General features: G+C 66.4%; 453 protein-coding genes, 7 tRNA genes and 8 pseudogenes (2 of these 468 cut by a window edge). 244 read left to right on the top strand and 224 right to left on the bottom strand.

Annotated features, from left to right (window positions below):
- From MUG95_RS06475 to MUG95_RS06465, 3 genes are all read left to right on the top strand, one after another.
- On the top strand, positions 1 to 1,497 hold the 3' portion of the coding sequence (locus tag MUG95_RS06475) for a twin-arginine translocase subunit TatC (protein WP_247010254.1). 714 nt of this gene lie to the left of the window's left edge; the window shows 1,497 of its 2,211 coding nt (coding positions 715-2,211); its start codon lies beyond the left edge, outside the window; it ends in the stop codon at positions 1,495 to 1,497.
- Between the two features lie 231 nt (positions 1,498 to 1,728).
- Entirely contained in the window at positions 1,729 to 1,905 is a 177-nt protein-coding gene (locus MUG95_RS06470) for a ribbon-helix-helix domain-containing protein (protein WP_247010253.1), read from the top strand.
- A complete protein-coding gene (locus MUG95_RS06465; RefSeq protein WP_247010252.1) occupies positions 1,895 to 2,611 on the top strand; it encodes a queuosine precursor transporter in 717 nt (238 codons plus the stop codon). Before MUG95_RS06470 ends, MUG95_RS06465 begins: the two co-directional genes overlap by 11 nt.
- A gap of 4 nt (positions 2,612 to 2,615) precedes the next feature.
- Here the strand turns inward: MUG95_RS06465 and MUG95_RS06460 are convergent, their stop codons facing one another.
- The 3 genes from MUG95_RS06460 to MUG95_RS06450 form a co-directional block, all read right to left on the bottom strand.
- Positions 2,616 to 3,374, bottom strand: coding sequence for a 23S rRNA (uridine(2552)-2'-O)-methyltransferase (locus tag MUG95_RS06460; protein ID WP_247010251.1), 759 nt, complete (start codon positions 3,372 to 3,374; stop codon positions 2,616 to 2,618).
- 169 nt (positions 3,375 to 3,543) lie between these two features.
- Positions 3,544 to 5,907 (bottom strand): heavy metal translocating P-type ATPase, encoded by a 2,364-nt coding sequence (locus tag MUG95_RS06455; RefSeq protein ID WP_372608186.1) that lies wholly within the window; start codon positions 5,905 to 5,907, stop codon positions 3,544 to 3,546.
- Between the two features lie 60 nt (positions 5,908 to 5,967).
- On the bottom strand, positions 5,968 to 6,717 hold the full coding sequence (locus MUG95_RS06450) for a helix-turn-helix domain-containing protein (RefSeq protein ID WP_247010250.1): 750 nt from the start codon (positions 6,715 to 6,717) through the stop codon (positions 5,968 to 5,970).
- Between the two features lie 119 nt (positions 6,718 to 6,836).
- Here MUG95_RS06450 and MUG95_RS06445 point away from each other — a divergent pair, with 119 nt between their 5' ends.
- From MUG95_RS06445 to priL, 4 genes are all read left to right on the top strand, one after another.
- Positions 6,837 to 7,580: a DNA polymerase sliding clamp gene (locus MUG95_RS06445; RefSeq protein WP_247010249.1), complete on the top strand. Its 744-nt coding sequence runs from the start codon at positions 6,837 to 6,839 to the stop codon at positions 7,578 to 7,580.
- 72 nt (positions 7,581 to 7,652) lie between these two features.
- A complete protein-coding gene (locus MUG95_RS06440; protein WP_247010248.1) occupies positions 7,653 to 9,500 on the top strand; it encodes a formate/nitrite transporter family protein in 1,848 nt (615 codons plus the stop codon).
- Between the two features lie 60 nt (positions 9,501 to 9,560).
- Positions 9,561 to 10,172, top strand: a complete 612-nt coding sequence (locus tag MUG95_RS06435) for a cell division protein CdpA domain-containing protein (protein ID WP_247010247.1) — start codon at positions 9,561 to 9,563, stop codon at positions 10,170 to 10,172.
- Between the two features lie 70 nt (positions 10,173 to 10,242).
- Complete coding sequence (gene priL, locus MUG95_RS06430; RefSeq protein ID WP_247010246.1) at positions 10,243 to 11,328, top strand: DNA primase regulatory subunit PriL; 1,086 nt, start codon at positions 10,243 to 10,245, stop codon at positions 11,326 to 11,328.
- Here priL and MUG95_RS06425 read toward each other — a convergent pair.
- Positions 11,325 to 11,534 (bottom strand): DUF7472 family protein, encoded by a 210-nt coding sequence (locus MUG95_RS06425; protein ID WP_247010245.1) that lies wholly within the window; start codon positions 11,532 to 11,534, stop codon positions 11,325 to 11,327. The genes priL and MUG95_RS06425 overlap by 4 nt on opposite strands.
- A gap of 205 nt (positions 11,535 to 11,739) precedes the next feature.
- Here MUG95_RS06425 and MUG95_RS06420 point away from each other — a divergent pair, with 205 nt between their 5' ends.
- Entirely contained in the window at positions 11,740 to 12,357 is a 618-nt protein-coding gene (locus MUG95_RS06420; RefSeq protein ID WP_247010244.1) for an SWIM zinc finger family protein, read from the top strand.
- Here the strand turns inward: MUG95_RS06420 and hjc are convergent.
- The 3 genes from hjc to MUG95_RS06405 form a co-directional block, all read right to left on the bottom strand.
- Positions 12,354 to 12,878 (bottom strand): Holliday junction resolvase Hjc, encoded by a 525-nt coding sequence (gene hjc / locus MUG95_RS06415; RefSeq protein ID WP_247010243.1) that lies wholly within the window; start codon positions 12,876 to 12,878, stop codon positions 12,354 to 12,356. The two genes, MUG95_RS06420 and hjc, sit on opposite strands and share 4 nt — an antisense overlap.
- Positions 12,879 to 12,964: 86 nt before the next feature.
- Complete coding sequence (locus MUG95_RS06410; RefSeq protein WP_247010242.1) at positions 12,965 to 13,738, bottom strand: class I SAM-dependent methyltransferase; 774 nt, start codon at positions 13,736 to 13,738, stop codon at positions 12,965 to 12,967.
- Positions 13,739 to 13,742: 4 nt separating this feature from the next.
- Positions 13,743 to 15,020, bottom strand: a complete 1,278-nt coding sequence (locus MUG95_RS06405) for an adenosylhomocysteinase (RefSeq protein ID WP_247010241.1) — start codon at positions 15,018 to 15,020, stop codon at positions 13,743 to 13,745.
- A gap of 102 nt (positions 15,021 to 15,122) precedes the next feature.
- On the opposite strand from MUG95_RS06405, the gene MUG95_RS06400 reads away from it, so the two are divergent.
- The gene (locus tag MUG95_RS06400) at positions 15,123 to 16,034 is read left to right on the top strand and encodes a type IV pilin domain-containing protein (protein WP_247010240.1); all 912 of its coding nucleotides are present in this window, start codon (positions 15,123 to 15,125) and stop codon (positions 16,032 to 16,034) included.
- 24 nt (positions 16,035 to 16,058) lie between these two features.
- Here MUG95_RS06400 and MUG95_RS06395 read toward each other — a convergent pair whose 3' ends face one another.
- Positions 16,059 to 16,772, bottom strand: a complete 714-nt coding sequence (locus tag MUG95_RS06395) for a hypothetical protein (RefSeq protein ID WP_247010239.1) — start codon at positions 16,770 to 16,772, stop codon at positions 16,059 to 16,061.
- Positions 16,773 to 16,886: 114 nt separating this feature from the next.
- Positions 16,887 to 18,179: an amidohydrolase gene (locus MUG95_RS06390; protein ID WP_247010238.1), complete on the bottom strand. Its 1,293-nt coding sequence runs from the start codon at positions 18,177 to 18,179 to the stop codon at positions 16,887 to 16,889.
- A 94-nt stretch (positions 18,180 to 18,273) separates the two neighbouring features.
- Between MUG95_RS06390 and hisG the strand changes: the two genes are divergently transcribed.
- Positions 18,274 to 19,122, top strand: coding sequence for an ATP phosphoribosyltransferase (gene hisG / locus MUG95_RS06385; RefSeq protein ID WP_247010237.1), 849 nt, complete (start codon positions 18,274 to 18,276; stop codon positions 19,120 to 19,122).
- Positions 19,123 to 19,270: 148 nt separating this feature from the next.
- Positions 19,271 to 19,537, top strand: a complete 267-nt coding sequence (locus MUG95_RS06380; protein ID WP_247010236.1) for a HalOD1 output domain-containing protein — start codon at positions 19,271 to 19,273, stop codon at positions 19,535 to 19,537.
- Here MUG95_RS06380 and MUG95_RS06375 read toward each other — a convergent pair.
- Positions 19,530 to 19,916, bottom strand: coding sequence for a DUF7473 family protein (locus MUG95_RS06375; protein ID WP_247010235.1), 387 nt, complete (start codon positions 19,914 to 19,916; stop codon positions 19,530 to 19,532). The genes MUG95_RS06380 and MUG95_RS06375 overlap by 8 nt on opposite strands.
- Positions 19,917 to 19,954: 38 nt before the next feature.
- Positions 19,955 to 20,518 carry a TATA-box-binding protein gene (locus tag MUG95_RS06370; RefSeq protein WP_247010234.1) on the bottom strand — a complete coding sequence of 188 codons (564 nt, stop codon included), beginning with the start codon at positions 20,516 to 20,518 and terminating at the stop codon, positions 19,955 to 19,957.
- A gap of 158 nt (positions 20,519 to 20,676) precedes the next feature.
- Here MUG95_RS06370 and MUG95_RS06365 point away from each other — a divergent pair, with 158 nt between their 5' ends.
- On the top strand, positions 20,677 to 21,675 hold the full coding sequence (locus MUG95_RS06365; protein ID WP_247010233.1) for a class I SAM-dependent methyltransferase: 999 nt from the start codon (positions 20,677 to 20,679) through the stop codon (positions 21,673 to 21,675).
- Positions 21,676 to 21,696: 21 nt separating this feature from the next.
- On the opposite strand, the gene MUG95_RS06360 is transcribed toward MUG95_RS06365, so the two are convergent.
- Together MUG95_RS06360 and MUG95_RS06355 are read right to left on the bottom strand one after the other, a co-directional pair.
- The gene (locus tag MUG95_RS06360) at positions 21,697 to 22,701 is read right to left on the bottom strand and encodes an AAA family ATPase (RefSeq protein ID WP_247010232.1); all 1,005 of its coding nucleotides are present in this window, start codon (positions 22,699 to 22,701) and stop codon (positions 21,697 to 21,699) included.
- A 97-nt stretch (positions 22,702 to 22,798) separates the two neighbouring features.
- The gene (locus tag MUG95_RS06355; RefSeq protein ID WP_247010231.1) at positions 22,799 to 24,616 is read right to left on the bottom strand and encodes a DUF7282 domain-containing protein; all 1,818 of its coding nucleotides are present in this window, start codon (positions 24,614 to 24,616) and stop codon (positions 22,799 to 22,801) included.
- 279 nt (positions 24,617 to 24,895) lie between these two features.
- Here MUG95_RS06355 and rnz point away from each other — a divergent pair, with 279 nt between their 5' ends.
- Together rnz and MUG95_RS06345 are read left to right on the top strand one after the other, a co-directional pair.
- Positions 24,896 to 25,825 (top strand): ribonuclease Z, encoded by a 930-nt coding sequence (gene rnz, locus MUG95_RS06350; RefSeq protein WP_247010230.1) that lies wholly within the window; start codon positions 24,896 to 24,898, stop codon positions 25,823 to 25,825.
- Positions 25,826 to 25,919: 94 nt separating this feature from the next.
- The gene (locus MUG95_RS06345; RefSeq protein WP_372608185.1) at positions 25,920 to 27,896 is read left to right on the top strand and encodes a DUF460 domain-containing protein; all 1,977 of its coding nucleotides are present in this window, start codon (positions 25,920 to 25,922) and stop codon (positions 27,894 to 27,896) included.
- On the opposite strand, the gene MUG95_RS06340 is transcribed toward MUG95_RS06345, so the two are convergent.
- Both MUG95_RS06340 and MUG95_RS06335 read right to left on the bottom strand, forming a co-directional pair.
- Positions 27,893 to 28,069, bottom strand: a complete 177-nt coding sequence (locus tag MUG95_RS06340) for a hypothetical protein (RefSeq protein ID WP_247010228.1) — start codon at positions 28,067 to 28,069, stop codon at positions 27,893 to 27,895. The two genes, MUG95_RS06345 and MUG95_RS06340, sit on opposite strands and share 4 nt — an antisense overlap.
- 105 nt (positions 28,070 to 28,174) lie before the next feature.
- Positions 28,175 to 29,242, bottom strand: a complete 1,068-nt coding sequence (locus MUG95_RS06335; protein ID WP_247010227.1) for a zinc-dependent alcohol dehydrogenase family protein — start codon at positions 29,240 to 29,242, stop codon at positions 28,175 to 28,177.
- A gap of 215 nt (positions 29,243 to 29,457) precedes the next feature.
- Between MUG95_RS06335 and eif1A the strand changes: the two genes are divergently transcribed.
- Both eif1A and rio1 read left to right on the top strand, forming a co-directional pair.
- Positions 29,458 to 29,745, top strand: coding sequence for a translation initiation factor eIF-1A (eif1A, locus tag MUG95_RS06330; protein ID WP_247010226.1), 288 nt, complete (start codon positions 29,458 to 29,460; stop codon positions 29,743 to 29,745).
- 72 nt (positions 29,746 to 29,817) lie between these two features.
- On the top strand, positions 29,818 to 30,717 hold the full coding sequence (gene rio1, locus MUG95_RS06325) for a serine/threonine-protein kinase Rio1 (protein WP_247010225.1): 900 nt from the start codon (positions 29,818 to 29,820) through the stop codon (positions 30,715 to 30,717).
- Between the two features lie 157 nt (positions 30,718 to 30,874).
- Here rio1 and MUG95_RS06320 read toward each other — a convergent pair whose 3' ends face one another.
- Positions 30,875 to 31,882, bottom strand: a complete 1,008-nt coding sequence (locus MUG95_RS06320) for a sensor histidine kinase (protein ID WP_247010224.1) — start codon at positions 31,880 to 31,882, stop codon at positions 30,875 to 30,877.
- 282 nt (positions 31,883 to 32,164) lie between these two features.
- Here MUG95_RS06320 and MUG95_RS06315 point away from each other — a divergent pair, with 282 nt between their 5' ends.
- Complete coding sequence (locus tag MUG95_RS06315; protein ID WP_247010223.1) at positions 32,165 to 32,713, top strand: KH domain-containing protein; 549 nt, start codon at positions 32,165 to 32,167, stop codon at positions 32,711 to 32,713.
- Between the two features lie 55 nt (positions 32,714 to 32,768).
- Here the strand turns inward: MUG95_RS06315 and MUG95_RS06310 are convergent, their stop codons facing one another.
- The gene (locus MUG95_RS06310; RefSeq protein ID WP_247010222.1) at positions 32,769 to 33,209 is read right to left on the bottom strand and encodes a hypothetical protein; all 441 of its coding nucleotides are present in this window, start codon (positions 33,207 to 33,209) and stop codon (positions 32,769 to 32,771) included.
- Between the two features lie 203 nt (positions 33,210 to 33,412).
- Here MUG95_RS06310 and thsA point away from each other — a divergent pair, with 203 nt between their 5' ends.
- Positions 33,413 to 35,089, top strand: coding sequence for a thermosome subunit alpha (thsA, locus tag MUG95_RS06305; RefSeq protein ID WP_247010458.1), 1,677 nt, complete (start codon positions 33,413 to 33,415; stop codon positions 35,087 to 35,089).
- Positions 35,090 to 35,221: 132 nt separating this feature from the next.
- Here the strand turns inward: thsA and MUG95_RS06300 are convergent, their stop codons facing one another.
- The 3 genes from MUG95_RS06300 to lrp form a co-directional block, all read right to left on the bottom strand.
- The gene (locus MUG95_RS06300; protein ID WP_247010221.1) at positions 35,222 to 36,670 is read right to left on the bottom strand and encodes an MATE family efflux transporter; all 1,449 of its coding nucleotides are present in this window, start codon (positions 36,668 to 36,670) and stop codon (positions 35,222 to 35,224) included.
- Positions 36,667 to 37,275: a TetR/AcrR family transcriptional regulator gene (locus MUG95_RS06295; protein WP_247010220.1), complete on the bottom strand. Its 609-nt coding sequence runs from the start codon at positions 37,273 to 37,275 to the stop codon at positions 36,667 to 36,669. Before MUG95_RS06295 ends, MUG95_RS06300 begins: the two co-directional genes overlap by 4 nt.
- A gap of 123 nt (positions 37,276 to 37,398) precedes the next feature.
- On the bottom strand, positions 37,399 to 37,854 hold the full coding sequence (gene lrp / locus MUG95_RS06290; protein ID WP_247010219.1) for an HTH-type transcriptional regulator Lrp: 456 nt from the start codon (positions 37,852 to 37,854) through the stop codon (positions 37,399 to 37,401).
- A 127-nt stretch (positions 37,855 to 37,981) separates the two neighbouring features.
- Between lrp and glnA the strand changes: the two genes are divergently transcribed.
- Complete coding sequence (gene glnA, locus MUG95_RS06285; protein ID WP_247010218.1) at positions 37,982 to 39,352, top strand: type I glutamate--ammonia ligase; 1,371 nt, start codon at positions 37,982 to 37,984, stop codon at positions 39,350 to 39,352.
- On the opposite strand, the gene MUG95_RS06280 is transcribed toward glnA, so the two are convergent.
- Positions 39,349 to 40,260 (bottom strand): phosphatase PAP2 family protein, encoded by a 912-nt coding sequence (locus MUG95_RS06280; protein WP_247010217.1) that lies wholly within the window; start codon positions 40,258 to 40,260, stop codon positions 39,349 to 39,351. The genes glnA and MUG95_RS06280 overlap by 4 nt on opposite strands.
- Positions 40,257 to 41,525, bottom strand: coding sequence for a YihY/virulence factor BrkB family protein (locus MUG95_RS06275; RefSeq protein ID WP_247010216.1), 1,269 nt, complete (start codon positions 41,523 to 41,525; stop codon positions 40,257 to 40,259). Before MUG95_RS06275 ends, MUG95_RS06280 begins: the two co-directional genes overlap by 4 nt.
- A 96-nt stretch (positions 41,526 to 41,621) precedes the next feature.
- On the opposite strand from MUG95_RS06275, the gene MUG95_RS06270 reads away from it, so the two are divergent.
- Positions 41,622 to 42,026: a hypothetical protein gene (locus tag MUG95_RS06270; protein ID WP_247010215.1), complete on the top strand. Its 405-nt coding sequence runs from the start codon at positions 41,622 to 41,624 to the stop codon at positions 42,024 to 42,026.
- On the opposite strand, the gene MUG95_RS06265 is transcribed toward MUG95_RS06270, so the two are convergent.
- Entirely contained in the window at positions 42,023 to 43,126 is a 1,104-nt protein-coding gene (locus MUG95_RS06265; RefSeq protein ID WP_247010214.1) for a tRNA (guanine(26)-N(2))-dimethyltransferase, read from the bottom strand. The two genes, MUG95_RS06270 and MUG95_RS06265, sit on opposite strands and share 4 nt — an antisense overlap.
- A 93-nt stretch (positions 43,127 to 43,219) precedes the next feature.
- Between MUG95_RS06265 and MUG95_RS06260 the strand changes: the two genes are divergently transcribed.
- A complete protein-coding gene (locus MUG95_RS06260; protein WP_247010213.1) occupies positions 43,220 to 43,567 on the top strand; it encodes a hypothetical protein in 348 nt (115 codons plus the stop codon).
- A 364-nt stretch (positions 43,568 to 43,931) separates the two neighbouring features.
- On the opposite strand, the gene MUG95_RS06255 is transcribed toward MUG95_RS06260, so the two are convergent.
- Entirely contained in the window at positions 43,932 to 45,011 is a 1,080-nt protein-coding gene (locus tag MUG95_RS06255; RefSeq protein ID WP_247010212.1) for an aldo/keto reductase, read from the bottom strand.
- Positions 45,012 to 45,175: 164 nt separating this feature from the next.
- Here MUG95_RS06255 and MUG95_RS06250 point away from each other — a divergent pair, with 164 nt between their 5' ends.
- From MUG95_RS06250 to MUG95_RS06225, 6 genes are all read left to right on the top strand, one after another.
- Entirely contained in the window at positions 45,176 to 46,090 is a 915-nt protein-coding gene (locus MUG95_RS06250; protein WP_247010211.1) for an acyltransferase, read from the top strand.
- Positions 46,091 to 46,168: 78 nt separating this feature from the next.
- Complete coding sequence (locus MUG95_RS06245; RefSeq protein WP_247010210.1) at positions 46,169 to 46,423, top strand: DUF7577 domain-containing protein; 255 nt, start codon at positions 46,169 to 46,171, stop codon at positions 46,421 to 46,423.
- A gap of 36 nt (positions 46,424 to 46,459) precedes the next feature.
- Complete coding sequence (locus MUG95_RS06240; protein WP_247010209.1) at positions 46,460 to 47,182, top strand: Nmad3 family putative nucleotide modification protein; 723 nt, start codon at positions 46,460 to 46,462, stop codon at positions 47,180 to 47,182.
- A gap of 158 nt (positions 47,183 to 47,340) precedes the next feature.
- Positions 47,341 to 49,224, top strand: a complete 1,884-nt coding sequence (locus MUG95_RS06235) for a PGF-CTERM sorting domain-containing protein (protein ID WP_247010208.1) — start codon at positions 47,341 to 47,343, stop codon at positions 49,222 to 49,224.
- Between the two features lie 107 nt (positions 49,225 to 49,331).
- A tRNA-Gly gene (locus MUG95_RS06230) sits at positions 49,332 to 49,402 on the top strand.
- A gap of 265 nt (positions 49,403 to 49,667) precedes the next feature.
- Complete coding sequence (locus MUG95_RS06225; RefSeq protein WP_247010207.1) at positions 49,668 to 50,516, top strand: NAD+ synthase; 849 nt, start codon at positions 49,668 to 49,670, stop codon at positions 50,514 to 50,516.
- 19 nt (positions 50,517 to 50,535) lie between these two features.
- Here MUG95_RS06225 and MUG95_RS06220 read toward each other — a convergent pair whose 3' ends face one another.
- Together MUG95_RS06220 and MUG95_RS06215 are read right to left on the bottom strand one after the other, a co-directional pair.
- Positions 50,536 to 51,198: a hypothetical protein gene (locus MUG95_RS06220; protein ID WP_247010206.1), complete on the bottom strand. Its 663-nt coding sequence runs from the start codon at positions 51,196 to 51,198 to the stop codon at positions 50,536 to 50,538.
- A gap of 71 nt (positions 51,199 to 51,269) precedes the next feature.
- Positions 51,270 to 51,956, bottom strand: a complete 687-nt coding sequence (locus tag MUG95_RS06215; RefSeq protein ID WP_247010205.1) for an enoyl-CoA hydratase/isomerase family protein — start codon at positions 51,954 to 51,956, stop codon at positions 51,270 to 51,272.
- A 60-nt stretch (positions 51,957 to 52,016) separates the two neighbouring features.
- Between MUG95_RS06215 and MUG95_RS06210 the strand changes: the two genes are divergently transcribed.
- From MUG95_RS06210 to MUG95_RS06190, 6 genes and pseudogenes are all read left to right on the top strand, one after another.
- Positions 52,017 to 52,736, top strand: a complete 720-nt coding sequence (locus MUG95_RS06210; RefSeq protein WP_247010204.1) for a DUF7114 family protein — start codon at positions 52,017 to 52,019, stop codon at positions 52,734 to 52,736.
- A gap of 32 nt (positions 52,737 to 52,768) precedes the next feature.
- Positions 52,769 to 53,068, top strand: coding sequence for a tyrosine-type recombinase/integrase (locus MUG95_RS17025; protein ID WP_372608194.1), 300 nt, complete (start codon positions 52,769 to 52,771; stop codon positions 53,066 to 53,068).
- 96 nt (positions 53,069 to 53,164) lie between these two features.
- A pseudogene (locus MUG95_RS06205) lies at positions 53,165 to 53,947 on the top strand (DNA-methyltransferase); the annotation flags it as partial.
- 216 nt (positions 53,948 to 54,163) lie between these two features.
- A tRNA-Thr gene (locus MUG95_RS06200) sits at positions 54,164 to 54,235 on the top strand.
- Positions 54,236 to 54,576: 341 nt separating this feature from the next.
- Entirely contained in the window at positions 54,577 to 60,399 is a 5,823-nt protein-coding gene (locus MUG95_RS06195) for a PAS domain S-box protein (RefSeq protein ID WP_247010203.1), read from the top strand.
- 1 nt (position 60,400) lies between these two features.
- Positions 60,401 to 63,115 (top strand): helix-turn-helix domain-containing protein, encoded by a 2,715-nt coding sequence (locus MUG95_RS06190; protein WP_247010202.1) that lies wholly within the window; start codon positions 60,401 to 60,403, stop codon positions 63,113 to 63,115.
- 98 nt (positions 63,116 to 63,213) lie between these two features.
- Here MUG95_RS06190 and MUG95_RS16855 read toward each other — a convergent pair whose 3' ends face one another.
- Complete coding sequence (locus tag MUG95_RS16855) at positions 63,214 to 63,342, bottom strand: hypothetical protein (protein WP_256463870.1); 129 nt, start codon at positions 63,340 to 63,342, stop codon at positions 63,214 to 63,216.
- Between the two features lie 1,088 nt (positions 63,343 to 64,430).
- Here MUG95_RS16855 and aceA point away from each other — a divergent pair.
- Both aceA and aceB read left to right on the top strand, forming a co-directional pair.
- Positions 64,431 to 65,438 carry an isocitrate lyase gene (gene aceA / locus MUG95_RS06185; RefSeq protein ID WP_247010457.1) on the top strand — a complete coding sequence of 336 codons (1,008 nt, stop codon included), beginning with the start codon at positions 64,431 to 64,433 and terminating at the stop codon, positions 65,436 to 65,438.
- A 175-nt stretch (positions 65,439 to 65,613) separates the two neighbouring features.
- Positions 65,614 to 66,918 (top strand): malate synthase AceB, encoded by a 1,305-nt coding sequence (gene aceB, locus MUG95_RS06180; RefSeq protein WP_247010456.1) that lies wholly within the window; start codon positions 65,614 to 65,616, stop codon positions 66,916 to 66,918.
- 57 nt (positions 66,919 to 66,975) lie between these two features.
- On the opposite strand, the gene MUG95_RS06175 is transcribed toward aceB, so the two are convergent.
- Positions 66,976 to 67,368, bottom strand: a complete 393-nt coding sequence (locus MUG95_RS06175; RefSeq protein WP_247010201.1) for a hypothetical protein — start codon at positions 67,366 to 67,368, stop codon at positions 66,976 to 66,978.
- 106 nt (positions 67,369 to 67,474) lie between these two features.
- On the opposite strand from MUG95_RS06175, the gene MUG95_RS06170 reads away from it, so the two are divergent.
- The 3 genes from MUG95_RS06170 (at position 67,475) to MUG95_RS06160 (ending at position 70,083) form a co-directional block, all read left to right on the top strand.
- On the top strand, positions 67,475 to 68,137 hold the full coding sequence (locus tag MUG95_RS06170; protein ID WP_247010200.1) for a potassium channel family protein: 663 nt from the start codon (positions 67,475 to 67,477) through the stop codon (positions 68,135 to 68,137).
- A 251-nt stretch (positions 68,138 to 68,388) separates the two neighbouring features.
- The gene (locus MUG95_RS06165; RefSeq protein ID WP_247010199.1) at positions 68,389 to 69,477 is read left to right on the top strand and encodes a putative sulfate/molybdate transporter; all 1,089 of its coding nucleotides are present in this window, start codon (positions 68,389 to 68,391) and stop codon (positions 69,475 to 69,477) included.
- 129 nt (positions 69,478 to 69,606) lie between these two features.
- The gene (locus tag MUG95_RS06160) at positions 69,607 to 70,083 is read left to right on the top strand and encodes a DUF7384 family protein (RefSeq protein WP_247010198.1); all 477 of its coding nucleotides are present in this window, start codon (positions 69,607 to 69,609) and stop codon (positions 70,081 to 70,083) included.
- 179 nt (positions 70,084 to 70,262) lie between these two features.
- Here MUG95_RS06160 and MUG95_RS06155 read toward each other — a convergent pair whose 3' ends face one another.
- The 10 genes from MUG95_RS06155 to MUG95_RS06110 are packed head-to-tail and all read right to left on the bottom strand — an operon-like array spanning position 70,263 to position 76,454.
- Positions 70,263 to 70,916, bottom strand: a complete 654-nt coding sequence (locus MUG95_RS06155) for a non-canonical purine NTP pyrophosphatase (protein ID WP_247010197.1) — start codon at positions 70,914 to 70,916, stop codon at positions 70,263 to 70,265.
- A gap of 37 nt (positions 70,917 to 70,953) precedes the next feature.
- Positions 70,954 to 71,223, bottom strand: coding sequence for a DUF5808 domain-containing protein (locus MUG95_RS06150; protein WP_247010196.1), 270 nt, complete (start codon positions 71,221 to 71,223; stop codon positions 70,954 to 70,956).
- Between the two features lie 42 nt (positions 71,224 to 71,265).
- Positions 71,266 to 72,912 carry a bifunctional N(6)-L-threonylcarbamoyladenine synthase/serine/threonine protein kinase gene (locus MUG95_RS06145; protein WP_247010195.1) on the bottom strand — a complete coding sequence of 549 codons (1,647 nt, stop codon included), beginning with the start codon at positions 72,910 to 72,912 and terminating at the stop codon, positions 71,266 to 71,268.
- A 48-nt stretch (positions 72,913 to 72,960) separates the two neighbouring features.
- Positions 72,961 to 73,095 carry a 30S ribosomal protein S27ae gene (locus tag MUG95_RS06140; RefSeq protein ID WP_247010194.1) on the bottom strand — a complete coding sequence of 45 codons (135 nt, stop codon included), beginning with the start codon at positions 73,093 to 73,095 and terminating at the stop codon, positions 72,961 to 72,963.
- Positions 73,096 to 73,413, bottom strand: coding sequence for a 30S ribosomal protein S24e (locus MUG95_RS06135; RefSeq protein WP_247010193.1), 318 nt, complete (start codon positions 73,411 to 73,413; stop codon positions 73,096 to 73,098). It lies immediately after the preceding gene.
- A 50-nt stretch (positions 73,414 to 73,463) separates the two neighbouring features.
- Positions 73,464 to 74,072 (bottom strand): GTP-dependent dephospho-CoA kinase family protein, encoded by a 609-nt coding sequence (locus tag MUG95_RS06130; RefSeq protein ID WP_247010192.1) that lies wholly within the window; start codon positions 74,070 to 74,072, stop codon positions 73,464 to 73,466.
- 4 nt (positions 74,073 to 74,076) lie between these two features.
- The gene (gene spt4 / locus MUG95_RS06125) at positions 74,077 to 74,274 is read right to left on the bottom strand and encodes a transcription elongation factor subunit Spt4 (RefSeq protein ID WP_247010191.1); all 198 of its coding nucleotides are present in this window, start codon (positions 74,272 to 74,274) and stop codon (positions 74,077 to 74,079) included.
- 2 nt (positions 74,275 to 74,276) lie between these two features.
- Positions 74,277 to 74,846: a DNA-directed RNA polymerase gene (locus MUG95_RS06120; RefSeq protein WP_247010190.1), complete on the bottom strand. Its 570-nt coding sequence runs from the start codon at positions 74,844 to 74,846 to the stop codon at positions 74,277 to 74,279.
- Between the two features lies 1 nt (position 74,847).
- Positions 74,848 to 75,225: a type II toxin-antitoxin system VapC family toxin gene (locus tag MUG95_RS06115; RefSeq protein WP_247010189.1), complete on the bottom strand. Its 378-nt coding sequence runs from the start codon at positions 75,223 to 75,225 to the stop codon at positions 74,848 to 74,850.
- A complete protein-coding gene (locus tag MUG95_RS06110) occupies positions 75,222 to 76,454 on the bottom strand; it encodes a translation initiation factor IF-2 subunit gamma (protein ID WP_247010188.1) in 1,233 nt (410 codons plus the stop codon). The genes MUG95_RS06115 and MUG95_RS06110 overlap by 4 nt, the downstream gene beginning before the upstream one ends.
- A 122-nt stretch (positions 76,455 to 76,576) precedes the next feature.
- On the opposite strand from MUG95_RS06110, the gene MUG95_RS06105 reads away from it, so the two are divergent.
- Genes MUG95_RS06105 through MUG95_RS06090 form a run of 4 tightly spaced genes read left to right on the top strand, consistent with a single transcriptional unit; the run spans position 76,577 to position 79,000 of the window.
- Complete coding sequence (locus tag MUG95_RS06105) at positions 76,577 to 77,260, top strand: haloacid dehalogenase type II (protein ID WP_247010187.1); 684 nt, start codon at positions 76,577 to 76,579, stop codon at positions 77,258 to 77,260.
- A 41-nt stretch (positions 77,261 to 77,301) separates the two neighbouring features.
- Positions 77,302 to 77,619, top strand: coding sequence for a hypothetical protein (locus MUG95_RS06100; RefSeq protein WP_247010186.1), 318 nt, complete (start codon positions 77,302 to 77,304; stop codon positions 77,617 to 77,619).
- A gap of 46 nt (positions 77,620 to 77,665) precedes the next feature.
- The gene (locus MUG95_RS06095) at positions 77,666 to 78,634 is read left to right on the top strand and encodes a DUF5787 family protein (protein ID WP_247010185.1); all 969 of its coding nucleotides are present in this window, start codon (positions 77,666 to 77,668) and stop codon (positions 78,632 to 78,634) included.
- A gap of 30 nt (positions 78,635 to 78,664) precedes the next feature.
- Entirely contained in the window at positions 78,665 to 79,000 is a 336-nt protein-coding gene (locus MUG95_RS06090) for a hypothetical protein (protein WP_247010184.1), read from the top strand.
- Here MUG95_RS06090 and MUG95_RS06085 read toward each other — a convergent pair.
- From MUG95_RS06085 to MUG95_RS06070, 4 genes are all read right to left on the bottom strand, one after another.
- On the bottom strand, positions 78,997 to 79,860 hold the full coding sequence (locus MUG95_RS06085; RefSeq protein WP_247010183.1) for an EamA family transporter: 864 nt from the start codon (positions 79,858 to 79,860) through the stop codon (positions 78,997 to 78,999). The two genes, MUG95_RS06090 and MUG95_RS06085, sit on opposite strands and share 4 nt — an antisense overlap.
- Before the next feature lie 43 nt (positions 79,861 to 79,903).
- Entirely contained in the window at positions 79,904 to 81,196 is a 1,293-nt protein-coding gene (locus MUG95_RS06080) for a twin-arginine translocation signal domain-containing protein (protein ID WP_247010182.1), read from the bottom strand.
- Positions 81,197 to 81,249: 53 nt separating this feature from the next.
- Positions 81,250 to 82,125, bottom strand: coding sequence for an MBL fold metallo-hydrolase (locus MUG95_RS06075; protein WP_247010181.1), 876 nt, complete (start codon positions 82,123 to 82,125; stop codon positions 81,250 to 81,252).
- A gap of 66 nt (positions 82,126 to 82,191) precedes the next feature.
- Complete coding sequence (locus MUG95_RS06070) at positions 82,192 to 83,535, bottom strand: ATP-binding protein (RefSeq protein WP_247010180.1); 1,344 nt, start codon at positions 83,533 to 83,535, stop codon at positions 82,192 to 82,194.
- A 133-nt stretch (positions 83,536 to 83,668) separates the two neighbouring features.
- On the opposite strand from MUG95_RS06070, the gene MUG95_RS06065 reads away from it, so the two are divergent.
- The gene (locus MUG95_RS06065) at positions 83,669 to 84,820 is read left to right on the top strand and encodes a thiolase family protein (protein WP_247010179.1); all 1,152 of its coding nucleotides are present in this window, start codon (positions 83,669 to 83,671) and stop codon (positions 84,818 to 84,820) included.
- 125 nt (positions 84,821 to 84,945) lie between these two features.
- Entirely contained in the window at positions 84,946 to 85,650 is a 705-nt protein-coding gene (locus MUG95_RS06060; protein WP_247010178.1) for a hypothetical protein, read from the top strand.
- A 6-nt stretch (positions 85,651 to 85,656) separates the two neighbouring features.
- Here the strand turns inward: MUG95_RS06060 and MUG95_RS06055 are convergent, their stop codons facing one another.
- A complete protein-coding gene (locus MUG95_RS06055) occupies positions 85,657 to 86,310 on the bottom strand; it encodes a helix-turn-helix domain-containing protein (protein WP_247010177.1) in 654 nt (217 codons plus the stop codon).
- Between the two features lie 190 nt (positions 86,311 to 86,500).
- On the opposite strand from MUG95_RS06055, the gene MUG95_RS06050 reads away from it, so the two are divergent.
- A complete protein-coding gene (locus tag MUG95_RS06050; protein ID WP_247010176.1) occupies positions 86,501 to 86,917 on the top strand; it encodes a PaaI family thioesterase in 417 nt (138 codons plus the stop codon).
- Here the strand turns inward: MUG95_RS06050 and MUG95_RS06045 are convergent.
- The 6 genes from MUG95_RS06045 to MUG95_RS06020 form a co-directional block, all read right to left on the bottom strand.
- On the bottom strand, positions 86,914 to 87,930 hold the full coding sequence (locus MUG95_RS06045) for a DUF4352 domain-containing protein (protein ID WP_247010175.1): 1,017 nt from the start codon (positions 87,928 to 87,930) through the stop codon (positions 86,914 to 86,916). The genes MUG95_RS06050 and MUG95_RS06045 overlap by 4 nt on opposite strands.
- A 59-nt stretch (positions 87,931 to 87,989) precedes the next feature.
- Positions 87,990 to 89,675 (bottom strand): aldehyde ferredoxin oxidoreductase C-terminal domain-containing protein, encoded by a 1,686-nt coding sequence (locus MUG95_RS06040; protein WP_247010174.1) that lies wholly within the window; start codon positions 89,673 to 89,675, stop codon positions 87,990 to 87,992.
- Positions 89,676 to 89,771: 96 nt separating this feature from the next.
- Positions 89,772 to 90,779 (bottom strand): TIGR04024 family LLM class F420-dependent oxidoreductase, encoded by a 1,008-nt coding sequence (locus MUG95_RS06035; protein ID WP_247010173.1) that lies wholly within the window; start codon positions 90,777 to 90,779, stop codon positions 89,772 to 89,774.
- 68 nt (positions 90,780 to 90,847) lie between these two features.
- On the bottom strand, positions 90,848 to 92,815 hold the full coding sequence (locus MUG95_RS06030; protein WP_247010172.1) for a cation:proton antiporter domain-containing protein: 1,968 nt from the start codon (positions 92,813 to 92,815) through the stop codon (positions 90,848 to 90,850).
- Positions 92,816 to 92,914: 99 nt separating this feature from the next.
- Complete coding sequence (locus tag MUG95_RS06025) at positions 92,915 to 93,832, bottom strand: MBL fold metallo-hydrolase (protein WP_247010171.1); 918 nt, start codon at positions 93,830 to 93,832, stop codon at positions 92,915 to 92,917.
- A gap of 64 nt (positions 93,833 to 93,896) precedes the next feature.
- On the bottom strand, positions 93,897 to 94,736 hold the full coding sequence (locus tag MUG95_RS06020; protein ID WP_247010170.1) for an MBL fold metallo-hydrolase: 840 nt from the start codon (positions 94,734 to 94,736) through the stop codon (positions 93,897 to 93,899).
- A gap of 105 nt (positions 94,737 to 94,841) precedes the next feature.
- Here MUG95_RS06020 and MUG95_RS06015 point away from each other — a divergent pair, with 105 nt between their 5' ends.
- Positions 94,842 to 95,387 (top strand): carboxymuconolactone decarboxylase family protein, encoded by a 546-nt coding sequence (locus tag MUG95_RS06015; RefSeq protein ID WP_247010169.1) that lies wholly within the window; start codon positions 94,842 to 94,844, stop codon positions 95,385 to 95,387.
- Here the strand turns inward: MUG95_RS06015 and MUG95_RS06010 are convergent, their stop codons facing one another.
- The gene (locus MUG95_RS06010; protein WP_247010168.1) at positions 95,388 to 96,278 is read right to left on the bottom strand and encodes an NAD(P)-dependent oxidoreductase; all 891 of its coding nucleotides are present in this window, start codon (positions 96,276 to 96,278) and stop codon (positions 95,388 to 95,390) included.
- A 167-nt stretch (positions 96,279 to 96,445) separates the two neighbouring features.
- Here MUG95_RS06010 and MUG95_RS06005 point away from each other — a divergent pair, with 167 nt between their 5' ends.
- Positions 96,446 to 96,640 (top strand): cold-shock protein, encoded by a 195-nt coding sequence (locus MUG95_RS06005; protein WP_247010167.1) that lies wholly within the window; start codon positions 96,446 to 96,448, stop codon positions 96,638 to 96,640.
- 121 nt (positions 96,641 to 96,761) lie between these two features.
- Positions 96,762 to 98,144 (top strand): serine--tRNA ligase, encoded by a 1,383-nt coding sequence (gene serS, locus MUG95_RS06000; protein ID WP_247010166.1) that lies wholly within the window; start codon positions 96,762 to 96,764, stop codon positions 98,142 to 98,144.
- Between the two features lie 27 nt (positions 98,145 to 98,171).
- Here serS and MUG95_RS05995 read toward each other — a convergent pair whose 3' ends face one another.
- Together MUG95_RS05995 and MUG95_RS05990 are read right to left on the bottom strand one after the other, a co-directional pair.
- A complete protein-coding gene (locus MUG95_RS05995; RefSeq protein ID WP_247010165.1) occupies positions 98,172 to 98,510 on the bottom strand; it encodes a nuclear transport factor 2 family protein in 339 nt (112 codons plus the stop codon).
- A gap of 45 nt (positions 98,511 to 98,555) precedes the next feature.
- Complete coding sequence (locus tag MUG95_RS05990) at positions 98,556 to 100,067, bottom strand: peroxiredoxin family protein (RefSeq protein WP_247010164.1); 1,512 nt, start codon at positions 100,065 to 100,067, stop codon at positions 98,556 to 98,558.
- Between the two features lie 53 nt (positions 100,068 to 100,120).
- On the opposite strand from MUG95_RS05990, the gene MUG95_RS05985 reads away from it, so the two are divergent.
- Positions 100,121 to 100,639: a DUF367 family protein gene (locus tag MUG95_RS05985; RefSeq protein ID WP_247010163.1), complete on the top strand. Its 519-nt coding sequence runs from the start codon at positions 100,121 to 100,123 to the stop codon at positions 100,637 to 100,639.
- Positions 100,640 to 100,643: 4 nt separating this feature from the next.
- On the opposite strand, the gene MUG95_RS05980 is transcribed toward MUG95_RS05985, so the two are convergent.
- The gene (locus tag MUG95_RS05980; protein WP_247010162.1) at positions 100,644 to 101,687 is read right to left on the bottom strand and encodes an enolase-like domain-containing protein; all 1,044 of its coding nucleotides are present in this window, start codon (positions 101,685 to 101,687) and stop codon (positions 100,644 to 100,646) included.
- Between the two features lie 86 nt (positions 101,688 to 101,773).
- On the opposite strand from MUG95_RS05980, the gene MUG95_RS05975 reads away from it, so the two are divergent.
- A complete protein-coding gene (locus MUG95_RS05975) occupies positions 101,774 to 101,923 on the top strand; it encodes a 50S ribosomal protein L40e (RefSeq protein WP_247010161.1) in 150 nt (49 codons plus the stop codon).
- A 9-nt stretch (positions 101,924 to 101,932) separates the two neighbouring features.
- Here MUG95_RS05975 and MUG95_RS05970 read toward each other — a convergent pair whose 3' ends face one another.
- Positions 101,933 to 102,544, bottom strand: a complete 612-nt coding sequence (locus MUG95_RS05970; RefSeq protein ID WP_247010160.1) for an MBL fold metallo-hydrolase — start codon at positions 102,542 to 102,544, stop codon at positions 101,933 to 101,935.
- A 78-nt stretch (positions 102,545 to 102,622) separates the two neighbouring features.
- Here MUG95_RS05970 and MUG95_RS05965 point away from each other — a divergent pair, with 78 nt between their 5' ends.
- From MUG95_RS05965 to hisH, 5 genes are read left to right on the top strand one after another with little or no spacing between them, the layout of a single operon-like run.
- A complete protein-coding gene (locus MUG95_RS05965; protein WP_247010159.1) occupies positions 102,623 to 102,814 on the top strand; it encodes a DUF5786 family protein in 192 nt (63 codons plus the stop codon).
- Positions 102,811 to 103,371: an endonuclease dU gene (locus tag MUG95_RS05960; RefSeq protein ID WP_247010158.1), complete on the top strand. Its 561-nt coding sequence runs from the start codon at positions 102,811 to 102,813 to the stop codon at positions 103,369 to 103,371. The genes MUG95_RS05965 and MUG95_RS05960 overlap by 4 nt, the downstream gene beginning before the upstream one ends.
- A gap of 33 nt (positions 103,372 to 103,404) precedes the next feature.
- Complete coding sequence (locus MUG95_RS05955; protein WP_247010157.1) at positions 103,405 to 103,989, top strand: uracil-DNA glycosylase; 585 nt, start codon at positions 103,405 to 103,407, stop codon at positions 103,987 to 103,989.
- A 42-nt stretch (positions 103,990 to 104,031) separates the two neighbouring features.
- Positions 104,032 to 104,190: a hypothetical protein gene (locus MUG95_RS05950; RefSeq protein ID WP_247010156.1), complete on the top strand. Its 159-nt coding sequence runs from the start codon at positions 104,032 to 104,034 to the stop codon at positions 104,188 to 104,190.
- A gap of 28 nt (positions 104,191 to 104,218) precedes the next feature.
- The gene (gene hisH, locus MUG95_RS05945; protein WP_247010155.1) at positions 104,219 to 104,923 is read left to right on the top strand and encodes an imidazole glycerol phosphate synthase subunit HisH; all 705 of its coding nucleotides are present in this window, start codon (positions 104,219 to 104,221) and stop codon (positions 104,921 to 104,923) included.
- An 86-nt stretch (positions 104,924 to 105,009) separates the two neighbouring features.
- On the opposite strand, the gene MUG95_RS05940 is transcribed toward hisH, so the two are convergent.
- The 5 genes from MUG95_RS05940 to truA all read right to left on the bottom strand — a co-directional run bounded on the left by MUG95_RS05940 (position 105,010) and on the right by truA (position 112,570).
- A complete protein-coding gene (locus MUG95_RS05940) occupies positions 105,010 to 106,869 on the bottom strand; it encodes a PAS domain S-box protein (RefSeq protein WP_247010154.1) in 1,860 nt (619 codons plus the stop codon).
- A 152-nt stretch (positions 106,870 to 107,021) separates the two neighbouring features.
- Positions 107,022 to 108,485 carry an ATPase domain-containing protein gene (locus MUG95_RS05935; protein WP_256463869.1) on the bottom strand — a complete coding sequence of 488 codons (1,464 nt, stop codon included), beginning with the start codon at positions 108,483 to 108,485 and terminating at the stop codon, positions 107,022 to 107,024.
- A gap of 139 nt (positions 108,486 to 108,624) precedes the next feature.
- Positions 108,625 to 109,845, bottom strand: coding sequence for a proteasome-activating nucleotidase Pan2 (gene pan2, locus MUG95_RS05930; protein ID WP_247010152.1), 1,221 nt, complete (start codon positions 109,843 to 109,845; stop codon positions 108,625 to 108,627).
- Between the two features lie 87 nt (positions 109,846 to 109,932).
- Positions 109,933 to 111,723 (bottom strand): oligoendopeptidase F, encoded by a 1,791-nt coding sequence (gene pepF, locus MUG95_RS05925; protein WP_247010151.1) that lies wholly within the window; start codon positions 111,721 to 111,723, stop codon positions 109,933 to 109,935.
- A gap of 43 nt (positions 111,724 to 111,766) precedes the next feature.
- A complete protein-coding gene (gene truA, locus MUG95_RS05920) occupies positions 111,767 to 112,570 on the bottom strand; it encodes a tRNA pseudouridine(38-40) synthase TruA (RefSeq protein WP_247010150.1) in 804 nt (267 codons plus the stop codon).
- Positions 112,571 to 112,651: 81 nt separating this feature from the next.
- Here truA and MUG95_RS05915 point away from each other — a divergent pair, with 81 nt between their 5' ends.
- Positions 112,652 to 113,086, top strand: a complete 435-nt coding sequence (locus MUG95_RS05915; protein WP_247010149.1) for a universal stress protein — start codon at positions 112,652 to 112,654, stop codon at positions 113,084 to 113,086.
- 42 nt (positions 113,087 to 113,128) lie between these two features.
- Here the strand turns inward: MUG95_RS05915 and hisS are convergent, their stop codons facing one another.
- Positions 113,129 to 114,433 (bottom strand): histidine--tRNA ligase, encoded by a 1,305-nt coding sequence (gene hisS, locus MUG95_RS05910; protein ID WP_247010148.1) that lies wholly within the window; start codon positions 114,431 to 114,433, stop codon positions 113,129 to 113,131.
- 87 nt (positions 114,434 to 114,520) lie between these two features.
- Between hisS and MUG95_RS05905 the strand changes: the two genes are divergently transcribed.
- Complete coding sequence (locus MUG95_RS05905) at positions 114,521 to 114,739, top strand: DUF8015 family protein (protein WP_247010147.1); 219 nt, start codon at positions 114,521 to 114,523, stop codon at positions 114,737 to 114,739.
- A gap of 4 nt (positions 114,740 to 114,743) precedes the next feature.
- Here the strand turns inward: MUG95_RS05905 and MUG95_RS05900 are convergent, their stop codons facing one another.
- The 5 genes from MUG95_RS05900 to MUG95_RS05880 all read right to left on the bottom strand — a co-directional run bounded on the left by MUG95_RS05900 (position 114,744) and on the right by MUG95_RS05880 (position 119,175).
- Positions 114,744 to 115,340, bottom strand: coding sequence for a DUF7411 family protein (locus tag MUG95_RS05900; protein ID WP_247010146.1), 597 nt, complete (start codon positions 115,338 to 115,340; stop codon positions 114,744 to 114,746).
- The gene (locus tag MUG95_RS05895) at positions 115,341 to 115,697 is read right to left on the bottom strand and encodes a DNA-binding protein (protein WP_247010145.1); all 357 of its coding nucleotides are present in this window, start codon (positions 115,695 to 115,697) and stop codon (positions 115,341 to 115,343) included.
- 48 nt (positions 115,698 to 115,745) lie between these two features.
- Positions 115,746 to 117,398, bottom strand: coding sequence for a histidine kinase N-terminal 7TM domain-containing protein (locus tag MUG95_RS05890; RefSeq protein WP_247010144.1), 1,653 nt, complete (start codon positions 117,396 to 117,398; stop codon positions 115,746 to 115,748).
- A 208-nt stretch (positions 117,399 to 117,606) separates the two neighbouring features.
- Positions 117,607 to 118,068 carry a 30S ribosomal protein S19e gene (locus MUG95_RS05885; RefSeq protein ID WP_247010143.1) on the bottom strand — a complete coding sequence of 154 codons (462 nt, stop codon included), beginning with the start codon at positions 118,066 to 118,068 and terminating at the stop codon, positions 117,607 to 117,609.
- Between the two features lie 66 nt (positions 118,069 to 118,134).
- The gene (locus MUG95_RS05880) at positions 118,135 to 119,175 is read right to left on the bottom strand and encodes a lysylphosphatidylglycerol synthase transmembrane domain-containing protein (protein WP_247010142.1); all 1,041 of its coding nucleotides are present in this window, start codon (positions 119,173 to 119,175) and stop codon (positions 118,135 to 118,137) included.
- 99 nt (positions 119,176 to 119,274) lie between these two features.
- On the opposite strand from MUG95_RS05880, the gene thiL reads away from it, so the two are divergent.
- The gene (thiL, locus tag MUG95_RS05875; RefSeq protein ID WP_247010141.1) at positions 119,275 to 120,150 is read left to right on the top strand and encodes a thiamine-phosphate kinase; all 876 of its coding nucleotides are present in this window, start codon (positions 119,275 to 119,277) and stop codon (positions 120,148 to 120,150) included.
- A 133-nt stretch (positions 120,151 to 120,283) separates the two neighbouring features.
- On the opposite strand, the gene MUG95_RS05870 is transcribed toward thiL, so the two are convergent.
- Entirely contained in the window at positions 120,284 to 120,523 is a 240-nt protein-coding gene (locus MUG95_RS05870) for a DUF7123 family protein (protein WP_247010140.1), read from the bottom strand.
- Positions 120,524 to 120,797: 274 nt separating this feature from the next.
- Complete coding sequence (locus tag MUG95_RS05865; protein WP_247010139.1) at positions 120,798 to 121,628, bottom strand: molybdopterin synthase; 831 nt, start codon at positions 121,626 to 121,628, stop codon at positions 120,798 to 120,800.
- An 88-nt stretch (positions 121,629 to 121,716) separates the two neighbouring features.
- On the opposite strand from MUG95_RS05865, the gene pyrH reads away from it, so the two are divergent.
- From pyrH to MUG95_RS05835, 6 genes are all read left to right on the top strand, one after another.
- Positions 121,717 to 122,409: a UMP kinase gene (gene pyrH / locus MUG95_RS05860; protein ID WP_247010138.1), complete on the top strand. Its 693-nt coding sequence runs from the start codon at positions 121,717 to 121,719 to the stop codon at positions 122,407 to 122,409.
- Positions 122,402 to 124,105: a lysine--tRNA ligase gene (lysS, locus tag MUG95_RS05855; RefSeq protein ID WP_247010137.1), complete on the top strand. Its 1,704-nt coding sequence runs from the start codon at positions 122,402 to 122,404 to the stop codon at positions 124,103 to 124,105. The genes pyrH and lysS overlap by 8 nt, the downstream gene beginning before the upstream one ends.
- Before the next feature lie 76 nt (positions 124,106 to 124,181).
- Entirely contained in the window at positions 124,182 to 125,996 is a 1,815-nt protein-coding gene (locus tag MUG95_RS05850) for a site-2 protease family protein (RefSeq protein WP_247010136.1), read from the top strand.
- A gap of 62 nt (positions 125,997 to 126,058) precedes the next feature.
- Complete coding sequence (locus MUG95_RS05845) at positions 126,059 to 128,020, top strand: heme-binding protein (RefSeq protein ID WP_247010135.1); 1,962 nt, start codon at positions 126,059 to 126,061, stop codon at positions 128,018 to 128,020.
- Between the two features lie 241 nt (positions 128,021 to 128,261).
- A complete protein-coding gene (locus tag MUG95_RS05840; RefSeq protein WP_247010134.1) occupies positions 128,262 to 128,738 on the top strand; it encodes a pyruvoyl-dependent arginine decarboxylase in 477 nt (158 codons plus the stop codon).
- Positions 128,739 to 128,777: 39 nt separating this feature from the next.
- On the top strand, positions 128,778 to 129,140 hold the full coding sequence (locus tag MUG95_RS05835; RefSeq protein WP_247010133.1) for a DUF5811 family protein: 363 nt from the start codon (positions 128,778 to 128,780) through the stop codon (positions 129,138 to 129,140).
- Here MUG95_RS05835 and MUG95_RS05830 read toward each other — a convergent pair whose 3' ends face one another.
- Both MUG95_RS05830 and infB read right to left on the bottom strand, forming a co-directional pair.
- A complete protein-coding gene (locus tag MUG95_RS05830) occupies positions 129,141 to 129,332 on the bottom strand; it encodes a DUF8015 family protein (protein WP_308219592.1) in 192 nt (63 codons plus the stop codon).
- An 83-nt stretch (positions 129,333 to 129,415) separates the two neighbouring features.
- Complete coding sequence (gene infB / locus MUG95_RS05825; protein WP_247010132.1) at positions 129,416 to 131,227, bottom strand: translation initiation factor IF-2; 1,812 nt, start codon at positions 131,225 to 131,227, stop codon at positions 129,416 to 129,418.
- 186 nt (positions 131,228 to 131,413) lie between these two features.
- Here infB and MUG95_RS05820 point away from each other — a divergent pair, with 186 nt between their 5' ends.
- Both MUG95_RS05820 and MUG95_RS05815 read left to right on the top strand, forming a co-directional pair.
- Positions 131,414 to 131,653, top strand: coding sequence for a PRC-barrel domain-containing protein (locus MUG95_RS05820; protein ID WP_247010131.1), 240 nt, complete (start codon positions 131,414 to 131,416; stop codon positions 131,651 to 131,653).
- Positions 131,654 to 131,666: 13 nt separating this feature from the next.
- Entirely contained in the window at positions 131,667 to 132,125 is a 459-nt protein-coding gene (locus tag MUG95_RS05815) for an NOB1 family endonuclease (RefSeq protein ID WP_247010130.1), read from the top strand.
- A gap of 14 nt (positions 132,126 to 132,139) precedes the next feature.
- Here MUG95_RS05815 and MUG95_RS05810 read toward each other — a convergent pair whose 3' ends face one another.
- The 3 genes from MUG95_RS05810 to MUG95_RS05800 form a co-directional block, all read right to left on the bottom strand.
- Positions 132,140 to 132,274 (bottom strand): ribbon-helix-helix protein, CopG family, encoded by a 135-nt coding sequence (locus tag MUG95_RS05810; RefSeq protein WP_247010129.1) that lies wholly within the window; start codon positions 132,272 to 132,274, stop codon positions 132,140 to 132,142.
- 86 nt (positions 132,275 to 132,360) lie between these two features.
- Positions 132,361 to 133,500 (bottom strand): CPBP family intramembrane glutamic endopeptidase, encoded by a 1,140-nt coding sequence (locus tag MUG95_RS05805; protein ID WP_247010128.1) that lies wholly within the window; start codon positions 133,498 to 133,500, stop codon positions 132,361 to 132,363.
- Positions 133,501 to 133,577: 77 nt separating this feature from the next.
- Positions 133,578 to 134,897 (bottom strand): phosphoglucose isomerase-related protein, encoded by a 1,320-nt coding sequence (locus tag MUG95_RS05800; RefSeq protein WP_247010127.1) that lies wholly within the window; start codon positions 134,895 to 134,897, stop codon positions 133,578 to 133,580.
- Positions 134,898 to 135,002: 105 nt separating this feature from the next.
- Here MUG95_RS05800 and MUG95_RS05795 point away from each other — a divergent pair, with 105 nt between their 5' ends.
- The 4 genes from MUG95_RS05795 to MUG95_RS05780 all read left to right on the top strand — a co-directional run bounded on the left by MUG95_RS05795 (position 135,003) and on the right by MUG95_RS05780 (position 138,721).
- Positions 135,003 to 135,575, top strand: a complete 573-nt coding sequence (locus MUG95_RS05795) for a DUF8056 family protein (protein ID WP_247010126.1) — start codon at positions 135,003 to 135,005, stop codon at positions 135,573 to 135,575.
- 40 nt (positions 135,576 to 135,615) lie between these two features.
- Entirely contained in the window at positions 135,616 to 136,074 is a 459-nt protein-coding gene (locus MUG95_RS05790; protein ID WP_247010125.1) for a DUF5812 family protein, read from the top strand.
- A gap of 144 nt (positions 136,075 to 136,218) precedes the next feature.
- Entirely contained in the window at positions 136,219 to 137,094 is an 876-nt protein-coding gene (gene secF, locus MUG95_RS05785; RefSeq protein WP_247010124.1) for a protein translocase subunit SecF, read from the top strand.
- A gap of 34 nt (positions 137,095 to 137,128) precedes the next feature.
- Complete coding sequence (locus MUG95_RS05780) at positions 137,129 to 138,721, top strand: preprotein translocase subunit SecD (protein WP_247010123.1); 1,593 nt, start codon at positions 137,129 to 137,131, stop codon at positions 138,719 to 138,721.
- Between the two features lie 133 nt (positions 138,722 to 138,854).
- Here the strand turns inward: MUG95_RS05780 and rnhB are convergent, their stop codons facing one another.
- The 4 genes from rnhB to MUG95_RS05760 form a co-directional block, all read right to left on the bottom strand.
- On the bottom strand, positions 138,855 to 139,499 hold the full coding sequence (gene rnhB, locus MUG95_RS05775; RefSeq protein WP_247010122.1) for a ribonuclease HII: 645 nt from the start codon (positions 139,497 to 139,499) through the stop codon (positions 138,855 to 138,857).
- Positions 139,500 to 139,557: 58 nt separating this feature from the next.
- A complete protein-coding gene (locus tag MUG95_RS05770; RefSeq protein WP_247010121.1) occupies positions 139,558 to 139,752 on the bottom strand; it encodes a hypothetical protein in 195 nt (64 codons plus the stop codon).
- Positions 139,753 to 139,816: 64 nt separating this feature from the next.
- The gene (locus MUG95_RS05765) at positions 139,817 to 141,115 is read right to left on the bottom strand and encodes a tRNA pseudouridine(54/55) synthase Pus10 (protein ID WP_247010120.1); all 1,299 of its coding nucleotides are present in this window, start codon (positions 141,113 to 141,115) and stop codon (positions 139,817 to 139,819) included.
- A gap of 49 nt (positions 141,116 to 141,164) precedes the next feature.
- Positions 141,165 to 142,034, bottom strand: coding sequence for an esterase/lipase family protein (locus tag MUG95_RS05760; protein ID WP_247010119.1), 870 nt, complete (start codon positions 142,032 to 142,034; stop codon positions 141,165 to 141,167).
- Between the two features lie 392 nt (positions 142,035 to 142,426).
- Here MUG95_RS05760 and MUG95_RS05755 point away from each other — a divergent pair, with 392 nt between their 5' ends.
- Positions 142,427 to 143,977, top strand: coding sequence for an aldehyde dehydrogenase family protein (locus MUG95_RS05755; protein WP_247010118.1), 1,551 nt, complete (start codon positions 142,427 to 142,429; stop codon positions 143,975 to 143,977).
- Here the strand turns inward: MUG95_RS05755 and MUG95_RS05750 are convergent, their stop codons facing one another.
- Genes MUG95_RS05750 through MUG95_RS05740 form a run of 3 tightly spaced genes read right to left on the bottom strand, consistent with a single transcriptional unit; the run spans position 143,978 to position 145,232 of the window.
- Positions 143,978 to 144,301, bottom strand: a complete 324-nt coding sequence (locus MUG95_RS05750; RefSeq protein ID WP_247010117.1) for a DUF5615 family PIN-like protein — start codon at positions 144,299 to 144,301, stop codon at positions 143,978 to 143,980.
- Entirely contained in the window at positions 144,298 to 144,522 is a 225-nt protein-coding gene (locus MUG95_RS05745) for a DUF433 domain-containing protein (RefSeq protein WP_247010116.1), read from the bottom strand. Before MUG95_RS05745 ends, MUG95_RS05750 begins: the two co-directional genes overlap by 4 nt.
- A 47-nt stretch (positions 144,523 to 144,569) precedes the next feature.
- Positions 144,570 to 145,232 (bottom strand): helix-turn-helix domain-containing protein, encoded by a 663-nt coding sequence (locus tag MUG95_RS05740; protein WP_247010115.1) that lies wholly within the window; start codon positions 145,230 to 145,232, stop codon positions 144,570 to 144,572.
- Positions 145,233 to 145,423: 191 nt separating this feature from the next.
- Between MUG95_RS05740 and MUG95_RS05735 the strand changes: the two genes are divergently transcribed.
- The 7 genes from MUG95_RS05735 to MUG95_RS05705 all read left to right on the top strand — a co-directional run bounded on the left by MUG95_RS05735 (position 145,424) and on the right by MUG95_RS05705 (position 153,882).
- On the top strand, positions 145,424 to 146,332 hold the full coding sequence (locus MUG95_RS05735; RefSeq protein WP_247010114.1) for a ferritin family protein: 909 nt from the start codon (positions 145,424 to 145,426) through the stop codon (positions 146,330 to 146,332).
- 102 nt (positions 146,333 to 146,434) lie between these two features.
- A complete protein-coding gene (locus MUG95_RS05730; RefSeq protein WP_247010113.1) occupies positions 146,435 to 147,250 on the top strand; it encodes an undecaprenyl-diphosphate phosphatase in 816 nt (271 codons plus the stop codon).
- Between the two features lie 169 nt (positions 147,251 to 147,419).
- Positions 147,420 to 148,613: a sugar phosphate nucleotidyltransferase gene (locus MUG95_RS05725; RefSeq protein ID WP_247010112.1), complete on the top strand. Its 1,194-nt coding sequence runs from the start codon at positions 147,420 to 147,422 to the stop codon at positions 148,611 to 148,613.
- Positions 148,613 to 150,403 (top strand): glutamine--fructose-6-phosphate transaminase (isomerizing), encoded by a 1,791-nt coding sequence (glmS, locus tag MUG95_RS05720; protein ID WP_247010111.1) that lies wholly within the window; start codon positions 148,613 to 148,615, stop codon positions 150,401 to 150,403. The genes MUG95_RS05725 and glmS overlap by 1 nt, the downstream gene beginning before the upstream one ends.
- 171 nt (positions 150,404 to 150,574) lie before the next feature.
- The gene (locus tag MUG95_RS05715; protein ID WP_247010110.1) at positions 150,575 to 151,744 is read left to right on the top strand and encodes an NAD-dependent epimerase/dehydratase family protein; all 1,170 of its coding nucleotides are present in this window, start codon (positions 150,575 to 150,577) and stop codon (positions 151,742 to 151,744) included.
- Positions 151,745 to 151,823: 79 nt separating this feature from the next.
- A complete protein-coding gene (gene hpt / locus MUG95_RS05710) occupies positions 151,824 to 152,369 on the top strand; it encodes a hypoxanthine/guanine phosphoribosyltransferase (protein WP_247010109.1) in 546 nt (181 codons plus the stop codon).
- 133 nt (positions 152,370 to 152,502) lie between these two features.
- A complete protein-coding gene (locus MUG95_RS05705; RefSeq protein ID WP_247010108.1) occupies positions 152,503 to 153,882 on the top strand; it encodes a uracil-xanthine permease family protein in 1,380 nt (459 codons plus the stop codon).
- Between the two features lie 372 nt (positions 153,883 to 154,254).
- Here MUG95_RS05705 and MUG95_RS05700 read toward each other — a convergent pair whose 3' ends face one another.
- A complete protein-coding gene (locus tag MUG95_RS05700) occupies positions 154,255 to 155,340 on the bottom strand; it encodes a guanosine monophosphate reductase (RefSeq protein WP_247010107.1) in 1,086 nt (361 codons plus the stop codon).
- Positions 155,341 to 155,496: 156 nt separating this feature from the next.
- Here MUG95_RS05700 and MUG95_RS05695 point away from each other — a divergent pair, with 156 nt between their 5' ends.
- From MUG95_RS05695 to MUG95_RS05685, 3 genes are all read left to right on the top strand, one after another.
- Positions 155,497 to 156,477: an NAD-dependent epimerase/dehydratase family protein gene (locus MUG95_RS05695; protein WP_247010106.1), complete on the top strand. Its 981-nt coding sequence runs from the start codon at positions 155,497 to 155,499 to the stop codon at positions 156,475 to 156,477.
- Positions 156,478 to 156,631: 154 nt separating this feature from the next.
- Complete coding sequence (locus MUG95_RS05690; RefSeq protein ID WP_247010105.1) at positions 156,632 to 158,044, top strand: aryl-sulfate sulfotransferase; 1,413 nt, start codon at positions 156,632 to 156,634, stop codon at positions 158,042 to 158,044.
- A gap of 55 nt (positions 158,045 to 158,099) precedes the next feature.
- Positions 158,100 to 158,984, top strand: a complete 885-nt coding sequence (locus MUG95_RS05685) for a hypothetical protein (protein WP_247010104.1) — start codon at positions 158,100 to 158,102, stop codon at positions 158,982 to 158,984.
- A gap of 38 nt (positions 158,985 to 159,022) precedes the next feature.
- On the opposite strand, the gene MUG95_RS05680 is transcribed toward MUG95_RS05685, so the two are convergent.
- Entirely contained in the window at positions 159,023 to 159,598 is a 576-nt protein-coding gene (locus tag MUG95_RS05680; RefSeq protein ID WP_247010103.1) for an acyltransferase, read from the bottom strand.
- 66 nt (positions 159,599 to 159,664) lie between these two features.
- Positions 159,665 to 161,017 (bottom strand): glycosyltransferase, encoded by a 1,353-nt coding sequence (locus MUG95_RS05675; RefSeq protein WP_247010102.1) that lies wholly within the window; start codon positions 161,015 to 161,017, stop codon positions 159,665 to 159,667.
- 279 nt (positions 161,018 to 161,296) lie between these two features.
- Here MUG95_RS05675 and MUG95_RS05670 point away from each other — a divergent pair, with 279 nt between their 5' ends.
- Entirely contained in the window at positions 161,297 to 162,547 is a 1,251-nt protein-coding gene (locus MUG95_RS05670) for a glycosyltransferase family 4 protein (protein ID WP_247010101.1), read from the top strand.
- A 12-nt stretch (positions 162,548 to 162,559) separates the two neighbouring features.
- On the opposite strand, the gene MUG95_RS05665 is transcribed toward MUG95_RS05670, so the two are convergent.
- From MUG95_RS05665 to MUG95_RS05625, 9 genes are all read right to left on the bottom strand, one after another.
- Entirely contained in the window at positions 162,560 to 164,200 is a 1,641-nt protein-coding gene (locus MUG95_RS05665; RefSeq protein WP_247010100.1) for a glycosyltransferase, read from the bottom strand.
- Entirely contained in the window at positions 164,197 to 164,928 is a 732-nt protein-coding gene (locus MUG95_RS05660) for an ABC transporter ATP-binding protein (protein ID WP_247010099.1), read from the bottom strand. The genes MUG95_RS05665 and MUG95_RS05660 overlap by 4 nt, the downstream gene beginning before the upstream one ends.
- Before the next feature lie 61 nt (positions 164,929 to 164,989).
- The gene (locus tag MUG95_RS05655) at positions 164,990 to 165,775 is read right to left on the bottom strand and encodes an ABC transporter permease (RefSeq protein WP_247010098.1); all 786 of its coding nucleotides are present in this window, start codon (positions 165,773 to 165,775) and stop codon (positions 164,990 to 164,992) included.
- Positions 165,772 to 166,977 (bottom strand): glycosyltransferase family 4 protein, encoded by a 1,206-nt coding sequence (locus tag MUG95_RS05650; protein WP_247010097.1) that lies wholly within the window; start codon positions 166,975 to 166,977, stop codon positions 165,772 to 165,774. Before MUG95_RS05650 ends, MUG95_RS05655 begins: the two co-directional genes overlap by 4 nt.
- Positions 166,978 to 166,980: 3 nt before the next feature.
- Positions 166,981 to 168,099, bottom strand: coding sequence for a DegT/DnrJ/EryC1/StrS family aminotransferase (locus MUG95_RS05645; protein ID WP_247010096.1), 1,119 nt, complete (start codon positions 168,097 to 168,099; stop codon positions 166,981 to 166,983).
- Positions 168,100 to 168,105: 6 nt separating this feature from the next.
- Positions 168,106 to 169,089, bottom strand: a complete 984-nt coding sequence (locus tag MUG95_RS05640) for a Gfo/Idh/MocA family protein (RefSeq protein WP_247010095.1) — start codon at positions 169,087 to 169,089, stop codon at positions 168,106 to 168,108.
- Between the two features lie 58 nt (positions 169,090 to 169,147).
- Complete coding sequence (gene wecB, locus MUG95_RS05635) at positions 169,148 to 170,308, bottom strand: non-hydrolyzing UDP-N-acetylglucosamine 2-epimerase (protein WP_247010094.1); 1,161 nt, start codon at positions 170,306 to 170,308, stop codon at positions 169,148 to 169,150.
- Complete coding sequence (locus MUG95_RS05630) at positions 170,305 to 171,489, bottom strand: glycosyltransferase (RefSeq protein WP_247010093.1); 1,185 nt, start codon at positions 171,487 to 171,489, stop codon at positions 170,305 to 170,307. Before MUG95_RS05630 ends, wecB begins: the two co-directional genes overlap by 4 nt.
- A 5-nt stretch (positions 171,490 to 171,494) precedes the next feature.
- Complete coding sequence (locus tag MUG95_RS05625; protein WP_247010092.1) at positions 171,495 to 172,928, bottom strand: sugar transferase; 1,434 nt, start codon at positions 172,926 to 172,928, stop codon at positions 171,495 to 171,497.
- A gap of 201 nt (positions 172,929 to 173,129) precedes the next feature.
- Between MUG95_RS05625 and MUG95_RS05620 the strand changes: the two genes are divergently transcribed.
- A complete protein-coding gene (locus tag MUG95_RS05620) occupies positions 173,130 to 173,825 on the top strand; it encodes a class I SAM-dependent methyltransferase (protein WP_247010091.1) in 696 nt (231 codons plus the stop codon).
- A 21-nt stretch (positions 173,826 to 173,846) separates the two neighbouring features.
- On the opposite strand, the gene MUG95_RS05615 is transcribed toward MUG95_RS05620, so the two are convergent.
- From MUG95_RS05615 to MUG95_RS05585, 7 genes are all read right to left on the bottom strand, one after another.
- Positions 173,847 to 176,138, bottom strand: coding sequence for an STT3 domain-containing protein (locus MUG95_RS05615; protein WP_247010090.1), 2,292 nt, complete (start codon positions 176,136 to 176,138; stop codon positions 173,847 to 173,849).
- 51 nt (positions 176,139 to 176,189) lie between these two features.
- Complete coding sequence (locus MUG95_RS05610) at positions 176,190 to 177,218, bottom strand: disk-shape morphogenesis protein volactin (protein ID WP_247010089.1); 1,029 nt, start codon at positions 177,216 to 177,218, stop codon at positions 176,190 to 176,192.
- A 45-nt stretch (positions 177,219 to 177,263) separates the two neighbouring features.
- Entirely contained in the window at positions 177,264 to 178,160 is an 897-nt protein-coding gene (locus tag MUG95_RS05605; protein WP_247010088.1) for a cell division protein CdpA domain-containing protein, read from the bottom strand.
- A 56-nt stretch (positions 178,161 to 178,216) separates the two neighbouring features.
- On the bottom strand, positions 178,217 to 178,429 hold the full coding sequence (locus MUG95_RS05600; protein ID WP_247010087.1) for a hypothetical protein: 213 nt from the start codon (positions 178,427 to 178,429) through the stop codon (positions 178,217 to 178,219).
- On the bottom strand, positions 178,426 to 178,854 hold the full coding sequence (locus MUG95_RS05595) for a hypothetical protein (protein WP_247010086.1): 429 nt from the start codon (positions 178,852 to 178,854) through the stop codon (positions 178,426 to 178,428). Before MUG95_RS05595 ends, MUG95_RS05600 begins: the two co-directional genes overlap by 4 nt.
- A gap of 71 nt (positions 178,855 to 178,925) precedes the next feature.
- The gene (locus tag MUG95_RS05590; protein ID WP_247010085.1) at positions 178,926 to 179,477 is read right to left on the bottom strand and encodes a transposase; all 552 of its coding nucleotides are present in this window, start codon (positions 179,475 to 179,477) and stop codon (positions 178,926 to 178,928) included.
- 116 nt (positions 179,478 to 179,593) lie between these two features.
- Entirely contained in the window at positions 179,594 to 181,153 is a 1,560-nt protein-coding gene (locus tag MUG95_RS05585; RefSeq protein WP_247010084.1) for a phosphoenolpyruvate carboxykinase (ATP), read from the bottom strand.
- A 174-nt stretch (positions 181,154 to 181,327) separates the two neighbouring features.
- Between MUG95_RS05585 and trmY the strand changes: the two genes are divergently transcribed.
- Entirely contained in the window at positions 181,328 to 181,924 is a 597-nt protein-coding gene (trmY, locus tag MUG95_RS05580) for a tRNA (pseudouridine(54)-N(1))-methyltransferase TrmY (RefSeq protein WP_247010083.1), read from the top strand.
- A gap of 17 nt (positions 181,925 to 181,941) precedes the next feature.
- Here trmY and MUG95_RS05575 read toward each other — a convergent pair whose 3' ends face one another.
- Positions 181,942 to 182,403 carry an NUDIX domain-containing protein gene (locus tag MUG95_RS05575; protein ID WP_247010082.1) on the bottom strand — a complete coding sequence of 154 codons (462 nt, stop codon included), beginning with the start codon at positions 182,401 to 182,403 and terminating at the stop codon, positions 181,942 to 181,944.
- A 129-nt stretch (positions 182,404 to 182,532) separates the two neighbouring features.
- Between MUG95_RS05575 and MUG95_RS05570 the strand changes: the two genes are divergently transcribed.
- Positions 182,533 to 182,691, top strand: coding sequence for a hypothetical protein (locus tag MUG95_RS05570; protein WP_247010081.1), 159 nt, complete (start codon positions 182,533 to 182,535; stop codon positions 182,689 to 182,691).
- A gap of 72 nt (positions 182,692 to 182,763) precedes the next feature.
- On the opposite strand, the gene MUG95_RS05565 is transcribed toward MUG95_RS05570, so the two are convergent.
- Both MUG95_RS05565 and MUG95_RS05560 read right to left on the bottom strand, forming a co-directional pair.
- Positions 182,764 to 183,276, bottom strand: coding sequence for a metallophosphoesterase (locus MUG95_RS05565; protein WP_247010080.1), 513 nt, complete (start codon positions 183,274 to 183,276; stop codon positions 182,764 to 182,766).
- A 181-nt stretch (positions 183,277 to 183,457) separates the two neighbouring features.
- Positions 183,458 to 184,828 carry a cryptochrome/photolyase family protein gene (locus MUG95_RS05560; RefSeq protein ID WP_247010079.1) on the bottom strand — a complete coding sequence of 457 codons (1,371 nt, stop codon included), beginning with the start codon at positions 184,826 to 184,828 and terminating at the stop codon, positions 183,458 to 183,460.
- 182 nt (positions 184,829 to 185,010) lie between these two features.
- On the opposite strand from MUG95_RS05560, the gene MUG95_RS05555 reads away from it, so the two are divergent.
- The 9 genes from MUG95_RS05555 (at position 185,011) to arcS (ending at position 192,852) form a co-directional block, all read left to right on the top strand.
- Positions 185,011 to 185,083: transfer RNA gene (locus MUG95_RS05555), tRNA-Pro, on the top strand.
- A 174-nt stretch (positions 185,084 to 185,257) separates the two neighbouring features.
- Positions 185,258 to 187,369, top strand: a complete 2,112-nt coding sequence (locus MUG95_RS05550; protein ID WP_247010078.1) for a peptidase associated/transthyretin-like domain-containing protein — start codon at positions 185,258 to 185,260, stop codon at positions 187,367 to 187,369.
- A 24-nt stretch (positions 187,370 to 187,393) separates the two neighbouring features.
- Entirely contained in the window at positions 187,394 to 187,771 is a 378-nt protein-coding gene (locus MUG95_RS05545) for a cupin domain-containing protein (RefSeq protein ID WP_247010077.1), read from the top strand.
- A 115-nt stretch (positions 187,772 to 187,886) separates the two neighbouring features.
- The gene (locus MUG95_RS05540; RefSeq protein WP_247010076.1) at positions 187,887 to 188,441 is read left to right on the top strand and encodes an NUDIX hydrolase; all 555 of its coding nucleotides are present in this window, start codon (positions 187,887 to 187,889) and stop codon (positions 188,439 to 188,441) included.
- Positions 188,442 to 188,501: 60 nt separating this feature from the next.
- The gene (locus tag MUG95_RS05535) at positions 188,502 to 188,777 is read left to right on the top strand and encodes a hypothetical protein (RefSeq protein WP_247010075.1); all 276 of its coding nucleotides are present in this window, start codon (positions 188,502 to 188,504) and stop codon (positions 188,775 to 188,777) included.
- Positions 188,774 to 189,205, top strand: a complete 432-nt coding sequence (locus MUG95_RS05530; protein WP_247010074.1) for a type II toxin-antitoxin system VapC family toxin — start codon at positions 188,774 to 188,776, stop codon at positions 189,203 to 189,205. Before MUG95_RS05535 ends, MUG95_RS05530 begins: the two co-directional genes overlap by 4 nt.
- A 43-nt stretch (positions 189,206 to 189,248) precedes the next feature.
- On the top strand, positions 189,249 to 190,745 hold the full coding sequence (gene tgtA / locus MUG95_RS05525) for a tRNA guanosine(15) transglycosylase TgtA (protein ID WP_247010073.1): 1,497 nt from the start codon (positions 189,249 to 189,251) through the stop codon (positions 190,743 to 190,745).
- Positions 190,742 to 191,005 (top strand): hypothetical protein, encoded by a 264-nt coding sequence (locus MUG95_RS05520; RefSeq protein ID WP_247010072.1) that lies wholly within the window; start codon positions 190,742 to 190,744, stop codon positions 191,003 to 191,005. The genes tgtA and MUG95_RS05520 overlap by 4 nt, the downstream gene beginning before the upstream one ends.
- A gap of 38 nt (positions 191,006 to 191,043) precedes the next feature.
- Positions 191,044 to 192,852, top strand: a complete 1,809-nt coding sequence (gene arcS / locus MUG95_RS05515) for an archaeosine synthase subunit alpha (protein ID WP_247010071.1) — start codon at positions 191,044 to 191,046, stop codon at positions 192,850 to 192,852.
- A 1-nt stretch (position 192,853) separates the two neighbouring features.
- Here the strand turns inward: arcS and MUG95_RS05510 are convergent, their stop codons facing one another.
- A complete protein-coding gene (locus MUG95_RS05510) occupies positions 192,854 to 193,435 on the bottom strand; it encodes a PH domain-containing protein (protein ID WP_247010070.1) in 582 nt (193 codons plus the stop codon).
- Positions 193,419 to 194,051, bottom strand: coding sequence for a PH domain-containing protein (locus tag MUG95_RS05505; protein ID WP_247010069.1), 633 nt, complete (start codon positions 194,049 to 194,051; stop codon positions 193,419 to 193,421). The genes MUG95_RS05510 and MUG95_RS05505 overlap by 17 nt, the downstream gene beginning before the upstream one ends.
- Before the next feature lie 81 nt (positions 194,052 to 194,132).
- On the opposite strand from MUG95_RS05505, the gene MUG95_RS05500 reads away from it, so the two are divergent.
- From MUG95_RS05500 to MUG95_RS05485, 4 genes are read left to right on the top strand one after another with little or no spacing between them, the layout of a single operon-like run.
- Positions 194,133 to 194,519 (top strand): DUF7971 family protein, encoded by a 387-nt coding sequence (locus tag MUG95_RS05500; protein WP_247010068.1) that lies wholly within the window; start codon positions 194,133 to 194,135, stop codon positions 194,517 to 194,519.
- Positions 194,520 to 194,560: 41 nt separating this feature from the next.
- Complete coding sequence (locus MUG95_RS05495) at positions 194,561 to 194,860, top strand: ubiquitin-like small modifier protein 1 (RefSeq protein WP_247010067.1); 300 nt, start codon at positions 194,561 to 194,563, stop codon at positions 194,858 to 194,860.
- Entirely contained in the window at positions 194,857 to 195,132 is a 276-nt protein-coding gene (locus MUG95_RS05490) for a MoaD-like domain-containing protein (protein ID WP_247010066.1), read from the top strand. Before MUG95_RS05495 ends, MUG95_RS05490 begins: the two co-directional genes overlap by 4 nt.
- Complete coding sequence (locus MUG95_RS05485) at positions 195,132 to 195,509, top strand: DUF8048 family protein (RefSeq protein ID WP_247010065.1); 378 nt, start codon at positions 195,132 to 195,134, stop codon at positions 195,507 to 195,509. The genes MUG95_RS05490 and MUG95_RS05485 overlap by 1 nt, the downstream gene beginning before the upstream one ends.
- Here the strand turns inward: MUG95_RS05485 and MUG95_RS05480 are convergent.
- Positions 195,453 to 196,385 carry an alpha/beta fold hydrolase gene (locus MUG95_RS05480; protein ID WP_308219589.1) on the bottom strand — a complete coding sequence of 311 codons (933 nt, stop codon included), beginning with the start codon at positions 196,383 to 196,385 and terminating at the stop codon, positions 195,453 to 195,455. The genes MUG95_RS05485 and MUG95_RS05480 overlap by 57 nt on opposite strands.
- A gap of 104 nt (positions 196,386 to 196,489) precedes the next feature.
- On the opposite strand from MUG95_RS05480, the gene MUG95_RS05475 reads away from it, so the two are divergent.
- Positions 196,490 to 197,119, top strand: coding sequence for a universal stress protein (locus MUG95_RS05475; RefSeq protein ID WP_247010064.1), 630 nt, complete (start codon positions 196,490 to 196,492; stop codon positions 197,117 to 197,119).
- On the opposite strand, the gene MUG95_RS05470 is transcribed toward MUG95_RS05475, so the two are convergent.
- Positions 197,116 to 199,110 (bottom strand): aldehyde ferredoxin oxidoreductase family protein, encoded by a 1,995-nt coding sequence (locus MUG95_RS05470; RefSeq protein ID WP_247010063.1) that lies wholly within the window; start codon positions 199,108 to 199,110, stop codon positions 197,116 to 197,118. The genes MUG95_RS05475 and MUG95_RS05470 overlap by 4 nt on opposite strands.
- Before the next feature lie 191 nt (positions 199,111 to 199,301).
- Between MUG95_RS05470 and MUG95_RS05465 the strand changes: the two genes are divergently transcribed.
- Positions 199,302 to 199,730, top strand: a complete 429-nt coding sequence (locus MUG95_RS05465; protein WP_247010062.1) for a VanZ family protein — start codon at positions 199,302 to 199,304, stop codon at positions 199,728 to 199,730.
- On the opposite strand, the gene MUG95_RS05460 is transcribed toward MUG95_RS05465, so the two are convergent.
- Genes MUG95_RS05460 through MUG95_RS05440 form a run of 5 tightly spaced genes read right to left on the bottom strand, consistent with a single transcriptional unit; the run spans position 199,727 to position 204,425 of the window.
- Complete coding sequence (locus MUG95_RS05460; protein WP_247010061.1) at positions 199,727 to 200,470, bottom strand: ABC transporter ATP-binding protein; 744 nt, start codon at positions 200,468 to 200,470, stop codon at positions 199,727 to 199,729. The two genes, MUG95_RS05465 and MUG95_RS05460, sit on opposite strands and share 4 nt — an antisense overlap.
- Complete coding sequence (locus MUG95_RS05455; RefSeq protein ID WP_247010060.1) at positions 200,467 to 201,198, bottom strand: ABC transporter ATP-binding protein; 732 nt, start codon at positions 201,196 to 201,198, stop codon at positions 200,467 to 200,469. Before MUG95_RS05455 ends, MUG95_RS05460 begins: the two co-directional genes overlap by 4 nt.
- A 2-nt stretch (positions 201,199 to 201,200) precedes the next feature.
- A complete protein-coding gene (locus MUG95_RS05450) occupies positions 201,201 to 202,253 on the bottom strand; it encodes a branched-chain amino acid ABC transporter permease (RefSeq protein ID WP_247010059.1) in 1,053 nt (350 codons plus the stop codon).
- A 1-nt stretch (position 202,254) separates the two neighbouring features.
- Positions 202,255 to 203,145, bottom strand: a complete 891-nt coding sequence (locus MUG95_RS05445; RefSeq protein WP_247010058.1) for a branched-chain amino acid ABC transporter permease — start codon at positions 203,143 to 203,145, stop codon at positions 202,255 to 202,257.
- A 2-nt stretch (positions 203,146 to 203,147) separates the two neighbouring features.
- A complete protein-coding gene (locus MUG95_RS05440; RefSeq protein WP_247010057.1) occupies positions 203,148 to 204,425 on the bottom strand; it encodes an amino acid ABC transporter substrate-binding protein in 1,278 nt (425 codons plus the stop codon).
- A 299-nt stretch (positions 204,426 to 204,724) separates the two neighbouring features.
- Between MUG95_RS05440 and MUG95_RS05435 the strand changes: the two are divergent.
- The 4 genes and pseudogenes from MUG95_RS05435 to MUG95_RS05420 all read left to right on the top strand — a co-directional run.
- Positions 204,725 to 204,895: pseudogene (locus MUG95_RS05435) on the top strand (acyl-CoA dehydrogenase family protein); the annotation flags it as partial.
- 53 nt (positions 204,896 to 204,948) lie between these two features.
- Positions 204,949 to 205,584, top strand: a complete 636-nt coding sequence (locus tag MUG95_RS05430; RefSeq protein ID WP_247009449.1) for an IS6 family transposase — start codon at positions 204,949 to 204,951, stop codon at positions 205,582 to 205,584.
- Between the two features lie 10 nt (positions 205,585 to 205,594).
- Positions 205,595 to 206,593, top strand: a pseudogene (locus MUG95_RS05425) (acyl-CoA dehydrogenase family protein); the annotation flags it as partial.
- 2 nt (positions 206,594 to 206,595) lie between these two features.
- On the top strand, positions 206,596 to 207,816 hold the full coding sequence (locus tag MUG95_RS05420) for a CaiB/BaiF CoA transferase family protein (protein ID WP_247010056.1): 1,221 nt from the start codon (positions 206,596 to 206,598) through the stop codon (positions 207,814 to 207,816).
- Between the two features lie 43 nt (positions 207,817 to 207,859).
- On the opposite strand, the gene MUG95_RS05415 is transcribed toward MUG95_RS05420, so the two are convergent.
- Together MUG95_RS05415 and MUG95_RS05410 are read right to left on the bottom strand one after the other, a co-directional pair.
- On the bottom strand, positions 207,860 to 208,345 hold the full coding sequence (locus MUG95_RS05415) for an Lrp/AsnC family transcriptional regulator (RefSeq protein ID WP_247010055.1): 486 nt from the start codon (positions 208,343 to 208,345) through the stop codon (positions 207,860 to 207,862).
- 114 nt (positions 208,346 to 208,459) lie between these two features.
- On the bottom strand, positions 208,460 to 209,827 hold the full coding sequence (locus tag MUG95_RS05410; protein ID WP_247010054.1) for an aspartate aminotransferase family protein: 1,368 nt from the start codon (positions 209,825 to 209,827) through the stop codon (positions 208,460 to 208,462).
- 218 nt (positions 209,828 to 210,045) lie between these two features.
- Between MUG95_RS05410 and MUG95_RS05405 the strand changes: the two genes are divergently transcribed.
- The 3 genes from MUG95_RS05405 to MUG95_RS05395 all read left to right on the top strand — a co-directional run bounded on the left by MUG95_RS05405 (position 210,046) and on the right by MUG95_RS05395 (position 214,258).
- Positions 210,046 to 211,713: an aldehyde ferredoxin oxidoreductase family protein gene (locus MUG95_RS05405; RefSeq protein ID WP_247010053.1), complete on the top strand. Its 1,668-nt coding sequence runs from the start codon at positions 210,046 to 210,048 to the stop codon at positions 211,711 to 211,713.
- Positions 211,713 to 212,678, top strand: a complete 966-nt coding sequence (locus MUG95_RS05400; protein ID WP_247010052.1) for a D-2-hydroxyacid dehydrogenase — start codon at positions 211,713 to 211,715, stop codon at positions 212,676 to 212,678. The genes MUG95_RS05405 and MUG95_RS05400 overlap by 1 nt, the downstream gene beginning before the upstream one ends.
- A gap of 176 nt (positions 212,679 to 212,854) precedes the next feature.
- The gene (locus MUG95_RS05395; protein ID WP_247010051.1) at positions 212,855 to 214,258 is read left to right on the top strand and encodes an APC family permease; all 1,404 of its coding nucleotides are present in this window, start codon (positions 212,855 to 212,857) and stop codon (positions 214,256 to 214,258) included.
- Positions 214,259 to 214,383: 125 nt separating this feature from the next.
- Here MUG95_RS05395 and gdhB read toward each other — a convergent pair whose 3' ends face one another.
- On the bottom strand, positions 214,384 to 215,667 hold the full coding sequence (gene gdhB / locus MUG95_RS05390) for a glutamate dehydrogenase GdhB (protein WP_247010050.1): 1,284 nt from the start codon (positions 215,665 to 215,667) through the stop codon (positions 214,384 to 214,386).
- Positions 215,668 to 215,818: 151 nt separating this feature from the next.
- Positions 215,819 to 217,189, bottom strand: coding sequence for an NAD-dependent succinate-semialdehyde dehydrogenase (locus tag MUG95_RS05385; protein ID WP_247010049.1), 1,371 nt, complete (start codon positions 217,187 to 217,189; stop codon positions 215,819 to 215,821).
- 174 nt (positions 217,190 to 217,363) lie between these two features.
- On the opposite strand from MUG95_RS05385, the gene MUG95_RS05380 reads away from it, so the two are divergent.
- On the top strand, positions 217,364 to 218,440 hold the full coding sequence (locus MUG95_RS05380) for an archaeosine biosynthesis radical SAM protein RaSEA (RefSeq protein WP_247010048.1): 1,077 nt from the start codon (positions 217,364 to 217,366) through the stop codon (positions 218,438 to 218,440).
- 18 nt (positions 218,441 to 218,458) lie between these two features.
- Here the strand turns inward: MUG95_RS05380 and MUG95_RS05375 are convergent, their stop codons facing one another.
- The 3 genes from MUG95_RS05375 to purS all read right to left on the bottom strand — a co-directional run bounded on the left by MUG95_RS05375 (position 218,459) and on the right by purS (position 220,197).
- Positions 218,459 to 219,196, bottom strand: a complete 738-nt coding sequence (locus MUG95_RS05375) for a hypothetical protein (protein WP_247010047.1) — start codon at positions 219,194 to 219,196, stop codon at positions 218,459 to 218,461.
- A 69-nt stretch (positions 219,197 to 219,265) separates the two neighbouring features.
- Positions 219,266 to 219,943, bottom strand: coding sequence for a phosphoribosylformylglycinamidine synthase I (gene purQ / locus MUG95_RS05370; RefSeq protein WP_247010046.1), 678 nt, complete (start codon positions 219,941 to 219,943; stop codon positions 219,266 to 219,268).
- Positions 219,940 to 220,197 (bottom strand): phosphoribosylformylglycinamidine synthase subunit PurS, encoded by a 258-nt coding sequence (gene purS, locus MUG95_RS05365; protein WP_247010045.1) that lies wholly within the window; start codon positions 220,195 to 220,197, stop codon positions 219,940 to 219,942. The genes purQ and purS overlap by 4 nt, the downstream gene beginning before the upstream one ends.
- A 138-nt stretch (positions 220,198 to 220,335) precedes the next feature.
- Between purS and MUG95_RS05360 the strand changes: the two genes are divergently transcribed.
- Positions 220,336 to 221,292: a ferritin family protein gene (locus tag MUG95_RS05360; protein WP_247010044.1), complete on the top strand. Its 957-nt coding sequence runs from the start codon at positions 220,336 to 220,338 to the stop codon at positions 221,290 to 221,292.
- Here MUG95_RS05360 and MUG95_RS05355 read toward each other — a convergent pair.
- Both MUG95_RS05355 and MUG95_RS05350 read right to left on the bottom strand, forming a co-directional pair.
- Complete coding sequence (locus tag MUG95_RS05355; RefSeq protein WP_247010043.1) at positions 221,289 to 221,933, bottom strand: DUF7504 family protein; 645 nt, start codon at positions 221,931 to 221,933, stop codon at positions 221,289 to 221,291. The two genes, MUG95_RS05360 and MUG95_RS05355, sit on opposite strands and share 4 nt — an antisense overlap.
- A complete protein-coding gene (locus tag MUG95_RS05350; protein ID WP_247010042.1) occupies positions 221,930 to 222,826 on the bottom strand; it encodes a GAF domain-containing protein in 897 nt (298 codons plus the stop codon). Before MUG95_RS05350 ends, MUG95_RS05355 begins: the two co-directional genes overlap by 4 nt.
- A 121-nt stretch (positions 222,827 to 222,947) precedes the next feature.
- On the opposite strand from MUG95_RS05350, the gene MUG95_RS05345 reads away from it, so the two are divergent.
- Together MUG95_RS05345 and MUG95_RS05340 are read left to right on the top strand one after the other, a co-directional pair.
- A complete protein-coding gene (locus tag MUG95_RS05345) occupies positions 222,948 to 223,943 on the top strand; it encodes a formyltetrahydrofolate deformylase (protein WP_247010041.1) in 996 nt (331 codons plus the stop codon).
- A gap of 137 nt (positions 223,944 to 224,080) precedes the next feature.
- Positions 224,081 to 225,943 carry a PAS domain S-box protein gene (locus MUG95_RS05340; protein WP_247010040.1) on the top strand — a complete coding sequence of 621 codons (1,863 nt, stop codon included), beginning with the start codon at positions 224,081 to 224,083 and terminating at the stop codon, positions 225,941 to 225,943.
- Between the two features lie 42 nt (positions 225,944 to 225,985).
- Here MUG95_RS05340 and MUG95_RS05335 read toward each other — a convergent pair whose 3' ends face one another.
- On the bottom strand, positions 225,986 to 227,005 hold the full coding sequence (locus tag MUG95_RS05335; RefSeq protein WP_247010039.1) for a phosphoribosylaminoimidazolesuccinocarboxamide synthase: 1,020 nt from the start codon (positions 227,003 to 227,005) through the stop codon (positions 225,986 to 225,988).
- A gap of 156 nt (positions 227,006 to 227,161) precedes the next feature.
- On the opposite strand from MUG95_RS05335, the gene cofH reads away from it, so the two are divergent.
- Together cofH and MUG95_RS05325 are read left to right on the top strand one after the other, a co-directional pair.
- Entirely contained in the window at positions 227,162 to 228,514 is a 1,353-nt protein-coding gene (gene cofH / locus MUG95_RS05330) for a 7,8-didemethyl-8-hydroxy-5-deazariboflavin synthase subunit CofH (protein ID WP_247010038.1), read from the top strand.
- 190 nt (positions 228,515 to 228,704) lie between these two features.
- Entirely contained in the window at positions 228,705 to 229,352 is a 648-nt protein-coding gene (locus MUG95_RS05325; RefSeq protein ID WP_247010037.1) for a helix-turn-helix domain-containing protein, read from the top strand.
- Here the strand turns inward: MUG95_RS05325 and cofG are convergent, their stop codons facing one another.
- The 5 genes from cofG to MUG95_RS05300 all read right to left on the bottom strand — a co-directional run bounded on the left by cofG (position 229,353) and on the right by MUG95_RS05300 (position 234,067).
- Positions 229,353 to 230,459: a 7,8-didemethyl-8-hydroxy-5-deazariboflavin synthase subunit CofG gene (gene cofG / locus MUG95_RS05320; protein ID WP_247010036.1), complete on the bottom strand. Its 1,107-nt coding sequence runs from the start codon at positions 230,457 to 230,459 to the stop codon at positions 229,353 to 229,355.
- Between the two features lie 33 nt (positions 230,460 to 230,492).
- Entirely contained in the window at positions 230,493 to 231,119 is a 627-nt protein-coding gene (cofC, locus tag MUG95_RS05315) for a 2-phospho-L-lactate guanylyltransferase (protein WP_247010035.1), read from the bottom strand.
- Complete coding sequence (locus tag MUG95_RS05310) at positions 231,120 to 231,884, bottom strand: hypothetical protein (RefSeq protein ID WP_247010034.1); 765 nt, start codon at positions 231,882 to 231,884, stop codon at positions 231,120 to 231,122.
- Positions 231,862 to 233,043 (bottom strand): tubulin/FtsZ family protein, encoded by a 1,182-nt coding sequence (locus MUG95_RS05305; protein WP_247010033.1) that lies wholly within the window; start codon positions 233,041 to 233,043, stop codon positions 231,862 to 231,864. The genes MUG95_RS05310 and MUG95_RS05305 overlap by 23 nt, the downstream gene beginning before the upstream one ends.
- A 145-nt stretch (positions 233,044 to 233,188) precedes the next feature.
- On the bottom strand, positions 233,189 to 234,067 hold the full coding sequence (locus MUG95_RS05300) for a complex I NDUFA9 subunit family protein (RefSeq protein ID WP_247010032.1): 879 nt from the start codon (positions 234,065 to 234,067) through the stop codon (positions 233,189 to 233,191).
- 107 nt (positions 234,068 to 234,174) lie between these two features.
- Between MUG95_RS05300 and tmk the strand changes: the two genes are divergently transcribed.
- Complete coding sequence (gene tmk, locus MUG95_RS05295) at positions 234,175 to 234,750, top strand: dTMP kinase (protein WP_247010031.1); 576 nt, start codon at positions 234,175 to 234,177, stop codon at positions 234,748 to 234,750.
- On the opposite strand, the gene MUG95_RS05290 is transcribed toward tmk, so the two are convergent.
- Together MUG95_RS05290 and MUG95_RS05285 are read right to left on the bottom strand one after the other, a co-directional pair.
- Positions 234,747 to 235,076 carry a DUF7991 family protein gene (locus MUG95_RS05290; protein WP_247010030.1) on the bottom strand — a complete coding sequence of 110 codons (330 nt, stop codon included), beginning with the start codon at positions 235,074 to 235,076 and terminating at the stop codon, positions 234,747 to 234,749. The genes tmk and MUG95_RS05290 overlap by 4 nt on opposite strands.
- Before the next feature lie 75 nt (positions 235,077 to 235,151).
- On the bottom strand, positions 235,152 to 235,382 hold the full coding sequence (locus MUG95_RS05285) for an Lrp/AsnC ligand binding domain-containing protein (protein ID WP_247010029.1): 231 nt from the start codon (positions 235,380 to 235,382) through the stop codon (positions 235,152 to 235,154).
- Positions 235,383 to 235,519: 137 nt separating this feature from the next.
- On the opposite strand from MUG95_RS05285, the gene MUG95_RS05280 reads away from it, so the two are divergent.
- Both MUG95_RS05280 and MUG95_RS05275 read left to right on the top strand, forming a co-directional pair.
- Entirely contained in the window at positions 235,520 to 236,209 is a 690-nt protein-coding gene (locus MUG95_RS05280) for a potassium channel family protein (protein WP_247010028.1), read from the top strand.
- A gap of 1 nt (position 236,210) precedes the next feature.
- Positions 236,211 to 236,441: an Lrp/AsnC family transcriptional regulator gene (locus MUG95_RS05275; protein ID WP_247010027.1), complete on the top strand. Its 231-nt coding sequence runs from the start codon at positions 236,211 to 236,213 to the stop codon at positions 236,439 to 236,441.
- A gap of 166 nt (positions 236,442 to 236,607) precedes the next feature.
- Here the strand turns inward: MUG95_RS05275 and MUG95_RS05270 are convergent, their stop codons facing one another.
- Both MUG95_RS05270 and MUG95_RS05265 read right to left on the bottom strand, forming a co-directional pair.
- On the bottom strand, positions 236,608 to 237,120 hold the full coding sequence (locus MUG95_RS05270; protein ID WP_247010026.1) for a DUF5813 family protein: 513 nt from the start codon (positions 237,118 to 237,120) through the stop codon (positions 236,608 to 236,610).
- A gap of 191 nt (positions 237,121 to 237,311) precedes the next feature.
- Positions 237,312 to 237,396 (bottom strand) — tRNA-Leu (locus MUG95_RS05265).
- 115 nt (positions 237,397 to 237,511) lie between these two features.
- On the opposite strand from MUG95_RS05265, the gene MUG95_RS05260 reads away from it, so the two are divergent.
- Both MUG95_RS05260 and MUG95_RS05255 read left to right on the top strand, forming a co-directional pair.
- Positions 237,512 to 238,297 carry a helix-turn-helix transcriptional regulator gene (locus MUG95_RS05260; RefSeq protein WP_247010025.1) on the top strand — a complete coding sequence of 262 codons (786 nt, stop codon included), beginning with the start codon at positions 237,512 to 237,514 and terminating at the stop codon, positions 238,295 to 238,297.
- Positions 238,298 to 238,500: 203 nt separating this feature from the next.
- A complete protein-coding gene (locus MUG95_RS05255; protein ID WP_247010024.1) occupies positions 238,501 to 242,175 on the top strand; it encodes an outer membrane protein assembly factor BamB family protein in 3,675 nt (1,224 codons plus the stop codon).
- Positions 242,176 to 242,187: 12 nt separating this feature from the next.
- Here MUG95_RS05255 and MUG95_RS05250 read toward each other — a convergent pair whose 3' ends face one another.
- Complete coding sequence (locus MUG95_RS05250) at positions 242,188 to 242,529, bottom strand: ferredoxin (RefSeq protein ID WP_247010023.1); 342 nt, start codon at positions 242,527 to 242,529, stop codon at positions 242,188 to 242,190.
- Positions 242,530 to 242,617: 88 nt separating this feature from the next.
- On the opposite strand from MUG95_RS05250, the gene MUG95_RS05245 reads away from it, so the two are divergent.
- Positions 242,618 to 243,070 carry a cupin domain-containing protein gene (locus tag MUG95_RS05245; protein ID WP_247010022.1) on the top strand — a complete coding sequence of 151 codons (453 nt, stop codon included), beginning with the start codon at positions 242,618 to 242,620 and terminating at the stop codon, positions 243,068 to 243,070.
- 9 nt (positions 243,071 to 243,079) lie between these two features.
- Here the strand turns inward: MUG95_RS05245 and MUG95_RS05240 are convergent, their stop codons facing one another.
- A complete protein-coding gene (locus MUG95_RS05240; RefSeq protein WP_247010021.1) occupies positions 243,080 to 243,628 on the bottom strand; it encodes a peptidylprolyl isomerase in 549 nt (182 codons plus the stop codon).
- 49 nt (positions 243,629 to 243,677) lie between these two features.
- Positions 243,678 to 244,307: an RAD55 family ATPase gene (locus MUG95_RS05235; protein WP_247010020.1), complete on the bottom strand. Its 630-nt coding sequence runs from the start codon at positions 244,305 to 244,307 to the stop codon at positions 243,678 to 243,680.
- 85 nt (positions 244,308 to 244,392) lie between these two features.
- On the opposite strand from MUG95_RS05235, the gene MUG95_RS05230 reads away from it, so the two are divergent.
- Positions 244,393 to 244,761: a hypothetical protein gene (locus MUG95_RS05230; protein WP_247010019.1), complete on the top strand. Its 369-nt coding sequence runs from the start codon at positions 244,393 to 244,395 to the stop codon at positions 244,759 to 244,761.
- On the opposite strand, the gene MUG95_RS05225 is transcribed toward MUG95_RS05230, so the two are convergent.
- The gene (locus MUG95_RS05225; protein WP_247010018.1) at positions 244,762 to 245,832 is read right to left on the bottom strand and encodes an anthranilate phosphoribosyltransferase; all 1,071 of its coding nucleotides are present in this window, start codon (positions 245,830 to 245,832) and stop codon (positions 244,762 to 244,764) included. It abuts the gene before it with no gap.
- A 76-nt stretch (positions 245,833 to 245,908) separates the two neighbouring features.
- Positions 245,909 to 246,352, bottom strand: a complete 444-nt coding sequence (locus MUG95_RS05220; RefSeq protein WP_247010017.1) for a MaoC family dehydratase — start codon at positions 246,350 to 246,352, stop codon at positions 245,909 to 245,911.
- A gap of 123 nt (positions 246,353 to 246,475) precedes the next feature.
- On the opposite strand from MUG95_RS05220, the gene ahbB reads away from it, so the two are divergent.
- From ahbB to MUG95_RS05190, 6 genes are all read left to right on the top strand, one after another.
- A complete protein-coding gene (gene ahbB / locus MUG95_RS05215; protein WP_247010016.1) occupies positions 246,476 to 247,513 on the top strand; it encodes a siroheme decarboxylase subunit beta in 1,038 nt (345 codons plus the stop codon).
- Between the two features lie 217 nt (positions 247,514 to 247,730).
- Entirely contained in the window at positions 247,731 to 248,333 is a 603-nt protein-coding gene (locus tag MUG95_RS05210; protein WP_247010015.1) for a response regulator, read from the top strand.
- 103 nt (positions 248,334 to 248,436) lie between these two features.
- Positions 248,437 to 249,024 (top strand): response regulator, encoded by a 588-nt coding sequence (locus tag MUG95_RS05205; RefSeq protein WP_247010014.1) that lies wholly within the window; start codon positions 248,437 to 248,439, stop codon positions 249,022 to 249,024.
- 9 nt (positions 249,025 to 249,033) lie between these two features.
- Complete coding sequence (locus MUG95_RS05200; RefSeq protein ID WP_247010013.1) at positions 249,034 to 250,827, top strand: sensor histidine kinase; 1,794 nt, start codon at positions 249,034 to 249,036, stop codon at positions 250,825 to 250,827.
- 49 nt (positions 250,828 to 250,876) lie between these two features.
- Positions 250,877 to 251,806 (top strand): GTP cyclohydrolase MptA, encoded by a 930-nt coding sequence (gene mptA, locus MUG95_RS05195; protein WP_247010012.1) that lies wholly within the window; start codon positions 250,877 to 250,879, stop codon positions 251,804 to 251,806.
- Positions 251,807 to 252,060: 254 nt separating this feature from the next.
- Positions 252,061 to 252,840, top strand: a complete 780-nt coding sequence (locus tag MUG95_RS05190) for an enoyl-CoA hydratase/isomerase family protein (RefSeq protein ID WP_247010011.1) — start codon at positions 252,061 to 252,063, stop codon at positions 252,838 to 252,840.
- A 7-nt stretch (positions 252,841 to 252,847) separates the two neighbouring features.
- Here the strand turns inward: MUG95_RS05190 and MUG95_RS05185 are convergent, their stop codons facing one another.
- The 5 genes from MUG95_RS05185 to MUG95_RS05165 all read right to left on the bottom strand — a co-directional run bounded on the left by MUG95_RS05185 (position 252,848) and on the right by MUG95_RS05165 (position 259,807).
- Positions 252,848 to 255,562 carry a TRAP transporter permease gene (locus MUG95_RS05185; RefSeq protein ID WP_247010010.1) on the bottom strand — a complete coding sequence of 905 codons (2,715 nt, stop codon included), beginning with the start codon at positions 255,560 to 255,562 and terminating at the stop codon, positions 252,848 to 252,850.
- A gap of 3 nt (positions 255,563 to 255,565) precedes the next feature.
- Positions 255,566 to 256,066: a DUF1850 domain-containing protein gene (locus MUG95_RS05180; RefSeq protein ID WP_247010009.1), complete on the bottom strand. Its 501-nt coding sequence runs from the start codon at positions 256,064 to 256,066 to the stop codon at positions 255,566 to 255,568.
- Between the two features lie 22 nt (positions 256,067 to 256,088).
- Positions 256,089 to 257,135, bottom strand: a complete 1,047-nt coding sequence (locus tag MUG95_RS05175; RefSeq protein ID WP_247010008.1) for a TAXI family TRAP transporter solute-binding subunit — start codon at positions 257,133 to 257,135, stop codon at positions 256,089 to 256,091.
- A 116-nt stretch (positions 257,136 to 257,251) separates the two neighbouring features.
- Positions 257,252 to 258,055 (bottom strand): TrmB family transcriptional regulator, encoded by an 804-nt coding sequence (locus MUG95_RS05170; protein WP_247010007.1) that lies wholly within the window; start codon positions 258,053 to 258,055, stop codon positions 257,252 to 257,254.
- Between the two features lie 117 nt (positions 258,056 to 258,172).
- A complete protein-coding gene (locus MUG95_RS05165; protein ID WP_247010006.1) occupies positions 258,173 to 259,807 on the bottom strand; it encodes a DUF255 domain-containing protein in 1,635 nt (544 codons plus the stop codon).
- A 116-nt stretch (positions 259,808 to 259,923) separates the two neighbouring features.
- On the opposite strand from MUG95_RS05165, the gene MUG95_RS05160 reads away from it, so the two are divergent.
- Together MUG95_RS05160 and MUG95_RS05155 are read left to right on the top strand one after the other, a co-directional pair.
- Positions 259,924 to 260,451: an FxsA family protein gene (locus MUG95_RS05160; RefSeq protein ID WP_247010005.1), complete on the top strand. Its 528-nt coding sequence runs from the start codon at positions 259,924 to 259,926 to the stop codon at positions 260,449 to 260,451.
- 115 nt (positions 260,452 to 260,566) lie between these two features.
- A tRNA-Ile gene (locus tag MUG95_RS05155) sits at positions 260,567 to 260,640 on the top strand.
- Between the two features lie 1,399 nt (positions 260,641 to 262,039).
- Here the strand turns inward: MUG95_RS05155 and MUG95_RS05150 are convergent.
- Complete coding sequence (locus MUG95_RS05150; protein ID WP_247010004.1) at positions 262,040 to 262,969, bottom strand: hypothetical protein; 930 nt, start codon at positions 262,967 to 262,969, stop codon at positions 262,040 to 262,042.
- A gap of 176 nt (positions 262,970 to 263,145) precedes the next feature.
- Here MUG95_RS05150 and MUG95_RS05145 point away from each other — a divergent pair, with 176 nt between their 5' ends.
- The 10 genes from MUG95_RS05145 (at position 263,146) to MUG95_RS05100 (ending at position 275,563) form a co-directional block, all read left to right on the top strand.
- Positions 263,146 to 264,348 (top strand): substrate-binding domain-containing protein, encoded by a 1,203-nt coding sequence (locus tag MUG95_RS05145; protein WP_247010003.1) that lies wholly within the window; start codon positions 263,146 to 263,148, stop codon positions 264,346 to 264,348.
- Positions 264,349 to 264,430: 82 nt separating this feature from the next.
- Positions 264,431 to 265,558 (top strand): phosphate ABC transporter permease subunit PstC, encoded by a 1,128-nt coding sequence (gene pstC / locus MUG95_RS05140; RefSeq protein ID WP_247010002.1) that lies wholly within the window; start codon positions 264,431 to 264,433, stop codon positions 265,556 to 265,558.
- The gene (gene pstA, locus MUG95_RS05135) at positions 265,558 to 267,180 is read left to right on the top strand and encodes a phosphate ABC transporter permease PstA (protein ID WP_247010001.1); all 1,623 of its coding nucleotides are present in this window, start codon (positions 265,558 to 265,560) and stop codon (positions 267,178 to 267,180) included. The genes pstC and pstA overlap by 1 nt, the downstream gene beginning before the upstream one ends.
- A gap of 2 nt (positions 267,181 to 267,182) precedes the next feature.
- Positions 267,183 to 268,088: a phosphate ABC transporter ATP-binding protein PstB gene (gene pstB / locus MUG95_RS05130; RefSeq protein WP_247010000.1), complete on the top strand. Its 906-nt coding sequence runs from the start codon at positions 267,183 to 267,185 to the stop codon at positions 268,086 to 268,088.
- A gap of 4 nt (positions 268,089 to 268,092) precedes the next feature.
- Positions 268,093 to 268,275 carry a hypothetical protein gene (locus tag MUG95_RS05125; RefSeq protein WP_247009999.1) on the top strand — a complete coding sequence of 61 codons (183 nt, stop codon included), beginning with the start codon at positions 268,093 to 268,095 and terminating at the stop codon, positions 268,273 to 268,275.
- Entirely contained in the window at positions 268,275 to 269,327 is a 1,053-nt protein-coding gene (locus MUG95_RS05120; RefSeq protein ID WP_247009998.1) for a PhoU domain-containing protein, read from the top strand. The genes MUG95_RS05125 and MUG95_RS05120 overlap by 1 nt, the downstream gene beginning before the upstream one ends.
- Before the next feature lie 753 nt (positions 269,328 to 270,080).
- On the top strand, positions 270,081 to 271,301 hold the full coding sequence (locus MUG95_RS05115; RefSeq protein ID WP_247009997.1) for an MFS transporter: 1,221 nt from the start codon (positions 270,081 to 270,083) through the stop codon (positions 271,299 to 271,301).
- A gap of 105 nt (positions 271,302 to 271,406) precedes the next feature.
- Positions 271,407 to 272,762, top strand: coding sequence for a sulfatase (locus tag MUG95_RS05110; protein WP_247009996.1), 1,356 nt, complete (start codon positions 271,407 to 271,409; stop codon positions 272,760 to 272,762).
- 63 nt (positions 272,763 to 272,825) lie between these two features.
- Complete coding sequence (locus MUG95_RS05105) at positions 272,826 to 275,213, top strand: penicillin acylase family protein (protein WP_247009995.1); 2,388 nt, start codon at positions 272,826 to 272,828, stop codon at positions 275,211 to 275,213.
- Positions 275,210 to 275,563, top strand: a complete 354-nt coding sequence (locus MUG95_RS05100; RefSeq protein WP_247009994.1) for a hypothetical protein — start codon at positions 275,210 to 275,212, stop codon at positions 275,561 to 275,563. The genes MUG95_RS05105 and MUG95_RS05100 overlap by 4 nt, the downstream gene beginning before the upstream one ends.
- 3 nt (positions 275,564 to 275,566) lie before the next feature.
- Here MUG95_RS05100 and MUG95_RS05095 read toward each other — a convergent pair whose 3' ends face one another.
- Both MUG95_RS05095 and MUG95_RS05090 read right to left on the bottom strand, forming a co-directional pair.
- Positions 275,567 to 275,869, bottom strand: coding sequence for a hypothetical protein (locus tag MUG95_RS05095; protein ID WP_247009993.1), 303 nt, complete (start codon positions 275,867 to 275,869; stop codon positions 275,567 to 275,569).
- A gap of 48 nt (positions 275,870 to 275,917) precedes the next feature.
- Positions 275,918 to 276,325, bottom strand: a complete 408-nt coding sequence (locus MUG95_RS05090) for a GIY-YIG nuclease family protein (RefSeq protein WP_247009992.1) — start codon at positions 276,323 to 276,325, stop codon at positions 275,918 to 275,920.
- Positions 276,326 to 276,455: 130 nt separating this feature from the next.
- Between MUG95_RS05090 and psmA the strand changes: the two genes are divergently transcribed.
- The gene (gene psmA, locus MUG95_RS05085; RefSeq protein WP_247009991.1) at positions 276,456 to 277,196 is read left to right on the top strand and encodes an archaeal proteasome endopeptidase complex subunit alpha; all 741 of its coding nucleotides are present in this window, start codon (positions 276,456 to 276,458) and stop codon (positions 277,194 to 277,196) included.
- Positions 277,193 to 277,903 carry an Ntn hydrolase family protein gene (locus MUG95_RS05080; protein WP_247009990.1) on the top strand — a complete coding sequence of 237 codons (711 nt, stop codon included), beginning with the start codon at positions 277,193 to 277,195 and terminating at the stop codon, positions 277,901 to 277,903. The genes psmA and MUG95_RS05080 overlap by 4 nt, the downstream gene beginning before the upstream one ends.
- Positions 277,904 to 277,933: 30 nt before the next feature.
- Here the strand turns inward: MUG95_RS05080 and MUG95_RS05075 are convergent, their stop codons facing one another.
- The 3 genes from MUG95_RS05075 to MUG95_RS05065 all read right to left on the bottom strand — a co-directional run bounded on the left by MUG95_RS05075 (position 277,934) and on the right by MUG95_RS05065 (position 280,164).
- Positions 277,934 to 279,115 carry a PAS domain S-box protein gene (locus MUG95_RS05075; protein ID WP_247009989.1) on the bottom strand — a complete coding sequence of 394 codons (1,182 nt, stop codon included), beginning with the start codon at positions 279,113 to 279,115 and terminating at the stop codon, positions 277,934 to 277,936.
- 70 nt (positions 279,116 to 279,185) lie between these two features.
- Complete coding sequence (gfcR, locus tag MUG95_RS05070; protein WP_247009988.1) at positions 279,186 to 279,824, bottom strand: transcriptional regulator GfcR; 639 nt, start codon at positions 279,822 to 279,824, stop codon at positions 279,186 to 279,188.
- Positions 279,825 to 279,867: 43 nt separating this feature from the next.
- The gene (locus MUG95_RS05065) at positions 279,868 to 280,164 is read right to left on the bottom strand and encodes a hypothetical protein (RefSeq protein WP_247009987.1); all 297 of its coding nucleotides are present in this window, start codon (positions 280,162 to 280,164) and stop codon (positions 279,868 to 279,870) included.
- A gap of 126 nt (positions 280,165 to 280,290) precedes the next feature.
- On the opposite strand from MUG95_RS05065, the gene MUG95_RS05060 reads away from it, so the two are divergent.
- Positions 280,291 to 280,557, top strand: a complete 267-nt coding sequence (locus MUG95_RS05060; protein ID WP_247009986.1) for a hypothetical protein — start codon at positions 280,291 to 280,293, stop codon at positions 280,555 to 280,557.
- A gap of 23 nt (positions 280,558 to 280,580) precedes the next feature.
- Here the strand turns inward: MUG95_RS05060 and MUG95_RS05055 are convergent, their stop codons facing one another.
- Positions 280,581 to 281,144 carry a phage head morphogenesis protein gene (locus tag MUG95_RS05055; RefSeq protein WP_247009985.1) on the bottom strand — a complete coding sequence of 188 codons (564 nt, stop codon included), beginning with the start codon at positions 281,142 to 281,144 and terminating at the stop codon, positions 280,581 to 280,583.
- Between the two features lie 83 nt (positions 281,145 to 281,227).
- Positions 281,228 to 282,424 (bottom strand): annotated as a pseudogene (locus MUG95_RS05050) (FAD-dependent oxidoreductase); the annotation flags it as partial.
- 311 nt (positions 282,425 to 282,735) lie between these two features.
- Here MUG95_RS05050 and MUG95_RS05045 point away from each other — a divergent pair.
- The 4 genes from MUG95_RS05045 to MUG95_RS05030 all read left to right on the top strand — a co-directional run bounded on the left by MUG95_RS05045 (position 282,736) and on the right by MUG95_RS05030 (position 286,041).
- Complete coding sequence (locus MUG95_RS05045; RefSeq protein WP_247009984.1) at positions 282,736 to 283,935, top strand: Re/Si-specific NAD(P)(+) transhydrogenase subunit alpha; 1,200 nt, start codon at positions 282,736 to 282,738, stop codon at positions 283,933 to 283,935.
- 63 nt (positions 283,936 to 283,998) lie between these two features.
- A complete protein-coding gene (locus MUG95_RS05040; RefSeq protein WP_247009983.1) occupies positions 283,999 to 284,283 on the top strand; it encodes an NAD(P) transhydrogenase subunit alpha part 2 in 285 nt (94 codons plus the stop codon).
- A 1-nt stretch (position 284,284) separates the two neighbouring features.
- Positions 284,285 to 285,733 carry an NAD(P)(+) transhydrogenase (Re/Si-specific) subunit beta gene (locus MUG95_RS05035; RefSeq protein ID WP_247009982.1) on the top strand — a complete coding sequence of 483 codons (1,449 nt, stop codon included), beginning with the start codon at positions 284,285 to 284,287 and terminating at the stop codon, positions 285,731 to 285,733.
- Between the two features lie 122 nt (positions 285,734 to 285,855).
- Entirely contained in the window at positions 285,856 to 286,041 is a 186-nt protein-coding gene (locus MUG95_RS05030) for a hypothetical protein (protein WP_247009981.1), read from the top strand.
- A 26-nt stretch (positions 286,042 to 286,067) separates the two neighbouring features.
- Here the strand turns inward: MUG95_RS05030 and MUG95_RS05025 are convergent, their stop codons facing one another.
- The 3 genes from MUG95_RS05025 to MUG95_RS05015 form a co-directional block, all read right to left on the bottom strand.
- Positions 286,068 to 287,423 (bottom strand): metallophosphoesterase, encoded by a 1,356-nt coding sequence (locus MUG95_RS05025; protein ID WP_247009980.1) that lies wholly within the window; start codon positions 287,421 to 287,423, stop codon positions 286,068 to 286,070.
- 105 nt (positions 287,424 to 287,528) lie between these two features.
- On the bottom strand, positions 287,529 to 288,416 hold the full coding sequence (locus MUG95_RS05020; protein ID WP_247009979.1) for an alpha/beta fold hydrolase: 888 nt from the start codon (positions 288,414 to 288,416) through the stop codon (positions 287,529 to 287,531).
- Positions 288,413 to 289,768, bottom strand: a complete 1,356-nt coding sequence (locus MUG95_RS05015; RefSeq protein ID WP_247009978.1) for an FAD-dependent oxidoreductase — start codon at positions 289,766 to 289,768, stop codon at positions 288,413 to 288,415. Before MUG95_RS05015 ends, MUG95_RS05020 begins: the two co-directional genes overlap by 4 nt.
- Positions 289,769 to 289,913: 145 nt before the next feature.
- On the opposite strand from MUG95_RS05015, the gene glpK reads away from it, so the two are divergent.
- The gene (glpK, locus tag MUG95_RS05010; RefSeq protein ID WP_247009977.1) at positions 289,914 to 291,452 is read left to right on the top strand and encodes a glycerol kinase GlpK; all 1,539 of its coding nucleotides are present in this window, start codon (positions 289,914 to 289,916) and stop codon (positions 291,450 to 291,452) included.
- Entirely contained in the window at positions 291,452 to 292,558 is a 1,107-nt protein-coding gene (locus tag MUG95_RS05005) for a DUF7973 family transport facilitator (protein WP_247009976.1), read from the top strand. The genes glpK and MUG95_RS05005 overlap by 1 nt, the downstream gene beginning before the upstream one ends.
- A gap of 88 nt (positions 292,559 to 292,646) precedes the next feature.
- Here MUG95_RS05005 and MUG95_RS05000 read toward each other — a convergent pair whose 3' ends face one another.
- The 3 genes from MUG95_RS05000 to MUG95_RS04990 form a co-directional block, all read right to left on the bottom strand.
- Complete coding sequence (locus MUG95_RS05000; protein WP_247009975.1) at positions 292,647 to 293,606, bottom strand: ROK family protein; 960 nt, start codon at positions 293,604 to 293,606, stop codon at positions 292,647 to 292,649.
- A gap of 75 nt (positions 293,607 to 293,681) precedes the next feature.
- Entirely contained in the window at positions 293,682 to 295,418 is a 1,737-nt protein-coding gene (gene pyk, locus MUG95_RS04995; protein WP_247009974.1) for a pyruvate kinase, read from the bottom strand.
- A gap of 96 nt (positions 295,419 to 295,514) precedes the next feature.
- Positions 295,515 to 295,880: a winged helix-turn-helix transcriptional regulator gene (locus tag MUG95_RS04990; protein WP_247009973.1), complete on the bottom strand. Its 366-nt coding sequence runs from the start codon at positions 295,878 to 295,880 to the stop codon at positions 295,515 to 295,517.
- 117 nt (positions 295,881 to 295,997) lie between these two features.
- Between MUG95_RS04990 and MUG95_RS04985 the strand changes: the two genes are divergently transcribed.
- On the top strand, positions 295,998 to 296,396 hold the full coding sequence (locus tag MUG95_RS04985) for a universal stress protein (protein ID WP_247009972.1): 399 nt from the start codon (positions 295,998 to 296,000) through the stop codon (positions 296,394 to 296,396).
- A gap of 7 nt (positions 296,397 to 296,403) precedes the next feature.
- Here the strand turns inward: MUG95_RS04985 and MUG95_RS04980 are convergent, their stop codons facing one another.
- Positions 296,404 to 296,994 carry a response regulator gene (locus MUG95_RS04980; RefSeq protein WP_247009971.1) on the bottom strand — a complete coding sequence of 197 codons (591 nt, stop codon included), beginning with the start codon at positions 296,992 to 296,994 and terminating at the stop codon, positions 296,404 to 296,406.
- Positions 296,995 to 297,151: 157 nt separating this feature from the next.
- On the opposite strand from MUG95_RS04980, the gene MUG95_RS04975 reads away from it, so the two are divergent.
- Positions 297,152 to 297,364 carry a DUF7996 family protein gene (locus MUG95_RS04975; protein ID WP_308219588.1) on the top strand — a complete coding sequence of 71 codons (213 nt, stop codon included), beginning with the start codon at positions 297,152 to 297,154 and terminating at the stop codon, positions 297,362 to 297,364.
- Between the two features lie 52 nt (positions 297,365 to 297,416).
- Positions 297,417 to 297,674: a DUF8006 family protein gene (locus MUG95_RS04970; RefSeq protein ID WP_247009970.1), complete on the top strand. Its 258-nt coding sequence runs from the start codon at positions 297,417 to 297,419 to the stop codon at positions 297,672 to 297,674.
- Here the strand turns inward: MUG95_RS04970 and MUG95_RS04965 are convergent, their stop codons facing one another.
- Positions 297,675 to 298,514 carry an NAD(+)/NADH kinase gene (locus MUG95_RS04965; RefSeq protein WP_247009969.1) on the bottom strand — a complete coding sequence of 280 codons (840 nt, stop codon included), beginning with the start codon at positions 298,512 to 298,514 and terminating at the stop codon, positions 297,675 to 297,677.
- A gap of 143 nt (positions 298,515 to 298,657) precedes the next feature.
- On the opposite strand from MUG95_RS04965, the gene MUG95_RS04960 reads away from it, so the two are divergent.
- Complete coding sequence (locus tag MUG95_RS04960) at positions 298,658 to 299,794, top strand: KaiC domain-containing protein (RefSeq protein WP_247009968.1); 1,137 nt, start codon at positions 298,658 to 298,660, stop codon at positions 299,792 to 299,794.
- A gap of 16 nt (positions 299,795 to 299,810) precedes the next feature.
- Here MUG95_RS04960 and MUG95_RS04955 read toward each other — a convergent pair.
- Positions 299,811 to 300,037: pseudogene (locus MUG95_RS04955) on the bottom strand (Glu/Leu/Phe/Val dehydrogenase); the annotation flags it as partial.
- 259 nt (positions 300,038 to 300,296) lie between these two features.
- Here MUG95_RS04955 and MUG95_RS04950 point away from each other — a divergent pair.
- Positions 300,297 to 300,869 (top strand): hypothetical protein, encoded by a 573-nt coding sequence (locus MUG95_RS04950; protein ID WP_247009967.1) that lies wholly within the window; start codon positions 300,297 to 300,299, stop codon positions 300,867 to 300,869.
- A gap of 369 nt (positions 300,870 to 301,238) precedes the next feature.
- The gene (locus tag MUG95_RS04945; protein WP_247009966.1) at positions 301,239 to 302,612 is read left to right on the top strand and encodes a cytochrome P450; all 1,374 of its coding nucleotides are present in this window, start codon (positions 301,239 to 301,241) and stop codon (positions 302,610 to 302,612) included.
- Between the two features lies 1 nt (position 302,613).
- Here MUG95_RS04945 and MUG95_RS04940 read toward each other — a convergent pair whose 3' ends face one another.
- From MUG95_RS04940 to MUG95_RS04930, 3 genes are all read right to left on the bottom strand, one after another.
- Positions 302,614 to 303,066 carry an Ig-like domain-containing protein gene (locus MUG95_RS04940; protein WP_247009965.1) on the bottom strand — a complete coding sequence of 151 codons (453 nt, stop codon included), beginning with the start codon at positions 303,064 to 303,066 and terminating at the stop codon, positions 302,614 to 302,616.
- Positions 303,067 to 303,099: 33 nt separating this feature from the next.
- Positions 303,100 to 303,528, bottom strand: a complete 429-nt coding sequence (locus tag MUG95_RS04935) for a universal stress protein (protein ID WP_247009964.1) — start codon at positions 303,526 to 303,528, stop codon at positions 303,100 to 303,102.
- A 62-nt stretch (positions 303,529 to 303,590) separates the two neighbouring features.
- A complete protein-coding gene (locus tag MUG95_RS04930; RefSeq protein WP_247009963.1) occupies positions 303,591 to 305,408 on the bottom strand; it encodes an ATP-binding protein in 1,818 nt (605 codons plus the stop codon).
- Positions 305,409 to 305,504: 96 nt separating this feature from the next.
- Between MUG95_RS04930 and MUG95_RS04925 the strand changes: the two genes are divergently transcribed.
- Positions 305,505 to 305,846 (top strand): DUF7113 family protein, encoded by a 342-nt coding sequence (locus MUG95_RS04925; RefSeq protein ID WP_247009962.1) that lies wholly within the window; start codon positions 305,505 to 305,507, stop codon positions 305,844 to 305,846.
- On the opposite strand, the gene MUG95_RS04920 is transcribed toward MUG95_RS04925, so the two are convergent.
- On the bottom strand, positions 305,843 to 306,430 hold the full coding sequence (locus tag MUG95_RS04920; RefSeq protein WP_247009961.1) for an alpha/beta hydrolase: 588 nt from the start codon (positions 306,428 to 306,430) through the stop codon (positions 305,843 to 305,845). The genes MUG95_RS04925 and MUG95_RS04920 overlap by 4 nt on opposite strands.
- A 60-nt stretch (positions 306,431 to 306,490) precedes the next feature.
- On the opposite strand from MUG95_RS04920, the gene MUG95_RS04915 reads away from it, so the two are divergent.
- Positions 306,491 to 307,303, top strand: coding sequence for a PspA/IM30 family protein (locus MUG95_RS04915; protein WP_247009960.1), 813 nt, complete (start codon positions 306,491 to 306,493; stop codon positions 307,301 to 307,303).
- On the opposite strand, the gene thrS is transcribed toward MUG95_RS04915, so the two are convergent.
- On the bottom strand, positions 307,300 to 309,228 hold the full coding sequence (thrS, locus tag MUG95_RS04910; RefSeq protein ID WP_247009959.1) for a threonine--tRNA ligase: 1,929 nt from the start codon (positions 309,226 to 309,228) through the stop codon (positions 307,300 to 307,302). The genes MUG95_RS04915 and thrS overlap by 4 nt on opposite strands.
- Positions 309,229 to 309,326: 98 nt before the next feature.
- Positions 309,327 to 310,043: a MinD/ParA family ATP-binding protein gene (locus MUG95_RS04905; protein WP_247009958.1), complete on the bottom strand. Its 717-nt coding sequence runs from the start codon at positions 310,041 to 310,043 to the stop codon at positions 309,327 to 309,329.
- 150 nt (positions 310,044 to 310,193) lie between these two features.
- Between MUG95_RS04905 and MUG95_RS04900 the strand changes: the two genes are divergently transcribed.
- Positions 310,194 to 311,714, top strand: coding sequence for a glutamate-cysteine ligase family protein (locus MUG95_RS04900; RefSeq protein WP_247009957.1), 1,521 nt, complete (start codon positions 310,194 to 310,196; stop codon positions 311,712 to 311,714).
- Positions 311,715 to 311,716: 2 nt separating this feature from the next.
- On the opposite strand, the gene MUG95_RS04895 is transcribed toward MUG95_RS04900, so the two are convergent.
- The 4 genes from MUG95_RS04895 to MUG95_RS04880 are packed head-to-tail and all read right to left on the bottom strand — an operon-like array spanning position 311,717 to position 315,103.
- Positions 311,717 to 312,763, bottom strand: coding sequence for a dipeptide epimerase (locus MUG95_RS04895; RefSeq protein ID WP_247009956.1), 1,047 nt, complete (start codon positions 312,761 to 312,763; stop codon positions 311,717 to 311,719).
- Entirely contained in the window at positions 312,760 to 313,776 is a 1,017-nt protein-coding gene (locus tag MUG95_RS04890) for an N-acetyltransferase DgcN family protein (RefSeq protein WP_247009955.1), read from the bottom strand. The genes MUG95_RS04895 and MUG95_RS04890 overlap by 4 nt, the downstream gene beginning before the upstream one ends.
- A gap of 36 nt (positions 313,777 to 313,812) precedes the next feature.
- Complete coding sequence (locus tag MUG95_RS04885; RefSeq protein WP_247009954.1) at positions 313,813 to 314,703, bottom strand: Vms1/Ankzf1 family peptidyl-tRNA hydrolase; 891 nt, start codon at positions 314,701 to 314,703, stop codon at positions 313,813 to 313,815.
- A gap of 25 nt (positions 314,704 to 314,728) precedes the next feature.
- Positions 314,729 to 315,103: a DUF5802 family protein gene (locus tag MUG95_RS04880; protein WP_247009953.1), complete on the bottom strand. Its 375-nt coding sequence runs from the start codon at positions 315,101 to 315,103 to the stop codon at positions 314,729 to 314,731.
- Positions 315,104 to 315,235: 132 nt separating this feature from the next.
- Between MUG95_RS04880 and MUG95_RS04875 the strand changes: the two genes are divergently transcribed.
- From MUG95_RS04875 to MUG95_RS04865, 3 genes are all read left to right on the top strand, one after another.
- Positions 315,236 to 315,859 (top strand): DUF1405 domain-containing protein, encoded by a 624-nt coding sequence (locus tag MUG95_RS04875; protein WP_247009952.1) that lies wholly within the window; start codon positions 315,236 to 315,238, stop codon positions 315,857 to 315,859.
- Positions 315,860 to 315,971: 112 nt separating this feature from the next.
- Positions 315,972 to 317,240 carry a hypothetical protein gene (locus MUG95_RS04870; protein ID WP_247009951.1) on the top strand — a complete coding sequence of 423 codons (1,269 nt, stop codon included), beginning with the start codon at positions 315,972 to 315,974 and terminating at the stop codon, positions 317,238 to 317,240.
- Between the two features lie 87 nt (positions 317,241 to 317,327).
- A complete protein-coding gene (locus MUG95_RS04865; RefSeq protein WP_247009950.1) occupies positions 317,328 to 317,981 on the top strand; it encodes an ArsR/SmtB family transcription factor in 654 nt (217 codons plus the stop codon).
- A 1-nt stretch (position 317,982) separates the two neighbouring features.
- On the opposite strand, the gene MUG95_RS04860 is transcribed toward MUG95_RS04865, so the two are convergent.
- The gene (locus tag MUG95_RS04860; RefSeq protein ID WP_247009949.1) at positions 317,983 to 318,498 is read right to left on the bottom strand and encodes a DUF8526 domain-containing protein; all 516 of its coding nucleotides are present in this window, start codon (positions 318,496 to 318,498) and stop codon (positions 317,983 to 317,985) included.
- Positions 318,499 to 318,579: 81 nt separating this feature from the next.
- Here MUG95_RS04860 and gatD point away from each other — a divergent pair, with 81 nt between their 5' ends.
- Positions 318,580 to 319,827, top strand: a complete 1,248-nt coding sequence (gene gatD, locus MUG95_RS04855) for a Glu-tRNA(Gln) amidotransferase subunit GatD (protein ID WP_247009948.1) — start codon at positions 318,580 to 318,582, stop codon at positions 319,825 to 319,827.
- A complete protein-coding gene (locus MUG95_RS04850) occupies positions 319,818 to 320,753 on the top strand; it encodes a GNAT family N-acetyltransferase (RefSeq protein ID WP_247009947.1) in 936 nt (311 codons plus the stop codon). The genes gatD and MUG95_RS04850 overlap by 10 nt, the downstream gene beginning before the upstream one ends.
- Here MUG95_RS04850 and MUG95_RS04845 read toward each other — a convergent pair.
- A complete protein-coding gene (locus tag MUG95_RS04845) occupies positions 320,740 to 321,018 on the bottom strand; it encodes a ubiquitin-like small modifier protein 1 (protein ID WP_247009946.1) in 279 nt (92 codons plus the stop codon). The two genes, MUG95_RS04850 and MUG95_RS04845, sit on opposite strands and share 14 nt — an antisense overlap.
- Before the next feature lie 169 nt (positions 321,019 to 321,187).
- Here MUG95_RS04845 and MUG95_RS04840 point away from each other — a divergent pair, with 169 nt between their 5' ends.
- Entirely contained in the window at positions 321,188 to 322,351 is a 1,164-nt protein-coding gene (locus MUG95_RS04840) for an NAD-binding protein (protein ID WP_247009945.1), read from the top strand.
- On the opposite strand, the gene MUG95_RS04835 is transcribed toward MUG95_RS04840, so the two are convergent.
- From MUG95_RS04835 to MUG95_RS04820, 4 genes are all read right to left on the bottom strand, one after another.
- Positions 322,348 to 323,793 (bottom strand): universal stress protein, encoded by a 1,446-nt coding sequence (locus MUG95_RS04835; RefSeq protein WP_247009944.1) that lies wholly within the window; start codon positions 323,791 to 323,793, stop codon positions 322,348 to 322,350. The two genes, MUG95_RS04840 and MUG95_RS04835, sit on opposite strands and share 4 nt — an antisense overlap.
- Positions 323,794 to 323,832: 39 nt before the next feature.
- A complete protein-coding gene (locus tag MUG95_RS04830; protein ID WP_247009943.1) occupies positions 323,833 to 324,558 on the bottom strand; it encodes a guanosine phosphorylase in 726 nt (241 codons plus the stop codon).
- Positions 324,559 to 324,613: 55 nt separating this feature from the next.
- Positions 324,614 to 325,207 (bottom strand): hypothetical protein, encoded by a 594-nt coding sequence (locus MUG95_RS04825; protein ID WP_247009942.1) that lies wholly within the window; start codon positions 325,205 to 325,207, stop codon positions 324,614 to 324,616.
- 259 nt (positions 325,208 to 325,466) lie between these two features.
- Positions 325,467 to 326,303, bottom strand: a complete 837-nt coding sequence (locus MUG95_RS04820; RefSeq protein WP_247009941.1) for a DUF63 family protein — start codon at positions 326,301 to 326,303, stop codon at positions 325,467 to 325,469.
- A 79-nt stretch (positions 326,304 to 326,382) separates the two neighbouring features.
- On the opposite strand from MUG95_RS04820, the gene deoC reads away from it, so the two are divergent.
- Positions 326,383 to 327,024: a deoxyribose-phosphate aldolase gene (deoC, locus tag MUG95_RS04815; protein WP_247009940.1), complete on the top strand. Its 642-nt coding sequence runs from the start codon at positions 326,383 to 326,385 to the stop codon at positions 327,022 to 327,024.
- An 11-nt stretch (positions 327,025 to 327,035) separates the two neighbouring features.
- Here the strand turns inward: deoC and MUG95_RS04810 are convergent, their stop codons facing one another.
- Complete coding sequence (locus MUG95_RS04810; protein WP_247009939.1) at positions 327,036 to 327,539, bottom strand: PPC domain-containing protein; 504 nt, start codon at positions 327,537 to 327,539, stop codon at positions 327,036 to 327,038.
- 202 nt (positions 327,540 to 327,741) lie between these two features.
- Between MUG95_RS04810 and MUG95_RS04805 the strand changes: the two genes are divergently transcribed.
- Entirely contained in the window at positions 327,742 to 329,004 is a 1,263-nt protein-coding gene (locus tag MUG95_RS04805) for a tRNA (N(6)-L-threonylcarbamoyladenosine(37)-C(2))-methylthiotransferase (RefSeq protein WP_247009938.1), read from the top strand.
- An 11-nt stretch (positions 329,005 to 329,015) separates the two neighbouring features.
- On the opposite strand, the gene MUG95_RS04800 is transcribed toward MUG95_RS04805, so the two are convergent.
- Together MUG95_RS04800 and MUG95_RS04795 are read right to left on the bottom strand one after the other, a co-directional pair.
- The gene (locus MUG95_RS04800; RefSeq protein ID WP_247009937.1) at positions 329,016 to 329,963 is read right to left on the bottom strand and encodes a cation diffusion facilitator family transporter; all 948 of its coding nucleotides are present in this window, start codon (positions 329,961 to 329,963) and stop codon (positions 329,016 to 329,018) included.
- Between the two features lie 49 nt (positions 329,964 to 330,012).
- Positions 330,013 to 330,555 carry an HIT family protein gene (locus MUG95_RS04795; RefSeq protein WP_247009936.1) on the bottom strand — a complete coding sequence of 181 codons (543 nt, stop codon included), beginning with the start codon at positions 330,553 to 330,555 and terminating at the stop codon, positions 330,013 to 330,015.
- Between the two features lie 259 nt (positions 330,556 to 330,814).
- Here MUG95_RS04795 and MUG95_RS04790 point away from each other — a divergent pair, with 259 nt between their 5' ends.
- Complete coding sequence (locus MUG95_RS04790) at positions 330,815 to 331,015, top strand: DUF7835 family putative zinc beta-ribbon protein (protein WP_247009935.1); 201 nt, start codon at positions 330,815 to 330,817, stop codon at positions 331,013 to 331,015.
- A gap of 85 nt (positions 331,016 to 331,100) precedes the next feature.
- On the opposite strand, the gene map is transcribed toward MUG95_RS04790, so the two are convergent.
- Entirely contained in the window at positions 331,101 to 331,994 is an 894-nt protein-coding gene (gene map / locus MUG95_RS04785) for a type II methionyl aminopeptidase (RefSeq protein WP_247009934.1), read from the bottom strand.
- A 258-nt stretch (positions 331,995 to 332,252) separates the two neighbouring features.
- On the opposite strand from map, the gene MUG95_RS04780 reads away from it, so the two are divergent.
- Positions 332,253 to 333,758, top strand: coding sequence for a hypothetical protein (locus MUG95_RS04780; protein ID WP_247009933.1), 1,506 nt, complete (start codon positions 332,253 to 332,255; stop codon positions 333,756 to 333,758).
- Positions 333,759 to 333,914: 156 nt separating this feature from the next.
- Positions 333,915 to 335,216, top strand: a complete 1,302-nt coding sequence (locus tag MUG95_RS04775) for an NADP-dependent isocitrate dehydrogenase (RefSeq protein ID WP_247009932.1) — start codon at positions 333,915 to 333,917, stop codon at positions 335,214 to 335,216.
- On the opposite strand, the gene MUG95_RS04770 is transcribed toward MUG95_RS04775, so the two are convergent.
- Genes MUG95_RS04770 through MUG95_RS04760 form a run of 3 tightly spaced genes read right to left on the bottom strand, consistent with a single transcriptional unit; the run spans position 335,213 to position 337,215 of the window.
- Positions 335,213 to 336,004 carry a DUF7537 family lipoprotein gene (locus MUG95_RS04770; protein WP_247009931.1) on the bottom strand — a complete coding sequence of 264 codons (792 nt, stop codon included), beginning with the start codon at positions 336,002 to 336,004 and terminating at the stop codon, positions 335,213 to 335,215. The genes MUG95_RS04775 and MUG95_RS04770 overlap by 4 nt on opposite strands.
- Positions 336,005 to 336,026: 22 nt before the next feature.
- Positions 336,027 to 336,836 (bottom strand): hypothetical protein, encoded by an 810-nt coding sequence (locus tag MUG95_RS04765; RefSeq protein WP_247009930.1) that lies wholly within the window; start codon positions 336,834 to 336,836, stop codon positions 336,027 to 336,029.
- A 25-nt stretch (positions 336,837 to 336,861) separates the two neighbouring features.
- Complete coding sequence (locus tag MUG95_RS04760) at positions 336,862 to 337,215, bottom strand: cupin domain-containing protein (protein ID WP_247009929.1); 354 nt, start codon at positions 337,213 to 337,215, stop codon at positions 336,862 to 336,864.
- A gap of 78 nt (positions 337,216 to 337,293) precedes the next feature.
- On the opposite strand from MUG95_RS04760, the gene MUG95_RS04755 reads away from it, so the two are divergent.
- Positions 337,294 to 337,818 carry a DUF5817 domain-containing protein gene (locus tag MUG95_RS04755; RefSeq protein WP_247009928.1) on the top strand — a complete coding sequence of 175 codons (525 nt, stop codon included), beginning with the start codon at positions 337,294 to 337,296 and terminating at the stop codon, positions 337,816 to 337,818.
- On the top strand, positions 337,815 to 338,174 hold the full coding sequence (locus MUG95_RS04750; RefSeq protein WP_247009927.1) for a hypothetical protein: 360 nt from the start codon (positions 337,815 to 337,817) through the stop codon (positions 338,172 to 338,174). The genes MUG95_RS04755 and MUG95_RS04750 overlap by 4 nt, the downstream gene beginning before the upstream one ends.
- A gap of 2 nt (positions 338,175 to 338,176) precedes the next feature.
- Here the strand turns inward: MUG95_RS04750 and hmgA are convergent, their stop codons facing one another.
- Entirely contained in the window at positions 338,177 to 339,439 is a 1,263-nt protein-coding gene (gene hmgA / locus MUG95_RS04745) for a hydroxymethylglutaryl-CoA reductase (NADPH) (protein WP_247009926.1), read from the bottom strand.
- Positions 339,440 to 339,645: 206 nt separating this feature from the next.
- Between hmgA and nadA the strand changes: the two genes are divergently transcribed.
- The 3 genes from nadA to nadC are packed head-to-tail and all read left to right on the top strand — an operon-like array spanning position 339,646 to position 343,134.
- Positions 339,646 to 340,767, top strand: coding sequence for a quinolinate synthase NadA (gene nadA, locus MUG95_RS04740; protein ID WP_247009925.1), 1,122 nt, complete (start codon positions 339,646 to 339,648; stop codon positions 340,765 to 340,767).
- A 1-nt stretch (position 340,768) separates the two neighbouring features.
- Complete coding sequence (locus tag MUG95_RS04735; RefSeq protein WP_247009924.1) at positions 340,769 to 342,319, top strand: L-aspartate oxidase; 1,551 nt, start codon at positions 340,769 to 340,771, stop codon at positions 342,317 to 342,319.
- On the top strand, positions 342,319 to 343,134 hold the full coding sequence (nadC, locus tag MUG95_RS04730) for a carboxylating nicotinate-nucleotide diphosphorylase (protein ID WP_247009923.1): 816 nt from the start codon (positions 342,319 to 342,321) through the stop codon (positions 343,132 to 343,134). Before MUG95_RS04735 ends, nadC begins: the two co-directional genes overlap by 1 nt.
- Here the strand turns inward: nadC and MUG95_RS04725 are convergent.
- Positions 343,131 to 343,868, bottom strand: a complete 738-nt coding sequence (locus tag MUG95_RS04725) for a GNAT family N-acetyltransferase (protein WP_247009922.1) — start codon at positions 343,866 to 343,868, stop codon at positions 343,131 to 343,133. The two genes, nadC and MUG95_RS04725, sit on opposite strands and share 4 nt — an antisense overlap.
- Before the next feature lie 142 nt (positions 343,869 to 344,010).
- On the opposite strand from MUG95_RS04725, the gene MUG95_RS04720 reads away from it, so the two are divergent.
- Together MUG95_RS04720 and MUG95_RS04715 are read left to right on the top strand one after the other, a co-directional pair.
- On the top strand, positions 344,011 to 344,205 hold the full coding sequence (locus MUG95_RS04720) for a hypothetical protein (protein ID WP_247009921.1): 195 nt from the start codon (positions 344,011 to 344,013) through the stop codon (positions 344,203 to 344,205).
- Positions 344,206 to 344,237: 32 nt separating this feature from the next.
- On the top strand, positions 344,238 to 344,639 hold the full coding sequence (locus tag MUG95_RS04715) for a hypothetical protein (RefSeq protein ID WP_247009920.1): 402 nt from the start codon (positions 344,238 to 344,240) through the stop codon (positions 344,637 to 344,639).
- A gap of 4 nt (positions 344,640 to 344,643) precedes the next feature.
- Here MUG95_RS04715 and gpmI read toward each other — a convergent pair whose 3' ends face one another.
- On the bottom strand, positions 344,644 to 346,161 hold the full coding sequence (gene gpmI / locus MUG95_RS04710) for a 2,3-bisphosphoglycerate-independent phosphoglycerate mutase (RefSeq protein ID WP_247009919.1): 1,518 nt from the start codon (positions 346,159 to 346,161) through the stop codon (positions 344,644 to 344,646).
- Positions 346,162 to 346,254: 93 nt separating this feature from the next.
- Here gpmI and MUG95_RS04705 point away from each other — a divergent pair, with 93 nt between their 5' ends.
- Both MUG95_RS04705 and MUG95_RS04700 read left to right on the top strand, forming a co-directional pair.
- On the top strand, positions 346,255 to 346,650 hold the full coding sequence (locus tag MUG95_RS04705) for a DUF7522 family protein (RefSeq protein WP_247010452.1): 396 nt from the start codon (positions 346,255 to 346,257) through the stop codon (positions 346,648 to 346,650).
- Positions 346,651 to 346,728: 78 nt separating this feature from the next.
- Positions 346,729 to 347,976 carry a DNA double-strand break repair nuclease NurA gene (locus MUG95_RS04700; RefSeq protein ID WP_247009918.1) on the top strand — a complete coding sequence of 416 codons (1,248 nt, stop codon included), beginning with the start codon at positions 346,729 to 346,731 and terminating at the stop codon, positions 347,974 to 347,976.
- 57 nt (positions 347,977 to 348,033) lie between these two features.
- On the opposite strand, the gene MUG95_RS04695 is transcribed toward MUG95_RS04700, so the two are convergent.
- Complete coding sequence (locus MUG95_RS04695) at positions 348,034 to 348,696, bottom strand: hypothetical protein (protein ID WP_247009917.1); 663 nt, start codon at positions 348,694 to 348,696, stop codon at positions 348,034 to 348,036.
- Positions 348,697 to 349,213: 517 nt separating this feature from the next.
- Entirely contained in the window at positions 349,214 to 350,233 is a 1,020-nt protein-coding gene (locus tag MUG95_RS04690) for a PKD domain-containing protein (RefSeq protein ID WP_247009916.1), read from the bottom strand.
- A gap of 166 nt (positions 350,234 to 350,399) precedes the next feature.
- Here MUG95_RS04690 and pyrG point away from each other — a divergent pair, with 166 nt between their 5' ends.
- Genes pyrG through MUG95_RS04670 form a run of 4 tightly spaced genes read left to right on the top strand, consistent with a single transcriptional unit; the run spans position 350,400 to position 353,912 of the window.
- Positions 350,400 to 352,049, top strand: a complete 1,650-nt coding sequence (pyrG, locus tag MUG95_RS04685; RefSeq protein WP_247009915.1) for a glutamine hydrolyzing CTP synthase — start codon at positions 350,400 to 350,402, stop codon at positions 352,047 to 352,049.
- Positions 352,049 to 352,966 (top strand): glutamine-hydrolyzing GMP synthase, encoded by a 918-nt coding sequence (gene guaA, locus MUG95_RS04680; protein WP_247009914.1) that lies wholly within the window; start codon positions 352,049 to 352,051, stop codon positions 352,964 to 352,966. Before pyrG ends, guaA begins: the two co-directional genes overlap by 1 nt.
- A 39-nt stretch (positions 352,967 to 353,005) precedes the next feature.
- Positions 353,006 to 353,533: a PH domain-containing protein gene (locus MUG95_RS04675; protein ID WP_247009913.1), complete on the top strand. Its 528-nt coding sequence runs from the start codon at positions 353,006 to 353,008 to the stop codon at positions 353,531 to 353,533.
- A gap of 43 nt (positions 353,534 to 353,576) precedes the next feature.
- Positions 353,577 to 353,912: a DUF7126 family protein gene (locus MUG95_RS04670; RefSeq protein WP_247010451.1), complete on the top strand. Its 336-nt coding sequence runs from the start codon at positions 353,577 to 353,579 to the stop codon at positions 353,910 to 353,912.
- Here the strand turns inward: MUG95_RS04670 and MUG95_RS04665 are convergent.
- Positions 353,901 to 354,578 carry an MBL fold metallo-hydrolase gene (locus MUG95_RS04665; protein ID WP_247009912.1) on the bottom strand — a complete coding sequence of 226 codons (678 nt, stop codon included), beginning with the start codon at positions 354,576 to 354,578 and terminating at the stop codon, positions 353,901 to 353,903. The two genes, MUG95_RS04670 and MUG95_RS04665, sit on opposite strands and share 12 nt — an antisense overlap.
- 107 nt (positions 354,579 to 354,685) lie before the next feature.
- On the opposite strand from MUG95_RS04665, the gene MUG95_RS04660 reads away from it, so the two are divergent.
- Positions 354,686 to 355,006, top strand: a complete 321-nt coding sequence (locus tag MUG95_RS04660; RefSeq protein WP_247009911.1) for a cupin domain-containing protein — start codon at positions 354,686 to 354,688, stop codon at positions 355,004 to 355,006.
- A 21-nt stretch (positions 355,007 to 355,027) separates the two neighbouring features.
- On the opposite strand, the gene MUG95_RS04655 is transcribed toward MUG95_RS04660, so the two are convergent.
- The gene (locus tag MUG95_RS04655; protein ID WP_247009910.1) at positions 355,028 to 355,639 is read right to left on the bottom strand and encodes a MogA/MoaB family molybdenum cofactor biosynthesis protein; all 612 of its coding nucleotides are present in this window, start codon (positions 355,637 to 355,639) and stop codon (positions 355,028 to 355,030) included.
- A 100-nt stretch (positions 355,640 to 355,739) separates the two neighbouring features.
- Between MUG95_RS04655 and MUG95_RS04650 the strand changes: the two genes are divergently transcribed.
- The 3 genes from MUG95_RS04650 (at position 355,740) to MUG95_RS04640 (ending at position 357,359) form a co-directional block, all read left to right on the top strand.
- On the top strand, positions 355,740 to 355,880 hold the full coding sequence (locus tag MUG95_RS04650) for a hypothetical protein (RefSeq protein ID WP_247009909.1): 141 nt from the start codon (positions 355,740 to 355,742) through the stop codon (positions 355,878 to 355,880).
- Between the two features lie 73 nt (positions 355,881 to 355,953).
- A complete protein-coding gene (locus MUG95_RS04645; RefSeq protein WP_247009908.1) occupies positions 355,954 to 357,003 on the top strand; it encodes a zinc-binding dehydrogenase in 1,050 nt (349 codons plus the stop codon).
- Entirely contained in the window at positions 357,000 to 357,359 is a 360-nt protein-coding gene (locus MUG95_RS04640; RefSeq protein WP_247009907.1) for a DUF7977 family protein, read from the top strand. Before MUG95_RS04645 ends, MUG95_RS04640 begins: the two co-directional genes overlap by 4 nt.
- Before the next feature lie 27 nt (positions 357,360 to 357,386).
- Here the strand turns inward: MUG95_RS04640 and MUG95_RS04635 are convergent, their stop codons facing one another.
- Positions 357,387 to 357,635, bottom strand: coding sequence for a hypothetical protein (locus MUG95_RS04635; protein ID WP_247009906.1), 249 nt, complete (start codon positions 357,633 to 357,635; stop codon positions 357,387 to 357,389).
- A gap of 49 nt (positions 357,636 to 357,684) precedes the next feature.
- Positions 357,685 to 358,272 (bottom strand): NUDIX hydrolase, encoded by a 588-nt coding sequence (locus MUG95_RS04630; protein ID WP_247009905.1) that lies wholly within the window; start codon positions 358,270 to 358,272, stop codon positions 357,685 to 357,687.
- A 191-nt stretch (positions 358,273 to 358,463) separates the two neighbouring features.
- On the opposite strand from MUG95_RS04630, the gene MUG95_RS04625 reads away from it, so the two are divergent.
- The gene (locus MUG95_RS04625; RefSeq protein ID WP_247009904.1) at positions 358,464 to 358,937 is read left to right on the top strand and encodes a DUF6789 family protein; all 474 of its coding nucleotides are present in this window, start codon (positions 358,464 to 358,466) and stop codon (positions 358,935 to 358,937) included.
- A 22-nt stretch (positions 358,938 to 358,959) separates the two neighbouring features.
- Here MUG95_RS04625 and MUG95_RS04620 read toward each other — a convergent pair whose 3' ends face one another.
- Complete coding sequence (locus tag MUG95_RS04620) at positions 358,960 to 359,484, bottom strand: helix-turn-helix domain-containing protein (RefSeq protein ID WP_247009903.1); 525 nt, start codon at positions 359,482 to 359,484, stop codon at positions 358,960 to 358,962.
- 99 nt (positions 359,485 to 359,583) lie between these two features.
- Positions 359,584 to 359,997 (bottom strand): Lrp/AsnC family transcriptional regulator, encoded by a 414-nt coding sequence (locus tag MUG95_RS04615; protein WP_247009902.1) that lies wholly within the window; start codon positions 359,995 to 359,997, stop codon positions 359,584 to 359,586.
- Between the two features lie 102 nt (positions 359,998 to 360,099).
- Between MUG95_RS04615 and carA the strand changes: the two genes are divergently transcribed.
- Entirely contained in the window at positions 360,100 to 361,143 is a 1,044-nt protein-coding gene (gene carA / locus MUG95_RS04610) for a glutamine-hydrolyzing carbamoyl-phosphate synthase small subunit (protein WP_247009901.1), read from the top strand.
- 21 nt (positions 361,144 to 361,164) lie between these two features.
- Here carA and MUG95_RS04605 read toward each other — a convergent pair whose 3' ends face one another.
- The 8 genes from MUG95_RS04605 to MUG95_RS04570 form a co-directional block, all read right to left on the bottom strand.
- Positions 361,165 to 361,854, bottom strand: coding sequence for a hypothetical protein (locus tag MUG95_RS04605; protein WP_247009900.1), 690 nt, complete (start codon positions 361,852 to 361,854; stop codon positions 361,165 to 361,167).
- A gap of 339 nt (positions 361,855 to 362,193) precedes the next feature.
- A complete protein-coding gene (gene carB, locus MUG95_RS04600; RefSeq protein WP_247009899.1) occupies positions 362,194 to 365,427 on the bottom strand; it encodes a carbamoyl-phosphate synthase large subunit in 3,234 nt (1,077 codons plus the stop codon).
- A gap of 250 nt (positions 365,428 to 365,677) precedes the next feature.
- Positions 365,678 to 365,905, bottom strand: a complete 228-nt coding sequence (locus MUG95_RS04595) for a hypothetical protein (protein ID WP_247009898.1) — start codon at positions 365,903 to 365,905, stop codon at positions 365,678 to 365,680.
- A 203-nt stretch (positions 365,906 to 366,108) separates the two neighbouring features.
- Positions 366,109 to 366,642 (bottom strand): DUF5815 family protein, encoded by a 534-nt coding sequence (locus MUG95_RS04590; RefSeq protein WP_247009897.1) that lies wholly within the window; start codon positions 366,640 to 366,642, stop codon positions 366,109 to 366,111.
- Positions 366,643 to 366,751: 109 nt separating this feature from the next.
- The gene (locus MUG95_RS04585; protein WP_247009896.1) at positions 366,752 to 367,579 is read right to left on the bottom strand and encodes a DUF7847 domain-containing protein; all 828 of its coding nucleotides are present in this window, start codon (positions 367,577 to 367,579) and stop codon (positions 366,752 to 366,754) included.
- Positions 367,580 to 367,660: 81 nt separating this feature from the next.
- Positions 367,661 to 368,077 carry a DUF7124 domain-containing protein gene (locus MUG95_RS04580; protein ID WP_247009895.1) on the bottom strand — a complete coding sequence of 139 codons (417 nt, stop codon included), beginning with the start codon at positions 368,075 to 368,077 and terminating at the stop codon, positions 367,661 to 367,663.
- 41 nt (positions 368,078 to 368,118) lie between these two features.
- Entirely contained in the window at positions 368,119 to 368,313 is a 195-nt protein-coding gene (locus tag MUG95_RS04575) for a hypothetical protein (protein WP_247009894.1), read from the bottom strand.
- A 41-nt stretch (positions 368,314 to 368,354) separates the two neighbouring features.
- Positions 368,355 to 369,593: an NAD(P)/FAD-dependent oxidoreductase gene (locus MUG95_RS04570; protein WP_247009893.1), complete on the bottom strand. Its 1,239-nt coding sequence runs from the start codon at positions 369,591 to 369,593 to the stop codon at positions 368,355 to 368,357.
- 147 nt (positions 369,594 to 369,740) lie between these two features.
- On the opposite strand from MUG95_RS04570, the gene MUG95_RS04565 reads away from it, so the two are divergent.
- A complete protein-coding gene (locus MUG95_RS04565) occupies positions 369,741 to 370,346 on the top strand; it encodes a DUF6149 family protein (RefSeq protein ID WP_247009892.1) in 606 nt (201 codons plus the stop codon).
- A 1-nt stretch (position 370,347) separates the two neighbouring features.
- On the opposite strand, the gene MUG95_RS04560 is transcribed toward MUG95_RS04565, so the two are convergent.
- The gene (locus tag MUG95_RS04560; RefSeq protein ID WP_247009891.1) at positions 370,348 to 371,658 is read right to left on the bottom strand and encodes an NAD(P)/FAD-dependent oxidoreductase; all 1,311 of its coding nucleotides are present in this window, start codon (positions 371,656 to 371,658) and stop codon (positions 370,348 to 370,350) included.
- 82 nt (positions 371,659 to 371,740) lie between these two features.
- On the opposite strand from MUG95_RS04560, the gene MUG95_RS04555 reads away from it, so the two are divergent.
- On the top strand, positions 371,741 to 372,253 hold the full coding sequence (locus MUG95_RS04555; RefSeq protein ID WP_247009890.1) for a hypothetical protein: 513 nt from the start codon (positions 371,741 to 371,743) through the stop codon (positions 372,251 to 372,253).
- Positions 372,254 to 372,338: 85 nt separating this feature from the next.
- Complete coding sequence (locus MUG95_RS04550; protein WP_247009889.1) at positions 372,339 to 372,716, top strand: hypothetical protein; 378 nt, start codon at positions 372,339 to 372,341, stop codon at positions 372,714 to 372,716.
- Positions 372,717 to 373,266: 550 nt separating this feature from the next.
- Here the strand turns inward: MUG95_RS04550 and MUG95_RS04545 are convergent.
- A tRNA-Gly gene (locus MUG95_RS04545) sits at positions 373,267 to 373,337 on the bottom strand.
- A gap of 202 nt (positions 373,338 to 373,539) precedes the next feature.
- Between MUG95_RS04545 and MUG95_RS04540 the strand changes: the two genes are divergently transcribed.
- The 27 genes and pseudogenes from MUG95_RS04540 to MUG95_RS04415 all read left to right on the top strand — a co-directional run bounded on the left by MUG95_RS04540 (position 373,540) and on the right by MUG95_RS04415 (position 388,583).
- Positions 373,540 to 374,427 carry a putative RNA uridine N3 methyltransferase gene (locus tag MUG95_RS04540; RefSeq protein ID WP_247009888.1) on the top strand — a complete coding sequence of 296 codons (888 nt, stop codon included), beginning with the start codon at positions 373,540 to 373,542 and terminating at the stop codon, positions 374,425 to 374,427.
- A gap of 6 nt (positions 374,428 to 374,433) precedes the next feature.
- On the top strand, positions 374,434 to 375,450 hold the full coding sequence (locus MUG95_RS04535; RefSeq protein ID WP_247009887.1) for a 50S ribosomal protein L3: 1,017 nt from the start codon (positions 374,434 to 374,436) through the stop codon (positions 375,448 to 375,450).
- Positions 375,447 to 376,190, top strand: a complete 744-nt coding sequence (gene rpl4p / locus MUG95_RS04530; protein WP_247009886.1) for a 50S ribosomal protein L4 — start codon at positions 375,447 to 375,449, stop codon at positions 376,188 to 376,190. Before MUG95_RS04535 ends, rpl4p begins: the two co-directional genes overlap by 4 nt.
- Positions 376,187 to 376,441 carry a 50S ribosomal protein L23 gene (locus tag MUG95_RS04525; protein ID WP_247009885.1) on the top strand — a complete coding sequence of 85 codons (255 nt, stop codon included), beginning with the start codon at positions 376,187 to 376,189 and terminating at the stop codon, positions 376,439 to 376,441. Before rpl4p ends, MUG95_RS04525 begins: the two co-directional genes overlap by 4 nt.
- Position 376,442: 1 nt before the next feature.
- Complete coding sequence (locus MUG95_RS04520) at positions 376,443 to 377,177, top strand: 50S ribosomal protein L2 (RefSeq protein ID WP_247009884.1); 735 nt, start codon at positions 376,443 to 376,445, stop codon at positions 377,175 to 377,177.
- The gene (locus MUG95_RS04515) at positions 377,174 to 377,596 is read left to right on the top strand and encodes a 30S ribosomal protein S19 (protein WP_247009883.1); all 423 of its coding nucleotides are present in this window, start codon (positions 377,174 to 377,176) and stop codon (positions 377,594 to 377,596) included. The genes MUG95_RS04520 and MUG95_RS04515 overlap by 4 nt, the downstream gene beginning before the upstream one ends.
- 3 nt (positions 377,597 to 377,599) lie before the next feature.
- On the top strand, positions 377,600 to 378,073 hold the full coding sequence (locus MUG95_RS04510; RefSeq protein ID WP_247009882.1) for a 50S ribosomal protein L22: 474 nt from the start codon (positions 377,600 to 377,602) through the stop codon (positions 378,071 to 378,073).
- The gene (locus tag MUG95_RS04505) at positions 378,073 to 378,999 is read left to right on the top strand and encodes a 30S ribosomal protein S3 (protein ID WP_247009881.1); all 927 of its coding nucleotides are present in this window, start codon (positions 378,073 to 378,075) and stop codon (positions 378,997 to 378,999) included. The genes MUG95_RS04510 and MUG95_RS04505 overlap by 1 nt, the downstream gene beginning before the upstream one ends.
- On the top strand, positions 378,996 to 379,202 hold the full coding sequence (rpmC, locus tag MUG95_RS04500; protein WP_247009880.1) for a 50S ribosomal protein L29: 207 nt from the start codon (positions 378,996 to 378,998) through the stop codon (positions 379,200 to 379,202). Before MUG95_RS04505 ends, rpmC begins: the two co-directional genes overlap by 4 nt.
- Before the next feature lie 4 nt (positions 379,203 to 379,206).
- Positions 379,207 to 379,497, top strand: coding sequence for a ribonuclease P protein component 1 (locus tag MUG95_RS04495; RefSeq protein ID WP_247009879.1), 291 nt, complete (start codon positions 379,207 to 379,209; stop codon positions 379,495 to 379,497).
- The gene (locus tag MUG95_RS04490) at positions 379,488 to 379,853 is read left to right on the top strand and encodes a 30S ribosomal protein S17 (protein WP_247009878.1); all 366 of its coding nucleotides are present in this window, start codon (positions 379,488 to 379,490) and stop codon (positions 379,851 to 379,853) included. Before MUG95_RS04495 ends, MUG95_RS04490 begins: the two co-directional genes overlap by 10 nt.
- Complete coding sequence (locus MUG95_RS04485; RefSeq protein WP_247009877.1) at positions 379,853 to 380,251, top strand: 50S ribosomal protein L14; 399 nt, start codon at positions 379,853 to 379,855, stop codon at positions 380,249 to 380,251. Before MUG95_RS04490 ends, MUG95_RS04485 begins: the two co-directional genes overlap by 1 nt.
- On the top strand, positions 380,248 to 380,610 hold the full coding sequence (gene rplX / locus MUG95_RS04480; RefSeq protein WP_247009876.1) for a 50S ribosomal protein L24: 363 nt from the start codon (positions 380,248 to 380,250) through the stop codon (positions 380,608 to 380,610). Before MUG95_RS04485 ends, rplX begins: the two co-directional genes overlap by 4 nt.
- Positions 380,607 to 381,401 (top strand): 30S ribosomal protein S4e, encoded by a 795-nt coding sequence (locus MUG95_RS04475; protein WP_247009875.1) that lies wholly within the window; start codon positions 380,607 to 380,609, stop codon positions 381,399 to 381,401. Before rplX ends, MUG95_RS04475 begins: the two co-directional genes overlap by 4 nt.
- Positions 381,398 to 381,931, top strand: coding sequence for a 50S ribosomal protein L5 (locus MUG95_RS04470; protein ID WP_247009874.1), 534 nt, complete (start codon positions 381,398 to 381,400; stop codon positions 381,929 to 381,931). Before MUG95_RS04475 ends, MUG95_RS04470 begins: the two co-directional genes overlap by 4 nt.
- Positions 381,928 to 382,137 (top strand): 30S ribosomal protein S14, encoded by a 210-nt coding sequence (locus MUG95_RS04465; RefSeq protein WP_247009873.1) that lies wholly within the window; start codon positions 381,928 to 381,930, stop codon positions 382,135 to 382,137. The genes MUG95_RS04470 and MUG95_RS04465 overlap by 4 nt, the downstream gene beginning before the upstream one ends.
- Positions 382,134 to 382,526, top strand: a complete 393-nt coding sequence (locus MUG95_RS04460) for a 30S ribosomal protein S8 (RefSeq protein WP_247009872.1) — start codon at positions 382,134 to 382,136, stop codon at positions 382,524 to 382,526. Before MUG95_RS04465 ends, MUG95_RS04460 begins: the two co-directional genes overlap by 4 nt.
- Before the next feature lie 2 nt (positions 382,527 to 382,528).
- A complete protein-coding gene (locus MUG95_RS04455) occupies positions 382,529 to 383,065 on the top strand; it encodes a 50S ribosomal protein L6 (protein ID WP_247009871.1) in 537 nt (178 codons plus the stop codon).
- Positions 383,065 to 383,211: pseudogene (locus MUG95_RS17020) on the top strand (helix-hairpin-helix domain-containing protein); the annotation flags it as partial. The gene MUG95_RS04455 and the pseudogene MUG95_RS17020, both read left to right, overlap by 1 nt.
- A 144-nt stretch (positions 383,212 to 383,355) precedes the next feature.
- The gene (locus MUG95_RS04450) at positions 383,356 to 384,024 is read left to right on the top strand and encodes a 50S ribosomal protein L32e (RefSeq protein WP_372608193.1); all 669 of its coding nucleotides are present in this window, start codon (positions 383,356 to 383,358) and stop codon (positions 384,022 to 384,024) included.
- Positions 384,021 to 384,467, top strand: a complete 447-nt coding sequence (locus MUG95_RS04445; protein ID WP_247009869.1) for a 50S ribosomal protein L19e — start codon at positions 384,021 to 384,023, stop codon at positions 384,465 to 384,467. The genes MUG95_RS04450 and MUG95_RS04445 overlap by 4 nt, the downstream gene beginning before the upstream one ends.
- A gap of 2 nt (positions 384,468 to 384,469) precedes the next feature.
- Positions 384,470 to 385,027, top strand: a complete 558-nt coding sequence (locus MUG95_RS04440) for a 50S ribosomal protein L18 (RefSeq protein ID WP_247009868.1) — start codon at positions 384,470 to 384,472, stop codon at positions 385,025 to 385,027.
- Positions 385,024 to 385,662 carry a 30S ribosomal protein S5 gene (locus MUG95_RS04435; RefSeq protein WP_247009867.1) on the top strand — a complete coding sequence of 213 codons (639 nt, stop codon included), beginning with the start codon at positions 385,024 to 385,026 and terminating at the stop codon, positions 385,660 to 385,662. The genes MUG95_RS04440 and MUG95_RS04435 overlap by 4 nt, the downstream gene beginning before the upstream one ends.
- Entirely contained in the window at positions 385,662 to 386,126 is a 465-nt protein-coding gene (gene rpmD, locus MUG95_RS04430) for a 50S ribosomal protein L30 (RefSeq protein ID WP_247009866.1), read from the top strand. The genes MUG95_RS04435 and rpmD overlap by 1 nt, the downstream gene beginning before the upstream one ends.
- A gap of 2 nt (positions 386,127 to 386,128) precedes the next feature.
- Positions 386,129 to 386,635 carry an uL15m family ribosomal protein gene (locus MUG95_RS04425; RefSeq protein WP_247009865.1) on the top strand — a complete coding sequence of 169 codons (507 nt, stop codon included), beginning with the start codon at positions 386,129 to 386,131 and terminating at the stop codon, positions 386,633 to 386,635.
- A gap of 1 nt (position 386,636) precedes the next feature.
- Positions 386,637 to 388,103 carry a preprotein translocase subunit SecY gene (secY, locus tag MUG95_RS04420; protein ID WP_247009864.1) on the top strand — a complete coding sequence of 489 codons (1,467 nt, stop codon included), beginning with the start codon at positions 386,637 to 386,639 and terminating at the stop codon, positions 388,101 to 388,103.
- A 63-nt stretch (positions 388,104 to 388,166) separates the two neighbouring features.
- Positions 388,167 to 388,583, top strand: coding sequence for a FlaD/FlaE family flagellar protein (locus MUG95_RS04415; RefSeq protein WP_247009863.1), 417 nt, complete (start codon positions 388,167 to 388,169; stop codon positions 388,581 to 388,583).
- A 10-nt stretch (positions 388,584 to 388,593) separates the two neighbouring features.
- On the opposite strand, the gene MUG95_RS04410 is transcribed toward MUG95_RS04415, so the two are convergent.
- From MUG95_RS04410 to MUG95_RS04400, 3 genes are all read right to left on the bottom strand, one after another.
- Positions 388,594 to 389,682, bottom strand: a complete 1,089-nt coding sequence (locus MUG95_RS04410) for an actin-like salactin (RefSeq protein ID WP_247009862.1) — start codon at positions 389,680 to 389,682, stop codon at positions 388,594 to 388,596.
- 79 nt (positions 389,683 to 389,761) lie between these two features.
- Positions 389,762 to 392,011: an amino acid permease gene (locus tag MUG95_RS04405; protein WP_247009861.1), complete on the bottom strand. Its 2,250-nt coding sequence runs from the start codon at positions 392,009 to 392,011 to the stop codon at positions 389,762 to 389,764.
- On the bottom strand, positions 392,004 to 392,456 hold the full coding sequence (locus MUG95_RS04400; protein WP_247009860.1) for a universal stress protein: 453 nt from the start codon (positions 392,454 to 392,456) through the stop codon (positions 392,004 to 392,006). Before MUG95_RS04400 ends, MUG95_RS04405 begins: the two co-directional genes overlap by 8 nt.
- 153 nt (positions 392,457 to 392,609) lie before the next feature.
- On the opposite strand from MUG95_RS04400, the gene trkA reads away from it, so the two are divergent.
- From trkA to MUG95_RS04385, 3 genes are all read left to right on the top strand, one after another.
- The gene (trkA, locus tag MUG95_RS04395; protein ID WP_247009859.1) at positions 392,610 to 393,941 is read left to right on the top strand and encodes a Trk system potassium transporter TrkA; all 1,332 of its coding nucleotides are present in this window, start codon (positions 392,610 to 392,612) and stop codon (positions 393,939 to 393,941) included.
- Entirely contained in the window at positions 393,938 to 395,440 is a 1,503-nt protein-coding gene (locus MUG95_RS04390) for a TrkH family potassium uptake protein (RefSeq protein WP_247009858.1), read from the top strand. Before trkA ends, MUG95_RS04390 begins: the two co-directional genes overlap by 4 nt.
- 111 nt (positions 395,441 to 395,551) lie before the next feature.
- Positions 395,552 to 397,120 (top strand): TrkH family potassium uptake protein, encoded by a 1,569-nt coding sequence (locus tag MUG95_RS04385; RefSeq protein ID WP_247009857.1) that lies wholly within the window; start codon positions 395,552 to 395,554, stop codon positions 397,118 to 397,120.
- Positions 397,121 to 397,156: 36 nt separating this feature from the next.
- On the opposite strand, the gene MUG95_RS04380 is transcribed toward MUG95_RS04385, so the two are convergent.
- The 3 genes from MUG95_RS04380 to MUG95_RS04370 all read right to left on the bottom strand — a co-directional run bounded on the left by MUG95_RS04380 (position 397,157) and on the right by MUG95_RS04370 (position 399,967).
- Positions 397,157 to 398,845, bottom strand: coding sequence for a potassium transporter TrkG (locus MUG95_RS04380; RefSeq protein ID WP_247009856.1), 1,689 nt, complete (start codon positions 398,843 to 398,845; stop codon positions 397,157 to 397,159).
- A gap of 1 nt (position 398,846) precedes the next feature.
- Positions 398,847 to 399,530: a potassium channel family protein gene (locus MUG95_RS04375; RefSeq protein WP_247009855.1), complete on the bottom strand. Its 684-nt coding sequence runs from the start codon at positions 399,528 to 399,530 to the stop codon at positions 398,847 to 398,849.
- A 68-nt stretch (positions 399,531 to 399,598) separates the two neighbouring features.
- Positions 399,599 to 399,967, bottom strand: coding sequence for a DUF7975 family protein (locus MUG95_RS04370; RefSeq protein ID WP_247009854.1), 369 nt, complete (start codon positions 399,965 to 399,967; stop codon positions 399,599 to 399,601).
- 84 nt (positions 399,968 to 400,051) lie between these two features.
- On the opposite strand from MUG95_RS04370, the gene MUG95_RS04365 reads away from it, so the two are divergent.
- The 3 genes from MUG95_RS04365 (at position 400,052) to cmk (ending at position 402,332) form a co-directional block, all read left to right on the top strand.
- Positions 400,052 to 400,699 (top strand): adenylate kinase, encoded by a 648-nt coding sequence (locus MUG95_RS04365; protein WP_247009853.1) that lies wholly within the window; start codon positions 400,052 to 400,054, stop codon positions 400,697 to 400,699.
- A gap of 85 nt (positions 400,700 to 400,784) precedes the next feature.
- Positions 400,785 to 401,675, top strand: coding sequence for a DUF106 domain-containing protein (locus MUG95_RS04360; protein ID WP_247009852.1), 891 nt, complete (start codon positions 400,785 to 400,787; stop codon positions 401,673 to 401,675).
- A gap of 78 nt (positions 401,676 to 401,753) precedes the next feature.
- A complete protein-coding gene (gene cmk / locus MUG95_RS04355) occupies positions 401,754 to 402,332 on the top strand; it encodes a (d)CMP kinase (protein ID WP_247009851.1) in 579 nt (192 codons plus the stop codon).
- A gap of 28 nt (positions 402,333 to 402,360) precedes the next feature.
- Here cmk and MUG95_RS04350 read toward each other — a convergent pair whose 3' ends face one another.
- Positions 402,361 to 403,440 (bottom strand): hypothetical protein, encoded by a 1,080-nt coding sequence (locus MUG95_RS04350; protein ID WP_247009850.1) that lies wholly within the window; start codon positions 403,438 to 403,440, stop codon positions 402,361 to 402,363.
- 113 nt (positions 403,441 to 403,553) lie between these two features.
- On the opposite strand from MUG95_RS04350, the gene MUG95_RS04345 reads away from it, so the two are divergent.
- The 3 genes from MUG95_RS04345 (at position 403,554) to MUG95_RS04335 (ending at position 405,898) form a co-directional block, all read left to right on the top strand.
- A complete protein-coding gene (locus tag MUG95_RS04345; protein ID WP_247009849.1) occupies positions 403,554 to 404,471 on the top strand; it encodes an RNA-guided pseudouridylation complex pseudouridine synthase subunit Cbf5 in 918 nt (305 codons plus the stop codon).
- Positions 404,472 to 404,513: 42 nt separating this feature from the next.
- A tRNA-Pro gene (locus MUG95_RS04340) sits at positions 404,514 to 404,584 on the top strand.
- A gap of 1,083 nt (positions 404,585 to 405,667) precedes the next feature.
- Entirely contained in the window at positions 405,668 to 405,898 is a 231-nt protein-coding gene (locus tag MUG95_RS04335; RefSeq protein ID WP_092695449.1) for a hypothetical protein, read from the top strand.
- Positions 405,899 to 406,326: 428 nt separating this feature from the next.
- Here MUG95_RS04335 and MUG95_RS04330 read toward each other — a convergent pair.
- Positions 406,327 to 407,229: pseudogene (locus MUG95_RS04330) on the bottom strand (inorganic phosphate transporter); the annotation flags it as partial.
- Between MUG95_RS04330 and MUG95_RS16940 the strand changes: the two are divergent.
- From MUG95_RS16940 to MUG95_RS04320, 3 genes and pseudogenes are all read left to right on the top strand, one after another.
- Positions 407,218 to 407,337 (top strand): annotated as a pseudogene (locus tag MUG95_RS16940) (universal stress protein); the annotation flags it as partial. The pseudogenes MUG95_RS04330 and MUG95_RS16940 overlap by 12 nt on opposite strands.
- Positions 407,338 to 407,422: 85 nt before the next feature.
- Positions 407,423 to 407,860, top strand: a complete 438-nt coding sequence (locus tag MUG95_RS04325) for a hypothetical protein (protein WP_247009848.1) — start codon at positions 407,423 to 407,425, stop codon at positions 407,858 to 407,860.
- Positions 407,861 to 407,936: 76 nt separating this feature from the next.
- Positions 407,937 to 408,527, top strand: a complete 591-nt coding sequence (locus tag MUG95_RS04320) for an LURP-one-related family protein (protein ID WP_247009847.1) — start codon at positions 407,937 to 407,939, stop codon at positions 408,525 to 408,527.
- A gap of 146 nt (positions 408,528 to 408,673) precedes the next feature.
- Here MUG95_RS04320 and MUG95_RS04315 read toward each other — a convergent pair whose 3' ends face one another.
- A complete protein-coding gene (locus MUG95_RS04315) occupies positions 408,674 to 408,895 on the bottom strand; it encodes an SH2 domain-containing protein (RefSeq protein ID WP_247009846.1) in 222 nt (73 codons plus the stop codon).
- Between the two features lie 221 nt (positions 408,896 to 409,116).
- On the opposite strand from MUG95_RS04315, the gene MUG95_RS04310 reads away from it, so the two are divergent.
- Both MUG95_RS04310 and MUG95_RS04305 read left to right on the top strand, forming a co-directional pair.
- Entirely contained in the window at positions 409,117 to 409,713 is a 597-nt protein-coding gene (locus MUG95_RS04310) for an arsinothricin resistance N-acetyltransferase ArsN1 family B (RefSeq protein WP_247009845.1), read from the top strand.
- 54 nt (positions 409,714 to 409,767) lie between these two features.
- Positions 409,768 to 410,433, top strand: a complete 666-nt coding sequence (locus MUG95_RS04305) for a DUF998 domain-containing protein (protein ID WP_247009844.1) — start codon at positions 409,768 to 409,770, stop codon at positions 410,431 to 410,433.
- Positions 410,434 to 410,437: 4 nt separating this feature from the next.
- Here MUG95_RS04305 and MUG95_RS04300 read toward each other — a convergent pair whose 3' ends face one another.
- The 3 genes from MUG95_RS04300 to ilvD all read right to left on the bottom strand — a co-directional run bounded on the left by MUG95_RS04300 (position 410,438) and on the right by ilvD (position 414,312).
- On the bottom strand, positions 410,438 to 412,117 hold the full coding sequence (locus MUG95_RS04300; protein WP_247009843.1) for an NADH-quinone oxidoreductase subunit D: 1,680 nt from the start codon (positions 412,115 to 412,117) through the stop codon (positions 410,438 to 410,440).
- A 214-nt stretch (positions 412,118 to 412,331) separates the two neighbouring features.
- Complete coding sequence (locus tag MUG95_RS16850; RefSeq protein WP_256463868.1) at positions 412,332 to 412,454, bottom strand: hypothetical protein; 123 nt, start codon at positions 412,452 to 412,454, stop codon at positions 412,332 to 412,334.
- A gap of 124 nt (positions 412,455 to 412,578) precedes the next feature.
- Complete coding sequence (gene ilvD / locus MUG95_RS04295; RefSeq protein ID WP_247009842.1) at positions 412,579 to 414,312, bottom strand: dihydroxy-acid dehydratase; 1,734 nt, start codon at positions 414,310 to 414,312, stop codon at positions 412,579 to 412,581.
- A 196-nt stretch (positions 414,313 to 414,508) separates the two neighbouring features.
- Between ilvD and MUG95_RS04290 the strand changes: the two genes are divergently transcribed.
- The 5 genes from MUG95_RS04290 to MUG95_RS04270 all read left to right on the top strand — a co-directional run bounded on the left by MUG95_RS04290 (position 414,509) and on the right by MUG95_RS04270 (position 418,211).
- Positions 414,509 to 414,700, top strand: coding sequence for a DUF8106 domain-containing protein (locus MUG95_RS04290; RefSeq protein ID WP_247009841.1), 192 nt, complete (start codon positions 414,509 to 414,511; stop codon positions 414,698 to 414,700).
- Positions 414,701 to 414,756: 56 nt separating this feature from the next.
- The gene (locus MUG95_RS04285) at positions 414,757 to 415,725 is read left to right on the top strand and encodes a beta-ribofuranosylaminobenzene 5'-phosphate synthase family protein (protein WP_247009840.1); all 969 of its coding nucleotides are present in this window, start codon (positions 414,757 to 414,759) and stop codon (positions 415,723 to 415,725) included.
- 86 nt (positions 415,726 to 415,811) lie between these two features.
- Positions 415,812 to 416,648, top strand: coding sequence for an RAD55 family ATPase (locus MUG95_RS04280; RefSeq protein ID WP_247009839.1), 837 nt, complete (start codon positions 415,812 to 415,814; stop codon positions 416,646 to 416,648).
- Between the two features lie 91 nt (positions 416,649 to 416,739).
- Positions 416,740 to 417,642, top strand: coding sequence for a magnesium transporter CorA family protein (locus MUG95_RS04275; RefSeq protein WP_247009838.1), 903 nt, complete (start codon positions 416,740 to 416,742; stop codon positions 417,640 to 417,642).
- Entirely contained in the window at positions 417,639 to 418,211 is a 573-nt protein-coding gene (locus MUG95_RS04270) for a DUF8135 domain-containing protein (RefSeq protein WP_247009837.1), read from the top strand. Before MUG95_RS04275 ends, MUG95_RS04270 begins: the two co-directional genes overlap by 4 nt.
- A gap of 3 nt (positions 418,212 to 418,214) precedes the next feature.
- On the opposite strand, the gene MUG95_RS04265 is transcribed toward MUG95_RS04270, so the two are convergent.
- The gene (locus tag MUG95_RS04265) at positions 418,215 to 418,796 is read right to left on the bottom strand and encodes a response regulator transcription factor (protein WP_256463867.1); all 582 of its coding nucleotides are present in this window, start codon (positions 418,794 to 418,796) and stop codon (positions 418,215 to 418,217) included.
- A 96-nt stretch (positions 418,797 to 418,892) separates the two neighbouring features.
- Between MUG95_RS04265 and MUG95_RS04260 the strand changes: the two genes are divergently transcribed.
- The gene (locus MUG95_RS04260) at positions 418,893 to 420,893 is read left to right on the top strand and encodes a sensor histidine kinase (RefSeq protein WP_247009836.1); all 2,001 of its coding nucleotides are present in this window, start codon (positions 418,893 to 418,895) and stop codon (positions 420,891 to 420,893) included.
- A gap of 25 nt (positions 420,894 to 420,918) precedes the next feature.
- On the opposite strand, the gene MUG95_RS04255 is transcribed toward MUG95_RS04260, so the two are convergent.
- On the bottom strand, positions 420,919 to 423,546 hold the full coding sequence (locus tag MUG95_RS04255; RefSeq protein ID WP_247009835.1) for a PGF-pre-PGF domain-containing protein: 2,628 nt from the start codon (positions 423,544 to 423,546) through the stop codon (positions 420,919 to 420,921).
- A gap of 484 nt (positions 423,547 to 424,030) precedes the next feature.
- Between MUG95_RS04255 and MUG95_RS04250 the strand changes: the two genes are divergently transcribed.
- Together MUG95_RS04250 and MUG95_RS04245 are read left to right on the top strand one after the other, a co-directional pair.
- Positions 424,031 to 425,017: a sensor histidine kinase gene (locus MUG95_RS04250; protein ID WP_247009834.1), complete on the top strand. Its 987-nt coding sequence runs from the start codon at positions 424,031 to 424,033 to the stop codon at positions 425,015 to 425,017.
- 45 nt (positions 425,018 to 425,062) lie between these two features.
- Positions 425,063 to 425,386, top strand: coding sequence for a transcription factor S (locus tag MUG95_RS04245; protein WP_247009833.1), 324 nt, complete (start codon positions 425,063 to 425,065; stop codon positions 425,384 to 425,386).
- 3 nt (positions 425,387 to 425,389) lie between these two features.
- Here the strand turns inward: MUG95_RS04245 and MUG95_RS04240 are convergent, their stop codons facing one another.
- On the bottom strand, positions 425,390 to 426,538 hold the full coding sequence (locus MUG95_RS04240; protein WP_247009832.1) for a DUF3179 domain-containing protein: 1,149 nt from the start codon (positions 426,536 to 426,538) through the stop codon (positions 425,390 to 425,392).
- Positions 426,539 to 426,645: 107 nt separating this feature from the next.
- Here MUG95_RS04240 and MUG95_RS04235 point away from each other — a divergent pair, with 107 nt between their 5' ends.
- Positions 426,646 to 427,179, top strand: coding sequence for a hypothetical protein (locus MUG95_RS04235; protein WP_247009831.1), 534 nt, complete (start codon positions 426,646 to 426,648; stop codon positions 427,177 to 427,179).
- Between the two features lie 9 nt (positions 427,180 to 427,188).
- Here MUG95_RS04235 and MUG95_RS04230 read toward each other — a convergent pair whose 3' ends face one another.
- From MUG95_RS04230 to MUG95_RS04220, 3 genes are all read right to left on the bottom strand, one after another.
- Positions 427,189 to 427,536: a hypothetical protein gene (locus MUG95_RS04230; RefSeq protein WP_247009830.1), complete on the bottom strand. Its 348-nt coding sequence runs from the start codon at positions 427,534 to 427,536 to the stop codon at positions 427,189 to 427,191.
- A gap of 200 nt (positions 427,537 to 427,736) precedes the next feature.
- Positions 427,737 to 428,600 (bottom strand): ZIP family metal transporter, encoded by an 864-nt coding sequence (locus MUG95_RS04225; RefSeq protein ID WP_247009829.1) that lies wholly within the window; start codon positions 428,598 to 428,600, stop codon positions 427,737 to 427,739.
- 48 nt (positions 428,601 to 428,648) lie between these two features.
- Positions 428,649 to 429,341 carry an SDR family NAD(P)-dependent oxidoreductase gene (locus tag MUG95_RS04220; protein ID WP_247009828.1) on the bottom strand — a complete coding sequence of 231 codons (693 nt, stop codon included), beginning with the start codon at positions 429,339 to 429,341 and terminating at the stop codon, positions 428,649 to 428,651.
- A gap of 89 nt (positions 429,342 to 429,430) precedes the next feature.
- Between MUG95_RS04220 and crtID the strand changes: the two genes are divergently transcribed.
- The 3 genes from crtID to cruF are packed head-to-tail and all read left to right on the top strand — an operon-like array spanning position 429,431 to position 432,712.
- Positions 429,431 to 430,945, top strand: a complete 1,515-nt coding sequence (gene crtID / locus MUG95_RS04215) for a bifunctional phytoene desaturase/3,4-desaturase (protein WP_247009827.1) — start codon at positions 429,431 to 429,433, stop codon at positions 430,943 to 430,945.
- Between the two features lie 2 nt (positions 430,946 to 430,947).
- Entirely contained in the window at positions 430,948 to 431,856 is a 909-nt protein-coding gene (locus tag MUG95_RS04210; RefSeq protein WP_247009826.1) for a prenyltransferase, read from the top strand.
- A complete protein-coding gene (gene cruF / locus MUG95_RS04205) occupies positions 431,846 to 432,712 on the top strand; it encodes a bisanhydrobacterioruberin hydratase (RefSeq protein WP_247009825.1) in 867 nt (288 codons plus the stop codon). The genes MUG95_RS04210 and cruF overlap by 11 nt, the downstream gene beginning before the upstream one ends.
- Positions 432,713 to 433,287: 575 nt before the next feature.
- Here the strand turns inward: cruF and MUG95_RS04200 are convergent.
- Complete coding sequence (locus MUG95_RS04200; RefSeq protein ID WP_247009824.1) at positions 433,288 to 434,244, bottom strand: phytoene/squalene synthase family protein; 957 nt, start codon at positions 434,242 to 434,244, stop codon at positions 433,288 to 433,290.
- A gap of 258 nt (positions 434,245 to 434,502) precedes the next feature.
- On the opposite strand from MUG95_RS04200, the gene MUG95_RS04195 reads away from it, so the two are divergent.
- On the top strand, positions 434,503 to 434,772 hold the full coding sequence (locus MUG95_RS04195) for a DUF7553 family protein (RefSeq protein WP_247009823.1): 270 nt from the start codon (positions 434,503 to 434,505) through the stop codon (positions 434,770 to 434,772).
- 118 nt (positions 434,773 to 434,890) lie between these two features.
- Entirely contained in the window at positions 434,891 to 435,481 is a 591-nt protein-coding gene (locus MUG95_RS04190; RefSeq protein WP_247009822.1) for a DUF445 domain-containing protein, read from the top strand.
- A gap of 321 nt (positions 435,482 to 435,802) precedes the next feature.
- On the opposite strand, the gene MUG95_RS04185 is transcribed toward MUG95_RS04190, so the two are convergent.
- The 5 genes from MUG95_RS04185 to MUG95_RS04165 all read right to left on the bottom strand — a co-directional run.
- Positions 435,803 to 437,086 (bottom strand): ornithine cyclodeaminase family domain, encoded by a 1,284-nt coding sequence (locus MUG95_RS04185; protein ID WP_247009821.1) that lies wholly within the window; start codon positions 437,084 to 437,086, stop codon positions 435,803 to 435,805.
- 73 nt (positions 437,087 to 437,159) lie between these two features.
- Positions 437,160 to 437,555, bottom strand: a complete 396-nt coding sequence (locus MUG95_RS04180) for a hypothetical protein (RefSeq protein WP_247009820.1) — start codon at positions 437,553 to 437,555, stop codon at positions 437,160 to 437,162.
- Between the two features lie 76 nt (positions 437,556 to 437,631).
- Positions 437,632 to 438,234, bottom strand: coding sequence for a hypothetical protein (locus tag MUG95_RS04175; RefSeq protein ID WP_247009819.1), 603 nt, complete (start codon positions 438,232 to 438,234; stop codon positions 437,632 to 437,634).
- The gene (locus MUG95_RS04170; protein ID WP_247009818.1) at positions 438,234 to 438,977 is read right to left on the bottom strand and encodes a DsbA family protein; all 744 of its coding nucleotides are present in this window, start codon (positions 438,975 to 438,977) and stop codon (positions 438,234 to 438,236) included. Before MUG95_RS04170 ends, MUG95_RS04175 begins: the two co-directional genes overlap by 1 nt.
- A 57-nt stretch (positions 438,978 to 439,034) precedes the next feature.
- On the bottom strand, positions 439,035 to 440,361 hold the 3' portion of the coding sequence (locus tag MUG95_RS04165; RefSeq protein ID WP_247009817.1) for a PAS domain S-box protein. Its footprint extends 1,187 nt past the window's final position; the window shows 1,327 of its 2,514 coding nt (coding positions 1,188-2,514); its start codon lies beyond the right edge, outside the window; it ends in the stop codon at positions 439,035 to 439,037.

Below are 440,361 nucleotides of genomic sequence, written 5' to 3'. Positions count from 1 at the left end.
TGGGCGCTCCCCTTGGTCGCCCTCTACGCGTTCAGCCTCAAACTCACGCAGGTCGTCGTCATCGCGAAGCGGTCGAGTGCCCACGTCGACGTGCCGGGCGTGGCCCGGGACCGCTGGAACGTCCTCGCCGGGACGGCCGTCGTCGCCTTCGGTGCCGTCTACGCCTTCTTCGCCCGCGGCGGCCTCGAAGCGGTCAACGCCGTGTTTCAGGCCATCCCGGCGGGGTACCGTCCGGACCCGCTCGTACCCCTGAGTCAGACGACCGGCCTCCCGAACACGACGGCGGCGATACTCGTCGGCCTGTTCGTCGCCGTCCTCGCCACCGGCGTCGCCGTCCTGTTCGTTCTGGGCCGCGTGCTGGCGGCCGCCGACCGCGCGGCCGGCGGTGCCCCCGCCCCCGCGAGTACCGGGTCACCGGCCGACATCGACCTCGGGGAACTCGACGCGGCGGGCGTCCGCGCCGCCCCGCCGGAAGTGTTCGCCGAGATGAGCGAGGAAGCGGCGACGAGACAGGCCAACGCGGCCATGAACGACGACGACGCGGAGAAGGCCCGCGCTATCCTCGACCGGTTCGACGAGGCCGAGGCCCTCGCGGACGCACAGGAGGACGACACGTCCGAGGCGGCGGCCGACGACGGGGGCGACGAGGGCGGGACGGCGACGGGGACAGCGGCGGGGATGCTCAACGCCTTCACCGAGGACGAGACGACGGAGGAGGACATCGGCGGCTACTACTACGACGTGGCGTTCATCCTCGAATCGCTCACCTCGAAGGCGTTCCGGCTGGTCGGCCTGTTCATGCTCGTCCTCGGGGGGTCGTTCGTCTGGCTCTATCAGGGGGGCATCAAGCGGGTCAAGGACGTGTTCTTCTCCCAGATGCCCGCCGCGCTCCAACCGGACGTGAGCATCGTGACACTCCACCCTGTCGAGGCACTCATCTTCGAAATCAAGTTCTCGGCACTCCTCGGCATCGTGGTGACGCTCCCGCTCGCGCTCTACTATATGTGGCCCGCGATGCGCGAGCGCGGGTTGGTCCGCGGCGACGCCCGCGTGATGCTCGTCTGGGGCGGGTCGCTCGTCGTCGGCGTCATCGGCGGGAGTCTCGTCGGGTTCCTCTACGTCGCGCCGTCGGTCATCTCGTGGCTGGCCGCCGACGCTATCCAGTCGAACATGGTCATCGCCTACCGCATCAGCAACTTCGGCTGGCTGGTCATCTACACCACCGTCGGTATCGGTTTCCTCGCCGAAATCCCCGTCTCGATGGTGCTGTTCCACGTCGGCGGCATCGTCCCGTACCACACGATGCGGAGTTACTGGCGACACGTCCTCGTCGGCCTGTTCGTCGCCGGTGCGTTCCTCTCGCCGCGCGGCATCTTCACGATGCTGCTCATCACCGTTCCCGCCGCCCTCGCGTACCTGCTCGGACTCGGGATTCTGTGGGCCATCACCCTCGGCGGCCGGCGCGGACGGCCACGGCCACAGGCGAGCGCGGACTGACGCGGTTCGTCGCGGGTGACCCGCGGTGACACGGCCGATTTTCCCACCGCCAAGACGTGTTGCGGTCGCCGTCTGACCTGACACCGCCCGGGCCGGCCGAGTCGGTGTGCTTATACTGCGCAACTCGCGATATGCGTTCACGAATACTATGAGAATACCACGGTACACGGACGGACGGGCGACGGATGGCGTCCCGAGGGCGGACAGTACGGTCGTTCGGGAGGTGGCCGGATGCCCAAGATAAGCGTCGAGGTGCCACAGGAACTGCTCGAAGACTTGGACGGCCACGTCGGCGGCGACGGGAAGTTCGTCAACCGGAGCGAGGCGATTCGTGCGTCGATTCGGAAGACGCTGGACCAACTCGACGAGATAGACGCCCGGCACGGGAGGTTGGACGATGAGCAGTGAGCGCGTCAGCACCGCCCAAGTCGGCCTGCTGGCGTTGTTCGTCACCGCTCTCGTCACTGCGCAGGTGACGGCGGCGAAGGTGCTCGCGTTCTCGCTCCCGTTCTCCTTGCCCGTCGCGGGGGCGACGCTCACGCTCCCGGGTGCGGCACTCGCCTACGCGCTCACCTTCTTCGCCTCGGACTGCTACGCGGAACTGTACGGTCGCCGCGCGGCGCAGGTGATGGTCAACGTCGCCTTCGTGATGAACTTCGTCCTGCTGGCACTGGTCTGGAGTACCATCCTCGCACCGGCGGCAGGCACGAGCATCGACCCCACCACCTTCCGGCAGGTTCTCGGGTCGAGCACGAACATCGTCGCTGGGAGTCTCGTCGCCTACCTCGTGAGTCAGAACTGGGACGTGGTGGTGTTCGACCGTCTGCGCCGCGCCACCGGTGGCGACCACCTCTGGCTCCGAAACATCGCGTCGACGGCCAGCAGTCAGGCCATCGACACGGTCATCTTCGTCTCGCTCGCGTTCTACGTCGTCCCGAACGCGCTCGGTGTCGGGGCCGCGCTCCCGCCCTCGGTCGTCGCGTCGCTCGTCGTCGGGCAGTACGTCCTGAAACTCCTCATCGCGCTGGTCGACACGCCCGTCGTCTACGCCGTCGTCGCGTTCGCGCGCTCGCGTGACGGGTCCCAGGACGCCTACGTGACCGGGACGCGTTGAGGTGCTACTCGGCCGGTTGCGCGAAGGCGTAGTTCGGCTTCACTTCGTCGATGTGGACGGGGAGGGTCTCGCCCTCGCTCGCCCCGGAGACGAAGACGGTGTACCCGTCCACCTTGGCGATGCCGTCGCCCTCGTGGCCCGTGTCGGTGATTTCGACCTCCACCACGTCGCCCGCCTCGACCGGGGCGGTTATCAGGCCCTTCCCGACCAGATACAACTCGGAGGACTCGTCGCGGGAGGCGTCGGGCCTGACCTCGCGTGCGTACTCGAACTCGCTCTCCACGTCGGCCCGCAGGTCCGCGAGGTCCTGGCCGTCGAACACCTTGGCGGCGAAGTCCCCGCCCGGCGCGAGTACGTCGAGTGCGACACCGAGGGCCTGCCGTGCGAGGTGGACCGACCGCGCGTGGTCGAGTTCGTACTGCCCGCTCACGTTCGGTGCCATGTCGGAGACGACGAGGTCCGCCGCACCCACAGCCTCGCGGAGCCGGTCTTTCGTGTCCGCCTCGGTCATGTCGCCCCGAATCGTCTCGACGCCCTCGATGGGGTCGATTCGCTGGCGGTCCACGCCGACGACGGTGCCGGACTCGCCGACCCGTTCGCTGGCGACCTGTAGCCACCCGCCCGGTGCGGCCCCGAGGTCGACGACGGTGTCCCCCTCGTGCATGAGGTTCGCCGTCTCGTCCAACTGGGCGAGTTTGTACGCTGACCGGGCGCGATACCCCTCCTGCTTCGCCTTGTTGTAGTACTCGTCTTTGCCCGTCATCAGTGTTACACCGACCTCTGCGATGGGTTCGCCGTCCGGACGGCACTGCATCTCGCCGCGCGCTGTTCGGTCATGTCTATAGAGACAGGGTGGCCGCTGATAGGGTTGACGCACCGCTTCTCTGCCCGAACGACCCGCCCGCGTGCCGGATATCGACCGCGTACCGCGCTCAGGCGAACCGCTCGGGGTCGACCCGCGCGAGTCGCATCGCGTTGCCGGTCACGCCGAGGCTCATCCCCATGTCGCCGACGACGACGGCGACGGCGACGCTCACCAGCCCCAGCGGCACGCCCAGCGCGAGCACCGCCTTCACGCCGAGACTCGCCCAGATGTTCTGCCGGATGACGCCGTTGGCCGTGTGCGACAGCGCGTAGAGGTACGGCAGTTTCCCGATGTCGTCACCCATCAGGGCGATGTCGGCGGTTTCGAGCGCGGTGTCGGTACCTGCCGCGCCCATAGCGATGCCGACGTCGGCGGTGGCGAGGGCGGGCGCGTCGTTGATGCCGTCGCCGACCATCGCCACCTCGCCGTACGCCGCCTGCAGCGACTCGACGGCGGCCACCTTCTCGTCGGGCAGGAGTTCCGCGCGGTACTCGTCGACGCCGACCTGTTCGGCGATGGCCCGCGCCGTCCCCTCGTTGTCGCCGGTCAGCATCACGACGCGCGCGACGCCCAGTTCCTGCAGTCGCTCGACGGCCCGCTTCGATGCCGGACGCACCTCGTCGGCGATGGCGATGGCCCCCAGTAGCTCCGTCTCCGTGCCGACGAGCACCACCGTCTTCCCCTCCTGCTCCAGCGTGGCGAGGGTGTCCGCGGCGAACGCACCGTCACCGCCCGCGACGGCACTCTCGGGGGTCGTGCCGCCGTCGGACTGCAGGTCCGCGGCCCCGCTACCCGTCCCTCGGGAGAACGCAAAGCCCAGTTCCTCGAACAGCGACGGCTTGCCCGCGTAGTACGTCTCGCCGTCGAACTCCCCGCGGATACCTTCGCCGGGCAGGTTCTCGAACGCCACGGGGTCCGGCACGTCGCCGACGCCGGCGTCCTCGGCACGGGCGAGAATCGCCTCGGCGATGGGGTGTTCGCTGCGCCGTTCCAACCCGGCGGCGCGTCGGAGCAGGGTCCTCTCGTCGGTGTCGCCGAGCGGCACCACGTCGGTGACGGCGAGTTCGCCCCGCGTGAGCGTGCCCGTCTTGTCGAGGGCGACGGCGTCGACGTTGCCCATCGCTTCGAGGTGGTTGCCTCCTTTCACGAGGACGCCGTTCTTGCCCGCGCTGGTGACGCCAGAGACGACGGAGACGGGCGTCGAGATGACGAACGCACACGGACAGGCGATGACAAGCAGGGTGAGGCCGCGGACGAACCACGTCCCCCAGTCGCCGGTGAAGGTGACCGCGTAGCCCGCCGCGCCGACCGAAACGGGGTCGGCGATGACGAGCGGCGGGACGGCGGCGGTCAGAATCGCGAGGACGACGACGGCCGGCGTGTAGTAGCCCGCGAACCGGTCGACGAACTGCTCGGTTTCGGTCTGTTTCGCCTGTGCCCCCTGCACCATCTCGATGATGCGCGAGAGCGTGGAATCGCCCGCCGTCGACGTGACCGTCACTTCGAGATAGCCCGTATCGTTTATCGACCCGGCGTACACCTCGTCGCCCGACCCCTTGTCGACGGGGACGCTCTCGCCGGTAATCGGTGACTCGTCGACGGCACTCTCCCCCTCGACGACCGACCCGTCGAGCGGCACCTTGTCGCCGGGGCGGACGACGACTGTCTCGCCGACGGCCACGTCGTCCGCCGGGACGGTCACCTCCTCGCCCTCCCGCCGGACAGTGGCCTCGTCGGGCGACAACTCCATCAACTCGCGCAGGGAGTCGCGGGCCCTGTCCATCGCGTAGTCCTCCAGCAACTCGGCGATGCTGAAAAGCACCGCGAGCGTGGCGGCTTCGACGAAGTAGCCGATACCGGTGGCGGCGACGATGGCCGTCCCCATCAGCAGGTCGATGTCGAGGTTCCGGTTCCGCGCGGAGTAGTAGCCGCTCCGGACGACCGGAAGCCCGCTGACGGCGACGGCACCGAGGAACAGCACGTCCGCGAGTGCGAGCGAGGCGTCGAGGACGCTCGCCACGTCGACGTTGCTCCCCGTGAGGACGAACTCGAAGAGCAGGCCGAGCGTCACGAGGACGGCACCGGCCCACGTCTTGCGCGCCCGTGGACTCGTCCACACTTCAGTCGGCGGCGCGATATCGACGCCGTCTTCGGATTCGTCGGGGTCGGACACGTCGGCCCCGAGGACGTCGTAGCCGGCACCCTCGATGGCGGCGGTCACGTCGCCTTCGTCGATGCGGTCGGCGTCGTACGTGACGGAGACGTTGCCGGTGGTCGGCTGGAGCGTGGTATCGACGACGCCGTCGACACGCGCGAGGCTCTTGTCGACTTTCCCCGCACAGGACGGACAGTCCATCTCGGGGACGACGAGTTGGGCGGTTCCCTCCCGGTACTCGCCACCCTCGTCCGTCGCGTCTCTCTCGTCGGTCACTACCTGCCCGTAGGACCGTCGACTGAATAAGGGTTAGTTGGAATATTCCAAACGCGATGCTCACAGCTGTGGGGCGAGTTCCGTCGGGAGTCGCGTGTCGGCGACGTACCGCTTCGCCAACGTCTCTTCGGCCCGCCGCAGGCGATAGGTGAGCGTCGACCGCGGGACGTCGAGGTGGGCGGCGAGTTCACCGACATCGACGGCACGGGGTGACTCGTAGTAGCCGTGTTCGACGGCGGCCCGGAGCGCGGCCTCCTGTTCGGGGGAGAGGCCACGTCGTTCGCCGTCGGTGTCGCCCGCGGGTGCCGCGGTGTCCGCCGTCCGCAGCATCTCCATCCGGGCGCAGTCGCCGACAGCCGCCTCGAGGGCGTCGAAGAACGCGCCCACGTCGCCCGCACCGGAGTGGATGACGCGCCACGTGTAGTGTCGCCCCTCGTGGCGCGTCTCGAACAGCACGCCGTCGCCGAGGTGGTCGCGTGCGATGTGGGGTACGGACGCGCAGGTGGGCGTCCGCTCCCAGTGGGAGTAGAGGACGAGTGTCTCGTCCGTGTGGTCGAGCACTTCGGTGGTCTGGGTGGCGTTGCAGTCCTCGGTGGCGAGACAGTCTGCGTAGTAGTCCGTGTCGAGGAAGGCGTCCTCGATAGCGGCGAGCGCGTCCGGCGTCCCCGTCGCGTGGTCGACGCGCCAGAGGCTCTCGGCCGTGGCGTGCAGCGAGAGCGAGCGAATCCGGGCGTCCGGGTGACTCGCGAGCGTGTCGGCCACCCTGTTGCACCCGGACTCGTACTCGAGTGCGAAGACGAGTTCGCGCATACGCTCGCTTGGACATGGTGGAATATAACCTGTCGGCCCGGGAACAGCGCTACGGCATACACGCGCACGCGGCCGAAGGACGGGCATTTTTAACAGATGGGGGCGTAGCCGGGGGCAAGATGTTCAACGCGATTGTGAGTGCGGAGACGCTCCGGGCGACGCTCGACTCCGTGAGCGTGCTGGTGGACGAGTGCAAAATCCACCTCACGGACGAGGGCATCGAAATCCGGGCCGTCGACCCCGCGAACGTGGGGATGGTCGACCTCCGCCTCGACGCCGCGGCCTTCGAGTCCTACGAGACGGACGGGGGTACCATCGGCGTCAACCTCTCCCGGTTGGAGGAGTTCGCGAGCATGGCCGACGCGGGACAGCTCATCCAGTTGGAACTCGACGAGGAGACGCGCAAACTCCACGTCCAGATAGACGGACTGGAGGGGACGCTCGCACTCATCGACCCGGACTCGATTCGGCAGGAACCAGACCTCCCCGACCTAGACTTGCCCGCCCTCATCGTCCTCGAAGGGAAGGACATCGACCGGGCCGTCACGGCCGCCGACATGGTCAGCGACCACATCGCGCTGGGTGTCGACGAGGGCGACGAGACCTTCTACGTCGACGCCGAGGGCGACACCGACGACGTTCACTTCGAGTTGGGGACCGACGACCTCATCGACCTGACCGCCGGCGACGCTCACTCGCTGTTCTCGCTGGACTACCTCAAGGACATGAACAAGGCCATACCGAGCAACGCCGAGGTGGAGATGGAACTGGGCGAGGAGTTCCCGGTCAAGATGCACTTCGACATCGCCGAGGGCAACGGGCAGGTCACCTACATGCTCGCCCCGCGCATCCAGAGCGACTGACCCGACATCCGTGACGGGCCGCTCGAACCGGCTTCACAACGCTTACGACTCCTATCTGCACATCGATACCCGATGAGTGACCCCGAGCACCGAGACGGTGACGCCCGGTCCCCGGACGGAAAAGACCCGGCGGAGTCGGTCCGGGAGGCGGTCGAACGGTCCCGGAGCGGTGCCCCGGCGGCCGGTCGGGTCGTCCGCGACCGGTTCTCGACCGACGAGGTGTTCCAGCGCATCATCGCCGCCGCCGACGAGGAAATAACTTCCGGGAGCCGCGAACTGTTCTTCAGCGGTCTCGCCGCGGGCTTTGCGATTACCATCACCTTCCTGCTGTACGCGTCGCTGACGGCGTCGACCGGCGGCGACACCGTCCTGAGCGTCATGCTGTATCCGCTCGGGTTCATCTACATCATCATCGGCGGCTACCAACTCTACACCGAGAACACGCTCCCGCCGGTGGCACTCACGCTGGAGCGGTTGGCCTCGATTCCGGCACTCCTGCGCAACTGGACCCTCGTGTTGGCGGGGAACTTCACCGGCGGCGCGCTCGGCGCGCTCGCGCTCGTGTTCGGTGGCGTTCTGGACCCCGGTGCGGCCACGGCGGCGGCCTCGCTCGCACAGAAGGGCGTGGCGACGGCGTGGTGGCCGCTGTTCGCCAAGGCCGCCTTCGCGGGCCTCATCGTCGCCGGCGTCGTCTGGGTCGAGTACGCCGCACGGGACACGATTTCCCGACTGGTCGTCATCTACTTGGCCTTCCTCGCGATACCGCTCGGCGGGCTGTATCACTCGGTCGTCTCGTTCACCGAGATGGTGTATCTGGTCCTGCTCGGGGACCTCGCGGTCGGTGTGGGGCTCGTCGAGTTCGTCCTCCCGGTGTTGCTCGGCAACACCGTCGGCGGCGTCGTGCTGGTGACGCTGGTCAACTACTTCCAGACGACCGAGCACCGCCTCGAATCGGCCCGCTTCGAGGGAGCCAACCGGCAACTCTCCAGTCGAGAGTGGCTCCTCGGCGGTGTCGTCGGCCGCGCTTACGTCCCGCTGGTCGACACCGTCGAACCGGCGGTACAGGAGGACAACGGCGACTATCGGGTGGTCGTTCCCATCGCGAACCCGCGGACCGAGGACCACCTCGTGGAACTGGCCTGTACCCTCGCCAGTGACCACGAGGCCGCGACGGTCCACGCGGTCCACGTCGTCCAGACGCCCCAGCGGATGTCCGGGGGGTACGGCGTCTCCCAGCACCGCCGCATCGTCGACGAGTCGAAGACCCTCCTCGAACCGGTCCGAGCGACGGCGGACGCCTACGATGTCGGGTTCGAAGCATCGACGGTCGTCTCCCATCGCTCCTTCCAGGAGATATTCGACATCGCCCGGCGCAAGAACGCCGACACCGTCGTCCTCGGGTGGAGCGAGGACCGCCTGTGGGGTGCGGCCCGTTCCGAGCAGTCACTGAGTGACCTCACCCGGCGGCTCCCCTGTGACTTCCTCATCCTCAAGGACCGCGGGTTCGACACCTCGCGGCTCCTCCTCCCGACCAACGGAGGACAGAACTGTGCCCTCAGCGCGGAAGTCGCGCGGACGCTCCAATCGGTCGCTGGGACCGAGGTGACGCTGTTGCACGTCGTCGACGGGGCGGCGGAACGCACCGCGGCCGAGGAGTTCCTCGCGGACTGGGCCGTCGAACACGACTTGGGTGACGCGACGATGACGGTCGACGGGTCCGGCGACGTCGAGGCCGCTATCGAGCGAGCGGCCACCGACTCCACGATGGTCGTCATGGGTGCGACCGAGCGCGGCCTCCTCTCGCGGCTGGTGGCCGACTCGCTCCACATGGACGTGGTCGACGAGGTGGACTGTTCGGTGTTGCTCACCGAGCGGCCGAACGGGTGGAACCTCCGCGAGCGCGTCTTCGGCCGCCGTTGACCGCCGCGTCACACGCCTGTCTGACGCATCGTTTTGTAGCAGGAGCGACCAGTAGGGAGTATGCCGAGCCTCTCCGAGGCCTACGACAGCCGACGTGACCGCCACGGCCGGGACCCGCGTCGGGTCGCACTCGGTGGGGCGGTGTCGCTGGCTGGCGCGGTGGCACTCGTCGCGGCCCTGCTCGTGGTGACGACGCCACTCGGCCCGTTGCTGGGCGCACGGGACCCCATCGCCGCGAAGCACCTCGGCGGCGTCCTCGCGGGACTTGGCGGCCCGGCGGTGTTGCTCGGTGTCGTCGTCGTCCTGCCGTCGAAACGTCGCCAGCAGGTCGGCGTCGTCGCCGGTGCGACCGTCGCCGTCGCCGGTGTCGCACTGTTCGCCTACGCGTACCCGGACCGCTGGGTGCAGTCGGCGGACCCGCTGGTGTTCGAGACGGCCGTCGTCTACTTCCTCGGCGGCTTCGTCGCGCTGTGGTTCCTCTTCGTTGCCGTCGCCAACGTCCGGCGGCGCAACGACCCGCACGGCACGGTCACACTCGAACTCGAACAGGGTGGGGAGACACACCGGATGGAGGTGTCCCCGCAGGAACTGGAACGCTACCAGTCACTCCTCGGTGACGGGGGCAACGAGGAACAGGTACTCACGGAAATCGAGGACCGCCGGTCGCGCTGACCGGCCGCGACCGCCGGAATTTCGGCACCGACCGCCGGGTTTATTCTGACCCGCCCCAATCGTAGGGCCGATGAAGGCGCTCCACGCACGGTACCCGTTTCTCTCGGCCGCCCGCGAGGCCGTCGAAGCCGCGGGCGTGGACCTCACGGACCTCGTCGCCACCGACGAAGCCGTCGTCGAGCGCGGGCTGGAGCGCGTCGAGTGGGCCATCACGGAGGGGACCGTCGGCGACCAACACCGGCGGACCCGCGTCGAACTCCTCTCGTATCCGGTCGCTCGCGTCATCGTCTCACTGGTGGACGAACACATCCTACACCGCCGGTACACGCGCGCGGAGGCCCGGTCGGCCTACGAGCAGTTCTCCGAGGAACTCGCGACGACGACGGAGTTCCAGAGTACGCGTACCGAGCGACTCGGCCTCTCGGACCTGCTCGCGGAGTTCGACCTCGGGGGGAGTGTCCACGAAACCCCCGGTGACGAGTACGCCGTCGACGTGAGCGCGTACCTCGAACACGCCGCCGGCGAGTGGGGCGACGAGTGGCGACTGGTGAACCGCCCGCTCGCGGACGGACAGGTCCCGATAGACGAATCGGACCTCCTGATTCTGCTCCGGCAGGCCGTCCAGAGTCGCGTCGCCGACGGCCTCCCCTTCGAGGTACCCGACGCCATCGCGTCGGAACTCACCGAGGAGACCGACCGCGTTCGGGAACTGCTGGCGGACCTCGACTTGACCCGGGACATCGACACGGTGGTTCCCGAGATGTTCCCGCCCTGCATGAAACACCTGCTTGACCGGGTGCAGAAGGGCGAACACCTCGAACACCACTCCCGCTTCGCCATCGCGACGTTTCTCACTGGCATCGGGATGACGACGGACGAAATCGTCGACCTGTTCCAGGTCAACCCCGGCTTCGGCGAGGAGCAGACGCGCTATCAGGTCAATCACATCCGCGGCGAGACGAGTCCGACGGCGTACTCGACGCCGGCGTGTGCGACGATGCAGTCCTACGGCGACTGCGTGGGCAAAGACGACATCTGCGAGGACGTCATCAACGAGTCACACCCGCTGAACTACTACGAACACAGACTCGACGACGCCGACGACGACGAACTCACCGACTGGCGCGAGGAGCGAGACGAGGAAGCGACCGGTTAGGACCCCTGACCGGCGAGCCAGTAGCCGACGGCACTCATGACCACCATGAACAGCACTATCGCACCGAGGATGGCGAGTCCGCCGTCGGGCGTGATGTTCCCGTTCGCCCGGAAGCTCGTCCCGACGTAGACGACGGCTCCGATGAAGACGAACACGGCCGCGAAGGAGACGCCTGCTTGAACGACCGTCTCCCGTTGGATATCCATGCTCGCGGATTCCGATGGACAATCTAAAAGACCTTCGATGGGCGCGCCGCGTCCACCGCGCTCGACACGTCCGCTTCGGCACTACTCATACACCTCTTCCGGGTAATTTCGGCTGTTTCGGGCCTCTCCGGCCGTGTCCCTTAGGTACTTCCAGCACCTACCACGAAGTGGACGCACCGAAACCTGAGCCGCGTCCGTGAGAGCTATGCCACCCCTTCGTCACCACAAAGTCGCCCTCGCGCCCGACCTGTCCGAGTTGGACGAGCGCGCCGCTCGCGCGTGGACCGAACCCATGGCCGTCAGGCCGCTGGGCGGCGGGTGCTACGCCGTCGAGAGCGAGAGCGACCGCGAGTACACGGTCGACGTCCTCGACGGTCGGTGTACCTGCCCCGACTACCGCTACCGCGGGGTCCGGTGCAAACACCGCCGCCGCGTCGCCATCGAGATAACCCGCGGGCGCGTCCCGCCGCCGGGCAAGCGCGTCGCCGACTGCGCCCACTGTGGCCACGAGTCGTTCGTCCCCGAAACCGCGGACCCGCCGCTGTGCGAGGACTGCCGGGTCGAACCCGGCGACGTGGTGGTGGACCGCGAGACGGCCGACACGCTCGTCGTCGAGCGGGTGCGGTCGGCTCGGGCCGACGAGTACGTCATCGAGGCGACCGGCCGGACCGTCGCCGCCCACCCGACTAACCACGACTATCCGGCCGACGACGTCGTGGTGGACGCCGTCTACCTCGGCGACAGTCTTCGCGCCGACGACCCGCGGGTGTACGCGTTCCCGTACTCGCGGCTCTCACGGACCGAGGACGCCGCCGTCGTTTAGAGCATCTCGGCGGCGTCCTCGATGCTGATGTCGCCACGGTCGAACGCCGCCAGCACCTCGCGCACGTCGTCGTCTCCGCTCTCCCCGCCAGCGGCCGCCGCGGCGTCTTCGAGCGTCACTTTCTGGGTGTCGCCGACGAACTCCGCGAAGTCCGTGCCCTCGGCGAGTGCCGTCTCCTTTTTGACGCGGTAGTTGCCGCCGTCGGTGGTGTAGAGGTCGCCGGGGTGGAAGAAGTACCAGTCCTCGCGGTCGAACCGCACGCCGACGCGGGGTTTCGCGCCGAAGTTCTGCGCGAAGTAGAGTAGAGCCTCTATCTCCTCGCCGTCCAGATAGATGGGGTCGCCGGCCGACGACTTGGCCTCGATGGCGTAGAACGTCTCGCCGTCGCCCGCCAACACGTCGGGGAGTTCGCGCTCGGTGGCACTCCCGCTGGCCGGCGCGCGCATGACTGCAAAGCCTGCCTCGTCGAGTTCGTTGACGAGTTCGCGCTCGCGCCTGTCCCCCTTCCGGTTGCTCGACATGGCGCGGACTTCGTGGGGTGACGGCAAAAGGGAATCGTCCGGTAGTTCGCCGACGGGACAGTCCGAGTCCGTGTGGCTGGCTCCCCTCACGCCGCCCGGACGGCGACGAACCGGAGACGGCGGTAGTCCGCCGTCCACGTCTCGCCGTCGAACATGTCCGGGCGGAGGCGGTCCTCGACGCCCGCGACGACGGCCTCGCGTTCGTCGTCGGCGAGTCCCGCGAACAGGCTGTCGCCGAACATCGAGAGCCAGTCCGCGAGGCCGTCGGCCCCGTTCTCCAGTTCGGTCGGTCGGTCGAACAGGACGGCCCGCCGCACCTCGAACCCGCCTGCTTCGAGTCGGGTCGCGTACTCGCCGACCGACGGGAAGTACCACGGGTTCTCGCGGTCGTACCCGCGTTCGCGGAGTTCGGCCAGCGTCGCCGTCACGATGCGGTCGACGTTGCCCGTTCCACCCATCTCGGCCACGAACCGGCCGCCGGGACGGAGGGCGTCGGCGACAGCCTCGATGACCGCGTCGTGGTCGGCCCCGGGGACCCAGTGGAGTGCGGCGTTCGAGAACACGGCGTCGAAGCGGTCCTCGGCGGTGAACGACCGCGCGTCCGCTCGCCGAAACGACAAGCCGGGGTACGCCGCGCGGGCCTGTTCGACCATCTCGGCGGACTGGTCGATACCGACGGCCGTCGCGCCGCGCTCGGCGATGTCGGCAGTCAGGTGGCCGGTGCCACAGCCGAGGTCAAGTACCCGTTCCCCCGATTTCGGGTCCAGCAGGTCGACGAGGCTCGCGCCGTACTCGGCGACGAAGCCGTGGCCGTCGTCGTAGTCGTCCGCATCCCAGCGGTTCGCGGTGCCGTCGGACACGTCGCTACGTCCCGTGTTGCCACGACTCCATGTACTCGCGCTGCTCGTCGCTCAGGTCGTCGAAGGCGACGCCCTCGGCGTCGAGTTTGACCTCGGCGACTTCCCTGTCCAACTCGTCGGGTACGTCGTGGACGCCGGCCGCGTACTCGTCGCCGGACTCGACCAGTTCGCGGACGCAGACGGCTTGGACGCCGAAACTCTGGTCCATAACCTCGACGGGGTGGCCCAAGGCGACGGGCGTGGCGAGGTTGACCAGCCGTCCTTCCGCGAGGACGTTCAACTCCCGCCCGTCGGGCATGACGTACGCCTCGACGCCGTCGCGGGGTTCGTAGCGGTCGGCGGCGAGGTCGTCGAGCGCGTCGAGGTCGATTTCCACGTCGAAGTGGCCCGCGTTGGCCAGCAGAACGCCGTCGCCCATCACCTCGAAGTCCGCCTTCGTGATGATGTCGCGGTTGCCCGTCGTGGTGATGAACACGTCACCTTCCTTGGCGGCCTCGTGCATCGGCATGACCTCGTAGCCCTCCATGTGCGCCTCCAGCGCGCGGCGGGCGTCGACTTCGGTCACGACGACACGGGCGTTCTGCCCGCTGGCCTTCTTGGCGACGCCGCGGCCGCAGTCACCGTAGCCGCCGACGACGACGGTCTTGCCGGCGTAGGAGAGGTTCGTCGTCATGGCGATGGAGGCCAGCGAGGACTCGCCGGTCCCGTGGACGTTGTCGAACAGGCGTTTCATCGGCGTGTCGTTGACGGCGAACACCGGATACCGGAGCGCGCCGTCGTCGTCCATCGCCCGCAGGCGGTGGACGCCGGTCGTCGTCTCCTCGCACCCGCCGACGATGGTGTCGATGAGTTCGGGGTGGTCCTCGTGGATGGCCGCGATGAGGTCCATCCCGTCGTCGACGGTGATGGTGGGTTCGTGGCCGATGACCGCCTCCATCGCCGCGTAGTACGCCTCGTCGTCCACGCCGCGCTCGGCGTAGGAGGTGACGTTCTCGTGGGCGTCGAGTGCCGCCGACACGTCGTCGTGAGTCGAGAGGGGGTTACAGCCGGTGATGGCGACTTCGGCCCCGCCGTCGGCCAGCGTCTCGGCCAGCACCGCCGTCTTGGCCTCGACGTGCATCGCCATCCCGATTCGCTCGCCGGCGAAGGGTTCCTCGGCGCGGAACTCCTCGCGCAGCGATTCGAGGATGGGCATGTGTTCGCGTGCCCAGTCCACCTTCTGCCGTCCCGCCTCGCGCGCACTCGCCGGGTCGGCGAGCCGCTCGCTGATGGTCGCAGTCATGATTGAACTGAAGGAAAGCGGCCTCAAAACACTGCCGAACCGGGGCAGTCGCGAACCGATACGGACCAAAGCCGTTAGTATCAGCACGAGCAAGTATCGGGTGTGGCTGAAGCCGCCCCCCACATTCGCGGGCAGTCCGAGTCGGTGGCCGTCCTGTTGCTCGTGGCCGTCGGCGTCGTCCTCCTCGCGGTCATCGGGACACTGGCCCTCGGTTTCGCCGACCGTGCGACACAGGACCCGACGACTGTCGCCGTCGAGTCGACTGCCGACGAACGGACCGTCACGCTCGTCCACCAGTCCGGTGACCCGCTTCCACTCGACGACGCCGCCGTCGTCCTCCGGAGCGACGGCCGCCCCGACCGTGTCCCGCTGTCGGATACCGTGCCCGTGACGGAGGACGGTGACGGAAAACTCAGTGCCGGAGAGTCCCTCAGTCTCGCCCACGCGGTGCAGGGGGAACTCCGCGTCCTCGTCGTGAGCGGCGACGCCGTCGTCCACGAGCGGACGTTCGACCTCTCGGACGCCACGCCCACCCGCCTCGCGCGCTTCGACCGGTCACCGCCGGCGAACTGGTCGGGCAACGTCAACGTCGGTGGTGCCGTGACCGTCGACGGGGGCGGCCGCTCGGTCTCCCTCGAAGGGAACCGCTGGGCGGGCGTCCCGTTCGACTACACCGTGACCGAGGACACCGTCGTCGCGTTCGAGTTTCGGAGCGACGACGTGGGCGAGATACACGCCATCGGATTCGAGACGGACACGAACCAACAAAGCGGCCGCGTCGTCCAACTCGCGGGCAGCCAGAACTGGGGCGTCCCCGTCACGAACGGCTACGGACCGTCGTACGCCCAAGGCGACGGCTGGACTCGCTACGAAATCCCCATCGGAGACGTGTACAACTCGAACAATCCGGGGTATCTCGGCGACGCGTCGACACTGCTCTTCGTCAACGACTGTGACGGCTGTTCCGCGGCCTCAGCGTTCCGAAACGTCCGTGTCTACGAACGCGACGACTGACACTGCGAGGGCAGGACGTCGAACCTATCGCGGACCGTTGCCGTTCCCGGCGTTCGCCGGCGGCCCGTCGTCCGTCTCGTCGTCCTCGTCTTCCTCTTCTCCGTCGTCCGCCTCGGTCTCTTCGTCATCCCCTTCAGTCTCATCTTCCTCGTCTTCGCTCGCTGCCTCCTCGTCTTCGTCGTCCTCGTCGTCACCGCCGGCCCACGGCGGCGGTCCCTGTTCGTCGCCGTCGCTCTCGTTCACGAACTCCGGCGGCCCACGCCGGTCGTCGTTGCTCTCGTTGTCTTCCTCATCGCCGGCCCACGGCGGCGGTCCCTGCCGGTCGTCGCTTTCGTTGTCGTCCTCACCCGGGCCGGCCCACGACGGCGGCCCCTGCCCGTTGCCGGGGTTGTTCGCGGTCACGAAGGTGGCGACGACCAGCCCGAACGGCTGGTCGGTGCCGTTCTCCGTGCCGTTCACCGTCATATTACGCTCCTCTTGGAGCGCGTGGACGAACGTCGACACCTCCACGCCGAACGGTGTCGCGTCGGTTTCGTTTTCGGACTCGGTCTCGGTCCCGTCGTCACCGTCGGTTTCGTTCGTCGCCGTCTCGGTCACGTCCGTCGCGTCCTCGTCCGTGTCCGTCTGCTGTGCGACCACGTCGCCGGGGGTCGACCCCACCGCCGCGGCCGGTGCGACGGCCCCGACGAGCAACAGTGTGACCGTGACGACTGCCAGTGACTTGGATTGCCAACTCATCGTGTCCGGTGCCACGGGAGAGACTACGATAAAGCCGGTATCCCGTTCACGACGTTCAGACGCTACACGACCGGACGAGAAATAGTTAGAGCGTTCAAAAACGAATTTCGTGGTTTAACTCTCTGCACGCTCGACGAGGCGACGGGCGCGCCGACTGGCCTCGTCGACCACGCGCTCCGCGTCGAGTGGGAGTACTTCGCGGTCACGCATCAACACCCGTCCGTCACAGACTGTGTGGCGCACGTCCGACCCCGTGACGGCGTACGCGAGGTGGCTCACGGGGTCGTGGGCCGGCGTCAGGTGCGGGGCGTCCAAGTCCACGACCGCGATGTCCGCGTTCGCGCCGGGTTCGAGACGGCCCGAGTCGACGCCGAGTGCGGCGGCACCGCCGGCAGTCGCCATCTCGACGACCGTCCCGGCGTCGACGGCGGCGGCGTCGTCGGCGGCGAGTTTGCCGACCATCGCGGCGTCGCGCATCTCGTCGAACAGCGAGAGGTCGTTGTTCGACGCCGCGCCGTCGGTTCCGAGGCCGACGGGGACGCCCGCGTCGAGCATCGCCTGCACGGGAGCCATCCCGCTGGCGAGTTTCATGTTCGAGGCCGGACAGTGGACGACGGCGGTGCCGCGGTCGGCGAGAAGTTCGATTTCGCGCTCGTCGACGTGGACGCCGTGAGCGAGGAAGTTTCGGTCGGTGAGCATCCCGATATCGTCGGCGTACGCCAGCGGTCGCTCCCCCCGTTCGTCCACGATGGGGGTCACCTCGTCCTCGGTCTCGTTGGCGTGGAAGTGGACGGGAACGCCCGCCTCGGTGGCCTCCGGGACGAACTCGCGGAGGTACTCCTCGCCGACGGTGGTGAGGCTGTGGGGGGTGAACATCGTGGAGACGCGCCCGTCGGCCGCGCCGTCGTGTTCGCGGGCGAAGTCGAGTCCCGTCCGCATCTCCTCGCGGGCCGCGTCGTCGTCCTTGCCGACGGTGATGGCCCCGTAGCCGAGGCGGGCGCGCATCCCGGCGTCGGCGACTGCCTCGACCACCTCCTCCATGAAGAAGTACATGTCGCCGAAGGTGGTGGTCCCGGAGCGAATCATCTCGAGGAGTCCGAGGTCCGTCCCGGCGCGCACGTCGGCGGCGGTGAGTTCCGCCTCGACGGGCCAGATGTCCTCCTGTAGCCACGCGTCGAGGGGCTTGTCGTCTGCGTATCCCCGCAGGAGCGTCATCGCGACGTGCGTGTGGGCGTTGACGAGGCCGGGGACGACCAGTCCGTCCGTGGCGTCGAGTGTCTCGTCCGCACCGTCGGCCTCGCCGACGGACAGGATCTCGCCCGCGTCGCTGTCCACGAGTACGTCTGCGCGCGTGACGGTCCCGTCGGGCCGGAGGACGCGCCCGCCCGTGATTCCGAGCGTCGTCATGTCCCGACTTCGGCCGGGGAGTGACTTAATCCCCGGTATCCCGGACCGCTCCGTGGCCCGAAAAGCAATTGACCGACGGTCGGGAAGTGCGTGTATGCGTATCGCCGTGCCCAACAAGGGGCGACTGCACGAGCCGTCGGTCGACCTGCTGGACCGCGCCGGACTGCACGTCGTCGACGGTGCCGACCGCAAACTCTACGCCGAGACGGTCGACCCCGACGTGACCATCCTCTACGCCCGCGCCGCCGACATCCCCGAGTACGTCAGCGACGGGGCCGCCGACGTGGGTATCACCGGTCTCGACCAAGTGCGGGAGGCCGCCGTCGACAACCTCGTGGACCTACTCGACTTGGAGTACGGGGCCTGCCGGCTGGTGCTGGCCGCTCCCGAGGACGGCCCCGTCGAGTCGGTAGCGGACCTCGCCGGCGGCACCGTCGCCACCGAGTTCCCGAACGTCACCCGTGCGTACTTCGAGGACAAAGGCGTCGATGTCGACATCGCGGAGGTGTCCGGCGCGACGGAACTCACGCCCCACGTGGACATCGCCGACGCCATCGTCGACATCACCAGCACCGGGACGACCCTGCGGATGAACCGACTGGGCGTCGTCGACGACGTACTCGAAAGCTCCGTCCGCCTGTTCGCCCGCGAGGACGCACTCGACGACCCGAAGGTCGAGCAGGTGACGACGGCACTGCGGTCGGTCAAGACGGCCGAGGGGAAACGGTACCTGATGATGAACGTTCCCGAGGAGAACCTCCAAGCGGTCAAAGACGTGATTCCGGGGCTGGGCGGGCCGACGGTGATGGATATCGCCGGCGACAGCAAGGTCGCAGTCCACGCCGTCGTGGACGAGCGACAGGTGTTCGAGACCATCAACGACCTCGAACGCGAGGGTGCGAGCGGCATCCTCGTCACCGAAATCGAGCGAATGGTCGAGTAGTCCCGACCACGAGTCGACGTTCGTTTCTGTTCTTCGTCAGGTCCAGTCTGGACCGACCCGGCCAACCACACAAGTCTCTTGCCGCTGAGACTGCTACGTCGTCCCATGTGCCGCCCTTCCGTTCTATACCAACAGGCTGGGTTCGACAATGAGCGACCCGGACGCGCCTGACGACGGCATGACTGTCGTCCGTGATGCCTGGTCGGATAGGCCGCCCAGTGCCGCCATCGTTGCGGTTATCGCGGCCTCGTCGGGGTGTGACAGTACCGACCTCCCCGCGCTGTTCGAGAGCATCGACCCCGACGCCCTCAACAGCCTCCTGCTAACTGACGGTGATGTCCACGTCACGTTCGCTCACGCGGGGACGGAAGTCGACGTGTGGAGCGACGGGACGATTACCGTCGAACCTAGATGAAGCCGAAGATGTTGTTCAGCGCGAACCCCAACACGGCCGCGAAGCCGAAATGCAGGAGCGTGAGCGGTATCGTCGAGGACCACTTGAGCCGGTAGACGTAGCTGATGGCGATGGCGTCGGCGACGAGCGTCACGAGGATGGCGACGCCAGCCCCGAGACTCGGCGAGAGCGGACCGAACGCAGTCGTCCCGTACTGCTGAAGGAGGATCGAGACGACGGCGGGCACGGGCGCGACAGTCGCGGCGTGCTGGCTCGGTACGTCGCCGATGAAGAAGGTGGCCGCGAGGTGGAGCGTCACGGCATAGAAGAGCGCGACGACGAGGAAGGTGACGACGATTGCCAGCAGTCCGCCGCCGGTCACACTCTGCAACGGAATCATACCCCGCGTTCGGACGCCCGTGGTATGTAGCCTGTGTTTCAGCCGTCGAGCAGGCCGAGTTCTTCGAGTCGCGAGACGATTTTGTCGACCGCCTCCTCGGCGTCCTCGGGCTGTTTCCCGCCCGTGATGACGAGTTTCCCGGAGCCGAACAGCAGGGCCACCACGTCGGGTTCGTCGAGCCGGTAGACGAGGCCGGGGAACTGCTCGGGTTCGTACTCGATGTTCTCCAACCCGAGGCCGATGGCGATGGCGTTGAGGTTGAGGTTGCGACCGAGGTCCGCGGAGGTGACGATGTTCTGGACGACGATTTCGGGGTCCTCGTCGACCTGAATGTTCAGGTCACGCAACTTGTCGAAGACGATGCGGAGGCTCTCGTGAACGTCGTCCGTACTCTTGGCACCGGTACAGACGATCTTCCCCGACCGGAAGATGAGTGCGGCCGATTTCGGCTCCTGAGTCCGGTAGACGAGGCCGGGGAACTGCTCGGGGTCGTAGTCCGCCCCTTCGAGGTCCATGGCCACGCTCTGGAGGTCGAGCTCCTGCCCGATACCCGTCGAAGCGACGACGTTCTCGATGTTGATTGTTTCCTTGGGGTCAACCATGTCTCGACTTAAACCACGTATTTAAGGTTTATAAAGGTTGATACCCGAAACTGATAGGTCACCATCTCGACTTGTATCCGGCGGCGAAGACGGCGTTATACCCGACAGCGGGCGGTTCGACCGGAAGCGGTAAAGCCGTCACGCGGCCATTTCCCGTCGTGTACCTGCTCGAATTCGCCGGGACTGACGACGCCTTCGCGGCCCGCGAGGCGTCGAGTGCCGCGAGTGCCGTCGAGCGCGTCGCGCCCGGGGTGGCGACGGCCCGCGGCCTCACGGACCGGGTCCGCGGCCTCGCGTTCACCCGCCGCGCCAGCGACCTCGTGGGTCGGACGGACCCCGACGTGGCGAGTGCAGTCGCGCTCCTCGGGGCCGCCGACACCGACCGGACCGGCACGGTGGCCGTCCGCGCTCGCGACGTGCGCAGTCTGACCGGAGTCGACACCCAGCGGGCCGAACGCGAACTCGGCGCGGAACTGGTCGCCCGCGGCTACACCGTCGACTTGGACGACCCCGACAACGTGCTCCGTGCGGTGTTCTCCGAGGGGTGTTGTGCCCTCGGGTGGCTGGCCGCCGAGAGCGTCCGTGACTTCGGCGACCGCAAGCCGACCGACCGCCCGTTCTTCCAACCCGGGAGCATGGACCCGTTACTTGCACGTGCCATCGCCAACGTCGCCGGTGCGCGCCCCGGCACGACCATTCTGGACCCGATGTGTGGAACCGGCGGCGTCCTCGTCGAGGCGGGTCTCGTCGGCACGGACGTGATCGGTTCGGACGCGCAGGCGAAGATGGCCCGCGGCACTGCCGAGAACCTCGCACACGCGCTCGACCCGGCAAACTCGCCCGCCGGACTGCCCGACCCCGGTGAGTACGCCGTACTGCGGGCCGACGCGACGCGTCTCCCCCTCCCCGCCGACGCCGCCGACGGCGTGGTGTTCGACGCGCCGTACGGTCGGCAGTCGAAAATCGAGGGCCGTGACCTCGCTGGGGTCGTCGCGGGCGCGCTGTCGGAGGCACGCCGCCTCGCTCCGCGTGCTGTCCTCGTCGCCGACCAGTCGTGGACGGACGCGGCCAGCGACGCCGGGTGGACGGTCACCGGCCGCTTCGAGCGGCGCGTCCACCGTTCGCTGGTCAGACACGTTCACGTTCTCACGCGGTGACGTGACCCGTCCGGTACGGCGTCACTCCGCGAGTTTCGTGAGCAAGTGTGAGACGTGGAGACGGTCGTTCGTCCCCGATTTCAAGTCCATGTCGATGTCGCCGGCCAGCGCGTGCAGGCGTGCCAACCGCTCGGTGTCGTACCTGCTCCGCGCCACGCGGAGGATGTCGGCGAGCACTTCCTCGCCGCTGAACCCCTCCTCGACGAGCAGGTCGTCGAGCGTCGAGCGCGCGTCGGTGAACTCGCCCGCCTCGGCGTCGTCGAGCATCGACTCGATGCGGTCGTCGACGCCCACCTCGCCGAGTGCCTCGTAGGCGGCCGACATGGTGATTTCCCCGGCCGCCTCGTAGGTCGTCTGCGCGCCGAGGATGGCCTTCCGCAGGTCGCCGTCGCCGTAGCCCGCGACGTACTCCAGTCCGTCGTCGTCGTGGTCGGCACCCTCGTCCTCGACGATGGACCGCAGGACGGCGACAGTCTCCTCGTGCGTGGGGGCGCGGACGGGAACCGGGAAACACCGCGACCGAATCGGCGGGATGAGCGCGGACGGTTGGCGCGTGGCGATGACGAACTGTGTTGTCTCGTAGTACTGCTCCATCACGCGCCGGAGGGCCTGCTGGAAGTCCTCGCGCACGTCCTCGGCGTTGTCGAGCAGTACCGTCTTGTACTCGCCCGACACCGGCGCGTAACTGGCCGACTCCTTGAGGACGTGGTTGATGAGGTCGGCCTTCGAGGACTCCCGGCGTCGCTTCGGCGTGACGAACGACTCGAAGCGGGGGTCCTCGCTCAGTTCCTTCTTCGTCATCCCGAAGAAGTCGGCGACGTTGATTTCCACGAGGTCGTTGTCCGGGTCCGTGTGCGCCTCGCGGGCCAACGCCCGGACGGCGGCTGTCTTGCCGCTCCCCGGCGGGCCGTAGACGACGAGGTTCATCGGGTCGGAGACGGCACCCCACATCGCCTCCCGGACGCTCGACTGGGGCAGGTCGTCGATGTCCGGCCGGTGTGTCGCCGTCCACAGGGGTGCGTCCATCGGCCGCGGCTACGGCATCGGACAGTAAGAATCGGTCGGTCCCGCCGCGACCACCGAAAAAGTTCGGATGCCGCGAGCCGTGAACCGACGGGGCGGGTTAGTTCGCCGTCTCGCCCGGTTGGCTCGTGTCGGTGTCCGTTCCGGTCTCCGTGTCGGTCCCGGTCTCCGTGTCGGTTTCTGTGCCGGTGTCGGTCTCCGTGTCGGTCGTCGACTCCGTCTCGGTGCCAGTCTGCGTCTCGGTACCGGTTTCGGTCTCGGTCTCGGTCGCGGTCTCAGTTACCGTCTCGGTCGCGGTTTCGGTCGCCGTCCCCGTCTCGGTCGTGGTCTCCGTGCCGGTCTGGGTTTCCGTCCCAGTCTCGGTCGCGGTTTCGGTCGCCGTCTCCGTCTCAGTCGCCGTCTCTGTGGGTGTCTCCGTAGCGTTCGGCGTCGGCGGTGCCGCCGGCCCGATAGTCACGAAGGCGTCGTCGAGGACCGCCGCGCCGTCCTCGGTGTAGGGGCCGTCAACGCTCCCGTTGGTGGCGACGAAGTCGTAGGTTTCAGTCCCGTTCGTGTCGAGGTGCGGCATGGCGACGAGCGTCTGGTTCTCGGTGAGCGTTTCGTTCTCGAAGTCCGCGCCGGGCACGTCGAACAGTTCGACGGTGACGTTCTCGTTCTCACCGGGGTCGAGGTACTCGGAGACGCCGATGACGCTCCCCACGACGTTGCCGTCCAGCAGCGTCGCGTCGTGGATGGCGACGAACCCGCCGTCGGAGGTGGTCACCGAGGCGACTTCGACCGTGGTTCCGTCGCTGGTCTGGTTGTCGAACGTGACGTTCGCTTCCGGCGGTGCCGGTTCGAGCGTGATTTCGGCGAACGCACCGTCGGTGGTCGTGAACACGGCGTGCGTGTAGTTGCCGGGTTCGACGCCGGTGGAGTCGACCGAGAGCGAGACCGTCGCGTTCTCACCCGCGGCGAGTTCGACGTCCTCCGAGTCCGCGAGTGCCCCGGCGAAGCGGAACTCGACGGTCTGGGTCGCGTTCTCGTCGTTCGGGTTCTGGACCGTCGCGTTGACGGTCACCTCGTCACCGACCGTCGCGTTGGCCGGTGCGTCGAGGTCGGTGAGAGCGAACGACTCGTCGAGGGCGATGGTGGCCGTCTGGCCGTCCGTCTCGGTGAACACGCCGTGCGTGTACTCGCCCGCGCTGAGGTTGTACAGGCCGCTCGGTACCTCGAAGGTGACCGTCTCGTTGCCGTCGCCGTCGACGCTCACCGCCCGGTTCGCGACGAGCGTTCCGGCGAATCGGAACTCCACTTGCTCGGTGACGGACTCCTCGCCTTGGTTCTCGACTGTGGCCGTCACGGCGAGTGTCTGCCCGACCGTCGCGCTCGCGGGCGCGTCGAGGTCAGTCACGACGAGATCCGCGGGTGCGTCGTCGGCGTCGTCGGGTGCGTCGTCCGGCGTGTCGGCGTCGTCGGGGACACCCTCGGTGACCTGCGCGGCGTCGGTGACCGGGTCACCCTCGGCGATGTAGGCACCGTCCTCGATACTGTCCGGGCCGAAGTCGAACGTCTCGTTGCCGTTGGTGTCCCGGTGAGCCATCGCGATGTACGACGCGTTCCCGCTGACTGGGGTGTCGAGCGCGACTTCGACCGTCTCGGCCGTCCCCGGTTCGAGGTAGGCCGAAACGCCGACGATGTCGCCCACAGTCCCGTTGTCGGATTCGTGGATGGCGATGAACCCGCCTTCGGGAAGTGTCGCGTTCGCGATAGTCACCGTGCCTGTCGCAGTCTGGTTCTCGAACGTTACTGTCGGTGTGCCCTGTTGCTCGGCCTGTTGGAGTGTGACACCGTCTGTCGGTGCGGTGACTGCCACCGCGCCGCCAGCGGAGAGCACCATCAGCCCAGCAAGCAGGAGGGCAGTGTGTCGTTGTGCCATTGCGTGCGAACGTCTCCACGGCGCAGGACGGCATAAGCCGGCACGTCGATTCAAATCGGAAACTAATCCATACACCGACTGAAAATCCAATAATCAGGGACTTCAGTTCGTCGCCAAAGTGGCACTCTCACAGTAAGTAGTGCTTCGAAGTGTCACTGCCAGTACCTGTGTGGCGGCGCGCGCCGTGGTCCGTCCCGACGGCGAGGAAAGCCGGGCTTAGTCCCGTCGGGACCGCGGTATTTCGAAGCCGGTTTCCCTCCGCTCGCCGACTCCAGCGATATGCACGTGACGTTTCTCGGGACCAGCGGAGCAGTCCCGACCTCGGTTCGCAACCCCAGCGCGGTGATGGTCCGCCGCGAGGGCGAGCGGTTCCTCTTCGACGCCGCCGAGGGAACCCAACGCCAGATGATGCGTTTCGGGACGGGCTTTGCCGTCTCCCACGTCTTCCTCTCGCACCTCCACGGCGACCACGTGCTCGGACTGCCGGGCCTCGTCCAGACGTGGGACTTCAACGACCGCGAGGAGGCCCTGTCGATTCACACGCCCGCCGGGACCCGTGGGCGGGTCGAGGACCTCGTTTCGGTCACCGGCGCGACTCCCTCGTTTCCCGTCAGGGTCCACGAAGTTTCGGCGGGCGACGTTGCACTCTCCCGGAGCGACTTCGAGGTCCGGGCGTTCGGGACCGACCACCGCACGAAGTCCGTCGGCTACGCCCTCGTCGAGGACGACCGTAAGGGGCGATTCGACCGCGAGAAGGCAGAAGCGGAGTTGGGCATCCCGCCGGGGCCGAAGTACGGCAAACTCCACCGGGGCGAAGCCGTCGAACTCGACGACGGTCGGGTGGTCGAACCCGAACAAGTCGTCGGGCCGCCACGGCCCGGCCGCCGCGTCGTCTACACGGGGGACACCCGCCCGACCGACAGCGTGGTCACCGCCGCCGAGGACGCCGACCTGTTGATTCACGACGCCACGTTCGCCGAGGACCGCCGCGAACGGGCGGGCCAGACCGGTCACACCACCGCGAGACAGGCCGCCGAAATCGGGAACCGGGCGGGCGCGAAACGACTCGCGCTCACGCACGTCTCTACGCGGTACGCCGGGCAGTCCGACCGCCTCGAAGCCGAGGCCCGCGAGGTGTTCGACGGCGAGGCGTTCCTCCCCGACGACGGCGACGAACTCGACATCCCTTTCCCCGACGCCGACGAGTAGCGGCTACGGCCGGCGGGTCCCTGCCCCTGTGACCCTCGCCGAGTGATGCTGACCCGGCACCGAATTTATGTCCGACAGGTCCCTATCGAGGGACGTGAACGCCCGCACGAGTGCCCTCGATGCAGTCGTCTTCGGGGTCGATGTCCAGAGCGGGGACGTGAGAGGCGACGCGCCGTCCTACGCAGTTGTTGCCTTCGACGGCGAGTCGATGGACCGCGACGTGGTCTCTCGGCGAAAGCTCCGTCGCCTCGTCGAACGGGAGGAACCGGCCATCGTGGCGACGGACAACATGTACGAACTCGCCGCCGACAAGGACCAATTGGTCCACTTCCTCGGGACGCTCCCCGACGAGACGAAACTGGTCCAAGTCACCGGGGCCGAGCGACCCGACCCGCTCTCCCGCGTCGCCTCCCGGCACGGCGTTCCCTACGGGAAGGACCCGATGAAGGAAGCCGAGGCTGCCGCTCGCCTGGCCGCGATGAACGTCGGGCAGGAAGTCTCGGCGTTCACCGACACGACGCAGGTGAAGGTCGCCCGCGGTCGCTCGACGGGCAAGGGCGGGTGGTCCGAGGACCGCTACACGCGGCGTATCCACGGCGCGGTAAAAAAGCGCGCCCGGACGGTCGAACGCCAACTCGACGAGGCGAGCCTGGAGTACGAGCGCGACGTAACCGAGAAGTACGGCGGCTTCTCGAACGCGGTGTTCGAGGTCGAGGGACGTCCCGCAGACATCCCCGTCTCGGCAGGCCGGTCGGGCGACGTACGCGTCGAAATCGACCGTGAGCGTCGTGACGGTATCGAGTTCCAGCCGCTGGCCAAGCGACGCGACCACGTCATCGTCGGGATGGACCCCGGGACGACGACGGCCGTGGCGGTGGTCGACCTCGACGGCGGCGTCCTCGACGTGTTCAGTACCCGAACGGCCGACACCGCCGAGGTCATCGAGTGGATAATCGAGCGCGGCCGCCCCATCGTCGTCGCCGCCGACGTGACGCCGATGCCCGAGACTGTCGAGGGCGTTCGCCGGAGTTTCGAGGCCGCCGGGTGGGTGCCACACTCGGACCTGCCGGTCGACGGGAAGAAACACCGGACGCGCGAGGAAGCGTACGACAACGACCACGAGCGCGACGCGCTGGCCGCGGCACTGGAGGCCTACGATGCCCACGAGGACCAGTTCGAGCGCGTCGCGGAGAAGGTGCCGCCACAGCACGATTTGGGGGACGTACTGGCTCGCGTCGTCGCCGGCGAGGAGTCCGTCGAGGCGGTCCTCACGGACCTCGCGGCCGACGACGAGGACAGCGAGGAGACCACCGAACACTCGCCGCGGGAACTCACCGACGAGGAGAAACGCATCAAGCGACTCGAAGCCCGCGTCGACCGCCTCGAATCACACGCCGAGGACCTGAAAGAGACCATCGCCCGGAAGGACGAGCGCATCGACGAGTATGAGGACGAACTCTCGCAGGCCCGCCGCGAGGAGCGCCGCGAGGCCCGCGAACGCCGCGAGGTCACCCGTCTCGAACGGGAGAACGAGCGTCTCGAACGGGAACTGTCCGAGGAGCGCGAACGGGTCGCGGAACTGGAGGACAAACTCGACCGTCTCAAGGAACTCTGGCGACTCGACCACTCGAACTTCGCGGACGTGTCCGAACAGAGCGAGGACCTCGTGCCGGTGAAGGTCATCGAGGAGTTCACCCGCGACGCCATCGCCGCCGCCGACGAACAGTACGGCCTCGCCGAGGCGGACGTGGTGTACCTCCGAGACGGGAGCGGCGCGGGTCGGTCGACGGCGGAGCGACTCGCGGCGGTGAACCCCCGAGTCGTCCTGCGTGCCGGCGGGTCGCTCTCGGAGGCGGCCGACGACGTACTCTTCGAACACGACATCCCGGTCGGCCCGGCCGACGACGTGGCGATGCAGGAGGTGGACGCGCTCGCGGTGGCACGCGAGAGCGACGTGGAGACGGTCATCGAGGACTGGCACGAACGGGCGGACGAGCGCGAGAAACAGCAAAACGAGCAGATGGTCGACCGCCTCATCAGCGAACACCGCGCCGACCGGACACAGAGTTAGAACCCGAACGCGCTGAGCATCTTCAGCATATACATCCCGAAGAGCAACACGAGACCGACGACGATAGCCGTCGCACCGGCACCCGCGACGAGGCTGACCGAGGCGATGGCGACGAGACCGCCCACTGCCAGCAGCGCGCCAGTGAGCATCCCGAGCGAGTACTTATCGACCATATCGACCCTGACAGGCCGTGTAGGATAAACGCCCTGACTCGCAACAAGAGTTGTCGACGGAGCGTTACGTTGCGCCGTACTGCGGCCGAACGGCAGCCGTGGGGTTCAGAACTCGTTGCACACGGGGATGCCGACCGTGTCGTAGTCGCCCATGCCCGCGACCATGTCCGGCACCTCTTCGAGGGCCACCGTCTCGGTGACGATTTCGCCGGGGTTGATTTTGCCGCGCTCCATCATGCGGAAAATCTCGTCGTACTCGTTGGGTGGCATCCCGAACGAGCCGTAGAACTCCCGCTCGTCCATGACGATGTTGTCGACGGGCAGGGGGACTTCACCGTTGTCCTCGCCGGTCGTCAGCCCGATTTGGAGGTGCTGGCCGGCCTTGCCGAGCGAGTTGATGGCGTTCCGGCACGTCTCCGCGACACCCAGCGCGTCGACGGCGATGTCGGCACCGCGCGAGGACTCGGTGTGTGCCTTGACGGCTTGGGCCACGTTCTCGACTTCGGTGACGTTCACGAGTTCGTCGGCACCGAGTTCCTCGGCCGCCCAGAGCTTCTCGTCCATGATGTCGACGGCGATGACGTTCGCGCCGAGGGCGTCGGCGATGTGGACCGCCGAGAGGCCGACGCCGCCACAGCCGTGGACGGCCACCCAGTCCCCGGCGGTCACGTCGACGCGGTGGACGAGGCCGTGAAACGCCGTCGCGAACCGACAGCCGAGGCCGGCGACGTCGACGGGGTCGACGCCGTCGGGGAGTTTGATGACGTTGTGGTCCGCCTGCCGGACGGGGAACTTCTCGGCGAAGGCACCGGGAGCCATCTGCAGGAAGCCGAGCGGCACCATCTTCTCACAGATGTTTCCGCGGCCGCTCCGGCAGTGGTGGCAGGTCCCGTCGGAGAGGTTGAACGGGACGGTGACCTTGTCGCCCTCGCGGATACGGTCGACGTTGTCACCGACTTCCACGACGGTACCCGCGGGCTCGTGGCCGAAGATGAGGCCGTCCGTCGGGACGACGCCGATGTGGTCCCAGTCGCCCTTCCACGCGTGCCAGTCGCTCCGGCAGATACCACACGCTTCGGTTTCGACCACGACCTGCTCATCGTCGGCCGTCGGCTCCGGTACGTCCTCGATTTGCAGGGGCTCCTCCACCCCGTGGAAAACTGCGGCTTTCATGCACCCCTACCCAGCAAAGACATCATAATAAATCATTGGTCCTCTACTTTAGCACCCCGTTCTTTCAGGGGGCGCGGTTATAGGGGGAACCGCACGACTGCCCGTCGAGTGGACGATTCCACCGGAAAATCGGGGTTCGGTGGGTGCCTCGTCGCTCGCGCGCGTTCGGCGCGATTGTGCAAAAGTTAAACCGTCCCGCGGCCGAACCACCGGCCATGAGCGACAACGAGGGCCGCACTGACCTCCGCATGCCCGACGAGGACGAAGTGTTCGCCGTCGTCGAGGACATGCTGGGGGCCAACCGGGTTCGCGTCCGGTGTATGGACGGTGAGACACGGACAGCCCGCATCCCGGGCAAGATGCAAAAGCGCATCTGGATACGCGAGGACGACGTGGTACTGGTCGAACCGTGGGACTGGCAGGACGAGAAGGGGGACATCACGTGGCGTTACGAGAAACAGGAAGCCGACCAACTCCGGGAGGAGGGGCACATCCGGGAGTGACTCACCCCTAATGCGGTCCGTCGTATCGCGTCGTGTGGTCCCGACAGTCGACCGGCCAACACCCGGGGGGATGTGGCCGTGACCGAGTTCGACCTCGTGGACACCGACGACGTGGATTCGCCGGGCGACGAGTGGGAGGAAGTCGACGTCTCGGACACGGACGCCGACCGCATCGCCCGCAAGCGCGACCGGGAGTTCGACCAGTTCCGCGAGCGAATCAAGGACGCCGACCAGTTCAAGGTCGAGGCCTCGGTCTTCGACGACGCCACCTTCGCCGCCCTCTACAAACTCGTTCAGGACGGGTACATCGACGCGTTCGGTGGCCCCATCTCCACGGGTAAGGAGGCCAACGTCTATCAGGCACTCGGCGGTGCGACGGCGGTGGAACACCTCCCCGAGGACTCGCCACGGCCCGGCGAGAACCGGGAGGTGGCGGTCAAAGTGTACCGCATCAACGCCTCCGACTTCCGCGACATGCGGGGCTACCTCGACGGCGACCCGCGGTTCGAGGGCATCGGGCAGGACAAAGGGGAAGTCGTCAAGGCGTGGGTCCGCAAGGAGTTCGCGAACCTCTCGCGCGCCCGGGCGGCCGGTGTGCGCGTCCCGACACCCATCGCCGTCGAACGGAACGTCCTCGTGATGGAACTGCTCGGCCTCGCCGACGACCGGGCGAAACGGTTGGGCGAGGTCCACGTCGAGAACCCGGAGACGGCCTACGAAGTCGTTCGGGAGTACATGCGCCGTCTCCACGACGCGGGACTGGTCCACGGCGACCTCTCGGAGTACAACATCCTGCTCCACGGGTCGGAACTCGTCGTCATCGACCTCGGGCAGGCGGTGACGGTCCACCACCCCAACAGCCGGGAGTTCCTCGAACGGGACTGTCACAACGTGGCGGCGTTCTTCCGGCGGCAGGGCATGGACGTGCGCGACGACGACCTGTTCGAGTTCGTGGTCGGCGGTGGCGAGTAAGCGAAGCGCGCGAGCCACCGGAAAAGCGAGCGGCGTGAGCCGCGAGCAGGGCGAGAGCGAACGAACGGCGTGAGCGAAGGCCCGTGCGGAGCGGGGAGAAACGACCCGCGGGATGGTAGCGAGTGAACGAAACGCGCGGGCAACACCCACAGTCGGGTCACGCGGCGGTCGGGAGCCGGACCGAGACGTGTGTCCTGCCGTCCGCTCTCCCGTAGTCCAGTCGCCCCCCGAACCCCTCGACGAGCCACTTCGTCACCCACAGGCCGAGGCCCGTACTGTGGGTGTGCTGGGACACTCGCTGGCCGTCGAAGATGACCGCCCGTTCGTGGTCGGGAATCCCGGGGCCGTCGTCGGTGACGGTGACGACCACGTCCGCACCCTCGCGTTCGGCAGTGACGGTCACTACCGGTGACCCACCGGCGTGTTCGACGGCGTTCTCCACGAGGTTCGTGAACGCGACGGCGACGCGGTCGTCCGCGAGGACGGGACGGGTGTCGGGAAGTTCCGCTTCGAACGTCGCGCCGGGGTACTGCTCGCGTGCCCGTTCGACGACGCCGCCGAGGACGTCACTCAGGTCGAGTTCGTGTCGCTCGGGTCTGGTCGAATCGAGGATATCCTCGACGTTTCCCGCGCGGTCGCTCAACTCACTGAGGCCGAGGGCGGCCTGTAGGATGTCGTCGGCGTGTCGCTCCACGTCCGCGTCGGGTTTGTGCAACCGTTCGGCCGAGCCGATGATTCGCGTCAGTCGGTTGCGGAGGTTGTGCCGGAGGACGCGGTGGAGGACCCGGTGGTGCTGTTCCCGCCGCCGCTGGTCGGTGATGTCGGTGTAGATAGCGAGGCCGTGCCGACCGCCGTCGCGGGTGTAGGGGACGCCACGGTAGCGGAAACGCCGAACGCCGGCGGCCGTCCGGCGGGAGACGACGGCGCGGTTGACCTCACCGCGCTCCGTCCGCTTGTCGAACTTCGTGGCCTCCCGCACCTGCGTCTCCGGGACGATGAACTCGTTCAGCGACTCGCCGACTATCGTCTCGGGGTCGTAGCCGAAGATGTCGACGAACGCCGGATTGACCTCCCTGACGACGGGGACGCCGTCGACGAGTTCCACGTCCACGACGGCGTCCTCTATCAACTCGAAGAGGAGGCCGAACCGCGAATCACACCTCATCGATACGTTCCGGCAGTCGGGTATCGATTCACAGGCAACGTACTCTCTGTTGTGGTTGGACCAACCACGGGACGGCTATCACATATCACGTCTTGAACTCATTTCGACACGTGAAAAACGTACCGGCACTTTTGTAGGTGTACCAACCAGTAACCGCATAATATACGAGGAAAATTGTAAAAGAACACGATAAAATTGACAAAGTGACAGAGTGGCGTGCCTGCTAGCGGCCCCGCCGTGCGAAGGCTTAAAACGGCGCGGTGCCGTATCGTCGTGTATATTATGCAGCACGTGAAGATTCCGCAGGACCGCATCGGCGTACTCGTCGGCGAGGGCGGCGAGACGATGCGCGAAATCGAGTCCCGCGCCGAGGTGCGTCTCGACATCGACAGCGAGACCGGGTCGGTCCGCATCGAGAAGGTGGGTGACCCCATCACCGGACTGAAGGGTCCCGACATCGTGAAGGCCATCGGTCGTGGGTTCGCCCCGGAGGACGCGCTCGAACTGCTAGCCGACGACATGATGATGTTCGACGTCGTCGACCTGAAGGCGGCCTCCCGGAACAAGAAGGACATGCGCCGGAACAAGGGCCGCCTCATCGGCGAGGACGGGCGGACCCGTGAACTGATGGAGGAACTCTCGGGGGCGGCAGTCGTCATCTACGGGTCGACGCTGGGTGTCATCGGCCAACCGGAACAGGTCGACACCGTCCGGGAGGCCGCCGAGATGATACTCGACGGCGCGCCCCACGGTGCCGTCTACTCGTTCCTCGAACGCCGCCACAACGAGATGAAACGCGAGGGGATGGAGTACCACCAGTTCACCGGGTAACTCGGTGCAAAAACTGGAATCGAGGAGCCGCTGATTCCCTCGTCCGTTCTCGTCCTCAGTCTTCGTCGTCCAACGGCACCTCGTCGACAGCGGCCGCGATGTCTTCGTCGTCGGCCCCCGCTTCGGCCTCCTCGTCGGGAATCACCTCGTCGTCGGTGCCCGTGTCCCCTTCCTCGTCCGCGTCGGGTGCTGTCTCGTCGGGGTCCTCGGTCTCCGCCGCCGTCGACCCGAACGCCCCGTCGGTGTCCCCCGACACGTCGAGCGTCCCGTCCTCGCCCCGTTCGACGTTCAGGTAGCGTTCGAGGACCGTGAGCCGTTGGTCGATGTCGGAGACGCGGCTGGCGATGGCTGGTGCCTGAGTCCCGGTGAGGTCCGAGGCCGGACGGTGCGTGACTATCCAGCGCAGGTACGCCTCGATGCCGTCGAACCCCTGCCGCCGGGCCTCTACCCGCAGTTCCTCGACGGTCTCCTCGTCGAGGTCGACGCCGACTTCCATGGCTACACGTCGAGAACCCGATACGTAAATTTGTTGCACACTGCCCGGTCCGACCCCGCTCCCTGTGTGCGTTTAAACCCGTTCGTGGCACGGTTTGTCATGGTAAAGGGCGACGCTTCCCTGTGGTGGTTCCGGCACGCTGTGGACACAACTTTTATATAGAATGGCAATACAACCTTTGAGTGACTATGGCTCAACAGCAGATGGGCAACCAGCCCCTCATCGTACTTTCCGAGGAGAGTCAGCGAACCTCGGGCAAAGACGCACAGTCGATGAACATCACGGCCGGGAAGGCCGTGGCCGAGGCGGTACGGACGACACTCGGCCCGAAAGGGATGGACAAGATGCTCGTGGGCGACACGGGCAGCGTCGTCGTCACGAACGACGGCGTCACCATCCTCGACGAGATGGACATCGAGCACCCCGCGGCGAACATGATCGTCGAAGTCGCCCAGACCCAAGAGGACGAGGTGGGCGACGGGACCACGACTGCGGTCGTCATCTCCGGTGAACTGCTCGGCAAGGCCGAGGACCTGCTGGACCAGGACATCCACGCCTCCATCCTCGCGCAAGGGTACCGACAGGCCGCCGAGAAGGCAAAGGAGATTCTCGAGGACATGGCCATCGAGGTCAGCGAGGACGACACCGACATCCTCGAACAGATCGCCGCGACGGCGATGACCGGCAAGGGTGCCGAGGCCGCGAAGGACACCCTCGCGGGCCTCGTCGTCGACGCCGTCCGCGCCGTCGCTGACGACGAGGGCATCGACACGGACAACATCAAAGTCGAGAAGGTCGTCGGCGGTTCCATCGACGAGTCCGAACTCGTCGAGGGCGTCATCGTCGACAAGGAACGCGTCCACGATAATATGCCCTACGCCGTCGAGGACGCGGACGTCGCGCTGCTCGACACGGCCATCGAGGTCCCCGAGACCGAACTCGACACCGAGGTCAACGTCACCGACCCCGACCAGCTCCAGCAGTTCCTCGACCAAGAGGAGAAACAGCTCAAGGAGATGGTCGACAAACTCGCCGACGCCGGTGCCGACGTGGTCTTCTGCCAGAAGGGCATCGACGACATGGCCCAGCACTACCTCGCAGAGGAGGGCATCCTCGCGGTGCGCCGCGGCAAGTCCTCCGACATTCAGGCGCTGGCCCGCTCGACGGGTGCCCGCGTCATCTCGAACATCGACGACGTCACCGAGGAAGACCTCGGCTTCGCTGGCTCCGTCGCCGAGAAGGACATCGGTGGCGACCAGCGCATCTTCGTCGAGGACGTCGAGGACGCGAAGGCCGTCACGATGATTCTCCGCGGCGGCACCGACCACGTCGTCGACGAAGTCGAGCGCGCCATCGAGGACTCGCTCGGCGTCGTGAGCGTCACGCTGGAGGACGGCAAGGTCCTCCCCGGCGGCGGTGCTCCCGAGACGGAACTCGCGCTCGGTCTGCGTGACCACGCCGACTCCGTCGGTGGCCGCGAACAGCTGGCCGTCGAGGCCTTCGCCGACGCCATCGACGTCGTCCCGCGCACGCTCGCCGAGAACGCCGGACTCGACCCCATCGACTCGCTGGTCGACCTCCGCTCACAGCACGACGGCGGCGCGACGACCGCCGGGCTGGACGCCTACACGGGCGATGTCGTCGACATGCAGGAGGACGGCGTCGTCGAACCCCTCCGCGTCAAGACGCAGGCAGTCGAGTCCGCCACGGAGGCCGCCGTGATGATTCTCCGCATCGACGACGTCATCGCGGCCGGCGACCTCAAGGGCGGCGGCTCCGACGACGACGACGAAGGACCACCCGCCGGCGGTCCCGGCGGCGGCATGGGCGGCGGCATGGGTGGCATGGGCGGCATGGGTGGCATGGGCGGCGCGATGTAAGCCCGGCCAACCACACGCCACGCTCGCTCGTCGGTCGCACCGCCTGCTAACAGACACTCGATTTCTTTCGACGCTCCCCGGGGAGCCACGGCTGTCGTCGCGAAACCGCTTCTCACGAGGGAAAAGTAGTGCTTAGTCGTCGGTGGGCGTCGGCGTACCGCCGGCCTCGCTGTCGCCCTCGTCCTCGGTGAGGTCGGCCTCGCGCCACGTCCCGCGCTCGAACCAGAGGAACGCGATGCCGGCCGCGAGGACGTTCGAGACGGCGAACGCGAGCCAGATACCGCGCGGGTCGGGACTGGAGAGAATCCACCATCCCGGCGGGGCGAAGCCCTGTGAGGCCACGAAGGCCACGGGGAGGCGGATGACCGCAAGCATCGTGATGGAGATGGCCGCGGCCGTCAGCGTCTTGCCCGCGCCGCGGAACCCGCCGGAGTAGGCGCGGACGATGCCGATGAACCCGAAGGTGGGGGCGACCCACCGGAGGAACGTCGCGCCTTCCGCGACGACGTCCGGTTGGTCGGTGAAGACGTTCATAATCGCGGGTGCGGTGACGAAGATGACGACGCCGAATGCGGCGAGCACGAGGAACGACACCCGGGCCGCGAAGTGGTTGGTCGCGGCCGCCCGCTCGGGCTTGTCGGCCCCGATGTTCTGGCCGGTCATCGTCTCGACGCCGCGGTCGACGGCGATGGCGGGCATGAACACGAGCGAGAACACCCGGATACCCACGCCGAAGGCCGCTTCGATGGTCACGGAGAAGGTGGCGACGATGACCAGCAGGAAGTTCACCGAGAGGGCACGCCCGGTCCCCTCGATGGACGCCGGGATGCCGATACGGAGGAGTTTCCGGATGTAGGTCAGGTCCGGTGCCATCTCCGTGAGACGGATGCGGATGCCGCGTGTCCCGGCCAGCATGATTCCCATCCCGACGAGCATCGCCAACCCCCGAGAGAACACGGTGGCGACGGCCGCTCCTTGGACACCGAGTGCCGGGAACGGTCCCCACCCGAAGATGAGGAACGGGTCCAAGGTGATGTTCAACACGACGGTGCCGAACATCACGAGCATCGGCGTGATGGTGTCCCCGGACCCGCGCATCAGCGAGATGAACACGAAGAAGCCGAACATGAACGGCAACCCGAGCGCGATGACCTCCATGTACTCGGTGGCCAGCGTCAGGACCTCCCCCTCCGCGCCGAGCAGGGCCATGAAGTCCGCGACGACGAAATAGCCCCCGAGGCCGAGCAGTGTGGAGGCGATGAACGCGAACGTCACCGTCTGGGAGGCGGCGTACTCGGCTTCCCGCTTCTCGTCGGCCCCGGTGTGCTGGGCCACGAGGACGCTCCCCGCGACGGACAGTCCCATGCCGAGCGAGATGAGCAGGAAGACCAGCGGGAACCCGAAGGTGATGGCCGCCAGCGGTTCGGGTTCGTCGAACTGGCCGAGCCAGAACGTGTCCGCGAGGTTGTACGCCACCTGCAGGAGGTTCGTGACGATGATGGGCAACGAGAGGTAGAACAGCGGCTTGGCGATGCTCCCGTCGGTCAGGTTCAGTTCGTCCTGTCCTTTGAGGAGTTTCATTCGGGCACGACCTCCGCGTCGGACCGCCCGGCGACCAGATGCGTCTGGACGTAGGACCGCAGCATCCGGTGCGTGCAGTCGATGTCCTGTCCGACAGCTACCCGCTTCGTGTGCGCGCCGTCGAGCGTCGTCGCGACGAACCGGGCCGTGTCCGCGGGGTCCACGTCGCGGAAGGCTCCCGATTCGATGCCGTCCGCGACGATGTCGCGGACCCGCGTGACGAGGAACTGGTCGAAGGCGACCAGTCGCTCACGAATCGCCTCGTCGTACGGTGCCTGTGCCTTCAGTTCGAGGAGGGCGGTTTCGAACGCCTGTCTGCGTTCGGGGTCCGTCTCAGGCGGGGACAGCGCGCGCTCGATGAACGCGTCGAGTCGCTCCGGAGCCGTCTCGCCCGGCGGGTCCCCGACGCGGCCGGTGAACTCCTCGTAGAGGTAGTCCAGAAACGCGACCATGAGGTCACGCTTGCTGTCGTAGTGGTAGTGTAGCGTCGCTTTGCTCTTGTCCGTGTGGTCGGCGATGTCCTGCATCGTCACGTCGGCGTAGCCGCGCTCACAGAGTGCGACGTACGTCGCGTCCAGAATATCGCCCGTCACGTCGTCGGCCATCTAGTACCGTAACTAACTGACTGGTCAGTCAAAAGGGTTGGGAACGCCGGACGGTAGCCGTGTCACTATCTCTCATCGGCCTGACGTGGCGTCACTGGGACCTGTGTGGTGCCCGCGTGCGGTTCACTCCAAGTCCAGCGTGAACTGCTCGTGTTCTTTGGCGGCGTTGAGGACGACGCTGGTGTTCGACTCGTTGATGTCGGGTTCGGTGAGCAGTTCCTTGATTTGGTTGTTCATGCCGTCGGTGTCGGTGAACTTCCCGATGGCGATGATGTCGTAGTCGCCGGTGACTTCGTAGACGCTTATCATCTGGTCGTGTTCCCTGAGCCGCTCCGTGACGTCGACGAGTGCCGACCCCTCCACTTTCAACTGGAGGATAGCAGTCACGTCGTACCCGAGCGCGTCGTAATCTATCTTGGGTGTGTACCCCTGAATGATGTTGTCCTCCTCCAAGTCACTCAGGTGGTTCGAGACGGTCGTCACCGACACGTCGAGGTCTTCTCCGAGGCTTCGCAGGCTGGCGCGACCATCCCCCAGCAGGGCATTTACTAACTTCCGGTCGAGATTTTCGTACGTCATCGTTTCGTGACACTCGTCCCGGGTATTAGAATTTTACGAACATCCAATTCTATCTGTAGAGGTGGAATCTTTGCGCAAATCAGTAGGGTTTTAGTATCTCGGGTATTCCCATCGCGTGTCGAGAAATATGACAAACCCGAACGTCAAAGCGGACGGCGGCCTCACTGAAGAGGCACAGGAAGTGGTAGACGAGATCGAAGAGCAGAACGTCGATTTCCTCCGACTACAGTTCACGGACATCCTCGGCACCGTCAAAAACGTCTCGGTCCCGGCCGAACAGGTCGAGAAGGCCTTCACCGAGGGCATCTACTTCGACGGGTCCTCCATCGAGGGCTTCGTCCGGATTCAGGAGTCGGACATGCGCCTCGTCCCCGACGCCTCGACGTTCGCCGTCCTCCCGTGGCGCAACAGCGAGGACCACGCGAGTGCCCGCCTCATCTGTGACGTTATCAACACCTCGACGGGCGAACCGTTCGAGGGTGACCCGCGCTACGTCCTGAAGCAGGCACTCGAACGCGCGGAGGAACTGGGCTACACCGTCAACTGCGCCCCCGAACCCGAGTTCTTCCTGTTCGAGGAGGACGAGGACGGCCGCGCGACGACGAAGACGAGCGACGCCGGCGGCTACTTCGACGTCGCACCCAAGGACCTCGCCTCCGACGTGCGCCGCGACATCATCTACGGACTGGAGGAGATGGGCTTCGAAATCGAAGCCAGCCACCACGAAGTTGCACAGGGCCAGCACGAGATTAACTTCGAGTACGACGACGTGCTCTCGACGGCAGACAACGTCGCCACCTTCCGCACGGTCGTTCGCGCCATCGCGGCCGAACACGACCTGCACGCGACGTTCATGCCCAAACCCATCCCGAAAATCAACGGCTCCGGGATGCACACCCACATCTCGCTGTTCGAGGACGGCGAGAACGCCTTCCACGACGAAGACGACGAGTTCGACCTGAGCGACGAGGCCCACAGCTTCATCGCGGGCATCCTCGAACACGCCCCGGCCCTCGCGGCCGTCACCAACCCGACGGTGAACTCCTACAAGCGTCTGGTGCCCGGCTACGAAGCACCCGTCTACGTCGCGTGGTCCGACCGGAACCGCTCGGCACTCATCCGCAAGCCCGCCGCGCGCATCCCGGCCGCGAGCCGCATCGAGGCACGCTTCCCCGACCCGTCGTGTAACCCGTACCTCGCCTTCGCCGCACTCCTCCACGCCGGTCTGGACGGCATCGAGCGTGACCTCGACTGTCCCGACCCGGTCCGTGAGAACATCTACGAGTTCGACGAGGAGAAACGCGAGGAGTACGGCATCGACACGCTCCCGGAGAACCTCGGCGAGGCTATCGACGCCCTCGAAGCCGACGAGACGGTCTACGGCGCGCTCGGCGAACACGTCGGGCCGAAGTTCGTCGAGGCCAAGACCGAGGAACACACCGACTACCTCGTCGACGTCTCCCAGTGGGAACTCGACCGGTACCTCGAAACGTTCTAAGTCGGCTCACCTTCCGCTTTTTCGACGCCGTGTGTCACGACCGGGAGCACCAGCACCGTCGCGCCGACCAGCCCCGAGAGAGCGACTGCGACCGAAACCGGTGGGTCGAGTGCCAGCGTCGCCCCGAACAGCCCACCACAGACGACCACGCCGAGCAGTGCCGTCACGGCCGCTTCCCGTCCCGTCGTCGGCTGTGCCGGGACGCGCGCGCCGAGAGCCAGCCACGCGAGGAGGCTCCCGCCGGCCAGCCCCAACGCGACTGCCGCGTCCTCGCCGCCCCCCGTCACGACGGCGGCACACACGGCGACGACGAGCGCGACGCCGAACGTCCGCGCCGGGTCGCTTCCCAGACGGGTGACGGCGAGGAGGTACGCGAGGCCGATACCGACGCCGGCGACGACGCTGACGGCGTAGTGGACGCCGAGCGCGACCCGAGAGAACCCGACGACGGCGACGATACTCCCCGCGACGGCGAGCCGTCGCCGTCGGTTGCCGCCGCGGGCGAACCACGCGACGCCGCCCCAGATGGCCGTCGTCCCGATGGCGTGGCCGCTGGGGAACCCGAAGCCGTCGCCGGTGGCCGCCGCCGCGTAGAGACTGCGAAGTGCCCGCGGGACGGCCTCGGCCGCGACGGCCGCCTCCGCGCCCGGCGGTCGCTCCAGTGCGAACGCCCCCTTCAGCGCGAGGGTCACCGCCATCGCGCCGACGCCGAGGCCGACGATTCCGGCGGTGAGGCGGCGGTCGGCGAGGGGGCCGAGGACGGGCGTTCGGTCCCCGAGCCAGTACCACGTCCCGAGCACCGTGAAGTAAAACCAGATGTCGCCCAGTTGGGTGACCAGCGCGAAGACGACGACGAACTCGCCGAGCAGTGACTGGACCGCCTCGATTTCGCCACCGCCGAGCGTCATCGCCGGAAGTTCCCGACGGCGTCCCGCAGGCGTCCCGGGAGGCCCGCGGCCGTGACGGTGATGCCCACGACGAGCATCAGCGCGTACAGCCCCAGCGTCGAGAGCCAGACGATGAGCATGGCCAGAATCGCCCACCCGCCCGAGAGGAAGGAGAAGGCCCCGAGCGTCATGGCGGTGCCGTACAGCAGGACGAGGTAGGGACCCCACCCGGTTGCGTGGCCGCGCCGGACGCGGCGGCGGACGTACTGTTTCAACTCCCGCTCGATTTCGTCGCGGTGAACAGTGCGGTCTTCCATCTCTTCGAGTTCCGCCCGGAGTTGTGCGATGTCCTCGTCCGTTGGGTGTCGGTCGCCCGCCGCCTCGCCGTGGTCACCGTCGTCGGCCCGCTCCCCGGTCGCCGACGGGTCCCGGTCCCCGTGCTCGTCGGTCATCGGTTGTGCGCCACGTCGGCGTGACACCTGTTGTAGTTGCCGGTTGTCGGACAGTCCGGCACGGTTCGCCAACACCGCGTTCAACACGACGCCGAGGAGCAACACGATGCCGCCGAAGTAGAACCACGTCACCAACAGGAGGACACCGCCGACGACGCCGTAGAGCTGAAACCCACCCGCGTTGGCCGCGTAGATGCGGAATCCGGTCCCCAGTATCGTCCAGCCACCGGCCGCGAGCACCGCACCCGGTATCGCGTCCCGGACCGGTACCCGAGGGTTCGGCAACAGGACGTACAGCGGGAGGAAGGTCAACGTCAACCCGGCAGTCGTCGCGAGTGTCCCCACGATACCGACGAGTGGGACGCGTGCGAGACTGACGACGAGTCCGGCCGCGACGGTGACGCCCACCCCGGCGGCGACGGCCAACAGCGTCACGAGTGCGTCTTTCACCTGCTGGAGGAAGCCGAGGCTCGTCTCTCTCCCGTACACCGACGCGAACGCCACGTCCAACCCGCGAAACAGTTTCAATCCGCCCCACAGCAGAACGAGGACGCCGAAGACGGTAGCACCCCCGCGTCCGCTCGCGTCGGTCAACACGCCAATAACGAGTTGCTGGCCGCTCGGCGAGAGGACCGTCCCGAGTTGGCTGACGAGTCGCGACGCCAAGGCCGCACCGCCGATGGCGGACCCGACGGCCAGCGCGAGCAACAGGAGCGGCAACATGGAGACGAAGGCGTAGTAGGCGAGGCTGGCCGCGAGGAACGTTATCTGCTCGGAGCGGGCGGCCACGGCCACCGACCGTAGCACCTCGAGTAGGTCTGCGTTCCGGGACACGTCAGAGCGATACCATTCGGGGACACATAGCCGTGGGGCCTAGTCACGGACTGCCGACACCGAAACGTCATTAGGGTCCGCCACGCCAGCGGTGGTATGGAGACCCGATTCGAGCGGTTCGTCCTCGTCTCGTCGACCGTTCTGCTCGTCGCCGCCGCGCTCTCGATAGCACTCGGGTTCCTCGGGTTCGGCGCGTCGCTGCCGGTCGCTGGCTTGCTCACGCTCCTCGCTGGAGCCACCGTCTCGCTCCGGCGTCTCGACGCGTCCGCGTCGCTCGCACCGTATCTCGACTGGCTCTGGGTCGGCCCGGCCGTCGCCGCCGCCGCCGCAGTCGTCGGCGTCCTCGAAGGGTGGACGGCCGGTGAACTGCAGGCTATCGGCGGCCTCGTCGGCCTCCTCGGCGTGGTCAACCTGTTCCTGCGCCCCGTCTACCGCCTGCTCTCGTACGTCCTCGGGACCGTCGCTCAAGTCGGCCGTGAGATACAGGAAGAGCGGTCCTAGCGCGTCGCGGCCTCGATTTCTGTCACGTCCGCCGTCGTCTTGAACGTCGTCCCGCCGTAGTGCGTCCGGGTCGCCTCGTGGCCCGCGTCCCGGAGCGTGTCGACGAACTCCGCCATCCCGACGGCGGACTCGCCCCACCGCTTCGCCAGCCTGTGCTGGTCGTAGTGGGTCGGCGTGTGGAGTTCGCCCGCAATCGTGTCGAGCAGACGGCGCGCCCGCGCCGCGGTGCCGAAGCCGTCGGTGACCCGTTCGCGGACGGCGGTCACGAAGTCGGCGTCGTGGGCCGGGCCGAGCCAGAGCGGGCCGGCCGTCTGGATGTGTTCGCCACAGTGGGGACACTCCGAAAGCGGGTCCGGGACGAGTCCGGTCGTCGCCTCGCGGTAGAGACACCGCTGGCAGTGGTCCACGTAGCCCAACTGCTCGATGCAGTCGTTGGCCGCCCGTGCCCCGCTGTCCACGTCGAGGTACGTCCGGACGTAGTGGTCGGAGACGTGGCTCAAGATGGGCGTCGCGGCCACGTCGTGGCGGGCCGCAGTCCGGACAAGTGCCGACAGGAGGACGCGCAGTCCCATCTCGGCGTGGTACTCCGTGTTGCGCGGGACCGTCTCGTACTTGCGGACGCCGCTCATGAAGTGCGCGCCACACAGCGGCGCGGTGTCGGTGGCCGTCACGCAGAGCAGTCCGCCCGCGCTCCTGACGGCGGCGTCGGCGAACGGCATCGGCGTCCCGAACGGGTCCACGTCGACCACGTCGAACCGCGCCTCGTGCATGAGCGCGTTCGCGTCCCGGTGGACGGCCGTGCCCGACAGGTCGTTGCGGGCGAGGTTCTCCTCCCCGAGGGCCACCGCGTCGGGGTCCACGTCACACAGCGTCACGTCCCACCCGTCGGCGGCCGCGCGGACGCCGCGCGCGCCGCTCGCGGCCGTCGCGTCGAGGTAGGAGGCGGCCGGACCGACCCCCGAATCGCGGTAGGCCCGCAGCGTCGCCACCGTCACGTCCCGGTTGAGTTCCATGTCGGGGTTGTAGAACACCCCGTCCTGTTTCCCGTCGGTCGCCTCCCCGGGCACTTCGAGTTCGACACCGCCCTCCTCGACGAGCATACCGTATCCGGTGTGACCACGGGAAAAAAGCGGCACGGTCCCGTCCCCGACCCATCGAACCTGTTTTGTCGGCGGTGTCCGAAGTGTGGACTCGTGACAGCGGTCGAGGACTGGGTGGCGACGCTCTCGGAGGCGGGCGAACTCACGCCCGAGGCAGTCGACCGTCTCGTCTCACTCCACGGCGAGCGCGGCCGGCGGGCCATCGACGCCGTCGGCGAGCGTCGCGTCAAGGAGTACCGCGACTTCACCGTCGTCGTCGGCCACGAGGACGAGTACATCGTCGAGGGCGACTCCTGCAACTGTGCCGACAGCGAGTACAACCTCGACCCCGAGGACCCAACCGACCTCTGCTGGCACGTCATCGCCGTCAAGATCGCCCGCGCCATCGACGCCGTCGACCACCACGACATGTGGTACAGCGACGTGCGTGACTTCCTGTGACTAAGCCCTCGGCCCGCCTTGGCAGGCGGGCCTCGCCCTTAGTATTCCTAACCAGGTGGACCCACAAGGGGTCTTCCGCGGTTCTCCGGCGGCGAACACGCGGTTCCCGGCGCGGCGCATGAACGCGCCGCGCGAACTCGTGGCTCGATGCCCACAGCAGGCCTGCCCTCCCCCGAGTCGCGCGATGAAACGCGCTCCCAGCCGCCGCTGTGAGACCAGCATCCGCGCGAACGGAGTGAGCGCGGTTCACCGCGAGCGCGCCCGCAGGACGCGCTCGCGGGTAGTTTTGTACTAAATTTTGCGACCGAGTGGTTCCCGCAGGCCGGCGCGACGCGCCGGCCGAGGAAACCCGAGGGAGTAAAATTTAGTCGCCAGCCGCCTGCTTGTCGATTCCTTCGAGGTCCGACCCGCCGACGGAGGACCGCAGGGCGTCCATCCCGTCGTCGCGGTCGATGCCGAAGTTGTCCTCGTACAGTTCTTCGACGCGCTGGACCTCCTCCTCGGAGAGCGCGGGCGTGTCGGGCGCGCCGGCCCACTCGTCGATGTCGTCGGTGGTGCGGAAGGTCGGGGTGACGCTGGCGACTTCGTCGAAGCTCAGGAGCCACTGGATGGCCGCCTGTCCCATCGTCCGCTCCCCGCTCGCGCCCTCCGCGGAACTACGTTCCGCGCGTTCGAGGAACCGCAGGCTCTCGACTTTCTCCCAACCGGTCTCGTACCACTCCTGCGGGCGGTGAGCGCGGTGGTCGCCCTCGCCGAGTTCCGTCTCGGGCGTGACCTGTTCGTTCAACAGCCCCGAGGAGTGGGGGACACGCGGGAGGACGCTCGTGTCGGCGTCCATCTCACGGACGGTGTCGATGGCGTGGCGGCCGGGCACCTGCTCGAACACGTTGAAGACGAGTTGGAGGGCGTCGAACTCCTCGGCGACGGTCTGTTCGGCCTCTGCCAGCCACCCGATGGAGGGGCCGAGTGCCCAACCGACGGCCTCTATCTTGCCTTCCTCTCGGAGTTCGTCCAGCGTCTCCAGCACGTCGGGGGTCACCTCGTCGACGTTGGCGTTGTGGAGCATCAACACGTCCACGTAGTCCATGTCGAGTCGGTCGAGCGAGCGGTCGAGTGCCGTCCGAATCCACTCGGGGTCGACGCGCTTCGGGAGTTCGCCGTGGCCTGCCTGCGGGTTGTTGTAGAAGTCGTAGCCGACTTTCGTAGAGACGGTCACCTCGTCGCGGTACTCGGCGAGGGCGTCGCCGACGAGTTCCTCGCTGTCGCCGTGGCCATACACGTCGCCGGTGTCGAAGAACGTGATGCCTGCGTCGACGGCGTGCTGTACCATGTCGATTGCCTGCTCGCGGGAGCGGTCGCCCCACCAGTCCGTTCCGACGACCCACGCGCCGAAGCCGACTTCCGACACGTCGACGCCCGAGGTTCCGAGTTCGCGCTCGTTCATACCCCACAGTTGGGGCGTCGCTCACTTAGCCCGTGCGGTTCGGCGGTGTAGACTGGTCGTTCCCGTCCCCGAGCACCTGCCCGAACGTGCGCGGTTACCGCGAGGTAACGGACGCGAGAGTAACGACAACCCCTTTGTAACGCCGGGTGTGATGAGAGTGGTACATGACGAAGCGACACGTCTCGTTGCCGCCGCTCGCCGAGGAGGGATTACAGGCGTTCCTCGACGACGTCGACCGCCGCCTCAGCAGCGACGAGGACACCTGTCAGGTCGTCGAGGACGTGCTCGTCGACCTCCACGGCGACCGGGAGGCATACGAGCGGTGGCAGTCGGGCGCGGACGTTTCCCCCGCCGAACGCGTCCGTCTGCAGGGGTACGACCCCTGCAACGCCACGCTCGAGAGCGAGTACTACGCCGAAATCGAGACGATGCCCGAGGGTCAGTTCGAGCGTTCGAAGCACCTCCAGTGGCTCTGGCGGCAGTTCGACGCCACGCCGATGGCCGACAACATCGCCTTCGCGCTCCGGTTCCGGCAGATGCTCGCCGACCACCTCTTCGCCGAAGCCGGAGACGGCCTCCGCCTGTTCAAGAGCATCTCCTTCACCTACGGCCACAACATCGAGATGGGCGACAACGTGGTCGTCCACGACGACGTTCACCTCGACGACCGCGGCCACCTCACAATCGGCGACCGCGTCTCCATCTCCGACGACGCCCACGTCTACTCCCACGACCACGACGCCACCGACCAGACCCACGTCACGAACTACCACACAATCATCGAAGACGACGTGCGCGTCACCTACGATTCGATGGTCCGGGCGGGCGTTCGCATGGGCGAGAACTCCATCCTCGCGGCCAAATCCATCGCCGGGGCGGACGTTCCAGCCCACCACATCGCGGCCGGCCAACCAGCCGAATCCATCGCCGTCAAGGACGGGTGGGAATCCACGGCGGCCCCGTTGGAGGACGGAAACGTCGACCGCCGCGCAGAGCGCGTCGTCGAGTACGACCTCCCCGAGGACTTCGAGCAGTTCGACGAGTTCCACCGCGACCGTTCGTCACCCACCGAGCAGTAACTTCGCGTCTACCTCGGGTGGTCTCAATGTTAGTACACTGACCGAAAAGCCAAGTATCGTGACAACGTACCACATGGTATGGAGGTGTGGACGTGGATAGTCGCCTACATCGTCGGCTTCGCCCTCCTCCAGTTGCTGGTCTACCGGTACGTCCGGGACAGCGACCCCTCGGTCGAGGGGCCGGGCGTCGGTGACCAACGGGCCGTCGGCGTCGACCGGGAGGGCGTCCCGGCCGCCGACGAGACGGGCATCTACTGCCGCAACTGCGGCACGCACAACGAACGCGTCTCCACGTATCGCTACTGCAAGCAGTGTCTCACGCCGCTGGGGTAGCGAGTCGCTTTTGTCCAGCGCGCGTCCAGCACCGGTATGCGGAGCATCGCCATCAACGTCGCCGCCAACACCAACGAACCGGGCGTCCGCGGGCCGCTCTACCCCGACGGCTCCTTCGAGTACATCCCCATCCCCGAGTCCGAACCGACGAGCGGGGACGTTCCGACGTACGCCGACCTCTCCCTCGACACGGACCTGCCCGACGGCTACGCGGACACGCCGGTCCACCTCGACCCGGAGTTCCCCGAGTACCCTCACTGTGAGCGGTACACCTACGGCGACGAACACGGCGTGAAGGCCGGGCCACTCTCGGAGTTGGCGGCTGGCGACTACCTCCTTTTCTACGCCACGCTCTCGACGGGCACCGACCGCCCCGACTGGGCCGCCCCGGAGTGGGGGGCGTTCCTCGTCGGTCACTTCCGCCTCGCTCGCGACGCCCTCACCGGCGAGGCGTACCGGGACCTCCCCCCGGCGGACCGCGCGCCGTTCGCGAACAACGCTCACGTCAACCGCGAGCAGTTCGACGCCCGCGTCCTCGTGCTCGGCGACCCCGGCGGGTCGGCCCTGTACGACACCGCCGTCCCGCTGAGTACCCGAACCGCCGGGAGTGACCCGAACCGACTCGTCACCGGACTCTCGGCCGATTCGGGGAAGGGGCCGTGGTGGCGGCGCCCGCTCCGGTTCGACGCCGACGCGACCCGCGAGGTGTTGTCGGTCCGTGAGACGGGCGACTACGACTCCTGTTTCGACGGCACGTAGTCGACGCGACGCCGTCGGCCGCCTGCTTGTTTCGACGGGACAGTCCGCAGTATCAACAATTATTTACCCGCAATACTAGTCCGGAATGTGATGCGCATTCCGCCCGAACACGCCCGCTGTACAGTCAGTGAACGCCTCTCCCCCCGAACGACAGACGGATGAGTCGTAGCAATCCCCTCCTCGCCGTCGTCTGCGTTGCCCTCCTCACGACGAGTCTCTTCGTCGGGGTAGCAGGCGCGCAGTTGGACTCGGAACCGACGGACCCGCCCGAGACGGCCGACGACGCCTTCGTCCAAGACGACGGGAGTGTCGTCCTCGTCTACGAGAGTGAGGAAGAACTCGACGAGGACGCACGGACGGAGTACGGTGCCGAAGTGGGGTCGAACCTCCTGTACTTCCTCGCCATCGAACCGGTCGAGGACCCGGGTGCAACCGCAGCCACCGGTAACGCCACCGCGATGCTGACCGACTCGGAACTGACGGCGAACGGGACCTTCTCGGTTCCGACGCCGGAGTCCCTCGACACGCTGTCTGCCGACATCTCGGGGCAGTCGACGAGTGAGAACGCCCGGATGGACGCCACGCTCGCGACGACGTTCTCCCTCGGCGCGGCCGGACCCGCCGGACTGTCGGAGTCGGCGACTGTCGCCGGCAACGTGACGACGACAGCCTCCTCCTTCCAGACTGCCGGGTCCGTGACCGCACAGCTCCGGACCGGCTCCGAGCAATCGACGCGGATGTCGTACACGCTCTCGGAGTCCGACGGTGACTACACCCTCGAAGCCGAACGCGAGGAGACGCTCTCGTCGTTCCAGACCGGCGACTGGAACTCCCGCGAACAGGCCGTCGCGACGATAGAACGTCAGTTCGCCGACGCGGCCGCGGAGTTCGGCGGGTCGGCGGACGTGACCGTCTCGGCCTACGACTTCGAGGAGCAATCCGACGGCTCCGCACGCCTCGACATCGCGTACACCGTCCAGTACGAGAACATCAAAGAGGGGCTGTCCGACACCATCGCAAGCGACCTCTCGGAGAGCGAAACCGTCGACATGAGCCAGTCGGAAATCGATAGCGTCGCCGAGCGCGTCCAACAACTCTCGCTCGACGGGGCGTCGTTCGAGATGGAGAGCACCGACGGTAAAATAACCGCGAGCTACAACCTCGGCCTCCGGAACTACGACGAGGCCGCACTCGCCGCGCTCGACGTGGCCACCGCCACCGAAGGCGGGGGGGCCAGCGAGGAGCAAATCGAACAGCTGCGCGCGCAGTTCGAGGCACAGGACGCCTCGGACCTCTCCCAGCGGTTCGAGTGGTCCATCGAGTACGACCAACCCGACGCACAGACGGGGGCGGTCGACGCCGAACTCCGGTACCGGACCGAGAACTACGACGCCTACGTGCAGGAACTCGAATCACGCGGCATCTCCACGTCCGAGACGACGTACGACTTCACCGCCGAAACCGACGACGGCGTCATCGACGCCGAGGGGACCATGTCGGTAGAAGGAGAGAGCCTCGTCGACGAGACGGTCGGCCAGTTGCTCAACGCCTCGCAGGCGAACCCGTCCACCGACGAGGAGACCGTCGAGTTCCTCGAAGGCCTGCAGCGGGCCAACTTCACTCGCGCCCGGACTGACGTCACGCTCGACGACGAGAACGTGACCGTCGAAGCCGGCGCGCAGTTCCAGAACCTGAGCGCGCTCGGCGGGGCCATCGCCGCGACCGGTGACTTCCCCGACTCGGTCGAGAGTGTCGTCGGCCGCACCGAGGACGACACTCTCCACAGTTACGTCAGAGTACGGAACGCCGTCGACAGCGACGCCAGCGAGGACGACGTGCGTAACCTCGCCGGTGTCGACGACGAGACGGACATCCACATGCCGGGCGACTACGACCGCGAGTTCCCCGAGATGGACACGCAACGCGCCGCCGACTACCTCGGCGTCGAGGCGGAGACGGGCGGCTCCGGTCCCGGCTTCGGTGTCGCCGCCGCCGTCCTCGCGCTGTTGTCAATCGCGCTGCTCGCGCGACGGCGCGACTGACCGAAACGCTACGTTGAAGTACGACGGCGGGGAACAACCGGCTGACGCGCCGGTGTCCCGCCGCGCGGGGCACGTGCCGAAGTCTCACCGAGCAGCGTGGGACGCGAGCGCCGGTGGTCTAGTGGTAGGACATGAGCTTCCCAAGCTCATAGCCCGGGTTCAATTCCCGGCCGGCGCAGTGAGGAGCGAAGCGACGAACGAGCAGGCCAAGGATTGAACCCCGGAAGTCGTAGCGGCCGAGCGGGGCGAGGCCGCCCATCTTCATCCGGTTCGATTCCCGACCGGCGCGGTCCCTGTTGTCACCCGACACCCACCGGTCACCGCTTTGTGTTCGGTGAGCGACCGGCACACGTTCTGGACGCGTGTTCACTCCCGAGCGGCAACGACCTCGAACCGTTCACGCGATGAGAGGGTATTAGTCCGTTCCGTCCCTCTGTTCGTGTATGTCACAGGCGATAGCGCGCGCGGACCGACCGCTCGATTTGACCCTCTCGGAGGCAGAGTTGACGGCCCACCGCGAGCACATCACGGAGTTCATTCGCGACCAAGTGGACGCGGCGGGTGTCGAGACGGCGATTCTCGGGCTCTCGGGGGGCATCGACAGCACGACGACGGCCTATCTCGCCGTGGAGGCACTGGGGGCCGAGAACGTCCACGGGCTCGTGATGCCCAGCGAGGCCAACCGCGAGGAGAACATGAGCGATGCCGAACACGTCGCGGAGACGCTCGGCATGTCCTACGACGTCGTCGAAATCGAACCCATCGTGGACGCGTTCCTCGACGCGGTGCCGGGCATCGACTCCGACTCCGACACCGAGACCGACGCGCTTCGGATGGCCGTCGGGAACGTCCGGGTCCGGGCTCGGGGGGTCCTCAACTACTTCTACGCGAACCGCGAGGACGCCATCGTGTTGGGGACGGGGAACCGCGCCGAGGCTCTGGTGGGGTACTTCACGAAGTACGGCGACCAGGCCGTCGACTGCAACCCCATCGCGAACCTCTACAAGGGGCAGGTCCGGCAGCTGGCGAAACACCTCGGCGTGGCCGACGACCTCGCGGAGAAGACCGCCAGCGCGGAGATGTGGTCGGGCCAGACCGACGAGACTGAACTCGGGATGGACTACGACACGCTGGACTCGATTCTGGCACTCCACATCGACGGCCGGCTCTCGAAGTCGGTCACGGCGGAGACGCTCGGCGTCGACCCGGCGACCGTCGATAGGGTCCGGGAACTCTACGAGGGAAGCGCGCACAAACGGCGGATGCCGCCCGGGCCGACGCCGCTCTACTGAGGACGGGGCGACCGCCCCGTCACTGCGTGGTCACTTCGATGCGGATGTAGTCGCCCTGTCCGGCGTCGGCGGTCGACTCCGTGCCGTCGAGGACGTACGTCTGCGGGTCGACCGGTTCGCCGTTCACCGTGACGGTGACCGAGGTGTTCGGGTCGCTGTCCCGGTAGACCGTTCCGTCGTAGGCGACGGCTGTCTCGTTGACCCGGATGCCGAGCGTCGACATCGCGTATTCGAGCGTGACGCCTCGGGCGTGGACGTGCCAGATGTCGCCGTTCCCGCCCTCGAAGTGGAAGGCGGGGTACTCCCGCGGGTTCTGGAACTCGCCGCGGCTGAAGTCGAGTGCCTGGCCGTCGATAGTCACGTCGATTGGGCCGTGTTCGTGGACCGTTCCGACGCCGGTCGGCGTCTGCTGGATGTCCCCGGCGAGATTGTCGGCCGCGGCACTGCCGTTGCCCCCGCCGAGGAAGAAGGCGACGTACACCGTAATCGCGAGGGTGAACAGGACGAGGCCGACGAGAATGACCGGCCCCGTCGGGAACCCACCCCCACTGTCCTCGATTTCCGACGCGACGCGACGGCGGTCGATACGACTCAACTCCGACTCCTCGTGGGCGTCGTGTAAGTGTTGAAGATACGACTGTTCGTCCCCGAACGACTCCCCACAGTAGTTACAGTCCGGCATTGTCCCCTGACTCGACTTGGTAGGACAGTCGGTGATTCAACCTTTTCGGTTCTCGCGACAGGTCGCTCGACTCACGACCCCACGATGTCGGCGTGTGCGAGCAAGTCCGCGAACGCCTCTGCCTCCCGTCGCTCTTGGGTCTGGGCGTCGGCGTCGTCGCGCAGTCGCGCCGCCAGCACGCTCAGTGCCCGCTCGTCGTTGGCCGCGATAGACTGTGCGACCGTCCGCGGGTCGTCGACGATTCGGGAGACGAGTCCCGTTCGGAGCGCGTCTTCGGCGTCGAGGGTTCGCCCGGAGAGTGCGATGTCCATCGCCTCGCCCTCGCCGACGATGCGCGGGAGACGGACGGTGCCGCCCCACGCGCCGAACAGGCCGAGCGCGACGCCGTTCTCGGCGAACGTGGCGCGGTCGGTTGCGACTCGCAGGTCACAGGCCAAGGCGAGTTCGACGCCACCGCCCCGCGCCGCCCCGTCGACGCCGGCGACGACGACGCTGTCCGCCGTCTCGATGTTCCGGGCGACGCGCTGGCCCTGTCGGACGAACGGCTCTGCGTCCTCGGGGTCGATGTCGGCGACCACGTCGAGGTCGGCCCCGGCACAGAACGCCGGACCGGCACCGCGAAGCAGGACGACGGGCGCGTCGGCGTCGGCGACGGCCGTTTCGAGGGCGTCGAGGCCGTCGAGCGTGAGCGCGTTCCGCCGGTCGGGTCGGTCGAGCGTGACGACGAGAACATCCCCGTCGCGGGCAGTGGTAATCACGGGTGGGCGTGGTCTGTCGTTTCCAAAGGTCTTTGCCTTTCCCGCCGCTATTACGTGTCAATGGAGGAAGCCGCTGCGGTCCGGCAAGCGGCGCTGGAAGCCGTCGACGATGTCGACCCTGCCCGCCTCTTCGAGCGCGTCGAGCAACGCCTCGAAGGTGGGTCGATGGCGCCCGGCGCGCTGACGCTACTCAGTGCGCGTGCGGTCGACGAGCGAGTCGGCCTGGACGGGGTGTCCGAGCGCGCCGCGGCCGTCCAACTCATTTACGAGGGGCTCCGGCTGACACGGACACTCGCACACGAAGAACCGTGGAACGGGGGACCCGAAGCGTGGCCACCGGGAGAGACTGCGACGACGAACGGCGAGACGGCCGGGAAGTCCGCTTCGGCGGCGGCCGCCGACGTGGACGTCCTCGTCGCCGACATCCTCGTGGCACGCGGGTTCTACCTGCTGGCCCGAACGGAGGCCGCCGAGGCCGCCGTCGCCGTCGTCCGGTCGTTCGGTGGCGACCAGACCGTCCGCCGGGAGACCGACGACCCGTCGCTCGACGGGAATCTCGAAGCCGACGTGTTCGAGTTGGCCGTCGTCGCGGGGACGACTGCCGCCGGCGGGAGCGCGCCCGCCCGTCTGCGGGAGTTCGCTACCGGTCTGGCCGTCGGCACCGCCGACCTGCCGGCCGCCGAAACCGCGCTCGCGGAGGCGACGGTTGAGCGACTGGCCGGGTTGGTTGGGACGGACCCGACGCCGCCCGGCGGTGCGCGTACCTCCGCCGACCACTGAATCGTTTTGACCTCTGATTCGATGGAACTGCGATCTACGAGAAGTACCAAGACCGCGACGAGCTGTGGCTCACGAAGAAGGGCACGCGATACAGCTCGAAGTCGTGTAACTATCTCCTGCGCCGACTCATCGAGGAGGGGAACGTCTCAATCCCGAAGAACAAGGACGTGACGTGGTACTCGATTCGGCACGGCGTGGCGACTCATTGGGCGAATCACGTCGGGCCACACTATGCCAAGGAGCAACTTCGCCACAAGAGCGTGACGACGACGATGAAGTATCTACATTCAGACTCGGAAACGCGGTCGTCGGCGGTAGAACAAATCTGGTAGGCTGATTAGCAGTCTTTCACATTTTTCGTCAGAGATTGGTCGAAATAGCGGGTGTCGGTAGAGTAATGGGGATTACACTAATCATCCTCGCATATGTCTCGAATTATCAACGCTTTCGAAGACCTCGGATTCGAGCCTCTACCTGAACTTCTGTGGCGCAAACCCGTCAATTCGGGAGCCAAGTTTATGGGTTCAGGTATGCTCCCGCCCAACGCCTACGTAACGCTTGAACACGAGTATATCCTCGTCTTCCGTAACGGGAAGGATAGTCGAACCTTCGAGCCGGGGTCGGAACGACGCTACAATTCGGCGTACTTTTGCGAAGAAAGGAACCAGTGGTTTTCCGACGTTTGGATGGAGATTAAAGGGGTGCTTCAAGCTCTTGGACAAAGCGAATTAAGAGAGCGTTCTGCGGCGTACCCATTTGAGATTCCGTATCGACTCATCAATATGTATTCTGTCTATGGAGATACTGTGCTTGACCCGTTCTGGGGAACAGGGACGACCTCGTTCGCCGCGATGGTCGCGGGGCGAAACTCCGTCGGATATGAACTGGATGAGGAATTCGTGCAGTTGTTCAAGCAACGAGTCGAAGATATTCCAGAATACTCGCGTGAAGTCGTCAAACAACGGTTAGACGACCACAAAGAGTTCGTTGAGGAGCGTCTGCCCGAGGGGAAGGAGTTTAAATATCAGGCTGATAACTACGACTTCCCCGTCACGACGAAGCAAGAGAAACCGATTCAGTTCTACTCTGTCTCGGATATTCGAGAAACCGAGGAGGGGTACGAGGTGTCACATAACCCCGTAGAGGATACGGATGTCCAGATTGAAGAAAACAAACAGGGTGGCGAAGTAGCTTCACTTTCGGATTTCTAACCGAGCTTCGTCGCTCTCAGTATTGCCTGATGGACAACTAAATCTACGCTTCGATTGGGGTTCGCTTCATCGAGGAGGCGAGTTTCGGAAGGGTTTCAATTACTGCTTTGGCACGTCACGGTACGGCACAGTCGGTGGCTTTCACCACATTCTTATACGGCTGTGTAGTAAATTCGAGCGCAGAAGGCGGAAAAGCGGGGTGTACGCACCCTGAGTGCCTGGGTAGCTTAGCGGTAAAGCGCGTCCTTGGTAAGGACGAGACCCCGGATTCAAATTCCGGCCTAGGCTCTCCGCGCAAACCATAATCTCGTACAAACACGTGAGCGTGTGGGCCGCCACCGCGGCCCGAATCTGTGACACATTACTCGTTGTCAGTAGTCTCGGGTAGTCGTTCGAAGCGGTGGAAATGTATCAAGCGTACTGAAAAAGATACGGCTCTGGCCGCCGATAAGGAAGTTTCAGAAGTGAGATTAGGGGCGGAGTTCGCCCGCTCCGGGGAAGGTATACGTAAAAAACCCGGTTTGAAAGCACTCGAAGCTGGATTCAAGCCACTCAGCGGCCGGGCCACTGGAATCAATAATAAAAACTGGTGACGGGGGATTTATTACTACATGATCATATAGTATTGCATGGTAAACACTCACCCCTCTTCTGCAAGTTCTGCCTCGCTGCTCTTTCTGTCGGCCGAGATCGGCCAGGCCGAGACGGTGTCGGCCGCCGTCACTCGTGCAGTCGAGTTGGCCGAGACAGCGTTCGACCAACCCGCCGTGAGCGTCTGTGACTACGACTCGAATACGGACACGGTGTCCACCCTCGCCTCGTCGGGCCGGAGTTCGGACAATCCGGTTACTGCGCCGGACCGAATACCGGAGTCGGTCATCCAGCAGTCCGGCGAACGCGGGGGCGAACTCTCGGCCGACGCGACGCCCGAAGCGACAGTCGACACCGACCCTCCGGGAAGCACTGAGGCAGAAGTCTTCGTTCCCGCCGGCTGCAACCGAACGTTACACCTCGGTGTCACGGACCCGGCAGAGCTAGACGACGAAGGGGTAACCGTCACCGAAGCCATCGCAGCACACCTCGAAACGGCACTAGCTCGTATCGACGGGCACCAGTCGGTAGACCACGCCGCCCGGGCGTTGTTCGAGGAGGCGGACGACGCCGCGTTCCTCAGCGACGACGACGGAGTCATCGTCGCGGTCAGTCCCGCGGCCCGTGAGATGACCGGGTACGACCGCGAAACGCTACTGGGGAGAAACGTAGCCGATATCGCTCACGAACCGGCAACCGGGGCTGTTCGAGAGTATCTCGACACCAGCGTCGCCGGGACGCCGGACCCACTCAGAACGACCCTCGAACGTGCAGACGAGAGTGACGTGACGGTCGAACTCACGAGTACAACGGTGGAAGTCGACGGGTCGAGCTACGTCCGCACGACAGTGCAGGAGCTATCCCGCACCACACAGACGGACCCACGACAAACCGCGGCGGAGCCAAAGCTTGACGCAGGTTTACTCCGTCGACTGAACGAACTCACCGTGGCTGCCGAGGCGTTCGACGAAACAATCGAGCGACTGCTGTCACTGGGGTGTGACCATCTCGGCCTCGATACGGGAATCCTCTCACACGTAGACGAGGACGACTACGAGGTCGAGGCCGTCGTCGACGCGACCGGGACACACCGGGCCGGTGCCGTGTACGAACTCCAAGAGACGATGTGTCACGCGACGCTCGCCAACGAGACGACCGAGACGCTCGCGTTCGCCGATGCCGCGGATACCGACTACGAGAGTCACCCGGCGGCGGAGAACGTCCGTGCATACATCGGAGTGCCCGTCGTCGTCGACGGCAGGACGTACGGAACGGTGAACTTCTCGATGGCGAAACCGCGACCGGAGCCGTTCAGTCCGGGGGAACGAGAGTTCGCCAAACTCGTCGCACAGTGGGTCGGTACAGAAATCGAACGCCGCCACCGGTTCGAGGAACTGGAGCGATACGAAGCGATTCTCGAGGCCGTCGACGACCCGGTGTACGCGCTCGATACCGAAGGCAGGTTCACTTTCGTCAACGACGCGGCGAAACGCGAGTTCGGGTACGACAGCGAGATAATCGGGAAGCGACCGTCGGCCACGATGGACGATTCGGACGTCGAACGAATCCGCAACCAGATAGCGGACCTGCTCGCCACAGACGACCGGTCGACGACTGCGGAGTTCACCCTCGAAACGGTCGACGGTAGCCGGCTGGTCGTCGAGAACCAGCTTGCACTGATCGATAACGACGAGTTCCGTGGGACGGCCGGGGTACTCCGGGACATTACCGCCCGGAACGAGCGGCGACAACAGTTGGAGTCGTTCCAGCAGGCCATCGAATCGGCGAGGGACGGCGTCGCGGTGCTCGAGGACGGGGAGTACGTTTTCATCGACCAGTCCCACGTGGACATGTACGGTTTCGAGGACAAACAACAACTGCTCGGACACTCGTGGCGCGAACTGTACGACGAGGACGAGGTCGAACGGCTTCAAGCGGAGGCGTTCCCGACGCTCGAGGCGGACGGCTACTGGCGTGGGATGGTGACGGGGAGCCGACCCGACGGGTCGACGTTTCCCGCCGAACTCTCCCTGACGATGGTCGAGGACGGGCGACTCGTCTGTACCGTCCGCGACGAAACCGAACGCCAGACCCGGGAACGTGAACTCGAACTCAAAGAACAGGCCATGAACGAGGCTACCGTCGGCATCCAGATTACCGACCCGACACGGGCCGACAATCCACTGGTCTACGTCAACGACGGCTTCGAGCGCGTGACCGGCTACACCAGCGAGGAGGTACTCGGCCGCAACCCGCGGTTCCTCCAAGGACCGAACACAGACCCAGCGAAGGAAGCGCGGCTCCGCGAGGCCGTCGACGCCGAAGAGCCGGTGTCACTCGAACTCCGTAACTACCGGAAAGACGGAACGGAGTACTGGACGCGGCTCTCGCTCACGCCGGTCACCGATGAGGAGGGGACCGTTCAGAACTTCGTCGGCATCAGTCAGGACGTCACCGAACGCCGAGAGCGAAGCCAGTGGCTACAACAGTTCCTGAGCCACGGACCGCTACTGTTCGTCCAAACACGGGAAGTCGACGGAGAGGCGGTCGTAGCGTCGTGCAACGAGCAGTTCCGGACCCGACTCGGATACGACCGCGGAGAGATAGTGGGAGAACCGCTCGAACACTTCTACACCGCCCTGTCCACGTCCAAACTCACCGGCGGCGGGTACGAGGACGCACTCACGGGCGAGTTCGAGGTGGCCGAGCGACGGCTCCTGGGCGCGAACGGCGAACAGGTGGATACGCTTCTGCGTGCGGTCCCGCGACGAGACGAGACGACCGGAACGAACGCCCTTTTCGTGGACATCTCGGAGCGCAAGCAGCGCGAACGACAGAACAAGGCGAGAATCGACCTCATAGAGCGTGTCTACGAGGTCACGACCGACCCCGAGACGGCGTTCGAGGAAAAGATTTCGATGCTTCTGGACGCCGTCAGTGACCATCTCGACCTCCCCTACGGCTTCTTGACGCGTATCGAGACGGACGCCGAACCGGCGGCCGGCACACAGACCATCGTCGACAGCTTCGGGTCACACGACCGCCTCCAGCCGGACGAATCGGTCCCGCTCTCACAGTCGTACTGCCGAGAGACGATAGAGCGAGACGAGCCCATGGCACTCATACACGCCACCGAGGACGGTTGGGCGGACGACCCAGCCTACGAGACGTTCGAGCTAGAGACGTACCTCGGGGCTGATGTCGCCGCCAGTGGCGACCTGTACGGGACACTGTGCTTCGCCGCGACCGAACCCCGTGCGGACCCCTTCGACGAGTTCGAGCGGTCGTTCATCAGTCTGGTCGGACAGTGGATCGGCTACGAGATGGACCGACGAGAGACCCACGACGACCTGCGAGAACAGCGCCAACGACTCGAACTGACGCTCTCGGGGACGAACACCGGCCTCGCAGAGTGGGACGTGGAGACGGACACAGTAACGTGGAACGAGACACTCGTCGACATCGTCGGCCGGGATGTCGAATCCGTCGAGGGATTCGTAGAGACGGTCCACCCGGACGACCGGGCCCGGGTCCGGGAGAACTTAGAGCGGATAACCGAGACCGGCGAGTCGTGGGTCGATGAGTTCCGGACGACCGACGGCGACGGCACCGTTCGCTGGCTCGGGACGCGAGCCGTCCCGACGTACGACGACGAGGGGAACTTGACTCGGGTCCTCGCCACCGGGATGGATATCACCGACCGGAAGAACGCGGAACGACAGCGCGAGCGAAACGAACGACGCTACCGGCGCCTCGCAGAGAACATCCCGAACGGTGCCGTTCTCACGTTCGACACGGACCTCGAATACGACTTGGCCGCAGGCGAACTCCTGTCGGCGTTCGACCGCGACGCGTCGGACATTTCCGGGATGGCTGTGGGGACGGTCTTCCCCGATGTCGACGCCCGAGACGAGCTCGTGGCACGCTCCCGAGCAGCCCTCGATGGCGAGCGCACGGACCGCCGGGTCCAACTCGACGACCGGACAGTCCGGATTCAGATCGTTCCGGTCGACTACAGTGACGGCCAGTCGACCGAGACCCACGGATTGCTGCTGGCACAGGACGTGACAGAGGAGGTACGACGCGAGCGGGAACTGAGAGCCGAGCGCGAGCGGTTCCGTCTGCTGACAGAAAGTGTCGACGAGTACGTGTTTCTCGCCATCGGCGAGGACGGGACCATCCAGACGTGGGACGACAGTGCCGAGAACACGTTCGGTTACGACGCCGAGGCGGCCGTCGGGATGGCGATGGCCGAACTGTACCCCGACAGTGACCGGGAGTCGGGACTGCCGGAACGGTTGCTCCAGCAGGCGCGTATCGCCGGCGAGAGTGCCCACGAGGGGCAGTGCGCTCGTGTGGACGGGACGACGTTCTACGGTGACACTCAGTTCGCGCCGCTCGAAGCCGACGACGGCGAGTTCCGTGGGTACGCGATGATTGTCCGCGACATGACAGACCGACGCCGACAGCGACGCCGAACCGAGCGGTTCGTCGAGGAGTCCGACGACGTAGTGACCATCCTCGAAGCGGACGGCACTGTCGCGTACGCCAGTGGCTCGGCCGAACGGGTCTTTGACTACGACCCCGACGACCTCGTCGGCGAGAACCTCTTCGACTACCTCCACCCGGACGGGCGAGAACACGCACTGAAGATGTTCTACGACTGTGTCGATGGCGCGAAAGACGTCACTGCCGAATGCCGTCTCGCGTCCCCGGACGGCGGGTGGTTCAACGTCGAAGGCCACTATCGAAACATGCTCGACGACGAGGCTATCGACGGGATACTCGTCTACCTCCGGAACGTGACCGAACGCACGGAGCGCGCCCGGCGGTTCGAGAGCATCTTCAACCAGACGTTCCAGTTCACGGGCCTCTTGAAACCGGATGGCACACTCGCCGAAGCTAACGACGCGACCCTCGAGTTCGCAGGCGTCGAACGCGACAGTATCATTGGGAAGCCGCTCCCGGAGGCTCCGTGGTGGGGACACTCCGAGACGGCCAGAAACGGCGTCCGAGACGCCATCGCCCGGGCTGCGAACGGCGAGTTCGTCCGGTACGAGACAGAGGCACGCGGTGCCAACGGCCTCGCGACGATAGACTTCTCGATAAAACCCGTGACCGACGAGGACGGCACCGTCTCCCTCCTCGTCACAGAGGGTCGTGACGTCACCGCGCGACAGCAGTACAGACAGCATCTAGAGGTCATGCAGCGGGTACTACGGCACAATATGCGAAACGACCTGACCAAGATTCGCGGCTGGACACAGCTCATGTCCGAGACGGCGGACGCGGACGCCCGGGCCGAGCAGTTCGAGACGATAGAGACGGTGCTCGACAAGTGGGACGCGATGAGCAACAAGATATCGGAAATACGGCAGGTACTCGGGAAACAGGAGAAACAGCAGGCGACGACGGGGTACGAATCACTGCTACTGGACGTGGAACACTCGGTCAAAGACACGTACCCCGATGCGACGGTTGTGACCGACGTGCCGGATGGCGAGTCGGCCCAAGTTCCGGTAGAGACCTTCGAGGCGGTCCGTGAGCTGGTCGAGAACGGGATAGATGCGTCGAACCACTCGACAGTTGAGATCGAACTCGCCGCGCCGGAGGGTGGGTGGGTCGAGCTCAGCGTGAGCGACGACGGTCCGGGGATGCCGGAGATGGAAGCCGAGGTACTCGAGAAGGGTGAAGAGACGTCACTCCGGCACGGACAGGGGTTGGGCCTGTGGATGGCCCGGACAATCGTGAGACAGGCCGGCGGCGACGTATCGGTCGACACCGGACCGGACGGGACCGAGGTGTGCGTGCGTCTGCCGACCGAAACGGCACGCTCGGATAAGGGGGTACCGGGACGGTAGTATGGGTGCAACGCAGCTGGATTCGCCTTCGATACTCGTCGTCGAGGACGACCGGAACCTGGCCGACCTGTACGCAGAGTGGCTCGAAGAATCGTACGTGGTCGAAATAGCGTACGACGGGAGCCAAGCCCTCGAACGACTGGACGAGACGGTCGACGTCGTGTTGCTAGACCGGATGATGCCCGGACTCTCCGGGAGTGAGGTCCTCGAGGCGGTCAGGGACGCGTCGGTCGACCCACGGGTGGTGATGGTTTCTGCGGTTACGCCCGGCCTCGACATCGTCCAGATGGGGTTCGACGCGTACTTGGAGAAGCCGGTCGACGCCGACGTGTTACACGAGACGGTCGACCGGATGTTGACCCGCGCAGACTACGACGAGAAGGTTCAGGAACTGTTCTCACTGATCGAGCGACAGGACACACTCGAAGCGGTCAAGAGTACGACGGAACTCGAAACGAGCGAGGAGTACCACTCGCTCACCGCTCGGCTCGAAGCCAAACAGACGGCTGTCGAGGAACTGCTGACTGGCCTCCCGGACGATGATTTCCGCGTTGCGGTCGAGCGTCTGCAGCGGACGGCGGCTGAACGGGCCAGCGAGCGACGATACGAATCACTCACAGCGGACGTACTCGACAGTGCGAAGGAGGCGACAGTCGTTATCGACGCCGACGGGTCGGTCGTGTTCGCGAACACGGCGACGGAGACGTTACTCGGACTCGACCGGGCGGACGCTCGTGGACGCGAGTACGCGGCAGTCGCGGCGGAACAGTTCGGTAGTATCGAAGCCGAGGACGCGTCGCTCGTGTCGCTGATACGAGAGGGACTTGCGAATCGGCGGAGCGAAATCGACGCAACCGTCCACGTTCCCGAAGACGGAACACGGGCCGAGCGGTGGCTCGAATACTGGAGCGCGCCAGTCGAGACTGGACTGTACGCTGGCGGACGGATCGAACACTACCACGACGTGACGGGCCGGTACAGACGCGAACAGTACCTCCAAGTGCTCCACCACGCGACGCGAGAGCTACTGACCGCCGAGACGGACGAGGCTGTCACGACACACGCAGTCACGACCGCGACAGACGAACTGGACTTGCCGTACGCGGCAGTGTTTGTCAGGGACACGGGTACCGGCGACCTCGTACCGATGGCAAGCGAGACGACAGCTCCCGACACAGACCCGGACCTCCCGACACGCTCCGGCGGTTCGGGCCCAGTCTGGACGGCGTTCGCCGACCGGACGGGACGCTTGACGGCCGACAGCTACCGAGGGGACGGCACGTCTGAGGAGTGGCTCGACGAGGCGTTCGACGACTGGTTGATTTGCCCGCTCGGCCACCGAGGCGTGTTCCTCGCGGCGACGACAGACGGGGAACCACTCCCGGCCACCAAGCAGAGCCTCGCACAGACGTGGGCCGCGAGTACGCGACAGGCACTCGAGCAGGTGGCCCGCACTCGACACCTCAAAGACCGCGACCGACAACTGGAACGGCAGAACGAGCGGCTGTTGCGGCTCGACCGGATCAACCGGCTCATCCGCTCCCTCAACGTGGCCGTGACGAGCGCGGACACCCGCGGGGAAATCGAAACGGCAGTCTGCCGCCGTCTGCTTCGTACCGGCCCAGTAACAGGTGCGTGGGTCGCAAGCGTCGACGTACCGAGTACTCGGACCGTCTGTCGGGCCTCCGCCGGCAGCCTCGACGAGTACCTATCACGAATAAAACAATCGAGTTCGGAGACCGAAAGCTCTCGACGCGTCGAAACGACGCCGACGCTTCCGGCGAGAGAAGCGTACGATGCGCGGTCGACCGTGTCCGTGACAGACCTCGTGACAGTCGATTCCGGCGTGTGGTGGCGCGACCGAGCGCTCGAACAGGGGACCAACACTATCGTGGCAGTTCCGGTCGTTCAGGACGGCACAATCTTCGGTGCGATAGAGGTACACCTCGACCGTCCGGGTGGGCTCTCCGACGATGCAGTCGACGCACTCGCGGAACTCGGCGTGACTATCGGGCACGCTATCGGTGCGATTCGACAGCGGAACGCACTCCTGTCGGGCGGTGCGACGACCCTCACCTTCCGCATCGATGCAGACTCACCGTTGTCTCGCCTGACGACGGACATCGACGCCCCGCTCAGGGTGACGGATGTCTCACGCTGGGGCGACGGCACGTGTGCAGTTTTCACGCGGGTCGAACTCGATGCCAGCCACGACCGCGACCGAATAACGCGACAAGTCAAGAACAGACCGAGTGTATCTACGCTCCGTGACGATACGGACGGACTGACGTGTGTCGTAACACTGGAGACAGCGTCGCCGCTCCGGCAGATGGTCAGACACGGCGGGACACTCGAGCAGGTAACGGCCCGGTCCGACTCGGAGAGTTTCACCGCGACTGTGCGGTTACCCTCTGACACCGTGGTCCGGGAGTACGCCGACGCTGTCACGGATGCCCTCGGCGACATCGAACTGGTGGGCAAGTACGACGACGCTAGCGACCAGCAACCGAATCAGCGGGCCGTCGGAACTACCGACGCACGACTGACCGACCGGCAGCGTGAAACTCTCCAGATGGCGTTTCACGCGGGCTACTTCGACCAGCCGCGAAGCACGGACGCGGACAGCGTCGCCGCCGAACTCGGAATCGCACAGTCGACGTTCAGCCAGCACTTACGCGCCGCGGAACGCAAACTCCTCGAAGGACTGTTCTTGTAGGCACCGATACGGTCCCGTCCGGCAGTTGGCATATCATCCCCGGTACGGCTCTCCGTCGGCGTGTAGCACCACCCCCACTCGTCGAAACTATGCGTCTTCTAGGTAGGGCCTACCTGCCGGATGGCCACCGGTGTCGGGACACCGTTGTACATCGGCACGCGCTTCTGCTCGACGATGTACACACCAATGAGCGTCTTGATGGAACGAGTGCTAATTGTAGTACGCATGCGCAACTACGTCCACTGGAGACAAAGTGCGAACCCGGAGAACGGAGCGATGAGCTCGGAGCGGGAAGTGATAACGCGCCAGTTTACCGCGGGTCTCTCCGGCAGGGACAGCGGGAATCCGACCCGGACGGGTACGTGGAGTCACACCGTATGAGACGTGTCTCGGCGTTGCACCACGTCGCTCTCTGGTTGTACGTTCTCGTCGTCCTCCTGTCTTCGTTTTTGTTACTCGCTGGACTATTCTGACTACAGTGATGGATACGGGACGACCGCTCGGATAGTACCGAGCGCGGTCCGCTGCCGGGACGAACCCATCGATGGGTTTCGACAACTCGGATAGCGACTGGGTCACTGATACCTCGGCAGCCGGATGGCTACACGTCGGCACCGTCACCCTCGCACGCGAGTACCTGCTCAAAGCACATCTGTTCGCTCCGGACCACCGCTCCTGTCGGTGGACGAACCGATACGAACACAAACTATTTATCCATGCCAACGTTAGCCGAGCGTAGGCACCGTTATGGTGCCACCCCCTTTCCCCCACCCCCCACCCCACCTCTTTGCTTTCTTCCCTGCCAGCGGTTGCACCGTCCGGTCGTTACTGGTCGCCTGCTCCGTCCCACGCCGGTCGCTCCGTGCTAGACAACCTCTCTCCCTTATACTCGTAAGCCCGCTCTAGAGTCCGCAAGCGCATTAATGAGTATTAACATTATAAACCATAACATTTTTCTGCTGATGTATGGTGGTGGCGAATGCGTACGAACAGAAACCGCGGCCTACGGACGGACTCAGATGCTACACGGTACCACACGAGGTGGCGGACGTGCCACCGTTGGACGACGAGGCTTCCGGTCGGATACCGGGTCGAAAGCGACCGCCTCGGCGTCCGTCCGGTTCCGGTTGGGCATCCGGGGTCCATCGACGTGGCGGCGGAACGTGGAACGCCCGCGTGAGACGTTACCACGCGTTGGCGCGGCCGTTTCGACAGAGATAAACCGCCCCTTGAGCAGAATCTATACGCATTAACCATGGGACACGACTCAGACGGGGAAGACCCTGTTGCGAGCAACGTTCGGAGTACAGACACGATGATTCGCGATGTCGACAACAAGAAAGCGCGCGAACTGCGCGAGATGCTGAACACGCAGGACTTCGTGTTCGCACCCGGTCTCTACCACGCGCTCGACGCCCGTCTCGCCGAGATGGCGGGTCTCGACGCCGCGTACATGTCGGGGTACTCGACGGTGCTGGGCCAGTTCGGCTTCCCGGACCTCGAGATGGTCACGATGACCGAGATGGTCGAGAACGCAAAGCGCATCGTCGAAGCGACCGAACTGCCGGTCATCGCCGACTGTGACACCGGCTACGGTGGCGTCCACAACGTCCGCCGTGCCGTCCGCGAGTACGAGAAGGCTGGCGTCGCCGCGGTCCACATCGAGGACCAGACGTCGCCCAAGCGCTGTGGTCACATCGCCGGCAAGAAGATCGTCTCCCGCGAGGAGGCAGAGGCCCGCTTCAGCGCGGCCGTCGACGCCAAGCAGGACGAGGACACCGTCATCATCGCCCGGACCGACGCCTACGGCTCGGCCAACGGCGACTGGGAGGAACACCTCGAACGCGGCCGCATCTACGCGGACGCCGGCGTCGACCTGGTCTGGCCCGAGATGCCCGACCCGTCCCGCGAGGACGCCGTCAACTACGCCGAGACGCTTCACGAGACCCACCCCGAAATCGACCTCGCGTTCAACTACTCCAGTTCCTTCGCGTGGTCCGAGGAAGAGGACCCGCTCACGTTCCAGGAACTCGGCGACCTGGGCTACAAGTACCAGTTCATCACGCTGTACGCCCTGCACTCGGGTGCCCACGCCGTCTACGAGGACATGAAGAACATCGCGGAGAACGACGAGCAGGCGCAGTGGGACCTCGAAGACCGCTACCTGGGTCACGAGACCGAGAGCCACCACGAGCTCTCGTTCGTCCCGCGGTTCCAAGAGATCGAAGCCGAATTCGACCCCGAGGCCCAGCAGCGCCAGGAAGAGTCGGCCGGCTTCTCCGAGGAAGGCGAGACGGTCATCAAGTCGGACAACGACGACTGATCGGCCCACCGCAGTCGGCGTCTTCCGACGCCGGACCGCGTCTCTGAGTTCGATTTTTCTTTCGTGTCGCCGCCGAGCCGTGGCTGTGTAAACGCGGCCGACGCTGTCTGTCGACTCGATTCTACCACCTTTAATAATCGTGGAGTAATCCGTACGAGTGACTACAATGACTGCAATCGACGAGCGTCTCCACGACCGAAAGTTCGTGCGGACGTTCTTCACGACGCCGACAGCCGTCAGCGAGAAGGACGACACCGCGGAGATGCTGCGGAAGTCCATCGAACTCCGCGGCATGGAAGCACCGGACGTGTGGGTGCCGGACAACGAGGACGCGACGGCACCGAACATGCGCGACGAGGGTGCCGAAAACATCGCCGAAGTCGTCGCCGAAAGCGGTGACGAGTTCCCCGGCGAGATTCACCCCCGCGTCGTCTGGCACCGCGACAGCCCCGAGACCCGCTACAAGGGCTTCCAGCACATGCTCGAAATCGCGGACCCGGAGAACGGAGCCGTCGAGAACATCGACGGGTTCGTCATCCCCGAGGTCGGTGACATCGACGACTGGAAGAAGGCCGACGAGTTCATCACCATCGTCGAGAACGAACACGGCCTCGAAGAGGGCAGTCTCGCCATGTCCGTCATCATCGAATCCGGGTCCGCCGAACTGGCCATGGGCAAACTCCGCGAGGAGATGGGCAAGGCCGACAACAACCTCGAACGCCTGTTCCTGCTGGTCGACGGCGAGGTCGACTACACGAAGGACATGCGCGCCATCACGCCGACCGGCGGCCTCCCCGAGTGGAAGGAACTGCGCCACAATACCTCGCGCGCCGCGAGCGCGGCCGGCTGTATCGCCGTTGACGGCCCGTACGACGACATCCGCGACGTCGAGGGCTACCACGACCGCATCACGGCCAACAACGCGATGGGGATGCTCGGCATCTGGTCGCTGACGCCGGGTCAGGTCGTCGAAGCCAACAAGAGTCCGCTCCCGCCGGAAGCGGGTTACTGGCTCATCGACGCCGACGGCCGCGAGGTCGAACTCGACAGCCAGGACGGCGTCGAAGTCTACAGCGGCGACCGCATCGAACTCGAAGCGGAGGACGGCGGCTACGAACTCGAAGTCGGCAGCGACGAAATATTCGTCGAGTCCGAGGAGGACCTCGCCGACGAACTGCTGGACTTGGTCGACTACGTCCCGAGCATGGACGACATCGTCGACTCCATGGAGGAGTTCGAGGCGGCCAAGGAGGCCGGGCAGGGTGCCATCGCGATGACCCGCGCGGCAACCATCGAAATCGACGGCGTGCAGGTCGAGGTCAGTAGCGACCGTATGTGGGACGAAGCAACCTATCAGGCCCTCATGACGCCCGTCGCGCTGTTCCAGGACGTGTACGAGAACCGTCCCGACCAGCACGACGACCTCGCTGACCTCTACGGTGAGGACGTCGTCGACCGCGCGATGGACGTCGGCAACTAACCGTCTGACACCAGTCTCTCGTTTCTTTTCGACGCTCGTCGTGAGTCACGACGCCGCTCAGACGAGACCGCTCAGGTCCGCCGCAGGCCCACCGTTTCCGAACGGCGTCTCCGTGACGTGGACCGGGGCCGGGCCGTCACGCTCCGTGACGAGGGCAACGGCCCCATCCCGGTCGGTCGCGCCAGCGTCGACGACACCCCACGGCGGCCAAAACGCCACGTAGACGAACTGCCCCCGACTCCCGTCCCAGCGGACGTACAGGTCCGCTTGGTCCTCGCTCCCGACCAGACAGACGGCCCCATCGGTGACCCGCAACACCTCGACGTAGTCACGGGGGCCGATGTCGTCCGGCGTCGTCTGCGTGTCGTCGACCGCTGCCCAGACGAGACGACACGGGCGGCTGTCAGAGTGCTGGAACAGGGCGTCGCGGACTGAATCGCGGTCCGACATCAGCATGGGGGTAGTGAGCACGACGCATAAGAATCGCGGTCCCGGCCCGTCTGGCCGGTTCGTGGGGTGGGACAGCGTTTTTATCCTTGGTGACATACCACACGGTATGCGATTCGTCATCATCGGCTTCGGTCGGGTTGGAATGCGCACGGCCCAGACGCTCCGGTCCGAGGGCCACACTGTTGTCGTCGTCGAGAACGACCCGGACAAGGTCGAGCGGGCCGAAGCAGACGGCTTCGACGTCGTCGAGGGTGACGGTGCCGAGGAGAGCGTGCTGGAACAGACGGCTCTCGACACCGCGGACGCCATCGCCGCACTGACGGGTGACCTGAACACGAACTTCGCGGCCTGTATGGTCGGCAGTCAGCACGGGTGCCGGACCGTCCTCCGCATCGACGAGGACTACCGCGAGGAAATATACGAGAAGTACGCCGAGGACGTCGACGAGATAATCTACCCGGAACGGCTGGGGGCGGCCGGCGCGAAGACGGCACTGCTCGGCGGCGACTTCAACGTCCTCGCGGAGATTACGGAACACCTCACTGCCGCGACAGTCCACGTCCCCCCGGACTCTCCACTCGTCGGGACCCGAGTGGTCGAGGTCCAACTGCCCGGAGACGCCCGTATCTACGCGCACGGCCGCGAGAACGAAGCGATGACCATCCCGCTCCCCCGAACTGTCATCGAGGCCGACGACAGCGTCGCGCTCATCGCCCCACCCGAGGCACTCGAAGACGTGCGCGCCCAGTTCCGCGGCGAAGCGGCCTGAAAGTGAGGCCCGAGGGGTTGGGGGTCTAACGGAAAGCCGGGCGCGCAGGGAGGATGGGAGACTGAGGCCGTCTAGTGCGCGCCCTATCGGAAGCGACGGGAGGTGGGGACTTAAAATCGCGTCAGACACCTGTCATCGATTCACCACGCCCGCCGAGCGTCGGCGTAACACTAGCGCGTTACCGCTCGTCCGTGAAGGAACAGTTTCCGGTTTCTAGCAACCCTCATGTTCTCGGACCTGTATCGTTCGATGTGGCCGTCTCGAACTACCTACCGCCGTCTCGGGCGTTCGAACTCCGATACGGCGAACTCACCGGCGCGCTAGGGGATTCGATTACGGTCCTCCCCATCGTCGTCGCGCTCGGCGTGTTGACGCCCGCCTCGCTCTCCCACGTCCTCCTGCTGTTCGCGCTCTTTCAAATCGTCTGGGGCGTCGGCTACGGCCTCCCGATGTCGGTCGAACCCATGAAGGCACTCGCGGGGCTGGCCATCGCCGGCACGCTCGGATACGGCGAGTTCCTCGCTGCCGGCCTCCTCGCCGGGGCTGTCCTGTTGGCCGTCGGCCTCACCGGCACGCTCGGGCGCGTCGAACGCGCCGTGGGTCGCCCAGTCGTCCGCGGCGTCCAGTTGGCCGTTGCCCTCCTGTTGCTGGAGACTGGGGTTGGCCTCGCGGCCGGCACCCCCTTGATGGCGGCACTCGGTGCCGTCGTCGCCCTCGTGGCCGCCGCCGCGGGCTACCGACGCAGCGTCGCCCTCGCCGTCCTCGCCGCCGGAACCGTCGTGGCACTCACGAGCAGTGGGCTTCCGAGCCTCTCGGTTCCCGCCGTGGCGGTGTTCCCCACCGGCCGCCCCGTCCTCTCCGTCGCCGCGCTCGAAGGGACGGCCGCACAACTCGCGATGACCGTCGGCAACGCCGCCGTCGCCACCTCCTTGCTCCTCTCGGACCTGTTCGACGCCGACGTGTCGACCGACAGCCTCTCGCTCAGCATGGGCGTGATGACGCTCGCGGCCGTCCCGCTGGGTGGCCTCCCGATGTGCCACGGGAGCGGCGGCTTGGCCGGAAAGTACGCCTTCGGCGCGCGAACCGGGACGGCGAACCTCCTGTTGGGTGTGTTGTACGCCGGCGCGGCGGTGGTTGCGACCGTCTGGCTCGCCTTCCCTATGGCGGTGCTCGGCGTCCTCTTGGCCGTCGTCGCCGCCCAGTTGGGCCGTGTCGCCTTCGACACCGACCACCCGTGGGTGGTTGCGGCCATCGGTCTGCTCGCCGTCGTGACCAACGTCGGCGTCGCGTTCCTCGCCGGGACAGCCTACTGGCTGGTCCACACCCGCTGGCTCGCCTGAACGGTGGCTTTTCACGGCTCGCGCTCCGACCGACGGGTATGACGTGGGCCGACCTGTTCGAGCGAGCGAGCGAGTACGAGACGGACCTCGAAACCGTCCGCACGACGCTCGCGGAGCGACGGAGCGACGATGCCTGACGCCCGACCGACCCCGGCGCGGTTCGTCGCCGACGCCGACGTACTCGCCGCCGACCTCCTCGTCGGCGGCCCCGCACGCGAGGCTATCGACCTCGCCCGCGCACACTCGTGGGTCACGCTCGTGGCGAGTGACCCGCTACTGGCCGACGCCGAAGCCGTCGTCGCGACGTGTGCGGACGCCACGCTCGCGGCCGACTGGCGCGAGAAAATCGAGAACCTCCGCGACTCGGTGTCCCATCCCGAGGGCGACCACCCGGCTCTCGCCTCGGCGTACCGCGGCGACGCCGCACACGTCCTCTCGTTCGACGACGCGCTGACGAGCGTCGAAACCGGGGCCTCCCTCCGGGCCTACGCCGACGTGAGCGTCCGCGAACCGCGGGCGTTCGTCTCGCTGTTCGACCCCGAGTCGATGTACGAACTGACAGAGGGCGGCACCTTCCCCGGCCCGGACCGCGACCCACGGGCGTGACGGTTCAGCCGCCGCACTGTCCGGCGGGTTTCAGTCGCTACCGCTCCTGAAACCACGCCCAGACGGTTCGGGGTGCTTCTCGCGCTGCGCGCCCGGACTGCGACTGGTCCGGGACGCCTCGCTACCGCTCGGCGTACTCCCGACAGACTCGCTTCGCTCGTCGTTCGACGTTTCAGTCGCTACCGCTCCTGAAACCACTCCCCGAACTTCGCCAGTGCCCGTCCGCGGTGTGAGACTGCGTTCTTCTCGGCGGGCGTCATCTCCGCGAATGTCCGCCCGTCGTGTTCGAAGATGGGGTCGTAGCCGAACCCGCCGTCGCCGCGGGGCGCGACGAGTTCCCCCGGGACGTACCCCTCGAATATCTTCACCGGGAGGTCGCCCTCGGCCACCTGGTCGTCCGTCGTCGCCGCCGCTCGCTCGTCGACGGTTCGGTCCTGTCCGCGTCGCTCGGGCGTCGCGTCGTCACGGTCGACCGGTTCCGGTGACGCGTCGAACTCGGCACCGTCGCAGTACGCAAGCACCGTCTTGAACGCCGCCGAGCGGTCGTCCTCGTCCGCGACCAGCCGCCAGACGCGCTCGACGCCGACGGTGTCCTCGACGTACGAGGAGTATGGGCCGGGAAATCCGTCGAAGGCGTCGACGAACAGGCCCGCGTCGTCGACGAGGACCGGTTCGCCCGCGTAGCGATACGCCTCCCGCGCGCCGTGGGCCGCGACGGTTCGCAAGTCCTCGGCCTGCACCTCCGTGTAGTCGAAGTCCAACTGCTCGACACCGTCCAGATACTCGCGGGCCTCGCGGACCTTCCCCTCGTTCGTCGTGACGAACCGGAGCATACGCCCGCTGGGGCCGGGCCGGAGAAATGCGCGTCGATTAGTCCACGACGACTTCGACGGGTTCGTCCTCCTCGCGGTCACCGCCCTCGCCGCCGTCGCGCTGTTGCCAGAAGAGGACGGCGGCGACGGCCAGCACGACCCACGACCGCCAGTTGGCGAGGTTCAGCGTGTACCCGATGCCGAAGGGCTTCTCCACGAGCATCCCCTCGTCGGGTCGCCAGTACGACGACAGGAGCCGTCTGACACTCGGTCGCTCGAAGTTGTACGGCACGCCGAAGAGTTCGCCGGACTGCGGCTTGTCTGCCATGCCTGTCCGTTCGACTGGCGGCGTTAAGTCGTTTACCCCGCGTCACTGGTAGCGACCGCGGCCCTCGATGTCCCGCAGGTGGTCGACGACGGCCGGGTCACCCGCCGTCCGGTAGGCGTCCGCGGCGGCGGCGAACAACGCCTCCGCGTCGTCGGCCGTCCCCGCGAGCGACTGGCCGAGGACGTGGAGGTCCATCGCGTAGTCCTCCACGTCGTCGGTGTAGTAGCCGAGGCCGAAGTCGATGAGGTACGTCCGCCCGTCGTCGCCCGCATCCGAACGGCTCACCCGGACGTTCCGGGTCGTCGGGTCGCCGTGGACGAACCCGGCCCCGTGGACGGCGGCGAGGTGTCGTGCGACCGCACGCACGCGGTCCGCGGTCAACTGGTCCCGCAAGTCGGCGTCGCCCACCGTCTCGAAGACCAACCGACCCGCCGCGGGGTCCACGTCCAGAACCACCGGTGTCGGAACGCCGTGGCGGCGCGCGTCGGTCGTCAGCCGTGCCTCCTCCCGCGTCCGCTCGACCCGTAACCGCTCGTCGAGGGTGGGGTGGCGGTACGTCCGCGGGTTGCGTGTCTTGACCACGCGGTTGGCCCCGATTTCGACCGTCGCCTCTGCACCCTGCACCGTCCCGTCGTCGGCAGTCGACGGGTTCGTCGTCTCCCCGCGCCGCCACGTCACGGGCACCTCGTCCGGGCGGAAGTCCGGGTCGACGGCCGACTCCTCGATTGGGATGGTGTCGCCCGCCTCGTACATCGTCGCACCCAGCACCGCTATCATCCCGGCGTTGTCCCGGAGGAAGCGGTCCTCGGGGGCGAAAAACTCCGCCCCGCGCTGGGCACACACCGCTTCGAGCATCTCGCGGAGTCGCTCGTTCTGCCCGACGCCGCCGCCGAGGACGAGTTCGTCGCTCCCGGTCAGCGACAGCGCGCGCTCCGTGACTTCGGTCAGCATGGCGAAGACGTTCTCCTGTAACCCACAGCAAACGTCCTCGACGGGGACGCCGTCGTCGGACGCCTGCTTGGCCGCGCTCATGATACCGGAAAACGAGAAGTCCATCCCCTTGACGACGTACGGGAGTTCGTGGTACTCGCCCTCGGCGGCGGCCGCTTCGACCTTCGGCCCGCCGGGATGGGACCACCCGACGTGGCGCGTGAACTTGTCGAGTGCGTTGCCGACACCGGTGTCCATCGTCTCCCCGAGGACGCGATAGCGGCCGTTCCGGTACGCGAGGACGTGGGCGTTCGCGCCGCTCGCGTTCAAACAGACTGGCGAGGAAAACCCCGAGCGGTGGCGGCCGATTTCCAGATGTGCGACCATGTGGTTGACGCCCACCAGCGGTACGTCGAACCGCTGGGCGAGGGCGCGGGCGGCCGTCCCGACGATGCGCAGACACGGCCCCAGTCCCGGCCCACGCGAGAACGCCACGGCGTCGACTGGCGGGTCGCCGGCCGACAGGTCACGCGTCGGGTCGTCGTCGGCCAGCGACCGGGCGTGAGCGAGTGCCCGCTCGATGACCTGCGGGACGTGTTCGCCCATGTGTTCGGCGGCCTCGCGCGGATGGATGCCGCCGCTCTCCGGTTCGTACGCCTCCGTCTCGATGTGAACGTCGTCGGTGTCGGCGTCGTAGACGGCCGCGCTGGCCGCCCACGCGGTCCCTTCGATGCCGAGGACGCGAAGCGAGGAACTCACGGCTGGTCACACATCGTCACTCGGCCCGGCCCCGCACGGTCCATCGCCCTACTGCCACTCGGTGTAGCCACACCGGCCGCAGTGCTGGCGGTCGCCGTGGTCCGCGAGGAAGGCGTCGCCACAGCGTGGGCACATCTCCTTCTCGGTGGTGCCGTCGTCGTCGTAGAACTCGTGACGGGGCATCTATGCCTCCTCCGCCTCTTCCTCGGCCTCCTCGCCGTCGGCCGTAATCTTGTTGCGTTCGAGCATGTGGTCCTGCTCGACGTCCTGCGCGTGCTCGGGCGTCTCGTAGACCTTCGCGTAGCCGACGGTCTTGCGCATCCCGAACTTCGTGTCGAGTTCGTGGACGACGACCTCTTCGGCCTCCTTGTTGAGTTTGGCGGCGAGACTGTCACGCACGGAGAGTCGGGAGGGCGTGGCGTCCTCGTGGACCATCTCGAAGCGCACGTCGGTCCGGTGTAGCATCGGGTTCTCGGCTTCCTCGACGATATCGATATCCATGATACCTCTACCTCCCTGCGAAGCGAGTAAAAGGATTTCGAAGCCCGCACTCAGTCGGCGAGTCCGAGGAGTCCCCACAGACGGCCGGTGTCCCCGTCCATCCGTGTGAGGAGGTCACGCACCACATCGACCGTCTCCGCGTCACAGGTGACCAATACCATCCCTTCGTCTGGCTGTCCGTAGACGACGCTTGCGGCGTCCGGCGCGGCGACGATAGCGGGGAGTGCCCCCAAGTCCTCCTCGCCGTCCACGACGACGACCGTCGACCCGTCGGCGTCGAGCGCGTCGCGGAGCGCGGTCAACAGGTCGGCCGACAGCGTCGCTGGCGGGTTCGGCACCCGCACCTCGCGGTCGAACACGCCACTGTCGATGGCCTCCTGTACGTGGTCTTCGACCGTCGAGCGTTTGGTGTGGCCGTCGACCAGTGCCACGTCCGGCACCTGCCCGGCGCGCACGAGGTGGTACGTCACGATGTCTCCGACTGCGACGAGCGGGTCGTCGGCGTCGGCCAACAGCGTCTCCGCGTCGGTGTAGAGCGGCCCGAACGGCTCTTTCAGTTCGCCACGGAGGGACTGCTGGAGTGTGACGACGACATCCGCCGACGGCTCTTCGTCGTCGGCCGTGTCCCCCGTGGCCGTCTCGTCTGGTTCGTCGGTCACGGACTCAACGGACCTTCAGTGCGTACTTGCCGGGCTCTTCGACCTGCATCTCCGCGGCAACCTCGCTCTCCTCGGGATGGGTGATGATGACGTAGCCGGCCCAGTCCTCGGTCAGCGACGTCGACCCGCAGGCGACACAGGCTTCCTCCTGTTCGGCGTCCTGCACGCGGTGGCACTCGCGACAGACGAGTCTATCGGCCATCGCTACTCACCCGCCGTCGCCTCGCGCTCTTTGCGCTCCTCGTCGAGCCAGCCGTGCTTGCCGAGGCCGACCTGTTTGGCCGTCAGGCCGATTTTGCTGTCCCGCGGGTTGCGCTCGTCGATGCTCTTGGTGACGATGCGTGCCCGGACGGCGTCGCCCTCCCCGATGGTCTGGTCCGAGTCCCGGGAGGCGAGCATGTTGTTCTCGCCGTCGTAGGCGAGGTACTCGTCGGAAATCTGGCTGACGTGGAGAAGCCCGTCGACCGGACCGATTCCCACGAAGGCACCGAAGTTGACGACTTCGACGATTTCGCCGTCGACGACCTCCTGCATCTGTGGGTCGAAGGTCAGCGCGTCGAACTCGGCTTCGTAGTAGACTCCCGGTCTGTTCGGGAGGACGGCACCGTCGCCGATGTCGTGTACTTCGATGACCGAGACGACGCTCCCCACGTCCTCGTCCATGAGTCCTTCCAACTTGTCCTGCAGCAACTGCTTGACAAGGTCCGGATTCACGTCCGCAAGGTGCTCCGGGGGCACCTCTACCGTATCGCGCAGTGTGACCCGTTTGTACATGTTATGGTTGAGTAACAGCGAGTTTGTTCCGGCCCCTTAAACCAATTACTGGAACGCCCGAGTCGAGCAGGCGGTCACGCAGGGGGCGGTCGTTCGTGACGACACAGTCGGCCTCGTCCTCGCGGGCGAGTTCGAGCAACGCGTCGTCGGCGTACGATTCCTCGTGGTCGACAGTCCGACATCGCTCGGCGAGGTCGCGACCGACGCTCGCGGCCGTCCCCTCCGCACCGTTGCCCTCGGCGAGTTTCTCCAACTCCGCGACGACGGCTTCGGGGACGACTGTCTCGTACGTGCCCAGCAGTCGGTCGAGTTCCTCGAACACGCGCACGTCGGCTTCGACCGGCAGCATCAGCGCGCTCGTGTCCATGGCGACTCTCATCCCCTGAGCGTCCCGACACCGATGAGTCGCCAGCGCGCGCCGACCCGGCGGTTGATGGCGATTGCGGCACCCTCCTCGGCACAGATGGGCCGCTTCAGCGCGACCTCACACTCGCCGCCGCGGGCACTCGTGACCGACCCGACCGTTGTGGCCGTCCCGACAGTGAGCATCAGCGGTTCGCCCGTCGAAATCTCCTCGACTTCCTCCTCGACGTCGCCGACGATGCGTTCCAGCAGGTCCACGTCCATCGTGAACTCCTCGTGGACCGGCGGGAGGGACCCGGAGGGTCCGGCAACCTGTCCGGCCAGCGCGTCGCCCTTCGTCAGCGACGGGTCCAACCCCGTCCCGACGCCGAGCAACCCGCCCGGCGTGGCCGACGCCACGTCCTCGCCACCGGCCTGAAGCGAGCGGACGGTCGTCTCGACCGGCCGCCACTCCGTCTGGCCGCCCTCTTCGACTTCGCGCCCGGGCCGGAGTTCGATGTCGTCGCCCTCGTCGAGCGAGCCCTGCACCAGACTGCCGCCCAGCACGCCGCCCGAGAGCGAGTCCCACGTCGTGCCCGGCCGGTTGATGTCGAAACTCCGTGCGACGAACATCCGTGCGTCGGCGTCGGGGTCTCGTTCGGGCGTGGGAATCTCCTCCTCGATGGCCTGCATCAACAGGTCCATGTTGACGCCCTGCTGGGCGCTGACCGGAACGACGGGCGCGCCCTCGGCGACCGTCCCCGAGACGAACTCCTGTATCTCCTCGTAGTTCTCGGCCGCTCGGTCGCGGTCGACGAGGTCTATCTTGTTCTGTGCGATGACGATGTTGTCGATGCCGATGATGTCCAGTGCCATCAGGTGTTCCTCGGTCTGGGCCTGCGGGACGGGTTCGCTGGCCGAGATGACCAGGACCGCCCCGTCCATGATGGACGCGCCGGAGAGCATCGTTGCCATCAGCGTCTCGTGACCGGGGGCGTCGACGAACGAGACGGTCCGCAGCGGCTCGCTCGGCGTCCCGTCGTCGCACTCCTCCTCGACCGTGTACCGGTCGGGTTCGTCCTCGTCCGGGCACTCCCGGAACGTCGCGTCGGCGTACCCCAGTCTGATGGAGATACCGCGTTTCATCTCCTCTGAGTGCTGGTCCGTCCATTCGCCTGAGAGTGCCTGAACCAGCGTCGTCTTGCCGTGGTCGACGTGGCCGACGAGGCCGATGTTCACCTCCGGTTGTCGGTGTTCGCTTGTCATCTCGGGAGTAATCGTACCGTCTCTTCGCCGCCTGCCGCTGATAAAGTTACTGTTCTCGCCCGCCATCGACCCGCCAACCACCGCCGCGCACCTTCTTGTGACTCCCTCCCGTCCACCCGACTATGCCCTTCGACCCCGAGCGCGTGACCACCGTCACGTTCGACTCCTACAGCACCGTCGTCGACGTCGAAGCCGCGGGCGACGCGCTCACCGACTTCGTGACCGACCCCGAACCCGTCTCGAACCTGTGGCGCGCTCACTCGCTCATGTACACGATGGTCGCCAACCACGTCGACGCCTACCAGCCGTTCTACGAGATGAACCGCGACGCACTCACCCACGCACTGGACGCCCACGGTGTGGACTACACCGAGGCCGAACGCGACGACGTACTCTCGGTCTACATGGAACTCGACGTGTTCCCCGACATCCGCGACGGGATGGAACGGCTGACCGAGGCGGGGTACGACTGCTACATCGTCTCGAACGGCGACCCGCGGATGCTCGACGCGCTGGTCGACCACGCCGACATCGCGGACGTCGTGACCGACACCGTCAGTGCCGACGAGATTGCGACGTTCAAACCCGCCGCCGACCTCTACCGCCACGCCGCGGGCCGGGTCGGGACGCCCATCGAGGAAATCGCCCACGTTACCGCCGGGTGGTTCGACGTGCAGGGGGCCGAACACGCCGGGATGCAGGGCGTCTGGCTGGACCGGAAAGGCGACCCGTGGGTCTCCTTCGGGGACGACCCGTCGCTGACAGCCACGAACCTCCACGAGTTCGCCGACGAACTCGGCGCGTGACCACCCGCAAGACTTCTCACGTCGGCGCGTCGACGGTCCCTATGGTCCCCTTCCCGAACCGAGACAGCGACGGCGACGACCGGACCGCCCCTGACGGCGGCGCGGACCCTGGCTTCGACGAGGCGGCCCTGTTCCCGGTGGTCCGTGCCGCGGTGAAAGACGCGATGCTCGACGTCCTCGGCACCGTCCTCCTCGTGTTCGTCGGTGGCGTCCTCGTCCTCGTGGGCGTCCAACTCGCCTTCGGGGCGCTCGACACGTCGGCCGTGGCCGCCGGCATCGTGCTCGCCGCCTTCGGGACGTACGTCGCCGCGAGCGCCCTCGAACTCGTCCCCTCGGTCGCCGGCGTGTTGGACCGGTAGTCCGAGAGACACGACGCTTTTGCCGGTGTAGCCCCCACGGTCGTCCGTGCGAGAGTTCGCGTTCGAGTTGGCACTGTGTGCCCACCTCGAAGCCGAGCGTGACGCCGTCGTCGCCCGGCAACTCGGGACTGCCCTCCACGGCAGTCGGGTGATGGACGTGGTCGTCGTCGACCCCGGCCCCGGCTTCGACCGCCGGGCCGCCATCACGGCCGAGACTATCCCCGACCCGGCCATCGAGAGCGACGTGGGGCCGGGCGAGGCCCGCTACTGGAAACCGGCCTTCGACATCCACCCGGACCGTGCCGAGTCGGTCGTCGAGCGAGCGGTCGACCTCGGGTTCTTCGAGCGCGAACGCCGCGGCGGCCGCACCTACGTCCGCCAGACGGCACGCTACCCCGAAGACTGGTTCGGCCACCTCCTCGGCGTCGAGAACAAGCCGGACCTCTCCCGGCCCGGCGACCTCCAGCGGCAACTCCGCACCGACGTGTCGCTCGGACTGCTCGACGCCGTGGTGGTCGCCACCGAGTCCTACGTCACGGGCGCGCACCGCAACCGCATCCCCGACGCGGTCGGCATCTGGCGGTTCGACCCAGACAGCGGGGAGCGCGACGTCGTCCGCGAGCCGTCGCCGCTCCCCACCGATGGTCCGGGTATCGAGGTGTGCGAGCAGACGCCGGCTCGAACCGACGTGGAACCGGTCACCGCCGCGGAGATACGCCGCCACCGCCGCCGCGTGGCCGAACGCGCCTACGGCAAGGGCTGGCGGACCTACGACCTCCCGGAGTGTACCGAGGCCCGCGCCGAGTCTCAGTTCGGGAGCGACGGACTGCCCTACTGTGCGTGGAAAGACCGGTTCGTGGACGCTGCCAGCGAGTGTGGGCCGGACTGCCCGGGGTACGACCCGGCCGACCCGCCTGCCGCCGACTTCGCGGCCGCCCGAGACGCGCGCCAACCGTGGGAACGCGACCCCGAGGGCGTCGCTCGGCGGCAGGCGGGACTGGACCGCTTCTCCTGAGTTGAAGTGGCTGGCGCGCCCCGTGTTCGTATGGACAGCACTGCCGCCCGGTGGCCCCTCGCCGCCCTCGTCGCCGCCGTCGGAACTGCCCTCGTGGGGTGGTTCCTCGTCACCGACTTCCTCCTGTTGTCGGCCTTCGCCGTCGCGTGGTTCGCGGCGACGGCCGCCGTGGTCACGCAGTGGGAGACCCTTCCCGTGACCGACGCCGGGAGCCGATGGAGCGCGGCACTCGGGGGCGTGGTGACGTACGTGACGCTGGCACTGTTGCAGGCACTCGAAACGCCCGACCGCGGGTTCGCCGTCGCCCTGACGGTGTTCGGCCTCGCCGTCTTCGCGGCCGCCGCCGGGACGGCGATGGCGCGTTAAACCGCCAGCCACACGCCCACGGCGACGAGTCCGGCCCCGACGAGTCGGCGGCCGACCCCCCGCTCCCCGAACAGTGCCCCGCCAGCCAGCACGGTCAGCACCAGCGAGGCACGCAGGACGACGGTCACCCGCGCCGCCGCCGCAAGCGAGAACGCGGCGAATATCAGGACGCTCCGCAGCGTCGTCGCCGTCCCGAGCGTGAGGAAGCGACCCGTGACCAGTTCCTTCGTCGGCAACGCTCCGTCGCGCCGTGCGAGCACCGCGGCGAAGGCGACGGCCATCCCGAGATAGAGCAGGAACGTGAACAGAAGCGGGGGGACCCGGACGACGGCGAACCGGGCGGCGACCGACCCGACGGCGTACAGCCCCGCCGTCGCGAGAGCCAGCAGCGGCCCCGCGTCCGTGACCCGCGAGAGCGGCGACGACAAACCGTCGTCGGCCAGTATCACGTAGCCGCCGACGGTGGCCGCGACGGCCCCGAACAGGACGCCGGGTGCGAACCCGGCCGACAGCACGAGCGGTTCGAGGCCCGCGACCAGCAGCGGCGTCGACTGCCGGAGCGGCGACACGAGCGAGAGGTCGGCCCGCGAAAGTGCCGTCAGGAAGGCGTACAGTGCGAGGACGTTCGCTCCCACCGTGACGAGGACTGCGACGGCGACGACGGGTGTGACCGACACGGACTCGGTGGCTATCACCCACGCGGCGACGGGCGTGAGGAGGACCGCCCCGAGCACCGACGTGACGTAACTCAGGCGGAGCGTATCCACGTCGCTCGTCAGTCGCTTCTGGAGTGTCTCGTAGCCCGCCTGTACCCCGGCACCGGCCAGCGCGACTAGCACCCACGTCTCGACGCCAAGCACAATCGTCCGGAAGCGGGGACGGAGCGCGCTTGTAACTGTCGGACTACGTGGGCCGGTCGAGCCGCGCCGCCACCTCGTCGACGTGTCGCAGATAGCCAACGCCGAGCCGGTACCGGGCGTAGGCCCGTGCTCGCGGGTGGTCGACCTCGCCGCCGTTGTCCAGTTGCGTGTCGCCGGCCCACAGTAGCCGTCGGCCCTCCCGGAGCAACAAGCCACGGACCGACTGCTCGGGGACGGCGTCGAGGTGGTCCCGGAGCAGGGCGAGGCCGTCGCGTTTCGTCCGCGCGAGCGACGACACCGGCACCGAGTCCTCGAACGGGTCGTCCGGCGCGTCAGCGAGTGCCCGCGCCCGGAGAACCGTCTCGGCGTTCCCGACGGCGCGGTACAGCGGGAGGCCCGTCGAGAGGTCGTCGACGAACTCGACGTTCGCGTTCTGGACGTAGAACATCGCCTGCCAGCGGTACGTCCGGAGCGGCCCCTCGGGGAGGGACTCGATTGCGGCCGAGCGCTCCTCGAACTCGTCGGTCGTGAACGACCGCTCCCGGGCCTCGGTCCAGAGTTCGGACTCGACTGTCTCGACGTGGTCGGTCAGGTCGCGCCACTCGCCGTCGGCCCCGTCGCGGTAGTCGTCGTAGAGCCGTGCGGCGTCGGCCAGCGACCGCCGCGCCTGCATGTGTGACCCCCACGTTCGGACGAACTCGTGGTCGTCGTACTCCACGGTCGGTTCGTCCTGCCCGACGTAGACGCCGGTTCGGTAGGAGTTCAACTGCGCCGAGTGGAGCCACTTCTCGACCCAGTAGAGCCGCGCGAGGTCCGTCGCCGGGTCGGTCACCTCGTAGGTGACGCGCTCGCGCTCGTCGGCCACGTTCGCCTGTATCTCGCGGGCCTGTTCGGCGAGGGACTCGCCCGACGCCTCGTCCACCGCGAGGCGCGTGCCGCCGATGGCTTCGCCCGCGAACTGCGCGCCGATTCGGGACGAGAACAGCACCTCCCAGCCGGATTCGCCCGGGATGTCGTCGAGGTAGTCCCGGGCGCTGTCGATTGACCGCTCGGGGTTCGCCAGGCCGGGCAGGCGCTCGACGGCCGCCTGCTGGTCCTCGACGCGGCTCCACTCCGACTCGGCGCGGTCCACGAGGGACTGCAAGGCCTCGTGCGCGGACGCTTCGTGGCCGTCGGTCACGGGCGGCCGCGCCGACACCTCCGGTACCGGACGGACCGACAGTCGTGCCTGTGCAACCGACGCGGGGAGGTACTTCGCGGGGAGGAGGCCGAGACCACCGGCCACGCCGACGGCGGCACCGCCGGCGAGGAGGCGGCGTCTGCTGATGGAGGGCATCGCTCGATGCTGACAGCCCTCACGTCAAAACCCTTGTGTCGCCGCCCCGCCGGTCACAACTCGAACCGCTCGCCGTCGACGGCCATGTCGTCGGCGAACGCCGCGTCGGCCGGGATGAAGTGGGCCAGATGGACGATTCGCGTCTCGTCGGCGTCGAGGTCCGCCCCCAACGCCCGCGCGCCCTCGACCGTCATGTGTTTGGTCCCGAAGGTGCGGGGCACGCCGTCCGGGTCCTCGTGGCGGCCACCGAGCGGGTGGTGTTCACAGAGGTCGGCCGTGACGATGCCGTCCGCGAGCAGGAGGTCCGGGTCCGCCAGCACGTCCCGTGAGTCCTCGGGAATCCCGTAGCTCGTATCGCCCGAAAGCGAGAGTTTCGCACCGGTTTCGGGGTCTTCGATGGCGAGGCCGTAACAGACCAGCGGCGGGTGTTCGACGGGGACGAGCGTCACCTCGAAGCCACACGTCTCGAAGGACTCGAAGGGGGACTCGGCCGAAACTGTCACTGCGTCGAGGTAGTCGTAGCGTCGCCGGACCGTCTCGGCGACGCTCTCGTCGGTTTGGGGGTCGGTCTCGTCGGCGGCGTAGACCGGGAAGTCGGCGAGCAGGCGGTAGGCGTTGCCCAACCCGTCGAGGTGGTCGAAGTGGATGTGGCTGACGACGGCGGCGTCGGGGAGGGCCACGTCTCGGTGGAGGAACTGGTGGCGGAAGTCCGGGCTGGCGTCGACGAGCAGTGCCTCGCCGGTACGTTCGTTGTGGACGTGCACCGAGAAGCGCGTGCGCTCGATACCGCCGGACGGGTCGACGCCCCTGCCGCGGATACGCTCGCGGAGCGCGTCGTCGGGACTCCGCGCTCGCTCGCAGGTGTCACAGGAACAACCCGGCGTCGGCGTTCCGGTCGTGTCGCCCGTCCCCAACAGCGTGACTTCCATCAGGTCGGGGAAGGAACCGAGACGGCCTAAAGGTCGTGCTTCCCGCGAACCTGACACGACGCGGTGTCAGTCGTGGCTGTGGTCGTGCGCGTCGCCGCCGTCCGTCGTGTCCTCGCCGGGCGTCCCCCCGGCGACCAACGCGTCGGCGTCCCCGTCTATCATGTCGAGGTTCTTCAGGTTGTCTCGCTCCTCGAAGTCGGCGACGGCGTCCTCCATGTCCTGTTGGGTCAGCGTCGTGCGCTCCTCGGTCAGTGCGTCGAGGACGGCCTCCCGGAGGACGAGGCGGAGGTCGCTGCCCGTCAGTCCCTCGGTAATCTCCGCGAGCGTGTCGGGGTCGAAGTCAACGATGTCCATCTCGCGGGTGACCACTCGGAGGATGTCGGCACGCATCCCCGTGTCCGGTTTGGGGAAGTTGACGATTTCGTCGAAGCGTCGCCACGCCGCCGCGTCCAGTTGGTCGGGGTGGTTGGTCGCGCCGATGAGGAGGACCTCGTCGTCGATGAGGCTGATTTCGTCGATGCTCTTCAGCAGGGTGTTGACCGCGCGCTTGATGGCGGCGTGTTCGTCCGACGAGCGCGTCTTCGCCACGAAGTCGAACTCGTCCATGAAGAAGATACAGGGGGCGAGTCGGCGGGCCACCTCGAAGGACTTCTCGACGTTCTTGGCCGTCTCGCCGAGATATTGACTGGTTATCATCGACAGTTTCACCTCGACGAACGGGAGGTCCAACTCGTGGGCCAGTGCCCGCGCCACGCTCGTCTTCCCGGTGCCCGGCGGGCCGACGAACAGGAGTTTCCCGATTTCACGGAGGCCGATGTCCGCGAGATAGTCGCGGTGTTCGATGGCCTTGACGATTTTGTAAATCTCGCCCTCTTGATCCGAGGTCAACACGAGGTCGTCCATCCGCATGTCGACCTCCTCCGGGGCGCGGATGTCCACGAGGTCCAGCATCTCGTCCTCCTCGTCGTCGTCGAAGTACTCGTCGAGCAGGCTGTCTATCCAGGCACGGTCGGCACGGGCCGGGCGGTTCTCCTCCCGGGCTTGCTCGTACTCGACGCCGAACTCCTCGCCGTAGGCGGCGGCCAGCACCGGGTTTGCGCGGAGACGCTCGGCGTCGGCCCGGTCGAGGAACCACTCCTCGGCCATGTCGCGGTCGGTGAACGTGATGTCGCCCGAGAAGTCGTCGCGGTCGGTGAACATCAACCCGGAGACGGCGTCCCACGGGCGTTCGACGCCGGTCGCTTCGGTGGCGGTGGTGTTCGTCGTCGACAGCGGCCGTTCGATGCGGCCGTCGCTCCAGAACACCCCGCGATAGCTCGGCGGCAGGTCGTCCTCGTCCAGTTCACGGTCCCCGTTGTAGACTGCCGTGGTGAGCAGGAACTCGACGATATCAAGCTCCGGGTTACTCATTCCCGGTAGGATTTTAGCGGGCCGGATATAAGCCCCCCGAACTCGTCTCGTCGCAGTTCCGTCCACGACAACTGCACACACCGGTGCTACCAGTTCGACTGGATTTATCACTATCCACCATGATTGAAACTGTATGGCATCCACACCAGTCGTTGTCAAGGCGTATCGGACACCGCAGGGGAAAGAGGACGGCGTCTACTCGGAGGTCCGCAGCGAGGACCTCTCGATTCCGCTCATCAACCAGATGCTCGCCGAGACTGGCCTCTCGGGCGACCAGGTCGACGACCTCATCTGGGGCTGTGCCCAGCAGCGTGACGAACAGGGCAACAACATGGCGCGCGTCATCTCTCTGCTCTCCGATCTGGGCGAGTCCGTCCCGGCGACGACGGTCAACCGATGGTGTGCCTCCTCGGCACAGGCCATCATCTCGGCCGCCGACGCCATCCGCGCGGGACAGCGCGATGTCCTCATCGCGGGCGGCGTCGAGAACATGTCTCGCGTCGAGATGGGTGCCAACACCGCCAACGTCCACCCACGGCTCAACGAACACTACAACGTCATGGACCTGCAGATGGGCATGACCGCCGAGAAGGTGGCCGAGGAGTACGACATCTCCCGGGAACAGCAGGACGAGTACGCCGCTCGCTCCCAGCAGCGCGCCTGCGAGGCGACCGACGAGGGTCGCTTCGACGACGAGATAATCCCCGTGCAAGGCCACGACGACGACGGCAACGAGATAACCGTCGAGGAAGACGAGGGCCTGCGCCGCGGCACCACCGCAGAGAAACTCTCGGGCCTCCCCACCGTGTTCAAGGCCGACGGGACGGTCTCGCCCGGCAACTCCAGCCAGATTTCCGACGGCGCGGCCGCGACGATGCTCACCAGCAAGGAGTTCGCGGAGGACCAGGGTCTCGACATCCTCGCGGAAGTCGGTGCCAACAACGTCGCCGGCGTCGACCCGACCGTGATGGGTATCGGGCCGGTCCCCGCGGTCCGTGGCCTGTGTGAGCGCACCGGCCGCGACCCCGAGGACTACGACCTCGTCGAACTCAACGAGGCCTTCGCCTCCCAGTGTTACTACTGCCAGCAGGAACTCGGCTTCGACGACGACATCTACAACGTCAACGGCGGTGCCATCGCCATCGGCCACCCGCTCGGTGCCTCCGGTGCCCGCCTGCCCGTGACGCTCATCCACGAGATGAACAAGCGCGACGCCGAACTCGGCCTCGCTACCGAGTGTGTCGGCTTCGGTCAGGGCGCGGCAATCGACTTCGAACTGCCCTAAAACCCAGTCGTACTGCTCTCGACTCTCGGCGGTTCTTTTGTAGACAGTCGGCGAACGTACCGCTGCCGAGACGCATATAGTGCTCATAGCAACCGCTTATCGGACCGTTCGCGAACCGCTCGGTAATGTCCGAGACACCGACAGAGCGGTTCCGGCGCGAGTTCGAAGACCAGACGGACCGGTACCTCGACACGCTGATGGAGTGTACCGCACGTCTCTCGCCCGCGCTCGAGTGCTACGGACAGGACGCGGACCCGTTCTGGGACGAACTCGAAGCAGTTCACCGTCTCGAATCCGACTGTGACGACCTGTTACAGGACCTCCGCCTCTCGGTCGCCGAGTCGATGCAACCCAACTTCACCGGTGTGTTCTTCCAGCCCGGGCCGGTGCTCGAACTGTTCGCCCGCCTCGATGCGGTCCCCAACGCCGTCGAACAGTTCCTCACGGAACTGGCCGCGATGACCCCCTCGCTGTCGGTGACGGCCCTGTCCGATTTCGTTCGGATGGCCGATATCGTGACCGACGCGATGGCGACGCTGGTGTCGGTGACGGCCGACCTCTGTGACGTACTCTGTGGCACCGACGCCGGGACCGACGACATCCACCGGCGTGTCGAGTCGGTGATAGCGGCCGAGTCGCGGTGTGACACCGTGCGGGACAAACTCCTCTCGGACGCGTTCGCCGAGACGGACACTGCGGCGGCACTGGTGGTCCGTGCGCTGGCACTCACGCTCGACCGGGCGATGGACGCCGTCGAGGACGCCGCGGAGCAACTGGTGTACGTAGACAGCGTGACCGTCCGGTCGGCGGCGAGCCCCGAACCGCGGTGAGTGTCGTCAGTTCACCGTCGCGCCGATGATGGACGCCTCGATGCGGTTGAGGTGTTCGCCGACGGTGCCGACGGTGCAGTCACACACCTCGGCGATGTCCTCGTAGGTCGCCTCTCGCGGCACCTCGTAGTAGCCGAGGCGGACGGCGGCTTCGAGCACCTCGCGCTGGCGGTCGGTGAGGCGGGCGATGGCGCGCTCGTCGTCGGGACGGTAGGTCCCCATCTCGGTCGCTTCGGCGTCGATGGTCTCGGGGACGTTCGCCAGCGCGTCTTGGATGTTGTCGTCGCTCCCGACGACGGTCACCCGGAGGTTGCCCTGACCGGTGAACTGGATGGGGAGTTCGAGGACGAGACGGTAGTCGTCGACGAGTTCGAGCAGCTCGACCGTCGGTTCGCTCTCGGCCCAGTGGATGTACGTGTAGTGTCCGGGGTCGCCGGGGATGAGTTCCCACTCGAGGGCACTCGGGTGGGCCTCGAGTATCTCGGCCGTCGCGTTTTCGTCGCCGTACCCGCCGATGAGCGAGACGCCGGTCCTGTCTTCGAGGAGGTTGATGTAGGCTATCTGTTCGAGCGTGACCGCCGGTTCGGCCTTGACCGCGGCGATGACCGGGTGGAAATCTCGGTCGTCCAACGGGACGAGCGTGAAGGTAAAGTACCGCATCTTCAGGCGGTCCCTCTCGTCGCCGAGTGTCGGTCTGCGTGGCGGTCGTCTGGCCGTGTGCGGTGTGTGTCTGTGGCGCGTCGCATAGGTCGAGAGTCGCCTCCCGGGCGGTATATGGCATCCGGAAAGCGGGTGTCGTCACGGCGTTCGTCTTGTGAACCCTTATTTCCCGGTGGTCGCATCGTCACCCATGGGACTGGAGAAGATATTCGACCTGATGCCGTTCGCGGACCTTCTCGGCATCGAAATCACACACGTCGGCGACGGCTACGCCGAGGGGACCCTCGAGATGCGGGAGGAACTCTCGTCGGTCCCCGGCGGTGGCGTGGCCCACGGCGGCGTCACCTACTCGCTGGCCGACACCGTCGGCGGGGCGGCAGTCATGTCCGCAACGGAGGACGTGTCACCGACCATCGACATGCGCATCGACTACATCGCCCCAGCGACCGACGACCTCGAAGCCGAGGCCGAGGTGGTTCGGGTCGGCGGGAACGTCGTCGTCGTCGACGTCGACGTGTGGGACGCCGACGGACACCACGTCGCCACGGCGCGTGGCGTCTACAAGTCCGGCGGCCGGAGCGAAGACACGCCGTGGCTGGCCGACTAGGCCACCTGCCAGACGTACCGGCTGCCGTCGTTGATGCCCGAGAAGTCGAACACGAAGTACAGCGGACTCGTGTCGGCCCCGGCGTTGTACGGCACCTCGCCTTCGACCCGACCGTTCGTCTGCACCTCCATATTCCACCGGAGTGCCTCGTCGAGGGCCGGCTGTGTCTCGGTACTCGTGGCGTACACCTCCCCGGTGTCGCTCTTGAGGAGAGCCTGCCCGCGCAAGAAGACCATCTGTCCCTCGTCGGCGTCGTTCTCGAGACGGACGGTTGGGATGGCGAACGTCGTCTCCTCGCCCGAACGAATCCCGTCGACGGCATCCGTCGTGCGGAAGTCGGTGACCGTCACGGTCAACGACCCCTCGGTGACGCTCTCCCCGATGTCCGCGGCCGGGACGTGCAACGTCTGTTCGAGGCGAGCGACGCTGTCTGCGGACTGGTCGAGCCGGAACGTCGCGCGCTCGAGACTCGTGTGGTCGGAGTCGATGTCCACCTCGACTGCCGGTTCGGTGAGCGTCGCCGGCGTCTCGAACGCGAGGTAGCCCTGCACGACTTCGCCCGGTGCGAGCAGGCCGTTCCGAAACTGGTTGCCGGGTTCCTCCGAGACGACGACGCGGCGGTAGTCGTCGCCGCCGTCCGCGAGGTGAAACGCGCCGAAGTCCTGCATCGACAGGAACCGCTCCGTGGCCCCGTTTTTCATCTCGAAGAAGGCGACGACCATCGTGTTCCCGTCGTCTGCCGTCCGTCCCGCGACGGACTGTCGCTGGCTCGCCCCGAGCAGCACCATCGAGAGGCTGTCGTCGCCGACGACCTCACCGATGGCCGCCGTCGGCCGCGTCGTCGGCGTCGCGGTCCCGGCCGTCGTCGTCGTCGTCTCCCCGGCGACGGTGGTTCCGGTGACCGTCTCGGTCCCATCGGTGTCACTGTCGGTTCCACAGCCAGCGAGCAGGAGCGTCCCCGCGGCGACGCCGGACCGAAGGAAGTGGCGGCGAGAGAGTGGCGAGTCGGTCATGGTGTCCGGCGGTATGCCGAGGTCGGGTATAAATCTCGTGACCTCGCCCGACCGGACGCTCAGTCACCGACGGCGGACGCACCGGTGACGGACTCGTCGGGGACGGTGCCGTCGTCGTTCCAGCCACGCAGGTCGTAGTAGTTCGAGAGTTCCTCGCTGAGGCCGTCCAACTCGTAGGGGAGTGACTCGTCGTCCGCGCGGTCTTTCCCGCGCTGGTTGTGGAAGTGCCGCTCCAGTTCGACGATGCGACTGCCCACGTCCATCAGGTGGTCGTACTCGGTCTGGAACACCCTCTCGTAGCGCTCCTCTTCGGTGTAGGACGAGGAGAACTGACAGAGGACGCCGCTGTCCCTGATTGCCTTGCGGTTTTCGAGTTCGATGACGCGCTCGGATTTGCCGTCGACGCCCTCCTTGGGCATCGCCTCGTTCGGGGCGACGAGCGGGTACTCGTAGTCGTAGACGACGGCGTACATGTGGTCCGCGCCGCGGTTCGAGGTGGCGTACGAGAGGCCCTGCCCGTTCAGCGTCCGGCCGTCGTGGGCCGCGAACTCCATGCCCTTCATGGTCCAGTTCTCGACGCCCAGCTCCTCGTGGACGCGGTCGATGCCCTCCGCGAGCAGGTCACCTTCGTCCTCGCGGTAGGCTATCTTCTCGACCAGTTCCAACAGCAACTCCTCGTTGCCGAACTCGTCCTCGCTGGCGAGGTACGCCGAGACGGTGTCTCCACAGGAGATGGTGTCCATCCCGAGGTTGTCGCACATGTCGTTTGCCTCCATGACCGTCCGGAAGTCGTCGACCAGTGCGTTCGACCCGAAGGCCATCACCGTCTCCCACTCAGGGCCTTCGGTGGTGAACCCGTCGGATTCGTCTTTGGTCGGGAGTTTGCAGGCGAAGGCACACGACGAGCAGGTCCCCTTCTTGTACTTGTGGTCGATGACCGCCGAGGACCCGATGTTCTCCAACCCGTCGTAGGAGAGTTCCTCGAAGTACTTCGTCGGCACCGCGTCGACGGCGTTGGCGAACGAGGAGACGGAGACGGTCCCCGCGTCCTTCATCGGGCTATCCGAGGTGGCGGCCTCCTGATGAATCGCCTGTGTCACTTCCTCGTCCAGTTCCACGTCCCGCCGGGAGTCGCCGTCGAACGTGACGAACTTGACGTTCTTCGACCCCAGCACCGCACCGAGGCCGCCGCGCCCGAACGCGCGGTGTTCGGAGGTGATGATGGCACCGAAGCGCACCTCGTTCTCGCCGGCCGGGCCGACGATGGCGGTGTGTTCGTCGCCGAGGTCGTGTTCGGACTGGACGTACTCGATGGTCTCGTCCACAGTGGCCTCTTCGAGGTCGCCGACTTCCTCGAAGGTCACGCCGTCGTCGCGGACGTGGACGCCCACGAGGGCGTCGCTCGCGCCCGTAATCTCGACCGCGCCGTAGCCGGTGTCGGTGAACGGCCGGGACATGAACCCACCCGCGTTCGAGGAGAGCAGGCCGTCTGTCAGCGGCGACAGCCCCGTGCAGTTCATCCGGCCGGTGAAACTCATCTGTGAGGTTTGGAGCGGCCCGGTGGCGAACACCAGCCGGTTCTCCGGGCCCAGCGGGTCCGCGTCGAACGGAATCCGCTCGTGTGCGAGTTTCGTCCCCACGCCCCGGCCCCCGATGAACGATTCGAGAACGCCGTCGATGTTTTCCGTCTCCGTCTCCCGCGCCCCCACGTCGATGCTCAACAGCGGTCCGCGCCCGTGAATCATTGTCGTGGTATACGTTGGAAGCCGGGGTAATAAAATCAGGAGATAGCGGTCACGAATCTCCGGCGATCCGTTTCCATTGGAAACCGCCGTTCCCGTTCAGCCGGTCAGTTCACCGAGTGCGTCCAACGTCGTCTCCTTTGCCTCCTGTGTCATGCCGGAGGCGAAGCCGACGCGGACGGCACTCACGCCGTCGACGGCCGCGAACTGCTCGACGCGCTCCCGGACCTCGTCGGGGGTCCCCGCCGCGGCGACGGCGTCGAGGAGTTCGTCGGGGAGTGCCTCGGCCATCGCGGCCGTGTCCCGTTCTTCCCACGCCCCGCGGATTTCTTCGACTTCCGCCTCGTAGCCCTGCTCGGCCACCGAGTCGCCGTAGAATGGCCCGTACGCGCCGAGCAGGAACGCGACCATCTGCCGAACGGTCGACCGGGCGCGCTCGCGGTCCTCGCTCGCGTAACACCGGACGATGGGACTCACCCGCAACGCCGAGGGGTCGCGGTCTCCCAGTTCTGCCCCTCTGTGGAGGTCCGCCATCCGGTCGGCCAGTCCGTCGTGAGTGAACAGTTGTGGAATCCAGCCGTCGGCGAAGCGACCGGCGAGTTCCGCGGCCTTCGGGCCGAGGGCGGCCACGTCGACGGCCGGCGGGTCGTCCGGCACCGTCCCCTCGTAACTCAGCCCGCCCACGTCGAATATCTCGCCGTCGTAGTCGACGTCACCGCCCGCGTACACCTCGCGGATGACGTCGATAGTCTCGCGGAGGCGACGGAGCGGCCGGTCGAACGACTGGGCGTGCCACCCCTCCGCGATGGCGGGGGAACTCGTCCCGAGGCCCAGACGGAAGCGGCCGTCGGTCACGTCGTGCATCGTGAGCGCGCTCTGGCCCACGACAGTCGGCGCGCGCGAGTACGGCGAGAGGACGTCGTCGGTGATGCCGATGTCCTCCGTCCGCTCGGCGATGACCGTCAGGACGGGGAGGATGTTCCAGCCGGTCGTCTCCCCCATCGTCACGTGACTGAAGCCGTGGTTCTCGGCGCGCACTGCCTGTTGGGCGACCGAATCCACCGAGTCGTGGTCCCGTGTCATCAACACGAGGTCGAGGTCCGTCATGCACCCCACTCCACCCCGCTGGTACTAAAAGCGTCTCCCCGTCGCGGGGGTGTCACCCGAAGTCCTGCTCAGTCCGGGTTGACCATCTGCATCGCCTCGCGCACCGAGTCGCGGTTCCCGAGCAGCGTTACCCGGTCACCCTTCTCCAGTTCCATGTCGGCGTTTGGAACGTCCACGTCGCCGTTGCGCGCGACGAGCGCGATGAGACAGCTCTCGGGTAGTTTCGGCCCGAGTTCTTCGACGGGCCGGCCGATGAACGCCTCGGCCGTGACGGGTACCTCCTGTACGTCGCCGACCCGGCCCACGTCGGTCATCCAGTGTGCCAGTGCCGGCCGTTCTATCTGGTTGTCGATGGCCCACGCCGTCGCCATCCCCGCGTCGATGGTGCGGACGCCGAGGTCCTCGAAGGCCTCCACGTTGTCCGGGTTGTTCGCCCGGGCGATGACGGTGTCCACGCTGAACTTCGAGTCCGACAGTTGGGCGATGAGGAGGTTCGCGTCGTCGTCGCCGGTGGCGGCGACGATGGTCTTTGCGTTGTCCGCACCGGCCTCGCGTAACACCTCCGTGTCGGTGCCGTCACCCCAGACTGCGGTGAAGCCCTCGTTTCGGATCGTTTCGACGGCGCCTTCGTCCTCTTCGACGATGACGACGTTCTCCCCTCGGTCTTCGAGGCGGTCGGCGAGCGCGCGGCCCACCTTCCCGCCTCCGACGATGATGACTCGCATTGGTATCACGTTCAGGTATTCAGCGATGTAGCGCGCGAAGCCGCCCTCTAGTGCGACTGTCGCGAAGATGACGAGGAAGACGGTCCCGACGAGCAGTTGTGCCTGCTGGCTCGACGTGGCCGCCTCCGTACACAGTTGTCCGACTTCCGTGCCGCTGACCGCACCCGCACAGACCGTCGCCGGGTCCGCGCCCGCGAGCGTCGCGGCCTCGGCTCTGAGCGTGCTGGCCTCGGACTGCAACTCGACGGCGAACAGCGTCGCCACGGACGCCGGGATGATGCCGCGCGGGCCGACGAAACTCATGAACACCTTCTCGTTCCGCGTAAAGCGGTCGCCGACTGCCGACACGAACACCAACAGCGGCCGGACGGCGAGCATGACCGCCGCGACGACGACCAACCCCGGCAGTCCCAACTGGAGCAGGTCCTCGAACTCCAGTAACGCCGCGAGCGCGATGAACACGAACGAGAGGACCAGCAGCGTGATGTCGCCCTTGAACGCCTCGATTTCGTCCTCGTACGGCACGTCCGCGTTCCCGAGGACGAGACCGGCGGTGGCAACGGCCGCGATGCCCGCCTCGCTGGCGATAGTGTCGGCCGCACCGAACGCGATTACCGCCCCGGCGAGCGTCAACAGACGCGCGTTCCGCGGGGCGTTCCCCGGCGAGAGGTCCACGTACCGGAGCAGGTAGAAGACGGCGGCGGCGACGACGAGGCCGACGAGCAGGCCGATGCCCAACCGCTCGGTGAACTCACGGAGGAACGCGCCACCCGATTGGTCGCCCAACACGACCACCTCGAAGACGACGACGGCGACGATGGCCGCCGTCACGTCGTTGATGATACCCTCCGTCTCCAGTGCCGTCGCCACCCGGTCACGGACCGGGACGACGTCGAGAATCGGCGTGATGACCGTCGGCCCCGTGGCGACGAGCAACGCACCGACGAGAAACGACATGTCCCACGCCGCGCCGAGCGCGAAGTGGACGGCGAGTGCCGTGCCGACGAACGCGATGGCCGCACCGACCGTCACCAGTCTGATAGTCGCCGCGGGTGCCTCCTTGATGCGGCCGACCCGCAGGTGGAAGGCCCCCTCGAAGACGATGATGGCCACCGAGAGGCCGACGATGGCCGGGAGCGCGTTCCCGAACGACGCCCGTGTTATCAGGCCCAGTCCCTCGGGCCCGAGGACGACGCCGGCGGAGATGAGGAAGATGATACTGGGGACCTGAAACCGTGCGGCCAGTAACTGCGCCGCGACGCCGATGCCGATGATGGCCGCGACGAGCGGTATCAGTCCGCTGGCGCTCACGGGAGTCCCTCCATACGTCCGGGGACACGAATCGGCGGTTCTTAAAACACCCACACTGCGCGTTCCTGCGTCACGTCCCGTCCCCGTGGTTGTCGGGTGTCACTCGCCCGACTCGCGCTCGTCGAGATACCCCAACACGCCCCGGACGTTCAGCCGTGCCTCCTCCCGGGCCTTCCGCTCGCCCCACACGTCCCCGAGGTCAGCCGCCGCCGCGAAGTGGTCGGCGACCGCCTCGTCGTCTCCCAGTTCCTCGCGCTTCTCGGCGACGCGCTCGACCCACTCGGGGAGCACCGTCTCGTACTCGTCGAGGCGGCCCGCCGCCTCGGCCGCACCGAAGTGGGGGTAACAGAGTACCTCCGGGTTCAGGTCCCGCAGCATCCGTACGTCGGCCAGACACTGTTCGAGGTCGAAGTTCGCGGGCGGCGACGTCTGAAACACGGCGTCGCGCTCGCGGACGTAGATACCGGCGGCGTCGGCGGTGAACACCGTCCGCTCCGCGCGGTTCTCGAAGACGACCTGATGGGGTGCGTGTCCCGGCGCGTGGTGGACCCGGAGCCGTCGGTCCCCGAGGTCGAGTTCGTCGCCGTCTGCGAGTTCGCGGATGCGCGACTCGGGTACCGGTTTCGGCTCCGTGTAGAACTCCCACTGGTCGCCGACGGCCGCCTTCGTGCCCGCGACGAGACGCGAGGGGTCCGCGACGTGTGAGGCCCCAATTTCGTGGACCGCGACGGTCGCGTTCGGACACGCCTCGGCGAGAAAGCCCGCGCCGCCCGCGTGGTCGAGGTGGACGTGGGTCAGCGCGACGACTTCGAGGTCCGTCGGTTCGACGCCGACGGCCGCCATCGCGTCGAGAACGCGCTCGTAGTTGGTACCGATACCCGAGTCGACGACGGCGGGTCGCTCGGCGTCGAGGATGTACACCGCACCGAACCCCGGTGCGTCGAACATCCCCGTGTCGACGTAGTGCAGGTCCGAACAGTCCCCGAGTGTCACCTCGGTCAGGTCGCCGATTGCCATACTGCTCACACTGGCGGCCGGGGAGAAAAGCCGTTCGGGGGGCCGACTGACGCGGCCGTCTCGCTCACAGCGTCGTCTTCGTCAGCACATCCGAGTCACCGATTCGGTACGAGCGCGCCTCGCCCCAGTCCGTCTCGACCACCGAGTAGTCGCGCTCACCGTCGGCTATCTCCCGGAGGCCGCCGTAGAGCGTGTCGAGTATCGAGAGGTCGTCACCGGACAGTGCTTCGTTGTGGCTCGTCGCGAGCGTGTCGAAGGCACCGGCGTCGCGCAGGTCGAGGAGTTCGGCGACCGACTGGACGTACTCGTCGAAGTCACAGTCCTCGAACATGAGGTACACGCCCCGGTCGATGTGGACGATGTCGCCGCCGTAGAACACGCCCGCCTCCCGGTCGAGGAGGCCGAGGTGACCGGGCGAGTGCCCCGGCAGGGGATACACGTCGAGCGTCCGGTCACCGAGGTCGATGCCGTCCGCCATCGGAACCGCCGACGCCGGTGCCGGGTCGACGGCGTACGTCTCCGGTTCGAACTCGTCCGGGAACGTTCCGCCGTCCGCTAGCCACCGGTCCACGAACGTCGCCGGCCTGTCGACGAACTCCTCGGAGAGGCTGTCGATGGCCACGCGGCCGTCGGCCGGGAGTTCGCGCGGGCTGACCAGCACGTCGTCGAACTGTGCCGCCGCCCCGATGTGGTCCCAGTGCGTGTGCGTGAGTACGACCGTAATCGGCGTGTCGACCAGTCCGGTGACCAGTCCGCGCAAGTCACCGACGCCGATACCCGCGTCCACGAGGACCGACCGCTCGTCGCCCGCTATCAGAAACGAGCCGTACTTTTCGGCTTCGTCGATGCTGTACCCGCGCTCGCCCAGTCGCGTCACCTCGTACCAGTCGTCCGTCCTGTTCATGCCTGACACACGACGGTCACGCGGCTTAAATCCACACCCGCGGGTCGGGACGGACGCGTCCACGGTGGCACGAAAGCCTTTGACCGTCCCCGTCGACCAACGGCCATGGCACGCGTTCCCTATGTCACCCAAGACGACCTCGACCCCGACTACCGTGACCTCGTCGTCTCATCGCTCCAACCGGGCAAGACGGTCAACGTGTACAGTGCCATCGGCAACAACCAAGCGGTACTGCACGGCTTCCGGGAGGCTCTCGGCGCGTTCTGGAACGACTCCGGGTTGACCGACCGCCAGCGCGAAATCGTCATCCTGACGGTCGCCGCCGAGATTCGTTCGGCGTACGAGTGGCAACAGCACGTCAACGTCGCCGGTGACGCGGGCCTGGCGCCAGCGGAAATCGCCGCCATCGCCCGCGACGACCGCAGTCCGTTCCCCGACGAGGAACGCGCACTCGTCGCCTACACCCGTGCGGTCGCTCGGGGACGGGTCGACGACGCCCTCCACGAGGCGATGACCGAGTACTTCGGAACCGAGACCGTCGTCGGTGCGGCGTCGACGGCGGCGGGCTACGTCGCACTCGGCCGGGTCATCGACGCACTCGGCGTCGAAATCGAGGCTGGCGACGAGTTCGTCGGGTGGGACCCCGAGTAATCACGACGCGTCCGTCGGTTCGTCCGCCCCTGTAGTTTCGCGAACGTAGTCGTAGATGTCGGTCATGTCACCCTCCTCGCCGTACCGCGCCCGTGTCCGACCGACCTGACTCCTGACGACGCCCGCCAGCAGGAGCGGGAGTCGCTTGTCCTCGGCGAACTCGCCGAGGAGACGGAGGTCCTTCGCCAGCAGCTCGATGGCGAACCCGACGTCGCGGCCGTTCGCGACGTACTCCGGGAACTTCTCCTCCGTCGCGGAGTTCCGGCCGGAACTGACGTTGAATATCTCACACATCGTCTCGATGTCCAGTCCGGCCCGTTGTCCGAGGGCGACTGCCTCCGAGGTGGCGACCATCGCCGTCGCCGAGAGGTAGTTGTTGAGCAACTTCACCGCGTGCCCGTGGCCGGGGTCGTCCCCGACGTGGAAGACGTTCTCGGCGAAGGCGTCGACGTACGCCCGGCAGGCCTCGAACGTCGCGCGGTCCCCGCCGACCATCACGGTGAGCGTCCCGTCCTCAGCCCCCGACACGCCGCCGCTGACGGGCGCGCCGAGAACCGTCGCCTCGAGGCCCGACTCTGGGTCCGCTATCGCTCTGGTCGTCCCCGGCGTCGACGTTGTCGTGTCGACGACCACCGAGTCGGCGTCTGTCGTCGCCGCCAGTTCCGAGGCGACGGCCTCCACCGCCTCCGGGCCGGGCAGCGAGAGGAAGACGACCTCGGCCGCGTCCCCGACGGCCCCGGCGGACTCGGCCGGGGTCGCGCCCGCCGCCGCCATCGCCTCGACCGCTTCCGGTCGGCTGTCGTAGACCACGACTTCGTGGCCGTTCCGAACGAGGTGCGTGGCCATCGACCCGCCCATGCGACCGAGGCCGACGAATCCCAGCGTTACCATAGCTGAGTATCGCTACCGTCGAGCAATAAGCTACCGCCGGCGGTGACCGACTCGAACTCCTCGGTCACCCTCGAACCGGCCGAATCCACGCCACACGCTCACTCTCGCCCCGTGGTACCGCGACTCTCGGAACCCTTATCCCTCCCCCGCTGTTCCAGACAAAGGCAATGGCAAACGGTACGGTTGATTTCTTCAACGACACAGGCGGCTACGGTTTCATCGAGACAGAGGACGCGGACGAGGACGTTTTCTTCCACATGGAAGACGTTGGCGGCCCGGACCTCGAGGAAGGACAGGAAGTCGAATTCGACATCGAACAGGCCGACAAGGGCCCCCGCGCGACGAACCTCGTCCGTAACTGACGGACGTTTCTGACCGCGACCTTTACCGAGTGCAACCACCCCGAGCAGTGCGACCGCCCCTCGAAACCGCGCGACACCGGAGAGCGACACGGTTTTGCCACGTCGGGCGGAACGCTCGGGCATGATTAGCCGGCAGTTCCTCCGGGAGAATCCCGACACCGTGCGCGACGCCGTCGCGAAGAAAGGCGTCACGGGCGTGGACGTGGACCGGGTACTCGACATCGACGCGGAGTGGCGCGACCTGAAGGCAGAGGGCGACGACCTGCGCCACGAGCGCAACGAGGTCAGCGAGCGCATCGGGAAACTCAAACGCGAGGGCGACGAGGAGGCGGCACAGGAGGCCATCGACCGCTCGCAGGAACTGAAAGCCGAACTCGAAGCGGTCGAGGAACGCGCCGACGAACTCGAAGCCGAACTCGAAGCGGCCCTGCTCGAACTGCCACAGATACCCCACGAAGACGCGCCGGTCGGCGACGACGAGAGCGACAACGTCGAGGCCTACCGCGAGGGCTTCGACTCGCTCCGGGACCTACCCGACGCGGTGACGCCCCACTACGACTTGGGCGAGGACCTCGACATCCTGAACTTCGAGCGCGGCGCGAAGGTGACCGGCGGCGGCTTCTACTTCTTGCAGGGCGACGGGGCGCGACTCGAACACGCGCTCATCCAGTTCATGCTCGACGTCCACCGCGAGCAGGGGTACACCGACATCGTGCCGCCCATCCCGGTCAACAGCCAGTCGATGGAGGGCACCGGCCAGTTCCCGAAGTTCGTCGAGGACGCCTACCGCATCGGCGGCGACAACGACGAACCGTACGACGACGAGGACCTGTGGCTCCTCCCGACGGCGGAAGTCCCCGTCACGAACATGTACCGCGACGAGATTCTGCTGGACGACGACCTGCCGGTCAAACACCAGGCGTACACCCCGAACTTCCGGCGGGAAGCGGGCGAACACGGCACCGAGACCCGCGGCATCGTCCGCGTCCACCAGTTCAACAAAGTCGAACTCGTCAACTTCGTCCGCCCCGAGGACAGCTACGACCGAATGGAGGGGTTGCTCGGTGAGGCCGAGGCGGTCCTCGAACGACTGGGCCTCCCCTACCGCGTGCTGGAGATGTGTACCGGCGACATGGGCTTTACACAGGCCAAGAAGTACGACATCGAGGTGTGGGCACCCGGCGACGACATGGAGGACGGCCCCGAGGAGGGTGGTCGCTGGCTGGAGGTCTCCTCGGTGTCGAACTTCGAGGCGTTCCAGGCTCGACGCGCGGGTTTGCGCTACCGTCCCGAACGCCACGAGTCGGCCGACTACCTCCACACGCTCAACGGGTCGGGACTGGCCGTCCCGCGAACGATGGTCGCAATCCTCGAATACTACCAGAACGAGGACGGCACCGTCACACTCCCCGAACCGCTCCGCCCGTACATGGGCGGGCAGGAGGTCATCGCCGGCCACGACCCGGTCGGCGAGAGCGCGCTCGGTGCTGGCGACCGGGAGTAACCGCTTCCCGCGGGTCCGACCGGCCGGCTACTGCGTGAAGGTATCGACGCTCGCTATTCTTTCACCCTCGAAGGAAAAGATGTCCACGAACGACGCCATCTCGGCCCCGTCCGGGGCGAGGAGGCGGCCCCGGACCGCCACGTCGCCCGCGTCCCCGGTCGCGGTAAACACCGCGTCCAGCGGGTGGGTCGTGTCCTTCGTGGGTCGGCCCTCGCGCATGAACTCGACGAACCGGTCCCGGCCGTCGATGGTCCGGTCGGGCCGGTGGTGGACGAACTCCGGCGTGAGTATCTCGGTGAGCAACTCGTAGTCGTCGCCGTCGAGGGCCTCGTAGTACGCCCGGGCCGTCGCCGCGCGGTCTGGCATACGTGACGTACGACCGCCCGACGGCAAAAACCCGCGGTCCCCGACTCACTCGGTGGGGTCGTCGAGGTCGAGTTCGATGTCCTCGTCGCTCCCGTCCTCCGCGTCGTCAGCCGCCGTCCCGTCGGCACTGTCCCCGTCGGCCGTCTCGGGGGTCACCGTCTCGCTCCCGTTGGTGTCCACTGTGTCGTCGTCGCCGACTTCGATTCCGGAGACGGTCACGTCGTCGTCCGCGGTATCCACGGGTCCGGTGTCGTCTATCGTCACGCCGCCACCGTCGTCCGGGGCGTCCGTGTCGTCGTCACCCGCGTCGTCGCCCTGTAGTTCCGCTTCGACCTCTTGGACGGCCGCGTTGATGTCGTCGTCCGCGCCCTCTCGTTGGCCATCCTCTTCCGGAGGCGAGGTATCCTCGTCCGTGGCTGGCGGGTCGGTCTCCTCGTCGCCCTGTAGTTCCGCTTCGACCTCTTGGACGGCCGCGTTGATGTCGTCGTCCGCGCCCTCGTCCTCGATGTCCCCGCCCGGCGTGGCGGTGTCCTCGTCGTCGGCGGGGTTGGTCGGCTGTTCGATGTCCTCGTCCGCCGGTTCGTCGCCGTCGGACTCCTCCGCGATGTGGGTGTCTTCGTCCTCGGTGGTGGCTCCGGCCGTGGCTTCGTCGTCCGGGTCCGGCGAGTCCGCGGGTGTGTCGTCGCTCTCCCCGTCGACCTGTATGTCGTCCGGGTCAGGGGGTTCGCCGATGTCGCGGGCAGTCATCAGCGGTGACTCGGCGTCTTTCCTGAGTTCGTCGCCTTCCTCGCCGTCCCCGCTGGAGAACTGGTTTGCGGACTCGGACAGCCACTCGGCGGCCTGCCAGAGTGCTGTCGCTTTCTCCTGTGCGCGCGTGAACCCGAACTCCAACTCCTCGGACTCGGCGAACCGGACGGCACTCTGGAACTGGTCGGAGGCCTCCTGAAACTCCTCCATCGCACGCTCGAAGTCGCCCTGTGCGATGAGCCAGTCCCGGTCCTCGTAGCTGTTCATCGCGCTCGTGAATGCACGCCGTCCCTCGATGTAGTGGGCGTGGCCGACACGGTAGCGGCCGACGGCCGTCGAGTCGCCGCCGATGGCCGACACCGCCTCGCGAACCTTGTCGGCGTTCGGTAGCCGTCGCATGTCGTCGGTGGACCACGTGTACTGGATGACACCCTCTTGGTCGATGACGAAGACGGCCCGCTTCGCGAGCAACTGGTCGCTGTCGAGGCCGACGCCGTACTGCTCGATAACCTCGCCGTGTGAGTCGCTCAACAGCGGGGTCGACAGCGAGTACTCCTCGGCGAACCGCTTGTGGCTGAACACGCTGTCCGGACTGATGGCGAAGACTTCCACGTCCTGTTGCATCGTGAACAGGTCTAGCTCGGTCAGGTCACAGGTGTCCTCGTCACAGGCGGGGCTGAAATCCGCCGGGTAGAACGCCAGCACGAGGATGTTCCTCCCGAGGTAGTCGTCTATATCCACGTCACGGGGCGCGCCGTCCACCACACCCGGGAGCGTGAACGTCGGTGCGTCCGTCCCTTCGCCAAGCACACGTCCACGGAAAACTGCAAGGGACTTAAAGCCTGACGGCGTTCTATCCACCGATGGACCAGTTCGGCCTGCACGTCCGCTACGAGGGCGACGACGACCCCGAGAAGTGCAGTGCTCGCAAACTCGCCCGGTTCGACCGTGCCGAGTTACACCGCTCGACGCTGGCGACGCCGCCCGGCATCGTCCTCAACCCCTTCGCCGACACCGCCCTCTCGCCCGCCGACGCCGTCGGGTCGGGTGCCCGCCACGGCCGACTCGTCGCGCTCGACTGCTCGTGGGAGACGGCTGAACGCGAGGCCTTCGACCTCGAAGGTATCCACCGCTCGCTCCCCTTCCTCGTCGCGGGCAACCCCGTGAACTACGGGACGGCCTTCGAGTTGAGTACCGTCGAGGCGTTCGCCGGCGCGCTCTGTATCCTCGGCGCGCGCGAACAGGCCGAGGACATCCTCTCGAAGTTCACCTGGGGCCACACCTTCCTCGAACTCAACGACGAACCGCTCGCCCGGTACGCCGAGTGTACCGACTCGACCGAAATCGTCGCCGTGCAGGACGACTACCTCGTCTCGGAGTGACGGGTCAGCCCCACTCGAAACCGCTCGGGTCCTCCGGTGGGTCGAGTGGGCTCTCCGGCAGGTCCGGGGGCACCTCCGGGTCGTTGTAACCGCCGGGAGCCACGTCGTTCGGACTCCCGGGGTAGAACAGCGAGGCCAGCGCGTGGAGGTGCTGGCGACCGACGCCGAGTTCGAACTGGCCGCCGCCGTAGAGGGTCACGTCCCGCCGTCTGCAGTACTCGATGGTGTCGAGCAGGGATTCGAGACTCCCGAACCGCGAGGGCTTGATGTTCAGCCACGAGGGCTGGAAGGGCAACTCGCGGACGCTCTCGACGCCGGTAATCGGCGCGTCCCACGACACCCTGTCCTCGTAGTCCGCCAGTATCGCCTCCGTCTCGTCCGTCAGCGCGGGGTCCTCCAGCACGGCGTCGGGGAACACCGCCGCCACCGTCCGGTAGAGGTCGGGGTCCGCCGGGGAGTCAACCTCCGTGCCCTCGTACTGCCCTTTCAAATCGAGGATGCGGACGGGGGCGAGTGCCGCCACGTCGTCGGCCAACTCGCGGCTCCACTCCGTCGTCGGGTCGAGTTTGAACGCCGCGTCCGGGTACTCGGCGAGCAGTCGCTCCAGTCGGTCGGTCGTCGGCGGGTCGCCGAGGCGGGTGCTGACGACGAACTCGACGGGGTCGTAGGACCGACCGAGTGCCGACGCGAGGTCCGTGTCGGCCTGCTTGAGTGCCAAATCGAGTGCCGCGCTCTCGAAAGCCCACTGCCGGTAGTGTCGGAAATCTTCGCGCTCGGGTGCCGAGGGGAACAGGTCGCGCTCGCCGACCACGTCGGAGAACTCGGCTATCGTGTACTCACCGGCGAGGGTCGGCGGCCCGGCGGCTCGGAACTCCTCGTGGAGGTCTGTCTCGTATGTCACGTCCTCGCCGCGCCCCGTCTCGTCCGCACCGTGCAGGGACACGGTTGTCGTCGCGCGCGCGAACCCGCTCGACGTGTCCCGCTCGTGCCCCGAGAGCGTCACTGACTCGACCGTCAGCGATAGGTCGGCCAGTCTGTCGAACAACATGCCCCGGCGTACGAGACCGGTCCACAAAACTCTCCCTGTCCGTCCGACTCGGAAATCTTAAACCGCGGCGGGCGAAACCCGGAGGTATGGCTACGTTCGAGGCGGCAGAGGACCGAATCCTCGCGAAGATGATTTGCATGCGGTGTAACGCGCGCAACCCCGGCCGGGCCGACCGCTGCCGGAAGTGTGGCTACGGCAACCTTCGACCGAAGAACCGCGAACGCAACACCGCCTGAACTCCGGATTCACTCGTCCGGATACTTCGGCTCGCGCTTTTCTGCCCGCTCGAGTGCCGTCTCTATCACGTCGCGCACGTCGCCGTGGAAGGTGTCCCCGTGCCCTGCGTACATGTGTTCGATACCCTCGGGAAGCCGGTCCAGTAACTCGCGGATGCTCTCGACGAGTCGCTCGCGGGACTGCCCGGCCATGTCCGTCCGGCCGAACGACCCGTAGTCGAACGCGCCGTCGTCGTGGACGACCACGTCGCCACTGAACAGACTCACCTCACCCACGAGGGAGACGTGGTCGTCGGCGTGGCCCGGCGTGTACACCACGTCGCAGGCTTCGTCGCCGACGAACACTTGGTCGCCGTCGTTCAGTTCGACCGTCTGCCGCGGGTGGTCGGCGTAGGCGTACAGGTCGGCGTCGAAGGCGTCGAGGACGGCGTCGAGTTGCCCGACGTGGTCGCCGTGCTGGTGGGTGAGAACGACTGCGTCGAGCGTGTCGGTGTGGTCGCGGACCACGTCGACGACACCGTCCATCATCCCCGCGTCGACGAGGACGGAGCGGTCCCCGTGCGCGAGGTACGCGTTGCAGGTGAACGTCTCGGCTCCCGCGGTTACGTTCGTCACGTCCATATCCGTGTCTCGGCCGGGATGCCCATCAGGGTACCGGGCGGCGGGATACTTTTAGGCGTGCAACTGTAATGAACAGACATGGGGTTCGGGAGCTACGACGAGTCCGAACAGGACAATCAGGAGTACGACACTGATTTCGACGGCGACGACGGCGTATCCACAGCCGAGAACACACACGAGGGCGACGTCGAGTACGAGTTCAGTGCTAGTAACGACGAACTCCTCGACAAACTCAAAGACATCAAAGAGGACGAACGAGAGAACACGTGAAACCCGGCGTCCGCGCGCTGGGCGTCGCGGAGTCGTTCACTGACGACCGGAGTACGATAGCCGGGGCCGTCGTCCGCGCCGACCGGGTGACCGACGGCTTCGCGTTCACCGACTGCACCGTCGGCGGTACCGACGCCACCGACGCCGTTCTCGAACTCACCGATTTTCTCGACCGCGAGGACGTACAGTACCTCTTGGTGTCCGGTATCGCACTCGCGTGGTTCAACGTCCTCGACCTCACGCGAATCCACGAGGGGACCGACCGCCCCGTCGTCTCCGTCACCTACGAGGCGAGCGACGGCCTCGAACCCGCCCTCCGGGAGGCCTTCGAGGGTCCGGCCCTCGAAACGCGACTCGCCACCTACCGGGCGCAACCGGCACGCGAACGGGTCTCCCTCGGCGACGACACCGTGTTCGTCAGGAACGTCGGCCTCCCGGACGCCGAGGCCGCAGAGGTCGTGCGTGGCTTCACGCCCGGGGGTGGCCGACCGGAACCGCTCCGGGTCGCACGACTCGCCGCCCGGGCGGCCGACCAGTTCCGGGCCGCGGCGGACTGACGGGTTTTTGCCGCCGCCGCCCGGAGCGGGTGCATGGACCGGATGGACGGCCTCTGTGTCACCGACTGCACGCGCTGTCCCGCGCTGGTGGAGTCCCGCACGCAGATAGTCGACGGCGTCGGCCCGGCGGACGCGGCCCTGTTGTTCGTCGGCGAGGGACCGGGGGCCAACGAGGACGAACAGGGCGAACCGTTCGTCGGTCGGAGCGGCACCGTTCTGGACGACGCGCTCCGGGACGCCGGACTGGCCCGCGAGGACGTGCGCATCACGAACTGCGTGCGCTGTCGCCCCCCGGAGAACCGCGACCCGACGAGTGAGGAACTGGCGAACTGCCGGGGCTATCTCGACGCCGAAATCGACGCAGTCGACCCCGCGGTCATCGTCACGCTTGGAAAAGTGCCGAGCGAACACCTGCTCGACCGGGACGTGGCCGTCACGGGTGAGGCAGGCGAGTTGTTCGACGTTCCCATCGCTGGCGAGACGCGCCGGGTGTTGGTCTGTGTTCACCCGGCGGCGACCCTGTACGACCGGAGTCAAGCCGAGACGTTCGAGTCGGCCGTCCGGCGGGCCGCCGACTTCGCGGACGGCGGCGGCCAGTCGAGCCTCGGCGACTTCTGACCGGCGACAGACTTTTGAATCCATAATGAATAATAATGCTGTATGTCGGCAGAAATCGAATCGGACCGCGGGGCCGTCGTAGTTCTTGAACGCCTCTGTACGTCTGGCAACGAACAGGCTTGCAAAACCCTCGAACGACTGTGTGAGGACGGCACGTCAGTTGCCTGCCGGAACGTGCGTTCGACCGCCGAACGGAACTGATTTTTCCCGGCCGGCTGAAGTGGCGTCCATGAGCCAATCTACACAGACGACGGCCGAGGTGGTCGTCGTCGACTACGGTCTCGGGAACCTCCGAAGCGTCACCCGAGGGCTGGAGCGTGCCGGGGCTGGCGTGACGCTCGTGGACGACCCGGGCGCGCTCGACAGTGCCGACGGCATCGTCCTGCCGGGCGTCGGCGCGTTCAGCGAGGGCATGGAGAACGCCGGGCCGTTCCGGGCCGCGCTGGCCGACGCCGCCGACGAGGGTACGCCGCTGTTCGGCATCTGCCTCGGAATGCAGATGCTGCTGACGACGAGCGAGGAGGCCGACCACGCCGGACAGGGCGAGGCCGAAGGGCTAGACCTGATTCCGGGCACGAACCGCCGTTTCAGCGAGGGACAGAAGGTCCCGCACATGGGCTGGAACAGTCTCGACGTACAGCGTGACCACCCGCTGGTGGACGGAATCGACAGCGTGGCGTCGGAGACGCCACGGGCAGACGGAACCGCGCGAGGCGGTTCCGTCGACGGCCAGTACGCCTACTTCGTCCACTCTTACTACGCCGCACCCGAGGACGACCACGCCGTCGTCGCAACGACGGACTACGAGCAGGCGTTCCCGAGCATCGTCGCCGACGAGTCCGGGACCGTCTTCGGCACGCAGTTCCACCCCGAGAAGTCCGGCGAGACGGGACTGCGAATCCTGCGGAACTTCGTGGACATCTGTACGGCGTAAACACCGGGACGCCCGCTGCCGGACGAGCGAGCGGCGCGGAACCGGCCGCCAGACGGACTGGCCCGTCTGGGACTACGCCGTCCGAGTCACGTCTCCGCTCTCGGAAGTTCCAGCCGTATGACGTTCCCTCGCGGCGAGTTCTCTGCAACGTCTATGCTGCCGTTCGACCGTGTGACGATGAGCCTGACTAGCCACAGCCCCAACCCACTCCCGTGGCGTAACTCCGTCTGAACCTCTGGTTCGGAGTCCAACAGGATTTGTCGCTCTATCTCGGGAATCTGTGGTCCGGTATCGGCGATGCTGATACAGACAGTCTCGCCGGTCTCCTCGACGGTGATTTCAACTTCGGACGACGACGCGTCGGTGTGAGTGGCCGCGTTCGTGACTACCTCTCTGACCCCCTCGTCGAACTCTTCTGATGCGACTACAGCCACGTCCTCGGGACACGCAACGTCGATTGTGCAACGGGGGTGGTCGGCCCGGACCTCGTCCGCAACGTACCGAAGCAGTACCGGAATATCGAACTCTAATTGCCGCGGCCTATCACGCAGGAGTGAAGTGATAGCCTTCTCTTTCTCGGCCATCGCCAGCAAGTCGTTGCTCGCCTCGATTATCTGCTCGGCCGACTCCGCGACCGCGGTCGACGCATGGGACTGGATGCTCTCTGCGTGCCCGCGAATCACGTTCATATCGTTGCGCAGAGTGTGTCGCAGTGTGCGGTCGAGTACACCTAACTGTCGTAAGCGTTCCTTTCGTTCGGTGACTTCCTGCTGGAAGCCGACCCAATTGATGACTGTCCCAGTGGCGTCCCTGACAGGGGCAATTTCGAGGTGGTTCCAGAATTCCGTCCCGTTTTTCCGGTAGTTCCGAAGCTCTATCGAAATCGGTTCTTCTGCGTCGATTGCCGCACGAATTCGGCCGACACGCTCGGGGTCCGTGTCCTCGCCCTGCAGGAACCGACAGTTCCGCCCGACAGCGTACGAACGCGAGTAGCCGGTCATTTCGGAGAACGCATCGTTGACGTAAATCATCGGATTGTGGTCGCGAGAGGGGTCGGTGATGGTAATCCCGACCGGCGTCTCCTCGATGGCGTGGGTCCGCCGCTTGAGTGTCTCCTCCCGTTCTCTGCGCTCGGTGATATCTTTCTGGACGGCGACGACCGCACTCACGTCGCCGCCCTCCGACACCGGCGCGACCGTCTGTGCGGCGGTGTACGACTCGCCGTCTTTCCGTTCGTCGACGATGTCTCCCTCCCAGACCTCACCGTTACGAATCGTCTCGTGGAGTTCTTGGAAGTACTCCTCCGACTCGATTCCTGGATGAACGAGGCTGACGTCCGCCCCGACCGCCTCGGCACGCGTGTACCCGGTCATCTCCTCGAACGCGTCGTTGACGTACTTGATGATACCGTCCGTGTCCGTGATGTAGATGGCGTGCCCGGTCGACTCGACGGCCTGTTGGAACAGTCTGAGCTCCGCGTTCTGTCTCTGTGTCGTGATGGACTGGTTACGCAGGCGAAGGAGCGACTGGATTCGCCACTCGAGTTCGGTCTGCCGAATCGGGAGCGAGACGATTTCGTCGATAGTCGTCGGAAAGACGTTGTCGGCGATGTCCCCCTCGTCGGTTTCGATGACGTCCGACCGTGTCTCCGGGAGCAAGAGGAGCACGGGCAGGAGTACGGGTTCCGAGTCTGCCTTCGCCGTCTTCAATTCCTCTCGGTACTCTTGGAGTGTTCCCCCGTCGATGATACAGAGGTCGAAGTCGGCCTCGAACGGACTCGACGTGCCTTCGACTGCCTCGTAGCTCTCGTGGTCGGTGAGCCACTCGAGGAGGACTCGCTGATTCCCGCTGTCGGCCACGAGTGGCAAAATACTCGTCGAACTGTCGGTTTCGGCACCTGTCTCGCCCCGGGTTCCGACGAGGTCAGACAGTTCGTTTGTTTCCATCGTTCACCTCTATCGCGTTCGGACCGGGCCACCCCTCCTGTTCTCCGGGAGTGACTCGTCCCCGTGACCGTTCTGCGCTGGCGGGACTGGTGGTGCCACAGGCCGACGTCGATACCACGCTACTGGCTGTGAGTGCCGGCGTCATGGGTCCGTCACTCACCCCCCTCGGTCCAGTTCGGTGTCCCGGTCAGGATACCACGGAGGTTCGAGAGCGACTCGCCGACCTGTAACCCGTCGCCCGTGACTTCCAGCCGTCGGAGTTGGTTCTCGAAGTCGCTCGTCCGCATCTTGAGGACCCCGATTACCTTCTGGAGCGTTCCTCTGTGCTCGACGTGGCGAAGGACGAGGATGTTGTCCGCGAGGTAACTCGTCCCCTTCTCAGTGGCGCGGAACTCGCCGGTTATCTGGTGGACCTCGTTACTGACGATGCCAGTCACACCCATGTTGCGGAGATACCGGCCGATGGTCACGAGGTGTGCCATCGGGTCGGAGCCGACACCACGAAGCGACCGCTTGAATCCGCTGGTCCCGTCTATCATCACGAGTTCGGCGTCCTCGTCTTCGACTGCTGTCCGAACCCGGTGTGTGAATTCGTTGATAGAGAGGACTCCCGGCCCTATCTCCTCGATTGCGAGCATCCCTCGGTCGACCATGTCGGCGAGCGGGATACCGATCGCCTCCGCACGACTCATCAGCGTATGACGGTCTTCTTCGAAGTTGTAGAGAACGGTCTTGTGGCCCTGTTTGGCGGCTTCACTCAGGAACTGGATGCCTGTCGTCGTCTTGCCGACACCAGTGGGCCCACTGAGAAACGTTACCGTTCCCGTTGGAAGCCCTCCCTTCAGTAAGTCGTCTAACTCGGGAACGCCCGAGGAGAGCGTCGTTGAAGTGAACTCTCGGCCGTGTCGGTTGGGGTTGAGCTGTGGCCACGCCTCCATTCCGGCATCGGAGATCTGGAGCGTGTGATGTCCGCGCGCGACAGAGGACCCGCGGAACTTCGACACGCGAACCGTCCTGTGATTTGGTTGTTTTTCGATGTTGATGACGGCGTCGACGAGGAACTGCAGGTCGTCGTCGGGCATCGAATCCGCGGCCTGTGAGGTCAACAGGACCGTCGCGCCGATGTCCCTGAGGAAGTCCAAGAGTCCGAGAATCTGTGTGCGAAACTGGTGTTCGTCCGGTGTGAGGTACTTGAACTCGGTGGCCGGGTCGACGACGACCCGGTCAGGGTCCACCGCTTCGACGCGCGAGCGAATGTCCTCGACCAGCGACGGTGCTTCGACGTCCTCCGACCGGAACAGCGTGTACGTTTCCTCGTCTTGGAACCGGTCACCTGAAGGGGAGAGGTCGAGAAATTCGAGGGCATCGGCGTCGAATCCGAAGCCACGGGCGGTCGACCGGACGTACTCATCGGGTTCCCCGAGGTTGACGTAGAGTGCCGTCTCGTCGGCGTCGGCAGCAGCGAGAAAGTGGAGTGTAAATATCGACTTTCCCGAACCGGGTGGCCCCCGGACGAGCGTCGCGGAGTCGGCCAATAAACCACCACCAAGGACTGCATCTACACCGTTGATTCCAGTAGTACGGCGGTCTTGTCGGTGCTGATTCTGTCCGCTCATACAGTGAGTGGGTGACCGAGGTCATTAACTATTGGTGTCGTTTACCAAACACGATAAACCCGGGTGGTCGTTAACCTCGCTGGCTTTCGCTCCGGGTCGGCACCAGTGCGGATGGGTAATCGCGAGCGACGAGCGCGCGTCAGTAGAACGCGATAGGCCCGGTGTCCTCGGTGTCGGCTTCGGTCACCTTCTCGATGGCGTCCTCGAAGTCGACGGTTCTGACATCGGTGCGACCGTCCCGGATGGCGAACATCCCGGCCTCCGTCGCCAGCGAGGCGAGTTCCGCGCCGCTGAACCCGTCGGTCTCGGCGGCAATCGCGCCGAGGTCGACGCTGTCGGCGAGCGTCATCGCTTCGGTGTGGATTTCGAGGATGCGTTCCCGACCCTCGATGTCCGGTTCGGGGACTTCGATGAGGCGGTCGAACCGGCCGGGGCGCAGAATCGCGCGGTCGAGCATGTCGAAGCGGTTGGTGGCGGCGATGATGCGAATCTCGCCGCGGTCCTCGAAGCCGTCCATCTCGCTGAGCAGTTGCATCATCGTCCGCTGGACCTCCGCGTCCCCGCTGGTCTTGGACTCGGTCCGCTTGGCCGCGATGGCGTCTATCTCGTCGATGAAGATGATGGCGGGTTCCCGCTCGGAGGCCAACTCGAAGAGGTCGCGCACGAGGCGCGCGCCCTCGCCGATGAACTTCCGAACGAGTTCCGAGCCGGCCATCTTGATGAACGTGGCGTCGGTCTGGTTGGCGACGGCCTTGGCCAGCATCGTCTTGCCCGTCCCCGGCGGCCCGTGCAGGAGCACCCCGCTCGGCGGGTCGATGCCGATTTCGCGGAACTGCTCGGCGTTGACGAGTGGTTCCTCGACGGCCTCCCGGACTTCGAGAATCTGCTCTTCGAGGCCGCCGATGTCGTCGTAGGCAACGGCGGGTGAGGCGTCGACCTCCATGGCCTGTGCCCGGGCGTCGGTTTCGGCCTCCAGCATCGCTTGCACGCTGAACGAGTCGTTGATGGCGACGCGGTCACCGGCTTCGAGGTCCTCGCGGAGCTGTGGGGACACCTCCGTCAGCACCTCCTGATTGTTGCCGTGCTGTTTGACGACGACGCCCTCGTCGGTGAGTTCCTCGGCCGTAGCGACGTACAGCGAGGACGTTTTGAGCGTCTCGTTCTCTCGTTCGAGGTGGTCGACTTCCTCACGGAGTTCGCTCCGCTGCTCGCGGGCTGACTCCAGTTGTTCGGCCAACTCCTCGTTCACCTGTTCCAACTTCACGAAGTGCTCCCGCAACGCGTCCAGCCGTTCGGCAGGGGACATATCGGGGTCGAGGTCCAGCCGGGGCCGGTCCGGGAGCGACGGACTCCGGGACATCTGACTGACGAGCTTAAGGTACGCACGTAAAAGGGCCTTTGGGTCCCGGCCATCCTCCCGCTCGGCGGCAAAACCGACAGCGGGCGGTCAGGTCAGCGACGCGAACTCGTCGAGGTACTCGTCGTACACGTCGAGTGCCGACTCCACAGGGTCGGGCGAGGCCATGTCGACGCCCGCGCCACGGAGGAGTTCCAAGGGGTACTCCCGGGAGCCGTTCCGCAGGAACTCGACGTACCGCTCGGCGGCCGGTTCGCCCTCCGAGAGGATGCTGTCGACCAGTGCGACGGCCGCGCTGATGCCCGTCGCGTACTGGTAGACGTAGAACGCCCGGTAGAAGTGCGGGATGCGCATCCACTCGCGAGCGATGCGGTCGTCGACGACCGCTGGCTCGTAGTAATCCGACTTGAGGTCCAGATACAACTCGTCCAGTCGGTCCGGGGTGAGTGCCTCGCCGGCCTCGGAAAGTTCGTGGGTGCGGTGTTCGAACTCGGCGAACATCGTCTGCCGGTACAGCGTCGAGCGGAACCGTTCGAGGTACTCGTTGAGGACGTGTCGACGGAGACGCTCGTCCTCGACGGTGTCGAGCAGGTGGTGGGTCAACAACGTCTCGTTGACCGTCGAGGCCACCTCGGCGACGAATATTTCGTAGCCGGAGTAGACGTATGGCTGTTCCTCGCTGGTGAGTTGGGTGTGCAACGAGTGGCCGAGTTCGTGGGCCAGCGTGTACATCGACGACACGTCGTCTTGGTAGTTCAGCAGGATGTACGGCTGTGAGTCGTACGTGCCGCCGCTGTATGCTCCGGACTGTTTGCCGTCGGTTTCGTACACGTCGACCCAACGGGAGTCCAGCCCCTCGGCAAGCCGTGACTGGTAGTCCTCGCCCAGCGGTGCGACGGCCTCGGTGACGTACTCGCACGCCTCCTCGTAGGGGATTTCGGGGCTCTCGCCCTCGACCATCGGGACGTAGAGGTCCCACATCCGCAACTCGTCGGCACCGATGGCCTCCCGCTTCAACTCTGCGTGTCGGTGGAGGGTGTCGAGGTTCTCCCGCACTGTGTCGACGAGGTTGTCGTACACCGTGACGGGGATGTTCGGCTCGTCGAGTGCGGCCTCGCGTGCGGTGTCGTAGTCCCGTGCCCGTGCGAGTTTGCTGTCGGTCTTGACGCTGTTCTTGTAGGCCGCACCGACGGCGTTTCGTACAGTCTCCCACTCGTCGTAGAACTGCTCGTACACGTCCGCGCGGAACGCCCGGTCCGGGTGTTTCTGGAGCGTCGTGAAGTTGTTGAGCGTGATTCGCTTTTGTTCCCCGTCGGGCGTCTCGACCGCAGGGAACTCCATGTCCGCGTTCGCGAGCATGTTGTACACCTCGCCGGGTGCCCCGGTGACTTCCCCCAACTCGGCGAGCAGGTTCTCCACTTCGGCCGAGCGGGTGTGGTCTTTCATCCGCAACACGTCGTCGAAGTAGTGGTCGTACTCCGCGAGGTCTGACTCCGCCGCGACGAACTCGTCGACGTCTTCGTGGCTCAACTCCTGTAGCTCGGGTTCGATGAACGATGCCGCGCTCTGGGCGTCCGAAGACAGTGACTGTGCCCGTGCCAGCAGTGCCTGATAGTGGCCGTCGGCCGTGTCCTCGTCCCGCCGCATCCGTGCGTATGACACCACGCTCGACACCTCGCGCATGACTTCTTCGCGCAGTTCGAGTACCTCAAGGAGCGTCGCCGCGTCGTCGGTAACGCTACCCTCGTAGGCACGAAGGTCGTCCAGTCGTGCCTCGACTTCCTCGTAGGCTTGCTCCCACGCCTCGTCGTCGGCGTAGAGGTCCGTGAGGTCCCACTTGTAGGACTCCTCGATGTCGCCGCGGTCCGGTACCGAACTCATGACCCGTCGTAGGGTCGGCGGCGGCGTAAGCGCGTCGGTGGCGTCACCCGAGCGAGTCCGAGATGGCTCCCGCGACGCGTGCCCGTGCCGCGTGTTCGACGTGTCGTTCCTCGAACACCGCTCGCGCGCTCGCCGCCGCGTCGGCGTCACGCTCGAAGGTGAGGCTGGGATAGGTCACGTCCTGCAGTATCAGCGGGTGCGCGGGAGCGGGCGGGATGCCCTCGGGTCCCGGCAGGGGGTCCGAAGCGAGTGCGCGCTCGACCGCGGCCACGTCTCTGTCCCCCCGGCCGACGGCGGCGACGAGCGAGACGACCCGGCGGACGAGTTGCCGGGCGAACCCGCCCGCTTCGAGGGTGACGACCAGAAAGTCACCGTCACGGACGAGCGACCCGTCGAGGGTCCGCACCGTGCCGTCGTGGTCGGGCGTCAGGTTGTGGAAGTCGTGTTCCCCGCGGAGGCCGTCCAACGCGGCCCGCGCCCGGGCGTCGGCCACCATCGTTTCGGGTGCGTAGAGGTGGTACACGTAAGTCCGGGCCGCCGCGTCGTGTGTCGCGTGGAACCTCTCGGGTGCGGCGGCGGCGGCCCACGCCCGGACGCCCGCCGGGAGTTCGCTGTTGAACGCCGCCGGAGTCAGCCACTCGGGGGCCTCGAACGCGACGGTCTGTGCGAGCGCGGAGACGCCGGCGTCCGTGCGCCCGGCGGCCGCGTAGCCGGGGGGCGTCTCCGCGTCGGTCACGCCGAGTGTTCCGAGTGCGTCGAGCAGTTCGTCCTCGACGGTGGGCACGTCCGGTTGTCGTTGGAACCCGGCGTACGGTCGACCGTCGTAGGCAACGCGGTACGCGCGCATACGTCCTGTCGGCGATACCGAGCGTTCAGCGTTGTGGTTCCGCGGGTACAATTAAGTGGGCGGGTGGCGGGATACACACGTATGTATCACGTACTGCTCGCAGTCAGCGGCGACCACGAGTCGACACCCCACGACCTCGTCGAACTCGTGACCGACCTCCCGTCGGCCACCGAGGAGGTCGAAGTCACGATTCTGAACGTCTTCGAGGAGTTCGAAGTGAAAGACGAGGGGGGGTCCGTCTCCTCCAAGGATCTTTACGAGGACTCGGCGACCCCCGACGCCGTCATCGGCGTCCGAGACCGACTAGAAGATGCCGGTATCCCCACGTCGCTCCGGCGCGAACACGGCGACCCGGGCGAGGAGATACTCGCAGTCGCGGACGACCTCGACGTCGACGCTATCGTCGTCCAGGGACGCAAACGCTCGCCGGTCGGAAAGGCTCTGTTCGGGAGCGTCACGCAGGGCATCCTGCTCGACTCGACGCGGCCGGTGTTCGTCTCGACACCCGGGGAGTAAGCGGACCAGTCCCTGTCGACCGGGAACGACGGGCGACCCTGCTCACGCGAAGTCGTCGTAGGTCGGCCGGTCGCGGGTGCCCGGGAACTCGGCGAGGGGCACCTGTGTCTGCTCGCCCGAGGCCATGTTCTTGACCGTCACGGCGTCGTCGGCGAGGTCCTGTTCGCCGACGATGACCACCGTCTCGGCCCCCACGGAGTCGGCGTAGTCCAACTGCGCGCCGAAACTCCGCCCGGCGATGTCCGTCTCGACGACGTGGCCCCGGTCGCGCAACTCGCGGGTGATGCGGGCGGCCACCTCACGAGTGTCGCCGACACGCAGGACGTAGTAGTCCGTCGTGCCGGCGTCGTCGGGCCAGACCCCGGCGCGCTGACAGAGCAGGGAGAGGGGTGCGAGACCGGGTGCGACGCCGACGGCGGGGGTCGGTTGCCCGCCGAAACTCTCGATGAGGTCGTCGTACCGCCCGCCGCCGAACACCGACCGCGAGATGTCGCCCGTGGAGTCGAAACACTCGAAGACGACGCCGGTGTAGTAGTCCAGTCCCCGCGCCGTCTCCAGCGAGAGCGTACAGAACTCGCGCGCGCCGAAGTCGGCCGCCGCGTCGAGGACCGCCTGCAGGTTCGTCACGGCGTCCTCGACCCGGTCGGTTCCGGCGAACGCGACCAGTTCGTCCAGCTCCTCCTCGCCGACGGCGAGCAACTCGTCGAACTCGACGGCTTGGTCGGCCGTCAACCCCGCGTCGACGAGCAAGTCGTGGTACTCCTGCTGGTCTATCTTCGCGGACTTGTCGACGGCGCGGATGGCTTCGCGCGTGTCCACGTCGGCGTCGAAGGCATCGAGCAGGCCACCGAGGATGTCTCGGTGGGAGACGCGGAACTCGAAGTCATCGCCGGTCAGTCCGAGCGCGGTCAGTGCGTCGGCGGCGAACGCGAGGATTTCGGCGTCGGCGGACGGGTCGGCCGACCCGAAGATGTCGACGTTCGTCTGGTAGAACTCCCGGAACCGGCCTTGCTGGACCTGCTCGTACCGCCAGAACGGTCGGGTCGAGACCCACTTGATGGGTTTGGTCAGTTCCTGCTGTTTGGCGACGACCATCCGGGCGACGGTCGGTGTCAACTCCGGCGTCAGTGCCACCTCCCGGTCGCCCTTGTCGGTGAAGGCGTACAGTTCCTCGACGATTTCCTCGCCGCTCTTGTCGGTGTACAGTTCGGTCCGCTCCAGTGCCGGGGTGCCGATTTCCCGGAACCCGTACTGGCGGGCTGTCTCCTCGATGCGGTCGATGACCGCACGACGCGGCCCCATTTCGTCGGGGTAGAAATCACGGAAGCCCTTGAGGTGGTCGTACATGCCCCGAGGTTCGGCGCAACCGCGCTTGAAACTGTCCCTCCCGACCCGCGAGCACAGGTTTTTGCGCACTGGCGTTGTAGTCGTCGTATGGGATATACGTGGAAGTACTACGACCTCGTGCTGGTCGCCATCGCGCTCAGTATCGGGGCTGGGGTCGGCGTCGGACTGATGACACGGGTCGCACTCACCCTCTCCGTATCGGCGTTCAGCGTCCTCGCAATCGTCGTCCTCGTCCACGGCCTGTTCGTGAACGGGCCGGTCGACGGACCCGACGACCTCGCGGAAGAAGTGGAGACGCTGAACTGACCGCTCACTCCTCGCGCAACCCCACCACACGGGTCTGGTCGTGGGCGGGGAACACCTCGGCGACCGTCGTGTCCTCGTACTCCTCGCGGATGAGTGCCCGGAGTTCCGCCTCGTAGTCGCCCTTCGGCAAGTCCTCGCTCGGGCCGACTTCGACCTCTAGGTTCGCGTCCACGAGTGCGTCGACGGCACTCCGGCCGAACCCCGACAGCGGCGCGAGGTAGTCGACGCCGTGGCGGTCTTCGAGGCTCTGTGCTTGTGCCCGCGAGACGGTCGGCACCCGGTCGTCACGCCGGGTGCCGTCCGCGACGGCGTCGAACTCCCGGGCGGCGACGACTTCGAGCGCGTGGTCGTGGACTTGCTGGATGCCGTTGCGTGGGAACCCGTCCTCGACCATCTGCGCGACGGCTTCGCGGGCCACGTCCGCTTCCAGTTCGACGGTCTCGACCGGAAAGCCGACGGCTTCGCCGGCCGCACGCGCGTGTGCGACCGCGTCGGTGATGCCGAACGTCGTCGTCACGAGTGTCACGTCGTAAAACGAGTCGAGCAGAAGCGCGGCGAGCGTCGAGTCTTTCCCGCCGCTGTAGAGGAGGGCGGCGTCCATCTACCGCCGCTCGATGTCGAAACTCTTCGAGTCGGGCTTCAACTCCGAGAGGAGTTGTTTCATCTTCTCCTCGTCTATCTTCCCCTGGATGCGCCCGCTCTGTGCCAGCGCGACCACCTGCTGTTCGACCTTCTCGCCGAACTGTGGTTTCGACATCTTGACCGTGTTCAGCCGCTTGCGCGCACCGTCGGTGAGGTGCTGGCGGAGCAGGGCCTTCTTCTGGGCCTCTGCCTGCTCGCGCTGGGCCTCACGGCCCCCCTCACCGCCGCCACCGCCGCCTTGCTGTTGCTCGCGCAGTTGCTCCATCTTCTTCTGTCGAAGCCGTTCGAGTTCCTCGTCGTCGGGTTCGCCACTCATGACTACCCGGTAGTTGTCGCTTCGAGTGGAAAATTGTAACGGACCACCTCACTCGGCTTCGACACTCGGCCTCGCGTTCGTTCCCGACTGTCGGACCCGGGCGTCGTCGACGACGAGCGCGAACGCACTGCTGTCCGCGACGGTGCAGGTCCAGCCGTGGACTTGCGCGAGCGTTCTCACCTTCGGGAGTGCCATCCCCGCCTCCGCGTGCGGGACTGCGTCCCCGTAGTCGAACACCTCGTCGGTCTCCGCCACGGCCGGGCCGCCGTAGTACGTGATGCTGAACCCATCGTCCCGAACCGTCACGACGACCGATTCCGTCCCCGTGACGGCCGCGAACTCGAAGGCACTCCCGAACAGTTCTTCGAGACGCGCGCCGTCGGCCGCGACTTCCCCGTCGCCGTCGATAGTGAGCGTCGTCTCGGTGCTGTCGTGCTGGTTCCACGCACTCTCGACGGCCCGTCGGATGTCCACGAACCCGTACTCCTCGGCCGTCTTCCCGTAGCGGGCGACGACCGAGAGGTCGTCGACGATGTCCCGCATCTGGTCCGCCGTCTCGGAGGCGGTGCCGAGCGAGTCCCGCGCCGTCTCGACATCGCCCCGGTCCAGTGCGGCCCCCGCCACCTCGACGCGACCGCTGACGACCTGCAACGAGTTGTTGAGTTCGTGCCGGATACCGGCCGCGAAGTCCTCGAGTTGCTGGTTGTGCCGGGCGAGTTCGCGTCGCTGACGTTCCGTTTCGGTTATATCGGTGAACATCACGATACCCCCGAGGTCGTTCTGCTCGACGCTGAACGACGTCGTCCCGGCGAGGTAGTACCGCGTCTCCCCGTCTTCGCGCGTTTCGAGCACCGGGCGGTCCTCGTCCAGACACCCCGCGAGGCGGTCCACGGACTCCGCTGGCTCACCGAGTGACCCCGCCAGTTCGGGAACCACCGACAGTGCCTGCTCGTTGAACTCGCGTATCACCCCGTCCTCGTCGAGGAAGACGACGGCCTCGTCGACGCCGCTCGTCACCTGTACCGCGAGGAACCGCTCCTCGAAGACGAACAGGACGCCGACGGCGAAGGCGGCCACGCCGATTGGCTCGTAGTTGATTTCGACCAGTATGTCGCTCGCCGCGGCGACGAGGTCGAACGCGACGGGGAGGCCAGTCAGACTGATGATGCCGGCGAGATAGCGCGTGTCGTACCCCGCCTCGGTGAACTCCTCGAACAGCATGAAGAAGCCGACGGCGGACAGGGAGTAGGATAGTCCCGTCACGACCCAGTGGAGCGGCTGGTGGCGGACCGCGAGGTGGACGAACGGGTCCGCGACCATCTGTGTCGCGTAGTACTGGCCGTGTATCGGATTGGTCAACTTCACCACCGTGACGAGCGCGTAGACACCGACCGCGAGCCACCGAATGCGGGGGTCACGGTGGAGTTCCCGGCCCGTGTACGCCGAACAGAAGTACAGCCACGCACCGACCGTGGACAGGCCGACGATGAGGCCGACGACGTAACTCGCGCTCCGGAACGCCTCGAACGGCCCGACGAGCAGACCGACGTTGGCCGCCGCCCACGCACCGCTTCCGGCGAGTAGTGCAACCAGACCGTACCGCGTCTCCGTATCCTCGACGCGCCGCGCTCGGGGGAGACTCGCGAAGCACGCGAGTGCCGCACCGCCGAACGCGACGACGTAGTGTATTGTCGTGAACACTCGACTGTCACCGTACCGGGACTAATGCGTGTATGGGACTGACACAAAAATACCTTTCTTCGATATTCGTGGCCGATACAGCGCGTGTAGCGGTTGTTTTCTCAGACAAGAATGTTGGCTAAAAATGTGTACTGGTGATGATACGTGGCTGGCGCACGGACGGACGAGCGGCTGCTGGGGGCGTGGCGAAACGAGGAGAAACGACCGATTAGGCGTACCGTTCGAGTTCGGGACGGTCGAGGTCGGCGAGTACGTCGCTCGCGGTGTTGTCGAGGAGCGCGCGGCCCTCGCCGGTGACGTTCCGGCCTTCGCCCTGTGCGATTTCGATGTAGCCGGCGTCTTCGAGTTGCTGGAGGATGGTCCGGATGATGTTTCCGGACCCACTGGTCGTCTGTGGCGGGCGGACGCGGTAGCGGGTCGTGCCCTGTTTTGCGTCGCCGTAGCGGGTTTCGAGACGGGAGACGCCGACGGGGCCGTTGATAGCGACCGTCCGGAGGAGGCTGGCGGCGCGTCGCTGCCAGAAGTCCTCCTGCTCGGGGGGTAGTTCGCGGCCGACGCCAGCCTTGGTGAACTGTGCCCAGTCGGGTGCCTCGATGCTGTCCTCCTCGGCGAGTTCCTCGGCGACCGCCTCGATGAGGTCTTCGGCGGGCGCGTCGTAGAGTGTCGTCATTGCCCTACCGTTCCGCCCCGCATCATAAAAGCGCGTCGTTAGCCACTCGCCCCCTGTCCCGCGGTGTCACTCCCCGCCGAGTCGTTGTTGACCGCGCCGCGCGCCGAGGGCCGCGGCCGTCCCGCCGCCGACGAACGTGGGGAGCCAGTACGTCGCGCTCCGGTGGAGGACGACGGCGGCACTGGCCGTCGCCGCCGGCATCCCGGTCGTCGAAACCAGCAGGACGACGAACGCCGCCTCGATGCCGCCGAGTCCGCCGGGCAGTGGCGTGATGCCCGCAATCGACCCGACGGGGATGACGAGCAACACCGCGGCGAACGGGACGGCGTAGCCGAGCGCGAGCGTCGAGAGCCACAGCGAGACCGACAGCGCGAGCCACCCGCTCAGCGAACACCCGACGGCCGCGACGACCGTTCGCCGACTCGCCGCGACGCGGTCGATGGCGGCGAAGAACCCCTCGATGCGGTCCGCGACGACGCCCGGACTCGGCTCGGACCGCCCCGGCACGAGGCGACTGAGCGTCCGGACGACCGGCGTGAACAAGCGCGCAACGACCGCCTCCATCTCGAAGCGGTACCGCCAGCCCAGATACGCGGCTACGGGAATCGCGAGCACTAGCACGCCGACGGCGACGGCGGCGATGCGGAGGTTCCGCCCGAGCGAGACAGTCCCCAGAAGCACCGTCGTGAGGCCCACCGCCGCGAGGCCCACCGACGGGAGGAAGTGGAGCGCGTCGACCGACGCGATTGCCGCGAGCCCCGTCTCGTACTCGCTGTCGGCCGCCTCCGAGATGAGGAGTGCCGAGAGCGGTTCACCTCCCGCCTGCCCGAACGGCGTCACGTTGTTCGAGAACACCGCCGCCGAGAACACGAGGACGGCCATCGGTGCCGACACCGGCGTCCCGAGGACGCGCAGGACGGTGTACAGCGCGAGTCCCCACGACGAGAGCCAGACGAAGGCGACGGGGACGAGCAGGGCCACGATTCGCAGGTCCGCGCCCGCGAGTACGTCGAGCACTTCCCCCACCCCCACGAACCAGAAGAGAATCACCAGCACGACGACGGCGGCGGCGAAGCCAAGCACCGTCGCGCTCCGGTCGCCATTCATCGCCCGGGTGTCGCGTCCGCCCGCGCTTGAAGCCACCGACTGTGGCGTGAGTGTCGCCCCTCCGAGGACTCTTTAGTGACCAGGTTCCGAAGATGGCACATGGACGAACGGGCGGTGCTGACACTTGTGGCCGACGCGCTGCCCGCGGCGGGCGACGACGCGGCCGTACTGGACGGACAGGTCCTCACGACCGACATGCTCCACGAGACGACCGACTTCCCGACGGGGACCACCCGCTACACCGCCGGGTGGCGGGCCGTCGGCGCGTCACTCTCCGACGTGGCCGCGATGGGGGCGGCGGCGACGGCGGCCGTCGCCGTCTACGCCGCGCCCGAGTTCGAGGAGACGGCTGTCCGTGCGTTCCTCGACGGTGCCCGAGATGTCTGTGCGGCCGTCGGTGCCGAGTACGTCGGCGGTGACCTGGACCAACACGAGGAGTTCACCGTCGCCACGACGGCACTCGGTGCGACCGACGCGCCGGTCCGCCGCACCGGCGCGACCCCCGGCGACGCAGTCTGTGTCACCGGGACGCTCGGGCGGAGCGGCGCGGCCCTGCGACTGTTCGAGCGCGGCGAGACGGCGCGGGCCAACGACCTGTTCCAGTTTACGCCCCGCGTGGCCGCCGGACAGGTCGTCGCGTCGCACGCGACGGCGATGCTCGACTCCAGCGACGGCCTCGCCCGGTCGCTCCACCAACTCGCCGAGGCGAGCGACTGCGGCGTGGCCATCGACTCGCCGCTCCCCATCGACGACGCCGTCCGTGCCGTCGCGGACGACCGCCGCGAAGTCCGGGAACTCGGTGCGTTCTTCGGCGAGGACTTCGAACTCGTGTTCACCGTCCCAGACGACGCGGTGGCCGACGTGCAGGCGGCGTGTGACGTGCCCGTCACGCGAATCGGCGAGATGACTGCCGATAGTACCGTCACGCTCGACGGCGACCCGTTGCCTGACCGCGGCTACACGCACGGCGGGTGAGAGCGGGCCAGCGACGTGACTACAGTTGGTAGAGGCGCGATCGAGCGACGACGCGGTGTGACTGTGACGGGTACTGACGGCCGTGGGAACTGCTAGAATGAGCGGTCTCGACGGGGGCGGGCGGTCACTGGCGTCAGGCCGGCTCGATGCGCCACGTCGTCGCGCTCGTGTACGACCACTTCTCGACTTCGAGTTCGGTGGCCGAGTCTTTCAACTTGACCATCAGCGCGCCGATTTCCTTGGGGGAGAGACCGACCTCGTCGGCGATGAACTTGCTCTTGAAGTACACCTCGCCGTCGGAGGCCTTTTGCTTCAGGTACGACTTGAGCCGTTCTTCCTTACTGTCGGCGGAGGGCTTCGTGGTTGCGCTCATGACTGACACCTCGATTCGCCCTACCCACTGTGGTCTCATATAAAGGGGCGAACCTTCGGGTCGATTCGGTGCGTTTAGCGTCACTTCGACCCATTCCACGGGTGAATCGGCGAAAAATACACCTTTTACGAACTGTCGAGAGGAGCTTAGACATTTTATAAACGCTTCTGAGGATTTATCGGGCATCTTATCCTCACTCTCTCAGTCCGGGTGGGGCCACGCGCCCGGTTTGCAAAGAAAGAGCAAAAGTGACCGCAACGTTCCCGGCGCGCGCTCACTCGCGCTGGTGGACCCAGAACTCTTCGTCTACCGTGACCTCCCGCTTGAACAGCGGCACCTCGTCTTTCAGGCGGTCGATCCCGTCCTCGACAGTTCGGAACGCCTCGCCGCGGTGGCCCGCCAACACGACCACGAACACGATGTCTTCGCCGTACTCGACTACGCCCGTCCGGTGGTGGAGCAACACCTCGAACACGCCCTCGCGCGCTTCGAGGTCGGCGACGATGGACGCCATCCGGTCCGCGGCGACCCCCTCGTACTTCTCGAACTCGAGGTACTCCGTCGGTTCGTCGTCGGGTGCGTCCCGTGCGCGCACCCGCCCGGTGAAAGTTGCGATGGCCCCCGACCGCTCGGCGTCGGGCGACCGTTTGACCCGCTGGACCAGCGATTCGAGCGTCTCGTACGGTTCCGTGGCGGCGAGTGCGTCGAGGACGCCGTCCACGTCCACCGCGTCCGCCGCCGGTGCGGCCGCGAGTGCCGTCCCCGCGTGGTCCCGGTCACCGAGGACGACCTGCGGGATGGCGGCCTCGCTGAACCCCTCGACGAGGGCGTAGTCGTACGCCGGCGCGAGGGAGTCGAGCGTGTCGTCCAGGGTTCGGTCCTCGCCGGTGGCGAACCATCCCTCCTCGTCGGTGAGACCGTAGGTGGCCGCCGCGCCGGCGTTCCGGTGGCGTGCGGTGTCTTTCCCCTCGGTGTCGACTTCGGGCGCGTGCGTGAGGTGTTTGACTGTGGCTACCCGTCCACGCTCGTCGAGTCGCGTCGCCAACCGCTCGACGAGTGTCGTCTTCCCGCTGTCGGAGGGGCCGACGACGCCGAGTACTCTCATGCCCGCAGGGAGTGGCCCGACCCGCATTAGCCTTGCTCCGGTCCGCGTGTGACAATTCTTAAGACCGCATCGCGGCAACCCCGAGGCAATGAAAGTCGTCGTCTCCGTCGGGGGGAGCGTACTCGCACCGGACCTCGAACCCGACCAGGTTCGCGCCTACGCCGATGTCATCGAGGGACTGGTCGACGCCGGCCACCGCGTCGGCGTCGTCGTCGGCGGGGGTACCGTCGCCCGCGACTACATCGGGGCGGCCCGCGAACTCGGGGCCAACGAGATGCAACTCGACCAGTTGGGCATCGGCGTGACGCGCCTGAACGCCCGCCTGCTCATCGCCGCGCTGGGCGACCGGGCCGCACCGACGCCCCCGGAGACCTACGAGGACGCCGGGGCCGCCTTCCACCGCGGCGACGTGCCGGTGATGGGCGGCGTCGCCGCCGCACAGACCACCGACGCCGTGAGTGCCGCGCTCGCAGAGTACGTCAACGCCGACCTCCTCGTCTACGCGACGAGCGTCCCCGGGGTGTTCAGTGCCGACCCCGAAACGAACCCCGGCGCGACGAAACACGACCACCTCAACCCCGAGGAACTGGTGAGCATCATCGCCGAAATCGAGATGGCCGCCGGGAGCAACGCCCCCGTGGACCTGCTCGCGGCGAAGGTCATCGAACGGGCCGGACTGCACGCCGTCGTCCTCGACGGGGCCGACCCGGCGAACGTCGATGCGGCCGTTCGGACCGGCGAACACGAGGGCACAGAGGTCAGACCGCGGGACGATGACTGAGGACGACACAGCCGACGCCGACCTGTACGACCCCTACGAGGTAGGGAGTTCCACCGAGCGGGCCTTCTGGGCCGACGCCGTCGCGGACGCCGTCGAGGCGGCCCGCGACTCGACTGCGGCCGACGACACCGCGGGCTCCGACGACCCGATAGTCATCAAGGGGGGCGTCTCGCCCTCTGGTGTCCCCCACATCGGCCACTTCAACGAGATACTGCGCAACTACTTCGTCGCGGAGGCACTCAGAGAACGCGGTCACGAGGTCCGGCAGGTGTTCACCACCGACGACCGTGACCCCCTCCGCAAGATTCCCCGGACGCTCGCGGACCTCGACTGGAACGTCGTGGACTTCGGCGACGACGCCGTCGACTCCGGTGCCGTCGGGCAGAACCTCGGGAAGCCCTACACCGACATCCCCGACCCGTTCGGGTGCTGTGGCTCCTACGGCGAACACTTCACGATCCTCCTCCGGGAGAGCGCGGACCTGCTCGACGTACCCATCGAGTTCGTCTCGAACACCGAGAACTACGAAGCTGGTGCCTTCGACGGTATCACCTCGTACCTCCTCGAACATACCGACGAGGCGCGTGACCTCCTCGCGGAGTATCAGGCGAGTGTGGGCGAGGACTACGTCCCGTTCACGCCCCTCTGTGCCGAGTGTGGACGGCTCACGGGTCGCGTGCTCGATGCCGACCTCGACGCAGAGACGGTCGAGTACGTCTGTGAGGACGTCGAGGCCGGTAACCGGACCATCGAGGGCTGTGGGCACGAGGGGACCGCGACGTTCCGTGAGGGAAAACTCCCGTGGCGGTTCGAGTGGCCCGCCCAGTGGGGCCTGCTCGGCGTGGACTTCGAGCCGTTCGGGAAAGACCACGCCGAGGGGTCCTGGCCCAGCGGGGAGGACATCGCCCGCAACCTGCTCGACATCGACCCGCCGGTGCCGATGGTCTACGAGTGGTTCACCCTCGATGGCGAGGCACTGTCGTCCTCTTCGGGCAACGTCGTCACCGTCGCGGAGGTACTCGAACTGCTCGAACCGGAAGTCCTCCGCTACTTCTTCGTGAAGGACCCGCGGAAACAGCGCGACTTCAGTACCGCGACGCTCGACCAGTTGGTCGACGACTTCGACCGGCTGGAGCGGGTCTACTTCGGGGCCGTCGAACCGCGCGACGAACAAGAGGTGGAACTGGCCGAGCGCGCCTATCCGATGGTGATGGGGGACGTACCCGACAGCCAACCCGTCCGGATTCCGTACACCTTCGCGGCGGTGCTCGGGATGACCGACGACCACGCGCTCCGGGAGACGATGGCCCGTCGCGAGGGACACATCCCCGAGGAGACGCCGCCCGAAGTCGTCAACCGGGCACTGGCCCGCGTCGAGAAGGCCCGTACGTGGGCTGAGACGACCGACAACGAGTACAACTACCGACTCGCCGAGGAACTGCCGGCGGTGTCCGTCGACGCGGACACGGCGGCCGCGCTGGACGAACTCGCCGACTTCGTGGCAGAGACCGAGGACGGCGAGGAGATTCAGGGCGAGATTTACGAGGCTGCGAAACGTCACGATATCGAGGTAAGCGACTTCTTCGCCGTCGGGTACCGGTTGTTCCTCGACACGGACAACGGGCCACGGCTCGGGCCATTCCTCGCGGCACTGGACGAGCAGTTCGTCCTCGAACGACTTCGACGCGAGGGGTAACCGCCGTCGTGCGGTCCGACTGTCCTCGTCCCCGGTATCCAAACCCTCTTGCTTGGCAGGCCCGTCGGTGAACACGATGGTTAGCACGCTGACTTGGGTGCTCGCCGGAATCGTCCTCTACACCCTCGTGGTGATGGTGCTACGGACGCGCGGCGTTCTCCCCGAGTTCATTCGGGTGCAGGGACCGATTACCACGGTCCACACGAAGCGCGGCCGCGCCTTCCTCGACTGGCTCGCCACGCCAAAACGGTTCTGGCGCGCGTGGGGGAACTTCGGCGTCGGCATCGCTCTGGTCGTGATGTTCGGCTCGTTCCTGATGGTGTTGTTCGCGGCACTCCAGTCCGTCAGCCAACCCGAAGCGACGGCCGTCCAGAATCCCCAGAACGTCCTCGTCATTCCCGGCGTCAACGAGTTCCTCCCGCTGTCCGCCGCCCCGGAAATCGTCTTCGGCCTCCTGCTCGGCTTGGTGGTCCACGAAGGCGGGCACGGCTTGCTCTGCCGGGTGGAAGACATCGACATCGAATCCATGGGGCTCGCGCTGTTCACGATAATCCCTGTCGGTGCCTTCGTCGAACCGAGCGAGGAGAGTCGCGAGCGGGCCAACCGCGGTTCACAGACCCGGATGTTCGCCGCCGGGGTCACCAACAACTTCGCTATCACGCTCGTCGCCTTCCTCCTGCTGTTCGGGCCGATTATCGGTTCGATAGCCGTCGTCAGCGGCGTCCCCGTCGGCGACGTTGCACAGGGGTCCGCCGCGGCGGCCGCCGGCATCGAACGCGGGACGGTCATCACGGGCGTCGACGGCACGCCGGTGGCGAACGAGAGCGAACTCGACGACGTACTCAGGGAGAACGGGGCCCGCACCGTCGAAGTCCAGCGACAGGACGCACCCCCGATACGGGTCAACCGGTCGCTGATGATAACGCGGGCTATCCCGGGCGTTCTCGACGGCCGCACGCCCGAGGAGGGCGTTGACCTGAGCGGCGAGGCACCGCCGACGATACTGGCGGTCAACGACACTCGCGTCTACACCCAGCAGGACTTGGCGGCCGCGCTCGAGGACCGCACCGTCGTCACCCTCGCGACGACGGACGGCAACGCGACGTTCCCGGTCGGCGCGTACGCCTCACAACTCATCGAGGACGGGCCACTCGACAGTGCTGGCGCGCCGACCGAGGGGCCGCTCGTCCTGACCCGCGTCGGCGGTGAGCGCGTGACCGACACCGACTCGCTTCGCACGGTCCTCTCGGACTACGCCCCCGGCGACACCGTGCGCGTCGAGGCCTACGTCGGCGACGACTTCCGCCGCGAGGTGTACGAGGTGGAACTCGGGGAGAACCCCGACGGGAGCGGCGGCGCGTACCTGGGCATCTTCCTCCAGCAGGGACTCAGCGGCGTCACCGTGGACGACTTCGGCATCGACGTGTACCCTGCCGAGTCGTTCCTCGCACTGCTCGGTGGCGGTGACGGGTCCCTCGGCGGTCTCAGCCCCGACTCCATCGTCCAGCAGGTGTTCGCCGTGCTGTTGATGCCGTTCCTGAGCGTCCTCGAACCGCAGTTCGCCTACAACTTCGCGGGCTTCGTGCCGAGCGTGGCCGACTTCTACACGACGACGGGGCCGCTCGGGTTCCTCGGCGGCGGCGTCCTCATGCTGGCGAACGTCGCCTTCTGGACCGGGTGGATAAACCTCCAACTCGGCCTGTTCAACTGTATCCCCGCGTTCCCACTCGACGGGGGGCACATCCTTCGGACCAGCACCGAAGCCGCCGTCTCGCGCCTCCCCGTCGAGGGCGGCCGTCGGGTGACGACGGCCATCACCGTCTCGATAACGCTCGTGATGCTCGCCGGCCTGTTCCTGATGGTGTTCGGGCCGGGGCTGCTGACTAGCTGAGGCGGGCACCCTCACTCGGACGAGAACGGAAACCTCCTTACGGAGCGTTACTAACGTCAGGTATGGACAAGCGTGACCCGCCGCCGACAGAGGAGGGCTGGTACGCCCTCCACGACTTCCGAACTGTGGACTGGGACGCGTGGCGGTCGGCCCCCGAACGCCGCCGTCAGCGCGCCATCGAGGAGGGCGTGACGTATCTGGAGTCACACGCCGCGCTCGACGACGTCGACGACCCCGGCGAGTTCGGCGGGGGCGCGACGGCCGTCTACACCATCGTCGGTCACGAGGCCGACATCATGGTGCTCCACCTCCGGGAGTCGGTCGCACACCTCGAAACCGCCGAACGGCAGTTCGAGGGGACGGCCTTCGCGGCGTTCACCGAGCAGACATCCTCGTACCTCTCGGTGACCGAGGCCTCCGGGTACACGGAGCGCGCCCGCGAGTACTTCGACGGCGAGGTAGCCGACGACTCCGGACTGGCGCAGTACATCCAGGACCGGCTCCACCCGGACGTGCCCGACGCCGAACACGTCTGTTTCTACCCGATGAGCAAGCGTCGGACCCCCGAACAGAACTGGTACGACCTGCCGTTCGAAGAGCGAGCCGAACACATGGCCCGCCACGGCGACATCGGACGGGGCTACGGCGGCAAAGTGAACCAGATGATAGCCGGGAGCGTCGGCCTCGACGACTGGGAGTGGGGCATCACGCTCTGGGCCGACGACCCCACCGACATCAAGGACCTGCTGTACGAGATGCGCTTCGACCCGTCGAGTTCGAAGTTCGCCGAGTTCGGCCCCTTCTACTTCGGCCGTCGGTTCCCGCCCGCGGACCTCGACGCGCTGTTGGCCGGCGAACACGTCCCGACGGACGACGCCGAGCAGTCCCACGAGACGGCCGACGCACACGCCGGGGACGCCCACCACGGCCACGCGGATACCCACGACGGAACCGAGGGACACCACTCCGGCGACGCCGACGGCCACCACGCTGCCGAGGGTGAGGACGCGGGCCACGCCGACGACGCGGCCGGCGGGCCGCCGGCCGGCGGCGACGGTGACGTGGACCCGGCCGACGACACGGACATCCAGAGCAAACTCGCCAACCTCGGCTTGTTCCCCGGGCAGGACTACGCGGAGGGGACCTACGGCTTGGTCTTCTACTCGGAGGCCGACGCCGCCGCCCTCGCCGACGAGGTGGACGGCCTGCGCGGGAACTTCGAGCACTACGACACCCACGTCCTGACGACGGTCCGGGCGAACGAGGGGCGGGCGGCCATCGCCAGCGTCTGGGAGACCGAGAGCGCGGCCGACACGGCCGCCGGGTTCCTCAACGACCTCTCCGGCGTCGTCGAGGGCTACCGCGGGCAGCTGGGAGAGGGTGACGGCACGACCGAAGCCGACACCGACGACGGCGACGCCATCCGCGGCGAACTCGAAGATCTCGACATCTACGCCGGGCAACCCCACGGCGAGGACGTGTACGCGCTCGTCCTCTACTCGGAGGCCGACCCCGAGCAGGTGTACGCCGAAGTGACCGACCTCCGGGAGAACTTCGACCACTACGACACCCACGTCAAGACGGCGGTGTACGAGGACGGTGCCGCCCGCGCCACGACGGAGGGCGACGCCACCGACCGCACGGCCGTCGTCAGCATCTGGGAGACCCAAGACGCCGCCGACACCGCCAGCGACTTCCTCTCGGACCTCCCCGGCATCGTCGGCCGCGCCGGCGATGGGTCCGGGTTCGGCACGATGGGCATGTTCTACACAGTCAAGCCAGAACACCGCGAGGACTTCGTCGAGCGGTTCGGGGCCGTCGGCGAGATGCTGGTCGATATGGACGGCCACCACGACACCGCCCTGCTGGTCAACCGCGAGGACGAGAACGACATGTTCATCGCCAGCCAGTGGCGCGCCCGCGAGGACGCGATGGCCTTCTTCCGTTCGGACGACTTCGCCGACACGGTGTCGTGGGGCCAAGACGTGCTGGCGGACCGCCCGCGGCACGTGTTCCTCGCCTAGCACATTTTTACTGCGTCGGGTTCGCGCTCCGCGCGAACCGCTCCTTGCAAAAATGTGCGTTAAAAACGTCTCGGCGCGGCCACCGGCCGCGCCGAGGGAACCGCCTCGCGCACCGCGCTCGGCGGACGCTGGCCTTCGACCGCACCGCTCCGGCACCGTGACCGCTTCCGCGCCGCAACCGCTCCCGCACCGCTACTGCCCCTTCGAAACGGATTAAGGGAGCCATCGTCTCCTTTCTACTATGACTACCATCCGCGTCGTCTGGGGGACCGCTACGGGGCCGACGCCCACGGCCTCCTACGACGCGGCACTCGCCGAGGCAAACGTCCACAACTTCAATTTGGTCACCGTCTCCTCCGTGATTCCGGCGGACGCCGACCTCGACGTGGCGGGGACGGCACCCGAGTTGGGTGACGTGGGCGACGCGCTGACCGTGGTGCAGGGGCGGGCCACGACACTGCCCGGCGAGTCCGGCGCGGCGGGCATTGGGTGGGCACGGAGTGCCTCCGGCCGGGGCATCTTCTACGAGGCGGACGGCCCGGACGAGGCGACTGTCCGCGAACGCGTCGAGCAGGGACTGGCCGCCGGGCGGGACCTCAGAGACTGGACGTTCACCGACGAGGAGAGCGTGGTCGTCGAGAGCGAGGCCGACCCGGACGCGTACGCTACGGCCGTCGTCGTCGCGGCGTACGGCCGGGGGCGTCACATCGGCCGGTAGCCTGACCTTTTTAAGTCCGACACGCCTACGAATAGAGAGATGTACGGAAACACCCCGTTCGCGGGTGCAGACGGTGGCGACGGTGAACCGGTGTTGACGACCGAACAGCGTCGTCACCTCCGGCGTGACCTCGCGAGCGTCGCCGCCGAGACCCGTGAGTTGCTTCCCGACGAGTTCGCGGTCGGTCTCGAACTGGCGCGGGGCGCGAACGGCCCACGTGCGACCGTCGCCGTCCAACCACCCATCGGGTCCGTGGTCAGTGCCGGGTACACGCCCGAGGACGACGCGGACCTCCGCATCGGCGACGACGAGCGGACGGACCTCGCGCACGGTCTCGCCGCGAGTGCCGCCCTCCAAGTCAAACAGGCGATGGCCGGCGACACGTCCCCGACGGCCCAGTAACTACTTCTCGACCGGGGGCGCGTAGAAGAGCGCGTACCCGATGACCGCGGCCGACGGGAGACTCCCCGCCGCGAGCGCGGCCGTCACCGGCACCCCGAACAACAGTCCGACGACCAGTGCCAGCAGTAGCGGTCCCGGGATGAACGACAGCACGAGGTCGGGGGTCGAGAGCGACCCGAGCAGTGCCGTCATGCGTACCGCACACTAGCCACGCCCGTCTAATTAAATATTATTACTCGGGCAAGGATACCGCGGTGCGGGTGCCGTTCGGGTCGTTACTTCCCCCAGAAGGGGTCCCGCTGGCGTTGTTTTTCGAGGTACTGGTGGAGGGCTTCGCGCTCGTCGGCGGGGATGTCCTCGTTGAGTTCCTGTTCGAGAATCTTGGCGTGTTTCTCCGGGAGTTCCGTCCAGAGTTCGTCGCCCTCCTCGATTTGGCGGCCGACGGTGGGGCCGTCGATGGAGACGGCGACGCGGTCACCCGACCGGGCCTCGTCGACGTCGTCGCCCTCGTCCTGTATCGTCTTGAGGGCACCTACGCGGGTCGGTTCGTTGCCCTCGAACTTCGCGACGTTCGAGTTGCGCTTGAGCGTCCCCGACAGCACCTCGACGCCGACGACGGCGGGGTTAGACTGGCGGAAGGTGTGGCCGTCGAGGATGCGGAACCGCGCGGGGCGGGTGATGTTTTCGAGTATCTTGTCCTGCTGTTCGCGCTCCATCTCCTCGACGAACTCCTCGTAATCTTGGATGAGCTGATAGATGACGTCGTGTTCGAAGATGCGGACGTCCTCCTGTTTGGCGAGGTCCGCGGCGTCGTCGAGGACGTCGACGGAGAAGGCGAGAATCGTCTCGTGTTTCGGCTCGTTGGCCGTCCCGGCGACGCTCACGTCGCGGGGGGCCACGTCGCCCACCTCGGCGCGGACGATGGGGATTTCGGCGTCTTCGAGGGTGTTGGCGATGGCTTCGAGACTGCCGAGGGTGTCGGCCTTGACGACCACGCCCTCCTCGGAACTGGTGACCTCGATTTCGGCGAGTTCCTCTTGGACCTCGGCGACGACGGTGTTCACGTCCCGGTCACGGACGACGCGAATCGGCGCGCCCGCCATCGCGTCGTCGAGGTCGGGCGCGGCTATCTTCACTCCGGCGGCGGCCGAGACGGACTCGACCTTCTCGAACTCCCGTTCGGTACGGATTTCGGCGAGGGGTTTCGGTTGGAGGAGCGCGCGCACGTCGGTCACGATGGTCTCGTTGACGCCGCCGACGACGATGGTGTCGTCGGCCCGGATGGTCCCGTCGTAGAGGACGGCGTCGATGGTCGTCCCGAACCCGCGGGCCTCCTTCACCTCCAGTACCGTCCCCGCGCCGGGGCCGGCCACGTCGATGGCCATCTCGTCTTTCATGTACCGCTGGGAGAGGCCCATCAGTACCGTCAGCAGGTCGGGGACGCCCTCGCCGGTCATCGCCGAGACGGGGACGACGCCGACGTTCTTCTGGAAGTTCTGGACACGCCAGTACATGTCGGCGGAGAACCCCATGTCGCTCAACTCGCCGATGATGCCGTACAGGCGGTCGTTCACGTCGCCCTGCACGCGGTCGGACTGCTCTTCGAGCGTCTGCTGGACCGGTTGTCCCTCGCGGGGGTTCCACCCCGGGACGGTGTCGACTTTGTTCGCGGCGACGATGAACGGCGTCTGCGTGCGCTTGAGAATCTCGACGGCCTCCTCGGTCTGTGGCTGGAACCCGTCGTTGACGTCCACGACGAGGACGGCGATGTCCGCGAGCGCGCCGCCGCGGGAGCGCAGCGTCGAAAACGAGTGGTGGCCGGGCGTGTCGATGAACAGCAGGCCGGGTAAGTCGAAGTCGGTCGGGTCGACGAGTTCGCCCGCGATGTCGGAGATGGTCGAGAGCGGGACGGCCGTCGAACCGATGTGCTGGGTGATGGCTCCGGCCTCGCCCTCGCTCACTGCGGAGCCGCGAATCTTGTCGAGGAGTGTGGTCTTTCCGTGGTCGACGTGGCCGAGCACCGCGACGATGGGCGTTCGGAGGCGTTGGCCCGTCTCTGTCGCGTCGGCGTCGTGGGAGTCAGACATGGCATACCACCGGAGAATCGGTTATCGGAACACAGCCCTGCGGCGCATATAATTCTGCCTTTCCGCGGCCGCCGGCCCCGACAGAGCCCCCATCCGGGTCGTTCGTGTGAACTCGCCGCGTGCGGCCGTCAGACCTCCGTCACACGCCCCGTGGCGTTTATGAGAGTGGAGCACACTACGGCGTGTATGGCAGAGATACTCGCGGAGAATCTCTCGGGGAAGGCCGTCATGGGGTCCGACGGCGTCGAACTCGGGATGCTGTACAACATCACGATGGATGCGAACTCGGGTCGCCTCGAGAACCTCATCGTCGAACCCGACGAGAACCTGCGGAACAGCGAGTTCCCCACCGACGACCGGGGCCGCCTTCTCGTCCCCGTCACCCGTGTGCAGGCCGTCAAAGACCACATGATTATCGACCACTAACGCTGTCTCTTCGATGTACGTTCTCGATTCGTCGGCGTTTATCAACGAGTATCACACCGAAGAGCGAATCGCATCCATCCCGATGGTGCGCGAGGAACTCGAAGACGAGAGTGCCTACCGCTTCGACGCACTCGAAGGCTCGGGGATGCACCTCCACGTCCCCGACGCCGAAACCGTCGAGCGCATCGAGCGGGCCGCCCGCGAGACGGGTGACCTCGCGGAACTCTCCAGAACGGACGTTCGGCTGGTCGCGGCCGCCTTCGAACTCGACAGTCCGCTCGTGACGGACGACTACGCGATGCAGAACGTCGCCGAGAAACTCGACGTGACCGTCGAAGTCATCGCACAGGATGGCATCACCGAACAGCGCGACTGGCTGTTCCAGTGTGCCGGGTGTGGGCGCGAGTTCGACGAGAACCACGACCGCTGTCCCATCTGCGGGAGCGACCTCTCGCGAAAGAACCCGGCGTAGCCTCCGCCTGCCGGTCACTCGATGTGTTCGATGCCGACGTCGAGCAACTGGCGGATGACCTCCCCCTCGGTGAGGTCGTACTCCCGGGCCAGCGACTCGACCTGTTCGGCGAGGTCGTCGTCACAGACGACGGAGTACCGGGTCGCCATACCCGACGTTTTCCACCGGTATCAATAAATACACGTCAGACAGGCGTCTCATCGCTGATTTTGACGTACCTTCGAAGGCATTAAACTCAGGCCGCCGGAACGTCCATGGTTAACTGCGCGTACAGTGCCGCGAACTGGAGGGCGTTGAACGCGCCGTGGATGAAGATGGGGACGAGGAGGTTCTCGGTCTTGTAGTAGGAGTACCCCAACACCAGCGAGAGGACGAACACGAGAAACAGCGTCGACACGGTGGCGACGGGATTCGGGTCCGCGTACTGCTGGAAGTGGACGGCGGCGAAGACGACGCTGGCCACCACGACGGCCGTCGACCGCGAGAACCGCTCGTAGAGGTACTTCTGGACCACGTTCCGGTAGACGAGTTCCTCGCCGGGACCGATGGCGAGAAACGAGAGGGGGACGAGTACCAGCAGGAACTCGGGGTTCTCTATCCGTTCGGCGAGTTCCTGAATGCTGCTCTCGGCCGTCGGCAGTCCGAGCGACGTGAAGGCGAACGAGACCATCCCGGCCGAGAGAAAGAGGACGACGAGCCCGCCGATGCTGTACGCGACGGCCTGCAGGTCGGGCCACGCGAGGTCAACGTAGTCCCAGCCGAGGTCACGGACCTTCAGGTAGCCAGCGGCGAACACCGCGAGACCGACGCCCGACCCGACAGTCAGGACGGCGATAGAGACCGTCGTCCCGAACGACCGGGCGAGCAGGCCCGGTACCACTGCGATGAGGCTACTGACGAGGAAGCCGAGCAGGCCGATACCCGCGGCGAACGCCGTGCCGCGCCCTTTCGACACTAGTTCGTCGTCCGGCATTCCCCGGAAGTCGGCGGCGGCGAGGCCGACGGTGAACAGTGCCGCGAGTGCGGCGACGGGGAGCGCGGGTTCGACGGTGGGTGCGGTACCGCTCCCGGTCGCCGGGAGGAGCAACCGGGCGAGGGCGACGCCGACGACGCCGAGCGCGGCGACGCCCGCGACGCCAGCACCGACACGCCGGTCGAGGCCGACGTGACGGCGGGCAACGAATGCGAGGGCGGCGAGGAGAGCGAGGGCGGCACCGACGACACTGCCGTCGACGGCGTCGACGGCGACGAACGGTTCCGCACCCGTCCACGGGAACAGACAGGCGGCGAGGGCGACACCGGCGAGGACCACGCCCAGCGACGGCGCGATGGCCGTCGCGGGTGCGCGGTCACCGGTGGCGTGTGCTGTATCCATCGGTAGAAACGACGGGGCGGGTCGGTTTATGATCTGTGTTTCCGGGGCTGTCGCGATTCGTTGGGTGGTCTGTTCCGCTACTCCACACGGAGCGTCGTCTTCTCGGAGACGGCGTCGGCCTCCTCGAAGTCGCCGCCCCCGAGCAGGCCGCGGGCGGCCCGCTTGCCCCACTCGACGGCCGGCTGTGTGAACGTCTCGACGTCCGCGAGTTCGCCCGCGAGAACGCAGGCGACCTCCATCCCGTACAGCAACTCGCCGACGCTCTCGGCGTCGAGTCGGTCCAGTTCCACCCGGACGTTAGGTCGCCCCGCCGCCGCGAGACTGGCCTCGGTCGCCTCGAACTCCGCGTCCAAGAGCGTCCCGAGCGAGGCTCCCCCGAGGTAGGACAGCCCCTCGATGTCCGTGGTCGGTATCTCGCAGTCGGGTCGGGCACGCGGGCGCACGAGCGTCACCATCTTGTCCCGCGGACCGGCGCGGTACAACTGCAACTGGGAGTGCTGGTCCGTCGCACCGAGTGCCCGCGCCGGCGTCTGTCCCGTCCCCTCTTTCCCGAGACTCTCGGCCCACAACTGGGCGAACCACTCCGCGAACGCTTCCAGCCGTTCGGCGTAGGGCATCATCGCCGTCACACCCGCGCCGCGCGCTTCGAGCGCGTGGCTCACCGCGCCGTAGGCGTACCCGGGACAGTCGTACAGCGAGGGCGCGAGCGAGTCCGCCGCCCGCTTGCCGCCAGTGAGCAGTCCCTCGATGTCGTGGCCCTGTATCGCCGCGGGGACGAAGCCGACGGCCGAGAGCGCGGCGAACCGGCCGGGGACGCCCGTCGGTACGTCGAGTGCGGGCAAGTCGTGCGTCTCGGCCAGTTCCCGGAGCGGGCCGTCGGGACCGGTCGTCACGACGGTTCGCTCGGTCCAGTCGACGCCCGCCTCGGCCATCGCCTCGCGGACGACGAGGAAGTTCGCCAGCGTCTCGGCCGTCGTCCCCGACCGGGAGACGACGTTGACCGCCGTCTCGGCCAGCGGCAGGTCGGCCAGCACCTCGCGGACGCGCTGGGGGTCCACGTTGTCGAGGACGAACAGCGGCGGTGCGTCGGTGCCGTCGCCGCCGGCGTCGAGACCGCCCAGTGCCTGCGAGACGGTCGCCGCGCCGAGCGCGCTCCCGCCGATGCCGACGACCAGCACCGCCTCCGCGTCGGTCAGCGGGTCGACGGCCCGTTCGATTTCGGCGGCGTCCGTCCGCTCGGGCAGATTCAGGGCGGCGTACCCGAACTCGCCGTCGGCCCGGCCCTGCGCGATACGTTCGTGAGCGTCCGCGACGCGGGCGTCGAGGCTGTCCAACTCGCCCCGGGAGATTCCGGGGTCGGCCTCGCTCGCCAGTGCGTTCCCGATGTCGACGTTCATACCAACCCTGTCCGGCGGGTCGGCAAAACACTTCCCCGTTCGCTCCACGTGACACCGGCCGGTGAACCGCGCCGCTTTTCGGCGATGCCCCCCTACGGACGTGCAATGACGGACGGGGGAGCCGACGCGGCCGGCGAGGACGAGGCGAAGTCGACCTACAAGGGGTTGTTCGGTGCGTTCCCCTACGCGTTCCGAACGAGCGACTCCCGCCTGTTCCGGTCGTACGTGGCCATCGGCGGACTGCTGGCCGCCATCGTCACGGTGATGTTCGTCATCGCGTTGCTCGTCCTCGTCGCCAACACGACTGGCACGGCGGGTGGCGTGTTCACCTTCTCCCGTGCCTTCTTCATCGCAGTCGGGATGTTCGTCCTCGCGCCGCTCATCGCGCCCGTGCTGTACGTCGCCCGCCGGCACCGCCGCCGGACGCCTATCAGTGAGCACTACGACACCGCCATGGCACTCGCCGGGTACGCGTTCATCCTCGCGCTGTACGTCGGCCTCGTGGCGTCCATCCCGGAGTGTTTCGACTTCGGCGACGGGACGACCTGCCGTGACCCGCCACAGGGACTGTTCGCGCCGGCCGTCGCCGTCCTGTACGCCCTCCCGCCGGTTTCGGGGTTGGTCCCGCCCGCGGTCACGGGGGTCGCCATCGTCCTCGTGGACCGGTATCTCCGGTGAGTCACAACGCCGAAGGGTCGCCGGCCCGAACCGGTGGCTGATGAAAGAGGGGACCTTTCTCGTCACGAACGCCGACGACGCGTCGGCGGTCCTGCAGGACGTACGCGACAGCCAGATACACACGCTCGCCGACAACCCCGGCGTCGAAACCGGCGAAATCGTCGTCGCGGCACTCGAACCGGACCCGCCGATGGAGGTGGCGTGGCGCGTGACCGACCTCCGTGAACAGTACACGGTCCCGGTCGAGCGCAGTCCCGAGCCACCGACACAACAGGCCCGCGACGTCGCCGCCGAGCAGTCCGTCGGTGACCTCTCGACGCGGGAGCGCGCCGGCGAGGGCGAGGTCCACATCCTCACCGTCCCACCCGAGGAGACGGAGAACGCGGCCGCGGACGTGGTCGGGGACGAGGAGACCGTCGCGCGGGCCGCCCGCCTCGGCGTCGAACGTGTCGAGGTCCGCGCCGCCGACGGCGTCGTCAGCGTCCGCTACCTCCCCTGACCCGGTGCCCACGGTGGCGGAGGGCGGTGGCCGCAGGCGGTCCGGGGCCGCCAGTGGAACCGAGATAAGAAGGCTTATTCGGGGCTGTTGCACACGGTGGCGTATGATGGCGTTCGAGGTGCCGGTCGCGAGGGGGTGGACCGGATGAGCGGTCTCACCGACATCCCCGACCGGTTCCCGGAAGTCGACTACACTCGCTACTCCAACCGACAGCTCGCAGTGATTCCGCTCGCGGTGCTGGCGGTGGCACTGGCGATACTGGCCGGGTGGTATCTGACGACCGGGGCACCGGTCGCGCTCGGTATCGAGTTCACTGGTGGAACGGAGATACAGATAGTCACGAGCGACTCCCAAGCCGAGATACAGAGCAGTATCTCCGGGTTCGCCGTCGAATCGGTCCAGCCGGTGCAGGGGGCCGACCGGTACATCGTGACGACGCAATCGACCGACAACGAGTTGATTCGCTCACAGATGGAGAGTGCGGGCTACGAGGTGGCCTCGCTCGGACAGACGACGGCCAGTTTCGGGTCCGACTCCGTCCGGCTGGCACTCATGGGCATCACCGTCGCGTTCGTCGGGATGAGTGCCATCATCTTCGTCCTCTTCCGGTCGTTCGTCCCCTCCATCGCCGTGGTCCTCTCGGCGTTTTCGGACATCGTGATTCCGCTCGCGCTGATGAACGTCTTCGGCATCAAACTCTCGCTGGGGGCGGTTGCCGCGCTCCTGATGCTCATCGGGTATAGCGTGGACTCGGACGTGCTGTTGAACAACCACATCCTGCGGCGGCGGGGTGGGTTCTACGAGTCCACGTATCGGGCGATGCGGACCGGTGTGTCGATGACGCTGACCTCGCTGTCGGCGATGATAGTGATGACCATCACGGCGACGTTGCTGGGGATACCGCTGCTGCCGTCCATCGGCATCATCCTCGTGTTCGGACTGGCGGCGGACCTGATGAACACCTACATGCTCAATCTCAGCCTCCTGCGGTGGTACAAGTACGAGGGGGTCACACGATGACCCGGCCGTCGGCAGTACCCCGGGGTGAGCAGACATGAACATCCGCGACAACTGGCGTATCGTCCTGCTCGTGCTGTTCACGATAGCCAGTACCGCCCTCCTCTTCGCGCCGATGGTCGCCGGCGGCGGCGGTGGCGGTGGCAGCGGTGGCGGCAACCAAGTGGTCGGGTTGGACTACGGCCTCGAACTCTCCGGCGGGACGCGCATCCGCGCGCCGCTCATCGGCATGCACGCCGAACCGGTCGACCTACAGAACGAGAGCTTGACCGACGTGCGGTCGGACCTGGCCGGTGACCTCGGCGTGTCACAGACCGACATCGGACTCAGGCCACAGGAGCGGGCAATCGAGGTGTACTCGAAGAACGTCTCCGAATCGGCGTTCGTGTCCGCCCTCAACGACAACGGGTTCGACGTGACGGCCGACGACGTGGACCGCGGCGTCACCGCACCCACCCGCGACTCCGTGGTCGACACGCTGAACAACAAAATCAACCAAGGCGGACTGACTGGGGGACAGGCCCGGACGACCACCTCGGGGACCGGCGAGACGTTCGTCATCGTCGAGGTGCCCAACGCGAACCGGACCGAGGTGCTCGACCTCATCGAGGACCGCGGGCAGGTCGAAATCGTCGCGCACTTCCCGGACCAGCGCGACGGGAACACGACCTACCGTGACGTCTCGCTGCTGACCAACGACGACTTCACGAACGTCGGGTCGGCCCGACAGCCCAGTCAACAGCAGCCACAGCCACACGTCTCGGTGAGCCTCACCGACGAGGCGGCACGCAACTACTCCAACGCGATGCAGCAGTTCGGCTTCACCGGACCGGGCGTCGCTAACTGTCCGACACAGTACGCGCGGAACAACCCCGACGACGCCGAGGGGTACTGCCTGTACACGGTCCTCGACGACCGGGTGGTGTACGCCGCCCAGATGAGTCGGGGACTCGCACAGAACATGGAGACGGGTGACTTCGTGCGCGGGCCGACGTTCGTCATGACGACGACGAACATGTCCGAGGCCCAGCAGTTGTCCATCAATCTCAAGGCTGGCGCGCTGACGACGGAACTCGACATCGAGGACCGCGGGACGACGTACTTCCTCCAGCCAGCACTCGCACAGGACTTCAAGTTCTTCTCGCTGGTGACCGGACTGGTCGCGTGGCTCGCGGTCAGCGGCGTGGTGTTCGTCCGCTACGGGAGCCCCCGCGTCGCCGTGCCGATGCTGGCGACGGCCGCCGCGGAGGTGTTCCTGTTGCTCGGGTTCGCGGCGGGCGTCGGGTTGGCGTTGGACCTCAGCCACATCGCCGGGTTCATCGCCGTCATCGGGACGGGGGTGGACGACCTCATCATCATCGCCGACGAGATACTTCAGCAGGGGAAAGTCGCCACGGGCCGAGTGTTCCAGAACCGCTTCCGTAAGGCGTTCTGGGTCATCGGCGCGGCGGCGGCGACGACCATCATCGCGATGAGTCCGCTGACGGTCGTCTCGCTGGGCGACCTGACCGGGTTCGCCATCGTCACCATCGTCGGTGTCCTGCTGGGTGTGCTGGTCACCCGTCCGGCCTACGGCGACGTGCTCCGGTACCTGATGCTCTCCGAGGAAGAACGCAGCCGCGAGGAGTAGCCCAGTTTCCACGCGTTTTCACGCGGAGAAAAATCACCTCTCGTTTTGTATGGATAGCGACCGTCGATAGACCTGCGGGCGTCGAGCACCGGCCGTTTCGAGACGCTCCGCCCCGTTTCACCCCCCATCCGACTCAGAACTCCGCGAGTGACGACTGGGCGGCGGCCGCGAGTACGTCCTCGCTCGTGCCCCACGACCGGCGCGCGCACGCCGGGAGGTCGCCGTGGTCGGCCACGTACGCCCGGAGGAACGCGCGCGTCGTCGGGTCGCTCGGGTAGCCACTGCCCGGGTCGTAGCCGTCCAACCCCGCCGCCATCTCCGCGACGTGCGCGTCCCGTTCGACTTTGGCGACGATGCTCGCCGCGCCGACCAACGCGTGTGCCTCGTCGGCACCGTGTTCGGCCGTCACGGTCACGTCGACGCCAGTCCGTCCCGCGACGCGCCGCCCGAACCGCTCGGCGTCGGTGTCTCCAGCGTCGACGTGGCCCGTGTCGCCGTCGGCGGCGGCGGCGTCGAGTGCCTCGGCGTGGGCCGCGACGGTGAGCGTGTTCATATCCGTCTCCGGGTCGTCGATGCGTGCCGGCGGGATTTCGGCGACGCCGACGGTGATTCGGTCGTCCGCGCGGAGGCGAGCGGCCAACTCCTCGCGCCGGGCGGGCGCGAGGTTTTTCGAGTCGTCTACCCCGTCGGGGAGTACCTCGTGGTCGGCCCGCACCGCGGCGGCGAACATCGACCCCAGCACCGGCCCTTTCCCGGCCTCGTCGACGCCGAATCGCATACCGGTAGCTCACGCCACTCCGACATAAATCCCGTCGGCCGTCCACCGCCCGCCCCGCTCAGTCGTCCAGTTGCGGTTCGTCGACCGTCTCGGTGTCGAGCGTCGGCGCGTCCATGTCGTACTGTCCGATGGCCGGTTCGGCGATGTCTACGTCGAGCCGCTCCCCGTCCGCGTCCGCCTCAGCGTCCGCCGACAGCGCGTCGTCGACCCACTCCCGCCAGTTCCGGTAGCCCCGCTCCGTTTCGTGACACATACTAACACACCACAGTAACAGAAGGCACGTACGGGCCTAAACGTTGGGACGGACGCCACGCCGGTCAGGCGTCGTCCGTTCCCCGGAAGAACTCGGGACGGGCGAACGGTTCGTCCTCACCCGTCACGTCGAGGACGTCGAGGGCCGTCACCTCGGCGGGGACGCCGAACAGTCCCGCGAGGCTCGGTTCGGTGCGGCCGTCGTCGCTACTGACTAGCTCTTTCACGTACAGGCCGCCCTCCCCGTGGACTTCGACGGTGGCCGTGTGGTCGTCGCTCAACTCGCCGTCGATGTCGTACACCTCGCGGGTGCGCGTCACGTCCGCGCGCCGGTGGGTAACTCGCTGTGGGGTGTCTTGATGAATCGTCGCGCCGTCCAGCGCTTCGAGCGCGGCCGCGAACGACTCGGCGTCGACCGGCTCCTCGAACGTCACGTCCATCCGGTAGGTCTTGGTGGCGTCGAGTTCCTTCACCCGCTCGACCATCTCGTGGGTGGCGAGGCGAAGGCCCTCGACCTCGACTTTCCCCTCGGCGAACTCGTTGACCTCGCGTTCGAGTGCCGTGGGGTCCACGTCGCGGGTGCGTGGCTCCTTCACTTCGAGGACGAACGGCCGCCCGGATTCGAGCATGAGCGCGTCCACGTCCTCGCGGCCCGCGCCGTGGAAGACGGCTTCCTCGCCGTCCATCGCCTCGCGGACGGGCGGGGCGGTCAACTGTTCGACGCTCTCGTCGTAGCGGTAGCCCGACCCGCCACAGCCGTCACACGCGGCCCCGCGCTTCCGGCCGGTGCCGCCGCAGTCGTTGCAAGGCCACTTCGTCTGCGGGATGTCACGCTCCAATTTGCGGTAGCGACCGTAGACGAACGCGGAGTTGACCTGCACGCTGAGTTCGTCTGTGGCGAGGTCAAGTATCACCAGCACGTCGGGACGCTCGAAGTCGACTTCGGCGTCGGTGTCCGCACCCAGCCGTTTGCCGACTTCGCGGTTGAGTTCGGCCTTGAGCGGTTCGCCCGCGTCCGGGTCCAGCCCCACGTCCTCGCGGAGCAGTCGGTCGTTCTCTTCCAGCAGCGGCGGGACTTTGGTCCCGGTCTGATACGTGTCGAACTCGTACTCCGCGAGTGCGTGGGCCGCGCGTTCGGCCCACTCCTCGTAGCGGTCGCTCTCGTCTTCACAGACCCAACACTCCCCGTCCGGTTCGTACTCCGCGACCGGTACGTCGTCTTCGAGGGCGGCCGCGACGCGAAGCGACCGCCCGCGCTCGGCGTTGGTCAGTCCGAAACTCCGGTCGGCCACTAACCGGCCGAGGCAGGCGTCACAGACCGGTCCGGTCTCCACGGCCCGGCGGGCCGTCGCCAGCACTGTCATTACGCACCCAACACGGGGCACCCGTAACTCCCTTGCCCTTCGTCGTCGGTCAGTCGTCCGCTCTGATGGTGGCGAGGTTGTACGGCTTCTCGCCCGTGAGCCACTCGTAGACGTACTCGATGCTCGTGAGACTCGCCCGGACGCCGTCGTGGTCCGTCTTGAGCGCGACGTTCGTCGCACCCGCCAGTGCCGGACTGTCCCGACAGTTCCAGAACAGCGGGTCCTGCGTGCCCCGGATGGTGTAGTAGTCCACGTCGCCCGGCGTCTCGTTCTCGTTGAGTTGGGCGAGCGGGTGGTCGCCGAGGCGTTCGTAGTCGTCCCGGAGGAACGCACTCATCTTGTACGTCCCGCCGGTGAGGCCGACGTTGGCGGCCATCGAGTTCAGTACCGTCCCGTGGTTCGCGCCCGCCAGTCCCACGAACGAATCGACCCACTCGTATCGGTCCCGCCGGTCCAACCAGTAGCGCGCGCCCGTCACGCCGAGACTGTGTCCGACGATGGCCACCTCCGACGCCCCGGTGTACTCGCGGACGTGGGCGACGAAGTGGTCGAGTTGTGCGGCCATCGCCCCGTGGCTCGGACTGCCCGACTCGAAGGTAATCGCCCAGAGGTCGTCGCCGGCGAACGAGCGGTTCAGGAAGAAGTCGGTGTAGCCGGTCCAGTCACAGGCGTCCCGCTGGTTCCCGTGGACGAATACGACAGGTGTCGCTTCGCTTCCGGCCTCCGTGCCGTGGTACTCGTGGCCGCCCCAGCCACCGTACCCGGACCCGGTCCAGGGCAAGCGGTCGTCGTCCGTTCGGTCGTGGTCACAGCCGACCCGACATCCCCCGTTGCTCCGGCACCGCCGCAGCCCCGCGAGGTTCTGCGTCAGCCGCCGCATCACGCTGGGAGTCGGAACCGACCCCCGCTTCGAAGACATATCTGTTCTATGTGAACGTATGTCGTATATAGATGTCGCCTTACATTGGACGCACAGAATCTGAAAGAAACACCGACGTGCGACGAACGTTCCGCCTCGTTTACCACTGTTATTGGAGCAGCTGTCCCAGTGTACAGTTTGTGACTGTAGCGTACAGCAATCGCGGTGGATACGGCGGAATATGTCTCGAATTGGTCACCTCTCGCTGGCCCCGGACTGTAGCGACGGACTCCTTTTTGTGGTAGATAATAACACGCATTCAGCGGTCGGCCCGTCTCGGCGGGGTCGGTCGGCGGTCCAGTCCGGTATCTCTCTCGCCCGCGCGGCTGAAATCAACGGCCCGATTATTGAGGCACCACGAATATGATGGGCGTGATAGAAGTGGGAAGGACATGCAACGCGAGTATTTCGACGGCGACCGAGTGAACGTCGCCGAGGGGGTCCGCGAGAAACACACGGCCGTCGCCGCCGAGGTAATCGGCGAGGACACGTACGGTCACCTCGTCGGTGGTGAGTGGGTCGAATCGTCGAGCGGCGAGACGGTTCCGGCCGTGGACTCGACGACGGGCCAGCACCTCGCAGACTTCCAGCAGGGGACCGCCGAGGACGTGGACCGCGCCGTCGCGGCGGCGCGGGACGGCTTCGAGGCGTGGCGCGACGTGTCGCCACAGCAACGCTCGGAGACGTTGTTCGAGGTGGCCGACCGACTCGAGGACCGCCGGACGGAAATCGCCCGCCTCGACAGCCTCGAGATGGGGAAGGCGAACCAGCACTCGATGTTCGTGGACCTCGAAGTCGCCATCGAACAGTTCCGCTACTTCGGGAGTCTCGCCCGCACCGCCGACGAGGGGCGGCGACCGCCCGCGAGCGACGACCGCTTGACCTACACCCAGCGAGAACCGTACGGCGTCGTCGGCCTCATCAGCGCGTGGAACTTCCCCGCGATGTTCGTCGCGTGGAAAGTCGCGCCGGCACTGGCCGCGGGCAACGCCGTCGTCTACAAGCCGTCCTCGCGCGCCTCGCTCTCGTCGCTGGAGATGGCCCGAACTATCCAGCGCGTCCTCCCCGACGGCGCGGTCAACGTCGTCACCGGCCCGGGGAGCGTCGTCGGCGACGCCATCGCGAGCCACGAGGGCGTGAACAAGGTGGGGCTCACTGGGTCGACGGCGGCCGGGAAGTTCACGATGCAGAACGCCGCCGAGACTATCACCCCGGTGTCGCTGGAACTGGGCGGCAAGAGTCCGAACATCGTCTTCCCCGACGCCGACATCGAGAAGGCCGTCCAAGGCTCCATCATCGCGTCGTGGTTCAACGTCGGCCAGCAGTGTACGATGGGGTCGCGCCTGTTCCTCCACGAGGACGTCTACGACGAGTTCCTAGACGCGTTCGTCGAGGCGACGGCCGACCTGACCGTCGGCGACCCGCTCTCGCCGCTGACCGACGTGGGGCCGCTGGTCGACCACGACCACCTCGCGGACGTCCAGTCCTACGTCGACACCGCCCTGGAGGAGGGTGCGACGCTCGCCTACGGCGGCGAACAGCCGGCGGACCCCGAGTTGGACGGCGCGCCGTTCCTCAAGCCGACGATTCTGACCGACATCGAGAACGACGACACCGTGGCCTGCGAGGAGGTGTTCGGCCCGGTACTGTCGGTCATCGAGTGGTCCGACTACGACGAGATGATGGCAGAAGCCAACGACACCATCTACGGCCTCGCCTCGGGCGTCTGGACCCAGAGTCTCGACGACGCGAAGCGGGCGGCTGACGACCTCGAAGCCGGGACGGTCTGGGTCAACACGTGGAACGACATGTTCGAGCCCAGTCCCTACGGCGGCTACAAGCAGTCCGGGATGGGCCGGGAACTCTCCGAGGAGACGCTCGACGACTACACCCAAACCAAGTCCGTGACCATCAACTTCGGCGGCCTGCCGAACATGGGCTGATTACAGGTACGCGATGGTTCGGTCGTTCCTATCTCGCTCCGCGAGGTGGGCATCGACTGCTTTCACCACGTCACCGATACGCTTCCCTTCCTGTTCGACGTAGACTAGTCCTGCGTGTTCGAGTCTGTCGCCTTCGACCAGCGAGAGGAAGTCGTCGTCGAACGTCACCAGTATCCAGTCGTTCTCGACGGCATAACTCAACTGAGCGTGGTCGCCGTCACCCAACGTGTTTTCCCCACGCGCGGTGTAGACCGTCCAGCCGCGGCGTTGTAGCCCATCGGCGACAGGGACCCAAATACTCTCGTCGCAATAGAGTGCCCTCATGCCGTCGCGGCGTCGGCGGGTCTGAAGTCGCTGATGTGGTCGTAGTAGTACGCGAGTGCCCGGTGTACGTCGCTCAACGAGAGGTCCGGATACAGTTGCGTGATTTCATCCGGGTCGTATCCACTGTGCTCGTACGCGACGGCGATATCCTCGACGCGGATGCCGGTACCCTCGATGGTCGGGGCTCCGTCGCTGTGTTCGGCGTCTCGTACGATGCTCATACAACAAGATGCGTCCGCAACCGTCTTGAACTGTGTGGTCGGGTGCCCTACCCCGGCGTAATCTCGGTGAGGACGCGCGACTCTATCTTGCGGAGGTGCTCCCCGACGGTGACGGGCGCGATGCCGAGTTCGTCGCCGATGTCCTCGTACGTGGCGTCGCGGGGCACGGCGTAGTATCCCATGTCGATGGCCTTGAGGAGGATGTCCTGTTGGCGTTCGGTGAGCATCGAGAACAGTTGCCGGTCGTCCGGGTCGTACTCTCCGATGGCCTCCAACTCGACGTTCAGTTCCTTCGGGATGGTCCCCATCGCGTCGGTGATGGTCGCCTCCTGTGCCATGCCGCTGACGCGAATCCCTCCGTCCGGCAGACACTCGATAGGCGTGTCGATGATGACGCTGTGTTCCTGCGGGAGGCGAAACAGCGCGTTCACCACGTCGTTGGGTTGGAAGTGAATGTACCCGTGTAGGTCGTTCCCGGACCGCGAGATGGAGTAGGCGAGTATGTCGGTATCCCCTTCCAGCACGTCCCGTGCCTGATCGATGTCACCCCGCACCTGATAGAGGAACACGACGGTTCCGTCGTCCAACTGGTTGAAGTGGTGGATGGCGACCCGTTCGACGTCGGGCGACTCGATTATCGCCTCCTCGGCCGGGTGGAATCCCCGGAACTCCTCCGTCTCCGGCCGCAACACCAGTTCCACGTGTCGCATGCCCTGTGATACTGTCTCCGTCTATATTGTTCTTGGCAAAACCCCGGAATGATTGCTTCTATCCACCAATACATGCGGCCTGCATATGACGGTGGTTTAAACCCACCATTGTACTGTTGCACCAGCGATAGTCCAGTATAGTCCTTCCGTGTCGGTGTACCATGACGCAGGTTGAGGACTCGAGCCGCGAGATGCGACTCGACCAGGACTCGTTCGCGCAGGGATACTTCAAAAACGCCGTCTACCGCCACTGGGACCCGTACGACATCGAGGGCCTCGAAGCCGACAAGGAGAAGATGATCGACTTCGCCCCCGACGAAGAGAAGTTCGACGAGCTCCGGACGGCCATCGCCCGGTTCGGTGCCGGCGAAGAGGCGGTGACGGAGGACCTGATGCCGCTGGGTCTGGTTCTCGAGGACATCAACGACCAGATGTTCCTCTCCAGCCAGATTTACGAGGAGGGCAAACACACGCAGTTCTTCGACCGCTACTGGCGCGAGGTCATCAACGCCACGGCCGAGGAACTGGGCTACGAGGTGACCCAGCCGACGGACCAGCGATACTTCAACGACCACTACATCGCGCTGTTCGACAAGACGGAGGCCGCGATGGAGAACCTCCTCGAGGACGACTCTCCGCGTGCCCGGACCGAGGCCTACTGCCACTACCACCTGACCGTCGAGTCCGTCCTCGCACAGACGGGCTACTACGGCTTCACCTCGGCGTTCAGCGAGTCGGGAACGGACGACGTGACCGACGAGGACTACCCCAACGCCGAGGGCCTCGTCAACGGCATCTCCAAGATTCGCTCCGACGAGGGTCGCCACGTCGGCTTCGGGATGCAGAAGGTGCGAGGCTACGTCCAGAGCGGTGAAGTCGACGAGGACGTGGTTCAGGAGACGCTTCAGGACCTGATGCCCCACGTCGCCGGAACGTTCGGCGACCTCACGGAGGGGCTGAACCCGATGCCACTCATCGAGTACTCCCGTGACAAACTGACCCGTCGCATCGAAATCATCACCGACGCCGAGGCTGAGGTCCCCGACGTCGACGAACTCGTCAAACTCAACGACAGCGACGAGGCTGCCGCCGCGGACTGACGACCACAGCGACAGTCTCGCGGACGGTTCTGGGGCCGAGTCCCATCGCGGCCGCCGAGCGAGTCGAACGACCTTTGTTCGAGCCACGCCGTCCTCCTCGACATGGACGCGTGGGTCGTGGCCGTTCTCGTCGGCCTCGTACAGGGCGTGTTGGAGTGGCTTCCCGTCTCCAGCGAGGGGGCGACCGCGCTCTTTCTGACCGTCGCGGGCGGTGCCGACGCCACCGCTGCAGTGCGGTACTCGCTCTTTCTGCACGCCGGAACGGCCGTCGCGGCCGCCGCTTACTACCGCCGTGACATCCGTGCGGTCCTGCTGACTGGGCGAACGATGGACTTCGATGCCGTCTTCGCCGACGACACGGCCGAATTGGCGTTCCTCGTGACGGCGACGGCAATCTCCGCCGTCGTGGGGTTCGCCGCCTACGGGACGCTACTGGCCGTCGCCACCGAACTCGCTGGCGGCGCGTTCGTCGCCCTAATCGGGGGACTGCTCGTCCTGACCGGTCTCGTCCAGCGGGTTGCGGACGCCCGTGCGGTCGCCCGGCGCGACACACCGTCACCGCTCGATGCGGTGGTGGTCGGTGGACTCCAAGGACTGGCAATCCTGCCGGGCGTCTCCCGGTCCGGGACGACGGTCAGCGCGCTCTTGCTTCGTGGCCACGACGGCGGGGCCGCGCTCCGCCTCTCGTTTCTCCTCTCGGTTCCGGCGGCACTCGGAGCGGGGATGCTGGCCGTCCTCGATGGGGGCGTGAGTGCCGTCGACCCGGGGTCGGCACCCCTCGCGCTCGCGGTGAGTGCCGTCGTCGGGTACCTGACCGTCGGCGCGCTCGTCGCGTTAGTCGAGCGCGTGGCGTTCTGGGCCGTGTGTGTCGGTTTCGGGACGGTGGCCGTCGGCGGCGGCGTCGCGTTGGTCCTGTAGCGGTAGTGGACACTCGTCGGACGAACTGCCTCCGATTCGAAACGACCACATAATTATACGCCGTTTACCAACTCTGAATCCGGCAGTATACGCCATCTACTGTTCGATATTAACAGAAGGGTCCTGCCGGAGCCGGAACGTTGAAGCGGCGCGGTGGCAATCGTTCTGTATGAGCGTCAGTACAGCGGTCGTCCTCGCTGCCGGGGAAGGGACACGGTTGCGGCCCCTGACGCGCAACCGTCCGAAACCCATGCTCCCCGCCGCCGACCGCCCGATACTCGAACACGTCTTCGACGCCCTCGTCACCGCCGGGATGGACCGACTGGTCTGTGTCGTCGGGTACAAACACGACCGCGTGCAGGACCACTTCGGCCCGACCTATCGGGACGTACCCATCGAGTACGTCCGCCAACACAAGCAACTCGGGAGCGGCCACGCGCTCCTGCAGGCCAGAGCCACCGTCGACGGGCCGCCGCTGGTGGTCAACGGCGACCGCCTCATCGACGCCAGCATGGTCGAAACCGTCGCCGATGCCTACGGACGCCAGAACCCGGCCGCGACGATGGGGGTCGTCGAACACCCGGAGGCCTCCCAGTACGGCGCGGTCGCCGTCCGCAACGACGAGATAACCGACATCATCGAGAAGCCGACGACCGACGAGTATCGCCTCATCAACGGCGGTATCTACGCGTTCGACGCGAGCATCTTCGACGAGATAGCCGACACACCACGGACGGCGGGCGAACTCGCCCTGACCGACACCATCGACCGGCTTCTCGACCGTGAACGCGTCACTGCGGTCCGCTGTGAGGGACTGTGGGCCGACGCGACCTACCCGTGGGACCTGCTGACCGTCGCGGACGAGGTGCTGGCTCGCGGGCGACTCGCCGGGAGGGAGCGCGACGACGGCGTGTGGGTCCACGACGACGCCCGCATCCACGAGACGGCGGTGCTCCGCTCGCCGGCCGTCGTCGGTCCCGACTCGGAAGTCGCGCCGTGTGCCGTCGTGGGGCCGAACGCCGCGCTGGGGCGGAACGTGACCGTCGGCCCGAACGCGACCATCGAGCGGTCGGTCTTGGACGCCGACACGCGCGTCGCCGCCGGTGTCACGCTCCTCGACACCGTGACCGGGCAGGACGTGGACGTGGGTGCGGGGAGTACCGCACCCGGCGGCCCGGCCGACGTGCGGGTCGGCAACGAGGTGTTCGAGGACCAACGGCTGGGGGCCGTCCTCGCGGACCGCGTTACCGCAGCGGGTGACGTGACGCTCGCGCCAGGGACGCTCGTCGGCCCGAACGCTCGCCTCCACGCCGGGGCACACGTCCGTGACCAGATCCCCGAGGGTGCGGAGGTGCTCCGCTGATGTGTGGTATTATCGGCTGTGCGGGCCGTGACGGCGAGACGCTCGACGTCCTCGTTCACGGCCTCTCGAAACTGGAGTACCGCGGCTACGACTCGGCCGGCGTCGCGCTATCGGCTGACGCGCTCGACGTGTGCAAGACGGCGGGCGAAATCAGCGAACTGCGCGCCGCCCTCGAAGAGCGGGAACTCTCGGGGACGGTCGGCATCGGCCACACGCGCTGGAGTACGCACGGGCCGCCGACCGACGAGAACGCCCACCCGCATCTGGACTGCAACCGTGAGGTGGCCGTCGTCCACAACGGCATCATCGAGAACTACCAGACGCTGCGCGACGAACTCTCGACGGCGGGCCACGAGTTCCGGAGCGACACGGACACCGAAGTCGTCCCGCACCTCGTCGAGGACGAACTCCGGGACGGCCACGCGCCCGAGGATGCCGTTCGCCGGGCGATATCGCGACTGGAGGGGAGTTACGCCATCGCCGCCGTCGTCGCCGGGTCGGACAGTATCTTCGCGGCCCGCAACGACTCGCCGCTCGTCCTCGGGATTTCCGACGACGCCTACTACCTCGCCAGCGACGTGCCCGCGTTCCGGGACCACACCGACCGGGTCGTCTACCTCGACGACGGCGAGTTCGCCGTCCTGAATGGCGACGGCTACACCGTCACCACCCTCGACGGTGAGGGCGTCGAGAAACCGGTCGAGACGGTCGACTGGGACCCCGAGGAGACGGGCAAGAGCGGCTACGACCACTTCATGCTCAAGGAGATACACGAGCAACCGCGCGCGCTCCGGCAGTGTCTACGGGGTCGCGTGGACGAACTCGGTGGCGAGGTCGACCTCGGGGACTTGGGTGACCTGTCGCCCCGCGGCGTCCAGTTCGTCGCGGCGGGGACGAGTTACCACGCGTCGCTGTACGCCGCCCAGCTGTTCCGGCAGGCCGGTATCCCGGCCCAAGCGTTCCTCGGCAGCGAGTACGCCACGAGCGTCCCGCCCATCGGCGACGCGCTGGTCGTCGGCGTCACCCAGAGCGGCGAGACGGCCGACACCCTGAGCGCGCTCAGGGAGGCCCGCCGCCGTGGCGCGCGGACGCTCGCCGTGACGAACACCGTCGGGTCGACGGCGGCCCGGGAGTGTGACCACGCGCTGTACATCCGGGCCGGCCCCGAGTTCGGGGTGGCCGCGACCAAGACGTTCTCCAGCCAAATCGCCGCGCTGAACCTGCTCGCACTGGCGGTCACGTCCGTCGGTGACGCCCGCGAGGTCATCAGCGCGCTCCGTGACCTCCCCGGTGCGGTCCAGGAGATACTCGACGATTCGACGGCGGCCGACATCGCCGAGACGTACCGGGACGCCGACTCGTACTTCTTCATCGGTCGGGGACTGAACTACCCCGTCGCGCTGGAGGGCGCGCTGAAGATGAAGGAGATATCCTACAGGCACGCCGAGGGCTTCGCGGCGGGCGAACTCAAACACGGGTCGCTGGCACTGGTCACCGAGAACACGCCCGTCTTCGCCGTCGTCACCGGGAGTGACGAGATGGCGACGAAGACGGTGGGGAACGTCAAGGAAGTCGAGGCTCGCGACGCCCCCGTCGTCGCCGTCACCGACGGTGCGAGCGACGTGGAACGCTACGCCGACCACGTGTTGGAAGTCCCCGACACCCATCCGCGGGTGGCCGCCGTCGTCGCCAACGTTCAACTGCAACTGACGGCCTACCACACCGCCGACCTGCTCGGCCGCTCCATCGACAAGCCGCGCAACCTCGCCAAGAGCGTCACCGTTGAGTAACGGGCCGCCGCTTTTTGCACACACCGCTTGCGAGCGATGTATCCGACCGACGGAGCAGTCGCCGTACCGACGCGCTCGCCCCGTGACGTGTCCCCGCTGAGACTCGACTCGGCCGGCGAGAGTGTCGGAAGACTTTTGTTCGCACGAAGTTACTCGCGGAGTGAGTAACTAATGACGATACTCGTCACTGGCGGTGACGGCTACCTCGGGTGGCCGACCGCACTGCGAATCGCGACACGGACCGACGACCGAGTGCTCGCCGTGGACAACTTCGGCCGGCGCGAGTGGGTCGAGGAAGTCGGGTCGACGAGTGCCGTCCCCGTCGGGTGGATGGACGAACGCATCGACGCGGCCGCCGAGACACACGACGTGGCCAACCTCTCGTTCGTGCAGGGGGACCTCGCCGAGAAGGCCTTCGTCGAGGAACTGCTGACGGTCCACGAACCAGACACCATCGTTCACGCCGCCGCACAACCGTCCGCGCCGTACTCCCAAATCAACGGCGAGCGGGCCAACTTCACCCAGCACAACAACATGCAGGCCACGCGCAACCTCGTCTTCGGCCTGCACGAACACGACCTGACCGACACCCACTTCATCGAGACGACGACCACGGGCGTCTACGGTGCCCCCGAGTTCCCCATCCCCGAGGGCGGCGCGGTGATGGAGAACCAGGGCGAACGCGACGAGGTGCCGTTCCCGGCGATGGCGGGCAGTTGGTACCACCTCACGAAGAGCCACGACGCGGCGAACCTCCGGTTGGCCCAGAGCCAGTTCGACATCCCGATTTCGGACGTGCGGACGGCCATCGTCTACGGAACCGAGACCGAAGAGACGCGGGCCGACGACCGCCTGAAGACGCGCTTTGACTTCGACTACTACTTCGGGACGGTCACGCACCGCTTCTGTGCCCAAGCCGTCTCGGGCTACCCCGTCACCGTCTACGGGAAGGGCGAACAGCGCAAGCCGTTCATCAGTCTGGAGGACGCCGTCGAGGGCCTCGCCGAATTGGCTCTGAGCGGTCCCGCCGAGGACGACGACGGCGTGACCGTCTACAATCAGGTGACGCGCGCCATCTCCATCGTGGAAATCGCCGAGACCATCGCCGACGTGGGCGCGGAGTACGACCTCGACGTGGCCGTCGAACACTTCGAGAACCCCCGCGACGAGGACGAGACGCACAAGATGGAAATCGAGAACGACCGGTACATGGATGTCATCGGCGCGCAGGCACAGGACTTCGAGGGCGGCGTCCGGGACATCCTCGACACCCTGACCACCTACGACGACACCATCGCGGCCCACGAGGACCGCTTCCTGCCGGGCGTCCTAGAGGAGTAGACGACCAGTTGACGGGCCGGGGACAGTCGGTGCGGCCCCGGAACGATTCGTTTTTCGGGGCCTTGCCCGAACCGGGGGCATGGAACGCCTGCGGGAGTCCTTACACGACGCGCCGATAATCGACAAGGACGGCTACGAGTACATGGTCCACCCCATCAGCAACGGGGTTCCGATGCTCGACCCCGCACTCCTCCGGGAAGTCGTCGCCGAAGTCATCCGACGCGTCGACTTGGACGTGGACAAAATCGTCGCGCCCGAAGCCATGGGGATTCACCTCGCCACCGCGCTCTCGCTCCAGACCGACATCCCGCTGGTCGTCATCCGCAAGCGCGCGTACGGCCTGCCCGACGAAATCCCGCTCCACAAGTCGACTGGCTACTCCGAATCGGAGATGTACATCAACGACGTGGACGCCGGTGACAGAGTACTCATCCTCGACGACCTGCTGTCGACCGGCGGGACGCTCGCGGCTATCTGTAACGCCCTCGACGAGACGGGCGCGGACATCAGCGACATCGTCGTCGTCATTCGGAAAGTCGGTGACTCGGCACTCGACGACACCGACTACGAGGTCGAGAGTCTGGTCGACATCACGGTCGAGGACGGCGAAGTCACGGTCCACTGAGACAGCAGCCCGGCTATGCTTGTCTCAGTGACACGTCTATACCTCCCGGAGACGCCGCGGAACGGCGGCGATACCAGTCCTTCGGTTCGAGACACAACTGTTATGATAAGATACCCGCTGGATGTGGCTATAGATGGGAACCGAGACTGAGGGTGAAATCGACCTCGACTACGGGGTCGACGACAAGCCGCCGTGGCTCAAGTCGATACTGTTGGGGCTCCAGCACGTCGCGGTGATGATAGTTCCGGCGACGGCCGTGGCGTACATCGTCGCGGGGGCCGTCGGACTCGAAGCGGCCGACACGGCCTACCTCGTCCAGATGGTGTTGCTGTTCTCGGGCATCGCCACCATCGTTCAGACCTACACCGTCGGACCGGTCGGGTCGAAACTCCCAATCGTGATGGGGACGAGTTTCACCTTCGTCGGTGCGGCGTCGTCCATCGGCGCGAGTTCCGGGCTGGCCGCGGTCTTCGGCGCGATACTCGTGACCGGATTCGTCGTCGAGGGCCTCGTCGGCTGGCAGTTCAAGCGTATCAGACCCTTCTTCCCGCCACTCGTGACCGGCCTCGTCGTGGTCATCATCGGGCTGTACCTCATCCCCGTCGGGATGGACTACGCGGCGGGCGGGGTCGGTGCGGCCGACTACGGGTCGCTCACGAACCTTGGCCTCGCGTCGCTCGTCCTGTCCATCGCCGTCGCCCTCAACATGTTCACGAGCGGCGTCACGCGACTGCTCTCGGTCCTCGTCGGTATCGTCGTGGGCTACGGCGTCGCCGTCGCGCTCGGCGTCGTCGACTTCGGTCCCATCGCGGACGCGGCGTGGTTCGCGGTGCCGCGCCCCGGGGAGTTCGGCTTCGCGTTCGAACCGGTCCCCATCGTGACGTTCGCGTTCCTGTTTCTCGTCTCCGCGATGGAAACCGTCGGGGACATGTCCGGCATCACGGCCGCAGAGGGCCGCAACCCTACTCACGAGGAGTTCCGGGGCGGCCTCTTCACCGACGGACTGCTCAGTTCCATCGGCTCTGCCTTCGCCGCGTTCCCCATCACTTCCTTCTCCCAAAACGTCGGCATCGTCAACTTCACCGGCGTGATGAGCCGTCACGTCGTCGGCATCGGCGGCGTCCTCCTCGCCGTCCTCGGCCTCGTCCCGAAGGTCGGTGCCGCCGTCACGACGATTCCCAGTGCCGTCTTCGGCGGTGCGGTCCTGCTGATGGTCGGGATGGTCGCCGCGAGCGGGACGCGACTCATCTTCCTGCACACGGACCTGAACCGGCGCAACATGGTCATCATGGCCGTCTCGCTCGGTCTCGGCCTCGGCGTCGCGACCCGGCCCGAAGCCCTCGGCGGCCTCCCGAGTGCTGCCGAGACGTTCTTCGGGCAACCGGTCATCCTGACGGCACTGTCGGCACTCGTCCTCAACACGTTCGTCCCCGGCGACCAGAGTCCGCTGTTCGACGCCGACCCCGACGAGACGCCCGCCGAGTCGATGGGGATTCTCTCCAGCGACGACTGACACGAGACGCGACTACAGGGAGCGTCTCCAACTGCGCGAGCGGCGACGAAAGAGCCGCGAGCGAAGCGCGTCAGTCGTCGGCCTCGCTCTGCTCGCGGGCTACGCCCGCTCGTTGGTTCCGAGGCGGATTCCCTCGCTTCGCTTAATCATCCGCCTCGCTCTCGCTCCACGGGTCGGTTTCGCCTCCCCGCTCCGCTTCGAGGCTGACTCTTTCACTCCGCTCAGTCGTCGGCCTCGCTCTGCTCGCGGGCTACGCCCGCTCGTTGGTTCCGAGGCGGATTCCCTCGCTTCGCTCAATCATCCGCCTCGCTCTCGCTCCACGGGTCGGTTTCGCCTCCCCGCTCCGCTTCGAGGCTGACTCTTTCACTCCGTTCAATCGTCGGCCTCGCTTTTCGCATGCTTCGTACTGTCCACACTGACGGACTCCCACTCGTGGTCCGAGTGTGCCCCTTCCCGCTCCTTGGCACTCCCGGCGACGCGGATGAACTCGGCGTTCTCGCGCGCGTCCGGAATCGTGTGGCCGCCACAGTACGAGAGGCCCGACCTGATACCGGCACAGAACTCCTCGGCCACCTCGACGACCGGCCCCTTGTACGGCGTCAGCCCTTCGACGCCCTCGTCGGCGGTGACGTTCTCCTCCTTGTCGGAGCGTTCCTCGGCGGCGGCCGTCGTCGCCATCCCACGCGAGCGTTTGTACTTCACGCCGTCGACTTCGACGACGTCGCCGGGGGCTTCCTCGGTCCCCGCGAACAGACTGCCCATCATCACGGTGTCCGCACCGGCCATCAGGGCCTTCACTGCGTCGCCGGAGGTGCGAATCCCCCCGTCGGCACAGACGGTGACGCCGAGGTCCGCTGCGGCGTCGGCACAGTCGTCGATAGCCGTCAACTGCGGGACGCCCGCACCCGCGACTTTCCGCGTCGTGCAGTGTGACCCGGGGCCGATGCCGACCTTCACACAGTCCGCGCCGGCGGCGTGGAGGTCCTCGACACCCGACGGCGTCGCCACGTTCCCGGCGACGAGTTCGACATCCGGGAACTCGGCGCGGATGTCCGCGACGGCGTCGAGCGTCCGCCCCAGATGCCCGTGTGCGACGTCGACGACGACGGCGGCCGCGCCGGCTTCGAGTAGTGCCTCGGTACGCCCGAGGTAGTCCTCGTCGATGCCGACGGCGGCCGTCACCGGAACGCCGTCCGCGGCGGCCGTCGCCACGGCTTCGGCCTGTTCCTCGACGGTGAAAAACCGGTGTATCGTCCCGACGCCGCCGCTGTCTCCGAGGCGACGGGCCAACTCGGCACTCGTCACCGTGTCCATCGCCGCGGACACCAACGGCGTATCGAGTTCGATGGCAGGCGTGAGCCGCGTCGTGAGGTCGACGTCGGTCCGACTGTCGACGGGAGACCGCTGTGGGACGAGTAACACGTCACCGTAGCTGAGTCCCGTTCGCAGTTCGTCCATAGCCGACACTTTCGAACGTGACTCGTAGATTTAAACCCGGTGGTTCAGCGAGCGTTCCTGTCCGTCTCTCGGACGCACGTGCGTGCTCGACCCGCGTTCGTGGGGCTTTGCGTCCGAACCACCGGGCGTATATACTCCCGCGCCGACGTGGCGACCATGACCGAATCGCCGTCCTCGAACACTCACGTCGCGGTCACGGGCGCGGCGGGATACATCGGCAGTCGCGTCGTCGCACAACTGCAGGCGGCCCACCCCGACTGGGAGGTGACCGCGCTGGACAACTTCTACCTCGGTGACATCCGTGCCATCGGTGACGTACCCGTCGAACACGTCGACATCCGCAACCGCGACCGACTCGCCGACGCACTCGACGGTGCGGACGTAGTCCTCCACTTGGCCGCGATTTCGGGCGTCGACGACTGTGACGAGGACGCGGACTTGGCCTACGACGTGAACGTCGTCGGCACGAACAACGTCGCGTGGCACTGCCGGCAGACGGGTGCCGGACTGACCTTCCCGTTCTCGATGGCCGTCGTCGGTGACCCACAGTCGTTCCCCATCACGGTCGACCACCCGCGAGACCCGCTGAACTGGTACGGCCGGACGAAACTGCTGGGCGAACACGCCATCGAGGACTTCGCCGACGGCGCGTTCCCGGCCCACCAGTTCATGATTGCGAACCTCTACGGCAGTCACGAACTGAACGGCCGCCGCGTCTCGAAGGGGACCGTGATTAACTTCTTCGTCGACCGCGCGCTCGCCGGCGAACCGCTGACCGTCTACGAACCGGGCACCCAGTCGCGCAACTTCGTCCACGTCCGCGACGTGGCGGACGCCTTCGTCAAGAGTGCCGAGCGACTCGTCGACCAGACGGCGGCGGGCGAGACGGGCACGGAGAAGTTCGAGATAGCGAGCGACGAGGACCACAGCGTGATGGCCGTCGCCGAGACGGTCCAGGCTGTCGCCGCTGACATCCTCGGGCGGGAGCCGGCGGTCGAACTCGTCGAGAACCCCCGTGCGGCCGAGACGCTCGTCGACGAGTTCGGCGTCGACACGTCCCGGGCCGCCGAGAAACTGGGGTGGGAGCCACGTGAGTCCGTCGAGCAGACCGTGCGTGAACTCCTCTCGGACGCCTGACTGTTCGAGTTGTCTCCTCTGGCCGAGTCGACGGGCCGAACCTTCGCCCCGAGTTACCCGTCGAGAGCGGTGTTCGAAGGGAACAGAAACGGACTCAGCCGACCGAGGGGGTGAGTAGAAAGAGTAATTACCGGCCGGAGATGGAAGGCGACTGATGAGGAATCGGCTACGAATCGGTCTCGTCGCACTGCTTCTCGTCTCTGTCGGATTTCTCGGATACTCGTGGGCAACCTCGGACGTTCGGGCCAGCGAGTCGCTGTACGAGTCCGCGTACGACGACGGCGGGCAAGTCGTCCCCGACCGGCCGAACCACACGGCCATCTCAATCAACCGCCGGTGGCAAGGAACCGTCGCGTCGGCACTCCTCGTGTTCACGCCCGAGGGGGGCGTCGCCTATCACAACGACACGCACTACGTCTACGCCGACGTGGACCCGATACCGGGGACGCGGTCGGTGTTCACGATTTCGGCGAACCTCCGGGCCGGCGAGACGTGCCAGCAGTACATCAACCGCACCGAGGGGCGGTGCACCCGCAACAACTTCGAGCGGATGTGGTGGAACAACGGCACGACGGAGACTGTCTACCGGGAGTCCGCGACGAACCCCGGCCCGCGCTCGTCGGTCAACTGGCACGATGCCGACCGCCTCAACAGCACGCACTACCTCGTCGCGGACATCGCCGCCGACAGGGTGTTCATCGTCGACGTGCGGACCGGCGAGCACACGTGGACGTGGGACGCCAACCAGTCGTACGACCCCGACAGCGGCGGTGAGTACCCCGGGGACTGGACGCACATCAACGACGCCGACATGCTGCACGACGGCCGCGTCATGGCATCGCTTCGGAACCAAGACTCCGTCGTGTTCATCGAACCGGGCGAGGGGATACAGGAGAACTGGACGCTCGGCAGCGACGGTGACCACGACGTCATGTTCGAGCAGCACAACCCAGACTACATCCCCGCGTCGAGAGGCGGCCCGGCGGTGCTGGTCGCGGACAGCGAGAACGACCGCATCGTCGAGTACCAGCGCGTCGACGGCACGTGGGAGCAGTCGTGGGTCTGGTCCGACCCCCGTCTCGAATGGCCCCGTGACGCCGACCGGCTCCCGAACGGTAACACGCTCATCGTCGACTCGAACGGTGGCCGCGTCATCGAAGTCGACCAGTCGGGCGAAGTCGTCTGGAGCGTCCCGATATCGCTCCCCTACGACGCAGAACGCATCGGCACCGGCGACGAGAGCGCGGGCGGACACAGTGCCACAGCGTTGAACCTCACGAGCCGTATCGCCTCGACCGACGCCAACCGGACCACCGCGAGAAACGAGAGCGTCGTCATCGACGAGAAGCGGTCGTTCCAGTTGGAGCGTATCTTCGGCCTCGTCCTCCCCGACGAACAGGCGTCGCTGCTCGCGTCCGGGTTACAGTGGACGACACCGGCGTGGGTGCTCGCGGAGCAAATCGTCGCCGGATTCGTGGCACTCCTCACCCTGTTGGCCCTCGTCGTGACCGAGACTGTGCGGGTACTCCGCCGGCGCGGTGTCCTCGACCGCGTCGCTGTGCGGTAGGCCACCCTTGGCGTGGCCCGGAAGCCTGAAGGCCCGACCCGACTTCCGGTCGGATATGCACGTCAGCGTCGTCGGGAGCGGTCGCCTCGGGACCACGACCGCCGCCTGTCTCGTCGACATCGGTCACGATGCCACAATCGTCGGTGCGGACCCGGACACCGCGGCCGCAATCGAAGCCGGCGAGTCGCCGGTCGAGGAACCGGGGTTGGCCCCGCTCGTCTCCCTCTACGGCGGTGACCGGTTGCGGGCGACGACCGACTACGACGCCGTACCCGACGGCGACCTGACCGTACTGGCGGTTCCGGCCGCGGCCGACGCCGGGCACGCCGACACCGACACGCTCGCGGCCGCGGCCGACGCCGTCGGCAACGAACTGGCCGGGTCCGAGGCGTACCACCTCGTCGCGGTTCGGAGCCCGGTGCTCCCCGGGACGACTGCCGAAACCGTGATTCCCGCGCTGGAAGCCGCCTCGGACCGGACCGATGGGACCGACCTCGGCGTAGCCGTGACCCCGACCTTCCAGCGACCGGGGGCTGCCGTCGACGACTTCATGGACCCCGAACGGCTGGTCGTCGGGTCCGACGGCGACGAGCGGGTACTCGATTTGCTCGCCGAACTGTACGAACCGCTGGTCGCCGGGTGGGACGTGCCCGTCGTCGAGTTGGGTCGCCGCGAGGCCGAACTGCTGCCGTTCGCCGACAGCGTCGCCAGCACCGCCCAAGACGCGCTGGTGGCCGACATCGCGACCGTCTGTGACGAACTCGACGTGGACGCGCGTGCGGTCGTCGACGCGTTGCGCTCGGCCGGCCACGTCGGCGACGCGGCCGGCCGTGGGCCGCGGGAGGCACATCTCCCGACGGCCGCTGCCGACCTCGCCGCACAGGTCCGGGAGGCGGGAGCCGACCCGGCGATGCTCGACGCGTTGGCGGGCGACGAGTAGTCCCACCAACCAGTGCGGAGAGCGGCCGCCCGCGACCGCTACAGCCCGTCGTCGAGTGCCTCGGGGAGCGGTCGCGTCTCGGCAGGGACGCCCATCGCCAGCGTCTCCGGGGGCACGTCCTCGACCACGACGGCACCCGCAGCGACGAACGCGTTCTGCCCGACGGTGACGCCCGGAAGGACCGTCGCGTTCGCGCCGACGCTGGCTCCGTCGCGGATGTCCGGGCCGACGAGGTCCGCGTCGCGGCGGATGGCCGGGTACATGTCGTTCAACAGCGTGGCGTTCGGTCCGAGGAATACGTCGTCGCCGATGTCCGTCTCGCGGGGGACGTATACGCCCGTCTGCATCGCCACGCCGTCACCCACGGCCGTCGCACCGTCGATGACCGCCTGCGTTCCGACCAGTACGTCGTCGCCGAGGACGGTCTGCTCGCGGACCAAGGCGTGGTGGCCCGTCTGGAATCCCGTGCCTGTCTCCACGTCGTTGTAGACGATTGTGCCCTCACGGACGGTACTCCCCTCGCCGACGACTGGCGGGTTCGAGTCCTCGGTGTACTCGACCCCGAGGATAGCTGTCTCGCCCACGTCGACGCCCGCCGGTGTATCCTCTGCCATGGGTGTCCGTGCTGGCGTCGGAGTATTCGGTGTTGCGGTCGGGCGGCGGTCATCATCGTCCGCGTGTCACTGGATTTGGCCCGACCCGACTGTCCCGCGGTCGCCGTCTATCCACTCGTAGGCAGGCCGCTTCTCGGTCGACTCGGCGGCCTGTTCCTCGATGAGGGTGCGGTACTTCTCGGCCTCGTTGGCCCACGTAAGTTCCCGACTCGCTTCGACGACGTTCTCTTTGTACCGGTCGTAGTTCTCGAAGAGGTTTTCGAGCGACGACGCGATTTCCTCGGGGGCCACCTCCGCGAACGAGACGCCCATGTCGTACTCCTTCACCAGCCCACCCATGTCCGGATAGTTCGGGACGGCGAGCGGAATTTGTGCCGTGACGTACTCGAAGAACTTGTTGGGGAGCGCGTAGATGTTGTTCAGTGCCGAGTCGTCCAGCCCGTGGAATCCGAAGTCGGCCGACATAATCGTGGCCGGCACTTCGCGAGCGTTCACCGGGTCGATGAAGTTGAGTTTCTCGCTGACGCCCGTCTCTTCGGCAGTCTCCCGCAGGTGTTCCGCGTAGTCGGAGTCGTGACCCGGCCCGAGCAGTGACACGTACACCTCTCTGTCCAGACGCGGTAGTGCCCGAAGGAGTGAGTCCACGCCGATGGTCTCGCGTATCGCTCCGACGAACACACCGAGGAGTGCATCGTCCGGCATCGGCGTCTCCGCCCGGATGTCGTACGGCGGTTCAATGTCACGGAGTGCCGCCGGGCGACAGTTCCGAATGATGGTCGGCTTGTCGATGTCCAACTCCTCTGCGGTCCACGACGCGACGCCGTCCCCGACTGCAATCGAGTCGTGGAATTTACTGTACACTCGCTTGAACCATTTCTTCACGACGATAGACGAGATAACCGACTCCGATTTCAGCGCGTCACCCGTCCGCTCGGTTGCAAGCTCGACGATGTCCGCGACCAGTCGAGCGTCAGTCCGTTCGGCGATTTCGATTCCGGCTGAGATAGCGTACGAGTCGTGGACTTGCACGACGTCGAAGTCCATCCAGAATACCCTGTCCGGGATGTCGCCGACGAAACTCCGAGAGATGAGGGGCGCGCCGTACTCGCTCTGAAACCGCCGTATAACTCCCCGCATATCGTAGTCGTACTCCCCACCGACGCCGGTGAGGGCGTCGGTGCGTTTCAACACCGCCCCCGTGCCGTTGATGGATTTTTCGATGAGTTTCCGCCGAACCGCTCCTTGCTCCCGTAAATATGCGAATACGTGTCCTGCCGGTCCGTACGTATCTACTGTGATAATACGAACGTTTGTCGACTGTTCGAGGTCTTGCGGTGCAGAGAGGGAAATCAGCGTCACTTCGTGACCGGCGTCGGCCAACTCCGTGACCTGTCGCTGAATCCGATAGTTCCACTCCAACGGTTTTCGTGCTACGATACACACCCTCGCCATTTCCTGAAACTCACCCGGTCAAAAGAGGTAAGTACTGTGATTGGCGGACGTGTGCCGTTCGACGATGTACTCCGAAGAGCTACTGCCGCTGTGTTTGTACTGCCTCCTTTGAACCGAGTCTCGGAGCGGTAGATGGAGCAGTCCGTGTCGGTTCACTGTCCGACAACCCGGATAGTGACATTCTCGCCCGGCTCACCGGCCGCCGGAACACAACTGATTTCTCACTACCCCATCAGATACCGAGGTATGAAGGTCCTTATGGGCCCCCAGAATTTCGCCGGGCAACCTATCAAACTAGTCAACAGCTTGGAAGAGCGTGGTATCGAGGCCGACCTCGTCCAGTACGGTGACACGGATTTCGGATACGAGGCCGACAAGGTGGTCGACATCTCCGGCGACCGAGCGAAAGCACAGATAGAGACTGCAAAGGACGTGGTCGAGGAGGATTACGACATCGTTCACCTCTGGCACCGTCCGCTGTTCATGGGAGAGGGGTACGACCAGTTGGCCGGATTCGACCTTCCGCTGTTGAAGTCGCGGGATATCCGAATTCTGTACCGGTTCACTGGACAGGACCTCCGATTAGAGAGCGTCCAGAAAGACATCAACCCGTACAACGTCTACAGATACGGTTACGAGTCTAATTACGACGAAGAACGGCAGCGCGAGTATCTCGAATTCCTCGAACACTACGTCGACCAGTTCATCGTTCAGGACCGCGAGATGCACGGCTACCGGCCAGACGCAACTATCATCCCCCGGGCGATGGACCCTGACGAGTGGGACCCCGTCGGAATCGACGAGAGCAAGGAAACCCCCCTCGTCGTTCACCCGCCCTCGAACAAAGACGTCAAAGGGTCGTGGTTCGTCCAGGAAGCGGTCGATACGCTCCGAGAGGAGGGATTGGACTTCGAGTACGAGGAAATCAGCGGCCTCCCGCACGAGGAAGCGGTCGAAAAGTATAAACAAGCCGATGTAATCGTCGACCAGTTGCTCATTGGATGGCACGGAGTCGTCACGCTGGAAGCGATGGCACTCGGAAAGCCTGCCGTCTGCTACATCCGCGACGACTTGAACTCCGACGACGTGCCGGTTGCGGAAGCGAACCCCGAAACCCTCACCGACACACTCCGGGAGTTGATTCGAGACCCCGACAAACGCGCTCGCCTCGGACGGGACGGGCGCGAGTACGTCGAGGAAAACCACGACATCGAGACCGTCACCGACCAACTCGTGGACCTGTACGAAGAGGTGCTAGAGCGGGAACCGACCGGGAACATGAAACCGGAGGCGACTTCCGACTTCGATTATCTCCACTCCCAGTACGAAGACCAACGGAACAAGAAGTTCAAACTCCGTTACCAGATGAAAAAGCGCGAGGAGCTGGAAGAGGAGTTACAGGAACTCCAGAACAAGGCCGAGGAGTACGAGGAACTGAAAGAGGAGGTAGAGGACCTCCGGTACAAGGTTCAGCGTTACGAGGAACTGCTCGAGTGACTCCGCGGACGTCTACTGTGCGGCCGTGGCCGACCGACGCTGCTGGGCGTCTTCCTCCTCCGACACCGACTCGCCGCCGACTTCACCGTTCACTGCCTCGTACTGTGCGAGGAACGTCTCGGCCTCGTGCTCCCACGTGTAGCGGTGCTTGGCCTCGGCGACGTTCTCCCGATGGCGGTCTAGTCGGTCGGAGTCCGCGACGATGTCGCCGATGGCTTCGGCCATGCTCTGGTGGTCCTGCGGGTCGAAGGTGCCGCCGATGTCGTGGCCCTCGATGACGTGGCCGAGAAACGGGAACGCGCTCCCGACGACGACCAGTTCGGCCATCATGTAGTGGAACAGTTTGCTCGGGCTACAGAGGAAGTGGTTCATCCCGACCCGCTCGTAGGGGACGACGCCGACGTCCGCCGAGGCGATGAACGTCGGCACCTCCTCGTGGGGAACGAACTCAGAGAAGTACACGCGCTCCTCGATGTCGTACTTGAGAGTCATCGCCTCCAGTTCGTTGCGGAGTGGCCCCTCACCCAGAATCACGAGGACTGCGTCGGGTACGTCCGCCATCGCCTTGACGAGATTCTCCAGTCCGCGCTGGGTCGAGAGGCCGCCGCTGTACAGCACCACCGGCGTCTCCGGGTCGATGTCGAACTTCTCGCGGGCCGTCGTCCCCGGCCGCGCGTCCACGTCCTCGACCGGGTCGAACGGCGGGCAGTTCAGTATCACGTCGTCTATCTCTCGCCCGTACCGCTCCTCCATCACTTCGGCGATGAAGGGGTTGACCACGGTCACGCGGTCGGCGAAGCGGATGAGCACACGTTCTTGCACGCTGAGCAGTCGGCTGTACCACCCCGGGAGCGTGTGAATCTCGGTGTACAACTCTTGGGCATCGTAGTAGAGGGGTGCGTCGTGACGGCGCGCCGCGAGAATCGCGACGACGAGCGTGTTCAGGTCGTTGGCCTGCACCACGTCCGGGTCGAGGTCACGCTCTTTCATCGCCCGGTAGCTCTTCCGGTAGTAGTTGTACGACATCACGAACCACCGACCGTGGGCGAGCAGTCGTTGGAGCAGACGAGTGAGCCCCCGGTCAAGCAGACGCCTCGACCGGACGTAGAGACGACGGAGCCGACCCCTGCCCGTGGGACGACGGGGTATCCGACTCCGGGTCTGGCTGCCGTAGCGCGTCCGCAACCTGATGAGTCGGCTCTTGACGTACCAGCGTATCTTGGCGATGCGGAGGTGGCGGTAGGTGAGTCCCGTCGCGACGTTGTACGCCCACGCGAGACGACGGGGCACGAGTGCGCGGAGTCCGGACAGCGACCGCCGGAGTAGCGGACCGACGAGACGCTTCACCCCCCGCACCAACGACAGCAGGTGGAGCACGAACCACTTCAGGACAACGTACAGCGGGTACAGCGGAATGAGTTTCTTCGAGACGTTCCGCAGTCGCGTCAAGTCCGGCGTTATCTTCCCGACGCGAACGATTGTGTACCCCTCCTGTTCTTCCTCACGCGGCAGATGCGTCGGCTTGATGCCGATGAGAGTTACGTCGTAACCCTCCTCGGTCAGCGTCTTCGCCTGCTTGAAGATGCGCGTGTTGTTCTCCAGCGTCTTGCGGGCGAACAGGACCACGCTGTCGTCGTCGGTATCGCCGCTCATCCGGTGTACGCCTCCACGACTGTTTCGGGGTTACCCGTGGCCGCCACGCGTCCGTCCTCCAGATAGACCGCTTTGTCGCAGTTGTCCGTGACGAAACTCATACTGTGTGACGCGATGACGATGACGCGGGACTGTTCGAGCATCTCGTCCATCCGCCGCTGGGACTTCTCCTGAAAGTCTGCGTCGCCGACGCTCATCACTTCGTCGAGTAGGAGGATGTCCGGGTCGATGTTGGTTGCGATGGCGAACCCGAGGCGGACCTTCATTCCGGAGGAGTACGTCCTGACGGGGCGGTCGATGAACTCCTCCAGTTCCGCGAACTCGATAATCTCCGGTACCAATTGTTCGGTTTCGGCCTTGCTCAAGCCGAGATACGCCGCGTTGAGGTAGATGTTGTGTCGCCCACTCAGGCTCGGGTCGAAGCCGATGCCCAACGACATGAGCGGTGAGACGTTGCCGTTCGTCTCGATGTCGCCTTCGTCCGGTTCGAACACGCCAGCGATGGTTCGGAGGAGCGTCGTCTTGCCCGCGCCGTTCCCGCCGATGATGCCCAGCGTCTCGCCCTCATCGACGGTTAGCGAGACGTCCCGGAGTGCCCAGTACGTATCCGTCGTGTCCGTCTCGACGTCGACGAACGGGAACACACGCCCGAAGAGCCGACGCACCGACAGATTCGACTGTGAGATGTCGAATTTGATGCCCAGTCCCGATATGTCGATGGTGCTCATGACGACAGCAAGTTATCCGTACGGAGACGGTGACGCGGTGATAAGTATAGCGGTCTCGTGGTCACACTTTCTTCACGATATCGCTCTCGTACCGGATGAACACGGCGAACCCGACCACGAGCACCAGCACCGAGACGACGAAGGTGAACGCGAGGTAGCCCAGCGGCGGCATCTCCCCGTACAGCATCACGTCCCGGTAACTCGTGAACAGGGTGGCGAACGGGTTCAGCATGTAGAGGTCACGGAACTGTTCCGGGATGCGGGTGACGGGATACAGTGCCGGTGAGACGAAGAACAACCCCCGCGTCGCGAACCGCATCACGTTCTGTATGTCTTCGAGGTACACCGCGACCAGTGCGAGGATGATGCTCACGCCGAGAGTGAGCACCACCTGTATGGCCATGATGACCGGCACGAACGCCACCAGCGGCGTCGGCATGATTCCGGCCACCATGAGCAGCACGAACACGACGCCCATTCCGAGTACGAAGTACACGAGGTTGGAGGCGACGTTAGCCATCGGCAGAACCGCCTTCGGGAAGTCTATCTCGTAGATGACGCTCGGCCCGTTGGCGATGGACCCCATCGACTGGTTGATGCTGACGACGAAGTACCGCCACGCGAGGATGCCGATGCCGATGAACAGCGGGTAGTTCTCCCCGCCACGCTGGAAGATGACGGCGACGAGAAAGTAGTACGACACGATGAGCAGGAGGGGACTGAGCAACCACCACAGATACCCCAACACGAGGTCGCTGTAGTCGGATTTCAGGTTCGAGAGGACGAGAAACCGGAGGAGGTCCTTGCGCTCTGCCAGTTCCGCGGGGTAGTCACGGAGTCCCGTCATGCTATCACGGCGTCGAGCGACGCCACCAGCCGTTCGCGCGGGTGTGTCTCGGTCATGTAGTCTGTCGCTGCAGTCGCCATATCTGCCCTGAGTTCGTCCGCCGCCGAGAGCCGTTCGAGTGCCGCCGCCACCGCCTCGCAGTCCCCCGGGGCGACGGCGATACCACAGTCGGCGTCGTCGAGCAGGTCAGCCGTCGCCCCACCACCGGCGAAGACGACTGGTTTCCCGTGTCGCATGTACTCGAACACCTTGTTCGGCAAGGCGAGTTCCCACACGTCACAGTCTGTGAGGGCGTGGAGGCACGCGTCGGCGCGTGCGAGATACGCTCCGACATCCCGCCGGGGGACCGCCGGGAGGAACGTACAGTTGTCTAGACCCTCGCGCGCACATCGGGCCTCGTACTCGGCCTTGCGCTCGCCGTCGCCGAGGAAGACGAACCGGTAGCCCCGACCCTGCAGTCGCGCCGCGGCGTCCAGCAGCGTCGGGATGTCGGGCGCGTACCCCATCCCGCCGGCGTAGACGACGACGAACTCCTCGTCCCACTCGGGGACTGCCGGCGACTCCACACCGTCGGCTGCCGTCCCCGCGCTGTTGTACGCGTTGTGGATGACTTCGATTCGCTCTCGGGGGACGCCCGCGTCGGCGAGTACGTCGACCATCGGCTCGCTCGGGACGACGAGCCTGTCGGCCAACCGCCAGAAGCCGCGCTCGTACCGTCGGTACGCCCACTCGACCGCCCGGTGTTGTACGACGCCGAGTGCGACCGCCGTCTCGGGGTAGAGGTCGCGCACGTCGAGGACGAACCGCGCGCCGGCCACGAGCGAGAGCAGGTACACGACCGGGAGGTGAATCGGCGGTGGCGTCCCAGCGACGACGGCGTCGGCGTCCCGGTCGGTGGCGACGTACACGAACGCGAGGAGCGAGTACAGCGCGTAGTTGAGCAGTCGCGTCGCCAACCCGCCGCGGTACTGGTCGAGACTCCGGACGCGCACCACCTCGAAACCGCCGACTGAGTTGGCCGACCAGAGGCCGTCCGCCTCTGTGTCGAACTCCGACTCCATGTAGTGTGTGGCGGAGGTCACGACGGTCACGTCGTTCCCACTGTCGGCGAGCGCGTCCGCGAACTCCCACGGCCGGGCCGCACCCGGTTGGTCCGGGGTCGGGAAGTGGTGTGAGAACAGCAACACCCGAGCGTCGCTCATCGGTCAGACTCGGTGTTCGGCGGCGACGTCGGCGACGGCGTCGGCAACCGTCGCCAGTTCGTCCGTATCGAGGCCGGGATACACCGGAATCGAGAGGACGCGGTCGGCCATCTCTTCGGCGACGGGCAACTCTTTCTCACCCAACCGGTCACGGAAGGCCGGCTGTTCGTGGAGCGGCCGGGGGTAGTGCACCGATGCTCCGACGCCACGCTCGTCCAGTTCGTCGATGAACGCGTCGCGTCCGATGTCGAACGCTGCCGGGTCGAGTGCGACGGTGTAGAGGTGATACGAGTGGTTCACCTCCGGTTCGACACGGGGTGTCTTGACGCCGTCGACGTCCGAGAGGTGGTCGGTCAGGTAGGCGGCGTTCTCCCGTCGCTGGTCGACCATGTCGTCGAGTTTCTTCAGTTGTTCCAGCCCGATGGCCGCCTCCATATCGCTCATCCGGTAGTTGAAGCCGAGGTCGGGGTGGTAGTACTTGTCCGTCTGCCAGTGGGCACGGAGGAGCCGACACTGCTCCGCGAGGTCCGGGTCCGACGTGGTTATCATCCCGCCCTCGCCGGTAAACATGTTCTTGGTCGGGTAAAACGAGTACGTCACCGCGTCGGGGATGCTGCCGATGTCGACGCCGTCGTACTCCGTCCCGTGGGCCTGTGCCGCGTCCCAGACGATTTTGAGGTCGTGTTCTCTGGCCAGTTCGACGACACCGTCGACGTCGCAGGCGTTCCCGTAGAGATGTACCGGCACGATGGCCTCGGTGTCGGGGGTAATCCGTTCACGGGCATCTTCCACGTCGATGGTGTAGGTGTCGGGGTCGACGTCACAGAACACCGGTGTACAGCCCACCATCGGCAGCATGCTGGCTGTCGAGATGTGGCTGAACGAGGGGACCAGCACTTCGTCGTCCGCCTCCAGCATCGCGTGGTAGACGATGTGGAGCGCGGCTGTACCGGAACTCACTGCGATAGCGTGGTCGGCACCGACGTGGTCCGCGAACCGTTCCTCGAACTCCTCGCCGTTCGGGCCGAAGACGAGATAGCCCGACTCCAGCACCTCCACGGCGGCGGCTATCTCTTCGTCGGTGAGTTCTACGTCTGCGATCGGTATCTTTCCTTGACTCATGTGTACTCACAGGGTCGAATCGATGATGCGGCGAACTTCGATGGCGTCGTCGAGCGTGTTCAGCTCCGGGTCGCTCTCCGCGGTGACACAGTCTTTGAAGTACTCCAGCTCCTTTTTGAACAGGTCGACGCGGGAGAAGTCGTGGTAGTTGTGGCCACGGTCGTAGATACCGGTCGGCTCGTTGCAGTAGATAGATGTCGGGAACTGGTCGAGAATCGACGTTATTATCGACCCGTTCTCCCCGTGAATCTCGATAGAGTTCATGTACGACGGGCTGACGAGGTCGCTCTCGCAGAGGATTTCCGTGTCGTCCTCGGCGCGTGCCCGCAACACGACGAGGTCCTCGGCGTCGGCCTCGACGGTCTCGCCGCCGATGTCGCGCTCCGGAAGAATCGTGTCGGTCCACAGCCCCTCGGTTTCGGCTGGCGCGCCGAACCACCAGACCATCAGGTCGAGCATGTGGACGAGCATCTCGTTCGCCGCGCCGCCGCCGGTGTCGGACTTGTGTTTCCACGCACGGTGTGACCCGCGGCCCCCGACACGGAAAATCGCGTAGTGGGGGTCTCCGATGACACCGTCCGAGAGTGCCTCCTGTGCGAGCTCGAAGGCCGGGTGGAACCGATAGAGGTAGCCCACCATGACCATGTTCCCCGTCTCGTCGGCGAACCCCCGAATCTCCGCCGCATCCTCGGCTGTCTGTGCGAGTGGCTTCTCACAGAACACGTCCTTGCCTTCCCGGAGGGCGGTTTCGATGACGTCCTTGTGTGCGGTGACCGGCACGCAGACGTCGATAGCGTCGATGTCCGGGTCCCGGAGGACTTTCTCCGGGTCGCGCTCCCACGCCACGTCGTACTTGGACGCCGCCTCGCGTGCCTTGTCGGGTTGAATGTCGGTGACTGTGATATCGAACCCGTCTATCTTCTGGTACGAATCGAGGTGTTTCCCCGCGATTTTGCCACAGCCGAGGACACCGACGCTAACTTCGCTCATAAACTGGTTCTGTGAGGGTGTTCGTACCCAGCAGCATATACATCACGGTTTCGTGGCTTCACCAGTCGTCTTCGCCCGCGGCCGCCGTCTGTGCCGCGTCGACGATGCGTTCGGCGGCGTGATCGTCGCCGAACGGGTTCTCCCACGCCGCATCCGTGTCGAGCATTCGTTCGACACCCGCGACGATGCGTTCGGGGTCGGTTCCGACGAGGGTATTCGCACCGATGTCGAGCGTCTCCTCCCACTCGGTCGTATCCCGGAGCGTGACACACGGCACGTCGAGGATGCAACTCTCCTGCTGGACGCCGCCGGAGTCGGTGAGTGTGACGGCCGCGCTGTCGAGTACCCGGAGGAAGTCGAGGTACCCGACTGCGTCCGTGTAGTTCAGCCCGTCGATGTCGGCGACGAACTCGGACATGCCGAACTCCTCGATACGGTCCTGTGTCCGCGGGTGTGCGAGGAACAGGACGGGCATGTCGAACTGGTCTGTGACCGCGTCCACGCCGTGGAGCGCGTCCCGGAGGTTCTCCTCCGTGTCGACGTTCTCCTCGCGGTGGAGCGTCATCAGCGCGTACTCTCCCTCGGTTAGCCCAAAGCGGGCGAGCGCGTCGGACTGCTCACGCGCGATTTCGCGGTTCTGCACCGCCGCGTCCACTATCGGATTCCCGGACATGTGGATGTCCCCCGCCACGTTGTCGGCTTCGAGGTTCTCGCGTCCCCCGTCGTTCGTGGTGAAGAGGTACTCGGAGATGTGGTCGAGCATCACGCGGTTGTGCTCCTCGGGCATCCGCCAGTCGCCGCTCCGCGCGCCCGCCTCGACGTGGCCGATACGGATGTGGAGCTTTCGGGCGGCCAGCGCGCCCGCGATGTTGAAGTTCGCGTCGCCGCCGACCAGCACCATCCGCGGCCGTTCGCGCAGGAAGACCTCCTCACAGCCTTTCAGCATCTCGGCCGTCTGTTCGCCGTGGTAGGTACACTCCTTGACGTGCTCGAACTTGTAGTCCGGTTCCGGGAGGTTCAGGTCCTCGAAGAACTGGGCGTCCATGTTGTCCGAGTAGTGCTGGCCGGTGTGGACGACGAAGAACTCCTGGTCCCGCCGTTCGAGTTCGCGGATGATGGGGCTGAACATCACGATGCTCGGTCGCGTCCCGACGACGACGCCGACGGTGTCGGTCAGGTCGTCTTTCGATAATGTCTTCAGTTCCGGGTCGTCGCTCATTCTATGTTCGTCACCTGCTCGTAGGCCGTTATCAGCTTTCTTCTTTCCGCGCCCCAATTGAACCGCGACTCGACAGCCCGCCGTCCGCTCGCTCCCAACTCCGCCCGCAGTTCTGGGTCGTCGAGGAAGTCTCCGACGGCACCGGCTACCGCCGCCGTGTCCGTCGTATCGACCAGCCGGCCGCACTCGGCCGCACTGACAGCGTCGCCGACTTCGCCGAAGGCGGGACCGACGACCGGGAGGCCCGCCTCCATGTAGGTGAAGAACTTCCGTCCGTTTCCGGTCGAGACGCGACGGAACCGCTCGGTCGGTTGGTGCAGTGCCAGTGCCACGTCCGCGTCCGCGATGCGGGCCAACATCTCCTCGTACGGGAGCCACGCCGTGTGCGTGACTGCGTCGGCCACGCCAGCGTCACGGACGGCCTCGTGGAACCACGACTCGTCGCCGTGAATCGTTCCGACGAACTGGAGTGTGACCGGATAGCCCGCCTCGCGGAGGACACGCGCCGTCTCGACGGCACGTAGCGCGCCCTTCTCGACGGAGATGCCGCCGACGTACACGAGCCGATATCCGTCGCCGTCGTCGCGGTCCGACACCCCCTCCGGCGGCCCATCGCTACCCGCCACTGCCGGAACGTTGTAGAGGACGGCGACGTTGTGACAGACTCGCCGGTACCGTCGGGCGAGGTGGCCGCCCACGGAGTCGATAGTGAGAACGCAGTCGACTGTCCGAACGAGTGTGTCTTCGACGACTCTGACCGTACCCTCGACGAGCGGGCGGACCGGGGCGGGGAAGCGAAGCGAGAGGTCGAGCGCGTGGAACTCGTAGCTGTCGTACACCACCGAGAGACCGACGCCGTAGGCGAGAACGGGCGCGAGCGGCAGGAACATGAGGTGAGTGAGATGGACCACGTCCGCGTCTCGACGCCACGCCACGGCCAACAACCGGGCGTACAGCCACGGGAGGTACAGCATGGCACCGAGCCACCCGACCGGCGCGTCGGTGTCGAGTCGGTGGTCGGTCCACGGGTCGCCGCCGCCCGCCGTCGATTCCCCGCGCCCCCAGTGGAACACGGTCACGTCGGCCCCCACGTCGCTGAGCGTTCGGAGTTCCTGTCTGACGCGTGGCGCGAGTCTGCCGACGTGGTTGAACACGACGACGGAGTCTCCGTGTTCGCCCACCGGTGTCACCCACCACGGACGAACGAAACCACGTCTTCGAACACGTACCACACCTGTCGGACGACGATTTTCACGTCGAACCAGAACGACTGGCGGCGGATGTACTCCACGTCGTAACGGAGTTTCTCTTCGGGGTCGTGACTGGTCGCGTCGTGAATCTGTGCCAGCCCCGTCAACCCGGGTTTGACGAACCACCGGCTCCGCCACTGGCTGGTGCCCGTCTCGATGTCGTCGTCGAGGACCGGACGCTCGGGGCGTGGGCCGACGACGCTCATGTCGCCGACGAGGATGGACCACAACTGCGGAATCTCGTCGAGGTGCGTCCGGCGAATGACGCGTCCCACGTCGGTCACCCGTGGGTCGCGTCGCCCGGCCCCTTCGTCGCTGAGGCGGGGACCGCTCTCGCGTTCGACATCCGGCGTCATACTCCGGAACTTGTAGATGGTGAACGTGTCGCCGAACGACGCCGTTCGCTCCTGTGCGTACAGTATCGGCCCACCGTCGTCTGCCTTGATGAGGAGTGCGAGGACGAGGATGACCGGCGAGAGGACGACCAGTCCGACCCCCGCGAACACCACGTCGAACGCGCGCTTGATGACGTGGTCGAGGGGGTCCCACGGTTCGAGGTCGATGTCGACCAGTTCGCCACCCGCGACGTTCCGGGTGAGGACGACATCCGCGTGTTCGCGGTGAATCTTCGCCGCGACACCGTGTTCGTAGCACGTGTCCAGCGCGCCGAAGAACTCCGCTCGGTCGGGCCGCGCGAACGCGAGGACGGCCGTGTCGATGTCGTGTTCGACGAGAACCTCGTCGAGTCGGGAGAGGCCACCGAGACACACCAGTTCGTCGAGTTCTGACGGCCGTCCGCCGTCGGCCACCTCCGCGGTGCCGACCCGCGGGGACTCGTCACCGAAGTACGCCGACGGCGGTGCGACGTAGCCGAGGACCTCTCCCTCGACGGCTTCGAGGATGTCGGCCATCGTCCCCGAGTCGTCGCCGATGATTATCGTCGTCTCGCCGCCGACCCGCGGCCGTTGCCGGATGGCGACGAACCACGCGGGGAGGGTCACGAGGAGGACGCCGCCAGCGACCAACAGGGTCGCTCGTGACAGCCGGTAGTCGTAGTCGAAGTAACCGATGGCGGCGAGCGCGACCAGCGCGAGGCAGGTCCGCCGGGCGGTCAGCATCGCCACGTCGAGGATTCGCCGCGGCCGCGACTTGTACATCGGGAACAGTGCCGCGACGAGCACCACGGCCGTCGTGGTGGCCTCGATGGCGAACTCGGCCCCTCGCGGGTTGTCGAACGGCAGGTCGCCGACGACCGGAAGCAGACTGAACGCGGCCTGCACCGGCGGGGCGGCCGCGACGGCGACGGCAAAGACCGAGGCGAGAACGACCCCGAGTACGCTCGCGACTCTGTACCGCCAACTGCTATTCACTATCCGACAGCAATACGGCGTGGTGGTTAAGTGCTACGTCCACACCGCGTGCCCGCGGTGCCCCTCTCTGTTCCGCTAGCCCGTGACTTCCCGGCATCGGTCCCGACAGGGTACCGGTAGCACGCGTCGAGTCGTCGCGCGAAGACGAAGCCATGATACCGGCGGCGTCGGTCACGGCTAGTAGCGTCCATGTGGGAGCGAATGCGGCGGGTGAACGACAGCATCGAGCGCGCGCTCGTCGGGGAGCGGCGTTCTCCCCTCGCGGTGTACCGTGAACTGCTCCGGGGTGTCGACGCGGCCGCCGCCCTCCACCTCGGCAGTGGCCGGGACAAACACGGCGTCGTCGCGGACGTGACGGCCGACGACGTGGTGAGTCTCGACCCCGACCACACCGCGCTCGGCCTGAACGAGAACGACCGCACCCTCGTCGGTGACGGTGCGACTCTCCCGTTCGCACGCGACACGTTCGACCTCGTGTTTTCGGAGTACGTCTTCGAACACCTCCCGGCCCCGTGGCGAACGCTCGACGAAATCGACCGCGTCCTCCGTCCCGGCGGTTCGGTCCTCGTCCTCGTCCCGAATCCCCGCCACTACTACGCACGTATCGCCGACCACACGCCGTTCTGGTTTCACGAGTGGTGGCTCAAATCACAGGGCCACGAGACGACCGACGTGGACACCTACCCGACGGCGTACAACTGGGGGACGATGGCGGACATCGACCGCGCGACGACCCGGTACCCGTGGCGGGTAGCCTCGCTGTACAGTTACCCGGGACCGACCGGCTACACGAAACACACGCCGTTTCACGTCTGCTTCACGCTCCTCGACAAGTACGTCTACGACAGCAGGGACCGGCACGTCTCCTTTCTCGTCCACTACGAACGCGAACAGTAACCCCGCTACGTCGGCCGCCGGTTAGGACTGTGCAACCGAGACGGTCCGCCCGTTCGCCACCGCACTCTGTGGGACACGTACCGTCCGGTTACCGACCGTGTACTGGCCCGGGTACGGGACGCGTGCGGTGAACGTCCCGTCGCTAGTGGTGCGTGCCTGCTGGGTGTACTCGACGGTACTGTCCCCGACGTCGACAGTCGTGCCGAGGGTGACAGTCGTCCCCGGCGGTCCGGTTCCTGTGAGGACTGCACCGGGGACCAACCTGAACACCTTGTACCGTCCGTCCGCTGTCTCGTACACCGCACGGTAGTGTTCCGTGGCCGGGAGTTGGTCCGTTCGACTCCCGTAGGCCCGGTGTAACTGCCCGCCGACTGTCCCCGTCCCCGTGGGTGTCGTCGGGGCGGTGACGACGAATCCGGCGCGGCCGTGCAACTGCTCGTACCACGCGGTGGCGTTCCCGGCACCGACGAAGTCCCCGTAGTTCGACTGCGCGTACGCGTACGACCGAGACTCGCCGCTGACGAAGTAGTTGTAGTGTCGGTTCGCCCCCCACTGACTGAAGACGTAGTTGTCGGGGTAGTCGAGTCCGTGCTCTTCGGCGTAGTCTCCCATCCACGTGGCCGTCTCGTGCTGGCCGTTCGGTATCGTCACCTGACTCACTTTTACCGGCACCTGCACCATACCGAGGCCCCCGATCAGCAGGAAGAGGACGACGAGAGCCCCGAGTTGCTGGGCAGATGGCCGCTCGATACTTCTGACACGCTCGCCGAGAAACGGTGCAGGTGAGCGGGCGATATCGACCCGCTCCGCGAGGTGAACGAACCCGAGTCCGGCGAACAGGGCCGCAAACGCCGCGAACTCGCCGACGAACCGGACTTGCGTCGCCGCGAGCACGAGGAGTACCCAACTGTACGCCACCAGCGGAAGCCACCGCGTGTCCGCTCTCGCCCGGGATGTCGCCCACACCACGTACGGCAGGGCGAGGACGAGGACGAACCCGAACAGCAGGAGCCACCCGAACGAGTCGCCGAACAGGGTCTGGGTCCCCGCGATGTTCCCGCCCCGAAGGAGGTCGTCTCCCACGGCGGCCACAATCTGGTTCCAGTAGGCCGGGGCACCGACGGCCACCGTGAGACTGCCGCCGACTCCGGCGACGAGGTAACTAGCGAGGAGGACGCGCCACGAACGCCCCGCCCGACGGACCGCGCCGCCGACGGCGACGACTGCGACGGTACCGCCGAACAACACGGTCGGTGCAGCCGCGACGAGGGCCGTGTGCCAGCCGAGTGCCGTGTGGGCGACCCACACGAGGGCTGCTGCCACGCCGAGTCCCGCGAGTACCCCCGCCATCTCCCGGAACGGTTGTCGCCCATCGTGGACGGCGAGGAGCGTCACCCCGACCGCCGAGAGTCCGATGGGGGCGAGCAAGAGCGGCCCCGCTTCCCACGCCAGCGTCGTCCCCGTGACGCCGACGGCGAGGCCGAGTGCCGGAACGGCGGCCCGTCGAGACAGTTCGCGCCGTTCCACGAGCGTGACGAGCGCGAGTGCTGTCAGGACGAGCCACGGGTAGTCGAACGCGTGGTGGTCGGCGAAGCCGAGACTCGTCCGGAACGCGTGCCCCGGGACGACCGCGAGCAACAGGACCGCGGCGAGTCCGACCCGGCGGTCGTCGGTCACGCGGACGGTCAGGACGTAGGTCAGCACGCCCGTCACGAGTGCCGACACGACCGGGTACCACGCGAGCACGTGTCCCGCGGCGGCGCGTGTGCCGCCGACGAGTTCGGTGACCAGCCACAGCGTGACCACTGTCAGCGGTTCGCCCCGGGCAACTTCGGCTGGGAGCGACCCCGGCGAGACGCCGCTCGCTGTCAGCAACTGTTCGACCCAGTAGCGGTAGTAGTACGGGTCGTTCCCGGAGAGGACGACGGCCCCGTCACGGAACACCGAGGGGAACGACACCACGCGGAACGCCACGAGGACGGCCAACACACCCGCGAGGGCAACGGCTACCCGACGGTCCAACGAGATGTCGACGGTGACTCTCCGTCGCGCTGTCGCGTCTGTGCCGCCCGCCGCGTCCCCGTCTAGTGCCTGTCGAACGACGGTGTCGTCGACGACGCGGTAGCCCGCATCGACTTCTGTGACGACACCGGCGGCGACCAGTTCACCGAACTGTCCCGAGTCGAGTGACAGGTCGTCGAAGGAAAACGGCTCCTCCGCCGCGAGCACCTCGCGGATGCAGGGTTCGAGTTCCGGCCGCTCCGCGATGAGGGCGGCGACATCGCGGACGGTGACCATATTCGAGTCTGTCATCTACCGCGTATAAACACACCGCCTTGCGGTCGCCAGTGGGGTGACCGGCCGTTACTCTCCTTCGGCCTCTGTCGCTTCGCCGGCCGCGTCCTCGTTGTCCTCTTCTTCGTCCGACCGGGCGGCGACCAGTCCGCCGCGGGCGACACTGTACAGCGGCTCGTCGGCGTGGGAGACGTCGCTGATGCTGAAGGGGATTTCCGCGTCCTCGATGTGGTCACGGAACAGTTCTTGGAAGCCGTCGGGACTGGCCGTCCCGCCGGTGACGACTACGGGCACGTCGAGTCCTTCCTCGATGTCTTCCTCGTCGACTTCCTCGACGATGCGGTCGACGACGTAATCGAGGAGGTTCTCGTAGTAGATTGCGAGCGCGCCCTCGACGCCGCCGACGTCCGTCTCGAAGTCGAGCTCGAAGTCCTCCTCTTTGATGGAGGTGACTTTGTCGACCGGTGTGCCGGTCGCCTGTGCGGCCTGTTCGTCCACCCAGTCCCCGCCGCGTGCGACGGAGAACTTCATCACCGGGACGGCGTAGTACGACAGGCAGACGTTCGTCATGCCCGCACCGAACGAGATACCGAGGCCGGTGAAGGAGTTGTTCGCGAGCTCGGAGTAGATGACGGCCATCCCCTCGTTGATAGGTTCGGCGTCGTACCCCATGTCGCCGATGAACGATTCGAGCGTCTTCTGGTGATACAGCGTCGAGAGGTCCGAGTCGATAGGGTCGGCCGGTGAGGAGAAGTACAGCCGCTCACCGGGATAGTCGGGTTCGCCGACAACCTGCTCGATGATGAGTTTCATCATCGGGATGGCGGACTGCTCGTCGCTGGAGAGGATACCGTGTTGCATCGGCCGCCGCGTCTCCTTGTTGAAAATGTTCGCGAAGTTGAGGGCGTCGTCGCCGACGACGTACACCTTGTCGTCTTTCCGAATGTGGAGGACATCGCTTCGGGAGAGCATCTGCTCCGCCATGTCGGAGTATTCGATCTCCACGAAGGAGTTTCGCTGTTGCACGAAGACCGTATCTGTCCCATCCTGTCGGGCAGACAGGATGTTCATTGTGCCAACGTCTAGGCCTTTGGCCATGATGGAGGTACCGTAAGCCAACGAAATAAATCTACAGGATGCGTTTCACGACCCGCGAAGCCACTGCACCAGTCGCGCGAACGGATTCCAGCCGTCGTCTCCCTTTTGGGCTTTTTCGGCCTGCTTCTGTCGCTTGAGTTCGTTGAGTGCGGCCGTCTGGTCGTCGACGGTGTTCGTCGACGTGTCGACCTCGCTGTTCCCGCCTTTGAGCTGTTTGAGGCCCTGCACCTCGGCGTCGACGCCGCCGGAACTGACGGTCTGTTCCGCCTCGATGTCGACATCTGCGGCCGAGACGTCGTCCGCCTCGGTGGTAAACTCCAAGCGGCGGTGTTCCTCCTGCTCGACGCCGCCCCAGTTGAGGTCGACGTCCGACATCGCCTCGTCGATGTCGGCCGCCACCTGCTCGTCGGTGACTGTCTCGACCGCGTCGCCGTCGGTTTCGTCGTCGACACTGCCCGCCCCCTGTGCCTGCTCGACACGGTGTGCGACGAGCGCGCTCCCGGCGGCGGCGACGACGGTGGCGACGCCGACGGCGTAGGACCCGACGACGGCGAGGGTGTTCTGCGTCCCGAACTCGAACCACTGGTCGGGGTACGCGAGGAGGAACGCGACGGCGGCGACGGTGGTGACGCCCGCGCCACCGTACGCGGCGAGCGTGAGACGCCGTTCCGTCGGGAGCAACACCACGATGGACAGCACCGCCATCGGGACGGACAACATTCCGAGGAAGTAGCCCGGTTGTGCGAGCGCGAAGTAGCCGCCGGTCCGCAGTCCGTACACGACAGTTCCCCCGAGGAACAACACGAGGCCGAGTGCCGCAAAGGCACACCCGCCGAAAAAGAGGCCGAAGCCGAGGTACACTTCCGTCTCCGCGGTCGGTTCGCCGATGTACCGCTCGTACCACTCGAACAGGACGTTCTCGGGCTGGCTTCCGTCGGTCATTGTCGGGCACTACCGATGCCGCCACAATGATTGTTTTGTCGGGATGGGTGCACGTCTCAGGAACCTCCGTTTTCGTCGTCACCGTCGAGGTTCTGTAACTGTTCGACCGGGTCGACGCCGTCGGCGTTGCTGGCACGGACTTCGGTCACGTTGTTCGGGTCGAGTTCGGGTTCGGCACCCTCGTCGGACTGGTCGGTGGGCTGGTCCGTCGCGTCGCCCTCGTCGGGTTCGCCGCGGAACCACGCCCGCAGTCGGTCGAGCAGGCTCATCGGTACTCCCGGAACAGGGTCGCTTTCACGTCGTCTCTCGTCCGAACGGTTTCGACGCCGCCGTCCGGCAGGTCGACCTCGTACGGTTCCTCACCGTCCGCTTCGCGCCACTTGTCGCTGTGTGTCTCCAACAGGTCGAACATCCCGCCCGCACTGTCGTCGTCGCTCGCCTCGTCCTCGCTCTGTCCCGCGTCCTCGTCTGTAGCCGACGCCTCGGCACTCGCGCTGGCGGACGCCGTGTCCGACTCTTCCGCCGACTCGGCCGGTGTCCCGCGGTCGTCGGCTTCCTCGGCGAGGTCCAACAGGTACTCGACGGCATCCTCGGTTTGGACCGACGCGTACGGGCCCGCGTGGGCCGCCGCGAGTTCCTCCTGTATCTCAGCGAGTCGTTCGGCTTGGTCCTCGCGTATCCGGAGTTCGTGCATATCGCGGCCTTGTGCCCCGGCCCACATAATCACACCCCTCCCCACGTACCGTTCGGCGGCCACTACAGGCATCAGGGTGCGGGTTCTTCGGTGGCGGCGTCGGCGTCGAACCGCCAGACACCGTCGTCTGCGGCGCGCTCCTGCACGCCCGGGAGCGATGCGAGCCTGTCCCGGCCGATGTCCGTCCAGAAGGCGTCGGAACTCTCGTATCCGACCGTCTCCGGGTCGACGACTGTCAGCAACTCCTCGCGGGTCGCCTCCCCTCGGGTCCGTAACGCCTCGTACAGCGACTGAATCGCCGCCCGTCGTTGTGCGCGGGTCACGTCTCCTCCCGGGACATCGAGGTCACGGACGGCCCGGGCGGCCGAGGGAACGCCGTCGTGGGACACGTCCTCGGTCCGTTCGTCCTCGGCCGCCGCCTCCGCGTCGTCCGTATCCTGTCTCTCCTCGCTGCTCTCCCGCCCACGAAAGCGGCTGAGGGCCGTCGCCCACGACTCGGAGGGACGCCGCTCGGACCCGTGTTCGACCTCGATTCCGACGTATTCACAGTCGTCACACGCGAACGACTCCCGACCACGGAGTCGATAGACGGTGACGGTACCGCCACAGCGGGGACACTCCATGCGTGGCCGGTACGGGAGACACCGCAAAAGTGTTTCAGGGTCGGCCGCGAGGGACTGCGGCCCGACGCGGCAGAGCGTACTCGGGGGGAAGCCGACGGAACGGCGACGTGGGGCCGTCAGTACACGGCGTCGCGAATGTCCTCGCTGAGGTCCTCGAACGCGGCCAGATACGCCTCGCGTTCGGCGCGCAACGTCGCGGCGCGCTCCTCGTAGCCGTCGAGGTTCTCGGCCACGTCGAACTCGGCGACGTCCACGTCCGGCACGGCACTCGGGACGGTCAGGCCCGTCGCGTCGTCGTCGGTCCACTCGACGGTGCCACGCGAGATGCCGCGCAGGAGGGCCACGGTGTCCTCGACACCCACGTCCCGGTCGCCGACCGACCCGGTGTTGAGGACGAAACAGTCCACGTCTAGGTCCGCGATGAGGTCACGGAAGCGGTTGCCCTCCTCGCCTTCCGACCCCATGATGAAGGGGTTGGTGCCGACGACGCGGATGGATTCGCCGGCCTTCGAGGGGTCGCCCGCGCTGGTCTGGATGGACTCGCCGAGCATGAACGCGGCGGCGGCCTCGTCGTAGTCCAGTTTGGCGACGGGTGGCATCGCGGGGTTGCGGGTGATGAAGAAAATCTGGTCGAGGTCCGGCAGGTCGATGTCCTCGCCCGCGGAGTCGAGACAGGACCGCTGGATGACGGCGCGGCCGTTCGTGGTGTGGTGGTCGCTGTCGAAGTCGACGGTGCCGTCCGCGGCCACGTCGACGTTCTCTAGGACGGCGGACTCGTGGGTCGCGGCGTCGTAGAGTTCGGGTTGCTCCTCGCGTTCGAGGCCGATGGTTTTGATGTAGAGGCCTTGCCCTTCGCTCCCGGCGACGGTGCCGTCGGGCAGGAGCGCGCACACGTCGTCTTGGAGCATTGTGGCGTTCTCGCGAGCCTGCGAGCGAGAGCTCGGGGAGCTTCGCTCCCCGGTGCCTTCCGGGTCCTCCAAACCGAGGCCGTGGGCGGTCAGCGTGGACTTGCCGGTCCCAGAGAGGCCCAAGAAGAGTTGGCCGACCGTCTCCAGTCCGCCCTCGTCGTCTTGTTCGAGGCACACGCGCTTGCTCCCGGCGTGGAGGCCGAGGCCACCGGCCTGTTTGGCGTAGAACATGAACAGGCGGAGGAAGGACTTCTTGGCTTCCCCGGTGTAGTCGCTGCCGAGGACGGCGGTGAACCCGGCCTCGGGGAGGATGCGGATGGCCGTCTCCTCGTGGTCGGGAATCTGCACGGTGAAGAAGTCGGGTTCGCGGTCACCGTGGACCGGTTCGAAGAGTTTGGCCCACGCCAACGCGATGCGGCCGTACTCCTTCGGCACGTAGTACCGGCAGACGTAGGAGTGGTCGGTGTGGCGGCCGACCTGCCGGTCGAGACACACCATCTCCGTGTCTTCGACGTAGGAGACGGCGTCCTCGAAGTGCTGGTAGTCCGCGTCGTCGAACTCGTGGTCGACGGCGTTGCGTGTCTTGTCCGCGTTGCGTGACTGCTCTTCGCTGACGTATGCCGGCGACCCGAACTCCGTCGTCGTCTCCAGGTGGCTGGAGAACTCCCGTAGCTCGTCGAACGATGGGTTGTAGACGACGTTGTCGGCTGTCGCCGGGTCGGGTAACACTGTCGCCGGTTTCGTGACGGCAATACCGGACTCTGACATTACCAGAACAAACGTAGCCCAACAAATAAAGCCGCGCTATTTATCGGCCGTGTGCCACTGTCTGGCGTCTCTCGTGTTTACTGCTCTCACCGACGGCCGGGTGAGCGTGGCCACCTGCCGCCCCGTCCCGGGGCGGACCGACGGACGTAAGCCCTGCCACCGGGACGATTCAGTATGCGACAGTTCGTCGTCATCGGCCACGAGGCCCCCACGACGCCGGAGTTTCCCCTCGACGCGCTCCCGAGCGAGGCGGGACGGCTGGACGTACTCTGCCGGTGTGTCACCGCCGCACTCCTGCTCTCTCACGACAGTCGCGCGGACGTGCGCGTTCACCTCGTCCTCGGAGACGAGTTTACCGTCCACTTCGACGGGGCCGACCTCCACCGCCTCAACCCAGACGAGCGCAGCACCGCGGCCCTGATTCGGGAGGCACTCGACCACCGTGAGACGGCCGTCGGCCACGTCGCCGCCGAGAGTACGCCGGGCGTCAGCATCTCCCGCCGGGGCGTCGAGAGCGTCATCGACGAGGTGGCCGCCGACGGGACGCTCGTCCACCTCCACGCCGACGGCACACCCGCCGTCGAGGTGGACCCGCCGACCGACCCCGCGTTCGTCCTCTCGGACCACCGCGAGTTCACCGAGCGCGAACGTGACCTACTCGCCGAGCGCGCGGACCGCCGTGTCAGCCTCGGCCCGCGCGCGCTCCACGCAGACGACGCCATCACCGTCGCCCACAACTACCTCGACACCGACGGCTTTCGGACGTACTGACGCCGCCGCGTTCCGACTCACCCTACCGGAACGCCAGCGTCCCGGAGGTACGCCTCGACGTAGGGGTGCAGGTCGAACTCGAACGGCGGCGCGAACACGTCGACTGCGGCGTGTTGGTCGTCCGCCCGAAACGTCGTCTCGTCGGTCGGACGGACGTGGTACCCGATGGGGACGTAGTGTTTGCCGTCGGCGTCCGGAACGTCGGCGGTGTCCCAGAAGTGCTCGTAGACACCCAACTTTCGCTCGATAGTGACTGTCGCGTCCAGTTCCGTGCGCGCGACTCGACGGACGGCCTCCGTCAACTGCTCGTTTTTCTGCACGCGCCCACCGGGGACGAACCACTCCCCCTTCGCGGGGTCGTTCTCTCGTTTACCTAACACTACGCCCTCGTCCGTCTCGACGACCAAATCGACCGACACGACCGGAACGTTCCGGACGACTGTCGCCCAGTCTTCCTCAGATACTGGCCGCTCTTCCATGCCTCGACTCGGTACGCGCCCCTCTTCGCGGTTGCCATCTCTCCCGCCGAGACACTACCTACGAACGACCGTGATAATTATAGACCATTACGTTTATTTACCGTGGACTCTGAGGTGGGAGTGAAGACAATGACCGAACGGCCCGACATCGAGACCACTGCTCCGCTCGTTCCCGAGATGCCCAAGTCCCGGCTCCGAACCGACGGCGGCCGGACGCGCGACGAAACGACCGGAGCGAACGCTGTACTCGACGAGGCCGACGCGCCGCTCGTCCCCGACCTCTCCTGAGGTGGCACCGCTTCTTCACGTTCGTTCGGCCGCGTAGTGACGGCTGTCCGTCGGGGTTGCGGTCCCGACTCCTCATCCCTCGATGCCGAGGAACTCCAGCCCACCTGTCTCGGTGTCGAGTATCGCCACGCTCCGGTTCTCGTCGGAGACTGTGGGGAAGTGCGCGCCGGGGTTGACGACTGTCGTTCCGTCCACGTCGCGCTGTTCGGCGACGTGGAAGTGCCCGTAACAGACCACGTCGTACTCCCCGGACTCGGCGCGGGTGTTCACCGTGTCGATGCCTTGGTCACCGTGGAGGGCGTGAACCCGAACCCCGTCGAGGGTCAGGTCCACCTCCCGGCCGTGGAGTTTGCTGTCCGCGCTCAGGTCGTCGATGGTCCGTTCGAGTCCGTCCCGCTCTCCGTCGTTGTTCCCGAGGACGCCGTGGAACACGAAACCGTGCCCCTCGAAGGCTCCGAGCAACGGCGGCGAGATGAAGTCTCCACAGTGGAGGACCGTCTCGATACCGCGGTCCGCGAACCGCTCGGCGATTTCCGTTGCGGCGCCGTAGTTGTCGTGCGTGTCGGAGACGATGCCGACTTCCATACCCGGGTGTCGGCCCGCCGGGGCCTAAGTGTTGGTGCGGCCCGGGCTGGCGCGGCCCCGACTGTCCCGGCGTCCGATTCTGACACCGCGCGAGCCGGAGAGACCGGGTCGTCCCCCGCCGCACCCGGTGGCCGGGGCCGAATCCCAGCGAGCGAGGGGCGACGACGGGACTGCCGCCAGATTATCGCTTTCCGAGCGCGCGCTCGAACGTCCGCTGTGCCCGCTCGTACCCCTCGTTGCGGTCCACGACCGGGTGTCGGTACTCGGGTGCCAACCGGTCACGCTCGTCCCGAGAGAGCGTCGGCCAGTCGACAATCTTGTCTGCGGGCACGTCTCGCAGTTCGGGAACGTACTCGGTGACGTACGTGGCACCGTCGTCGTACTTCGACATCTGTGACACGGGGTCGAAGATTCGCACGTCGACGCTGTCGGTGCCCGTCGAAGCGATCCACTGCCAGTTCGCGTAGTTGTTCGCGGGGTCGTGGTCGAGCAGTTGCTTCTTGAAGTATCGCGCACCCTCTCGCCAGTCGATCAGGAGGTGCTTGCACAGGAAGGACGCGACGACCTGTCGCGGTCGATTGTGGATGTATCCCTCCTCGTTCAGCTGTCGGATACCTGCGTCGACGAACGGGTATCCAGTCTCCCCGCGCTTCCACGCTTCGAGGTGGTCGTCGTCGTCCCGCCACTCGATTTCGTTGGGGAACGACTTGTAGTTCTCCGTGAGTAGTGTCGGGTTGTAGTACAGCAGGTGGTAGTTCTGTTCCCGCCACGAGAGTTCGTACCGGAACTTGTCGATGTTCCGCCGCGCGCTACCCTGCGCAGCGTCGTACCGCTCGCTCGCGTCGGCCCATATCTCTCGAAGTCCGAGCATCCCCGCCGCGATGTACGGCGAGAGCCGCGACACGGCACCGACTGGCTGTTCCACCGCCCGGTGCATGTCGTCGCGGGTGTCGTTGTACGTCTCGATACCGGCGTTTAGGAACTGTTCGTACCGGTCACGTGCCGCGCGGTAGCCAGCCGCCGGAAGGTCGATGTCGGCCGTGACCGACGGGACTCCGGTATCGTCGTCGAGCGAGACGAGGCCCTCCGCGTCGGGAACGCCGAACGGCGTTAGCTTGTGTTCGTCTTGCCAGTCGTTGTAGAACTGGCTGTGGTTCGCGTACTGCGAGTCCAGCCGCTCCGGGTCGACTAAAACGAGGTCGGTGACCGATTCCGTCGGGACTGCCTCGTCGACGGCCCGCTGTCGGTTCCGACGGGCCGGACGGTAGTGACGGTTGTAGTAGACCCGGTCGGCGTCGAACTCGGAGACCAACGTTTCGAGCGTTTCGGCCGCTGGTCCGACGCGGACGAGCAGGTCCGACCCGAGTTTGCGGTACTGTCGTTTCAGATTCCGAACGCCGTCCAGCAGGAACGCACGCTGTCGCTTCCCGATTCGCTTCAAGAGTTCGGTGTCGACGATGTATGCGGGCAGTGTCGGTCCCGTCTTCGTCGCCGAGGTGAGTCCCCTGTTGTCTGGAACGCGGAGGTCACGCTGATGCCAGAAAACCTGCATACGTACGGTTGGGCTACACCAACATGAGTGTGACCGTCCACGCCAGTACCGTCACGACACCTCCGCCGGTTCGGACGCCTGGATTCGCGTACGGAGTACGGCTGTGTTCGAACCCGACGGGCGTCGACGGTAGTAGTTCGGAAGCGTTTTATCGGCTGGCAGGCAATCATTCGATACCAAGCGGGCCGGTGGGGTAGCTTGGTATCCTTCGGCCTTCGGGTGGCCGTAACCGCAGTTCGAATCTGCGCCGGCCCACTACATACTCACACTTTTTCGCCCCTCTACTGACAATTATCGGTGGTTTTGTGAGTCGTTGGGTGGTGCCTGCCGGTCCACCGGAACCACCGCTCGGCCCCACTGCCAGAAAGGATATACCGCGACCGCGGTTTCGTCCGAACAGCTTTCGGGGTCGCTCCCCCACACAGACCAATGACCGACACATCAGCGTTCAGTCGCCGGGACCTGCTGCAGGCGACTGGGACGCTCGCCGTCGCCGGAACATCGTTCACTGCCGGGTGTAGCGTCCTCCAGCGCGACTCGGACGCGACCACGGCGGACGTGACGGACGAAGACGCGCGCCGGTTGGCCGAACGCTACGCGCCGGTGCTGTACTTCGACGCCGCCGAGAAGTGGTACCCGACTGACCCGCGGCCGTACGAGAGCGAACAGGACGGCGACCCGGTCGTCGACGGGTTCGACGCCTTCGACGGGTACGCCCGCCGGTCACAGGCGGAGGACGGGCCGCCGGACCCGACGCTGTTCTACCACGTTCGGGCCTACGAGAACTCCCCGCTCGCCGCCGTCCAGTACTGGTGGTACGGGGCGTTCGACCAGTTCTCGGTGAACTTCCACTGGCACGACTGGGAGGTGGTTCACGTGTTCGTGAACCGCGAGGCCGACGAACCGGAACTGTTCGTCGCCAGTGCCCACTCGCGGAAGGTGCCCAACAACGAGTTCGTCGACCCGGAGCGAACGGTGCCGCGGGTGCTGTCGGAGCTGGGGTCACACTCCAGCGCGCTCTCGGTCAACGACATTCCCGACCGCTTCCAACGCCTGCCGACCGGCGACACCTTCGCGGACATCACGAACCGGACGCTGGAGGCCAGCGAGTCACTCGCGGCGATTCCCGCGGCCTACGGGTTGCCCCGTGACGAGGGCTTTCGCCTCCCCTTCCTCGTGCCGGAACTCGACGGCCGACCGGTGTACGAGGACGACCGCCTCCCCTCGGTGGACCGGTCCTCGCTGGTCGCGCCCGACCTCACCGTCCGCTCGTTCTCGGAACTGTCGTCGCCACCCGCGGACCTTCCCGAACGCGAGACGGGAGCCATCTTCGGCTTCGATGGGGACCGCAACGCGGCGGACGCCGACGTCGACGTGGGGTACGATCTCGTGTCGACGGCGGAACTGGAACACATCACGGCGTTCACCGGGCCGCAGTTGAGTTTCGAGTTCTTGGTGCCCGACTTCGCCGACGACCTCGTTTCCGGGTACATCACGACCACCGGACTCCCGTGGGAACAGGAGCGGTACGAGAACCCCGCGGCGGACATCTCAGAACCGGCCCACCGGCAGGCACTCGCCGAGCGGTACGACGCCATCGGCGACCCGGCCCCCATCAACCGCGTCGTCGCGGCCGTCCGACGGACCGACGAGAACGAGGACGCCCCCGACGGCGAGGGCGTCACGACGGAGCAGACCACCGTCGAGACGGTGGCACGACTGGAGAGTGACCCCGAGGCGGTTCCCTCCTTCGCCGGGACCGTCGTCGTGGACGACGTGCCCGCGGGTGACCACCGGCTGACGGTCAACGGACCCGGGTACGCGCCCCACAGCGAACGCGTCACGGTCTCGGACGGCCCGGAACCGACTCGTGCGGGCGTCGACGGCGATGTCGCGCTGACCGCGAACGAACGGGCCGTCAAGGTCCGAGTGGACGCCGACGGGACCGACGACGACCTGCGTGCTCTCGCCGTCGAGGACGACTTCGCGGGCCGTCTGTACGACGCACCCCTCGACGGCCGAGACGCGGTCTACGTCGACCGCCGGGGAGCCTACACGACGGAGGTCAGGGACGCCGACGACGAGGTGGGTGCGTTCCGCGTCAACCCCGCGGACGAGGCGGCGACGACCATCGAGAACCCGCGGACGGGGAAGGCGTCGCTCGCCACGTTCCTCTCCGCCATCGCCGAGGAGACGGGGACGGAGGTGCGCGCCGTGGGCGGGCAGGACGGCGGCGGTGACGACGGTGACGCCGGCAGGGACGACGACACGGCAGGACTACCGCCCGGTGTGCGTGGTCTCGCACGGGCCTTCGATGCGGCGGCGGCGGCCGCGGCGCGGGCCGCCGACGCCGCCGAAGACGGTGACGCCGGCGGGGCCGACCGACGGCTCGAAGTGGCCACCGAGAACCTGCAACGGGCTGGTGAGCGCCTCCTCGACGCCAGTGACGACCTCCCGGAGTCGCTGGTCAACGCTGTCGAGCGTCGTCTCGAACAGGCGGACAGACGGGCCGAACAGGCACTCGACGCCGACACACTGTAGGGTGACACTGCCGTCGCCTCCGGTATGGGCTATCACGTCATCGACCCCGACGACCTGTCCGCGTCGCCCGACCACCCCTGTGACCGCCGGGGTATCGCAGACGCCGCGGAACTGGCACAGCTCGCGGCCGCAGTGTACACCCTCGCTCCCGGCGAGCAACTGTCGACGACCTACCACTACCACGAACGCCGGGAGGAACTGTTCTACGTCGCCGCCGGCGAACTCCACGTCGAGACGCCCGCGGAGACGTACGTCGTCGACCCCGGCGAGGTGTTCGTCTCGGAACCGGAGAGTCCCATCCGGCCCCACGCGCCGACCGACGCCGACGGCCCGACCCGGGTCCTCGGCGTCGGCGCGCCGAAACACGATATCGGGCGGGCTTACGACCCCGACGAGGCCTGACCGGGCACTCGGTGCGTCACCACACCACGGACGAGAACTCGTGTGGCGTGCAAACGCCAAACACGGGATTCCGAGTTTGATGGGTGCTTTTGAGCCACCGGGCCGTTGACCGGCTATGACCGACGACTCCGGGGCCGACCTCGCGTGGGAGACGCTGTACGGCGAGACGGCCTACATGTGTCCGGGCTTCGACATCCAGCGCGAGCAAGTCCGACTGCCCGACGGGACGGAGACCGACTTCGACTACCTCTCCGAGAGCGCGAGCGTGGTCGTCCTCCCGTTCACCGCCGACGGCGAGGTGGTGGTCATCGAGGAGTGGCGACAGGCGGTCAAGCGGGTCAACCGCGGCCTCCCTGCGGGCGGCGTCGAGGGCGAGGATGTCGACCTCGAAGCCACCGCAGTGCGGGAACTCGAAGAGGAGACGGGCTACACCACCGACTCGGTCGAGCACTTGACCACCGTCGAACCGGCGAACGGCATCAGCGACGCCGTCTTCCACTACTTCGTCGCCCGCGACTGTGAACCGGCGGGCGAACAGAGCCTCGACTTCAACGAGTCCATCCGCGTCGAGACGACCACCCTCGACGCCCTCCGGGAGGGTATCCGCGACGGCGACGTGCGCGACGGCCGGACGGCGATGGGCGTCCTCTACTACGACGCGTTCGCCTGATAGCGACGGACCGCCGATTCTGGTAGAAAGAGTAACTTGGTTGCAGTTGTAACTACAGGTATGGCGACAGCGGTCAAGATGGACGAGGAGGCAAAATCGAGGTTAGAGGAGTTGCAGGCCGAAATCCGGTTGGCGACGGGCGAGAAAGTGACCCAGCAGGAACTGCTGGCACAGTTGGTGGCGACCGCGTACGAATCCAAAGCCGAGTTCGTGGACGAGTTTCGAGAAGAGAGTGTCCCGCTGTCCGACGCCGAGCGGTCGCGGCTCTCGGAGACGCGCATCGAATCCGGTCGGGAAACGGACGAGGACGACATCGACGAGATACTGTACGGATGACGGTTCTCGTGGATACGGGCGTTCTCTACGCGGAGTACGACCGGTCGGCGACCCGTCACGACGCGGCAGCGGACGCGATGGAGACGGTGTACGACGGCGAACTCGGGCAACCGTTCACGAGCGACTACATCTACGACGAAGTCGTGACGCTGACCCAGCGCAGAACGGGGTCGTTCGAGGTGGCGAAGACGCTCGGGGAACGACTCCGTGGCGTCGGTAGCTTTCCGGACGTGTACTCTCTGCTGTACGTAACACCGGCCGTCTTTGGGTCGGCTGTCGAGACCTTCGAACAGTTCGACGACCAAGGACTGAGTTTCACCGACGCGGCTACCGTCGCGCTGGCGGACAGACACGACATCGACACGATACTCGCGTTCGACGACGGCTTCGACGGTATCGCCGACCGTACCGACCCCGCGATGCTGTAGCCGAACGACAGCCTTAGGCCCGCCCCGGGGCTACGCCGGGGCAATGCCCGACTGTTTCGAGGTGCGGGACTACGACGCCGCCGGCCGACTCGGCGAGTTGACGGTTCCGCGGGCCGACGTGACCGTCGAGACGCCCGCGCTCCTGCCGGTGGTCAACCCACACGTTCGGACAGTCGAACCCGCCCGCCTCGAAGCCGAGTTCGGGGCGGAGATTCTCATCACCAACGGCTACTCGCTGTACGGGTCCGACCCGTTCCGCGAGCGCGCACTCGAGGAGGGACTGCACGACCTCTACGACTTCTCGGGTGCCATCATGACCGATTCCGGGTCGTTCCAACTCGCCGAGTACGGCGACATCGACGTGGGCACCCGCGAGATTCTCGAGTTCCAGCGGGACATCGGGTCGGACATCGGGACGCCAGTGGACATCCCGACGCCGCCCGACGCCGACCGCGAGCAGGCGGCGGCGGAACTCGACCGGACCCAAGAGCGACTCGAACTCGCCGAGACGGTGGACACGGGCGAGATGTTGGTCAACGCGCCGGTCCAAGGCGGTGCGTTCCCGGACCTCCGCGAGTCGGCCGCCGAACGGGCCTACGGAACCGACCTCGACGTGTTCCCCGTCGGTGCGGTGGTCCCGCTGTTGAACAACTACCGATACGCCGACATCGTGGACGTGGTGACGGCGGCGAAACGCGGCCTCGGCGCGGACGCCCCCGTCCACCTGTTCGGTGCGGGCCACCCGATGATGTTCGCACTCGCCGTCGCGATGGGGTGTGACCTGTTCGACTCCGCCGCTTACGCGCTGTACGCCCGGGACGACCGCTACCTGACCGTCCGGGGGACCGAACACCTCGAGGACCTCGACTATCTCCCCTGTTCGTGTCCGGTCTGTGCCACCACCACGCCCTCGGAGTTGGAGGCCGAACCCGCCGACGAGCGCGAACGACTGCTCGCGGAACACAACCTCCACGTCACCTACGAGGAGATGCGAACCATCAAGCAGGCGATTCGGCGGGGGAACCTGCTGGAACTCGTCGAGACGCGCGCCCGGGGGCACCCGGCGATGCTCGACGGCTACCGCGCGCTGACCGGCCACGCCGCACAACTCGAACGGACCGACCCCGCCTCGAAGGACGCCTTCTTCTACCTCTCAAGCGAGAGCGCGGCCCGGCCCGAGGTCCTGCGGCACCACGACCGCCTCTCGCGACTGGACGCCACAGGCGACATCCTCCTCAGCGAGGGGGACACGAACGAGGCGTACGACGAGACGTGGCGGCTCCGGCCCCCCTTCGGCCCGTACCCGCGGGAACTCTCGGAGGTGTACCCGCTCAACGCGGAACTCCCCGACCGACTCGACGGCCCGGCCTACGAGGCCGCCGCCGCCGGCGTCCGTCGGTTGGTCGAGGCGAACCCGGACGCGACGTTCACGGTCGCCCACTGGGACTGGCCCGAGCAGGCACTCGCGGCCCTCCCCGGCTCGGTCGACACCCACCAACTCGGCGTGGACGACACGGATTGGCACGGAGGGACCGAATGAACCGCCCGAACCTGTTCCACGGGTCGATGGCCGTCTACGGGGCCGTCATCGGGCTCGATACGGTGCTGTCGGTCCTCGCGGCGGGTCTCACGCTCGCGCGGGGTGGAACGATAGCCGCGAGCGCGCTGGTCCTCGGGGCCGGCCTCTACGGGCTGAAAGAGCCGGACCGGTCGAGTTCGGTCAGCGACTCGTGGCTCGCCTACCTCGTCGCGGCGGGTGCGGTACTCGTCGTCCTCAGCGTCCTCGCGGCGCGACTGTGAAGGAAAGATAGTTCACCGCCGCTCCCCGACCCGGAGCCATGACCGACTACTTCGAGGTCCACGAGCGCGACGGGGCCGCCCGGATGGGGGAGTTGCGCCTCGCGGACCCGGTGCCGACGCCCGCGCTCGTCGCCGACGCCGACGGTGACGGCGGCGACGCCGAAGCAACACACGCCGCGGCCGTCATCCGTGACGCCGGGAGTCGCTGGCCCACCGACCGCGAGGTGCCCGACGGCGACGAGTCCGTGCTGACCGTCCTGCCCCACCGGGGACTTCCCGCGGGGACGCCGGACGAGGTGGAAGCCGCGTTCGCCACCGACTACACCGACGTGGACTACCCGAGTGCGGCCGTCGTCTCGCCGTCCACCGCGAGCGACTGCGGTGCGGACGGCTACGTCCTCTCGGGTGCGGGCGGCTACGTCGGCCACGCGGCGGCGTTCGTCGACGCTATCGTGACCACGCGCGACGCCGTCCCGGCGGACAGCGCGCTCTACCTCTCGGGCGTCGCCACGCCGGCCAACGTCGCCACGCTCGTCTACGCGGGCGTGGACCTCGTGGACGCCGACCGTGCCGTCGTCTGCGGGACGCAGGGCCGCTACCTGACGACCGACGGCCACCAGTTCCTCGAAGACTTGGACGAACTCCCCTGTGCCTGTCCCGCGTGTCAGACGCCCCGCGAGGCGTTCGACCGCGAGGACTGCGTGGCACACAACGTCAACGCGCTGGCGGCGGAACTGAAGCGCGTCCGTCGCCGGATTCGGGACGGTCGCCTGCGCGATTACGTCGAGGGGCAGGCCCGCCACGACCAGTGGCTGACGGCGACGATGCGCCGCCTCGACCAGCAGTACAGTTACCTCGAACAGCGGGTACCAGTCCTGCGCCGGGCCGAGATGACCGCCGCCACCGACGACAGCCTCCGGCGGGTCGAGATTCAGCGGTTCGCCGAGCGCGTGACCACGCGCTACCGCAACCGGTTCGACGCGCCGCTGGTGTTGGTCCCCTGCTCGGCCTCGAAACCCTACAGCGAGTCACAGAGTCACGGCCAGTTCCACGACGCCATCCAGTGGCGGGGCCACGTCGTCTCGATGACCTCCCCCATCGGCGTCGTCCCCCAAGAGTTGGAGTGTACCTATCCCGCCCAACACTACGACTCGGTGGTCACTGGTGAGTGGACGGCGACCGAAACCGAGTTCGTCGCCGACGTACTCGAAGCGTACCTCCGCCGGGCCGACTACCCCCGAATCGTGGCACACGTCCCCGACGAGGGCTACCGCGAAATCGTCGAGCGTGCCACCGACTCGCTGGCGTACGACCCCGAGTTCACGGTCCCGGACCACCCGACGACCGACGAGTCGCTGGCGAACCTCGAAAATGCCCTCGACGGCGAAGAGACGTATCGGAAGCGGGAGCGCGAACACAACACCGTCCGTGCCATCGCGGACTACCAGTTCGGAAGCCCCGAATACCCCGGCGCGGGCGACGACCTGTTCCCGGACCTCCAGACGGAGGCGTTCTACCCGAAACTCCGGGTGGCCGACGCCGACGGCGAGCAGTTGGCGGCGATGGTCCCTCAGTACGGCGTCCTCTCGCTGACGCTCGCGGGTGCCCGCCAGTGGGTCGAGAGTCCGGTGCCGACGAAACGCGTCGAGATAGACGACTTCGTCCCTCACGGGAGCGTCCTCGCGCCCGGCGTTGTCGACGCCAGCGACGACATCCGCCCGGGCGACGAGGTAGTCGTCGAGGGGCCGTCCGCGTTCGCCGTCGGCCGGGCGGAGATGAGCGGCCCGGAGATGGCCGAATCTACCCGTGGTGTCGCCAGTGAAGTCCGCCACGTCGCGGAGCGGTAAGCTACCGCTCGCGGTCGGCGTCGGTTCGCTGTTCGACCGTCCGTCGGAGCCGTTGCACTTCCTCGCGGATGGCCTGCCACTGCTCGATGGACCCCGGAACCGCCGCGTCTGCAGGGGACTCCTCCTCTCCGAGCAACTCCGAGACGAGTTGCTCGACTGCTCGCGGGTCGGTCACGTTGCTGAAAGCGAGTTCGGTACCGTTCCCGCCGGCGGTGTCGAAGGTGACGGTCCCGTAGCCGAAGGCCGTCCCGAGGATGCCCTGTGAGTAGGACGCGTTCTGGACTGTCTCGTAGCCCACGGCAGTCACGCGCCGGCCGAGGACACCCTGTTTCCGGTAGAGTTTGTCCGTCGTCACGACGTACTCGACGTTCCGGACCCAGAGATACACACCGGCAGCGGGGACGACGCCGGCCACCCCCAGCAGGGACGGAACCTCGGGGACCAGCACCGAGGCGGCGGCGACGACGACGCCGATAACGGCTCCCGGGAGTGCTGTCTGGATACGCGGCCCACCGCACCAGCGAACCGCCTCGCCGGGGCCGGCAGTCAGCCACGGCACGCCGTCGTCACTCGCCGCTCCCATCGGCTCTGTCACCCCGCGCTCGCCGACCGGTCTGCTCGCGGCGTTCTGACTGCGAACTGTTCCCCTGCCGCTCTGTGACGGTTCCGCCTTCGGCATCGAGTGCCGTCCGGATGGCCCGTAACTCCGCGAGAATCTCGTCGAGTACCTCCGCCGACGACTCTTCGTTTTCGTGTTCGTCTCTCGGCCCGCGGGCCTGTCGAATTCGCCGGTTGATGCGTTCCTGTACGCCTTTGGGGTCGGGCACGGAGCCGAACTGCATCTCGACGCCGGACCCGCCAGCCGTCGAGATATCGACGTTTCCGTAGCCGAAGTGCTTGCCGAGCGCGCCCTGACTGTACGAGGTGTTCTGTATCTTCTCGAACGCTATCTTGCGGACGCTCCGCGAGAAGATACCCCGTTTCTGGTAGAGGGCATCGGTCGTCAGCACGTAGTGCGTGTTCTCCCGGTTGAGGTAGGAGCCGACGACTATCGGGATGCCGACGAGTAGCAGCGAGAGGGGAATGCCGACGACCAGCGCGGGGACGATACTGTAGACGTGCGGCTGACCCGACCACAGGACACGCTCGGCGTCGTCGAGCGTCAGCCAGTCGAACTCGACTCGGGAGGGCTCGTCCATACGCCGGATAGCCCGGCCCAGAGTGAAATCTGTAATGGTCGCCGCCGGGAAACTTTAGTCTCGGCCGTCCCTCCCGGAGGCATGGACGAGATATCGCTGGGCGTGCCAGCACCGATTCTCGACTCGCTCCCGGAGGACGGGCAGGCGGCGGCACAGGACATGCAACGCGCCGTCGAGGGCTGGGAACAACGCATCAACCACGCCATCGCCGAGGCCGACGACGACGCCGAAGCCACGGGGTACGTGTTGGACGCCATCGAGCGGATGGACGACCGTCTCGAAACCTACGACGCGTTCGTCCCTGAACTCCGGGCGTGGGGCCAGTCCCCCATCTACGCCATCGCGTGGCGCAACCTCATGGCCGACCTCATCGGGCAGTTGTACGACCACGACGACCTCGGCGAGCGACTCGACAGGGAGCGGACCCACCGGGTCGTCGACGACGGCATCCGGTTGCGCGACCTCTGACCCGCGCCGAATTTATACCGCCAGCGCGCCTCTCCGTGGACATGCACCTCGAACTGCGCTTTTTCGCCACCTTCCGGGCCGTCGTCGGGCAGAAGGAACTCGACCGGGAGTTCCCCGACGACGCGACGGTGGCCGATGTCCTCGCCGCCCTCGAATCCGACTACCGGGACCTCGAACGGCAACTCCTCGACGAGGAGGGCGAGATTCGGCCACAACTGTCCGTCCTCAAGAACGGCCGGGAAGTCGTCCACATGCAGGGGGCCGAGACGCCCCTCTCGGACGGCGACTCCCTCTCTATTTTCCCCCCGGTTGCCGGCGGCGCGGAGGGGGTCGACCGATGAGAGTCGACAAGGCGTTCCGCGGCATCTCGAAGCGGTTGGCCGTCCACTACCTCGAGAACCTCGGCGGCGACCTCGTGGTCGGTGACCGTGAGGACGACGCGGAGGCCCGCGTCGCAGGCCCGGACTGGACTGTCACGCTCTCGGCCGAGAAAGTGGACGTGGCCGGGTCGATGCAGTTGACCGAAGTGAGCGTCACCTTCGAGGGTTCGGAATCGGCCGTGGAGCCGCTGGTCGAGCAGTTCTCGCAGAAGGCGATGCGTGCCGGTGGCTGATGGCGGGCGACCCCATCGACGGGCAGACACTGTTGCTCGTCGCGGCGAAGGCGAGCGTCGGGCCGCGGCAACTCCCGGACCTCGTGGACGTGGTGCAGGCCGACCTCCGGGAGTGCCGCGAGCAGTACCGCCGCGAGTACGAACTCGCACACGAGACAGACGACTACGCCGCCTTCTTCGTCGAGGACGGCCACTGGGAGGAAATCGGCGAGCGGGTCGGGTTCGACGACCGCGAGAGAGACGCGGTGCGGCGTGCCCACCACGAACAACTCCGCCGAGACGGCCGCCGGGTGGGACGCCGCGAGGAGTTCGAGACGGCCCTAGAGATTCGGGCCTGCGTCCTCGTCGGCACCGTGGCCGTCGAGAAATTCGAGTAGCCGGTCGCCCACTCGCTCGGGCGCGTCGTGGTGAACCCAGTGGCTGGCTTCCGGGAACCGCTCGACCCGGAGGTCGGCGACCCACCGCTCCAACCCTTCCGAGAGGCCGACGCCGAGTGCCGGGTCCTGCTCGCCCCACAGCAACAGCGTCGGCACCTGACTCTCGGTGTCGGCGGGCGGTGCGGCGGCGGTGCCGGGCAGTATCGCGCCCGCCGTCTCGCGGGCGTACGCCCGGTAGTAGTTGACGGCGGCGCGGGCCGCCCCCGGACGGCAGAACGCCTCGCGGTAGCGGTGGATGTCCTCGTCGGTGAACGCCGCTGGGGTCGCCGCGCTTTCGCGGAACATCGACCCGACCGCACGGCCCCGGCCCAGCGTCAGCAGCCGCTCGGGGAGCCACGGGAGTTGAAACGCGAGCGCGTACCACGACCGACGCAGTTGCGCGAGGTCGAACCGCTCGGCCAGTGCCGCGGGGTGTGGTGCGTTCATCACGGTGAGGCTGTCGAGCAACTCGGGATGCTCCGCGGCCGTCGTCCACGCGAGTGTCCCGCCCCAGTCGTGGCCGACGAGGTGGGCTGACTCCCCGTAGTGGCGTATCAGTCCCGTCACGTCGCCGACGAGTTCGTCGAGGGTGTAACTGCCGACGCCGGGCGGTTTCTCCGAGCGGTTGTACCCCCTGAGGTCGGGCGCGACGACGCGGTACCCGGCCGCCACCAGCCCGGGTATCTGGGCGCGCCACGAATACCAGAACTCGGGGAACCCGTGGAGACAGACGACGAGCGGTCCCGCCGGGTCGCCCGCCGTCACGGTGTGGAGGCGCGTGCCGTCGACGGTGACGTGGTCGTGTGTCAGTGCCACGTCGGTGAGTCGGTCGGTCACGACACGGAGTACGGGCGCAACTAAAAAGAGCGTTCCCGACGCGTGTTCTCAGACGCCGGGAATCGGGTGGCCGGTATTTAGGTCTCCCCGGCGGAGTTCCGAACATGTACGACCGAATACTTGTACCCACTGACGGGAGTACCGGGAGCGCGCACATCGCCATGCAGGCCATCGACCTCGCCGAGCAGTACGACGCGACGGTACACGTCGTCTACGTCGTCGACGAGGACGTTGGGTCGCTGCTACAGAGCATGAAGATAACCGAACCCGAACTCCGCGAGTACGGCCAACGCGCCGTCGAGAAGGTAGAGCGGATGGTGCAGGCTCACGGTGTCGACGTGGCGGCAGAGGTACTGGAAGGGGACCCGGCGACGACGATTCTCGACTACGCCGACGAGATAGACGCGGACCTTGTCGTCGCGGGGACACACGGCCGGTCGGGCATCGAGCGCCGCCTCATCGGCAGCGTCGCCGAACGACTCGTCCGCCGCGCGTCCTGTCCGGTGATGACGGTTCGCCTCCCCGAGACGAACGTTACCGTCGAGGACGAAGACCACGCGACGGAACTGGCCGAAGAGGAACTGGCGAACCGCGGCATCGACGCCACGGTAACGGGCATCGAACAACAGCAACACGTCTGGGTCGCGGAGGCGACCACCGACGACGGGTCACTCCTCGTCTACGTCGACCCCGAGACACAACGCACGAGCGTCGTGACCGAGGCGAATCCCTAGTCGTCGCTCGGGGCGGCCGCGCCGCCCTCGCTGGAGACGCCGGTGCCGGGACCGACGTCGATGTCGAGTGCGTCGAGTTTCTCGTCGGGGACGACGCCGTCGACCCAGCCCCGAACCTCGTAGTACTCGTCTTTCATCTGGTCGAGTTCGGCGAGTTCGCCCTCGCTCGCGCCCTGTGCGGGGATTGCGTTCTCGGACCCTTCCACGAAGCGGTCGGGCAAGTCGTCGTCTGCGCCGTCGAAGCCACACAGGTTGTTGTAGTAGCGTTCGAGGTTGTAGACGCGCTCGCCGGCCTCGATGAGTTCCTCCTCGGTCACGTCCAGTCCGGTCATGCCGTTGTACTGGAGGACGTACTCCTCGATGCCCTCCGCGAAGGCGTTGAACTTGCAGATGTCGAAGCTGTCGCTGATGGCGTGGAGGTTCTGGAAGGTAGCACACAACTCGCCTTTACCCGCCGGTTCGTAGGGGTCGACTTTCTCGGGGATGCCGAGAATCTCGGCGGCGGGGGTGTACCCGCGCAGGTGACAGGCCCCGCGGTTCGAGGTGGCGTAGCCGATGGCCATCCCCTTCATGCACCGGGGGTCGTAGGCCGCCATCGATTGCCCCTTCACCGCGAGTGAGTTGTCGTGGGCGTCGAACGCGTCGCCGAGGTGGGTCGGTCCCTCCGCGAGGTGGTCCGCGAGCTCGGTCTCGCGGTGGCCGATTTTCTCGATGAGGTCTATCATCTCGTCGGAGTCGCCCCAGTCGATGCCGCCGGGAGACGCTGTCTCCCGAGCCTCCGAGTCTCCCGACTCGGAGACGTCGCCCAACTCGTCGAATTTCCCCTCCTCGGTCATCTCCATCGCCATCGCGATGGTGTTGCCCGTGTCGATGGTGTCGATGCCGAGGTCGTTGCACTTGTCGAGCATCACGGCGATGCGGTCCCGGTCGTGATGGCCGGAGTTGGGACCGAGTGCCCACGCGGATTCGTACTCGTAGGACTCCATCCGCACGTTCATCTCCTCGCCCTTGTGCATCGCCGTCACCTCGACTTCCTTCTTGCAGGCGACCGGGCAAGAGTGACAGGTGGGTTCGTCCACGAGGATGTTCTCGCGGACGTTCTCGCCGCTGACTTTCTCGGCGTCGATGATTCGCTCGCCGTCGCCTTCGGCGTCGGACATGGCCCGCGTCGAGGAGTACTGGCCGTTCTTCGTCGGCAGGCCGTCCATCTCCTCGGTCGCGTTCATCAGGACGTTCGTCCCGTACATCGAGAGGCCGCCCTCGTTCGGTGCCGTCACCTCCGACTCCTGAATGAGTTGCATGGCCTGCTTGTGCCCCTCCATGAACGTCTCCTTGTCCGCCGGCTGGGGCATCTTCGTCGTGGACTTGACGACGACGGCTTTGAGATTCTTGTTGCCCATCACACAGCCAGTGCCGCCCCGGCCCGAGGCTCGGTCGTCCTCGTTGACGATGCAGGCGTACTTGACTTCGTTCTCCCCGCCCTGCCCGATGGCCATCATCGAGAGGTTCTTGCCGTAGGCCCCTTCCAGTTCCTCCTCCAGCGTGTCCCGCGTCTCGTGGACGCCCGACCCCCAGAGGTGTGAGGCGTCCCGGAGTTCGACTTCGCCGTCCTCGACGAAGGCGTACACTGGCTCGTCGGCCCGCCCCTCGAACAGCAGGCCGTCGAACCCGGCCCACTTCAGCCGTGCCCCCGACCACCCGCCGTGGTGGGAGTCGGTGACCGTCCCCGTCAGCGGTGACTTCGTGCAGACGGCGATACGGCCGCTCATCGTGGTCTGTGTACCCGTGAGCGGCCCGTTCATGAACGCGAGCAGGTTGTCCTCGCCCAGCGGGTCCACGTCCGGGCCTTGGTCGAAGACGTACTTGACACCGAGGCCCCGCGCCCCGATGTACTTCTTCGCGTCCTCGTCGTCGATGCTCTCGTAGTTCACGTCGCCCGAGCCGAGGTCTACCCGTGCCACGTTGTCGTGGAATCCACCGAGGTTTGTCATGAATTAACGTACCGTACTTTACTAGGGGCTACAACGGATTATTGGTTGCTCGCGAGTTGTAACTAGTACTGTTTACGCTACGTCCATGCGAACTGGTCGCAAACGGGACACCACCGGCGGCCCGCATCGACGCCACGGTGACGGCCCGGCGAACCCGAGCAGTCTTCAGCCTCTGCTGTCGAGGGACGGACGTGCAGTCGATTCGGCACTCGCTCAGGGAATGGCCCGGTCGGACAGTCCCGGCTATCGTGTACGCCGGTATCGTGTTCGCCGCGTCCGTCGTGAACCCGCCGTCGGGTGGGCAACCAGCGGTCGGGCCGCTCGGACTCGTCGGTGCGGACAAGTGGGTTCACGCGATTGCGTACGCGGTTCTGACCGTCCTCCTCGCTTACGCGCTGTGGGCGACCACGTTCCGGTTGCTGGTGGTGGTGGCCGTCGTCGCGAGCGTGTACGGTCTCGGCATCGAACTCGTCCAGTCGGCCCTGCCGTTCCGAACGTTCGACAGACTCGACGCGGCGGCCAACACGCTCGGTGTCCTCGTGGCTGGCCTGGTGCTCTGGGTCGTCTCGTGGTGTTTGGATGAGTCGTCGGGACGGTGGGTGGCTCGGGAGTCGCGCTAGAGTCCGAGGTACACTTCCATCAGTTCGTTCTCGTCGGAGAGTTCGTCCGGTGACCCGTCGAAGGCGAGTTCCCCCGCGACGAGGATGTTGACGTGGTCGGCCAGACGGAGCGCGGCCGTGACGTTCTGCTCGATGAGAATGATGCGCGCACCGCGCGTGACGAGACGCTCGACGAGTTCGAAGGCGTCCTCGACCAGCGCGGGCGAGAGGCCGGCACTGGGTTCGTCGAGCAGGAACGTGTCCGCGCCGGTCATCATCGCTCGGCCGAGACTCACCATCATCTGCTGGCCGCCGGACAGCGACGACGCCCGGTCGTCCAGTTTGTCTTCCAGTGCCGGGAAGGCGTCGAGGACTTCCTCACGCCGACGCCGATACGCGTCCTTGTCGGAGACGGTGAAGCCGCCGACCTGCAGGTTCTCCTCGACGGTGAGCGTCCCGAAGACGCCGCCACCTTGGGGGACTGTGGCGATGCCCTCGCGGACGATTTCGTCCGGCTTGGCGTCCGACAGGTCCGTATCCCCGTAGGTAATCGTGCCGTCCCAGATGGGGACGGACCCGTTCAGCGTCTTCAGCAGCGTGGACTTCCCGCTGCCGTTGGGGCCGAACAGACAGGTGATGCCTTCGTGGGACTGAATGTCGACGCCGTGGATGACCTCGTGGTCACCGTACCCCGTGACGATGCTCTCCGCGCGGAGGACGGGGGGGTCCGACCGCGTCGTCTGCTGGCGGTCCGAACTCATATCGGCACCTCCTCCTCGTCGGCGGACCCGAGGTACGCTTCGCGGACGCGAGTGTCCGTACTGACCTCGTCGAAGGTACCCTGCACGATGTGTTCCCCTTGGTCCAGCACCGAGACGGTGTCGACTATCTGTTTCAACACGTCCATGTCGTGTTCGATTATCATGAACGTCGTCCCGTCCTCGTTGAGTTCCCGCAGGTGGTCGAGGATGCGGTCCGCGAGTGCCGGGTTGACGCCGGCCGTCGGTTCGTCGAGCAGAATCATCTCCGGGTCGAGCATCAGCACGCGGCCGAGGCCGAGGAGTTTCTTCTGTCCGCCGCTCATCCCGCTGGCACCGTCGTCGGCGATGTGGTCGATTTCGAGGAACTCGAGTATCTCCTGTGCACGCTCGTGTTCGTCGACGTCGTCCGGCGTCTGGACCGCCAGCATGTTCTGCCGGACGGTCATGTTCCCGAACGGTGCGGCGATTTGGAACGTCCGGCCGACGCCGCGCCGGGCGATTTCGTGCGGTTCCCAGCCGGTGATGTCCGTGCCATCGAAGGTAACGGTCCCGCCGTCGGGCGTGTAAAAACCCGTCAGCGAGTTGAAAAACGTCGTCTTGCCGCTGCCGTTCGGGCCGATGATGCCACGAATCTCGCCGCGGTCGACGCGCAACGTGATGTCGTCGTTCGCGGTCAGCGCGCCGAACTGCTTCGTGAGGCCGTCGGTCTGGAGTAGTGGTTCGGACATGGTTACAGGATGTCGAACTTCTCGCCGAGTTCACGCAGGTTGCGTTTGACGTCGTCGCGGCCGACTTCCCCTCGGAGAATGCCGACGACGCCGCTCGGCGCGAACAGCACGGTGGCCATGATGAGCAACCCGATGAGCGGCAGATACAGCGTCGAGCTCCCGAGGAACAGCGACGATAAGCGGTTCAGCAGGAATATCATGACGCCGCCGATGATGGGGCCGCCGATGGTGCCGAGTCCGCCCAGCAGTGCCATGATTATCATCTGGTCGGTGATGAGGGGTGCCAGCACGTCGTTCGGGTGGATGAACGTGATGTAGTAGGCGTTGGCACCGCCGAACAGCGCGGCGATGACACACGAGAGGACGTACACCCGTCGTTTGATTTGGGTCGCGTCGATGCCTAGCGACTGGGCGGCGTCCTCGTGGTCACGAATCGCTTTCACGCGGAAGCCGAACTCGCTGCGCTCGAAGAGCCAGTAGGCGAGCGCGATGGTCCCGAGCGACAGCACCAACATCAGGTAGTAGAAAAACGTCTCGTTCGGGGCACCGACGAACGGGAGGCCCGTGGACTCCGGTCCCGTGGGGAACGTCATCCCGTAGTTGCCGCCGGTGATGTCGAGGATGAGTGCGAGTTCCTTGATGGCCTCCGCGAACGCCCACGTCGCGATGGCGAAGTACGCACCCGACAGGCGGAGCGTCGGCACGCCGACGGCGTAGGCGAGCACGGCACAGAACGCGGCCGCGATGGTCAGGCCCACGACGAAGGAGACGCCGAGTTCCGTCATCGCGATGCCGGTGACGAACGCGCCCACGCCGAAGTACGCCCCGTGACCGAAGTCCAGATAGCCGGCGTAGCCGCCGATCATGTTCCACGACTGGGCGAGGCCGACCCACAGCAACGCGCCGAGAGCGATACGCGTCCAGAACGTGTCGAGCGCGAACGGGAGCACCGTCAGGACGAGTGCCGCGATGGCGAACAGCCAGAAGGGGGCATCGTCGCGCTCGAAGATGGCTTGGATGCGGTCCCGAACGGTCGCCTCGTTTTCGGTACTCACGTCAGGCCACCTCCCCTTTGCCGAGGAGTCCTTCGGGCCGGACCAGCAGGAGCAGGTAAATCAGCCCGAACAGGGCGAAAAACACCACGTCCCCGCCGAGATAAATCGACGTCAGCGACTGTACTAACCCGAGGACGACGCCACTGACGATGATTCCGGGTAGGTAGCCCAGCCCGGCGAGTACGATCATGAAGAACGCGAACGCGGTGTACTGCAGGCCCATGCCGGGGCCGGCGGCGTAGATGAGGCCGATGAAGACCCCGCCCGTCGCCGTCAGGCCGGCGTAGACGCCGTACGCGATGGACTGGTACCGGTTGATGTTGACGCCCATCAGCCCCGCGATGTCCCGGTCCTCGGCGATGGCCCGGATGGCCGTCCCGCCGGTGGTCCGGTAGAGGTAGTACATGAACGCGACGAGCGACAGCACGCCGACGATGGCGGTGACGACCCGTATTTCCGGGAAGACGCCGATACCCGTCACGTCGATGCCGCCGCTCAGTGCCTTCGTCGGGACGTTTCGCGTGTTCGGGCCGAAAATCGTCAGGACCGACCCGCGAAGGAAGGTCGCAAGCCCGAACGTGAACACGAGTCCCATCAGCAACGGCATCGGTCGGTCTCCCGTCGTCACGTGGTGGATGAACGGCTGGACGGCGACGCCGACGAGGAAGAAGACGACGAACGCTATCGGGACGACGAACAACCCTTCACCACCGAGTATCGGGGCCACGATGGCACCGGTGAAGGCACCGAGCATCACGTACTCGCCGACGGCGAAGTCGATTATCTCCAAGACGCCGAACACGAGCGCGAATCCCACGCCGACGGTGACGTAGATGCCCCCGAGCAGCAGGCCATTTATGATTGACTGGACGAGGAGTTCTGTCGAGACCATCGTTACTCACTGACTGGGTAGTTGGCGTCCGAGGCCGACGCCGAGGACCCGACGACCACTGCCTCGTTGTCGTCCTGCAACTGAATCGGCAGCGGGTCCGTTGTCGTGTTGTTGTGGTAGAACTCGCCCTCTTTGTCGAACGTGACGTCCCCGTAGAACGTCTCGACCTCGATGTCCTCGATGATGCTCACGAGTTGGCTCTGCTCGGAGGCAGAGAGCGGCGGGGCCGCCCCCAACTCCTCGAGTGCCTGCTGGTAGACGATGCCCGCGGCACTGGACCCGGCCTGCGTGTAGTCCGGCTCCGCGTCGAACTCGTTCCGGGACGCCTCGGCGTAGTCCGCCGCGGAGCCGAACAGGACACCGCCGGCGCGCTCGACGCTGGGGAGCCACACCGTCGCCCCGAACGTGTTCGTGGCCCCGTCGCCGAGCCCCTCTCTGAAACTCGACGTGTTCACGCCGTAGTGACAGAAGAAGCCGTTCGGCTGGTAGTTCAACTGGTCTGCAGCGTTCAGGAGGCTCACGTGGCTCCCGATGTGGCCGCCGTGGAAGTGTAGGTCCGGGTCCTGGTCTTTCGCGCTACTGACGACGTTCGTCCAGTCGGTGTCGGACGGGTTCAGGCTGTAATCGAGCACCTCGACGTTCCGGTCCTCGGCGGCGGCCCGCATCGCGCTCGCCGTCGCCTCCGAGAACGGCCCGTTCACGCCGCTCACGTACACCGACTCGGCCGCCGGGTCGAGCGACAGAATCTCGTCGGCCGTCTGCCGTGCAATCTGGGTCACCGCCGGGACGGTCCCGAACGTGTGGTTGTACTGCTCTCCCCAGATACGCGGCGACTCGGCACTCCCGGTGATGTGCGGCGTCTGGTTTTTCTCCATGATGGGTGCCACCGCCAGCGTCACGTTACTGGAGTACGGGCCCAGCACCGCGTCGACGCCCTCGTTGTTAATCATCTGTGACGCCGCGTCGGCACCGGTGCTCGGGTCGGACTGTGCATCCGCGTAGGTCAGTTCGACTTCGTAACTGCTGCCGTCTATCTCGATGCCGCCGTTGTCGTTGACCGTCTTCTTCCAGAGGTCGTACCCACGGCGCGTCACCTCGCCACCGAACCGGAGGTCACCGGACAGCGACGTCACCGCACCGAACTTGAACGTGTCTCTCCCTTGGTCTGACTCCCCGCCCCCGAGACACCCGGACACCCCTGCGACACCGAGTGTGCTCGTCAATCCCGCCGCCTTCACGAAGTTCCGCCGGTCAATCGTGTTCTTGATGTTATCTCGCATACCTGCCACGCTGTTTTACACCATTGTATATAATACCTTCGCAATTTCGTACCTAATCCAAGAATAAGGGACTATATGGAAGAAAAAACAACCGGGTCCGTTACGGACTCCCGACGACATCCGGCGGTTCGGTGCCGAACCGGACACCCATCTACTCCTCTCAGAGGATGACTCCCGGTCCTGTCCGTTCGGAGCCAGCTAGCGATGCAGGAGTCTTGATTAGATATTATACGAGAAAAATAGCTAAGTATGGATAAAATCCAAAAAATTATATCCTCTGCGACATCTGGTTCCTCGTAATGCTCGACTACGTGAACTTGGAGTCGGACCTCTCGGACGAAGAGCGGATGATACAGGAGACCGCCCGAGAGTTCGTCGAAGAGAACGTCACACCGGACATCGGTGACCACTGGATCGAGGGTACCTTCCTGACCGACCTCATCCCGGAGATGGGCGAGATGGGTTTTTACGGCGGTGTTCAGATAAGCTTGAAAGGTGAGGCGGATGCGGTTTTTAGTGCTCTATGCCAAAAACCGACCGCCTCAACGGCTGTTTAGACCAGATCGAGTTAGAGTTTGTGGAGCGCGAAGCGACACCGCAACTGCTGATGAAACTCAGTATTCAGTTGCATCTTGCTGGACTCTCGCTTTCGAATACTGTTTCGTTTCTTGATGTATTCGGTGTCCAACGCGCACGATCCACTGTTCACAACTGGGTTCACAAGGCCGATCTACAGCCCCAGGATGGACGCCAGCCAGATCACGTTGCGGTCGACGAAACTGTGATCCAGCTTGACGACGAGCGCTACTGGCTGTACGCCGCCGTCGATCCTGACACGAACGAATTACTCCATACAAAGCTTGAGCCAGTGAGAACAAACGCTTTCGCTCACGCGTTCTTTGCCGAACTCCGCGAGAAACACGCCGTCGACGACGCCGTGTTTCTCGTCGATGGTGCCGCCCCGCTGAAAGACGCCTGTCAACGACACGGCCTCGATTTCAGATATGAACGTCATGGAAATCGGAACAGTGTCGAACGTGTCTTTCGTGAGGTAAAACGACGTACTTCTTCGTTCTCAAACTGTTTCAGCAACGCCGAGCGAGACACAGCTGACGACTGGCTCCAATCGTTTGCCTTCGCATGGAATCAGCTAATCTGAACACTACCGTTTTTACGCCCCGAACCTTGAGGGCTACGGCCTGCCCAACGTCAGCGAGAAGGCCTACGGCCTGCTCATGCAGGAGTTGGAGGCGTGTGACTCGGGGCTGCGCTCGATGGCCTCGGTGCAGGGCGCGCTGGTCATGTACCCGATTCACGCCTTCGGGAGCGAGGCGCAGAAAGACGAGTGGCTCCCCAAACTCGGGACGGGCGAGGCGGTGGGCTGTTTCGGCCTGACCGAACCCCAGCACGGCTCGAACCCCACGGCCATGGAGACCCGGGCGGAAGCCGCCGACGGCGGCTACGTGCTCAACGGCGCGAAGACGTGGATTACCAACTCCCCGATTTCGGACGTGGCCGTCGTCTGGGCACGTGACACCTCCGACCCCGACACGCCGGTGCGTGGGTTCCTCGTCGAAACCGACCGCGACGGCGTCACCACCAACAAAATCGACGAGAAACTCTCGCTCCGTGCGTCCATCACGGGCGAAATCAGCCTGCAGAACGTCTTCGTCCCCGAGGAGAACGTCTTGCCGGACGTGCAGGGGATGAACGGGCCGCTGTCGTGTCTCACGCAAGCGCGCTACGGCATCGCGTGGGGAGCCATCGGGGCGGCACGGGACAGTTTCCAGACGGCGCTGGACTACGCGAAAGACCGCGACCAGTTCGGCGGCCCCATCGCGCGGTTCCAGATGCAACAGGACAAGCTCGCGGAGATGGCGAGCGAGATTACGCTGGCGCAGTTGCTCGCCCACCGGCTGGCGGACCTGAAAGAACGCGGGGAGATGCGGCCCCAGCACGTCTCGCTGGCAAAGCGCAACAACGTGCGGATGGCGCGGGACCAATCACGCATCGCCCGGGAGATTTTGGGCGGGAACGGCATCACTGCCGACTACTCGCCGATGCGTCACATGGCGAATCTCGAAACCGTCTACACCTACGAGGGCACCCACGACATCCACACGCTCATTCTGGGCGAGGACCTCACCGGCATCCCCGCCTACGAGTAACCATGACCGGCGAAGCACGCACCTCCGACAGCGACGAACAGCCTCTAGAGGGGCTGACCGTCCTCGACGCCTCCCGCGTCCTCGTGGGGCCGTTCTGTACGATGCAACTGGGGGACCTCGGTGCCGAGGTCATCAAAATCGAGCGGCCCGACGGCGGCGACCAGACTCGCGGCTGGCACCCGCCGACCTACGGGGACGAGAGTGCGTACTACGTCAGCGTCAACCGCAACAAGCGTTCGCTGACGCTGAACCTCGCCAGCGAGGAGGGCCGTGAGGTGTTCCGCGACTTGGCGAGCGAGGCAGACGTCCTCGTCGAGAACTTCCGGGTCGGCAAGATGGACGAGTGGGGACTGGACTACGAGACTCTCAGCGCGGAGAACCCCGAACTCGTCTACTGCTCGCTGTCGGGGTACGGCGAGTGGGGGCCACACAAGGACCGTCCGGCCTACGACATCATGATGCAGGCCGAAGGCGGACTCATGAGTATCACCGGCGAGGAGGGCGGCCCGCCGGTCAGGGTGGGCGTCGCCATCGCCGACATCGGTGCCGGGATGTACGCCACGCAGGCCATCCTCGCGGCACTCCTCTATCGGGAACTCGGCGACGGGACCGGCCAGAAAGTGGACGTGAGCCTCCTCGACGGACAGGTTGCGTGGATGTCCTACATGGCGTCGTACTACTTCGCGACCGGGGACCCGCCGGGACGGATGGGGAGCAAGCACCCGACCATCGCTCCGTACCAGGCGTTCGAGACGACCGACGGCTACGTCGTCGTCGCGACGGCCTCGGAGAACCTCTGGCCGAAGTTCTGCCGCGCTATCGACCGCGAGGACCTCGTCGACGACGACCGCTTCGCGGTCAACGCCGACCGCGTCGAGAACCGGTCGGAGTTGGACCGAATCCTAAACGACGAGTTCGAATCGTATTCGACCGCCGAGGCGGTGGCGCGGATGGAGGAGGCGGGTGTCCCCGCCAGCCGCGTCTGCGACATGGAGGATGTCTTCGAGAACCCGCAGGTACAGGCACGGGATATGCACCGGACGGTCGAGCATCCGACCATCGGCAGCGTCGAGATGGCGGGCAGTCCGATGCACTTCTCGCGGACGCCGACGGCCATCGACCGCCACCCGCCGCAGTTGGGCGAACACACCGAGTCGGTCCTCCGTGAGTTTGGGTACGACGACGAGACCATCGAGGAGATGGCGGCCCGCGACATCGTCTAACCGACGGAAAACGAGGCAACCGCGTCGGGCTTTGGCGTTCTCGTCACTCGGCCAGAGCGTCGACGAGCGTCTCGGTGTCGAAGTCGTTGAGCGGGTTGTGTTCGTCCTTGACCGTCGTGATGACGAACTTCGAGGAGGTGCGCTCGATTTCGCCGATGGCTTCGTAGTCTTCGACGAGTTCCTCGACCATCTCGCGGTTGGCGACGTGTGCGATGGCGACGAAATCGGTGTCGCCCATGGTGAAATACACTTGGTTGACGCCCTCGACGGCCGCGAGTTTCTCCCCGACGGTTTCGTGGTACCCCTCCTCGAACTCGGCCCAAATCTCCGAGATGAGCGTAATCGAGAGCCCGACCTTCTCGAGGTCGATGTCGTAGAGGTCGTTTTTGATGACGCCGGCCTCGCGTAGTTGGTTCAGCCGGTAGTGGACCGTCGATTTCGGGATGCCGGTCGCCTCCTCGATTTTATCTGGGCTCGCCGTGCCGTCTCTGGCTATCGTCGTCAGAATTCGAATGTCCTTCTCATCCATGGGCACGTTCTGAACACTGTCCAATGATTGTGGGCTCATACAAATGTATACTGGTCCGGGGGTTTCGAAGGCCGGGGACGCGGCGCGGTTCGTCGGGCGCGGGTACGGCGGCGGTCAGGGTGCGTGTTGCTCGATGGCTTCGCAGATGATGTCCATCCCTGCGGTCGCCTGTTCCTGCGTGAGCACGAGGGGTGGAATCAGTCGGAGTGCGTTCCCGTGGCGGCCGGCGGACCACACTAGTACGCCGCGCTCGTAGCAGTACTGCTGTATGGCCTTGACGAGTTCCTTGCCGGTCTGTTCCTCGCCGTCGGCGAACTCCGCACCGACGAACAGGCCACGGCCGCGCACGTCGACGAGGCGGTCGTTCACGCCGGCCGACTCCCGCAGGCGGTCGCGGATGTAGCTCCCGACCTCACGTGCGTGGGCGAGCAGGTCGTTGTCCCGGATGTATTCGATGGCGCGGACGCCGCCGACCATCGCCGGGGCGTTGCCGCGGTACGTACCGACGTGGCCGCCGGCGTCCCACGTGTCGAGGTCCTCGTGGTACATCGTCCCCGACAGCGGGAGTCCGATACCGCCGATTGCCTTCGCCATCGGCATGGCGTCGGGGGTCACGTCGTAGTGGTCGCTGGCGAACCACTCGCCGGTCCGACCGAACCCGGTTTGAATCTCGTCGACGATGAGTGGGATGTCGTTGTTCTCGGCGATTTCCTTCAGGCCCGGGAGGAACCCCTCGGGCGGGGCGACGACGCCGCCCTCGCCCTGAATCGGTTCGACCCAGATTCCCGCCGGGTTCGTCATCCCGCCGTAGGGGTCTTCGAGGAGTTCGCGGACGTTCGCGAGTGCCCGGTCGCACGCTTCCTGTGGGTCGAGTTCCTGCTTGTGTGCGTACGGATACGGCACGTGGTGGACGTTCGGGAGCATCGGGGCGTAGTCTTCCTTGTACTTCTTGCCCGCCGTCAGACTGAGTGCCCCGGCACTGCCGCCGTGGTACGCCCCCCGGAACGCGATGAGTCCGTCGCCACCGGTGTTGTACTTGGCCAGTTTGATGGTCGCCTCGATGGCGTCGCTCCCGGTCGGCCCGCCGAAGACGACGCGGTTGTTGTCCGGGAGTGCCCCCGGCGCGATGTCGTTCAGTGCGTCGATGAGGTCCAGTCGTGCCTCGGTCGGAAAGTCGATGGTGTGTGCGGCCTTCTCGGTCTGCTCCTGGACTGCCTCCAGCACGTACGGGTTCGAGTGTCCCACGTTGAGGACGCCGATACCAGCGAAGAAGTCCAGAAACGTGTTCCCGTCGGCGTCGCGTATCGTCGCACCCTTGGCCTCGTCGATGGCTATGGGGACGGCCTTCGGGTACGCGACGGCACTGCTGTCGATGTTGCGTTGCCGTTCGAGAAGTTTCTCCGACTCCGGTCCGGGAATCGCTGTTTCGACGTTCGGCTCCTGCGCGAAGTGGAGGTCGTCGAAGGTCTGCTCTACGGCCATAGTAGAACACAATTCTACTAGATACTAAATCTTTGTATTCCGTCCAACTAAATGAGGATTTACTGTATTTTATCCTCTTACGCGCTCCGCCCGGGATACACCGGTGTACGGTGTCGCGCCCGACCGCTATTGGACAAAATTCTATCTAAAATAGATAACTCGTACTGAGTCCTACCGAACACCGTATTTTAATATTGCCCGCACGCACTGGTCGGGTAATGCTCCACACTGTCGGCGACCTCCTGTCGATAGACCTGACCGCCCAGCGAACAGACGCCGAATCAGTCGACGGCGTTCTCGAATCGTTCATCGGTGGGCGTGGCGTGGCGACCAAACTCGCACACGAGCGGATACCGTTCGACGCGGACCCGCTCGGCCCCGACAACCGCCTCTACTTCACTACCGGGCCGATGCAGGCCTCGAACATGAGCTTCACCGGCCGCACGAACTGTACCGGCGTCTCGCCGCTGACCGACGGCCTGCTGTCCTCGAACGCCGGTGGCTTCCTCTCACGCAACCTCGCGGCGACGGGCTACGGAGCCGTCGAGTTCCACGGTGCGAGCGACGAACTCCTCGCCGTCCACGTCTCCGACGAGGGGGTCGAGTTCGAACCAGTCCCGGAACTGGCCGGTGCCGAGGTACCGGACACCGTCGCCGCCCTCACGGACCGCCCCGACATCGACGTGGACAACACGGCGGTCATCGGTCCGGCCGGCGAGAACGAGGTGCGGTTCGCCTGCGTCATGACTTCCGAGACGCGGGCGTTCGGCCGCGGCGGCCTCGGCGCGGTCATGGGTGCCAAAAACGTCAAAGCCATCACGTTCAGCGGTGAGTCCGCGCCGGACATCGAGATTCCGGCGATGCAGATGGACATCCACCGCGAGGCGGCGACGGACGACCACATCATGAAACGTCAGGGGACGACCAGCGTCACCGAGTACGCGAACGAAATCGAGGCACTCCCGGCCTACTACTTCGAGGACACGTCCTTCGAGGACGCTGGGGCTATCGGCGGCGACGCCGTCGAGGCGAAGAAGTACGAGAAGGGTACCTGCTCGGCGTGTGCCTTCGCCTGCAAACTCCCGACGAAAGACGAGGAGAGCGGCGTCGAGACGGAGGGGCCGGAGTTCGAGACGGTGATGGCGTTCGGGTCGAACGCGGGCGTCGACGACATCGTGGACGTGATGAAGTCCAACGAGCAGTGTGACCGCTACGGCCTCGACGCCATCAGCACCGGCGACGTGGTGTCTGCGTATCTCGCCGCCAACGACGAGTTCGGGAACGTCGACCTCATCGAGACCCTCGTCGAGAAAATCGCCCACCGCGAGGACGAGGGTGACCTGCTCGCCGAGGGCATCGACCGCTTCCACGACGAACTGGGCGTCGAGAACTGGACGGTCAAAGGGCTGGAGTTCCCCGCCCACGACGGCCGGACGCTCAACGGACAGGGGCTGAGCTACGCCACGGCGAACCGCGGTGCAGACCACATGTTCTCGGTGTTCTACTCCTACGAGTACCCACTCGTGCCCGAGGCAGACGCCGTCGGCCGCGACGGCCTCGACGGGAAGCCCGAACTGCTCGTCCAGCAGGAGAATCAGCGCGCGCTGGAGGACTGCGGTATCATCTGTCGGTTCTCCCGTGATTTCCTGACCCACGACCGACTGGAACGCCTGTTCGGCCGCGACATCGGCTCCCTGCTCGCCATCGGTGCCGAAGTCGTCACCCTCGAACGCCACTTCAACAACCAGCGCGGGTTCGACCGCGACGACGACCAACTCCCCTACGACATCCCCGGCTTCGAGGACGCACTCGACGAGTACTACGAGATTCGCGGCTGGCACCGGGACGGCACGGTCCCCGAGGAACCTGTCGTCGTGGGGGACTGATGGCCGAATCGCCCGACGTTGTCGTGTTACGCGAGGGGACCGAGGGACTCTCGACGCGTGCCTACGCCGACGAACTCGCCGCCGCTCTCCCGGAGTACACCGTCGCCCACGCACCGACGCCCGCCGCCGAACGCGACTTGATTCGGGGGGCACCCGTCGTCACCGGCAACGACATCGACCGCGACCTGTTGGCCCACGCCGAGGCCCTCGACCTGTTCGCCTGCACGTTCGCGGGCACCGACCACCTGCCCGTGGACGCGCTCGCCGACCGCGGCGTCACTGTCACGAACGCGAGCGGGATTCACGCACCGGGCATCGCCGAACAGGTTCTCGGTTACGTCCTCACGTTCGCCCGGCGACTCCACGTCAGTTGGGAGCGTGGCCGGCGCGGCGTCTGGCAACACGTCCAGTCGACGGAACTCAAGGGGTCGACGGTGACCGTCGTCGGCCTCGGTGCCGTCGGGACGGCCGTCGTCGACCGACTCGCCGGGTTCGACGTCCACACCGTCGGCGTCCGGCACTCCCCGGCGAAGGGCGGCCCGACCGACGAGGTGGTCGGCTACGACGGCATCCACGAGGCGTTCGCGCGGGCGGACTACGTGGTGCTCGCGTGTCCGCTGACGGACCTGACTCGCGGACTGTTGGACGCCGACACGCTCGCGACGGTGCCGCCGTCGGCCGTCGTCGTCAACGTCGCCCGCGGTCGCGTCGTCGACACCGACGCGCTGGTCGCGGCCCTCCGGACCGGCGGCATCCGCGGTGCCGCACTCGACGTGACCGACCCCGAACCACTCCCGGCCGACCACCCGCTCTGGGGACTCGACAACGCCCTCGTGACACCGCACACCGGCGGCCACACGCCGGAACACTGGCCACGGCTGGCGGCGGTTCTCGGCGACAACGTCCGCGCGCTCCTCGACGGCGACGAGGACGCCCAGTTGCGGAACGTCGTCCACCCGCACTGACCGTCGACTGCCAGGACACTGTGGCCAACGACCCGGCCCCGTTTCGCGTGACGGCCACCGTGCCGTCGGGTCGTGCGACGACTGCCGTGTCGTTCGAACATCTTGGACAATGTTCGAAATAATCAAGCCTTTTCGGACTCAGTAAGATATAAACGTTCCTCGGAAAACGAGACCATATGGTTAGTGAACAAACGGACGGTGAGTTCTCGCGCGTTCTTTCGAAGCGCGATATGTTCGTACTGGCCTTCGGTGCCATGGTCGGCTGGGGATGGATAATCCAGTCGGGATACTGGATAGACGAGGGCGGTGTCACCGGCTCGGTGCTAGCGTTCGTCCTCGGGGCGTTCATGGTCGCCGTCGTGGGGCTGATATACGGTGAACTCGCGTCGGCGATGCCGTTCGTCGGCGGAGAACACGTCTACAGCATGCGCGCACTCGGCCCCATTGGTTCGTTCGTCTGTACGTGGTCGCTAATTCTGGGGTACGTCGGCGTCGTCGTCTTCGAGGTCGTCGCGTTCCCGTCGGCACTGGCGTACGTCGTGCCGGGGTTCAACGCGTTCCCCCTCTGGACAGTCGCCGGCCAAACCGTCTACGGGACGTGGGTACTCGTCGGCAGTGTCGGGGCACTCGTCATGACGTACCTGAACTACCGGGGCGTCCAACCGGCGGCGCAGTTCCAGACGATTCTGACGCTCGTCATCGGTCTCGCCGGCGTCACGCTGGCCATCGGCGCGGTGGCAAACGGCCAATCGCCGTCGACGCCGCCGTTCGCCGACGCCGGGATGGCCGGCGTACTCACCGTCGCCATCATGACGCCGTTCATGTTCGTCGGGTTCGACGTCATCCCGCAGGCCGCCGGGGAAGCGGACGTTTCCGAGCGGACGCTGGGGTTGCTCATCGTCATCGCCGTCTCCGTCGCCGCGCTCTTCTACATCCTCGTCATCTGGGCCTCCGGGCAGGCACTCCCGGGGTCGGCACTGGTCGAGAGTTCCCTCCCTGCCGCGTCGGCCATGGAGGCACTGTTCAGTAGCGCGCTCGTCGGGCGGATAATGGCGCTGGCCGGCATCGCCGGCATCCTCACTAGCTGGAACTCCTTCTTGCTCGGCGGGAGCCGCGCCATCTACGCCCTCGCCGAGTCCAGCATGCTGCCCGAGACGCTGGCGACCATCAACCCGGAGACGAACACCCCCTCCCGGGCACTCGCGCTCGTCGGCGGGCTGTCCGTGTTCGCGCCACTGTTCGGCGAACAGATGCTCATCTGGATAGTCAACGCCGGCGGCCTCGGCATCATCGTCGCGTGGCTGATGGTCGTCGTCTCCTTCCTCGTGTTGCGCGTCCGCGAACCCGAGATGGACCGTCCCCTGAAACTGCCTGCCGGGAGGGCTGTGGGCGTCCTCGGTCTCGTCCTGACGCTCGGGTTCACCGGGATGTACCTCCCGGGCGCGCCCTCCGCGTTGCAGTGGCCCTTCGAGTGGGGCATCGTTCTCCTGTGGGTCCTGCTCGGTGCCGGACTGGTCGCCCAGTCGCGCCTCTCGGGGGGCAGTTCACGCATCGAAGCCCACGGCTTCGACGGGGACTGAGTACCCGCCTCACGCCGCCGGCGTGACGGGAACGCTGTCGCCACTGGCGACAGAACACCACGCACGCAGTTGGGGTGGAACGGAGCGGTAAACCGAGACGGCTCGCCGGCGAGCGGTGTGGGGCGTCAGGGCCAGAGTCCGCGCGTACTCTTGGCCTCGGCGACCCGTGACAGGCCGACGATGTAGGCCGCGTCCCGCCACGTCACGTCTCGCTGTTCGAACTCCTCGCGGATGTCGGCCCACGCAGAGAGCATCTCTGATTCGAGTTCCTCGCGCACGCGTTCGACCGTCCACTGTCGGCGGTTGATGTCCTGCAGCCACTCGAAGTAACTCACCGTCACGCCGCCGGCGTTCGCGAGGATGTCCGGGATGACAGCCACGCCACGCTCGGCGAAAATCCGGTCGGCCGCCGTCGTCGTCGGCCCGTTGGCACCTTCGACGACGATGTCCGCCCGGACGGCGTCGGCGTTGGCCTCGGTCAGCACGTTCCCGACTGCCGCCGGGATGAGGATGTCCACGTCGAGTTCCAGCAACTCGGCGTTGCTGATTCGTGACGCCGCCGCCACGTCGGTCACGGCCTCTGGTTCCTCCTCGTGGGCACTGATGTCCCGGGTCGGTAGGCCGTCCGGGTCGTAGACGGCACCGTTGACGTCGCTGACGGCGACGACGGTGGCTCCCCACTCGTCGAGCAGTCGCGCCGCGTTCGCACCGACGCTCCCGAACCCTTGGACGGCGACGGTCACGTCGTCGAGAGCCATCCCGTAGTAGTCGGCGGCCTCTCGGGCCACGATGGCGACGCTCCGCCCAGGTGCCTCCGCGCGGCCGTAACTCCCGCCGATGAGCGGAGGCTTGCCGGTGACGACCCCCGGCACCGTCTCGCCTTCCTGCATACTGTAGGCGTCCATGAACCACGCCATGGTCTGGGCGTCGGTCCCCATGTCCGGCGCGGGGATGTCCTTGGTCGGGCCGACGAAATCACGCATCTCCTCGGCGAACCGGCGGGTGAGTCGCTCTCGTTCGTCCTCGCTCAACGCCTTGGGGTCCGCGACGACGCCGCCCTTGGCCCCGCCGAACGGCAGGTCCATCACGGCACACTTCCAGGTCATCCACATCGCCAGACCCACGCACTCGTCTTCGGTCACGTCCGGGTGGTAGCGCAGGCCACCCTTGTACGGGCCGCGTACGTCGTCGTGCTGTGCCCGGTAGCCGGTGAACACCTCGACGGTGCCGTCGTCCCGCTCCAGCGGAATCGAACCGCTGAGGACCTTCGTCGGGTGTTTCAGCCGCTCGATGACGCCTTGGTCGACGTCGACGTGGTCGGCCGCCCGTTCGAGTTGGTGGCGCGCCGTCTCCAGTGCTGTTTCCGGCTCCGTGTCCTCCGTGACATCTGTGTGCGTTGATTTTGCCATCTGTCTCTCCTGCCCGGAGCTGTCGCGCTCCGTGAACGTCGTGTGTTCGAATACTATGGCTATTAATCCTTTTGTATACAATATTTATACAAATACTTGAACTCAATACGAATATGGGGACTTCCACCGGAGCGGCACCGAGCGTCGTCGCTCAAGACGGGTCGCTCACCCAGACGGACTTCCTGTTGACGAACTCGCGAATCCCCTCGCCGGCGAGTTCCCGCCCGTACCCGGAGTTCTTGATGCCACCGAAGGGGAGTTCGAGGTGGGACGTGACGAACTCGTTGACGAAGACGCCGCCGGCGTCTATCCGCCGGGCCAGTTCCTCGCCGCGCTCTCGGTCGTCGGTCCAGACGGTCGCGCCGAGGCCGTACTCCGTGTCGTTGGCGAGTTCGAGTGCGTCCTCGGCGGATTCGACCGCGAGGACGGCGGCGACGGGTCCGAACAGTTCCTCACACGCCGCGGGGGCGTCGGCGGGCACGTCGGTCAGAATTGTCGGGGGGTAGAAATGCCCCTCGCGGTCGAGTGGTTCCCCGCCGCGCTCGACCGTCGCGCCGGCGGCCACGCTCTGCTCGACCTGTTCGTGCAGGTCGGTGAGCAGGTCCGCTCGCGCCATCGGCCCCACGTCTGTCGCGTCGTCCGTCGGGTCGCCGACGACGAGCGCGTCCATCTCGGCCGCGAGTCGGTCGAGGAACGCGTCGTAGACGGCCTCGTGGACGATGAACCGCTTGGCCGCGATGCAGGACTGGCCGGTGTTGTAGGTGCGAGACTGACACCCCACTGCCGCCGCGCTTTCGATGTCGGCGTCGTCCAGTACGATGAACGGGTCCGACCCGCCGAGTTCCAGCACCGTCTTCTTCAACTGCGCGCCGGCCTCCCGCGCGACGGCCCGCCCCGCACCGACGCTCCCGGTCAACGTCACCGCACGAACCCGGTCGTCTGCGATGATGTCGGCTACCGCCTCGTCGGCCACGCGAAGTACCTGAAGCGCGGACGCCGGGAACCCCGCTCGCTCGAACGCGTCCGCGATGGCCTCGGCACACCCCTGCACGTTGGGGGCGTGTTTGAGCAGACAGACGTTTCCGGCCGCGAGTGCCGGTGCCGCGAACCTGAACACCTGCCAGAATGGATAGTTCCACGGCATCACGGCCAGTACCGGCCCCAGCGGTTCGTAGGTGACGTACGTGTCGGCATCGGGTTCGACACCGACCCGTTCGTCCTGCAGGAAGACGGCCGCGTTCTCGGCGTAGTACTCACAGACGCGGGCACACTTCCTGACCTCGCTCCGGGCCTGCGTGATGGGCTTGCCCATCTCCGCCGTCATCGTCCGGGCGTACTCCGCCTCGTTGGCTTCGAGTACGTCGGCGACGCCAGCGAGCATCGCCTGTCGCTCCGTGATGGGGCGGTCCCGCCACGTCTCGAACCGCTCGCTGGCCCGCGCAAGTCGCGTCTCGACTGCCTGCTCGTCGTGGCTCTCGAACGTCCCGATGCACTCCGTCGTCGCCGGGTCGATACTCTGCATCACAAGGGCGTCTCCGCAGCGGTGTTAGATAATATTTTACTCAATCAGAAAGGGTCGGACTCAATTCAACAAATCTCCTCCTCTCACAGGTGCCGACCCCGGTGACCGTCCACACGGCTGGTACGCGGGGTTGGGACGGTGAGTCTTTACCGTTCGGGCCGGTAGCGAGTGGTAATGAGCGAGCCGAGTCCCGAGGTGTACGAGCAGGGGAAGGGGATGGACGCCCACAACAGCGCGATGCGGGAGATTCGCGCCCGCAAGGACGCCAGTTACGACCCCCGCGAACCGACCCGGGTGTGGTTGGACGAGGACAACACGCCCGACGGGTTCGTCGACTCCCTGACAATCATCCTCAACACCGGCGGCTGTCGGTGGGCACGGGCCGGTGGCTGTACGATGTGTGGCTACGTCGCCGAATCCGTCGAGGGCGGGTCGGTCACACACGAGGAACTGATGGCCCAACTCGATACGTGCCTCGCCCACGAGGAGGAGAACGCCGACGACTCGGCGGACCTCGTGAAAATCTACACCTCCGGCTCGTTCCTCGACGAGCGAGAGGTCCCGGCGGAGACGCGCCGCGCCGTCGCCGAGACGTTCGCGGACCGTGACCGCATCGTCGTGGAGTCGTTGCCCGACTTCGTCGACCGCGAGAAGGTCGCCGAGTTCACCGAGCAGGGACTGGCGACGGACGTGGCCGTCGGCCTCGAAACCGCGACGGACCGCGTGCGCCGTGACTGCGTGAACAAGTACTTCGAGTTCGCGGACTTCGAGGCCGCCGCCGCCGAGGCCGCCGCGGCGGGCGGCGGCGTCAAGGCGTACCTCCTGCTGAAGCCCCCGTTCCTCTCGGAAGGCGAGGCCGTCGCGGACATGAAACGGTCCGTCCGCCGCTGTGCCGACGTGGACGGGTGTCACACCGTCTCGATGAACCCCTGTAACGTCCAGCGGCACACGATGGTCGAGGACCTGTTCCACGACGGCGGCTACCGCCCGCCGTGGCTCTGGTCGGTCGCCGAAGTGTTGGAAGCGACCGCCGACGCGGACGCCATCGTCGTCTCGGACCCGGTGGGCCACGGGAGCGACCGCGGCCCGCACAACTGCGGCGAGTGTGACGAGCGCGTCCAGAACGCCATCAAGGACTTCGACCGCCGACAGGACCCGTCGGTGTTCTCACAGGTGTCCTGTGAGTGCGAACGGACGTACGAGGCAGTCCTCGCCCGCGAGCGCGGGTACAACCTCCCGCTGGCCCGGTAGGCGTCCCCGCACCGGCCGTCAGTCGTCGCCGGCGGTCGTGTCGCTCCCTGTGCTGTCCCTGCTCCCCGTCTCGGCACTCGCGCCTCCGTCGTCACCGCCCTCCCAACTGAGGGCCGCTTCGTCGCTGGCCGTCGTCTCCCCCACTCTCGCTTCCGGCCCATCGTCGCCGTCGTCGCTATCGCGCCAGTCCGACAGGTCCCCGTCCCGCAGGAGTGCCCACGTCCCGGCCTGTCCGAGGACGCCGAGACCCACGAGGGCAAGAACCCACGTCGGGGGCGTCGGGACGGTGACGTTCCCGAGGGCGGCCACGATGGCCTCCATCTCGACGCCCGTCCAGACCAACAGCGGTCCCCACGACGCGCTGAGGGTGACGACGACTGCCTGCCGCACCACGACTGCCAATGCCGCGCCGACCACCGCACCGACGACCAGTACCGGGTCGAGGAGGTTCGAGAGCGGCGTCAGCGTCGTTCCGGTTACCAGCATCGCCGCTCCGAATCCCGTCACGGCACCCGGGACGACCAGCAACACCACGTACAGGATTTGGCTGAGCGCGGCTCCGACGACCCCGGTGGTGACGACGACGGCCGCCTGCGTCGCGCCGGCCACGCCGAGGACGCTCGTGACGAGAAACGCCAGCCCGAGGCCGACGAGGCCGCCGAACAGCATCAGTCCACGCCGATACACGAACAGTCCCCCGAACGTCAACGCCGCACCGAGGGCGACGAGCAGTGCTTGCACTGCGAGAGCTGTCACTTGTTCCCACCCACCTTGAATGCAGCAATATCACCCGCGAACAAAAGCCTACCGGCCACGACAGCCCGTCTACTGCCCGAACCCTTCGAGGATGCCCTGCCCGTCGGTCGGACCGATGTCGGGGAGCGTGGCCCGCTCGGGGTGGGGCATCAGCACCGCGACGGTGTCGTGGTCGCCCAGCACGCCCGCGACGTTGTGTTTCGAGCCGTTGGGGTTGGCGTCGTCGGTCACCGCGCCGTCGGCGTCGCAGTACCGGAACAGAACCCGGTCCTCGCGTTCCAGTTCGTCCAGTCGCTCGTCGCTCACCTCGAACCGCCCCTCGCCGTGGGCGATGGGGAGTTCGATGACTTCGCCCTCCTCGTAGGCCGCGGTCCACGGCGTATCGGCGTTCTCGACGCGCACGGAGACGTGTTCACACTGGAAGCGCGCGCTCCGGTTGGTGGTGAACGCGCCCGGCGTCAGACTCGACTCCGAGCCGATTTGGGCCCCGTTACAGACGCCGAGTACCGGCGTCCCGTCCTCGGCGGCCGCCCGCACCTCGTCCATGATGGGCGACCGCGCGGCCATCGCACCTGCGCGGAGGTAGTCGCCGTAGGAGAACCCGCCGGGGATGACGACGCCGGTGGTGTCCGCGGGGAGGCCGTCCTCGTGCCAGACGAGTTCGGCGTCCACGCCGAGTTCCGCCAGCGCGCGGACGGCGTCCCGGTCACAGTTCGACCCGCCGAACCGTATCACTGAGACCGTCATCCGTCCGTTTCGCTGACCTCCACGTCGTAGTCGTGGATGGTGGGGTTCGCGAGCAGACGCTCGGCCATCTCCGTCGCACGCTCGGCGGCACGCTCGGCGTCCGCCGCGTCCATGTCGACCTCGAACCGGTCGGCCGACCGGAGGTCGTCCAACTCGAAGCCGAGTCGCTCCAGCGCGCGCTGTGTCGTCTCGGCCTCCGGGTCGAGTACCCCGTGTTTCAGTCGCACCGTCACCGTCGCGGTGTACGCGGTCATTGCCCGGAGTGCGGTGACCGCGAACGAAAACGCTTGCCATCTCCGCTCGTCAATTTACCGACCCTCGGTCTGTTTTAAACTATCCTTGATTGGTGGGGGTAGCCTTAACCGACAGTCGCGTGTGAACAAATACCACCCATGACGCAGATACGGGACACGAGCCGAGATATGCGTATCGACCCGGACAGTTTCGCGGGCGGATACTTCCGCAACGCCGTCTATCGCCACTGGGATCCCTACGAGGACATCCCGCAGGAACTCCTCGAACAGGACCGGGAGCGACTGCTCGATACAGAGGGTAACGAGGAGCGGTTCGAGGCGTTCCGCACGGCACTCGCGCTGTTCGGCGCGGGCGAGGAGGCGGTGACGGAGGACCTGATGCCGCTGGGTCTGGTTCTGGAGGACATCGACGACCAGATGTTCCTCTCCAGCCAGATTTACGAGGAGGCCAAACACACGCAGTTCTTCGACCGCTACTGGCGTGAAGTGGTCAACCCAGTCGCGGAGGCCGAAGATGTCGACGTGACCGAACCGACCGACCAGCGGTACTTCCCCGAGGGATACGTCGAGTTGTTCGACCGGACGGAGGCGGCGATGGAACGACTGCTCGACGACGACACGCCGGAAAACCGGGCGAAGGCCTACTGTCACTACCACCTCGTCGTCGAGAGCGTGCTGGCACAGACCGGCTACTACGGCTTCAACGCCCGGTTCAACGAGGACGGCCCGGACGTGTACGACGACGCCGACATCGACCAGCCGGAACTCGACGGACTGGTCAAAGGCGTCAATCTCATCAGGAGCGACGAGGGCCGTCACGTCGGCTTCGGGATGCAGAAGGTGCGACACCTCATCCACGAGGAGGACGTCGACCCGGAAATCGTCCAAGGGACGCTTCAGGACCTCCTCCCGCTGGTGTCGGAGGCGGTGCAGGCGACGGCCACGGAGGAAATCGACCCGACGCCGCTCGTCGAGTACGCCACCGAGAAACTCACCCGACGCATCGAGATTCTCACCGACGAAGAGGCGGACATCCCGCCCGTCGAGGACCTCGTGCAACTCGACGACACGGGCGCGACCGGCGCGGCAGACTAAACCGACTGCCACCCCGTCGGCTGGTCGGCGAGGCCGCGAACGCGGAGTTCACACCCGCCGTCCGTCTCCCGAACGTCGAGACGGCCGTCGAACGGCTGTTCGAGGGAGTTGATGGTCTGGTCGTCGGTGACGCTAGGGTCGACGACACAGGCCGCGAACCCCTCTGCCGCCTGCACGCGTCCCGTCAGCGTGTGCAGGAACCGGTACACCGGCTGTATCTCGTCGGTAAACGTCAGAAGCGTCGAAACGGAGAACAGCCCCGTCCGGACCCGCGTCACCTGCTGGTCGTACAGGTCTTCGTAGAGCGAGGAGAACCGGATACCGATACCGGTGAGGTCGCTCGGACTCCCGACGGTTCGGATGTTGTCGTCCGCCCACTCCTCCCCGCTACAGTCGACGGCCGCCATCCGCGACCTGTCGAACGTTCCGCCGACGGCCGCGTACTGCTCGACGAGGTTCGGGCCGCTGTCGTCGATGGCGAACAGCAAGACACCGTCGTGGGCGTCGCCGACGAGCGTGCGGAGTGCCACGTCCGTCGTCCCGGCGAACGGGTCGCCCGCGACGAGGAGACTCGTTCCCGGAGCCACCGGCTCCAGTGGCAGTCCCTCGAACGTGTACCACTCCTGTGTGTCCTGACTCATTCGTCGGCCCGTCCAGCCTCGCGGAGACGGCTCCGGAGGTCGAGTTGCTCTTCGACTTCGTCCGCCAGCAGGCGGAGGTACGTTCGGTCGTCGGCCGAGTAGGTCCGCGCGTCTCCGTCGGTGAGACAGAAGCTCCCGAGCGCGGCACCGTCGGGTGTCCGCACCGGCGCGCCGGCGTACGACCGGATGTTCAACCGGTCGAGCGCGTCGTTGTGCTCGAACCGGTCGTCCTCGCGCACGTCCGGGACGACGAGCAGGTCGTCTTCGAGGATGGCGTGGGTACACATCGTGTCCTCGCGGTCGAGCGGCTCCAGTTCCCCGCCGTGACAGGAGACGAACCGCTCCTCGTGTTCCGTGACGATGCCGACGAACGCCCTGTCAACGTCGAAGTGGCGCGCGGCCAGTTCGGTCAGGCGGTCGAGCGCGGTAACGGTCTCCAACTCCGCAACGTCGTACTGTGCGAGTGCCGCCAGCCGTCCGTCCTCGTCGGGGGGGAGCGGATAGCCGACCTGTGACCGCCGGGCGAGGAGGGTGTCGACCAGTTCGGTCAGGCGGTCACTTCCGCCGGAACTACCCTTCGACAGGTACTCGACGACGACACTCTCGAACGCGGTGGTGTCGATGTCCTCGGGCGAGTCGTCGGTGAACAGCACGCAGGGCGTGTCCGGGACGTGTCCCCTGACGCCCGCGATGAGGTCGAGGCCGGTCCCGTCCGGCAACGTGTACTCCGTGACGACGCAGTCGATGCTCGGCCCGAGGGCGTCCGTCGCCTCGGCGACGCTGGCGGCGGTGTGGACGCCCAATCCGGCGTCGGCGAGCGCGTCCGCCGTCGCCGACCGGTCGTCGTCGTCCCCGTCCACACACAGGACTGTCGTCGTCATTCGGCTCTGCATTGCTCATGTCGCCGGGTCCACTAATGTCTGTGGTGCCCCTCGATGCCCGAGAGCGCGAAGAACAAGGTTTTTCGCCGGTCACTGCCGACCCGTAGCCGATGACTGACTGCGCCCGTCGGTGGTGGGTACCGTGAGAAAGCACACGCTGACCGAGATAACCGTCGTCGGGGAAGACGACACCGGACTCATCGCGAACGTCACGTCCCTGCTGTTCGAGCGCGGTATCAACATCGAGGACCTCGACCAGGCCGTTCGGGAGGGGGTGTTCCGCATGACGATGACCGTGGACACCGCCGAGATGGTCACGACCGAGGCGAAACTCCGCGAGGACCTCCACGACCTCGGCGACGAACTCGGCGTCGACGTACAGGTCCGGTTCCCCGCCGAGCGCGAGACCCAACAGATTGCGGTCCTCGTGACCAAGGAGTCCCACTGTCTGGAAGCCCTCTTCGAGGCGTGGACCAACGACGAACTCGGCGCGGACGTGGGCGTCGTCATCGGCAACCACTCCGACCTCGAACCGCTGGCCGAGAAGTACGACGTGCCGTTCCACGACATCGGCGACGAGAAGGGGTCCCCCGACGAGGACCAACTGCTGGAACTCCTCTCGGAGTACGACGTGGACCTCGTGGTCCTCGCGCGGTACATGCGCATCCTCTCGCCCGACGTGGTGTTTCGCTACGAGAACCGTATCATCAACGTCCACCCCTCCCTGCTCCCGGCGTTCCCCGGCGCGTCGGCGTACATGCAGGCCATCGAGGAGGGCGTCCGCATCGCGGGCGTCACCGCCCACTACGTCACGACCGACTTGGACCAAGGCCCCATCATCACCCAGCGGGCGTTCAACGTCCCCGACGACGCCACCGAGGAGGACCTCCAGCGCATGGGCCAACCCCTCGAAGCCGACGCGCTGGTCGAAGCCATCCAACTCCACTTGGACGACGCCGTGTCCGTCCACCGCGGCCGGACGAAACTCCGGGACGACGTGGACACCGAGACGGTCCAGTTGGGTGCCCCCGAGGTGATGGACGACGCCAACCCGGACCGCCCGATAGACGGCCTCGGCGAAATCGTCGCCGACCGGACGGTCGAAGACGAGCCGGAAGCAGACGAGTGAGCCGTCGGCCGCATCGAACTCCCTCCATTCGGGACCGGTAGAACACGAAGGCACAGATACGTCCCACAGTCAGACAACCCGAGTCGGTCCGACAATATAAGCGTCCTCCTACCGTAGCTCAGGTAGAGAACGAGACGATGAGCGACGATTCTACGACTGGAGAACCACCGGTGTTCGGTGACGAATCGGTGGGCGTTTACGAGACGGTCTTCCGTGAAATGGCGGACGCTGTCTTTCTGATCGATGTCGAGCGAACGAAGCACGACTACGAGTTTATCTTCCGGCGAAACAACGCTTCACACCGACAGCGGACTGGCCTCTCCGAGGACGAGTTACGCGGACAGACGCCACGGGAACTCCTCGGCGACGAGCAGGGCGCGACTGTCGCGGCGAACTACCGTCGCTGTGCCGAACAGCGTGAGACTATCGAGTACGAAGAACGCTTGGACCTCCCGGGCGGCACCAGTTACTGGCAGACGAAACTCTCCCCCATCGTCGAGGACGGACGAGTCTCCCAGATTGTCGGCGTTGCTCGGGACATCACAGCACAGAAAGAGCAAGAACGGGAACTAAAGCGCGTCAACCGTCGGTTCGAGACCGTGCTGGAGACCATGTCCGCGGCGGTGTTCTTGAAAGACACGGACGGCACGTATCTGCTGATGAATCAGGCCTGCCGTGAACTGTTCGGTGTCGGTGACGAGGACATCACCGGACTGACCGACGACGACCTCTTCCCCCCAGCGACAGCACAGGAAGCCAGAGCGAACGACCGGCAGGTCGCCGAGAACGGCGAGATACTCGAAATAGAGGAGACGGTTCCGACGGCGACGGGGAGTACCGTCCGGCTCACGCGAAAATCCCCCGTCTACGACGACGACGGCGACATCGTAGCGGTCTGTGGCGTCTCGACCGACATCACCGAACAGAAAGAACGGGAACGGGAACTCCAACGCCTCAAAGAGCGGTTCGAACTCGCCGTCGAGGGCGCGAACCTCGGCGTCTGGGACTGGGACATGACCACCGACGAGGTCGAGTTCAACGAGCAGTGGGCTCGGATGTTGGGCCACTCACCCGACGAAATCGAGCCCCACCTCGAGGCGTGGGAACAGCGCGTCCATCCCGACGACCTCGACCAGGTCGAAGCCGCACTCGAGGACCACCTCGCGGGTGAGACAGACCGCTACGATACGGAACACCGGATGCGGACCGCGGACGGCGAGTGGAAGTGGATTCGCGATATCGGTGAGGTGTCCGAGCGCGACGAGAACGGCGACCCGGTTCGGGCCGTCGGCATCCACCTCGACATCAACGAGCGCAAGGAGTACGAACGGACCATCGAGCAACAGCGTGACAACCTCGAAGTACTCAACCAAATCGTCCGGCACGACGTCCGGAACGCCCTCCAACTCGTGCTTGCGTACGGCGACATGTTAGAAGACACCGTCGGGGAAGACGGTGAGGCGGGCCTCCGACAGCTTTTGGAAGCGGGTGAGGAAGCCGTCGACATCACTCGAACCGCTGGCGAAGTGACCGAGGTACTCCTCCACTCGGAGGACGACCGCACGCCGGTGAACGTCCGGTCCGTTCTCACAGAACAGGTCGACGACGTGCGGGCCAGCCACGAACGTGCCACCGTCTCCGTCGAAGGCCGGATACCGAACGTCACAGTCCTCGCCGACGAGATGCTGGAGTCGGTGTTCCGAAACCTGCTGAACAACGCCGTCGCTCACAACGACGAGGAACTACCCGAGATAACCGTCTCCGTGACCGACGACGACGGGACGGTTCGGGTTCGTATCGCGGACAACGGCCCGGGGATTCCCGACGACCAGAAGGAACAAATCTTCGAGGAGGGTGAGAAGGGATTCGACAGCAACGGAACCGGCCTTGGTCTGTACCTCGTCAGGACGCTCGTCGACCGCTACGGCGGTGACGTCTGGGTCGAGGACAACGAGCCAGAGGGCAGTGTGTTCGTCGTGACGTTGCGCAGTCGTGAGTGACCGACCGCAGTCTCTGCCAGTCGGCGCGCATCGGCTGTCGAGTCAGAGTTCCCGCACGGTTTCGACGGCCTCCGAGAGCGACGGCGCGTCGAACAACTCCCGCCCGATGTAGGCGTTCGTCCCCGCGGTGTAGAGGTCCCGGGCCGCGTCCACGACGTGGGACGGGAGCGGGTCCGGGGACGCCGTACAGAGGGACTTCCAGTCCGCGACATCCTGCTCTTTGGCCCGCTCTTTGGCGTCGCCGACGGCCGCGACCCACTCGGGTTGAGTCCGCTTGTGGTACTGCCGGATGACCTCCTTCGAGACTTCCTGGCCGTCGTAGCTGAAGCGGTTCTCGTCGAAGGTGCCCACCACGTCGGCGACGCGTATCTCGCCGTCGTAGTAGAACGTCTCTATCTTGCCGTCCTCGTGGACGAGTCCGGCCTCGTCTGCCCGGTCGGTGACCACGTCGTTCACTTCGAGCGCGAGTGTCTCCAACTCGTCGACGGTCGCCGGGCCTGCGATGCGGTCGGCTTCCGCCCGGTCGAGGTACCGGTCCGACGATTCGAGTTTCGTGGAGAACTCCACGACGGGGTCGGGGAGGTCGACCACTTCGTCGGGCCACGCCTCGTAGTCGAGACCGAACTCGGTGGGGTCGGCCCGCGAGCGGAGGCTGGACCCGACGGGGACGGTGTTGCGGAAGACGATTTCGAGCGGAATCAGGTGGTTCCGACCTGCCGCCTCGAAGTAGGCGTCGTAGTCGTAGGTGCGGCCGTCGTGGGGGAGGTCGGGAACCTGCGTGAGTTCGATGGCCATCTCGCGGGGCGGGGACGCGGCCGAGTCGAGCGTGCTGACTTCGCCGGCCACGACGACGCCCTCGTAGTGGGTCGGGATGCCCGCCGCCTCCAGCAACTCGAAGTTGTACGCACCCATCGTACAGAGGCTCGCACCCTTGTTGGGGATGGCGTCGGGCATCTTACCCCAGTCGAACACGGAGTAGTCGTCGGTGAAGACGAACGCGCCGCGGCCCAACGAGTCGGCCGTGGCCTCGCGTTCGACGCGGAACTCTTTGACGCTCGTCACGCGGACCACCCGTTCGGAACGCGGTCAGCGGTCTCGGTCATTGCAGGCCCCTTCCCGGGCCGTCACTAAGTCGTTTTCACTCTCGGCCGCGCCCACGTTCCGCTGGGTTGGCACGTCCCGTCACGCTTTTGCACGGTCCTCCCCTGCACTCGGCCAATGGCGGACGCGTTCGAACCGTCGCCCGGCACGCCGGACGGCGAGTTCGACTTCGAGATACGCCCCGACACCGACCAGTCCTTCGAGAACGCACTGGCGAAGGCACGGGCCGGCGACCGGCTGACAGTCGACGACGGCATCGAACTCATCACGACCGGCACCGACCACGACGGCATCGACCGGGAGCGAAAAGAGCGCGTGCTGGAGGCGGCTGACCGCCGCCGCGCCGCGGTGGTCGGCGACGAGGTGACCTTCGTCGCCAACCTCAACAACAACGTCACCACGGCCTGCAACACCGGCTGTCTGTTCTGTAACTTCAAGGACCGCTCCGAGAAGTTCCGGGCCGACGCGCCCGACGACCACGGCGGGTTCACGAAGACGCCCGAGGAATCCCGCGCCATCGTCGCCGACGCCGTCGAGCGCGGCATCTACGAGGTCACGTCGGTGTCCGGACTCCACCCGGCACTCGTGCTGGACGACGAACACCGCGAGATACTCGAGGCCAGCGACCGTGGCGACCTGAACTACCGACCGGCCCCACAGTACGAGAAAGACCCCGGCACTTACACCGCCCAGATACGGGCGATGAACGTCGACGGCGTCCACGTCCACTCGATGACCCCCGAGGAAGGCTACCACGCGCTCCGGGGGACCGACTGGTCGTACGAGGACGTGTACGGCCGGCTGAAGGACGCCGGCCTCGACTCGGTTCCGGGGACGGCCGCCGAGATACTGGCCGACGAGGTACGCGAGGTCATCTGTCCCGGCAAGATAGACACCGGCGAGTGGCTGACGGCGATGGAGGCCGCGGCGGCCGTCGGGTTGGACACCACCGCGACCATCATGTACGGCCACGTCGAGAACGAAGCCCACCGCGTCGTCCACCTCGACCGGATTCGGGAGTTACAGGACCGAACCGGTGCGATAACCGAGTTCGTCCCGCTCTCGTTCGTCCACCACGAGACGCCCCTCCACGAGCGCGGGATGGTCGACGGCGGCGCGAGTGCCGCCGAGGACGAACTGATGATAGCCGTCTCGCGACTCTATCTGGACAACGTCGACCACATCCAGTCCTCGTGGGTGAAGTACGGCGACACGCGCGGGCTGAAGATGCTCAACTGCGGCGCGGACGACTTCATGGGGACCATCCTCAGCGAGGAGATAACGAAGCGGGCCGGCGGCGACTACGGCGAGTACCGGTCCGTCGCGGAGTACGTCGACATGATAGCCGCCATCGGCCGCGTCCCGGTGGAACGCTCGACGGACTACACCGAGCGGCGGCGAGTCGACCCCGCGGACGCGCCACACGGCCCGGAACTCGGGCCACACGCGGACGGGACGCCGCTCCTCTGAGGTGGGTCCGGCGGCCAGCGGGGCCTGTTCGTGGTAGCGACGGAGTCGGGGACCGAACGTCCGGAGGACTACATCAGCGGAGCCGACCCATCATCACGGTCCAGCGTTCCAACGGACGTGTCACGGACGCCTAACGTTTCCGCGCCGCATTCGGGGCTGATTTATAACCCCTCAGTTCCTCGTGTCGGCCATGCGCTACGTCACGGTTCGGGTGACGCCGACCGAGGGACGGGCGTTCCATCCCCTCGGCCAGCAACTGGCGGACGAACCGGCCATCACGCGGGAGGCACTCCACAAAGTGCAGTTGCTCGACGACGGCACGGGCGTCATGCTGGCCGAGGACCGGGGTGACGAGGGGCGGTACCGCGAGATTCTCCGCACCTCCGAGTACGTCCACGGGTTCGACGTCACGGTAGGCGGGGGCTGGTGGTACTCCTACATCCACTTCGAGCCGAACGACGCCGTCCGTTCGATGGTCGAACGTCGCCGCGAATCGCCCGTCGTCACCGAGATGCCGGTCGAAATCTGCCCCGACGGCGCGCAAGTCGTGACGCTGCTGGGGACCGACGAGGCACTCGCGCAGGTGGTGGTCGACGCCGAGGTGTACGAGACGGAGGTTATCGAAGTCGGTGACCGGCAACCCGACTCCCGGGACCCGTTCGCCTGCCTGACCGAACGCCAACGGGAGATACTCGACGCGGCACTCGACTGCGGCTACTACCGGAATCCACGAGGGGCGACACAGGAGGACGTGGCGGCGGCCGTCGGCGCGACGCCCTCGACGGTGGGGGAACACCTCAGAAAAATAGAGGCACGGGTCCTCTCGCAGTTCCAGTAGTCAGGTCGGTGTCGGGTTCTCGCCGCGGGCCAGGACGGCACGGAACCGCTCCCCGGCCGTCGTCGGCGCGTCGATAGCCGCCCGGACGCGTTCGGAGAGCCACTCGTCGGTGGCGTAGCGGTCGTAGACGGGCAACCGCTCGCGGAGCGGGACACCCGCCGACTCGGCCACCCGCTGGAGTTCCTGTAGGGCGGGCCACTCGTACTCGGGGTTGATGTGGTCGACTGTCACGGGCGAGACGCCGCCCAAGTCGTCGATGCCGCAGTCGGTTACCTCGGCGGCGGGCGCGAGGTTCGGGGGGACCTGCACGCTCACCGACTCGGGCAGGCAGTCCCGCGCCATCGCCACCGCGCGGCGGAGCGTCCCGGTGTCGGGCGTCCCGCCCCGCCAGCGGTCGTTCTCGGCGACCGGTTGCACGATGACCTCCTGAACGTGGCCGTACCGCTCGTGTAACTCCCGGATGGCGAGCAGGCTCTCGGCGCGGTCGGTCCAGTCCTCGCCGATGCCGACGAGGATGCCCGTCGTGAACGGGACGCCGAGTTCGCCCGCCGTCTCGATGGTGTGGAGCCGTTGGCCCGGGTTCTTCGCGCGCGGGCCGTCGTGGGCCTGCACGTCGGCCGTCGTCTCCAGCATCACGCCCATGCTCGCGTTCAGGTCTGCGACCTGCGCCATCTGCTCGCGGGTCTGGTCGCCGGGGTTGGCGTGGGGGAGCAAGCCCTCGTCCAGCGCGATTTCACAGGCCTCCCGGAGGTACGAGTGAATCGAGTCGTGGCCCAACTCGGCCAACTGGTCGTGAATCGCCGTGTAGCGGTCGTCCGGGTCGTCACCGAAGGTGAACAGGGCCTCGGTACAGCCTGCCTCGGCCCCGCGGCGAACCGTCTCGCGTATCTCCCGGGGCGTCATCAACTCGGCCTCGCCCGGCGGGTCGTAGTACGTACAGTAGGTGCAGGTGTACCGGCAGGCCGTCGTCAGCGGCACGAACACGTTCCGGCAGTAGGACAGTTCGTCGGCGGCGGCCACGTCGTCCGGGCCGACCGATAGCAACCGCTCCACCTCCGTCGGGGCGAACGTGACGTCGACGCCGTACTCGTCTGCCCCCGGAATCACGTCTGTCACTCCACACTCGACCGGCAAAAGGGTTCAGTTCCGGTCCGTCCGCGCGACGCTCACGCGCCCCTCGGTCACGTCGAGTTCGAACCCGGCGTCCCGGAGCCACTGGCTGGCCGCGCCGTCGGTGTGTAACAGCACCTCCGCGAGGTCGGCACGCTCGTCCACGTCGGTCGCGAGCCGGAACGAGTCGACTTCGCCGACGCGCGCACCCACGTCGGCGGCGGCCTGCCGGTGGTCGCGAATCGACGCGCCGTGGTAGTCCACCCGGAACTCGGGGTGGCGCGCGACGAGTGCGTTCGTCCCGCCGCCGCGGCCCGGGACCAGCACCACGTCACCCTCGGCGTCGAACAGGCGGGCGAGTGCGGTAGGCGTCGCCAGCGCGAGGTCGGCCATCACCACCGCGACCGGTCCGTCGACGGTCCCGAGGACGGCGTTGACGGCTGCCGTGAGCGGCCTGTCGTCGACGGACACGTCCACGTCCACGTCGACCGGGTCCGTGGCGAGGACCGTCACGTCGACGCGTCGCTCCGTGTCGGCGAGTGCGTCGAGAACGTCGGTGAGCATCGCCCGTGCGAAGGCCATCCGCTCGCCCTCCGTGAGAACGCTGTCGAGTCGTGTTTTCGGTGCGGTGGCGGCGAACGGGACGACGACTCGCATCTACCGGAGTTTGTCGTAGTCGTCCTGCTGGTTGCGGTAGTACCAGATGCCACCGCCGACGACGACGACGACGATGACGATGCCGACAGCACCGTACAGCAACATCTGGGTCTGCTGGGCACCCTGTGCGGCGTTGCGGGCGTCCTCCGCGTTCGAGATGGCTGCGTCGAAGTCCTCGCTGTTGTACGCGGAGATAGCTTGTTGGAGACTGCGCTCCGCGCTCTGGCTACCACCGGCGTTGTCGATAGCCCGACTCGCGGTGTCGATGGCGTTGCGGGCCTCTTGACTCTCGCTTGTGTACGGCCGGGTGGTCCAGTTGCCGATTTCCTGCGTGTTGTCACCGGTCCGGCGCGAGAGACGGGCCACGTCCGTCGATTCCGCCGGGTCGTACGTGTAGTTCTGTATTTCGGGGACGGTACCCGTCACCTCGATCTGCACCTCGTCGCCGCCCTGTGCCCGGGCGAGGGCCTGACTGAACGACTGGCCGCCGTAGCTTCGCTGGTCGACCTGCTGGCCCTGGTCCAGCACCGTCACCGTCCAACTGACGTTCCGGAGTTCCGTCTCGCCCTGCAGTTCCCACTGGCTGGGGGCGTCGGCGAACGGGTCCGCGACGGTCACCGTCGCACTCACCTCGTTCCCGACAGTGGTGTTGCTCGGAACGTTCTCCGCACTCGTCGACAGTGCGAACGCCCCCCCGGTGGCCCCGACGAGTGCCACCAGTAGTGCCAGTACGACCGCGCTCTCAGAAGAGCGGATCCAACTCATCATCTTCGTCCTCGACCAACTCATCTAAATTCCCTTTGCTTTCCTGCCGTATTTCCTCGATGTTTTCCTGCGCCTCGATGGCGACCTGCTGGAGTTCCTTGATGCGCGGCACGTCGTGGACGCCCGACAGCAGGATGACACCGGCGACGTAGCCCGAGTTCGGCACCGGGTAGTCGCCCCCGCGGACCTCCATGCTCCCGGTCTGCTCTTCGAGCCACTTCCGCCCGCGCTCGATGCCTTTCCGGTTGAGGTGTTTCGGCGGGCCACTCATCACGAGGAGCGCGCGCTGTGCCCCCTCGATTTCACACGGGAGCGTCAGGCGGCCCAGTGCCGCCTTGCGGACGAGACTCGTGATGCGGTTCGTGGTGTTCGCGGTATCCATCGCGTCGTCTGCACCGTCGTCGCCCTTGAACCGCGAGAGCAGGCCCCCGGAGTCCTCGCTCTCGACTTCCTCTGCGGCGTAGCCCACCGTCGAGACGCCGCCGCCCGAGAGTGTGTTGATAATCTCCGAGGAGTCGACGACGCTCTCCCCGACTTCCTGTCCGGGTTCGACCTCGCCCGCGCCGAAGAGGATGCCGAACCGCTTGACGATTTCGTCGTTTATGGCGGCGTAGCCGCCCTCGACGCTCTCGCCGGATTTGCGCCAGGCGTCGTTGTCGAACACGAGTAGGTTGTCCACCTCGCGGACGAACGTCTGGAACGACCGCGCGGCGTTCAGCGTGTAGATGCCCCCCTCGTCGCCGCCGGGCAACACGCCGAGTCCGTACACCGGTTCGGTGTAGATGCGTTTGAGATGTTTCGCGAGGACGGGGGACCCGCCGGACCCGGTCCCACCGCCGAGGCCGGAGATGATGAGGAAGGCGTCGACTTCGTGGACGGGAATGTTGTCGATCGCGCCCTGTATCTCGTCGATGTCCTCTTCGGCGATTTCGGCTCCGAGTTCGTTGTCGGCACCGACCCCGTGGCCCTTCACCCGCGCTTGGCCGATTAACACCCTGTTCTCTTTCGGTACACGTTCTAGTCCAAGTAGGTCGGCCTTGGCGGTGTTGACGGCGACGGCCGAGCGGACGATACCGCTCCCCGTCCGCTCGTCGTACTCCAGGAACTTGTCGACGATTTTCCCGCCCGCCTGACCGAAGCCGATCATCGCGAGTTTCATAACTACGTCTCCGTATGACAGCAAACTATCCCAACGCGGCTATAAGTTTTATGCCCCGATTTTTCGCTCTGAGAACGGTGAAACGAAGCGAGAGCCGGCAGACGGTGGCCGGAGTAACAACCGTTTACCCGCCCGAAATGACACCTTACGCCACCCCGAGATAGGACGACAGCGTGGTCATCCCGTCAGTATCGACGCCGAACGCCCCCACGTCGTTGTCCGGTGCCGTGTTGTCGAACGTGAGCGACCGATACTGGTCCCCGCCCATCGGGAAACCCGGAATCGACCCGCCGATTTTCAAGCCGACGCCCGCGAGCCCCATCGGAACTGGGACGATGGTGACGTCCCCGCGGACGAGTTTCGCGATGTCCCTGAGCGTCAGCACTTCCGGTCCCCCGATGTCGTAGGTCTGTCCGACGTGTTCGTCCGCTTCCAGCGCGTCGGCGAGCATCGGGACGAGGTCATCGACGTGGATGGGCTGGAACCGGGTCTGCTTCCCGCCGCCCGGGAGCGGTGCCACCCCGGGTGGTGTCAACTTCTTCGTGAACGAGACGAACTCGCCGCCCTCGCCGAACACGACGGAGGGCCTGAATATCGTCCAGTCGACGCCGCTGTCGGTCACGATATCCTCTGCCTCGCCCTTCGAGCGGATGTAGGCGGTCGGCCCCTCGGGGTCGGCACCGAGCGCGCTCATGTGGACCAGTCGGTCGACACCGTGTGCTTCCATCGCGTCGACGACGTTCCGTGTACCCGCCGTGTGTACCTCGAAGTGGCGGTCGTTGCCCCCGTCCGGCTGGAACAGCGGCGAGAGCGCGACGAGGTACACCACGGCGTCCTGCCCCTCGAACGCCCCTTCGATGGACTCGTAGGCCGTCACGTCACCGCGGGCAGTTGCCACGTCGTCGGGCAAGTCCTCGTCCCCGGGACTCCGAGACATGACCGTCACGTCGTGTCCCCGGTCGGTCAGCTCGCGACTCAAGTTGGTACCGATGAATCCGCTACCGCCGACAACGAGAACGTTCATACGTCATTTCTATCGGCTTATATACGTTTAAAGGTACTGCGTCAGTGCAGTCGCCCGACGTACGGCCGACCGACCGCTTTTAACCCTCGGCCCACCGGAGTGGACGTATGCTCGTGACGCTCGAAGGTATCGACGGGAGCGGCAAGACCACCGCGTGGGAGGGCCTGCGGGAGTCTCTCGACGCGACCTTCACCCGGGAACCGACCGACTCGTGGTACGGGGAGGCCGTGGACCGCTCCATCGCGGACGACGACGCCGACCCGTTGGCGGAGTTGTTCCTCTACACCGCCGACCACGCCGACCACCTCTCGCGAGTCGTCCGGCCAGCACTGTCGGCTGGGGACCTCGTCGTCTCGGACCGTTACTCGGACTCGCGGTACGCCTACCAAGGTGCGACCCTCGCCGACGTACTCGACGACGCGATGGGGTACGTCCGTGAGATTCACGAACCGTTCACCCGCCCGCCCGACCTGACGCTGTACTTCGACGTGCCGCCGGAGGTGGGGGCAGAGCGAAGCGGGATGACGAACAAGTTCGAGGGGGTCGCCTACCTCGAACGGGTCCGGGAGAACTACGAGCGTCTCGTCGCGGCCGACCCGGACCGCTTCGTCCGCATCGACGCGACGGACTCGCCCGCCGAGGTACTCGCGGCCGCCGAGCGAGCGATAGCCGACGCCCGCTAGCTCCCCTGTCCTCTGCGCTCGGGTACGTCCACCTCGTCCGGCGACGGCATCCAGAAGAAGTCGAAGGCCGTGCCGAGTGCGAGCGGGAGCACCACGGTGAGGCCGAGGACGGCGTACGTCCCGCCGAGGTCCGGCCCGAGTCCGAGCGCGCCGCTCAGAATCAGGACGACAGCGACCATCGGGAGCGGCGTCAGCAGGACGGCGTAGAGAGCACTCCCGAGCCGCGTACTCATGCGGACCCGGAAAAAGCGGGTCGCGAGCGCCGCGAGGGCGGTGTTGACGCCCACGATGACGAACAGTCCGACGATGCCGGCGACGCTGACCATATCCACACTACGGGCTGTACACTCTTTGCGGTGTCGGACCGTCGCCGCCGGAGGCGCGACGCCGACGGGGACGCCTCATTCGAGACAAACGTACGTCCGCGTGTCCGTCACACCCTCTTGGTCACGGATGTCCGTCGCCACCGAGTGTAACAGGTCGTACACCTCTTCGCCCGCGCCCTCGACGATGATGTCGTACGCCCCGGCGACGATGTGTGCCTCGGTGACGCCGTCGAGAGCCCGCGTCGATTCGAGCAGGGACTCCGACTTCCCGGCAGCCGTCTTCACCATGATGTAGGCCCGGACCATCGTACGTGTGGTACGTTACAACACACCAAAAGCCTTTGTCCGCAGCGGGACGCCACCGTGTCTGTCGCGAGCGGTCGCCGTCTGCTGGCGACGGTGTTCGGGACAACTTTATACCGCCCCGTGGGAATCTATGACACATGAGATTCGTTATCGTGGGTGCTGGCCGTGTCGGGTTACGCACCGCACGTGTTCTCAAGGAGAGTGGACACGAGGTGGTCGTCGTGGACAGCGACCAGCAGGCAATCGACCGGGCCGCGAACGAGGGGTTCGAGGCCGTGCAGGGCGACGGGTCGACGGAGGCGACGCTCGCCGCGGCCGGCGTCGAACGCGCCGACGCGCTGGGCGCGCTCACCGGCGACCTGAACGACAACTTCATCGCCTGCCTCGTCGCCAACCACCACGGCTGTCGGACCGTCCTCCGCATCGACGAGGACTACCGTGAGGACATCTACCGCAAGTACGCCTCCGAGGTGGACGAGGTCATCTACCCCGAACGGCTGGGAGCCATCGCCGCGAAGAACGCCCTGTTGGGCGGGTCCATCCGCGCTGTCGCCGACATCGCGCGGAACCTCCAGTTGGTCGAACTCACCGTCACCGACGACGCGCCGATGCGCGGGTACACCCTCTCGGAGTTGGAACTCCCCGCCAAGTCCCAACTGCTCGCGTTCGGCAAACACGGCGAGAGCTACGGCCTCCCCGACGCCGACGTGTCGCTCGAATCGGGCGACAACCTGGTCGTCCTCGCGGACTTCGGCGTCTTGGACGACGTGCGCCGCATCGTTGTCGGCGATACGCAGGGCCGCACCGCCGCCGCAGGAGGTGCCTGAGATGGTCGTCGCCTACGTCATGGTCAAGGCAAACTCCGGTGAGGCCGACCGCATCCGGTCCGACATCGTGGCCCTCGACGGCGTCGTCGAAGCCTCCATCGTCGCCGGCGACGTGGATTTCATCGCCAAACTCGACGTAGCCTCCCCCGCCGAGGTCAAGAACGTGGCCGCCTCGGGTATCCAAGACATCGACGGCGTCGAGGACACGCAGACGTACGTGGCCATGGACTAACTCCCACTTTTTCTTCCCTCGGGTTTCCTCGGGCGGCTTCGCCGCCCTGCGGGAACCACTCGGTCACAAAAACTTGGGGAAAAACTACCTCGTCGCTCCCGATGGTCGCGCCGAGTGAACCGCGGCGCGTCGCGCCGCGCATGCTGGCGGTTCCGCGACGGTCCCGCTACAGCGGCGTTCCGCCGCGCGACCCGTCGCCGGTCGAGGCGGCGTCGCCGAGCAACTCCGCGACGACGCCACGGTACTCGTAGCCCGGCACGATGCCCTCGGCGTAGGTTCCCTCGACGTACTCGGCGAAGGCCTTGGCCACGTCCGGCGCGCGGTCGGCGTTCCCGAACTCGAAGGTGAACTCGGCGACGGCATCGCCCGCTGCCTCGTGGACGTCGAGACTCGACAGGTCCACGTCGGCGCGGGTCGCCTTCGGTGCGTCTTCGAGTCGCCGTTCGTAGGTGTCGAACCACCCGTCGAGGACGGTCGAACCGACCTCCCCCTCGACGGCACTGTCGAGCATCGGTGCCCGAACGGTCAGGATGTATTCGAGTGCCCAGTCGTCCGTCTCGCGTGCCGTCACGTGCCCCTCGAACCGCGTTGTCGTCACGCGGAAGCCGTCGCCGTCGCGCTCGAAGGCGTCGTGACCCGCGAACGCTCGTACTGCCCGCTCTGGAACCTCGTCGGTCATTGCATTCCGATAGTGGACTGTGCGGCAAAAGCGCGTCGTGTCTGCCCCAGCGGGACGACTGCCCTCGTGACGGGCAAGCGGCGAGGACTGCGAGGGATGGGATTCGAACCCGATGCCGGACCTCACTCCGTTCGGTCCGCCGTACTTCGAATCCCCCGCTCGCAACGCTTCTCGTGTCCACTCGTCGCAGATGCGAGGGATGGGATTCGAACCCATGGACTCCTAAGAGAGCGGGTCTTAAGCCCGCCGCCTTTGGCCAAGCTCGGCCACCCTCGCTCGGTGGCAACTCTTCCCGTGAGACGTTTGTCGGTTTCGGTCCGGTCGGCACGGTGTCACCCGGCCGAACAGCCCGAAAAATAACGGTTTTGTCCCGACAAGAGCCACCTACAGCATGGACACGGCAGTCGAAGAGTTGCAGTTTCTCACCCAGTCGGAAAACAGGGTGCTGGCACTGACGGCACTGTCGGCGGATGGACCCCTCGGACGGGACGAACTGGAGGCGCGACTTGACACCTCACATCGGACCGTCATCCGCGTCGTGAACACCTTCAGCGACCGGGGGTATCTCACCGAGACGCCCAGCGGACTCCGGCTGACGCCGTTCGGAACGCGCCTCGCCGAGTGTATCGACACCTTCGTCTCCGAGGCGGAGACGGCACTCGAATACCGGCCGCTCCTCCGCCACGCACCCCCGCGGTTCGAGGCGTTGCCCCTCGACGCCCTCGACGGTGCGGAGCAAGTCGTCGCGTCCGAGAGTGACCCCTTCGCGGTCCTCGACAGACTCCTCGCCGCCCGGGCCGACGCCACCCGAATCAGGGAAATCGCACCCGCCGTCGAACAGAAGAGTCTCGACCAACTGGCCAGACGCGTCGAAGATGGCGAGGACCTAGACGTGGAAATCGTCGTCCCCGAGAGCGCGAGCGACGCCGCGGCGTCACGACCCGAGTATCGGGAGCAACACCGGACGACCCTCACGGCCGACGGCGTCGACATCTACGTGCATCCGGGACCGATACGGTTCGCCGCTGGCGTCGTCGGCGACACGGCGGCGGCGGCAGTGGGGCGCAACGACCGACCGCACGCGCTCGCACTTTCGGACGCGCCCGAGATGCACGCGTGGGCGACGGACCTCTTCGAGGAGTACCGGGCGGCCGCGACGCCCAAGCCAGATATCTGACGGCCGGTATCGAGACGCCCCGCCGCGACGACACGGCGTGTCGTAACGTCATTCGGTATCAATTTCAGTCAGGGGCGACGACCCGAGAATATGAGATGTCAGTACGGAATATACGACGACCCGACCGGGTCGACGGCCGTCCCCGGACGGGTTCGTCACGCTTGGGAACCGCCGACGAACCGTAACGTGACAGCGAAGCAACCATGACGAACCGCCCGCTTACCGCGCTGGTGCTGTCGGTCCTCCTTCTCGGGTCGGCACTGGCGGCCGCCGGCCCGGTCGGCACCACCGTCGCCGCAAACGCGGCCGGGAACGCGGCCGGGAACGAACCGGCCGACGTGGGTACGGCCGCCGGTGGGGACGACTGGCCGACGCTGGGCCACGACGAGGCCAACACCGGCTACTCGCCGAACGTGACCGGGCCGCAGACGACCGTGGTCGAGAAGTGGAAGTTCGACCCGGACGCCGGGTTCGGCACGTCACCCGTCGTGACGAACGGGACGGTGTACGCTGCCGGACAGAACGACAGGCTCTACGCACTGGACGAGACGACGGGGGCCGTCGAGTGGGCCCGGAACGGGTCGTTCTCCGGATACGGGACCGCACCGGCGGTGACCGACGGCGTGGTCTACGCGCCCAACGGGTCGCAGGTTGCCGCGCTGGCCGCCGCGAACGGAACGGAACTGTGGACTCACTCCACGGGGAGTCTCGTGACGACCGCTACCACGGTCGTCGACGGGACGGTGTACGCCGGCACCAACGACGGGACCATCTACGCCCTGAACGCGACGACGGGGGCCGAGCAGTGGACGCACTCGGTCGGCATCTACCTCGAAGGCGGCATCGCAGTCGCCGACGGCCGCGTGTACTTCGGTGCCGACGACGGCAACGTCTACGCGCTGGACGCCGCCGACGGGTCCGAAGCGTGGCGTCACGAGACGACCGGGTACCCGTTCGGACCGACCGTCTCGGACGGTACCGTGTACGCCGGAGACGGTGACGAGAATCTGTACGCGATAGACGCGGCGACCGGTACCGAAGAGTGGACGTTCTCCGTCGAGTATCCCGACGGTATCGGGAAACACGCCGTCGCCGACGGGACAGTCTACGGCGTGGCCGAGGACGGGACGCTCTACGCCGTGAACGCGGACACGGGCACGGAGCGATGGAACGAGACGGTCGGCGTCGCCAACGCCGCGCCGGCCGTCGCCGGCGACACCGTCTATGTGGTCACCAAAGAGGGAGATCTCGGATCCAGTGACGACAACTACGCCTCCGCTTTCGACGCGGACACCGGCGCGCGACTGTGGCAGTACGAACTCGGGTACACGGACACACCGCGGTCCTCACCCGCAGTCGTGGACGGGTCCCTGTACGTCGGTGTCGTCCGTGACGGACTGTACGCCCTGAGTGAACCCCCGATTGCGCGCTTCGACCGGACCGCCGAGGAGCCGGCAGTCGGCGAGTCGGTCACGTTCGACGCGTCGGCGTCCGAGTCCCGGTTCGGGTCCATCGCCAGTTACGAGTGGGACCTCGACGGCGACGGCACGACCGACGCCACCGGCGAGCAGGTGACGACGAGGTACGAGCGGGCAGGCGGCTACAGCGTCTCCCTCACCGTGACCGACAGTAACGGAATCCCCAACACAACGCAGACGTGGGTTCCGGTCGCGAACCCGGACCGTGGGCCGCTCCGCGACGCATGGCCGACTCGCGGCCACGACGCCGCCCGGACGGGAACCGCCACGGCGACGGGCATCGTCGGCGACGTGCGCGAACGCTGGAGTCGGCCACTCGGGGCGGCCGTGGTCGGTACCCCAGTCGTGGCGAACGATACGGTCTACGGTAGTGGCTCCACCGATTTCGTCGACGGCTCCCCGGTCCTCTACGCGCTCAACGCGTCGACCGGCGGGTTGGTGTGGAACTACACAGCCGAGAATATCACTGGCGGTCAGTTCGCCGCCCCGACAGTCGGTGACGGGACCGTCTACCTCGGCGACGAATTCAACCAAGTGTACGCGGTGAACGCCACGACAGGGGCTACCGAGTGGACCAACGAACTCGAAACCCGAAGCCGGATACCGTTCCAACAAGCACCGGTCTACACCGGTGATACCGTCCTCGTCGGGACGGAGACTCCCAGTCGCCTCCTCCCACCGGGCGAGCCATTACGGACCGTGTACGCGCTCGACGCCGACACCGGCGAGCAGCGGTGGAACCACTCGGTCAGTGCCGACACCGGCTTGGCGGCGGCTAACGGCACGGTGTACGTCGGCGAGTCCGTCAGTGACCTGGTGTTCGGTAGTGACTCCACTCCAGACAGCAGACTGCACGCCCTGAACGTCACGACGGGCGAGGCCGAGTGGAACTACCCGACGACGGGGACCGTCTCGACGGTGGCCGTCCAGAACGGAACCGTGTACGGGACCAACCGCGACGGGTACGCTTTCGCACTCGACGCGGCGACTGGGGCGGAGGTCTGGAACCGCTCGGTGAGTACTACGACACGTGAGGTCTTTGCCCCGCGTCCGACAGTGAGCGACGGGACGCTCTATCTTGCTACCGACAGTCAGAACCTGTCGGCCATCGACGCCGCGACGGGCGCGTTCGAGTGGAACCATTCGACGGGCGGCCGCGTCGCCCCATTCACAGCCGTCGTGAACGGCACGGTGTACGTTCCCGTGCTTCCTCCCCTCGGGTCCTTCGAAGAAGGCGGGAGGGTTCTCGGCCTCGATGCAGACACTGGCACTCCCGAATGGTCGACACAGGTCGGCAGACTATCCGGCGGTGTCGCCGTCGTGGGGGACCGGTTCTACCTCCCGGCCGCCGGCACCGAACGGGAGACGCCGCTGCTCAGTGCCTACGAGGGGACGGCCGATACCGGCCCCACTCCCGTCGCCGAGGCGTCGGCCACGTCGGTGACGACCGGCGACACCGTGACCTTCGACGCACGGAACTCGACCGACGACACGCGTCTCGTGCGGACGTACTGGCGGTTCGACAACGGGACGACGACCGACGCCACCCGCGTCGAGCGGACCTACGAGTCGAGTGGAATCTATCGGGTCACCTTGACAGCAACCGACACCGCCGGATACCGAACCACTGAAACGGTCACCGTCACCGTGTCCGAACCCGATACTGGCGGCAGTGTCGGCGGCGGTGGCGGCGGTGGCGGTGCTGGTGGCGGCACCGGCGGTGCCAGCACCGCGAGCGACGACGACGAGACCGAGGACATCGCGACCGAGGCGGCCGAAATCGAGGACGGCGACGCGACCTTCGGCGACGAGACGCCCCTCGTCCGCGTCGACTTCGCGGAGTCGGTCTCCGGGACGGTCGAAGCCAGCGTGGTGACCGACCCGGACGCCGAGATGTCGCGCGAGGCGGCCGACGCGGCTAACGGCGGAGACGCCGTCTCGTTCGTCGACATCTCGCCGAGTTCGGACGCGGCCGCCGAAACGCCAGCGACGGTCGAACTCACGGTCGACCGCGAGGAACTCGACGACCCCGAGGACGCAGTCGTGGTCCACCGGACCGAGACTGGCTGGGTGTCGCTCCCGACGACAGCCCAACGCATCGACGACGGGACGGTTTCCCTCGTCGCCGAGGTGGACTCGTTCTCGGTGTTCGCCGTCGTCGAGCGTGACAGTCAGCAGACGACGACACCAGCGACCACCGAGCGACCGACGCAGGTGACGACGACCACCGAGACGGACGTGGACGAGACGACGACACGGCCCGCGACGCCGACCGACACGGAGACGGCGTCGACACCCGCGACGACGACGGCCGCCGACGGTCCCGGGTTCGGCCCGCTCGCGGCCGTCCTCGCAGTCGCGTTGCTCGTCGCGGTCACGTGGCGGCGGTCACGGCACTGACCGGGACAGCCCTCACCAGTCGACGGAGAGCGTACCGTCGCCGTGTGGGTCCGGCGCGATTTCCTCGTCCGTCCGCCGGTCGACGACGTGAATGACGCCCTTCTCTTTTTTCGCCGGACACACCTCGGCGGCCCGGACGTTGTGGTCTAACTCGTCTTCGTCGAAGAAGTAGGTCTGTGGATCGGCGATGCCGGTGTGGATGTCGAGGTCCCAGTTCCCCGATACTTCTGCGCACTTGCCCGCCCCGAAGCACTTGTTGGCCTCGAAGATAATCTTGTACGGTTTCTCTGCGACGGGCGGGGCGTCCCGCTCACCGATTTCGCTCGGGTCAACGGGTTCGTCCTCGTCAGCCATACCTGCGGTTGTCACTCACGGGTCTTTCGTTTGTCGTTTCGTCACCGGGAACAGAACTATGCGGGTCGCGGCCGACCTGTCCACCGCGATGGAGACAGCCTCACTCGACGAACTGGAGAACCACCCGCGGACCGCGACAGTAACCAAACACGCCACCGAGCCGCTCGACCTCGCCGACATGGCGTTGAACTACTACGAACTCGAACCCGGCGACTCCTTCTCCGGCGGGCTCCACACCCACATGAATCAGGAGGAGGTGTTCCTCGTCGTCGAGGGGACGGCAACCTTCCAGACGAAAGACGACACCGTAACGGTCGGCCCGAACGAAGTCGTCCGGTTCGCTCCCGGCGAGTATCAGGAGGGCACGAACGAGAGCGACGACCGAGTCCGCGCCGTCGCGATGGGGGCACCACAGGAGGCTGGCGAGACGCGGGCTGCGGTCCCGTGTGGCGAGTGTGGCGCGGACTACCACGTTGCCGAGGTCGGTGCCGACGGGGTGTCCCTCACCTGCCCCGACTGCGGGGCCGACCTGTCGATGTAGGGCCGCCGTTCAGCGGTGAATCTCGACCGATTCGAGCACGATGTCCTCGTGTGGCTTGTCGTTGGCGTCGGTGTCGACCGACCCGATGGCTTCGACCACGTCCATCCCGTCGGTGACTTCCCCGAAGACGGCGTGCTTGTCGTCCAGATGTGGCTGTGCGTCGAGCGTGACGAAGAACTGCGAGCCGTTCGTGTCCGGGCCGCGGTTGGCCATCGAGAGTTTGCCCGGCCCGTCGTGGCGCAGGTCCGAGTGGAACTCGTCGTCGAAGGTGTAGCCCGGGCCGCCACGGCCGGTTCCCGTCGGGTCGCCCGTCTGGAGCATGAACCCCTCGATGATGCGGTGGAAGAGGACGCCGTCGTACAGCGGGTCGACGCGCTTCTCGCCGCTGTCCGGGTCCTCCCACGCACCGGTCCCGCGGCCGATGTCGGTCCCCTCGTAGTCGTCCGCTCCCTCGGCGAAGCCGACGAAGTTCTCGACGGTTTTCGGCGCGCGCTCGTCGAACAGCGTGACTTCGATGTCGCCCTCGCTCGTGTGGAGTGTCGCGGTCAGGTCACTCATGCCAGCACGGTGGTCCGGTTCCGGCAAAAGCCTGTGGATGCGTGGCCGCTCACTCCGTCCGCGGCGTGACGGTCACGCCGTCCGCGAACGACAGGTCGAACATTCCCGTTGGCTGGCCGCCGCGGAACTTCGTTACCCCGAGACACGTCCGCAGCGTCCCCTCACGGACCGCCGTCCGAACGTCCCACACGAGGTCGGCGCGGGCGAGCGTCATGTCCCGGCGCAGGACCGACGGCGTGTTCTCGTGACAGTGCAGGAGGCCCACGCTGTCGGTCATTCGGAGCGCGTGCTTGCAGGTGTCGAGGAACTCGCGGTACCGCTCTCGCTCCCCCTGTTCGAGTTCCGTCGTCGGGTCCACGACCAGCACCGACCCCGGGTCCAGCCCCGAGAGATGGGTCTTCGGGTCGGCCAGCACGGACTCACCGTCGACTCCTCGCACGTCGAGTTCGCCCGGTTCGTAGCCCGTCGCGACTACGGTGTCACGCACCGCCGACTCGGGGCGGAGCGTCGAGAGGTACCGCGACGGGTTCGCGGCGGCCATCGCGTACAGGAGCGGTTCGCTCTGCGCTCGCGGGGCCGCCGAGAGGGCGACCAGACTCCCCGCGGGGACGCCGCCGTCGAGTGCCCCGTCGAGTCCAGCGACCCCGGTCGAGAGCCGTCCGCTCGCGTGGTCGGCCATGCACCGACAGACGAGAACGGCACCGATAAGCCTGCCGCCGAGTGGCTATCGGACGTGTTTTGTCGGGGGCAACGCACGCACCGACATGAGCAGTCAGTCACTGCCGGCGTGGCTCCGGGACGAAACCATCGTCCTCGGCGTGGCCGCGCTCCTCGCACTCGCGCCCGCCTATCTCCTGTGGGTGGCCTTCGGCGACACGGTTCGGGTCGTCTTCCTCGTCGCCCTCGCCGTCGCGCTCCTCCCATCGCTCGTCTACCGACGGTTCTGGCCCGAGCGACTCACACCGCTCCGCGCGGCCGGGTGGAGTGCCGTCGCCGCAACCGTCGTCGCAATCGAACTCGCCGCGCTCATGGTCGTCGTCACCCGCGTCCTCGCACCCGACGCGGCGGTCATCGTGGCCTTCGCCGCCGTCGTCATCGGGAACTACGTGGTTCCCTCGCGGCTACTGGACTGATTAGAAGGCCTGCAGGTCCTCTAAGACCGCCGCCGCGTCGCCGCTCTCGATGGTGTCGCGGGCGGTTTCGAGTCCCTCGTCCAGCGAGTCGGCGTCCTCGCGGGCATAGAGGCGGAGCGCGGCGTTGAGTGCCACGGCGTCGGCGAACTGGTCGTCGCGCTCCCCGGCGAGGACCTCCTCGGTGATTGTCGCGGACTCGCCGGCGACGGGGTCGACCTCTATGTCCTCGCTCTCGAAGTCCATCCCGTAGTTGGGCGTCTCTATTTCGAAGTCCGAGACCTCGTCGTCCCCCTCCGTCCATTCCGCCACCACGGTCGACCCGGGGCGGATATCGTCGTACCCCTCCAACCCTTGGAACATCAGCACGCGGTCGACGGACTGCGTCTCGGCGGTTTGGAGCGTCTCTATCATCCGCACGGCGAAGGGCAGGTGGTAGAAACTCCCGAGGTGAACGTCGGCGTTGGCCGGGTTCGCCAGCGTCTCGACGGTGTTCACGAACGTGCGCACGCCCATGTTGTCCCTGCGCTCCCACAGGTCGTCCACGCCGGGGTTGAAGTTGGGCTGGTAGTAGTAGCCGAAACCGACCTCGTCCACCATGTCCGCGCTCTCGGCGGGCGTGAGGTCCGTCTCGACGCCCAACGCCTCGAGGACGTGCTTGTAGGCGTCGAGTTTCTGCGTGGGGACGCGGTCGCCCGAGTGGACGACGACGGGCGTCCCGGCGGCGGCGGCGACGACGCCCGCGGCGACACCGAGGATGGCCGTCGAGTGCTTGCCGTCGTAGTTCGCGCCGCAGTCGACGGGGTCGGCGTCGGGTTCGGCCGTCTCGACGCTCTCCTCGCGCATCACGTCGACGAACGCGGCCAGTTCCTCGGGCGTGTTGCGCTTCCAGCGGTTCGCCAGCAGGAACGCACCCAGCGTCGTGTGGTCGGGTTCGTCGGCGAGAATCCGCTGGAACGCCTCCCGTGCCTGCCCGCGGTCCATGTCGTCGGCGGACTTGTGGCCCGAACCGACCACCTCGGTCATCAGTCGCTTGAGCGGCCACTCCCCGAACTCGCGAGTCGCTTGTGCCATACGAACACCTTCGGGACGGCGCGACGAAATACCCTGCGACTCGTTCCCAGTCTCTGGGACCGCGACCGGGGCGTTTCTATGCGTCTCGCTTCGCTATCAGGCCCAGTCCGATCCACGAGATGACGGCCTCGTCGTCGACGTACCCAGTCATGCGGTTGTCAACTTCGCCGAGGCCGGAGCGGTCGCTCTCGCGTTTCTCGACGACTTCGAGTTCGATGGAGAGGTCGTCACCGGGGCGGACGGGGCGAATCCACCGGAGTTCGTCGATACCCCGGGCACCCTGTGAGGCCCACTCCTCGCGCTCCATCGTCTCGACCAGCAGGCGCATGCAGGCGGCGGCGGTGTGCCACCCGCTGGCCGCGAGGCCGCCGAACATCGAATCTTCGGCCGCCTCGGGGTCCGTGTGGAACGGTTGCGGGTCGTACTGCTCGGCGAACTCGATTATCTCGTCTTCCGTGACCGTGTAACTGCCGTGAGTGGTCGTGTCGCCGACTGCGATGTCCTCGAAGTAGCGGGTCATGTCGCGAGGCACGGCGGGGTGGTACATAGGCGTCTCGGAGCAGTTTTCCCCTGTCCGGGACAGCCCCGACATCGACCGACCGGAAGCGACAGGATTAGGCCGTGGTAGCACTAAAACCGAACAATGAGTCTCCAGTCGGGTGACTGGCGCGAGGGCCTCGACGAGGTGGACGCCGCACTGGTCGACGGATACCAGAGCGGATTCCCCGTCACCGAACGGCCGTTCCGAACTGTCGCCGCCGACCTCGATATCTCCGAGGACGACGCGTTGGCCCGCGTCGAGCGGTTGCGCGAGACGGGTATCTTCCGGCGGTTCGGGGCGGTCCTCAACCCGCCGGTCATCGGCTCTTCGACGCTCGCCGCGGTGTCCGCCCCCGAGGACCGCTTCGAGGAGGTAGCCGAAGTGATAAACGGCCACCGGCAGGTCAACCACAACTACCGACGCGACCACGAGTGGAACATGTGGTTCGTCGTCACCGCCGGGTCCCGCGAGACACGCGACGAAATCATCGCGGACATCGAGGCGGAGACGGGGTTGAGCGTGCTAGTCCTCCCGATGTTGACCGACTACTACATCGACCTCGAATTCCCGGTGGTCAACGGCGACCGGTTCGCACGCGAGTCCGTCTCCGGAACGGACGCTTCCGCGACCCGCATCAGCGAGGACGCGGCGGCGGACTTTTCGGCCCTCGACCGCCGTCTCCTGCTGGAAATCCAGGGCGGGTTCCCGCTCACCGCGACGCCGTACCGCGATATCGCGGACGCGGTGGACGCCGACGTGGCCGCCGTCCTCGACGCCATCGAGCGACTGGTAGCCGACGGCTGTATCAAGCGCGTCGGCTGTGTCGTCAACCACGTCGTGACCGGGTTCGACAGCAACTGCATGGTCGTCTGGGACGTACCCGACGACGAACTCGACGCGCGCGGCGAGACTGTCGGCTCTCTGCCGTACGTCACGCTCTGTTACCACCGTCCACGCCGCCCGGAGCAGGACTGGGAGTACAACCTGTTCACGATGGTACACGGCCGTGAGACGGACGCTGTCGACGCGAAGATAGACGAGTTAGCAGCCGACTACCTGCCCGTCGACCACGAGCGGCTCTACTCGACGGAGACGCTGAAACAGACAGGGGCACGGTACGACGATATTGTCGGGGAGTAACGACCGGGGGGTACGGTCGGGGTTTTTGCTCCAGCCTTTTCGGCGAGCGTGGCCGAGGTGACGAGGCCACGCGAGGGCAAAAAGGTGGTCGCATGTTGTCGGGGAGTAACGACTGGGGGGTACGGTCGGGGTGGTGGTCGACGCGTTCGTCGGGACTCCGGATCTAAAACGCCCGGAACGCTTATCTATCTCTTTTGGCCAAGAGACATACGGTCAGATGACATCCGGTGACCTCCCCACTGTACTGGTGGTCGACGACGAGGCCGACGTGGCCGACGCGTACGCCGCACAGTTGGAACAGTCGTTTCGGGTCGACGTGGCCTACAGCGGTGAGGAGGCACTGGACACGCTCGATGCGGAGACGGACATCGTGCTGCTCGACCGCCGGATGCCGGGGTTGTCCGGCGACGAGGTGCTGGAACGCATCCGCACCGAGGGTCTCGACGTGCGCGTGGCGATGGTGACGGCAGTCGACCCCGGGTTCGACATCATCGAGATGCCGTTCGACGATTACGTGACCAAGCCCGTTTCGAGATCGGACTTGGTCGACACTATCGAGCGACTGCTCACCTGTGCGGAGTACGAGGACCTGTTACAGGACTACTACCGGACGACTTCGAAGTACGCGACGCTCTTGGCGAACAAGAGTGCGACCGCACTCGAAAACAGCGAGGAGTTCGAGGAACTGGAACGGAAACGGGACGCGCTCAGGGAGCAACTCGAAGATACCGTCGACAAGTTCGAGGACCGCCACTTCGCGACGGTGTTCCGGGAGATACACGAGCGGGGCGAAGTCGCACATGGCGTGACCGAAGAGTGAGCAATACCGTTGTGATGTGGGGGCGGCCGGCCCGTTTCACACTGCCTAATCTGCGGAAAAGCTTTTTACTCTCGTTTCTCTCAGATATGATGAGTGAGTAGGTTTGGGCGAGATAACAATCCTCATCGTCGACGACGAGCAAGCGGTTGCGGACATCTATGGCGCGCATCTGGAGGTAGAGTACGATGTTCGCATCGCATACGGTGGTGAAGAGGCACTCGAAAAACTGGACGAGGATGTTGATATCGCCTTCCTAGACCGGCGGATGCCCGGGATGTCGGGCGACGAGGTGCTCGAACAGATACGTGCCGAGGGCCTCGACGTGCGCGTGGCGATGGTGACGGCAGTCGACCCCGACTTCGATATCTTGGACATGGGGTTCGACGACTATCTGGTCAAGCCGATTTCGCGGGACGACCTCTACGAGACGGTAGACAAACTGCTCTCCTATGCCGAGTACGACGAGACGTTCGAGGAGTACTACCGTCTCGTCTCGAAGCGCGCGGCACTCCAGTCCGCAAAGAGCAAGTCGACGCTGGAGGCGAGCGACGAGTATCAGGAACTGACAGACCGCATCGAGGAGCTTGAGGGGGCCCTCGATGAAGCGATGTTCGACCTAGAGGGGGGCGACATGGACGCGTTGTTCTCGTCCGGGAGTGACAGCGACTCCCCGGGTCAGCAACAGCCCTGACCGTGGGGTATGGTTTGGCAATACAGCCCGTACGCAATCATCCACGTCGGGATTACCGTCGTGGTCGCGGCACTCGGGGCCGTCGCGTACCGGCACCGCGACACGCCGGGTGTCGCACCGCTGGTGTGGCTGACCTCACTGAGTTCCGTGTGGGTCGGGCTGGCTGCCGGACGGATGTTCAGTGCCGATCTCTTCTATTCGCGCCTCTTCGATAGCCTGACGTACCTGCCCATCGCGCTCGTCCCCGTCGCGTTTCTCTACTTCGCCGAGGAGTACACCGGGAACAGGACGGTGCTGACGCGGTACGGCCCGGTCCCCTTGCTCGTCGTCCCCGCACTCACGCAGGTCATCGCGTGGACGAACGGCGTCCACGACCTGATGTGGGCGGGACGGGAACTCGTGCAGGTCGGTGGATACGCGGCCCTCTCGCTCGACTTCGGCCCGTGGTTCTGGGTCCACAGCGGCTACTCGTATCTCCTCCTGTTCGTCGGGTCGTTTCTCCTCGTTCGGATGCTGCTCATCGCCGACCACCACTACCGCGGACAGACTGCCGCCATCGCGCTGGGAATCTTCATCCCGTGGGCGGTCAACGCCGCGTACATCAGCGGGTACTACCGCCCGCCGTTCGACCCGACGCCGGCGGCGTTCGCGGCCAGTGCCGCGCTCTTTCTCGTCGCCATCTACCGCCACAAACTGCTGGAACTCGTTCCGGTCGCCCGCGAAGTCGCGCGCGACGAACTCATGGACAACCTCGCGGAGGCCGTCCTCATCGTCGACGACCGGCGGACGGTCATCGACTGCAACGCTCACGCCAGCGATATCGCCGGCATCGACCGAGACGAGATAATCGGCCGGGACCTGTCGGCGACCCTCCCGGCCCTCGACGACGTGGCCGAGGCCGCGGCGGACGCCTCCGACGGGCGGTACGAGACGGAAATCGCACTCCGGAACGACGACTTGCGGTACTACGACGTGCGCATCTCGGACCTGCACCGCGGCGGCGGCCTGTTGCGGGGCCACCTCGTCAGTCTCCGCGACGTGACCGAACGCCGCCAACGCGAACAGCGTCTCGACGTGCTCAACCGGACGCTCCGCCACGACCTGCGAAACGAGGCGAACGTCATCCTCGGATACGCCGAACTCGGCAAGCGCGAACACCCAGACGCCGAGTGGGTCGATGCAATCAAGGAACACGTCGAGGGGTTGGTCGAGTTGAGCGTAACGGTACGACAGCTAGAGCAAGCACTCGACGGCGAGAACGTCGAGTCGACGGTCGTGGACGTATCGGCGATGGTCGAGCGGGTCATCGACGAGGTCACGGCCGACCGGCCGACCGTCGACATCGAGACCGACCTCGAACCCGGTGCGTACGCGTCGGCCATCGAACTGGTCGACGCCGCCGTGACGAACGCCGTGGAGAACGCAATCGAACACAACGACAACCCCGACACGTTCGTCGAGGTGTCCGTCTCGGTTCGGGAGACGGCGGACGACGAAATCGTCGTCGAAATCGCGGACAACGGCCCCGGCATCCCGAAGAGCGAGCGCGCGGTGTTGCTGCGCGGCCGCGAGACGCAACTGGACCACGTCAGCGGCCTCGGTCTCTGGCTCATCAACTGGATAGTGACCGAATCCGGGGGGACCATCGCCTTCGACGAGAACGACCGCGGTGGCAGCGTCGTCACGCTTCGACTCCCTGCGGTCGATGGGTCACCCGAGGACGCCGTGAAGTCGCCCGTCGAGGACCTCGACATCGGCATCGACTTCCGTCGACAGTCCTCGGCCCGGCGTGACCCGTCGTGACACTCCCTTTCGAAAGCACTAATCAGGATACAGCCCTAAGGATGCTCCGATGAGCCAGCAACTGCCGGACGTGCAGGCGTCGAGTCCGGAGGTCTCCGTCGGACTGAACCGCGTCGGCGTCACCGGCGTCGAAAAACTCGTGAAACTCGGCCGTACCGACGACCGTCCAATCGTCCTGATGGCGGAGTTCGAGGTGTTCGTCGACTTACCATCGTGGCGGAAGGGGGCAGACATGTCTCGGAACATGGAAGTCGTCGACGAAACGCTGGAAGCCGCCGTCTCTCAGGAGGTCTGCCGCGTCGAGGACGTATGTGGTGAGGCCGCAGAACGGCTGATAGACAAACACGACTACACGACCAAAGCCGAGGTGCGGATGGAAGCGGAGTACGTCACCCGCGAGCAGACGCCCGAGAGCGACCGGCCCACCCAGTCGACGGCCGACATCATCGCGTCGGCAACCGCCACCGAGGAGGGAACGCACGAGGAAATCGGTGCCCGCGTCACCGGCATGACTGTCTGTCCCTGTTCGCAGGGAATGTCGACATCCCGTGCCCGCGAGACGCTCCGCGGCTTGGGTGTCGAGGACGGCGTCATCGACGACTTCCTCGCGGAGGTGCCCCAACCCGGCCACTCCCAGCGCGGCCACGCCACGCTGACCATCGAGAGCGAGGGCGCGCCCGAGGCCAACCTCAACGACATCATCGAGGTGGCCCGGGAGTCAATGAGCGCGCGCATCTACAACCTCGCCAAGCGTCCCGACGAGGACCACATGACCTACGAGTCCCACAAAAACGCCAAGTTCGTCGAGGACTGCGTGCGCTCGATGGCCGAGGCCGTGGTCAAGGAGTTCCCGGACCTACCCGACGACGCCATCGTGACGATGAAACAGTCGAACGACGAGTCCATCCACCAGCACAACGCCCACGCCGAGCGAGTGGCGGAGTTGCGGGACCTGAAGCAGGAAGTGAACGGGGAGTAAGACGGTTCGCGGGACCGAACGAAGTGAGGGTCCGGGTTTTCCCCCACGGTTTTCGAGGAGCGGTGGCCGAGTTTGTGAGGCCACCCGACGAAGAAAACGGTGGAGTGTGACGCCCACGCCGAGCGAGTGGCGGAGTTGCGGGACCTGAAGCAGGAAGTGAACGGGGAGTACGGTGCCGAACCGGCGGATGCGTTTCACCGGATTGAACCGAATCGGGTCCCGTGTTTATTACCCCGGTCCACGAACCCGGGTCGATGCCCGTGACAACCTCTCGCGACCCGGAGAACGACCGGGTCGCACACCTGCGTATCGACACCGGCGACCTGAACCTCCTCTCGCCCGACGCCATCGGTGACCTCCGCGACGCCGCGCAGTCGGTCCCGGACGACGTGTCCGTTCTGACCGTCGGCCCGGACGCCGCCGACGGAATCGGCGGGCTGACGGCCGGGTTACAACTCGACGCGGTGAAGGACTTCTCCGCGTCGGAGGCCCGGGAACTCATCGGGACGCTCCGAGACGCGAACGCGGCGGTGCGGAATCAGGACGCGGTGACGGTCTGTGCCTGCGGCGAGTACGCCCTCGGTGCGGGACTGGAACTGGCGATGTCGTGTGACTTCCGGGTCGCGACCGAGGAGGCGGCGTTGGGTCTGCCGGAGATCAACGCGGGGTTGGTCACGGGGATTCAGGGCGGCCTGCTGATTCGACTCGTCGGCCTTCAGGCCGCAAAGGAGATGATTTACACGGGTGACCCGGTGTCCGGGACCGAGGCCGAGGAGTTGGGGCTGGTCAACCGGGCGGTGCCGCCCGAAGCGTACGACGACGCCGTCGATACCCTCGTGGGGAAACTATCGGCGAAGAGCCCGGTCATCGCCCGCCGCCAGTCGGAGGTGTTCCGGGCGTGGCGGTCGAACGGCATCGAGGCCGGCATCCAGCACAGTTTCGAGACTATCGCGTCCTGCTTCGACACCCACGACCAACACGAGGCGATGGCGGCGTTCCTCGAGGACCGGGACCCCGCGTTCGAGGGGTACTGACGGCGGGTCAGGCTGGCTCGGCGGCCTCGGCATGCGTCGGTTCCGCGTCGGCCTCTCGCCTGTTCTTGACGACCAGCGCGACGAACACCACGAGGCCGACGGCGCGGAGGCCAATATCGAGGAGGAACGTGTCCGGCGAGACGGCGACGCCGGCGAGTTCGAGCAGGTCGAAGACTACGTCCAGCAGGAGACCCGGAGCCATGAGCAGGAGCGAACTGACGGCGAAGGCGGCCCGTTCGGCTCTGCTGACGGTCGTGTAGAGGAACCCGATGACCGTCGCCGCGAGGGCGACGACGCCGACGAACACGCCGAGGACCGGAATCAGCACCTCGGGGATGGCGAAAGTGGGGTCGGTGAGGTCGGCGGTGTTGACGACGCGGTATGTCTTGTCGGAGTTGGGCACCACCACTCCGGTCCGCAGGAGGACGATGCCCGGTGCGAGGACGAAGGCGAACGGGACGATGGCCTTGTTGAGCGACAGCGAGAACGCCTCGACGCCGGTCTGGAACGGGTCCGACTGCGCGACGCCGGAGGCCGCGTAGGCCGCCACGGCGACGGGCGGCGTGATGTCGGCGATGACGCCGAAGTAGAGGATGAACAGGTGCGCGGCCAGCAGGGGGATGCCGAAGGTGACCAGTGCCGGTCCGAGCAGCGACACGAGGATGATGTAGGTCACGGTGGTCGGCATCCCCATCCCGAGAATGATGGAGGAGACGGCGGTCAGCGTCAACATCAGGAACAGCGACCCGGCTGCGACGGCCCGGATGAGCGACACGAGGTTCGGGCCGAGACCGGAGACACTGATGACGCCGGGGATGATACCCGCGGCGGCGACGGCGATGACCACCGGCACGGCCGTCCGCGCACCGGCCTCCATCGACTTCCCGCCGAACATCAGCACGCGGTACAGGCGGTTCTCGGCGAGCGAGGGGCGGTTGGCGGCGGCCGCCCCTCTGTCGGCGGCGTCCTGTACCTTCGGGTCGAGTTCCAACATACTCGCCGTCATGCGCGGGTTGAACGCGAGGACCAACAGCCCCGCACCGATGGCGTACCAGCCGGCGTTTCCGAGGACGATGGCGAACGCCGCGCCGGGTGGGACGCCCGCGCCACCGGTCCCGGTGAGGAGACCGACGACGCCGACGCCCGCGAGGAGGTGCGCGAGGAACTCGGCACCGCTGATGGCCAGCAACGCCCCCGCGAGCGGCAGTCTCGTGTCCTCGCTGTAGGCCGCCACGAGCGTGATGAGCGCGACGACGGCGAGGACGGTGAACCACGCTGACCGGGCCACGGAGAGCCGTTCTATGATGAGGTAGTACAGGAGCAGGCCGAGCGGCGCGATGTAGAACCACCCGTGCCGGAGGTGTGGCCCTATGTCGACGAGTTCGCTCGGGTCGAGGCCGCCGATGCCCTGCCGGGACGCCTCCAAGTGGACCATCACCCACACGCCGAAGAAGAAGACGACGGCGGGGATGGTGGCGGCGATGATGACGTCGGCGAAGGGGGTCTGGGTGTACTGGACGATGAGGAACGCGGCCGCACCCATCACGGGTGGGAGAATCTGCCCGCCGGAGGAGGCCGCCGCCTCGACCGCACCCGCGAACTCCGGTCGGTAGCCCGACCGCTTCATCAGCGGGATGGTGAACGCGCCCGTCGTGACCGTGTTGGCGATGGAGGACCCGGAGATGGTGCCCATGAACCCGCTGGCGAGGATAGACGCCTTGGCGGGGCCGCCCTTCCGGGTGCCCGTCGCGGCGTACGCGAGGTCGATGAACCACTGGCCTGCACCGCTCATCTCGAGGAACGCCCCGAAGAGGATGAAGATGTAGATGAACTGTACCGAGACGGTGACGGGGATGCCGAACACCCCGTTCTCGGTGTTGTACCAGAGGTTCTGGATGATAGAGGGCCAACTCAACTCGGGGATGGAGAGGATGCCGAGGAACGGCATGTTCTGCGGGATGAGTACGCCGTAGCGGGCGTAGACGATGAACGAGGCGACGATGACCATCAGCGGGAACCCGATGGTCCGGCGGGTCGCCTCCAACACGAGGAGGACGCCGAGAACGCCCAGCAGGAACGCGTAGGAGACGCCGGTCAGCGGCCCGAGCAGGACGGACACCGGGTCGAGGAATGTGAACACCTCCTGTATTGGACGGCCCGCTTCGAGGCCGAACACGCGCATCCGTCGTATCTCGCCGAAGTCGGTGACGTGGTAGGCAGTCGCGAGTATCGACAGGACGACGAGGACGAAATCGACCGGCGTCACGCGGTCCATGTCCGGGTCGACGGCGACCCACCGGACGGCACGGCGCGCCAGTTCCGTGACCCGTGTGACCGGACTCTCGGCACCGACCCGGGCGCGAACTGCCGGCGTCACCCGGCCGAATCGCCGGGAGACGAACCCGTCGCCTCGGGAGGGGGGAAAGACGAGGAAGGCGAGGACGAGCGCGAACCCGACGTGGACTGCGTTGGCTTGGAGCAACTGGAGCGAGGCGAGTTCGATTGGACCGACGAAGGGCACGTCGAACACGAACTCGAACCCCTGTGAGGCGAGTAGTATCTGGTACGTCGAAAACAGGAACCCGATGAGGGCGACGACGACGGCACCCGCGCCACGGAGCGACCGCCGCCGCTCTATCTCTTGGATGAGTTCCTCGGCCTCCTGCCGGAACTCCTCGGGGTCCCTATCGTCGTCGGCGTCGTCCGGCGATTCCACCGTCATCGCTCACCCCACAACCCCGCGAATCCGCTCGACGCCGGACCGTTTCCGGAGGTGGAGTCGGACCGAGTCGCCGCCCGCGACGGCGGTGAGATTGTACGCCCGCTCCCCGACGACGAGCGTGTGGTCGGCGATGTCCCCCGGGTGGACGTACACCTCCGTGAACGTGCCGGGCGGGTCGTAGACCAGCGTCCCGTTCTCCCGGCTGACGTTCGCCCGCGACGGGAGCCCCCAGCCGTAGGACTCGAAGGCCATCCGGGTGTTCTCCAATCGGTCGCCCCGAACCGTGTAGCCGTCGTAGACCCGCGACCGCTCGACGCTGTGGGTGTATTCGAGGCCGACCTCGGTCCCGTTCTCGACGGGGACGGCGAGCAGCGTGGTCCCGCTCTCGGCGCCGTCGACGACGAGCGCGCGCTGTGGCCCGATGCCGGCGACGACGCCCGCGGAGACGAGTAGCGCCACCGCTCCCACCACTAACACGCGGCCGGGGCTGACGAGTGGGAGCATCGAGTGAGTGGTCGGCGTGGTGTTAGCCCATCTCCGTCTCGGTCATCATGTCACTGAAGTACGCCTGTGAACCCTCGTGGAGTTCGATGGACATGCCGTCTTGAGCACTCTCGCGGCTGATGAAGTCCGTCTTGATGGTCAGGTCGTCCACGTTGTCGAAGATGGCGGCCGTGACTCCCTCGACGGTGTCGGCGGGCACGCCCTCGCGGGTCGCAATCATCGCCTGCACCGCGACAGTCTCCACGTCGTCCCCGACGCCGGTGTAGGTTCCACCGGGGATAGTGTCGTCGGCGAACCACGACGCGGCGTCCTTGACGGCCTCGCGGTTGTCGCCCGCGATGGGGACGATAACGATGTCGTTGGTGTTGGCGAGGTCCTCGATAGCACCGACTGGCCACCCGCCGACGACGAACGCGGCGTCGATGTCGCCGTTGCGCAACTGGTCTGCGGCCTGTGAGAACGAGGCGTTCTGCTCGGTGTAGTTCTCGCCGATGCCGACGGCGTCGAGTATCTGCTGTGCGTTGACCTGCGTCCCCGACCCGAGGTCGCCGGTGTTGATGGTCGCCCCTTCGAGGTCGGACAGTTGCGTGATGCCCGTATCCGACAGCGTCACGAGGGTAATCGTCTCCGGGTACAGCGTGGCGACGCCTCGGATGCTCTCGATGGCGTTGTCCTGGAACACGTCGATGCCGGTGCCGTTCTTGGCGAAGAAGGCGATGTCGTTCTGGATGAGCGCGAAGTCCGCGTCCCCGTTCGCGAGGCTCCCGACGTTCTCGACGCTCGCGCCGGTCGACTGTACGTTCAGCGTAAACTCCGTGTTGTCCTCGACGACGGTCTTGAACTCGTTCGAGAGCGGGAAGTACGTCCCGCCCGTCCCGCCCGCGTGCCACGTGAGACGGGTCGCCCCGTCGCCGCCACCGTCACCGTCCGCCGGTGTCTCCGTTTCGGTACCGTTCCCGTCGCCGTCCCCGTCATCGCCGTCCCCGTTCTGCCCACAGCCAGCGAGTCCCGCGATACCTGCCACGCCCGCGACCTGCAGGAACCGCCGCCGGGTTGCCTGTCGAACCATACCCCCCACGTCCCGGCCACGCTACATATCTATACACTGCTTATGGCCGGTAAATGCGTCCTAACCGGCCAAATCCGCAGTTTCGCGGACCTCGTCTCGCCCCGTCCGCAACCGCGCTAGAGCATGAGGCTCTCGGCGTCGGCCCACCGTGGCTCGAACTCCGAGCGGACGTTGGACGCGAACTCGCGGTCCTTGAGGTCGATGACGGCGAACGTCTCGTCGGCGTTGAGCGGGTGCGGGACCTCGATACACACCTCGGCGTCGTCGACCAACTCGAAGGTCCCCGTGACGTTGCTCGACGTGCGGACGCTGAACTGGTCGTGTCGGGCCAACTGAGACTGGTAGCGTTCACCGACACTTTCGGGGAGCGAATCGATGAGTTCCGGGCGCATCAACAGCGACACCTCGACACCCCGGTCGAGTGCTTCCGACAGTTCCTCCACGAACAGGTCGCCGACGGTGTCGATGTCGAACTGCTGGGAGAGCGTCGAGGCGACCATGACGATGCGCTCGTCGGCCGCGGCCATCCGCTCGACCAGCAAATCGACCGTCTCGTCGGGACCGACGGCGGCTGTCCAGAACGTCTCCTCGACCGGCTCCGAGGTTTCGAGTTCGCCCACGAGGTCGTCGACGATGTCCTCGTACTGGGTCGCTTTCTCCTGTAACTCTCGTTTCTTGTCCTCCAACAGCCGGTCGAGTGCCGTTCCCGGCTCGACGGCGACGTACTTCTTGGGCCGACTCGCGCTCTGACTCCGGACCAAATTGTACGTCTCGATACTGTTGAGTACGTCGTAGATACGCCCCATGGGGACGTCGCTGACACGTGACAACTCTTTGGCAGTTGTCGGACCTGTCTTCAGTAGTGCCCGATAGGCGCGTGCCTCGTACTCGGACAACCCCAAGTCTCTCAGACTTGCCATTGTGTGTCGGTCGGATGGGGGGAATATAAACGCATCGCAAGTTTACCGTCGTGTCCCGGCAACTCGGCCGTGGTTTGGCGGTCCGGGACCGGAGTCGGGGGTGTGGCCGCGGCGAGTTCAGTCGTCGCCGGTTGCGAGCGTCGCGAGGGCGTCGGGCGTGTCGGCCGTCCCGGTCTGGTCGCCGTCGTCGAACAGGTGGACTTCACCGTCGGGCACGTCCGCGCCCGGAACGACGACGGCCTCGTGGTCGGCCACCCGGAGTGCGGCGCGGTGGAGGTCACTGCCTGCGGGAGCCCCGACGCGGAACGTCCGGGGTGCGTCGAGCCGGGCGGCCACCGTGGCGTATCCCGCGACTTCGACCCCCAGCCGCTCGGCTGCTCCCGCGAACGCTGTCACGGCGTCGCGCGCGACATCCCGGTACTCGTCGTCGCCGGTCAGGGCCGCCAAGTCGACCAGCGCGTCCGCCAGTTCGACGTTCGTATCGAGCGGGTACAGTGCCCGGTCACAGAGCCCCGACCCGTCGAGCGGCCCGTCTCGGAACGCGCCCGTCTCGTCCCGGAGCGTCTCGATGGTGTACGTCGCAACTGTCTCGGCCGTCTCAGTGTGGTCCCCGAGGACCTGCCCGGCGGTTGTCAACCCCGCGAGCAGTCGCGCTTGGTCGACCAGAAGACCGGACTCCCCCGTCTCGCCGTCCGGGTCCCGGTAGTGGGTCACCGCACCGTCCTCGACGAGGTCCGCGAGCACCGTTTCGAGTGCGCGCTCGGCGTACCGGCGTGCGGGTTCGTCGTCGGTGTAGGCGGCGAAGACCAGCAGTGCCTCGACGGCGAGGCCGTTGCGGTCCGCGAACACCGTCGGGTCGACGTGTGGCGGGTCGGCCGACTCGCGGTCGCTCGGCCCCATGCGGTAGTAGTCGTCGTCACCGGCCTGACTGGCCGCGAAAGCGTCGCGCTCGTCGTTCCACAGCGTCGTCGTCAGGTACTCGACGGTCTGTGCCGCGGGGGTCCGGTACGCCTCTTCCCCGGTGTAGCGGTACGCCCGGGCGAACGCTCGCACGACGCTCGCGTTGTCGTCGAGGAGTTTCTCGCGGCTCGGACTGCTCCAGTCACGCGCCCCGGCGTAGCGATAGAAGCCACCGTCGTAGGTGTCGAGCAGGTGCGTCCGAACTGCTTCGAGCGTCCGCGTCGCCTGGTCGCGCGCCCGGACCAAGGCGAACTCGACTGTCTGTGGGAACGGGAACTTCGCGTCGGTCCCCCACCCGCCGAACTCGTCGTCGAAGGCCGCGAGCAACTGCTCGACCATGTGTTCCTCTGCGCGCGCGGTCAGGTCGCCCCCCGGCGGCGTGCCGTCACGGAGTGCCCGCGGCACGCGCCCGGCGTCGGTGCCCTTCGCGTCCCACGTCCCTCGGACGGAGTCGAGGATGTCCCGGAAGCCGTCGACGCCGAGAAAGCCCGCACCGGTCAGTATCTCGCCGTCGGGCGTACAGAATACCGTCGACGGAAAGCCGCCCATGTTGTACCGCTCCCGAACTCGGGGGTGGCGGTCGGCGTCCACGCGGACCGGAACGAACCCGTCGTTGATGTTGGCTGCGATGCGTGGCTCGCTGTAGGTCGTCGCGTCCATCCGGTGGCAGTGCGTACACCACGGGGCGGACAGCGAGAGCAGGACGGGCTTGCCCGCGCGCGCTGCGGCTGCAAAGGCGTCCTCGCCCCACTCGCGCCACTCGACTTTCGTCCGTGCCGCCGCGTCGTCCATACCGAGGGGTCGGCGACCACGACGCATCAATCCTGCGTCACCGACCGCCGACTGCGAGCGCGGGGCAGACCGGTCGGAAGCGGTCCTATTTTGAGTCGCGGCCTGCTACGGTGGGTATGCTCCGCATCCTCGCGGTGTTGCTGCTCATCCCCCTGCTCGACATCATGCTGTTGTTCGTGGTGGCGGGCTTTCTGGGAGCGGTGCCAACCGTCGCCTTGGTCGTTCTGACGGCACTCGTGGGCCTCATGCTCGTCCGTGCGGAGGGGCGGAACACCCTCCGGAAGATACAGGCCAAACTCGGACAGGGCGAACCGCCGACCGACGAACTCATCGACGGCGGCCTCCTGCTGATTTCGGGGACGCTCCTGCTCACCCCCGGCCTCGTGACGGACCTCGTGGGGCTCGTGCTGGTCGTCCCGCTCACGCGGTACCCCATCCGCGTCGCCGTCAAGAAGTGGGTCGTCGTCCCCTACGCCGACGCGAAGGGCCGCGGGTTCGTCACCGGGAACGTCTACACCGGCGGCTTCCCGGGCGGCGACGCCGACGCCGCCGGCCCCCGGCAGGGCGGACAGGGCGACACCTACGACGTGGACGAGGACGCCTACGACGTGGACTTCGAGGACGACGACGACACCCGCCAGTAACGCGCTCACGGCCGGAGACGCGGGTCCCGTCTCCCGGTTCCCGTGGCCTGTCTCGCCTCGGCTGAAAAGAAACGCTTAACACAACCACGGCGGAACATCCTGACGCGCTCAGTGCGGGCCAATAGCTCAGTTAGGTTGAGCGCTCGGCTGATAACCGGGAGGTCTCCGGTTCAAATCCGGATTGGCCCACTATTCTGTCGCTCGCAACCCGCGAGCGACGCATCGTGCCGCAGGACGGATTTGAACGAGAGAAGTCGCAGCCCGCGCAGCATCGTGAGCAGGACCGTCTTCGCCGTTGTTCGAATCCGGAGTGGCCCACGTTCTCCGCGACGCAACCGAGGAGCGAAGCGACGAGTCTGCGAGCGTGAAAACGCTCCTAAACGGCATTTGTACCCTGAAAGTCACAGCCCGGAACGGCGAGCGGAGCGAGCCGCACGCCCGGACTGCCCCATACGTCACACCAGTCAGTACGAGACAAATATATAGTATTAATAGTCGGGTTTATTAGAGTCTGATTCGGCAATTCTGATTCGAATGCCCTCCATTACTTGACGTGCGTTCCTCATCAGTCTGAGCGCGACACCACTCGCCGCCAGCGGGTGTACGGCCTTACAATCCTATCCAACGCCTGCCCATTGGGTAACCGTCTACCTGGGTGAGCGGGAGGAAACACACAACGTTACGGTCACAGTGACAAACAGCGGCGGGGAGACGCTCTTCGAGAAAGAGTATCATCTCTCTGATAGTAACGAGGCCAACGAAGACGCACCATTCCCAGAATCAACCGACCCCGAAAGTGTCAAAGTATCGGTTGACGGAACCCAGTTCGAACGCGATTGGCCGGGCTTTGAGCAGCGACAACTCCCCTGTAGCGGCCAGAACTCGAGTGGCATCGAGCTATGGATTGAGAACGCTGAAGACGGGTCACCAACGGTTCGACTCGAAGCGGACTGCCAACACGTTACGATGGAGTGACAACCCACATTCGAAAATATGTGATTTATGACATGGGTGGGAACTTCTCGCGCCATCAGGCCCTGCTCCTTTCTTCAGACCCTCGCATAGCCAGCTAGGTGACCGGAGACGAGGTCGGGAGACTGGCGGTTTCAGGTTCACTTGCTCTGCAACGTACGCGCTCTGTATTCAGCGGCACGACAAGCACCTGCCAAGCCAGAGCGGTTGTTCTGGCTCTGCGGACAATGGGGTGAGTGTTGAAATTTCCCCGTCCGAGGTGGATGTGGTTAATCCCCGGGAGTGCAGCCTCATCAGACGGGATTGTTCGGAACTGAACGTAACACCGTAGGAGACACGACGAAGAGTGTGCCGCTAACGGGCTTCAGAAGCGGAGACAACCGCGAAAAGTGAATACGGGCAGTGAGGTCGTTCTTTCACGGGTTGAACGAATCCTGCCGCAGTACGTCTCAGTGGTTGTTTCTGGAAACTGGAACCGCCCGCCTCCTCCGGGCGAGAGTCGCTTACACTCCCGAATGTCGAACCGGAACTGCGGGGTGGTTTCGTCAGCCAATGTCGCCGTGATGGTCCCGCTGTGTGGCCATCTCGGCGATGGGCGTGCCGACTCTCGAAGCAGTCACGTCGTGGCACCGGCCGGCCGATGTACGTCGAGCACCGAATGTACGGCGGCCCAGTCGACAGGGGGTTCGCGGTCCGCCAGTACCTGTTGCACCGCGTCGACGGACGCACCGTAACGGTCCTGCCACGCCGGTTGGCAGGCCCGTTCCAACGTCTCGGCCACGTCGGTCACGCGGTCCTCGAGCGTGTCGAGTCGCCCCGCGACGGCGTCCCAGTCGGGGTTTCCGTCCGTCGCGACCGGCCACGACCGGAGCGTGTCCAGTTCGGCCCGGAGGTCCGCCACGAGGAGGGCGAGCGATGCGTGCTGCATCGCCGCGTCGGCCCATGTCGCCGCGTCGCCGTCCGCAGCGACGTCCTCGGCCGCGCCCTCGAGCGCGTCGACCGCCGTGGCGAGGTCGTCGACGTCCCCGCGCAGGGTCGCGGCGCGTTCGTCCTCGTTGTTCACCCACGTCTCGAACTCCTCGAGTGCCACCTGTACCTCGTCGGCCCGGTGTTGGACCCCCGTCGCCTCCTCGTGGACCTCGCGCAAATCACGGACAGCTTCGTAGGTCACGCCGTCGTCCTGACCCATGACGCTCCCTAGGGTCCGCTGGACAGCGGCTAGATCCTCTTCGACCGAGTCGACGGTCGCCGCGAGGCTGTCGAGACGGGTCCGGACCAGCGACACCTCCGTGACCGGCTCGGCTGTCGTCCGTGCCTCCTCGAGAGCCGTTCTGGCCAACTCTGCTCGCGTCTCCGCGGTGGCGAGGACCTTCGCCGTCTGACCCACGGTGTCCTCGAATGCCGCCGCGGTCACGACTCCGTCCTCGAGCACACGGTCGAGCGTGTGCCGGACCGTCTCTCGTTCGGCGTCGCTGCCCGAAACCACGGTGTCGACGGCGTCGGCAATCGGCCGGCCAGTCAGGTCACGGCCGTGTACGCGACTCATGGACGACCGGTCGGTACGGAACTGTATCATCCTTTCCGTCGCCAAATATATAGACGCAATAGCGAACTGTTCGGGTACAAATACGATATACCCGTACAGTGTGTTCAGGGGCCGTAAAGAGCCTAACACCTCGGTATTATAAACCGGTTTTATTGTCCCCCAACCTGGCTCAGATGATGACATCAGACAGTAAACTGTCGAAACGGCTGTCACGACGGAAGTTCCTCGTCACGTCGGGTGTGGTTGGTGCGGCCGGCTTGGCCGGCTGTAACTCACAGTCCGACGGCGACGGATCCGACGGTGACGGTGACGGGTCCGGCGACGGGTCCAGCGATGGTGGGAGCCAGAACGAGGGCTCCTCTGGAGGCGGCGGGAGCGAAACGTCGCTGCTCAACGCCGAGGGGTCCTCGACGGTGTACCCCATCTCGAACAAGGGTAGTTCTTACTGGAACTCCAACGCGCCGCCGAGCGACGGCGAGTACTGGGGGGCCAACGACGAGGGGAGCGTCCCCGGCTGGGACGAAATCGACACCGACATGCTCATCGCCGACTACTTCGCCAGCCAGTTCGGCTTCGAGGCGACCGACCAACGCTCTGACCCGCCGTTCCAGACTACGGTCGGCCTGAGCCACTCCGGCACCGGCTGTGAGGCCGTCGTCGACGGCCTAGTCGACATCGGCAATTCCTCCGGTCCCATCACGGCAGAACTGGACTGGAGCGAACAGCGGGCCCAAGAGACGGTCGTCGACAACGTCGTCGGTCGGGACGGCCAGCCGGTCGTCGTCAGCAGCGACGTCTCCGATGCCGGCGTCTCCCAGCTCACCGGCGACCAGATCCGCGCCATCTACCAGGGCGAGGTCGACAACTGGAGCGACCTCGACGGCGTCGACTACGACCAGGAAATCTACGTCATCGGTCGCGCCGAGGGCTCCGGGACGGACACCTCCTTCCGGCTGAACATGCTCGGTGACGCCGACGCGCCGATGGAGGTCGACACCCGCCAGGGCCAGAATCAGCAGGTGGCCCAGCTCGTCTCCCAGAACCAGGGTGCCATCGCGTACATGGCACTGGCGTTCACGAGCGACCAGGTTCAACCCATCGGCATCGACTTCGACGGGACGCTCTACGAACCCGACCCGGACGCCGAGAACACCATCTTCGACAGCGACTACCCGCTGAACCGGAACCTCCACATGTACACGCTCGTTGAGGACAGCAACCCCAACGGCGGGGGCCTCGACCGGCGCGAGGCGGCGTTCCTCAGTATGTTCCTCACAGAGTTCGGACAGGTCACCTTCGTCGAGGACAACAACTACATTCCGCTGCCGACCTCCGACCTCGAGGAGATGAAGAGCAAGGTCAACGAACTCAAGCCCTGACGGTCGGCCCGTCGCGGGCGCACCTACCGAGCCGAACTACCTCTTTGGATACGAGACGACGACACACCGAACGCTACACGATATGACACGGAAACCCGACGAGACGACGGTCAGCACGCGGATTGGACGCTGGCGAAGGCAGGCACGGCGGTTCATCGACCGTACGGAGACGAGCGCGCTGGTCACTGTCTCGGTGATGATGGTGGCACTGCTGGCCGCCCTCGGCGGCTTTCTCGCCGTCTCGTCGCTGACGGTCGGCCCCTTCGCGGTGTTCTTGGTCGCCGCCGGGTACGGGTGGCTCCGACACCAGGAACTGACCGCCCGGGCACTGACGATGACGATGACCGCCTCGACGCTGCTCATCCTCGGCCTCATCGTCGTGTTCATCTTCCGGGAGTCCGTCCCGGTCGTGCGCTACGAGACGGCGACCGTTTTCGGAATCGAGGTCCCGGGCGTCCGGATGTTCGTCCAGACCCGGTGGGACGCGGTGACCGACCCGGTCCGGTACTCGATGGTCCCGATGATCCACGGGACGCTGCTGGTGACGGTTATCGCGACGGTAGTTGCCGCACCGCTCGGCGTCGCCGCCGCCCTGTTCCTCTCGGAGATCGCCCCGCCGACGGTCCGGGAGGCCGTCAAGCCCGGTATCGAGATTTTGGCCGGCATCCCTTCCATCGTCTACGGGTTCATCGGGTTCACCCTGCTGAGCCCGTGGGCCAGCGACCAGTTCCGGACGACCGGCCAAGGGACGTACCTCTTCGTCGGCATCGTCGTCGGCCTGATGGCACTGCCGACGGTGGTCTCGGTCGCCGAGGACGCGCTTAGCAGCGTTCCCGAGTCGATGAAGAGCGGGTCGCTGGCGATGGGGACGACCGACTGGCAGACGATGACCTCCATCACGCTCCCCGCGGCGTTCTCGGGCGTCTCGGCGGCGGTCCTGCTGGGCGTGGGCCGGGCCATCGGCGAGACCATGGCGGCGACGGTGATGCTCCGGGGCGTCCCGCGGCTCACCGACCCGCTGGTCAACGTCTTCTACGGCCAGGAGACGCTCACGTCGCTCATCGCCCGCAACTACGGGAATGCAGACGGTCTCCAGATGGACGCCCTGTTCGTCGCCGGCGTCATCCTGTTCGTCACCGTCCTGATTATCTCCGTCGGGTCGCAGTACATCGAGTGGCGGATGCGGGAGAAACTCGGGGGTGAGGTCTGATGGCCGGCGCGGCCGAGTCGGAACTCGTCAGTGACCGGACCGACGTGACGGAGGCCGTCGCCGCCGGGACCGTCGGCCTCGCCACCGTCCTGTTCGCGCTCTCGCTGGCCGCGTTCTTCGGGCAAGTGTCGGTCACCGGCAGCCTCGCTGGCGTGCCGGTCGTCGGCCTGTTCGGCGGTCTGCTGGTGCTCCTCGGGACGGCAGTCGTCACGTTCGGGGTTGGCTCGTACCTCGATGCAGTGGACACGTCGCCGAGCCCGAGTGCCGGCCTCGTGGCGGCTTTCGCCGCCGCAGTACCGTGGTTCGTCGCTGGTGCTAGCGTCGGAGCCGTCACGCTCGGGTTCGGTACCGGCGGCGGGTCCGTCGTCGGCCTCGTCACCGCCGCCATCGCGTTCGCGGCCACCGCGCTCCCACGTGAGGATATCGGGTCTACGCTCCCAGTTGGAACCCTTTCGATACTAGCCGGACTGGTCCTGTTCACCGGCGTCGTCGGGGCGGAGTGGCTCTGGAACCTCGGCTGGGAACAGCAGGCGTCGCTGACGGGCGGGTTCGTCGTCCCGACGATTACGCTCGCCACCTCGCTGTTCGTCGGGTGGGCGGCCGCGAAGGCCTACGGCGGGTTCGGAGCCAGCGGTCGCCGTACCGGCGCGTTCGTCCTCGTCTACCTGAACGCGCTCTCCATCGTCGGCGTGCTAGTCGTTCTGGTGGCGTTCACCGTCTTCCGTGGCCTCCCCGGTGTGTTCGCAGGCGCGGAATTTGGACTCGGAGTCGGGCCTACGGTGACGCTGTTCGGCTTCTCGTTCCAGTTGCCGGTGTCGCTGCCGTTCGTGATGAATGGCGTGGCACTGCTGAACGACTTTCAGGGCGTGTTGCCCGCCATCGTTGGGACGTTCTGGCTGGTCGTCGGGGCCGTCCTGTTCGCGGTGCCGCTGGGGATCGGGGCAGCGATATTCCTCACGGAGTACGCCGAACGCGGGCGGTTCACCCAGGCCGTCGAGGTCGCCACCAACGGCCTCTGGAGCACCCCGAGCATCGTCTTCGGCCTGTTCGGGTTCGCCTTCCTCATCCCGCGATTCGGAAACGGCAAGTCGCTGCTGTCGGGGATGCTCACGCTCGGGTTCATGCTGTTGCCGCTCGTGCTCATCACGAGTCGCGAGGCGATGCTGTCGGTCCCCGACGAGTACCGCGACGCTAGTGCCGCCCTCGGCGTGACCAAGTGGCAGACAATCCGCAGTGTCGTCCTCCCGGCGGCTTTGCCCGGAGTCGTCACCGGCGTCATCCTCGGCGTGGGCCGCATCGCCGGCGAGACGGCCCCCATCCTGCTGACGATGGCGGGCGGGACGTTCGTCCCCGGGGGACAGACCGTCGACGTCATCGGCGGCTTCGAGTTCACCGCGGCACCGCCGTTCGTCGCCAACCCCGAACTCCTGCAAGCGACATCGGCACTGCCGTACCAGCTGTTCGCGCTCATCACCGCGGGCGTGGGACTGGGCCAGAACGTCGCCAACCCCGATAGCTTCCGGTGGGCGACGGCATTGGTCCTGCTCCTCGTCGTCCTGTCGTTCTACGCGGTGGGCATCGGGGCGCGGTACTACTTCAGGCGGAAACTACAGTACGAGTGACAATGAGCGAAACCACACAGTCAGAGACAGTCGACACCGACCGCCCGCCCCAGACGACGACGGGCGAGACAGCAGAGGAGATACGCGACGCTTGGACAAACTACCAGTTCGAGGGCGAGGCAAAACTCGTCACCGAGGACCTAGATGTCTACTACGGTGAGGACCACGCCCTCAAAGGCGTCACCATGCAGATACCCGAACAGAGCGTCACGGCCCTCATCGGCCCCTCCGGGTGCGGGAAGTCGACGTTCCTGCGCTCGCTCAACCGCATGAACGACCGCATCCGATCGGCCCGGGTCGACGGGTCGGTCCGGCTCGACGACAAGGAGGTCTATCAAGACGGTGTCGACCTTGTCGAACTCCGCAAGCGCATCGGCATGGTGTTCCAGTCGCCCAACCCCTTCCCCAAGTCTATCCGGGACAACATCACTTACGGCCCACGCAAGCACGGCGACATCGAGACCGGCCTGCTGGCTCGTCTGCTCGGCCGCGACGACCGCGACGAGGCGGAGTCACTCGTCGAGCAGTCGCTCCGGCAGGCCGCCCTCTGGGAGGAGGTCGCAGACCGACTCGACGACAACGCGATGGGGCTCTCGGGCGGGCAGCAACAACGACTCTGTATCGCCCGGTGTCTGTCGGTCGACCCCGATGTCATCCTGATGGACGAACCGGCCTCCGCGCTCGACCCCATCGCCACAGCCAAGATAGAGGACCTCATCCACGACTTGGCCGAAGACTACACCGTCGTCATCGTCACCCACAACATGCAACAGGCCGCCCGCATCTCCGACCAGACCGCCGTCTTCCTGACCGGCGGCGAACTCGTCGAGTTCGGCGACACCGACAAGATATTCGAGAACCCCGAGAGCCAACGCGTCGAGGACTACATCACCGGGAAGTTCGGGTGACACTATGGCACGCGAAATCTACCAAGAGGCACCCGAGGACTTCCACGCCGACGTGGTCACAGTGGGTGGCCTCGTGACCGACCGGGTCGAAACGGTGCTCCGAGCCCTCCGGGAAGGCGACCACGCGGCCAACATCGCCGCTCGCACGCTGTACATGACCGAGAGCGACCCTGCCCTCATCTACTGATGGAATCGCGCAAGGTACAGGAGGTCGGTGGCGGCACGTACACGGTTTCGCTCCCGCGGTCGTGGGCCGACACCCAAGCTATCGAGGCCGGATCCGTCGTCGACATTCACACGCACATCGACGACCTGCTCGTCGTCCAGCCACGTGGCCACAGTGACGATGCGACACTCCGGGCACGCGTCCGGGTGGACCACGACGAGACGGCCCGTCTCGAACACACGCTCCGGGCGGCCTACAGTGCTGGTGCCGAAGAGATACGCTTCGTCGCCGCCGACTCGTTTACTAGAGACCAGCGACGAGTGGTGAACCGGGCGGCCAGCGAACTGGCTGGGGTTACACTCGACGGAGGGACGGAGTCACACCTCCACGTCAGGACGTTGCTTGATGCCGAGGAGGTTTCCATCTGGCAGTCCGTTCGCCAACTCAAGTTCGTGACACTGTCGATGTACCGTGAAGCCACTGCCGCCCTCCTCGGGGAGAGGACGGCGGACAGTGTTTTGCACCGGGACGACGACGCCGACCGGTTGTTCGCCATCGTTGACCGCCACTTCGACCGGTCGCTGTCACGACTCGACGAGGTCGACGCGCTCGACCTGACCCGCACAGAACTGTTCAGGGCACGGACCATTGCCCGCGAACTCGACCGTGTCGCAGACCACGCCGAGCGTATCGCGACGGTCACACGCCGTCTCGACGAGCCAGTCGACGAGTCCTTGGCGGCGGACGTTCGACCCATCGCCGAGTCGACACGGACGATCGTAGAAGACGCCAGTCAGTGTGTCATCGACGACGGTGCCATCGAGACCGCCTACGAGGTACTGGCGGCCAAAGACGACCTGTTAGACGAGCTCGACACCCTACAGTCGAACCTGCTTGACGCCGGGACCATCTCTCCCCGATTGGTACGCGCAATGGACAGTCTTCGACGGACTGCGGAGACCGGCGGCAACATCGCGGAACTCCGCATCCGAAGTGCTGTCCAGACAGGTGAAATAAATGACCAGCGATTGGGACCCTCCGCGAATCTCGAAACTCCTCCTGACAGCAGATAACTTCTCACACCCACGTGGCTACCGACTCGACCGAGATGTGACGAACCATCAGATGGTCCCGCTCTCGTCTAGAGTTATTCAATCACTGAACCATCTCAGCCGTCCGACAACATCCGAGTTACAGGATGTTCCCTGTCAATACGCAATCGCCACTGCGCTTGAGTGGGATCCAAACGTGTTGACTACGTCCGTTCTATTCAGCAGCGTTCCTGAGACACATCACTAGGTGGTGTTGAACAGGGTCAGACTCTGCATCGCCAGATTATACCGAGACAGCCTGTAGCTCAACCTCAAATCCAGATAGCAATCACTGAGCACCGCTCGGCTAGGTACTTAGCGCAGCAATCTTTCTCGGGAGTAGCGTGAATCTGGTTCTGTCGGCGGTGGTGAGTCCGACTCGTACGTGACCGAGTGGTCCCGAGCAGTGCGGGGCTGATAACCGGGAGGTCTTCGGTTCAAATCCGGAGTGGCCCACGTTTTTGCCACGAACACCTCGTGAGTGGCAAAACGATGCAGCCAGGAGGATTTGAACGAGAGAAGTCGCAGCCCGCGCAACATCGTGAGCAGGACCGTCTTCGCGTTGTTCGAATCCGGAGTGGCCCACGTTTTCCGCGACGCAACCGAGGAGCGGAGCGACGAACAATCCGTGAGTGGCAAAACGATGCCGCCGAGCGGATTTGCCGGGTCACAACCCGGAGCGCGTTCACACTGGGGAGAGCAAGATTCAAGCCCCGTGACCGGGACAGGAAAACAGTGTTCTCAGGCCTGCGACGGGTCGAGCGATACGTCCGGACGCGGCCGCTGGTCGACGAGCGACTTGGCGTACTCGTGGCCGTCGGGTTCGGGTGGTTCCTCCTGTTGGGGACGCGGCTCGTCATCCCCGCGCTTCTCCCGAACATCCGCGCGGAGTTCGCGTTCTCGAACGCCATCGCCGGCTCGCTCTACACGCTCCTCCTCGGCGTCGCCGCCCTGTTGCAGTTGCCGGGCGGTATCATCGCCGACCGGGTCGGCGGGCGGTCGGTCCTGCTGCTCGGCATCGGTGCTGGCGTGGGCGGCGTGACGCTCCTCGCGGCCGCACCCACCGTCGCAGCGTTCGTCCTCGGTATCGTCCTGTTCGGTGCCGGAACCGGCATCTACGGGACGCCGCGCGTGACCGTCCTCTCGGCCGTCTACCCCGACCGGGACGGGACGGCAATCGGCCTCGTCTCGGCCGCGGGCAACGCCGGCACCACGCTCTTACCGGTCGTCGCCGGGAGCCTCGCCGCGGCCGTCGGCTGGGCGTACGGGTTCTGGTTCGCGGTGCCGTTGCTCGTACTCGGCCTCGGTCTCGTCTGGCGGTTCGTCCCGGCGGCGGCCGGGAAGGCCGACGGCACCACGTCGTTCCGGGAGGACGCACGGACTGTCCTCGCGGGTATCGGCGACCGGCGGGTCTTGCTCGCGACGGCCATCATGACGGTGATGTTCTTCACCTATCAAGGGGTGACGGCGTTCCTCCCGACGTACTTGGTCGAGGCGAAATCGGTCTCCGAACAGGTGGCGGCGACGCTGTTCGGCCTCTTTTTCGCCGGCGGCGTCGTCTTCCAAGTCGTCGGCGGCAACCTCGGTGACCGGTTCGGCCAGCGGCGGGCGATGACGGGCCTCCTGTTCGCCAGTGCCGTGACGGTGTTCTCGCTCCCGTTCGTCCCCAGCGGACTCGTGTTGGTCCCGCTGGTCCTCGCGTTGAGCGTGCAGTTGGGGTTCTGGCCCATCGTCTTCTCCTACACCGTCGCGGCACTGCCCGACGAGGGACAGGCCAGTGGCCTGGGTCTGCTCCGGACGTTCTACCTGCTCGTCGGGGCACTCGGGTCGACGGCCGTCGGGATACTCGCCGACGCGGACCTGTTCGACGAGGCCTTTTTCCTGCTCGCTGGCCTCGCGCTGGTCGCCACGCTCGCCACGCTGCTGTTGCCCGCTCCTCACGGTGAGGAGGCGTAGCCGTCACCGCCGTCGTCCACGGTTGCCCCGGCGGACGTGTCGCCGTAACGACTGTTCCGAGGACGAAACAGGTATGCTCGTCAGACGCCTGTCAACGAATACCGAATGGACGCGCCGAACGTGTTGCTCGTCGTGCTTGACTGTGTTCGCGCGAAGAATACCTCGTTGCTCGGACACCGGCGCGAGACGACGCCGTTTCTCTCGACGTTCGCCGAATCGGCGACGACGTACACGCAGGCCCGGACGACGGCGAGTTGGTCGCTCCCGGCACACGCGAGCCTGTTCACCGGCGTCCCCTCGGAGGGGCATCGACTCTGCATCACGGAGCGACTCGAACCCGGCCAGACCGTCTTCGACTTCCTCGCCGGGGAGGGGTACGACACCGGGGTGTTCACCGAGAACCCCTATCTCACGATTCACCCGTCGAACCTGCGGGCCTGCTTCGAGAACGTCGTCACCGAACGGCCCGACTCGACGGACGTGGACGACCCGGACGAGACACGGAAGCGCGTCGACGGGTTCTGGTACGCCGACCGGTTCACCGAGTGGGTCGACGACCGGGCGGGGCCGTGGGCCGCCTGCGTCAACCTCATGGACGCGCACACGCCATACGAGACGCGTGAGGCGTCCGACGAGTGGAGCGACCCCCTCTCCCGGCGCGTCCACGACGAACTCCCGATCAAGTGGGAGTGGGGCGTCTACGGTGGTCGCATCCCGCCCGTCGTCGGGAGCCTCCTCGAACCGCTCTACGACGGTGCCATCAGGCAGGCCGACGCCGTCCTGAAGCGACTCCTCGGGGCACTCGACGCCCGGGCCGAACTGGACGACACGCTCGTCGTCGTCACCGCGGACCACGGCGACGGGTTCGGCGAACCGGCCCACGTCCCCGCCGAGCCACCCGCCATCATGCACGGGATGGGGACCCACGAGGAACTGTTCCACGTCCCGCTCGTGGTGAAAGCACCCGGCCAGTCGCGGGGGCGGACCGTTACCTCGCTCGCGACGCTCGCGAACTTCCCCGACGCCGTCCTCGCCGCGTTCGACGGCGCGACGGACGACGCGGGCTGGTTCGTCCCCGAGAACGGCCGGACGACGGCGTACCAAGCACCGCCGGACGGGCAGACGGCGGCGAAGGCAGACCAACACACCGACCACCCCGAGCGGTTCCGCCGCCCGGCGGCAATCGTCTACGAGGACGGCCCCGGCGACACGGTGTACAAGCGTGCGGCGTGGGGGGAGGACACCTACAGTGCCGTCGTCCGCGGCCGCCGTGCGGAGGTGACCGACGAGCGGACCATCGAGGCCCACCCAACGGCCGTCATCGACGCCGTCGCCGAGCGGAGCGAACATCTCGACATCTCACCGCTCGCCGAGGGCGAGGCCGACATGGCCGAGTACGAGACCGACGAGTTCGAAGACGTCGACCTCGAAGCGCGACTCGAGAGTCTGGGCTACCTCTGAGTCCACGGGTCGCCGTCCAATCTGGACATAACAATCAATAGCCATGGACTGCTGGACGCAGTATTGACAGTCTCGACAACACGGCGGGCCGTCGTTGCGGCGGCCCTCGCGGCGGGTATCGGTGGGCTGACGTTCTCCTCGGCGGAGAGCCTCCTCGATAGGTTCTCGGTGCCGTCGGGCGACGTGTGGGAGTCGGCGGGGCGGACGCTCCCCGACTCGGTGGAGAGCCCCCACGGCCCGGCGACGCTCCGGGTGGACGACGACGGGGTGCCACACGTCGAAGCCGACGCCGAACCGGCGGCGTACTTTGCCGTCGGGTACGTGCAGGCGTTTCAGCGACTCTTCCAGATGGACCTCCAGCGGCGGGTGATGCGGGGCCGACTCTCGGAGGTGGCCGGCGAGGCGACGCTGGAGAGCGACGAGTTCAACGTCGCCATGGACTTCGCGGGGGCCGCCGAGGCGACGTGGACCGAGCGTGTCTCAGAGACCGAGGCGGCCCCGCTGGCCGAGGCGTACGCCGACGGCGTGAACGCGGCCATCGAGAACGAACCGCTCCCCATCGAGTTCAGACTGCTCGACTACGAGCCACGGGCGTGGACGCCGACGGACTCGATGCTGATGGCGAAACAGATAGCGTGGAACCTCACGGGGAGCTTCCGGTCGCTCCGGGCGGCCGTGGCCGCCGACGAACTCGGCCCCGAGGCGGCGGCCGCGCTGTTCCCCCGACGCCTCGACCACGACACCCCGATTCTGCGGGAGTCCGTCGACCGTGACGCGGGGGACGAGAGTGCCGGTCCCGACCAGTCACGGGCGGTCAGCGCGGACGTGGCGCGCTACTTCTCGCAGTTCGAGTCACCGCCGGGCGTCGGGTCGAACAGTTGGGTCGTCTCCGGCGACCACACCGAGAGCGGGACTCCCCTACTCGCCTACGACCCGCACCTCTCGCTGATGGCCCCGCCGGTGTGGTACGAACAACACGTCGAGACCCCCGAGCGGTCCGTCCGCGGGGCCACGTTCCCGGGCGTCCCGTTCGTCATCGCGGGGGCCAACGACACCGGCGTCTGGTCGTTCACGAACGTCGGCGCGGACGTACTGGACTGCTACCGCTACGAGATAGACGAGGCTGGCGAGCGGTACCGCTACCGGGGCGAGTGGCGCGAGTTCGAGACGGAAGAGGTGACCATCCCCGTCGCCGACGGCGAGGACCGCACACAGACCGTCCGCAAGACGGTCCACGGGCCGGTCCTCGAACGCGAGGGCGAGACGGTGGGGGTGGCGTGGGTCGGCCACACGGCGACCCGAACCACCGAAGCCATCTACGAGTACGGAAAGAGTGAGGGCTTGGCAGACCTCCGCGAATCGACCCGGAAGTTCGACCTGCCGACACAGAACCTCGTCTACGCCGACGCGGACGGCCGGACGATGTACTACGCGACGGGGCAACTCCCGGTCCGGCGGACCGACGGGGAGGAGGTCCGCGGGGACCGCGTGTTCGACGGGTCGGCGGGCGAGGGCGAGTGGGGCGAGGGGTTCACCCCCTTCGGAGAGTCGTCGTGGGACGGGTTCGTCCCCTTCGAGGACAAGCCCCACGCCATCGACCCGGACGTGCTGGCGACGGCGAACCAGCGGGTCACCGACGCCCGGGACCCGTACGTCGGTGTCGACTACGCGATGCCGTACCGCGGCGCGCGCATCTACGAGCGACTCGACCGGCGGGTCGCGAGCGACGACCCGGTGACGCCCGCGTTCCACCGTGACCTCCAGCGCGATACCCGCGACGGACGCGCCGCGGACTTCCTGCCGGACCTGCTCGCGGCCGTCGCAGATGCCGACGCGAGCGAGCGCGTGACCGACGCGACCGAGACGCTCGATTCGTGGGACCGTCGGATGGTCCCCGACTCGCGGGGCGCGCTCCTCTTTGCGCGCTTTCTCGACCAGTTCAGACGGTTGGTGCTGGACCCGGCGTTCGAGGGCACGGCCCTCGACGAGGCGTTCTATCCGAACGACTGGGTGCTGGCGCGTCTCCCCGAGGACGGCCCGTTCTACGGGGAGCGGTCCCGCGAGGAGACGCTGGTCGCGGCCGTCGAGGCCGCGCTCGCGGAAATCGAGGACGAGGGCTGGGAGACGTACGGCGACTGGAGTTCGACGGGTGTCGTGACCCATCCGTTCGGTGGGCAGGCGTCGTTCCTGAACTATCCCGACCTGCCCGCCCCGGGGTCGCGGGCGACGGTGCGGAACTTCCGGCCCGGCTCGGCCGTGGGGTCGAGTTGGCGGATGGTGGTCGAACCCGGCGGACCGGCGACGGCCGTCCTCCCCGGCGGCAACTCGGGCGACTACTTCTCGGAACACTACGACGACCAGTTCCGGGCGTGGCTGGCGAACGAGCAGAAGCCGATGACCCGGGAGATGGCGGGCGAGACTCGCGTCTCCTTCGGGGGTGGGGAGTCGTGAGCGACGACGACCCGGTGGCACGCGTCACGCGGCCGCTCCGCGACATCCGGGCCGACCGGTCCAAACACCTCGCCGCGCTCGCGATGGCGACCGGAGTCGGACTGCTGGCCGCCCGGAGCCACTGGGCCGGTCTCGTTCTGGGCGGGGCACTCGTCGCGCTCGTCTCCCCGACGCTCCGCCGGGGCGTCCTCGCGGCACTCGGGTTCGGTGGCCTCGTGTTGGCCGTCTTCGCCGTCACGCTCGGCGGGGACGCCGCACTCCTCCCGGAGATGGCACCCGTCAGTTACGTCGCCGTCGCCAGCGCGCTCGGCCTCCCGCTGTTCGGGTCGCTGGTTCGGGCGGCGGTCTGACCGTCAGCGGTCGGCCAGCGCGCCGACGCTGGTCAGACACACCCACAGGCCCGCGCCGAGGGCGAGGCTCCCGACGACGCCGAACGCCAGCGTGGCCGGGGCCGACCCGACGGGGGTACACGCCCGCGACGCGCCACCGGGCGTGAACAGACACACCTCGCTCCCGGCCGCCAGCAAGAGGACGACGAGACCGACGACCGCGGCGGCGAGACCACGCAGGAACCGCGTCGTCGCGCGCCGCCGCGCGGCCAGTTCGTCCCACCGCTTGCGGAGGGCTTCGCGCTCGCGTTCCGTGCCGCGTTCCATGCGGTGTGGTACGATGTACCGCGGTAAGTACCTTTCTGCGACGGTCCGCTACCCGTGCGCGCCCTTCACGGCGTCGAGCAACGGTTTCCGCTCGGCGTGGTAGTGGAGGTGGGCGGCGCAGTCACAGTCGGAGGCTCCGAACCCGTCGACGGCCGCGCCCACCTCGCCGACGGCGCGCGCGACGGCACACTCGATGTCGTCCTCGGGCGTGCGGACGACGGTGGCGATGCTGGCGGGCGTGTCCCCGAGGAGGTAGTCGACGTGCCAGTGGCGGGTGTCGCGGTCGCCGGCGGCCATCTCGTGGTGGCGGTCGACGCGGGCGAACCCGCCGGGACCGAACGCGCTCCCGGTGTAGGCGTACCAGCCAGCGTCGAACGCGACCTCGCCGAGCGCGCCCACGGCGACCCTCGCCGCTTTCGGAAGGTTGACCAGTATGGTGTACGTTCCCTGTGTCACACCGGGACACCGGCCTCCATCACAAATCCGCCTTGCGGTCCGGTTACGGTGTCACTTGCTACTACGAACGGGCTTAAATACGGGTGGCACTAACCGGAGGTGAAGGCCAACCCCGGCTTTCGAGAAAACTATGCAGGGACAATCACAACAGCAGGCGTACGACCGGGGGATTACCATCTTCTCCCCGGACGGACGTCTCTATCAGGTCGAGTACGCCCGCGAAGCGGTCAAGCGCGGGACGGCCAGCGTCGGTGTTCGTACCGACGAGGGTGTCGTCCTCGCGGCCGACACGCGCGTTCGCTCTCCACTTCTGGAGCGGTCGAGCGTCGAGAAAATTCACAAAATCGACGACCACATCGGCATCGCGAGTGCCGGCCACGTCGCCGACGCCCGGCAACTCATCGACTTCGCCCGGCAGGACGCACAGGTCAACCACCTGCGCTACGACGAGCCCATCGATGTCGAGTCGCTGACGAAGGACATCACCGACCAGATACAGCAGTACACGCAGACGGGCGGCGCGCGCCCGTTCGGCGTCGCGCTCATCGTCGGTGGTATCGAGAACGGCGAACCGCGCCTGTTCGAGACGGACCCCTCGGGGACGCCCTACGAGTGGCAGGCACTCGCCGTCGGTGGTAACCGCGAGGACCTCATCGACTTCTTCGAGGAGGAGTACCGCGAGGACCTCGACTTGGACGGCGGCATCGACCTCGCGCTCCGGGGTCTCGCCACGGTCGGCGACGACGAACTCGACCCCGAGGGCGTCGCCCTCGGGACCGTCGACGTCGAGACGGAACAGTACCGCCAGCACACGACAGACGAAATCGCGACGTACGTCGAGGAAATCGACGTGGGAGGTGAGGAAGAATGACGAACCCACTAGACCCGACGGCCCAGCCTAGCTTGGAGGACGGCCTCCAGAACCCTTACGAACCGGAACTCGGGACGATTCCGGCGAGCGACCGAGACGAGGAGACGGTCAACAAGACGGGGACGACAACCGTCGGCATCGCCACGGAGAACGGCGTCGTCGTCGGCACCGACCGCCGCGCGTCGCTCGGCGGCCGCTTCGTCTCCAACAAGAACGTCCAGAAGGTCGAGCAGGTCCACCCGAACGCGGCCCTGACGCTCGTGGGCAGCGTCGGCGGTGCCCAGTCGTTCATCCGGAACCTCCGCGCGGAGGCCAACCTCTACGAGACGCGCCGAGGCGAGGACATCTCGATTTCGGCACTGGCGACAGTCGCCGGGAACTACGCCCGCGGCGGCCCCTTCTTCGCCATCAACCCCATCCTCGGTGGGGTCGACGAGGAGGGGAGCCACGTGTTCAGCATCGACCCCGCCGGCGGCGTCATGAAGGACGACTACACCGTCACCGGGTCCGGGCTGACCGTCGCCTACGGGACGTTGGAGAGTCTCTACGAGGACGACCTCTCGATGGAGGAGGCGACGACGGTGGCCGCGGAAGCGGTCAACGCCGCCGCCGAGCGTGACACCGGGTCGGGCAACGGTCTCGTCATCGCGGAAGTGACTGGCGAGGGCGTCGACATCGACACCTACGAGTACGACGACCTGTTGTAACCCGGCGGTTCCGCGGGCGACGCAGGCCGATTACTGCCCGTCGCCGCTCTTCCACGCCGTGATGTCCCGCTGGAAGCCGACGAAGTGGGTGACGGCTCCCAGTTCGTCGGTGACGGGACTGATGCTCACGTTGTTCCAGAACTCGGTCCCGTCCTTGCGGTAGTTGCGGAGGACGACCGACGTCGACTCGCCAGCCTCGACAGCGGCGCGCATCTCGGCGACCAGTTCGGGGTCGGTGTCCGGCCCTTGGAGAAAGCGGCAGTTCCGGCCGAGGACCTCGGACTCGGCGTAGCCCGTCATCTCACAGAACGTGTCGTTCGCGTAGACGATGGGGTTGTCCGCACGCGTCGGGTCCGTGATGACGACGCCGCCGGGCGCGCTGTCGAGCGCGCGGTTCTTCAGTTCGAGTTCCTCTTGGTCGGACTTCCGGTCGGTCACGTCGACGATGAGGCCTTCGAGTGCCACTGGCTCGCCGTCCTCGAACAGCGGCGTCCCCTGCTCCCAGACGTACTTCTCCGTCCCGTCGCGCGTCTCGATGGGATACGTGACCTCGAAGGAGTCTCCCCGCTCGACGGCCGTCTCGACCCGCTCGCGCAGGCGGGCACGCTCCTCGTCGACGATGAGGTCCTCGCCGAACGTGACTGTCCCGCCCGAGAGTTCCGATGCGGTGTAGCCGGTCAACGCCTCGACGCGGCCGCCGACGAACGACATCGCCCACGGGTCACCGGGCGTACAGCGGTAGGCCATGCCCGGCAGGTTCGAGACGAGCGTCTCGAGCCGACGGCGGGTCCGCGCCAACTGCTCTTTCGAGCGGTGCTGCTCGACGACGTTCTCGATGCGGTTCGCCAGAATCGCGTACTGGTCGGTCCCGGTCTCCTTCTGGAGGTAGTCCGTCACACCGGCACTGATGGCCTCGCTCGCTATCTCCTCGCTCCCCTTGCCGGTGTAGAGAACGAAGGGGAGGTCCGGCTTCCGCTCGCGGACCGCTTGGAGAAACTCGACACCGTTCATCCCGGGCATGTCGTAGTCGCTGACGACGCAGTCGACGGGTTCACGCGCCACGTAGTCGACGGCGTTCCGGGGGTCCGTTTCGGTGCTGACTGTGAGCCGGTCGCTCTCGCGTTCCAGCAACTCCGCGGCCAACTCGACCACGGCGGCCTCGTCGTCGACGTGGAGGACCCGAACGGCGGTTCCGCTGTCCGACTCACGCATCCGTTCCCCCCGTTTGTGTCTCCTCTGTCTAATAGATACTCCCCGGGGACGGACAGGCCGAACGCCGCGGTCAGCCGTCCTCGCCGACGCGGATGACTTGGACGAGCGAGTGGACGGGGACGCCCGCTATCTCGTCCGTCCCCTGCTTGTCCACGAGGACGACACAGGCGACCGGTTCCCCGCCCTCGCCGCGGACGGCCTCGATGGTCTCGGTCATGGTCGTCCCGCTGGTGATGGTGTCGTCGACGACGTAACACTCCCGGCCGCGGATACCAGCGAAGTTCCGCGAGAACGACCCGCCCAACTCGGCCATGTCGTCGTCGTCCCACTGGTGTTTGCGTGGCGTGTATGTGCCGAGGTCCGTGTCGAGTTCGCGGGCGACGGCCGTCGCCAGCGGCGCGCCCGCCTTCTCGATACCCACCGTGAGGTCCACAGTGGTGTCTTCGGTACCGAGTAGGTCGGCCATGGCGGCCCCGACGTGCCAGAGTCGGGTCGAGTCCCGCCCCACGGTACTCCAGTCGACGTGGATGTCGCCGGGGCCGCCCGCCGCGTCCGGTCGCGTGTCGACCGCCGACCCGGCGTCGTCGTGTTCGACGAGCCAACTCGCCGTCTCCCGAGAGACGTTGAGCTCGTCGGCTATCTCCCCCTTCGAGAGTCCTTGCTCGGCCAGTTCGGCCGCGCTGGTCGCCAAGTCGTCGACAGTCTTCATGCACCCCCGTTCGAGTGCCCCCGGTAATGTCTTTTGCCCGCAATCAGGCGGACGTGCCGACCTTCTCGTGTTCGGACGTGAGGTGGAATTCGAGGTCGTCGCCCGGCGCGAGCGGTGAGTCGGCCGTCACCGACTCCGGGTCGGAATCGGGGTTGCGGACCGCGATGACGTCCGACCGGAGACGGTCGCCGTCGAGCATCCCGGACCGGACCTGCGGACCGTACTGGTCCGCGAGCCGCTCGACGATGTCGCGGACGGTATCACCCTCGTGGACGCCGACGCTCGCCTCGTGGGTACCCACCCGCGCGGCCAGCGACCGGCTAATCGATATCCGGCACATATGAGCGTGTTCGCGACCCGCAGACAAAAAGTTAACTCACGAGCGAAAAAATACACCGCCCAATCTCGACCCGCACCGACAGCCAGTGTCAGAAGGTTGAAGCCGTCGGCCCGTCCAAGCCGTCGTATGTGGCGGACGCTCGCACGGTTCGTCGACACGCCGACCGTCGTCGCGCTTCTGTTCCTCTCGGCGCTGCTGTTCGTCGTGGCGGCGACTGCGGGGCCGGTGGGGAGTGTCCTCGCCGGCGGCGCGGGTATCCTCGCGGCACTCGGCGCGCTGGTGATGGTCTTTCTCATCTACCTCAAGCGCGTCAACGCCGAAATCGACGACGAACGGCACGACCTGCGGCGCGACTTGGACGAGATGCTCGAAGAGTCGAACGAGGAGGAGTGACCGGAGTTACGGCGACGGTGTCCTCACCCCTCCATGTGCCGGACGACGGTGTGCCGACAGCCCTCGTGGGGAATCAGGTCGTCGGCGCGTTCGGGCGTCCCCTCGGGGTGGTCCTCGGCGGCTTCGCGGAGGAGCGACCGGAGCGTCGACAGCGTGACTGCACCCTGCTCGTCGATGGCCGCCCGCACGTCGGCACAGACCGGTGAGTCGTCCCGGCCCACGGAGTCGACCCACCGGAGCCGTACGTCCCGGCCGTCCTGCCGCCTGAACGCCTCGGCGCGCGCGAGATTCCGAACGGAGGCGACTTCGGTGTCCACTATCGTCCGGGCACGCTCCTCGTCGATGTCGAGTTCGCGGGCCACGCGGTCGGCTATCATCGTGCGGGCGTACCCCTCCTCGCGGCCCAGTTCAGCGGCGAGAATCTCCGCGACCTGTCGTGCCGCCTCCCCCGACAGTCCGTAGTGGTCCATGATGGCACCGGCCCGACGCTCCACGTCGACGTCGAGTTCCGGCCCGTCCTCCTCTTGGTCCCCCGCCGCCGTCTCTGTGTCCGCGAACAGTCCGTCCAGCCAACTCCGCAGTCCCATGGTCCCCGTAGGACGGCCATCGGGCTTAAAACCGTGCCCCTATTTCCCGGTTAGCGGCCCGTCTCCCACGGTGCCGCGCCGTCGAGGCCGTACGCCGCCAGCGCGTCCGCCACCCGCTCGGTGTCGTCGTGGCCCGGGAGCGGTTCCGTGGCCGTCCGACAGTCGGCGGCGACGCCGAGACGGTCGCACACGTGGTCGACGGTTTCCTCGGCCATCAGGCGGTGGGTGGTGAGCTTTCCGCCCACGATGGACGTGAACCCCGTCACGCCGTCCCGGTCCGCGTGGTCGAGGACCGAGAACCCGCGCGTCAGGTCCAACGGCCCGGCGTCGCCCGCTGGCGGCTCGTACAGCGGTCGCACCCCCCAGTACGACCGGGTGACCGGCGCGTCCGACAGCGCGGGGACGACCGGTGAGAGTTCCTCGAACAGCAGGTCTTCCTCCCACTGCTCTCGCGGATACGTCTCCGGGTCGTCGACTTCCTCGTCGGTCGTCCCGAGGACGGCCGTCTCCCCGAGCGGGACGACGATGTCGCCGTTGCCCTTCGGCCGACAGCGGTTGAGGACTGACCGGACCCCGTCGTAGTCCACGACGGTCATCACGCCCTTCGAGGGGCGCATCTCCACGTCCACGTCGGCGAGTGCGGCGACCCGGCCCGCCCACGCCCCGGCGGCGTTGACGACGTGGTCGGCGTCGAGTCGCTCGTCGCCGTCGACTTCGACGCCGACCACCTCGCGACCACTCGTCGCTTCGTCCTCCACGACGAGGTCCGTCACCGCCGTGTCGGTACGAATCTCCGCGCCGTGGTCGACCGCACCGACGGCGGTGGCGATGGTTAGCAGGTACGGGTCGACCGCACCGTCGGGCACTGAGACGGCCCGCTCGACCGACTCGGCGAGTGCCGGTTCCTGCGCGCGGGCCTCGCGGCCGGTGAGTACGTCGGCCGGAATCCCACAGTCCGCACAGCCCTCGACTTTCGCCTCGAAGTAGTCGTCGTCGTCCTCGGGCAGCGAGACGAACAGGCCCCCAGTGTCCTCGATGCAGTGGCCCGCGATGGACCGGAGCGTCCGGTTCTCCGCGATGCAGTCGGTCGCACCGTCGGGGTCCGCGACGGCGTAGCGGCCGCCGCTGTGGAGCAGGCCGTGCATGTGCCCCGTGGTACCGCTGGCAATCGTGTCCCGTTCGACGAGTGTCACGTCGGCCCCGCGCATCGCGAGGTCACGGGCGACGCCACACCCGGTGATACCGCCGCCGACGACGAGGACGTGTGGTGTGTCTGCCATCCGTCCGTGGTCCGCGCGCGGCGTACAAAGGTTCTCGGAAGCCACACGTTGTGACCCGCTATCGGTACCGCCCGACCCGGTACAGACGTCCCGCTACCGGGGCTGTCGGCCCGCACGCGCCGTATCCACTCCGTACGAACCTGGTACGTGCCGGGTGCCGACTGAACCGAACCCGGGTTTTATACTCGGGCCACGGGACCGGTTCCCACGGGAACGACTCCCGCTGTGGTGACAATGCTGATAGATGATTGCCAAACGACGGGAACCCACGCGTGCGGGTTCGCGCTCACGAAACCAGTGGAGTTGATGATATGATAGTCGGCGTTCCGACCGAGACGGCCGAGGACGAGCCGCGGGTGGCACTCGTTCCGCCCGTGGCGGCGGAACTCGTCGACGACGGTCACGAAGTGTGCATCGCCGCCGGGGCGGGCGAGGGGTCGGACTGGGCCGACGACGACTACCGTGATGCCGGCTGTGAGGTACTCACCGACCGCGACGCAGTGTTCGAGCGTGCGGACGTACTCCTGCAAGTCCGCGGACTGGGGGCCGCAGACGAGTCCCCAGAAGTGTACCGGGAAGGACAAGTCGTCGTCGGCCTCCTTGGGCCGTACGACCTCGATTCGGAACTCGACACGCTCGCGGACCGGGACGTGAGTGCGTTCGCGCTGGAGTACATCCCGCGCATCTCCCGCGCACAGAGCATGGACGCGCTCTCCTCGATGGCGAGCGTCGGCGGCTACAAGGCGACCCTGCTGGCCGCCGAGGAACTGCCGGAGATGTTCCCCATGGAGATGACCGCGGCGGGCACCGTCCAACCGGCCGACGTGTTCGTCGTCGGGGCCGGCGTCGCGGGGCTGAAGGCCATCGCCACGGCCGAACGTCTCGGGGCCGCCGTCCGCGCGTACGACATCCGACCGGAGGTCAAAGAGGAAGTCGAGAGTCTGGGTGCCGACTTCGTGGAGTTGGACCTCGAAACCGACGACGCCTCCGACGAGGAGGGCCGCGCCCGCGAACAGGACGAGGAGTTCATCCGCAAACAGCGGGAGATGATGACCCGTGTCGTGGCAGACAGCGACGTACTCATCACCACCGCGGCGATTCCGGGCAAACCCTCGCCCGAACTCGTGACGACGGAGATGATAGACGGGATGGACCCCGGGTCGGTCATCGTCGACCTCGCCGCCGAGGGCGGCGGCAACTGTGAACCCACCCGGGCAGACGAGACGGTCCACCACGAGGGAGTCACGATTTTCGGCCCGACCAACCTCCCGGCGACGGTCACCCACACCGCGAGCCAACTGTACGCGAACAACGTGACGAACTTCCTAGACAACATCACCGAGGACGGCGAACTCGACATCGACACCGAGGACGAAATCGTCGACGCGACGCTACTCACACACGATGGCACGGTCCGCAACCCACGAGAAGACGACGGGAGTGACGGAGACGACGAACCCGACGACGAAGCGGGCGGCGACGAAACGACGGAGGGCACGGATGGCGAGTGACCGCCGGAAACCCCGCGCTCGGGCCGGACGTGACGCGAGTGGCGACCCGCCGGAGGTGGGCCGATGACGTTCGTGGAGAACTTGACGCTGTTCGTACTCGCTGCCTTCGTGGGCTACGAGGTCATCACGAAGATTCCGACGAACCTCCACACGCCGTTGATGTCCGGGGCCAACGCCATCTCGGGCATCACGTTGCTCGGGTCCGTCGTCGTGGCGGGTGCCGGGGAGACGACGTTCGCCACCATCTTGGGGTTCGTCGCGGTGGTCATGGCCACCGTCAACGTCGTCGGCGGCTACCTCGTGAGCCACTTCATGCTCGACCAGTTCGGCCGCGGAGGGAGGGACTGACATGGCCGGCGTGCTCGGTGGACTGCCGGATTCGGTCCTCTCGCTCGCGTACCTCGTCGCCGCCGTCCTGTTCATTCAGGGACTTCGGGACATGACGCACCCGCGGACAGCGGTGCGGGGCAACAAGATATCCGCGCTCGGGATGTTCCTCGCCGTCGGCGTCACGGTGTTGTGGTTCGACATTCTCTCACCGCTCGTGTTGCTGGCCGCGCTGGTCCTCGGTGCGGCCATCGGGACGTGGCTGGCGATGACCGTCGAGACGACAGAGATGCCCCAACTCGTCGGCCTGTTCAACGGGTTCGGCGGCGGGGCGTCCGTCCTCGTCGCTGGCGCGGAACTGACCGACCAGTTCGCCGACCTCGGTGCCGCCGGCGCGCTCCCGTTCGACGTGGCGGGGTCTGCGGTGCTCGCGGGTATCATCGGCTCCGTGACGTTCTGGGGGAGCCTCGTCGCCGCCGGGAAACTCCACGGCGTGCTGGGCGACCCGATTCGGTACACCGGCGAACACGTCGTCAAACTCCTGCTCTTGCTCGTCGCCCTCGCCGGCGGCGTGTACTTGGTCCTGCAACCGGACCTGCTCGGAGCGACGCCGCTGGCGGCGTGGGTGCCGTCCTACTGGTTCGTCGTCGTGGCTGCCTCCGTCCTCGGAGTCATGCTCGTCGTGCCGATCGGCGGCGCGGACATGCCCGTCGTCATTGCCCTGCTGAACTCCTACTCGGGGCTGGCGGCGGCGACGACGGGATTCGTGCTGGACAACACCGCGCTCATCGTCGCCGGGACGCTGGTCGGGGCCTCCGGCCTCATCCTGACGGTCATCATGTGCAACTCGATGAACCGCTCGCTGACCAGCGTCTTCCTCGGCGGGTTCGGCGAGGAGGCCGGCGACGGCGAGGAGATGGAGGACATCTACGAGGGCCAGATTACGACCACCTCGCCCGAGGAAGTCGAGATGTTGCTGGACGCCGCCGAACGCGTCGTCGTCGTCCCGGGGTACGGGATGGCCGTCGCGCAGGCCCAACACGCCGTCGCCGAACTCGTCGAACTGCTGGACGAGAACGGCGTCGACGTGGAGTTCGGTATCCACCCCGTCGCCGGCCGGATGCCGGGCCACATGAACGTCCTGCTGGCGGAGGCTGACGTGCCCTACGACAAGATGCGGGAACTGGAGGCGGTCAACCCCACGTTCTCACAGACGGACGTGGTCATCGTCACCGGAGCGAACGACGTGGTGAACCCGCGGGCCAACGAGGCGGACGGCAGTCCCATCTCGGGGATGCCGGTGCTGAACGTCTCGGACGCCCGGACCGTCATCGTGAACAAGCGGAGCCTCAGCCCCGGGTTCTCCGGGATTGCGAACCCGCTGTTCGCCGAGGACGACACCAACATGCTGTTCGGCGACGCCAAGGAGTCGATGCAGGAACTGGTCAACCACTACAAGGAGAACCACTGAGAGCGTCGAGACGGAGTGAGTGCCACCTGTTCGCCACTCTGTGTCCGATGACCGGCGGACGCAAAACGGCCCTCGCCCACCAAGCCACGGACCGATGGGGATGTGGTACAACATACCACGGTATGGACGGCGTTCTCAACGAAGTGACCAACACGGTCCACAAGCACGAACAGGGAGCATCGGAGTTACAGACGGTCTGTGGTGCCACGTTTCACTGCTCGCACGACGAACTCAGTCGCCTCACCGCCATCGAGACGCGGACCACCAGCAAGTGCGGGCGGTGTTTCGAAGGTGGGGGTAGTTACTGACCGACAGCCGACGGCCCAATCCCGTGTCAGGCGTGGTCTTTTTCGGTCACTCGTCCGTCCACATCGGTCGTCGACGGTACCGTCCCCGAGACTGTCGCCGTCCCGGGCAGTTCGGGGTCCGGTTTCCGGCCGAGCGTGAGCAGTCGTTCGGTGAGGGTGAGTTCCTCCGTCCCCGGACTCGGTTTCTCCACCGCCTCGAACGCGACCGTCACGTCCCCGTCGTCCGCGGCGATGCGGACGGCACACAACTGGTAGGACGGGTAAAACACCGGCGGGAGGACGCCCACGATGCCGTCACGGCGGTGGAGTCGCTTGAGCCACGTCCCGCTGTTGACCAGCAGTCCGTCGCCGACCGACTGCATCGCCGGTCGGTGGGTGTGACCGTAGCAGAAGACGGCCGTCTCGGGCGCGTCGGCGAACACCGCCCGTGCGGTCTCCTCGTAGGAGGCCTGGGGGTCGACGGTGAGTTCCGTCTCGAAGACGCCGAAGCGGTCGATGGTCTTCCTGATATCTCGGCGGACGAAATACAGCGGGATACCGACGAGCAACAGCAGTCCGACGACGACGACGTTGAGCGAGAGCAGGAACCAGACCGCTGTCCCCGCGGTGCCGAACTGGCCGAGAAACGCCGTCGCCCAGTCGACGGGGACGGACCAGACGCCGACGAGGTCCAGTCCCGCGATGACCGCCAGCACCGCACTGAGGTTGAACAACAGCAGGAACGGAAGCAGGGCGTACCGCAACAGGGGGTTCATCTCGCGGTAGAAGTACTTCGAGAGGAGCCACACGGGCATCCGCTCGGTGGGCGTGACCGCCTGCACGTCCTTGAGCCAGTTGTACCGGCCACGGTCCGACAGTTGGCCCGCCCGACTGGTCACGAGCGTGTTGTAGTAGTAGCCCAGCGGCGTCGCGGTGGGGTTGCCCCAGTCCTCGATTCGGTTGTTCGAGTCACGCTGGTGTCCGTGCTCGAAGTATATCGTGCGGTCGCCGACCGGCCGCGTGACCGACTCGTCCTGAACGAGCGTGACGTTGTACCCGGCGAACCGCTCGACGTACTCGTCGTACGCGGCGAGTTCGTGGTCGTGGTTGCCCGGCACCAGTGTAATCGTGACGTTCTCGCCGGTCTCGCGCAACTGCTCGAACAGGTCCGGGTACGTCTCCACGAGCACGTCGAACTTCGCCGGCCCGTCGACCGCCGTGAGTTCCCACAACCCGAAGGCGTCCCCGTTGATGACTAACTCGGCGTCCTCGTCGGTTTCGGCCAACCGGTCGAGGAACCCGAGCAACTCGTCGAGAAAGGGCACGTCCCCCAGTTGCTCGTCGCCGCCGATGTGGAGGTCGCTGATGACGTAGTACACCCGGTCATCGGCGTCACCGACCATTAGACCCGATAGCCGAATCGCTCGTAAATGTGTTGTGCTTCGGTCACTCGGCGTGCCGGTCCGTCGACCTCGACTCCCGTATTTCGGGCCAGCGGCACGGGCCAATCACTCGAAGAAGTCCGCGAGCAGGTCGTTGACCCGCGCCGACCGCTCGTGGTGGACCCAGTGGGTGGCGTCCTCGATCTCTTCGAGTCGGCCGTCGGCGCACTGGTCGACGCTCGCGGGTGCCATCTCCCGGCGCAGATACGGGTCCTGCAGTCCCCAGACCACCATCGTCGGCGGGGTGACCGTCCACGACGGCGGGTCCGGCACGTCGCGCCGGAACAGCGCGCGGTACCAGTCGAGCATCGCCGTGACCGCTCTGGGTCGTGCCCACGCCTCGCGGTAGCGGTCGAGGTCGCTCTCGGTGAAGGTGTCGTCCCGGTTCGAGGTGTCGATGAACCACCGCATTCCGCTCCACCCGTCGAACCGCAACGCGGCCTCCGGGACGCGTGGCAACTGGTAGGCGAACATGTACCAACTCTTCCGCAACTGGCTGGCCGTCCCCATGTACTCCGCGAACGCCGCCGGATGCGGGACGTTCATCGTGACGGCCTGCGTGACGCGGTCGGGGGACCGAAGCAGGACGTCCCAGAGGACGGCCGCACCCCAGTCGTGGCCGACGAACCGCGCCTCGTCGTGGCCGAACGCGTCGAGGAGGCCGACCGCGTCGGTCCCGAGCGTGTCGGCCGTGTAGGCGTCGAGGCCGTCGGGTTTCTCGCTCCGATTGTAGCCGCGCTGGTCGGGGGCGACGACGCGGTACCCGGCGTCGACGAGTGCCGGAATCTGGTGTCGCCACCCGTACCAGAACTCCGGGAACCCGTGGAGCAGGACCACCGGGTCGCCGTCCGTCGGTCCCGCACGGACGACGTGGAGCGACACGCCGTTCGTCTCGACGGTGTCGTGGGTGAGGGGCACGTCGACGCCCGCGTCGGGGGAGTCGGGTTCGGTCATGTGAGTGCGTTCGGGAGGAGGACCCGACCAGCGATGCCCGGACGGAGCAGTGCTGTCGGCGGCGTTTCGAGTCTGACCACTCGGGCGAACGCCTCGGCCACCCGTGGGTCGTCGTGTGCGGTGTCCACGAGTCGGCCGACGTAGCGGTTGAACAGGGCCGTCCCGGTCGGTTTGGGGCCCGTCGTCTGCGGGAACTCGAAGTCCGCCCCGACCGCCATCCGCCAGACCACGTCGATGCTCTCGGCGGCCCTGTCGAAAAAGCGCGGGGCGAGGTCGGTCGTCCCCGCCGCGAGCGTCTCGTGGAGGTGCAGGGCGTCGAGGGCCGCCACCGACATTCCCTGCCCGTAGATGGGGTTGAAACTGGCGATGGCGTCGCCGGTGACCAGCAGGCCGTCGGGGAAACTGTCGAGCGTCTCGTAGTGGTGCCACTGGTTCGACGGGAACGGGTAGTGTGCGATGTCCTCGGACACCCACTCGTGGTCGTCGAGGATGGCTGCGATTTCGGGTGCGGCGAGGGCCGAGGCGAACGCCTCGACCCCTTCTCGGTCGGTGGGTGGGTGGGTTCCGTGCAGCCCGAACAGCGTTACCAGCCAGCGGTCGCCTTCGACGGGGACGGCCGTCCCGCCGCGGGTGTCGGGGGGCGACGGCGCGCACAGGTACGCCCGGCGGTCCGCGGGCGGTCGCTCGACGGCCACGGTGCTGTACGCGAGGTCGACCGTCACCTCGTCCACGGCGGGGGACGGGTAGCCGTTCTCGGCCAACCACGTCGGAGTCCGGGACGTTCGTCCCGTCGCGTCCACCACGAGGTCGGCGGTCAGTTTCTCGTCGGCCCCCGTCGCGTCGGTCAGTTCGACACCCTCGACGGCCGTCGCCCCGTCGTCGGTCAGGTAGTCGGTGACGTGACACTCCGGCCGTACCGTGATGCCGTCGTGGTCGCGTACCCGGCGGCGCGCGACACGCTCGAACAGCGGCCGACTGGCGCAGTACATCGGCAACTCCTCGTTCCCGTCGGCGACGTAGGCCCCCCGCTCGAAGTAGCGCAACTCCGTCGCCGCGTCGATGCACAACCCGCCCGCCGCCGTCACGGCCTCGCCGTAGCCCGGGAACAGGGCTTCGAGTGCCCGTCGTGCCGGTTCGAGCAGTACGTGGACGTGTTCCGACTGCGGGACGCCCCGGCGTGCGACTGACTCGTCGGGCATCGGGTCGCGTTCGAGGAGCGTCACCTCATCGAACCCGTCGGCCAAGACGCGCGCCGCGAGGAGGCCGGCCATGCTCCCGCCGACGACGACGGCGTGGCCATCGACCGACGGCACCCGCTCGCCGTCGTACTCGGAAACGTGTGCGAGTGTCATCTCTCCGTGTTCGTGGCCGACGATTCGGCGACACGGGGTTAACCTCTGTCGGTCGTTCTCGACGACGCGAACGTGGCCGTTCGGCGGGTCCCCCACGGGACGCGTACCTTGAAGGGTGGCCTGTGAGAAGGGAGCGACGAACACAATGACCGACACGTACGTCGGGGCCATCGACCAAGGGACCACCGGGACCCGGTTCGTGGTGTTCGACCACGACGGCCGGGTGGTCGCCGACGCGTACGAGCGGCACGAACAGCACTATCCAGAGCCGGGGTGGGTCGAACACGACCCCGAGGAACTGTGGGCGAACACGAAGGCCGTCGTCACCCGCGCGCTCGCCGACGCCTCCCTCGACGCCGGACAGTTGGCGGCACTCGGCATCACCAACCAGCGCGAGACGACCGTCGTCTGGGACGCCGAGACCGGCGACCCGGTCCACGACGCCATCGTCTGGCAGGACCGCCGGACGACCGACCGCGTCGAGGCCTTGGCGGATGCGGGCGAGACCGACTGGATACGCGAGACGACCGGCCTCGAACCGGACGCCTACTTCTCGGCGACGAAAGTCGAGTGGCTCCTGGAGAACGCCGACGCCATCGCCACGGACCGTGGGGACACCACCGACCTCCGCGACCGCGCGGCGGCGGGCGACCTCCGCTTTGGCACCGTCGACTCGTGGCTCGTCTACAACCTCACCGGGAACCACGTCACGGACGTGACCAACGCCTCGCGGACGATGCTGTTCGACATCGAGGCCCTCGACTGGGACGGTGACCTCCTCGACGAGTTCGGCGTCCCCGAGTCGATGCTCCCCGAGGTGCGCCCCTCCGCCGACGAGACCTACTACGGGTACACCGACCCGGACGGGTTCCTCGGGGCCGCCGTCCCCGTCGCGGGCGCGCTGGGCGACCAGCAGGCCGCGCTGTTCGGACAGGCCTGCTTCGACCCCGGCACCGCCAAGAACACCTACGGCACCGGGTCGTTCCTCCTGTTGAACACCGGCACCGACCCCGTCGAGAGCGACCACGGCCTGCTGACGACGGTGGCCTTCCAGCAGTCCGGCGAACCCGCACAGTACGCCCTCGAAGGCTCCATCTTCGTCACCGGCGCGGCCATCGAGTGGCTCGAAGACGTCTCGCTCGTCGACGACCCCGCGGAGACGGCGACGCTCGCGCGGTCGGTCGACTCCACGGACGGCGTCTACGTCGTCCCCGCGTTCACCGGACTGGGCGCGCCTCACTGGGACGGCCGCGCCCGCGGCACCATCGTCGGTATCACCCGCGGGACGCGTCGCGAACACATCGTCCGGGCGACGCTCGAAGCCATCGGCTACCAGACACGGGACGTGGCCGAGGCCATGGAGGCGGACAGCGGCATCGAGATGCGGAGTCTGAGAGTCGACGGCGGCGCGGTCAAGAACAACTTCCTCTGTCAACTGCAGGCCGACATCCTCGGGACGGGCATCGCGCGCCCCGAAGTCGACGAGACGACGGCCCTCGGTGCGGCTTACGCCGCCGGCCTCGCGGTGGGGTACTGGGAGAGTATCGACGAACTCCGGCGTAACTGGCACGTCGACCGGGACTTCGAACCCGAGGCCGACTCCGACGACGTGGACGCCCGCTACGAGCGCTGGCACGAGGCCGTCGACAGGGCCAGCGACTGGGCGCGGGAGGTGCGTGCCTGATGGCCTTCGACGCGCTCGCGGACCCGACGTTCTGGCTCGCCGCACTCGCGGGCGGCGCGTTCGGTGCGGCACTGGGCGCGCTCCCCTCCCTCGCGCTCACCGGCCTCCTCGTCGTCGCCAGCGAGTCGCTCACCGCCCTCGCGGGAAGCCTCTCGGACGCGGTGGGCGGGTCGGTCCCCGGCCAAGTCGGCCTCGGCGTCACGGGCACCGTCGCGCTCGGCCCCGTCTTCGGTCCCCACGTCGCCTTCGCCGGCGGTGCGGCCGCCACGGCCTACGCCTCGCGGAAGGGGTACGTCGACACCGGGTTCCGCTACGCGGAGGCGAAGAACATCGGGCACGCACTCGGGACGAGAGCGGACGTTCTCGTCGTCGGCGCGCTGTTCGGTGCCTTGGGGATGGCCGTCCGGCAACTCTCGGACGGCCTCGGCCTGCCGTTCGACCCCGTCTTCTTCGCCGTCCTCGTCTCGGCGTTCTGTCACCGCCTGTTCCTCGGCTTCCCCCTCGTCGGTGAGGTACGGGGCGACGGCGTCCTCGACATGACGCCGTTCGAGCGCGGAGTCCGCCGCCAGCCACCCCGCGGGAGCGACGCCGTCACCGCGGGCGGCGAGGGAAGCGACGACGTGGACCACACACCGCTCCAGCGGTACGCGGTCGAACCGTGGCTCCCCCACCAGTACGAGTGGGCCAACGTGGCGACCATCGGGCTGGCCGCGGGGCTGTTGGGCGGCTACGTCGCCGTCGTCACCGGGAGCGCGTTCCTCGCGTTCGGTCTCAGTCTCGTGGCACTCGCCTTCCTCGCCTGCGGCGTCGAGCAGGTGCCGGTCACCTACCACATGACCCTGCCCGCGAGCACGGCCGCCGTCGCCGTGACGAGCTCCGGGAGTGCCGTTCTCGCGGGTGCCGGCCCGACGCTGGCGATACTCGTGGGCGGCGTGTTCGGCCTCCTCTCGGGACTCGTCGGGGAACTGTCCCAGCGCGTCTTCTACGCACACGGCGACACCCACTGGGACCCGGCGGCCGCGGGCGTCGTCTTCGGCACCCTGCTGGTCGCCCTCTGTGCCATCGTCGGCCTGTTCCCGACGGCCGTGTGGGTGCCGACGTTCTGACTGCAGTCTGTCCTTCGACGGAAACGACTCACCGGGAAAGTCAGATACGGTCACCAGCTCCGCCTGCGTCGCGCCGGGAGACGAACGCTCAGCCACGAACTCGCGTCCGGTCGCCGGTCCCACCCGTAACGGCACTCGCCAGCGCGCCCTTCACACCCACGTCGTCGCCCAGCGACGTGAGGCGGACCTCGGGGACGTTCGAGATGACCAACTCGGGCAACTGCTCGCGGATGGGGTCCAACACTCGGTCGGGGTTGTTGAGCGCGACGCCGCCGCCGACGGAGACGACCAGCGGGGCGTAGGCGTGGACGAGGTTCGCCACGCCGATAGCGTTCCAGCGGCCGACCCGCTCCAAGACGAGGGCCGCGAGCGGGTCATCGTCGCCGGCCGCGAACACGTCGGCGGCCGCAAAGTCCGGGGCATCGAGCGGGAGGTCCGTCTCGACGGCCGCCGTCTCGTGGAGGTGGCCGGCGTAGGCCGGGATGTTGGTCCCCGCACAGTAGGCCTCCCAGTGGCCCGACCCGCCACAGCCACAGGGCATCGCGCCGCTCGGGTCCACGGTGGTGTGACCGATTTCGCCGGCGTTGCCGTCCCACCCCGAGAGGATGTGGCCGTCGACGCAGACGCCCGCGCCGACGCCCGAGGAGACGGTGAGATAGGCCATGTCGTCGGGGTTGCGGTCGGCGTGGAACCGCTCGCCGATGACCGCCGCCGTCGTGTCGTTGTGGAGGTACACCGGCCCGTCGACGAGGTTCTCTATCGGCCCGGTCAGCGGAATGCGTTCGACTGCCGGGAGGTTCGCGGGGTCGTCCACGACGCCGGCCGCCAAATCGAGCGGGCCGATGGACCCGACGCCGACTGCGTGGAGACGCTCGGGGGTCGTCCCCGCGTGGTCGGCGGCGGCACGGAGCGCGTCCAGGACCGCCTCTGTCACCGCGATGCCGGAGGCGGACGGCGTCGCTCGGCGGTCCCGGCCGAGGACGGTAGCGGTTTCGTCACCGACGACGGCCCGGACGTTCGTCGCCCCGAGGTCCACGCCCGCGTACATCTACCCGGCGAGACGGGCCAGTCTCACTTAAGCCCGTTCGCTCGCGGTGTGGCCGCGACGCCTCCGTGTCCGCCCTCACCGGGTCCCGTGGTCGGTGCCGTACACGACGCCACGCTCGGCGTCGAGGGTTACCATCGTCCCGTCGGCCACGTCGAGCGCGATGCCCGAGATGGCGGGCACGCCCAACTCACGCGCGACGATGGCAGCGTAGCCCGTGACGCCGTCGCGAGCGTCCACGATGCCGGCGACCCGCGAGAGGTCACCGTCGAACTCCCCGGCGAAGTCGGCGGGCACGGCCAGAATCGCGCCGTCGGGAATCCCGTCGAGGTCCCCGTCGGTGGCGGTGACAACCGGGCCGGTGGCGAACCCCTCGACGACCGACCGACCGGTACCTAACGTCTCGGCGGCGACGTGAACCTTCAGCGTGTTCGCGGTGTCGAGGCCGTCGAGTTCGGTCATCATCCCCGCGAGGACGACGACTGTTTCGCCCGCTTCGACGGTCCCGGCACTGATGGCGGCACTCACGGCCGACTGGATGACCGCGTCGGCGTCGGCCGCCGCGTAGTCGACGTGGCGGGGCTGAATCCCCCACGAGAGCGCGAGGCGGCGGCGCACGTCGTCCCGTGGCGTGGCGGCGACGATGGGCACGTCCGGACGGTACTTCGCGGCCTTGAGGGCGGTGTATCCCGATTCGGTGGCGGCGACGACGGCACTGGCGTCCACGTCGCGGGCGAGAAAGCGGGCCGAGCGCGCGAGCGCGTCCGTGCGCGTCTCCCCGGCCGCCGGGAGGCGGTGTTCGCGGCTCTCGGCGTACTCCGCGCTGGCCTCGACGTCCCGGACGATGCGGTCCATCGTCTCGACGACGCGGGCCGGGTGGTCGCCGATGGCCGTCTCGCCCGAGAGCATCACCGCGTCCGTCCCGTCGAGGATGGCGTTGGCCACGTCGGAGGCTTCCGCGCGGGTCGGGCGTCGCTCGTGGACCATCGAGTCCAGCATCTCCGTGGCGGTGATGACCGGGACCCCCTCCCTGTGACACCGCCGGATGATTCGCTTCTGGATGAGCGGCACCTCTTCGAGCGGACACTCTACCCCGAGGTCGCCGCGGGCGACCATCACGCCGTAGGCCGCCTCTACGATGGAGTCGAGGTTCGCCACCGCGTCGGCCCGCTCTATCTTGGCGACGACCGGAATATCGCCGCCGAGGGCGTCGATGTACTCCCGGACGGCGTACACGTCCTCGCCGTCACCGACGAAACTCGCGGCCACGAAGTCCACGCCCGTCTCGACGGCGGCGGCCAGTTCCTGCTCGTCCTGTTCGGTGACGACTGGCAAATCGAGGTCCACGCCGGGGACGTTGACGCCTTTCCGGCTGCCCAGTTCGCCGCCGTCCTCGACGCGGACGACGACGGTATCGCCGTCGACGGCCTCGACTGTCGTCTCGATGCGCCCGTCGTCGAGTAGTACCGAATCACCCGGGTCGGCGGCCGCGACGGACAGCGAGAGCCCGACCTGTTCGCCGGTCGTCTCGCCGTCGGGCACGAGTCGCACGGTCGACCCGGTTTCGACCTGCACCGGGGCGTCCAGCGGTGCCGTGCGGACCTCCGGGCCGGGCACGTCGTACATGACCGCGAGCGGGTCGGCACGGTCGGCGGCCACGTCCCGGACCCGCTCGACCAACCGCTCGCGCTCCTCGATGGTCCCGTGGCTGGCGTTCATCCGCACGACATCCATGCCGGCGTCCGCGAGTGCCCGCAATCGCTCGCGCGAGTCCGACGCCGGTCCGACGGTACAGACGATTTTCGCGTTTCGCATGCTGAATCAGTGGCCGCCGCCGCGACGGCTCGTTGTCGGCCGTTGACGTGGCGGGCACATACGTCTTGATACCCGCGACGCGTGACGACGGGCGGGTTACGTGTCCGGTCGCTCTTCGGCCGGGACGAGGTGGGCTTCGCCCCACTCCCGCATCGTAGCGATGACCGGGGCGAGGTCCTCCCCGCGGTCGGTCAGGCTGTACTCGACGCGGAAGGGTTTCTCGCTGACGACCGACCGGGTGACGATGCCCCGCTCCTCCAAGTCGTCGAGACTGTCCGAGAGGACCTTGCTCGATATCCCGTCGACGGCCTCCTTCAGCGCGTTGAACCCCAGTGGTCCCTCCTTCAGCAGTCTATCGACGATGACCGGGTGCCACTTCTTCCCGATGAGCGACGCCGTCGCCGTCACGGCACACCAGTCCTCGCCGGCGCACCAGATTTCGAGTGCGTCGTCCGCTGTCATACCCGTCCGTACGGGTGCCGTCGACTAATAGTTACGTCACGATAGCGCGTTTCGGTGGGTAACCACGACCGGCCGGTTCCCCAAACGCATTAAGTGGCCCCGGCAGTAGATAGACGTATGTACGACGTTATCATTCCAGTCGGCGAAGAAGAAGACGAAGGGGCGGCGTCACAGGCTCAGGGCGTCATCGACCTGCCGGGCGACGCGAGCGAGAAACGGGCGCGGGTCCTACACTCGTTCACCGACAACCCGTCCGGGGCCTCCATTACACAACTCAAGCCCGCGCGGACCGCCAGAGACCGCCTCGAAGACGCGGGCATCGAAGTCGAACTCGACGAGCGGAGCGGCGACCCCGCGACGGCCATCCTGATGGCCGCCGAGGAGCGGGACACCGACCTCATCTGTCTCGGCGGGAGCAAGCGGACGCCGACGGGGAAGGCCCTGTTCGGCAGCGTCGCACAGGTCGTCCTCCTCGAAGCGAAGTGTCCGGTTATGGTCTGTCACCCCGAGCGGTGACGGCCCGCTAGAACCGCTGTCCGTCCGACTCCTTGTCGCTGACGTTCCGGTGGGTCATCACGAGTTCCTCGAAGTTGTCGATGTCCTCGCGGAGTTCGTCGGCGAGTTCTTGGGCGCGCTTCGCGAGGCGTTTGAACTCGTCGCTGTTCTGGAGTTCCGCGGCCGTCTTCTCGGCTTCGAGGACTTCGAGTTTCGAGGCGATGCGGAAGAACTCCTCTAACCGCTTGTCACCGCTCGACGCGTCGATGTGCTGGTCGATGGCGTTTTTCAGCGTCTCCTCGTCGACTGGCTTCGAGAGGTAGTCGTCGAAGTCCATGTCGAGGATGTTCAGGTCCGGGTCGACGGCCGTCACCATGATGACGGCACAGTCGATGCCACGCTCGCGTATCTCGTCGAGAACCGCGTCGCCGGAGAGGTCCGGCATCCGGCGGTCGAGCAGGACGGCGTCGATACTGCCGTCGACCTTGTCGAGTGCTTCCTCGCCGCCGTAGGCGACTTCAGTCTCGTAGTCGTCGTCGAGTTGTAGGGCGTACACGTCGGCGACATCCTGTTCGTCGTCGACGACCAGCACCCGCGGGCGCGTACCTGCTCTGGCCACAACAGTTCGTTGTGTGTGACGCCCCGGCTTATATGTTGTGCGCTGTCCGGCGACCGAATCTCTGTGGCCGGACCGAGACAGGGCGAACCGAAACCGCATCTTACTCACGCGTGGGAACCGTATCGAGATGTATGCCACACGGACGCCGGGGTGGTCGATGATGGAACTGTCAGAGCGAGCGAAGTTCGCCCTCGTGTTGAGCGGCGGCGTCGTCCTCCCGGGACTCGGGAACTACGCGCTCAAGAGCGCGACGTTCCCCTACAGCAACGCGCTGGGCTCTCTCGTGTGGGTCGTCGGCTACATCGGGGCGATGCTCCTCATCTGGTACGTCTGGTTGCGTCCCTTGGACCTGACTGGCCCCGGAGCCTGATGAGGGCGGAACGGAAGTTTTTAGACTTCATCACGGCGACGTTCGGATAGGAATGCTCGTCGTGCTCCAGCTCATCGACAACTTCCTGCTCCAGTACAACGTCGGGCAGGCACTTCTGGCGGTGCTCATCCTCTCGTCTCTGGCTGCCCTGCCGTTGAAATCCCGGAAGGTGTACGCCATCCAGTTCATCAGCTTCGGGCTGATATTCCTGCTGACACCCCAGAGCCTGCTCGCGGAGCCACACTGGAAGTTCCTCGGCATCGCACTGCTGGTGGCTGGCCCGGTGGTCTACATGACCGCCCGAAAGTAATCAGTCCAACTTCCCGAGGCCAGCGAAAAAATCGAGCGGCGGCCCCGCGATGTTGAGCGGGTCGTCGGCCCGCCCGACTCGCAGCGTCGTCGGCGGCGTCACTGCCTCCCCGACCCGGCCGTCGCTTGCCACGACTGCCTCCGACGCGTCCGTCAGCGTGATTTCTATCTCGCTTCCCCCGTCGACGACGAGCGGCGGCAGTCCGTCCCGCGGAGCCATCTCCGTGACGACGAGCGCGTCGACGCCCGGATGGACGAGCGGGCCGCCCTCGCTGAGGTTGTACGCAGTACTGCCCGTCGGCGTCGCGACGAGCACGCCGTCGACCCGGCCGCTGGTGAACTCGTTCCCGTTGACGGTCACCGTCGCCGTGACACCGTGACCGTGCCCGCGCTGGGGGCCGAGAACCGCGATTTCGTTGATGGCGGGCGGGACCGCCCAGCCGTCGCCGCTGGCACCGACCCGGGCGACGGAGCGGGTCCGCGCCTGTCCGCGGTCACGGACGCGTTCGACTTCGGTCCGCACCGTCTCGATGGCTTCTTCCGGAGAGACGGCGTTCAGGAACCCGACTTCCCCGAGGTTGACACCCATAATCGGCGTGGTCGCCGCGCCCCGGGCGGCGTAGAGGAAGGTTCCGTCGCCGCCGATGCTGACCACGAGGTCACAGTCGGCCATCCGCTCGACGGGCACGCCGGACGCCCGGTCCGAGTCCCGGTCGATGTGTTCGGCAGTGGCTTCGTCGACGACGACGGTCACGCCGCTCGATTCGAGGTCGGTACGCACGTCCGCCGCCAACGACGCGGCCCGGTCGTTCCCCCGCTGTGCGACGATACCGACGTTCATTCACCTCCGATTCGGGTGGGTCCCAGATAAACCCCGGGACACCGACGGGGCGGCCGTTCGCTCGTGTGATATCGGAGACAGGCTTAACCCGCCGGAACAACGTTGTCCGGTATGTCCACCCGGCCGACAACGGGGGTTCGCCGATGAGCAAGGAGGACGACTGGTTCGAGCGTGCCCTCGAAGACGAGGCCGAGAGCGACGCGACAGCGGACGACGCCGACGGCGAGACGGCGGAAGACGGCAACAGCGAGACGGCGGAGTCCGACAGCGACGACGGGGCGGCCGACGCCGAGAGCGACCCGTTCGGCGACGCACCCGACGACACCTTCGCCGACGAGATGGGAACGACCGACGACGATGCGTTCGGGATGGGGCAGGCCGACGACGCGGACGCGTCCTTCGGCACGACCGGCGGTGCAGAGAGTCCGTTCGGTAGCGAGGCGGCCACGGATACCGAGGCTGCCCCCGACATCGGCGGTTCGGCCGAGGAGGACCTCTTCGAGGAGGACTTCGCCAGTGCCTTTGGCGGCGGGGCCGGTGGCGACGACGACGACTTCGACGACGACGCTCTGGAGTCTGACATCCCGCGTACCGAACTCGGTATCGCGGGCCTCGACGACATGATACAGGGGGGTATTCCCGAACGCCACCTCGTCGTCACCATCGGGTCGGCGGGGACCGGCAAGACCACGTTCGGCCTCCAGTTCCTCCGGCACGGCCTGCAGAAAGACCCGCCCGAGAAGGCCGTGTTCATCACGCTCGAACAGAGCCGCGAGGCAATCCTCGACACCGCCGACGAGTTCGGCTGGGAGTTCCGCCGCTACGAGGAGGACGACCACCTCGCAGTCGTCGACCTAGACCCCGTCGAGATGGCGAACAGTCTGGAGAACATCCGCGGGGAACTCCCGGAACTCATCCGCGATTTCGGGGCCGACCGGCTCGTCCTCGACTCCGTGTCGCTGCTGGAGATGATGTACGACGACCAGGCGAAACGCCGGACAGAGGTGTACGACTTCACCCGGACGCTGAAGAAGGCGGGCGTCACGACGATGCTCACCTCCGAAGCCAGCGAGGACCACGAGTTCGCCTCCCGCCACGGCATCATCGAGTACCTCACCGACGCCGTCATCTTCCTCCGGTACGTCCGACAGGAGACGCGCGAGACGCGGATGGCCGTCGAAATCCAGAAGATTCGGAACGCCAACCACTCCCGGGAGACCAAACCCTACGAGATTACCGACTCGGGCATCTCCGTGTATCAGCAGGCAAACATTTTCTAGCGGGGACGGGCGTGGGTCAGGGCCAAACTCCCGCCTGCTCCCCGGCGTCGTTGATACGCTTGAGCGCGACGACGTACGCGGCTGTTCGGAGCGACGGGAGCGACCGGTCCTCGTAGGCGTTGACGAGGGTCCAGAACTGGTCGACGATGGTGGCGTCGAGTTCCTCGTTGACGCGCGATTCGGTCCAGTGGAACCGTGGCGGTTCTTGACCCACTCGAAGCAGGACGCGACGACACCGCGGGCCGCGCCGCCGAAACGTGTGCTGTGTTACCAACGCACTTTTGTGGATACCTACCAAATTAGTACGCATCAGAACCGAGGTGGTGTACTCGTCGCTACCTAACTACGGGGGATGGACCGGCGATAAGGGAGTACTGCACCGAAACGGGGGCAGTTACATGAACCGTGAAGCAAGATTAAATTTAACCGTGCGGTACGTGGACAATAATCGAACAATGGGTGGAAACCGAACCGACACAGCGGGGGTGTGTGGTCCGTGGCGATGACCGGTACCGACCTCGATAGCCTGCTCGACGAACCGGACGCGGCGTTCAGGCGGGAACTCGGCGACGCGCTCGCGGGACTGGACGACGAAGACGCACTCGCGGGGGTTCTCGTGCGCTCGCCCGAAACCTTCGAGCAACTCACAGACCGAATGGCGACACTCGAAGATATCGCGGCGTTCGCCGAGACCGACCCAGCGGCCGTCGACCAGTATCTCACCGTCCTCTGGAACGGCGTGGAAATCGTGACCACGAACATCGGGTCCATCGGCGCGGCTGTGACCATGGACACGAGCGTGAACTGGTGCGCGACCGACTCGCCCGTCGCGTTCCACGCGACGACGGACCCGTCGGCCGGCACCATCGCGGGCGGACCGGACCCGCTGGACGACCCGGAAATTACCTTCGAGGGTCACACGGACGTTCTGTTCAGTATGCTCGGTGACGACGAGTTCAACCCACCGCTGGCGTACGTGCAGAACCGGTACGAGGTGGTCGGGTCGCTCGAACGGGCACGGGAGTTCGACCGGATGATGGAGACGGTGACGGCCGACATGGCGGCGTTCGCCTGACCGGGGTTGGCTGTCGCTTCCTCTGCACTCTCGCCGCCCGACGGGAAGCCGTGTCGTGTGGCCGTTATCTCCCGACGGCTACCGGAGACCTGTGTGCCAGTACCGGTGGCTGTCGCTGTCTGCTTACGTCGTGTGCCAGGGCGGCTGCTTTCCTCCCGGGGACTGTAATAAAAGGCCTATTATGGCCTGCATTATATATAGGTGGGCGTGGGGTGTGGGTAAAAACGACCACTCTAATGCGTGTAAAAAACACATCGGAAACGGGGTCCCGACGAAGTCGTCGGGCCGACCGAACAACTGCTGGAGTTCGACGACGTGACGGTGAGTGCGGCCACCGTGGCGATGCTGGCGTGCGGAGGGTGAGCTGACGTGTCTCCCGACCATCCCGTCGACGCCACGACGCCGCCGGGGCCCGGTGCCGCGGGAATCCTCGGGCAGATGGGTGACTTCATGGCGGAGGACATGACCGACATGCTGGCCGACGCACGGGACCGGTACGGCACCGTCGTCAGCATGCGGATGCCCTCGGGCGACCCGGCGGTGTTCGTCGCAGAACCGCAGGGGGTCCAGCGCGTCCTCCAGGGGAACCAGAACAACTACAAGCGGTCGTCGGTCTACCGGAACGAACTCTCGGAGGCGTTCGGCGAGGGCCTGCTCACGAGCGAGGGGGAACTCTGGGAACGCCAGCACCGCCTCATCCGGCCGATGTTCCGGTCGAGTACGGTCAAATCGTTCACCGACCTCATCCTCGACGAGACGGACGCGATGCTCGAAGACTGGACCCACGGGGACCGGATACACCTCTACGAGGAGATGGAGCGTACCACCTTGCTCGTCATCGGGAAAGCGATGTTCAGTGCCGACATGGAGGAACACGCCGACGAAATCGCGGAGGACCTCAGGGTCCTGCGCCGTGCGTTCAAGCGGGAGGTCGGTCCCGTCCCGACGCTCCCCGACTTCGTGCCGTCCTTCCACAACAGTCGGCTGCGGCGGGCGGTTCGTTCCCTCAACGATATCGTCTACGACCTCATCGACGAGCGACGCGCCAGCGACGAGGACCGCGAGGACCTGCTGGGGATGTTGCTCGACGCCCGTACCGACGACGGCGAACGGATGGACGACGAACAGGTCCGCGACGAACTCGTGACCTTCCTGCTCGCGGGCCACGAGACGACGGCGGCCGCGCTGACGTGGACGTGGTACCTCCTCGGCCAGCATCCCGACGAACACGCGCGACTCCACGAGTACGTCACCGAGGCCGACAGCCTCCGGGACGCCGTCGGGTTCTCGGCCGGCGCGGCCGGGAACGAGTCACCGCTCAAACGAGCGCTTCAGGAGTCGATGCGTATCTACCCGCCCGTCCCGGTCATCACGCGGGAGGCCGCCGAAGACGACGTGGTCGCCGGCTACGAAATCCCGGCCGGGAGCGAGGTCATCCTGAGCCAGTTCGTCGTCCACCGCGACCCGGACCTCTGGGAGGACCCGATGGACTTCCGGCCCGAGCGGTTCGCCGCGGACGCGGAACACGAACCGTACTCCTTCTTCCCGTTCGGCGGCGGCAAGCGGATGTGTATCGGCCGTCTCCTCGCGCTCGCCGAGGCACAACTCGTCCTCGGGCGCGCACTCGAGGACCACCGCCTCACACTCGAATCGCCGACGGACGGCGAGCCGGGGATGGACTCGGCGGTGACGATGATTCCCGACGACCCCGTCGAGATGCGGGTCGGCCACTGGGACGACTGACTCACTCCTCTATCAGCATTCGCAGGCTCTCGTCCCCGACGTTGACGAGGAGGTTCGACCCCGACCGGAGTTCGTAGCCGCCCACGTCGAAGGGCATCCGCCCGGTGGCTCCGTCGGCCGTCTCGGCACTGAGTTCGTAGTCGTCCTGTTCGGTGATGTTCGGGTCGACCGTCGTCCGTCCGCCGGGCGCGAGTGTCACCGTCTCCGTGAGGACCGTTTCCTCGCCCCGGGTGAGCGTGAGCGTCACGGTCCGTTCCCGGTCGGTGCCGTTGTCCACCCGTATCAGCATCGGGTCCTCGGGGTTGGGTGTCACGTCCTCGCCGGCGGTGGCGGTGGCCGTCGGTTCGTCCGTCGGAGTGTCCGTCTGCTGTGGCGTGTCACCGTCGTCGGCATCGGGCGTGGCACAGCCCGTGAGGGCCAACGCGACGCCGGTGAGGAGGGCACGGCGGTTCACACCGGGCTGTGTCGACCGGCCGTGATAAGTCTTCTATCGTGCGACGGTGACGGGCACCGAGGACTTGCGGACGACGTTCTCGGCGACGCTCCCGAGGACGATACGTGAGACACCGGAGCGGCCGTGACTCCCCATCACGACGTGGTCGATGTCGTTCTCGTCGGCGTAGTCGACGATTTCGCGTGCCGGCCTGCCGACGACCACTTCGGATTCGACGGTGACGCCCCGCGGTGTCGCCTCCTCCCGAACGTTCTCGAACAGCGACTCCGCGCGGGACTTGGCCTGCTCGAACCACTCCTCGGAGAAACTCGGGATCGACGCCTGCGCGCTGTACCCCGCCTCCGCCGGGTCGATGACGTGGAGCAAGACGAGTTCGGCATCGCCGAACTCGTCCATCGCGAACTCGCAGGCCTCCCACGCCTGGTCGGAACTGTCCATCGGTATCAGGACACGCTTTGCCATGTCTCGCTCCTTCTCGGCCCCCCGTTAAATGGTTCCCGCCCGTCGGCGGACGCGTTACTCCTTCAGTTCCGGCCGTGTTTGGTCACGCACACCGGGAGGCCGACGAGTTCGACCGGTTCGGAGTTGTCTGGCGAGTAGACGACCATCTGTCCTTTCTCCATGTACGGCACCTTCGCCTCCAGATTCGACGGGATGTTGACCGCGGAGATGGCGTCTTCGTCCCCGAGGTTGAGGACGACGGTGGTGTTTATCTGCTTGAAGACGGGTTCGGCGATGTCCTGTGGGTCCTGCGTGATGAGGAACAACCCGAGGCGTTCCTTCCGGCCCTGCTTTGCCGCCTCGGTGAACTTGCCGATGACTTTGCTCGCCTGGACGCTGTCGGCGTCAGTCAGGAAGTTGTGGGCCTCGTCCATCCCGACAACCAGCGGTGTCTCCTTGATGCGGTCGAAGTCCGGGTCGTTCGAGAGTTTCTGGTCGACGAGCAGGCTGGACACCGCCAGCACGATGGTCTCGGCCGTCCGCGTATCGTTGATGTGGTACGTCGGCACGACGGTGAGACCGCCGGGCCGGACGAGTTCGTGAATCTGCTCGGTGATGGGCCGGGCGTTCTGGTCGAACACGTCGCCGAACCCGCGGACGCGGCGGCGGATGGCGTCGAACGTGGCCTCGTGGACGCGCCCGCTCTCGTCCAGTTCCTCCTTGAGTGCCGGGTCGTCGAGGAACGACACGAACTGCTGATACGTGGCGTCGTCGCCGTAGTTGTCGAAAAAGCGGCCGAGGAGATAGCGGAGGCCACCGTACTGGTTGTCGTTGAGGCCGCTCCCGGCGACCAGCCACGGGTTGTCGTCGACCATCGAGAACGGGATGGTGAACTCGACCTGTTCGGCACGGTGGTGGTCGGCGGCGTAGGTGGCACCGCCGACGTTCGGGACGAACGCGATGGTGTCGTCGTGGCCGCCGTAGGCCACGCCCTCCCTGTCGAGGTCACGGCGCGTCTCGTCGGTCATTTCGGGGTTGTCGTCGTGCATCTGTGCGTACTCGTCCTGCGGGTCGAACTGCACGACGGCGGCCTGTACCTCCCGGTCGGCCCCCGACTCGACGGGGTATGTGCGGTCGGCGTCGAGGTACTGCCGGAGGATGTTCTTCGAGCCGTGGGTCTTGCCGGACCCGGTGCCGCCGGCGACGAGCGTGTGCCGGAAGACGAGCGGGTCCCCCGCCTCGTAGTCGTCTTTCAGCCGATAGTCGATGGTCGGCGGTTCCGCGGCCGTCCGCACCCGCTCACCCCCGACGGCGAGGTGCCCGAGGAACACGCCGTCTTCGGGTATCTTCAGCCCCGTCTTGATTTCGCCCTTGTCGGTCGCCGCCCGGACCACCGTCTCCGGTTTCGGTACGCGGTCGGTCATCCGCCGTTTGCCCTCGCCGTCCTCGTCGTAAAGAACCGCGACGGGTTCGAGTTCCGCCATGAACTTGAAATCCTGCTCGTCGATGCCCCGCGAGCGCATCGCGCGGCGGGCGTGAATCTCGGTCGCGTCGTCGCTGTGGAACTCCTGTGCGTACTCCAAGGCCGTGATGCGACAGAATAGCCGTTCCCCGTCCGGATATGGGACCAAGAGGTACGACCCGATGCGGACCGACGAGCGGTTCTCGACTGTCACGTACGCTTGGAGGGTCGTCTCGTCCTCGTCTTCGCTGATGGCCAGTCCCTCGGAGGCAGAGAGGACGCCGATACCGTGGTCGGTCCCCGCCGGGGACACGTCGACTTCCTCGAACGTCTCGTCGGCCCCGTCCTCGTCGTCAGGTGTCCCCGCCTCTTCGGATACACCCTCGGCACCGCCCTCGTCGTCGCCGTCGAACTCCGTGAAATCACCGAGGTCTGACATACAGTGAGCATCGTGCCCGCCCGTCAAACACGTTTCCCCCGGCCGCCGTCCGCGGGCGGCCGTGGGTTTTTGTCCGCTGGCAGCCTACAGATGCCTATGTTACTCATTCAAGGTCGTGCCGGGGGGACGGACTTGACCGGCACGCTCTACGAACGCGGCGAGCGGTCGCCGACGTTCAAGGGCGCGCCCGACGAGGACGCGCCGTACATCTGGGTCTGTGACGCCTTCTACGAGGTCGAGAGCGGCGGCCAGCAGACCACCATCGACGACCGGGAGGTCAACGTCGCCTTCGAGTCCCCGATGCCACAGGGGTTCGAGACCCGCGAGCGAGCCATCGAGGCCGCCGAGGAACACATCCGCACGCAGTTCGCCCGCGTCGGCCTCGACCCCGAGACCGTCGAGATAGAGGTGACCAAGACCGAACCCGGCCAGCACTAATCCGCGCCGGCGAGGAACGCCGCGACGCGGTCACCGATTGTGTCGACCGTGCCCGCGAAGAAGTGGTCCCCGTCGAACGACTCGACTGTGTGTCCTCGCTCGCGGGCACGCGAGACCACCGGCTCCCAGTCGACCGCCGAATCCCGTTCGCCGTAACAGACCTGTACCGGACAGTCGAGCGTGTCGAGTGCCCCGGGTGTGTCCTGGCCCCCGAGACTCGCGGGCGGTGCGAGGACTGACAGTGCCGCCGGGGTGGGGTCGCGTTCGGCCGCGACGAGCAGGGCGACGCCGGCCCCGAAACTGTAGCCGAACAGGGCCACCGCATCGTAGTGGTCACGGGCGTACGCGAGGGCGTTCGCCGCGTCGCGTCGCTCGCCCTCGCCCTCGTCCCACGGGCCGTAGTCGAACCTGACGCAGGCGACGCCGTGGGTCGCGAGTGCGTCCCCGACCGCCCTGAGCCGTGCGTCGCTCCGACTACCGCCCATCTGTGGGTGCGGTGGGCAGGCGACGACGGCGGCGTCGGCGTCGGGGGTGTCGACGCTCGCCCGCACGTCACGCTGGCCGGCGATGCGAACTTCGTCCATGTACCGTCGCGGGTGCGACGGTGTAAGTGTTTTAAGGTCGGCCACGCCCAACGGGCGGATATGGGCATCCTCTCGCGCGCGTCCTACATCGTCCGGTCGAAGGTCAACGCCCTCCTGAACCGGGCCGAGGACCCCTCCGAGACCCTCGATTACTCCTACGAGCAGTTGCGCGACGAACTGCAGGAGGTCAAACAGGGTATCGCCGACCTGACGACCCAGAAGAAACGCCTCGAAATCCAGCAACGCCGCCTCGAAGAGAACGTCGAGAAGCACAACGAACAGGCCCGCGAGGCGGTCCGGCAGGACCGCGAGGACCTCGCTCGCCGCGCCTTGGAGAAGAAAAAACAGAAGATGAACGAAATCGAGGACCTGGAGAGCCAAATCCAGTCCCTCCAGAGCCAACAGGACAACCTCGTCGAGAAGAAAGACGAGCTTCAGAGCCGCATCCAGCAATTCCGCACGAAAAAGGAGACGATGAAAGCCCGGTACAAAGCCGCGGAGGCCTCAAACCGCGTCTCCGAGGCCATGACCGGGGCGGGCGACGAGATGGAGGACGTGGGCCGGGCTATCGAACGCGCCGAGGAGCGCACCGAGAAGATGGAGGCCCGCGCCGCCGCGATGGACGAACTACAGGAGTCGGGCACCTTCGACGACGCCCTCTCGGACAAGGACGAAATCGACCGCGAACTCGACGAACTGAGTACCGACAGCGAAGTCGACGCCGAACTCGACACGCTGAAACAGGAGATGGGGACGGGAGACGGCGACGCCGAGGGCGAGACGGAGACCGAACCCGCCGACACCGAGACCCCGGACGTGGACGAGGAGGCCGTCGAGTCCGAACTCGAAGAACTGCAGGAAGAGGAGAACTAGTCGAGGAAGTCCGCCTCGGTCCGGCGGTCTTCGACTTCGTTTTCGAGGTGGTCGCGGAACTCCGTGACGGGCACGGCCCCGTCAGTCTCACGCTCTTGACGGTCACGGACCGAGATGGTCCCGTCCGCTTCCTCGTTGTCGCCCACGATGAGCATGTAGGGAACCCGGTCCTCGTGGCCCTGCCGAATCTTCTTTTTTACCGTCCACGAGCGGTCCTCGATACTGACGCGGAACGCCCCGAGTTCACGTTTGACCTCCTCGGCGTAGGGGATGTTGTCGTCGCTGATGGGGAGGATGCGGACCTGCTCGGGCGCGAGCCACGTCGGGAAGTTGCCGTTGTAGTGTTCGATGAGGACGCCCATGAACCGCTCGAACGACCCAAGCAGTGCGCGGTGAATCATCACCGGCCGGTGTTCCTCGTTGTCCTCGCCGATGTAGGTCAAATCGAGACGGTCGGGGATGTTGAAGTCCACCTGCACGGTGCCGATGGTCCACTCCCGGCCGAGCGCGTCCCGCGCGTCCAACCCGATTTTCGGACCGTAGAAGGCCGCCTCACCCTCTTCCACGTCGTACTCTATGTCCTGTGCCGCCATCGCGTTTCTGAGGGCGTCGGTCGCGTCCTCCCAGATGTCGTCGCTACCGACTGCCCCCTCGCCCTTCGTCTCTAGCTTGTACAGCACTTCGAGGTCGAACTCCGCGTACATGTCCTCGATGATGCCCAGCGTCCGCCGAATTTCGTCCTCCAACTGGTCCCGGCGGACGAAGGCGTGGCCGTCGTCTTGGGTGAGGCCACGGACACGGAGCAGTCCCGAGAGTTCGCCCGACTGCTCGTTGCGGTAGACGGTCCCGAACTCGGAGAACCGGACCGGGAGGTCACGGTACGAGCGGGTCTGGCGGCCGTAGATGTGCGCGTGGTTCGCGCAGTTCATCGGCTTCAGGCCGTACTCGGTATCGTCCTGCTCCCACGCGAACATCTCGCCCTCGGACTTGAACGCGTCGTAGTGGCCGGTCGGCTTCCAGAGTTCGGCCTTGTTGAGTTCCGGCGTCCAGACCTCCTCGTAGCCCAACTCGTCGTTTTTCCCGCGGACGTACTCCTCCAGTTCGCGCCGAATCTTCATCCCGTTGGGGTGGTAGTGGGCACACCCCGGCGAGTGGTCGGGAACCGAGAAGATATCCATCTCCTGTCCAATCTTGCGGTGGTCGCGTTCCTTGGCCTTCCGGCGGCGTTCGAGGAACGCCTCCAGGTCCGACTCCGAGGGGAACGCGGTGCCGTAGACGCGGGTCAGACTCTCGTTGTCCTCCTCGCCGCGCCAGTAGGCGGCCGAGATGTCCAGCAGCGCGAACGCGCCGATTTCGCCCGTCGACTCGACGTGTGGCCCCTGACAGAGGTCGTAGAACTCGCCCTGTTCGTAGAAGGAGACGGGGTCCTCGCCCGCCGCCTCGTCCGTGAGAATGTCCTGTTTGAACGGGTTGTCCTCGTAGCGGTCGAGTGCGTCCTCGCGGTCGACCATGACCCGTTCGATGTCGAGGTCCTCCTCGATGATGGTCTCCGCTTCGGCCTCGATTGCGTCCAAGTCGTCCTCGTCCAAACCGACGCCGGTGATGTCGTAGTAGAACCCCTCGTCGGTCCACGGGCCGATGGTCAGCTTCGCGTCGGGGTAGAGTCGCTGGAGTGCCTGTGCGAAGACGTGGGCCGCCGAGTGGCGCAACACGTCGAGGTACTCCTCGGCGTCCTCGGTGACGATTTCCAGTTCCACGTCCTCGGTGAGTGGCGTGTGCTTGTCCACGAGTTCGCCGTCGACAACCCCGGCGACGGTGTCTTCTCCGAGTCCCGGACCGATTTCGAAGGCGACGTCCTCGACGGTCGAACCGGCGGAGAGGGAGAGGGTCGACCCGTCGGGGAGCGTGACCGTGACCTCGCTCATACCCGTGCCAAGTCGACACCGCGGGATAAGTGTATTGAGACCCGTCCGTTCGGTCACTGGGGACGACCCCGGGGACAGCGGTGCGAACGCCCACGCGGTCACTGCGTGGGTGTCCGTTCGGCCGTGGTGAGTCGCTCGTCGAGTTTCGCCGCCAGTCGCCGGTAGGCCTGTGCGGCGTATCGCTCGGCGTCGTGGAGGACGAGCGGTTCGGTGCCACCGGCCTCCGGGTCCGTCGGAACGACTGCGAGCACGTCAGTACCGAGGCGGTCCGACACGGACGCTACGTCCACGTCCGCGTGTGCACGCGTGACGACGGCACCGGTGACGGTTCCGCCCACGCGTGCGACCAACTCCGACAACTTCTGTGTGTCCATCACGGCCACGTCGCTCGTCGTCGTGACGAGCAACACCCCGTCGGACACCCGCGCGGGCACGATGGTCTCCCGGGAGATACCCTCACCGGTGTCGACGATTACGACGTCGTAGGACTGTGCCAGTTGGTCGAGCACGGGCTCTAGCTTCGTCGGCTCCGCCGCCGCGAACCCTTCGAGACTGCGTGTCCCCGGGAGCAATGTCACGCCCCCCGGCCCGTCGGTTATCGCCTCGCCGAGTTCCGCCTCGCCCGCCAGCACGTCGTGAAGTCGCGGCTGGTGGGACACCGACAGTGCCCGCCCGAGATTCGGCATTCCGAGGTCCGCGTCGACGACGACCACGTCCGCCCCCTCGTCGTCGAACGCCAGTGCCGTGTTGACCGCCGTCGTCGTCTTCCCGACGCCGCCCTTCCCACCCACAACCGTCAGTACGTCCCCCGTCATGTTCCGTCGTAGGTACTCGGCACTCAAATAAATACTGCGTTGTGTGCCAGCCGTTTTAAGACAAGCTGACACGTCTGAAACACCTCTTCCCGGCCGCCGCCGAGTCCGTAGAGTCGCAAACTTAAACCCGGCCGTCGCACAGGTTCAGCTATGTCAGACCGCGTGGGGTTGGTGGAACGTTCGCTCTCGACTCCGACTCGCGAGGAGTTCGACGGACGGGTCGACGAGCAGGCGACGTTCCTCCGGGCGGCAATCGACAGCGGCGAACTGGACACCGAAGACTTCGCAGTGGGACTCGAACTCGAAGTGTACGCCGTCGACGACGACGGCCGGCTCGCACGGATTCCCGCCTCCGTGTTCGAGGCCTGCAACAAGGAACTGGGCCTCCACAACGCGGAACTCAACACCGACCCGGACCCGTTCACCACGGCTGGAATCGAGGCACAGGCGGCCGCCCTCCGCTCCCAGTGGGAGCGTGCAACGGCGGCGGCCGGGGACGCGGCCCGTGAACTCGTCCTCGATTCCATGTGGACAGTTCCACCGACCGACGGAAGTCACCCGTACCTCTCCGCGATGGACGACCGCGAGGGTGTGACCGTCCCGCGGAACATGCGGCCAGCACCCCGCTACTGGGCCATCGACCGCGACGTGGCTCGGCACGCCGGCGGTGAACTCTCGTTCGACGTACCCGGTGCGACCGTCGAATTCCCGTCGATTCTGTTCGAGTCGCTCGCGACCTCGATACAACCCCACCTCCAGATTCCCTCGACGGAATCGTTCCCGGCCTACTACAACGCCGCGGTCCGGACCCTCGGGCCGGTACTCGCACTCGCCACGAACTCCCCGTTTCTGCCCGGCGACCTGTACGACGAGGGCACCGACCCGCGGGCACTGCTTGCGGACACCCACCACGAACTCCGTATCGCCGCCTTCGAGCAGTCGGTCAACTACACCGACCCGCCGAAGTGTCGCGTCCCCGAGGACATCGAGACGACGGCGGACGTGGTGTCGTCCGTCGTCGCGGACCCGCCCGTCGCCCCGTTCCTCTCCGAGTGGGTCGACGACGGCGACGGCGAGGAGTTCGTGGACAACTTCTGGGAGTACGACCACAAGCGCGGCACCTACTGGCGGTGGCTCCGGGCGGTCATCGGCGGCGACCCGGTCGACGGCGCGGGCGACGGTCGCTCGATTCGCATCGAGTACCGTCCGCTTCCGACCCAACCCTCCGTCCGCGACATCGTCGGTTTCCAGTGCCTCGTCTGTGGCCTCGTGGTCGGCCTCGTCGCCGCCGACCACCCGCTCGCGGAACTGGACTGGGCCGCGGCCGAACGCTCGTTCTACGCGGCCGTCGAGGACGGCATCGACGCGGACCTCGCGTGGGTGACCGCCGACGGCGACCGGACGAGCGACAGCGAGACGATTTTCGCCGAGGTGTTCGAGTACGCCCGCCGCGGCCTCCGCGAGCGTGGCGTCGAACCGGCGACCGTCGACCGCTACCTCGCCCCGATCGAGGCCCGGTGGGACGCCGGGACGACGCCGAGTGCGTGGAAGATAGCGCAGGTGCGGGACGCGCTCGACGACGGGGCGACGCTCGCCGACGCCCTCGCCCGGATGCAGGCCGAGTACCGCCGCCGCTCCCGTGACTGCGAGACGTTCGCCGACTGGCTCTGAAACTACCGCTCGCGCGCGCCGGTCCCGGCCCGAGACACCGCCGACAGGTCGATTTCGCCGCCCGGCATCGGCACGCCCTCGAAGGGGTCCTCGGCCAGCAAGAGCGACCCGTCGAGGTCCACGTAGTCGACAAGTGGCGCGAGGTGTGCGGCCGCCGCGATGGACGCGTTCGTCTCGGTCATACACCCGAGCATCACCGCGAGACCACATGCGCGAGCGGCGTGGCACATCTCTACGACCGTCCCGACGCCGCCACTCTTGGTGAGCTTTAGGACTGCGATGTCGACCGATTCCGCGATGCGGGGCACGTCTCCCGGGACGACGCAACTCTCGTCGGCGGCCACGGGGAGTTCGCCCGCCTCGCGGACCCGCTTGAGGCCAGCCACGTCGTCGGCCGGGACCGGTTGCTCGACGAACTCGACGCCGTGGTCGGCGAGAAACTCGGTCATCCGGACGGCTTCCATGGGGTCCCACGCACCGTTCGCGTCCACGCGGAGAGTCACCTCGGGTGCGGCGTCGCGGACGGCCCGGACGATGTCCCTGTCGCGGTCGGTGCCGAGTTTCAGCTTCAGGATACTGTACTCGGCGGCGGCCGACTCGGCTCTCTCGGCCATTCGGTCGGTGTCGTCGAGTCCCACGGTGAACGACGAGGTGGGACGCTGCGTCGCGTCGAGGCCCAACAGTCGGTACAGCGGCACGTCGAGACGCTTGCACGCCAAGTCGTGGAGTGCCACGTCGACCGCGGCACGCGCACCGGGAGACGCCTGCGGCCCGCCAGCAGTCGTGACCAGTTCCTCGCCGATTCGTTGGCGTTCGTGTGGGTCACCGACCGCCTCGACGGCCGCGAGCAGGTCCGGAAGGACCGACTCGACGGTGGCGCGGTCCTCGCCGTAGTAGTCGCTCGGAGCGGCCCCGCCGACGCCGACCCGGCCGCTTTCGTCCTCGACGCGGACGACCACGTTCCCGGCGACTTCGGTCGTGGCCCGCGAGATGCCGAACGGCGTCTCCAGCGGGAGGTCGCGCCACGCGAAGGCAGTCGTGAGCGTCATAGCAGGGGGTCGAGAATCTCGTCGGCGTCGAACCGGACGGGGTCGGTCGCGGGTGCGTCGATGGCGTCGCCGTACTCGGAGAGGACATCACGGGCCGCCCCGTCGCCGTCGAGCGTTGCGGTGTTGAGACACCCGGCGGCGACGCTCGTCTCCCGAACCGGCCGCGCGAGGTCCTCGTAGAGACGGCCTACGTCCGAAACGGCCGGGATTGGGAAGGACTCGTAACCGTGAACGACCTCGCGCCCGGCCTCGTGACAGAGGACCAACGCGTCGGGCATCGCGCCGTGGAGGATGCCACACGTGACCGCAGAGTAGGCGGGGTGGGTAATCGCGCCCTGTCCCTCCACGACCAGCAACTCGTGGTCGTCGCCGCGTTCGCGGACCATCCGCTCGACCGCGCCGGCGGTGAAATCGGAGACGGTGCGGTCGATGGGGATGCCCCAGTCCTCGATGACGATACCGGTCTGGCCCGTCGGGACGAAGGCGGCGTCGATGCCGCGCGCGTCTGCGGCCGCGACCAGTTCGACGCTGGCGGTCATCTTCCCCGTCGAGCAGTCGGTGCCGACGGTCAGGACCACGTCCGCGGCCACCTCGGCGGCCCGCCCCTCCGCGACGGTCAAGTCGTCGGGCGGTTTCCGCACGTCCCAGATGTCGCCGCCGTGTTCGGCGGCCAGCGTCCGGAATTCCGCGTCCTCTTCGAGGAAGTAGTGCAGACCCGAAACCACGCCACAGCCGCGCTCGAGCGCGCCGCGCACGTCCGGCCGCCAGGACTCCTCGAAGCCGCCGCCGATTGGCGCGATGCCGACGAGGAGCGCGTCGAACGGTTCGGGTACGTCGTCGACACTCTCGACGATGGGGGCGTCCTGCACGTCCGGGAGGAAGTCGGCGACGCGGCGGCCGGCGTTCTCGCGGTCCAGCACGGCCACCACATCGTGGTCCGCGTAGCGCAGGACGCCCACGGCGGTCTTTGCCCGGTCCGGGAACTGCTCGTGGGCGAGGATGGCGACGTCCATGCCCGAACTCCCACGGGCATGGGCTTAAACGCGTGGTCAGACCGTCCGTAGCTGGACCGTCCAGAAGTCGTGGAACGCGTTCCCGAGTGCCGACTCCGGGTCGCCGGTGGCGTCGACGGTGGCCGTCGCGTCCGCAATCTCGCCGAACTCGTCGAGGACGGTCCGCTCGCCGACGACGTACAGGCGGTCGGTCGTGCGTTCTTCGAGGGCGGCGAGACAGCGGTCGAGGTGGGTCTCTATCTGCTCGTCGCGCAGTCGCTCGAAGCGGGCCTGCGAGAACCCACCCTTGGAGTGTTGGCTCTTCAACTCACCCTCGAACCCGTGGAAGGCGACGCGCTCGCGGCCGTCGTACTCGCCCATTGCGAACAGGTCCGACCGCACCAGCGCGAGGGTGAACTCCCCTCGCGGGCGGAACCACGAGCGGTCGAGCGTCACCGCGTCGTCCCACCCGGCGAAGGGGGCGGGTGGTGCAGGCACCGACAGTGTCGCACTCACGAGGCCGGCGTCGTCCGCGACGGCGAGACAGGGTGCGGCCCGCGAGACCAGTGCCGACCGCTCGCCGAAGGCGTCCCTGACGGCGGGTTGTGGCTCGTCGGCGACGTAGGCGGTCAGCACGCTCTCGGGGCCGGATTCGAGAGAGACGAGGCGGTCGAGGACGGCGTCGAGGCGGTCGCCGGACAGCGACTCCGACCGTCGGAAATCGAGACGTTCCCCGCTCTCGTCGCGGAGTCGTTCGACGGTTCCTTCGAGGTCGGCGATGCGGTCTTCGAGGCGGTTGACCCGCTCTTCGGCCCGCTGGCGTTCGCTGACCGCGTCGCTCCGTCGCTCCTGTTCGGCGTCGAGTTGTCGTTCGAGGTGGTCGTTCTCGGCTTCGAGGTCGGCGATTCGCTCCTTCAACCCCGCACGCCCCAGCAACCGGTCGAGCATCACCGGAGACGCGGCGGGGGCAGGCTTAAATTGCGTGGCCGTCGCTTCGCTCGCTCCCGGGGAGACCGCCGGTCAATTCGAGCAGTCGCTCGGCCCGGTCGGCGGTAGCGAGCAGCACTTCCCGGAGCGTGGGCGGGTTCCTAACCCGTGTCTCCTCTAAGAGGTCCCGTGGTACCGCGAGCGTGTCCTGTGGCACTCGCTCGTCGCCCGTCACCGGGAAGTGCGTCGTGTCCAGTTTCATCACGAGGGGCGTGTCCGTCCGCTCGATACCCTCGCCGCTCGTGTACAGTTGCTCGTTGACCCGCTCGTGCTGTGCGCGACACATCGCCGGCCGGTCACGGTCCGTCGGTTCGACGTACACCCGACCGAGGTAGTACCCACGCGAGAACGGCTCGAACATGCTACGTGTACACGTACCACACTCGGCGTACAAAAGTATTCGCCGGTGGGCTTATACCGTCGTGCAAACAGCGCGCTCGGACCCACGGTGCGGGAGCGACACGGCTTTACTCGCGGGACGTTGGGAGTCCCCATGGAGTTCGGCCGGCGACTCGTACCCGAACGGTGGGCGGAGTACTACCTCGGGAACACGCCGAGTCTCGTCTGGTTGGTGGTCGGGAACGCCGTCGCCATCCTCGTCGGCATCCGCTACTACGTGGAGACGATGCCGGGTGTCTCGACGTTTTTGTGGCCGCTGTACGCCGACTCACCCACCGCCGTCTTCCTCATGACGCTCTCGCTCGTGACGCTGGTGCCGTTCCTCGGCCGCAGTCTCGACGCGGTGCCTCGTACCCGCGTGTTGGCGTACCTCCACACCATCGCGTTCGTCTGGTTGGTCAAGACGGGACTGTGGACTGTCGTGGCACTCAACCTCGGCTTCGAGGCATATTTCCCGGCCGTGTGGGCGTACTTCGGCATCATCCTGACCCACCTCGGGTTCGTCGCGGAGGCGTACCTGATTCCTCACTACTCGGTGACGACCCGCGGTGCCCTCGCGACCGCACTGGTCCTCGCGCTCGGGAACGACGTGCTCGACTACGGCTTCGGGTTCTACCCGCCCCTGCGCTACGACCCCGGGTTCGCGCTCGCTGCGGCGAGCGTTCTCCTGTCAGTCGTGGCCGTCGGCCTCGCCGCGCTCGCGTTCGACAGTAACTAGTTCAAAACGACGCTTGAACGCTTTCGTGCCGTCTGTAGCGTCGAGTGTTCCCCATAAACGGTCTCGAACGGATGTTCGCTTTTTTGTATGGGAGCGGCGAACAGCGTGGTACATGCGTTCACGTCAGGCAGTCTTCGTCGGTCTCCTCGTCGTCGCTGGCGTCACCGCCGCGCTGGTCCCTGTGGCTGGTGTCGCGACCGACGGGACCACACCGGCCGCGACAGCCGGCCAAGCCGACAACGGGTCCGCGACGCCGTCGATGGGCGCGCAACTCTCCTCGTTCATGGCCGCACAGTCGGCCGAGGCGAACGGCTCCGTCGATTCGGGGATGTGGGCAGCAGAGTTCAACGAATCCGCCGACAAGGCCCGGACCGTCCGCGCTCGGACCGCGACGCTCGAACGGCGGCTCGACCGCCTCGAAACACAACTCGACGGCCTCGAAGCACGACGCGAGGCCGGTGACCTGAACGAGGCGGCGTACCTCGCACGGGCGAGTCAACTCACCGCGCGAATCGACGCCCTCCAGCGGTCGATAGACCGGACGGAATCGGCGGCGACGAGTGCCGGTGTGAACACGTCAGAGTTGTCCCGCCTGCGTGAGGTGGCAAGCGAAGCCAGCGGCCGTGCAGTCGCCCGCAACGCACGGAACCTCTCCGTCGTGAACCCCAGCGCGCGTGGGCAAGGGCCCGGAGACGCGGGACGCCCGACGGAGGCCGGACAGCCCTCGGACACGGGACAACCGGCTGACACCGGCTCGCCGGAAAACGGCGGACAGCAGAACGCGACGGACGCTGGCGGCCGGCCGGGAAACGCTCCGTCTGACGGTGGCGCGTCGGGTGGCCCCGGCCCCGCCGACGACTCCGACCGGACGAACGACGACGACCGAGCGGGAAACGGTAACGGCGGGTCGGCCGGGAGTGACGACAGCGGACGGGCAGACGACGGCAGTAGCGGTCAGTCCGGCACGAACGGCGGCACCCAAGCCGGCGACAGTGGCGGGAGCCAAGCCGGGGAGAGCGGCGGTGGTCCGTCGGGAAATAGCGGCGGTGGCGACGGTACCGGCGACAGTTCCGGCGGCGACAGTGCAAGCGACAGCTCCGGCGGTGGAGCAAGCGATAGTTCCGGTAGTAGTGGGACCAGCGGCAACTCTGATGGCGGTGGAGCAAGCGATAGTTCCGGTGGCGGTAGTGCTGGTGACAGTTCCGGCGGCGGTAGTGCTGGTGACAGTTCCGGCGGCGGTAGTGCTGGTGACAGTTCCGGCGGCGGCTCCGGGAGTAGTGGAGCCGGTGGCAGTTCCGACGGTGGTGGCGCGGGCGATACCTCCGGCAGTGGGGGGGCTAGCGACAACCCCGGCGGCGGAAGCGGCTCGAACGCCCCGTAATCGACCGATGGGGCGGTGACGGTTCGGTCGGACGCCGCTCACCGCACGCAGTCAGCCTTTTCACCACCCATCGCTTACGTCCGGTAAATGGACTCCGCAGAACTACTCGACCTTCTCGGTAACGAGAACCGGAGGCGAATTCTGCGGCTGCTCGCCCGGAAACCCTGTTACGTGACCGAAATCAGCGACTATCTCGGCGTGAGTCCCAAGGCCGTCATCGACCACCTGAGAAAACTGGAGGCGGCCGGCCTCGTCGAGAGCAGGACGGACGACCAACGCCGGAAGTACTACTTCATCTCCCAGAACCTCCGGCTGGAGGTCAGCGTCTCGCCCCACGGCTTCGGCGCGAAGAGTGCCTATCCGGCGCGGGGGAACCTCGACGTGGGGGCGAGCTGTCGGTACCTCAAAATCGACATCAGCACGCCGGACCAGACGGACGTGTCCGACCTCGCGGCCGAACTCCGCCAACTCGACCGCCTCTCGAACGAACTCTCGATGGCACAGCGGTGGGTTCAGGGACGGCTGACGGAGGTGATGGAGCGGCTCGACGAGGAGTTCGGCGCGGAGGACACGCGCCTGTACGCCGACCTCATCGAGGCGGTGACCGACACGCCGGTAACGGTGACGGACCTCGCTGAAGCCGTCGACGCCCCGCTGCCGGTCGTTCGTGACGCACTCGAAACGCTGTCCGAACACGGTGTCGTCCGGCAGGACGGCGACCGCTGGCGACTCGACGAGTGAGTCAGATGTCCCGTGTCAGTCCGGCCCGCAGGTCCCGACCGAAGTAGTGGCCGAGGACGCCGGCGACGCTCCCGCCCAGTGCCCCGAGGACGACCAGCGGCACGCCGAGGCCGAGCGTCGCCAACACCAGATTGCCGACCGTCGTCCCGACGGCGGAGGCGACACCGCCGCCGACGAGTAGTTCGAGGTACCGGCGTCGGTCACCGGCGAGGCCCGTCCCGAAGCCGACGAGCGCGATACCGAGATACCCCGCGAGACTGCCCAGCGGGAGGACCGTCCCCGCGAGGAAAACAGCGGCGAGTGCGAGGACGACGACGAGGAGGAACGACCGCACGGAGAACACCGTCCCCGGGGTCGGGACGCGCGACCGGACGCGCCCCCGGAGCGTCGTCTTCTCCGTGTCTCCGGTCCGGTCCGGCGACTCGGCGGGTCCGGCCTGCTCGTCGCCCCCGAGTATCGACTCGTCCAGCGGTGCCGTCTCCTCGGTACGGGTTCGCTGGTCGGTCCGCTCTCCCATACCGGGCGTAGGTCGCGCGCGGAGGTGAGTCTTTTCCCGGGAAAGGGTGGTTTCAAGTCCGACCGTCCGGTACCGGAGGGTATGAACCCAGGGGACCGGGTCCGGGTCGAGCGCGCGGACCAACGCTACGAGGGCGTCCTCCTGCCCTCGACGACGGCGGACAACCTCGTCGTCAAACTGCCGAGTGGCTACAACGTCGGCGTCGACAGGGCCGACGCGACGGTCGACGTACTCGAATCGGATGTCTACGACGTGGCCGACGCACAGGACACCGACAGTGCGTCCGAAATCGAGTTCGACGACGACCTGCCGACGATAGCACTCATCTCCACCGGCGGGACCATCGCCTCGACAGTCGACTACCGAACCGGTGCCGTCACCGCACAGTTCGACGCCGAGGACGTACTGCGGGCGGTGCCGGACCTCGCGGGCCGGGCGAACTACCGCGGGCGCGTCGTCGCCAACATCCTCTCGGAGAACATGACGCCCGACGTGTGGCAGGAACTCGCACACGCGGTCCACGAGGAAATCGAGGCCGGGGCGGACGGCGTCGTCGTGATGCACGGCACCGACACGATGCAGTTCTCGGCGTCGGCACTCGCGTTCATGCTCGACACGCCCGTTCCGGTCGTGTTCACGGGGAGCCAGCGGTCGGCCGACCGCCCGTCTTCGGACAACGTGATGAACGCCGTCTGTGCCGTCGAGGCGGCCAAGGCCGACTGTGCGGAGGTGCTGGTCTGTATGCACGAAGACGAGGCCGACGAGGCCTGCGCGCTCCACCGCGGGACGCGGGTACGGAAGAACCACACCTCCCGCCGTGACGCCTTCGAGACGGTCGGCGCGAAACCGCTGGGGCGGGTCGAGTACGAGACAGAGGACGTGACGTTCCACCGCGACCACGCCGAGCGCGGCGCGACGGACCTCGCCATCGCGCCTGCCCTCGAAACCGACGTGGAACTCGTGAAGTTCACGCCCGGGGCCGACCCCGCGTTACTGGAGACGGCCGCCGACGGTGCCGCCGGCGTCGTCGTCGAGGGGACGGGGCTGGGTCACGTCAACACCGACTGGATACCCGTCGTCGAGGACCTGACCGCCGACGGAACGACCGTCGTAATGACGAGTCAGTGCCTCGAAGGCCGGGTCTGTGACCGCGTGTACGACACCGGGCGGGACCTGCTCGACGCCGGCGTCGTCGAAGGCGAGGACATCCTCCCCGAGACGGCGAAGGTCAAACTGATGTGGACGCTCGCCAACGCTGACAACCCGGCCGACGCGATGAGGCGGTCGCTGGCGGGTGAGAGACAGGACCGGTCCGTCCCGTGGGAGTGACGGGCGACGGTGGCACGACGGTCCGGCAGGCCCGCCCGGCCGACCACGACGCCGTCGCGTCGTTCACGACCGAGACGTGGGCCGACCGCGACGTGACGGACTACGTGCCGCGCGTCTTCCCCGAGTGGGTCGAGAGCGACGGCCCGGACCAGCGGACCCTCGTCGCCGAGCGCGACGGCGATGTCGTCGGGCTCTGTCAGGGGGTGTTGCTCTCCGACCACGAGGCGTGGGCACAGGGTATCCGCGTTCACCCCGACCACCGCGGGACTGGCGTCGCACGCGCGCTCAACGACCGAGTGTTCGACTGGGCCGCCGAGTGCGGTGCGACGGTCTGCCGTAACCTCGTGTTCTCGTGGAACCGTGCCGGACTCGCCACGTCACGCCGACTCGGGTACGACGCCGCCGCGTCGTTCCGGTGGGTCCACCCGGAACCGGACGCCGACGCCAGTGTCGACACGGACCGCGTGGTCACCGACAGTCCGGACGCCGCGTGGAGTTGTTGGTGCCGGAGCGACGCCCGCGACGCCCTCGGTGGCCTCGCGCTCTCGCTCTCGGAGTCGTGGGCGATACAGGAACTCACCCGTGAACACCTCCGTCGAGCCGCCGCGGAGACGCGGGTGTTCACGGTCGGTGATGGCGACGGGACGCGCGGACTCGCCTACCGAGTGCGAGACTACGAACGGGAGGCCGACGGGAACCGATGGGCCGAGTACGGGGTGGCGGCGTGGGCCGACCTCCCGACGGCACGGACGCTCTTCGCGGCGATAGCTCGCGACGCGGCCGACGTCGGGGCGGCCCGGACGCGCGTCCTGATACCCGAGACGCCGCGACACGTCGCCGACGCGGCGGCCGCCGGCGTCACGCTCGACGACGGCGGCGACTTCGTGTTCGAGGCCGACCTCACGGGCCGAGTCACCCGCCGCTGACGGGCGGGAACAGCGCGAGTTCGTCGCCCTCGGCCAGTTCCGTCTCACGCCCGTCGCCCTCGACGAACGGGTTGTCGCCGTTGTGGAGGACGCGGATGTGGTCGCGCAACTCGTCGTCGTCGTTCAGGACCTCGGACCGGAGTTCCGGGTGGGCGTCGAGGAGGGCGTCGAGTGCCTCGCCGAACGTCGCGCCCGGCCCCACGTCGACGGTTACGTGTTTGTCCCCGACAGTCTCCGCGAGATTGGCGAACAGCTTCCACTCCATGCCCGGGAGAGGGCGCGCGGCGACAAAGAGGGTTCCGGGGTTCAGTTCCCCCCGCGTGTCCGCACGTGTTTGCTCGACTAACATCGGAAACGCCGTTGCGTGTGAGAGACGACTACGGGGGACAGCGTTCGTCGGCGGTTTTATTCTGTCCCCTGTCGGAGTAGGGGACATGGCGTCCCGGCCCGTGTTCGTGCAAGCGCGCGTCGCCGTGCTGTTGACGACAGCCGTCGCGTTGTTATCTTTTACCACGGGTGTTCTCAACATCGGGGCGACGACCGTCTCCGGTCCGCTGTCGCCGTACATCCCGGCGTCCGTGGAGCGAGCCGCCGGGTTCACGGGCGCGCTCACCGGCTTTCTCGTACTGGGGAGTACGCTCGGCCTCCGCCGTGGGCTTCGCCTCGCGTGGTACTCCACGCTGTTGCTGATGCCCGTCACGGCGGTACAGGGGCTGGCACAGTCGAACGTCATCTCGTACCCGCTCGTCGTGCTGTCGCTGCTGTCGATACCGACCCTCCTCGTCAACTTCCGGCGGTTCGACCGGCGCGTCGACCTGTCGACGACGCAGTTGGCGGCACTGGCGGCACTCGTCGGGACGATGCTGTACGGGACGGCCGGGGCGTACACGCTCCGCGAGGAGTTCGACGGGGTCGTCACGCTGACTGACGCGTTCTACTACACCATCGTCACCGCAAGTACCGTCGGCTACGGCGACGTGACGGCCACGTCACAAGGGGCGCGACTGTTCTCGATGTCCGTGGTCGTCCTCGGGACTGCGAGTTTCGCGCTGGCACTCGGGTCGCTCCTCGGCCCCGCCATCGAGGCCCGCCTCGCGACTGCACTCGGAACCATGACCGACAAACAACTGGAACTGCTCGAGGACCACGTTCTCGTCCTCGGCTACGGCGACCTGACCGAACCGATAGTCGACGAACTCGAATCGGTAGCCGAGTTCGTCGTCGTCACACCGGACACGGAGACGGCGGCACGCCTCCGAAACCGCGACATCCACATCCTCACCGCGGACCCGAGCGACGAGGAACCGCTCGAACGCGCCGGTATCCGGGACGCCCGTGCCGTCGTCGTGGCGACCAACAACGACGCCAACGACGCCCTCGCCATCCTCACCGCGAAGGCACTCAATGCCGACGTGCGCGTCGTCGCGGCCGCCACCGACCGCGAGAACGTCGAGAAACTCCGCCGTGCGGGCGCGGACACTGTCATCAGCCCCGCGGTCATCGGCGGGCACCTCATCGTCGAGTCGGCACTCGGCGACGACAACGCCGAGTCGCTCGCCGAGGCACTGTTGGACGAACCGCCCGCAGAAACCGACTAACTGAAGTTCCGGTCCACGATGGCGACGTCGCAGTCGAGGTCCGCCAGTCGCTCGAAGGTCGGCGGCGAGATGAACCGCGAGGCGGCACTCCGGTCCATGCTCGCGCCGATGATGACGAGGTCGTACTGTCTCGCGTGGTCGGCGAGGAACTGCTCGATACTCGACCGGGCGACGCGCGTCTCGATGGCTCCCGCGAAGGGTTCGACGAGGTCGGCGAGCATCGACTCCGCCCGACGGCGGCTCTCCTCCTCGCCGATACAACTCGCGACGCCGACCTGGCCGGTGCCCCGGGCCAACCGGAGCGCGAAATCGACCATCGCGTGTGCCACGTCACCGGCCCGCCTGACGGGAACGAGTACGTGACGCCACTCCGTCCGCTCGTCCTGAGACCGGTGGACGAGTACGTCGGTGTTACCCCGAAATAGCGACCGGATGAACGGCGAGAGGCTCCCGTGTCGCTGTTCGTACGGTGTGGCCACGAGGTCACAGTTCGTCTCGGCGGCCGCGTCGAGTACCGTGGTCGCCGGGGTTCCGCCACCGACAGCGACGACGACTTCGCAGGGGACGCCGACTTCTGTCTCGATGCGGTCGGCCCGTTGTTCGAGTCGCTTGGCCGCTGTCGCGACTGTCTCGGCCGCTTCCCGCGTCGCCTCCCCGTCACCATCGTCGTCGAGGAACTGCCGTTCCGCCTCGGCGACCGACTTCTCGTCGACGATGTCGAGGAGTACCACCTTGCCAGCGTCGTGGCTGGCCGCGAGGCGCGCGCCGAGCATCGCCGTCCGACCGGCTGTCTCGGTCCGCATCGGAATCAACACGTGGTCGTCGCCCTTCGTCGACTGGTAGAGGTACTCGGCTCGCTGCTCGTAGAACTCGCGTCGCCAGAGGACGAAGACGGCGGCGACCAGCGAACTCGACAGAAGGACGCTGAGAACGTACGTACTCTGCGTCGTCTGAGTGAAATCGACGACGTAGACGAGCAGAGCGGCCGAAAACGCCGACGGCTCCTCCACGTCGAGGAGCCACGTCACGCCGCCGGTCAGGAGGACACCGAGTGCGACCGCGCCCGGTGAGACGCTGACCGCCTCCGGTGTCGTCTGGTACCAGAGCCGACTGACCAGTTCCAGCGACACCCAGCCACAGGCCGCACCGCCGGTCAATCCGCCGACGAAGCGGCGGGGCGAGGCGTACCGACTCTCGGGCTGTGAGAACAGCGTGTACGTCCCGGAGGCGAGCGGCGGGAACAGGAGGAACGGGAGTTCCGTCACCGCGTTCGAGAGTGCGGTCACTACACCCATCAGCAGCGGGAGCAAGAGCAACACGGAGATGTGGACGAGGTTCCGGGTGTTTTCGAGCCAGCGTCGAAAATCCTGTACCTCCCGTCGCTCCAACCGCCGGAGACGCGTCGTCACGGCGCGCAGACGCTCCCGGACCTGTTCGAGCATGGTAGTCAATACGCTGGCTGACACAAAGCGGTTGTGACCTTACAACCGCGTCGCCGCGTCGAGACTGAGCCGAATCGCCCGCTCGACGTTGTTCTTTGCCTTCGAAGGTAACTCTCCGTCGTCCGTTTCGCCCTTCTGCGTTCCCTCCACCAAGTTGCCGTCGACCGTACAGATGGCTCCAGCACGCATCCCGCGGCGGCGAGCGAGCGAGAATATCGCGGCGGCTTCCATCTCGACTGCCAGCAGCCCGGCGGCTTCCCAGTCCGCGACGTACTCCTCTGTCTCCGCGTAGAACGCGTCGTCCGTGACTATCGGCCCGACGTGCACGTCCTCGTCGTTCCGCTCTGCCGCATCGACCAGTTCCGAGAGCACCGCGTAGTCCGGCACGGCTGGTACCGTCTCACTCTCGTATCGCTTCGTCGTCCCCTCGTCTTTGCCCGCGCCCGTCGCTACGACCATGTCTCCGATTTCGATGCCCGACTGCAACGCGCCGGTCGTCCCCACCCGGATGACGGTTTCGACGCCGACGGCGTCGAGTTCCTCGATGGCGACTGCGGCGGACGGCGACCCGATACCGGTCGAGCAAATCGTCAGGTCGCGCCCCTCGTACGTCGCGTTGACGAGTCTGTACTCCCGGTTCTGTGCGACGACGGTCGACTCGTCACAGTGGTTGGCGATGCGGTCGACTCTGTCGGGGTCGCCCGGGACGAGCGCGATGTCGTGGAGGTCGCCCGATTCGACGAGGAGGTGTGGCTGTTTCGCCATACCGTCGTTTGGGCGACCGGCTACAAAACGGCTGTCAGTCGCGATAGCGACGCGGCTATGCTACGGCGTCGTCGTCGCCCCCGAGGAGCGACTCGACGTAGGGAATGCCGTCGTGTGTATCGAGGAACTGCTTCAGCCGGTAGAGGCCGCGAGCCGGGAATCCGATGAGGAAGAACACGAATGCGGTCAGGAACAGACGAGTTACCGGTATCGGGAGCAACTGCTGGGGCGTCACCGATTCGGCCATCAACAACCCGAACACGAAGATACCGGCATAAATCGAGTGCCGACCGAGGCTCCCGACGAACGACCACCGGGCACTCTCCGACTCCGCCGCATCGAGTTCTGTTCCGGGTGCGGGACCGCTTTCGGGGACCGACTGCTCCGGTGGCGACGCTGGTACTGGCTCGGGCGTCATCTGCCACCACACGCGGCCGACACCCACGTCCTTCGATTCGAGTTCACCACGCTCGACGAGACTCTCCAGCCGATTGAGCGTCGCTCGCTTTCCGATAGGGAGTTCGTCGGCTACCTCAGACGTCGTCAGTACGGGGTCGTCTGTCGTCTCGAACACCGCGACGATGTTCTCGTCGCGGGCCTTCTGGGCTGGTGCCTGTGGGTAGTCGTCCGACCCCGCTCCTGAAGGCATACACCTGCATATTTCGTGTGTCCGCATTAAGTTTGGGGAGTATAATCACGCAAGATAGCCACTTCGTATGCGCGAAATAAGCTTCACGGCAGGCAAGGTTTATGTTCTTGGCTCTCTCAACGGGAAGTAGGAGCGTGGGACTGCGGGGATGCTCGTCCCTGCTCTCTGTCCACGTATCCGAAACCCCGACCCGACCCCCGTCCAACACCACCGGGCCGCGGTTCCCCCTCATCCCGACGTTTCTCCTTTCCGAACGCACTCAAAGGCCTCCTACAGCAGTGAACAACAGGAGGTTGTGGGCTCCGGGGCCGAGACCCACCGCCGCAACGACTCCGAGGAGCGCGTTCGCCTGTGTCGGTTCCGCTTCGGCGAAGTCCGTGAACAGGACGAGGACGCCGGTACCGATACCCAGTTTGACGAGGACGAACAGCCACCCGCTCCCGATGACCGGTTCCGTTGGAAGCGCGCCAGCGAACTCCATTATCGCCCGCGGCAGCGGGCTTCGCTCCCCGACGCCGAACAGGTCGACGCCGATGGCAGTGGAGACGCCGTCGAGCGCGTGTCCGAACACGACGACCGGCCCCACGGCTCCAACCCGTTCCGGGACGGACTCGTAGACGCGTCCGAGGAGCCAGTAGGCACCCGCGGCGAGGGCGAGACTCGCGACGAGGCCGGCGACTGGATACACCACACTGACCGTTCCGCGACTGACTCCGACTCGGAGTACCGTGGCTACCGCAACCACCCCGGTGACGACACCGACCGACCCGATACCGACCGCGACCCGCTCTCCGTCTGCTGCCGCGAACGCTGCCCAGACGCCGCCTGCGACGAGGAACGTCGTCACGTACACCGCTGGCGCGGCGAACAGCGGCACGAGTTGGGGCGGCGCGGCGTCGAGTTGGACGAGCGCGTGGAGTGCCGCTCCGACGACCATCCACGGTGCGAAGCCGACGACGACGCGGTCGGTGACGCGGGGGCGGAGCACGGCGAGGGCTCCACCGACGGCGACGCTTCCAACGAGGAGCACGACCAGATACGGCACCGGCGGGACGACGAGGCCGCTGGGCAGTATCCCTGCGACGACGTTGAACATATCTGAGAGGGCGTGTCCCCTACCGAAAGGGTTCCGGTCCACACACCGGCTTTTTGTCCTCACTCCGACTATCGGAGGCATGGACGTTCCGGCGCGTATCGACCACACGGTTCTCGGTCCGACGACGACTGACGAGGCGGTTCTCTCCTGTCTCGACGAGGCTATCGAACACGGAATGAACGCGTGCGTTCCGCCCTGTCACGTCGACTTGGCGACGAACTACGCGCCGGACACCACCGTGGCAACCGTCGTGGGGTTCCCACACGGCCAACACGAGACCGGAGTCAAAGTCGCGGAAGCCGAACAGGCCCGCACGGACGGTGCCGACGAACTCGACGTCGTTGCGAACGCCGGCCTGCTGAAAGCCGGTGCCGACGACGCGTATCGCCGCGACATCGCGGAGACGGTCGCCGCCGTCTCCGCGCCGGTGAAAGTCATCGTCGAGGCACCGCTGTTGACCGACGCGGAACTGGACCGTGCCTGTGAACTGGCGGCCGACGCCGACGCCGACATACTCAAGACGGCCACCGGGTTCGCGGACGGCGGCGCGACGGTGTCGGCCGTCGAGCGGATGGCGGCGCACCGCCCGGTCAAAGCCAGCGGCGGTATCGGGTCGTGGGAGCGGGCCGAAGCGATGTTCGACGCCGGGGCCGAGCGAATCGGGGCGAGCAGTGGGGCGACAATCGCTCGGGAGTGGCGCGAGGCGACAGACGGCGTGTAGCCCGGCGACTCTCAGCCAATCGGCTCGAAAACCGGTGTTTCAGCGGTTTCATCGCGGGCATCTTCCGCCGTGCCGTTCACCGTGAGCGTGTACGACCCCGTGGCGTTCGCGAACCCGTACACGCCGACGTAGTAAGTCGCGTTCGTCCGGGGGACGTAGGTAATCGACTCGTTGTCGGCGATGCCGTCGCTCACCGCGAGCGGCACCACGCGGTCCGGGTCGACGAGTACCATGTCCAAATCTCCGACGCTACTCTCGAACTCGATACGGGCCGAGAGCTGCTGTCCGGCGGTGACGTTCACGGCGTACACGTCGACGTCGCCCTCGGTGATAGTGAGGCCCCCGTACGTCCCGTCACCGACTGCCGTCGCGTTCGCGAAACCGTCGTTGGGCTCCGTATCGAGGGGGCTGTCGCCGGTCCCGTTGTTCGGGGTCGATACTTGTGCCTGTACGGGGCCCGCGCCCACGGCGAGCGCGAGCGCGACGAGTACCACGAGCAATGTTCGTCCTGTCATGTGTGATGAAGCCCGGTGGGGGTCCGGGAGCAGCAACGCGGTTGTGGCGTTACCCCCGACAGGATTAGTTATACACTACCATGACAGCATGTGCCCGACGTTACCCGGAGCAACCCCAACCTATCCGACCGACGTGGTACGTACCCCGCTACTGACGGGTGATTCGTCGCCCTTTTGCCCGCCCGGACGAAAGGTATCGGTGATGGCCCGCTACCACATCGAGACGTACGGGTGTACCTCCAACAGAGGTGAGACCCAGCAGATAGAGCGGGCACTCAGAGACGGCGGCCACCACCCCGCCGACGGCCCCGAGGAGGCCGACGTTGCCATCCTCAACACCTGTACGGTCTTGGAGAAGACGGAGCGCAACATGCTCCGCCGGGCCGCGGAACTCGACGCCGAGACGCCAGGTGACCTCGTCGTGACTGGCTGTATGGCACTGGCACAGGGTGATATGTTCCGGGACGCCGACGACGTAGACGCCGAAGTCCTCCACTGGGACGATGTCCCGGAACACGTTCTGAATGGCGAGTGTCCGACCGTGACCCCCGACACCGAACCGGTCCTGAACGGCGTCGTCGGCATCCTCCCCATCGCCCGTGGCTGTATGAGCGACTGCTCGTACTGCATCACGAAGCAGGCAACCGGGCGTATCGACAGCCCATCTGTCGAGGAAAACGTCGAGAAAGCGCGCTCGCTCGTCCACGCGGGCGCGAAGGAGATACGTATCACTGGACAGGACACCGGCGTCTACGGCTGGGACCGCAATCACGGCGAGAGTCTCCTCCCGGAACTGCTCGACCGCATCTGTGCCCTCGAAGGAGAGTTCCGCGTCCGGGTCGGGATGGCGAACCCGAAGGGCGTCCACGGTGTCCGCGAGGAGTTGGCACGCGTGTTCGCCGAGAACGAGAAACTGTACAACTTCCTGCACGCGCCGGTCCAGTCGGGGAGCGACGACGTACTCGCGGATATGCGCCGCCAACACTCCGTCGCGGAGTACGTCGAGGTAGTCGAGACGTTCGACGAGTACCTGGACTACTGGACGCTCTCGACGGACTTTATCGCCGGGTTCCCCACCGAAGAACCCGAAGACCACGCACAGAGCCTCGCACTCCTGGGCGAGACGCGGCCCGAGAAAATAAACGTCACGCGGTTCTCCAAACGGCCCGGTACGGACGCCGACGACATGAAGGGCCTGGGCGGGCAGACGAAGAAGGACCGCTCGAAGGAAATGACCGAACTGAAGATGGACGTGGTGGCCGACGCCTACGAGTCGATGGTCGGCACCGAACAGTCGGTCCTGCTCACGGAGGACGGGCGCGAGGAGTCGCTGGTCGGCTACGACGAGGCCTACCGGCAGGTGGTCGTCGCGGACGGCGAGACACGCGGACTCTCGGTGGGTGACACGGTCGATGTCGAAATCACGAGCCACAACACCGTCTACGCGTTCGGCGAACCGCTGTAGACGCCCGCCGCTCAGTCGCGTTCCGACCCGCCGCCGTCGGCCCCCCACCGACCCCCGACGAGGCGGTCCACGTCCGTGTCCTCTTTCCACTCCCCGGCCTCTTTCGGGTCGACGTGGACGAACACGTCGTCGACCTCCGCGAGGTCTTGGACCCGGCTGATGATTTCGGTCTCGATGTTGTGTGCCTCCATGAGCGTCCGGTCGCCCTCCACTTCGATGTGCATCGAAACGTCGATTTCCGGGCCGACGTAGTGGGCGATGACGTCGTGGACGCCCTCGACGTCGGGATGGGCGAGCACCCTGCGGACGATTTCGGCGCGGAGGTCTTCGGGTGGGGCGGCCCCGACGAGGTAGTCCACGTTGTCCCGAACCACCTCGATACCGGTGTAGAAGATACCGATACCGACGAGGAGCGCGGCCGCCGGGTCCAACAACGGGAACCCAGCTGACGCACCGAGGACCCCCACGAGTGCGGCGACGGCGGTGAGGATGTCGTTGCGGTTGTCGACGGCCGTGGCCACGACGGCGGGCGAGCGGTGTTCCCGACCGACCGCCAGACAGTAGCGATACAGGAGGAACTTCGCGCCCGCCGCTACCGCGAGGACCGCTATCGCTGCCGGGTTCCGGGTGACTGTCACGTCGCCGCTCAGGAGCGTCGACCCGGCCTGCCAGAGGACGACGCCACCGGCCGCGAAGATGCCCATGGCGACGAACAACCCGACGAACGGCTCGATACGCTCGTGGCCGTGAGGGTGCTCGAAATCCGGTGGCTGTGTCGTCAGGTAGAGGCCGGCGACGATGACGACGCTGTAGGCGGTGTCCGCGAGGCTGTTGACCGCCTCGGACCCGACGGCGAGGCTCCCGGTGAGGTACCACACCGCTCCCTTGGCGAGGACGAGAGCACCGTTGACGGCGAGGACGAGAAGTCCGACCCGCCGGAGCGCGGACGCCCGTGCCATTACCCGCTCTTTCGTGACCGGGGATAAAAAGTCGCCCCACCGCGGTCGGTCACTCGACGCGCACGGCACGGCCTTCGCCGGGAACCGTCGTCCCGGACTGGGCGGCGAAGGCCTCGTGGAGGCGGTCGTAGGTGTCCTCGACGGCTTCGACGATGACCGACGTGTCGGAGATGACCGGCATGAAGTTGGTGTCGCCCTCCCAGCGCGGCACGACGTGCGTGTGGAGGTGGTCGTCGATGGACCCGCCGGCCGCGTCACCGCCGAGGTTACACCCGGTGTTGAACCCGTTCGGATGCATGGCGTCGTCGAGTGCGTCGAGGGTCCGCTGTTTCAGGCGCGCGTGGTCGAGGAGTTCCTCGTCGCTCAGGTCGCCGTACTCCCCGGTATGCTGTTCGGGGATGACCATCGCGTGCCCGGGGTTGTACGGGTAGTTGTTCAGGAGGACGAACGCGTGGTCGCTCCGCGCGACGACGTTGTTCTCGGCCTCGTCCTCGTCGTCGGCGAACGCACAGAACACACAGCCCTCCACGTCGGCGTTCTTGTCCGACCGCTCTATCCAGTCGATGCGCCACGGGGCGAACACCTGCTCCATACCAGCACTGTGCCCACCCACCGCCATATCACCGACGAAGCGGGTCCCGTGTCCGAGTGGGGTGTACAGGCTACTTATAAAAACTCCGGCCGTTTGTCCAAACTCGACCGAATAAACTGCTCAGGATTGTTTATAAACAGTCTAGGCGATTCTGAGGGCGTGGGCGGTAGAATTCGAGTCACGTCTGTCGAAAAACGGTCTAAACGATGTGGAACGGAATGGGGTTTTTATGCGGAACACTCGCCCAGTTCGAGGTGTAATGTCAGCCATCGACGGTTCCCCAGAGGGGATGACGGAGGACTGTGCGGAGTGTGGACGAGAGACGCCTCACGACGTTTCCGTGCAGATACTGACGGAGAGTTCCATCGCGAAGAACGCGGAGTTCTCGCGCGAGCCCTACCGGGTCAGCGAATGCCGCGTCTGCGGCGTCCAGACTGAGACCCGGATGAACAACCAGTAACGGGACTCCCTGTCACTTCCCCGCCCTCGACATCCCCCGTTTCGACTGCCGACCGGCGTTTTTAGAGTTGTGAACGAGTGGCCCGTCAGAGGCGAGTCGTGACCTCACACCCGTCCTCGGTGACGATGACGGTGTGTTCTTTCTGACTGACGAGGCAGCCCTCCGACTCCTTGAGGACGGGGTAGCCGTGGAGGATGTCCTGTCGCTTCAGGCGGCGCAGTGCCATCTCGGCACGGTTCACGTCCAGCCACCGGGTGGCGAACGGGAGCGTGCGGAACTCCTCGGTTATCTGCTCGAGTGCCTGCCGAGCCGCACGGTTACGGACCGACCCCTCGCTCTCCAGTGCGAATATCTCCTCGTCGCTCCCCTCGCTGACCTTGCCGCCGCCGTCGGTGGCGAACGGTTCGATGGCGACGACATCGCCGACTTCGAGTTCGGTACTCTGTTCGACGGCGCGGTTGGGGATGTTCGGCGGAGTGTGCTGTTGCCAGTGGCCGAGTCCGTGGCCGGTGAGGTTGACGACCGGATTGTATCCGTAGCCATCGACGACATCCTCGATTATCGCGCCGAGTTCGCCCGTCGCCACGCCCGGCTCGACCGCATCGAGGGCGGCGTCGAGTGCCTCCTCGGACGCTTCGGCCAGTTCCGGGTTCCCGGATAGGTCGACGGTGACGGCTGTGTCGGCCAGCCACCCGTCGACGTGGACGCCGATGTCGAGGTTGACCATGTCCTCGCCGAACGTCGTCGTGTCGTCGACGCTCGGTGTCGCGTGGGCCGCCTCCTCGTCGATGCTGATGTTGACCGGGAACGCCGGTTGCCCACCGAGTTCACGGATGCGTTCTTCGGCCCACTCGGCGATTTCGAGGTGGCTCGCCCCGACCTCGACGCGCTCTGCGGCCTCGTTGCGCACCTCGGCGAGGATTTCGCCTGCTTCTCGGTGTTTCTCGTACTGCTCGGCGTCGAGGTCCACGTCGCTCATGCCCGCCAGTTCGGCCAAGGGCGGCAAAGGAGTTGTGTTCGGCCGGGGACAGCATCCGCACCCCGCCGAGACATCGCGCGGAAAGTAACGATTACTCGCCGCACAACAGTTGCCACGACCCGACCGCCGACACTCGATGTGGCCCCAGTCAGACGCCCTCCTTCTGTCGATAACCGAGTCCTACCGCCGACAACAGTCGGCGACGGGGTGCAACGGTCTGTGGCGTTTATGGCTCGACTCGGGGAACCGCCGAACCGGATGAGACGACAGCAACTCACGGCAGTACTACTGACACTCGGACTCGTCGCCGCGCCAGTCGCGGCCGGCGTCGGGACGACGGGCACTGGCACAGCGACAGCCGACACGACCGTCGAACTTCGGGACGTGGCGGTACAGCAACTGCAAGTCGCGGATGCGACGATTGCGAACGCCACCATCGAACGGCTGACCGTCGAGACAGTCGACGCCGAAAACACCACGCTCGACGGCGGGACGTACGCGAACGTCACGGTCGAACAGCTCTCTCTCCCGGACGTGACGCCAGCGGACCTCGGCGTCGAGACGACCGGACAGGAGACGCCGGCGGACAACGGTACCGGGAACGACACCGTCGGAAATGAGACGGACGGGACCGACGTGACCGCTGACGCGGCCCAGCAGACGCCCGCCGCGGAAGCGACCATCCAATCGCTCGCGATACAGAACCTCTCGGTGGAGACGCTCCGTGTCTCGTCGCTCTCGTTCCAGTCGCCCGGCGAGTCGGAGATGTCGGATACCGTGACGGACGCCGGAAACGAGACGGGAATGGCGGACAACCAGACTGAGGCCGGCACCGAGTCGGAGATGTCGGACAACGAGACGGGAATGGCGGACAACGGAACTGAAGCACCGAACGGCACCACGGCAGGGAGCAGTCTCGACGCGACGACGGCACAGGAGGGACAGCGTGTCGAAGTCACCCAGATGTCCGTCGAGCAGTTGACCGTCGAGGAGATGGTCGTGACACTGCCCGAGGGGACGACGACCCGACCCGGCGGAGCCGACAACGGAACCGACGCACCAGAGACAGATTCGGACGGTGCGACCGAAACGACGACTTCGGACGACGAGACGGCGTCCCGGAACGGAACCGACGCAGAGAACGCGACGAACGGCTCGCAGGCAGGCCAACTCGCTCGGGGACAGGTCGGAAATCAGACTGACGGGGACCAGACCGACGACGACAACGCAACCGACGACGGGAACGCGACGGACGAGCAGACGCCGGTTCCACCGGCGGACGACACCGAGTCGGCACAGGAGACCACAGTCGTCGAGAACGTGACCGCCGAACGTGCTAGCGCGACACGCGCCGAGGCGCGACTGGGGCCGAACTACCGACCGCTAATCGTCACGGCCTTCGACGCGCCCGAGACAGTCGACGCACCGACACGGTATTCGGTCGAACTGACCGTCGTGAACACCGAGGACGGGCGCAGTGCCGACTACGTCACGTACGGTGCAGGGTTCCAGTCCCCGGACCGAGAACTCCTCGTCTTCGAGCCACTCGAAACCCGGACGGTAACGTTCAACTGGACGACGGCGGGACTGGCGTCCGGCAGCATAACCCAGACTGGCGGGACGAACGACATGTCGATTGTCCGGAGTTTGACCGTCGGCGGCACTGACCAGACGACTGACGCACCGAACGAGGCACAGGACACCGAGACGGAGACCGAGACAGAAACCGACACGGACGCGGAGTCGGAAACAGCGACACCCTGACGGCCCGAGACGGCGGTGATGCGGCCACTGCCTTTCGGTTCTGACTGGGCTTCGAACGGCCGACGCCGCTCCTGTCGCGAATAATCTTCCCGAACGTTGTCGATAGTTTCTGCGGAAGCGGTAGGCCTTTTAGCCCGACGTGTGATGTTCAGACATATGCCCTACGAGAAGGTCGATGTGCCAGCGGACGGGGAGACAATCGAGGTGGTAGACGCGTCGGCGGACGAACTCGACGTTCCGAACGACCCTATTATACCGATTATCTACGGGGACGGTATCGGGACGGACGTGGGTCCGGCGGCACAGATGGTGCTGGAAGCCGCAGCGGAGGCAACCGGCCGCGACATCAACTGGATGCGCGTCTACGCCGGCGAGACGGCACGCCAGCAGTACGACGAGAACCTCCCCGAGGACACGCTACAGGCGTTCCGCGAGTTCAACGTCGGTATCAAAGGCCCGCTCACGACGCCCGTCGGTGCGGGCTTTCGCTCGCTGAACGTCGCACTCCGGAAGAAACTCGACCTCTACACGAACGTTCGCCCGACGTACCACATCGAGGGCGTCCCGTCACCGGTCACGCGCCCGGACCAGATGGACATGGTCACGTTCCGCGAGAACACCGAGGACGTGTTGGACATGGTCACGTTCCGCGAGAACACCGAGGACGTGTACGCCGGCATCGAGTGGGAGGCCGGCACCGAGGAAGTGGAGCAAGTCCGTGCGTTCGTCGAGGACGAGATGGGCTTCGACGAGACGATTCACGACGGTGCGGTCGGCATCGGCGTCAAACCCATCACCGAGTTCGGGACGAAACGACTCGTCCGCAAGGCCATCGACCACGCCCTCGAAAACGACCGCGACTCGGTCACCTTGGTCCACAAGGGCAACATCATGAAGTTCACCGAGGGCGCGTTCCGCGACTGGGGGTACGAAGTCGCGGAAGAAGAGTACGGCAGCGAGGTTATCACCGAGGACACGCTCTGGGAAGAGCGGGACGGCGAGGCACCCGACGACGCCGTCGTCGTCAACGACCGCATCGCCGACAACATGCTCCAGCAGATTCTCACTCGGACCGAGAACTACGACGTGCTGGCGATGCCCAATCTCAACGGGGACTACCTCTCGGACGCCTGTGGTGCCCAAATCGGCGGCCTCGGCATCGCACCCGGCGCGAACTTCGGCGACGGCCGGTGTCTCGCCGAACCCGTCCACGGGTCGGCCCCGAAGTACGCCGGACAGGACAAGGTCAACCCCACCGCGATGATTCTCTCGGGCAAGATAATGCTCGAGTACATGGGCTGGAAGGACGCCGGCCAACTCATCCGCGACGCCGTCGAGGAGGCCATCAAGGCGAAGAAGGTCACCTACGACATCGAACGCCAGATTCAGGGCGGCGAGAAACTCGCCACCAGCGAGTACGCCCGAGTCGTCGCCGACAACATCCGCGATTTGGCTTAATCCGCGCGTTCCACCCACTCCGGTGCCGTCACGTCGGTCTCACCGACGGCGACGAACCGCGTCTGCCGGACGACTCGGACGCTCGTATTCATCCCGACGACAGTCCCCTCGTAGGTGTACCTGTACTCACTGACGTGGCCTGCCTCCGTCACGCGGACGACGACCGACGCGTTCCGCGGTCGCTCGACGAAGGACGCGTGTGGCACCGCCGCTGGATTCTTGACCCGTGTCGAGCGCAACACCGTGCCACCCTCGTCGGTCCCCGTCGTCACCTCGAACGCCGTCAACTCGAACACGGCCGAGAAGCGCGCGAGCGTGGCGCGTTCGGAGGGCGTCACCAGCGGGCCGGTGGCGTTCGGTGCCACGTGGTAGGACGTTTCCTCGGTGGCCCACGTCCGAGCGACGGCGAGGGTCCCGTTGTACCAGTAGGCGACACGCGGCGCGACGGTGGCCGTCCGCGCCGCGTTGACTTTCCGTTCGCGCTGGAGGGAGTACGCCGTGCCACCTCGTGCGACTTCACGTCTGTTCCTGTCGACGCGGAGGGTTCGGTTCCCGGCCGCGATGTACTCGCGTGTCACGACGGTGTAGTTGGTCGCCGCGAGAACGGTCGCGTGGCGGGTGGCGAGCGTCGAGGAGCCAGCCGCCCCTCCCGCTGGTACAGCCCGCTCGTCGGTGGGGACGGGTGCCGGTGTAACCGTCGGCGTCCCCCCGCCACTCTCGATGGCGTTACAGCCAGCGAGGACGAGACAGCAGGCCAGCGCGACGACACCGAGGGAACGAAGCACCATCCTCACGGAGTACGGTATCGAGTCACCTAACAGTTCGGCGGGCCGCCGCGACCCACGCTGGCGGACGGACACGCGTCGTGCCGACGTCGGTGACCCGTGTCTCGCGGACGACCCGTGCGGTTCGCTCGGTGCCCGCGAGCGTCCCGGTGTAGGTCACGCGGTACCGGCGGACGATACCACGTTCGTCGACGACTGCCCGGAGCGTCCCGTTCCGGGGCGCGACGATGTACACTGTCCCCGGTATCTGCTCGGGTGCGGTCAGCGTGTCGCGCCGCACGACGTACTCGCCGCTCGCCCGCCGTGTCGGAGCGGTCCCCTCGACGGCGAACGCGGCGAACAGTCCGGCGACCGTTCGGTGTTCCGTCGGGTCGGATAATGGACCCGACCCACCACTCTCGAACCGGGCGTACGCCGGTGTCGTCCCGTTGCTGTACCTGATGAACTCGACCGTTCCGTTGTACCAGTACCCGGTGGCACCGGCGTAGTTCGACGGTGAGAACTCGACTGTCCGCTCGCGGCGGTCGATAGCGTACGCGCGTGCTCCCTGCGCGACTTCGCGGCGGCGGGTCGTGACTCGTCGGACGCGGCCGTCGATGACGACCCGTTCCTCTATCTCCATCGTGTAGTTGGTCGCCAGGAGCGCGGCGCGGTGCGCGTCGGCGAGTCTGTCCACGTCGAGGCCGTCGCCGGAGACACCGGCGGGCGTGGTGTCCGGCACCGGTGCGGGCGTCACGTTCGGCGTCGGCTCGCCACCTCCGATGGCGTTACAGCCAGCGAGGACGAGACAGCAGGCCAGCACCGCGGCGAGCGTCAGCCGACGCCGAGAACCCATTGCCTCCGGTACGTGACGGAGCTACCTAACCGTTCGGCGCGGCCTCGCCCCAGTCGGGGTTCGGCCGTGGCGGCGAGAACACGTCGATACCCTGTACTGGCTCGTCGCCGCGGTTCTCGGCGGCGTGTGGCTCCTCGCTCGGAATCGAGAACCCTTCGTTCGGGCCTGCTCGAACTGTCCCGCCGGCCAACTCGAAGACCAGCGTTCCGCTGTAGACGTAGCCGGACTGTTCGTGGTGGTGGCTGTGTTCGGGGACTTCGGCCCCGGGTTCGATGTGGAAGTGCTGGACGCTCGTGCGCTCACCCGCGGCCAACTGCGTCAGGTGGACGCCCGGGACGACCTCGACCGTCTCTCGCTCGGACAGTGCGGCGGTGTCCATACGCACGCGTCGCGTGCGGTCCACCTAAGCGTACCGCGGGTCGCAGGGTTCTTGCCCGAACGGCCCCGACAGCGAGGCATGTACGCCGTGGTCGGTTGTAGCGACTGTCAGGCACTCTGGGTGGTCGAGGGTCGCCCGGAACGGAGCGAGTGCCCCCGCTGTGGGGCGACCCGACAGTACGAGAAGCGAAAGCAATTCGTCACGACCGACGACCCCGACCACGCCCGGGAGGTCCGTGCCGCGATGCTGGCGAAACAGCAGGGCCACGAGGACGCCTTCGCGGAACTGGACTCGTTCGCGGAGATGGATGCGTACCTCGACGACGTGGGTGTCGACGACGAGACGTATCTCGACGCCGCCGGCATCGACACGGACGCCGTCGCCGCGGCCGCCGACCGCGCCGCGAGTGGCCCGAGTGGCGGGGCGAACCGGAAGGAGACGGTGCTGTCGGCACTCGACACGCTCGACTCACCGACCGAGGACGAACTCGTCGACTACGCGACGGAGCGGGGCGTCCCGGCCTCGTACGTTCGGGAGGCCCTGACCCGACTGGTCCGCCGTGGCGAGGTGACCGAGACGGGGGGCACCTACCGCCGGCTATGATGTTCGACGACGACACCGTCGACTGGCCGATGCTCGTCGTTGGTCTGTTCGTCGCCTGCGGCGGCGTCCTCTTTCTCGCCGAACCCGTGGTCGACCCGTTCCAACTCGGGCGTGCGAGCATCCGGCCGATGGCCGCCTCCGTCGTCGCCCTGACCGTCGGGTTCGGCCTCGGTGCCGTCGTCTTCCTCCGCCGTGGGAAACGACTCGTGGGCATCGCACACGGCATCGGTGCCGGCGGGTGGGGGGTCGTCGCGCTCGGGTCGGCCGTCGGGAGCGGTACCGCCCTCCTGTTGGGGTTCGCCGTGTTGCTCGGCGGGTCGGTGTTCCTGGTGACCCAAGCGCGGGACCTGCGCTGACCTCAACGCCCCAGTTCCTCGTGGGCGGAGGCGAGGTTGCTGGACGCGAGCGCGCCCAGTAGGGAGAGCTCACCGGCCAGCGCGCCGACGGCGATGATTTCCGCGAGCGCGTCGGCGTTGGCTCCCGGCGGGTCGCCGCCGCCGCGGACGCCCACCACGTCCAGTGCTTCGGCTTGCGTGGGCAACTTCGTCCCGCCGCCGACGGTGCCGACTTCCAGCGAGGCGAGCGTCACGCTGGCGTAGAGGCCCTCCTCGCGCTCCTCGACGGTGGTGATGGCGTTCGACCCTTCGACGACCTGTGCGATGTCCTGTCCCAGCGCGAGGAACGCGGCGGCGACGACGTTGGCGGCCTGTGCGTTCGCGCCGAGACTGCCCGCCTTCAGACTCCCGACGAGGTTCTTCCGGGTGTTGGCCTCAGCGATGGCCGCCGCGGTGGTCTTCAGACGGTCCTCGACCTGTTCGTGCGGGACGAGCACGTCGGCAGCCACCGTCCGGCCCCGCCCCTCGATAGCGTTGATGGCGGCGGGTTTCTTGTCGGTACAGAGGTTGCCCGAGAGCGCGACCAGCGACGCGGGCGTCTCTGCCTCGACTACCTCACAGGCCGCTTCGGTGGCGATGGTGGCCATGTTCATGCCCATCGCGTCCTTCGTGTCGTAAGCGAACCGCAGGAAGACGCTGTCGCCGACGACGTACGGCGTCACGTCGCGTAACTCCCCGTGGCTGGTCGTCGCCTCCGCCGCCTCGGCGAGGGTGTCGGTGTTCTCTCGGACCCACGCGGCCACGTCACCCGCCTCGGCGACGCCCGGGACGCTGAACACCGGGGCGCGGGTCATCGCCGACTTGAGGACCCGTGCCGTCGCACCGCCGCTCGCCCGGATGGCCGAACAGCCCCGGTTGACGCTGGCGACCAGCGCGCCCTCCGAGGTGGCCAGCGGGAGATAGTACTCGCCGTCGGCGGCCCCGTCGTGCCCGGACTGTTCGGCGGTCCGGTCGCCGGCCGGGCGTGATTCGCTGGTGTTGACCGGAACGGGGCCGACGACGCCCATCGGGACCTGTGCCCCGCCGACCATGTTCTCGATGTTGGGGTCGGCCGTCTCCGCGTCGAAGGCGTAGTCGCCCACTGTCGAGAGGTCGGCGTCCGTTTCGGCTTCGAGCAGTTCGCGCCGGGCGGCGGCGGCCGTCTCGTGGTCGGCGTGGGCTTCCAGTTCGTGGAGACGGAGGTCGCCGTCCCGGACGCGTGCCGCGAGGTCGGACGGGTCTGTCATGTCTTCCCCCTCACGGTGGCGGCCCCTAACAGTTTCTTTCCCGACCGTTCCGGGCCACCGCCGCCGCTCCTGGCTCCGTCGGCTCTCGACGGCGAACTCCGGCAATATATGCCCTTAGTTCCACCAGTACCGCGTATTGAAGGCAAAATCTTTTCAATACTGTAGTTCGTTCGATGAACAACCACAGGTGCGTTAGAGTGCCAGAAATGGAAACAGCGCGGTTCGAGACGGACCTCAGTCTCTTCAAGTACGACAATCTGGAACAGCTACCCCCGGCCTACCGGGACCTCGACGAGGACGAGCGGACCGACCGCATCGAGGCCGCGCTAGACGAACTGGGTGACGACGTCGTCATCCTCGGGCACAACTACCAGCGACGAGAAATCGTCCAGCACGCCGACTTCGTGGGCGACTCCTACCAACTCTCGAAGGAGGCGGCCGCCGCCGACGCCGACTACGTGATATTCGGCGGCGTGACGTTCATGGCCGAATCGGCCGACATCATCACCGACGACGACCAGTCGGTCATCCTGCCGAGCATGGAGGCGTCCTGTCCGATGGCGGGGATGGCCGAAGCCCTCCAAGTCGACGCCGCGTGGGCCGAGATTACCGCCGCGACGGACGACGATATCATCCCCATCACCTACATGAACAGCTACGCCGACCTCAAGGCGTTCTGTGCCGAGCAGGGGGGCCTCGTCTGTACCTCCTCGAACGCTCACAAGGCGTTCGAGTACGCCTTCGAGAAGGGCGACAAGGTTCTGTTCCTCCCCGACAAGCACCTCGGAGAGAACACGGCCCACAGGCTGGATATGGCCGACGAAATCGTCGAATGGGACCCGTGGGACCCCGAAGGCAAAGACCCCGAGGAGGCCGCCGCGAACGACATCATCCTCTGGGACGGCTACTGTCAGGTCCACGAACGGTTCCGCGAGAGCCACATCGAGGACCTGCGCGCGGAGCGACCCGACGCCAACGTCGTCGTCCACCCCGAGTGTCGCCGCGAAGTCGTCGAGGCCGCCGACGTGGTCGGGTCCACCTCGACCATCTGCCAGACCGTCGCGGACGCCGACCCCGGCGAGGCGTGGGCCATCGGGACGGAGATTCACCTCGCCAAGCACCTCGACCGCTGGCATCCCGAGGTGGAGGTCCTCCCCCTCTGCGGCGACGCCTGTATGGACTGCAACGCCATGCGCCAAATCGACCCCAACTACCTGACGTGGGTGCTCGAGGAACTGCTCGAGGGCCGCGAGCGCAACGTCATCGAAGTCGCGCCCGAGGAGAAGGAACTCGCACAGGTCGCCTTGGACCGGATGCTGGAAATATAACATGAGTGACTACACCGAAACCGACGTACTCGTCGTCGGGTCCGGAATCGCCGGACTGGCCGCGGGACTGGCCGCCGCCCGCGCCGGTGCGGACGTGACAATCGCCACGAAGGCGACCCGGCCCGAAGGGGCCTCTTCGTGGTGGGCACAGGGCGGCATCGCCGTCGCCCGCGACGACCCTGCACAGTTCAAGCAGGACATCCTCACCGCCTCCGACGGCACTGCCGACCCGGAGGCCGTGGACGTGCTGGTCGAGAACGCGAACGACGCCGTCGAGGACGTGCTGTTGGAGACGCTGGACGTGGAGTTCGACGAGGCGGGCGAGGAGTTCGACTTCGGCCGCGAGGCCGCCCACTCGGCGGACCGAATCCTGCACGTCGACGCCGCGACGGGCCGAGCCATCCACGTGCCGTTCCTGAACCACCTCGACGCCCACGACGATGTGGAGGTTCTGGACGACACGGCCGCGCTGGAACTGATTCGCCACGAGGGGCGCGTCCACGGGGCGGTGTTGGAGGCTGACGGCGACTTCGAACCGCACTACGCGGGTGCGACGGTACTCGCCACCGGCGGCATCGGCGACCTCTATCCGCGCTCGACCAATCCCGCGGGGTCGACCGGCGACGGCATCGCCATGGCTGCCCTCGCTGGCGCGGACGTGACCGACATGGAGTACGTGCAGTTTCACCCGACGGTCTACGCCGGGAGCGAGGCGGGGAACGCCTCGAACCGGAACGGCGAAGCCGTAGCGGCGGACGACGGCTCGTTCCTCGTCAGCGAGGCCGTCCGTGGCGAGGGCGCGCTCCTCCGTAACGGCGACGGCGAGCGGTTCATGCCCGACTACCACGCGGACGCCGAACTCGCGCCCCGGGACGTGGTGGCCCGCGCCGTCGCGACGGAGCGCGAGGCGACCGGTGACGTGCGGTTGGACGTATCTCCGCTCGATTTCGCCGCGGAGTTCCCCGGACTCGCACAGCGATGCGAGGACCACGGCGTCGATTGGGCGGAGGGAATCCCCGTCGCGCCCGCGGAACACTACCTCTGTGGCGGCGTGACGGTGGACGACCGCGGCCGGACGACGCTGGACCGTCTCTACGCGGTCGGAGAGTGTGCGCGGACGGGCGTCCACGGCGCGAACCGCCTCGCTTCCACGTCGCTGCTGGAGGGACTGGTCTGGGGTCTCCGCGCCGGCCGGGCGGCCGCAGGCAACGACGTCGCGGTCATCGAGGCCCCGGAACTGCTGGAGCGGGACCCGGACCTCCCGGCGAACTTCGCCCGCGAGAAGTTCCGCCGCCTCCGGCGCGTGATGGACGAGTACGTCGGCCTCGAACGCGACACGGACGATTTGGGACGCGCGATGGCGGTCCTGCGCCGCCTCAAGGGTGAGGTCGACGCCTACACGCGCACCCGGACCGCCCGGTCGCTGTACGAACTCCGGTCGGCCGCGGTGACGGCACTGCTGGTCGCCCGGCAGGCCGCCGAGAACGAGCAGTCGGTCGGGTGTCACCACCTCGCGACCGACGAGGGTTCACCCGCACGGGCCGACGACTGATGCTCACCGACTCGCAGGTCGAAGCGTGGCTCCGGGAAGACATCGGCCACCACGACGTGACGAACCACGTCCCCGGCGAGACGACTGGCCACCTCGTCGCCAAAGAGGCCGGCGTCGCCGCCGGTCTGGACGCGGCCAAAGCCGTCTTCGCGTACTTCGACCTCGACGCCGAGCGGCGGGTCGAAACCGGGGACCGCGTCGAGGCAGGTGAGACCGTCCTCGCCGTCGACGGGCCGGCGCGGGACGTGCTGCGCGGCGAACGCGTGGCCGTGAACGTCGCCGGGCACGCCTCGGGCATCGCCACGAAGACGCGCCGAGCGGTCGACGCGGCCGAGGCCGTCGCCGACGGGGTACGTGTCGCCGGGACGCGCAAGACGACGCCCGGTCTCCGTGGCGTCGAGAAGCGCGCCGTCGCCGCCGGCGGGGGCGACACCCACCGCCTCGACCTCTCGCACATGGTGATGGTCAAGGACAACCACGTCGCGGAGATGGGCCTCGAATCGGCGGTCGAGCAGTTCCGCGACCGGGTGTCGTTCACGACGAAAATCGAAGTCGAAGTCGAGATACCGGCCGACGCACCGCGGGCCGCGACGGCCGGCGCGGACATCGTCCTGTTGGACAACATGACGCCGACAGAGACGGCAGATGCCGTCGAGCAGTTGCGGGCGGCCGACGCCGACGCGCTGGCGGAGGCGTCCGGCGGCATCACCGTCGCCGACGTGCCCGACTACGCGACGACGGGCGTAGACGTGATTTCGATGGGGTCGCTGACACACTCCGCGCCGACGCTCGATTACTCCTTTCGGACCGATTAATCGAGGTCGGCGGCGACCATCACTTCGTCGACTGCTTCGCCGTCGATGTCGAAGTGGCCGCTTCTGACGGCTTCGATACGCCACCCGTTCTCCTGCAGGAACGAGACGGCGAGGTGGTTCGTCTCCGGGAGCGAGCAGTAGACCCGCCGGCAGTCCTGACTGGCGGCCCACTCCATTCCGCGCTGGAGGAGGTGTGCGCCGATGCTGTAGCGACGGTACTCCACGAGGACGCCCAGCGTCAGCTCGGCGGTGTGTGAGAGTTTTGCCATCCGCGGAATCTCGACTTGACACCAGCCGACCACGTCGTCTTCGACGGTGGCGACGAAGAACACGTGCGTCTCGCTCGCGCTCCGCCGGCGTGCCACGCGCTCGTACTCGAGTTGTTCCGCGACGCTCTCGGCGACCAGGTAGACCTGTTCTTCGGCTATCTCCCGGACGACGCCGAGGATGCTCGACACGTCCTGCTGTCCCGCTGGGCGAATCACGTACTCCAGTCCGCCGGTTTCGTGTTCTTCTGCCTCCCCGCATTTCATCTTGACCCGCAGTCGTCCATCGTCGAGTTCCTCGATGTAGTCGTCGCGCTTGAGAACAGAGACGTGGTGACGGAACTCCTCCGGGTCGGCACCGACTTCCTCGGCGACTGCCGACGGCCGAACTTCTCCGTGATGGTCGATGTACTGGTAGATGTCCCGGCGTACATCGGTTCCGATGTCGAGCGACTCGTAGGAACTCATCGACTGTGCCGATACGTTCTGCTCGAATAAACACTTTGTCACCGTCTCACACATGTCGGTGAGGCGGCCGATTCTCGATTGCTGGGAACGCGAACACCGTTTGAAGACACTCTCGGGTCTACTACTACGCGAGGCGATTCAGATGAACGTATCAAACCAAGTTCTCGTCGGTGGGGTCTTGCTCCTCGTCGGCACGCTCGTCGTCGGCATGGAGTTCCTCGGCCTCGCCGCCGTGCTCCCGTCGGTCGCACTCCCGCTCGCTGTCGTGACACTCGCCGCCGGAACGCTCCTCGTCGGCACTTCGCCCACGGCAACCGAGAGCGGGCGGCCGGCATAACGGTTACATCCCGTCCCGCTGATGGGTCGGCTGTGCCAGACGACGCCACTCCGTTCGAAGACGGTGCGGTGACCCTCGGACACGTCGGTCTCGGCGGTGCTGCCGTCTCGTTCGTCGGCATGGCCGTCACCGCGCAGGTCCTTTTTGCGACACTCACCGTGACCGCACTCGTCGGCATCACCGCGGGCGGGGGGATGTACTTCCTCCTCCCGTACGTCATGCGGCGGGCCGCCGCCGAGGCCGACGGTCACGCCGTCGACGCCCGACAGCAACAGGCCGGGGCAGTCGGCGCGGCCCTCTCCGCCGGCAGTCTGTTCGTTCTCACGGGTATGTTCGTGTTCGAGCAACCGATACCGTCGGCCGTGTTCGCGCTCGCGACGGCACTCGTGGCGTACGTCGTCGCACGGCTGACCATGCCGGCCGGCCCCGAGTGACCGCTCACTCCAGCAGCGACTCGCCGGTCATCGCGGCCGGCCGGTCGATGTCCAGTAGCTCCAGCATCGTCGGTGCCACGTCCGCGAGCGTCCCGCCCGCTCTGACCGCTCGGCCACCGTCCCCTCCCGCCGGGTCGAGATAGACGAACGGGACAGGGTTGAGGGTGTGGGCGGTGTGTGGCTCCCTGGCGGTCCCCATGTCGTCGGCGTTGCCGTGGTCAGCGGTGACGAGCGCGTGACCGCCGGCGTCGTGGATTGCGGTGAGGAGTCGGTCGAGTTGTGTGTCGACCGCTTCGACCGCCGCGACGGCCGCCTCGAAATCGCCCGTGTGTCCCACCATGTCCGGGTTCGCGTAGTTGAGGACCAACACGTCCGGGTCGTCGGCCTCGAGTACGTTCCGCGCGGTGTCGGTCACTGCCGGCGCGCTCATCTCCGGTCGTTGGTCGTAGGTCGGCACGTCGGGGCTGGCGACGATTTCGCGCCGCTCGCCCGGGAACTCGACTTCGCGGCCGCCGTTGAGGAAGTACGTGACGTGGGCGTACTTCTCCGTCTCCGCGATACGTAACTGCGTGTGGTCGGTGTCGGCCAGCACCTCGCCCAGCACGTCCTCGGGGTTCGGCGGGCCGTACGCCACCGGGAGGTCGAACGTCGCGTCGTACTCGGTCATCGTCACGAACCGCGTCGCCGGTGGGTCAGTCTCGAACTCCCACTCGGGGTCGATGTCCGCCAGCATCCGGGTCAACTGCCGGGCGCGGTCAGAGCGGAAGTTGAAAAATAGGACTGCATCGCCGTCTTCGAGTGCCGGCCCACCTTCCACGAGTGTCGGCTCGACGAACTCGTCGGTGTCGCCCCGGTCGTAGGACTGCACGACGGCGTCGACGGCCGACGCCGCAGTGTACGCCCCCTCGCGGTTCACGATGGCGTCGTAGGCCCGCTTGGTCCGCTCCCAGTTCTGGTCGCGGTCCATCGCGTAGTATCGCCCCGAGACGGTGGCGACGTGACCCGTGCCCCGGTCCTCGGCGTGTGCCTGTAGTGCTCCGAGGTACTCCTCGCCCCCCGTCGGCGAGGTGTCCCGGCCGTCGGTGAAGGCGTGGGTGACCGCCTCGACGCCGCGTTCCGCGGCCACGTCCACGAGTGCGTGGAGGTGGGACTGGTAGGCGTGGACGCCGCCGTCGCTGACCAACCCGAGGAGGTGGACGCGGCCACCGGTGTCGGCGGCGTGGTCGAACGCCGAGGCGATGGCGTCGTTCTCGCCGAGTGTCCCCTCACGGATGTCGTCGGTGATACGGGTCGCCTCCTGTTTGACGACGCGGCCCGCGCCGATGTTGAGGTGGCCGACTTCGCTGTTGCCCATCTGTCCGTCGGGAAGGCCGACACGACGGCCGTGTGTTTCGAGCGTCCCGAACGCACCCTGCTCGCGGATGCGGTCGAACGTCGGCGTCTCCGCGCCCCGGACCGCATCGCGGGCCGATTCGTCGGGGTTCAGACCCCAACCGTCGAGGATGACCAGCCCCACGTGCATGTCTGAGGCGAGCGTGTCGGGTGATAAAGAGCCGTCGGAACGGTGCCGGAGGAACCACCGAGGTTATGTAACGTGGGGGACGACAGGGAGAGCATGGAGACGACCATCGTGGACGAGGCGTTCGCGGACAAGCTAATCGCCACCGCGCGGACGGCCGCGGGCGACAGCCTCCGTTCCCTGACGTACTTCACGCGCTCGGACTTCGAGCAGTTGTACCTCCGCGATGACCTCGAACGCGACGCCGACCTCGACAGCTTCATCGGCCACGAGTGGCGGGGGTTCAAGAACACGACGAACGCCTACCGTGGCACCGAACTCGGCGAGTACCGCTACACGATTCGCGTCTTCGAGAACGGCTTTCTCCTCCGTGTCACCAGTGACCGCGACGGCGTGTTCATGACCACCGACGGCGCGACCATCCGCGACTTCAACACCTACGCGAAGGCCATCAAGGAAGTCCTCCACGAGAAGACCGGCCGCGACGACTGACCGACGGGCGACACCGACCGCCCCATCCGGAATACGCTCCCCCTTGGATTTTTGCCGCCACCGGCCGCAGGGACTGCCATGACCCTCGACCCGGTGCATTTCGACGGCATCGCCCGACTCGCCGGGCGGATTCAGAGCGGTGTCGACGCGAGCGACCACCGGGCGTTCGCCGACACTGTCTGGTCCGAGTTCCTCGCCCCCCTCCGCCGGGACGGCACCGCCGTCCTCGAACCACTCGGCCAGCAACGCCGCCGCCTCGTCGACACCGAGGACGCCGCGCTGATGGAGTCGCGATTCCCGACCCAGCACGGCCTCGACTCGGGGACTATCAACCCGACCACGTTCAAGAACGGCCTCGTCATCGACGTGGCCCAGGCCGCGATGGCCGCGGTTCCGTCCGACCTCGAACTCCACCGTGCCCGCTCGGTGGTAAGTACCGTCCACTCCAACGACGGCACCGTCGCCGTCGGCGAGGACGACTGGACGCTGTTCGACGACGGCTACTCGAAGGGCCGCATCATGCAAGCCCCCCGCGTCGACCGCTACGAACAGACCGTCGTTCACGCCCTCGCGCTCTACCTCGCCGAGAGCCACCACGCCGCCCTGCAGGCCGAGGTGGTCGACGACCTCTTGATTCTCGACGGCCCCATCTACCCCACGGGTCTGCTGAAGTGGACCGACCAGGACCCGACGCTCGCGGACCTCCTCGTCGACGACGAGCGACCCCGCGACGTGGTGCAGAACTACGTCGACCTCGTGGAGACGTTCGTCGCCCGCGACGTTCCGCTCGTCGGGTTCGTGAAAAACACAGCCGCCAAGGCCATCACGCGCACCGTCCGCCGCAAGCAGAGTGCCCCGTGGGTCAACGACGCGGCCTTCTTCGAGCAGGTCCTGCGCCGCACGGACGACGAGGGCGACACCCGCACCGACGCACTCACCTTCACCAACTGGTTCCGCTCGCGCTGTGGTGCCGACCGCGTCCTCTCACCGACCAGCGACTACGACCTCTCGCTCACCCGCGCTCTCGAACCCGAGGCCTACGAAGTCACCTTCTTCGTCGTCTACGACCCCCGCGAGGAACTGGTCTACCGCGTGGAAGCCCCCTACGCGTTCACGAAAGACCCCGACCTCCGGGAGGACCTGACCATGCAAATCCTGACCGACGTGGCCGCACAGACCGGCCCACCGCTGGCCGTCCAGAAAGCCGACGAACTGGCCCGCATCAGCCGACAAGAGAAACGCGCCCTCCAGCGGCAACTGGAGAACACCTTCGACACCGACCGCCAGCGCGAGTATAACGACGTGCGCTGGGACGGCGTGGAGTGAGTGGCGGCCCGTGCGCCCGGCGTTGGATGCCCTCACCGGGACACCAAATCGCCGGCTTCAGGTGCTGAGGTCGTCGTTTTCGTCGTAGTACCAGTCGGTCACGTCGTCGGTGAACTCTTGGATAGCAGTCTCGCCGGTGTAGACATTCCGTGCCCGCTCCGCGCTGACGCGCACGTACCCCATCGTGTCGAGCGTACCGTTCTCGTGCCGGATTTTCTCCGTGATCAGCACGTACGCCGTGTCCGGCGCGCCGTTCTCGACTGCGCGACCGTACCCGAACGCGGCGGCCGTGAACTCGGCTATCCGCCGCTCGCGGTCGGTCGGGTCCGCCTGTGAGATGTAGTCCACGTACAGGACGCGGCCGTGGCGTTCGGCGCGTTGTACACTCGCTTCGTCGCCGGTTTCGTCGTTGATGGCTTGGCGGTACTGGGGTGCGTCCACGGCTGCCGTCCTAGTTCCACTGAAATCGCGCGTTACACCCTCTGAGGTTACAGATACGCTCGGGTCGTACACCGAACTATGTAGCAGATGCTGTTCGAGTTTCGTGCTGATATTGGTATCAGGGCCGTCGCGGTACCGAAGCCACGACAGCGCGTCCGCCGCGTCTATTCGGTTCGCGGCAAACGGTTCATCATCTACTGTGACCTCAAGATGAATCTCATCAGCGTCCCACTCGTTGTCTTCTTGGATGGATTGGTTTAGTACGAATGCGTACCGCATGAAAACTCGGCTGAGTACACTGTTGGTGTATTCGGTGCGTTCAACATCAACGCTCACGTTGAGCCGTGTCGTATCCTCACTAATATATGTCCGATTGAATTGCGTGATGTTGTGGATTTTGCCGTCCTGCAAGTCTGGGTTCGGTGGGTAACTGTACCGCGTAAGCTGGTCCATGTCAACTGGATTGTTCAGCAGGACCCCGAACCTTGCAGTGTAATTTGATTCTTGATATGGGTAGTTTTGATACTCATCTAGTGGTTGTGCGATTCGGTCTATATCCCTCTGGGGTGTGGGCGGAGCAGTAGAGGTTGTAGTTACGGTTGGCGTACTGGTCGGTCTACTTGTTCCTCCTGCGTCCGTGGCTTCGGGTTTATGTATTACCGACGTTCTGTTATCGGTCTGATTGGGGGTAACTGTGTTGCAGCCGGCGAGCAACAATATTGCTGCGAGAATGATTGCGATTGTGCTGTGTTTCATGTTTATAATTTGTATTGAAGTAATTCTTTTGTGGCGGAGATTACAATGAAAACTCGACACCGCCAGCCGAGTAAGTCTCCTCACCGCCACCACCATCTCTGCCGCCTCTATCGTAATTACTGTCGTCGTTGTACCCGTCGGCGGTAGTGGGCAGGTCGTTCTCCCCGACTGCTCCGTTGACATCACTCGTAGTCGGACTGTCGCCGGGATTACTGTACGTGTTCGACGCGACGCCGTTGTTCTGGATGTAGTTGATGGCATCTGCCTCGGTGCGGCCGTCCTGGCTCTCGGCGACCATGTTCCCCTCTGCGTCGCGTGTCGTGTCAATCCACGCTCCTTGCCCGCCGGATGCTTGCGGGTCGTAGTAGTCGCCGGGATTACCGCCACCGCCGCCGTCGTCGCCCTCGTCGGTTCCGAACTGTCGGGGGCTCACACTGAGCGTCGCCGTCGCCGTTCGGCCGGCGGTGTCGGTGACGTTCACGCGCACAACTTGCGTGGTCGGTCGGCTGAACGTGTGCTGGCGCGTCGTCTGCCCGCCGTCGTCGAGGCTCCGACTGCCGACCCGTCGGCCGTCGACGTACCACGCTATCTCGTCGGGTGGCACATCGCCGGCACTGACGGTAGCAGTGTAACTCGCCGGGCGACCGATCCGCGGCGTGTCGGGGCCGCCGAGTGACACCGACGGCCCTTCGCTCGTCGCCGTCGTCGTGTTGTTGACGGTCACGTACAGGGTGTCCGACTGCGTCGCGCCGTCGTCGTCGGTGACGGTCACGGTGAGGTTGTACTGTCCCCCGCGAGTCGGCGTGAACGTCGTCGCGGCACAACCGGCACAGTCGGGTGTCGTCGTCGCCCCGTCGGGCCGTTCGATTTCCCACCGGTAGGAGCTGATGCTCCCGTCCGGGTCGCGGGACCCGCTGGCGTCGAGTCTGACCGTCTCTCCAGTCTCTGCGGACTGGTCGAGTCCGGCGTCCGCCAGCGGCGACTCGTTAGCTGTTGCTCCGCCAACGACGCCCGCGAGGAGCATTACCGCGACGGCGGCGGACAACACGGCCTTGTGCATCGTGCGTCCGGGGCTTGTCACGTTCTTTGATTTAAAGCTACGTTTTCACTTTCTCGCTGTCACGTCCCCGTCGTGCCCGCGGTTGGGCGCGCCGATTCGAGTGTCAGTTTCTCTCAAGAGTGGCCCGCTCCGAAATGGTTTTCAGCCGTGGTTGCGCACACTCAGTATGCCGACGGAACCAGAGACGAACTACGACCCGACGATGGGTCGAAAGTTCATTTTCGTAACCGGGGGTGTGATGTCCGGTCTGGGCAAGGGCATCACAGCCGCGAGTACAGGGCGCTTGCTCGCCAACGCCGGGTTCGACGTGACGGCCGTCAAGATAGATCCCTATCTCAACGTCGACGCTGGCACGATGAACCCGTATCAACACGGCGAGGTGTACGTGTTGAAAGACGGCGGGGAGGTCGACCTCGATTTGGGGAACTACGAGCGGTTCCTCGACATCGACATGACCTTCGACCACAACGTCACGACGGGGAAAGTCTACCAGCACGTCATCGAGAAGGAACGGGCTGGCGACTACCTCGGGAAGACGGTCCAGATAATCCCACACATCACCGACGACATCAAGCGGCGCGTCCGCGAGGCCGCCGAGGGGCACGACGTATGCATCGTCGAAGTCGGCGGCACCGTTGGGGACATCGAGGGGATGCCGTTCCTCGAAGCTCTCCGGCAGTTCGCCCACGAGGAAGACGACGAGGACATTCTCTTTACCCACGTCACTCTCGTCCCGTACTCGAAAAACGGCGAGCAGAAAACCAAGCCGACCCAACACTCGGTCAAGGAACTCCGGTCCATCGGCCTCCAACCGGACATCCTCGTCGGCCGCTGTGAGGACAGACTCGACGCCGAGACGAAGGAGAAAATCGCCCTGTTCTGCGACGTGTCGACCGACGCCGTCTTCTCGAACCCGGACGTCGAAGACATCTATCACGTCCCGCTGATGGTCGAAGAGGAGGGACTCGACGAGTACGTGATGGAACGACTCGACTTGGCCAGCGAGGCCCTGCCAGAGCCGGAACGGGACAACGGGTGGCGCGACCTCGTGACCCGCGACACGACCGGCGAAGTAGATATTGCCCTCGTCGGAAAGTACGGGTTGGAGGACGCCTACATCTCGATTCACGAGTCGCTGAAACACGCCGGTCTCGAAACGGGCGTCGAGGTGAACACCACGTGGGTCCACTCGGAGGACCTCGCGGACGGGCACGACGGCCAACTCGACGACATCGACGGCGTGGTCGTCCCCGGCGGCTTCGGGTCGCGGGGAATTCAGGGGAAGATAGCCGCGTGCCGGTACGCGCGCGAGAACGACCTCCCGTACCTCGGGCTGTGTCTCGGCTTTCAGATGGCCGTCGTCGAGTACGCCCGGAACGTCCTCGGACTGGAGGGTGCACACTCGGCCGAAATCGCCCCCGACACTCCGCATCCGGTCATCGACCTCCTGCCCGAGCAGTACGACCTCGAGGACATGGGCGGGACGATGCGCCTCGGCGCGCACGAGACTGACATCGAGACGGGGACGCTCGCACACGAAGTGTACGGCGACACGTCCTGTACGGAACGGCACCGCCACCGCTACGAGGTCAACCCCGAGTACATCGACGACCTCGAAGACGCGGGGCTGGTCTTCTCCGGCCGTACGAACAACCGCATGGAGATTCTGGAACTCCCCGACCACCCGTACTTCTTCGGGACGCAGTTCCACCCCGAGTTCCGTTCCCGGCCCGGGCGGGCGAGTCCGCCCTTCGTGGGGCTACTGGAGGGGATTCTGGACGCAGACGCCGTCCGCTCAGAGGAGGTCGAAGCCTGATGGTCGACGTCGAGTCGTTCATCCCCGAGGCGAAGGCCGAAATCGCAGACGCCATCGGCGACGAAAACGCCGTCATCGCGCTCTCTGGCGGTGTCGACTCCTCGACGGCCGCCGCCTTGGCCTACGAGGCGGTCGGCGACCAACTGACCCCGGTGTACGTCGACACCGGCCTGATGCGCAAGGGCGAGACCGACCAGATACGCGAGACGTTCGACTACATGGACTCGCTCCGCATCGTGGAGGCACAGGACCGCTTCCTCGACGCCCTCGACGGTGTCACCGACCCGGAGGAGAAACGCCACGCCATCGGCGAGCAGTTCATCCGCGAGTTCGAGACGGTGGCCCGCAACGTGGACGCCGACTACCTCGTACAAGGGACCATCTACCCGGACCGCATCGAGAGCGAGGGGACCATCAAATCCCACCACAACGTCGGCGGCCTGCCCGAAGTGGTCGACTTCGAGGGCATCGTCGAACCGATGCGGGACCTCTACAAGGACGAGGTGCGGGAGGTGGCCCGCGAACTCGACCTCGAAGAGATAATCGCCGAGCGGATGCCGTTCCCCGGTCCCGGCCTCGCGGTCCGCATCCTCGGTGAGGTCACCGAGGAGAAACTCGACGTGGCGCGCGAAGCCAACCACGTCGTCGAGGAGGAACTCGAAGACCACGACCCGTGGCAGGCCCTCGCCGCCGTCATCGGGAAAGCCACCGGGGTCAAAGGTGACAACCGCGTCCACGGCTGGGTCGTCGCCGTCCGGTCCGTCGAGTCCCGTGACGGGATGACCGCCCGGGCACAGGACGTCGACTGGGACACGCTCCAGCGTATCCAGAGCCGCATCACCGGCGAGAACGAGAACGTCTCGCGGGTGCTGTACGACGTGACCCACAAGCCGCCCGCGACCATCGAGTACGAGTAACCCAACCACTTTTTTCGCCGGCGTGGGTGGGGAGAACCGATGCCGTCAGTCGACCTGCCCGGCCGTCCGACACCGCTTCGACCCGGCGTCCGGGCACTCCCCGTCCTGAACCCGCTCGCCATCGCCGTCGCCGGACTCGTGTACGGTCTCCTCCTCGCAGTCGTCCTGTCGCTGTGGGTGGGGCTGGGAGCGTTCGTCAACGTCCCGTCCCCCTCTCTGTCACTCCAGACCGCACTCGCCGTGTGGCTCGCCGGGTGCGGACTGGCTGTCGTCCGGGACGCCGCTCGGAAGGTACAGACGTCGGTCACGATTACGCCGGGCTGGATAACCCGCGCGCACGGGGCGGCGTCGGTGACGGTTCCGCGGAACGAGGTGACGAACGTCCGGATACGGGCGTCGCTCGTCGACCGTCTCGCGGGGACGGCGACGGTCGATATCTACGACGCCGATGGCCACCGGCTTCGGTTGCCCCGCGTACGTGACCGGGATGCGGTCGAGCGGGCACTCTCCGGGGACCGGTCGGACGAGCGTCACGACGACGGAGTTGTCGGTGGCCGAGAGACGTGACGGGACCGTGAGAGCCAAACCCCGGGGGCGACAGATGGCTAGCATGAACGCAGTCATCGCCGGTCCCGACGACCACGACCTCGGGACCGCACTGTCGGAGGCCGGACTCACCGTCACGCGGGCCGCGGGGACCGCCAACCGCCCGGCACTGGAGGAGGCGGGCATCCTCGACGCGGCCGTCCTCGTCCTCACGGAGACGGTCCTCGCCACCTCGATTCCGGTCGCGAAGGACCTCAACACCGACCTCAAGGTGGTCGTCTACGCCGACGACTCCCTGCCGGAGTTTGCGAAGGGACAGGCCGACCTCCTGCTCGACCCCTCGCTGTTCTCTCCGAGTGCCGTCGCCGAGGAACTCGCCGACGAGTTCTCACGCGAGTGACGCCGCGAGGTTCGCGATTCGCTCGCTCCCACGCCGACTGAACGGCGTGCCGTGTCCCATCGCCGCCACCGCGAACTCGGGTGTCCGCGCCGCGAAGTCGCGGACACTCTCGGTCACCCGCGCCGTGTCGTAGCTCATCACCCACGGCGAGGCGTGTAGCTCCCCGCTCGCTTCGCGCACCATGTCGCCGAGGAACGCCGTCGACAGGTCCTCGCTGATGTACGCGACGTGGCCCGGCGTGTGGCCGGGAGTGTGGTAGACGGTGAACGACCCGATTTCGTCGCCGTCCGCGACTGTCTCGACGGGGCAGTCGGGAACGCCGACGAACGGCGAGGAAACAGCCTGCAACAGTCCCTTGTGGTTTCCGAGCGGCGGCCGCTCGGTCCCGCGGACCAGCGGTGCGTCGGCCGCACCGACGTACACCGTCGCGTCGAGGCCGTGAACCTGCGCGAGGCCGCCCACGTGGTCGAAGTCGTAGTGGGTGAGGAGGACTCGCTCCACGTCGGTGACCGCGTACCCGGCGTCGGTGACGCCGAGGACGACCCGGCGGCCGTCCCACGGGTTGCCCGTGTCCACGAGCGTCAGCGTCCCGCCGTCGTCGACGAGGTACGCGTTCACCCCGGTCAGGTCGTACCACCACACGTCTTCGGCGAGTCGCGTGACCATACCGGTCCTCGGATGCGGACAGAGTAAAAACCACGCGTGGCGGCAGGCGAGTGACCGGCCACCGCACGCGGCCGAACGGCTAAGTTCGGCCCGACCGATGCCGGGGTATGGCACTCGACAGACTGCCGGCCCTCGACCCGGCCGACGGCGAGGTACTCGACGAAGAACTCGCGGTCACCGACGACGTACTGGTGAAAGTGTTCGCGCTCGGTCCCGGGGCGCGCATCGACCCGCACGAACACGCCGACGCCGCGAACGTGTTCCACGTCCTCGCGGGGACGGTGACGGTCCGACAGGACGGCGAAACCGAACGCGTCTCCGCGCCCGGCGTCGTGTTCAACGACCGCGGCCAATCCCACGGCGCGCGCAACGACACCGACGCGGTGGCGACGCTGACGGCCAGCCTCTGTCCCCTCCCCGGCCAGTAGTGGCCCGCCGCGGGACGCCCGTCACTCCCGCTGTGCCAACCCCACCAGATGTGGGGCCTCCTCGACGATTATCTCCTCGGTCCCCAACCGCGCGGCGTCCTCGCTCCCGGGGAGACAGAACACCGCCGTGTCGCCGTCGATGCCCGCTGTCGCGCGCGTCCCGACGACTTTCGTCCCGATGTCGTCGTAGGACAACCGCCGGAAGAGTTCGCCGAATCCCGGGAGTTCCTTGTCGAAAAGCGGTGTCACGGCCTCGATGGTCACGTCGTCGGGCGTGACTCCGGTCCCGCCTGTCGTGACGACACAGTCCACGTCCGACCGTCCGGCGAGTGCGTCGATTGCGTTCTGCACGCCGTCGTGGTCGTCGCGTATCACGTCCCGAGAGACGACCTCGTGCCCCGCCGCCTCGACGGCGGACTGGATTCGTTCACCCGACGGGTCCGTCTCGCGGGTCCGCGACGAAGAGACGGTGACGACGGCCACGCCGAGGTCACGCTTGTCGTGTGCGTGGTGGTCGTGGTCTTCGTGGCCATGTGCCCCGTGCTCGGACTCGGTGCCGTCCGTCTCGGCGTCCGTCCCGTCGTCCTCGGCGTCGGTACCGCGTCCGGTGTCGCGTGACTGGAAATCGACCATATCGGTCCGTGGTTGCCCCGCCGGAAAACAGTCCCGACGTTGTATGTTTCACAAATTCGGCGGCGAAAGTTATTACTGTTGGACGGTTGTGATACCTTTCGTGGTGGAAAAGTATCACTTCGTGTGCCACGAGTGTGCGGCCGAGGAGATAGTTGGTACACAGGACGAGGCGAAGGCACTCCTCAGCGAGCACGCGGCAGAGACCGAACACGAAGGACAGTACGCCGACGTGGGCGAGTGATTACACACGACGGTATCGGCCTCGAAACCCGAAGTACCGTCAGTGTTTTGGAGACAGCGAACCAGCGACGGGTATGCAGGCAGTTCAGTTCTCGGAACACGGCGACACGGACGTAATCGAGTACGACGATTTCCCGGACCCCGAACCCGACGACGACGAGGTACTCGTGGATGTCAAGGCCGGTGCCCTGAACCACCTCGATGTCTTCACCCGGATGGGACTGGGCGCGCTCGGTCGTCTCGACGTGGAGATGCCACACATCCCCGGGAGCGACGCGGCGGGCGTCGTCGCGGAAGTCGGCGAGGACGTAGCACGGTTCGAACCCGGTGACCACGTCGCCGTCTCCGCGGGACTGTCCTGTGGCCACTGTGAGTTCTGCCGCGACGGCGAGCCGACACTCTGTGAGAACTTCCAGATTATCGGCGAACACGTCCGCGGCGTCCACAGCGAGCAGACCGTGGTGCCAGCCGAGAACCTCGTCCCGGTTCCCGAACACGTCGACTGGGAGATCGCGGCCGCGTCCCCGCTGGTCTTCCAGACGGCGTGGCGGATGCTCGTGACGCGAGCGGACCTCCAACCCGGCGAGTCCATCCTCGTCCTCGGAGCCAGCGGCGGCGTCGGGCACGCCGCAGTCCAAATCGCCGACTACGTGGGTGCGGAGGTGTACGCCACCGCGAGTACCGAGGAGAAACTGGAGTACGCCGCCGAAGTCGGTGCGGACCACACAATCAACTACGACGCGGAGAACTTCGCCGACGCCATCGCCGACGTCACCGACGAGCGCGGCGTCGATGTCGTCGTCGACCACATCGGCAAGGCCACCTGGCAGGACTCCCTCGACAGCCTCGCGAAGGGTGGCCGTATCGTCACCTGCGGCGCGACGACGGGCCGGGACCCCGAGACGGACCTGAACGCCATCTTCTGGAACCAGTACGAGATACACGGGTCGACGATGGGGACGCCCGGCGAAGTCGACGACGTGCTCGAACTCGTCTGGAAGGGTGAGTTCGAACCGCGCATCCGTGAGACGCTGCCGATGAGCGAGACGGCCCGCGCTCACGAGATAATCTCGAACCGTGAGGGCTTCGGCAAGGTGGTCGTCGTCCCCGACAGCGAACTGTGAGCGCGCCCGAAGACGACGCGGCCGGGACGGGGGCGTCCGACGCGTCCACCGACACGTACGTCCACGACCCGGACGGCGTGACCGAGGGCGGCCCGACCCAGCCACGGAACCGGCGACCGGACGGCCCGCCACCGGACGGCGACTTCGACTGGCGAGGCTGGGTGCTGGTCGGAGCTATCGTCTTCGCCTTCCTCGTCGCACCCGGCGTCCTCTACCTCCTCCCGAGTGCCCGCGGGTTCGTGTCGGGGCTCGGCCTCGGATTGCGGAACACGTACCTCGTCCTGCCGCTGTTGCCCGCGCTCGGCCTCGGTGCCATCGCCGTGTGGGCGGCGGTCAGGTCGCGGGCCAGACGATAACTGCTGGCGCGTTCCCCACCGTGACGGTCACTCACGCCCCGCGTCGGGCGGGTCGCCCGTCGCCGTTCTCTCGGCGTCGGTGCCCGGGGCGGCGAACAGGGCCGCACCGACGAGACTCCCGAGAACGACTGCCGTGAGAAGCCCCGCAGCAACTGCTCGCGGCGTGAGCGCGCCCCGCTCGAACATGACGGAGACGTAGCCCGTGATACCGACGCCCGGCGGGAGTGCGAACACGAGAACCCACAGGACCCGCTCCCGTCGCCCCATGTCAGCCATCGTCCGGAGTCACACGCCGACCCGCTTAGTGTCTTCCCCGGCCGCAGTCTTACTCCTCGAAGTCCCGGCGCATCGCTATCTCGAACCACGGACACAGGCGGAGTTGGCGGTACCAGCGTGGGTTCTCGTGCAGTCGCTCGTAGGGAACCCACATCAGCCCGGCAACTTCCTCGGGGTCCGGGTCCAGTGTGCGGTCCAGCAGGGTAGCCTTCAGCACGGCACAGACCTCGTGCTCGACGCCCTCGTCGTAGTAGTAGCGTTTGTACTCGAAGCGGTCGGTCACCCGCAGGTCGTCGTACTGGTCGGGCGTGATGCCCAACTCCTCCTCGAGCCGCTCCCGGGTGGCGGCCTCTTGACTCTGCCCCTCGACGGGATGGGAGGCGACGGTACCGTCCCAGAACGTGTCCCAGAGACGTTTGTCGGGGCTGCGCTGTGCCAGCAGGACGTTCCCCTCTTGGTCGAACAGGAGCGACGTGAACGCGCGGTGGCGAATCCCGTCGCCGGTGTGTGCTTTCAGGCGGTTGACGGTCCCCTGTGCGGTGTCGTCCGCGTCGACCCGTATCACGTCCTCGCCGGCGTTCTCGTGGTCGAGGTCGGCAAGCGTCTCCCGCGTGCCCGACCCGTCGTCTGCATTCATAGAGGGCACATCGGCCAGCGGGTTCAAACACTCTTCGACTCTCGCCACCCCGGGCGGCGCGCAACCGACCAGCATACAGTTGAGTGGCAATAGTTACCACGGAGACTGCCGAAAATAAACCTACCGCCGACTTGACCCGGCACGACACGACCGGCGCGGCGTTTTCTCCCCACCGGCGGTACCACACGTTGATGTCTACGACGACAGAAACCGACCGTCGAATCGCCGACCCGAGCGCGTCTTGGCAGGCGGGTGTCGTGGGTGGTATCGTTGGCGCGCTGGGCATGGCCGCGCTCGTCGTGGGGATGAACACGCCCACAGTCGCGGTCGCGATACCGTCGCTGTACGGGCTTGCACCGCCGCCGAACCCCGCGGCCGGGCTGTTCGTTCACGTCTCTCACGGCGCGATGCTGGGCGTGGTCTTCGCGGCACTCGTCGGGACACTCGGTGTCGACTCGCCGACGAAAACCGTCGGGCTCGGTGCCGGGTGGGGCGTCCTGACGTGGATTGGTCTCGCCGCCCTCGTGATGCCGGTCTGGCTCGGTGCGGTCGGCTCCCCCGCCTCACCGCCGTTCCCCAACTTCGCGCCGCCGTCGCTGCTGTGGCATCTCGTCTACGGTGTCGTGCTGGGTGGCGTCTACGTCGCGCTCGAAGACACGCTGTGACCGGACGGCGACGGCCGCGGTGTCACTGCTCGTGAAAGATTTTCCACTGCGGGTCGCCGGTACCGGTGTCTGCTAGCGACTCGACTTTCTCGCGGTCCAGGTCTCCCAACCGGGCGGCAGCCCCGCGTAGCCACGTCTGGAACTGCCGCCCGAGGCTCGCCCTGACCGTCTCCTCGCCCCGCGGCGTGTAGACGTACACGTGACCCCCTTGTTCGAGGAGGCGACGGTTCTTCCCGACCACCCCGAGGTCCGCGAGATGGTTGAGATGGCGGGTGACGATGCTCCTGTCGTAGTCCGTCTGTTCGGCCAACTCCGAGACCGTCACCGCGCCGGCTTCCATCACGCAGAGACAGACCTCGAACTCGGTCTCGGACATCCCGAAGACGGTGCCCAGCAGTTCCGCCAGCGACGGGCCGGCCGCGTCCGTCCCGGCGTCGCTGGACGCCCCCATCGCTTCGCCACAGCAGGTGACCGTCTCGCGGGCGACTGCGACGTTCCCACAGGTCGCACATTCGAGTACGTTCACGGGTGCGTCGGCGTTGCTCACGGGTCCTGGTTCGACGCTCGCCTACAATACGTCCGCGGTGCTGTCCGTCGCTGTCGCACTACCGTATTGCGGTCAGGTCACTCGACCGACTGTCAGTCGTCACCCGAGCCGTTCGTCCAAGATGAGTCGCGTCTTCGTGTTGACGACTTCGTCCAACTCCCGGGCGCGGGTGATGAGTTCGTTGACGCGTTCGGTGTCGGCGGCGTCCACGACGAGGACGATGTCCTCCTCGCCCGACACCTGCCAGACGAAGTCGACTTCCTGCCACTCGATGATGCGGTCACAGACGGCGGCAGTGTCGACGTTCACGTCCACGCCCAATTCTATCATCGATTTGACGTTTCCAGTCGACGTGGAGACGGTGAACCGTTCGATGACTCCCTCCTCGACCATCCGCTCGACGCGGTTGCGGACCGTCCCCTCGGAAGTGCCCACCCGGTCGGCGATTTCCGTGTACGGAATCCGTGCGTCCCGCCGGAGGATGCTCAGTATCTCCCGGTCCAAGTCGTCCATCGAGGTGTGAACCTTCTGTCCCGGCTCACTTGAGGATTGCGAAATTCGTAACTCAGCTTCGAAAGCAAGGCTTATGAACGGAGGGAGGATACGCATCTCGTAATGTCGGACGCCTACGTGGCTATCGAGGGTGGACGCGTCGTCGAGGCGCGCGCCCGCGCTCCGGGTACGACCCGCGGTGAACTGGTCTTCACGACTGCCTACACGGGGTACGAGGAGAGCCTGACTGACCCCTCCTACGAGGAACAGATACTGACGTTCTCGTACCCGCTCATCGGCAACTACGGCGTCCGAGCGGAGCGGTTCGAGTCCGACCGCGTCCAGCCGAACGGCGTCGTCGCCCGCGAACTCACCGACGACGTGGCCGAGTGGCTCCGCGAGGAGGGCGCGCCCGCCGTCGACAACCTCGACACGCGCGAACTCGTCACGGGCATCCGCGACGAGGGCGCGATGAAGTGTGGCATCGCCGCCGGCCCCGACGCCACCGAGGAGGACGCGCTGGCCGAACTCGACCAGTGCAAGCACATGTCCGACCACACCGACATCGGCGCGCAGGTCAGCGTCGACGAACTGCAGACGCACAACGCGGACGGGTCGGGTGCGACCGTCGCGCTGGTCGACTGCGGGGCGAAAGGCTCCATCGCCGACTCGCTGGTCGAACGCGACGCGACCGTTCACGTCCTGCCGTACGACGCGACGGAGGACGACGTGCGTGCCGTCGACCCGGACCTGCTGTTCATCTCGAACGGCCCCGGCGACCCCGAGAACTTCGAGCAGGCGAAGTCCGTCGTCGACGCCTACGCCGGCGAGACGCCGCTCGCTGGCATCTGTCTCGGCCAGCAAGTCGTCGCCAGCGCGCTGGGCGGGTCCACCGAGAAGATGGAGTTCGGTCACCGCGGCGTCAACCAGCCGGTCCGTGACCTCCGGACCGACAAAGTCGTGATGACCACGCAGAACCACGGCTACACCGTCGCCGACAACGGTCCCCTCGAAGTCACGCAAATCAACGTCAACGACGACACGCCCGAGGGCCTGGAGAACGACGAGATGGACATCATCACCCGCCAGTACCACCCCGAGGCCAACCCCGGCCCGCACGACTCCCTCTCGTTCTTCGACGACGTGCTGGCGATGACCGAAGAGTAGACACGCAGAACTGTTCCTCAGTCAGTTCGTCCCGTCACCGCCGGCTCCCGCGTCGCCGTTGACCGGGCGGCCACGCCACATCGGCTGTCCCGCACTCTCGTCTGACTCGTCCGAGGTACGCTCCTCCTCGGCCGGTTCGTCCGCGCTGTCGCCAGCCCCAGTGTCGCGCTTGACCGGGCGGCCACGCCACATGACCCGTCCCGCGCTGTCGTCGGAGACGGTTTCCGGCTCCTCTTGCTGGTGGTCGCCGATGAACTCGGTTACCCGTTCGAGGAGGTCGACTTCGGTCTTCCGGTGAACCCAGCAGTGGTACGCGCTCCGTGGCGTGCGGAGGACGAGTCTGTGTTTCCGGAGGCCGCGACTGTATTTCGTCGCCGCGACCGACTCGTGTGGGATTTCGATAACCTCGTCTCCGTCCTGTTGGCCGACGAGACAGAGCGTCCGGCGGCCGGTCACCAGCACGACGGTGCGGCGGTCCCCGTCGGGTGCGACGGTGTTGCCCTTGTTGCCGAGGCCGATACCACGCTTGGCGTTCGTCAGGACGTACGCCGGTGCTTCGGTCCCGTCGAGATACGACACCGGCGGTTCGTGTAGCGGTGCTGTCTTCGAGAACTGGGACTCACGCCCGGCGAGGATCGCCATTGTCACCGAATCGTCGGGTGCCATCTCGGCGAGCGTAAACGCTTCGTCGGCAACCTCCCCGTCCGTCATCTGTGCCCGGTGGCAATGGCCGCGACAGTCATCGTCTGATTCACACGGTAATCATCCACCCCCACTGGCATTACTATTACGAACGTACTGTTATAGGGGTTATTGAGTGTACTTACGTGTGTTAATACCGAAATAACTGAAGAAATATCGGGCGATGCCACAGAAGATGAAAATATCACGCCGTTCTTATCGGTCGGACGACTTCCTGCTCGCGTGATCAGGTTCCGAGCGTCGTGTGGACTGTCGTCTCGACTCGAACTGTAGGACGCCGGTTCCGCGGCTCCCGGCAGGGCTGGAACGGGCGAGCAGACGGGGCGGGCGGAAAACAGGCGTCGGTGGTTAGAAGCTCCCCCAGTCGCGGCGGTCCTTCGGGCGGGCCGCGATGTCCTGGACGTTGAGCGGCTGGTCGGCCGATTCGATGGCTTCCAGCGCGGCCTCCGCGCTCTCGATGGTCGAGAAGTACGTGATGGTCTCCTCGACACAGACCTCCAGCACTTCGCGGTTGCGCGAGACGACGAGGTCCACCTCGCCGTCGCGTAGGCGTTGCTTGACGGCCTCCACGTCGGCGTCTTCGAGGTCGGTCACGTCGAAGTGGTCCTCGAAGCCGATGACCGGGAGGTCGACGATGGCGTTGCCTTCGAGGGGAATCGCCTTGCCGACGGCCATCTGAGCCTTCTGGTAGGCCTTCCCGAACGACCCGGCGGTGCCCATGACCTCACCCGTCGATTTCATCTCCGGACCGAGACGGGGGTCACTGCCCGGCAGGCGGTCGAACGGGAGGACGACCTCTTTGACGGAGACTTGGTCGGGAATCTGCTCGTCCACGTCCAGTTCTTCGAGGGTCGCGCCGGCCATCACCTTCGCGGCGAGTTTGGCGATGGGGACGCCCGTCGCCTTCGAGACGAACGGGACGGTCCGCGAGGACCGGGGGTTGGCTTCCAGCACGTACACCGTGCCGTCGCGGACGGCGAGTTGGACGTTCAGCAGGCCGACCGTATCGAGCGCGGTGGCGATGTCCTCGGTGACTTCGCGGACGCGGGTCAGCGTCTCCTCGGAGAGCGACCGCGGCGGAATCATGCAGGCCGAGTCCCCGGAGTGGACGCCCGCCGTCTCGACGTGTTCCATGATGCCGCCGATGAGGACGTCCTCGCCGTCGGCGACGGCGTCGACGTCCAGTTCCACGGCGTCGGCGAGGAAGTCGTCGATGAGGATGGGCTTGTCCGGCGAGACACGGACGGCTTCCTCGATGTACGTCTTGAGGTCCTCGTCGTTGTACACCACGTCCATCGCGCGGCCGCCGAGGACGTAGGAGGGGCGCACGAGGACGGGATAGCCGATGTCGCGCGCGATTTCGAGGGCTTCCTGCTCCGAGGTCGCGGTCCCACCCTCGGCCTGTGCGATGCCGAGTTCGTCCATCAACTGGTTGAAGCGGTCGCGGTCCTCCGCGAGGTCCATCGCCTCCACGGAGGTGCCCATGACCGAGCAGTCGAGGTCACGGCGGTCGAGTTCGGCTTCGAGCGGTTCGCCGATGTCGACGGATGTCTGGCCGCCGAACTGGACCATCACGCCGTCGGCGTTCGTGGCCTCGACCACGTCGGCAACCTCCTCGGCGGTAATCGGCTCGAAGAACAGACCGTCGCTGGTGTCGTAGTCCGTCGAGACAGTTTCGGGGTTGTTGTTGACGACGTGGGCGTCGATGCCCATCGCTTCGAGGGCTTGCACGGCGTGGACCGAACAGTAGTCGAACTCCACGCCCTGCCCGATGCGGATGGGACCACCGCCGACGACGACGACGCTTTCTACGTCGCGGTCGACCTGTACCTCGTCGCGGCCGAGTCCCGAGAGCGGTTCCCGTGAGGAGTAGTAGTACGGCGTCGAGGCGGCGAACTCCCCGGCGCAGGTGTCGACCTGTTTGAACGTCCGGTCGGCCGTCTCGGCGTCTACATCGTCCACGGTGACGCCCGCACCGTCCGTCTGTACCTCGCCAGCACTGACCTGATTGGACTCGTCGCGGTCCGGGAGCCACGAGGCGTGGGTGTCGTTGAACTCGCCGCCCGCGATGGCGGTAATCTCGTGGTCGGTGAACCCTTCCTCGGCGGCGAGGGCGAACTCGCCCGCAGCGGCGGCCTCGGCGGCGTCGGCGACGCGCTTGTAGCGTTCGAGGTACCACTCCCGGATTTCGGTCAGGTCGTTGATTTCCCCGACGGTGTAGCCGCGCTCGAACGCCTCGAAGATGGCGTAGGTCCGGTCGGGTGTCGGCCGTGTGAGCCACTTCTCTTCGAGTTCGTCGTCGCTCACGTCGTCCCAGTCGACGGCCGGGTCGTACTCGGAACTCCGGAGTGCCTTCAACAGCGACTCCTCGAATGTCCGGCCGATGGCCATCGCCTCGCCGGTCGATTTCATCGCCGGCCCCAACTCGAACTCGACGTCGCGGAACTTGTCTTTGGGCCACCGGGGCACCTTCGTCACGATGTAGTCGATGGCCGGTTCGAAGGCCGCGGTTGTCTGGCCGGTAATCTCGTTCTCGATTTCGTGGAGTCGCTTGCCCATCGCCACCTTCGCCGTGACGCGGGCGATGGGGTAGCCGGTCGCCTTCGACGCGAGTGCGGAGGAGCGGGAGACGCGCGGGTTGACCTCGACGACGCGGTACTCGCCGCCAGGCGTGCCGTCGTCGTGCCACGCGAACTGGATGTTACAGCCACCCTGAATCCCGAGTTCGCGGATGACCTTCAGCGCGGCGTCGCGCATCTCTTGGTGCCCCTCGTCGGGGATGACCTGCGAGGGCGTCACGACGATGGACTCCCCGGTGTGGATGCCCATCGGGTCGATGTTCTCCATGTTGCAGATGATGATACAGGAGTCGTCGGCGTCCCGCATCACCTCGTACTCCAGTTCTATCCAGCCGTCGATGGACTCGGTAATCATCACACGGTCGTCCCGCGAGAGGCTGAGGCCCTTCCGCGTGGCCTCCTTCAGTTCGTCCATGTCGCCGATGACGCCCGACCCCTGTCCGCCGAGTGTGTAGGTGGTCCGCATGATGACCGGCAGGCCACCGACCGACTCGACGGCGTCCTCCACCTCGTCGATGTCGTCGATGGTTTCGGACTTGGGGACCGGTTCGTCGATGGCTTCCATCCGCTGGCGGAACTGGTCGCGGTCCTCGGTGGCGTAGATGGTATCCAGCGGCGTCCCCATCACGTCCACGTCGTGTTCGTCGAGGACGCCCTCCTCGGCGAGTTCCGCGGTGACGTTCAGTCCAGTCTGGCCGCCCAGTCCGGCGATGACGCCGTCGGGTTTCTCCTTCCTGATGATTTCGGCGATGGCCTCGGTGTTGATGGGTTCGAGGTACACCTTGTCGGCCATCTCCGGGTCCGTCATGATGGTCGCCGGGTTCGAGTTGACGAGGACGACTCGCGCACCTTCCTCTTGGAGCGCGCGGCAGGCCTGCGCGCCGGAGTAGTCGAACTCCGCGGCCTGCCCGATCTTGATCGGGCCGCTCCCGATGAGCAGTATCGTCCTGTCCTCGGACGCCGCCGGGTCCGCCGGACTCTCGTCGTCTGCACTCGCTGTCATTGTCCGTCCCGAGTCCGCACATCGTAATAAGCCCGGCGAAAGGTTGCGAGCATCGTAGTCGAATTTCGAAATTCGTATTGTAGTGCTGACGTGCCGGCGTACACATCACAGCGCGGGGTGTGGCCGCGTCCGGTCGCAGTCTCCTCGGGGTGCCAGCACAGTCTAGGGACTGTCCGCTATCGACTGAACGGGGCAACAAAACACTGTCGCGGCTCTCGGGAGCGCGCCGCCGCGCCGCGGTCCCCGCTGGTTAGGAGCCGTCCCGGAACCGGTAGCGATAGGGCTGGTCCCGGATGACTTCGACGTCGCCACGTTCGGCATGCCGGCCAAGCACCGTGGCGACGCGGTGGGCACTGTCGAACTCCTCGCCGTGTTCGTCGAGTACGTCGAGGATTTCGCGCGCTGTCAGGGGCTCCTCGGCGTCGGCGTCGCTCAGGACGGACCGTATCCGCTCGAATTCTCCCTGCCGTAAGCGCATACGCATACACATGCCCTACAATCACATTAAACGCCGTCAGACATCCGTACGACGAACATTCCACGCGAACCACCTGACAGCGGACTGCCACCGATTGGCATCGACTGTCATACGAATTCGGTTCTGTCAGCGGATGACTGAAAGAAATCCCACACGCTCGGTGCCGCGTGGGACTCCCGCTGGGACTGCTCGCCGCGCACGACTCAGACCGCCGAGTCGTGCTCGGACTCGAAGTCTCTCTGAGCCCGATACGTCTCCACGAACTCGGCCACGTCGAAGTCGAGCATCTGTGACTCGAACTCGGCCATCGCCTCGTCGTCCTCGGCGTGACTCATCGCGTGTTCCATCAACTCGACCAGCAACTCGACGACGACTTCGTGGAGTCGTCGGGCGTCGAACTCCGCGACCCAGACGAGCGTGTACCCCACGTCGCCGTCCTCGGACACGTCTTCAGCGACGACTGCGTCGGGGAATTCCTCCAACACCATCCCCAGCAAGTGTGCGGTCGTGAACTCCTCGAAGTCGTCGGCCGGTTCGATGGTCGCACGGAGCACGTCGGCCATCGACTCCGGGACGAACCGTCCGAGCGGATGGATGTCCATCACGACGGCGTGGGCCTCCCCACACCGGCAGTCGAACTCCCGGAGTCCCATGTCGAGGTCGTGGACCGAGACGGTCTCGCCGCAAGGCAAGTCGATACCCGTTCCGCCCCCGCCCGGCACGCGCGGTTCTGCCATCGCCTCGTGTTTGTCACTTGGGCCGGTTAAACGCCGCGAACTCGCACCGCTCGCCCGCGCAGGTCAAAAATATCCGAGGTTCGCCACACCGCTCTCGGCACGTCCGGGGTTAGACGCTCGCCGGGTCGTCCCAGTCGCTGGCCGCTCCTTCGTCGGGGTCGCCGCCCGTCGCGGCTCGCTCGTCCGTCAGTTGCGCGTAGGCCCGCGTCGCCACCGCGATGCCGAAGACTGCGGTGAACGACCCGATGACGAGGCCCAAGAGGGTCGCGACGGTCTGGTCGAGGAACGCGAGCACTATCGTCGGACTGCTGGCGACGAGGTTGATGACGAACACGATAACTGCGAGGCCGAGCAGTTCCCACCGGTTCCCCGCCGTCAGTGACCAACTGTCACGCAGCGCGTCGATGAAGTTCTTGTCCGCCACGGCGATTTCCTGCCGGACGAAGAAAAACGAGAGCGCGATGTACACACCGGGCACGACGAGCAACACGAGACCGATGGCGGTGAGGAGGTAGACGACGAATCCGCCGACGACGCCGTTCAGCGTCGCCAAGACGATACGTCGCCGCACCGTCTCGCCGGGCACCGACTCGGTGTTGTCGCTGGCGAACACGCGAATCGCGACGATACGAATCGCCTCCGCGACGATGGCACCGACGAGTGAGAGCAGCCCTAGAACCGGGAGCGGGAGAGGCACCGCCAGCGGCGTCTGCTGCCCGCCGCCCGGCGCGAAGGGCACCTGCCCCGCGTTCTGTCCGGACTGTATCGGCTGGTCAGAAAACTGCTGGGCGAACTCCAGCATCTGCTGTGAGAACGATTGTGCGACGACTGCGTTCGCGATACTGAACACGAGGAATACGCCGACGAGAATCAGTCCGCTTCGTGCAATCGTCCGGTTGAACCCTTCCCGGAGGGCTTCGTCTATCTGGAGGGACATACGAACGCCGTCAACTGCCTGATACGTAAAATGCCCGCTTTAGCCGGGCGACACACGTAGCGGGGGCCGACGCCGGTCGGCTCAGGGCCAGTCGTCGCGTGTCTCTTCCTCGTCGTCGTCCGGGGACTCGGGTTCGCCCAGTTCCCACCCGGCCGCTTCGGCGGCGTCCTCGATGGGGAGGTACTCCCAGCCGACTGCCTCGGCCAGTGCCGCGTCTTCCTCGTCGTCGGTCCCGACGAAGACGTGCCGGTCCGTCTCGAACTGCCCTTTGACGTTCCCGAGGCTCTCCTCGCGGCCCCGTGGCCCGGAGAAGAAGTCCTGTCTGATGCGGTGTTTGCGCGTGAAGTTGGTCACCACGTAAGTCGGCTTCTCCGAGACGACGCCGACGTACTCGCTCCACTGACGCGCGTCGGAGACGACCGAGTCAGGGTGTGCGAGCCGCTTGAGCGCGGCCAACTCGAAGGCAAGGGTCATGTCGCTGCTCCCGCCGCCGTTCATACCCCTCGGTCGGCAGTGCCGGGAGAAAAGACCGTCGGTCCTCAGTCCCGGGCCTGCTCCCGTGCCTCGGCGAGGTCGGCGGCCTCCTCGGAGACGGCCGCCAACTCGCGCTCGGCCTCGGCGTCGCCCTGTCCGTGGGCGTACAGTACCGACGCGTCCAACCGCGAGCGGACGAACCCCTCGTCGTCGTCACGCTCGGCCCACTCACGGAGGCGTGTGACGAGTGCGCGGAGCATGCGCGGAGTTTGGACCGCGACGGACAAAAAGGTGCGTTCGGTTACTCGGCAGTCGCCGGCGCGTCGAGTTTCTCCAAGTCGACGCTCTGTTCGAGCAGGACCTCGGCTTGGTCCGCCACGTCGCGTTCCTCGCGGATGAGTTGCTTGTACGCTGACTGCGGCGAGAGGTCGCCGATGAGGACGCCGCCGACCAACTGCCCGTCCTTGAACGCCAACCGCCGCCACTCGGTGTCGGAGTACTTGCGCTCTGCGTGTTCGTCGCCGATGGTCGGGTGGCCGAACGAGAGGAAGGGGAACTCGAAGTGTGTGATGGAGTAGGAGGGGACCCAGCGGAACTCCTCGTCGTCGCCCGTCATGTTCATGCCGGCGACGGCACCCTGTTCCTTGGCCGACCCCCACGCGCCGTTCTGCGTGTAGTCGCCGAGGATAGTGTCGTAGAAGCGCGTGATGTCACCGGCGGCGTACACGTCCTCGACGTTGGTCGCCATGTGTTCGTCGACGACGATGCCGTCATCGAGTTCGACTGCGGTGTCGTGGAGGAACTCGGTGTTGAAGTTCAGGCCGATGGCGACGCCGACGAAATCACCCTCGTAGTGGTCGCCGTTGGGGTCCACCGCGCCGGTGACCTGCCCGTCGTCGTCCGTCTCGAAGTGGTCGACGCCGGAGTCGAACACGGGGGTGACGCCGTTCTCGTCGAGTGCGTCGTGAATGATTTCGGCACCCTCCAGCGAGAGGGCATAGCGCCACCACCGGTTACCGCGCATCAGGTAGTGGGCGTCGATGTCCTGTGCGGCACAGATGGCCGCGAGGTCGATGCCGAGCAGCCCGGCACCGACGACGATGCCCGTGTCGGCCGCGTCGGCGTGTTCGCGGATGGCGCGCGCGTCCTGAAAGGTCCAGAAGTGGTGGACGCCGTCTGCGTCGGAGCCGTCGACGGGGAGCTGTGTGGGCGTCCCGCCCGTGGCGAGCAGGAGCTTGTCGTACTCGATGGTCCCGCTCTCGTGGGTGTGAACGACCTTCTCGTCGGTGTCGATGCCGGTGACGACGGTGTCGAGTTGCAGGTCGATGTCGCGCTCGGCGTACCAGTCGGGTTCGTGGATAGAGATGGGTGCCTCCGGTAGCTTCCCCTTGGCGAACTCTTTGATGAGGATGCGGTTGTAGAGTGCCTCTCCCTCTTCGGTGACGACGGTGACGTCGGCGTCCGGGTCCTGCTCCCTGATGGTCTCGGCAGCCGAACTCCCGGCGATGCCGTCTCCGATAATCACGTGCGACGCGCTCATGTACGGGTACTTGCGGACGCGGGGTAATGTGCATTGCCATCTCCACAACCATCGCCAAGGTGTCCAGTCAGCGCGCCGACGCGCCCGTTCAGTCGCCTCTCGGGGTATCGGGACGTTTTAGGGACTTGCGGCCCTAGCGATGTCGAGATGAAGATACGCCAGAACGTCCGCCACTGGGCCGCTAAAAAGGCTCTGACCATGCCGGTCGTCGGACAGAAAACCAACGACTGGCTGGTCGACCTGCACACGAAGGTCTTCCTCGACAAGGCCGACGAGGCCCGCCAAGCGGAACGCCGCGCTCACCTCGACGACTTCTTCGACGCCACGATGGACACCTACGTCGCGGCACTGGAGGCGGGCTATCCCGAGGCCGAGGCTCGGGAGATTACCCACGTGCAGGCCAACTTCGACTTCTACAACCACGGCTGGACCGAGATGATGGAGTTCCCCAGCGACGAACTGGTCGACCACTACGAACGCTACCGCGACTTCTTCGAGACCCACGGCATCACCATCGCCGACCCACTCGGGGCGTTCCGGCCCGCCAGCGGCGTCGCCGACGCCCCGTCGACGCCCGAGAAGCTGGACGACCCAGAACACCCCCACGCGGAGGGCGGCTTCGCCGACGACGTGTACGTCGAAACCGACGACGGCGAGGTGGTCGTCGGCGGACAGGACGAACCCGAGAACGTCGACGTCGGGGACGCCCCCGGCGTCGCAGCCGACGACGTGGACGAAGCCGACGCCGACTGATTCACTCGCTGTCGAGGGCGTCCGCCGCCGCGAACCCGGCTTCGATGGCTCCGTTCAGGCTTCGCTCGGGGTACTGCGCTCTACTTGCCATCCCGGCGTAGTAGACGCCGTCCGCCACCGCGTCGCCGAGGTCGTAGGGAACCACCATGTCGAGATATCCCCGCTCGTAGACCGGTGCAGTCCGCGGGTTCCGGGCCGTCTCGACCCAGTTCACGCTCGCGGGGTCGAACTGCGGGAACAGGTCCGCGATACCCTCCTGCCAGTGCGTTTCGACGGTGTCGTCGTCCATCCCCCACAGGTCCTCGCTCGGGTCCTGCACGTAACTGGCCGTGTAGTAGAGGTGTTCGCCGCCGTATCGCTCGGGTGGGACGAAGTTCGTGTGCTCGATGAACACGCCGAACGGGGCGTCGTCGGCGATGTTCAGCCAGTAGGTGTCGGTCAGTGACTCGTCCATGCTCCAAACCGAACACACCGTCCCCTGAAAGTCGATGTCGCAGGGGTAGCCCGTCAGCGACTCCAACACGTTCGGCATCGCGGCCACGACGGCCGCGTCCACGTCATGTGTCCGGACGCCCGTCGCGTCCTCGACTGTCAGCGACTGGACTGCACCGTCCGCGATGCCGAGGTCGGTCACTCGCGCGCCGGTGGTGACCTGCTCCCGGCCGACGGCGTCGACCAGCGCGTCGACGAAGGGGGCGAACCCGCCGTCGAGATAGCCCAGAATCTCCCCGCGCAGCAGGTCCCGTTCGCCGCGGAACTTCACGCGGCCGAGTAGCCACGCCGCGCTCACGTCGTCCGTCCGGGACCCGAACTTCGCGTCGAGCAGCGGTTGCCAGAAGTTCTCGTAGACGCCCCGCGTCGTGTGCTCGACGAGGAACTCCTCGACCGGCACGTCCTCGAAGTCCTGCAAGTCGTCGTAAGTGTCGAAGGCGGGGAGCCACCCGCGCGCGTCGACTTCGAGGGTGAGCATCGCCAACCGGAACTTGTCCCGGAGCGAGAGGTGCGGGTAGGCCGCGATTTCCCACGGCGTGTCGAGCGGGTGGACCACGCCGTCGACGTAGTAGGCGTTCTTGCCGACGCGCCACTCTATCCGGTCGCCCAGCCCCAACTCCGCGGCCAGTTCGACGATTGTCTCCTCGGACTTCGAGAGGTGGTGGTAGAACGTCTCGATGGGGTCGCCCGCCGTCTCGTAGGTGGCCGCGAGGCCGCCGACAGACTCGCCCGCCTCGAACACCTGCACCTCGTGGCCCGCACGCTGGAGCCGGTAGGCCGCAGCCAGTCCCGCGAGACCACCCCCGACGACGCCTATCATACCCTCCCTTCTGCACCGTCCCGGATGTGTGTTTTGCTGTCGCCGCCCGTGGGTTTTTGCCCCTCCGTGCCGGAACGGTGCTATGCCGACGCTCCGTCACGCCCTCCTCGCTCTCGCCGTCGCCGTCGTTCTCGCCGGCTGTTCGGTCCCCATCGTCGACGACCGACCGACGACGGACGTGTCCGTGTCGGTCACGAACCGCGCCGACACCACTCACGAGGTCAGGACCGCCGTCGTCCCCGACGGCTTCGAGGCCGTGGACGTGACCTACCGGAACGGGTCGACCCGCCGCCTCCTCGTGACCGGGACGAGCGAGATTCGGCCCGCGGCCCTGCGGAACGCGACCAACCTCTCCGTGGTCGGTGCGACCGTCCAGAACCGTGCGTTCCGTCTCGACCCCGACAGCGGGCGCAGTACGGTCTACGAGGACATCTCGGCGAACGTCTCGGTGGTGTACGCCGCGTGGCCCGTCGGGGCCGACCGCATCAGCAACTACGGCACCCTCAGCTGCTCGTACCGAGCGACCTACCTCGACGCCTCGGTCACCCTCTATGTAGACGGGAACACTGACACCGCCGTTGACTGTGGCGGATAACGCGCGGTGCCGGCCGTCACGCATCTCCCCTTCGGCTCGGTGACGCCCCGGAATGCTTTTGTACTAACTTCACAATATTGTAAACATGGCCACAGACAGCACTTCGGCCGAGTCGGGTGACGCGACGCGAGTGCGGGGCGGTGGGTTCTCCACGCTCGAACTGGCCGTGTTCGCGCTCGTCGGCATCACCGCACTGACGCACCTGTACGCAGGGGTGGTCGAGGGTGCCCCACCGGTACTCCTCGCCGGGGTCGGATTCGTCGGTGGCCTCCTCCTGTACGTTCGGGGAACCAGACGACGACTGCTGACGGCCGCGGCCATCCCGTACACCGCCGTCCAGATACCCCTCTGGTACGTCGTCAAGCAGGGCAGTTTCACGACCGTCGGCTACCTCGACAAGGCGGTCCAACTGCTCCTCGTCGTCCTCCTCGTCGTCCTGGTCGTCCGACAACGGCAGTCCTGACGGCCGGGACTGTTTTCTGGTGCGTGACGGTGCGAGCGACACTTATGGCGTTGATTGTGCTATGGCGTCGGACGGAAGACTGTCATACGCGAGCGCGCCGCAGGCGCGACTCGCGGCTGTTTTTCTCCACGTTTTTGCGAGTAGTGCGGGACCGCAGGTCCCGCATACCGTGCGAACGGGCACGAAGTGCCCGTGAGCAGAGAGTGGTTCGCGCGGAGCGCGAACCCGACGAAGTAAAAAGTGGTAGCGTGCTGGCCGAGATTTGAACCGGATGCAGACGGTCCTGCTCGTTCGCTTCGCTCACTGTGCGGGCTGCGACTGCTAGGGTTCAAATTCGGTGCGACTTCACGGCTCACGGACGCGAGCACACGAGGTGCTCGCGGTGATGTTCGCCGTAGAAGTGCGCTGGCCGAGATTGTGAACTACGCGGAGACGGTCGCTCGCTCCGCTCGCGCTGCGTCTCCTCTCGTTCAAATCTCGGGGCGATTTCGTCTCGCGCGGATGTGAGCGACCACAAAGCGGCCGCTCACGGACTTGCGCTCGACAGAAATGCGCTGGCCGAGATTTGAACTCGGGTTAGGACCGTGGCAGGGTCCTGTGATACCACTACACCACCAGCGCGCACTTCTCAGTTTCAGGGTGAGTAGTATAAGGCTTCCGAAAGGGGGCCAATCGCCGTGCTGTGTGGCACCGACGCCCGTCCCGAACCCCCGCCTGACCCATGGGAACGCGTCTCAACGCGCGCGTGAACCGACCACTTTTTAAATGGGGAGGAAAGAACGTTTCGGCACAGTCTAGTGGCGTGGCGTGGAAGCGTCACGGCATGACAGTCAGCGTACTCGTGCCGTCATCGCTGACCCGAGAAGCCGAGGACAAACGCGAGGCAACTCGCAAACTCGGTTACGTCGCCCGCGCGGCGGCGGTGTTTCGGGTCGACCGCTTGGTCGTCTTCCCCGATTCCGGGGCGGAGGGCCAGTTCGGTGGCGGGTTCGTCGAAACCGTGCTGCGGTACGCCGCCACGCCCCCCTACCTCCGAAAGGAGGTGTGGGGGCGGCGGGACGAACTAGAGTACGCGGGCGTCCTGCCGCCGCTCCGCGTGACACCACGGACCGGCTCCGGTTCTGACGAATCGGGGTCGTTAAGACAGGGAATCGTGACCGAGGTCGGATCTGAGGGGCGCGTTCGGGTCAATTGCGGACTGCAACACCCGGTCTCCCTCCGGGTTCCGGACGGTACGGAACTCGGCGAGGGGGAACGCGTAACCATCAGGGTCTCTTCGCGACGGCCGGTCCGTGCTCGCATCGTCGACGAGCCCCTTCCGGGGTTCGACGTTGTGACTGCGGACCTCTCGACGGAACTCTCGCGCGACGACGCAGGCGTTCGCGTCGCTACCTCGCGGCACGGCGAACAGCTCACAGTCACCCGACTGGGCGAGGTTGTCGCCGACGCCAGCGAGTGCGGGATGACGGTTGCGTTCGGCGCGCCCGAACGCGGCCTGCCGGAGATACTCGGCGTCGACGCCGACGCGGTGTCGGCGGCGTCCGAGGGCGGCGGAGAGACCGAGCGAGAACTGACGGCATCTGCCGACGACGAACCGGATGGGTCCCGGTTCGACCTCTGGCTCAATGCGGTTCCGAATCAAGGCAGCGGGGTCGTGCGAACCGAAGAAGCGATGTTCGCCGTCCTCGCGTGCCTCTCACTCACGGAGTGAATCAGAATGCCACAACCAAGCAGACCACGAAAAGGCTCGCTGGGCTTCGGCCCGCGTAGTCGTGCGGCTGGCGAGGTGCCGCGGTTCAACACCTGGCCGGACGACGACGGACAGCCGGGTCTCCAAGGGTTCGCCGGGTACAAGGCCGGTATGACACACGTCGTTCTCATCAACGACGAACCCGAGTCCCCGCGCGAGGGGATGGAAGAGACCGTTCCGGTGACCGTCGTCGAGACGCCGCCGATGCGCGCCGTCGCGCTGCGAGCATACGAAGACACACCGTACGGCAAACGGCCGCTCACGGAAGTCTGGACCGACGAGTTCCACGCGGAACTCGACCGCGCTCTGGACCTGCCGGGCGACCAAGGTGCCGAAACAACCGGCGACGACCTGCGCGAGGCAGTCGACCGCGGCGACGTCGCCGACGTGCGTGTCATCACGCACACCGTCCCCGACGACATCCCGGGCGTCCCGAAGAAGCGACCCGACGTGATGGAGACGCGAGTCGGCGGTGGCTCGCTCGAAGACCGCGTCGAGTTCGGCCTCGACCTCGTGGCGGACGGCGGCGAACACGCCATGACGGACGTGTTCCGCGCGGGCGAGTACATGGACGTGTCCGGCATCACGAAAGGCAAGGGGACGCAGGGTCCCGTCAAACGCTGGGGCGTCCAAAAGCGCAAGGGTAAACACAAGCGACAGGGCTGGAAACGCCGCATCGGCAACCTCGGCCCGTGGAACCCCAGCCGCGTTCGGTCGACAGTGCCCCAGCAGGGCCAGACCGGCTACCACCAGCGGACGGAACTGAACAAGCGTCTCGTCGACCTCGGTGAGGGCGACGACGCGACCGTCGACGGCGGCTTCGTCAACTACGGCGAGGTCGACGGTCCGTACGCGCTGGTCAAGGGCTCGCTCCCCGGGCCGGACCAGCGCGTCCTGCGCTTCCGTCCCGCCGTGCGACCGACCGACCAACCGCGCCTCGACCCCGAGGTGCGCTACGTCTCGACGGAGAGTAACCAAGGATGAAAGCGACAGTACGCACTCTGGACGGCGACAGCGAAGAGTACCGGGAGATTCCGGACGTCTTCGAGACGCCGCTTCGACCGGACCTCGTCCGGCAAGCGGTCGACGCCGCACAGGCGAACCGGAAACAGGACTACGGGAGCGACGACTACGCTGGCCTCCGAACGCCGGCCGAGTCGTTCGGCTCCGGTCGTGGGAGTGCCCACGTCCCCCGCGAGGGTGGCAAGGCACGCCGCGTCCCACAGACCGTCGGTGGGCGACGCGCCCACCCGCCCAAGACCGAGAAGGACCGCACGAAGAGTCTCAACGACAAGACGCGCCAACTCGCCGTCCGCTCGGCCATCGCGGCCACGGCGGACGCCGACACCGTGCGCGAGCGCGGGCACGAGTTCGAGGACGGCGTCGAACTTCCCGTCGTCGTCGACGACGAGTTCGAAGACTTGGAGAAGACCCAAGCGGTCGTCGACGTGCTGGAGACGCTCGGCCTCGCGGCCGACATCGAGCGCGCAGACGACACGAAGATAAAGGCCGGACAGGGGAAGGCGCGCGGACGCAAGTACCGCCGCCCGTCCTCGATTCTGTTCGTGACGAGCGAGGAACCGTCTCGGGCCGCCCGCAACCTCGCGGGCGCGGACGTGGCGACGGCTGGCGAGGTCAACGCCGAAGACCTCGCACCCGGCGGCCACCCCGGACGGCTGACCGTCTGGACGGAGAGTGCCGTCGAGGAGGTGGGCGACCGATGAGTTCGGTCCTCCACCACCCACACGTCACCGAGAAGGCGATGGACAAGATGGACTTCCAGAACAAACTGGAGTTCATCGTCGACGCCGACGCGAACAAGGCGGACATCGCCGACGCGATAGAGGCGCAGTTCGACGTGGGCATCGTCGACGTGAACACGATGGTCACGATGAAGGGCACGAAGAAAGCGACGGTGCAACTCTCGGAGGAGGACGACGCCGAGGAAGTCGCCTCCCGAATCGGGGTGTTCTGAGATGGGACGACGAATTCAGGGACAACGACGCGGACGCGGTGGCCCGACGTTCCGGGCCCCGTCGCACCGCTACAAGGCGGACCTCTCGCACCGGACAGTCGAAGACGCCGACGTGGTCTCGGGCACGGTCGTCGACATCGAACACGACCCCGCCCGGAGCGCGCCGGTCGCGGCCGTCGAGTTCGAGGACGGCGACCAGCGACTCGTCCTCGCGCCCGAGGGCGTGGGCATCGGCGAGCAGATTCAGGTCGGCATCTCGGCGTCCATCGAGGCCGGGAACACGCTTCCGCTCGCGGAAATCCCGGAAGGCGTCCCGGTCTGTAACGTCGAGGCCAACCCCGGCGACGGTGGGCGGTTCGCCCGCGCGTCGGGTGTCTCGGCACAGTTGATGAGCCACGACCGCTCGGTCGCGGTCGTGCAGTTGCCCAGCGGTGAAGTCAAACGCCTCGACCCGGACTGTCGGGCGACCATCGGCGTCGTCGCCGGTGGCGGCCGGACGGAGAAGCCGATGGTCAAGGCCGGCAACAAGCATCACAAGATGAAGGCACGCGGGACGAAGTGGCCGAACGTGCGCGGTGTGGCGATGAACGCCGTCGACCACCCGTTCGGTGGTGGCGGACGCCAGCACCCCGGTCGGCCCAAGTCCGTCTCGCGGAACGCACCGCCGGGCCGGAAGGTCGGGGACATCTCCTCGCGCAAGACCGGTCGTGGCGGCAAGGGCGGTGACAGCCAATGAGTTCTGAGTATCAAATCGGTCACGAGGGAGAGTTCTCCTATCGCGGCCACACGCTAGACGAGTTGCAGGAGATGGACCTCGAGGAAGTCGCGGAACTGCTCCCCGCACGCCAGCGGCGAAGTATCACGCGCGGCCTGTCCGTCGAGAAGCAGAAACTGCTCGAAGAAGCCCGCGAGGCTGGCGAGGAGGAGACGGCCAACGACCCAATCCGAACGCACCTGCGCGACATGCCGGTGCTGCCGGAGTTCGTCGGCATCACCTTCGCCGTCCACAACGGGCAGAGCTTCGAGCGTGTCCAAGTGGAACCCGAGATGCTCGGTCACTATCTCGGCGAGTTCCAGCTCACCCGGTCGGACGTCGAGCACGGACAGGCCGGTATCGGGGCGACACGCTCCTCCAAGTTCGTGCCACTCAAGTAAACCATGGGAATCAGCTACTCCATCGACACGGACCCGGACACCACCGCGAAAGCGATGCTTCGGGACCGGCAGATGAGCCACAAGCACAGCAAAGCCATCGCCCGGGAAATAAAGGGCATGACCGCGAGCGACGCGGTGTCGTACCTCGAAGCGGTCGTGGACGGCGACCGCTCCGTCCCCTTCCGCCAGCACAACTCCGGCGTCGGTCACCGCAACGACATCGACGGCTGGGACGCGGGCCGCTTCCCGGAGAAAGCCAGCGAGGCGTTCATCGACCTGCTCGAGAACGCAATCGGCAACGCCGACCACCAGGGCTACGACGGCGAGAACATGGAGATTCTCCACGTCGCCGCCCACAAAGTCGGCGAGTCACAGGGTCGCAAACCCCGCGCGATGGGGCGTGCGACCGAGTGGAACACGCCGGAAGTGGACGTCGAACTCGTCTTGCAGGACCCGGACGCGGAGGGTGATGCCTGATGGCTGACGAACACCAGTTCATCGAGGACGGCCTCCAGCGGACCCAGATAGACGAGTTCTTCGCGGACGAACTCGGCCGCGCGGGCTACGGCGGCATGGAAGTCGCCAAGACGCCGATGGGGACCCAAATCGTCCTCAAGGCCGAGAAGCCCGGGATGGTCATCGGCAAGGGCGGGAAGAACATCCGGAAGGTCACGACGGAACTGGAAGACCGGTTCAACCTCGAAGACCCGCAAATCGACGTGCAGGAAGTCGAGGAACCGGACCTGAACGCCCGTATCGTCGCGGACCGACTGGCGAACGCCCTCGAACGCGGCTGGTACTTCCGGAAGGCCGGTCACACCACCATCGACCGCATCATGGAATCCGGCGCGCTCGGGGCCGAAATCATCCTCTCCGGGAAGGTCACCGGTGCCCGCTCGCGCGTCGAGAAGTTCAACCGCGGGTACATCAAGCACAACGGCGAACCCGCCGAGGAAATCGTCGACTCCGGGCAGGGCGTCGCGGTGATGAAGCTCGGCACCATCGGGGTGCAGGTCAAAATCATCCCGCCGAACGCCCAGCTCCCCGACGACTTCCGCATCTACGAGGACGCGGACGTCGAGGACTACGTCGCCGACGTGGACGACGAGAGCGTCGAGGACCTCCTCGAAGGTGAACCCGAGGGCGAGGGCGAGGACGCGGCCGCCGAGGCCGACGACGCGGCCGCGGAAGCCGCCGAACCCGAAGGCGACGCCGCCGTCGACGAAGAAGTCGTCGAAGAGGTCGTCGAGGACGACGTCGAGGTGCCGGAGGAGGAACCCGACGACGTCGACATCGACGACCTCGACGAAGCAATCGAGGAGGAAGTCGACGAGGAGGCCGCCGAGGAAGCGGAGGAACTGATGGACGAGATGGAAGACGCCGAGGAGGGTGACGACGAATGACCATCCTCCACCCAGGCGAAATCCGTGACATGACGCCTGCCGAACGGAAGGCGGAACTGGACGACCTCGAGACGGAACTGCTGAACTCCCAGGCCGTGCAGGCCGCGGGGGGCGCGCCGGAAGACCCGGGGCGCATCAAGGAGATTCGCAAGGCGATTGCGCGAATCAAGACGATTCAGCGGGAAGAAGGCGATTTGGAGTAACACAATGGCACTGACACCCGCGACGCTGACACGACACGAACTCATCGGCCTCCCCGTGCGGGTGGCCGCCGCGTCCAACCCCGACCTCGTCGGTATCGACGGCGACGTCGTGGCCGAGACGACGCGGACGCTCTCCATCGAGAGCGACAGCGGGCGGGTCAGGAAGGTTCCGAAAGCCGACGCGACGTTCGAGTTCTCGCTCCCGACCGGTGAGACGGTCACCGTCGAGGGCGACGTACTCGTCGAACGCCCGGCCAGACGAACGGAACGAACAGGTGATTCGAAATGGCGCTAGGACTCAACGTAGAAGAACCGGAGGAGACTTGCTCCGACGAGAACTGCCCGTTCCACGGCACGCTCGGCGTGCGTGGGCAGACGCTCGAAGGTGAAGTCGCCTCCACAGACATGGACAAGACCGTAGTCGTCGAACGCGAGTACGACGTGAAGGTACCCAAGTACGACCGGTTCATGAAACGGCGGTCGCGCGTGTCGGCTCACGCCGCGCCGTGCATGGACTTGCAGGTCGGCGACACGGTCCGTATCGCAGAGACACGACCGCTCTCGAAGACCAAAAGCCACGTCGTCGTGGAACGCGTGGCAGAGGCGGACCCCACCGAAGTGGCGGCCGCGGACCTCGGAGGTGACGAGTGATGGAGGCCCTCGGTGCGGACGTTACGCAGGGCTTGGAGAAAGGCTCGCTCGTCACGTGTGCCGACAACACGGGCGCACGCGAACTCAGGGTCATCAGCATCTCGGGCTACTCCGGGACGCACAACCGCCACCCGAAGGGCGGACTCGGTGACAAGATAACGGTTTCCGTCACTAAGGGGACGCCGGAGATGCGGCGGCAGGTGCTGGAGGCGGTCGTCGTCCGCCAGCGCAAGCCCATCCGACGACCCGACGGCACCCGCCTGAAGTTCGAGGACAACGCGGCGGTCATCATCGACGAGAACGAGGAACCCCGCGGTACCGAACTCAAAGGACCCATCGCACGGGAAGTCGCGGAACGGTTCGGAGCTGTCGCCAGCACGGCGACGATGATAGTATGACAGGACAACCATCCAAACAGCGAACGCAGACCGAACGCGCGCCGCTGCACGAGCGTCACTCACAGGTGCGCGCGACGCTGGCCGAGGACCTCCGAGAGGAGTACGGCCAGCGCAACGTGCGCGTCAACGAGGGCGACACGGTCGAAGTCCTCCGCGGCGACTACGCCGGGGAGGAGAACGACGTGGTCGCAGTCGACCTCAAAGACAGCGTCGTGCACGTCGAGGACGTCACGCAGGAGACGGCCGACGGGGAGGAAGTCCCCCGGCCGCTGGACGCCAGCAACCTCCGCGTGACGAGCCTCGACCTGAGCGACGAGAAGCGCGAACAGCGACTCGAATCGGAGGACGATAGCGCATGACGAAACACCAGAAGCGACTGTCGGTGCCCAACTCGTGGCCCGTCGAGCGCAAGACAGAGACGTTCACGGTCAAGGCCGATGCCGGACCGCACGGCGAAGCAGGGGTTCCCCTGCTCATCGTCCTGCGGGACGTGCTGGGCTACGTGGACAACCGCAAGGAGGCTCGCTACGCCCTCAACCAGGACAACGTCCTCATCAACGGGACGGCGGTGTCCGACGAGGAACGCCCGGTGGGCATGTTCGACATCATGGCTTTCACCGAGCGCGAAGAGTACTACCGCGTGTTCCCCGGCGAGGGTGGTCGGCTGGCGCTGACCCCCATCGACGAGGAATCCGCCGGTTCGAAGCTCGGCAAAATCGTCAACAAGCAACACGTCGGCGGCGGTGACGTGCAGTTGACGCTCCACGACGGCGAGACGCTCCTCGTCGAGGAGGACACCGAGTACAACGGCAGCGACTCCATCGTCGTCTCCAACGACGGCGAGGAAATCGTCGCCCACTTCCCCTACGAGGAAGGCGCGCTCGTGACGGCCGTCGACGGTGCTCACGCCGGCGAAATCGGCACCATCGATGAGATTCAGGTCACGCCGGGCAGTTCGGCCAACAACGTCATCGTCGAACAGGACGACGGGGATAGCGAGGCTTCAGACTCGGAAGGCGGCGAAGCCGCCGGTGGCTTCGAGACTGTCGCGGAGTACGTCGTGGTCATCGACGAGAACTTCACGGGCGAGGACTCCGACACGGAGTCCGAGTCTCGTCAGACGGAGTCTGACGGTGGTGATGACGAATGAGTTCGGACTCCGACTCCGGGGCCGACTTCCACGAGATGCGCGAACCGCGCATCGAGAAGGTCGTCGTCCACATGGGTATCGGCCAGGGTGGCCGCGAACTCGCCAACGCCGAAGACATCCTCACGGAGATTACGGGCCAGCAGCCGGTTCGCACCACCGCCAAGGAGACGGTCGGCGAGTTCAACATCCGGCAGGGCGACCCCATCGGGACGAAGGTCACGCTCCGTGACGACGCCGCCGAGGAGTTCCTCGAGACGGCACTGCCGCTGGCCGACCTCTCGGCCTCGCAGTTCGACGACACGGGCAACTTCAGCTTCGGCGTCGAGGAACACACCGAGTTCCCGAGTCAGGAGTACGACCCGACCATCGGAATCTACGGGCTGGACGTGACGGTCAACCTCGTCCGCCCGGGCTACCGCGTCCGCAAGCGCGACAAGGCGTCGCGCTCGATTCCGACGAACCACCGACTCGACCCCGACGACGCAGTCCCGTTCGTCGAGTCGACCTTCGACGTGGAGGTGAACGAATGAGCGAAAGCGAAACGGAAGACCCCGAGGCCGAGACGGAGGCCGAACGCGACCCGACCGGTGAACAGACCGCAAAGCGGACCGAGCAACTCCGCGCGTGTCAGCGCTGTGGCCGCGAGCAGGGTCTCGTCGGCAAGTACGATATCTGGCTGTGTCGACAGTGCTTCCGCGAAATCGCACGCGGTATGGGGTTCAAGAAGTACTCATGACTGGAACTGACCCACTCGCCAACGCGCTCTCGGGGTTGAACAACGCCGAGAGCGTCGGCCATCTCGAACAGACGATATCGCCCGCCTCGAACGAAATCGGCAGCGTACTCGAAGTCTTCTACGACCGCGGGTACATCGACGGCTTCAGTTTCGTCGACGACGGCAAAGCCGGTGAGTTCGAGGTCGAACTGAAAGGCGCCATCAACGAATGTGGCCCCGTCAAGCCCCGCTACGCGGCGGGTGCGGACGAGTTCGAGAAGTGGGAGAAGCGATTCCTCCCCGCTCGTGACTACGGGACCCTCGTCGTGACGACGAGCCACGGCGTCATGAGCCACTACGAGGCCCGCGAGGAGGGCGTCGGTGGCCAAGTCATCGCATACGTATACTAAAAATGACACGAGTAGCACTCGAGATACCGGACGACGTGTCCGCCGAGATGGACCATCTCGACCTGACGGTCGAGGGGCCAAACGGCAGCGTGACGCGTCGGCTCTGGTATCCGGACGTCGACGTCACTGTCCAGGACGGGCAGGTCGTCATCGAGAGTGAGGTAGCGGACGCAAAGACCAACTCGACGGTCGGCACCTTCGAGAGCCACGTCAGGAACATGTTCCACGGCGTGACCGACGGCTGGGAGTACGAGATGGAAGTCTTCTACTCCCACTTCCCGATGACGGTGCGCGTTGAGGACGGTGCGGTCGTCATCGAGAACTTCCTCGGCGAGAAGGCACCCCGCCGGACCGACATCCACGGGGATACCGAGGTACAGGTCGACGGCGAGGAGATTGTCCTGCGCGGCTCGGACATCGAGGCCGTGGGGCAGACTGCCGCCGACATCGAGCAACTCACGCGCGTCAAGGACAAGGACATCCGGGTCTTCCAAGACGGCGTGTACATCACCGCGAAACCGAACCGAGGTGGTGCCTGATGACGGAATCACTCGAAGACGTCGCGGGTGTCGGCGAATCGACCGCGGCGAACCTCCGTGACGCCGGGTACGAGAGCGTCGACGACCTGCGCGAAGCGGACCAGGACGACCTCTCGGAGGTCGACGGCATCGGGAACGCCCTCGCCGCCCGCATCAAGGCGGACGTCGGCGGACTCGAAGTCGACGAGGAGACCGAGGCCGAGGTCGAAGACGACGGTGCCGAGGAGGCCGACGAGGCCGAGACCGGGACCGACGAGACGGCCGACGACGAGGCCGAGGAGTACGAGGACCTGACGGACATCAGCGGCGTCGGAGCCTCGAAGGCGGCCGCACTCGAAGGTGCTGGCTACGAGACCATCGAGGACGTGCGCCGCGCGAGTCAGGACGACATCGCGGAGGTCGACGGCGTCGGGAACGCCCTCGCCGCCCGCATCAAGGCGGACGTCGGCGGACTCGAAGTCAGCGAGGAGACCGAGGCCGAAGTTGAGGACGAAGGTGCCGAGGCCGAGGACGTGGAGACGGAACTCCAGCCTCGTGGTCTGGTCGAGAAGACGCCGGACCTCAGCGAGAACGAGGCTCGGCTGTTGAACCAGCGAAAGCGGGTCAACAAGCCGAAGTTCAACCGGCAGGACCACCACAAGAAAAAGCGCGTCTCCACCTCGTGGCGTCGCCCGACCGGGACCCTCTCGAAGCAACGCCGTGGCTTCAAGGGCAAAGGCGACACCGTCGAGGCCGGGTTCCGAACCCCCAAGGCCGTCCGGGGCAAGCACCCGAGCGGTTTCGAGGAGGTTCGCGTCCACAACGTCGACGACCTCGAGGGCGTCGACGGCGACACGGAAGCGGTCCGTATCGCTTCCGGCGTCGGTGGTCGCAAGCGCGAACGCATCGAAGACGAAGCGGAGGACGCGGGCATTCGCGTCCTCAACCCCACCTACGAGGAAGTGGAGGTCGAGGAATGACTGACCTGAGTGCGCAGAAGCGACTCGCGGCGGACGAACTCGATGTCGGGGAGAACAAAGTCTGGTTCGACCCCGAGGAACAGGGCGAGATTGCGGACGCGATTACCCGCGAGGACGTCCGCGAACTCATCGACCAGGGCGTCATCCGGGCCGAGGACGCTACCGGAAACTCCCGCGGGCGTGCCCGCGAGCGTGCGGAGAAACGCTCGTACGGCCACCAGAAGGGTGCCGGGTCGCGGCGGGGCAAGGCGGGCGGCCGTCAAGACCCCAAGGAAGACTGGGCGGACCGAATCAGTGCCCAGCGCGACCGACTGCGTGAACTCCGCGGCGAGGAGTTGACACGGTCGGAGTACCGCGAACTGTACGACCGCGCCGGCGGTGGCGAGTTCGACAGCGTCGCGGACATGGAACGGTACATCGAGAACCAGTACGGAGGTGACTGAGTATGGCAACAGGACCACGATACAATGTGCCGATGCGGCGTCGCCGCGAGGCACGAACGAACTACCACCAGAGGTTGCGCCTGCTGAAATCCGGGAAACCCCGGCTGGTCGCTCGCAAGAGCAACCAGCACATGACGGCGCAGCTGATAGTTACCGGACCGCAAGGCGACGAGACGGTCACGAGCGCACACTCCAGCGACCTCGAGGAGTTCGGCTGGGAGGCCCCGACGGGCAACCTCCCCGCCGCCTACCTCACGGGGTTGCTGGCAGGCAAACGCGCGCTCGCGGCCGGACTCGAGGAGGCCGTCCTCGACATCGGCCTCAACACCGCCACCCCGGGCAACAAGGTGTTCGCAGTACAGGAAGGAGTAATCGACGCCGGACTCGAAGTCCCGCACAACGACAGCGTACTCGCGGACTGGTCGCGGACGCGCGGCGAGCACATCGCCGAGTACGCCGAGCAGCGCGACGAGCCGCTGTACGCGGGCGACTTCGACGCCGCGGACCTACCCGCGCACTTCGATTCGGTGCGCGAGACACTGATGGAGGCTGAACTATGAGCGCGAACGACGGCTGGGAACCGCGAACGCGGCTGGGTCGGAAGGTTGCAGAGGGTGAAATCGACACGATGCAGGACGCCCTCACCTCCGGCCTGCCGCTGAAGGAACCGGAAATCGTGGACCAACTGGTCCCGGACCTCGAAGACGAGGTACTGGACATCAACATGGTCCAGCGGATGACCGACTCCGGCCGCCGGGTGAAGTTCCGGTGTGTCGTCGTCGTCGGCAACCGCGACGGCCTCGTCGGCTACGCGGAAGGCCGCGACGACCAGGTCGGCGGAGCCATCCAGAAGGCAATCAACATCGGCAAGCTGAATCTCATCGACATCTCCCGTGGCTGTGGGTCGTGGGAGTGTGGCTGTGGGCGCGCCCACACCGTCGCACTGCGGACGACCGGCAAGGCGGGCAGCGTCGAAGTCGAACTCCGCCCGGCCCCGCGTGGGCTCGGGCTCGCGGGCGGGGAGACCGTCCGTCACGTCCTCGAACTCGCCGGTATCGAGGACATCTGGACGCGCAGTAGCGGGAACACCCGCACCACGGTCAACTTCGCCAAGGCGACGTTCAACGCCTTGCAGAACACGGCCGAGGCGCGGATTCCCGAGCGCACGCGGGAGAAACGCGAGGTGATCGAGTGATGCAGGCACTCGTCCAACTCCGCGGTGACGTGAACATGGCCGACGACGTTCACGACACGCTGCAGATGCTGAACGTCCACGACGTGAACCACTGTACGCTGGTCCCGGAGACGGACCCGTACCGTGGGATGGTCACGAAAGTCAACGACTACGTCGCCTACGGGGAGCCGAGTCAGGAGACGGTCGAGACGCTCCTGCGGACGCGTGGCGAACCGCTTGAAGGCGACACTGATATCGACGACGAGTGGGTCGCGGACAACACCGACTACGACGACGCGACCGCACTCGCGGAGGCACTGCTGGCCGAAGAGACGACGCTCCGGGACGAGGGTCTGGCCCCCGTTCTCCGACTGCACCCGCCACGCGGCGGCCACGACGGCGTCAAACACCCCGCCCAGCAGGGCGGCCAACTCGGCAAACACACAACCGAGGAGATAGACGACCTCCTCACCGCAATGCGATAACAATGACGAGCAAAAAGAAACGACAGCGCGGGTCACGCACGCACGGCGGCGGCACGCACAAGAACCGGCGCGGTGCCGGCCACCGCGGCGGCCGCGGGCGTGCGGGACGCGACAAACACGAGTTCCACAACTACGAACCGCTCGGCAAGTCCGGGTTCAAGCGACCCCAGAAGCTCAAAGAGGACGTCGAGGAAATCGACGTTCGCGAACTCGACGAGGACGCGGCCCTGCTGGCCGCCGATGGCCTCGCCGAGGAGACGGACGACGGCTACCGCATCGACGCCCGCGACGTCGTCGACGACGGCCACGACGTCGACGCCGTGAAGGTACTCGGCGGCGGGCAGGTCCGGCAGACGCTCGACATCGTCGCCGACGACTTCTCGGACAGTGCCCGTGAACTCATCGAGGACGCGGGTGGCAGTGCCGAACTGACCGAACGCGGCGAACAGCGTCGGGCCGAGATGGAAGCCGACACAACTACGGACGAGGAGCAAGAAGAGGCGGCTTAGAATGGGTTGGAAGGAGACCGCCGAACCGGTACTCACCCGGATGCCTGCCGTCCGTCGCCCACAGCGACACGTCCCGTTCAAGCGAAAGCTGGCGTGGACAGCGGGCATTCTGGTGCTGTATTTCTTCCTGACGAACGTGTTCCTGTACGGACTGGGCGGCGAGAGTTCGGACATCTTCGGGCAGTTCCGCTCGATTCTCGCCGGTGGACAGGGGACCATCCTGCAGTTGGGTATCGGTCCCATCGTCACGGCGTCCATCGTCCTCCAGTTGCTCGGCGGTGCCGACCTCCTCGGGTTGGACACGCAGAACAACCCCCGTGACCAGGTACTGTATCAGGGCCTCCAGAAGCTACTGGTCGTCGTGATGTGCGTGCTGACCGGGTTGCCGATGGTGTTCGCGGGCGACTTCCTGCCACCGGCCAATATCCCCGGCCTCAGTACCACGGCCGTCCAGTGGATTCTGTTCGCACAGGTGCTGCTCGGCGGAATCCTCATCCTGTACATGGACGAGGTGGTCTCGAAGTGGGGGGTCGGTTCCGGTGTCGGGCTGTTCATTATCGCCGGTGTGAGCCAGTCGCTCGTCGGCGGGTTCTTCACCATCCCGCAGATTGGCGGGGAACAGATGGGACTGATTCCGACGTGGATCGGTATCGCCATCGGGAGCGTGGACATCGGGCCGGTCCTGAGTCCGAACGGGCTACAGACGTTGCTGTTCGGACAGGGGCAGATTATCGCCCTGTTCACGACGGTGTTCATCTTCGCGCTGGTCGTCTACGCGGAGAGCGTGCGCGTCGAGATTCCGCTCTCGAACGCACGCGTCAAGGGCGCGCGCGGTCGCTTCCCGGTGAAGCTCATCTACGCGAGCGTCCTGCCGATGATTCTCGTCCGCGCACTGCAGGCGAACCTGCAGTTCCTCGGTCGCATCCTGTACGCACAACTCGGTGCCTCGGGGATGCCGAACTGGCTCGGCGTCTACTCGGGTCAGCAGGCGACCGGTGGGCTGTTCTACTACCTCGCTCCCATCCGGTCACCCGGGCAGTGGATGTGGTGGCTCGGCCAGACGAACAACAGTCCGCTCCAGATTATCGCCCGCATCGGCGTCGACCTGACGTTCATGGTCATCGGCGGAGCCATCTTCGCCATCTTCTGGGTCGAGACGACGGACATGGGACCGGAGGCGACGGCCCAGCAGATTCACGGTTCCGGGATGCAGATTCCCGGCTTCCGGCAGAACCCCGGCGTCATCGAGAAGGTGCTGGAGCGGTACATCCCGCAGGTCACCGTCATCGGCGGTGCCCTCGTCGGCCTGCTCGCCGTCATGGCGAACATGCTCGGCACCATCGGGGCCGTCTCCGGGACGGGCCTGCTCCTGACAGTCTCCATCACGTACAAACTGTACGAGGAGATTGCCGAGGAGCAACTCATGGAGATGCACCCGATGATGCGCCAGATGTTCGGCGACGACTGACTGTCCGACGCGCGGCGGACACGCCGCGAAACGTTTTGTTTTTCGGGCTGTAACAGGTTCCGCATGGACCTGTCGCCCTCGCGCTACGATGTCGCGGAACTCCGCGAGATGGCGGGCGTCCAGCTTGGCGGTCGGCCAGCGGAGGAACCCGACCGGCGGCGAGTCCCACCGGTGAGTGAGGCGGACATCCTTCAGGGGCCGGCGGAGCAGCCGTATCTCGAACGCCTGCCGGTGTCGGCCGACGCCGTGGCGACGATACTGGACTGGCTCGACTATCTCGTGGGCCGGGCCGGGGCGTCCGAAACGCTGTGGGTACTCGGGTACTACCGCGACCTGAACTGGTACACGGAAACGGTCGAACACGAACTCAGGCGCTATCTTTCCGGTCTGGAGTCGCAGGCCGACGCCGCGAGCGGGTCGCTCACGGCAACCGACCACAAAGTGAGTCTCGGGTACGTCACCCGACTGTCGACGCACTGAAGCGGGTCGTTCAGTACGCTCCGCGCTCGGTTAGTTTCTCGGCGATACGTTGCGCACCGGATGCGGCGGCTGTCACTGGCTCGTCCGGCGCGACACAGGTCACGTCGCGGTCTAATTCGGCGGCCAGACGGTCCTCGAACTCGTCGACGATACCGGGGATGCAGGCCATCCCGCCGGTCAGCACGATTTCACCGTCGAGTGCCTGCTGGTAGGTTTTCAGGTGGTCGTTTGCCATCTGCGGGAGGAAACTGTTCGCCAGTTCGTCGACGGCTTCGTCGACGTACTCGTCGACGGCGTCCGGGACGGACTGTTCGATGGTGAACTCGTGGCTGCCGCCGCCGGGTTGTTGAATGATGTCGGTGAACGGCTCGTAGTTCAGGAAGTCCGCGTGTTCCTCCTTGTAGGTCCGGGCGGTCGTCAAATCGATATTGACCCGCCCCTGTGTCTCTTCCTCGACGTAGTTGGCGATGCGGCGGTCGACTTCGTTGCCGGTCACGGCACCGGTGGCGAACGTCGTGAGGGGGTCCCCGCGTCGATACGCACACGCCTCCAAGTTCGTCGACCCGAGGTTGACGCCGATGAAAATGCGCTCGATGGCTTCGAGCCCGTCGCCGAGTGCTGGGACCGCGCCACAGAGTGACTCGGGGTAACTCCTGACGAGTCGCTCGCCGATGTCGCTTCCTTCGACGACCGCTTCGAGGTTCGCGAGTCCCGGCTCGTTGTCGATGGAGGGAATCGCATAGACGACGACGCTATCGGCTGGCAAGTCGTTGGCCGAGACGACTTCGCTGAAGAACCGCTCTGCCAGTGTCGCTCGCTCGTCGTCTTCCGGAAGCCCGGACCGGAGCATATACTCGACACGGTCGGGGTACTCCTCTGCGGCCTGTTCGCCGTAGACGACCTGTTCCTCGCCTGTAATGACGTCTTCGTACGTGGCTAGGCAGGTAAGCGTCGTTGTCACCGGTCCGTCCGCTCCGACGACGGCTGTCCGTGTACTGCCGAGTTTGACGCCGAGTGGGGCTGGTTCGTCCGTTCCGTCCTCTGTGTCTGTCCTTGCTTCGTCCTCGCCGGGTCCTTTGTCGCTCGTATCCTCGCTCACGTGACCTGTTTACCATGGCTGGAATATAAATCCCGACTCCGGTTCGGAGAGGACAGCTAGGCCGGCGTTGCGGGCGGTGTCACCCGAACAGTCGCTCCAGCAGCGACCGCTCGCGTGCCGTCTCGGCGAGCAGGACCGAACACTCGACCTCGTCGACGACGTCGAGGACGAGCGACCCGCGGACGAGGCGTTCGAGCAGTCCCTCCTCCGTCGCACCGATGACGAGCATCGTGGCGTCGGCGGCGGCCGTCTCGATTGCTCGTTCGACGTCGCCCGTCTCGACGCGGAGCGTCGCGTCGTCGAGGTCGTTGTCGGCGGCCCAGTCTTCGAGGAACTGCTCACCCTCGCTCCGGTCGTCGGCGACGTGGAGGAGTGTTATCTCCGACCCGAACTCGGCTTGGAGGTAGCCCGCGACGGCAGCACTCAACTCCGAGTCCGGGCCGCCAGCGGTCGGGACGAGCACTCGCTCGGGGTCGAAGCCACGGTCCTTGAACACGAGGAAGTCACAGGGGAGGTCGTGGGCGAGTTCGTCGATGGCGGACTCTGCGCGGCCGGGCGAGCCGTGGGAGTCCGGTCCCCAGCCCATCACCACGAGGTCGGCGTCGTGGCTCCGGGCGGCGTCGAAGATCTCCTCGTAGGACCGGTGTGAGATGATGGTCTGTGTCTCGACGGGTACGTCGAAGGTTTCGGCGTCCTCGCGGGCGGCCGCGAGTAGGTCCGCCGATTCGGCGTCAAGTTTCTCGATGTGGTCGGCTCCGGACCGGAGTGCGGTCTGGTCAGGGACGGTCACGATGTGGGTGGCCAGCACGCTCCCGCCGCGTTGCTTTGCGATGGCACTGGCGAGCGTGATGAGTTCTGTCTCGTGTGCGGGGTTGGCGAGGGGGACCATCACGCGGTAGTCACCGCCGTCGGGTTGGACGCCGCTGGCCGCCGCGACGGCCGAGTCGGGCATCTTCCCGGACCGCGAGAGGATGTACTGCCCGAGGATACCCTGTTTCTCCGTCCGGGACCGGGCATACGTGAAGTACCAGACGATTGCGGCGACGACCAACCCGAACCCGAGGACGAGGATGTCGGGACTGATGAAGTAGATGAGCGCGAACGCGCTGGCGGCACCGAGTATCGGCGTGTAGGGGTACAGTGGGACGGTGTAGTCCGGTTGGTAGTCGCTCGGGTCCGCCGTCCGCATTACGATGAGTGCGAGGTTGAGCAGGCCGTAGATTATTAGATGCAGGAAACTCGCGGTGCTGGACAGCGAGACGATGGCGTTCCCGCCGACGACGTTCGCGCCCACGATGAACGCGATGATGAGCAGTCCCGTGACGGCGATGGAGCGATACGGCGTCGCGAACCGCGGGTGGATCTCGTTGAGCGACGGCGTGACGACTTTGTCACGGCCCATCGCGAAGTTGATGCGCGAGGACGCGAGGATGGAGGCGTTCGCCGAAGAGGCCGTCGCCAGCAGTCCGCCGAACAGCATCGCGACCGCACCGAGCGGGCCGAGCAACTCCCGGGCCGCCGAGACGACGACGATGTTTCCGGCGGCCTGTTCGGCGGCGATGAACCCCTGTTTGACGGCCGCGCTCATCGCGACCAGCACAAGCGCGTAGATTGCCGTCACTAGCAGGACGCTCCCGATGACCGCCCGCGGGAGGTTCTTGCCGGGGTCTTTGATTTCCTCGGCGACGCTCGTTATCTGGACGAACCCGAGGTACGAGACGAAGATGATGCCCGTCGTGACCATCATCGGCCCGTACCCCTTCCCTGCCGGGAGGTTCGCGGGGTCGGCCCGGAGCGCGCCGGCGATGGTGAACACCGTCAGGATTGCCACGAGGATGACCACGATGACGTTCTGGAGTCGCCCGGTCTCCTTCGCTCCGACGTAGTTGACGGTCACGAAGAAGAGACCGCCGATGACCGCGAGCAGCGTGACTGCATCGACTGCAACCGGCCCGAGTGCCACGGTATCCCCGAGCCCGACGATGTCTTGGATGTACTCGCCGAACCCGACCATGTAGAACGCCGAGGCGAAGGCCAGTCCGAGCCAGTTGGCCCACCCGGCGACTGAGCCAAAGAGCGGCCCGAGCGCGTGGTTGACGTAGTAGTACGCGCCGCCGGACTTGGGCATCGCGGTCCCGAGTTCGCTCGCCGACAGCGCGGTCAGGAGGGCGATACCGCCACCGATGACGAAGGCCACGACGGCGAGGGACCCGGACTGCTGAATGGCGTCGCCGGGCAGGACGAAGATACCCGCACCGATCATCGTGCCGACGCCGATGGTCAGTGCCGCGAGCGGGCCGAGGTCCTTGGCCAGTTCCTCGTCAGCCATCGTCCTCGCTGTCGGGGAGTACGACGACCGGGCGGTCGGTTCCCGTTATCAGGTCGAGTGCCACGTCGCCGGTCAACAGGCGGACCCAGCGACTCCCGCCGCGCGGGGTGAACGCGATGCTCGTCGTGTCCTCCTCCCCGGCCACCTCGAACACCGTCTCGGCCACGTCCGTCCCGTAGGCGATGCGAGTCTCGACGGCCGTGGCACCGTCGAGTTCCTCGTGGACGGCGTCGAAGGCGTCCTCGGCAGCGAGTTCGCGTTGCTCGACGGAGGCCTTGTCGGGTGCCCCGCCGGCCTTCTCGACGACGTGGACGGCGACCACGCTGTCGCCGGCGTGCCGACGGAACGCGCGAGCAGTCGTCCGTGCGTCCTCCTCTTCGGCGACGGGGAGGAGCACGCGCTCGAAGATGTCCGTCACGACGCGCTCCCTCCACGTGTCGGGCATTCGTTCCGTCGGACGGCGGTGCCGTTCATACCCCCAGTTCCAACCGGATCGAACTTAATTTCTCGCAACTCGGTTGCCCGCGACCGGCGGAAGGGAAATCCACTTACCGCTACCGTCGATACGTCGGGACATGAACTGCCCGGAGGGGTGTGCGTGCGAGTAATCATCGTCGGTGCGGGCGAGGTCGGGTCGTCTATCGCGGCCAGCCTCGCCGACACGCACGACGTGGTCGTCATCGACATCGACAGCGAGCGCGTCGACGAACTCACGTACTCCCACGACGTGCTCCCGGTTCAGGGCGACGGGAGCAACCTCGAAACCCTCGAAGAGGCCGGGGTCGCAGACGCCGACATGCTCATCGCGAGTACCGACAACGACGAGACGAACATCGTCATCTGCGGCGTCGCCGAAATCGTCGGGAACCCGTTCACCATCGCCCGGGTCAAGAAGCCGCAGTACCTGCGGGCGTGGGAGCGGGGACGTGCGGCCTTCGGTGTGGACTTCATGGTGTGCACCGACTTGCTGACGGCGAAGGCTATCGTCGGCATCATCGGATTCCCGACCGCACAGGACGTGGACATGTTCGCGGACGGTCTCGTCCAGATGACTGAGTTCGAGATTCCACCGGACAGTCCGGTCGCGAACCAGACCGTCGCGGAGGCGGACCGGTTCGACTCACTCACGTTCGCCGCCATTATCCGCGACGACGAGGTGCTGGTTCCCGGCGGCGAGACGGTCATCGAGGCCGGCGACGAAGTCGTCGCCATCGGAAGCCCCGAGAGCATGCGCGGGTTCAGTTCCGAAATCCTCCCACGCGAAGACGGGCCAAGTGACATCGTCGTGGCCGGCGGCGGCGAAATCGGTTACCAGGTCGCCCGCCTGCTCGAACAGCGCGGGTTCCACCCGCGACTGTTCGAACACGACGAGGACCGAGCGCGCTGGCTGGCCGAGCAACTGCCGGATACGACGGTCGTCAACGGTGACGTGACCGACCAAGAACTCCTCGAACGCGAGAACGTCGGGCGGGCGGACGTGCTCATCTCGGCGCTGGAGAACGACCAGAAGAACCTCCTCTCGACGCTCATCGCCAAGCGCATGGGCGTGGGCCGGACGGTCGCTATCGCCCACACGGCGGAGTTCACGGAACTGTTCGAGGCCGTCGGCGTCGACGTGGCGGTCAGCCCGCGGCAGGCGACCGCGGAGGAGATAACTCGGTTCACCCGTGCTCGGCGCGCCGAGAACGTCGCCATCCTCGACAACGACCGCGCGGAGGTGCTGGAAATCGAAGTCGACGCCGACAGTATCCTCGCGGGCCGTCCGATTCGGGAGTCGATGGCCGACCTTCCCACGGGTGTGGTCATCGGGGCCATCACGCGTGGTGACGACCTCATCACGCCGCGCGGGGACACCGTCGTCGAACGGGGCGACCACGTCGTCGTCTTCGCAGACAGCGACTCGCTCTCGGAAGTGACCGAGAAACTGTGACGGAACGCCGACGGTCCCGAGTCGAGTGGCGGACGGCCGCGAGTCTCATCGGAACGGTACTGAAGGCACTCGCACTCCCGCTCTCGGCCGTGGCCCTCGTCGCGTTCGCGTACGGTGAGTCGGTGGTTCCGTTCGTCGTTCCGCTCGGAGTGACGCTCGTGGCTGGTGTGGTCCTCGAACGGTTCGAGCGCCGCGACCTCGGGTTGCGGGAGGCGTACCTGATGGTGGCACTCACGTGGCTGGCCATCGCCCTCGTCGGCGCGATTCCGTTCCTCGTCGCCGGAGAGGGAACGCTCGCACGTCCGGTCAACGCGCTGTTCGAGTCGATGAGCGGCATCACGACGACGGGCGCGACCGTCGTCGGGTCGTTCGACGCTCACGGCCGGTCGATTCACCTCTGGCGGTCGCTCCTCCAGTGGATGGGTGGATTGGGAATCCTCGTGTTGGCCGTCGCCGTCCTCTCACAGATTTCGGTCGGTGGCGCGCAGTTGATGGAGACCGAGACCCAGACCGAGAACGTCACCAAGCTCACGCCCCGAATCGAGGGGACAGCACGGTTGCTCGGGCGACTCTACGTCGGGCTGACGGCGTTGATGGTCCTCTCGTGGCTCGCGCTCCGTGCGGTCGGCCTCGCGCCCAACGTGACGCTCTATCAGGCGGTCGCTCACGCGTTCACCGCCGTCTCGACGGCGGGGTTTTCGCCCGAACCTGCGAGCATCGGCGCGTTCTCGCCCGCCATCCAGTGGGTGACGATACTGTTCATGTTCGTCGGGGCGACGAACTTCGTCCTGCTGTACTTCCTCCTGAAGGGCGACCCGAACAGACTCCGACACAGCGAGGAATTCCGGTTCTACCTCGGCATCCTCGTTGGACTGACAACACTGACGATGGGCTTCCTCGTCGTCGACGGGCAGTTCGACCGGGTCGAACCGACGGTGCGTCACGCGCTGTTTCAGGTCGTCTCCATCGTCACGACGACTGGATACGCGACGGTCGACTTCGACCTGTGGTCGGCGGGGGCGAAGCACGTGTTGTTCTTGGGGATGTTCGTCGGGGGGATGGCCGGGAGTACGACCTGCTCCATCAAGACGCTGCGGTGGCTGGTCGTTCTGAAGACGTTCCGGCGGGACCTGTTCACGGAGATACACCCGGAGGTTATCCAACCGATTCGTCTCAGCGGACAGGTCGTCGACGAGGGGACAATCAAGGACATCTACGCGTACGTGTTGTTGAGCATCGTCATCTTCGCGCTCCTGACGGTGTTCGTCGTCGTCGACGCGACCCGGGCCACCGAACGCATCGGCGAGTTCGACGCGATGGGTGCCGCCGCCGCCACCTTCCTCAACATCGGCCCGGCGTTCGGGGCCGCCGGGCCGTACGGGAGTTACGCTCACTTCCCCGACACGACGAAACTGGCGATGACCGTCCTGATGTGGGTCGGCCGCATCGAGATTATGCCGGTGTTGGTGTTGCTGACGCCCGCGTACTGGCGGTCCTGAGACCGCTCTGGACCCGTTCGGCACCCCGACCACGCGCCGGCCACGAGTCGATGTTTTCTTGACGGCGGCACGAAAGCGGGTGGATATGCAGTCGCCGGGAGTGGCAGACCCATGACGTGGCGCGTGGACTACACCGCGAGCGTCAGCCTCGTGGGGACGGTCGTCAAGTACCTCGCGCTGACGATGCTCGTTCCCCTCGTCGTCGCCGTCGTCTACATGGAGGACATCTGGGTCTTCGCCGTCTCCCTCATCGTGACCGTCGTGGTCGGGGTCGCACTCGAACGACTCGACCCGGACCCGGACCTCGGGCCAAGGGAGGCCCTGTTGCTCGTCTCGCTGGGGTGGTTTGCGGCCGCGGTCGTCGGAACCGTCCCCTACCTGCTCGCCGGGTACGGCACTCCCTCGACGGTTGGACTGAGCCTCGCCTCGCCGTCGGCCTTCGCCACCTCGATAATCAACGCCCTGTTCGAGTCGATGAGCGGGTTCACGACCACGGGGTCGACGCTCCTCGGAGAGATTAGCTTCGAGCGCCACTCCCACGCCCTGCTGATGTGGCGACAACTCACCCAGTGGCTCGGCGGCATGGGTATCATCGTGTTGATGATAGCGATTCTGCCGGAACTGGCGGTCAACGGCGCGCAACTGATGGAGTCGGAGGCTCCCGGCCCGGAACTCACCAAACTGACGCCGCGAATCGCCGAGACTGCACGGGCACTCTGGCTCATCTACTTCGGGTTCACCCTCGTCTACATCGTCCTGCTCTACGCGCTCCACCGGGCGGGGATGGCACCGAACATGGACCTCTACAACGCCATCGCGCACGGGTTCACGACGCTCCCGACCGGCGGGTTCTCGCCACAGGCCGACAGCATCGCCGCGTTCTCTGCCGCCGTCCAGTGGCTAGTCATTCCGTTCATGGCTGTTGCGGGCGTCAACTTCGCGCTGTTCTGGCACGTTCTCAAGGGCGAGGTGCGGACGATGACGGGCGACCCGGAGTTCCGCACGTACGCCGGGGCCATCGCGGTGGTGACCGCCCTCCTCGCGGTAGTCCTATTCCGGGGCGGGTCGCCACCGCTCGAACTGGGCGGAACGACGAAAGGCGTCACCGAGAACGCGCTTCGACAGGCGACATTTCAGGTCGTTTCCCTGTTGAACTCGACGGGGTACGCCACCGCCGACTTCGCACAGTGGGACGACCACGCCAAGATGGTGTTGCTGTTCGCCATGTTCATCGGCGGGAGTGCCGGCTCGACGGGCGGCGGGGTCAAAATCGTCCGCTGGATAGTCGCGTTCAAGACCGTCCGCCGGGAACTGTACACCTCGGCGAACCCCGACGTCGTCCGACCGGTCAGACTGGGCGGGTACGTCGTCGACGAGGACGCAATTCGGGGAATCATGGTGTTCTCGCTTTTGTACATCCTCCTGTTCGGGTTCTCGGCCGTGTTCATCAGCCTCGATTCGGCACGAATCGGGTACCAACTCACCGCTTTCGAGGCCGTCAGCGCGTCGCTGGCCACCATCGGGAACATCGGGCCGGGGTTCGGGTCACTCGGCCCGTTCGGGAGTTTTCTAGAGTTCTCGAACGCGTCGAAACTCCTGATGATATTCCTCATGTGGGTGGGACGACTAGAGATAATCCCCGTGCTGGCGTTGTTCGTGGGCCGGTTGGACTCGGACTGAGCCACGGCGGCCAGCCGCGGACTTCGGGGGGTTCGCTCAGGGGTTCAACCCGTACAGCAGCGACCGCGCGAACACGAGTACCGGGATGATTTCGAGGCGACCGACCCACATGTTGAGGACGAACATTCCTTCCGCCAGCGGGTGCATCGACGGGCCGGTGATGCCGGTCGAGAGGCCGACGTTCCCTTGGGCACTCGCGACCTCGAACAGCGCGTCGGCGTAGCCGAAGTCGGCACCGGCGACGTTCACTAGGACGATGCTGCTCGCAATCAACAGCAACACCCACAGGAGCGTGACGATGGCGGCCTCGCTGAACTCCCGCTCCATCCCGTCACGGTCCAGTTGTCGGTCGCCGATTCTGGCGGTGACGACGGCGTTTTTCGGGAGGAACACGCGCGAGAACTGCCACACCATCCCTCGAACGATGGTGTAGCCCCGAATGAGTTTGATGCCGCCGACCGTCGACCCGGCGGCACCGCCCAGCGTCATCGCACCGACGACGAACACCTTCGCGCCGGCTACCCACCGGCCGATGGGGGCCGACTGGAACCCGGTACAGGTCAGCGCGCTCACCCACTGGAACGTCGAGTCCCTGATGGCGTCGAGTTGTGGCCCGTCCAGATACGGGACCGAGACGAACGACTGCGGGGCGAAGGCGTCGGCGGCGACCCGGACCGTCGCGGCGTTCTGGAGCGAGAGAGCGACGACGCCGAACGCGAGCAAGACGAACAGCCACCGCGTCTGGAGGTCGGCGACGAGTTCACGGAGGTCCCGGTCCCGCAGGACGACGTAGTGGACGGGGAAGGCGATGGCCCCCAGTATCATGATGGGGAGCAGGGTCGCTTCGACCAACGGCGACTGGTAGGTCGCGATGGAGTTGTCGGTCACGCTGAACCCGCCGGTCGTCAGCCCGGTCATGGCGTGATTGAGTGCCTGCCACCCGACCTCCCACAGCGGGAGCGACTGTGCGTAGGCACTCTCGCTCAGGCGGATGGCACCGAACAGCAACACGGTCGACAGTAGCGTGTAGCCGACGACGAGTTTCCAGACCGTCCGAACCGTCGAGACGACGCTCGGGTGTATCTTCTCCTCGCGCGCCTCGCTCTGGTAGAGCGCGTAACTCCCGCTGCCGGGGCGGGCGAGGATGGAGACGGTGAGGACGATGACGCCGACGCCACCCACCCACTGGATGAACGAGCGCCACCACTGAATCGCCCGCGGGAGCGACGGTTCGTGGATGGCCATCGTCAGGCCGCTCCCGGTCCACCCGCTCATGCTCTCGAACATGGCGTGGAGGGGGTTCCGGAAGTAGGCGAGACTCGACACCGTCGTCGTCCCACCGACGCGGATGGGTGTCCAGCCACTCGTGTCCGCGGCGACCGGGACGAACGCGTCCATCGCGGCGGGCGGCGTCAGCCACGCCGTGAGCAGGAACGGGAGTGCCCCGAACACGGCGGTCATGAACCAGCCACCGGCGGCGATGACCATCCCGTGTTTCATCTTGGGGGCCGGTGCGGCCGCGAAGCCGCGATTGGCCGCGCCACCGACCGCCGCGGTTAGGCCACCGGCGACGAGGAAGGCGAGTGCCGCCCGGAACTCGCCGAAGGCGGCGGCGATACCGACGGTAATCGTCATCAGCGTCGCTTCGATGAGCAACAGCGACCCGATGTCGCGGGCGATGGTGGCGAAGTCGTCGGGGACCGCCTGTACGGGCCGTCGGCTCATGTCAGGCGTGGTCTTCCTCGTGGCCGAAGACGTCCGTCACCTCCGGTGTCGCGCCGGCGGCGGCGTACACCGTCAGGAGGTCGTCGCTCTCGATGCGCGTACTCCCTCGGGGCGTAATCGGCTCGCCGTCCCCGTTGCGTTCGATGGCGATGATGAGCGTGTCGCCGCCGACCAGCCCCTCTTCGGCGGCCTCTTGGAGGGTCACGCCGGCAATCGGCGCGCCGGGCGTGACGGAAATCTCGAACACCTCCGCCTGTTCGCCGATTCGCATGAAGTCGACGATGGAGGGGCGTTTGACCGCCCGGTAGAGGTGTTCGGCGATGAGTCGCTGAGGATTCTCCATCGTGTTGACGCCGATTTGTCGGAAAAGATTCATGTGCTCGGGGTTGTGGACGACGGAGACGATGTCGGGCACGTCGAGTTCTTGTGCGAGGAGACAGACCATCACGTTCGTCGCGTCTTCGTCGGTCGTGCTGATTAGTGCGTCCGCCCGCTCGGCACCGGCGTCTTCGAGCGTCTCTTTGACTGTCGCGTCGTCTTGGATGACGAGACAGTCGTACTGTGAGGCCGCCCGCTCGGCCCGCCGCTGGTCGCGTTCGATGACGACGACCTCGTTGCCGCCCTTGGTCGCAATCTCGATGAGCGGCGTGCCGATGTCACCGGCCCCGACGATGACGAGGTACATCTACCGGGGCTTCATAAGCGACGGTTGAAAGTGTGTCGCTCCGCCGATGGCCGCCGGGTCGTCGGTCGCTACGGCTCTTCGACGCGGAGCGTGTAGTCCGCGGCGACGTTGAACACGTCGAGAAACAGTCGGTCGAGGAAGTCGGCGGTGTGTTTCGGGTCGGCCAGTGCCGAGACGTGTACTTCTCCCTCGGGGGCCTTGTTGGTCGCTGGCTGTGCGATTTTGAACACGGGGAACTCCCCGAGGAGCGCGTCGAGTCGGTCACGGTGGGCGGTCGTGACGGTGAGTTCGCGGCCGCGGTACTCGACGAACGGCTGGTCGGGACCCGTCGCTGCGACGAACAGGACGGGAGACTCGCTGCCCGAACGGCGGTGCTGTGCGATTGCCTCGGCGATGCGCGCCCGACGCTTCGCCGCGCCCCCGTCGGAGTCGTTCATACCGCCAATCGGACCGCCACCGACAAAAGCCCGACCCTGTGCGAGAACAACAGGTAAAAGTCCCGGGGTAGAGAACGCGTCGGTATGTCGAGTCCGCACATTCTCATCCTCGGCCCGCCGGGTGCAGGCAAGGGCACACAGAGCAGTCGCATCGCCGAATCGTTCGGCGTCGAACACGTCACGACCGGCGACGCGCTCCGGGCGAACAAGGACATGGACATCTCGGACATGGATACCGAGTACGACACGCCCCGGGCGTACATGGAGGCGGGCGACCTCGTGCCCGACGCCGTCGTCAACGCCATCGTCGAGGAGGCACTCACGAGTGCCGACGGGTTCGTGCTGGACGGCTACCCGCGCAACATGGACCAAGCCGACGAACTCGAAGACATGACCGACCTCGACGTAATCCTCTCCCTGTCGGTGGGCCGCGAGGAACTCGTCGACCGTCTCACCGGTCGTCGGGTCTGTGACGACTGTGGCGCGAACTTCCACGTCGAGTTCGACCAGCCCGAGGAGGCGGGCGTCTGTGACGAGTGTGGCGGCGAGTTGATACAGCGCGACGACGACAACGAGGAGTCGGTGACCAACCGTCTCGACGTGTTCGACGAGAACACCGCGCCGGTCATCGACCACTACCGCGACCACGCCGGGTTCGTGGAAATCGACGGCGAGCAGTCCCCCGACGGCGTCTGGGCGGACATCGAAGCCGCCATCGACGAGCAGGTCTGAGGCGATTCTCGCCGGACAATTCCGTGCCGCCGCTGGCGCGCGGAGAGTAAAAGGTTGATTAGCGGTGCTTCCGTACGGTGGGACAATGGCACGGACAGCGGAGAAAGTAGAATCGCTCGCGCGCGATGACGGAGCACTCGTCGACGCCTTGGAGACCGCGCTCTCGGTCGCCGAGTCGAAGGGCACCGTCCAGTGGAACGACGTGAGCGACGACATGACGAGCGGGCAGTGGGGCCGTCTCATCGAGTCGGGACTGCTCGCCGACGCCGACGGCAGCGGGTTCGTCGTCGACGACCCGGAGGGCGTCCGTGAGGCACTCTCCGACGACGAGATGGAGACGGCGACCAGCGTGGACGACGGGGAGTCCTCGTGGTCGCGCTACGACAAACTCGCGGCACTGGGCGCGCTCGGGATGTTCGCGGGCTACTCGGTGAGTTCGGTCCGGAACGCTATCGGGTCGGCACTCGACCTGCTTTTCGGCCCGCTGGAGGCGGTCCTGCCGTTCTACGTCGTCGTGATGGTGCTGGCGATGCTCACCGGCCTCTACTCGACGCTCCTGCAGGCCAACCTGATGGACATGGACAAGATGGCCGAGTACCAAGAGCAAATGAAGGCCATCCAGGAGAAGCGCAAGGAGGCCAAAGAACGCGGCGACGACGAGGCACTCGACCGCATCCAAGAGGAGCAGATGGACGCCATGGGTGACCAGATGGGGATGTTCAAAGAGCAGTTCCGCCCGATGGTCTGGATTATGCTGCTCACGATTCCGGTCTTCCTCTGGATGTACTGGATGCTGCTCGCCGAAGGCCAGCAGGTCGCCCCACAGTCGATTACGCTTCCGCTCATCGGCGAGCGAACGTGGCAGGCCGGGGTCCTCGGACCGCTCCAGGCGTGGATTCTCTGGTACTTCCTCTGCTCGATGGGCTTCACCCAGATAATCCGGAAGGCACTGAACATCCAGACGACGCCGACCTGACGCACACCGAACGCCCGTTTTCTGCCGTTCCCGACCGCGAGACAAAACCTCTTTGAGCACCAACGTCGGACGGTGTGTATGTTGGTTACCGTCTCTGGCCCCGCGGGCAGTGGGAAGAGCACGCTCGCGGCCGCTCTCGCTGAGACGCTCGACTACGAGCACGTCAGCGGCGGCGACATCTTCCGCTCGCTGGCCGACGAGCGCGGCTACTCGCTGGTCGAGTTCAACGAACTCGCCGAAGATGACGACCAGATAGACCGCGACTTGGACCGCCGTCTGCGGAACATCGCCGACGAGCGCGACGACCTCGTGTTGGAGTCACGCCTCGCCGGGTGGATGGCCGGCGACTACGCGGACCTCCGTGTGTGGCTCGACGCACCCCTCGACGTCCGGGCCACCCGCATCGCAGACCGCGAAGACAAGCCCGTCGACGCCGTCCGCGAGGAGACACAGACCCGGGCCGCCAGCGAGGCCCGCCGCTACGAGGAGTACTACGGCATCGACATCGCCGACCACTCTATCTACGACCTGACGGTGAACACGGCCCGGTGGGACGCCGACGCGACGCTCGGCCTCGTCCGGGAAGCCGTCACCAGTTACCACGCCGACGGCGACGAAGGAAAGTACGCCGTCGAGGGCGTCCGCTACGAGTTCTGACTCCCGTCTCGCGCGAGTGGTGACTGGCTCACCCGCCGACGGGACCGTCACACGTCGTCACGCTCTCCTGGTCGACGAGCAGTCCCGTCTGCACCTCGCAGGTGACCGTCGGCACTCGGTCCGGCGGGAGCGTCACCGACGCGCCGACGACGGGCGACTGGAACACGAGTTGCACGCTCGCCGTGAGGTGGGTGCGCTCACCGTTCCTGACGTGCCGGCGGAACCACGCGTCGACTTTCTCGTTGTCCACCGTGATGGGGTACTCGACTCGGCGGCGTTCGCCGGGCGCGAGCGGCGGTTCCGACGTGGCGTCGGCGAGCGAGGCACCCCTGTCGGGGGCGGTGAACAACGCGACGCCGTTCATCTCCAGCATGACGTCCAGTGCTTCCGGCACGCTCGGGACGGGCACGTGGCCGCCGTTGCGGATGTCGAAGTGGAGCACGACGGTCGTCTCCTCGTCCGTGACTTCGCTCCACGTGGCCCACCCGCGCTCGATTTCGTAGCCGATGGCCGGGCTGGCACTGTCGAGGTCGAGCAACCCGCCCGTGAGGTTGTTGCCCAGCGTCCCCGCATCGAGCGCGTAGTCGTCGGCGATGCGGTCGGCCGCGCTGGTGAGCGCGTCGACTACCGGCGTCTCGTCGTCGAGTACCTGCCGCTCCACGGGCGGAATCGGCACCGAGAGCAGTCCGCGCGGCCCGAACCCCAGTTCGCCGCCGGTCTTTACCGTGATGGACTCGTCGTTCTGGACGTAACTGGCCCACAGGGCAGGGACGTTCTCGTGGACGATGGTCGAGCGCAGTTGCAGGGTGCCGTCGGCGTCGAGTTCGATACCGTCTTTCCGCCCGGAGGCTACGCGGATGCCGTTCATGTCGATGTGGTACCGCGCGCGGAGTTTGTCGCCGACGGCAGCGAGTACGGGCGAGACATCCGTCACGCGAACGGTCGTGACGACCTCGATGCGGTTCCCCGCCGCCGGCTCCCACCTGCCGACGTCGACCACTTCGACCGACGGCCGCCCGAGCACTCGTGGGACGAGGCCCGCCACGACCAGCGCGACGCTACCGACCCCCAGCAACACCGCAACCGACGCTACCCCCACGCCAACCATTGCCGTCGACTTCGTGGCACAGCGATATAAAGTGCGTACCGTGCCCCCTCGCGGAACGCGGTCACCGGCCAGCAATCGAACAACGTAAGCCGGGGTGGACCGAGGCTGGAGACATGCTCAGGGACCCGCCGGCCGAGCGCGCGCCCGCCGACCGCCTCCGTTTCGGCGTCGTCAACCTCGACAAGCCGCCGGGTCCCTCGGCGCACCAGGTCGCCGCGTGGGTCCGTGACATGGTCGCCGACGCACTCGACGCCGCCGGTGCCGAGCGACCGGCCACCGACCGCGTGGCCCACGCCGGGACGCTCGACCCGAAGGTGACCGGCTGTCTCCCCCTCCTACTCGGCGACGCCCCGCGGATGGCGCAGGTGTTCGACGACAGCGTCAAGGAGTACGTCGCCGTGCTGGAACTCCACGGCCCCGCGCCAGCCGACTTGGACGCCATCGTCGCCGAGTTCGAGGGACCGATATACCAGAAGCCACCCAAGAAGAGTGCCGTCCGCCGACAGTTGCGCGTCCGCGAGATTCACGAACTCGACGTGATGGAGACAGAGGACCGCCGCGCACTCCTCCGCGTCCGCTGTGAGAGCGGGACGTACGTTCGGAAACTGTGTCACGACATCGGCCTCGCCCTCGGCACCGGTGCGCACATGGGCCACCTCCGCCGGACTGCCACCGGTCCGTTCGACGACCGCGACCTCGTGACGCTCGAAGACCTCGCCGACGCGTTGGCGTGGTGGGTAGAGGACGGCGACGCCGACCCGCTCCGCGCCGCCGTTGCCCCCGCAGAGCGCGCCCTCGGTGACCTACCCCGCGTGACCATCGCCCCGAGTGCCGCCCGCGAGGTGGCCGAGGGCGCGCCGGTGTACGCCCCCGGCGTCCTCGACGCCGACCTGTCCGCCGCCGACGCGTCGGACCGCCCGCTCGTGGCCTGCGTGACGCCCGACGGTACTGCCGTCTGCCTCGGCCGACTGGTCGGCGACCCCGGCGGCGACAGCGGCACCGTCGTGTCACTGGAACGCGTGCTGGTTTGAAAGCGACACCCTTAATCCGGGGACCCCCGTCTCCCCGAGTGCGGGACCGTGGGGTAGCGGTATCCTCGGCGCATGGGGTGCGTCGGACCTGAGTTCGAATCTCGGCGGTCCCACTTTTCACGCGACGCAACCGAGGGAGCTTCGCGACTGAGTGTTGCGAGCCGAAACGTGGGAGAACGCGAACGAGCGCGGGAGTTCGCGGCGGTCCCACTCCACTTTGTACTTCGTCGGGTTCGCGCTCCGCGCGAACCACTCTTTGCTCACGGGCACTTCGTGCCCGTTCGCACGGTATGCGGGACCTCCGACTCACTACGTTCGTCGGAGTGAACCGCGCTCGCCGGGCGAGCGCGGATGCTCGACCGCAACAATGTCGCTCTTAACCTGAAGAACTCCACAGAGCCGCTGACCTCGAAGCCGTCGAAGACTGCGCCGAGGTCGAGGAACCCGTGGGTCCAGTCGTGTCCCGCGAGAACGACCCGCCGATAGCCGACGTGTGGGCCTGCTTCGGTGAACGAGTCCCCGGCGTGAACCGACGACCGAGTACCCGAAAGGGAGCAATCAGGGCCACCAAGCGAGTGGGCCGACGGCGCGACCAATTGGAGCGGAATGGTTTGAGCGAGTGCCAACAGACTTGACTAATGGCCTTTTTCTGAGGGTCCCAAAGGTATTTGTTTAAATATGACGTAGCAAAAATGTATAATGTCTGATGATATCGGATTAATGGGTCCGAGAAAAGCAGGAATATTCGCGTACCTGATACAGATTACCGCTATGGTGATGATATTGGGTGTTTTATTCTCCCAATTCTATGGTATAAGCTGGATAAAAACTATTAGTCAATATCTTCTGCGGGACCTCTCTATCATTTATACAATAGCCGGTATAATCTCTATTTCTGTTTTTCTATACTCCCTACACGACAAACATGGCTCTCGTTGGTAGAACCCACAGAGGGCGTCATAGAACTATTCACAAGGGCTTGTTTTCACTGTAGAACTAGTTGAACGGACTGCTCAGTGGGCCTGCGAATGCAGTACGTCGCACATCAAAGCCAAAATCGCCTGATCCGGTCGAGACAATAGATACTACTGGGCAAACACTCTCGGAACTCCAGATAATAAAACGTTGCGGCGAAAACAGGATTTTGAAAACGATAATATATCTTTATTTTCCCACAACTCATATTGATAGATGCAATGGTAGTAGAAACAGCAGAGCTACAATCGGAACTCGAAGCAAAGGGAGAACTGATGCTCGCAGTCTCAGAATTCGACGAACCACTGGAGATGCATCTCCATGATACGGAGATTGAAGATGGTGTCATCACGATCGAATTGACCGATGGTGTCCTCACGTTCGATGTCGATGAAGTGGTGGCCTTCTGGCACCACACACACTCGTTCGCAGATCTCGGACTGGAAGACTGAGTTCGCCGGCCGGTGAGTTACAGTCCGGCAGATTCAGTATAAAGCCAAGATAATCGGCACACTACCCATCCAGATGTGGTGTGCCGGTCTATTGACGACTGGCAGATGAGGAACCGACCTGAGCGCGCTGGCTCCATCCTCTGCATTGAGCGATTCGGGAGGTCAGAAGATGGGTGTGCTAACCGTTCTATGACACCCTGAGAACACACAACTAAAACAGCAAGCGGCCGGCAAGTGAGTCTCCGATACGTAGGCGACGACTGAGTACCCGCAAGGGAGAGCGTAGTGCTACGATGACCGACAAGCCGTCTAATCCGTCGCTGTAGTCCCTGAACGTCCAGCAAGCGAGTCCCCGATGTGACGCCACAAACCGAGTACCCACGACGGAGAACGTAGCACTGCTGACAACGCGTGTCTCCAGAGCTGACTCAGAGGAGGAGGAGAAAGAGGAGGTACGACCCGACGACAGACAGCGAGGGCGTGAGAATCCAGAGGGTGACGATTCGGGTCGTCGCCGCCGGGTCGAACAGGTCTTGGCTGGTCAGCTCTTCGACGTCTTCCTCGCCGATGGGCGGGACCGACGCGGGTTCGTCCTCGGTGTCCGGAGTCTCGCCGGCCGCGAGGTCGCCCACGGTCTGGCCTGCGGGGCCGTCGTCTTGGGCCGGGGCGGCGAGTGCGTCGGTGGTGAGGTTCGGCCCGGGTTCGTCGCTGGACGGGGGTGTGGCGAGTTCCGCGAGCGTGACGGCACGGCTCGCCCGGCCCCAGCCTAGACCGATGATACAGCACGTCGTGCTCACCGCGAGGCTCGCGGGGATGCCGAAGTACGAGAGGATGGTGATGATGGTCGCCCCGACCGTGGAGACGATGAGGGCCGCCAGGATGGGGAGGTCGGTGATGCCGTCGCCAATCGTCGCGAGGGTGCGTCTGGCGATGGTGAACCCGCCGAGGCTGATGGCGGCGACGGCGAGGAGGACGCCCTGCTCGACGCTGACCGCGCCGTTGCCGACGAGGGGGGCGACCGCGTTCGCCGCGTTCGAGGCACCCGCACTGAACCCCATGTAGCAGGCGATTGCGAGTACCAGTGCCGACCCGGCGATATCGCGTGGGGCCGCGTTCGTGTTGAACCGGAGTCGCGGCAGGGTACCGGAGCGGTCGACCTGTATCAACTGCGCTTCGAGGCGGGTGAACGACAGGCGCGTCTCGAGCCGGGGGTAGACGTACCGGCCGATGACGGCACCGATTCCGAGGCCGATGAGCGGGGCGACGATCCACGCGGAGACGATGGTGAACATCAGTGCCGCGTTGAGCGACCCCGTCGCGAGACCGACCCCTCCCTGTCGACGTTCGTGTTCGGGATGCCGGCCGACCAAGTCGCCGACCGGTTTCTCGGTCCCGTCCTCGTGGTCCAGCGCGAACCGGCCGACGACACGGACGGATAACCCGGCCGCCCAGTGACGTGCGTAGCCACATCACGACGTACGGCATCCGGTAGTGTTATTCCGCCGCACACACCTCCACGTACCAATGCCCTCCGACCGTCTCTCGGCCACCCGCAGAGCGACCCGCTCATCCCGCCGACGAGTCCTCGCGACTCTCGGGGGCATGACGCTCGTGTCGACTGCCGGCTGTAACGGCGTTCTCTCGGGGAGTGATAGTACCGACGAACCCATCGAAGTCAGTGTGGAAAACGGGACCGATTCGGCGGCGGAGATAGCAGTCCGCGTCGTAGACGGTGCAGGTGCGACGCTGTTCAGCCGCGTCTTCGCCCTCGGACCCGAAAAGATGGGGTCGCGTGGTGCTATCGAAACGGCCCCGTCGAGCGTGCACGCGTTCACCCCGGATGGAGTCGCGCGGACGTGGCAGTACGCTCCCGACCTGCCGGCCGACTTCGACTGTGAACTGAAAGACATTGGCCTCACGCTACGCCGAGACGATACGATCGAGCCGTGGTACTCGTGCTAACTACGACCCCTCCAGTAGGCCTGTTGCAGGCCGGTCCGATTCGGGAGCTAATCGCCGTGGAGGTGTGGCTGGATACATGACGGGAGAGACACGCGGACTCACGGCACTCGATCTCTCCGGTAGCCAGTACACCGTCGAGCAGACTGGCCGGGACGAGAACTTCCGACCCGAGTACGAGGCACGGGACGCCACCGGTGACACCGTCCTCAGCGGTACGTACCAGATGTACGAAGAGAGGGGTCGGTTCCCGCTCGTCGATGCCGACGGAACCGAGGTTCTCATCGTGACGGCCAGTAGCGGTTGGGATATCGCCGGGGACTACGTCCTCACCGACGGACACACCGGAGAGGACGTTTTCGTCCTCGACAACGACTTTTCCCTCCTGCAAGACACGTGGCGGGTCCGCCACGCCGACGACGGCTCGCTCCTCGCGGAAATCAACTCACGCGGCGTGCTCGTCACGCTCGGTCGAAAGGTCCTCCCACTCGGCCAGTGGATCGCCCACGAGTACGAGATAACCGACACGGAGGGCGACTCTATCGGGTCTATCGAGGGCGAGTTCGCGATGTTCGACCAGTACGAAATCACGGTTGCCGACACCAGTTCGGTTCCAGTGGGGCCACTCGTCGCCGGGACGATGGTTATCGACGCCGTACAGGGGAACTGAACGCGCCCTCTGGACAGGGGGATAGCAGGCTGACTGTGCTGAGTCACGGAGAAGTCAAGTTTAAGCGAGAGAAGAACAGCAAACTCGGGGGTGACAATGTAACGTCATCGGGCCTGAACGAGGAGGCCACTTCCTACCGCCGAGAATTAGTAGTCCCGCCGTCGCTCTTGGAGATAGAGGCCGAGTTCTCGCTGGTGTCGCCTCTCCTCTCGTCGCCGCCGCTCCTCCTCCGCGATGGCACTCCCTGTGTCGGCAAGCCTCTCCAAATCGTGCTCTTTCATCTCCTTCACCGGGACGTTCTGATCTATATACACTGTCATCCCATCATCCGTTACGATGTATGGTCGCCCATCCTCGTCCACTGGCATGGCCAATATGGGCCAATGGTCCCGTTACGAAAAAGTGTTGTTTCCATCACCATTGTGGAAAGCTACCATCCGTTACCAGTTAATTTCCTACAACTAAACTGATGACTGCGTGACTGTTACAAACGGCCGTGACACTGAATCGGTACAGAGATTAGGGTGCAGCGTCTGCCGCTCCAGCGGACGACCCACGCTTATGCCGCCCGCCGTCCATCCACCGGACAGTGACGTTCACGCTCAGACCCGCAACGGCCGCGGACGCCGAGGCGGTTCGGGACATCTACGCGCCGGTGGTCCGGGAGACGGCCATCTCCTTCGAGACGGAGCCACCGGACAGCGAGGAGATGGCGGCCCGAATCGAACGCAAGCGGGCGCGGTTCCCGTGGCTGGTCTGTACCCGCGAGGGGACCGTCGTGGGGTACGCCTACGCCAGTCCGTACCGCGAGCGGGCGGCGTACCGGTGGTCGGTCGAAGTGTCAGTGTACGTCCACGCCGACTGGCGGCGACACGGTGTCGCGCGGGGGCTGTACACCTCGCTCCTCGCCGCCCTCGAACTGCTCGGGTACGCCAACGCCTACGCGGTCATCGCGCTCCCCAACCCCGAGAGCGTCGGCTTCCACGAGTCCGTGGGGTTCGAACACGTCGGGACGCACCACGGGGTGGGGTACAAACACGACGCGTGGCACGATGTCGGACACTGGGAGCTGTCGGTACAGAGCCACGGCACGGACCCGCCCGAACCGACGCCCGCCGCGACACGCCGGGGGTCGGACGCGTACCGGACGGCAGTCGCGGCCGGCGAGTCGGGACTCGGAGAGTGACCCGACGGGCACGCGGCAGGCAACTATTTCAGGTGTCCGGCACAACCGTCGCCGATGAACGATAGACTGCGACGGCTCGCGGCACTCGGGTACGTCGGCCCGCCGGTGTCGCTGGCCCTCCTCGTCCTCTCGACGGTTCTGGACCCGCTGTTCTCGTGGCAGTCGCGCTCGCTGTCGAGCATCGGCGAGGCGACGGGGACGCCCATCACGGCGACGACGGCCGACCAGCTAGCCTTCTCGCTGTTCAACGGGGGCCTCCTCGTCGCGGGGCTGCTCGGTGTGGGATTCGCCGTCGTGCTGTGGTTCGAGACGGTGACGCGACTCGAACGCGTCGGCGTCGGCTTGCTCGCGGTGACGATGCTCTCGAACGTCGGCGTCGCCGTCGCTTACCTCGACGGCCCGTTTACCGGAGTCCACTTCGTCGCCGCGCTGGGGGTGTTCTTCGGGTTGACCGTCACGCTGTGGGTGTACGGGACGGCTCTCGTCCGACGGACCGGGGGCGAACACGGCCTCCCCTCCATCTGGATGGCGAACGTCCACGTCCTCGCGTGGGTGGTGTGGATGGTCGCCGAGGCACTCGTGTTCACCGGCGACGGCGACACGTGGACGTACTTCGCGGTGCCGGAGTTCGTCGGTGCGGTCCTGCTCGGCCTCTGGGTGGTCGTCCAAGCGCGGCGGGTGCGACAGTCCCCGGGGCGAGGTGCCCACGCGGGACGGTGAGTCCCTATCGGTCGACTTCGCCCATGATGGTGTCGAGACTGCCGAGCGTGGCGACGAGGTCCGGAATAAACTCACCCGCCGCCATCTCCGGGAGGGCTTGGAGGTTCGAGAAGCACGGACTGCGAATCTTGAATCGCGCGGGCGTGTCGGTGCCGTCCGAGCGCATGTAGATGCCGAGTTCGCCCTTCGCGGCCTCGACGGCGCGATACACCTCCGCGTCCGGGTCCGGCTTGAGCGTCCGGGGGACGTTCGACTGGAGCGTTCGGTCGTCTTCCGGCCACTCTTCGAGCAGGTCGATGCACTGCCGGACGATGCGGGCCGACTCTTCGAGTTCGCGCAGGCGGACGAGGACGCGGGCGTACACGTCGCCGTCCGGTTCCGTCACCACGTCCCAGTCGAGTTCGGGATAGTAGCCGTACGGGTCGTCCCGGCGCAGGTCGTAGTCGATACCGGACCCGCGGGCGACCGGCCCGGTACAGCCGTACGTCTTGGCCACGTCCGGGTCGAGGACGCCAACGTCGAGACAGCGGGCTTGGAATATCTCGTTGCCGGAGAGCAGGGTGTGGTACTCCTCTAACTTCTCCGGGAGGCCGTCGAGGAAGTCCCGTGTCTTCTCGAAGAACGCCTCCCGGGGGTCGGGTACGTCCCACGCCACCCCGCCGAGGCGGAAGTAGTTGAACATCATCCGCTGGCCGGTGAGGTCCTCCAACAGGTCGAGGACGAGTTCCCGGTCACGGAACGCGTACTGGAAGACGACGGTGAACTCCCCCACCACGTCCAAGGCGAACGTGCCGACGGCGACCATGTGCGACGCCATCCGCGAGAGTTCGGCACCCAAGGTACGGATGACCTGCGCGTACTCGGGCACGTCGATGTCCGCGAGGTCCTCGGCCGCCCGGGCGTAGGCCCACTCGTTGAGCAGTCCCGACGACACCCAGTCCCAGCGGTCGGGATAGGGCATAATCTGGTGGCGGTACGTACACTGCTGGCACATCTGCTCCTCACAGCGGTGGATGTAGCCGATGTCCGGGTCCACGTCGGCGACCTGCTCGCCGTCCAGCACCGTCCGCAGGTGGAGGACGCCGTGCGTGGACGGGTGATGCGGGCCGATGTTGAGGAACATCGTGTCCGCCCTGTCCCCGGGGTGGTCGTCTTCGAGCGGGTTCGCGTGTTCCCGGAGCGTGACGATTTGCGGTTGCTCCTGATTGTAGTCCCGCGAGAGCGGGTGGCCCTGCCACGTCTCGGGTAACAGAATCCGGCGCAGGTCCGGGTGGCCCTCGTACTCGATGCCCACCAAATCGTAGGCCTCCCGTTCGTGCCAGTCCGCCGTGCGGTACACCGCCTCCCCGCTCTGACTGACCGGGGCGTCGGTACTCGTCGGGACGACGACGCCGACCTCCTGTGTCGGGTCGTCGTACTTCCGCAGATGGTAGATTGTCTCGTAGCGGTCCGGGTACTCCTGTGCTGTGACGCAGGAACAGTGGTCGAACCCGGCCTCCTCCGCGAGCGTCGAGAGGACCGTCCGAACCTCGTCCGGGCGGACGACGAACGCCTCGGCGTTGACGTGCTCCTCACGGTCGATGACTGCCTCACCCAGCAGTGCCGCGAGTGCGTCGTAATCGACCGCACCGCCCCCGGTGTCGCTCGCGGGTGGGCGAACCGGTTCCGGGTCTTCGAGACTCACGACGGGAACACCCCTGTTGTGACGGCGGGACGAATGGTCTCCGTCTCTCTCATGACAGCGGAACTTGACGTGCGGTCGCTGTTGTACTTACCACGAACTGGCTAGCTTATTTTTGTACTCTTGGCTACTTGGCTCGTACCATCGGGTAACTGGACCTGTCGTCGCATCCGAAACTCGTTGGCAAACCGCCGCGCTCACTGTGCCAGTGGGGCAGTTAGTCCTGTTTCGCGCCGGGATTGGTCACCGCGCCGTTGGCCGCAGAGTCGAACATCTGGCCGTACTTCGCCAGCACGCCAGTACCACCTTTTACTTCGTCGGGGACGTTCCCGCTGGTCACGACCCACTCACACCAGAAATCTCCGATTTCTGGTTTGCTAACGAGACGTAAAGCGTCTCGTGAACCTTGCAAAAGGTGGATCAAAACGGCCGCTGGCTCACGCCGTTCGCCAGCGGTCCCCCAGTTAGTCCTGTTTCGCGCCGGGATTGGTCACCGCGCCGTTGGCCGCGGAGTCGAACGTCTGGCCGTACTTCGCCAGCACGCCGTTCGTGTAGTTCGGTTCGGGTTGGTCGCGGGCGTCGAGGCGCTCTTCGAGCTCCGCCTCGCTGAGGTCGACAGACATCTCCAAGTCGTCGATGTCGATGGTGATGGTGTCACCGTCTTCGAGTGCCGCGATGGGGCCGCCGACGAAGGCTTCGGGGGCGACGTGCCCGATGGAGAAGCCACGCGTCGCGCCCGAGAAGCGGCCGTCGGTGAACAGTGCCACGTCCTCGGCGTGCCCCTGCCCGGCGACGGCGGAGGTGACGCCGAGCATCTCGCGCATCCCCGGGCCGCCGCGCGGTCCCTCGTTGCGGATGCAGAGTACGTCGCCGCTCTCGACGTTGCCCTCCTGGACGTACTGCATGGCGTTCTCCTCGCCCTCGAAGACGCGGACCGGTCCCTCGTGGTGGAGGTGGTCCTCGCCGGTAATCTTGATGACCGCACCCTCGGGGGCGAGATTGCCCGTGAGGATGCGGATGGCTCCCCGCTCGTGGATGGGGTCGGCGACCGTGTGGAGGAAGTCGGCGTCGAGGTCGGCGATGGCCGGCGGGTCGTACGCGTCGAGTTCCTCGCCGAGCGTGTTGCCCGTCACGGTGAGAGCGTCGCCGTGGAGGTGGCCGGCGTCCAGCAGTTCCTTGAGGACGACCGGGACGCCACCGACCTCGTGGAGGTCGTTCATCACCCGCTCGCCGCCGGGCTGGAGGTTGGCGATTTTCGGCGTCTGACGGCTGATTCGGTTGAAGTCCTCGATATCGAGGTCGATGCCCGCCTCGGCGGCCATCGCCAGCAGGTGGAGGACGGCGTTGGTCGAGCCACCGACCGCGACCTGCAGGGCGATGGCGTTCTCGAAGGACTCCCGGGTGAGGAAATCGGAGGGCTTGCGGCGCTCGCGGACGACCTCGACGGCGAGTTCGCCAGCCTCGCGGGCGACATCGTAGCGACTCTCGTTCTCGGCGGGCGGCGAGGCCGAACCGAGGGGTGCAAAGCCCAGCGCTTCCGAGATGGAGGCCATCGTGTTGGCGGTGAACATCCCGCCACAGGCCCCCGCGCCGGGACAAGCGTTGCGCTCCATCTCGTCGAGTTCGTCTTCGGTCATCTCGCCGGTGGCGACCGCGCCGACGCCCTCGAACATGTTCTGGATCGTGATTTCCCGCCCCTCGTGTTCGCCGGGCATGATCGACCCGCCGTAGAGGAAGACGCTGGGCAGGTCCGTGCGGATGGACGCCATCATCATCCCCGGCATGTTCTTGTCACAACCGCCGATCGTCACGAGGCCGTCCATGCGCTCGCCGAAGGCGACGAGTTCCACTGAATCGGCGATGACTTCCCGCGAGATCAGCGAGGCCTTCATGCCCTCGTGACCCATCGAGATGGCGTCGGAGATAGTGATGGTCCCGAACTCGATTGGCATCCCCGCGCCCTCGTCGATGCCTTCGTAGGCGGAATTTGCCACGTCGTCGAGGTGGACGTTACAGGGCGTGATGTCCGCGGCGGGGTTGGCGACGCCGACCATCGGCGAGGAGAGGTCCTCGTCGTCGTAGCCCATCGCGCGGAACATCGCGCGGTGTGGGGCCTTGTCGGGACCCTCCGTCACCTCGTTGCTCGGGAGGTCGTCGGGTTTCCCGGACTCCGGTCGCTGGTCGTGTTGCTGGCTCATATCCGATGGGTTGCGGCCCCGCGGCTTTAACATCCCGGATTGGGCGACTCCCCGGACTCTGCACGGGGCGATGCCCGTGAAAGCGGTGCCCGTGTGACCGAGTACGCGGCCGTCGTTGACGTGCGTACTGGTCGCACACGGCGTGAGAAGCCGAAATACGAGAACCCTTTCCCTGTCCAGCACGTAGTACCTCGTGATGGCTCCCCCATCCGAACCGACGGCCGACCAACGCCCGAAAGCGGTGCTGTTCTGCCCCGACTGTGGCCACGAGAGCCACGTCACTGGCGACTGGGAGGTCCGCACGTCGGCGGGCCGCGAGACGTACGTCTGCCCCGTCTGTGATGCGGTTCTCACCACCCGACATAGCGAGCGACTCGCCGCCGACTGACCGCACAGACGGCCGCTGCCGCAACCTCCTTGCCGACCCGGTGGTTACGTCTCCCCATGACCGCGAGGGTGGCGGCTGGCGCGCGTCTTCACTTCGGCTTCCAGAACCTCTCGCTCGCCCGCGAGCGGCTGTACGGCGGTGTCGGCGTGGCACTCGACGCACCACGCGTCGTCGTCGAAGCCGAGACTGCCGAGGGCGTCCACTGTGACGACGCCCTCGTCGCCGAGTGTGCCGAACGCGCCGTCGACCTGCTCGACGTGCCGGGCGCGGCCGTCACCGTCACCGACCGCCTGCCACGGCACGTCGGCCTCGGGAGCGGAACGCAGTTCGCGCTGGCGACGCTCTCGGCCGTCGCCGCCGCCCACGACCGCGACCCGGCCGTGCGCGACCACGCCCCGGCGATGGGCCGCGGCGGCCGTAGCGGCGTCGGCGTCGCCGCCTTCGAGTCCGGCGGTTTCGTCGTCGACGGTGGGCACCCGACCGAACTGTTCACCGCCGCCCCGCCCGAGAACGGCGTCTGGACGGTCCCGCCGGTGACGGCACGCCACGAACTCCCTACCGACTGGCGGTTCGTCGTCGCCCTCCCGGAGACGGGTGCCGGGCGGAGCGGTGACCGCGAGGACGAGAGCATGCGGTCGGTGGTCGAACGCGCCGACCCGGGCATCGCCGACGACATCGGTGGTGTCCTCCTCCGTCGTGTCCTCCCCGGGGCCGCCGAAGGTGACCGCGACACGTTCGGTGCGGGCGTGGCGAAACTGGGGCGTCTCAACGGCGCGTGGTACGCGGACGAACAGGGGGGCGTCTACCGCCCGCCAGCGGGCCGCATCGTCGAGGCACTCTCGAACTGCCCGGCCGTCGCAGGTGCCGGACAGTCTTCGTGGGGGCCAGCAGTCTGGGGACTGACCGACGAGCGCGGCGTCGGCGCGGCCCGCGACGCCGCGGCCGAAGCCCTCGACACAGTCGGTGTCAGTGGCCGCGTTCTCGTCACGACCCCACGGAACCACGGTGTCGCCGTGGAGTCCTGACCCGCTGGCCGCCGGACGCGTGGTAGGGTAGTGTTCGCGGCTGAACCCGTCGTAAGGGCTAACACGCCACGTCCGAACCGTACCGTATGGACCGCATCCCCTTCGGGGTTCGACAGTTGGACACGGTCATCGACGGGGGCGCGCCCCCCGGAAGCGTCGTCCTACTGTCGGGGGAGGCTGGGGCGGGGTCCCGTGAGTTCATCTACACGAGCACCCTCATGAACGGTCTGGCACAGCGTGACGAGGAGTTACACGACCTCTACTACGGGTCGCTGGCCGCCGACGCCACCGTCCCCGACGAGATTCACTACGTCTCCTTCACCGCCAGCGGCGACCAACTCTACAGCGAGATGGCCCGCGCGATGGACGAGGAAATCGTGGCGGCGGGCATGGAGGCCGTCGACGTGGTGGACATGTCCGAATCCTTCTTCCACGCCAGCAACGTCCCGCGCGAGTGGTACGCCGGTGCGAGCAGTCACATCCGGGACATGGCCGGCCGGCACGACCGGCAGAAGATATTCCCGGCACTCGGCGAGTACCTCAGCGAACACGCCCCGGGGAACCTCGTCGTCATCGACTCGCTGTCGGACCTCATCAGTGCCACCGCGGAGGGGCGGGACTGGTCCGATGTCGTCTACCTCCTGAAAGGCCTCCAGAAGGCCGCGTACTCCTGGAACGGTCTCATCCTCGTCCACGTCAACCACGAGACGGTCACGCCCGAGCAACACGGCCAGTTGATAGACGCGGTCAACGGCACGATGGCCTTCGAGTGGGAACAGGGCGGGTCGGAACGCGCCCGGACGCTCGTGTTCAAGAAGTTCCGCGGCGTCCTCTCGCGCATCGAGGAGGAGGACATCATCCGCTTCGAGACGGAAATCGGCGACGCCGGGTTCGACATCAGCGACGTGCGCAAAATACGCTGACGTAGGACGTGTGTACCGCCCGATAATAACCTCGTTACGCCATCTAAGCCGTGGCAAACGCTTAACTGTCACAGCGGCCAATCAATTGTAGATGGCGAGTGAGTCGACGGACGACCCTATCTCCGTTTCTCTCCCACCGGACCTCGCGGAGTGGGTCGCCCACGAGGCGACGGAACGTGGAACCGACCGTGAGACGGTTCTCGTCCAGTTGCTCGCGGCGTACCGTGCCGCCGAAACCGTCGACCCCGACACCGCCCTCGACGACGTGGCGATACGGGACGTCGAGACCGAAGTCCGGGACGTCGTCGCCGACCGCCTCCCCGACATCGCCGACGCAGTCGCCGACCGCCTCGAAATCGAACGGGTCGTCTCCGAGGCACTCAACGACTACCGCGACGAGATATCGCAGACGGCCACCGAACAGGCCGCCGCCGAGACGGAGGACCGCATCGCGGCCGTCGAGTCCGACTTCGCCGACAAACTCGACGACGTGCGCGACCGCGTCGTCCAAGTGAAACGGGAGGCGGACGCGAAGGCTCCGGCCGACCACGACCACCCCGCCCTCGACGACCGGATGGACGACCTCGCGGCGACGGTCCGGGACCTCGACGCCGACCTCTCGACCCTCCGCCAGACCGTCTCCGAACACGTCGACGAGTACGACGGGGAGATGGACGAGGTGACCGACGCACTCGAGGACACCCAGCAGAAACTACAGACCGTCGCCCACGTCGTCAAAGACCTCCGCGACCGGACCGGTGCGGAGTCCAAGCGTGGCACGTCCGTCGAAGGAATCAAGCGGAGTGCCGCCCGGCACGACATCGACCGTGCGGCGTGTGAAGCCTGCGGCGAGGGCGTCGACATCGCGCTCATGACAGACCCCGAGTGCCCGCACTGCGGGGCGGCCGTGACCGACGTGGAACCGAAGGACGGCTTCCTCGGGAAACCCCACCTCGTCACGCCACACGGTATCGAGGCCGGGGCGGACGAATGAGCGACGACGACGACCCGTTCGAGGCGTTCGACGCCCCGGACGACGAGGACCCCTTCGAGGAACTGGACGGCCCGGCCGAGGACGCGGCCGACGACGCCGACGAATTGCCCGACGACCGGGCCGACACCGCGGACGACGCCGGACCGGGACGACTACCGGACGACCCCTTCGACAGGGGTGCCGACGCGGACCCGGCCGCGGGGTCGACCGACCCGGGCGACGCACCCGACGACGACCCGTTCGATTCCTTCTCGGACGTGCCGGACGAGGACGACCCGTTCGAGGCGTTCGAGTCGGCCGGCGTCGAGGAGATAGACCCGGACGCCGTCTGGGACTCGCTCGCGGACGGGGCCGACGGCGACGCCGAGGAACAGGTGTTCTCGGAGGTGTCGAAACACCGCTTCTGTGAACGCTGTGAACACTTCACCGGGCCGCCGGAGGTCAACTGTACCTACGAGGGTGCGGCCATCGTGGAGTTCCTCGACATGGAGACGGTTCGGCTCCTCGACTGTCCCATCGTCGCCGAACAGCGAGCACTCGAAGGGGACGAGAGCACCCTCGGCGAGTAGCCGCTAGGACCCGCGAGCGACGGCCCGGTGTGTCTCGACGAGTTCCTCGAAGTCGTCCACCGAGTCCCGGAGTTCGCTGCTCAGTTCCACGGCCTCCTGTTTGAGACGGGCGAACTCCTCGTCGGTCTCTAACTCGCCCGGAGAGAGTTCCTCTTCGAGGACGCTCAACTTCGAGAGCAGGCTGAAAAACTCGTCCAGTCGCGGGTCCATGTCGGCCGTCTCGGTGTCGAGGTACTGCGACAGCGTGGTCGAGAGCGTCTCCCTATCGACGGGTTTGCAGAGATAGTCGTCGAAATCCATCTCGAGAATGTTGAGGTTGGGGTCGACGGCCGTCACCATGATGACGGTACAGTCGTAGCCACGGGTCCGAAGTTCGTCGAGAACGTCGTCGCCGTGGATGTCGGGCATCCGTCGGTCCAGCAACACCGCTTGGGTGTCGTCCGACACCTTCTCCAAACACTCCTCACCGCCGTAGGCCACGTCCGTGTCGTACTCCTCGCGTAACTGCATGGCGTAGGCGTCCGCGACGTCCGTCTCGTCGTCGACGACGAGGACGCTCGGTCGACTGCGACTGTCGAATGACACTGTCTGTACCGATACCTCGGCCGCAAGGCTTATATGCGCATCGACAGGCAACGGCGTTCCCGTATCGTTATATTCGTCGGTGCGCAAACACGTCGCATGAGAATTCGGACGAAACTGGCGATAGCGATACTCGTCGCCAGCGTCGTCCTCGCGGGCGTCGTCCTCGTCGGCCTCGAAGTATTCAAGGACCGCGCCGAGGGGCAGGTTCGGGACAACGTCGAGCAGACGGCCGGGCAGACCGCAGAACAGGTCGACGCGGTGGTCCGCGAACGCGTCAACACGGTGAAGTTCTACGCCTCCGACCCCCGGGCCGCGGACCCGTCGACGGCCCCGGACCGCCTCGACCAGTTCGTCGGCGGTACCCGCTTCTACGCGGCCCAACTCATCGAGACGAACGGGACTATCGTCCACTACCGCGGACAGGTCGACGCTGTCGACCGTCGGGCCGCGCTCGGTCGGAACGTCAGTACCCGTCCGTACGTCGGCGAAATCGTCAACAACGCGAGCAGCTCACACGTCAGCGACGTGGAGGTGTCCGGCGACCAGCGCGTCGTGATAGTCAGCGCGCCCGTGTTCGACCCGACGACGGGGAACCTCACGGCTGTCTTCGCCGGAGCCATCCGTGTCTCCGACGCCGACTTCTTCGTCGCCGCCCGTCCGCTGGTCACCGACCGACAGACCGTCCAGATAAACGCCACCGCCAACGGGTCGACCGTCCCGCTGTTCGAGCGTGACACGACGTTCGACTCGTCCATCGCCGAGACGGCGACGGTCGGGTTCACCGGCTGGGAGGTCACCGTCGCCGCCGACCGTGCCCCGCTGAACCAGCGACTCAACGACCTCGCACTGGCACAGGGTCTGGGCATCCTCCTCGTCGTCGGCGTCATCGCTGGCCTCGGGTTCTGGGAGTACTCGATGAACCTCCGCCAGACAGAGCGGCTACTGACCGCGTTCGGCCACATGCAGGAGGGGAACTACGACTACACGCTCGACCTGTCGGCCGCCGAGGAGTGGCAACAGATAAGCGACGGGTACAACGACCTCGCTCGCGGCGTCCGCGAACGCGAGCGCGCCATCCGCGAGCGCGAACAACGCCTCGGCGTCCTCAATCGCCTGCTCCGGCACAACCTGCGCAACGACATGAGCGTCATCCTCAGTTACGCCGAGATGCTCCCCGACTTCGACGCCCGTGACCGCCGCGAGGAGGCCGCCGAGAAGATACAGGACATCGGGCAGGGCCTCATCGACCACGGCCAGAAAGCACGGGACATCGAGACGGCCATGGAGAGCGCGGCGGACGGTGTCGAGACTCTCGACATGGTGCCGCGCGTCAGGGCGGCGGTCGAGGAGTATCGCGGGGAGTACCCGACGGTGGAGTTCCGCCTCGACCTGCCCGACACGTGCGACGCGCTGGCGATTCCGTCCGTCGACTTCGCCGTCGAGAACCTCGTCGAGAACGCCGCCGAACACAACGACGCCGAGGACCCGGTCGTGGAGGTCACGCTCGACCGAACTGACGGCGCGGTCGAACTCCACATCGCCGACAACGGCCCCGGCATCCCCGACCACGAACAGGACGTCCTCTTCGAGGGCGAGGAGACCGCACTCGAACACGGGAGCGGTATCGGCCTCTGGTTGGCGTACTGGGTCGTCGACAAGTCCGAGGGCGACATCGAGTTCGCGGACAACGACCCGCGGGGTGCCGTCGTCAGCGTCCGACTTGCATCCCCCGCCCGCCCGGACCACCGGCCTGAGGACGAGGCTGACGGGGCGGACGCGGCCGACACCGACGACGAGGAACCAGAGAGTACGGTCGACGCGATTCTCGGCGGGGACGGTGCCGACACCAGCGACGGTACCGACGCCGCCGGTGCTGAGGCCAGCGAGACGGCCGACGAGCGGACCACCGCCGACGCCGCCGGCGACGAGGGCGGTGCTGTCACGGAGGGGGAGCGTGCCGACACCGGTGACGAAACCGACGGGCATGCGGACGGTGACACCGCGGCCGCCGACGCCGACGACTACACCACGACGATGGATGCGATTCTCGGCGGCGACGATGGCGAGGAATCAGAGTCGGCAACCGACGAGCACTGAGCGGCGACGCGTTCGCTCCCGACGGCTACGCCTGCCGCAGTCGGTAGCCGACGGCGGCGGCGACGACGACGAGGGCGAGGAGTGCGACGACGGGGTTGATGGGCGGGCCGCCGATGCCGGAACTGGTCGACGCTTCGGTCGTCTGCGTCCCGTTCGTCGCGGCGTCGGTGGCTCCGGAACCGCCAGTGTCCTCGACCTCCACCTGTCCGGCCGAGGCGTTGTTGACCCGGACGCGGTAGGTGCCGGCCTCGCCGAACTCACGGTCGAACGTCACTTGTGAGGTGCCGTTCGGTGCGATGAACACTTCGCGGCTGTCGACCACTTCCTCGTTGAGCAGCAACTCCGCGAGGAAGTCCCCGTCCGCGCCGCCCGTGTTCGTGATGCGGACGATGACGTTGACGCTGTCACCGACCGTGACCGACTCGACGTCGACTGCCGCGCGGAGCACCTCGAACCGGGGCTGTTTGGCACCGACTGTCCACTCCGAGAAGCCGTCGGCACTCGCCCGGTAGTACACGAAGTCGTCCGTCTCACGCGTCTGCTGGATGGGGACTTCCTCGTACTCGTCGGTGTGCCGGTAGACGGCGATGTCGTCGGCGTCGGTGTTCTCCATCGAAGCGAGGCGGTCTTTCGACACCCGGAAGTCCACGTTCGCCTCGTCGATGGCCGAGTTCGGCACGCTTGCGTCGATGTCGACGTACGAGAGCGGTTCCGTCGCTTCCGCCTCCTGCGGGGTGAATTCCGGAGCGTCCGCGGGTTGCCGGCGGCTCGCGGCAGCTCGGATGGAGAAGTCCTCGCTCTCGGCGACGTCGACCGAGAGGCCGGTCAGGTCGGCGTCGTTGTCGCTGTCGGTCGGTTCGAGGTCGACGTTGACCGGTTGGTCCGGGTCTGGGTCGCGCACCGATATCTCGATGTCACGGGTCTCCGACGCGGCCTCGGTTTCCGAGTCCGGGTCAGTCTCCGTTTCGGTCTCGGCGTCGGATTCGGTCGTCGTCGACGTGTCGACCGTCACCTGTGTCGAGTCGTCGCTGCTGCCGCCCGAACCGCCGCCACCGCCGCCACCGCCACCACCGCCGCCACCGCCGCCAGTACCGACCTGTTGCTCGGTGGTGCTGTCGCCTGTGTCAGTACCACCGCTGTCGGTCGTATCGGTGTTGACGGTCAACGACCCACTCGCCAGCGTCGGCGTGACTCGCTCAGTCGTGTCGTTCCGAATTCCCCGCTGGTTGTCGACGTCCGGTATCAGCGTCGCGCTCCCGGCGTTCTGTCCTTCGAGCGTTATCGTCCCCAGCGTGACGTTCGTCGCCCCGGGACCGACCTGTTCCGTGAAGTCCTGTGCAGCTAGCGTCACCGTCGTGTTCGTGTCGTCGATGAGCGTCGCGTACGTCTCGTTGCCCTCGATCGTCTGCGCGAACGCCGGGCCTATCGCGGCGTCCGTAATCCGCCCGACGGACCCGTTCCCGACAGAGACGTTCACGATGTACGACGAGACGCCGTTCGGTGCGACCGTGAGGTTGGTCTGTACTGTGGTCGTGTTTCCGACATCGACTTCGGCGGACCCGACCCTGACTGTGGGCGTCGGCTGACTGTCGGACCCGGCCGAGAACGTGGCGGTACTCGTCAGGTTCACGTCCGAGTAGAACGGCGAGACGCTGACGTTCCCGAAGGCCGGGCTACCGGAACCGCTGAAGTCACCGCTCGGCCCGTCTTCGGTACCCCAGAAATTGTCGGTTGCGTTCCCCTGAACCACCGCATCCCGTGCGTCCACCGCCGCATCGGCGTTGTTCAGGAACCTGGAGTCGTGTATCGCCCAATACCCCGATGTCCCCACTGCGTCGACGCCGCGCGTCGCGTTGACGATGGTCGTGGACTGAATCGTCCAGTTACCGACCGCGATTCTCGCCGCCACCCCGTCCGACGTGACGTTCCGAATCAGCGACCTCGCTATCGTCCAGTCTCCGGCGACCCCTTGGCCGGCCATGACGGCGTCTTCGACGTCCTGAACGACCGTCCGCTCGACCGTCCAGTCACCGAGTGACTCGTTCGCCAGCACGCCGGTCGAGGCGTTGGTGATGGCCGAGTTCCGAACGGTCCACGCACCGCTGCTGCCGTACCCGCTCACGCCAATATCAACGTTGTGAATCGAGACGTTGTCGACGGTCCACGCGGCCCCAGTCCCAGCCCCACCGACACCGAGGCGTCCGTCCTGAATTATCGTATCCTGCAGGACCCAGCCGCGCTCCGACGCGCCCGCGCTCACACCCCACTGCCAACCGAGGAGTGAGAACCCGCTAATCTGCGGGGTCGCGGTGCCGAAAATCTGGAGCCCCGCGCGTGCCTCGGTACTGCTGTAGTTCGCCGCGACCGCGGACGTGTTTGCGACCGTCGCACCGTCGGGAGCGACGAGTGAGATGTTCTTCTCGATATCTACGGGCTCCTCGTACGTTCCCGGCCGGACTTCCACCGTCGACCCCTCGCTGGCGTTGTCGACTGCGTTCTGGATACTCCGGTAGTCCGCCCCACCGTTCACGTCCACGACGAGCGTGCCGGTGTTCCCGCTCGTCTGTGCCGTGACACTCTGTGCGAGCATCCCGCCGCTGGTCAGCGCGGAGAAAATCAGCAGCGACGAGAGGACGACGGCACGGAGTTTCACCGCCCCTCACCTCCCGCGTCACGGACACCACGTCTCCCTCGCCACTCGACGCCGACGGCACGACTGTCCGCACCGATGGGGGACCCACCGGGCCACGCGCTCCGAACAGTTCCTCCTCGGGCGGGCCATCTCCGGTCCTGACGGAGACAACTGTGAATCATTGTTCTTTGCTGATACTCCTGGTGTATTAGTGGTTGCGATGATTTTATACAGGTTTGTAGTGAAACGCGACGGAAATGCGCGTAGATGTGTGGATATCGGGGGAGAAACGCCGCCTCTGTAGTGATGGTTCGGACACCTGTTACTGCTCGCTCACGACTGACACCGGGGTCGTGTCGTCGTATCACTGCCAGTATGCGAGCGTTCCGCGCGTGCGGTGGGCGGCACGACGGGCCTGCGATGTCTCCCCCGACTCGGGCGACAATGTCGTCCGCTGTGCCGTACTCAACACTTATGTTTCGCCCTCGGTAACCCCGAGTGGGACATGGACGGGACGGACTTCCTGTCGGCACACTACGACCCGGTCGTACACTACGCTACCAGCGACGCCGGGGTCGGCGTCCGGCGTGTCAACCCCGCGTTCGAGGAGACGTTCTACGCCGACGAGGCACCGGAGACCGTCTCACTCGGTGACACCGTCGTCACCGGCGATGTCATCGACGACATCGCGGCCGCTATCGACACCGGGGATAGACTCGACCGTGACGTACGTTGTGCCACTGCCGACGGCGAACGGACCTTCCGCCTCCGGAACGTACCCTCCGGCGACGGCGGGTACCTCGTCTACACCGACGTGAACGACCGCGCCGAGCGAATCGCGGACTTGGAGGAGCGCAACCAGCACCTCGAAACGTTCGCCAGCGTCATCTCACACGACCTGCGAAACCCCATCGACGTGGCCCGTCGGTCCATCGAGAACGCCCGCGAGGACGACGACAGTTCGCACTTGGACCGCATCGAGGCCGCCCTCGACCAGATGAAGACGCTCATCGACGACGTACTCGCGCTGGCCCGCGAGGGAAAAGCCATCGACGAGACGGAGCGGACGAACCTCGCCGGGGTGGCCGAACGGGCGTGGGACGGCGTCGACGCACCCGAGGCGACCCTCTCGATTGCCGACGAGAACGCCACACTGCAGGCCGACCCGGCGCGCCTCCGGCAGGCCTTCGAGAACCTCTTTCGCAACACGACTGAACACGCCGGGGTCACCCCCGCCGTCACCGTGGGAACCATCGGCGACGGCGACGGCACCGGCTTCTACCTCGAAGACGACGGTCCGGGCATCCCGCCCGACGAGCGCGATGAAGTGTTCGAACCCGGCGTCACCTCCTCGACGGATGGCACCGGACTGGGCCTCGCCATCGTCGAGCGCATCGCCGCCGCCCACGGCTGGGAGATTGCGGTTACGGACGCCGAATCCGGCGGCGCGCGATTCGAGGTGACCGCCGTCGACTCGCTCCAACCGTTCTAAGCGAAAGCCCCAATTGGGCCGGGCGGCGACGTTGTGCTACTCACCATGCAATTCTGCGACGAGTGCGGGTCGATGATGCACGGCGACGGCGACGAGATGGTCTGCTCGTCCTGCGGTGCGACCGTCGAGAAAGACGAGGAGCGCGCCGCCCAGTTCGTCACCACCGACGAACAGACCGACGACGACGTCATCGAAACCGAGGAGGGGGCCGACTTCGAGGGGAAACCGACCGCCGACGACGTGACCTGCGACGAGTGCGGTCACGGGAAGGCGTGGTACACGATCAAACAGACCGGGTCCGCCGACGAACCACCGACGCGATTCTTCAAGTGCCAAGACTGCGGGAACCGTTGGCGGGAGTACAACTAGCGGTCAGTCGCCGTACACGGACGACTCCGGGTTGAAGTTCGACCAGCCGAGCCAGAACAGCGGCGGGATGTCGTTCGCCCGCGTGAGTCGCGCTCCCGCGTACGGGCCGTCGACGGCCGCGCCGGTCGCTCGCTCCCATTTGGACCCGCCGGCCCGGACGTGTCGCTCGTCCTCGGGTTCGAAGGTGAGCGTTCGCCCGCCGAGTCGCCGGTCGTAGGCCGCCAGCGACCCCCCGGGCGTCGTCGTGACGAGGAGCGGTGTCCCCGCCAGCGTGTCGTTGACGACGTTCGCCTCGGCGACGGTTCCGTGGGGGTAGGCACGGGCCTCGCCGTCGACTGTCACGCCGACGACGAGCGTCCGCGGGGGGACGCGCTCGACGGTGCGCTCGTAGCCGACGAGCGGGTCGCCGTCGTAACTGTACTTGTCGGTGAAGTAGTCGACGTTCCGCCCTCGGTCGGCGATGCGGCCCGACTCTGGCGGCGGGAGCAAGACCACCGTGTCGGGGTGGCGGTCCTGCCACTCGCCCCACGTCGTCAGCGACGACGGGCGGAGCGTGAGTTGCTCGCCGGTCCGGGGGCCGCGGATGGCCGTGGCGAGCAGTTGACTCCAGCGGCTGTCGGTCGCTCGGTCGTAGAGTACGAGGTCGGACCGCCAGAGTTGCCCCGAGACGCCGAACGTCGTCACCGCGCCGTTGACGCGTCGCTCGGTGACGATGGCACTCCCACAGAGGACGCAGTAGGTCACCAACAACGGCCCGCCGAACGCGTCGTTGACCACCTCGTGCCAGTTGAGCACCCGGAGCGGGTACGCCCTCGCCTCGCCGTCCACTTCCACCCCGACGACCGGGGACGACTCCGGGAGCAGGGGGCCGCCGTCGTAGCCCGACGACTCGGGAACCGACAGCCCCGCCCAGTCCTCGGCGAACGCCGGGTCGACGATGGCCGGAATCTGGTCCCGCGGGACGGCGGTCCGCAGTTCTCCCCGCGGCACCGGGAGGTCCACGTCCCCGACGCGCTCCCGGATAGGGGTGCTGACCTCCGTCTCCTCCACGCGCACGGGCGTCAGCGTCGGCGTCCCGCGGTCCGTGGTGTTACAGCCGGCGAGGGACCCGAGGCCGACGATCGCGGACGCGAGGAACTGCCGCCTGTTCATCACTCCATGTGGGTGTTCCACGAGCAAAACCGTACCTCCCGCTGGTGTGGTCGGCGCACGCCCGCCGTAGCGAAGTGTTTAGTCCCGTCGAGTGTCTACGGCCCGGCGTGTCCGACCCGCTCGTCGTCGAAGTCCACGCCGGGAACGAGGTCGTCGTCGACTTCGACCCCGCGCTCACGTTCGAGTGTGTCGAGGACTGCACGTGGTGCTGTCACCACGGCGTCCTGCTGTACGAACCGGACTTGCTCGCGCTGGCCGACTGTGCGAACCTCGGGGAGGTGACGACGCAGTTTCAGGGGCGTGACTTCGTTCGACAGGAGAGCAAAGACCGTGACGACCACGTCGACGAGGACGGCGAGGCCTGCTACTTCCTCCGGGACGACGGCCTCTGTTCCCTCCACGCCGACCACGACTGGAAGCCCGCGCGGTGTTCGGTGTTCCCGCTCGAAGTGACCGTGGACGAACCCGGAACGCTGACGAGTCGGCGGGGCGGCGACATCCGCGTGTCCGTCCGCGAGTCGGCACACGACCACTGTGACGGCTTGCACGTCTCCGAGCGGCGGGTCGTGGACAACCTCGGCGCGTTCCTCCCGGCGGTGCTGTGGGAGTTGGACGACCCGACGACGCTCGCGGTGTTGTGAGGAGGGGCGTCAGCGCGGACCGGTCCACCCGCAATCCAAACAGTCGTACATCCCTTGGCCGTTGACTGTCGCACCCGAACAGATGGGGCAGTCGAAGCGGCCGTCGGTGTCGATGCTGGGGGATGGCGATGCCGGGTTCGTCGTCGAGACGACGCCACCGTCCGAGCGCAGTTCCGGCGCGCCCGTCTGACCGTCCTCCGGGGCGGTACTGGCGTCGACTTCGACGGTCAGTTCCGAGGGGAGGTCCGGGTGGCAGGCCGGACACACCCAGTGAAGGGTGCGTTTCGTCTCGCTCTCGAACTCGCGGTGCCGCCAGACGTGGGCTACGTCCGAGCCACAGTCGTCACATTCTGTCATGGCTATCAGTACGTGTGTGCGACACCGGTAAATATCTTTCCCTGAATGTCCAGCAATATCGGCTAAGAAGAAATATTGTCCTTATATTCTGCCCAAGGTGGCTGTGATTGTCGCGTTTTGGGGAACTGTGGACTACGTTCGTCAATATAGACGTGCCGCTCCCGGACCGACACGGACGAGCGAGAGAACGTGCCGCAGTCTCAGGGGCCGACGGCGAGCCACGCGACGAACACCGCTAGGCCGCCCAGTGAGGTACTGAGGGCGGCGTGGAGGCGGAGGCGGTCGAGCAGTTCGTGGGCGTCCCCCGAGACGTTCGCTACTTCGCCCACCTCGCCGCCCACCTCACACTCGGGCAGGAAGTCCATGGCGACGTGGAGGAACACGCCGGCGGCGAACCCGAAGACAGCGGCGTTCACCACGGGAACGCTCGGCAGGCTCACCAACGCCGACGGGATGGCGGCCACGCCGACACCGGACGCGGGCAGGAGGATGACGGACGCCGACCTGCCGCTCTGGGTCAGCCGTCGCGCCGCGGCGTAGCCTGCCGGTCCTTTGTGCGAGACGATGGCGAGGCCGAGCAACAGTCCCAACTCCGGCATCGACCCGTAGACGAGGCCGATGATGACGCCCGCCGAGAGCGCGTGCGCCGACAGCTGGACGGCCGTGTCGTCGAACGTGCTCTCGACGTGTGCCATCCGGTGACCGACGATGTGGGACCCGAAGCCCAGCAGGATACCGGCCGCGACGCCGAACCCGCCGACTCGCGGGTCGAACCCGATGGCCTGCGGGACGAGAAAGACGGCCGCACTCGTTATCATCGCCCCGCTCGCGAGTCCGTACCCCCAGACAAGTTGGGCCGCACTCGCGCCCGTGGCCGACCGCGACCCGAGCGGAATCGCGCCCGCCATCGCGACGAACGCCACCCACCCGATGACGAGTACCTTCCACAGCCCCGCCATCACCGCCACGCCCGACAGCACGACCAACGCGACGACGCCGGCGAGACCGGCTGCGGAGGGACGCGTCGCGCCGTTAATAAATACGGATGCCGAATTATTAGACATGTGGCTAGTAACAGTCGGTACGGTATTAATAAAAACTCCGGTCGTCCGTCACCGGGTCGCTCGCTTCCACGTCTTCAGGTCCACGACGCCGCCGTCCACGTCCTCGGCCGGGGCATCGGTGGCGGCCCAGCGGAACAGCGGGGCGACGGACTCGGGGTCACGGCCGCGTCCGCCGGTCAGGTCCGTCGCCACGACGCCGGGGTCGACGACACCGACCGACTGCTCGATGTCGGCGGCGAACCCCCGGGCGACGGCTTCGGCAGCGGCCTTCGAGACGCTGTAGCCGCCGTAGCCCGGTTTCGCCTCGCGGGCCACGGCCCCGGAGGTGACGAGAACGCGCGCGTCGGCCGCGAGATGCGGGACTGCTTCCCGAACCGTGGCGAACACGCCCCTCGCGTTCGTGCGAAGGTGGTCGTCGAACGCGGCGTACGACTCCTCGGGGAGTGGCGTCTCGCCCGCCTCGCCGTGGTACACGCCAGCGTTGGCGACGACGACGCCGATGTCCCCGCCCTCGCGGGCCGCCCGCTCCATCACTCGCTCCACGTCGAACTCGTCGCGCACGTCCGCCCGGATATCGGTGACCGTGCCGTCCTCGGTGCGGATGTCTTCGGCGGCAGTCGCGAGCGTCTCGGCGTCCCGGCCACAGACCACGACGTGCGCGCCGGCCGCCGCGAATCCGGTGGCGACTGCTCTCCCGATACCACTGCTCGCGCCGGTGACGACTGCCGTAACCCCGTCCATCACCACGTTCTACGGCGAGCTGCGTAATCCCGGTTTCGCCGACCCGGGAGAAGGGACCTTTTTACAGACAGAACCCTGTATGATAGTCAATGAGTTCGCTGGACGGGGAGACCATCGACGTCATCGGCGGCGGCTTCGGTGGCCTCTCGACGGCCTGTTACTTGGCCGACGCCGGTGCCGACGTGCGCGTCCTAGAAAAGAACGAGCAACTGGGCGGCCGTGCCAGTCGCCTCGAAGTCGACGGCTTCCGCTTCGACATGGGGCCGTCGTGGTACCTGATGCCCGACGTGTTCGAGCGGTTTTTCGGCCACTTCGGGAAGTCCACCGACGACTACTACGACCTCCAACGACTCGACCCCCACTACCGCATCTTCTTCAAGGACGGCGACCAGTTGGACGTGTCCCCGGACCGCGACGAAGTCCGGGCGTTGTTCGAGTCCTACGAAGACGGAGCCGGCGAGGCGTTCGACGCGTACCTCGAAGAGAGCGAGTCGAACTACGAACTCGCCATGGAGAACTTCGTCTACGAGGACCGCCCCCGACTCCGCGACTGGGTCGACCTCGACGTCATCAAGGCCGCGCCCGTCGGCCTGAAACTCCTCGGGAACATGCAGGGCCACGTCGAGGACTACTTCGACAACCCGAAACTCCAGCAGATAATGCAGTACACGCTGGTGTTCCTCGGCGGCGCGCCCCACAACACCCCCGCGCTCTACAACATGATGAGCCACGTCGACTTCAACCTCGGCGTCTACTACCCAGTGGGGCGGGACGGCCGGGACAGCGGCCTCGGGGCCGTCGTCGACGCCACCGTCGACCTCGGCGAGGAGTTGGGCGTCGAGTACGTCACGGACACGCCCGTCGCCGAGATTACGAAGCGCAAGGAGGGCTTCCTCGTCGCCACCGAGGACGGCGAGGAGTACCACCCCGACTACGTCGTGAGCGACGCCGACTACGCCCACACCGAGCAGGAACTCCTGCCCGAACACGAACGCCAGTACGACGCGGAGTACTGGGAGAGCAAGACCTACGCCCCCTCGGCGTTCCTCATCTACATGGGCGTCGAGGGCGACGTGGACCCGCTCGCCCACCACACGCTGGTCCTCCCGAAGGACTGGGACCCCCACTTCGAGCAGATTTTCGACCGGCCGGCGTGGCCCGACGACCCTGCGTACTACTGCTGTGTCCCCTCCGAGACGGACCCGACGACGGTCCCCGACGGGAACACCGACGACTACAGCAACCTGTTCGTCCTCGTCCCCATCGCCCCGGGACTGGACGACGACGAGGCCACCCGGCAACGCTACCGCGACAAGGTGCTCGACGACATCGCCGAGAACACGGGCGTCGACCTCCGTGACCGCATCGCTGTCGAGGAACGGTTCTCCGTCTCGGAGTTCGCCGACCGGTACAACTCGATTCAGGGGACCGCCCTCGGACTCGCACACACGCTCAAACAGACCGCGCTCCTGCGCCCGAACCGCCGCTCGTCGGCGGTCGACGGCCTCTATTTCACGGGGTCGTTCACGGCGCCCGGTATCGGCGTCCCGATGTGTCTCATCAGCGGCCAGCACACCGCGGACGCCGTCATCGCCGACCGATAAGGATGACCGACACGCCACTCGACATCTCCGGCCGGTTCAACCGGGTGAGCCGGTACCTCCCCTCCGAAGAGACGCGGCTCGGCTACCTGTTCTGGCTCTCCCGCCCCCGATTCTGGCTGTACCTCGGCGGCCCTGTCATCGTCGGCGCGACGTACGCCGCCGGGTCCGTCGGTGAGTTGTTCACGCCGGTTACCGTCGCGCTCCTCGCCTTCTTCACCGTCCCCGCGAACGTCTTCCTCTACGGCATCAACGACGCCTTCGACGCCGACGTGGACGAGGCGAACCCGAAGAAAGACGACAAGGAGGTCCGGTATCGTGACGACATCTGGGTCGTCATGGCCGTCGTGATGAGCGGCGCGCTGGGCGGACTGTACATCTTCCTCGTGCCGCCCGTCGGTGCGCAGGTGCTCGCGCTCTGGTACCTGCTGGCCGTCGAGTACAGCGCGCCGCCGCTCCGGTTCAAGACCAAGCCACTGCTCGACTCTGTCTCGAACGGCCTGTACATCCTGCCCGGCGTCATCGCGTTCACCGCCGTCGCCGGCGAGTTGCCCCCGACGCTCGCAATCGCCGGCGGGTGGCTCTGGACGATGGGGATGCACACGTTCTCGGCCATCCCCGACATCGAACCGGACCGCGAGGCCGGCATCCAGACGACTGCGACCGTCCTCGGGAAACGCCGCACCTACGTCTACTGTGGGCTCTGCTGGGTGGCCGCCGCCGCGGCGTTCGCCACTGTCCACGTCCTGTTAGGCGCGCTCTTGCTCCTCTATCCGGTGCTCGTGTTCGGCATCGCCTTCTCCGACGTGGACGTGGACGACGCCTACTGGTGGTATCCCGCTATCAACACGCTCACCGGGATGGTCCTGACACTGGGCGGTCTCTGGGTCCTCGTGTTCGGCTATGGCGGTTGAGTCAGTCTCCCGCGAGCGCGTCGAGGCCCGTCTCGACCGACTGGTCCGGGAGAACCGCTTCACCATCGCCGTCGTCTTCCCGCTCGCCGGTGCCGTCCTCCTCCTCGCCAGCGCGGAGACGCTCCTCCCCGGCCCCCTGAACTTCAACCCGTACCTCGTGCTGTTCGGGACGTTCGTGATGCGCCTCCCGCTGATTGCGGGCGTCGCACCGCTCGTGGACCGCAAGGCACTCCTCGCGCTGGTCGCCCTCACGCTCTACTCCTACGCCATCGAGTACGTCGGCGTCACGCGCGGGTGGCCCTACGGCTTCTTCGAGTACGGCGTGGACCTCGGCCCAATGCTGCTGGACACCGTGCCGCTGGGACTCCCGATTTTCTTCTTCCCGCTCGTCCTGAACAGCTACCTCCTCTGTACCCTCCTCCTCGGGGAGCGGGCGGCCAACCCGCTGTTGCGCCTACCCGTCGTCATCGCTGCCGTCCTCGCCGTCGACCTCGTGCTGGACCCCGGTGCGGTCGCGCTCGGCTTCTGGGCTTACGACGGCGGCGGCGCGTACTACGCCGTCCCGTGGTCGAACTACGAGGGGTGGGTCCTCTCGGCGACGGTGGCCGTCGTGCTGTTCGATATCGCCTTCGACCGTCTCGCACTCACCGACCGGGTGCGCCGCTGTGAGTTCATGCTCGACGACCTGGTGAGTTTCGTCATCCTCTGGGGTGCCATCAACGCCTACTTCGGCAACTGGGTTCCCGTGGCCGTGGCGAGTCTGTTCTTCCTCGGCCTCGTCAGAATCGACCGGTTCGACTTTCGGGTGTTCGACACCGCGCCGCTGGTCGGGCGGGTACGAAACTCGGAGCGGTGACTAGCGTAGGTAGTCGAACACTTGTTCAAGCACAGGTTTCAGCGACTTCAATAGACCCCCAGACTGTTCGCTGGGCTTGTCCGCTTTCTCTCCCGAGGCATCGCTTGCCGTGTTCCGACACCGAAAACAGTAGTCGTACGAACTTGCTGTCGCTCGTCCGCAGTCTCTGCAGTTGTTTGCACCTCTTGTTAAATTATCTGATAAATTGTCGTCTCTATCTCTCGCTATCTCTCTCTCACCCTTCGCTTGACGCCGCCGCGCTCTACACTGGAAACACCGCTTTCGATTTCGTTTGATGGCTTGCCCACAATCGAGACACTCGTTGTTCGCTCTTGCAGTCAGAATAGCCTCACCGAATAACCTGAAATCCGGCCCGTGCGTCTCTGTCTTGTAGATATGGATACAGTTGTGACTCTCTGGGAGTTGGTGTTCCGAACGATGCCGATCATCACAGTAGTTACACTCTCGTAGAACACCCCGGTCTCCACAATGAGCACAGGTGCCAGCCACACTGACGAGATATTCTTCTTGAAATATAAATTGACGTGTGAACCAGCCGCCGGCTGACGTTCTGACTACTGCGTCGGCACGGACTCGGGCGGTTCCGGCCCCGGTGCGTGTGACGGCGCGTCACCGATGGTCGAGACACGCTCGAAGACGGCCTCGGGGTCCTTGTTCCAGTGCCAGTGCCAGCGCGTCTTCGCGATGAGCCAGAGCTTTCGGGTCGTCGCGAGTCCCGGCGTCTCCGAGAGGACGTCGTAGTCACGGTTGCGGATGAGACGGTGGTGGTCGGCGTACAGCACCGCCGCGAGCAACACGGCGAACTGACAGTCCTCGGGCAGGTACTTGATGCCCTCGACGCCCGCGCGGTACAGGTTCTCGGCGCGGTGCATCTCGTGGACCATCGCCGACCGGAACCCGTCGCTCATCTCGCAGTTCTCGATTTGGGCCTCCGTGACGCCGTACTTCTCCAGCGTCTCCTTCGGGAGGTAGATGCGGTCGCGTTCGACGATGTCCTCGCGCACGTCCCGGAGGAAGTTCGACAACTGGAACGCCTCGCCCAGTGCCCGGGCGTGGGGCCGGGCCACGTCCGGGTCGTCTACGTCCATGATGCCCGTCATCATGTACCCGACGGCCGAGGCCGACCCGCGCATGTAGGTTTCGAGTTCCTCGTAGGTCTCGTACCGGGATTTCTCGATGTCCGTGAGCATCGCGTCCACGAACAGTTCCACGTCGGATTCGGTGATGTCCGACTCCCGGCGGACCTCCGCGAAGGCCTGCAACACCGGGTCGTCAGTCTCCTCGCGGCCGAGGACGGCCTCCCGGATGCGAAGCAACTCCTCGCGTTGCTGGGCGGCCGTGAGGTCGTTGTCTTCGTCGTCGACGACTTCGTCGGCGATGCGGAAGAACGCGTAGAGAACGTACGTTCGCTGCCGGATGCGCTCGGGGAGGAGTCGGGTTGCATAATAGAACGTCTTCCCGGTCCGCCGGTGAATCTCCTTGCTCTCGACGAGTGAGTTGTTGGATACCATTAGGGAGTCTCGAACGTCTTGCAACTCACGGCACGCTCCCGTACCGGGTCTGTCGCTCAACCTGCGCACTCACGTTCGTACAATTCGGTTGCCACGTGTATAAGCGGCACCCCTTACTGGTTGGTGGGTGTGTCGGATGCAAACGTGTAGCCATTCGTACGGTCTACAGCGTTAAAGGCCCACTCCCCGCCCGAACCCCTGCCGGCCACGACAGTGAAGTTCACAAGAACTATTGTGTGCGTCGTAGCCGTTCCACACATGACGCACGACGAACTCCAGACCGCCGCGACACAGGTCGCATCCGCCGGCGACGCCACGGACGGCGAGGCCGCCGACCGTCTCGCGGAACTCGCAGACCAACTCGACGCACTCGCCACCGGTGACGCGGACCCCGACCACGGCCGCCTCGCCCGCATCCAGCGGAGTCTCGCCGACCTGACTGACGAGGCTGGGACCGACGCAACCGCGGCCATCGAGGACGCCGACGACGCCATCAACCAGTTCCGGGAGACGCTCGAAGGCGTCTGACTCCCACCGTCGAGCGACGACCCGACCGCACCACGGGCCGACGAAATATCTGCCCCCGCTTAGTACGCATCGCATCTGTCCCTCAAACGTTAATTATCGTTCCGAACACATCATGGCCATGTCTGATACTGACTATCAAATACAGTTCGAAGCCGAGGAGCGGACGGCCATCGCGGAACGCATCCGGGACGGCATCGGGAGTGAACTCAGCGAGGACGAGGCCGACGAGATGGTCGAAGCCGTCGGCGTCTTGCTCACACGGAAGATACGGTCGGAAGGCGACGCCGACGAGGTGATTCAGGGCGTCGGTGACCGCATCGTCGAGAAGTTGGAGGGTGACACGGCCGACGAACTCGTACAGGATTCGGCCGACATCATCCTCGACGCACTTCCCGGCATCGGCGGGTCGGCGTTTCTCAAGCGTCCGATAAAACGCATCGTCCGCAAACTCATGGGCGACCACTCCGACGAAGTGGTGCAGGGCATCGGTGACAAGATAATCGAGCAACTCATCGAGAACGGCCACGCCGACCAACTGGTCGAGGAGACGATGGAAATCGTCGTCGGAAAGGCAATCGAAGCGGGTTACGCCGAGGACCTCGTCGACGGGACGCTCGACGAGGGACTGGAGAGCATCGTCGAAGAGGGTGGCGTCGAACGCATCGCGGAAGACGTGGAATCGGAGTTCCCGGCCGACTCGGCGGCGTGAGACGGTCCCGAGGACATTGTACCGGACGCGAGTGAAAGAGCGTCCGGCCGTTTTATACTAAATTTTGCGAGGAGTGCGGTCGCGGGCCGCCGCCCGCGACCGGGCGACGTGGCGGCGAAGCCGCCACGCTGTACCCGCAGGGTGGCGAAGCCACCCGAGGACACCCGACGCAGTAAAATTTACTCGTCTAGAATCTTCTCGGCGAGAATCGGCACGAACGTCCCACATCCACCTTTTTCGCCTCGGGTTCGCTCACGCCGCTCGCGAACCGCTCGGCCAAAAAGCTGGAGCAAAAACCGCTTGCGCGGGTTCGTGGGGCTGTTACTCGTCTAGAATCTTCTCGGCGAGAATCGGCACGAACGTCCCGATGTCGGTGACCATCCCGACGGCTTGGGCGGAGCCACGGTCCAGCAGTTGGGTGACGGTGGCGGGGTTGATGTCGACACAGACGACACGCGTCGTCGAGGGCAGGCAGTTGCCGACGGCCACGGAGTGGAGCATCGTCGAGAGCATCAACACCATGTCGGCCTCGTGTGCCTGCTTGCGGATGGCGTTCTGGGCCTCGACGGCATCGGTGATAGTGTCCGGCAGGGGGCCGTCGTCGCGGATGGACCCCGCGAGGACGAACGGCACGTCGTTGTCAACGCACTCGTACATCACGCCGGACTCGATGGTTCCGTCCGCGACGGCCTCGGGGATGGACCCCGAGCGGATGACCTCGCTGATGGTGTAGATGTGGTGTTTGTGGCCCTTCCGGGGGTGGTCGAGACTCTCGGTGTCCATCCCGAGCGACGTGCCGTAGATGTCACGCTCGATGTCGTGGACGGCGAAGCCGTTGCCTGCCGAAATCATGTCGACGTAGCCCTCGCGGACCAACCGGGCGAGGTCCTCCCGCGCGCCCGAGTGGACGAGTGCCGGGCCACAGACGGCCAGCACCTTCCCGCCCTCGGCTTTCGTCTCCTGAATCGCCTCGGCGATGTTGGCGATGGTCGTCTCGGAGGGTCGCTCCGAGGAGACACCGCCCTGCATGAACCCGAACGCCCCCTCGGACCCGCGCGGGCGTTCGGGCGGGTTGACCCGGATACCGGCTTCGCCCGTCACCACGAGGTCGTCGGCCTCGATAGCGTTGAGGACCTTGGTGTACGCCCGTGGACTCTCACCGTCTCGCGGCTCACTCCCTTCGCCGCTCGGCCGTTCCGAGCCACTCCGTGCCTCGCCGTCCTCCACCACCACGGCACAGTCCATCTCGATGTCCTCGACTTCGACCCACTCGCCCCGGTAGCGAATCTCGGTGGGGTGGTTCGTCGTCGAGTAGAACCCCTTCGGGACCACTTGGTCGGCGGGAGCCGGTTCGAGCGTGGCGTCTTTCGGGTCGGCCGGGTTCGCGCCGTTCTGGTGGAGTTCGTGGACGATGGACTGGAGGTCGGCCTCGGTGTCAGCGGTGACGAGCAGGCGGGCGTAGGAGTGTTCGTCCTTGCGGCGGCCGATTCGAAACTCCTCGACCTCGAAGGCACCACCCATGTCCATGATGATGCCGAAACAGGTCTGCATCATCCCCGAGTCGATGATGTGGCCTTCGAGTTCGACTTCGCGCGAGACAGTCATGCTCGGGTGAAGTCGGGTCGGTGATAAGTGGGTTTTGGGTCTCCGGGGACCGGTACCGTCGGTCTGCGGGTGGTCACGCATCCTCGACCCGCCGCTCGACGGCCCAGTCGGTGTCGGCCACCGCGACGAGGCGGTCGTACAGTCGCTCCAGTCCGGCCGGGTCCGTCTCGGGGAGGACGTGCAGGCGAATCCGGCCGTCCCTGACGCTGACGCGGAACACGTCGCCCGTCCGCTCGTCGTGGACCAGATACAGCGGCATCGGCAGGTCGAACCAGTCGCCGTAGGTGTAGCCGTCGCCGTCGAGAACACGCTCCACGAGTACCCGGAGACTGTCGTCCCCTCGTTCCGGGTCGGGGACGAGCGCGAACACCGTCGTCCCGTCGTACTCGACGCCGCCGCCCCGTGGGTAGCGTCGCTCTGGACGAGCAGGGATGGCGAACGGGTCGTCCTCGCCGTCACCGACTGTCATGGCACACACGCTGATACGGCGGCATCCGATTTAAGAACGCGGGCGCGACCGGACCGGTCGGCGGTCCGCCGGCGGCCTACGGGTCCACCGGACAGCCGTTGATTTCCCCGCCGCGCATCCCGTCGGCCAACCAGTAGATGGACAGCACGACCACGAACGAGGCGAGCAGCGGGAGTTCGAGGCCGTCGAGGGGCAGCAACGTCACCAGCCCCGCCGCGCCGAACAGCGAGAGCAGACCGGCTAGCACCGCCGTCCCACAGGCCGCACAGCCCGCACCGAGCGTCCCGAGGACGACGCCGACGACGCTCGTGCTTCCCTCGCGGGCGGACAGGCCGTGTTCGCGCAAGTGGTAGGCGACCATCGCCACGTCCACGCCGATGAGGGCCACGAGCACCACGAGGACGGTGCTGGTCAGGGGGCCGTAGACGCTCCCGACGACGGGGTACAGTTCCAGCAGGACGGTCAGACGCGCATCGAGCGAGAGGGGGCCGCCGACCACGAGGTCGAGCACCGGCCGGAGGTTCTGCGTGGCGACGAACAGCGTCAGGCCGAGCACGCCGGCTACGACGGCGACGGCGGCGTACGCCGGAATCGTGAGGACGAGGCGGGCAGTCCGCCCCATCAGCCGCCAGTCCCGGCCTCGGGTCGGGAGCCGCGGCAGCCGACTCGTCCGAGCCATCACAGCCCCAGTGCCGTCGTGACGAACTCGAAGCCCACGCTCCCGGTGGCCTGCGTCCGGTACTCCCCGTCCCGGAACAGGAACACGGTCGGCGTGCCGTTCACGCCTGCCTCCTCCCCGGCCGCGAGGTCGGTCTCGACGGCGGCGTCGGCGGCACCGTCCTCGACGGCCGCCACCACCGCGTCGGCGTCGACCGCCGTCTCGGCGGCGAGGAACTCCCGGGTTCGCGGGAGGACCGCCTCGCGTCCCTCGCCCTCGAACGTGGCTTGCTCGTCGAAGTAGTGGTCGAGGAGTGCCCAGTGTGCGTCGGCGTCGCGGGCGTAGGTCGCCTCCAGTGCCCTGACGCCGACTTCGCCCCACGGATACACGTTCGGGAAGCCCCGGAACACGAGCGTCGCGTCGCCGGGGTCGACCAGTTCCGAGCGGATGCGCGGGGCCGTCTGCTCCTCGAAGACCCGACAGCGGTGACAGGACGGGTCCTCGAAGGCGACGATGGTCCCCGCCGCCTCGCCGGGTGGCGGGCCGAGGCGCGGTTGACCGTCGAGGCCAGTTGTCGCCGGGTGACTGCCGAGTGTGTTCCCGCTCCCGCTACCGTTACTTCCCCCGTCCCCGTCGCTTTCGCCGCTCTCGTCGGTTGCGGGGGCACTATCGTCGCTCCCCTGTCCGCCGCCGAGACAACCGGCCGCCCCCACAGTCGTCGCGCCCGCGACGGCCCCGAGGAATCGTCGCCGTGTCCGTGTCATACGACGAGAAAGGGGTAGTGCCGTTTTAGGCCTCCGCCCGTTGTGCGCGGACACCGCTCACTCGGCGTGTTCGCCCGACTCGGCGGCCGCCGCCGACTCCGTGTCCTGCGGGTCACAGCGTTCCAGTTCCAAGCGGACCGCGCTCCCCCCGTCCTCGGGTTCCTCGAAGATGATTTCCCCGCCCGAGTCCCGCGTTATCCACGCGACCAGCCACAGGCCGAGGCCGCTCGCGTGGTCGAGCGGCGTCTCGCTGCCCTGTCTGACGACTCTGCGTTCTTTCTCCGGGATGCCGGGACCGTTGTCGGCGACGGTCACGGCCACCGTGTCGGCGTCCATCTCGACAGCCACGTCGATTTCGGGGTCGTCGGTGTGCTGGATGGAGTTCTCGACGAGGTTCTCGACGGCGCGGTCGATGAGTTCGGTCGCACGGACCCACGCCGAATCGGGGAGGTCGGCGGTGATGGTCACGTCGGGGTGTTGCTCGCGGAACGTCTCCATCTGCTCGGTGAGCAACCCAGCGAGGTCGACCGACTTGCGCGCGCCCGTCTGGTCCCCGAGTATCTGCTCTATCTCGCGGGCCTTCTCGCTCAGGCTGTTTATCTTCTCGGCACGGTTGCGTATCATCCCGAGTTTCGATATCACGTCGGCGTCGTCGACGTCGCGTTCGATGAGGTCGGCGTTGGCGAGGATGACGTGCATACTGTTGCGCAGGTCGTGTCGCAGAGCGCGGTTGAGGACGGTCAGACGACGCTCGCGGCGGATGCGGTCGCTGATGTCCCGAAGCACGCCGACCGACCCGCGGAACTCGCCGTTCTCGTCGGTCAGCAGACCGACGTGGTTCTCTATCGGTATCACGTCGCCGTCGGTCGTGTAGAGGTCCATCTCGTAGATGCCTTGGTCGCGGTCGTCGTTCGCGAGCAGGTCTTGTACGACCTCTTGGCCACGGGACACGTCGGCTTCGTCCATCACGACCGAGACGTGGTCGCCGATGGCGTCCGCCCGGTCGAGGCCGGTCACCGTCTCAGTGGCTTCGTTGATGGCGACGAACTCTCCGTCCTCGTTGCTCGCGTACACCGGGTCGGGGACGGCGTTGAGCATCGTCTCGTACAGTTCCAGTTCGCGCTCGCGCTCCTTGCGGGCGGAGATGTCACGGAGGATGGCGAGTTCGCCGGTGCCGCCCTGATACCTCACACGGGTCGTACTCACTTCGACTGGCACTCGCTCCCCGTCCAGCGAGCGGAGTTCCGCCTCGAACCGCGCGTTCGCGCCGGGGGTCGTGCTCATGTGCCCCTCGACGACGAACTCGCGGTACTCCGGGGCGAGGAAGTCGGCGTACGAGGTCCCCTCTATCTCCTCGCGGCACCCGTCGAGCATCCGCGCCAGT

This window comes from Halorientalis litorea (assembly GCF_023028225.1).
Classification (GTDB): domain Archaea; phylum Halobacteriota; class Halobacteria; order Halobacteriales; family Haloarculaceae; genus Halorientalis; species Halorientalis litorea.
Note: the sequence above shows the minus strand (reverse complement) of the source record. Positions and strands in the feature narration are given on the sequence as shown.

What these genes read in the sequence shown, in the direction of transcription:
- MUG95_RS06470 (WP_247010253.1), top strand. Translation starts at nt 1,729, where the DNA reads ATGCCCAAGATAAGCGTCGAGGTGCCACAGGAACTGCTCGAAGACTTG.
- MUG95_RS06465 (WP_247010252.1), top strand. Translation starts at nt 1,895, where the DNA reads ATGAGCAGTGAGCGCGTCAGCACCGCCCAAGTCGGCCTGCTGGCGTTG.
- MUG95_RS06460 (WP_247010251.1), bottom strand. Translation starts at nt 3,374, where the DNA reads ATGACGGGCAAAGACGAGTACTACAACAAGGCGAAGCAGGAGGGGTAT.
- MUG95_RS06450 (WP_247010250.1), bottom strand. Translation starts at nt 6,717, where the DNA reads ATGCGCGAACTCGTCTTCGCACTCGAGTACGAGTCCGGGTGCAACAGG.
- MUG95_RS06445 (WP_247010249.1), top strand. Translation starts at nt 6,837, where the DNA reads ATGTTCAACGCGATTGTGAGTGCGGAGACGCTCCGGGCGACGCTCGAC.
- MUG95_RS06440 (WP_247010248.1), top strand. Translation starts at nt 7,653, where the DNA reads ATGAGTGACCCCGAGCACCGAGACGGTGACGCCCGGTCCCCGGACGGA.
- MUG95_RS06435 (WP_247010247.1), top strand. Translation starts at nt 9,561, where the DNA reads ATGCCGAGCCTCTCCGAGGCCTACGACAGCCGACGTGACCGCCACGGC.
- priL (WP_247010246.1), top strand. Translation starts at nt 10,243, where the DNA reads ATGAAGGCGCTCCACGCACGGTACCCGTTTCTCTCGGCCGCCCGCGAG.
- MUG95_RS06425 (WP_247010245.1), bottom strand. Translation starts at nt 11,534, where the DNA reads ATGGATATCCAACGGGAGACGGTCGTTCAAGCAGGCGTCTCCTTCGCG.
- MUG95_RS06420 (WP_247010244.1), top strand. Translation starts at nt 11,740, where the DNA reads ATGCCACCCCTTCGTCACCACAAAGTCGCCCTCGCGCCCGACCTGTCC.
- hjc (WP_247010243.1), bottom strand. Translation starts at nt 12,878, where the DNA reads ATGTCGAGCAACCGGAAGGGGGACAGGCGCGAGCGCGAACTCGTCAAC.
- MUG95_RS06405 (WP_247010241.1), bottom strand. Translation starts at nt 15,020, where the DNA reads ATGACTGCGACCATCAGCGAGCGGCTCGCCGACCCGGCGAGTGCGCGC.
- MUG95_RS06395 (WP_247010239.1), bottom strand. Translation starts at nt 16,772, where the DNA reads ATGAGTTGGCAATCCAAGTCACTGGCAGTCGTCACGGTCACACTGTTG.
- MUG95_RS06390 (WP_247010238.1), bottom strand. Translation starts at nt 18,179, where the DNA reads ATGACGACGCTCGGAATCACGGGCGGGCGCGTCCTCCGGCCCGACGGG.
- hisG (WP_247010237.1), top strand. Translation starts at nt 18,274, where the DNA reads ATGCGTATCGCCGTGCCCAACAAGGGGCGACTGCACGAGCCGTCGGTC.
- MUG95_RS06380 (WP_247010236.1), top strand. Translation starts at nt 19,271, where the DNA reads ATGAGCGACCCGGACGCGCCTGACGACGGCATGACTGTCGTCCGTGAT.
- MUG95_RS06375 (WP_247010235.1), bottom strand. Translation starts at nt 19,916, where the DNA reads ATGATTCCGTTGCAGAGTGTGACCGGCGGCGGACTGCTGGCAATCGTC.
- MUG95_RS06370 (WP_247010234.1), bottom strand. Translation starts at nt 20,518, where the DNA reads ATGGTTGACCCCAAGGAAACAATCAACATCGAGAACGTCGTCGCTTCG.
- MUG95_RS06360 (WP_247010232.1), bottom strand. Translation starts at nt 22,701, where the DNA reads ATGGACGCACCCCTGTGGACGGCGACACACCGGCCGGACATCGACGAC.
- MUG95_RS06355 (WP_247010231.1), bottom strand. Translation starts at nt 24,616, where the DNA reads ATGGCACAACGACACACTGCCCTCCTGCTTGCTGGGCTGATGGTGCTC.
- rnz (WP_247010230.1), top strand. Translation starts at nt 24,896, where the DNA reads ATGCACGTGACGTTTCTCGGGACCAGCGGAGCAGTCCCGACCTCGGTT.
- MUG95_RS06340 (WP_247010228.1), bottom strand. Translation starts at nt 28,069, where the DNA reads ATGGTCGATAAGTACTCGCTCGGGATGCTCACTGGCGCGCTGCTGGCA.
- MUG95_RS06335 (WP_247010227.1), bottom strand. Translation starts at nt 29,242, where the DNA reads ATGAAAGCCGCAGTTTTCCACGGGGTGGAGGAGCCCCTGCAAATCGAG.
- eif1A (WP_247010226.1), top strand. Translation starts at nt 29,458, where the DNA reads ATGAGCGACAACGAGGGCCGCACTGACCTCCGCATGCCCGACGAGGAC.
- MUG95_RS06320 (WP_247010224.1), bottom strand. Translation starts at nt 31,882, where the DNA reads ATGAGGTGTGATTCGCGGTTCGGCCTCCTCTTCGAGTTGATAGAGGAC.
- MUG95_RS06315 (WP_247010223.1), top strand. Translation starts at nt 32,165, where the DNA reads ATGCAGCACGTGAAGATTCCGCAGGACCGCATCGGCGTACTCGTCGGC.
- MUG95_RS06310 (WP_247010222.1), bottom strand. Translation starts at nt 33,209, where the DNA reads ATGGAAGTCGGCGTCGACCTCGACGAGGAGACCGTCGAGGAACTGCGG.
- thsA (WP_247010458.1), top strand. Translation starts at nt 33,413, where the DNA reads ATGGGCAACCAGCCCCTCATCGTACTTTCCGAGGAGAGTCAGCGAACC.
- MUG95_RS06300 (WP_247010221.1), bottom strand. Translation starts at nt 36,670, where the DNA reads ATGAAACTCCTCAAAGGACAGGACGAACTGAACCTGACCGACGGGAGC.
- MUG95_RS06295 (WP_247010220.1), bottom strand. Translation starts at nt 37,275, where the DNA reads ATGGCCGACGACGTGACGGGCGATATTCTGGACGCGACGTACGTCGCA.
- lrp (WP_247010219.1), bottom strand. Translation starts at nt 37,854, where the DNA reads ATGACGTACGAAAATCTCGACCGGAAGTTAGTAAATGCCCTGCTGGGG.
- glnA (WP_247010218.1), top strand. Translation starts at nt 37,982, where the DNA reads ATGACAAACCCGAACGTCAAAGCGGACGGCGGCCTCACTGAAGAGGCA.
- MUG95_RS06280 (WP_247010217.1), bottom strand. Translation starts at nt 40,260, where the DNA reads ATGACGCTCGGCGGTGGCGAAATCGAGGCGGTCCAGTCACTGCTCGGC.
- MUG95_RS06270 (WP_247010215.1), top strand. Translation starts at nt 41,622, where the DNA reads ATGGAGACCCGATTCGAGCGGTTCGTCCTCGTCTCGTCGACCGTTCTG.
- MUG95_RS06265 (WP_247010214.1), bottom strand. Translation starts at nt 43,126, where the DNA reads ATGCTCGTCGAGGAGGGCGGTGTCGAACTCGAAGTGCCCGGGGAGGCG.
- MUG95_RS06255 (WP_247010212.1), bottom strand. Translation starts at nt 45,011, where the DNA reads ATGAACGAGCGCGAACTCGGAACCTCGGGCGTCGACGTGTCGGAAGTC.
- MUG95_RS06250 (WP_247010211.1), top strand. Translation starts at nt 45,176, where the DNA reads ATGACGAAGCGACACGTCTCGTTGCCGCCGCTCGCCGAGGAGGGATTA.
- MUG95_RS06245 (WP_247010210.1), top strand. Translation starts at nt 46,169, where the DNA reads ATGGAGGTGTGGACGTGGATAGTCGCCTACATCGTCGGCTTCGCCCTC.
- MUG95_RS06240 (WP_247010209.1), top strand. Translation starts at nt 46,460, where the DNA reads ATGCGGAGCATCGCCATCAACGTCGCCGCCAACACCAACGAACCGGGC.
- MUG95_RS06235 (WP_247010208.1), top strand. Translation starts at nt 47,341, where the DNA reads ATGAGTCGTAGCAATCCCCTCCTCGCCGTCGTCTGCGTTGCCCTCCTC.
- MUG95_RS06225 (WP_247010207.1), top strand. Translation starts at nt 49,668, where the DNA reads ATGTCACAGGCGATAGCGCGCGCGGACCGACCGCTCGATTTGACCCTC.
- MUG95_RS06220 (WP_247010206.1), bottom strand. Translation starts at nt 51,198, where the DNA reads ATGCCGGACTGTAACTACTGTGGGGAGTCGTTCGGGGACGAACAGTCG.
- MUG95_RS06210 (WP_247010204.1), top strand. Translation starts at nt 52,017, where the DNA reads ATGGAGGAAGCCGCTGCGGTCCGGCAAGCGGCGCTGGAAGCCGTCGAC.
- MUG95_RS06195 (WP_247010203.1), top strand. Translation starts at nt 54,577, where the DNA reads ATGGTAAACACTCACCCCTCTTCTGCAAGTTCTGCCTCGCTGCTCTTT.
- MUG95_RS06190 (WP_247010202.1), top strand. Translation starts at nt 60,401, where the DNA reads ATGGGTGCAACGCAGCTGGATTCGCCTTCGATACTCGTCGTCGAGGAC.
- MUG95_RS16855 (WP_256463870.1), bottom strand. Translation starts at nt 63,342, where the DNA reads ATGCGTACTACAATTAGCACTCGTTCCATCAAGACGCTCATTGGTGTG.
- aceA (WP_247010457.1), top strand. Translation starts at nt 64,431, where the DNA reads ATGATTCGCGATGTCGACAACAAGAAAGCGCGCGAACTGCGCGAGATG.
- MUG95_RS06175 (WP_247010201.1), bottom strand. Translation starts at nt 67,368, where the DNA reads ATGTCGGACCGCGATTCAGTCCGCGACGCCCTGTTCCAGCACTCTGAC.
- MUG95_RS06170 (WP_247010200.1), top strand. Translation starts at nt 67,475, where the DNA reads ATGCGATTCGTCATCATCGGCTTCGGTCGGGTTGGAATGCGCACGGCC.
- MUG95_RS06160 (WP_247010198.1), top strand. Translation starts at nt 69,607, where the DNA reads ATGCCTGACGCCCGACCGACCCCGGCGCGGTTCGTCGCCGACGCCGAC.
- MUG95_RS06155 (WP_247010197.1), bottom strand. Translation starts at nt 70,916, where the DNA reads ATGCTCCGGTTCGTCACGACGAACGAGGGGAAGGTCCGCGAGGCCCGC.
- MUG95_RS06150 (WP_247010196.1), bottom strand. Translation starts at nt 71,223, where the DNA reads ATGGCAGACAAGCCGCAGTCCGGCGAACTCTTCGGCGTGCCGTACAAC.
- MUG95_RS06140 (WP_247010194.1), bottom strand. Translation starts at nt 73,095, where the DNA reads ATGCCCCGTCACGAGTTCTACGACGACGACGGCACCACCGAGAAGGAG.
- MUG95_RS06135 (WP_247010193.1), bottom strand. Translation starts at nt 73,413, where the DNA reads ATGGATATCGATATCGTCGAGGAAGCCGAGAACCCGATGCTACACCGG.
- spt4 (WP_247010191.1), bottom strand. Translation starts at nt 74,274, where the DNA reads ATGGCCGATAGACTCGTCTGTCGCGAGTGCCACCGCGTGCAGGACGCC.
- MUG95_RS06120 (WP_247010190.1), bottom strand. Translation starts at nt 74,846, where the DNA reads ATGTACAAACGGGTCACACTGCGCGATACGGTAGAGGTGCCCCCGGAG.
- MUG95_RS06115 (WP_247010189.1), bottom strand. Translation starts at nt 75,225, where the DNA reads ATGAGAGTCGCCATGGACACGAGCGCGCTGATGCTGCCGGTCGAAGCC.
- MUG95_RS06110 (WP_247010188.1), bottom strand. Translation starts at nt 76,454, where the DNA reads ATGACAAGCGAACACCGACAACCGGAGGTGAACATCGGCCTCGTCGGC.
- MUG95_RS06105 (WP_247010187.1), top strand. Translation starts at nt 76,577, where the DNA reads ATGCCCTTCGACCCCGAGCGCGTGACCACCGTCACGTTCGACTCCTAC.
- MUG95_RS06100 (WP_247010186.1), top strand. Translation starts at nt 77,302, where the DNA reads ATGGTCCCCTTCCCGAACCGAGACAGCGACGGCGACGACCGGACCGCC.
- MUG95_RS06090 (WP_247010184.1), top strand. Translation starts at nt 78,665, where the DNA reads ATGGACAGCACTGCCGCCCGGTGGCCCCTCGCCGCCCTCGTCGCCGCC.
- MUG95_RS06080 (WP_247010182.1), bottom strand. Translation starts at nt 81,196, where the DNA reads ATGCCCTCCATCAGCAGACGCCGCCTCCTCGCCGGCGGTGCCGCCGTC.
- MUG95_RS06075 (WP_247010181.1), bottom strand. Translation starts at nt 82,125, where the DNA reads ATGGAAGTCACGCTGTTGGGGACGGGCGACACGACCGGAACGCCGACG.
- MUG95_RS06070 (WP_247010180.1), bottom strand. Translation starts at nt 83,535, where the DNA reads ATGAGTAACCCGGAGCTTGATATCGTCGAGTTCCTGCTCACCACGGCA.
- MUG95_RS06065 (WP_247010179.1), top strand. Translation starts at nt 83,669, where the DNA reads ATGGCATCCACACCAGTCGTTGTCAAGGCGTATCGGACACCGCAGGGG.
- MUG95_RS06060 (WP_247010178.1), top strand. Translation starts at nt 84,946, where the DNA reads ATGTCCGAGACACCGACAGAGCGGTTCCGGCGCGAGTTCGAAGACCAG.
- MUG95_RS06055 (WP_247010177.1), bottom strand. Translation starts at nt 86,310, where the DNA reads ATGCGGTACTTTACCTTCACGCTCGTCCCGTTGGACGACCGAGATTTC.
- MUG95_RS06050 (WP_247010176.1), top strand. Translation starts at nt 86,501, where the DNA reads ATGGGACTGGAGAAGATATTCGACCTGATGCCGTTCGCGGACCTTCTC.
- MUG95_RS06045 (WP_247010175.1), bottom strand. Translation starts at nt 87,930, where the DNA reads ATGACCGACTCGCCACTCTCTCGCCGCCACTTCCTTCGGTCCGGCGTC.
- MUG95_RS06040 (WP_247010174.1), bottom strand. Translation starts at nt 89,675, where the DNA reads ATGATTCACGGGCGCGGACCGCTGTTGAGCATCGACGTGGGGGCGCGG.
- MUG95_RS06035 (WP_247010173.1), bottom strand. Translation starts at nt 90,779, where the DNA reads ATGACGGACCTCGACCTCGTGTTGATGACACGGGACCACGACTCGGTG.
- MUG95_RS06025 (WP_247010171.1), bottom strand. Translation starts at nt 93,832, where the DNA reads ATGGCAATCGGCGACCTGACCGAGGTGACACTCGGGGACTGTTCGGAC.
- MUG95_RS06020 (WP_247010170.1), bottom strand. Translation starts at nt 94,736, where the DNA reads ATGAACAGGACGGACGACTGGTACGAGGTGACGCGACTGGGCGAGCGC.
- MUG95_RS06015 (WP_247010169.1), top strand. Translation starts at nt 94,842, where the DNA reads ATGGCACGCGTTCCCTATGTCACCCAAGACGACCTCGACCCCGACTAC.
- MUG95_RS06010 (WP_247010168.1), bottom strand. Translation starts at nt 96,278, where the DNA reads ATGGTAACGCTGGGATTCGTCGGCCTCGGTCGCATGGGCGGGTCGATG.
- MUG95_RS06005 (WP_247010167.1), top strand. Translation starts at nt 96,446, where the DNA reads ATGGCAAACGGTACGGTTGATTTCTTCAACGACACAGGCGGCTACGGT.
- serS (WP_247010166.1), top strand. Translation starts at nt 96,762, where the DNA reads ATGATTAGCCGGCAGTTCCTCCGGGAGAATCCCGACACCGTGCGCGAC.
- MUG95_RS05995 (WP_247010165.1), bottom strand. Translation starts at nt 98,510, where the DNA reads ATGCCAGACCGCGCGGCGACGGCCCGGGCGTACTACGAGGCCCTCGAC.
- MUG95_RS05985 (WP_247010163.1), top strand. Translation starts at nt 100,121, where the DNA reads ATGGACCAGTTCGGCCTGCACGTCCGCTACGAGGGCGACGACGACCCC.
- MUG95_RS05980 (WP_247010162.1), bottom strand. Translation starts at nt 101,687, where the DNA reads ATGTTGTTCGACAGACTGGCCGACCTATCGCTGACGGTCGAGTCAGTG.
- MUG95_RS05975 (WP_247010161.1), top strand. Translation starts at nt 101,774, where the DNA reads ATGGCTACGTTCGAGGCGGCAGAGGACCGAATCCTCGCGAAGATGATT.
- MUG95_RS05970 (WP_247010160.1), bottom strand. Translation starts at nt 102,544, where the DNA reads ATGGACGTGACGAACGTAACCGCGGGAGCCGAGACGTTCACCTGCAAC.
- MUG95_RS05965 (WP_247010159.1), top strand. Translation starts at nt 102,623, where the DNA reads ATGGGGTTCGGGAGCTACGACGAGTCCGAACAGGACAATCAGGAGTAC.
- MUG95_RS05955 (WP_247010157.1), top strand. Translation starts at nt 103,405, where the DNA reads ATGGACCGGATGGACGGCCTCTGTGTCACCGACTGCACGCGCTGTCCC.
- MUG95_RS05950 (WP_247010156.1), top strand. Translation starts at nt 104,032, where the DNA reads ATGTCGGCAGAAATCGAATCGGACCGCGGGGCCGTCGTAGTTCTTGAA.
- hisH (WP_247010155.1), top strand. Translation starts at nt 104,219, where the DNA reads ATGAGCCAATCTACACAGACGACGGCCGAGGTGGTCGTCGTCGACTAC.
- MUG95_RS05940 (WP_247010154.1), bottom strand. Translation starts at nt 106,869, where the DNA reads ATGGAAACAAACGAACTGTCTGACCTCGTCGGAACCCGGGGCGAGACA.
- MUG95_RS05935 (WP_256463869.1), bottom strand. Translation starts at nt 108,485, where the DNA reads ATGAGCGGACAGAATCAGCACCGACAAGACCGCCGTACTACTGGAATC.
- pan2 (WP_247010152.1), bottom strand. Translation starts at nt 109,845, where the DNA reads ATGTCCCGGAGTCCGTCGCTCCCGGACCGGCCCCGGCTGGACCTCGAC.
- pepF (WP_247010151.1), bottom strand. Translation starts at nt 111,723, where the DNA reads ATGAGTTCGGTACCGGACCGCGGCGACATCGAGGAGTCCTACAAGTGG.
- truA (WP_247010150.1), bottom strand. Translation starts at nt 112,570, where the DNA reads ATGCGCGCGTACCGCGTTGCCTACGACGGTCGACCGTACGCCGGGTTC.
- MUG95_RS05915 (WP_247010149.1), top strand. Translation starts at nt 112,652, where the DNA reads ATGTATCACGTACTGCTCGCAGTCAGCGGCGACCACGAGTCGACACCC.
- hisS (WP_247010148.1), bottom strand. Translation starts at nt 114,433, where the DNA reads ATGTACGACCACCTCAAGGGCTTCCGTGATTTCTACCCCGACGAAATG.
- MUG95_RS05905 (WP_247010147.1), top strand. Translation starts at nt 114,521, where the DNA reads ATGGGATATACGTGGAAGTACTACGACCTCGTGCTGGTCGCCATCGCG.
- MUG95_RS05900 (WP_247010146.1), bottom strand. Translation starts at nt 115,340, where the DNA reads ATGGACGCCGCCCTCCTCTACAGCGGCGGGAAAGACTCGACGCTCGCC.
- MUG95_RS05895 (WP_247010145.1), bottom strand. Translation starts at nt 115,697, where the DNA reads ATGAGTGGCGAACCCGACGACGAGGAACTCGAACGGCTTCGACAGAAG.
- MUG95_RS05885 (WP_247010143.1), bottom strand. Translation starts at nt 118,068, where the DNA reads ATGACGACACTCTACGACGCGCCCGCCGAAGACCTCATCGAGGCGGTC.
- MUG95_RS05880 (WP_247010142.1), bottom strand. Translation starts at nt 119,175, where the DNA reads ATGAATGGCGACCGGAGCGCGACGGTGCTTGGCTTCGCCGCCGCCGTC.
- thiL (WP_247010141.1), top strand. Translation starts at nt 119,275, where the DNA reads ATGGACGAACGGGCGGTGCTGACACTTGTGGCCGACGCGCTGCCCGCG.
- MUG95_RS05870 (WP_247010140.1), bottom strand. Translation starts at nt 120,523, where the DNA reads ATGAGCGCAACCACGAAGCCCTCCGCCGACAGTAAGGAAGAACGGCTC.
- MUG95_RS05865 (WP_247010139.1), bottom strand. Translation starts at nt 121,628, where the DNA reads ATGAGAGTACTCGGCGTCGTCGGCCCCTCCGACAGCGGGAAGACGACA.
- pyrH (WP_247010138.1), top strand. Translation starts at nt 121,717, where the DNA reads ATGAAAGTCGTCGTCTCCGTCGGGGGGAGCGTACTCGCACCGGACCTC.
- lysS (WP_247010137.1), top strand. Translation starts at nt 122,402, where the DNA reads ATGACTGAGGACGACACAGCCGACGCCGACCTGTACGACCCCTACGAG.
- MUG95_RS05850 (WP_247010136.1), top strand. Translation starts at nt 124,182, where the DNA reads ATGGTTAGCACGCTGACTTGGGTGCTCGCCGGAATCGTCCTCTACACC.
- MUG95_RS05845 (WP_247010135.1), top strand. Translation starts at nt 126,059, where the DNA reads ATGGACAAGCGTGACCCGCCGCCGACAGAGGAGGGCTGGTACGCCCTC.
- MUG95_RS05840 (WP_247010134.1), top strand. Translation starts at nt 128,262, where the DNA reads ATGACTACCATCCGCGTCGTCTGGGGGACCGCTACGGGGCCGACGCCC.
- MUG95_RS05835 (WP_247010133.1), top strand. Translation starts at nt 128,778, where the DNA reads ATGTACGGAAACACCCCGTTCGCGGGTGCAGACGGTGGCGACGGTGAA.
- MUG95_RS05830 (WP_308219592.1), bottom strand. Translation starts at nt 129,332, where the DNA reads ATGACGGCACTGCTCGGGTCGCTCTCGACCCCCGACCTCGTGCTGTCG.
- infB (WP_247010132.1), bottom strand. Translation starts at nt 131,227, where the DNA reads ATGTCTGACTCCCACGACGCCGACGCGACAGAGACGGGCCAACGCCTC.
- MUG95_RS05820 (WP_247010131.1), top strand. Translation starts at nt 131,414, where the DNA reads ATGGCAGAGATACTCGCGGAGAATCTCTCGGGGAAGGCCGTCATGGGG.
- MUG95_RS05815 (WP_247010130.1), top strand. Translation starts at nt 131,667, where the DNA reads ATGTACGTTCTCGATTCGTCGGCGTTTATCAACGAGTATCACACCGAA.
- MUG95_RS05810 (WP_247010129.1), bottom strand. Translation starts at nt 132,274, where the DNA reads ATGGCGACCCGGTACTCCGTCGTCTGTGACGACGACCTCGCCGAACAG.
- MUG95_RS05805 (WP_247010128.1), bottom strand. Translation starts at nt 133,500, where the DNA reads ATGGATACAGCACACGCCACCGGTGACCGCGCACCCGCGACGGCCATC.
- MUG95_RS05800 (WP_247010127.1), bottom strand. Translation starts at nt 134,897, where the DNA reads ATGAACGTCGACATCGGGAACGCACTGGCGAGCGAGGCCGACCCCGGA.
- MUG95_RS05795 (WP_247010126.1), top strand. Translation starts at nt 135,003, where the DNA reads ATGACGGACGGGGGAGCCGACGCGGCCGGCGAGGACGAGGCGAAGTCG.
- MUG95_RS05790 (WP_247010125.1), top strand. Translation starts at nt 135,616, where the DNA reads ATGAAAGAGGGGACCTTTCTCGTCACGAACGCCGACGACGCGTCGGCG.
- secF (WP_247010124.1), top strand. Translation starts at nt 136,219, where the DNA reads ATGAGCGGTCTCACCGACATCCCCGACCGGTTCCCGGAAGTCGACTAC.
- MUG95_RS05780 (WP_247010123.1), top strand. Translation starts at nt 137,129, where the DNA reads ATGAACATCCGCGACAACTGGCGTATCGTCCTGCTCGTGCTGTTCACG.
- rnhB (WP_247010122.1), bottom strand. Translation starts at nt 139,499, where the DNA reads ATGCGATTCGGCGTCGACGAGGCCGGGAAAGGGCCGGTGCTGGGGTCG.
- MUG95_RS05770 (WP_247010121.1), bottom strand. Translation starts at nt 139,752, where the DNA reads ATGTGTCACGAAACGGAGCGGGGCTACCGGAACTGGCGGGAGTGGGTC.
- MUG95_RS05765 (WP_247010120.1), bottom strand. Translation starts at nt 141,115, where the DNA reads ATGACAGTGCTGGCGACGGCCCGCCGGGCCGTGGAGACCGGACCGGTC.
- MUG95_RS05760 (WP_247010119.1), bottom strand. Translation starts at nt 142,034, where the DNA reads ATGTCTTCGAAGCGGGGGTCGGTTCCGACTCCCAGCGTGATGCGGCGG.
- MUG95_RS05755 (WP_247010118.1), top strand. Translation starts at nt 142,427, where the DNA reads ATGCAACGCGAGTATTTCGACGGCGACCGAGTGAACGTCGCCGAGGGG.
- MUG95_RS05750 (WP_247010117.1), bottom strand. Translation starts at nt 144,301, where the DNA reads ATGAGGGCACTCTATTGCGACGAGAGTATTTGGGTCCCTGTCGCCGAT.
- MUG95_RS05745 (WP_247010116.1), bottom strand. Translation starts at nt 144,522, where the DNA reads ATGAGCATCGTACGAGACGCCGAACACAGCGACGGAGCCCCGACCATC.
- MUG95_RS05740 (WP_247010115.1), bottom strand. Translation starts at nt 145,232, where the DNA reads ATGCGACACGTGGAACTGGTGTTGCGGCCGGAGACGGAGGAGTTCCGG.
- MUG95_RS05735 (WP_247010114.1), top strand. Translation starts at nt 145,424, where the DNA reads ATGCGACTCGACCAGGACTCGTTCGCGCAGGGATACTTCAAAAACGCC.
- MUG95_RS05730 (WP_247010113.1), top strand. Translation starts at nt 146,435, where the DNA reads ATGGACGCGTGGGTCGTGGCCGTTCTCGTCGGCCTCGTACAGGGCGTG.
- MUG95_RS05725 (WP_247010112.1), top strand. Translation starts at nt 147,420, where the DNA reads ATGAGCGTCAGTACAGCGGTCGTCCTCGCTGCCGGGGAAGGGACACGG.
- glmS (WP_247010111.1), top strand. Translation starts at nt 148,613, where the DNA reads ATGTGTGGTATTATCGGCTGTGCGGGCCGTGACGGCGAGACGCTCGAC.
- MUG95_RS05715 (WP_247010110.1), top strand. Translation starts at nt 150,575, where the DNA reads ATGACGATACTCGTCACTGGCGGTGACGGCTACCTCGGGTGGCCGACC.
- hpt (WP_247010109.1), top strand. Translation starts at nt 151,824, where the DNA reads ATGGAACGCCTGCGGGAGTCCTTACACGACGCGCCGATAATCGACAAG.
- MUG95_RS05705 (WP_247010108.1), top strand. Translation starts at nt 152,503, where the DNA reads ATGGGAACCGAGACTGAGGGTGAAATCGACCTCGACTACGGGGTCGAC.
- MUG95_RS05700 (WP_247010107.1), bottom strand. Translation starts at nt 155,340, where the DNA reads ATGGACGAACTGCGAACGGGACTCAGCTACGGTGACGTGTTACTCGTC.
- MUG95_RS05695 (WP_247010106.1), top strand. Translation starts at nt 155,497, where the DNA reads ATGACCGAATCGCCGTCCTCGAACACTCACGTCGCGGTCACGGGCGCG.
- MUG95_RS05690 (WP_247010105.1), top strand. Translation starts at nt 156,632, where the DNA reads ATGAGGAATCGGCTACGAATCGGTCTCGTCGCACTGCTTCTCGTCTCT.
- MUG95_RS05685 (WP_247010104.1), top strand. Translation starts at nt 158,100, where the DNA reads ATGCACGTCAGCGTCGTCGGGAGCGGTCGCCTCGGGACCACGACCGCC.
- MUG95_RS05680 (WP_247010103.1), bottom strand. Translation starts at nt 159,598, where the DNA reads ATGGCAGAGGATACACCGGCGGGCGTCGACGTGGGCGAGACAGCTATC.
- MUG95_RS05670 (WP_247010101.1), top strand. Translation starts at nt 161,297, where the DNA reads ATGAAGGTCCTTATGGGCCCCCAGAATTTCGCCGGGCAACCTATCAAA.
- MUG95_RS05665 (WP_247010100.1), bottom strand. Translation starts at nt 164,200, where the DNA reads ATGAGCGGCGATACCGACGACGACAGCGTGGTCCTGTTCGCCCGCAAG.
- MUG95_RS05660 (WP_247010099.1), bottom strand. Translation starts at nt 164,928, where the DNA reads ATGAGCACCATCGACATATCGGGACTGGGCATCAAATTCGACATCTCA.
- MUG95_RS05655 (WP_247010098.1), bottom strand. Translation starts at nt 165,775, where the DNA reads ATGACGGGACTCCGTGACTACCCCGCGGAACTGGCAGAGCGCAAGGAC.
- MUG95_RS05650 (WP_247010097.1), bottom strand. Translation starts at nt 166,977, where the DNA reads ATGAGCGACGCTCGGGTGTTGCTGTTCTCACACCACTTCCCGACCCCG.
- MUG95_RS05645 (WP_247010096.1), bottom strand. Translation starts at nt 168,099, where the DNA reads ATGAGTCAAGGAAAGATACCGATCGCAGACGTAGAACTCACCGACGAA.
- MUG95_RS05640 (WP_247010095.1), bottom strand. Translation starts at nt 169,089, where the DNA reads ATGAGCGAAGTTAGCGTCGGTGTCCTCGGCTGTGGCAAAATCGCGGGG.
- wecB (WP_247010094.1), bottom strand. Translation starts at nt 170,308, where the DNA reads ATGAGCGACGACCCGGAACTGAAGACATTATCGAAAGACGACCTGACC.
- MUG95_RS05620 (WP_247010091.1), top strand. Translation starts at nt 173,130, where the DNA reads ATGCGGCGGGTGAACGACAGCATCGAGCGCGCGCTCGTCGGGGAGCGG.
- MUG95_RS05615 (WP_247010090.1), bottom strand. Translation starts at nt 176,138, where the DNA reads ATGACAGACTCGAATATGGTCACCGTCCGCGATGTCGCCGCCCTCATC.
- MUG95_RS05610 (WP_247010089.1), bottom strand. Translation starts at nt 177,218, where the DNA reads ATGGCCAAAGGCCTAGACGTTGGCACAATGAACATCCTGTCTGCCCGA.
- MUG95_RS05605 (WP_247010088.1), bottom strand. Translation starts at nt 178,160, where the DNA reads ATGACCGACGGAAGCCAGCCCGAGAACGTCCTGTTCGAGTGGTACGAG.
- MUG95_RS05600 (WP_247010087.1), bottom strand. Translation starts at nt 178,429, where the DNA reads ATGAGCCTGCTCGACCGACTGCGGGCGTGGTTCCGCGGCGAACCCGAC.
- MUG95_RS05595 (WP_247010086.1), bottom strand. Translation starts at nt 178,854, where the DNA reads ATGCACGAACTCCGGATACGCGAGGACCAAGCCGAACGACTCGCTGAG.
- MUG95_RS05590 (WP_247010085.1), bottom strand. Translation starts at nt 179,477, where the DNA reads ATGGAGTGTCCCCGCTGTGGCGGTACCGTCACCGTCTATCGACTCCGT.
- MUG95_RS05585 (WP_247010084.1), bottom strand. Translation starts at nt 181,153, where the DNA reads ATGTCAGAGTCCGGTATTGCCGTCACGAAACCGGCGACAGTGTTACCC.
- trmY (WP_247010083.1), top strand. Translation starts at nt 181,328, where the DNA reads ATGCGACAGTTCGTCGTCATCGGCCACGAGGCCCCCACGACGCCGGAG.
- MUG95_RS05575 (WP_247010082.1), bottom strand. Translation starts at nt 182,403, where the DNA reads ATGGAAGAGCGGCCAGTATCTGAGGAAGACTGGGCGACAGTCGTCCGG.
- MUG95_RS05570 (WP_247010081.1), top strand. Translation starts at nt 182,533, where the DNA reads ATGACCGAACGGCCCGACATCGAGACCACTGCTCCGCTCGTTCCCGAG.
- MUG95_RS05565 (WP_247010080.1), bottom strand. Translation starts at nt 183,276, where the DNA reads ATGGAAGTCGGCATCGTCTCCGACACGCACGACAACTACGGCGCCGCA.
- MUG95_RS05560 (WP_247010079.1), bottom strand. Translation starts at nt 184,828, where the DNA reads ATGCAGGTTTTCTGGCATCAGCGTGACCTCCGCGTTCCAGACAACAGG.
- MUG95_RS05550 (WP_247010078.1), top strand. Translation starts at nt 185,258, where the DNA reads ATGACCGACACATCAGCGTTCAGTCGCCGGGACCTGCTGCAGGCGACT.
- MUG95_RS05545 (WP_247010077.1), top strand. Translation starts at nt 187,394, where the DNA reads ATGGGCTATCACGTCATCGACCCCGACGACCTGTCCGCGTCGCCCGAC.
- MUG95_RS05540 (WP_247010076.1), top strand. Translation starts at nt 187,887, where the DNA reads ATGACCGACGACTCCGGGGCCGACCTCGCGTGGGAGACGCTGTACGGC.
- MUG95_RS05535 (WP_247010075.1), top strand. Translation starts at nt 188,502, where the DNA reads ATGGCGACAGCGGTCAAGATGGACGAGGAGGCAAAATCGAGGTTAGAG.
- MUG95_RS05530 (WP_247010074.1), top strand. Translation starts at nt 188,774, where the DNA reads ATGACGGTTCTCGTGGATACGGGCGTTCTCTACGCGGAGTACGACCGG.
- tgtA (WP_247010073.1), top strand. Translation starts at nt 189,249, where the DNA reads ATGCCCGACTGTTTCGAGGTGCGGGACTACGACGCCGCCGGCCGACTC.
- MUG95_RS05520 (WP_247010072.1), top strand. Translation starts at nt 190,742, where the DNA reads ATGAACCGCCCGAACCTGTTCCACGGGTCGATGGCCGTCTACGGGGCC.
- arcS (WP_247010071.1), top strand. Translation starts at nt 191,044, where the DNA reads ATGACCGACTACTTCGAGGTCCACGAGCGCGACGGGGCCGCCCGGATG.
- MUG95_RS05510 (WP_247010070.1), bottom strand. Translation starts at nt 193,435, where the DNA reads ATGGGAGCGGCGAGTGACGACGGCGTGCCGTGGCTGACTGCCGGCCCC.
- MUG95_RS05505 (WP_247010069.1), bottom strand. Translation starts at nt 194,051, where the DNA reads ATGGACGAGCCCTCCCGAGTCGAGTTCGACTGGCTGACGCTCGACGAC.
- MUG95_RS05500 (WP_247010068.1), top strand. Translation starts at nt 194,133, where the DNA reads ATGGACGAGATATCGCTGGGCGTGCCAGCACCGATTCTCGACTCGCTC.
- MUG95_RS05495 (WP_247010067.1), top strand. Translation starts at nt 194,561, where the DNA reads ATGCACCTCGAACTGCGCTTTTTCGCCACCTTCCGGGCCGTCGTCGGG.
- MUG95_RS05490 (WP_247010066.1), top strand. Translation starts at nt 194,857, where the DNA reads ATGAGAGTCGACAAGGCGTTCCGCGGCATCTCGAAGCGGTTGGCCGTC.
- MUG95_RS05485 (WP_247010065.1), top strand. Translation starts at nt 195,132, where the DNA reads ATGGCGGGCGACCCCATCGACGGGCAGACACTGTTGCTCGTCGCGGCG.
- MUG95_RS05475 (WP_247010064.1), top strand. Translation starts at nt 196,490, where the DNA reads ATGTACGACCGAATACTTGTACCCACTGACGGGAGTACCGGGAGCGCG.
- MUG95_RS05470 (WP_247010063.1), bottom strand. Translation starts at nt 199,110, where the DNA reads ATGACAAACCTCGGTGGATTCCACGACAACGTGGCACGGGTAGACCTC.
- MUG95_RS05460 (WP_247010061.1), bottom strand. Translation starts at nt 200,470, where the DNA reads ATGAGTTCGGACCGCCAGCAGACGACGCGGTCGGACCCCCCCGTCCTC.
- MUG95_RS05455 (WP_247010060.1), bottom strand. Translation starts at nt 201,198, where the DNA reads ATGTCCGAACCACTACTCCAGACCGACGGCCTCACGAAGCAGTTCGGC.
- MUG95_RS05445 (WP_247010058.1), bottom strand. Translation starts at nt 203,145, where the DNA reads ATGGTCTCGACAGAACTCCTCGTCCAGTCAATCATAAATGGCCTGCTG.
- MUG95_RS05440 (WP_247010057.1), bottom strand. Translation starts at nt 204,425, where the DNA reads ATGCGAGATAACATCAAGAACACGATTGACCGGCGGAACTTCGTGAAG.
- MUG95_RS05430 (WP_247009449.1), top strand. Translation starts at nt 204,949, where the DNA reads ATGCCAAAAACCGACCGCCTCAACGGCTGTTTAGACCAGATCGAGTTA.
- MUG95_RS05420 (WP_247010056.1), top strand. Translation starts at nt 206,596, where the DNA reads ATGACCGGCGAAGCACGCACCTCCGACAGCGACGAACAGCCTCTAGAG.
- MUG95_RS05415 (WP_247010055.1), bottom strand. Translation starts at nt 208,345, where the DNA reads ATGGATGAGAAGGACATTCGAATTCTGACGACGATAGCCAGAGACGGC.
- MUG95_RS05410 (WP_247010054.1), bottom strand. Translation starts at nt 209,827, where the DNA reads ATGGCCGTAGAGCAGACCTTCGACGACCTCCACTTCGCGCAGGAGCCG.
- MUG95_RS05405 (WP_247010053.1), top strand. Translation starts at nt 210,046, where the DNA reads ATGCTCCACACTGTCGGCGACCTCCTGTCGATAGACCTGACCGCCCAG.
- MUG95_RS05400 (WP_247010052.1), top strand. Translation starts at nt 211,713, where the DNA reads ATGGCCGAATCGCCCGACGTTGTCGTGTTACGCGAGGGGACCGAGGGA.
- MUG95_RS05395 (WP_247010051.1), top strand. Translation starts at nt 212,855, where the DNA reads ATGGTTAGTGAACAAACGGACGGTGAGTTCTCGCGCGTTCTTTCGAAG.
- gdhB (WP_247010050.1), bottom strand. Translation starts at nt 215,667, where the DNA reads ATGGCAAAATCAACGCACACAGATGTCACGGAGGACACGGAGCCGGAA.
- MUG95_RS05385 (WP_247010049.1), bottom strand. Translation starts at nt 217,189, where the DNA reads ATGCAGAGTATCGACCCGGCGACGACGGAGTGCATCGGGACGTTCGAG.
- MUG95_RS05380 (WP_247010048.1), top strand. Translation starts at nt 217,364, where the DNA reads ATGAGCGAGCCGAGTCCCGAGGTGTACGAGCAGGGGAAGGGGATGGAC.
- purQ (WP_247010046.1), bottom strand. Translation starts at nt 219,943, where the DNA reads ATGACGGTCTCAGTGATACGGTTCGGCGGGTCGAACTGTGACCGGGAC.
- purS (WP_247010045.1), bottom strand. Translation starts at nt 220,197, where the DNA reads ATGACCGCGTACACCGCGACGGTGACGGTGCGACTGAAACACGGGGTA.
- MUG95_RS05360 (WP_247010044.1), top strand. Translation starts at nt 220,336, where the DNA reads ATGACGCAGATACGGGACACGAGCCGAGATATGCGTATCGACCCGGAC.
- MUG95_RS05355 (WP_247010043.1), bottom strand. Translation starts at nt 221,933, where the DNA reads ATGAGTCAGGACACACAGGAGTGGTACACGTTCGAGGGACTGCCACTG.
- MUG95_RS05350 (WP_247010042.1), bottom strand. Translation starts at nt 222,826, where the DNA reads ATGCAGAGCCGAATGACGACGACAGTCCTGTGTGTGGACGGGGACGAC.
- MUG95_RS05340 (WP_247010040.1), top strand. Translation starts at nt 224,081, where the DNA reads ATGAGCGACGATTCTACGACTGGAGAACCACCGGTGTTCGGTGACGAA.
- cofH (WP_247010038.1), top strand. Translation starts at nt 227,162, where the DNA reads ATGGCGGACGCGTTCGAACCGTCGCCCGGCACGCCGGACGGCGAGTTC.
- MUG95_RS05325 (WP_247010037.1), top strand. Translation starts at nt 228,705, where the DNA reads ATGCGCTACGTCACGGTTCGGGTGACGCCGACCGAGGGACGGGCGTTC.
- cofC (WP_247010035.1), bottom strand. Translation starts at nt 231,119, where the DNA reads ATGCGAGTCGTCGTCCCGTTCGCCGCCACCGCACCGAAAACACGACTC.
- MUG95_RS05310 (WP_247010034.1), bottom strand. Translation starts at nt 231,884, where the DNA reads ATGAGTTGGATCCGCTCTTCTGAGAGCGCGGTCGTACTGGCACTACTG.
- MUG95_RS05305 (WP_247010033.1), bottom strand. Translation starts at nt 233,043, where the DNA reads ATGAAACTCGCGATGATCGGCTTCGGTCAGGCGGGCGGGAAAATCGTC.
- MUG95_RS05300 (WP_247010032.1), bottom strand. Translation starts at nt 234,067, where the DNA reads ATGAACGTTCTCGTTGTCGGCGGTAGCGGATTCATCGGTACCAACTTG.
- tmk (WP_247010031.1), top strand. Translation starts at nt 234,175, where the DNA reads ATGCTCGTGACGCTCGAAGGTATCGACGGGAGCGGCAAGACCACCGCG.
- MUG95_RS05290 (WP_247010030.1), bottom strand. Translation starts at nt 235,076, where the DNA reads ATGGTCAGCGTCGCCGGCATCGTCGGACTGTTCGTCATCGTGGGCGTC.
- MUG95_RS05285 (WP_247010029.1), bottom strand. Translation starts at nt 235,382, where the DNA reads ATGGTCCGGGCCTACATCATGGTGAAGACGGCTGCCGGGAAGTCGGAG.
- MUG95_RS05280 (WP_247010028.1), top strand. Translation starts at nt 235,520, where the DNA reads ATGAGATTCGTTATCGTGGGTGCTGGCCGTGTCGGGTTACGCACCGCA.
- MUG95_RS05275 (WP_247010027.1), top strand. Translation starts at nt 236,211, where the DNA reads ATGGTCGTCGCCTACGTCATGGTCAAGGCAAACTCCGGTGAGGCCGAC.
- MUG95_RS05270 (WP_247010026.1), bottom strand. Translation starts at nt 237,120, where the DNA reads ATGACCGACGAGGTTCCAGAGCGGGCAGTACGAGCGTTCGCGGGTCAC.
- MUG95_RS05260 (WP_247010025.1), top strand. Translation starts at nt 237,512, where the DNA reads ATGGACACGGCAGTCGAAGAGTTGCAGTTTCTCACCCAGTCGGAAAAC.
- MUG95_RS05255 (WP_247010024.1), top strand. Translation starts at nt 238,501, where the DNA reads ATGACGAACCGCCCGCTTACCGCGCTGGTGCTGTCGGTCCTCCTTCTC.
- MUG95_RS05250 (WP_247010023.1), bottom strand. Translation starts at nt 242,529, where the DNA reads ATGGCTGACGAGGACGAACCCGTTGACCCGAGCGAAATCGGTGAGCGG.
- MUG95_RS05245 (WP_247010022.1), top strand. Translation starts at nt 242,618, where the DNA reads ATGGAGACAGCCTCACTCGACGAACTGGAGAACCACCCGCGGACCGCG.
- MUG95_RS05240 (WP_247010021.1), bottom strand. Translation starts at nt 243,628, where the DNA reads ATGAGTGACCTGACCGCGACACTCCACACGAGCGAGGGCGACATCGAA.
- MUG95_RS05235 (WP_247010020.1), bottom strand. Translation starts at nt 244,307, where the DNA reads ATGGCCGACCACGCGAGCGGACGGCTCTCGACCGGGGTCGCTGGACTC.
- MUG95_RS05230 (WP_247010019.1), top strand. Translation starts at nt 244,393, where the DNA reads ATGAGCAGTCAGTCACTGCCGGCGTGGCTCCGGGACGAAACCATCGTC.
- MUG95_RS05225 (WP_247010018.1), bottom strand. Translation starts at nt 245,832, where the DNA reads ATGGCACAAGCGACTCGCGAGTTCGGGGAGTGGCCGCTCAAGCGACTG.
- MUG95_RS05220 (WP_247010017.1), bottom strand. Translation starts at nt 246,352, where the DNA reads ATGACCCGCTACTTCGAGGACATCGCAGTCGGCGACACGACCACTCAC.
- ahbB (WP_247010016.1), top strand. Translation starts at nt 246,476, where the DNA reads ATGAGTCTCCAGTCGGGTGACTGGCGCGAGGGCCTCGACGAGGTGGAC.
- MUG95_RS05210 (WP_247010015.1), top strand. Translation starts at nt 247,731, where the DNA reads ATGACATCCGGTGACCTCCCCACTGTACTGGTGGTCGACGACGAGGCC.
- MUG95_RS05200 (WP_247010013.1), top strand. Translation starts at nt 249,034, where the DNA reads ATGGTTTGGCAATACAGCCCGTACGCAATCATCCACGTCGGGATTACC.
- mptA (WP_247010012.1), top strand. Translation starts at nt 250,877, where the DNA reads ATGAGCCAGCAACTGCCGGACGTGCAGGCGTCGAGTCCGGAGGTCTCC.
- MUG95_RS05190 (WP_247010011.1), top strand. Translation starts at nt 252,061, where the DNA reads ATGCCCGTGACAACCTCTCGCGACCCGGAGAACGACCGGGTCGCACAC.
- MUG95_RS05185 (WP_247010010.1), bottom strand. Translation starts at nt 255,562, where the DNA reads ATGACGGTGGAATCGCCGGACGACGCCGACGACGATAGGGACCCCGAG.
- MUG95_RS05180 (WP_247010009.1), bottom strand. Translation starts at nt 256,066, where the DNA reads ATGCTCCCACTCGTCAGCCCCGGCCGCGTGTTAGTGGTGGGAGCGGTG.
- MUG95_RS05175 (WP_247010008.1), bottom strand. Translation starts at nt 257,135, where the DNA reads ATGGTTCGACAGGCAACCCGGCGGCGGTTCCTGCAGGTCGCGGGCGTG.
- MUG95_RS05170 (WP_247010007.1), bottom strand. Translation starts at nt 258,055, where the DNA reads ATGGCAAGTCTGAGAGACTTGGGGTTGTCCGAGTACGAGGCACGCGCC.
- MUG95_RS05165 (WP_247010006.1), bottom strand. Translation starts at nt 259,807, where the DNA reads ATGGACGACGCGGCGGCACGGACGAAAGTCGAGTGGCGCGAGTGGGGC.
- MUG95_RS05160 (WP_247010005.1), top strand. Translation starts at nt 259,924, where the DNA reads ATGCTCCGCATCCTCGCGGTGTTGCTGCTCATCCCCCTGCTCGACATC.
- MUG95_RS05150 (WP_247010004.1), bottom strand. Translation starts at nt 262,969, where the DNA reads ATGAGTCGCGTACACGGCCGTGACCTGACTGGCCGGCCGATTGCCGAC.
- MUG95_RS05145 (WP_247010003.1), top strand. Translation starts at nt 263,146, where the DNA reads ATGACATCAGACAGTAAACTGTCGAAACGGCTGTCACGACGGAAGTTC.
- pstC (WP_247010002.1), top strand. Translation starts at nt 264,431, where the DNA reads ATGACACGGAAACCCGACGAGACGACGGTCAGCACGCGGATTGGACGC.
- pstA (WP_247010001.1), top strand. Translation starts at nt 265,558, where the DNA reads ATGGCCGGCGCGGCCGAGTCGGAACTCGTCAGTGACCGGACCGACGTG.
- pstB (WP_247010000.1), top strand. Translation starts at nt 267,183, where the DNA reads ATGAGCGAAACCACACAGTCAGAGACAGTCGACACCGACCGCCCGCCC.
- MUG95_RS05125 (WP_247009999.1), top strand. Translation starts at nt 268,093, where the DNA reads ATGGCACGCGAAATCTACCAAGAGGCACCCGAGGACTTCCACGCCGAC.
- MUG95_RS05120 (WP_247009998.1), top strand. Translation starts at nt 268,275, where the DNA reads ATGGAATCGCGCAAGGTACAGGAGGTCGGTGGCGGCACGTACACGGTT.
- MUG95_RS05110 (WP_247009996.1), top strand. Translation starts at nt 271,407, where the DNA reads ATGGACGCGCCGAACGTGTTGCTCGTCGTGCTTGACTGTGTTCGCGCG.
- MUG95_RS05095 (WP_247009993.1), bottom strand. Translation starts at nt 275,869, where the DNA reads ATGGAACGCGGCACGGAACGCGAGCGCGAAGCCCTCCGCAAGCGGTGG.
- psmA (WP_247009991.1), top strand. Translation starts at nt 276,456, where the DNA reads ATGCAGGGACAATCACAACAGCAGGCGTACGACCGGGGGATTACCATC.
- MUG95_RS05080 (WP_247009990.1), top strand. Translation starts at nt 277,193, where the DNA reads ATGACGAACCCACTAGACCCGACGGCCCAGCCTAGCTTGGAGGACGGC.
- MUG95_RS05075 (WP_247009989.1), bottom strand. Translation starts at nt 279,115, where the DNA reads ATGCGTGAGTCGGACAGCGGAACCGCCGTTCGGGTCCTCCACGTCGAC.
- gfcR (WP_247009988.1), bottom strand. Translation starts at nt 279,824, where the DNA reads ATGAAGACTGTCGACGACTTGGCGACCAGCGCGGCCGAACTGGCCGAG.
- MUG95_RS05065 (WP_247009987.1), bottom strand. Translation starts at nt 280,164, where the DNA reads ATGTGCCGGATATCGATTAGCCGGTCGCTGGCCGCGCGGGTGGGTACC.
- MUG95_RS05060 (WP_247009986.1), top strand. Translation starts at nt 280,291, where the DNA reads ATGTGGCGGACGCTCGCACGGTTCGTCGACACGCCGACCGTCGTCGCG.
- MUG95_RS05055 (WP_247009985.1), bottom strand. Translation starts at nt 281,144, where the DNA reads ATGGGACTGCGGAGTTGGCTGGACGGACTGTTCGCGGACACAGAGACG.
- MUG95_RS05045 (WP_247009984.1), top strand. Translation starts at nt 282,736, where the DNA reads ATGATAGTCGGCGTTCCGACCGAGACGGCCGAGGACGAGCCGCGGGTG.
- MUG95_RS05040 (WP_247009983.1), top strand. Translation starts at nt 283,999, where the DNA reads ATGACGTTCGTGGAGAACTTGACGCTGTTCGTACTCGCTGCCTTCGTG.
- MUG95_RS05035 (WP_247009982.1), top strand. Translation starts at nt 284,285, where the DNA reads ATGGCCGGCGTGCTCGGTGGACTGCCGGATTCGGTCCTCTCGCTCGCG.
- MUG95_RS05030 (WP_247009981.1), top strand. Translation starts at nt 285,856, where the DNA reads ATGGACGGCGTTCTCAACGAAGTGACCAACACGGTCCACAAGCACGAA.
- MUG95_RS05025 (WP_247009980.1), bottom strand. Translation starts at nt 287,423, where the DNA reads ATGGTCGGTGACGCCGATGACCGGGTGTACTACGTCATCAGCGACCTC.
- MUG95_RS05020 (WP_247009979.1), bottom strand. Translation starts at nt 288,416, where the DNA reads ATGACCGAACCCGACTCCCCCGACGCGGGCGTCGACGTGCCCCTCACC.
- MUG95_RS05015 (WP_247009978.1), bottom strand. Translation starts at nt 289,768, where the DNA reads ATGACACTCGCACACGTTTCCGAGTACGACGGCGAGCGGGTGCCGTCG.
- glpK (WP_247009977.1), top strand. Translation starts at nt 289,914, where the DNA reads ATGACCGACACGTACGTCGGGGCCATCGACCAAGGGACCACCGGGACC.
- MUG95_RS05005 (WP_247009976.1), top strand. Translation starts at nt 291,452, where the DNA reads ATGGCCTTCGACGCGCTCGCGGACCCGACGTTCTGGCTCGCCGCACTC.
- MUG95_RS05000 (WP_247009975.1), bottom strand. Translation starts at nt 293,606, where the DNA reads ATGTACGCGGGCGTGGACCTCGGGGCGACGAACGTCCGGGCCGTCGTC.
- pyk (WP_247009974.1), bottom strand. Translation starts at nt 295,418, where the DNA reads ATGCGAAACGCGAAAATCGTCTGTACCGTCGGACCGGCGTCGGACTCG.
- MUG95_RS04990 (WP_247009973.1), bottom strand. Translation starts at nt 295,880, where the DNA reads ATGACAGCGGACGACGCACTCGAAATCTGGTGCGCCGGCGAGGACTGG.
- MUG95_RS04985 (WP_247009972.1), top strand. Translation starts at nt 295,998, where the DNA reads ATGTACGACGTTATCATTCCAGTCGGCGAAGAAGAAGACGAAGGGGCG.
- MUG95_RS04975 (WP_308219588.1), top strand. Translation starts at nt 297,152, where the DNA reads ATGATGGAACTGTCAGAGCGAGCGAAGTTCGCCCTCGTGTTGAGCGGC.
- MUG95_RS04970 (WP_247009970.1), top strand. Translation starts at nt 297,417, where the DNA reads ATGCTCGTCGTGCTCCAGCTCATCGACAACTTCCTGCTCCAGTACAAC.
- MUG95_RS04965 (WP_247009969.1), bottom strand. Translation starts at nt 298,514, where the DNA reads ATGAACGTCGGTATCGTCGCACAGCGGGGGAACGACCGGGCCGCGTCG.
- MUG95_RS04960 (WP_247009968.1), top strand. Translation starts at nt 298,658, where the DNA reads ATGAGCAAGGAGGACGACTGGTTCGAGCGTGCCCTCGAAGACGAGGCC.
- MUG95_RS04950 (WP_247009967.1), top strand. Translation starts at nt 300,297, where the DNA reads ATGACCGGTACCGACCTCGATAGCCTGCTCGACGAACCGGACGCGGCG.
- MUG95_RS04935 (WP_247009964.1), bottom strand. Translation starts at nt 303,528, where the DNA reads ATGGCAAAGCGTGTCCTGATACCGATGGACAGTTCCGACCAGGCGTGG.
- MUG95_RS04930 (WP_247009963.1), bottom strand. Translation starts at nt 305,408, where the DNA reads ATGTCAGACCTCGGTGATTTCACGGAGTTCGACGGCGACGACGAGGGC.
- MUG95_RS04925 (WP_247009962.1), top strand. Translation starts at nt 305,505, where the DNA reads ATGTTACTCATTCAAGGTCGTGCCGGGGGGACGGACTTGACCGGCACG.
- MUG95_RS04920 (WP_247009961.1), bottom strand. Translation starts at nt 306,430, where the DNA reads ATGGACGAAGTTCGCATCGCCGGCCAGCGTGACGTGCGGGCGAGCGTC.
- MUG95_RS04915 (WP_247009960.1), top strand. Translation starts at nt 306,491, where the DNA reads ATGGGCATCCTCTCGCGCGCGTCCTACATCGTCCGGTCGAAGGTCAAC.
- thrS (WP_247009959.1), bottom strand. Translation starts at nt 309,228, where the DNA reads ATGAGCGAGGTCACGGTCACGCTCCCCGACGGGTCGACCCTCTCCCTC.
- MUG95_RS04905 (WP_247009958.1), bottom strand. Translation starts at nt 310,043, where the DNA reads ATGACGGGGGACGTACTGACGGTTGTGGGTGGGAAGGGCGGCGTCGGG.
- MUG95_RS04900 (WP_247009957.1), top strand. Translation starts at nt 310,194, where the DNA reads ATGTCAGACCGCGTGGGGTTGGTGGAACGTTCGCTCTCGACTCCGACT.
- MUG95_RS04895 (WP_247009956.1), bottom strand. Translation starts at nt 312,763, where the DNA reads ATGACGCTCACGACTGCCTTCGCGTGGCGCGACCTCCCGCTGGAGACG.
- MUG95_RS04890 (WP_247009955.1), bottom strand. Translation starts at nt 313,776, where the DNA reads ATGGACGTCGCCATCCTCGCCCACGAGCAGTTCCCGGACCGGGCAAAG.
- MUG95_RS04885 (WP_247009954.1), bottom strand. Translation starts at nt 314,703, where the DNA reads ATGCTCGACCGGTTGCTGGGGCGTGCGGGGTTGAAGGAGCGAATCGCC.
- MUG95_RS04880 (WP_247009953.1), bottom strand. Translation starts at nt 315,103, where the DNA reads ATGTTCGAGCCGTTCTCGCGTGGGTACTACCTCGGTCGGGTGTACGTC.
- MUG95_RS04875 (WP_247009952.1), top strand. Translation starts at nt 315,236, where the DNA reads ATGGAGTTCGGCCGGCGACTCGTACCCGAACGGTGGGCGGAGTACTAC.
- MUG95_RS04870 (WP_247009951.1), top strand. Translation starts at nt 315,972, where the DNA reads ATGCGTTCACGTCAGGCAGTCTTCGTCGGTCTCCTCGTCGTCGCTGGC.
- MUG95_RS04865 (WP_247009950.1), top strand. Translation starts at nt 317,328, where the DNA reads ATGGACTCCGCAGAACTACTCGACCTTCTCGGTAACGAGAACCGGAGG.
- MUG95_RS04860 (WP_247009949.1), bottom strand. Translation starts at nt 318,498, where the DNA reads ATGGGAGAGCGGACCGACCAGCGAACCCGTACCGAGGAGACGGCACCG.
- gatD (WP_247009948.1), top strand. Translation starts at nt 318,580, where the DNA reads ATGAACCCAGGGGACCGGGTCCGGGTCGAGCGCGCGGACCAACGCTAC.
- MUG95_RS04845 (WP_247009946.1), bottom strand. Translation starts at nt 321,018, where the DNA reads ATGGAGTGGAAGCTGTTCGCCAATCTCGCGGAGACTGTCGGGGACAAA.
- MUG95_RS04840 (WP_247009945.1), top strand. Translation starts at nt 321,188, where the DNA reads ATGGCGTCCCGGCCCGTGTTCGTGCAAGCGCGCGTCGCCGTGCTGTTG.
- MUG95_RS04835 (WP_247009944.1), bottom strand. Translation starts at nt 323,793, where the DNA reads ATGCTCGAACAGGTCCGGGAGCGTCTGCGCGCCGTGACGACGCGTCTC.
- MUG95_RS04830 (WP_247009943.1), bottom strand. Translation starts at nt 324,558, where the DNA reads ATGGCGAAACAGCCACACCTCCTCGTCGAATCGGGCGACCTCCACGAC.
- MUG95_RS04825 (WP_247009942.1), bottom strand. Translation starts at nt 325,207, where the DNA reads ATGCCTTCAGGAGCGGGGTCGGACGACTACCCACAGGCACCAGCCCAG.
- MUG95_RS04820 (WP_247009941.1), bottom strand. Translation starts at nt 326,303, where the DNA reads ATGTTCAACGTCGTCGCAGGGATACTGCCCAGCGGCCTCGTCGTCCCG.
- deoC (WP_247009940.1), top strand. Translation starts at nt 326,383, where the DNA reads ATGGACGTTCCGGCGCGTATCGACCACACGGTTCTCGGTCCGACGACG.
- MUG95_RS04810 (WP_247009939.1), bottom strand. Translation starts at nt 327,539, where the DNA reads ATGACAGGACGAACATTGCTCGTGGTACTCGTCGCGCTCGCGCTCGCC.
- MUG95_RS04805 (WP_247009938.1), top strand. Translation starts at nt 327,742, where the DNA reads ATGGCCCGCTACCACATCGAGACGTACGGGTGTACCTCCAACAGAGGT.
- MUG95_RS04800 (WP_247009937.1), bottom strand. Translation starts at nt 329,963, where the DNA reads ATGGCACGGGCGTCCGCGCTCCGGCGGGTCGGACTTCTCGTCCTCGCC.
- MUG95_RS04795 (WP_247009936.1), bottom strand. Translation starts at nt 330,555, where the DNA reads ATGGAGCAGGTGTTCGCCCCGTGGCGCATCGACTGGATAGAGCGGTCG.
- MUG95_RS04790 (WP_247009935.1), top strand. Translation starts at nt 330,815, where the DNA reads ATGTCAGCCATCGACGGTTCCCCAGAGGGGATGACGGAGGACTGTGCG.
- map (WP_247009934.1), bottom strand. Translation starts at nt 331,994, where the DNA reads ATGAGCGACGTGGACCTCGACGCCGAGCAGTACGAGAAACACCGAGAA.
- MUG95_RS04780 (WP_247009933.1), top strand. Translation starts at nt 332,253, where the DNA reads ATGAGACGACAGCAACTCACGGCAGTACTACTGACACTCGGACTCGTC.
- MUG95_RS04775 (WP_247009932.1), top strand. Translation starts at nt 333,915, where the DNA reads ATGCCCTACGAGAAGGTCGATGTGCCAGCGGACGGGGAGACAATCGAG.
- MUG95_RS04770 (WP_247009931.1), bottom strand. Translation starts at nt 336,004, where the DNA reads ATGGTGCTTCGTTCCCTCGGTGTCGTCGCGCTGGCCTGCTGTCTCGTC.
- MUG95_RS04765 (WP_247009930.1), bottom strand. Translation starts at nt 336,836, where the DNA reads ATGGGTTCTCGGCGTCGGCTGACGCTCGCCGCGGTGCTGGCCTGCTGT.
- MUG95_RS04760 (WP_247009929.1), bottom strand. Translation starts at nt 337,215, where the DNA reads ATGGACACCGCCGCACTGTCCGAGCGAGAGACGGTCGAGGTCGTCCCG.
- MUG95_RS04755 (WP_247009928.1), top strand. Translation starts at nt 337,294, where the DNA reads ATGTACGCCGTGGTCGGTTGTAGCGACTGTCAGGCACTCTGGGTGGTC.
- MUG95_RS04750 (WP_247009927.1), top strand. Translation starts at nt 337,815, where the DNA reads ATGATGTTCGACGACGACACCGTCGACTGGCCGATGCTCGTCGTTGGT.
- hmgA (WP_247009926.1), bottom strand. Translation starts at nt 339,439, where the DNA reads ATGACAGACCCGTCCGACCTCGCGGCACGCGTCCGGGACGGCGACCTC.
- nadA (WP_247009925.1), top strand. Translation starts at nt 339,646, where the DNA reads ATGGAAACAGCGCGGTTCGAGACGGACCTCAGTCTCTTCAAGTACGAC.
- MUG95_RS04735 (WP_247009924.1), top strand. Translation starts at nt 340,769, where the DNA reads ATGAGTGACTACACCGAAACCGACGTACTCGTCGTCGGGTCCGGAATC.
- nadC (WP_247009923.1), top strand. Translation starts at nt 342,319, where the DNA reads ATGCTCACCGACTCGCAGGTCGAAGCGTGGCTCCGGGAAGACATCGGC.
- MUG95_RS04725 (WP_247009922.1), bottom strand. Translation starts at nt 343,868, where the DNA reads ATGAGTTCCTACGAGTCGCTCGACATCGGAACCGATGTACGCCGGGAC.
- MUG95_RS04720 (WP_247009921.1), top strand. Translation starts at nt 344,011, where the DNA reads ATGAACGTATCAAACCAAGTTCTCGTCGGTGGGGTCTTGCTCCTCGTC.
- gpmI (WP_247009919.1), bottom strand. Translation starts at nt 346,161, where the DNA reads ATGCACGTGGGGCTGGTCATCCTCGACGGTTGGGGTCTGAACCCCGAC.
- MUG95_RS04705 (WP_247010452.1), top strand. Translation starts at nt 346,255, where the DNA reads ATGGAGACGACCATCGTGGACGAGGCGTTCGCGGACAAGCTAATCGCC.
- MUG95_RS04700 (WP_247009918.1), top strand. Translation starts at nt 346,729, where the DNA reads ATGACCCTCGACCCGGTGCATTTCGACGGCATCGCCCGACTCGCCGGG.
- MUG95_RS04695 (WP_247009917.1), bottom strand. Translation starts at nt 348,696, where the DNA reads ATGCGGTACGCATTCGTACTAAACCAATCCATCCAAGAAGACAACGAG.
- MUG95_RS04690 (WP_247009916.1), bottom strand. Translation starts at nt 350,233, where the DNA reads ATGCACAAGGCCGTGTTGTCCGCCGCCGTCGCGGTAATGCTCCTCGCG.
- pyrG (WP_247009915.1), top strand. Translation starts at nt 350,400, where the DNA reads ATGCCGACGGAACCAGAGACGAACTACGACCCGACGATGGGTCGAAAG.
- guaA (WP_247009914.1), top strand. Translation starts at nt 352,049, where the DNA reads ATGGTCGACGTCGAGTCGTTCATCCCCGAGGCGAAGGCCGAAATCGCA.
- MUG95_RS04675 (WP_247009913.1), top strand. Translation starts at nt 353,006, where the DNA reads ATGCCGTCAGTCGACCTGCCCGGCCGTCCGACACCGCTTCGACCCGGC.
- MUG95_RS04670 (WP_247010451.1), top strand. Translation starts at nt 353,577, where the DNA reads ATGAACGCAGTCATCGCCGGTCCCGACGACCACGACCTCGGGACCGCA.
- MUG95_RS04665 (WP_247009912.1), bottom strand. Translation starts at nt 354,578, where the DNA reads ATGGTCACGCGACTCGCCGAAGACGTGTGGTGGTACGACCTGACCGGG.
- MUG95_RS04660 (WP_247009911.1), top strand. Translation starts at nt 354,686, where the DNA reads ATGGCACTCGACAGACTGCCGGCCCTCGACCCGGCCGACGGCGAGGTA.
- MUG95_RS04655 (WP_247009910.1), bottom strand. Translation starts at nt 355,639, where the DNA reads ATGGTCGATTTCCAGTCACGCGACACCGGACGCGGTACCGACGCCGAG.
- MUG95_RS04645 (WP_247009908.1), top strand. Translation starts at nt 355,954, where the DNA reads ATGCAGGCAGTTCAGTTCTCGGAACACGGCGACACGGACGTAATCGAG.
- MUG95_RS04635 (WP_247009906.1), bottom strand. Translation starts at nt 357,635, where the DNA reads ATGGCTGACATGGGGCGACGGGAGCGGGTCCTGTGGGTTCTCGTGTTC.
- MUG95_RS04630 (WP_247009905.1), bottom strand. Translation starts at nt 358,272, where the DNA reads ATGAATGCAGACGACGGGTCGGGCACGCGGGAGACGCTTGCCGACCTC.
- MUG95_RS04625 (WP_247009904.1), top strand. Translation starts at nt 358,464, where the DNA reads ATGTCTACGACGACAGAAACCGACCGTCGAATCGCCGACCCGAGCGCG.
- MUG95_RS04615 (WP_247009902.1), bottom strand. Translation starts at nt 359,997, where the DNA reads ATGGACGACTTGGACCGGGAGATACTGAGCATCCTCCGGCGGGACGCA.
- carA (WP_247009901.1), top strand. Translation starts at nt 360,100, where the DNA reads ATGTCGGACGCCTACGTGGCTATCGAGGGTGGACGCGTCGTCGAGGCG.
- MUG95_RS04605 (WP_247009900.1), bottom strand. Translation starts at nt 361,854, where the DNA reads ATGACGGACGGGGAGGTTGCCGACGAAGCGTTTACGCTCGCCGAGATG.
- carB (WP_247009899.1), bottom strand. Translation starts at nt 365,427, where the DNA reads ATGACAGCGAGTGCAGACGACGAGAGTCCGGCGGACCCGGCGGCGTCC.
- MUG95_RS04595 (WP_247009898.1), bottom strand. Translation starts at nt 365,905, where the DNA reads ATGCGCTTACGGCAGGGAGAATTCGAGCGGATACGGTCCGTCCTGAGC.
- MUG95_RS04590 (WP_247009897.1), bottom strand. Translation starts at nt 366,642, where the DNA reads ATGGCAGAACCGCGCGTGCCGGGCGGGGGCGGAACGGGTATCGACTTG.
- MUG95_RS04585 (WP_247009896.1), bottom strand. Translation starts at nt 367,579, where the DNA reads ATGTCCCTCCAGATAGACGAAGCCCTCCGGGAAGGGTTCAACCGGACG.
- MUG95_RS04580 (WP_247009895.1), bottom strand. Translation starts at nt 368,077, where the DNA reads ATGAACGGCGGCGGGAGCAGCGACATGACCCTTGCCTTCGAGTTGGCC.
- MUG95_RS04575 (WP_247009894.1), bottom strand. Translation starts at nt 368,313, where the DNA reads ATGCTCCGCGCACTCGTCACACGCCTCCGTGAGTGGGCCGAGCGTGAC.
- MUG95_RS04570 (WP_247009893.1), bottom strand. Translation starts at nt 369,593, where the DNA reads ATGAGCGCGTCGCACGTGATTATCGGAGACGGCATCGCCGGGAGTTCG.
- MUG95_RS04565 (WP_247009892.1), top strand. Translation starts at nt 369,741, where the DNA reads ATGAAGATACGCCAGAACGTCCGCCACTGGGCCGCTAAAAAGGCTCTG.
- MUG95_RS04560 (WP_247009891.1), bottom strand. Translation starts at nt 371,658, where the DNA reads ATGATAGGCGTCGTCGGGGGTGGTCTCGCGGGACTGGCTGCGGCCTAC.
- MUG95_RS04555 (WP_247009890.1), top strand. Translation starts at nt 371,741, where the DNA reads ATGCCGACGCTCCGTCACGCCCTCCTCGCTCTCGCCGTCGCCGTCGTT.
- MUG95_RS04550 (WP_247009889.1), top strand. Translation starts at nt 372,339, where the DNA reads ATGGCCACAGACAGCACTTCGGCCGAGTCGGGTGACGCGACGCGAGTG.
- MUG95_RS04540 (WP_247009888.1), top strand. Translation starts at nt 373,540, where the DNA reads ATGACAGTCAGCGTACTCGTGCCGTCATCGCTGACCCGAGAAGCCGAG.
- MUG95_RS04535 (WP_247009887.1), top strand. Translation starts at nt 374,434, where the DNA reads ATGCCACAACCAAGCAGACCACGAAAAGGCTCGCTGGGCTTCGGCCCG.
- rpl4p (WP_247009886.1), top strand. Translation starts at nt 375,447, where the DNA reads ATGAAAGCGACAGTACGCACTCTGGACGGCGACAGCGAAGAGTACCGG.
- MUG95_RS04525 (WP_247009885.1), top strand. Translation starts at nt 376,187, where the DNA reads ATGAGTTCGGTCCTCCACCACCCACACGTCACCGAGAAGGCGATGGAC.
- MUG95_RS04520 (WP_247009884.1), top strand. Translation starts at nt 376,443, where the DNA reads ATGGGACGACGAATTCAGGGACAACGACGCGGACGCGGTGGCCCGACG.
- MUG95_RS04515 (WP_247009883.1), top strand. Translation starts at nt 377,174, where the DNA reads ATGAGTTCTGAGTATCAAATCGGTCACGAGGGAGAGTTCTCCTATCGC.
- MUG95_RS04510 (WP_247009882.1), top strand. Translation starts at nt 377,600, where the DNA reads ATGGGAATCAGCTACTCCATCGACACGGACCCGGACACCACCGCGAAA.
- MUG95_RS04505 (WP_247009881.1), top strand. Translation starts at nt 378,073, where the DNA reads ATGGCTGACGAACACCAGTTCATCGAGGACGGCCTCCAGCGGACCCAG.
- rpmC (WP_247009880.1), top strand. Translation starts at nt 378,996, where the DNA reads ATGACCATCCTCCACCCAGGCGAAATCCGTGACATGACGCCTGCCGAA.
- MUG95_RS04495 (WP_247009879.1), top strand. Translation starts at nt 379,207, where the DNA reads ATGGCACTGACACCCGCGACGCTGACACGACACGAACTCATCGGCCTC.
- MUG95_RS04490 (WP_247009878.1), top strand. Translation starts at nt 379,488, where the DNA reads ATGGCGCTAGGACTCAACGTAGAAGAACCGGAGGAGACTTGCTCCGAC.
- MUG95_RS04485 (WP_247009877.1), top strand. Translation starts at nt 379,853, where the DNA reads ATGGAGGCCCTCGGTGCGGACGTTACGCAGGGCTTGGAGAAAGGCTCG.
- rplX (WP_247009876.1), top strand. Translation starts at nt 380,248, where the DNA reads ATGACAGGACAACCATCCAAACAGCGAACGCAGACCGAACGCGCGCCG.
- MUG95_RS04475 (WP_247009875.1), top strand. Translation starts at nt 380,607, where the DNA reads ATGACGAAACACCAGAAGCGACTGTCGGTGCCCAACTCGTGGCCCGTC.
- MUG95_RS04470 (WP_247009874.1), top strand. Translation starts at nt 381,398, where the DNA reads ATGAGTTCGGACTCCGACTCCGGGGCCGACTTCCACGAGATGCGCGAA.
- MUG95_RS04465 (WP_247009873.1), top strand. Translation starts at nt 381,928, where the DNA reads ATGAGCGAAAGCGAAACGGAAGACCCCGAGGCCGAGACGGAGGCCGAA.
- MUG95_RS04460 (WP_247009872.1), top strand. Translation starts at nt 382,134, where the DNA reads ATGACTGGAACTGACCCACTCGCCAACGCGCTCTCGGGGTTGAACAAC.
- MUG95_RS04455 (WP_247009871.1), top strand. Translation starts at nt 382,529, where the DNA reads ATGACACGAGTAGCACTCGAGATACCGGACGACGTGTCCGCCGAGATG.
- MUG95_RS04445 (WP_247009869.1), top strand. Translation starts at nt 384,021, where the DNA reads ATGACTGACCTGAGTGCGCAGAAGCGACTCGCGGCGGACGAACTCGAT.
- MUG95_RS04440 (WP_247009868.1), top strand. Translation starts at nt 384,470, where the DNA reads ATGGCAACAGGACCACGATACAATGTGCCGATGCGGCGTCGCCGCGAG.
- MUG95_RS04435 (WP_247009867.1), top strand. Translation starts at nt 385,024, where the DNA reads ATGAGCGCGAACGACGGCTGGGAACCGCGAACGCGGCTGGGTCGGAAG.
- rpmD (WP_247009866.1), top strand. Translation starts at nt 385,662, where the DNA reads ATGCAGGCACTCGTCCAACTCCGCGGTGACGTGAACATGGCCGACGAC.
- MUG95_RS04425 (WP_247009865.1), top strand. Translation starts at nt 386,129, where the DNA reads ATGACGAGCAAAAAGAAACGACAGCGCGGGTCACGCACGCACGGCGGC.
- secY (WP_247009864.1), top strand. Translation starts at nt 386,637, where the DNA reads ATGGGTTGGAAGGAGACCGCCGAACCGGTACTCACCCGGATGCCTGCC.
- MUG95_RS04415 (WP_247009863.1), top strand. Translation starts at nt 388,167, where the DNA reads ATGGACCTGTCGCCCTCGCGCTACGATGTCGCGGAACTCCGCGAGATG.
- MUG95_RS04405 (WP_247009861.1), bottom strand. Translation starts at nt 392,011, where the DNA reads ATGGCTGACGAGGAACTGGCCAAGGACCTCGGCCCGCTCGCGGCACTG.
- MUG95_RS04400 (WP_247009860.1), bottom strand. Translation starts at nt 392,456, where the DNA reads ATGCCCGACACGTGGAGGGAGCGCGTCGTGACGGACATCTTCGAGCGC.
- MUG95_RS04385 (WP_247009857.1), top strand. Translation starts at nt 395,552, where the DNA reads ATGACGTGGCGCGTGGACTACACCGCGAGCGTCAGCCTCGTGGGGACG.
- MUG95_RS04380 (WP_247009856.1), bottom strand. Translation starts at nt 398,845, where the DNA reads ATGAGCCGACGGCCCGTACAGGCGGTCCCCGACGACTTCGCCACCATC.
- MUG95_RS04375 (WP_247009855.1), bottom strand. Translation starts at nt 399,530, where the DNA reads ATGTACCTCGTCATCGTCGGGGCCGGTGACATCGGCACGCCGCTCATC.
- MUG95_RS04370 (WP_247009854.1), bottom strand. Translation starts at nt 399,967, where the DNA reads ATGAACGACTCCGACGGGGGCGCGGCGAAGCGTCGGGCGCGCATCGCC.
- MUG95_RS04365 (WP_247009853.1), top strand. Translation starts at nt 400,052, where the DNA reads ATGTCGAGTCCGCACATTCTCATCCTCGGCCCGCCGGGTGCAGGCAAG.
- MUG95_RS04360 (WP_247009852.1), top strand. Translation starts at nt 400,785, where the DNA reads ATGGCACGGACAGCGGAGAAAGTAGAATCGCTCGCGCGCGATGACGGA.
- cmk (WP_247009851.1), top strand. Translation starts at nt 401,754, where the DNA reads ATGTTGGTTACCGTCTCTGGCCCCGCGGGCAGTGGGAAGAGCACGCTC.
- MUG95_RS04350 (WP_247009850.1), bottom strand. Translation starts at nt 403,440, where the DNA reads ATGGTTGGCGTGGGGGTAGCGTCGGTTGCGGTGTTGCTGGGGGTCGGT.
- MUG95_RS04345 (WP_247009849.1), top strand. Translation starts at nt 403,554, where the DNA reads ATGCTCAGGGACCCGCCGGCCGAGCGCGCGCCCGCCGACCGCCTCCGT.
- MUG95_RS04335 (WP_092695449.1), top strand. Translation starts at nt 405,668, where the DNA reads ATGGTAGTAGAAACAGCAGAGCTACAATCGGAACTCGAAGCAAAGGGA.
- MUG95_RS04325 (WP_247009848.1), top strand. Translation starts at nt 407,423, where the DNA reads ATGCCCTCCGACCGTCTCTCGGCCACCCGCAGAGCGACCCGCTCATCC.
- MUG95_RS04320 (WP_247009847.1), top strand. Translation starts at nt 407,937, where the DNA reads ATGACGGGAGAGACACGCGGACTCACGGCACTCGATCTCTCCGGTAGC.
- MUG95_RS04315 (WP_247009846.1), bottom strand. Translation starts at nt 408,895, where the DNA reads ATGCCAGTGGACGAGGATGGGCGACCATACATCGTAACGGATGATGGG.
- MUG95_RS04305 (WP_247009844.1), top strand. Translation starts at nt 409,768, where the DNA reads ATGAACGATAGACTGCGACGGCTCGCGGCACTCGGGTACGTCGGCCCG.
- ilvD (WP_247009842.1), bottom strand. Translation starts at nt 414,312, where the DNA reads ATGAGCCAGCAACACGACCAGCGACCGGAGTCCGGGAAACCCGACGAC.
- MUG95_RS04290 (WP_247009841.1), top strand. Translation starts at nt 414,509, where the DNA reads ATGGCTCCCCCATCCGAACCGACGGCCGACCAACGCCCGAAAGCGGTG.
- MUG95_RS04285 (WP_247009840.1), top strand. Translation starts at nt 414,757, where the DNA reads ATGACCGCGAGGGTGGCGGCTGGCGCGCGTCTTCACTTCGGCTTCCAG.
- MUG95_RS04280 (WP_247009839.1), top strand. Translation starts at nt 415,812, where the DNA reads ATGGACCGCATCCCCTTCGGGGTTCGACAGTTGGACACGGTCATCGAC.
- MUG95_RS04275 (WP_247009838.1), top strand. Translation starts at nt 416,740, where the DNA reads ATGGCGAGTGAGTCGACGGACGACCCTATCTCCGTTTCTCTCCCACCG.
- MUG95_RS04270 (WP_247009837.1), top strand. Translation starts at nt 417,639, where the DNA reads ATGAGCGACGACGACGACCCGTTCGAGGCGTTCGACGCCCCGGACGAC.
- MUG95_RS04260 (WP_247009836.1), top strand. Translation starts at nt 418,893, where the DNA reads ATGAGAATTCGGACGAAACTGGCGATAGCGATACTCGTCGCCAGCGTC.
- MUG95_RS04250 (WP_247009834.1), top strand. Translation starts at nt 424,031, where the DNA reads ATGGACGGGACGGACTTCCTGTCGGCACACTACGACCCGGTCGTACAC.
- MUG95_RS04245 (WP_247009833.1), top strand. Translation starts at nt 425,063, where the DNA reads ATGCAATTCTGCGACGAGTGCGGGTCGATGATGCACGGCGACGGCGAC.
- MUG95_RS04240 (WP_247009832.1), bottom strand. Translation starts at nt 426,538, where the DNA reads ATGAACAGGCGGCAGTTCCTCGCGTCCGCGATCGTCGGCCTCGGGTCC.
- MUG95_RS04230 (WP_247009830.1), bottom strand. Translation starts at nt 427,536, where the DNA reads ATGACAGAATGTGACGACTGTGGCTCGGACGTAGCCCACGTCTGGCGG.
- MUG95_RS04225 (WP_247009829.1), bottom strand. Translation starts at nt 428,600, where the DNA reads ATGTCTAATAATTCGGCATCCGTATTTATTAACGGCGCGACGCGTCCC.
- MUG95_RS04220 (WP_247009828.1), bottom strand. Translation starts at nt 429,341, where the DNA reads ATGGACGGGGTTACGGCAGTCGTCACCGGCGCGAGCAGTGGTATCGGG.
- crtID (WP_247009827.1), top strand. Translation starts at nt 429,431, where the DNA reads ATGAGTTCGCTGGACGGGGAGACCATCGACGTCATCGGCGGCGGCTTC.
- MUG95_RS04210 (WP_247009826.1), top strand. Translation starts at nt 430,948, where the DNA reads ATGACCGACACGCCACTCGACATCTCCGGCCGGTTCAACCGGGTGAGC.
- cruF (WP_247009825.1), top strand. Translation starts at nt 431,846, where the DNA reads ATGGCGGTTGAGTCAGTCTCCCGCGAGCGCGTCGAGGCCCGTCTCGAC.
- MUG95_RS04200 (WP_247009824.1), bottom strand. Translation starts at nt 434,244, where the DNA reads ATGGTATCCAACAACTCACTCGTCGAGAGCAAGGAGATTCACCGGCGG.
- MUG95_RS04195 (WP_247009823.1), top strand. Translation starts at nt 434,503, where the DNA reads ATGACGCACGACGAACTCCAGACCGCCGCGACACAGGTCGCATCCGCC.
- MUG95_RS04190 (WP_247009822.1), top strand. Translation starts at nt 434,891, where the DNA reads ATGTCTGATACTGACTATCAAATACAGTTCGAAGCCGAGGAGCGGACG.
- MUG95_RS04185 (WP_247009821.1), bottom strand. Translation starts at nt 437,086, where the DNA reads ATGACTGTCTCGCGCGAAGTCGAACTCGAAGGCCACATCATCGACTCG.
- MUG95_RS04180 (WP_247009820.1), bottom strand. Translation starts at nt 437,555, where the DNA reads ATGACAGTCGGTGACGGCGAGGACGACCCGTTCGCCATCCCTGCTCGT.
- MUG95_RS04175 (WP_247009819.1), bottom strand. Translation starts at nt 438,234, where the DNA reads ATGGCTCGGACGAGTCGGCTGCCGCGGCTCCCGACCCGAGGCCGGGAC.
- MUG95_RS04170 (WP_247009818.1), bottom strand. Translation starts at nt 438,977, where the DNA reads ATGACACGGACACGGCGACGATTCCTCGGGGCCGTCGCGGGCGCGACG.